At 62.3% G+C, this 446,809-nt stretch carries 437 protein-coding genes, 7 tRNA genes and 9 pseudogenes (2 of these 453 running past the window's edge); 253 read left to right on the top strand and 200 right to left on the bottom strand.

Annotation, left to right across the window (positions count from 1 at the left end; all coding sequences use genetic code 11):
- Positions 1 to 1,487, top strand: the 3' portion of a protein-coding gene (gene ilvD / locus ACR9ZN_RS11620) for a dihydroxy-acid dehydratase (protein ID WP_481272291.1). The gene continues 355 nt to the left of window position 1, outside the view; the window shows 1,487 of its 1,842 coding nt (coding positions 356-1,842); its start codon lies off the left edge, out of view; the stop codon is at positions 1,485 to 1,487.
- 242 nt (positions 1,488 to 1,729) lie between these two features.
- On the opposite strand, the gene ACR9ZN_RS11615 is transcribed toward ilvD, so the two are convergent.
- Together ACR9ZN_RS11615 and ACR9ZN_RS11610 are read right to left on the bottom strand one after the other, a co-directional pair.
- Positions 1,730 to 2,212 (bottom strand): N-acetyltransferase family protein, encoded by a 483-nt coding sequence (locus ACR9ZN_RS11615; RefSeq protein WP_481272290.1) that lies wholly within the window; start codon positions 2,210 to 2,212, stop codon positions 1,730 to 1,732.
- Positions 2,213 to 2,288: 76 nt separating this feature from the next.
- Positions 2,289 to 2,948 carry an alpha/beta hydrolase gene (locus ACR9ZN_RS11610; RefSeq protein WP_149255056.1) on the bottom strand — a complete coding sequence of 220 codons (660 nt, stop codon included), beginning with the start codon at positions 2,946 to 2,948 and terminating at the stop codon, positions 2,289 to 2,291.
- A 350-nt stretch (positions 2,949 to 3,298) separates the two neighbouring features.
- On the opposite strand from ACR9ZN_RS11610, the gene ACR9ZN_RS11605 reads away from it, so the two are divergent.
- The 10 genes and pseudogenes from ACR9ZN_RS11605 to ACR9ZN_RS11560 all read left to right on the top strand — a co-directional run bounded on the left by ACR9ZN_RS11605 (position 3,299) and on the right by ACR9ZN_RS11560 (position 11,584).
- Positions 3,299 to 4,474: a cysteine desulfurase family protein gene (locus ACR9ZN_RS11605; protein ID WP_481272289.1), complete on the top strand. Its 1,176-nt coding sequence runs from the start codon at positions 3,299 to 3,301 to the stop codon at positions 4,472 to 4,474.
- Between the two features lie 54 nt (positions 4,475 to 4,528).
- Positions 4,529 to 6,002 (top strand): annotated as a pseudogene (gene sufB, locus ACR9ZN_RS11600) (Fe-S cluster assembly protein SufB).
- A 54-nt stretch (positions 6,003 to 6,056) separates the two neighbouring features.
- The gene (gene sufC / locus ACR9ZN_RS11595; RefSeq protein ID WP_454814082.1) at positions 6,057 to 6,803 is read left to right on the top strand and encodes a Fe-S cluster assembly ATPase SufC; all 747 of its coding nucleotides are present in this window, start codon (positions 6,057 to 6,059) and stop codon (positions 6,801 to 6,803) included.
- 2 nt (positions 6,804 to 6,805) lie between these two features.
- Entirely contained in the window at positions 6,806 to 8,128 is a 1,323-nt protein-coding gene (sufD, locus tag ACR9ZN_RS11590; RefSeq protein WP_481272288.1) for a Fe-S cluster assembly protein SufD, read from the top strand.
- 116 nt (positions 8,129 to 8,244) lie between these two features.
- Complete coding sequence (locus tag ACR9ZN_RS11585; protein ID WP_454814080.1) at positions 8,245 to 9,489, top strand: cysteine desulfurase; 1,245 nt, start codon at positions 8,245 to 8,247, stop codon at positions 9,487 to 9,489.
- A gap of 11 nt (positions 9,490 to 9,500) precedes the next feature.
- The gene (locus tag ACR9ZN_RS11580) at positions 9,501 to 9,884 is read left to right on the top strand and encodes an SUF system Fe-S cluster assembly protein (protein WP_434956608.1); all 384 of its coding nucleotides are present in this window, start codon (positions 9,501 to 9,503) and stop codon (positions 9,882 to 9,884) included.
- Positions 9,885 to 9,995: 111 nt separating this feature from the next.
- Positions 9,996 to 10,373, top strand: a complete 378-nt coding sequence (locus ACR9ZN_RS11575) for a HesB/IscA family protein (RefSeq protein WP_481274348.1) — start codon at positions 9,996 to 9,998, stop codon at positions 10,371 to 10,373.
- Between the two features lie 12 nt (positions 10,374 to 10,385).
- On the top strand, positions 10,386 to 10,751 hold the full coding sequence (locus tag ACR9ZN_RS11570; RefSeq protein WP_434956607.1) for a TfoX/Sxy family protein: 366 nt from the start codon (positions 10,386 to 10,388) through the stop codon (positions 10,749 to 10,751).
- A 33-nt stretch (positions 10,752 to 10,784) separates the two neighbouring features.
- On the top strand, positions 10,785 to 11,054 hold the full coding sequence (locus tag ACR9ZN_RS11565; RefSeq protein ID WP_434956606.1) for a DUF1467 family protein: 270 nt from the start codon (positions 10,785 to 10,787) through the stop codon (positions 11,052 to 11,054).
- Positions 11,054 to 11,584, top strand: coding sequence for a DsbA family protein (locus ACR9ZN_RS11560; protein WP_481272287.1), 531 nt, complete (start codon positions 11,054 to 11,056; stop codon positions 11,582 to 11,584). The genes ACR9ZN_RS11565 and ACR9ZN_RS11560 overlap by 1 nt, the downstream gene beginning before the upstream one ends.
- Before the next feature lie 26 nt (positions 11,585 to 11,610).
- On the opposite strand, the gene ACR9ZN_RS11555 is transcribed toward ACR9ZN_RS11560, so the two are convergent.
- A complete protein-coding gene (locus ACR9ZN_RS11555; protein ID WP_481272286.1) occupies positions 11,611 to 12,621 on the bottom strand; it encodes a zinc-dependent alcohol dehydrogenase family protein in 1,011 nt (336 codons plus the stop codon).
- Positions 12,622 to 12,714: 93 nt separating this feature from the next.
- Between ACR9ZN_RS11555 and ACR9ZN_RS11550 the strand changes: the two genes are divergently transcribed.
- Entirely contained in the window at positions 12,715 to 13,581 is an 867-nt protein-coding gene (locus ACR9ZN_RS11550) for a LysR family transcriptional regulator (protein WP_481272285.1), read from the top strand.
- Between the two features lie 16 nt (positions 13,582 to 13,597).
- On the opposite strand, the gene ACR9ZN_RS11545 is transcribed toward ACR9ZN_RS11550, so the two are convergent.
- The gene (locus ACR9ZN_RS11545) at positions 13,598 to 13,888 is read right to left on the bottom strand and encodes a DUF2842 domain-containing protein (RefSeq protein ID WP_481272284.1); all 291 of its coding nucleotides are present in this window, start codon (positions 13,886 to 13,888) and stop codon (positions 13,598 to 13,600) included.
- A 311-nt stretch (positions 13,889 to 14,199) separates the two neighbouring features.
- Here ACR9ZN_RS11545 and ACR9ZN_RS11540 point away from each other — a divergent pair, with 311 nt between their 5' ends.
- On the top strand, positions 14,200 to 15,291 hold the full coding sequence (locus tag ACR9ZN_RS11540; protein ID WP_481272283.1) for a COX15/CtaA family protein: 1,092 nt from the start codon (positions 14,200 to 14,202) through the stop codon (positions 15,289 to 15,291).
- Here ACR9ZN_RS11540 and ACR9ZN_RS11535 read toward each other — a convergent pair.
- From ACR9ZN_RS11535 to ACR9ZN_RS11515, 5 genes are all read right to left on the bottom strand, one after another.
- The gene (locus ACR9ZN_RS11535) at positions 15,270 to 16,556 is read right to left on the bottom strand and encodes an O-acetylhomoserine aminocarboxypropyltransferase (protein WP_481274347.1); all 1,287 of its coding nucleotides are present in this window, start codon (positions 16,554 to 16,556) and stop codon (positions 15,270 to 15,272) included. The two genes, ACR9ZN_RS11540 and ACR9ZN_RS11535, sit on opposite strands and share 22 nt — an antisense overlap.
- 155 nt (positions 16,557 to 16,711) lie before the next feature.
- A complete protein-coding gene (locus tag ACR9ZN_RS11530; RefSeq protein WP_481272282.1) occupies positions 16,712 to 17,233 on the bottom strand; it encodes a CoA-binding protein in 522 nt (173 codons plus the stop codon).
- Between the two features lie 30 nt (positions 17,234 to 17,263).
- Complete coding sequence (locus ACR9ZN_RS11525; RefSeq protein WP_481272281.1) at positions 17,264 to 17,866, bottom strand: hypothetical protein; 603 nt, start codon at positions 17,864 to 17,866, stop codon at positions 17,264 to 17,266.
- 5 nt (positions 17,867 to 17,871) lie between these two features.
- Positions 17,872 to 18,651 (bottom strand): NAD kinase, encoded by a 780-nt coding sequence (locus ACR9ZN_RS11520; RefSeq protein WP_481272280.1) that lies wholly within the window; start codon positions 18,649 to 18,651, stop codon positions 17,872 to 17,874.
- A 252-nt stretch (positions 18,652 to 18,903) separates the two neighbouring features.
- The gene (locus ACR9ZN_RS11515; protein WP_481272279.1) at positions 18,904 to 21,612 is read right to left on the bottom strand and encodes an Rne/Rng family ribonuclease; all 2,709 of its coding nucleotides are present in this window, start codon (positions 21,610 to 21,612) and stop codon (positions 18,904 to 18,906) included.
- 818 nt (positions 21,613 to 22,430) lie between these two features.
- Here ACR9ZN_RS11515 and ACR9ZN_RS11510 point away from each other — a divergent pair.
- The 4 genes from ACR9ZN_RS11510 to ACR9ZN_RS11495 all read left to right on the top strand — a co-directional run bounded on the left by ACR9ZN_RS11510 (position 22,431) and on the right by ACR9ZN_RS11495 (position 28,581).
- A complete protein-coding gene (locus ACR9ZN_RS11510) occupies positions 22,431 to 23,741 on the top strand; it encodes an N-acetylmuramoyl-L-alanine amidase (RefSeq protein ID WP_454814073.1) in 1,311 nt (436 codons plus the stop codon).
- A gap of 258 nt (positions 23,742 to 23,999) precedes the next feature.
- Positions 24,000 to 26,414 carry a penicillin-binding protein 1A gene (locus ACR9ZN_RS11505; protein WP_434956595.1) on the top strand — a complete coding sequence of 805 codons (2,415 nt, stop codon included), beginning with the start codon at positions 24,000 to 24,002 and terminating at the stop codon, positions 26,412 to 26,414.
- 196 nt (positions 26,415 to 26,610) lie between these two features.
- Positions 26,611 to 27,742 (top strand): peptide chain release factor 2 gene (gene prfB / locus ACR9ZN_RS11500; protein ID WP_441771835.1). Its coding sequence is split into 2 segments (ribosomal slippage): positions 26,611 to 26,679 and positions 26,681 to 27,742, totalling 1,131 coding nucleotides; the frame shifts between segments, so codons are not numbered across the junction.
- Positions 27,743 to 27,795: 53 nt separating this feature from the next.
- Complete coding sequence (locus ACR9ZN_RS11495; RefSeq protein WP_481272278.1) at positions 27,796 to 28,581, top strand: inositol monophosphatase family protein; 786 nt, start codon at positions 27,796 to 27,798, stop codon at positions 28,579 to 28,581.
- Between the two features lie 42 nt (positions 28,582 to 28,623).
- On the opposite strand, the pseudogene ACR9ZN_RS11490 reads toward ACR9ZN_RS11495, so the two are convergent.
- Both ACR9ZN_RS11490 and ACR9ZN_RS11485 read right to left on the bottom strand, forming a co-directional pair.
- A pseudogene (locus tag ACR9ZN_RS11490) lies at positions 28,624 to 30,284 on the bottom strand (L-lactate permease).
- A 139-nt stretch (positions 30,285 to 30,423) separates the two neighbouring features.
- Positions 30,424 to 32,253 (bottom strand): PHA/PHB synthase family protein, encoded by a 1,830-nt coding sequence (locus ACR9ZN_RS11485; RefSeq protein ID WP_434956591.1) that lies wholly within the window; start codon positions 32,251 to 32,253, stop codon positions 30,424 to 30,426.
- Positions 32,254 to 32,417: 164 nt separating this feature from the next.
- On the opposite strand from ACR9ZN_RS11485, the gene ACR9ZN_RS11480 reads away from it, so the two are divergent.
- From ACR9ZN_RS11480 to guaA, 6 genes are all read left to right on the top strand, one after another.
- The gene (locus ACR9ZN_RS11480; RefSeq protein WP_454814070.1) at positions 32,418 to 32,795 is read left to right on the top strand and encodes a hypothetical protein; all 378 of its coding nucleotides are present in this window, start codon (positions 32,418 to 32,420) and stop codon (positions 32,793 to 32,795) included.
- 135 nt (positions 32,796 to 32,930) lie between these two features.
- A complete protein-coding gene (locus tag ACR9ZN_RS11475) occupies positions 32,931 to 34,148 on the top strand; it encodes an LL-diaminopimelate aminotransferase (RefSeq protein WP_454814069.1) in 1,218 nt (405 codons plus the stop codon).
- 227 nt (positions 34,149 to 34,375) lie between these two features.
- A complete protein-coding gene (gene guaB / locus ACR9ZN_RS11470; RefSeq protein ID WP_441771832.1) occupies positions 34,376 to 35,872 on the top strand; it encodes an IMP dehydrogenase in 1,497 nt (498 codons plus the stop codon).
- Positions 35,872 to 36,294, top strand: a complete 423-nt coding sequence (locus ACR9ZN_RS11465) for an MAPEG family protein (RefSeq protein WP_441771831.1) — start codon at positions 35,872 to 35,874, stop codon at positions 36,292 to 36,294. Before guaB ends, ACR9ZN_RS11465 begins: the two co-directional genes overlap by 1 nt.
- A 3-nt stretch (positions 36,295 to 36,297) precedes the next feature.
- On the top strand, positions 36,298 to 37,602 hold the full coding sequence (locus ACR9ZN_RS11460; protein ID WP_481272277.1) for an RsmB/NOP family class I SAM-dependent RNA methyltransferase: 1,305 nt from the start codon (positions 36,298 to 36,300) through the stop codon (positions 37,600 to 37,602).
- A 212-nt stretch (positions 37,603 to 37,814) separates the two neighbouring features.
- Positions 37,815 to 39,365, top strand: coding sequence for a glutamine-hydrolyzing GMP synthase (guaA, locus tag ACR9ZN_RS11455; protein ID WP_454814066.1), 1,551 nt, complete (start codon positions 37,815 to 37,817; stop codon positions 39,363 to 39,365).
- A gap of 120 nt (positions 39,366 to 39,485) precedes the next feature.
- Here the strand turns inward: guaA and ACR9ZN_RS11450 are convergent, their stop codons facing one another.
- Positions 39,486 to 40,385: a LysR family transcriptional regulator gene (locus ACR9ZN_RS11450; protein WP_434956584.1), complete on the bottom strand. Its 900-nt coding sequence runs from the start codon at positions 40,383 to 40,385 to the stop codon at positions 39,486 to 39,488.
- A 136-nt stretch (positions 40,386 to 40,521) separates the two neighbouring features.
- Here ACR9ZN_RS11450 and ACR9ZN_RS11445 point away from each other — a divergent pair, with 136 nt between their 5' ends.
- Together ACR9ZN_RS11445 and ACR9ZN_RS11440 are read left to right on the top strand one after the other, a co-directional pair.
- Complete coding sequence (locus tag ACR9ZN_RS11445; RefSeq protein WP_434956583.1) at positions 40,522 to 40,851, top strand: nuclear transport factor 2 family protein; 330 nt, start codon at positions 40,522 to 40,524, stop codon at positions 40,849 to 40,851.
- Positions 40,852 to 40,889: 38 nt separating this feature from the next.
- Positions 40,890 to 41,666, top strand: coding sequence for an SDR family oxidoreductase (locus ACR9ZN_RS11440; RefSeq protein ID WP_481274346.1), 777 nt, complete (start codon positions 40,890 to 40,892; stop codon positions 41,664 to 41,666).
- Positions 41,667 to 42,658: 992 nt separating this feature from the next.
- Here the strand turns inward: ACR9ZN_RS11440 and ACR9ZN_RS11435 are convergent.
- The gene (locus ACR9ZN_RS11435) at positions 42,659 to 43,306 is read right to left on the bottom strand and encodes a TetR/AcrR family transcriptional regulator (RefSeq protein WP_454814064.1); all 648 of its coding nucleotides are present in this window, start codon (positions 43,304 to 43,306) and stop codon (positions 42,659 to 42,661) included.
- A gap of 277 nt (positions 43,307 to 43,583) precedes the next feature.
- On the opposite strand from ACR9ZN_RS11435, the gene ACR9ZN_RS11430 reads away from it, so the two are divergent.
- The 3 genes and pseudogenes from ACR9ZN_RS11430 to ACR9ZN_RS11420 all read left to right on the top strand — a co-directional run bounded on the left by ACR9ZN_RS11430 (position 43,584) and on the right by ACR9ZN_RS11420 (position 45,464).
- Positions 43,584 to 44,477, top strand: a complete 894-nt coding sequence (locus ACR9ZN_RS11430; protein WP_481272276.1) for an NAD(P)/FAD-dependent oxidoreductase — start codon at positions 43,584 to 43,586, stop codon at positions 44,475 to 44,477.
- Between the two features lie 118 nt (positions 44,478 to 44,595).
- A pseudogene (locus ACR9ZN_RS11425) lies at positions 44,596 to 44,908 on the top strand (antibiotic biosynthesis monooxygenase family protein).
- A gap of 82 nt (positions 44,909 to 44,990) precedes the next feature.
- On the top strand, positions 44,991 to 45,464 hold the full coding sequence (locus ACR9ZN_RS11420; protein WP_481272275.1) for a methyltransferase family protein: 474 nt from the start codon (positions 44,991 to 44,993) through the stop codon (positions 45,462 to 45,464).
- A gap of 439 nt (positions 45,465 to 45,903) precedes the next feature.
- On the opposite strand, the gene ACR9ZN_RS11415 is transcribed toward ACR9ZN_RS11420, so the two are convergent.
- Positions 45,904 to 46,509 (bottom strand): TetR/AcrR family transcriptional regulator, encoded by a 606-nt coding sequence (locus ACR9ZN_RS11415; protein ID WP_481272274.1) that lies wholly within the window; start codon positions 46,507 to 46,509, stop codon positions 45,904 to 45,906.
- Positions 46,510 to 46,593: 84 nt separating this feature from the next.
- Here ACR9ZN_RS11415 and ACR9ZN_RS11410 point away from each other — a divergent pair, with 84 nt between their 5' ends.
- Positions 46,594 to 47,709, top strand: a complete 1,116-nt coding sequence (locus tag ACR9ZN_RS11410) for an efflux RND transporter periplasmic adaptor subunit (protein ID WP_481272273.1) — start codon at positions 46,594 to 46,596, stop codon at positions 47,707 to 47,709.
- A pseudogene (locus ACR9ZN_RS11405) lies at positions 47,706 to 50,817 on the top strand (efflux RND transporter permease subunit). Before ACR9ZN_RS11410 ends, ACR9ZN_RS11405 begins: the two are co-directional and overlap by 4 nt.
- Before the next feature lie 487 nt (positions 50,818 to 51,304).
- On the opposite strand, the pseudogene ACR9ZN_RS11400 reads toward ACR9ZN_RS11405, so the two are convergent.
- Positions 51,305 to 51,397 (bottom strand): annotated as a pseudogene (locus tag ACR9ZN_RS11400) (NADP oxidoreductase coenzyme); the annotation flags it as partial.
- Positions 51,382 to 51,615: pseudogene (locus tag ACR9ZN_RS11395) on the bottom strand (SDR family NAD(P)-dependent oxidoreductase); the annotation flags it as partial. The pseudogenes ACR9ZN_RS11395 and ACR9ZN_RS11400, both read right to left, overlap by 16 nt.
- A gap of 263 nt (positions 51,616 to 51,878) precedes the next feature.
- On the opposite strand from ACR9ZN_RS11395, the gene ACR9ZN_RS11390 reads away from it, so the two are divergent.
- Both ACR9ZN_RS11390 and ACR9ZN_RS11385 read left to right on the top strand, forming a co-directional pair.
- Entirely contained in the window at positions 51,879 to 52,775 is an 897-nt protein-coding gene (locus ACR9ZN_RS11390) for a LysR family transcriptional regulator (protein ID WP_481272272.1), read from the top strand.
- A 139-nt stretch (positions 52,776 to 52,914) separates the two neighbouring features.
- Entirely contained in the window at positions 52,915 to 53,325 is a 411-nt protein-coding gene (locus ACR9ZN_RS11385; RefSeq protein ID WP_481272271.1) for a RidA family protein, read from the top strand.
- A gap of 84 nt (positions 53,326 to 53,409) precedes the next feature.
- Here the strand turns inward: ACR9ZN_RS11385 and ACR9ZN_RS11380 are convergent, their stop codons facing one another.
- Entirely contained in the window at positions 53,410 to 54,291 is an 882-nt protein-coding gene (locus ACR9ZN_RS11380) for an AraC family transcriptional regulator (RefSeq protein ID WP_481274345.1), read from the bottom strand.
- A gap of 219 nt (positions 54,292 to 54,510) precedes the next feature.
- Positions 54,511 to 55,410, bottom strand: coding sequence for an AraC family transcriptional regulator (locus tag ACR9ZN_RS11375; protein WP_481272270.1), 900 nt, complete (start codon positions 55,408 to 55,410; stop codon positions 54,511 to 54,513).
- A 96-nt stretch (positions 55,411 to 55,506) separates the two neighbouring features.
- Here ACR9ZN_RS11375 and ACR9ZN_RS11370 point away from each other — a divergent pair, with 96 nt between their 5' ends.
- From ACR9ZN_RS11370 to ACR9ZN_RS11345, 6 genes are all read left to right on the top strand, one after another.
- Positions 55,507 to 56,256, top strand: coding sequence for an SDR family oxidoreductase (locus ACR9ZN_RS11370; protein ID WP_481272269.1), 750 nt, complete (start codon positions 55,507 to 55,509; stop codon positions 56,254 to 56,256).
- A 183-nt stretch (positions 56,257 to 56,439) separates the two neighbouring features.
- Complete coding sequence (locus ACR9ZN_RS11365) at positions 56,440 to 56,769, top strand: ArsR/SmtB family transcription factor (RefSeq protein ID WP_434956570.1); 330 nt, start codon at positions 56,440 to 56,442, stop codon at positions 56,767 to 56,769.
- Positions 56,766 to 57,233: an SRPBCC family protein gene (locus tag ACR9ZN_RS11360; protein ID WP_434956569.1), complete on the top strand. Its 468-nt coding sequence runs from the start codon at positions 56,766 to 56,768 to the stop codon at positions 57,231 to 57,233. The genes ACR9ZN_RS11365 and ACR9ZN_RS11360 overlap by 4 nt, the downstream gene beginning before the upstream one ends.
- Positions 57,234 to 57,248: 15 nt before the next feature.
- Complete coding sequence (locus ACR9ZN_RS11355; RefSeq protein ID WP_454814054.1) at positions 57,249 to 57,662, top strand: GFA family protein; 414 nt, start codon at positions 57,249 to 57,251, stop codon at positions 57,660 to 57,662.
- A gap of 211 nt (positions 57,663 to 57,873) precedes the next feature.
- Positions 57,874 to 58,410, top strand: coding sequence for a 2'-5' RNA ligase family protein (locus ACR9ZN_RS11350; protein WP_481272268.1), 537 nt, complete (start codon positions 57,874 to 57,876; stop codon positions 58,408 to 58,410).
- Between the two features lie 19 nt (positions 58,411 to 58,429).
- The gene (locus ACR9ZN_RS11345; protein WP_481272267.1) at positions 58,430 to 59,029 is read left to right on the top strand and encodes a YdeI/OmpD-associated family protein; all 600 of its coding nucleotides are present in this window, start codon (positions 58,430 to 58,432) and stop codon (positions 59,027 to 59,029) included.
- A 30-nt stretch (positions 59,030 to 59,059) separates the two neighbouring features.
- Here the strand turns inward: ACR9ZN_RS11345 and ACR9ZN_RS11340 are convergent, their stop codons facing one another.
- The 3 genes from ACR9ZN_RS11340 to ACR9ZN_RS11330 form a co-directional block, all read right to left on the bottom strand.
- The gene (locus tag ACR9ZN_RS11340; protein WP_481272266.1) at positions 59,060 to 59,842 is read right to left on the bottom strand and encodes an APH(3') family aminoglycoside O-phosphotransferase; all 783 of its coding nucleotides are present in this window, start codon (positions 59,840 to 59,842) and stop codon (positions 59,060 to 59,062) included.
- Between the two features lie 97 nt (positions 59,843 to 59,939).
- A complete protein-coding gene (locus ACR9ZN_RS11335; protein WP_454814050.1) occupies positions 59,940 to 61,130 on the bottom strand; it encodes an amidohydrolase family protein in 1,191 nt (396 codons plus the stop codon).
- Positions 61,130 to 62,167 carry a questin oxidase family protein gene (locus tag ACR9ZN_RS11330; protein WP_481272265.1) on the bottom strand — a complete coding sequence of 346 codons (1,038 nt, stop codon included), beginning with the start codon at positions 62,165 to 62,167 and terminating at the stop codon, positions 61,130 to 61,132. Before ACR9ZN_RS11330 ends, ACR9ZN_RS11335 begins: the two co-directional genes overlap by 1 nt.
- A gap of 289 nt (positions 62,168 to 62,456) precedes the next feature.
- Between ACR9ZN_RS11330 and ACR9ZN_RS11325 the strand changes: the two genes are divergently transcribed.
- From ACR9ZN_RS11325 to ACR9ZN_RS11300, 6 genes are all read left to right on the top strand, one after another.
- Positions 62,457 to 63,731, top strand: a complete 1,275-nt coding sequence (locus tag ACR9ZN_RS11325) for an ABC transporter substrate-binding protein (RefSeq protein ID WP_434956562.1) — start codon at positions 62,457 to 62,459, stop codon at positions 63,729 to 63,731.
- Between the two features lie 159 nt (positions 63,732 to 63,890).
- Complete coding sequence (locus ACR9ZN_RS11320) at positions 63,891 to 64,778, top strand: carbohydrate ABC transporter permease (RefSeq protein WP_454816773.1); 888 nt, start codon at positions 63,891 to 63,893, stop codon at positions 64,776 to 64,778.
- Positions 64,771 to 65,595: a carbohydrate ABC transporter permease gene (locus ACR9ZN_RS11315; RefSeq protein ID WP_434956560.1), complete on the top strand. Its 825-nt coding sequence runs from the start codon at positions 64,771 to 64,773 to the stop codon at positions 65,593 to 65,595. The genes ACR9ZN_RS11320 and ACR9ZN_RS11315 overlap by 8 nt, the downstream gene beginning before the upstream one ends.
- Before the next feature lie 14 nt (positions 65,596 to 65,609).
- A complete protein-coding gene (locus ACR9ZN_RS11310) occupies positions 65,610 to 66,779 on the top strand; it encodes an ABC transporter ATP-binding protein (protein ID WP_481272264.1) in 1,170 nt (389 codons plus the stop codon).
- Positions 66,780 to 66,913: 134 nt separating this feature from the next.
- The gene (locus tag ACR9ZN_RS11305; RefSeq protein ID WP_481272263.1) at positions 66,914 to 67,624 is read left to right on the top strand and encodes a riboflavin synthase subunit alpha; all 711 of its coding nucleotides are present in this window, start codon (positions 66,914 to 66,916) and stop codon (positions 67,622 to 67,624) included.
- Between the two features lie 17 nt (positions 67,625 to 67,641).
- Positions 67,642 to 68,118, top strand: coding sequence for a DUF4279 domain-containing protein (locus ACR9ZN_RS11300; RefSeq protein ID WP_481272262.1), 477 nt, complete (start codon positions 67,642 to 67,644; stop codon positions 68,116 to 68,118).
- A gap of 14 nt (positions 68,119 to 68,132) precedes the next feature.
- On the opposite strand, the gene ACR9ZN_RS11295 is transcribed toward ACR9ZN_RS11300, so the two are convergent.
- The 5 genes from ACR9ZN_RS11295 to bioB are packed head-to-tail and all read right to left on the bottom strand — an operon-like array spanning position 68,133 to position 73,274.
- Positions 68,133 to 69,128, bottom strand: a complete 996-nt coding sequence (locus tag ACR9ZN_RS11295; protein WP_481272261.1) for a beta-ketoacyl-ACP synthase III — start codon at positions 69,126 to 69,128, stop codon at positions 68,133 to 68,135.
- Positions 69,125 to 70,402 carry an adenosylmethionine--8-amino-7-oxononanoate transaminase gene (locus tag ACR9ZN_RS11290; RefSeq protein WP_481272260.1) on the bottom strand — a complete coding sequence of 426 codons (1,278 nt, stop codon included), beginning with the start codon at positions 70,400 to 70,402 and terminating at the stop codon, positions 69,125 to 69,127. The genes ACR9ZN_RS11295 and ACR9ZN_RS11290 overlap by 4 nt, the downstream gene beginning before the upstream one ends.
- Positions 70,396 to 71,052 carry a dethiobiotin synthase gene (bioD, locus tag ACR9ZN_RS11285; RefSeq protein WP_454814043.1) on the bottom strand — a complete coding sequence of 219 codons (657 nt, stop codon included), beginning with the start codon at positions 71,050 to 71,052 and terminating at the stop codon, positions 70,396 to 70,398. The genes ACR9ZN_RS11290 and bioD overlap by 7 nt, the downstream gene beginning before the upstream one ends.
- 24 nt (positions 71,053 to 71,076) lie before the next feature.
- A complete protein-coding gene (locus ACR9ZN_RS11280; RefSeq protein ID WP_481274344.1) occupies positions 71,077 to 72,228 on the bottom strand; it encodes an 8-amino-7-oxononanoate synthase in 1,152 nt (383 codons plus the stop codon).
- Positions 72,229 to 72,236: 8 nt separating this feature from the next.
- The gene (gene bioB, locus ACR9ZN_RS11275; protein WP_454814042.1) at positions 72,237 to 73,274 is read right to left on the bottom strand and encodes a biotin synthase BioB; all 1,038 of its coding nucleotides are present in this window, start codon (positions 73,272 to 73,274) and stop codon (positions 72,237 to 72,239) included.
- 183 nt (positions 73,275 to 73,457) lie between these two features.
- Between bioB and ACR9ZN_RS11270 the strand changes: the two genes are divergently transcribed.
- Complete coding sequence (locus ACR9ZN_RS11270) at positions 73,458 to 74,123, top strand: GntR family transcriptional regulator (RefSeq protein WP_454814041.1); 666 nt, start codon at positions 73,458 to 73,460, stop codon at positions 74,121 to 74,123.
- Here ACR9ZN_RS11270 and ACR9ZN_RS11265 read toward each other — a convergent pair.
- From ACR9ZN_RS11265 to ACR9ZN_RS11255, 3 genes and pseudogenes are all read right to left on the bottom strand, one after another.
- Positions 74,112 to 74,492 carry a hypothetical protein gene (locus tag ACR9ZN_RS11265; RefSeq protein WP_481274427.1) on the bottom strand — a complete coding sequence of 127 codons (381 nt, stop codon included), beginning with the start codon at positions 74,490 to 74,492 and terminating at the stop codon, positions 74,112 to 74,114. The two genes, ACR9ZN_RS11270 and ACR9ZN_RS11265, sit on opposite strands and share 12 nt — an antisense overlap.
- A 505-nt stretch (positions 74,493 to 74,997) precedes the next feature.
- Positions 74,998 to 75,159, bottom strand: a pseudogene (locus ACR9ZN_RS11260) (MerR family transcriptional regulator); the annotation flags it as partial.
- 75 nt (positions 75,160 to 75,234) lie between these two features.
- Positions 75,235 to 75,693, bottom strand: a complete 459-nt coding sequence (locus tag ACR9ZN_RS11255; protein ID WP_441771803.1) for a winged helix-turn-helix transcriptional regulator — start codon at positions 75,691 to 75,693, stop codon at positions 75,235 to 75,237.
- A 108-nt stretch (positions 75,694 to 75,801) separates the two neighbouring features.
- Here ACR9ZN_RS11255 and ACR9ZN_RS11250 point away from each other — a divergent pair, with 108 nt between their 5' ends.
- A complete protein-coding gene (locus ACR9ZN_RS11250) occupies positions 75,802 to 77,067 on the top strand; it encodes an MFS transporter (protein WP_481272259.1) in 1,266 nt (421 codons plus the stop codon).
- Between the two features lie 19 nt (positions 77,068 to 77,086).
- Here ACR9ZN_RS11250 and ACR9ZN_RS11245 read toward each other — a convergent pair whose 3' ends face one another.
- Genes ACR9ZN_RS11245 through ACR9ZN_RS11235 form a run of 3 tightly spaced genes read right to left on the bottom strand, consistent with a single transcriptional unit; the run spans position 77,087 to position 78,653 of the window.
- Positions 77,087 to 77,422 carry a tetratricopeptide repeat protein gene (locus ACR9ZN_RS11245; RefSeq protein WP_454814038.1) on the bottom strand — a complete coding sequence of 112 codons (336 nt, stop codon included), beginning with the start codon at positions 77,420 to 77,422 and terminating at the stop codon, positions 77,087 to 77,089.
- Positions 77,401 to 78,003: a flavin reductase family protein gene (locus ACR9ZN_RS11240; protein ID WP_481272258.1), complete on the bottom strand. Its 603-nt coding sequence runs from the start codon at positions 78,001 to 78,003 to the stop codon at positions 77,401 to 77,403. The genes ACR9ZN_RS11245 and ACR9ZN_RS11240 overlap by 22 nt, the downstream gene beginning before the upstream one ends.
- Before the next feature lie 41 nt (positions 78,004 to 78,044).
- On the bottom strand, positions 78,045 to 78,653 hold the full coding sequence (locus ACR9ZN_RS11235; protein ID WP_481272257.1) for a superoxide dismutase: 609 nt from the start codon (positions 78,651 to 78,653) through the stop codon (positions 78,045 to 78,047).
- A gap of 520 nt (positions 78,654 to 79,173) precedes the next feature.
- Here ACR9ZN_RS11235 and ACR9ZN_RS11230 point away from each other — a divergent pair.
- Positions 79,174 to 80,610, top strand: a complete 1,437-nt coding sequence (locus ACR9ZN_RS11230; RefSeq protein ID WP_481272256.1) for an MFS transporter — start codon at positions 79,174 to 79,176, stop codon at positions 80,608 to 80,610.
- A 4-nt stretch (positions 80,611 to 80,614) separates the two neighbouring features.
- On the opposite strand, the gene ACR9ZN_RS11225 is transcribed toward ACR9ZN_RS11230, so the two are convergent.
- A complete protein-coding gene (locus ACR9ZN_RS11225; protein WP_434956544.1) occupies positions 80,615 to 81,163 on the bottom strand; it encodes a TetR/AcrR family transcriptional regulator in 549 nt (182 codons plus the stop codon).
- A 108-nt stretch (positions 81,164 to 81,271) separates the two neighbouring features.
- On the opposite strand from ACR9ZN_RS11225, the gene ACR9ZN_RS11220 reads away from it, so the two are divergent.
- Positions 81,272 to 82,777: an MFS transporter gene (locus ACR9ZN_RS11220; protein ID WP_481272255.1), complete on the top strand. Its 1,506-nt coding sequence runs from the start codon at positions 81,272 to 81,274 to the stop codon at positions 82,775 to 82,777.
- A gap of 20 nt (positions 82,778 to 82,797) precedes the next feature.
- On the opposite strand, the gene cydX is transcribed toward ACR9ZN_RS11220, so the two are convergent.
- The 3 genes from cydX to ACR9ZN_RS11205 are packed head-to-tail and all read right to left on the bottom strand — an operon-like array spanning position 82,798 to position 85,707.
- Entirely contained in the window at positions 82,798 to 82,941 is a 144-nt protein-coding gene (gene cydX, locus ACR9ZN_RS11215) for a cytochrome bd-I oxidase subunit CydX (protein ID WP_434956542.1), read from the bottom strand.
- A 12-nt stretch (positions 82,942 to 82,953) separates the two neighbouring features.
- Entirely contained in the window at positions 82,954 to 84,102 is a 1,149-nt protein-coding gene (gene cydB / locus ACR9ZN_RS11210) for a cytochrome d ubiquinol oxidase subunit II (RefSeq protein WP_454814033.1), read from the bottom strand.
- A gap of 21 nt (positions 84,103 to 84,123) precedes the next feature.
- Positions 84,124 to 85,707: a cytochrome ubiquinol oxidase subunit I gene (locus ACR9ZN_RS11205; RefSeq protein WP_481272254.1), complete on the bottom strand. Its 1,584-nt coding sequence runs from the start codon at positions 85,705 to 85,707 to the stop codon at positions 84,124 to 84,126.
- 266 nt (positions 85,708 to 85,973) lie between these two features.
- Here ACR9ZN_RS11205 and cydD point away from each other — a divergent pair, with 266 nt between their 5' ends.
- Both cydD and cydC read left to right on the top strand, forming a co-directional pair.
- A complete protein-coding gene (gene cydD, locus ACR9ZN_RS11200) occupies positions 85,974 to 87,752 on the top strand; it encodes a thiol reductant ABC exporter subunit CydD (protein WP_481272253.1) in 1,779 nt (592 codons plus the stop codon).
- A complete protein-coding gene (gene cydC, locus ACR9ZN_RS11195) occupies positions 87,749 to 89,419 on the top strand; it encodes a thiol reductant ABC exporter subunit CydC (protein ID WP_481272252.1) in 1,671 nt (556 codons plus the stop codon). Before cydD ends, cydC begins: the two co-directional genes overlap by 4 nt.
- Here cydC and ACR9ZN_RS11190 read toward each other — a convergent pair.
- Positions 89,405 to 90,175: a helix-turn-helix domain-containing protein gene (locus ACR9ZN_RS11190; RefSeq protein WP_434956537.1), complete on the bottom strand. Its 771-nt coding sequence runs from the start codon at positions 90,173 to 90,175 to the stop codon at positions 89,405 to 89,407. The genes cydC and ACR9ZN_RS11190 overlap by 15 nt on opposite strands.
- Before the next feature lie 275 nt (positions 90,176 to 90,450).
- On the opposite strand from ACR9ZN_RS11190, the gene ACR9ZN_RS11185 reads away from it, so the two are divergent.
- Genes ACR9ZN_RS11185 through ACR9ZN_RS11175 form a run of 3 tightly spaced genes read left to right on the top strand, consistent with a single transcriptional unit; the run spans position 90,451 to position 92,900 of the window.
- On the top strand, positions 90,451 to 91,467 hold the full coding sequence (locus ACR9ZN_RS11185) for an alpha/beta fold hydrolase (RefSeq protein WP_481272251.1): 1,017 nt from the start codon (positions 90,451 to 90,453) through the stop codon (positions 91,465 to 91,467).
- A 15-nt stretch (positions 91,468 to 91,482) separates the two neighbouring features.
- Positions 91,483 to 91,998 (top strand): AmiS/UreI family transporter, encoded by a 516-nt coding sequence (locus ACR9ZN_RS11180; protein WP_454814030.1) that lies wholly within the window; start codon positions 91,483 to 91,485, stop codon positions 91,996 to 91,998.
- A 29-nt stretch (positions 91,999 to 92,027) separates the two neighbouring features.
- The gene (locus tag ACR9ZN_RS11175; protein ID WP_434956534.1) at positions 92,028 to 92,900 is read left to right on the top strand and encodes a LysR family transcriptional regulator; all 873 of its coding nucleotides are present in this window, start codon (positions 92,028 to 92,030) and stop codon (positions 92,898 to 92,900) included.
- Between the two features lie 7 nt (positions 92,901 to 92,907).
- Here the strand turns inward: ACR9ZN_RS11175 and ACR9ZN_RS11170 are convergent, their stop codons facing one another.
- Positions 92,908 to 93,696, bottom strand: a complete 789-nt coding sequence (locus ACR9ZN_RS11170) for an IclR family transcriptional regulator (RefSeq protein WP_454814029.1) — start codon at positions 93,694 to 93,696, stop codon at positions 92,908 to 92,910.
- A 283-nt stretch (positions 93,697 to 93,979) separates the two neighbouring features.
- On the opposite strand from ACR9ZN_RS11170, the gene ACR9ZN_RS11165 reads away from it, so the two are divergent.
- From ACR9ZN_RS11165 to ACR9ZN_RS11125, 9 genes are all read left to right on the top strand, one after another.
- Complete coding sequence (locus ACR9ZN_RS11165) at positions 93,980 to 95,050, top strand: substrate-binding domain-containing protein (protein WP_481272250.1); 1,071 nt, start codon at positions 93,980 to 93,982, stop codon at positions 95,048 to 95,050.
- A gap of 30 nt (positions 95,051 to 95,080) precedes the next feature.
- The gene (locus ACR9ZN_RS11160; protein WP_481272249.1) at positions 95,081 to 96,589 is read left to right on the top strand and encodes a sugar ABC transporter ATP-binding protein; all 1,509 of its coding nucleotides are present in this window, start codon (positions 95,081 to 95,083) and stop codon (positions 96,587 to 96,589) included.
- Positions 96,586 to 97,548, top strand: coding sequence for an ABC transporter permease (locus ACR9ZN_RS11155; protein ID WP_481272248.1), 963 nt, complete (start codon positions 96,586 to 96,588; stop codon positions 97,546 to 97,548). The genes ACR9ZN_RS11160 and ACR9ZN_RS11155 overlap by 4 nt, the downstream gene beginning before the upstream one ends.
- Positions 97,545 to 98,498 (top strand): ABC transporter permease, encoded by a 954-nt coding sequence (locus ACR9ZN_RS11150; protein ID WP_481272247.1) that lies wholly within the window; start codon positions 97,545 to 97,547, stop codon positions 98,496 to 98,498. The genes ACR9ZN_RS11155 and ACR9ZN_RS11150 overlap by 4 nt, the downstream gene beginning before the upstream one ends.
- Positions 98,495 to 99,439: an amidohydrolase family protein gene (locus tag ACR9ZN_RS11145; protein ID WP_481272246.1), complete on the top strand. Its 945-nt coding sequence runs from the start codon at positions 98,495 to 98,497 to the stop codon at positions 99,437 to 99,439. The genes ACR9ZN_RS11150 and ACR9ZN_RS11145 overlap by 4 nt, the downstream gene beginning before the upstream one ends.
- A 2-nt stretch (positions 99,440 to 99,441) precedes the next feature.
- The gene (locus tag ACR9ZN_RS11140) at positions 99,442 to 100,746 is read left to right on the top strand and encodes an alanine racemase (RefSeq protein WP_481272245.1); all 1,305 of its coding nucleotides are present in this window, start codon (positions 99,442 to 99,444) and stop codon (positions 100,744 to 100,746) included.
- A gap of 49 nt (positions 100,747 to 100,795) precedes the next feature.
- Positions 100,796 to 101,140: a RidA family protein gene (locus ACR9ZN_RS11135; RefSeq protein ID WP_441771784.1), complete on the top strand. Its 345-nt coding sequence runs from the start codon at positions 100,796 to 100,798 to the stop codon at positions 101,138 to 101,140.
- A gap of 20 nt (positions 101,141 to 101,160) precedes the next feature.
- Entirely contained in the window at positions 101,161 to 102,171 is a 1,011-nt protein-coding gene (locus ACR9ZN_RS11130) for a succinylglutamate desuccinylase/aspartoacylase family protein (RefSeq protein WP_481272244.1), read from the top strand.
- A 295-nt stretch (positions 102,172 to 102,466) separates the two neighbouring features.
- Positions 102,467 to 104,056, top strand: coding sequence for an N-acyl-D-amino-acid deacylase family protein (locus ACR9ZN_RS11125; RefSeq protein ID WP_481272243.1), 1,590 nt, complete (start codon positions 102,467 to 102,469; stop codon positions 104,054 to 104,056).
- A gap of 7 nt (positions 104,057 to 104,063) precedes the next feature.
- Here ACR9ZN_RS11125 and tet read toward each other — a convergent pair whose 3' ends face one another.
- The gene (gene tet / locus ACR9ZN_RS11120; RefSeq protein ID WP_441771781.1) at positions 104,064 to 105,245 is read right to left on the bottom strand and encodes a Tet(A)/Tet(B)/Tet(C) family tetracycline efflux MFS transporter; all 1,182 of its coding nucleotides are present in this window, start codon (positions 105,243 to 105,245) and stop codon (positions 104,064 to 104,066) included.
- Between the two features lie 193 nt (positions 105,246 to 105,438).
- Here tet and tetR point away from each other — a divergent pair, with 193 nt between their 5' ends.
- From tetR to ACR9ZN_RS11105, 3 genes are all read left to right on the top strand, one after another.
- Positions 105,439 to 106,053 (top strand): tetracycline resistance transcriptional repressor TetR, encoded by a 615-nt coding sequence (gene tetR, locus ACR9ZN_RS11115; RefSeq protein ID WP_441771780.1) that lies wholly within the window; start codon positions 105,439 to 105,441, stop codon positions 106,051 to 106,053.
- Positions 106,050 to 106,592 (top strand): helix-turn-helix domain-containing protein, encoded by a 543-nt coding sequence (locus ACR9ZN_RS11110; protein ID WP_441771779.1) that lies wholly within the window; start codon positions 106,050 to 106,052, stop codon positions 106,590 to 106,592. Before tetR ends, ACR9ZN_RS11110 begins: the two co-directional genes overlap by 4 nt.
- A gap of 87 nt (positions 106,593 to 106,679) precedes the next feature.
- Entirely contained in the window at positions 106,680 to 107,666 is a 987-nt protein-coding gene (locus tag ACR9ZN_RS11105; protein WP_481272242.1) for an NAD-dependent epimerase/dehydratase family protein, read from the top strand.
- Positions 107,667 to 107,756: 90 nt separating this feature from the next.
- Here the strand turns inward: ACR9ZN_RS11105 and ACR9ZN_RS11100 are convergent, their stop codons facing one another.
- Both ACR9ZN_RS11100 and ACR9ZN_RS11095 read right to left on the bottom strand, forming a co-directional pair.
- Complete coding sequence (locus ACR9ZN_RS11100) at positions 107,757 to 108,323, bottom strand: alpha/beta hydrolase (protein ID WP_481272241.1); 567 nt, start codon at positions 108,321 to 108,323, stop codon at positions 107,757 to 107,759.
- 133 nt (positions 108,324 to 108,456) lie between these two features.
- On the bottom strand, positions 108,457 to 109,401 hold the full coding sequence (locus ACR9ZN_RS11095) for a ring-cleaving dioxygenase (protein ID WP_481272240.1): 945 nt from the start codon (positions 109,399 to 109,401) through the stop codon (positions 108,457 to 108,459).
- A 122-nt stretch (positions 109,402 to 109,523) separates the two neighbouring features.
- Here ACR9ZN_RS11095 and ACR9ZN_RS11090 point away from each other — a divergent pair, with 122 nt between their 5' ends.
- Positions 109,524 to 110,486 (top strand): LysR family transcriptional regulator, encoded by a 963-nt coding sequence (locus ACR9ZN_RS11090; protein ID WP_481272239.1) that lies wholly within the window; start codon positions 109,524 to 109,526, stop codon positions 110,484 to 110,486.
- A gap of 98 nt (positions 110,487 to 110,584) precedes the next feature.
- Positions 110,585 to 110,782, top strand: a complete 198-nt coding sequence (locus ACR9ZN_RS11085) for a hypothetical protein (RefSeq protein WP_454814015.1) — start codon at positions 110,585 to 110,587, stop codon at positions 110,780 to 110,782.
- A 109-nt stretch (positions 110,783 to 110,891) separates the two neighbouring features.
- Here the strand turns inward: ACR9ZN_RS11085 and ACR9ZN_RS11080 are convergent, their stop codons facing one another.
- Entirely contained in the window at positions 110,892 to 111,659 is a 768-nt protein-coding gene (locus tag ACR9ZN_RS11080; RefSeq protein WP_481272238.1) for an SDR family oxidoreductase, read from the bottom strand.
- Positions 111,660 to 111,959: 300 nt separating this feature from the next.
- On the opposite strand from ACR9ZN_RS11080, the gene ACR9ZN_RS11075 reads away from it, so the two are divergent.
- Complete coding sequence (locus ACR9ZN_RS11075) at positions 111,960 to 112,331, top strand: hypothetical protein (protein WP_454814013.1); 372 nt, start codon at positions 111,960 to 111,962, stop codon at positions 112,329 to 112,331.
- A gap of 224 nt (positions 112,332 to 112,555) precedes the next feature.
- On the opposite strand, the gene ACR9ZN_RS11070 is transcribed toward ACR9ZN_RS11075, so the two are convergent.
- Positions 112,556 to 112,999: a response regulator transcription factor gene (locus tag ACR9ZN_RS11070; protein ID WP_454814012.1), complete on the bottom strand. Its 444-nt coding sequence runs from the start codon at positions 112,997 to 112,999 to the stop codon at positions 112,556 to 112,558.
- Positions 113,000 to 113,138: 139 nt separating this feature from the next.
- Complete coding sequence (locus ACR9ZN_RS11065) at positions 113,139 to 113,423, bottom strand: hypothetical protein (RefSeq protein WP_481272237.1); 285 nt, start codon at positions 113,421 to 113,423, stop codon at positions 113,139 to 113,141.
- Positions 113,424 to 113,618: 195 nt separating this feature from the next.
- Between ACR9ZN_RS11065 and ACR9ZN_RS11060 the strand changes: the two genes are divergently transcribed.
- On the top strand, positions 113,619 to 113,963 hold the full coding sequence (locus ACR9ZN_RS11060; protein ID WP_434956511.1) for a RidA family protein: 345 nt from the start codon (positions 113,619 to 113,621) through the stop codon (positions 113,961 to 113,963).
- A 244-nt stretch (positions 113,964 to 114,207) separates the two neighbouring features.
- Here the strand turns inward: ACR9ZN_RS11060 and ACR9ZN_RS11055 are convergent, their stop codons facing one another.
- Together ACR9ZN_RS11055 and ACR9ZN_RS11050 are read right to left on the bottom strand one after the other, a co-directional pair.
- Positions 114,208 to 114,813, bottom strand: coding sequence for a histidine phosphatase family protein (locus ACR9ZN_RS11055; RefSeq protein WP_481272236.1), 606 nt, complete (start codon positions 114,811 to 114,813; stop codon positions 114,208 to 114,210).
- Between the two features lie 33 nt (positions 114,814 to 114,846).
- Positions 114,847 to 115,152 (bottom strand): hypothetical protein, encoded by a 306-nt coding sequence (locus tag ACR9ZN_RS11050; protein ID WP_481272235.1) that lies wholly within the window; start codon positions 115,150 to 115,152, stop codon positions 114,847 to 114,849.
- 184 nt (positions 115,153 to 115,336) lie between these two features.
- Here ACR9ZN_RS11050 and ACR9ZN_RS11045 point away from each other — a divergent pair, with 184 nt between their 5' ends.
- The gene (locus ACR9ZN_RS11045) at positions 115,337 to 115,966 is read left to right on the top strand and encodes a LysE family translocator (protein WP_434956508.1); all 630 of its coding nucleotides are present in this window, start codon (positions 115,337 to 115,339) and stop codon (positions 115,964 to 115,966) included.
- Between the two features lie 7 nt (positions 115,967 to 115,973).
- Here ACR9ZN_RS11045 and ACR9ZN_RS11040 read toward each other — a convergent pair whose 3' ends face one another.
- The gene (locus tag ACR9ZN_RS11040) at positions 115,974 to 116,399 is read right to left on the bottom strand and encodes a DUF1801 domain-containing protein (RefSeq protein WP_481272234.1); all 426 of its coding nucleotides are present in this window, start codon (positions 116,397 to 116,399) and stop codon (positions 115,974 to 115,976) included.
- 223 nt (positions 116,400 to 116,622) lie between these two features.
- On the opposite strand from ACR9ZN_RS11040, the gene ACR9ZN_RS11035 reads away from it, so the two are divergent.
- Entirely contained in the window at positions 116,623 to 117,600 is a 978-nt protein-coding gene (locus ACR9ZN_RS11035) for a glutathione S-transferase family protein (RefSeq protein ID WP_481272233.1), read from the top strand.
- A gap of 6 nt (positions 117,601 to 117,606) precedes the next feature.
- On the opposite strand, the gene ACR9ZN_RS11030 is transcribed toward ACR9ZN_RS11035, so the two are convergent.
- Complete coding sequence (locus ACR9ZN_RS11030) at positions 117,607 to 118,497, bottom strand: LysR family transcriptional regulator (RefSeq protein WP_481272232.1); 891 nt, start codon at positions 118,495 to 118,497, stop codon at positions 117,607 to 117,609.
- A gap of 295 nt (positions 118,498 to 118,792) precedes the next feature.
- On the opposite strand from ACR9ZN_RS11030, the gene ACR9ZN_RS11025 reads away from it, so the two are divergent.
- Positions 118,793 to 119,224, top strand: coding sequence for a hypothetical protein (locus tag ACR9ZN_RS11025; RefSeq protein ID WP_434956504.1), 432 nt, complete (start codon positions 118,793 to 118,795; stop codon positions 119,222 to 119,224).
- Positions 119,225 to 119,516: 292 nt separating this feature from the next.
- Positions 119,517 to 120,443, top strand: a complete 927-nt coding sequence (locus ACR9ZN_RS11020; protein ID WP_481272231.1) for a DMT family transporter — start codon at positions 119,517 to 119,519, stop codon at positions 120,441 to 120,443.
- Here ACR9ZN_RS11020 and ACR9ZN_RS11015 read toward each other — a convergent pair.
- From ACR9ZN_RS11015 to ACR9ZN_RS11005, 3 genes are all read right to left on the bottom strand, one after another.
- Positions 120,397 to 120,711, bottom strand: coding sequence for a hypothetical protein (locus ACR9ZN_RS11015; protein ID WP_481272230.1), 315 nt, complete (start codon positions 120,709 to 120,711; stop codon positions 120,397 to 120,399). The two genes, ACR9ZN_RS11020 and ACR9ZN_RS11015, sit on opposite strands and share 47 nt — an antisense overlap.
- 118 nt (positions 120,712 to 120,829) lie before the next feature.
- Entirely contained in the window at positions 120,830 to 121,126 is a 297-nt protein-coding gene (locus tag ACR9ZN_RS11010; RefSeq protein ID WP_441771767.1) for a DUF6958 family protein, read from the bottom strand.
- On the bottom strand, positions 121,116 to 121,676 hold the full coding sequence (locus tag ACR9ZN_RS11005; RefSeq protein WP_481272229.1) for a GFA family protein: 561 nt from the start codon (positions 121,674 to 121,676) through the stop codon (positions 121,116 to 121,118). Before ACR9ZN_RS11005 ends, ACR9ZN_RS11010 begins: the two co-directional genes overlap by 11 nt.
- A gap of 105 nt (positions 121,677 to 121,781) precedes the next feature.
- Here ACR9ZN_RS11005 and ACR9ZN_RS11000 point away from each other — a divergent pair, with 105 nt between their 5' ends.
- On the top strand, positions 121,782 to 122,429 hold the full coding sequence (locus tag ACR9ZN_RS11000; protein ID WP_454814001.1) for a TetR/AcrR family transcriptional regulator: 648 nt from the start codon (positions 121,782 to 121,784) through the stop codon (positions 122,427 to 122,429).
- A gap of 57 nt (positions 122,430 to 122,486) precedes the next feature.
- Here ACR9ZN_RS11000 and ACR9ZN_RS10995 read toward each other — a convergent pair whose 3' ends face one another.
- From ACR9ZN_RS10995 to ACR9ZN_RS10980, 4 genes are all read right to left on the bottom strand, one after another.
- Positions 122,487 to 123,203 (bottom strand): class I SAM-dependent methyltransferase, encoded by a 717-nt coding sequence (locus ACR9ZN_RS10995; RefSeq protein WP_481272228.1) that lies wholly within the window; start codon positions 123,201 to 123,203, stop codon positions 122,487 to 122,489.
- 111 nt (positions 123,204 to 123,314) lie between these two features.
- Complete coding sequence (locus ACR9ZN_RS10990) at positions 123,315 to 124,106, bottom strand: dienelactone hydrolase family protein (protein ID WP_481272227.1); 792 nt, start codon at positions 124,104 to 124,106, stop codon at positions 123,315 to 123,317.
- Positions 124,107 to 124,171: 65 nt separating this feature from the next.
- The gene (locus ACR9ZN_RS10985; protein ID WP_481272226.1) at positions 124,172 to 125,083 is read right to left on the bottom strand and encodes an agmatinase; all 912 of its coding nucleotides are present in this window, start codon (positions 125,081 to 125,083) and stop codon (positions 124,172 to 124,174) included.
- 25 nt (positions 125,084 to 125,108) lie between these two features.
- Positions 125,109 to 125,588 (bottom strand): Lrp/AsnC family transcriptional regulator, encoded by a 480-nt coding sequence (locus ACR9ZN_RS10980; protein WP_434959641.1) that lies wholly within the window; start codon positions 125,586 to 125,588, stop codon positions 125,109 to 125,111.
- A 64-nt stretch (positions 125,589 to 125,652) separates the two neighbouring features.
- Between ACR9ZN_RS10980 and ehuR the strand changes: the two genes are divergently transcribed.
- The 11 genes from ehuR to ACR9ZN_RS10925 all read left to right on the top strand — a co-directional run bounded on the left by ehuR (position 125,653) and on the right by ACR9ZN_RS10925 (position 137,630).
- The gene (ehuR, locus tag ACR9ZN_RS10975) at positions 125,653 to 127,113 is read left to right on the top strand and encodes a MocR-like ectoine utilization transcription factor EhuR (RefSeq protein WP_481272225.1); all 1,461 of its coding nucleotides are present in this window, start codon (positions 125,653 to 125,655) and stop codon (positions 127,111 to 127,113) included.
- Between the two features lie 86 nt (positions 127,114 to 127,199).
- On the top strand, positions 127,200 to 128,180 hold the full coding sequence (gene eutB, locus ACR9ZN_RS10970; RefSeq protein WP_481272224.1) for a hydroxyectoine utilization dehydratase EutB: 981 nt from the start codon (positions 127,200 to 127,202) through the stop codon (positions 128,178 to 128,180).
- Positions 128,177 to 129,169 (top strand): ectoine utilization protein EutC, encoded by a 993-nt coding sequence (gene eutC, locus ACR9ZN_RS10965; protein WP_481272223.1) that lies wholly within the window; start codon positions 128,177 to 128,179, stop codon positions 129,167 to 129,169. Before eutB ends, eutC begins: the two co-directional genes overlap by 4 nt.
- Positions 129,170 to 129,176: 7 nt before the next feature.
- Positions 129,177 to 130,355, top strand: a complete 1,179-nt coding sequence (doeA, locus tag ACR9ZN_RS10960) for an ectoine hydrolase DoeA (RefSeq protein ID WP_481274343.1) — start codon at positions 129,177 to 129,179, stop codon at positions 130,353 to 130,355.
- The gene (doeB, locus tag ACR9ZN_RS10955) at positions 130,352 to 131,368 is read left to right on the top strand and encodes a N(2)-acetyl-L-2,4-diaminobutanoate deacetylase DoeB (protein WP_454813994.1); all 1,017 of its coding nucleotides are present in this window, start codon (positions 130,352 to 130,354) and stop codon (positions 131,366 to 131,368) included. The genes doeA and doeB overlap by 4 nt, the downstream gene beginning before the upstream one ends.
- A 65-nt stretch (positions 131,369 to 131,433) precedes the next feature.
- Positions 131,434 to 132,285, top strand: coding sequence for an ectoine/hydroxyectoine ABC transporter substrate-binding protein EhuB (gene ehuB / locus ACR9ZN_RS10950; RefSeq protein WP_481274342.1), 852 nt, complete (start codon positions 131,434 to 131,436; stop codon positions 132,283 to 132,285).
- 183 nt (positions 132,286 to 132,468) lie between these two features.
- The gene (gene ehuC / locus ACR9ZN_RS10945) at positions 132,469 to 133,134 is read left to right on the top strand and encodes an ectoine/hydroxyectoine ABC transporter permease subunit EhuC (RefSeq protein ID WP_434956492.1); all 666 of its coding nucleotides are present in this window, start codon (positions 132,469 to 132,471) and stop codon (positions 133,132 to 133,134) included.
- Positions 133,131 to 133,823 (top strand): ectoine/hydroxyectoine ABC transporter permease subunit EhuD, encoded by a 693-nt coding sequence (ehuD, locus tag ACR9ZN_RS10940; RefSeq protein ID WP_481272222.1) that lies wholly within the window; start codon positions 133,131 to 133,133, stop codon positions 133,821 to 133,823. Before ehuC ends, ehuD begins: the two co-directional genes overlap by 4 nt.
- Positions 133,820 to 134,596 carry an ectoine/hydroxyectoine ABC transporter ATP-binding protein EhuA gene (ehuA, locus tag ACR9ZN_RS10935; protein WP_434956491.1) on the top strand — a complete coding sequence of 259 codons (777 nt, stop codon included), beginning with the start codon at positions 133,820 to 133,822 and terminating at the stop codon, positions 134,594 to 134,596. Before ehuD ends, ehuA begins: the two co-directional genes overlap by 4 nt.
- 127 nt (positions 134,597 to 134,723) lie before the next feature.
- Positions 134,724 to 136,214, top strand: a complete 1,491-nt coding sequence (locus tag ACR9ZN_RS10930) for an NAD-dependent succinate-semialdehyde dehydrogenase (protein WP_481272221.1) — start codon at positions 134,724 to 134,726, stop codon at positions 136,212 to 136,214.
- A 30-nt stretch (positions 136,215 to 136,244) separates the two neighbouring features.
- A complete protein-coding gene (locus ACR9ZN_RS10925) occupies positions 136,245 to 137,630 on the top strand; it encodes an aminotransferase (RefSeq protein ID WP_481272220.1) in 1,386 nt (461 codons plus the stop codon).
- A 137-nt stretch (positions 137,631 to 137,767) separates the two neighbouring features.
- Here the strand turns inward: ACR9ZN_RS10925 and ACR9ZN_RS10920 are convergent, their stop codons facing one another.
- The 3 genes from ACR9ZN_RS10920 to pdxR form a co-directional block, all read right to left on the bottom strand.
- Positions 137,768 to 138,856, bottom strand: a complete 1,089-nt coding sequence (locus ACR9ZN_RS10920; protein ID WP_454813990.1) for a PLP-dependent cysteine synthase family protein — start codon at positions 138,854 to 138,856, stop codon at positions 137,768 to 137,770.
- A gap of 102 nt (positions 138,857 to 138,958) precedes the next feature.
- Positions 138,959 to 139,687, bottom strand: coding sequence for a class I SAM-dependent methyltransferase (locus ACR9ZN_RS10915; RefSeq protein ID WP_481272219.1), 729 nt, complete (start codon positions 139,685 to 139,687; stop codon positions 138,959 to 138,961).
- Between the two features lie 78 nt (positions 139,688 to 139,765).
- Positions 139,766 to 141,226 carry a MocR-like pyridoxine biosynthesis transcription factor PdxR gene (gene pdxR, locus ACR9ZN_RS10910; protein ID WP_481272218.1) on the bottom strand — a complete coding sequence of 487 codons (1,461 nt, stop codon included), beginning with the start codon at positions 141,224 to 141,226 and terminating at the stop codon, positions 139,766 to 139,768.
- Positions 141,227 to 141,325: 99 nt separating this feature from the next.
- Here pdxR and ACR9ZN_RS10905 point away from each other — a divergent pair, with 99 nt between their 5' ends.
- The 3 genes from ACR9ZN_RS10905 (at position 141,326) to ACR9ZN_RS10895 (ending at position 143,308) form a co-directional block, all read left to right on the top strand.
- On the top strand, positions 141,326 to 141,958 hold the full coding sequence (locus tag ACR9ZN_RS10905) for an FMN-binding negative transcriptional regulator (protein ID WP_481272217.1): 633 nt from the start codon (positions 141,326 to 141,328) through the stop codon (positions 141,956 to 141,958).
- 35 nt (positions 141,959 to 141,993) lie between these two features.
- On the top strand, positions 141,994 to 142,839 hold the full coding sequence (locus ACR9ZN_RS10900) for a YggS family pyridoxal phosphate-dependent enzyme (protein WP_481272216.1): 846 nt from the start codon (positions 141,994 to 141,996) through the stop codon (positions 142,837 to 142,839).
- A gap of 145 nt (positions 142,840 to 142,984) precedes the next feature.
- On the top strand, positions 142,985 to 143,308 hold the full coding sequence (locus tag ACR9ZN_RS10895; protein ID WP_481272215.1) for a hypothetical protein: 324 nt from the start codon (positions 142,985 to 142,987) through the stop codon (positions 143,306 to 143,308).
- A 209-nt stretch (positions 143,309 to 143,517) separates the two neighbouring features.
- On the opposite strand, the gene ACR9ZN_RS10890 is transcribed toward ACR9ZN_RS10895, so the two are convergent.
- The 3 genes from ACR9ZN_RS10890 to ACR9ZN_RS10880 form a co-directional block, all read right to left on the bottom strand.
- Positions 143,518 to 143,718: a hypothetical protein gene (locus ACR9ZN_RS10890; protein ID WP_481272214.1), complete on the bottom strand. Its 201-nt coding sequence runs from the start codon at positions 143,716 to 143,718 to the stop codon at positions 143,518 to 143,520.
- 677 nt (positions 143,719 to 144,395) lie between these two features.
- Positions 144,396 to 144,692, bottom strand: coding sequence for an immunity 53 family protein (locus tag ACR9ZN_RS10885; protein ID WP_481272213.1), 297 nt, complete (start codon positions 144,690 to 144,692; stop codon positions 144,396 to 144,398).
- Positions 144,693 to 144,865: 173 nt separating this feature from the next.
- A complete protein-coding gene (locus ACR9ZN_RS10880; RefSeq protein ID WP_434956480.1) occupies positions 144,866 to 145,705 on the bottom strand; it encodes an oxidoreductase in 840 nt (279 codons plus the stop codon).
- Positions 145,706 to 145,877: 172 nt separating this feature from the next.
- Here ACR9ZN_RS10880 and ACR9ZN_RS10875 point away from each other — a divergent pair, with 172 nt between their 5' ends.
- The 4 genes from ACR9ZN_RS10875 to ACR9ZN_RS10860 all read left to right on the top strand — a co-directional run bounded on the left by ACR9ZN_RS10875 (position 145,878) and on the right by ACR9ZN_RS10860 (position 148,989).
- Complete coding sequence (locus ACR9ZN_RS10875) at positions 145,878 to 146,501, top strand: TetR/AcrR family transcriptional regulator (RefSeq protein WP_481272212.1); 624 nt, start codon at positions 145,878 to 145,880, stop codon at positions 146,499 to 146,501.
- A gap of 72 nt (positions 146,502 to 146,573) precedes the next feature.
- Positions 146,574 to 147,161 carry a TetR/AcrR family transcriptional regulator gene (locus tag ACR9ZN_RS10870; RefSeq protein ID WP_481272211.1) on the top strand — a complete coding sequence of 196 codons (588 nt, stop codon included), beginning with the start codon at positions 146,574 to 146,576 and terminating at the stop codon, positions 147,159 to 147,161.
- A gap of 101 nt (positions 147,162 to 147,262) precedes the next feature.
- Complete coding sequence (locus ACR9ZN_RS10865) at positions 147,263 to 147,760, top strand: hypothetical protein (RefSeq protein WP_434956477.1); 498 nt, start codon at positions 147,263 to 147,265, stop codon at positions 147,758 to 147,760.
- A 788-nt stretch (positions 147,761 to 148,548) separates the two neighbouring features.
- Positions 148,549 to 148,989: a lipid-binding SYLF domain-containing protein gene (locus ACR9ZN_RS10860; RefSeq protein ID WP_434956476.1), complete on the top strand. Its 441-nt coding sequence runs from the start codon at positions 148,549 to 148,551 to the stop codon at positions 148,987 to 148,989.
- A gap of 66 nt (positions 148,990 to 149,055) precedes the next feature.
- Here ACR9ZN_RS10860 and ACR9ZN_RS10855 read toward each other — a convergent pair.
- Positions 149,056 to 149,145 (bottom strand) — tRNA-Ser (locus tag ACR9ZN_RS10855).
- Positions 149,146 to 149,249: 104 nt separating this feature from the next.
- Positions 149,250 to 149,543 (bottom strand): PqqD family protein, encoded by a 294-nt coding sequence (locus ACR9ZN_RS10850; RefSeq protein WP_481272210.1) that lies wholly within the window; start codon positions 149,541 to 149,543, stop codon positions 149,250 to 149,252.
- A gap of 194 nt (positions 149,544 to 149,737) precedes the next feature.
- Here ACR9ZN_RS10850 and ACR9ZN_RS10845 point away from each other — a divergent pair, with 194 nt between their 5' ends.
- The 7 genes from ACR9ZN_RS10845 (at position 149,738) to ACR9ZN_RS10815 (ending at position 156,616) form a co-directional block, all read left to right on the top strand.
- Entirely contained in the window at positions 149,738 to 150,829 is a 1,092-nt protein-coding gene (locus ACR9ZN_RS10845) for a sugar ABC transporter substrate-binding protein (protein WP_454813980.1), read from the top strand.
- Positions 150,830 to 150,952: 123 nt separating this feature from the next.
- The gene (locus ACR9ZN_RS10840; RefSeq protein WP_481272209.1) at positions 150,953 to 151,912 is read left to right on the top strand and encodes an ABC transporter permease; all 960 of its coding nucleotides are present in this window, start codon (positions 150,953 to 150,955) and stop codon (positions 151,910 to 151,912) included.
- Between the two features lie 11 nt (positions 151,913 to 151,923).
- On the top strand, positions 151,924 to 153,426 hold the full coding sequence (locus ACR9ZN_RS10835) for a sugar ABC transporter ATP-binding protein (protein WP_481272208.1): 1,503 nt from the start codon (positions 151,924 to 151,926) through the stop codon (positions 153,424 to 153,426).
- A gap of 3 nt (positions 153,427 to 153,429) precedes the next feature.
- Positions 153,430 to 154,374 (top strand): ABC transporter permease, encoded by a 945-nt coding sequence (locus ACR9ZN_RS10830; RefSeq protein WP_481272207.1) that lies wholly within the window; start codon positions 153,430 to 153,432, stop codon positions 154,372 to 154,374.
- A gap of 22 nt (positions 154,375 to 154,396) precedes the next feature.
- The gene (locus ACR9ZN_RS10825) at positions 154,397 to 155,158 is read left to right on the top strand and encodes an SDR family NAD(P)-dependent oxidoreductase (protein ID WP_434956470.1); all 762 of its coding nucleotides are present in this window, start codon (positions 154,397 to 154,399) and stop codon (positions 155,156 to 155,158) included.
- Positions 155,159 to 155,396: 238 nt separating this feature from the next.
- Positions 155,397 to 156,137, top strand: coding sequence for an ROK family transcriptional regulator (locus ACR9ZN_RS10820; protein WP_481272206.1), 741 nt, complete (start codon positions 155,397 to 155,399; stop codon positions 156,135 to 156,137).
- The gene (locus ACR9ZN_RS10815; protein ID WP_481274341.1) at positions 156,086 to 156,616 is read left to right on the top strand and encodes an ROK family protein; all 531 of its coding nucleotides are present in this window, start codon (positions 156,086 to 156,088) and stop codon (positions 156,614 to 156,616) included. The genes ACR9ZN_RS10820 and ACR9ZN_RS10815 overlap by 52 nt, the downstream gene beginning before the upstream one ends.
- Before the next feature lie 25 nt (positions 156,617 to 156,641).
- On the opposite strand, the gene ACR9ZN_RS10810 is transcribed toward ACR9ZN_RS10815, so the two are convergent.
- On the bottom strand, positions 156,642 to 159,179 hold the full coding sequence (locus tag ACR9ZN_RS10810) for an aminotransferase class I/II-fold pyridoxal phosphate-dependent enzyme (protein ID WP_481272205.1): 2,538 nt from the start codon (positions 159,177 to 159,179) through the stop codon (positions 156,642 to 156,644).
- A gap of 107 nt (positions 159,180 to 159,286) precedes the next feature.
- Positions 159,287 to 159,442, bottom strand: a complete 156-nt coding sequence (locus ACR9ZN_RS10805; RefSeq protein WP_481272204.1) for a hypothetical protein — start codon at positions 159,440 to 159,442, stop codon at positions 159,287 to 159,289.
- A 386-nt stretch (positions 159,443 to 159,828) separates the two neighbouring features.
- On the opposite strand from ACR9ZN_RS10805, the gene ACR9ZN_RS10800 reads away from it, so the two are divergent.
- Together ACR9ZN_RS10800 and ACR9ZN_RS10795 are read left to right on the top strand one after the other, a co-directional pair.
- Entirely contained in the window at positions 159,829 to 160,635 is an 807-nt protein-coding gene (locus ACR9ZN_RS10800; protein WP_481272203.1) for a class I SAM-dependent methyltransferase, read from the top strand.
- Between the two features lie 112 nt (positions 160,636 to 160,747).
- A complete protein-coding gene (locus tag ACR9ZN_RS10795) occupies positions 160,748 to 161,398 on the top strand; it encodes a haloacid dehalogenase type II (protein ID WP_481272202.1) in 651 nt (216 codons plus the stop codon).
- Here the strand turns inward: ACR9ZN_RS10795 and ACR9ZN_RS10790 are convergent.
- The 4 genes from ACR9ZN_RS10790 to ACR9ZN_RS10775 are packed head-to-tail and all read right to left on the bottom strand — an operon-like array spanning position 161,395 to position 170,512.
- Positions 161,395 to 164,502, bottom strand: coding sequence for an efflux RND transporter permease subunit (locus ACR9ZN_RS10790; RefSeq protein WP_481272201.1), 3,108 nt, complete (start codon positions 164,500 to 164,502; stop codon positions 161,395 to 161,397). The genes ACR9ZN_RS10795 and ACR9ZN_RS10790 overlap by 4 nt on opposite strands.
- The gene (locus ACR9ZN_RS10785) at positions 164,499 to 167,687 is read right to left on the bottom strand and encodes an efflux RND transporter permease subunit (protein ID WP_441771741.1); all 3,189 of its coding nucleotides are present in this window, start codon (positions 167,685 to 167,687) and stop codon (positions 164,499 to 164,501) included. Before ACR9ZN_RS10785 ends, ACR9ZN_RS10790 begins: the two co-directional genes overlap by 4 nt.
- Positions 167,684 to 169,066, bottom strand: a complete 1,383-nt coding sequence (locus ACR9ZN_RS10780; RefSeq protein WP_481272200.1) for an efflux RND transporter periplasmic adaptor subunit — start codon at positions 169,064 to 169,066, stop codon at positions 167,684 to 167,686. Before ACR9ZN_RS10780 ends, ACR9ZN_RS10785 begins: the two co-directional genes overlap by 4 nt.
- A 60-nt stretch (positions 169,067 to 169,126) precedes the next feature.
- The gene (locus tag ACR9ZN_RS10775; RefSeq protein ID WP_481272199.1) at positions 169,127 to 170,512 is read right to left on the bottom strand and encodes an efflux transporter outer membrane subunit; all 1,386 of its coding nucleotides are present in this window, start codon (positions 170,510 to 170,512) and stop codon (positions 169,127 to 169,129) included.
- A gap of 796 nt (positions 170,513 to 171,308) precedes the next feature.
- Here ACR9ZN_RS10775 and ACR9ZN_RS10770 point away from each other — a divergent pair.
- Positions 171,309 to 172,460, top strand: a complete 1,152-nt coding sequence (locus tag ACR9ZN_RS10770) for a septal ring lytic transglycosylase RlpA family protein (protein WP_481272198.1) — start codon at positions 171,309 to 171,311, stop codon at positions 172,458 to 172,460.
- A gap of 104 nt (positions 172,461 to 172,564) precedes the next feature.
- On the opposite strand, the gene sseA is transcribed toward ACR9ZN_RS10770, so the two are convergent.
- The 5 genes from sseA to gnd all read right to left on the bottom strand — a co-directional run bounded on the left by sseA (position 172,565) and on the right by gnd (position 178,222).
- Positions 172,565 to 173,410, bottom strand: coding sequence for a 3-mercaptopyruvate sulfurtransferase (sseA, locus tag ACR9ZN_RS10765; protein WP_481272197.1), 846 nt, complete (start codon positions 173,408 to 173,410; stop codon positions 172,565 to 172,567).
- 9 nt (positions 173,411 to 173,419) lie between these two features.
- The gene (locus ACR9ZN_RS10760) at positions 173,420 to 174,556 is read right to left on the bottom strand and encodes a tetratricopeptide repeat protein (RefSeq protein WP_481272196.1); all 1,137 of its coding nucleotides are present in this window, start codon (positions 174,554 to 174,556) and stop codon (positions 173,420 to 173,422) included.
- 427 nt (positions 174,557 to 174,983) lie between these two features.
- The gene (pgl, locus tag ACR9ZN_RS10755) at positions 174,984 to 175,709 is read right to left on the bottom strand and encodes a 6-phosphogluconolactonase (protein ID WP_454813966.1); all 726 of its coding nucleotides are present in this window, start codon (positions 175,707 to 175,709) and stop codon (positions 174,984 to 174,986) included.
- Positions 175,706 to 177,226, bottom strand: coding sequence for a glucose-6-phosphate dehydrogenase (gene zwf / locus ACR9ZN_RS10750; protein WP_454813965.1), 1,521 nt, complete (start codon positions 177,224 to 177,226; stop codon positions 175,706 to 175,708). The genes pgl and zwf overlap by 4 nt, the downstream gene beginning before the upstream one ends.
- Before the next feature lie 3 nt (positions 177,227 to 177,229).
- Positions 177,230 to 178,222, bottom strand: coding sequence for a phosphogluconate dehydrogenase (NAD(+)-dependent, decarboxylating) (gene gnd, locus ACR9ZN_RS10745; RefSeq protein WP_434956456.1), 993 nt, complete (start codon positions 178,220 to 178,222; stop codon positions 177,230 to 177,232).
- A 213-nt stretch (positions 178,223 to 178,435) separates the two neighbouring features.
- Between gnd and ACR9ZN_RS10740 the strand changes: the two genes are divergently transcribed.
- The 3 genes from ACR9ZN_RS10740 to ACR9ZN_RS10730 all read left to right on the top strand — a co-directional run bounded on the left by ACR9ZN_RS10740 (position 178,436) and on the right by ACR9ZN_RS10730 (position 179,930).
- Positions 178,436 to 178,511: transfer RNA gene (locus ACR9ZN_RS10740), tRNA-Lys, on the top strand.
- A gap of 280 nt (positions 178,512 to 178,791) precedes the next feature.
- Entirely contained in the window at positions 178,792 to 179,637 is an 846-nt protein-coding gene (locus tag ACR9ZN_RS10735) for a protein-L-isoaspartate O-methyltransferase family protein (RefSeq protein WP_481272195.1), read from the top strand.
- Positions 179,638 to 179,726: 89 nt separating this feature from the next.
- On the top strand, positions 179,727 to 179,930 hold the full coding sequence (locus tag ACR9ZN_RS10730) for a heavy-metal-associated domain-containing protein (RefSeq protein WP_481272194.1): 204 nt from the start codon (positions 179,727 to 179,729) through the stop codon (positions 179,928 to 179,930).
- Between the two features lie 96 nt (positions 179,931 to 180,026).
- Here the strand turns inward: ACR9ZN_RS10730 and ACR9ZN_RS10725 are convergent, their stop codons facing one another.
- From ACR9ZN_RS10725 to mntR, 3 genes are all read right to left on the bottom strand, one after another.
- Positions 180,027 to 182,885, bottom strand: coding sequence for a phosphoenolpyruvate carboxylase (locus ACR9ZN_RS10725; RefSeq protein WP_481272193.1), 2,859 nt, complete (start codon positions 182,883 to 182,885; stop codon positions 180,027 to 180,029).
- A 161-nt stretch (positions 182,886 to 183,046) separates the two neighbouring features.
- Positions 183,047 to 183,823 (bottom strand): hydroxypyruvate isomerase, encoded by a 777-nt coding sequence (gene hyi / locus ACR9ZN_RS10720; protein ID WP_454813961.1) that lies wholly within the window; start codon positions 183,821 to 183,823, stop codon positions 183,047 to 183,049.
- 4 nt (positions 183,824 to 183,827) lie between these two features.
- Complete coding sequence (gene mntR, locus ACR9ZN_RS10715; RefSeq protein ID WP_434956450.1) at positions 183,828 to 184,283, bottom strand: manganese-binding transcriptional regulator MntR; 456 nt, start codon at positions 184,281 to 184,283, stop codon at positions 183,828 to 183,830.
- A gap of 225 nt (positions 184,284 to 184,508) precedes the next feature.
- On the opposite strand from mntR, the gene ACR9ZN_RS10710 reads away from it, so the two are divergent.
- Positions 184,509 to 185,873: an Nramp family divalent metal transporter gene (locus ACR9ZN_RS10710; protein WP_481272192.1), complete on the top strand. Its 1,365-nt coding sequence runs from the start codon at positions 184,509 to 184,511 to the stop codon at positions 185,871 to 185,873.
- 122 nt (positions 185,874 to 185,995) lie between these two features.
- Here the strand turns inward: ACR9ZN_RS10710 and ACR9ZN_RS10705 are convergent, their stop codons facing one another.
- Positions 185,996 to 187,423, bottom strand: a complete 1,428-nt coding sequence (locus ACR9ZN_RS10705; RefSeq protein WP_481272191.1) for a hypothetical protein — start codon at positions 187,421 to 187,423, stop codon at positions 185,996 to 185,998.
- 587 nt (positions 187,424 to 188,010) lie between these two features.
- On the opposite strand from ACR9ZN_RS10705, the gene panB reads away from it, so the two are divergent.
- Positions 188,011 to 188,832: a 3-methyl-2-oxobutanoate hydroxymethyltransferase gene (gene panB / locus ACR9ZN_RS10700; protein ID WP_454813959.1), complete on the top strand. Its 822-nt coding sequence runs from the start codon at positions 188,011 to 188,013 to the stop codon at positions 188,830 to 188,832.
- Between the two features lie 55 nt (positions 188,833 to 188,887).
- On the opposite strand, the gene ACR9ZN_RS10695 is transcribed toward panB, so the two are convergent.
- Positions 188,888 to 190,366 (bottom strand): AMP nucleosidase, encoded by a 1,479-nt coding sequence (locus ACR9ZN_RS10695; protein WP_434956446.1) that lies wholly within the window; start codon positions 190,364 to 190,366, stop codon positions 188,888 to 188,890.
- A 179-nt stretch (positions 190,367 to 190,545) separates the two neighbouring features.
- On the opposite strand from ACR9ZN_RS10695, the gene ACR9ZN_RS10690 reads away from it, so the two are divergent.
- The 3 genes from ACR9ZN_RS10690 to der all read left to right on the top strand — a co-directional run bounded on the left by ACR9ZN_RS10690 (position 190,546) and on the right by der (position 193,770).
- Positions 190,546 to 191,421, top strand: a complete 876-nt coding sequence (locus ACR9ZN_RS10690) for a DUF2167 domain-containing protein (protein ID WP_481272190.1) — start codon at positions 190,546 to 190,548, stop codon at positions 191,419 to 191,421.
- A 280-nt stretch (positions 191,422 to 191,701) separates the two neighbouring features.
- On the top strand, positions 191,702 to 192,361 hold the full coding sequence (locus tag ACR9ZN_RS10685; protein WP_454813957.1) for a tetratricopeptide repeat protein: 660 nt from the start codon (positions 191,702 to 191,704) through the stop codon (positions 192,359 to 192,361).
- Between the two features lie 2 nt (positions 192,362 to 192,363).
- The gene (gene der / locus ACR9ZN_RS10680) at positions 192,364 to 193,770 is read left to right on the top strand and encodes a ribosome biogenesis GTPase Der (protein WP_481272189.1); all 1,407 of its coding nucleotides are present in this window, start codon (positions 192,364 to 192,366) and stop codon (positions 193,768 to 193,770) included.
- A 10-nt stretch (positions 193,771 to 193,780) separates the two neighbouring features.
- On the opposite strand, the gene ACR9ZN_RS10675 is transcribed toward der, so the two are convergent.
- The 6 genes from ACR9ZN_RS10675 to radA form a co-directional block, all read right to left on the bottom strand.
- Positions 193,781 to 194,416, bottom strand: a complete 636-nt coding sequence (locus tag ACR9ZN_RS10675) for a macro domain-containing protein (protein ID WP_481272188.1) — start codon at positions 194,414 to 194,416, stop codon at positions 193,781 to 193,783.
- Between the two features lie 173 nt (positions 194,417 to 194,589).
- Positions 194,590 to 195,330: an SDR family NAD(P)-dependent oxidoreductase gene (locus ACR9ZN_RS10670; RefSeq protein WP_454813955.1), complete on the bottom strand. Its 741-nt coding sequence runs from the start codon at positions 195,328 to 195,330 to the stop codon at positions 194,590 to 194,592.
- Positions 195,331 to 195,490: 160 nt separating this feature from the next.
- On the bottom strand, positions 195,491 to 196,963 hold the full coding sequence (purF, locus tag ACR9ZN_RS10665; RefSeq protein WP_434956440.1) for an amidophosphoribosyltransferase: 1,473 nt from the start codon (positions 196,961 to 196,963) through the stop codon (positions 195,491 to 195,493).
- Positions 196,964 to 196,977: 14 nt separating this feature from the next.
- The gene (locus tag ACR9ZN_RS10660) at positions 196,978 to 197,148 is read right to left on the bottom strand and encodes a hypothetical protein (RefSeq protein WP_441771725.1); all 171 of its coding nucleotides are present in this window, start codon (positions 197,146 to 197,148) and stop codon (positions 196,978 to 196,980) included.
- Between the two features lie 83 nt (positions 197,149 to 197,231).
- Entirely contained in the window at positions 197,232 to 197,870 is a 639-nt protein-coding gene (locus ACR9ZN_RS10655) for a CvpA family protein (protein WP_481272187.1), read from the bottom strand.
- A 240-nt stretch (positions 197,871 to 198,110) separates the two neighbouring features.
- Positions 198,111 to 199,514 carry a DNA repair protein RadA gene (radA, locus tag ACR9ZN_RS10650; protein WP_481272186.1) on the bottom strand — a complete coding sequence of 468 codons (1,404 nt, stop codon included), beginning with the start codon at positions 199,512 to 199,514 and terminating at the stop codon, positions 198,111 to 198,113.
- Positions 199,515 to 199,720: 206 nt separating this feature from the next.
- Here radA and ACR9ZN_RS10645 point away from each other — a divergent pair, with 206 nt between their 5' ends.
- Positions 199,721 to 200,035, top strand: coding sequence for a polyhydroxyalkanoic acid system family protein (locus ACR9ZN_RS10645; protein ID WP_481272185.1), 315 nt, complete (start codon positions 199,721 to 199,723; stop codon positions 200,033 to 200,035).
- 16 nt (positions 200,036 to 200,051) lie between these two features.
- On the opposite strand, the gene ACR9ZN_RS10640 is transcribed toward ACR9ZN_RS10645, so the two are convergent.
- The 9 genes and pseudogenes from ACR9ZN_RS10640 to ACR9ZN_RS10600 all read right to left on the bottom strand — a co-directional run bounded on the left by ACR9ZN_RS10640 (position 200,052) and on the right by ACR9ZN_RS10600 (position 207,349).
- Complete coding sequence (locus ACR9ZN_RS10640; RefSeq protein ID WP_441771722.1) at positions 200,052 to 200,438, bottom strand: VOC family protein; 387 nt, start codon at positions 200,436 to 200,438, stop codon at positions 200,052 to 200,054.
- A gap of 54 nt (positions 200,439 to 200,492) precedes the next feature.
- Positions 200,493 to 201,599, bottom strand: a complete 1,107-nt coding sequence (alr, locus tag ACR9ZN_RS10635) for an alanine racemase (RefSeq protein ID WP_481272184.1) — start codon at positions 201,597 to 201,599, stop codon at positions 200,493 to 200,495.
- 192 nt (positions 201,600 to 201,791) lie between these two features.
- The gene (locus tag ACR9ZN_RS10630; RefSeq protein ID WP_441771721.1) at positions 201,792 to 203,297 is read right to left on the bottom strand and encodes a replicative DNA helicase; all 1,506 of its coding nucleotides are present in this window, start codon (positions 203,295 to 203,297) and stop codon (positions 201,792 to 201,794) included.
- A gap of 231 nt (positions 203,298 to 203,528) precedes the next feature.
- Positions 203,529 to 204,023: pseudogene (gene rplI, locus ACR9ZN_RS10625) on the bottom strand (50S ribosomal protein L9); the annotation flags it as partial.
- 19 nt (positions 204,024 to 204,042) lie between these two features.
- Positions 204,043 to 205,047 carry a DUF2232 domain-containing protein gene (locus ACR9ZN_RS10620; protein WP_454813949.1) on the bottom strand — a complete coding sequence of 335 codons (1,005 nt, stop codon included), beginning with the start codon at positions 205,045 to 205,047 and terminating at the stop codon, positions 204,043 to 204,045.
- 221 nt (positions 205,048 to 205,268) lie between these two features.
- On the bottom strand, positions 205,269 to 205,508 hold the full coding sequence (gene rpsR / locus ACR9ZN_RS10615; protein ID WP_434956431.1) for a 30S ribosomal protein S18: 240 nt from the start codon (positions 205,506 to 205,508) through the stop codon (positions 205,269 to 205,271).
- Between the two features lie 2 nt (positions 205,509 to 205,510).
- On the bottom strand, positions 205,511 to 205,975 hold the full coding sequence (rpsF, locus tag ACR9ZN_RS10610; protein WP_434956430.1) for a 30S ribosomal protein S6: 465 nt from the start codon (positions 205,973 to 205,975) through the stop codon (positions 205,511 to 205,513).
- A 226-nt stretch (positions 205,976 to 206,201) separates the two neighbouring features.
- On the bottom strand, positions 206,202 to 206,348 hold the full coding sequence (locus ACR9ZN_RS10605) for a hypothetical protein (protein WP_454813948.1): 147 nt from the start codon (positions 206,346 to 206,348) through the stop codon (positions 206,202 to 206,204).
- Between the two features lie 26 nt (positions 206,349 to 206,374).
- A complete protein-coding gene (locus ACR9ZN_RS10600) occupies positions 206,375 to 207,349 on the bottom strand; it encodes a TerC/Alx family metal homeostasis membrane protein (protein ID WP_481272183.1) in 975 nt (324 codons plus the stop codon).
- 231 nt (positions 207,350 to 207,580) lie between these two features.
- On the opposite strand from ACR9ZN_RS10600, the gene ACR9ZN_RS10595 reads away from it, so the two are divergent.
- The 4 genes from ACR9ZN_RS10595 (at position 207,581) to gyrA (ending at position 213,448) form a co-directional block, all read left to right on the top strand.
- On the top strand, positions 207,581 to 208,351 hold the full coding sequence (locus tag ACR9ZN_RS10595; RefSeq protein WP_434956427.1) for a CDP-alcohol phosphatidyltransferase family protein: 771 nt from the start codon (positions 207,581 to 207,583) through the stop codon (positions 208,349 to 208,351).
- Positions 208,352 to 208,508: 157 nt separating this feature from the next.
- Positions 208,509 to 209,483: a quinone oxidoreductase family protein gene (locus ACR9ZN_RS10590; protein WP_454813946.1), complete on the top strand. Its 975-nt coding sequence runs from the start codon at positions 208,509 to 208,511 to the stop codon at positions 209,481 to 209,483.
- Between the two features lie 139 nt (positions 209,484 to 209,622).
- Complete coding sequence (locus ACR9ZN_RS10585; protein WP_454813945.1) at positions 209,623 to 210,345, top strand: class I SAM-dependent methyltransferase; 723 nt, start codon at positions 209,623 to 209,625, stop codon at positions 210,343 to 210,345.
- A gap of 445 nt (positions 210,346 to 210,790) precedes the next feature.
- On the top strand, positions 210,791 to 213,448 hold the full coding sequence (gene gyrA / locus ACR9ZN_RS10580; protein ID WP_454816761.1) for a DNA gyrase subunit A: 2,658 nt from the start codon (positions 210,791 to 210,793) through the stop codon (positions 213,446 to 213,448).
- 143 nt (positions 213,449 to 213,591) lie between these two features.
- Here gyrA and ACR9ZN_RS10575 read toward each other — a convergent pair whose 3' ends face one another.
- Complete coding sequence (locus ACR9ZN_RS10575; protein WP_454813944.1) at positions 213,592 to 213,873, bottom strand: hypothetical protein; 282 nt, start codon at positions 213,871 to 213,873, stop codon at positions 213,592 to 213,594.
- A 573-nt stretch (positions 213,874 to 214,446) separates the two neighbouring features.
- Here ACR9ZN_RS10575 and coaD point away from each other — a divergent pair.
- The 11 genes from coaD (at position 214,447) to ACR9ZN_RS10520 (ending at position 224,873) form a co-directional block, all read left to right on the top strand.
- On the top strand, positions 214,447 to 214,965 hold the full coding sequence (gene coaD / locus ACR9ZN_RS10570; RefSeq protein ID WP_454813943.1) for a pantetheine-phosphate adenylyltransferase: 519 nt from the start codon (positions 214,447 to 214,449) through the stop codon (positions 214,963 to 214,965).
- 52 nt (positions 214,966 to 215,017) lie between these two features.
- Positions 215,018 to 215,560 carry a peptidylprolyl isomerase gene (locus tag ACR9ZN_RS10565; RefSeq protein WP_454813942.1) on the top strand — a complete coding sequence of 181 codons (543 nt, stop codon included), beginning with the start codon at positions 215,018 to 215,020 and terminating at the stop codon, positions 215,558 to 215,560.
- 96 nt (positions 215,561 to 215,656) lie between these two features.
- Complete coding sequence (locus tag ACR9ZN_RS10560) at positions 215,657 to 216,127, top strand: peptidylprolyl isomerase (protein WP_434956421.1); 471 nt, start codon at positions 215,657 to 215,659, stop codon at positions 216,125 to 216,127.
- A 140-nt stretch (positions 216,128 to 216,267) separates the two neighbouring features.
- Positions 216,268 to 217,326, top strand: coding sequence for a tRNA preQ1(34) S-adenosylmethionine ribosyltransferase-isomerase QueA (gene queA / locus ACR9ZN_RS10555; RefSeq protein ID WP_454813941.1), 1,059 nt, complete (start codon positions 216,268 to 216,270; stop codon positions 217,324 to 217,326).
- A complete protein-coding gene (gene tgt / locus ACR9ZN_RS10550) occupies positions 217,320 to 218,474 on the top strand; it encodes a tRNA guanosine(34) transglycosylase Tgt (protein ID WP_441771714.1) in 1,155 nt (384 codons plus the stop codon). Before queA ends, tgt begins: the two co-directional genes overlap by 7 nt.
- Positions 218,475 to 218,654: 180 nt before the next feature.
- Complete coding sequence (locus tag ACR9ZN_RS10545; protein WP_434956418.1) at positions 218,655 to 218,930, top strand: metal/formaldehyde-sensitive transcriptional repressor; 276 nt, start codon at positions 218,655 to 218,657, stop codon at positions 218,928 to 218,930.
- A complete protein-coding gene (dmeF, locus tag ACR9ZN_RS10540; protein ID WP_481272182.1) occupies positions 218,927 to 220,174 on the top strand; it encodes a CDF family Co(II)/Ni(II) efflux transporter DmeF in 1,248 nt (415 codons plus the stop codon). Before ACR9ZN_RS10545 ends, dmeF begins: the two co-directional genes overlap by 4 nt.
- Positions 220,175 to 220,300: 126 nt before the next feature.
- Positions 220,301 to 221,242, top strand: coding sequence for a protein-methionine-sulfoxide reductase catalytic subunit MsrP (gene msrP / locus ACR9ZN_RS10535; RefSeq protein ID WP_454813939.1), 942 nt, complete (start codon positions 220,301 to 220,303; stop codon positions 221,240 to 221,242).
- Entirely contained in the window at positions 221,242 to 221,871 is a 630-nt protein-coding gene (gene msrQ / locus ACR9ZN_RS10530; protein WP_481272181.1) for a protein-methionine-sulfoxide reductase heme-binding subunit MsrQ, read from the top strand. Before msrP ends, msrQ begins: the two co-directional genes overlap by 1 nt.
- A 342-nt stretch (positions 221,872 to 222,213) precedes the next feature.
- On the top strand, positions 222,214 to 224,007 hold the full coding sequence (locus ACR9ZN_RS10525; protein WP_481272180.1) for an ABC transporter ATP-binding protein: 1,794 nt from the start codon (positions 222,214 to 222,216) through the stop codon (positions 224,005 to 224,007).
- Between the two features lie 104 nt (positions 224,008 to 224,111).
- Positions 224,112 to 224,873 (top strand): hypothetical protein, encoded by a 762-nt coding sequence (locus tag ACR9ZN_RS10520; RefSeq protein WP_481272179.1) that lies wholly within the window; start codon positions 224,112 to 224,114, stop codon positions 224,871 to 224,873.
- 52 nt (positions 224,874 to 224,925) lie between these two features.
- Here ACR9ZN_RS10520 and ACR9ZN_RS10515 read toward each other — a convergent pair whose 3' ends face one another.
- Together ACR9ZN_RS10515 and ACR9ZN_RS10510 are read right to left on the bottom strand one after the other, a co-directional pair.
- Entirely contained in the window at positions 224,926 to 225,639 is a 714-nt protein-coding gene (locus ACR9ZN_RS10515; protein WP_481272178.1) for an alanyl-tRNA editing protein, read from the bottom strand.
- Between the two features lie 8 nt (positions 225,640 to 225,647).
- A complete protein-coding gene (locus tag ACR9ZN_RS10510; RefSeq protein WP_454813934.1) occupies positions 225,648 to 226,679 on the bottom strand; it encodes a cysteine synthase A in 1,032 nt (343 codons plus the stop codon).
- 177 nt (positions 226,680 to 226,856) lie between these two features.
- On the opposite strand from ACR9ZN_RS10510, the gene ybaK reads away from it, so the two are divergent.
- Positions 226,857 to 227,333, top strand: a complete 477-nt coding sequence (gene ybaK / locus ACR9ZN_RS10505; RefSeq protein ID WP_434956410.1) for a Cys-tRNA(Pro) deacylase — start codon at positions 226,857 to 226,859, stop codon at positions 227,331 to 227,333.
- Between the two features lie 497 nt (positions 227,334 to 227,830).
- Here ybaK and ACR9ZN_RS10500 read toward each other — a convergent pair.
- Positions 227,831 to 227,906 (bottom strand) — tRNA-Asn (locus tag ACR9ZN_RS10500).
- Between the two features lie 157 nt (positions 227,907 to 228,063).
- Between ACR9ZN_RS10500 and ACR9ZN_RS10495 the strand changes: the two genes are divergently transcribed.
- Positions 228,064 to 228,333 (top strand): hypothetical protein, encoded by a 270-nt coding sequence (locus ACR9ZN_RS10495; RefSeq protein ID WP_434956409.1) that lies wholly within the window; start codon positions 228,064 to 228,066, stop codon positions 228,331 to 228,333.
- Positions 228,334 to 228,345: 12 nt separating this feature from the next.
- On the opposite strand, the gene ACR9ZN_RS10490 is transcribed toward ACR9ZN_RS10495, so the two are convergent.
- Complete coding sequence (locus ACR9ZN_RS10490; RefSeq protein WP_454813932.1) at positions 228,346 to 228,747, bottom strand: hypothetical protein; 402 nt, start codon at positions 228,745 to 228,747, stop codon at positions 228,346 to 228,348.
- 317 nt (positions 228,748 to 229,064) lie between these two features.
- Here ACR9ZN_RS10490 and ACR9ZN_RS10485 point away from each other — a divergent pair, with 317 nt between their 5' ends.
- Both ACR9ZN_RS10485 and ACR9ZN_RS10480 read left to right on the top strand, forming a co-directional pair.
- Positions 229,065 to 229,322, top strand: a complete 258-nt coding sequence (locus tag ACR9ZN_RS10485; RefSeq protein WP_434956407.1) for a hypothetical protein — start codon at positions 229,065 to 229,067, stop codon at positions 229,320 to 229,322.
- Positions 229,323 to 229,690: 368 nt separating this feature from the next.
- A complete protein-coding gene (locus ACR9ZN_RS10480) occupies positions 229,691 to 230,026 on the top strand; it encodes a hypothetical protein (RefSeq protein ID WP_441771707.1) in 336 nt (111 codons plus the stop codon).
- A 279-nt stretch (positions 230,027 to 230,305) separates the two neighbouring features.
- Here ACR9ZN_RS10480 and ACR9ZN_RS10475 read toward each other — a convergent pair whose 3' ends face one another.
- Both ACR9ZN_RS10475 and ACR9ZN_RS10470 read right to left on the bottom strand, forming a co-directional pair.
- Positions 230,306 to 230,455, bottom strand: a complete 150-nt coding sequence (locus ACR9ZN_RS10475; protein ID WP_454813931.1) for a type II toxin-antitoxin system HicB family antitoxin — start codon at positions 230,453 to 230,455, stop codon at positions 230,306 to 230,308.
- A 586-nt stretch (positions 230,456 to 231,041) separates the two neighbouring features.
- A tRNA-Cys gene (locus ACR9ZN_RS10470) sits at positions 231,042 to 231,115 on the bottom strand.
- Positions 231,116 to 231,330: 215 nt separating this feature from the next.
- On the opposite strand from ACR9ZN_RS10470, the gene ACR9ZN_RS10465 reads away from it, so the two are divergent.
- The 5 genes from ACR9ZN_RS10465 (at position 231,331) to ACR9ZN_RS10445 (ending at position 236,952) form a co-directional block, all read left to right on the top strand.
- Entirely contained in the window at positions 231,331 to 231,987 is a 657-nt protein-coding gene (locus ACR9ZN_RS10465; protein WP_454813930.1) for a protein-L-isoaspartate O-methyltransferase family protein, read from the top strand.
- A gap of 252 nt (positions 231,988 to 232,239) precedes the next feature.
- Complete coding sequence (locus tag ACR9ZN_RS10460; protein WP_434956404.1) at positions 232,240 to 233,553, top strand: TolC family outer membrane protein; 1,314 nt, start codon at positions 232,240 to 232,242, stop codon at positions 233,551 to 233,553.
- A 130-nt stretch (positions 233,554 to 233,683) separates the two neighbouring features.
- Positions 233,684 to 234,118 carry a PopZ family protein gene (locus tag ACR9ZN_RS10455; RefSeq protein WP_454813928.1) on the top strand — a complete coding sequence of 145 codons (435 nt, stop codon included), beginning with the start codon at positions 233,684 to 233,686 and terminating at the stop codon, positions 234,116 to 234,118.
- A gap of 117 nt (positions 234,119 to 234,235) precedes the next feature.
- Positions 234,236 to 236,062: a glutamine--fructose-6-phosphate transaminase (isomerizing) gene (gene glmS / locus ACR9ZN_RS10450; RefSeq protein WP_481272177.1), complete on the top strand. Its 1,827-nt coding sequence runs from the start codon at positions 234,236 to 234,238 to the stop codon at positions 236,060 to 236,062.
- Between the two features lie 185 nt (positions 236,063 to 236,247).
- Entirely contained in the window at positions 236,248 to 236,952 is a 705-nt protein-coding gene (locus ACR9ZN_RS10445; protein WP_434956401.1) for a DUF502 domain-containing protein, read from the top strand.
- A 34-nt stretch (positions 236,953 to 236,986) separates the two neighbouring features.
- On the opposite strand, the gene ACR9ZN_RS10440 is transcribed toward ACR9ZN_RS10445, so the two are convergent.
- From ACR9ZN_RS10440 to ACR9ZN_RS10430, 3 genes are all read right to left on the bottom strand, one after another.
- Positions 236,987 to 238,582 (bottom strand): class I SAM-dependent methyltransferase, encoded by a 1,596-nt coding sequence (locus ACR9ZN_RS10440; protein ID WP_481272176.1) that lies wholly within the window; start codon positions 238,580 to 238,582, stop codon positions 236,987 to 236,989.
- Between the two features lie 62 nt (positions 238,583 to 238,644).
- Positions 238,645 to 240,741 (bottom strand): ATP-dependent DNA helicase RecG, encoded by a 2,097-nt coding sequence (gene recG, locus ACR9ZN_RS10435; RefSeq protein ID WP_481272175.1) that lies wholly within the window; start codon positions 240,739 to 240,741, stop codon positions 238,645 to 238,647.
- Between the two features lie 171 nt (positions 240,742 to 240,912).
- Positions 240,913 to 241,266, bottom strand: coding sequence for a DUF488 domain-containing protein (locus ACR9ZN_RS10430; protein ID WP_481272174.1), 354 nt, complete (start codon positions 241,264 to 241,266; stop codon positions 240,913 to 240,915).
- A gap of 123 nt (positions 241,267 to 241,389) precedes the next feature.
- On the opposite strand from ACR9ZN_RS10430, the gene ACR9ZN_RS10425 reads away from it, so the two are divergent.
- Genes ACR9ZN_RS10425 through ACR9ZN_RS10415 form a run of 3 tightly spaced genes read left to right on the top strand, consistent with a single transcriptional unit; the run spans position 241,390 to position 246,287 of the window.
- Positions 241,390 to 241,686 (top strand): FAD assembly factor SdhE, encoded by a 297-nt coding sequence (locus ACR9ZN_RS10425; RefSeq protein WP_434956397.1) that lies wholly within the window; start codon positions 241,390 to 241,392, stop codon positions 241,684 to 241,686.
- The gene (gene mfd, locus ACR9ZN_RS10420) at positions 241,683 to 245,207 is read left to right on the top strand and encodes a transcription-repair coupling factor (RefSeq protein ID WP_481272173.1); all 3,525 of its coding nucleotides are present in this window, start codon (positions 241,683 to 241,685) and stop codon (positions 245,205 to 245,207) included. The genes ACR9ZN_RS10425 and mfd overlap by 4 nt, the downstream gene beginning before the upstream one ends.
- Positions 245,208 to 245,219: 12 nt before the next feature.
- On the top strand, positions 245,220 to 246,287 hold the full coding sequence (locus ACR9ZN_RS10415; RefSeq protein ID WP_434956395.1) for a D-TA family PLP-dependent enzyme: 1,068 nt from the start codon (positions 245,220 to 245,222) through the stop codon (positions 246,285 to 246,287).
- A gap of 198 nt (positions 246,288 to 246,485) precedes the next feature.
- Here the strand turns inward: ACR9ZN_RS10415 and ACR9ZN_RS10410 are convergent, their stop codons facing one another.
- Positions 246,486 to 247,871, bottom strand: a complete 1,386-nt coding sequence (locus tag ACR9ZN_RS10410; RefSeq protein ID WP_434956394.1) for an AMP-binding protein — start codon at positions 247,869 to 247,871, stop codon at positions 246,486 to 246,488.
- A gap of 216 nt (positions 247,872 to 248,087) precedes the next feature.
- Here ACR9ZN_RS10410 and ACR9ZN_RS10405 point away from each other — a divergent pair, with 216 nt between their 5' ends.
- From ACR9ZN_RS10405 to ACR9ZN_RS10395, 3 genes are all read left to right on the top strand, one after another.
- Positions 248,088 to 249,479 carry an AmpG family muropeptide MFS transporter gene (locus tag ACR9ZN_RS10405; protein ID WP_481272172.1) on the top strand — a complete coding sequence of 464 codons (1,392 nt, stop codon included), beginning with the start codon at positions 248,088 to 248,090 and terminating at the stop codon, positions 249,477 to 249,479.
- A 321-nt stretch (positions 249,480 to 249,800) separates the two neighbouring features.
- A complete protein-coding gene (locus ACR9ZN_RS10400) occupies positions 249,801 to 250,541 on the top strand; it encodes an invasion associated locus B family protein (protein ID WP_434956392.1) in 741 nt (246 codons plus the stop codon).
- 128 nt (positions 250,542 to 250,669) lie between these two features.
- The gene (locus tag ACR9ZN_RS10395; protein WP_434956391.1) at positions 250,670 to 251,344 is read left to right on the top strand and encodes an invasion associated locus B family protein; all 675 of its coding nucleotides are present in this window, start codon (positions 250,670 to 250,672) and stop codon (positions 251,342 to 251,344) included.
- 103 nt (positions 251,345 to 251,447) lie between these two features.
- Here ACR9ZN_RS10395 and hspQ read toward each other — a convergent pair whose 3' ends face one another.
- The 3 genes from hspQ to ACR9ZN_RS10380 form a co-directional block, all read right to left on the bottom strand.
- Positions 251,448 to 251,780, bottom strand: coding sequence for a heat shock protein HspQ (gene hspQ, locus ACR9ZN_RS10390; protein WP_434956390.1), 333 nt, complete (start codon positions 251,778 to 251,780; stop codon positions 251,448 to 251,450).
- Between the two features lie 185 nt (positions 251,781 to 251,965).
- Positions 251,966 to 252,865, bottom strand: coding sequence for a lysophospholipid acyltransferase family protein (locus tag ACR9ZN_RS10385; protein WP_441772982.1), 900 nt, complete (start codon positions 252,863 to 252,865; stop codon positions 251,966 to 251,968).
- Between the two features lie 66 nt (positions 252,866 to 252,931).
- Positions 252,932 to 254,125 (bottom strand): UbiH/UbiF family hydroxylase, encoded by a 1,194-nt coding sequence (locus tag ACR9ZN_RS10380; protein ID WP_481272171.1) that lies wholly within the window; start codon positions 254,123 to 254,125, stop codon positions 252,932 to 252,934.
- Between the two features lie 122 nt (positions 254,126 to 254,247).
- On the opposite strand from ACR9ZN_RS10380, the gene ACR9ZN_RS10375 reads away from it, so the two are divergent.
- The 7 genes from ACR9ZN_RS10375 to ACR9ZN_RS10345 all read left to right on the top strand — a co-directional run bounded on the left by ACR9ZN_RS10375 (position 254,248) and on the right by ACR9ZN_RS10345 (position 262,487).
- On the top strand, positions 254,248 to 255,414 hold the full coding sequence (locus ACR9ZN_RS10375; RefSeq protein WP_481272170.1) for a D-alanyl-D-alanine carboxypeptidase family protein: 1,167 nt from the start codon (positions 254,248 to 254,250) through the stop codon (positions 255,412 to 255,414).
- Positions 255,411 to 256,058 (top strand): dTMP kinase, encoded by a 648-nt coding sequence (gene tmk, locus ACR9ZN_RS10370; RefSeq protein WP_454813917.1) that lies wholly within the window; start codon positions 255,411 to 255,413, stop codon positions 256,056 to 256,058. Before ACR9ZN_RS10375 ends, tmk begins: the two co-directional genes overlap by 4 nt.
- Complete coding sequence (locus ACR9ZN_RS10365) at positions 256,055 to 257,095, top strand: DNA polymerase III subunit delta' (RefSeq protein WP_481272169.1); 1,041 nt, start codon at positions 256,055 to 256,057, stop codon at positions 257,093 to 257,095. The genes tmk and ACR9ZN_RS10365 overlap by 4 nt, the downstream gene beginning before the upstream one ends.
- A 308-nt stretch (positions 257,096 to 257,403) precedes the next feature.
- Entirely contained in the window at positions 257,404 to 258,969 is a 1,566-nt protein-coding gene (gene metG, locus ACR9ZN_RS10360) for a methionine--tRNA ligase (protein ID WP_441772986.1), read from the top strand.
- 16 nt (positions 258,970 to 258,985) lie between these two features.
- Positions 258,986 to 259,786 (top strand): TatD family hydrolase, encoded by an 801-nt coding sequence (locus ACR9ZN_RS10355; protein ID WP_441772987.1) that lies wholly within the window; start codon positions 258,986 to 258,988, stop codon positions 259,784 to 259,786.
- Between the two features lie 5 nt (positions 259,787 to 259,791).
- Positions 259,792 to 260,613 (top strand): MBL fold metallo-hydrolase, encoded by an 822-nt coding sequence (locus ACR9ZN_RS10350; protein WP_481272168.1) that lies wholly within the window; start codon positions 259,792 to 259,794, stop codon positions 260,611 to 260,613.
- Positions 260,614 to 260,834: 221 nt separating this feature from the next.
- A complete protein-coding gene (locus ACR9ZN_RS10345) occupies positions 260,835 to 262,487 on the top strand; it encodes a Na/Pi cotransporter family protein (protein ID WP_434956381.1) in 1,653 nt (550 codons plus the stop codon).
- Between the two features lie 66 nt (positions 262,488 to 262,553).
- Here the strand turns inward: ACR9ZN_RS10345 and ACR9ZN_RS10340 are convergent, their stop codons facing one another.
- Complete coding sequence (locus tag ACR9ZN_RS10340; protein WP_481272167.1) at positions 262,554 to 263,795, bottom strand: allantoate amidohydrolase; 1,242 nt, start codon at positions 263,793 to 263,795, stop codon at positions 262,554 to 262,556.
- Positions 263,792 to 265,000: a diaminopropionate ammonia-lyase gene (locus ACR9ZN_RS10335; protein ID WP_481272166.1), complete on the bottom strand. Its 1,209-nt coding sequence runs from the start codon at positions 264,998 to 265,000 to the stop codon at positions 263,792 to 263,794. The genes ACR9ZN_RS10340 and ACR9ZN_RS10335 overlap by 4 nt, the downstream gene beginning before the upstream one ends.
- Positions 265,001 to 265,099: 99 nt before the next feature.
- Between ACR9ZN_RS10335 and ACR9ZN_RS10330 the strand changes: the two genes are divergently transcribed.
- From ACR9ZN_RS10330 to ACR9ZN_RS10320, 3 genes are all read left to right on the top strand, one after another.
- Entirely contained in the window at positions 265,100 to 265,612 is a 513-nt protein-coding gene (locus tag ACR9ZN_RS10330) for an Lrp/AsnC family transcriptional regulator (RefSeq protein WP_454813910.1), read from the top strand.
- 242 nt (positions 265,613 to 265,854) lie between these two features.
- On the top strand, positions 265,855 to 266,577 hold the full coding sequence (locus ACR9ZN_RS10325) for a tellurite resistance TerB family protein (RefSeq protein WP_481272165.1): 723 nt from the start codon (positions 265,855 to 265,857) through the stop codon (positions 266,575 to 266,577).
- 414 nt (positions 266,578 to 266,991) lie between these two features.
- Positions 266,992 to 268,395, top strand: a complete 1,404-nt coding sequence (locus tag ACR9ZN_RS10320) for a S41 family peptidase (protein ID WP_481272164.1) — start codon at positions 266,992 to 266,994, stop codon at positions 268,393 to 268,395.
- A 46-nt stretch (positions 268,396 to 268,441) separates the two neighbouring features.
- Here the strand turns inward: ACR9ZN_RS10320 and ACR9ZN_RS10315 are convergent, their stop codons facing one another.
- Positions 268,442 to 269,131, bottom strand: coding sequence for a cysteine hydrolase family protein (locus tag ACR9ZN_RS10315; protein ID WP_481272163.1), 690 nt, complete (start codon positions 269,129 to 269,131; stop codon positions 268,442 to 268,444).
- A 129-nt stretch (positions 269,132 to 269,260) separates the two neighbouring features.
- Here ACR9ZN_RS10315 and ACR9ZN_RS10310 point away from each other — a divergent pair, with 129 nt between their 5' ends.
- The 11 genes from ACR9ZN_RS10310 to lysM all read left to right on the top strand — a co-directional run bounded on the left by ACR9ZN_RS10310 (position 269,261) and on the right by lysM (position 279,109).
- The gene (locus ACR9ZN_RS10310; RefSeq protein ID WP_481272162.1) at positions 269,261 to 270,127 is read left to right on the top strand and encodes a MurR/RpiR family transcriptional regulator; all 867 of its coding nucleotides are present in this window, start codon (positions 269,261 to 269,263) and stop codon (positions 270,125 to 270,127) included.
- A gap of 113 nt (positions 270,128 to 270,240) precedes the next feature.
- Positions 270,241 to 271,560, top strand: coding sequence for a type I glutamate--ammonia ligase (locus tag ACR9ZN_RS10305; protein WP_481272161.1), 1,320 nt, complete (start codon positions 270,241 to 270,243; stop codon positions 271,558 to 271,560).
- Positions 271,560 to 272,369 carry an N-formylglutamate amidohydrolase gene (locus ACR9ZN_RS10300; protein ID WP_481272159.1) on the top strand — a complete coding sequence of 270 codons (810 nt, stop codon included), beginning with the start codon at positions 271,560 to 271,562 and terminating at the stop codon, positions 272,367 to 272,369. Before ACR9ZN_RS10305 ends, ACR9ZN_RS10300 begins: the two co-directional genes overlap by 1 nt.
- Complete coding sequence (locus tag ACR9ZN_RS10295) at positions 272,366 to 272,992, top strand: cysteine hydrolase family protein (RefSeq protein WP_454813905.1); 627 nt, start codon at positions 272,366 to 272,368, stop codon at positions 272,990 to 272,992. Before ACR9ZN_RS10300 ends, ACR9ZN_RS10295 begins: the two co-directional genes overlap by 4 nt.
- Positions 272,985 to 273,761: an ABC transporter ATP-binding protein gene (locus ACR9ZN_RS10290; protein WP_481272158.1), complete on the top strand. Its 777-nt coding sequence runs from the start codon at positions 272,985 to 272,987 to the stop codon at positions 273,759 to 273,761. The genes ACR9ZN_RS10295 and ACR9ZN_RS10290 overlap by 8 nt, the downstream gene beginning before the upstream one ends.
- Positions 273,754 to 274,491, top strand: a complete 738-nt coding sequence (locus ACR9ZN_RS10285) for an ABC transporter ATP-binding protein (RefSeq protein ID WP_454813903.1) — start codon at positions 273,754 to 273,756, stop codon at positions 274,489 to 274,491. The genes ACR9ZN_RS10290 and ACR9ZN_RS10285 overlap by 8 nt, the downstream gene beginning before the upstream one ends.
- On the top strand, positions 274,488 to 275,390 hold the full coding sequence (locus ACR9ZN_RS10280) for a branched-chain amino acid ABC transporter permease (protein WP_454813902.1): 903 nt from the start codon (positions 274,488 to 274,490) through the stop codon (positions 275,388 to 275,390). Before ACR9ZN_RS10285 ends, ACR9ZN_RS10280 begins: the two co-directional genes overlap by 4 nt.
- Positions 275,387 to 276,427 (top strand): branched-chain amino acid ABC transporter permease, encoded by a 1,041-nt coding sequence (locus tag ACR9ZN_RS10275; RefSeq protein WP_454813901.1) that lies wholly within the window; start codon positions 275,387 to 275,389, stop codon positions 276,425 to 276,427. Before ACR9ZN_RS10280 ends, ACR9ZN_RS10275 begins: the two co-directional genes overlap by 4 nt.
- 4 nt (positions 276,428 to 276,431) lie before the next feature.
- Positions 276,432 to 277,610, top strand: coding sequence for an ABC transporter substrate-binding protein (locus tag ACR9ZN_RS10270; protein WP_434956366.1), 1,179 nt, complete (start codon positions 276,432 to 276,434; stop codon positions 277,608 to 277,610).
- A gap of 1 nt (position 277,611) precedes the next feature.
- Positions 277,612 to 278,361, top strand: coding sequence for a cyclase family protein (locus tag ACR9ZN_RS10265; protein WP_481272157.1), 750 nt, complete (start codon positions 277,612 to 277,614; stop codon positions 278,359 to 278,361).
- Between the two features lie 274 nt (positions 278,362 to 278,635).
- The gene (lysM, locus tag ACR9ZN_RS10260; RefSeq protein ID WP_441773002.1) at positions 278,636 to 279,109 is read left to right on the top strand and encodes a peptidoglycan-binding protein LysM; all 474 of its coding nucleotides are present in this window, start codon (positions 278,636 to 278,638) and stop codon (positions 279,107 to 279,109) included.
- A 98-nt stretch (positions 279,110 to 279,207) separates the two neighbouring features.
- Here lysM and ACR9ZN_RS10255 read toward each other — a convergent pair whose 3' ends face one another.
- The 5 genes from ACR9ZN_RS10255 to ACR9ZN_RS10235 all read right to left on the bottom strand — a co-directional run bounded on the left by ACR9ZN_RS10255 (position 279,208) and on the right by ACR9ZN_RS10235 (position 284,027).
- Positions 279,208 to 280,026 (bottom strand): carbohydrate ABC transporter permease, encoded by an 819-nt coding sequence (locus ACR9ZN_RS10255; protein WP_454813899.1) that lies wholly within the window; start codon positions 280,024 to 280,026, stop codon positions 279,208 to 279,210.
- A 54-nt stretch (positions 280,027 to 280,080) separates the two neighbouring features.
- The gene (locus ACR9ZN_RS10250; RefSeq protein WP_454816759.1) at positions 280,081 to 280,977 is read right to left on the bottom strand and encodes a carbohydrate ABC transporter permease; all 897 of its coding nucleotides are present in this window, start codon (positions 280,975 to 280,977) and stop codon (positions 280,081 to 280,083) included.
- Between the two features lie 35 nt (positions 280,978 to 281,012).
- Positions 281,013 to 282,347, bottom strand: coding sequence for an ABC transporter substrate-binding protein (locus tag ACR9ZN_RS10245; protein WP_481272155.1), 1,335 nt, complete (start codon positions 282,345 to 282,347; stop codon positions 281,013 to 281,015).
- A 56-nt stretch (positions 282,348 to 282,403) separates the two neighbouring features.
- On the bottom strand, positions 282,404 to 283,063 hold the full coding sequence (locus tag ACR9ZN_RS10240; RefSeq protein ID WP_481272154.1) for a GntR family transcriptional regulator: 660 nt from the start codon (positions 283,061 to 283,063) through the stop codon (positions 282,404 to 282,406).
- Between the two features lie 76 nt (positions 283,064 to 283,139).
- Positions 283,140 to 284,027 (bottom strand): dihydrodipicolinate synthase family protein, encoded by an 888-nt coding sequence (locus tag ACR9ZN_RS10235; protein ID WP_481272153.1) that lies wholly within the window; start codon positions 284,025 to 284,027, stop codon positions 283,140 to 283,142.
- Between the two features lie 208 nt (positions 284,028 to 284,235).
- Here ACR9ZN_RS10235 and ACR9ZN_RS10230 point away from each other — a divergent pair, with 208 nt between their 5' ends.
- Positions 284,236 to 284,727 (top strand): MEKHLA domain-containing protein, encoded by a 492-nt coding sequence (locus tag ACR9ZN_RS10230; RefSeq protein ID WP_434959635.1) that lies wholly within the window; start codon positions 284,236 to 284,238, stop codon positions 284,725 to 284,727.
- Between the two features lie 4 nt (positions 284,728 to 284,731).
- Here ACR9ZN_RS10230 and ACR9ZN_RS10225 read toward each other — a convergent pair whose 3' ends face one another.
- Together ACR9ZN_RS10225 and ACR9ZN_RS10220 are read right to left on the bottom strand one after the other, a co-directional pair.
- Positions 284,732 to 285,211 carry a DUF2938 domain-containing protein gene (locus ACR9ZN_RS10225; protein WP_434956358.1) on the bottom strand — a complete coding sequence of 160 codons (480 nt, stop codon included), beginning with the start codon at positions 285,209 to 285,211 and terminating at the stop codon, positions 284,732 to 284,734.
- A gap of 65 nt (positions 285,212 to 285,276) precedes the next feature.
- Positions 285,277 to 285,807, bottom strand: coding sequence for a regulatory protein RecX (locus ACR9ZN_RS10220; RefSeq protein ID WP_454813895.1), 531 nt, complete (start codon positions 285,805 to 285,807; stop codon positions 285,277 to 285,279).
- 133 nt (positions 285,808 to 285,940) lie between these two features.
- Here ACR9ZN_RS10220 and ACR9ZN_RS10215 point away from each other — a divergent pair, with 133 nt between their 5' ends.
- Positions 285,941 to 286,597 (top strand): HAD family hydrolase, encoded by a 657-nt coding sequence (locus ACR9ZN_RS10215; protein ID WP_434956356.1) that lies wholly within the window; start codon positions 285,941 to 285,943, stop codon positions 286,595 to 286,597.
- Between the two features lie 84 nt (positions 286,598 to 286,681).
- Here the strand turns inward: ACR9ZN_RS10215 and arfB are convergent, their stop codons facing one another.
- On the bottom strand, positions 286,682 to 287,125 hold the full coding sequence (gene arfB / locus ACR9ZN_RS10210) for an alternative ribosome rescue aminoacyl-tRNA hydrolase ArfB (RefSeq protein WP_454813894.1): 444 nt from the start codon (positions 287,123 to 287,125) through the stop codon (positions 286,682 to 286,684).
- Between the two features lie 126 nt (positions 287,126 to 287,251).
- Between arfB and uvrA the strand changes: the two genes are divergently transcribed.
- Both uvrA and ACR9ZN_RS10200 read left to right on the top strand, forming a co-directional pair.
- Positions 287,252 to 290,176, top strand: coding sequence for an excinuclease ABC subunit UvrA (gene uvrA, locus ACR9ZN_RS10205; protein WP_434956354.1), 2,925 nt, complete (start codon positions 287,252 to 287,254; stop codon positions 290,174 to 290,176).
- Positions 290,177 to 290,395: 219 nt separating this feature from the next.
- A complete protein-coding gene (locus ACR9ZN_RS10200) occupies positions 290,396 to 291,196 on the top strand; it encodes an extracellular solute-binding protein (RefSeq protein WP_434956353.1) in 801 nt (266 codons plus the stop codon).
- An 18-nt stretch (positions 291,197 to 291,214) separates the two neighbouring features.
- On the opposite strand, the gene ACR9ZN_RS10195 is transcribed toward ACR9ZN_RS10200, so the two are convergent.
- Positions 291,215 to 292,204: a hypothetical protein gene (locus tag ACR9ZN_RS10195; RefSeq protein WP_454813892.1), complete on the bottom strand. Its 990-nt coding sequence runs from the start codon at positions 292,202 to 292,204 to the stop codon at positions 291,215 to 291,217.
- Positions 292,205 to 292,850: 646 nt separating this feature from the next.
- Here ACR9ZN_RS10195 and ACR9ZN_RS10190 point away from each other — a divergent pair.
- From ACR9ZN_RS10190 to ACR9ZN_RS10180, 3 genes are all read left to right on the top strand, one after another.
- A complete protein-coding gene (locus ACR9ZN_RS10190) occupies positions 292,851 to 293,006 on the top strand; it encodes a YjiS-like domain-containing protein (RefSeq protein WP_434956351.1) in 156 nt (51 codons plus the stop codon).
- A 371-nt stretch (positions 293,007 to 293,377) separates the two neighbouring features.
- A complete protein-coding gene (gene trmFO, locus ACR9ZN_RS10185) occupies positions 293,378 to 294,790 on the top strand; it encodes a methylenetetrahydrofolate--tRNA-(uracil(54)-C(5))-methyltransferase (FADH(2)-oxidizing) TrmFO (protein WP_481272152.1) in 1,413 nt (470 codons plus the stop codon).
- A 199-nt stretch (positions 294,791 to 294,989) separates the two neighbouring features.
- Positions 294,990 to 295,457, top strand: a complete 468-nt coding sequence (locus tag ACR9ZN_RS10180) for a tetratricopeptide repeat protein (RefSeq protein ID WP_481272151.1) — start codon at positions 294,990 to 294,992, stop codon at positions 295,455 to 295,457.
- A gap of 127 nt (positions 295,458 to 295,584) precedes the next feature.
- Here the strand turns inward: ACR9ZN_RS10180 and ACR9ZN_RS10175 are convergent.
- The 5 genes and pseudogenes from ACR9ZN_RS10175 to yajC all read right to left on the bottom strand — a co-directional run bounded on the left by ACR9ZN_RS10175 (position 295,585) and on the right by yajC (position 299,914).
- Positions 295,585 to 296,423: pseudogene (locus tag ACR9ZN_RS10175) on the bottom strand (phytoene/squalene synthase family protein).
- A gap of 58 nt (positions 296,424 to 296,481) precedes the next feature.
- Positions 296,482 to 296,862, bottom strand: a complete 381-nt coding sequence (locus tag ACR9ZN_RS10170; protein WP_481272150.1) for an Mth938-like domain-containing protein — start codon at positions 296,860 to 296,862, stop codon at positions 296,482 to 296,484.
- 6 nt (positions 296,863 to 296,868) lie between these two features.
- Complete coding sequence (secF, locus tag ACR9ZN_RS10165) at positions 296,869 to 297,810, bottom strand: protein translocase subunit SecF (RefSeq protein WP_434956346.1); 942 nt, start codon at positions 297,808 to 297,810, stop codon at positions 296,869 to 296,871.
- A 21-nt stretch (positions 297,811 to 297,831) separates the two neighbouring features.
- Positions 297,832 to 299,430: a protein translocase subunit SecD gene (gene secD / locus ACR9ZN_RS10160; protein WP_434956345.1), complete on the bottom strand. Its 1,599-nt coding sequence runs from the start codon at positions 299,428 to 299,430 to the stop codon at positions 297,832 to 297,834.
- 133 nt (positions 299,431 to 299,563) lie between these two features.
- A complete protein-coding gene (yajC, locus tag ACR9ZN_RS10155) occupies positions 299,564 to 299,914 on the bottom strand; it encodes a preprotein translocase subunit YajC (RefSeq protein ID WP_149250899.1) in 351 nt (116 codons plus the stop codon).
- 384 nt (positions 299,915 to 300,298) lie between these two features.
- Between yajC and ACR9ZN_RS10150 the strand changes: the two genes are divergently transcribed.
- Positions 300,299 to 301,165 carry an ATP-binding protein gene (locus ACR9ZN_RS10150; protein WP_434956343.1) on the top strand — a complete coding sequence of 289 codons (867 nt, stop codon included), beginning with the start codon at positions 300,299 to 300,301 and terminating at the stop codon, positions 301,163 to 301,165.
- A gap of 93 nt (positions 301,166 to 301,258) precedes the next feature.
- Here ACR9ZN_RS10150 and ACR9ZN_RS10145 read toward each other — a convergent pair whose 3' ends face one another.
- The 14 genes from ACR9ZN_RS10145 to ACR9ZN_RS10080 all read right to left on the bottom strand — a co-directional run bounded on the left by ACR9ZN_RS10145 (position 301,259) and on the right by ACR9ZN_RS10080 (position 316,643).
- Positions 301,259 to 303,052: a peptidoglycan DD-metalloendopeptidase family protein gene (locus ACR9ZN_RS10145; protein ID WP_481272148.1), complete on the bottom strand. Its 1,794-nt coding sequence runs from the start codon at positions 303,050 to 303,052 to the stop codon at positions 301,259 to 301,261.
- Positions 303,053 to 303,369: 317 nt separating this feature from the next.
- The gene (locus ACR9ZN_RS10140; RefSeq protein ID WP_454813887.1) at positions 303,370 to 304,590 is read right to left on the bottom strand and encodes a cytochrome P450; all 1,221 of its coding nucleotides are present in this window, start codon (positions 304,588 to 304,590) and stop codon (positions 303,370 to 303,372) included.
- Between the two features lie 292 nt (positions 304,591 to 304,882).
- Entirely contained in the window at positions 304,883 to 305,569 is a 687-nt protein-coding gene (locus ACR9ZN_RS10135) for a protein-L-isoaspartate(D-aspartate) O-methyltransferase (RefSeq protein WP_434956340.1), read from the bottom strand.
- Positions 305,566 to 306,348: a 5'/3'-nucleotidase SurE gene (gene surE, locus ACR9ZN_RS10130; protein ID WP_441773014.1), complete on the bottom strand. Its 783-nt coding sequence runs from the start codon at positions 306,346 to 306,348 to the stop codon at positions 305,566 to 305,568. Before surE ends, ACR9ZN_RS10135 begins: the two co-directional genes overlap by 4 nt.
- Before the next feature lie 248 nt (positions 306,349 to 306,596).
- Positions 306,597 to 307,880: a serine--tRNA ligase gene (serS, locus tag ACR9ZN_RS10125; protein ID WP_481272147.1), complete on the bottom strand. Its 1,284-nt coding sequence runs from the start codon at positions 307,878 to 307,880 to the stop codon at positions 306,597 to 306,599.
- A 38-nt stretch (positions 307,881 to 307,918) separates the two neighbouring features.
- On the bottom strand, positions 307,919 to 308,701 hold the full coding sequence (gene tatC / locus ACR9ZN_RS10120) for a twin-arginine translocase subunit TatC (RefSeq protein ID WP_434956337.1): 783 nt from the start codon (positions 308,699 to 308,701) through the stop codon (positions 307,919 to 307,921).
- 1 nt (position 308,702) lies between these two features.
- On the bottom strand, positions 308,703 to 309,149 hold the full coding sequence (tatB, locus tag ACR9ZN_RS10115) for a Sec-independent protein translocase protein TatB (protein WP_434956336.1): 447 nt from the start codon (positions 309,147 to 309,149) through the stop codon (positions 308,703 to 308,705).
- 100 nt (positions 309,150 to 309,249) lie between these two features.
- Positions 309,250 to 309,480, bottom strand: coding sequence for a twin-arginine translocase TatA/TatE family subunit (locus tag ACR9ZN_RS10110; RefSeq protein WP_434956335.1), 231 nt, complete (start codon positions 309,478 to 309,480; stop codon positions 309,250 to 309,252).
- A gap of 123 nt (positions 309,481 to 309,603) precedes the next feature.
- Positions 309,604 to 310,236 (bottom strand): SMC-Scp complex subunit ScpB, encoded by a 633-nt coding sequence (gene scpB / locus ACR9ZN_RS10105; protein ID WP_441773167.1) that lies wholly within the window; start codon positions 310,234 to 310,236, stop codon positions 309,604 to 309,606.
- Between the two features lie 233 nt (positions 310,237 to 310,469).
- Entirely contained in the window at positions 310,470 to 311,267 is a 798-nt protein-coding gene (locus ACR9ZN_RS10100) for a segregation and condensation protein A (RefSeq protein WP_441773016.1), read from the bottom strand.
- Positions 311,268 to 312,290, bottom strand: coding sequence for a beta-N-acetylhexosaminidase (gene nagZ, locus ACR9ZN_RS10095; RefSeq protein WP_481272146.1), 1,023 nt, complete (start codon positions 312,288 to 312,290; stop codon positions 311,268 to 311,270).
- A 243-nt stretch (positions 312,291 to 312,533) separates the two neighbouring features.
- Positions 312,534 to 314,222, bottom strand: a complete 1,689-nt coding sequence (locus tag ACR9ZN_RS10090) for an SPOR domain-containing protein (protein ID WP_481272145.1) — start codon at positions 314,220 to 314,222, stop codon at positions 312,534 to 312,536.
- A 65-nt stretch (positions 314,223 to 314,287) separates the two neighbouring features.
- Positions 314,288 to 315,415 (bottom strand): DALR anticodon-binding domain-containing protein, encoded by a 1,128-nt coding sequence (locus tag ACR9ZN_RS10085; RefSeq protein WP_481272144.1) that lies wholly within the window; start codon positions 315,413 to 315,415, stop codon positions 314,288 to 314,290.
- 7 nt (positions 315,416 to 315,422) lie between these two features.
- Positions 315,423 to 316,643: a deoxyguanosinetriphosphate triphosphohydrolase gene (locus ACR9ZN_RS10080; RefSeq protein ID WP_481272143.1), complete on the bottom strand. Its 1,221-nt coding sequence runs from the start codon at positions 316,641 to 316,643 to the stop codon at positions 315,423 to 315,425.
- A 661-nt stretch (positions 316,644 to 317,304) separates the two neighbouring features.
- Here ACR9ZN_RS10080 and erpA point away from each other — a divergent pair.
- Positions 317,305 to 317,634 (top strand): iron-sulfur cluster insertion protein ErpA, encoded by a 330-nt coding sequence (gene erpA, locus ACR9ZN_RS10075; protein WP_481272142.1) that lies wholly within the window; start codon positions 317,305 to 317,307, stop codon positions 317,632 to 317,634.
- A 4-nt stretch (positions 317,635 to 317,638) separates the two neighbouring features.
- A complete protein-coding gene (xth, locus tag ACR9ZN_RS10070) occupies positions 317,639 to 318,421 on the top strand; it encodes an exodeoxyribonuclease III (protein ID WP_481274340.1) in 783 nt (260 codons plus the stop codon).
- A 38-nt stretch (positions 318,422 to 318,459) separates the two neighbouring features.
- Here the strand turns inward: xth and ACR9ZN_RS10065 are convergent, their stop codons facing one another.
- Complete coding sequence (locus tag ACR9ZN_RS10065; protein ID WP_481272141.1) at positions 318,460 to 319,203, bottom strand: FecR family protein; 744 nt, start codon at positions 319,201 to 319,203, stop codon at positions 318,460 to 318,462.
- 270 nt (positions 319,204 to 319,473) lie between these two features.
- On the opposite strand from ACR9ZN_RS10065, the gene ACR9ZN_RS10060 reads away from it, so the two are divergent.
- Positions 319,474 to 321,651, top strand: coding sequence for a CHASE2 domain-containing protein (locus ACR9ZN_RS10060; RefSeq protein WP_481272140.1), 2,178 nt, complete (start codon positions 319,474 to 319,476; stop codon positions 321,649 to 321,651).
- 171 nt (positions 321,652 to 321,822) lie between these two features.
- Here the strand turns inward: ACR9ZN_RS10060 and ACR9ZN_RS10055 are convergent, their stop codons facing one another.
- Positions 321,823 to 322,722 (bottom strand): tetratricopeptide repeat protein, encoded by a 900-nt coding sequence (locus ACR9ZN_RS10055; RefSeq protein WP_481272138.1) that lies wholly within the window; start codon positions 322,720 to 322,722, stop codon positions 321,823 to 321,825.
- Positions 322,723 to 323,093: 371 nt separating this feature from the next.
- Entirely contained in the window at positions 323,094 to 324,614 is a 1,521-nt protein-coding gene (betC, locus tag ACR9ZN_RS10050; protein WP_454813875.1) for a choline-sulfatase, read from the bottom strand.
- Positions 324,615 to 324,761: 147 nt separating this feature from the next.
- Here betC and ACR9ZN_RS10045 point away from each other — a divergent pair, with 147 nt between their 5' ends.
- A complete protein-coding gene (locus ACR9ZN_RS10045) occupies positions 324,762 to 325,469 on the top strand; it encodes an HAD family hydrolase (RefSeq protein WP_454813874.1) in 708 nt (235 codons plus the stop codon).
- 143 nt (positions 325,470 to 325,612) lie between these two features.
- On the opposite strand, the gene ACR9ZN_RS10040 is transcribed toward ACR9ZN_RS10045, so the two are convergent.
- From ACR9ZN_RS10040 to ACR9ZN_RS10030, 3 genes are all read right to left on the bottom strand, one after another.
- Positions 325,613 to 326,224: a dihydrofolate reductase family protein gene (locus tag ACR9ZN_RS10040; RefSeq protein WP_481272137.1), complete on the bottom strand. Its 612-nt coding sequence runs from the start codon at positions 326,222 to 326,224 to the stop codon at positions 325,613 to 325,615.
- Positions 326,225 to 326,300: 76 nt separating this feature from the next.
- The gene (ggt, locus tag ACR9ZN_RS10035; protein WP_481272136.1) at positions 326,301 to 327,887 is read right to left on the bottom strand and encodes a gamma-glutamyltransferase; all 1,587 of its coding nucleotides are present in this window, start codon (positions 327,885 to 327,887) and stop codon (positions 326,301 to 326,303) included.
- Positions 327,884 to 328,627 carry a FadR/GntR family transcriptional regulator gene (locus tag ACR9ZN_RS10030; protein ID WP_454813871.1) on the bottom strand — a complete coding sequence of 248 codons (744 nt, stop codon included), beginning with the start codon at positions 328,625 to 328,627 and terminating at the stop codon, positions 327,884 to 327,886. The genes ggt and ACR9ZN_RS10030 overlap by 4 nt, the downstream gene beginning before the upstream one ends.
- A gap of 164 nt (positions 328,628 to 328,791) precedes the next feature.
- On the opposite strand from ACR9ZN_RS10030, the gene ACR9ZN_RS10025 reads away from it, so the two are divergent.
- From ACR9ZN_RS10025 to ACR9ZN_RS10015, 3 genes are read left to right on the top strand one after another with little or no spacing between them, the layout of a single operon-like run.
- Entirely contained in the window at positions 328,792 to 329,628 is an 837-nt protein-coding gene (locus tag ACR9ZN_RS10025) for an ABC transporter substrate-binding protein (protein ID WP_454813870.1), read from the top strand.
- A gap of 9 nt (positions 329,629 to 329,637) precedes the next feature.
- Complete coding sequence (locus ACR9ZN_RS10020; protein WP_454813869.1) at positions 329,638 to 330,405, top strand: amino acid ABC transporter permease; 768 nt, start codon at positions 329,638 to 329,640, stop codon at positions 330,403 to 330,405.
- Positions 330,402 to 331,199, top strand: a complete 798-nt coding sequence (locus ACR9ZN_RS10015) for an amino acid ABC transporter ATP-binding protein (protein ID WP_481272135.1) — start codon at positions 330,402 to 330,404, stop codon at positions 331,197 to 331,199. Before ACR9ZN_RS10020 ends, ACR9ZN_RS10015 begins: the two co-directional genes overlap by 4 nt.
- A gap of 61 nt (positions 331,200 to 331,260) precedes the next feature.
- Here ACR9ZN_RS10015 and ACR9ZN_RS10010 read toward each other — a convergent pair whose 3' ends face one another.
- Positions 331,261 to 334,032, bottom strand: coding sequence for a valine--tRNA ligase (locus ACR9ZN_RS10010; protein ID WP_481272134.1), 2,772 nt, complete (start codon positions 334,030 to 334,032; stop codon positions 331,261 to 331,263).
- Positions 334,033 to 334,547: 515 nt separating this feature from the next.
- Between ACR9ZN_RS10010 and ACR9ZN_RS10005 the strand changes: the two genes are divergently transcribed.
- Complete coding sequence (locus ACR9ZN_RS10005) at positions 334,548 to 336,077, top strand: OpgD/OpgG family glucan biosynthesis protein (protein WP_434956316.1); 1,530 nt, start codon at positions 334,548 to 334,550, stop codon at positions 336,075 to 336,077.
- Positions 336,053 to 338,254 carry a glucans biosynthesis glucosyltransferase MdoH gene (gene mdoH, locus ACR9ZN_RS10000; RefSeq protein WP_434956315.1) on the top strand — a complete coding sequence of 734 codons (2,202 nt, stop codon included), beginning with the start codon at positions 336,053 to 336,055 and terminating at the stop codon, positions 338,252 to 338,254. Before ACR9ZN_RS10005 ends, mdoH begins: the two co-directional genes overlap by 25 nt.
- 198 nt (positions 338,255 to 338,452) lie before the next feature.
- Here mdoH and ACR9ZN_RS09995 read toward each other — a convergent pair whose 3' ends face one another.
- The 4 genes from ACR9ZN_RS09995 to ACR9ZN_RS09980 form a co-directional block, all read right to left on the bottom strand.
- Complete coding sequence (locus tag ACR9ZN_RS09995) at positions 338,453 to 340,258, bottom strand: B12-binding domain-containing radical SAM protein (RefSeq protein ID WP_481272133.1); 1,806 nt, start codon at positions 340,256 to 340,258, stop codon at positions 338,453 to 338,455.
- 564 nt (positions 340,259 to 340,822) lie between these two features.
- Positions 340,823 to 342,193 carry a nitrogen assimilation response regulator NtrX gene (ntrX, locus tag ACR9ZN_RS09990; protein WP_434956313.1) on the bottom strand — a complete coding sequence of 457 codons (1,371 nt, stop codon included), beginning with the start codon at positions 342,191 to 342,193 and terminating at the stop codon, positions 340,823 to 340,825.
- Between the two features lie 269 nt (positions 342,194 to 342,462).
- On the bottom strand, positions 342,463 to 344,787 hold the full coding sequence (locus ACR9ZN_RS09985; protein ID WP_454813865.1) for a sensor histidine kinase NtrY-like: 2,325 nt from the start codon (positions 344,785 to 344,787) through the stop codon (positions 342,463 to 342,465).
- Between the two features lie 129 nt (positions 344,788 to 344,916).
- Positions 344,917 to 345,978, bottom strand: coding sequence for a DUF2252 family protein (locus ACR9ZN_RS09980; RefSeq protein WP_434956311.1), 1,062 nt, complete (start codon positions 345,976 to 345,978; stop codon positions 344,917 to 344,919).
- 156 nt (positions 345,979 to 346,134) lie between these two features.
- Here ACR9ZN_RS09980 and ACR9ZN_RS09975 point away from each other — a divergent pair, with 156 nt between their 5' ends.
- Positions 346,135 to 347,847 (top strand): phospholipase D-like domain-containing protein, encoded by a 1,713-nt coding sequence (locus ACR9ZN_RS09975; RefSeq protein WP_481272132.1) that lies wholly within the window; start codon positions 346,135 to 346,137, stop codon positions 347,845 to 347,847.
- Positions 347,848 to 347,863: 16 nt separating this feature from the next.
- Here the strand turns inward: ACR9ZN_RS09975 and ntrC are convergent, their stop codons facing one another.
- Genes ntrC through dusB form a run of 3 tightly spaced genes read right to left on the bottom strand, consistent with a single transcriptional unit; the run spans position 347,864 to position 351,452 of the window.
- Complete coding sequence (gene ntrC / locus ACR9ZN_RS09970; RefSeq protein ID WP_441773036.1) at positions 347,864 to 349,303, bottom strand: nitrogen regulation protein NR(I); 1,440 nt, start codon at positions 349,301 to 349,303, stop codon at positions 347,864 to 347,866.
- Between the two features lie 11 nt (positions 349,304 to 349,314).
- Positions 349,315 to 350,415: a two-component system sensor histidine kinase NtrB gene (locus tag ACR9ZN_RS09965; protein WP_434956308.1), complete on the bottom strand. Its 1,101-nt coding sequence runs from the start codon at positions 350,413 to 350,415 to the stop codon at positions 349,315 to 349,317.
- On the bottom strand, positions 350,412 to 351,452 hold the full coding sequence (dusB, locus tag ACR9ZN_RS09960; RefSeq protein WP_481272131.1) for a tRNA dihydrouridine synthase DusB: 1,041 nt from the start codon (positions 351,450 to 351,452) through the stop codon (positions 350,412 to 350,414). Before dusB ends, ACR9ZN_RS09965 begins: the two co-directional genes overlap by 4 nt.
- 278 nt (positions 351,453 to 351,730) lie before the next feature.
- Here dusB and ACR9ZN_RS09955 point away from each other — a divergent pair, with 278 nt between their 5' ends.
- Together ACR9ZN_RS09955 and ACR9ZN_RS09950 are read left to right on the top strand one after the other, a co-directional pair.
- Positions 351,731 to 352,057, top strand: a complete 327-nt coding sequence (locus tag ACR9ZN_RS09955) for a DUF2147 domain-containing protein (protein ID WP_481272130.1) — start codon at positions 351,731 to 351,733, stop codon at positions 352,055 to 352,057.
- A gap of 91 nt (positions 352,058 to 352,148) precedes the next feature.
- Positions 352,149 to 353,177, top strand: coding sequence for a cupin domain-containing protein (locus ACR9ZN_RS09950; RefSeq protein ID WP_481272129.1), 1,029 nt, complete (start codon positions 352,149 to 352,151; stop codon positions 353,175 to 353,177).
- Positions 353,178 to 353,251: 74 nt separating this feature from the next.
- On the opposite strand, the gene gatB is transcribed toward ACR9ZN_RS09950, so the two are convergent.
- The 4 genes from gatB to gatC form a co-directional block, all read right to left on the bottom strand.
- Entirely contained in the window at positions 353,252 to 354,718 is a 1,467-nt protein-coding gene (gatB, locus tag ACR9ZN_RS09945; protein ID WP_481272128.1) for an Asp-tRNA(Asn)/Glu-tRNA(Gln) amidotransferase subunit GatB, read from the bottom strand.
- Positions 354,719 to 354,766: 48 nt separating this feature from the next.
- On the bottom strand, positions 354,767 to 355,093 hold the full coding sequence (locus ACR9ZN_RS09940) for a chorismate mutase (protein ID WP_441773038.1): 327 nt from the start codon (positions 355,091 to 355,093) through the stop codon (positions 354,767 to 354,769).
- Positions 355,094 to 355,095: 2 nt separating this feature from the next.
- Entirely contained in the window at positions 355,096 to 356,634 is a 1,539-nt protein-coding gene (locus ACR9ZN_RS09935) for an amidase (RefSeq protein WP_454813857.1), read from the bottom strand.
- 88 nt (positions 356,635 to 356,722) lie between these two features.
- Entirely contained in the window at positions 356,723 to 357,010 is a 288-nt protein-coding gene (gatC, locus tag ACR9ZN_RS09930) for an Asp-tRNA(Asn)/Glu-tRNA(Gln) amidotransferase subunit GatC (RefSeq protein WP_149250944.1), read from the bottom strand.
- 194 nt (positions 357,011 to 357,204) lie between these two features.
- Between gatC and ACR9ZN_RS09925 the strand changes: the two genes are divergently transcribed.
- Both ACR9ZN_RS09925 and ACR9ZN_RS09920 read left to right on the top strand, forming a co-directional pair.
- Entirely contained in the window at positions 357,205 to 358,917 is a 1,713-nt protein-coding gene (locus tag ACR9ZN_RS09925) for a caspase family protein (protein ID WP_481272127.1), read from the top strand.
- 54 nt (positions 358,918 to 358,971) lie between these two features.
- The gene (locus ACR9ZN_RS09920; RefSeq protein WP_454813855.1) at positions 358,972 to 359,967 is read left to right on the top strand and encodes a tetratricopeptide repeat protein; all 996 of its coding nucleotides are present in this window, start codon (positions 358,972 to 358,974) and stop codon (positions 359,965 to 359,967) included.
- A 76-nt stretch (positions 359,968 to 360,043) separates the two neighbouring features.
- Here ACR9ZN_RS09920 and ACR9ZN_RS09915 read toward each other — a convergent pair whose 3' ends face one another.
- The gene (locus tag ACR9ZN_RS09915) at positions 360,044 to 360,745 is read right to left on the bottom strand and encodes a metal-dependent hydrolase (RefSeq protein ID WP_481272126.1); all 702 of its coding nucleotides are present in this window, start codon (positions 360,743 to 360,745) and stop codon (positions 360,044 to 360,046) included.
- Between the two features lie 189 nt (positions 360,746 to 360,934).
- Between ACR9ZN_RS09915 and ruvX the strand changes: the two genes are divergently transcribed.
- A complete protein-coding gene (gene ruvX / locus ACR9ZN_RS09910; protein WP_434959632.1) occupies positions 360,935 to 361,354 on the top strand; it encodes a Holliday junction resolvase RuvX in 420 nt (139 codons plus the stop codon).
- Between the two features lie 112 nt (positions 361,355 to 361,466).
- Here ruvX and ACR9ZN_RS09905 read toward each other — a convergent pair whose 3' ends face one another.
- The 3 genes from ACR9ZN_RS09905 to ACR9ZN_RS09895 all read right to left on the bottom strand — a co-directional run bounded on the left by ACR9ZN_RS09905 (position 361,467) and on the right by ACR9ZN_RS09895 (position 365,546).
- A complete protein-coding gene (locus ACR9ZN_RS09905) occupies positions 361,467 to 362,444 on the bottom strand; it encodes an Ldh family oxidoreductase (RefSeq protein WP_481272125.1) in 978 nt (325 codons plus the stop codon).
- Between the two features lie 118 nt (positions 362,445 to 362,562).
- Complete coding sequence (gene tcuC / locus ACR9ZN_RS09900) at positions 362,563 to 363,858, bottom strand: tricarballylate/proton symporter TcuC (protein ID WP_481272124.1); 1,296 nt, start codon at positions 363,856 to 363,858, stop codon at positions 362,563 to 362,565.
- 158 nt (positions 363,859 to 364,016) lie between these two features.
- Entirely contained in the window at positions 364,017 to 365,546 is a 1,530-nt protein-coding gene (locus ACR9ZN_RS09895) for an ABC-F family ATP-binding cassette domain-containing protein (RefSeq protein ID WP_481272123.1), read from the bottom strand.
- A 414-nt stretch (positions 365,547 to 365,960) separates the two neighbouring features.
- Between ACR9ZN_RS09895 and ACR9ZN_RS09890 the strand changes: the two genes are divergently transcribed.
- Positions 365,961 to 366,908 carry an aspartate carbamoyltransferase catalytic subunit gene (locus ACR9ZN_RS09890; protein WP_434956295.1) on the top strand — a complete coding sequence of 316 codons (948 nt, stop codon included), beginning with the start codon at positions 365,961 to 365,963 and terminating at the stop codon, positions 366,906 to 366,908.
- Positions 366,909 to 366,921: 13 nt separating this feature from the next.
- Entirely contained in the window at positions 366,922 to 368,235 is a 1,314-nt protein-coding gene (locus ACR9ZN_RS09885) for a dihydroorotase (RefSeq protein WP_454813851.1), read from the top strand.
- 122 nt (positions 368,236 to 368,357) lie between these two features.
- Here the strand turns inward: ACR9ZN_RS09885 and ACR9ZN_RS09880 are convergent, their stop codons facing one another.
- Positions 368,358 to 368,795, bottom strand: a complete 438-nt coding sequence (locus tag ACR9ZN_RS09880; protein WP_481272122.1) for a hypothetical protein — start codon at positions 368,793 to 368,795, stop codon at positions 368,358 to 368,360.
- 253 nt (positions 368,796 to 369,048) lie between these two features.
- Here ACR9ZN_RS09880 and plsY point away from each other — a divergent pair, with 253 nt between their 5' ends.
- The 4 genes from plsY (at position 369,049) to ACR9ZN_RS09860 (ending at position 374,664) form a co-directional block, all read left to right on the top strand.
- Positions 369,049 to 369,654: a glycerol-3-phosphate 1-O-acyltransferase PlsY gene (plsY, locus tag ACR9ZN_RS09875; protein WP_454813849.1), complete on the top strand. Its 606-nt coding sequence runs from the start codon at positions 369,049 to 369,051 to the stop codon at positions 369,652 to 369,654.
- Positions 369,651 to 370,808, top strand: a complete 1,158-nt coding sequence (dprA, locus tag ACR9ZN_RS09870; protein ID WP_481272121.1) for a DNA-processing protein DprA — start codon at positions 369,651 to 369,653, stop codon at positions 370,806 to 370,808. The genes plsY and dprA overlap by 4 nt, the downstream gene beginning before the upstream one ends.
- Positions 370,809 to 371,117: 309 nt before the next feature.
- The gene (gene topA / locus ACR9ZN_RS09865) at positions 371,118 to 373,805 is read left to right on the top strand and encodes a type I DNA topoisomerase (protein WP_481272120.1); all 2,688 of its coding nucleotides are present in this window, start codon (positions 371,118 to 371,120) and stop codon (positions 373,803 to 373,805) included.
- 100 nt (positions 373,806 to 373,905) lie between these two features.
- Complete coding sequence (locus ACR9ZN_RS09860; RefSeq protein ID WP_454813846.1) at positions 373,906 to 374,664, top strand: DUF2259 domain-containing protein; 759 nt, start codon at positions 373,906 to 373,908, stop codon at positions 374,662 to 374,664.
- Between the two features lie 12 nt (positions 374,665 to 374,676).
- Here ACR9ZN_RS09860 and ACR9ZN_RS09855 read toward each other — a convergent pair whose 3' ends face one another.
- Both ACR9ZN_RS09855 and ACR9ZN_RS09850 read right to left on the bottom strand, forming a co-directional pair.
- Entirely contained in the window at positions 374,677 to 375,081 is a 405-nt protein-coding gene (locus tag ACR9ZN_RS09855) for a thiol-disulfide oxidoreductase DCC family protein (protein ID WP_441773050.1), read from the bottom strand.
- Positions 375,071 to 375,925, bottom strand: a complete 855-nt coding sequence (locus tag ACR9ZN_RS09850) for a 5'-nucleotidase, lipoprotein e(P4) family (RefSeq protein WP_454813845.1) — start codon at positions 375,923 to 375,925, stop codon at positions 375,071 to 375,073. Before ACR9ZN_RS09850 ends, ACR9ZN_RS09855 begins: the two co-directional genes overlap by 11 nt.
- A 519-nt stretch (positions 375,926 to 376,444) precedes the next feature.
- On the opposite strand from ACR9ZN_RS09850, the gene rnr reads away from it, so the two are divergent.
- The 5 genes from rnr to ACR9ZN_RS09825 all read left to right on the top strand — a co-directional run bounded on the left by rnr (position 376,445) and on the right by ACR9ZN_RS09825 (position 380,911).
- Positions 376,445 to 378,748, top strand: coding sequence for a ribonuclease R (gene rnr, locus ACR9ZN_RS09845; RefSeq protein WP_481272119.1), 2,304 nt, complete (start codon positions 376,445 to 376,447; stop codon positions 378,746 to 378,748).
- Entirely contained in the window at positions 378,745 to 379,170 is a 426-nt protein-coding gene (locus ACR9ZN_RS09840; RefSeq protein ID WP_434956285.1) for a DUF983 domain-containing protein, read from the top strand. The genes rnr and ACR9ZN_RS09840 overlap by 4 nt, the downstream gene beginning before the upstream one ends.
- 4 nt (positions 379,171 to 379,174) lie before the next feature.
- On the top strand, positions 379,175 to 379,888 hold the full coding sequence (locus tag ACR9ZN_RS09835; protein WP_454813842.1) for an NUDIX hydrolase: 714 nt from the start codon (positions 379,175 to 379,177) through the stop codon (positions 379,886 to 379,888).
- A 171-nt stretch (positions 379,889 to 380,059) separates the two neighbouring features.
- Positions 380,060 to 380,227, top strand: a complete 168-nt coding sequence (gene rpmG, locus ACR9ZN_RS09830; protein ID WP_068297055.1) for a 50S ribosomal protein L33 — start codon at positions 380,060 to 380,062, stop codon at positions 380,225 to 380,227.
- 75 nt (positions 380,228 to 380,302) lie between these two features.
- Positions 380,303 to 380,911, top strand: coding sequence for an MFS transporter (locus ACR9ZN_RS09825; protein ID WP_481272118.1), 609 nt, complete (start codon positions 380,303 to 380,305; stop codon positions 380,909 to 380,911).
- Positions 380,912 to 380,949: 38 nt separating this feature from the next.
- On the opposite strand, the gene rpe is transcribed toward ACR9ZN_RS09825, so the two are convergent.
- The 8 genes from rpe to ACR9ZN_RS09785 all read right to left on the bottom strand — a co-directional run bounded on the left by rpe (position 380,950) and on the right by ACR9ZN_RS09785 (position 389,914).
- Complete coding sequence (gene rpe, locus ACR9ZN_RS09820; RefSeq protein WP_454813840.1) at positions 380,950 to 381,633, bottom strand: ribulose-phosphate 3-epimerase; 684 nt, start codon at positions 381,631 to 381,633, stop codon at positions 380,950 to 380,952.
- A gap of 29 nt (positions 381,634 to 381,662) precedes the next feature.
- Positions 381,663 to 382,607: a CbbX protein gene (gene cbbX, locus ACR9ZN_RS09815; protein ID WP_454813839.1), complete on the bottom strand. Its 945-nt coding sequence runs from the start codon at positions 382,605 to 382,607 to the stop codon at positions 381,663 to 381,665.
- A gap of 207 nt (positions 382,608 to 382,814) precedes the next feature.
- Complete coding sequence (locus ACR9ZN_RS09810; RefSeq protein WP_434956280.1) at positions 382,815 to 383,234, bottom strand: ribulose bisphosphate carboxylase small subunit; 420 nt, start codon at positions 383,232 to 383,234, stop codon at positions 382,815 to 382,817.
- Between the two features lie 13 nt (positions 383,235 to 383,247).
- Complete coding sequence (locus ACR9ZN_RS09805) at positions 383,248 to 384,708, bottom strand: form I ribulose bisphosphate carboxylase large subunit (RefSeq protein WP_454813838.1); 1,461 nt, start codon at positions 384,706 to 384,708, stop codon at positions 383,248 to 383,250.
- A 29-nt stretch (positions 384,709 to 384,737) separates the two neighbouring features.
- Positions 384,738 to 385,820, bottom strand: coding sequence for a class II fructose-bisphosphate aldolase (gene fba / locus ACR9ZN_RS09800; RefSeq protein ID WP_481272117.1), 1,083 nt, complete (start codon positions 385,818 to 385,820; stop codon positions 384,738 to 384,740).
- A gap of 35 nt (positions 385,821 to 385,855) precedes the next feature.
- Positions 385,856 to 387,889, bottom strand: a complete 2,034-nt coding sequence (tkt, locus tag ACR9ZN_RS09795) for a transketolase (RefSeq protein WP_481272116.1) — start codon at positions 387,887 to 387,889, stop codon at positions 385,856 to 385,858.
- Between the two features lie 74 nt (positions 387,890 to 387,963).
- Positions 387,964 to 388,839: a phosphoribulokinase gene (locus ACR9ZN_RS09790; RefSeq protein WP_434956276.1), complete on the bottom strand. Its 876-nt coding sequence runs from the start codon at positions 388,837 to 388,839 to the stop codon at positions 387,964 to 387,966.
- Positions 388,840 to 388,852: 13 nt separating this feature from the next.
- On the bottom strand, positions 388,853 to 389,914 hold the full coding sequence (locus ACR9ZN_RS09785) for a class 1 fructose-bisphosphatase (protein ID WP_481272115.1): 1,062 nt from the start codon (positions 389,912 to 389,914) through the stop codon (positions 388,853 to 388,855).
- A gap of 126 nt (positions 389,915 to 390,040) precedes the next feature.
- Between ACR9ZN_RS09785 and ACR9ZN_RS09780 the strand changes: the two genes are divergently transcribed.
- Positions 390,041 to 390,976, top strand: a complete 936-nt coding sequence (locus ACR9ZN_RS09780) for a LysR substrate-binding domain-containing protein (RefSeq protein ID WP_481272114.1) — start codon at positions 390,041 to 390,043, stop codon at positions 390,974 to 390,976.
- A gap of 316 nt (positions 390,977 to 391,292) precedes the next feature.
- Here the strand turns inward: ACR9ZN_RS09780 and ACR9ZN_RS09775 are convergent, their stop codons facing one another.
- Entirely contained in the window at positions 391,293 to 391,661 is a 369-nt protein-coding gene (locus tag ACR9ZN_RS09775; RefSeq protein WP_434956273.1) for a response regulator, read from the bottom strand.
- A 219-nt stretch (positions 391,662 to 391,880) separates the two neighbouring features.
- Here ACR9ZN_RS09775 and ACR9ZN_RS09770 point away from each other — a divergent pair, with 219 nt between their 5' ends.
- Complete coding sequence (locus ACR9ZN_RS09770; RefSeq protein ID WP_434956272.1) at positions 391,881 to 392,174, top strand: DUF3572 family protein; 294 nt, start codon at positions 391,881 to 391,883, stop codon at positions 392,172 to 392,174.
- Entirely contained in the window at positions 392,174 to 393,442 is a 1,269-nt protein-coding gene (locus ACR9ZN_RS09765) for a DNA polymerase IV (protein WP_481272113.1), read from the top strand. Before ACR9ZN_RS09770 ends, ACR9ZN_RS09765 begins: the two co-directional genes overlap by 1 nt.
- A 188-nt stretch (positions 393,443 to 393,630) precedes the next feature.
- On the opposite strand, the gene ACR9ZN_RS09760 is transcribed toward ACR9ZN_RS09765, so the two are convergent.
- The 7 genes from ACR9ZN_RS09760 to ACR9ZN_RS09730 form a co-directional block, all read right to left on the bottom strand.
- Positions 393,631 to 395,331, bottom strand: a complete 1,701-nt coding sequence (locus ACR9ZN_RS09760) for an ArnT family glycosyltransferase (protein ID WP_481272112.1) — start codon at positions 395,329 to 395,331, stop codon at positions 393,631 to 393,633.
- A gap of 77 nt (positions 395,332 to 395,408) precedes the next feature.
- Positions 395,409 to 395,485: transfer RNA gene (locus ACR9ZN_RS09755), tRNA-Arg, on the bottom strand.
- 147 nt (positions 395,486 to 395,632) lie between these two features.
- Complete coding sequence (locus tag ACR9ZN_RS09750; protein WP_434956269.1) at positions 395,633 to 395,938, bottom strand: ETC complex I subunit; 306 nt, start codon at positions 395,936 to 395,938, stop codon at positions 395,633 to 395,635.
- A 33-nt stretch (positions 395,939 to 395,971) separates the two neighbouring features.
- Positions 395,972 to 396,048 (bottom strand) — tRNA-Pro (locus ACR9ZN_RS09745).
- A gap of 96 nt (positions 396,049 to 396,144) precedes the next feature.
- Positions 396,145 to 396,564, bottom strand: a complete 420-nt coding sequence (locus ACR9ZN_RS09740; protein ID WP_481272111.1) for a DUF192 domain-containing protein — start codon at positions 396,562 to 396,564, stop codon at positions 396,145 to 396,147.
- A 59-nt stretch (positions 396,565 to 396,623) separates the two neighbouring features.
- Entirely contained in the window at positions 396,624 to 397,214 is a 591-nt protein-coding gene (locus tag ACR9ZN_RS09735) for a cold-shock protein (RefSeq protein WP_441773061.1), read from the bottom strand.
- Between the two features lie 171 nt (positions 397,215 to 397,385).
- Positions 397,386 to 398,162 carry an SIR2 family NAD-dependent protein deacylase gene (locus tag ACR9ZN_RS09730; RefSeq protein WP_434956266.1) on the bottom strand — a complete coding sequence of 259 codons (777 nt, stop codon included), beginning with the start codon at positions 398,160 to 398,162 and terminating at the stop codon, positions 397,386 to 397,388.
- A gap of 34 nt (positions 398,163 to 398,196) precedes the next feature.
- Between ACR9ZN_RS09730 and ACR9ZN_RS09725 the strand changes: the two genes are divergently transcribed.
- Positions 398,197 to 398,637, top strand: coding sequence for a VOC family protein (locus ACR9ZN_RS09725; protein ID WP_434956265.1), 441 nt, complete (start codon positions 398,197 to 398,199; stop codon positions 398,635 to 398,637).
- Positions 398,638 to 398,753: 116 nt separating this feature from the next.
- A tRNA-Glu gene (locus tag ACR9ZN_RS09720) sits at positions 398,754 to 398,828 on the top strand.
- Positions 398,829 to 398,898: 70 nt separating this feature from the next.
- Here ACR9ZN_RS09720 and ACR9ZN_RS09715 read toward each other — a convergent pair.
- Positions 398,899 to 399,738 carry a tyrosine-type recombinase/integrase gene (locus ACR9ZN_RS09715; protein WP_481272110.1) on the bottom strand — a complete coding sequence of 280 codons (840 nt, stop codon included), beginning with the start codon at positions 399,736 to 399,738 and terminating at the stop codon, positions 398,899 to 398,901.
- Here ACR9ZN_RS09715 and ACR9ZN_RS09710 point away from each other — a divergent pair.
- On the top strand, positions 399,737 to 399,994 hold the full coding sequence (locus ACR9ZN_RS09710; protein ID WP_481272109.1) for a hypothetical protein: 258 nt from the start codon (positions 399,737 to 399,739) through the stop codon (positions 399,992 to 399,994). The two genes, ACR9ZN_RS09715 and ACR9ZN_RS09710, sit on opposite strands and share 2 nt — an antisense overlap.
- A gap of 25 nt (positions 399,995 to 400,019) precedes the next feature.
- Here ACR9ZN_RS09710 and ACR9ZN_RS09705 read toward each other — a convergent pair whose 3' ends face one another.
- Positions 400,020 to 400,310: a helix-turn-helix transcriptional regulator gene (locus tag ACR9ZN_RS09705; RefSeq protein ID WP_481272108.1), complete on the bottom strand. Its 291-nt coding sequence runs from the start codon at positions 400,308 to 400,310 to the stop codon at positions 400,020 to 400,022.
- On the bottom strand, positions 400,307 to 401,014 hold the full coding sequence (locus tag ACR9ZN_RS09700; protein ID WP_481272107.1) for a hypothetical protein: 708 nt from the start codon (positions 401,012 to 401,014) through the stop codon (positions 400,307 to 400,309). The genes ACR9ZN_RS09705 and ACR9ZN_RS09700 overlap by 4 nt, the downstream gene beginning before the upstream one ends.
- Between ACR9ZN_RS09700 and ACR9ZN_RS09695 the strand changes: the two genes are divergently transcribed.
- On the top strand, positions 401,013 to 401,288 hold the full coding sequence (locus ACR9ZN_RS09695) for a DUF1488 family protein (protein WP_481272106.1): 276 nt from the start codon (positions 401,013 to 401,015) through the stop codon (positions 401,286 to 401,288). The two genes, ACR9ZN_RS09700 and ACR9ZN_RS09695, sit on opposite strands and share 2 nt — an antisense overlap.
- 286 nt (positions 401,289 to 401,574) lie before the next feature.
- On the opposite strand, the gene ACR9ZN_RS09690 is transcribed toward ACR9ZN_RS09695, so the two are convergent.
- Positions 401,575 to 402,777, bottom strand: a complete 1,203-nt coding sequence (locus ACR9ZN_RS09690; protein ID WP_481272105.1) for a DNA-methyltransferase — start codon at positions 402,775 to 402,777, stop codon at positions 401,575 to 401,577.
- A gap of 59 nt (positions 402,778 to 402,836) precedes the next feature.
- Between ACR9ZN_RS09690 and ACR9ZN_RS09685 the strand changes: the two genes are divergently transcribed.
- The 4 genes from ACR9ZN_RS09685 (at position 402,837) to ACR9ZN_RS09670 (ending at position 404,054) form a co-directional block, all read left to right on the top strand.
- Positions 402,837 to 403,088: a DUF982 domain-containing protein gene (locus ACR9ZN_RS09685; protein ID WP_481272104.1), complete on the top strand. Its 252-nt coding sequence runs from the start codon at positions 402,837 to 402,839 to the stop codon at positions 403,086 to 403,088.
- A gap of 63 nt (positions 403,089 to 403,151) precedes the next feature.
- Entirely contained in the window at positions 403,152 to 403,397 is a 246-nt protein-coding gene (locus ACR9ZN_RS09680; protein WP_481272103.1) for a DUF982 domain-containing protein, read from the top strand.
- Between the two features lie 11 nt (positions 403,398 to 403,408).
- Positions 403,409 to 403,612: a hypothetical protein gene (locus tag ACR9ZN_RS09675; protein ID WP_481272102.1), complete on the top strand. Its 204-nt coding sequence runs from the start codon at positions 403,409 to 403,411 to the stop codon at positions 403,610 to 403,612.
- 211 nt (positions 403,613 to 403,823) lie between these two features.
- Entirely contained in the window at positions 403,824 to 404,054 is a 231-nt protein-coding gene (locus tag ACR9ZN_RS09670; RefSeq protein WP_481272101.1) for a DUF982 domain-containing protein, read from the top strand.
- A 2-nt stretch (positions 404,055 to 404,056) separates the two neighbouring features.
- On the opposite strand, the gene ACR9ZN_RS09665 is transcribed toward ACR9ZN_RS09670, so the two are convergent.
- Complete coding sequence (locus ACR9ZN_RS09665; RefSeq protein WP_481272100.1) at positions 404,057 to 404,578, bottom strand: zinc-finger-containing protein; 522 nt, start codon at positions 404,576 to 404,578, stop codon at positions 404,057 to 404,059.
- Positions 404,575 to 405,546: a phage Gp37/Gp68 family protein gene (locus tag ACR9ZN_RS09660; RefSeq protein WP_481272099.1), complete on the bottom strand. Its 972-nt coding sequence runs from the start codon at positions 405,544 to 405,546 to the stop codon at positions 404,575 to 404,577. Before ACR9ZN_RS09660 ends, ACR9ZN_RS09665 begins: the two co-directional genes overlap by 4 nt.
- A gap of 49 nt (positions 405,547 to 405,595) precedes the next feature.
- Between ACR9ZN_RS09660 and ACR9ZN_RS09655 the strand changes: the two genes are divergently transcribed.
- Positions 405,596 to 405,901, top strand: a complete 306-nt coding sequence (locus ACR9ZN_RS09655) for a DUF1488 family protein (protein WP_481272098.1) — start codon at positions 405,596 to 405,598, stop codon at positions 405,899 to 405,901.
- A 5-nt stretch (positions 405,902 to 405,906) separates the two neighbouring features.
- Here the strand turns inward: ACR9ZN_RS09655 and ACR9ZN_RS09650 are convergent, their stop codons facing one another.
- From ACR9ZN_RS09650 to ACR9ZN_RS09610, 9 genes are read right to left on the bottom strand one after another with little or no spacing between them, the layout of a single operon-like run.
- Positions 405,907 to 407,115 (bottom strand): hypothetical protein, encoded by a 1,209-nt coding sequence (locus ACR9ZN_RS09650; RefSeq protein WP_481272097.1) that lies wholly within the window; start codon positions 407,113 to 407,115, stop codon positions 405,907 to 405,909.
- Positions 407,116 to 407,156: 41 nt separating this feature from the next.
- Positions 407,157 to 408,077, bottom strand: coding sequence for a YqaJ viral recombinase family protein (locus tag ACR9ZN_RS09645; protein ID WP_481272096.1), 921 nt, complete (start codon positions 408,075 to 408,077; stop codon positions 407,157 to 407,159).
- An 11-nt stretch (positions 408,078 to 408,088) separates the two neighbouring features.
- Positions 408,089 to 409,330 carry a hypothetical protein gene (locus ACR9ZN_RS09640; RefSeq protein WP_481272095.1) on the bottom strand — a complete coding sequence of 414 codons (1,242 nt, stop codon included), beginning with the start codon at positions 409,328 to 409,330 and terminating at the stop codon, positions 408,089 to 408,091.
- Positions 409,327 to 409,533: a hypothetical protein gene (locus ACR9ZN_RS09635; protein ID WP_481272094.1), complete on the bottom strand. Its 207-nt coding sequence runs from the start codon at positions 409,531 to 409,533 to the stop codon at positions 409,327 to 409,329. Before ACR9ZN_RS09635 ends, ACR9ZN_RS09640 begins: the two co-directional genes overlap by 4 nt.
- Positions 409,520 to 409,804, bottom strand: a complete 285-nt coding sequence (locus ACR9ZN_RS09630; RefSeq protein WP_481272093.1) for a hypothetical protein — start codon at positions 409,802 to 409,804, stop codon at positions 409,520 to 409,522. Before ACR9ZN_RS09630 ends, ACR9ZN_RS09635 begins: the two co-directional genes overlap by 14 nt.
- On the bottom strand, positions 409,801 to 410,151 hold the full coding sequence (locus ACR9ZN_RS09625) for a hypothetical protein (protein ID WP_481272092.1): 351 nt from the start codon (positions 410,149 to 410,151) through the stop codon (positions 409,801 to 409,803). Before ACR9ZN_RS09625 ends, ACR9ZN_RS09630 begins: the two co-directional genes overlap by 4 nt.
- Positions 410,152 to 410,156: 5 nt before the next feature.
- Positions 410,157 to 410,798, bottom strand: coding sequence for a hypothetical protein (locus ACR9ZN_RS09620; protein WP_481272091.1), 642 nt, complete (start codon positions 410,796 to 410,798; stop codon positions 410,157 to 410,159).
- Complete coding sequence (locus tag ACR9ZN_RS09615) at positions 410,795 to 411,043, bottom strand: hypothetical protein (protein WP_481272090.1); 249 nt, start codon at positions 411,041 to 411,043, stop codon at positions 410,795 to 410,797. Before ACR9ZN_RS09615 ends, ACR9ZN_RS09620 begins: the two co-directional genes overlap by 4 nt.
- On the bottom strand, positions 411,043 to 411,408 hold the full coding sequence (locus ACR9ZN_RS09610) for a hypothetical protein (protein ID WP_481272089.1): 366 nt from the start codon (positions 411,406 to 411,408) through the stop codon (positions 411,043 to 411,045). The genes ACR9ZN_RS09615 and ACR9ZN_RS09610 overlap by 1 nt, the downstream gene beginning before the upstream one ends.
- A 195-nt stretch (positions 411,409 to 411,603) precedes the next feature.
- Here ACR9ZN_RS09610 and ACR9ZN_RS09605 point away from each other — a divergent pair, with 195 nt between their 5' ends.
- Both ACR9ZN_RS09605 and ACR9ZN_RS09600 read left to right on the top strand, forming a co-directional pair.
- Positions 411,604 to 411,828, top strand: a complete 225-nt coding sequence (locus ACR9ZN_RS09605; protein ID WP_481272088.1) for a hypothetical protein — start codon at positions 411,604 to 411,606, stop codon at positions 411,826 to 411,828.
- Positions 411,828 to 412,196 carry a hypothetical protein gene (locus ACR9ZN_RS09600; protein WP_481272087.1) on the top strand — a complete coding sequence of 123 codons (369 nt, stop codon included), beginning with the start codon at positions 411,828 to 411,830 and terminating at the stop codon, positions 412,194 to 412,196. Before ACR9ZN_RS09605 ends, ACR9ZN_RS09600 begins: the two co-directional genes overlap by 1 nt.
- Here ACR9ZN_RS09600 and ACR9ZN_RS09595 read toward each other — a convergent pair.
- Positions 412,186 to 412,920 carry a S24 family peptidase gene (locus ACR9ZN_RS09595; protein ID WP_481272086.1) on the bottom strand — a complete coding sequence of 245 codons (735 nt, stop codon included), beginning with the start codon at positions 412,918 to 412,920 and terminating at the stop codon, positions 412,186 to 412,188. The two genes, ACR9ZN_RS09600 and ACR9ZN_RS09595, sit on opposite strands and share 11 nt — an antisense overlap.
- Positions 412,921 to 413,014: 94 nt before the next feature.
- Here ACR9ZN_RS09595 and ACR9ZN_RS09590 point away from each other — a divergent pair, with 94 nt between their 5' ends.
- From ACR9ZN_RS09590 to ACR9ZN_RS09515, 16 genes are all read left to right on the top strand, one after another.
- Positions 413,015 to 413,296, top strand: a complete 282-nt coding sequence (locus ACR9ZN_RS09590; RefSeq protein WP_481272085.1) for a hypothetical protein — start codon at positions 413,015 to 413,017, stop codon at positions 413,294 to 413,296.
- A gap of 94 nt (positions 413,297 to 413,390) precedes the next feature.
- Entirely contained in the window at positions 413,391 to 413,546 is a 156-nt protein-coding gene (locus ACR9ZN_RS09585) for a hypothetical protein (protein WP_481272084.1), read from the top strand.
- Positions 413,547 to 413,841: 295 nt separating this feature from the next.
- Positions 413,842 to 414,111 carry a hypothetical protein gene (locus ACR9ZN_RS09580; RefSeq protein ID WP_481272083.1) on the top strand — a complete coding sequence of 90 codons (270 nt, stop codon included), beginning with the start codon at positions 413,842 to 413,844 and terminating at the stop codon, positions 414,109 to 414,111.
- On the top strand, positions 414,108 to 414,275 hold the full coding sequence (locus ACR9ZN_RS09575) for a hypothetical protein (RefSeq protein WP_434956239.1): 168 nt from the start codon (positions 414,108 to 414,110) through the stop codon (positions 414,273 to 414,275). Before ACR9ZN_RS09580 ends, ACR9ZN_RS09575 begins: the two co-directional genes overlap by 4 nt.
- A gap of 9 nt (positions 414,276 to 414,284) precedes the next feature.
- On the top strand, positions 414,285 to 414,830 hold the full coding sequence (locus ACR9ZN_RS09570; RefSeq protein WP_481272082.1) for a hypothetical protein: 546 nt from the start codon (positions 414,285 to 414,287) through the stop codon (positions 414,828 to 414,830).
- An 8-nt stretch (positions 414,831 to 414,838) separates the two neighbouring features.
- Positions 414,839 to 415,384 (top strand): hypothetical protein, encoded by a 546-nt coding sequence (locus ACR9ZN_RS09565; RefSeq protein WP_481272081.1) that lies wholly within the window; start codon positions 414,839 to 414,841, stop codon positions 415,382 to 415,384.
- Positions 415,381 to 415,539 (top strand): hypothetical protein, encoded by a 159-nt coding sequence (locus ACR9ZN_RS09560; protein WP_481272080.1) that lies wholly within the window; start codon positions 415,381 to 415,383, stop codon positions 415,537 to 415,539. The genes ACR9ZN_RS09565 and ACR9ZN_RS09560 overlap by 4 nt, the downstream gene beginning before the upstream one ends.
- Positions 415,539 to 416,108: a GcrA family cell cycle regulator gene (locus tag ACR9ZN_RS09555; protein ID WP_481272079.1), complete on the top strand. Its 570-nt coding sequence runs from the start codon at positions 415,539 to 415,541 to the stop codon at positions 416,106 to 416,108. Before ACR9ZN_RS09560 ends, ACR9ZN_RS09555 begins: the two co-directional genes overlap by 1 nt.
- Positions 416,105 to 416,368, top strand: a complete 264-nt coding sequence (locus ACR9ZN_RS09550) for a hypothetical protein (protein WP_481272078.1) — start codon at positions 416,105 to 416,107, stop codon at positions 416,366 to 416,368. Before ACR9ZN_RS09555 ends, ACR9ZN_RS09550 begins: the two co-directional genes overlap by 4 nt.
- On the top strand, positions 416,365 to 416,952 hold the full coding sequence (locus ACR9ZN_RS09545) for an MT-A70 family methyltransferase (RefSeq protein WP_481272077.1): 588 nt from the start codon (positions 416,365 to 416,367) through the stop codon (positions 416,950 to 416,952). The genes ACR9ZN_RS09550 and ACR9ZN_RS09545 overlap by 4 nt, the downstream gene beginning before the upstream one ends.
- Positions 416,949 to 417,161 (top strand): hypothetical protein, encoded by a 213-nt coding sequence (locus tag ACR9ZN_RS09540; RefSeq protein WP_481272076.1) that lies wholly within the window; start codon positions 416,949 to 416,951, stop codon positions 417,159 to 417,161. The genes ACR9ZN_RS09545 and ACR9ZN_RS09540 overlap by 4 nt, the downstream gene beginning before the upstream one ends.
- Complete coding sequence (locus ACR9ZN_RS09535) at positions 417,158 to 418,570, top strand: replicative DNA helicase (protein WP_481272075.1); 1,413 nt, start codon at positions 417,158 to 417,160, stop codon at positions 418,568 to 418,570. The genes ACR9ZN_RS09540 and ACR9ZN_RS09535 overlap by 4 nt, the downstream gene beginning before the upstream one ends.
- 2 nt (positions 418,571 to 418,572) lie before the next feature.
- Entirely contained in the window at positions 418,573 to 419,535 is a 963-nt protein-coding gene (locus ACR9ZN_RS09530) for a YdaU family protein (protein WP_481272074.1), read from the top strand.
- Complete coding sequence (locus ACR9ZN_RS09525; RefSeq protein ID WP_481272073.1) at positions 419,532 to 419,750, top strand: hypothetical protein; 219 nt, start codon at positions 419,532 to 419,534, stop codon at positions 419,748 to 419,750. Before ACR9ZN_RS09530 ends, ACR9ZN_RS09525 begins: the two co-directional genes overlap by 4 nt.
- 9 nt (positions 419,751 to 419,759) lie before the next feature.
- Entirely contained in the window at positions 419,760 to 420,167 is a 408-nt protein-coding gene (locus ACR9ZN_RS09520; RefSeq protein ID WP_481272072.1) for a sigma factor-like helix-turn-helix DNA-binding protein, read from the top strand.
- A 363-nt stretch (positions 420,168 to 420,530) separates the two neighbouring features.
- Positions 420,531 to 421,295 carry a hypothetical protein gene (locus tag ACR9ZN_RS09515; protein ID WP_481272071.1) on the top strand — a complete coding sequence of 255 codons (765 nt, stop codon included), beginning with the start codon at positions 420,531 to 420,533 and terminating at the stop codon, positions 421,293 to 421,295.
- A gap of 21 nt (positions 421,296 to 421,316) precedes the next feature.
- Here ACR9ZN_RS09515 and ACR9ZN_RS09510 read toward each other — a convergent pair whose 3' ends face one another.
- Positions 421,317 to 421,541 carry a hypothetical protein gene (locus tag ACR9ZN_RS09510; RefSeq protein WP_481272070.1) on the bottom strand — a complete coding sequence of 75 codons (225 nt, stop codon included), beginning with the start codon at positions 421,539 to 421,541 and terminating at the stop codon, positions 421,317 to 421,319.
- Positions 421,542 to 421,583: 42 nt separating this feature from the next.
- Here ACR9ZN_RS09510 and ACR9ZN_RS09505 point away from each other — a divergent pair, with 42 nt between their 5' ends.
- The 3 genes from ACR9ZN_RS09505 to ACR9ZN_RS09495 all read left to right on the top strand — a co-directional run bounded on the left by ACR9ZN_RS09505 (position 421,584) and on the right by ACR9ZN_RS09495 (position 423,977).
- Complete coding sequence (locus ACR9ZN_RS09505) at positions 421,584 to 422,282, top strand: hypothetical protein (RefSeq protein ID WP_481272069.1); 699 nt, start codon at positions 421,584 to 421,586, stop codon at positions 422,280 to 422,282.
- A 203-nt stretch (positions 422,283 to 422,485) separates the two neighbouring features.
- Entirely contained in the window at positions 422,486 to 423,295 is an 810-nt protein-coding gene (locus ACR9ZN_RS09500; protein WP_481274339.1) for a DNA-processing protein DprA, read from the top strand.
- Complete coding sequence (locus ACR9ZN_RS09495; protein WP_481272068.1) at positions 423,288 to 423,977, top strand: hypothetical protein; 690 nt, start codon at positions 423,288 to 423,290, stop codon at positions 423,975 to 423,977. Before ACR9ZN_RS09500 ends, ACR9ZN_RS09495 begins: the two co-directional genes overlap by 8 nt.
- 107 nt (positions 423,978 to 424,084) lie before the next feature.
- Here the strand turns inward: ACR9ZN_RS09495 and ACR9ZN_RS09490 are convergent, their stop codons facing one another.
- Together ACR9ZN_RS09490 and ACR9ZN_RS09485 are read right to left on the bottom strand one after the other, a co-directional pair.
- Complete coding sequence (locus tag ACR9ZN_RS09490; RefSeq protein WP_481272067.1) at positions 424,085 to 424,576, bottom strand: DUF6882 domain-containing protein; 492 nt, start codon at positions 424,574 to 424,576, stop codon at positions 424,085 to 424,087.
- 247 nt (positions 424,577 to 424,823) lie between these two features.
- Positions 424,824 to 425,039 (bottom strand): helix-turn-helix domain-containing protein, encoded by a 216-nt coding sequence (locus ACR9ZN_RS09485; RefSeq protein ID WP_481272066.1) that lies wholly within the window; start codon positions 425,037 to 425,039, stop codon positions 424,824 to 424,826.
- A gap of 737 nt (positions 425,040 to 425,776) precedes the next feature.
- Here ACR9ZN_RS09485 and ACR9ZN_RS09480 point away from each other — a divergent pair.
- From ACR9ZN_RS09480 to ACR9ZN_RS09460, 5 genes are all read left to right on the top strand, one after another.
- Positions 425,777 to 425,968 (top strand): hypothetical protein, encoded by a 192-nt coding sequence (locus tag ACR9ZN_RS09480; RefSeq protein ID WP_481272065.1) that lies wholly within the window; start codon positions 425,777 to 425,779, stop codon positions 425,966 to 425,968.
- 4 nt (positions 425,969 to 425,972) lie between these two features.
- Positions 425,973 to 426,371: a hypothetical protein gene (locus ACR9ZN_RS09475; protein ID WP_481272064.1), complete on the top strand. Its 399-nt coding sequence runs from the start codon at positions 425,973 to 425,975 to the stop codon at positions 426,369 to 426,371.
- Complete coding sequence (locus ACR9ZN_RS09470) at positions 426,319 to 427,752, top strand: PBSX family phage terminase large subunit (RefSeq protein ID WP_481272063.1); 1,434 nt, start codon at positions 426,319 to 426,321, stop codon at positions 427,750 to 427,752. The genes ACR9ZN_RS09475 and ACR9ZN_RS09470 overlap by 53 nt, the downstream gene beginning before the upstream one ends.
- 129 nt (positions 427,753 to 427,881) lie before the next feature.
- Complete coding sequence (locus tag ACR9ZN_RS09465) at positions 427,882 to 429,369, top strand: DUF1073 domain-containing protein (RefSeq protein WP_481272062.1); 1,488 nt, start codon at positions 427,882 to 427,884, stop codon at positions 429,367 to 429,369.
- A 126-nt stretch (positions 429,370 to 429,495) separates the two neighbouring features.
- A complete protein-coding gene (locus ACR9ZN_RS09460) occupies positions 429,496 to 430,323 on the top strand; it encodes a phage head morphogenesis protein (RefSeq protein WP_481272061.1) in 828 nt (275 codons plus the stop codon).
- Positions 430,324 to 430,422: 99 nt separating this feature from the next.
- Here the strand turns inward: ACR9ZN_RS09460 and ACR9ZN_RS09455 are convergent, their stop codons facing one another.
- The gene (locus tag ACR9ZN_RS09455; protein ID WP_481272060.1) at positions 430,423 to 431,439 is read right to left on the bottom strand and encodes an IS110 family RNA-guided transposase; all 1,017 of its coding nucleotides are present in this window, start codon (positions 431,437 to 431,439) and stop codon (positions 430,423 to 430,425) included.
- A 62-nt stretch (positions 431,440 to 431,501) separates the two neighbouring features.
- Here ACR9ZN_RS09455 and ACR9ZN_RS09450 point away from each other — a divergent pair, with 62 nt between their 5' ends.
- The 19 genes from ACR9ZN_RS09450 to ACR9ZN_RS09360 form a co-directional block, all read left to right on the top strand.
- The gene (locus ACR9ZN_RS09450) at positions 431,502 to 432,872 is read left to right on the top strand and encodes a DUF2213 domain-containing protein (RefSeq protein WP_481272059.1); all 1,371 of its coding nucleotides are present in this window, start codon (positions 431,502 to 431,504) and stop codon (positions 432,870 to 432,872) included.
- Positions 432,873 to 432,884: 12 nt separating this feature from the next.
- The gene (locus ACR9ZN_RS09445) at positions 432,885 to 433,376 is read left to right on the top strand and encodes a structural cement protein Gp24 (RefSeq protein ID WP_454813776.1); all 492 of its coding nucleotides are present in this window, start codon (positions 432,885 to 432,887) and stop codon (positions 433,374 to 433,376) included.
- Between the two features lie 20 nt (positions 433,377 to 433,396).
- Positions 433,397 to 434,440 carry a hypothetical protein gene (locus ACR9ZN_RS09440; RefSeq protein WP_481272058.1) on the top strand — a complete coding sequence of 348 codons (1,044 nt, stop codon included), beginning with the start codon at positions 433,397 to 433,399 and terminating at the stop codon, positions 434,438 to 434,440.
- A 10-nt stretch (positions 434,441 to 434,450) separates the two neighbouring features.
- Positions 434,451 to 434,870, top strand: coding sequence for a hypothetical protein (locus ACR9ZN_RS09435; RefSeq protein ID WP_481272057.1), 420 nt, complete (start codon positions 434,451 to 434,453; stop codon positions 434,868 to 434,870).
- 15 nt (positions 434,871 to 434,885) lie between these two features.
- Positions 434,886 to 435,305 (top strand): DUF4054 domain-containing protein, encoded by a 420-nt coding sequence (locus ACR9ZN_RS09430; RefSeq protein WP_481272056.1) that lies wholly within the window; start codon positions 434,886 to 434,888, stop codon positions 435,303 to 435,305.
- Positions 435,306 to 435,321: 16 nt separating this feature from the next.
- Positions 435,322 to 435,708 (top strand): hypothetical protein, encoded by a 387-nt coding sequence (locus ACR9ZN_RS09425; protein ID WP_481272055.1) that lies wholly within the window; start codon positions 435,322 to 435,324, stop codon positions 435,706 to 435,708.
- On the top strand, positions 435,708 to 436,154 hold the full coding sequence (locus ACR9ZN_RS09420; protein WP_481272054.1) for a hypothetical protein: 447 nt from the start codon (positions 435,708 to 435,710) through the stop codon (positions 436,152 to 436,154). The genes ACR9ZN_RS09425 and ACR9ZN_RS09420 overlap by 1 nt, the downstream gene beginning before the upstream one ends.
- Entirely contained in the window at positions 436,151 to 436,537 is a 387-nt protein-coding gene (locus ACR9ZN_RS09415; protein ID WP_481272053.1) for a hypothetical protein, read from the top strand. The genes ACR9ZN_RS09420 and ACR9ZN_RS09415 overlap by 4 nt, the downstream gene beginning before the upstream one ends.
- A gap of 3 nt (positions 436,538 to 436,540) precedes the next feature.
- Positions 436,541 to 437,266: a phage neck terminator protein gene (locus tag ACR9ZN_RS09410; protein ID WP_481272052.1), complete on the top strand. Its 726-nt coding sequence runs from the start codon at positions 436,541 to 436,543 to the stop codon at positions 437,264 to 437,266.
- A gap of 52 nt (positions 437,267 to 437,318) precedes the next feature.
- A complete protein-coding gene (locus tag ACR9ZN_RS09405; RefSeq protein ID WP_481272051.1) occupies positions 437,319 to 439,265 on the top strand; it encodes a DUF3383 family protein in 1,947 nt (648 codons plus the stop codon).
- 30 nt (positions 439,266 to 439,295) lie between these two features.
- On the top strand, positions 439,296 to 439,727 hold the full coding sequence (locus ACR9ZN_RS09400) for a phage tail fiber protein (protein WP_434956196.1): 432 nt from the start codon (positions 439,296 to 439,298) through the stop codon (positions 439,725 to 439,727).
- 13 nt (positions 439,728 to 439,740) lie between these two features.
- Positions 439,741 to 440,256, top strand: coding sequence for a hypothetical protein (locus tag ACR9ZN_RS09395; RefSeq protein ID WP_481272050.1), 516 nt, complete (start codon positions 439,741 to 439,743; stop codon positions 440,254 to 440,256).
- Between the two features lie 128 nt (positions 440,257 to 440,384).
- Positions 440,385 to 442,538: a hypothetical protein gene (locus ACR9ZN_RS09390; RefSeq protein WP_481272049.1), complete on the top strand. Its 2,154-nt coding sequence runs from the start codon at positions 440,385 to 440,387 to the stop codon at positions 442,536 to 442,538.
- A gap of 50 nt (positions 442,539 to 442,588) precedes the next feature.
- Positions 442,589 to 443,203, top strand: a complete 615-nt coding sequence (locus ACR9ZN_RS09385; protein ID WP_481272048.1) for a phage baseplate protein — start codon at positions 442,589 to 442,591, stop codon at positions 443,201 to 443,203.
- Between the two features lie 7 nt (positions 443,204 to 443,210).
- Positions 443,211 to 443,516 (top strand): phage baseplate plug family protein, encoded by a 306-nt coding sequence (locus ACR9ZN_RS09380; RefSeq protein ID WP_434956192.1) that lies wholly within the window; start codon positions 443,211 to 443,213, stop codon positions 443,514 to 443,516.
- Positions 443,517 to 443,891: 375 nt separating this feature from the next.
- On the top strand, positions 443,892 to 444,764 hold the full coding sequence (locus tag ACR9ZN_RS09375) for a baseplate hub protein (RefSeq protein WP_481272047.1): 873 nt from the start codon (positions 443,892 to 443,894) through the stop codon (positions 444,762 to 444,764).
- Complete coding sequence (locus ACR9ZN_RS09370) at positions 444,761 to 445,432, top strand: Gp138 family membrane-puncturing spike protein (RefSeq protein ID WP_481272046.1); 672 nt, start codon at positions 444,761 to 444,763, stop codon at positions 445,430 to 445,432. The genes ACR9ZN_RS09375 and ACR9ZN_RS09370 overlap by 4 nt, the downstream gene beginning before the upstream one ends.
- A 20-nt stretch (positions 445,433 to 445,452) precedes the next feature.
- Positions 445,453 to 445,794 (top strand): contractile injection system sheath initiator, encoded by a 342-nt coding sequence (locus ACR9ZN_RS09365; protein WP_454813759.1) that lies wholly within the window; start codon positions 445,453 to 445,455, stop codon positions 445,792 to 445,794.
- Between the two features lie 4 nt (positions 445,795 to 445,798).
- Positions 445,799 to 446,809: the 5' portion of a baseplate J/gp47 family protein gene (locus ACR9ZN_RS09360; RefSeq protein WP_481272045.1), read on the top strand. 231 nt of this gene lie beyond the right edge of the window; only the first 1,011 of its 1,242 coding nucleotides appear in the window; the start codon lies at positions 445,799 to 445,801; its stop codon lies beyond the right edge, outside the window.

Genomic DNA, 446,809 nt, shown 5'->3' with positions numbered 1-446,809 from the left:
TCTCCAATTGCGACAAGATCACGCCCGGCATGCTGATGGCCTCGCTGCGCCTCAACATTCCCACGGTCTTCGTGTCGGGCGGCCCGATGGAAGCCGGCAAGGTCGTCCTGGGCGGCAAGACCAAGGCGCTCGATCTCGTCGACGCCATGGTCGCTGCGGCCGACGACAAGGTCTCCGACGAGGATGTGAAGGCAATCGAGCGCTCGGCCTGCCCGACCTGCGGCTCCTGCTCGGGCATGTTCACCGCCAATTCGATGAACTGTCTCACCGAAGCCCTTGGCCTGTCGCTGCCCGGCAACGGCTCGACCCTGGCCACCCATGCCGACCGCAAACGTCTCTTCGTCGAGGCAGGCCATCTCATTGTCGATCTCGCGCGTCGCTACTATGAGCAGAACGACGAAAGCGTGCTGCCGCGCCAGGTCGCCAGTTTCGGCGCTTTCGAGAATGCCATGACGCTCGATATAGCCATGGGTGGCTCGACCAACACGGTGCTGCATATTCTGGCTGCCGCCCATGAAGGCGAGATTGCCTTCACCATGGACGATATCGACCGGCTGTCGCGCCATGTGCCGGTGCTCTGCAAGGTCGCCCCGGCCGTCAGCCACGTTCATATGGAGGACGTTCACCGTGCCGGCGGTATCATGGGCATTCTCGGCGAGCTCGACCGCGCCGGCCTGATCAACCGCGACCTACCGACCGTGCATTCGGCCAGCCTGGCGGAAGCCTTGGACCGTTGGGACGTCGTGCGCACCAAGAGCGAGAGCGTGCGCGAGTTCTTCAAGGCCGCGCCGGGCGGCGTGCCGACCCAGGTCGCCTTCAGTCAGGACCGGCGCTGGGACGATGTCGATCTTGACCGCGAGAAGGGCGTGATCCGCTCGGCCGAGCATGCCTATTCCAAGGATGGCGGCCTGGCCGTGCTGAAGGGCAATCTCGCTCTCGACGGCTGCATCGTGAAGACCGCCGGCGTCGACGAATCCATCCTGAAATTCGCCGGGCCGGCCGTGGTGTTCGAAAGCCAGGACGCGGCGGTCGACGGCATCCTCAACGGCAAGGTCAAGGCCGGCGATGTCGTCGTCATCCGTTATGAGGGGCCGCGCGGCGGCCCGGGCATGCAGGAAATGCTGTATCCGACCAGCTATCTGAAGTCGAAGGGCCTGGGCAAGGCCTGCGCCCTGATCACCGATGGGCGCTTCTCGGGCGGCACCTCGGGCCTGTCGATCGGGCATGCCTCTCCGGAAGCGGAAGAGGGCGGCACTATCGGCCTCGTCGAGCCGGGCGATCGCATCGAGATCGACATTCCCAACCGCACCATCGTGCTGGCCGTGCCGGATGACGAGCTCGATCGTCGGCGCGCCACCAAGGGAGCCGCGCCCTGGCGTCCGGCCGCACCGCGCAAGCGCAAGGTCACCACGGCGCTGCGCGCCTACGCCGCCATGGCCACCAGCGCCGCCAAGGGCGCTGTCAGGCAGGTGCCCGATTTCGATTGACGCCGGTCTGCTGGTCTTAGAGCCTGACTGAAAATTCACAACGAGACCGAGAAGAACTCCACCTTTGTCATACCCGGGCTTGTCCCGGGTATCCAGACACCGCATCTTATCGAGATTGATGGCCCCTGGATCACCGGGACAAGCCCGGGTATGACAAAAGTTGAGGTTCCCGCGACTCGTCGGTCCAACTCTTATGACCGGCATATTCTGGGAATCGCAGGCATCTCAAGAAGAGGCTGTTGTCAGCCCTGTTTCGCCAGCGCTTCCAGCGCTTCGCCGGTCAACCGGCAGCCGATCCATTCCTTGCGCAGCACGGCGCCCTGTCTTTCATAAAAGCCGATGGCAGGCTCGTTCCAGTCGAGCACGGACCATTCGAGGCGGCCTAACTCCTCGCTGACGCAACGCTTGGCGAGATGGCCGAGCAGGGCCTGGCCAATGCCGTGGCCGCGATAGGCATCACGGACGAACAAATCTTCGAGATAGATGCCGTGGCGGCCGAGGAAGGTCGAGTAACTGTAGAACCACAGGGCGAAGCCGGCCGTCTCGCCCTGCCATTCCGCGATCTCGCAGAAGACGCGTGGATTGGTGGCGAATAGACTGGCCTGGATGTCGGCTTTGGTGGCGATCGCCTCGTGTTCGAGCTTCTCATAGAGCGCCAAGCCGCGGATCAGATCCAACACTGTTGCGGTATCGGCCGGTTCGGCGCGGCGGATGATCAGGGACATTGTCGTGCTCCAACAAAAAAGCCCGCCATGGAAGGCGGGCTGGCTGTGTTGCCTGGAACCAAGATTTCGACGCGGATCAGGCCGCGTCGATGTCGTTCAGCCCGAGGCGCTTGTCGAGATAGGACGAGCAGGAAGCGATCAACTCGTCCGTCTTGTTGTCGAAGAAGTGATTGGCGCCGGCAATGACCGATTGTTCGATGACGATGCCCTTCTGCGTCTTCAGCTTGGAGACCAGTGTCTCGACATCCTTGAGCGGCGCGACGCGATCGGCGTCGCCATGGACGATCAGACCGGAGGACGGGCAGGGGGCGAGAAAGGAGAAGTCGAAGCGGTTGGCCGGTGGTGCCACCGAGATGAAGCCCTCGATCTCCGGGCGGCGCATCAGGAGCTGCATGCCGATCCAGGCGCCGAAGGAGACGCCGGCGATCCAGCAGGATTTGGCTTCCGGCGTCACCGCCTGGACCCAGTCGAGGGCGGAAGCTGCATCGGAGAGTTCGCCCGCGCCATGATCGAAGGAGCCCTGGCTACGGCCGACGCCGCGGAAGTTGAAGCGCAAGGCCGAAAAGCCCCGCTGCACGAAGGCGTAGAACAGATCGTAGACGATCTTGTTGTTCATCGTCCCGCCGAACTGCGGATGCGGATGCAGGACGATCGCAATGGGGGCTCCGCGTTGCTTGGACGGCTGGAAGCGGCCTTCGATGCGGCCTGCCGGGCCGGTGAACGTAACTTCGGGCATATATTGAGTTGCCTTTTTCGTGTGCCAGAGCAGAATTTGGTTGATCGGAACGGCTTCCGGCCAATCAAATTCTGCTAGAACTTTCAAACCCTGCTCGGGACCCGCGCTCCGGCTCCGATGACTGGCCTTGACGGCTGAGGTCGGCAGGAGTAGAACTTTAGAATAATTCTAATGACTTAGAATAATTCTAAAGTAGCTCATCGCTGCTACGCGATGCGCTCCGATCCATGCGCCGATAAGGACGCATTGCACCCAGCCCGCGTTCGGGTAGCGCTTCTTAACACGAAGAGCAGGGCGTTTTGCAAGCTTTTCCGCATTGGTGGAGCGGTAGAACAACGGATTTTTGGGGTTTGACCAGGTCGCGCACCTATCTGGACCACAATGCAACCACGCCGTTGCGGCAGGAGGCTCGCGCCGCCTTGCTGTCGGCGCTGGAGCTTTGCGGTGCGCCGTCTTCCGTTCACGCGGATGGCCGTGCGGCGCGCAAGCTGGTCGAGTCGGCCCGGCATGAGGTTGCCGATCTCATCGGTGCCTTGGCCAAGAACGTGGTTTTTTGCGCCTCCGCCACCGAAGCCAACAATCTGGCCCTCAATCTCGACTGGCAGCGGCCCGGTCAGCCCTCTCTTCGGCGCATGGCTGTGTCCAGCGTGGAGCATGCCAGCGTGGCCAATGGCGCCCATCCGCAGAATGCCGATATCGCCTTGTTGCCAGTGGATGGGAAGGGGTTGCTCGACCTCGAGGCCCTCGATGCCCTGTTGAACGAATGGCGCGCGAGGGGAGAGACGGGTCTTGTTTCGGTGATGCTGGCCAACAATGAAACCGGTGTGGTGCAGCCGGTGGATGAGATCGCAGCGCGCGTTCACGCGGCCGGCAGCCTGTTTCATTGCGACGCTGCGCAGGCAGCGGGGAAGATACCGTGTCTGATCAATGAGATTGGAGCCGACCTTCTAACGATTTCGAGCCACAAGCTCGGCGGGCCGCTCGGTGCTGGCGCTCTGGTTTTGGGTAGCGATGGCCTGCATCAGCCTAACCCCCTTATCCGTGGCGGTGGCCAGGAAAAGGGGCTGCGGGCCGGCACCGAGAACGTGCCGGCGCTGGCCGGTTTCGGCGCGGCGGCACGTGCCGCCGCACGGGATCTTGTGGCCTATGCCGAGAGAAGCCTTGCTCTGCGCTCGATGCTGGAGACGGCGTTGCGCGAAGCGTCGCCGGACGTGGTCGTGTTTGGCGAGGGAGTACCGCGCCTGCCCAACACGCTCAATGTGGCCGAGCCGGGGATGGCGGCGGAAACGACATTGATCGCATTGGATCTTGAGGGTATTTCCGTCTCCTCGGGATCTGCCTGTTCATCGGGCAAGGTGAAGGTCAGCCATGTGCTGACCGCGATGGGCGTGGCGCCGGCGCTGGCCGGTTGCGCCTTGCGCGTGTCGCTGGGACGGGAAACCACAGTCCAAGAGATCGAGTTTTTCATCGCGGCCTGGAAAAGGCTGCGCAAGAACTTACATGACAGAAAGCATCGGGCCGCATAAAGCCCTGTTCGATCTGTAAAATTTGCCGCTTTCGGGCGGCACCAGGAGACCAACATGCCTGCAGTCCAGGAAACCGTCGAACAGGTCCGGGCGATCGACGTCGACCAGTATAAATATGGCTTCGTCACGGACATCGAGATGGAGCTTGCACCCAAGGGCCTGTCCGAAGAGATCGTGCGCTACATCTCGGCCAAGAAGGGCGAGCCGGATTGGATGACCGAATGGCGTCTCGACGCCTACAGGCGCTGGATCACCATGCAGGAGCCGACCTGGGCGCGCGTGGAATATCCGCAGATCGATTTCCAGGATCTCTATTATTACGCAGCACCCAAGAAGAACGCCGCGCTGACTTCGCTCGACGAAATCGATCCGGCCATTCTCAAGACCTATGAGAAGCTCGGCATTCCCCTGCGCGAAGTCGAGATCCTCGAGGGCGTGGCGCCGGCCAACCGCATCGCCGTCGACGCGGTATTCGACTCGGTTTCCGTCGTCACCACCTTCAAGGACGAATTGAAGAAGGCCGGCGTGATCTTCTGCTCGATCTCCGAGGCGCTGCGTGAGCATCCGGATCTGGTGAGGAAGTATCTCGGTACCGTGGTGCCGACCACCGACAATTTCTACGCGACGCTCAACTCGGCCGTGTTCTCGGACGGTTCCTTCGTCTATGTGCCGCCGGGCGTGCGCTGTCCGATGGAACTGTCGACCTATTTCCGTATCAACGAGGAAAAGACCGGCCAGTTCGAGCGCACCCTGATCATTGCCGACAAGGGCGCCTATGTTTCCTATCTCGAAGGCTGCACGGCGCCTCGTCGCGACGAGAACCAGCTCCATGCCGCCGTGGTCGAACTGATCGCGCTCGATGACGCCGAGATCAAATATTCCACGGTGCAGAACTGGTATCCGGGCGACTCCGAGGGCAAAGGCGGCATCTACAATTTCGTTACCAAGCGTGGCGATTGCCGCGGCGCGCGCTCGAAGATCTCGTGGACTCAGGTCGAGACCGGTTCGGCCATCACCTGGAAATATCCGTCCTGCATCCTGCGCGGCGAAGGCTCCCAGGGCGAGTTCTACTCGATCGCAGTATCGAATGGCCGCCAGCAGGTCGACAGCGGCACCAAGATGATTCATCTGGGCAAGAACACCAAGAGCCGGATCATCTCCAAGGGCATTTCGGCCGGCCACTCCAACAACACCTATCGCGGCCTGGTCTCGGCCCATCGCAAGGCAACCGGCGCCCGCAACTTCACCAATTGCGACTCGCTGCTGATCGGCGAGCACTGCGGGGCGCATACCGTGCCCTATATCGAGTTCGAAGAACTCGACGGCGGTGTTCGAGCATGAGGCCACCACCTCGAAGATCTCGGACGACCAGCTGTTCTACTGCCTCCAGCGCGGCCTGTCGGCCGAAGAGGCGACGGCGCTGATCGTCAACGGCTTCGTCAAGGACGTGCTGCAGCATCTGCCGATGGAATTCGCGGTCGAAGCGCAGAAGCTCATCTCCATCAGCCTCGAAGGCAGCGTCGGCTGATCCGGCGCTCCAGTCTTTTCACGCTCCGGCGTTACTATTTCTAGGAACTTTACGATGCTCGAAATCAAGAACCTCCATGCCGAAATCGACGGCAAGCCGATCATCCAGGGCCTGAGCCTCAAGGTGGCAGACGGCGAAGTCGCGGCCATCATGGGTCCGAACGGCTCAGGCAAGTCGACGCTGTCCTATATCCTGGCCGGCAAGGAGGATTACGAGGTAACCGCGGGTGAGATTCTGCTCGACGGCGAGAACATTCTCGAGATTCCGGTCGAGGAGCGCGCGGCTCGCGGCGTCTTCCTGGCCTTTCAGTATCCGCTCGAAATTCCCGGCGTCGCCACCATGACCTTCCTGAAGGCGGCCTTGAACGCTCAGCGTAAGGCGCGCGGCGAAGCCGAGCTCACCACGCCCGACTTCATCAAACGGGTGAACAGCGCTGCCGATGAGCTTAAGATTGCAAAGGAAATGCTGCGTCGTGCCTTCAATGTCGGCTTCTCCGGCGGTGAGAAGAAGCGCATGGAGATCCTGCAGATGGCATTGCTGCAGCCCAGCCTTGCCGTGCTCGACGAGACCGATTCCGGCCTGGACATCGACGCGCTGCGCATCGTGGCCGATGGTGTGAACGCGCTGCGTTCGCCCAAGCGTTCCTTCATCGTGATCACCCATTATCAGCGCCTGCTCAACCACATCGTTCCCGACAGCGTGCATGTCCTCTCCAAGGGCCGCATCGTGAAGTCCGGCGGCAAGGAACTGGCGCTCGAACTCGAAGCCAACGGCTATCGCGACTACGAGGAAGCTGCGTAACCATGGCCAATATCGTTGCTGTGAAGACTTCGGCCGAAACGGCGCTGGACGAAGCGTTCAGCGGCCTGCGCGCGGCGCTACCTGGCGCCGGCGCCGTGCGCGGCCTGCGCGAAGGGGCGATTGCCCGCTTTCGCGAAAGCGGCCTGCCGCACCGCCGGGTCGAGGAATGGAAATATACCGACCTGCGCACCCTGATGCGCGACGCGAACCCTGTCGCGACCAGTCCGCAAGGAACGCCCAATGCGGGCGGCAAGGCCGATGATTTCCTCGCCGGGCTCGATCACATTCGCCTGGTTGTGGTGGATGGTGCCTTTTCACCGGCGCTGTCGAACATTGCGGCGCTGCCGGCCGGACTGAGAGTGACTTCTCTGGCCGAGGCACTGGCCTCGACGGACGAGAAACTCGTCGCCGATCTCAGTGCCGGCGCGCCCAATAACGCCGTGCTCGACCTCAACACCGCCTTCATGAGCGACGGCGTGGTGGTCAGCGTCGAAGCGGGTATCGAGATCGGCTTGCCCGTTGCGATCGAAACCCGTCACACCGGAACGGTGCCGCAGGCGACCTTCACCCGTTCCCTCGTGGCTCTGGGAGCCGGCGCCAGGCTGACGCTGATCGACAGCTACGAGGGGCCCGAGGGCGTCGCCCATCAGACCAATGCCGCCCTCGCCGTGAAGTTGGGCGATGGCGCGCAGTTGCAACGCATCAGCTTCCAGGTGCAAAGCCTTGAAGCACAGCATATTTCCACGGTTCTAGCCTCTCTTGGCAAGGAAGCCCTGCTGCAGAGCTTTGCGCTGGAGGCGGGGGCTGCCGTGGCGCGCAACCAGCTCTTCGTCACTTATGAAGGCGATGACGCCAAGATCTTGCTGTCGGGCGCCACGCTGCTGGCCGGCAACCGCCATGCCGACACCACTTTGGTGGTGGATCATACAGCGCTGGGTGGCGAGAGCCGCGAACTCTTCCACGCCGTGATCGATGATGAGGCTCGCTCGGTGTTCCAGGGCAAGATCGTGGTCCGCCCCGGTGCACAGAAGACCGACGGGCGCATGATGAGCCGCTCGCTGCTGCTGTCGGAAACGGCCGAGGCCGATGCCAAGCCGGAACTCGAGATCTTCGCCGACGACGTCGTATGCGCCCACGGCGCGACCTGCGGCGCCCTCGACGAGGATCTACTGTTCTACTGCAAGGCCCGTGGCATCCCGCAGAAGGAGGCCGAGGCCATCCTGGTGCAGGCTTTCGTCGGCGAGGCCATCGAGACAGTGGAGAACGAGGAACTGCGCGAGCGGCTCAACGCCCTCACGCTGGCCTGGCTCGACAAGCGGGTCTGAGGGAGTGGCGGCCTCTGGCCGCCATCCCAGAATTGCGATTGATGGGGTTGGTGGTCCCGCCATCTCGGCATGCCGAATTGGCTTGAGACCGCCACTCCGAGCGAAGGAATGGGAATGTGAACAAGCCCGTCGCCGCACTTCCTTATGACCTGACCAAGGTCCGCGCCGACTTTCCGGCCCTGTCCCTGCAGGTCCACGGCAAGCCGCTGGTCTATCTCGACAATGGTGCCTCCGCGCAGAAGCCTCAGGCGGTGCTCGATCGTATGATGCATGCTTACACGCATGAATATGCGAATGTTCACAGAGGTTTGCACTATCTTGCGAATGCGGCGACCGAGGCGTACGAGGCCGGTCGTGAGAGCGTACGCAAGTTCCTCAACGCTCCTTCGATCGAGCAGATCATCTTCTCGCGCTCGGCAACGGAATCGCTCAACCTCGTAGCCGCCTCCATGGGGCGCCTGCTCGAGATCGGTGAGGGCGACGAGATCGTGCTTTCCATCATGGAGCACCATTCCAACATCGTGCCGTGGCACTTCCATCGCGAGCGCGCCGGCGCCGTATTGAAATGGGCGCCGATCCGGGACGACGGTTCCTTCGATCTGGAAGCCTTTGAAAAGCTGCTGGGTCCGCGCACCAAGATGGTGGCTGTAACCCATATGTCGAACGTGCTCGGCACTGTGACGCCACTTAAGGAAATCGTCGCGCTGGCCCATGCCCGCGGCATTCCGGTGCTGGCCGATGGCAGCCAGGGCGCCGTGCATCTCGATGTCGACGTTCAGGATCTCGGCGTCGATTTCTACGCTTTTACCGGCCACAAGGTCTATGGGCCCACCGGTATCGGCGTGCTCTACGGCAAGAAGGAATGGCTGGAGAAGATGCCCCCCTTCAATGGTGGCGGCGAGATGATCGGCGAGGTGACGGAGGACCGCATCACCTATGCCACGCCGCCGCACCGTTTCGAGGCCGGCACGCCGCCGATCGTGCAGGCGATCGGCCTGGGCGCGGCGCTGGACTACATGATGGCCCTCGGCCGTGATAACATCCGGGCTCACGAGGAGAAGCTCCAGCATTATGCTCAGGAGCGTCTTTCCAAGCTCAATTCGATCCGGATCTTCGGTGAAGCGCCGGGCAAGGGCGCTATCGTGTCCTTCGAATTGAAGAATGCCCACGCGCATGACGTTGCGACCGTGCTGGATCGCTATGGTATTGCTGTGCGCGCGGGAACACATTGCGCTCAGCCGCTTTTGGCGCGATATGGCGTAACCTCGACCTGTCGCGCATCCTTCGGGCTTTACAATACGCTCGACGAGGTAGATGCACTGGTCGAGGCGCTGATCAAGGCGCAGAGCTTTTTTGCATGACGGAGGCAGTGATGGCCGACGGAAATCTGGCCGAGACGCGGCCCAATGAACCGGCGGTCGCAGGGGCGACCGCCTTGCCGCCGGAAGAGATCGATCGGTTGACCGATGCGATCGTGGCGGCGCTCAAGACCGTTTACGATCCGGAAATCCCGGCCGATATCTATGAACTTGGCCTGATCTACCGCGTCGAGATTGCCGATGACCGCAAGGTGAGCATCGACATGACGCTGACCGCGCCTGGCTGTCCGGTCGCGGGCGAAATGCCCGGCTGGGTGGAGAATGCCGTGGCGAGCGTGCCGGGGGTCGCCGAGGTCCAGGTGAAGATGGTGTTCGATCCGCCGTGGGATCAGTCACGCATGTCCGATGAAGCGCGGGTTGCGCTGGATATGTGGTGACGGATCCAGTTCCGTCCCTCTCGCATTTGCGCTGAGTCGCGCTTATATTCATGCGGTAACCCGAGCGCCGGGCCTTGAACCCGGTGTTGTTGGAGTGTTCCAGTGAGCAAGATCCGTCCCAAGTTCAAGGTCGTTTCGCTGACAGATGCGGCGGCCGAGAAGATCAAGGCCATCATGGCAAATGCCGAGCAGGCCTATGAGGGCGTGCGCGTCGGTGTCAAGAATGGTGGTTGCGCCGGCATGTCCTACACGATGGAATATGCTGAAGCTGTCAATCCGCTCGACGAAGTGGTCGAGGACAAGGGCGTCAAGGTTCTGATCGATCCCAAGGCAGTGCTGTTCCTGCTTGGCACCGAGATGGACTACAAGACGGATAAGCTCGCGGCGCAGTTCGTGTTCAATAATCCCAACCAGACCTCGGCCTGTGGCTGCGGCGAGTCGGTGGCGATCACACCGGCCGCGAACGGCGCCCTCGTAGCGACGAATTGAGGCTTTTGCCGGATGGATCACGAGCATCTGCGCGATCTTTTCGCCGGCATGCCGCGTCTGTCCATCCGCCGCCTGTTCGGCGGGATCGGCCTTTATTCCGATGGTATGGTCTTCGCCCTTGGCGGAGCTGACCAGATCTGGATCAAGGCGGATGCGCAGACGCAGCCTCTGTTCGAGGAAGCAGGCTCCCGCCCGTTTCGCTATCAAGGCAAGAACCGGACGGTGCAATTGCCCTATTGGAGCCTGCCTGATAACGCGCTCGACGATCCGGACGAGGCCCTGAAATGGGCTCGTCTGGGTTTGGCTGCGTCCTTGCGCGCGCCAAGACAGGCGTCTAAAGCAAAGCGTTCCAGGAAGAGCCCGCCGCAGCCATTGTGAGCGTGCTCGCCTTGTCGATATTGGATCATTGCCATGTCCATCGTGCTCTCGATCGCCCTTTTCTTCGTCATCTGGTGGATGACCCTGTTCGCGGTGCTGCCGCTTGGCGTGAAGAGCCAGGTCGAGGGCGGGGAGGTGGTGCCGGGCACCGAAGCCGGGGCGCCTCAAAAGCCGATGCTGTTGATGAAGGCGGGAATCACGACGGCCATCGCCGTCACGATTTTCACCTGCGTCTATCTCATCGTGTCCAAGCACTGGATGCCGCACCAGATCTTCGACGTCGTGCCGGATCTCAAGCAGTAATGGCCGTACTCTCGCGCGATATCAGTGCAGACGACCATGTGAAGGGGCTGGCCGACGCGCCGGTCACCCTGGTCGAGTATGGCGATTTCGAATGCCCCTATTGCGGGGAGACCGTGGGTGTCATCGACGGGGTCCAACGCCTGATGGGTGAACGGCTTCGCTATGTCTTCCGGCATTTTCCACTGATCGAACCGCATCCCCATGCCCTGCACGCTGCCGGGCTTGCCGAGGCCGCGAGCGAAATTGGCCGGTTCTGGGAAGCCCACCGCATTCTCTATGACAATCAGCACGCGCTGGACGATCGCGCCCTGCGCAATTACGGTCGCAGGCTCGGTCTCGGCACGGACACCGTCGAGGCTGCCCTGGCTGGTCACTATGCGGGCAGGATCGAACTCGATTTCCAGAGCGGCATCGCCAGCGGCGTGAATGCCACGCCCACTTTGTTCATCAACGGCGTTCGCCACGATGGTCGCCGCGACCTCAGGGGCCTGCATGCGGCCTTGCTGGCCGCGGCGGAGCAGCGGGGCTGAGATCATTGCGGGCTGCGGCCGTTGCCTCAATGCCGAAGCACGATCTTGCCGAAATGCGATCCTTCTTCGAGATGATGCAAGGCTTGGGCGATGTCGGTCCAGGGATAGCAGCGATCGATCACCGGTCGGAGCTTGCTAGTGTGGATTGCCCAATTCATGGCCTCGAAGGAGGCACGTGAACCGACCGGAATGCCCCGAACCGTCACCTGGCGCCAGAAGATATCGAGTGGATTGATCGCCCCCTCGGTGCCACCGAGATAGCCGATCACGCTGATCTGGCCGCCTCGACGCACCGCCTTCAGCGACTGGGCAAAGCTTTCGGGGCCGCCGACTTCCAGGATATGGTCGACACCGCGCCCGCCCGTTAGTTCGAGCACGGCCTCGCCCCAGTGCAGATGCTTCCTGTAGTTCACCCCGGCCGTCGCCCCCAGCGCCTTGGCGCGCTCGATCTTCTCGTCGCTGCTGGACGTGACGATCACGCGGGCGCCGGCATTGACGGCAAATTGCAGGGCGAAGATCGAAACCCCACCAGTGCCGAGCACGAGAATGGTGTCCCCGGCTTTGAGGTGTCCCACCGTGACCAGGGCGTGCCATGCCGTTACACCGGCGCAGGGCAGGGTGGCTGCTTCGAGGTCGGTGAGGTCGGCGGGGGCGGGCACGACAGCCTGTTCATCGAGAGCCGCGTATTCCGCCAACAGCCCGTCGAGCGGACCACCGCGCTGATAGCTCGGTTCCGCCATGTCGAAGCTGCCGCCGACCCACCGCTGCCAGAAGGTGCTGCAGACCCGGTCGCCGACCGCCACGCGGGTGACGTCCTCGCCGATCGCGACGACTTCGCCGACCCCGTCGGAGATCGGGATGAGCGGAAGCGGAAAACGCGTATGGTAGCTGCCTCGGACGATTTCGAGATCGCGGTAGTTCAGCGCGGTTGCACGGACTCGGACCACGACTTCCTGGCGCCGCGGTGCCGGTATCGGTCTGTCGACTAGGCGCAGATTGCCGATGCCCGGCTCGCCGTCGACGATGATTGCCTTCATTGGGTCTCCTTGCCTCACTCTGCTTGGCAAGGATGCGCATGCGGCGCATAATATTCAAATTCATAATAGTAAAAATTAATATGCAGGAAATGTATGATGCTGAGCGAGATGCGTACCTTCGTCCTGTTCGCCGAGGAAGGCTCGATCCAGCGGGTGGCTGAACGCCTGCCCCTGACCCAGCCGGCGGTCACTCGCCAGATCCAGCGGCTCGAACAGATCCTCGGCTTCGAATTGCTCGATCGCCGCCTGAAACCGCCCACTTTGGCACCCCTGGGTGTCGAGGCACTGGCGCGGTGTCGGAAAGTCCTGGCTGCCTATGACGAGTTGACCCGGATGGCAAGGCGGCGTGAGCCGGAGGGCGTGCTGCGACTCGGCATTGCGCACGGCATCGCCAGTGGAGCCCTGGCGCCGATCATTCACGATCTGCGGTTAAGGTTTCCGGGCGTGATGCTGCGCTTGACCACCGGGTGGAGCCAGCCTTTGACCGAGCAGTTTGCGCGCGGCACTCTCGACGCCGCCGTATTGCTTTCGGCCGAGATAGTCGCCGAGCGCCTGACCATTCTCGGAAAAGAGCATCTAGCAATCATCACCGCCAGCGCCGATGCTGCCGGGAAGGGCGGCGTTTCGATAGACGAGGCTGGCTGGATTCTCAGTCCCGAACCATGCGATGCCCGCAAACGCCTGGCTTTCGAAATGGCTCGGCGGGGGCGGGCGCTGCAGGTGGTTGCGGAAGTCCAGGATTCCAGCCTGCAACTGGCCCTGGTGCGAGAGGGGCTCGGCCTCAGCCTGTTGCCGCGCCGGATCCTGGAACGGACCGCCAATGCGGGCATTGCCGTGCCGGAAGAGACAGGCGATTTCAACTTGGTTCTCGATGTGCAGATGCAGCGTTCACCGCATCTTCGCCTGCTGGATCCGGTCGTCGATATCTTTGCGCAGGCCGTCAGTGCCCAATTGCGGTGACGCGAGAGTGCTGCTCCTACCCCTTGGGCTTGCCCCTGGGCTTTTCCATCCACTTGATGATGAGCATGGCCGGGAAGACCCAGGCAAGGCCCAGAATGGCGTAGAGGATGGGCTGCAGCCAGGCTGGCGCGTCGGTGATACGACCTTCCGCCAGCGCCATGGCGAGGAGGGCGTAGACCACCACCAGGACCAGCATCGCCAATGAACCGACCAGTTTGCGCAGGGACGGAGGCTTGTAGTCCTGGGCCATGATCTCGAACTCCGTGGTCGGCGTCTCTTCGCCAGCTGGAACGGCGTAAGCCGACATGCCGTCGGAGTGCGACGCGAGCGCGCGTTGCCCCTGGCCGGCGATTTCTATATCTGTGCACCCTAGAGCAAAGCGCGTTCGTGACCGAACGCTTGTTTGCCCTAACTCTTTGTTTCGACGCGTCTTTGCGATTCTAGGTGATTTCCTATAATCACAAAACGCTTTAGAGCAAAGTGCGTTTAATTGTGAACGCTTATTTGCTCCAACTCTCTGTTTCCGAGCCAATCCGCTGGATTGACTCGTGCGTTATTGCCCGTCCTGGCGGTCCCGTCAGATCGCAAAACGCTGTCAGCCGGTCGATCAGGAAAGGCATGCGCGTGGCCGCCATCGCAGACAATCCCGCCATCATTGGCATGAGCCGCGGCCATCTCGCCGCTGTCCGAGCCTGGCTCGTCATCGTGGCCGTGTTGGTGATTGCGATGGTGGTGGTCGGCGGCGCCACACGCCTGACCGAATCCGGGCTTTCGATCACCGAATGGCAGCCGATCAAGGGAACGATTCCACCGCTGTCGGACGGCGAATGGGCAGCCGAATTCGAAAAATACAAACAGATCCCGCAATATGTGAAGCTGAACCTCGGTATGTCGCTGGAGGAATTCAAGTTCATTTATTGGTGGGAATGGAGCCACCGCCTGCTCGGGCGCCTGATCGGCATCGTCTTTGCCGTGCCGTTCCTGATCTTCTGGCTGCGTGGCTGGCTGACGCCAAGACTCACCGTGAAGCTGGTCGGCTTGCTGGCGCTCGGGGGCAGCCAGGGCTTGCTGGGTTGGTGGATGGTGAAGTCGGGCCTGGCCGACCGTACCGAGGTCTCGGAATACCGCCTGGCGATGCATCTCAGCCTGGCCTGTCTCATTCTCACAGCCATCGTCTGGGTTGCATCCTCGCTCAGGAATGAACGAAACAGCGGGGCCATTCCGGGTGCGGCGAAGGCGATTGCCTATCTGTTGGTGCCGCTCATCCTGGTGCAGATCTTCATGGGCGGGCTGGTAGCTGGTTTGCGGGCAGGGCTTACCTACAACACCTGGCCGCTGATGGACGGCTATTTCATCCCGGCCCTGAACAATCTTTACATCATGGCGCCGACCTGGGTGAACCATTTCGAGAATTCACTGACCGTGCAGTTCCAGCACCGCATGGTGGCCTATCTTATCGTGGCGCTGGCCCTGCTGCAGGCCTGGCTGGCGGTTCGAGGAGGCAACGGCCCGGCGCGGAGCCGGGCCCTGCTGGTGGCGGCCGCGGCGCTTGGCCAGGCCGCCATCGGTATCGTCACGCTTGTGCTGGTCGTGCCGCTATGGGCAGGCATCCTGCACCAGCTTGGCGGTGTCCTCCTCCTGACCGCTGCGACGGTGCACGCGCAGCGGCTGGTCGCAGGATCTGCTGCTCAGTTTCCCGCGAGGGCCTGATCGAGGTCGGCGATGATGTCCTTGACATCCTCGATGCCCACGGAGATGCGCACCACGTCCGGACCGGCGCCCGCTACTTTCTTCTGCTCATCGGACAATTGCCGGTGGGTGGTGGAAGCCGGATGAATGATCAGCGAGCGCGTGTCGCCGACATTGGCGAGATGCGAGAACAGCTTGACGTTCGACACCAGCTGGATGCCGGCGTCATTGCCACCCTTCAGTCCGAAGGTGAACACGGCCCCGGCGCCCTTGGGGCAGTATTTGCGGGCTAGGGCGTTGTAGCGGTCGCTGTCGAGGCCGGGATAGGACACCCAGGCCACGCTTGGATGCTCGGCAAGATAGTGTGCCACCGCCAGGGCGTTGTCCGAGTGCTTTTGCATGCGCAGCGGCAGCGTCTCGATACCCGTCAGGATCAGGAAGGCGTTGAAGGGCGACAGCGCCGGGCCGAGATCGCGCAGGCCAAGCACGCGCGTGGCGATGGCAAAGGCGAAATTGCCGAAGGTCTCGCCGATGACGATGCCGTTATATTCGGGGCGCGGCGCCGACAGGAACGGGTAGCGGCCGGAAGCCAGCCAATCGAACTTGCCGCCGTCGACGATGACGCCACCGATCGAATTGCCGTGTCCACCCAGGAATTTGGTGGCCGAATGCACCACGATGTCGGCGCCGAAGTCGATCGGACGGGTGAGATAGGGCGAGGCGAGCGTGTTGTCGACGATCAGGGGGACGCCGGCCTTCTTGGCAATGGCCGCGATCGCGGCGATATCGGTGATGATGCCCCCAGGATTGGCGATGGATTCGATGAAGATCGCTTTGGTCTTGGGCGTCACCGCGGTGGCGAAGCTGGAGGGATCGTTGGCATCGGCCCAGCGCACGTTCCAATCGAACGAGCGGAAGGAATGGTTGAACTGGTTGATCGAGCCGCCATAGAGCTTGTTGGAGGCGATGAACTCGTCGCCCGGCTGCAGCAAGGTGTGGAATACCAGCATCTGGGCGGCGTGCCCGGAGGCGACCGCGAGGGCGGCAGTGCCGCCTTCCAGCGCGGCGACGCGCTCTTCCAGCACGGCATTCGTGGGATTGGTGATACGCGAATAGATGTTGCCGAAGGCCTGCAACCCAAAGAGCGAGGCAGCATGGTCGACATCGTCGAAGACGAAGGATGTCGTCTGATAGATCGGGGTGGCGCGGGCGCCGGTGGTCGGATCGGGCTGTGCGCCCGCGTGCACCGCAAGCGTTGAAAACCCTGGTTGTTGCTCAGCCGACATCATGATCCTCCTTGGATGTTCTTGCAGGATATTTGGCCGCAATGACACGGCGTTGGTGAATTGGTGTCATTGCGAGCGCAGCGAAGCAATCCAGTTTTTGCAGGAGGGCTCCGGATTGCTTCGCTGTGCTCGCAATGACAGGCAGTATCAACAGCCTACCGGCGCAGGCCGAGGCGCTGGAAGCCACGCGGATCGCGGGTGGCGCGTTTGGAGGAAATCGCTCCGGAATTGACACCGGCCCAGCCGATCTCGCCGGAAAGCCGGCCATATTCGATCTTGGGGCAGCGGTTCATCACCACCTCGATGCCGGCGGCTTCGGCTTTCGCGGCTGCGGCATCATTGCGCACGGTCAGTTGCATCCAGATCACCTTGGGCAGGACAGGCAGAGCGAGAACTTCGTCGACGACCGCACCGGCTGCCTCGGAATTGCGGAAGATGTCGACCATGTCCACGGGACCGGGCAGGGTCGACAGGCTGGCGTAAACCGGCAGGTCCAGGATGGTCTTGCCAGCGAGGCCCGGGTTGATCGGGAACATCTGATAGCCGCGCAGCTTGAGATATTTCAGCACGAAATAGCTCGGCCTGACCTCATTGGCCGAGGCGCCGACCATGGCGATGCTGTGAACCTTGCGCAGGATGTCGCCGATATAATCGTCAGAATAGCTGTCGTGGTTCATTTACAAATCCGCAGGTCGTCGACCGCACAATCAATTGGCTTCGGCTATCGGTTTGAGTTTGTCGAGGAAGGGTTTCACCACTTCGGCATTGCCGGGAAGCGGCGTCAAGGCTTGCAGCGAAGCAAATTGCTCGTCGAGTTGCTGCAACGCTTCCCTCTTCTTTTCGGGGGTGAGGCTCTGATCCGCCTCGATCTCGGCCCTGGCCTTGGCCTTGTCGGCTTCGGGATCGTTCGGGGCGTTGTCGGCCGTGCCGTTGTTGTCGGGGACGTCGGCCTGATAGGCGAGCATCACCGAATTGGTAACGACATCGAGCGTGTCGAGATCCTTGAATTCATATTTGGCCAAGATGGCGTCGATGCGCGTCTTGGCTTCGGCGATATCCTGGAACGCGGGCAGGGAAGCGACCGGATCATCGCCGGGCGTGTCGGAACGGTCGCCATACTTCTTGGCAAGATCGGCAGCAAGGACCGTCAATTCACCACGGGCTGCGATGAATTTCTCCACCATCGACGGGGTCAGCCTGATTTGATCGTCACTCGCACCCGCAGAGCCGGCCAGGAAACACGCCGATAGAGCAAGGCCGGCAGCGAGACATAAACGATGGGCAAATTGCCTGACGGGAGAGGCGTGCATGGTGGCTACCAATCGAATTGTTCGCGCAAAATGCGTTCGTCGAGTGAGTGCCCGGGATCGTGCAGCATGATGAGGTCTTGCGACAAATCCATGGCTATCTCGACGCGCTGCACGTCCTTGACCTCGACATTGTCGCCGACCGCATTGACGGGCCGCTTGCCTGCCTCCAGAACGTCGATGGTGACGCGGGCGCGCTGCGGCAGGATGGCTCCACGCCAACGGCGGGGGCGGAAGGCCGAGATCGGGGTGAGCGCCAGCAAGGGCGCCTCCAGCGGCAGGATCGGGCCGTTGGCCGACAGGTTATAGGCGGTCGACCCGGCCGGAGTCGCCAAGATCAGGCCATCGCAGATCAGGCTTTCCAGCCGCACATGTTCATCGATCGAGATTTTGAGCTTGGCGGCCTGGAAGCGCGCACGCAGCAACGAAACCTCGTTGATGGCATAGGATTTCGACTTCTGGCCGTGCGTGTCGACCGCGCACATGGCGAGCGGATGCACCACGCTGCGCCGGGCCTTGGCCAAGCGGTCATGCAGATCGTTCTCGCGGAACTCGTTCATCAGGAAGCCGACAGAACCGCGATTCATGCCGTAGATGGGAAGTTTGCGCCCCATCAATTTGTGCAGCGTCTGCAGCATGAGGCCGTCGCCGCCGAGAGCGACGACAACCTCGGCCTCCTCGATCGGAACGTCGCCATAGCGAGCGGTGAGCGATTTGAGCGCCTTGCGTGCCGACGTTGTCGCGGTGGCTACGAAGGCAATCTTCTCGAAATGATGTTTGCTGGTCACGAATGAAATCGCATTGGGAATGTTCGCTGGACCAGGGGACAGACGCGCGCCCGGATCCGATGAGTGAGGCAGGCGACGTAAGCCCGGCACCAGCCTATCGCGAAAGAATGCCGGCTGCCAATGCTCAAAGCGTTTGACGATCTGGCGGAAACACTGGGTGAGGAAAGAATGACCTGCGGTTGATAGGCCCGGCATAAGAAAACGCCGCACTGAAGATCAGTGCGGCGCCTCCAAAGATCCTGGGGGATCATGTCATTTCTTCGACCACCATCCGGCCTTCTTCGGCTTGGCCGGGTCGACGGCGTCGACATAGACATAGGCCGAAGGGTTGGACACCACGACTTCACGCACGGCGGTGGCCACGACCTCTTCCGGTGCCGGCTCGGGGATGGGCTCGACGACAACGGGAGCCGGCGCCGGAGCCTTTTCGGCCTGGACGGGTGCGGCTTCCTGAGCGGGGGCCGGTGCCGGTTCACTGTCTGCTTCGGTCTTGATCGCCACCTGCTTGCGACCCCGGCGCTTGGGCTTCGGCTTTTCCTCGGCAACCGCCTCTGGCATGACTTCGGCGACGGCAGGGGCCTCGACGGCTTCCGCTGCCACGGCCTCGACGACTGCGGGGGGCGCTGCTGCGGGTGCCTCGGCTTCGGCAACAGCCGCCGTTTCGGCTTGGGCAACAGTCGCCGTTTCGGCCTCGGCCTCGCGACGGCCGCCGCGCCGTCCACGGCGCCTGCGCTTGCCGGCTTCGGCTCCGTCATCCTCGCTCGGCGCCACAGCTTCGGCCGCGGGCGGCGGCGTCACATCAGCCGCGACAGGGGGCTCGGCGACGACTGGCTCACCGGCAGACACGGTTTCCTCGCCCTCGTCTTCACCGTCGTTGTCATTCTCACCGGCCGCGGCGTTCTGCGCATCCGCCTCGGCGCCGACACCATTGCCCCGACGCCGACGCCGACGGCGACGCTTGCGGTTGCGGTTGCCTTCCCCGGATTCGGCTTCGCCATCCGCGACTTGCTGGCGCGGCTTGCGGCCACCCTCGGCTTCCTTTTCCTTCTCGTCTTCCTCCTCGGCCTCGCTTTCGACCTCGGCAATTTCCTCGGCCGGCGGGAAGGAGTCGACCTGAACCGTGGTCGCGACGGGACGCACTTCCAGCGGCGTCGCGATATCGCCGCGCTCGATCAGGTAGTTCTGGCTGCCCACGATGGTTTCATCGGCACTGACGGTGATCAAAACGCCGAACCGGGCTTCCAGCGCGTAGAGATGGCCGCGCTTGTGGTTGAGCACATAGAGTGCGGTGGCCGTCCGGGTGCGCAGCACCAGATTATGCGTGGCGCTCTTGAGAAGCTGGTCCTCGAGCGCGCGCAGGATATGCAGCGCCACCGAGGTGACCGAGCGGACATGGCCGCTGCCGCCGCAATGGGCGCACACTTCGGTGGAGGATTCCAGCACGCCGGTGCGGATGCGCTGGCGCGACATCTCCATCAGGCCAAAATGAGAGATGCGACCGACCTGGATACGCGCCCGGTCATTCTTCAGGCAATCCTTGAGCTTGCGCTCGACGGCCCGGTTGTTGCGGCTCTCGTCCATGTCGATGAAGTCGATGACGATCAGGCCGGCAAGGTCGCGCAGGCGCAGCTGCCGGGAGATTTCCTCGGACGCTTCCAGATTGGTCTTGAGGGCGGTGTCCTCGATATTGTGTTCGCGCGTGGCGCGGCCCGAGTTGACGTCGATCGAAACCAGCGCCTCGGTCTGGTTGATGACGATATAGCCGCCCGATTTCAGGTTGACCGAAGGCGAGAACATCGCATCGAGCTGGGCTTCCACCCCAAAGCGCTGGAACAGCGGCGCCGCCTCGCGATAGGCCTGGACGTTCTTGGCATGGCTCGGCATGAGCATGCGCATGAAGTCCTTGGCCTCGCGATAGCCATCGTCGCCGGCAACGATCACCTCGTCGATGTCCTTGTTGTAGAGGTCGCGGATCGAGCGCTTGATCAGCGAACCCTCCTCATAGACCAGAGTTGGGGCAGCCGACTTCAGGGTGAGGTCGCGGACATTCTCCCACAGGCGCAGCAGATATTCGAAGTCGCGCTTGATCTCGACCTTGGTGCGCGAGGCGCCGGCTGTGCGCAGGATCACGCCCATGCCATCTGGCACGTCGAGCTCACCGGCCACGGCCTTGAGGCGCTTGCGGTCGACGGCATTGGTGATCTTGCGGGAAATGCCGCCGCCACGGGCGGTATTGGGCATCAGCACCGAGTACCGGCCCGCCAGCGACAGATAGGTGGTCAGCGCCGCACCCTTGTTGCCACGCTCTTCCTTGACCACCTGGACCAGCAGCACCTGACGGCGCTTGATCACTTCCTGAATCTTGTACTGCTTGCGGGTGCGCACCACGCGCTCGGGGATATCGTCGGCGACATCGCCCCCGCCGAGCGCCTCGACATGCTCCTCGTCGCTGCCGGAACCGACCTCGACGATGCCGCCTGAGCCGCCTTCCTCGTCGGAGGTTTCGGCTTCGGGCGCAGGCGTGGAAACGGTAGCATCCGCGTCGGTGGCTTCGGCCGCCTCGGCGCGCTGCGGGCCGCGGTTGCGACCACGACGACGATCACGTCCGCCGCGCCGGCCGCCTTCGCCGCCACCGCCGTTGCCGTTTTCGTCCTCGTCATCCTCGTCCCGATGCGAGCGCTGCTCCTCGGCCAGGAGCGCGAGACGGTCGGCGACCGGAATCTGGTAGTAATCGGGATGGATTTCCGAGAAGGCCAGGAAGCCATGGCGGTTGCCGCCATATTCCACGAAGGCCGCCTGAAGGGACGGTTCGACGCGGGTGACCTTGGCGAGATAGATATTGCCGCGCAGTTGCTTGCGATTGGCTGCTTCGAAGTCAAACTCCTCGACGCGATTGCCGCGGACCACCACGACCCGGGTTTCCTCCGGGTGGGCGGCGTCGATCAACATTTTGTTGGCCATTATTATTTTCTCTCTGGCAAGCGCGGCCGGGATCATGCACGGGGCTGCAGGCGACGAACGCCGATACAGCCCTGCCAAGGCGGCAGGCGCTTGCTCTGTTGGCTGGGACAAGGCTCGATGAGGGGCGAATGGTATGTCCCGAAAGCGAAAGCGGCAGTGTTCGTGCAATCCGCTCGGGGAGTGCACGCTGCTTCACTTCACGACGTCCGGGGGATGCTATTGTTTGCATCGCTCCATCACCGGGTTCGGGTCGCGGGACGAATCCCGCGACGGCGCTCTCGGTCGATGGGCGGGACAGGATATCCGACCGGCGCTCGCGCCGATCCGGATCGCTAGGCGATCCGCACGCCACCCGTGATTCTCCTTATCCTCTAAGGACACATCAGTAGCCGAATAATCTCGGCTTGGCCGGCACCGCATACGATCGTCACGCTTTCACGGCGCAACCGGTCTGCAGGGACCATTCTGATGCTCGAATTCGGCATGGTCGGAGAACCATTCGAGAGCAGAATTGTTTTATCGAGTTATTGTTCGATTTGGCAAGGATTTCCGTTGGCTGTTGCAAGAAGGACACGGACAATGTGGGGGCTGCGTTAACGTTGGGGATACCCTTTGGCGCCAGCATCATTGTTTCGCCACTTCCAAGCGGATAGTGGCGGGGCTGAATTCCGTGTGGGATTCCGCCTTGCAGCGACAGGGGGCGTGACCGAGTGTCCTGCGTGGCTTTTCGATCTGCCAGGCCTGCCTGTGCGGCAGGCCTGTTCGACGCAATTTGCAATTTGGAGATGATGGGCGGAATGAGGCTCGCCGCGATAGGCATGCTCGTCTTGTTGGGGGTGGGGCAGGTCCAGGGGGCTCGCGCCGCCCAGGGCCCCGTTGCCCCTCCGGCTACGGCCGAGCCGGCAGCGACGCAGCCACCCGCCGCCCAAGCACCTGCAGCTCCCACGCCGTCCGCCCTGACGGCCAGCGACGCACGGCTGGCTGGCGACGACAGGCGCACGCGTCTGATCGTCGATCTTCACGGTCCCGTGAGCGGACTGAATTTTCGCGTCTTCGTGCTGCCCGATCCCTATCGCGTGGTGGTCGATCTGCCGCAGATCGAGTTCGGCATGCCTCCTGAGACAGGCAAGCACGGACGCGGCGTGGTCAGCGCCTATCGGTTCGGTCTGATCGCGCCCGGAAAGTCGCGTATCGTTCTGGATCTGACCGGGCCGGCGGCGGTGGACAAGTCCTTCCTCCTCGATGCACTGGACGATCAACCCGCCAGGCTGGTCATCGATCTGGTCAAGACGGAGCGGGCTGCCTTCCTGCGCACGGCGGCGAGCCAGAAGAGCTCGGATATGAGTGTGCACCCGCAAACGCCGCAACCCTCGCCCCCTTTGCTGCCGGAAAACCAGCCGGGCCTGCCCGTAGTCGTGGTCGATCCCGGTCATGGCGGCATCGACATGGGGGCGACATCCAAATCGGGTGAGCAGGAAAAGACCATCGTGCTCGAATTTGCCAGGAGGCTCGCCGACAAGATCAACGGTTCCGGCCGTTATCGCGCGGTCCTGACCCGAGACAGCGACACTTTCATCACACTCGCCGGCCGCGTTCAGTTCGCCCGGGCCAACCGGGCATCGCTATTCATTTCCGTGCATGCCGATACCTTGCACGACCCCTTCGGTGTCAGGGGCGCGACGATCTACACTCTCTCGGACCGGGCATCCGACGCCGAATCGGCGCGCTATGCCGAGCAGGAGAACAAGGCCGACGCGATCGCGGGCGTTGACCTGGCATCGGAGCCTGGCGATGTGGCCGATATTCTGATCGATCTCACGCGGCGCGAGACCAAGTCCTTCTCCAACGGATTTGCCAAGGTCCTCATCGATCAGTTTCAGGCGGCCGCCACGCTCAACAAGAATCCGCACCGCTCGGCTGGCTTCAAGGTGCTGACTGCGCCCGACATCCCCTCGGTGCTGTTGGAACTGGGCTATTTATCGAGCCGGGACGACGTGAAACTGCTGACATCGGATGACTGGCGCAACCGCGCCGCCGATGCCGTGGTGACGGCGATCGACGGCTTTTTCCAGCAGCGTCGCGCCAACCAGCCCGCGGCATCGAGCGGCTCCGCGCCCGCGACGCCTTGAAGCGTTTTGCGATCTGCTTGGCAGCGTTGAAAAGGCCTTCCTATAGGGCCCGTGCACAGGCATGTTGCCGGAGAGCCGCAGTTTCTCCACAAAAGCCCTGCAAAAGCATGCAGGTGCGGACGCCGCCCTTGGGTTCGGCTGGCCCGGCATGTTAGACGTCAGTGGAATGTGCCGGGGCTGCCGGTGTGAAAACGAACGGCTTCGGCCCAAACCCGGCAATGGCAGGGCAGGGAAGATAGTGCCGATGAAAGCGTTGTGATGAGACTTTTCGTTCGGTTCCTTGGATTTTTGTTCACAACGGCATCGATGTTGTTCCTTGTCGGAGGATCGTTCGTGGCCCTCTATGTCTGGGCCAACACACGCGACCTGCCCGATACTGCAGCGCTCAAGGATTACGAACCGCCGGTGATGACCCGCGTGCATGCGGGTGATGGTGCGCTCCTGGCCGAATATGCGCGCCAGCGCCGCCTTTATCTGCCGATCGAAGTGATGCCGCCGCTCCTGACCCACGCCTTCATGTCGGCGGAGGACAATGATTTCTACAATCATGTCGGCATCGATCCCAAGGGCGTGCTGCGCGCGATGATCGCGAACGTCACGCATAAGGGCCGCCGCCAGCAGGGTGCATCCACCATCACGCAACAGGTTGCCAAGAATTTCTTCCTCGCACCCGACCAGAACATCGTGCGCAAGATCAAGGAAGCCATCCTGGCCCTGCGGATGGAGCAGACCTATTCGAAGGACAAGATCCTCGAGCTTTATTTGAACGAAATCTACCTGGGCATGGGCAATTACGGCGTGGCCGCCGCCGCCCTCAATTATTTCGGCAAATCCGTCGACGAACTCGGCATCGCCCAGGTCGCCTATCTCGCCGCTCTTCCGAAGGGGCCGAACAACTACAATCCGATCCGCAACCACGATGCGGCCGTCGGTCGACGCAATTGGGTGATCGACCAGATGGTTTCCAATGGCTACATCTCCAAGGAAGAGGGACGCAAGGCCCAGGCCGAGCCTCTTGCGGTGACGCCGCGTTCCTTCGAAGGCGCCCAGAGCTACGCGGCCAATTATTTCACCGAGGAGGTCCGGCGCGAAATCGCCGAGCGCTATGGTGAGGACAAGCTCTATGAAGGCGGCTTGTCCGTGCGCACTACGCTCGATCCGAAGCTCCAGCGCCTGGCTCGTGATGCCATGGTGGCGGGGCTGGTGCGCTTCGACGAGCGTGGCGGCTTCCGCGGCCCGGTCAAGAATGTCGACCTCGGCGAGGATTGGGGCGTGACGCTGGGGGCAGAGAAGCGTCTGAGCGATATCAAGCCCTGGCAACTCGCCATCGTTCTGGATGCCGGCGACAACTCGGCCCGTATCGGCCTGCAGCCGCCTCTGGACCGGTTCGGCTCGATTTCCGCCGACCGACCGACCGGCTCGATCAATTTGGACGGCGTGAAGTGGGCACGTCAGCGCGGCCGGGCCGCCAACAAGGTGAGCCAGGTCCTGAAGGTGGGCGACATCGTCTATGTCGAACCCAAGACCGATGGCACCTATCGCTTGCGGCAGATCCCGGAAATCTCCGGCGCCATGGTGGTAATGGACCCCTATACCGGCCGCGTGCTCGCGATGGTCGGCGGCTTCTCCTTCGATCAGAGCGAGTTCAATCGCGCCACCCAGGCGCAGCGCCAGCCCGGTTCTTCATTCAAGCCCTTCGTCTATGCCACCGCCATCGACAATGGCTATACGCCGGCCTCGGTGGTCATGGACGCGCCGATCGAGATCAACCAGGGCAATGGCGAGACCTGGCGCCCGTCCAATTACAGCAACAGGTTCTACGGCCCCCAGACGCTGCGCTTCGGCATCGAATATTCGCGAAACGTCATGACGGTGCGCCTCGCCCAGGACGTGGGCATGCCGCTGATCGCGGAATATGCGCGCCGCTTTGGCGTCTATGACGATCTTCCGCCTTACCTGTCTGGCGCGCTTGGGGCTGGCAACACCACGGTGATGCGCATGGTCGCCGGCTATGGCATGCTCGAAAATGGCGGGCGCCTGATCAAGCCGACCCTGATCGACCGCATCCAGGACCGCTGGGGCAAGACCATCTACAGGCATGACGAGCGCATCTGCCAGGGCTGCAATGCCGATGCCTGGAGCAACCAGGACGAACCGCATCTGCTCGATCCGCGCGAACAGGTGCTCGATCCGATGACGGCCTATCAGGTCACTTCCATGCTGGAAGGCGTTATTCAGCACGGCACGGCCCAGTCACTGCGTTCGCTCAATCGCCCGATCGCCGGCAAGACTGGCACCACCAACGATGAGAAGGATGCCTGGTTCATGGGCTATTCGCCCGATCTGGTCTGCGGTCTTTATGTCGGCTACGACACACCGCGCCATATCGGCAATGGTGTCACCGGCGGCAGTCTCTCCGGGCCGATCTTCGGCTCCTTCATGAAGGCCGCCCTGGCGGACAAGGCGCCGGTGCCCTTCCGCGTGCCGCCCGGCATCAAGCTGATCCGCATCGACCGCAAGACCGGCATGCGCTCCGATGGCGGCGGTGCCATTCTGGAAGCCTTCAAACCCGGCACGGCGCCGCCCGACAACTACACCGTCATCGGCTCCGGCGGTGGCTCGGAGGGCGGTGGTGGCGGGCCCGTCTCGATGGGGACGGGCGATCTCTACTGATTGTCCTTTCCCTCACCCGGTAGCTTGCCTATATGAAGCCCGACTAGAGCGTTTTTGCGATTTGACGGAATCATCTAAAATCACAAAGACGCTCCAGCCAATCCGTTGGATTGGCTTGGAAACAAAGAATTAGAGCAAATAAGCGTTCACACTTGAACGCGCTTTACTCTAGCAATCCCGAACGAGCGATTCATTCATGCGCGCTGAAATCCTGTCCTTGGCGGACGAAATCAAGCAGTCTGCTGGACTGCTGAGGAGGCATCTTTGACTGGGATACCTCCTACGCCCGCCTGCAAGAACTGAACCACCTCTCCGAACAGCCTGACTTCTGGAACGACGCCGAGAAGGCGCAGAAGCTGATGCGTGAGCGCACCGATCTCGATGATCGGCTGTCTGCTCTCGTGCGCATCGAGAAGGATCTGGATGAGACGCTCGAGCTCGCCGAGCTTGGCGAGGCCGATGGCGACGAGTCGATCGTCGACGAGGCGGAGAGCGCCCTGACCGCGCTCAAGAAAGAGGTCGTCGAACGCCAGTTCGAGGCTTTGTTCTCCGGTGAAGCCGACAACAACGATACCTATATCGAAATCAACTCCGGAGCCGGCGGCACCGAGAGCCAGGACTGGGCCAATATGCTCCTGCGCATGTATACGCGCTGGGGCGAGCGGCACCGCTTCAAGGTCGAGTTGATGGACTTCACGGACGGGGAAACCGCCGGTATCAAATCGGCCACCATCCTGGTGAAGGGCACCAAGGCTTATGGCTGGGCCAAGGTGGAGTCGGGCGTGCATCGCCTCGTGCGCATTTCACCCTATGATTCCAACGCACGCCGGCACACATCTTTCGCCAGCGTCTGGGTCTATCCGGTGATCGACGACTCGATCAACATCGAGATCAACGAGTCCGATTGCCGCATCGATACCTATCGCGCCTCCGGCGCCGGTGGTCAGCACGTCAACCGAACGGATTCGGCTGTACGCATCACCCACAATCCCTCGGGCATCGTGGTGGCCTGCCAGCAGGATCGTTCGCAGCACAAGAACCGTGCGACGGCCTGGGCTATGCTGAAGGCGCGCCTCTACGAGGCGGAGCTCAAGAAGCGCGAGGAAGCGGCAATGGCGACCCATGCCGGCAAGACCGACATCGGCTGGGGCCACCAGATCCGTTCCTATGTCCTGCAGCCCTATCAGATGGTGAAGGACACCCGCACGGGCTACACCTCGGGTACGCCCGGCGACGTGCTGGACGGCGACCTCGACGATTTCATGAAGTCCGCCCTGGCCCAGCGCGTCTATGGCGGCGGGCCCGACGCGGTCGAAGACATCGACTAGTGAGAAGCCGGAGCTGCGCTCCGGCTTTTTCTTTTGAATAGAGCACGTTAGAGATGAATTCCGATCCGATCTATCAGCGCTACTCCTTTGCCCACGGCCTGATCAAGGAGGCCGGTGCCCTGGCGCTCGGCTATTTCAACGAGCTAGGCAGCCTGACGGTGAAGAGCAAGGGATTGCAGGACGTGGTCAGCGAGGCCGACCTGCAGACCGAGCTGCTGATCAAGAAGCGTATCGCCGAATCCTATCCGGACGATGGCTTCTTCGGCGAGGAAACCGGGCCGAGCGGCATTGGGGACAGGCGCGGCATCTGGGTCGTCGATCCTATCGACGGCACCCAGCCTTTCCTGAGCGGCCTGTCTTCCTGGTGCGTGTCGATCGCATTCGTCTATGATGGCGCATTGCAGTTCGGGCTCGTCTACGCGCCCAAGGACGATGAACTGTTCGCCGGCGGGCTGATCGCGCCGGCCACGCTCAATGGCCGGCCGATCGCTCCTCACAAGGGTAGTGCTCTCAGCGAAGGCGTGGTCAGCGTCGGCTACAACAACCGCATCAAGCCGAGCGAAGTTCTGGCCGTGCTGGCGCGGCTGCTCGAAGCGGGCGGCATGTATCAGCGCAACGGTTCGGGCGCGCTGTGCCTGTGTTATGTCGCCTGCGGCCGCCTGCTCGGCTATGTCGAAGCCCACATCAACTCCTGGGATTGCCTCGGCGCCATCGCCATCATCCGCGCCGGCGGCGGTCAGACCAACGATTTCCTTGCCGGTGACGGCCTGGTGCAGGGCAACGCCATCATCGCGGGAGGGCCGGCGATCTATCCGGCGCTCGTGGAAGTGCTCGGCTGAAGCGAGATTCAGGCCGGCTGTCATCCCGGCCTGGGGAATATGTCATCCCAGCACCATGGCGGTGAAGGGATAGACATAGGCTTGCAGGGTCACGAACAGGCCGACGAGGCAGGCCAGAATGATCGAGTGCAGGAAGACGTAGCGCAGGATCGTGCCTTCATGCCCATACCAATTGGTCGCGGTGGAGGCCACGACGATCGATTGTGCATCGATCATCTTGCCCATCACGCCGCCGGAGGAATTGGCGGCTGCCATCAGCACCGGTGACAGGCCCAATTGCTGCGAGGTGATCTTCTGCAGGTTGCCGAACAGCACGTTGGAGGAGGTGTCCGAGCCGGTCAGTGCGACACCGAGCCAGCCGAGCAACGTTTCAAAGAAGGGATAAAACACGCCCGTCGCCGCAAAGGCGAGACCAAGGGTGGCGTCGACGCCGGACAGGCGTGTCAGCGTGCCGATCGCGAGCATGGCCGAGATAGTGATCAGCGAGATCGCGCACACCTTGATGGTGCGGCCATATTCGACGATGAGCTTGGCGGGCGAAAAACCCATCAGCAGGCCGGACACGAGGGCTGCCAGGAGCATGCCCGTGCCTGTGAAGGACAGATAGGTGAAGGAGAAGATCGCGCTTTCCGGCGTGGGTTTGGGGACGACGGGCGCCACCCTGCTGATCTGATTGTGAAGGTCCGGCACCTGGTAGTTCCAGGAGAAGATGGCGTTGGCCCAGGTCTTGAAGGCCCCGGTGCCCCAGATCAGCATGAAGATGCAAACCAGGATCCAGGGAAGCAGGGCACCCCAGAGCTGCTTCTGGGTCAAGGCGGCGCGATCGGCCTCCGTGCGAGGCCTTGCCAGATCTGCCGAGGGGTCGTTGCTGCGCAGGGCCGGCGAGAGCCAGAGCTCTTTCGGCTGCCAGACCTTGAGGAAGAGGATCAGGCAGCCCATCGAAATCAGCGAGGCGCCGATGTCGACGATCCAGGGATTGATGTAGTTGGAAATCAGGAATTGCGGCACGGCGAAAGAGATGCCGGTGACCAGGATCGCCGGCCATACGCCGATCATGCCGCGCCACCCGGCGAAGGCCCCGATGACCCAGAAGGGCACGATCAGGGAGAACAGGGGCAATTGCCGGCCGACCATGGCGCCCAGCACGTAGGGATCGAGCCCGGTGACCGACGCCAGTCCCTGGATCGGCGTGCCCAAGGCGCCGTAGGCGACCGGTGCGGTGTTGGCGATCAATGACAGGCCGGAAGCCGCCAGAGGCGAGAAGCCGAGGCCGATCAGGATCGCGCCGGTGATGGCAACGGGCGTGCCGAAGCCGGATGCCCCTTCGAAAAAGGCACCGAAGGAGAAGGCGATCAGCAGCAATTGCAGGCGTCGGTCTTCGGTGACACCACCGATGGCCCGCTGCAGCAGTTCGAACCGGCCACTTTCGACGGTGATGCGGTAGAGGTAGATCACGTTGAGAACGATCCACCCGATCGGGAAGAACCCGGTGACGACGCCGAGCAGGGAGGCACGGATCGACAGGCCCGCGGGCATGGTAAAGATGAAGACCGTGATGAGATTTGCGGCGATGAGGGCGACCACCGCCGCGATATGGGCTTTGACCTTGCCGCTGGCGATCAGAACTAGCAAGGTTACCGCAGGGATGGCGGCCGCAATGGTGGAACTTCGTTGCCGAGGGGGTTGTAAGTCTGATTCCACATGTCAGGGCTTCCCGATTACGACTTGTATCGTTGGGGTATGCCATGTGGAACGTCGGACGATTTGACCGTAAAATCAAGACAGGTATCCAGATGCGGCCCTGCTACATGCGCGGGGCCGCATGATCCGTCTCGGTTCGCCTTAAGACTTCACACGCACATAGCTGCCGGGGGCATCGCCGAGTGGCTTGCGACGTCCGCCAGGCTTGCGCTTATCGGCGGGGACTTCCTCAGGCGCCTGCTTCTTCAGCCAGGTCAGCCAGTCCGGCCACCAGGAGCCGGGGTGTTCGGTGGCTCCCTCCAGCCAGTCCTCATAGCTGCCCGTGGTGGGGCCGCCCAGCCAGTATTGGTACTTCTTGCGGGCCGGCGGGTTCACCACGCCGGCGATGTGGCCAGAGCCGGACAGGACATAGCGCACCGGCCCGCCAAAGGCCTGCGCGCCGATGAACACGGAATTGGGCGGGGCGATGTGGTCTTCGCGCGTGGCCAGTTCGTAGATCGGGATCTTGACCTTCTTGAGGTCGAGGGTCTCGTCACCCACCGTCATGCGCCCGCGCGTGAGGTTGTTCTCCAGATAGCAATTGCGCAGATAGAAGGAGTGGTTCTTTTCGGGCATGCGGGTGGCATCCGCATTCCAGTAGAGCAGGTCGAACGGGGTAGGTTGCTTGCCGCGCATGTAATTGTTGACGAGATAGGGCCAGATCAATTCCTGGCTGCGCAGCATGTTGAAAGCGGCCGCCATCTTGGAACCGGGAAAATAGCCGTGCTCGGCCATGGTTTTCTCGATCCATTGGATATGGTCCTCATCGGCGAAGACCTTGAGATCTCCAGCCTTGTCAAAATCGACCTGCGTAGCGAACAAGGTGGCGGATGCGATGCGTGTGTCGCCCTTGGCGGCCAGCCAGGCCAGCGTCACCGACAGCAAGGTGCCGCCGACACAGTAGCCGATGGCGGAAACTTCCTTCTCACCGGTGATCTTGCCGATTTCGTCGAGGGCGGTGACCGGACCTTCCTTCATATATTCGAGGAAGCCCTTGTTGCGCTGCTTTTCGTCCGGGTTCACCCAGGAGATCACGAAGACGGTCAGGCCCTGGTCGACGCACCATTTGATGAAGCTCTTTTCGGGCGTCAGGTCGAGGACGTAGAATTTGTTGATCCAGGGCGGACAGATCAGGATGGGTCGCTTCAACACGTCGGCCGTGGTCGGCGTATATTGCAGCAACTCCATGGTGGCATTGCGGAACACCACCTTGCCCGGTGTGGTGGCGAGATTGACGCCCACCTCGAATTTCGAGGTGTCGGATTGACGGATCTTCAGCTCGCCCTCGCCGGCGTCGATATCCTCCTTCAACATCTCCAGGCCGCGCACCAGGTTTTCGCCGTTCTCGGCCAGCGTGTCGCGGATGAGCGCAGGATTGGTGGCGATGAAATTGCTCGGCGAGATCGCGGCCGAGACCTGCCGGACATAGAAATCGGCCTTGTGGCGCATGCGAGGCTCGAGCCCGTCGGCCTCGTGCACCAATTTTTCCGCCCAGCGGCTGGTGATCAGATAGGCCTGCTTGAGCAGGTCGAAATATTGGTTCTGGCTCCATTCGGGATCGCGAAAGCGTGCATCCTTCGGGTCAGGCTCCGCCACAGGCTTGGCTTCCTCGCCGGCCATGCGCTGCAACGAGGAGGTCCAGAGGGACATGAAGCCGCTGGCGAGGCTGGTCTGGGCCTGCATCGCGCGCTGCGGATCGGACAGCCAATATTGGGCGAGATGGCCGATGGAATTGACGGCGTCGGTGACTTCCTCGGTGATGTCGCTCTTGACCCTGCCATCCTCCCGCGGGCGCAGATAGGCCGCCAGAGCCTTGCCGCCTTCTTCCACGGCTCGGCCCATATTGCGGGCGAGCACCTCGATATCGACCGGTCCGAAAGCTGCCACGGTTTCGGCTGAGGGGGGCGGATTGGCGGTTTTGTCGTTCTTCATCGCGTCCCTTCTTGGCTTCTCACGGCCCTTCATTAGAACATGTTTTTCCTTCCTGTGAATGCTTCTTCGCATGGCTTTGTGAACCATGACGTTGATTTCATCGATTTTCCCTGTTTGCCGATCGGCCGGCGCTCTATAAGAGGGGGAGAAATTGCGAGAACGTCATGCGGATCCATTCCTTCCTCGTCGTCGCCGTCTTGGCCGGCATAGGGCTTGCAAGCTGTGCCGGAGGCTCTGGCCAGACCAGCAAGCGCTTCGGGCTGACCTCGGGTCCGTTGCCGACGCCCCAGCCTTTCGTCACTCAGTCCCGCGTGAGCCAACCCAACGCCTATCCTAGGATCGGCGCGCTGCCGCCGCCCCGCGGCGACCAGATCCTGTCCATGAGCGAGCGCAAGGCACTGGAAGCCAGCCTGCTGGCGACACCGGGGCGGCAGCCCAGTCCTGAGGAACTCAAGGCGCGTTCACAGGCCAACCGCAAGGTAGCCTCAAAGCGTATTCCCCCGTCGCAGCGCAAGCATGTCGGCTTCTTCCCACCGCAATGATCGATATCGCGCTGCCGTAGATCGATTTTCACGATTGGCGCAGATTTTTGGCATTTCTTTTGCCATCATTCGTCGAAATGATTTAGAGGTTCGCTCCCCGTAACCCTGAATGCGCCGTCGCGCGAAAGCACCGTCATGTCCGACTTTTACTCAACCCGCCGTTTGCCGCCCTATGTCTTCGAGCAGGTCAACCGGGTAAAGGCGGCAGCACGCGGGCAGGGGGCAGATATCATCGACCTGGGCATGGGCAACCCCGATCTGCCCACGCCGAAATTCATCACTGACAAGCTGATCGAAACGGCCCAGAAGCCGCGCACCAATCGCTATTCGGCCTCCAAGGGCATTCCGGGCCTGCGCAAGGCCCAGGCCAATTACTATGCCCGCCGCTTCGGCGTGAAGCTCAATCCCGATACCCAGGTCGTCGCCACGCTGGGGTCCAAGGAAGGCTTCGCCAATATGGCGACCGCTATCACCGCACCCGGCGACGTGGTGCTGTGCCCCAATCCGTCCTACCCGATCCACGCTTTCGGCTTCCTGATGGCGGGCGGCGTCATCCGCTCGGTTCCGGCTGAGCCGAACGAGGATTTCTTTCGCTCGGCCGAGCGGGCGGTGAAGCACTCGATTCCCAAGCCGATCGCGGTGATCGTCTCCTATCCCGCCAATCCCACGGCCTGCGTCGCCAGCCTCGATTTCTATCGGGACCTGATCGCCTTCGCCAAGACGCATGAATTGTTCGTGCTCTCGGATCTTGCCTATTCGGAAATCTATTTCGGCTCGGAGCCGACACCCTCCGTGCTGCAGATCCCGGGCGCGATCGATGTCGCGGTCGAATTCACCACCCTGTCCAAGACCTTCTCGATGGCGGGATGGCGCATGGGCTTTGCAGTCGGCAATGAGCGGCTCTGCGCCGCGCTCGCCCGCGTGAAATCCTATCTCGACTACGGCGCCTATACGCCGATCCAGGTCGCGGCGGCCGCGGCGCTGAACGGTCCGGAAGATTGCATTGCCGAGATGCGCGAGACCTATCGCAAGCGTCGCGATGCCCTGGTCGAAAGCTTCGCCCGCGCCGGCTGGGAAGTGCCGATCCCGCCGGCTTCGATGTTCGCCTGGGCGCCGATCCCGCCCAAGTTCAAGGAGCTGGGCTCGGTCGAGTTCTCCAAGCTCCTGATCGAGAAGGCGTCCGTTGCGGTCGCGCCCGGTATCGGCTTCGGCGAGCATGGCGACGATTTCGTGCGCATCGCCTTCGTGGAGAACGAGCAGCGCATCCGCCAGGCGGCGCGCAATATCCGTAAGTTCATGGATGGCGCCGACCAGACCCTGCACAATGTGCTGCCTCTGACGAAATCAGCGTGATGCGGTGTGCCGGTCCTGCTCCACCTCGAGGGAGCTGAGAGGACCGGCACACCGAAATTTCCTCTCACGACGAAAAATGCATGGCTGACAGGCAGTAAAAAGACGGCTGCCCGTCTTTCCCTTGTCGATTTCAAATGGTAAACGATCGCGCCAACCCAGCTCCGGCGGCACGAATTCCTGCCCCCCGAAGCCGGATCGATTCTGCTTTTCCTGATTGAGAGTTGGCAATGACACGCATCGTTGATTCATCGCTTTTTCCTGAAGCGCTTACCTTTGACGACGTGCTGCTGACACCCGGACATTCCGAAGTGTTGCCGGCTCAGGCCGACATCCGTTCGCGCGTCACCCGTTCCATCTCGGTCAATCTGCCGTTGCTGGCTTCGGCCATGGACACGGTAACCGAGGCCAACATGGCGATCGCCATGGCGCAGAATGGCGGCATCGGCGTGATCCACCGCAACCTTACCCCCGAAGAGCAGGCCGAGCAGGTCCGCCAGGTCAAGCGTTTCGAGAGCGGCATGGTGGTGAACCCGATCACTATCCCGCCGGAAGCAACGCTGGCCGATGCGCTGGCCCTGATGAAGCGCCATCGCATCTCCGGCATCCCGATTGTCACCGGCGCAGCGCCGGGCGTACCCGGCATCCTGGTCGGTATCCTCACCAATCGGGACGTGCGTTTTGCCGACAAGCTCGACCAGCCCGTGGCCGAACTGATGACCAAGGAACGCCTGATCACGGTGAAGACCGGCGTGGAGCAGGAAGAGGCCAAGCGCCTGCTGCATCAGTTCCGCATCGAGAAACTGGTGGTGGTCGACGAGGATTATCGCTGCGTCGGCCTGATGACCGTCAAGGACATCGAGAAGGCGACGCTGCATCCCAATGCCTGCAAGGACGGTGAGGGGCGCCTGCGCGTCGCGGCGGCTTCCACTGTCGGCGATGGCGGCCATGCCCGCTCCGAAATGCTGATCGATGCCGGCGTCGACATGATCGTGGTCGATACCGCCCATGGCCATTCGCAGAAGGTGCTCGACGCGGTCGCGCGCATCAAGCGCCAGTCCAATTCGGTGCAGGTGGTTGCCGGTAATGTCGCCACCGGCGAGGCGACCCGCGCCCTGATCGGTGCGGGTGCCGATTCCATCAAGGTGGGCATCGGTCCCGGCTCGATCTGCACCACCCGCATCGTGGCGGGCGTCGGCGTGCCGCAGCTCACCGCCATCATCGACTCGGCCAATGCGGCGCGCGAGCATGACGTACCGGTGATCGCCGACGGCGGCATCAAGACCTCCGGCGATTTCGCCAAGGCGATCGCGGCCGGCGCTTCGGTCGCCATGGTCGGCTCGATGCTGGCCGGTACCGACGAGACGCCCGGCGAGGTCTATCTCTATCAGGGCCGCTCCTACAAATCCTATCGCGGCATGGGCTCGATCGGCGCCATGTCCGCCGGCTCGGCAGACCGCTATTTCCAGGCCGACATCAAGGATTCGATGAAGCTGGTGCCGGAAGGAATCGAAGGCCAGGTTGCTTACAAGGGTCCGGTCTCAGCCGTGCTGCACCAGCTCGCCGGGGGCTTGCGCGCCTCGATGGGGTATGTCGGCGCCGAGACGATCGCCGATTTCCAGGAGCGCGCGCGCTTCGTACGCATCTCGAATGCCGGCCTGCGCGAGAGCCATGTGCATGACGTGACCATCACCCGCGAGAGCCCGAACTATCCCGGCCGCAACTGATGTCGATTGCAGCCGTTCTCACGCCCGTCTTCCTGCAGGTCCTGCTGACGTTCGCATTGTTGTTTCGCCTCGGCATGGTGCGGGCTGCGGCCTTGCGTCAAGGAGGTATCGACCTTGATGATGTGCGGCTCAACGGGCGCGCTTGGCCCAAGCTGCCACTGCAGGTGAGCAGCAGCTTCGACAATCAGTTCCAGATCCCGGTATTGTTCTATGCGATCACCGCCCTGGAATTGATCACGCATGCCACGGATATCTTCTTCGTCGTGCTCGCCTGGATCTTCGTGGTTTCGCGCTATGTGCATGCAGGCATTCACATCACGTCCAATCGCGTAAAGTTTCGTTTCCGGGCTTATTCCGTCGGTGTGGCGGCGCTGATCATTGCCTGGTTGCTTTTTGCCTTCAAAGTTTACACAGGCGCCTGATCGATGATCCCTGCTGCCCGCATTTCCGCCGCCTTCGAAATTCTCGCCGATATCGAGGCCCGCCGCCGTCCTGCTGCCGATGTGCTCAAGGACTGGGGGCTCTCGCATCGCTTCGCCGGCTCCGGCGACCGTGCCGCGCTGGCGGGGCTGGTCTATGACACCTTGCGCCGCCGCGCCTCGGCGCGCTGGCTGATGGACAACGAGACACCACGCGCCTCGCTGATCGGCATGCTGGTCTTGCAGCGCGGAGAGACGATCGAAACGCTCGACGCGCTGTTCACCGGCGAACGCTTCGCGCCCGAACCGCTGACGGATGACGAGCGCAAGGCGCTGGCCGGACGCAAGTTGGCCGATGCCGAGCCGGACATCCAGGCCGACGTGCCGCGCTGGCTCTGGCCTTCCTTCGAGGCGGCTTTCGGGGAGGATGCGATCGCGGAGGGGCGGGCCCTGGCCGAACGCGCGCCGGTGGATCTGCGCGTCAACACGCTGAAGACTTCGCGGGACAAGCTGCTCGCCGAACTGGAGCCTCTTGGCGCCAGCGCCACGCCGCTATCACGCTGGGGCGTGCGCGTGCCGCTCGGCGCCGACGGCCGCAGCCCGGCTGTCCAGGCCGAGGAGAGCTTCCAGAAGGGCTGGTTCGAGATCCAGGACGAGGGCTCGCAATTGGCCGGCCTCGTCGCGGCGGCGAAACCCGGCGAGCAGGTGCTCGACCTGTGTGCCGGCGGCGGCGGCAAGACGCTGGAATTCGCGGCCGCGATGGAGAACAAGGGCCAGGTCTTCGCCACCGACAGCGACAAGCGCCGCCTGGCGCCGATACATGACCGGCTCGCCAGGGCGGGTGTGCGCAACGTTCAGGTCCGCACGCCAAGAGGACGTGTATCTGGTGGCGCCTTGGCGATCGACGATCTCGACGGCCGCATGGATCTGGTGCTGGTGGACGCACCCTGCTCGGGAAGCGGCACCTGGCGCCGCAGCCCCGACACCAAATGGCGCATGCGCCCCTCCAGCCTGGCCGATCGCCAGAAAGACCAGGCCGCCGTGCTCAGGGCCGGTGCCCGCGCGGTGAAGCCGGGCGGGCGGCTGGTCTTCGTCACCTGCTCCGTGCTGCCCGAAGAGAACGATGCCTCGGTGAAGGCCTTCCTGGCCGACCATGCCGATTTCACCGCTGCCTCCTTGCCGGAACTGGCCAAGGGCGCGGGGCTCTCGGCTTTCGCGCGTTTCAGCTCGTCGGGCGGCACCGGCTTGCAGCTTTCGCCCCATCGTTCCGGCACGGATGGTTTTTTTATCGCCCTGCTGCACAGGAAGTAGATGGTGTGCCGGTCTTCAGACCGGCATGGAACTGCGGTGCTTGCCTGAGTTATATTGCCGGTCTGAAGACCGGCACACCAATTCACGCTCATCGCCGCGAATTGGCGCCAGCGCAAGATCTTATGCAAAATCTTGCTGAATACTATGCGACGTTGCAAGATTTTGGCCTTCCTTCGGTTGCATCAAAAACCTAGGTCGACTACCTCCCTGCCATGACACACAACGCCATCCTCATCATCGATTTCGGTTCGCAAGTCACCCAGCTGATCGCACGCCGCGTGCGCGAAGTCGGTGTCTATTGCGAGATCCATCCCTTCCAGAGCGCCGCCGAGGCTTTCGAGAAGCTGAAGCCGAAGGGCGTGATCTTTTCCGGCGGCCCGGCCTCGGTAACGACGGCGGGCAGCCCCCGCGCACCGCAGGCTGTGTTCGACGCCGGCGTGCCGATCCTGGCGATCTGCTATGGCCAGCAGACTTTGGCAACCCAACTCGGGGGCAAGGTCGAGGGTGGGCACGCCGCCGAGTTCGGCCGCGCCGATGTCGAGATCCTCGAGGCGAGCCCACTGTTCGAAGGCTTCTGGGAGCCGGGCAAGCGCTATCCGGTGTGGATGAGCCATGGCGACCGGGTTACCCAGTTGCCCGCCGGTTTCAGGGTGGTCGGCACCTCCGAGAACGCCCCCTTCGCCATCGCGGTGAACGAGGAGCGGCGCTACTACACCACCATGTTCCATCCCGAAGTGGTGCATACGCCCGATGGCGGCAATCTTCTGAAGAACTTCGTGCAGAAGATCGTCGGTATCGAATCGGATTGGACCATGGCGGCCTATCGGGCCGAGATGATCGAGAAGATCCGCAAGCAGGTCGGCAAGGGCAGAGTGCTCTGCGGCCTGTCGGGTGGGGTCGATTCCTCCGTTGCGGCTGTGCTTATCCATGAGGCGATCGGTGACCAGCTTACCTGCGTCTTCGTCGACCACGGCCTGCTGCGGGCCGGGGAAGCCGATCAGGTCGTCGGCCTCTTCCGCGAGCACTACAACATCCCCCTGGTGCATGTGGACGCGTCCGAGCGCTTCCTCGGCGAGCTTGCCGGCGTCACCGATCCGGAAGTGAAGCGCAAGACCATCGGCCGTCTCTTCATCGAGGTCTTCGAGGAGGAGGCGCGCAAGATCGGTGGCGCCGAATTCCTGGCCCAGGGCACGCTCTATCCCGATGTGATCGAGAGCGTCTCCTTCTCCGGCGGCCCCTCGGTGACGATCAAGTCGCACCACAATGTCGGCGGCCTGCCCGAGCGCATGAACATGAAGCTGGTGGAGCCGCTGCGCGAACTCTTCAAGGACGAGGTGAGGGCGCTCGGCCGTGAACTCGGCCTCACGGAAGCCTTCGTCGCCCGCCATCCCTTCCCGGGCCCGGGCCTGGCCATCCGCATCCCCGGCGAAATTACGCGGGAAAAGCTCGACACGCTGCGTGCGGCCGATGCCATCTATCTCGACGAGATCCGCAAGGCCGGCCTCTACGATAAGATCTGGCAGGCCTTCGCCGTGCTGCTGCCGGTGCGCACCGTGGGCGTGATGGGCGACGGGCGCACCTATGACAGCGTCTGCGGCCTGCGCGCCGTGACCTCGGTCGACGGCATGACCGCCGATTTCTTCCCCTTCGACATGAACTTCCTCGGCCGGGCCGCGACCCGCATCATCAACGAGGTGAAGGGTATCAACCGGGTGGTCTATGACGTGACGAGCAAGCCGCCCGGCACGATCGAGTGGGAGTGAGGGGTAGTAGAAACGGCGGTGTTCGGCGGTAAACGGCGGTTTCGAAATCGCTCTGCTGCTGATAGAAGGCGAAAGAAAACAGGCGATCCGGACAGTCGCCCTGGGGCATGGTTCCATTCGCTATCCTTGATTGGCGACTTCGCGAGCAAGGTCAATGAACGCTCTGAACGCTGCCGAGGGATTGCGTCGACTTGGGTAGTATAGGCACAGTGGCGCAAGTGGTGGCGTCCAATCTTCCAGGACGCGGACAAGACGCCCCCTCGCAACGTCGTCGCGAACGTCCGATTCCATGAAGAAGCCAATGCCGAAATCTTCCAACACGGCAATCCGCGAAAGGCTCGCCTCATCGAGCGTAATCGGGCCGTGAACGTCCATCAAGACCGGTTGCCCATCTTTCTCGAAGTGCCACCTGTAAAGCGCCCCATTGGGTAGCCGGACGCGGATACAGGAATGAGCAGCGAGGTCGGGAGGAACATCCGGTCTCCCTTTGTTCTGGAAGTAAGCAGGCGAGGCGACCACCGCATAGCGACGGGGAGGTCCCAGCGGGATTGCGATCATGTCACTGGGAACGAGATCCGCGTTCCGGATGCCGATGTCGAAGCCATCGGCGACGATATCGACAAGTCTGCCCTCCGTGACGAGATCGATATGCACCTCAGGATAGCGGCGAAGGAACTGCAGAAGCAGCGGCGACAGGATTTCGCGCGCGGCGGTTGCGTAGGCATTTATCCGCAGCGTTCCCGATGGCGTCTCCTGCTGTGATCGCGCACCTTCAATTGCGTCGTGCAGGTCTTTTAGCGCAGGACCGATCTTATCGACGAAGTTACGCCCGGCATCGGTAAGGGAGACGCTTCGCGTCGTTCGGTTGAACAAGCGGACCCCTAGCTGGCGTTCCAGCTTGCCAATGGCGTTGCTGAGCGCAGTCGTCGACATGTCAAGATCCAGCGCCGCCGCCCGGAACGAACCCCGGCGAGCAATGACGAGAACGGAATCGAACTGGATCAAACTACGTCCGGCCATTGTCCTGCTTTTCGCAACGTCGCATCACACTTTATCCTGATTATCAACGCCAACGTCCATCTCTAAATTGGCGTCAGGGTCGAGCGCAGATTGCTAACGACCCGCCACCCGACCAAACTCACGACGGAGAAGAACAATGGCTGTCGAACTCCCCAAAACAATTGCCGAATATTTTGCCGCGGACCGAGCACAAGCCGCAGGAGCTCTCTTGCAATGCTTCACCGAAAATGCGGTGGTCCGAGACGAGGGGAATACCTATGCCGGTCGCGGTGCGATCCGGCAGTGGAAGGCAGGTGCTTCCCAAAAATACACGTACATCGTCGAACCTTTCTCGATTGGGCGCGAAGGCGATCGGACGGTCGTTACGGCCCATCTCGTCGGCGATTTCCCCGGCAGCCCGGTCGACCTGCGCTACTTCTTCGTTCTGGAGGGCGAAAAGATCGCGGCGTTGGAGATTGTGCCGTGAGCGCAGATGCCCAGAGCCCGAGGAAGGACACGAGCGGCATCCCGTTTCTTACCTTGAAGGGGAAACGGGCGTTGATCACGTCCGGCACGCGCGGTGCCGGTGCGGCGACAGTCGCGCTCTTTCGTGAACTCAGTGCTCAGGTGCTGACGACGGCACGCACCCAGCCCGCGGACTTGCCTGACTCGCTATTCGTCGCTGCCGATCTGACCAGCGCCGATGGCTGCGCCGCATTGGCTGCCGCCGTACGGGAGCGAATGGGAGGCTTGGACATCATCGTCCATATGTTGGGCGGCTCTTCTGCTCCCAGCGGTGGTTTCGAGGCTTTGACCGATGAGATTTGGCGCAAGGAACTTGATCTCAATCTCATGCCGGCGGTTCGCCTGGATCGCGAATTCGTTCCAGACATGGTGTCGCGCAACACCGGCGTCGTCATCCACGTGACATCCATCCAACGTGAACTGCCTCTGCCGGAAGCAACGACGGCATACGCGGCGGCAAAGGCGGCTCTGTCGACTTACAGCAAGAGCCTTTCAAAGCAGGTATCCCCCTACGGCGTCCGCGTCGTTCGGGTGTCTCCCGGCTGGATCGAAACCGAGGCATCCATTCAGTTGGCGACGCGGCTGGCCGCGGACCATGGCGGGGACGTCGAGCAAGGCAAGAAGATGATCATGGAATCGCTCGGCGGGATACCGATAGGTCGGCCCTCGAAACCCGAGGAAGTCGCAAGCCTGATCGCTTTCCTGGCGTCCGATCGTGCAGGCACCATCACTGGGACCGAATATGTAATCGACGGCGGAACCGTGCCGACAGTTTGAAAACCCAATTAGCGGCCTAGACAAGACCGTCTTACGCAGGCGCGGATCGGCGCTTGTCGCGATTAGCAGGGGTACATTCTTGGTGGGCAGATAGGTAAGTGGTCTAGATTATCACGCATTTCAGATGCGCGATAATCCGACGGTATTTTCAGGACGAGCGATGTGCTCACGGTATTTGCCGGCGTGATTTTTGTTAGCAAAAGTGCAGTTCTGAAGGTATTTCTGAAGCACAGTTTGTGGGGCTAGTAGACATCCTAAGAATTGCCAAACTGCGACCAACGGGACGAGTTATAGCGATTGATCTCGAAACGCCGACTTCAAGGAAGGTTGCAAAATCGTCAATGAAATCAATAGCTCGAAATTTTGACGGCACACGCAACGGCATCCCAAAACACGAAAAATACTTTGACCAAGGAAATCAACTATTTATGATAGGTGGCCCTGGCGTAGAATTTCGCAGAAGATGTAATGATTTGCGGGCAGGGTAGACTGATAGCGCGGGGCACATCATCAATGGAATTGACAAACCAATCAAGTCATTGAAATCGTTAAATTTATCGGAGCGCCTAGCACGGCTCGCAGCTTGTAGCAGATCACGCTGACGGTACTTTCCTGCGCGTCAATGCTTTGAAATATATAAGGAAAATTGCCCGGAGCATGACATTTCCGCGCTGACGGCACTTTAGTTGTCGACATTCATAGTTCAGCTTTGGCTGCAATACCGATCGATGTTCCGGACCCGATCGCATGTCGTCGGATGGCACCATCGCATCACCTACCAAATGTTGTCCCGCCTGCTGCCGGATCTGTGATGGAGAGAAGCGTCGACCGCATCCAGGCGGGAGCTTGGACCGGTAGATGCGAGCGTCTTTTTATCGTTGGGAGAAAGATGAGGTGCTGCGATCTGTGCAAGCTCGGCAGCGCGCGCCGGCCCAGCATGACGAAGCGCATGGACGACGCTCCCGGGCAAGCTGCCCGGAGCAATCAAATGCTTATCCTCCCGCGTGGTCGTTGCCACCGTGCGCGGCGATGAACATGGCGACGGCGGACCGGCAATAGGATTCGATTTCGTTGTCGTCCTCTGCTCTCGCCTGATCGAAGCGTGCGATAATCAAGAGATCGGATCCTTTGATAAGCGCGGCAAACAAGCGGGCGGATCGGAGAGGATCGGGCACGTTCAGAACCGCCTTCGCGTGCAACTGACGCAACAGGGCCTCGATTTGGGCGATGACATAGGCGGGGCCGGCTTCGTAATGGAGCTTGCTTAACGACTTTTGCTGCGTCTTGTCGGCCATAATCATGGCTTCGACACTGCGGACGTCCGGGCTCAACAGCGTGCGAAGCAGGGATGTTCCCACTGCCATGAGCTGATCTTCGGCCGAACCGTCGACGCCCTCAATAAGGGCCTGTGGTGCAAACTGATGGCAGTGGGCCGCGATGGCCGCGCTGAACAGCGCCTCCTTGTTCTCGAAGTGCCGATAGATGCTGAGCTTGGATATCCTCGCTCGCTGGGCGACCTTGTCCAATGTCGTCGCTTGAAAACCCAATTCCACAAAGAGTTCGCTCGCGGCGTCGACTATCGTTTGGCCAAGCGCCTCGTTGGCGGGCCGGCCGCGCCGGCCCTGGCTGTTTTCGGTCACAACAATTCCAGTCCTTGACAGTATCCTAATTCATGATTTATGATACCATATAGTATCTAAAAGGTGCAAGCGAATGCATAGGTGTCCTCCAAATCAAGTTTCCCCGGGCCGCCCGGCGATATCGAATGCGGAATCGTCCGGCCGGTCAACACAGTGATGGGCGGCTTTCTCGTCGCTGTCGAAGCTCTCGCTGCCCGTCTCGAGCGCGTATCGCTGGACGCTATTTCGCGCCAGGCCCAGCCCAACTCCCTCCATCCACAACACGGAGCCCATCACCATGGATGACGTCATCATCATCGGCGGCAGCTTTGCCGGTCTCGCCGGCGCCCTGCAGCTCGGCCGTGCCCGCCGCAAGGTCACCGTTCTCGATACCGGCCTGCCGCGCAACCGCTTCGCTGGCCACTCGCATGGCCTGCTCGGCCACGATCACAAGCCACCGCTGGACATCCTGGCCGAGGCGCGGCAGCAGCTGGCGCGTTATCCCACGGTCAGGCTGGTCAATGCCCGGGCCGACAGCGTCTCCGGCGCCATCGACGACTTCTCCGTCCTCACTGGCGGTGGCGAAAGCCTGGGGGGGCGCCGCCTGATCCTGAGCTATGGCGTTGCCGATCAGATGCCTGATGTTCCGGGCTTTGCCGAAAGCTGGGGCACATCCATCGTGCCCTGCCCCTATTGCGATGGCTTTGAAGTCGCCGACCAGCATTGGGGCCTCGTCTGGTCCGGCCCGCCGTCGCACAATTATGTCAGGCTGTACCACGATTGGACCGACACGTTGACGGTCTTCGCCGATGGTCACGACATTGCACCCGATATCCGGGCCGATCTGGCGCGCCGCAACATACCTGTCGTTGATGGCCGGATCACCGAAATCGCCCGTCACGGGGGCCATAATGCCACCGTCAAGGTCGATACCGCTCCCGATGTCGCAGTCGATATCTTGTTCGCGCATCCGCGCAACAAGCCGTCCGCAAGCCTGCATGAATCACTGGGACTCGCCACGGTCAATACGCCCCTCGGCATCGCCCTCAAGGTCGACGAGCGCCGCGAAACCAGCACGCCCGGCATCTACGCCGCCGGCGATCTTGCAAACCCGGCCATGGCGTCGGTCACCACGGCAATATCGCAGGGCGCGACGGCCGGTATCTCTGCCCAGCAGTCGATGCTCGCTTGAGTGCAAGCAGCTTCGATCACCCCAGTTTCAATTTCACAATGGACAGGAGCGCCACCAGGGCCGCCATAAAACATTCAAACCTCTAGACGAGAAGTTTCCGTTTGAGCGCCAACTCGGTATCGCGGCCGCGCCTGTCGCTCATCAGCCTCTTCACGGTCGATCCCGCCGACGAAGCGGGCTTCCTGGACGCTTTCAAGGCGGCTGCCGAGATCATAACGAAGCAACCGGGCTTCATTTCCATGCAACTGCATCGAGCGATCGGCGATAGCCCGACTTACCTGAACTATGTGGTGTGGGAATCCACCAAGACGGTCCACGCCGCCTTCACCCATCCCGAATTCGTCGCGAAACTTCCAACATATCCGTCATCCGTTGTAGCGAGCCCGCACCTGTTCCAGAAGGTCGCCGTCCCCGGCTTTTGCACGGCTTGACTCCGGAAATATGGCAAGGCGCGATGGCGGGTATCTTCGCCAGCAGTCGATGCTGGTTTGAGAGCACTGATTGGAGATGAGCATGGCCGTCGAAGCGGACAGCGCTGGTGGGCGCTTCCCTCCGCCTTTCGTCTATCTGGGAGCGCTGTTGTTGGGGCTGGCGGCGGAGCGGTTCGTCGCCATCCGCTCTTTCGGTATCGACTGGCAGTTGCTGGTCGCGACGGGCGCGCTGCTGTTCGTTGCCGGCGCGGCGATGATGCTTGCGGCGGCGGGGCTGTTTCGGCGGCTGGGCACCAACGTTCCGCCGTCGCAGCCAACGACCCTCATCGCAACGACCGGTCCTTATCGGTGGACCCGCAATCCCATGTATCTCGGCATGGCGCTTAACTATGCCGGCCTTGCAATCGGCTTCGACGGGCCGATCGCCTTCGCCTTGCTCCCGTTGGTGCTTATCGGGATCCAGACGCAGGTTATTGCCCGCGAGGAGCGCTATCTCGAAGCGAAGTTCGGCGACGACTACCGCCGCTACAAGGCCGAGGTTCGCCGATGGCTCTGACTATTCCGCCGCTGCCGACTGCGGGACCGCGAAACCAGCATACCCGGCATAGCCGCGGGCCACCCTGAAGGTTGCGGGCCTGTATCACGACCAACCGCCTGGCTGACTGACCTCTCAGTACACCCCGCGCGGGAGGAGGCGCACATGTCCAAGACCAGAAACACCGAAGCCCGCATCAGCAATTCTCGTCCGACCATTCTTGGAAAAGGCTGACACACATGGAGTTCGAACACGTCACCTTTCACGCTTTGCAGGGTGGTGATCCCGATGGCCAACCGACGATCGTCTTGCACGGCTTCCCGGACCAGCCCGCCCGACCGCGAAGCCCTTCCTTGCCGACCTCGGAGCCCTTCGACTTCGCAGCTGGAAAACAGGAACGGTCAGAGGCAACGCTTCAATGTTGTGCCTGCAGCGCTCGCGCGGGTTGGAGAACCCATCGTCATTGGCGCGGTCCTTGCTGGGCATCGCCTGCAGACGACCCCGTAAGAATGTTCTCGGCGGCTGCTTGCAGGAAACGCTTCGACAGTTCCTCGTCGTTGACGGCCCGCGAGAGGACCATCGCCCCGACCATGGTCGAGAGAATTGCCATGGCCTTGTCGCTGGCTTCCTTGCCGTGAGCCTCGCCAACCCATGGGCCGAGCATTTTAAGGTAATCCTCGATGCCGGCTTCGAACGATGCCTTCACCTCCGTGCCCTGCCTGGCGGCATCCGAGCCGAGCGCAACGACCGGGCAGCCCTCCATCTTTTCCCCGCGATGGTCCATGCTGAGATAGAACGCGATCACCGCAGCAAGCGGGTCTTGCGGATCGGCGGCGGCCGCGGCTGACCATCGGAGAAAGGCACTCTCCAATGCCCGCCTGGACGCTTGGGCAGCCAGGTCGTCCTTCGACGCGAACTGCTTGTAAAACGCGCCCTGTGTCAGCCCGGCGCTCTCCATCAGATCCTTGAGGCCGATGCCGTCAAAGCCGCGTTCTCGAAAGAGGCGGCTGGCAACATCGATCACAGTCTGCCGGTTTTTCTCAGCCTGAGCGCGACTCACACGCATTGCTCATCTCCAAAATTAGATTGCGTTTAACATCTATATTCAATATAGAGTGTGAATGCAATCTAATTTGGCGAGACGACGGGCATGAAAAAGAGACCCGCAATTGTGTTGGCCGGCGCCCTGATCGCAGGGCTGGGGGTGGTGGCATTCGTCACGCATTCACTTCTCGCACAGGAGGCTGCCGTCGGGGGCGACCCGAGACAGGAGGCTCCGATCGTCAGACTGGTGACGGCCACGCGGGTGACTGCTTTTGAACGCGGCTTCACGGGCATCGTCGGGGCCAGGGTGCAGAGCAATCTTGGTTTTCGAGTTCCCGGCAAGATCGTGGAACGGCTGGTGAATGTCGGTCAACGGGTCGAGGCCGGTCGGCCATTGATGCGCATCGACGAAACGGACCTGCGCCTTGCGCTGACGGCGAAGCTCAATGCTGTGGCGGCAGCACGCGCTGTCCTGGCTCAGGCGAGCGCGGACGAGAGGCGCTATGCTGTTCTGGTTAAGGACGGATTGGCGGCAACACCGCAGCGTTATGAGCAGGCGAAGGCGGCGTTCGATACCGCGACGGCACAGCTTGCTGCCGCTGAAGCCGATGCGAGGGGCGCGGAAAATGAGGCGACCTATTCGGTCCTGGCTGCGGACACAGACGGCACCGTGGTCGACACGCTCGGCGAGCCGGGCCAAGTGGTTTCTGCCGGCCAGACCGTGGTTCGGCTTGCCCAACTGGGCCCACGCGAAGCGGTGGTTGCGCTTCCTGAAACGATCCGACCGGCGATCGGCTCGGCCGCCGAGGCCAGCGTGTATGGGAGCGATGAACGTCGCTACATGGCACATCTCCGGCAGCTATCGGATTCCGCCGACGCCCAGACCCGCACTTATGAAGCCCGCTATGTGCTCGACGGCGAGGCCGCGGCAGCACCGCTGGGAGCAACTGTAACCATTCGACTGGTCAATCAGGCGAGCCAGCCTGAGGTGGAGGTGCCACTCGGTGCTGTGCTGGATAATGGTCAGAGCACTGGCGTCTGGGTTCTGAATGGCGCCACCTCGACGGTAGAATTTCAGCCCGTCAAGCTAGTGCGCGTGACCAGCGAAACCGCGGTGATTTCAGGACTGAGGTCAGGGGCACCGGTTGTTTCGCTCGGAGCTCATCTTCTGCAGGAGGGCGCTCGCGTCCGGACTGCTTCTGGAAGCGGGAGCAACCGATGAGCCTCAATCTGTCCGCGCTTGCGGTTCGCGAACGCGCCGTCACCCTATTCTTCATCGTGCTTCTAGCTGCCGCCGGCGTCTATGCTTTCGTCAAGTTGGGGCGGGCGGAGGATCCATCCTTTACTATCAAGACACTGACGGTCACGACCGCATGGCCGGGCGCGACCGCGCGTGAGATGCAGGATCTCGTCGCCGAGCCGCTCGAAAAGCGTATCCAGGAGCTGACGTATTACGACCGGGTCGAGACGACGACACGGCCAGGCTATGCCTTTCTGACGGTCACGCTGAAGGACAGCACGCCACCCTCCGCGGTTGAGGAAGAGTTCTACCAGGCCCGCAAGAAGCTCGGAGACGAAGCGCGGAATCTGCCGCCTGGAGTTCCTCGGCCCATTCGTCAACGATGAATATTCCGATGTGAGCTTCGGCCTCTACGCGCTAAAGGCCAAGGGCATGCCGATGCGCGAGCTTGTGCGGCAGGCCGAGGTGATCCGACAGGATCTTCTGCATGTGCCCGGCGTCAAGAAGATCAATATCCTCGGCGAGCGCCCCGAACAGATCTTCGTCGAGTTCTCCTACGCCAAGCTCGCCACCCTTGGCGTATCGGCGCAGGACATCGCCTCTGCCTTGCAGCGGCAGAACACTGTCACGCCGGCGGGCTCGATCGATACACGTGGCCCGCAGGTCTTCATCCGGTTCGATGGCGCCTATGACAGCGTCCAGGCGATCGCCGATACCCCGATCGTCGCTGGCGGACGCACGTTGAAGCTCTCCGACATCGCAGATGTGCGGCGCGGTTATGAAGATCCTGCGACTTACATCATCCGCCATGAGGGTGAGCCCACCGTCATGCTCGGGGCGGTGATGCAGCAGGGGTGGAACGGCTTGGAGCTCGGCAAAGCCCTGGATGAGAGATCGGCGGCCATCGCACAGACACTGCCTCTCGGAATGACGCTCGCCAAGGTCAGCGACCAGGCGGTGAACATCGAAGAAGCGGTTGGCGAGTTTATGCTGAAATTCGTGATGGCGCTCGGCGTCGTGCTGTTCGTCAGTCTGGTCGCACTCGGCTGGCGGGTCGGTATCGTCGTGGCCCTGGCCGTCCCGCTGACGCTTGCCGTCGTGTTCCTCATTATGCTGGAAACAGGCCGGTTCTTCGACCGCATCACGCTCGGTGCGCTCATTCTGGCGCTCGGCCTTCTCGTCGACGACGCTATTATCGCCATTGAGGTGATGGTGGTGAAGATGGAAGAGGGCATGGACCGCATCAAGGCGGCCGCCTATGCCTGGAGCCATACGGCAGCACCGATGCTCTCGGGCACGCTCGTGACAATCATCGGGCTGATGCCGGTTGGCTTTGCCAGTTCGAGCGCCGGCGAGTACGCGGGTAACATCTTCTGGGTCGTCGGTTTCGCGCTGATCGTTTCCTGGATCGTGGCGGTGATCTTCACCCCTTACCTCGGCGTCAAGTTGCTACCTGTGATCAAGCCAGTCGAGGGTGGCCATCACGCCATCTACGACACGCCGAATTACCGGCGCCTACGCGGCGTGATCAAATTCACCGTGCGCCACAAGTTCGTAACCTGCGCCGTCGTTGGCGTCGCCATGGTTCTCTCTGTCGTTGGAATGGGAGCGGTGAAACAGCAGTTCTTCCCGACGTCGGATCGTCCCGAGGTGCTGGTGGAAGTGCGCATGCCGGAAGGCACGAGTATCGAGGCAACGACGGCCGCGGTCGAAAAGCTCGAAGGCTGGCTGAAGGACGAGCCCGAGGCGAAGATCGTCACGAGCTACATCGGGCAGGGTGCTCCGCGCTTCTTCTTTGCCATGGCGCCGGAATTGCCGGACCCCGCCTTCGCCAAGATCGTTGTTCTAACCCCCGATGCGGCGGCGCGTGAGACGTTGAAGCAGCGCCTCCGCGTTGCGGTTGCACAAGGGCTGGCGCCCGAAGCCTTTGTTCGCGTCACACAGCTCGTATTCGGTCCCTACACGGCATTTCCCGTCGAATTCCGCATTACGGGACCGGATCCTGCACACTTATATCAGATTTCCGAGAAAGCCCTCAACATCATGCGGGGCGTCGCGGACGTGCGGCAGGCAAACCGCGACTGGGGCAATCGTACGCCTGTGCTTCGCTTTATCCCTGACCAGGATCGGCTTAACCTGATTGGCCTTTCGCCGGCCGAGGCAGCCCAGCAGATGCAGTTGCTTCTGACGGGTATTCCGGTCACGCAGGTTCGAGAGGACATTCGCAACGTGCCGGTGGTGGCGCGCAGCGCCGGCGAAAATCGCCTTGATCCGGCACGGCTGGCTGATTTTTCGCTGATGAGCCGGGATGGCCGACAGGTTCCGCTCGATCAGATTGGCCATTCCGAAATCCGGTTTGAGGAACCGATCCTGAAACGCCGCGATCGAACACCGGTCATCACGATCCGGTCCGACATCAACGAGGCGACGCAGCCCCCGGAGGTCTCACAACAGGTCATGAAGGCACTTCAGCCTCTGATCGCTTCGCTTCCGGTGGGTTATCGCATCGAGATGGGCGGAAATATCGAGGAGTCGCTCAAAGCCAATGTCGCGCTTGTCAAGATATTCCCAGCTATGATCGCTGCCATGTTGATCGTGATTATCTTGCAGGTTCGCAGCCTCTCGACGATGACCATGGTCATGTTGACGGCACCACTCGGTCTTGCTGGCGTGGTTCCGACGTTGCTTATGTTCAATCAGCCCTTCGGGTTCAATGCTATCCTCGGACTGATAGGACTGGCCGGAATCCTGATGCGTAACACCTTGATCCTGACTGAGCAGATCAAGGAGAATCAAGCGGCCGGGCTTGACGATTATCATGCCGTCATCGAGGCGACGGTCCAGCGGACGCGCCCCGTGATTCTGACCGCACTGGCTGCTGTTCTTGCGTTCATTCCACTTACACACTCAGTGTTCTGGGGATCAATGGCCTATACGCTGATCGGCGGCACGGCGGCCGGCACCGTGTTAATCCTGCTGTTCCTTCCAGCGCTCTATGCCGCGTGGTTCCGGATCAGGCCGCCTGCGGATGAAGTCCATGAGGGTTCGAAGGAGGAACCGGAACGGCAAGCATCAATGGCCGCCGAGTAGGCTCTGTCGTCGGAGGAGACGGGTCGCAGATGAAGAGGTTGAGGGCGGTGCCACCTTTGTCGCGAAACACTCTTCCGTCACGATGGAAGTTTGCGTGCGGATCAGGAGTATGACCTCGCTTCCGTCGGCGTCTGCGAACGCTATCAGCGCGCTCCCGTAATATGAATCCTACCTGCTGCGGGTAGAGAATGATCGCCGCATTGAGCTTGACTACTGGCAGCCTCTCTGGCGGATCGCCAGCATATTACTCAGGTGAACTTTTCGATCGTGTCCCTTAGAGCAATAGGTCGACGGATCAAGATTGCTGGGCGATCAAACAATCGAGTGGGAATGATGGGGCGTACTGCGGAGTAGTATCGGATAGCAGAGGACGTCAGGCCCACTCCGATCTTGGCGACTTTGTGGCCTTCAAATATCCGGTCGCGCGCTGCTCGAAGAAGTTTGCGCGCGACCGGTTCTCGGCACCGATCACACGGTCATAGATCGATTACCGCTCCGTCTTGAACAAACCCTGGAATATGAGCTGGCCCCAACTGCGGCCGCGTGCGTGCACCAGCGCGCCACCCGCTCGGCCTTCACCGCCGCGTAGAACCGGTCGAGATCGGCCAGATCGGAGACCGAGCCCTTCACAGCTCGAGCATTGGACCCGAGGTCGGCCACGGCGGCGTCGAGCGCTTCCTGCCGGCGGCCGAAGATGAAGACGAAGGCGCCCTCTTCGATGAAGCGTTTCGCTGCGGCGCTGCCGATGCCGGTGGCGCCACCGGTGATCACGGCGGTCTTTCCATTCAATCTGTTCATGTGATGCACCCTTTGGTCGTTCGGGGACGCCCCCGAGAACCGCAGCATGGGTCCGTCGCAGTCAGGCGTTGAGTGCGGAAGCGTGCACATCGGTGGTGCAAAAACGATCCGGTTGGACGGCTGACGCCAGCCGCGACGATCGGTGTCGCCCGTTCAGAATTTGGCTGCGCTCGTCGACATAAGCTATGATGACCGCCCGTACTGCTGTATGGCGCATGAGATACGGGCTTTGGAAGGCGCACCGCCCGGTGCCGGATTGCACCATGATCGACTGGGATGACATTCGCTACTTTCTTGCCGTGGCGCGCGGAGGCTCGGTGCGCGCTGCCGCCGAGAGCACCGGGGTGTATCACTCGACCGTGCTGCGACGCATCGCACAGCTCGAGGAACGCCTCGGGGCACAGATGTTTGAAAAGTTGCCTTCGGGCTACCGCCTGACGGCTGCGGGCGAGGAGGTCCTCGAGCTCGCGAATCAGATGGAAGCGTCGTCGCACCAGCTGGAGACGCGCGTCTTCGGTCGCGACCAGAGCGTGCGCGGCCTTCTGCGGGTGACACTGGCACCGACCCTCGCGACACACCTGCTCATGCCGGACTTCGCCGAGTTCGCGCGTCTGCATCCGGACATCGAGATGGATATCTTGTCGTCCGGCGAGCTGGCAAATCTGGCCAACCGAGAGGCCGACGTGGCGATCCGCGTCGTCTACGACCGTAAAACCCTGCCGCTCAATCTTCACGGCCTGAAGGGACCGGAGCTATTCGGCGCCGTCTACATGTCCCGGGATCGACTAACCGCGTGGCGTGCGGGTGCGGCTGATCCCATCCGGTGGATCGTCATAAGCAGTCATGGCATTCCGGATTGGGCCGGCGAGGGTGAGGTTCGTACCACAGGTGTTCCATTCAGGACCACGGACGGCGAGGCGCAGATCGTTGCTGTACGGCAAGGGCTCGGGATCACGACACTGCCGTGCTTCGTCGGAGATGCCGACTCCTTGCTGGTGAGGGTGCCGGGTTCCGACCTGCACATGTACGGAACGCTCTGGCTTCTCACACAGGGCGAGACACGCAAGACGAAGCGCGTGCGGCTCTTCACCGAGTTCGTATCCCGCAGGCTCGCCTCGTACGCGCCGCTTCTCGCGGGGCTGTCCCTATCGCGCGACTGACGCCCACTCGCCAGAGGCATATCGATGTAAAATGCTCGATATCCGACGGGAGTTCGCCGACGCGTTACCATCGGCCCATGCGCCAGCACGCGGTGATCTCCAATGTCGATTTCAGTCGAACGAAGCAGGAGATTATTGAATGGCACTCGAACTCATCAACCCGGATGATCTGCCAGTTCCAGAAATGTACACGCAGGTTGTCATCGCGACGGGATCCAGGCTAGTATTCATCTCAGGTCAGCAGCCCGAAGACATACACGGCAAGCTCGTTGGTCATGGCGATTTCGCGGCGCAGGCGCGCCTGGCATTCGGCAATCTCGGCCGAGCGCTCACGGCAGCGGGTGCTCGGCCCGAGCACGTCTGCAAGATCACAATCTACATTGTCGATTATAACCGCGATGAACACGTTCCGATCATCGAAGAAGTTCAGATTTCGTTGTTTGGAGATCACAATCCAGCGAATGTGGTGGTCGGGGTAGCGATAATGTCTCCAGGTTACCTCATAGAGGTTGACGCGATCGCGGTCATTGACGAGGTCGTTAGAAACTAGGCGCCGCGGAAAATCTTCGCTGCTCATTGGACAACGACCTATCGACCTCCAGCCATTGGAATGGACAGGCCGCCGTCAGAGAGCCTATTTCAGCGGCAGAAAAAGTTCCGCCACCACCTCATGCTCCGGTACCTCCGGGAAGAAGTTCAAGCGCTGGCAATAGATCGGAAAGTCGCGTGCTTCCTCGCCGCTGGCCGGAAGCCAGTCGCGATAGAGGTAGAATGCGGCGGGCTCCAGATTGTCGGTGTTGCCGACCACGCGCAACACCGCGCAGCGCCCGCCGGGGATCTCGCCTGCCTTGATTGCCTCGCCATGCGCCGCGATCGGTTGGCCGGTCCCGGCGCATAGGTCCACGCTGTAATCGGCAGGCGAGGCGGGACGCCGCTCGGAACGCCAGACAGTGAAGGTCGGACTTGTCTTAGGATGCAGGCCGGTGGCCTTTCGCCACGTGATGAAGCGCTGGATGGTGGCGCCGAGCGTCGCCGGGTCACCCCGATGCTCCATGATTGCCACCGGGGTCGGTGGCACATCGCGGATCGTCACGTCGTCGTGGCTAAAGGTCTTCTGCATGAACTTGCTCCTGGCATTGTCGAAAGGCCCGAAGGCCGCAAGCCACGGCTCCCAGTCGGGAGACTTCCTGAACGAGGAAGGCGATTGCCCGAACCGTTGCCGAAAGGCGCGGGCGAAAGCCTCCGGTGCATCGTATCCGGCATCCATCGCGATCTCCGTGACGCGTTCGTCGTCTCTGTAGGCCAGCCGGTATGAGGCGCGCTTCATGCGGGCAAGCTGAACATAGCGATGCACGGATAACCCGAAGGTCGCCGTAAACTGCCGGTGGAAATGAAACTTCGAGAAGGCTGCGGCACCGCTCAGAACGTCAAGATCGAGATCGTCACCGAGGTGCTGGTCGATATAGTCCAACACTCGCTGCATCCGCCCTTGATAGTTCCGAAGCGTTGCGGTCATTTCGTCCTGGTCTCCGTGGCAGCCCAAACTAGATCCCCCAGGCAACCCAGCGCTCGACCGATCTTGCGGTTTGGGGGATCCGCCGAAAACTTCCAACGACCGCTTGCCGGCGGACTGATTCAGGAATGAATGGGCGTAATGACTGCACCCCGCGCCTTGGCGCATCGCCGCGTGCTTTTATCCGTCCCGTCTCATCGGGCATTAGCGGATGTGGTTCTGTTAGGCCATGTCGCGCGCGAACTTGCCTGGAGGGCAACCGAGGCGTTTGCGAAAAGCGGTGCTGAAGGCGCTGGCTGATTCATAGCCAATTTCATCGGCGATCCGATCCAGGGACTTCGCCCCATGCGTGAGAGCGTCTTTCGCGATCGCCATGCGCCAACGCGCCAGATATTCGATTGGCCCACATCCCAAGACCTCCCCGAACCGTGCCGCGAAACCTGACCGCGACATGCCGGCCGTCCTGGCAAGATCGGCAACCGTCCAGTTCGCGCGAACATCGGCATGCATCGCTTGCAGCGCCCGGGCGAGTGCCGGGTCCTGCATGCCGCCGAGAAGACCCGCAGGCATCGCCCGGTTGCCGATGCTACGCCAGCGAAGGGCTTCGACCAGCAGTGCCTCGAGCATACGATGGACAATCAGTTCCTTGCCCGGATAGTCGGTAGCGCATTCTTCAGCGAGCAGATCGATCAGGCGCCCGAAGCGTGTCGCTCGTCCCTCGGAAGCCGGGATGTGGATGAGGCCGGGCAACAGAGCCAGCAGGAGCGGTGCATTCACCCGAGCGAATGCGAAGCTGCCGCCGAGGGCGATCAGGTCCGGAGTGCCTTCCCGTTCGCCATGCCGGACCGCTTCGTTTCGCGGTTCCACCGGGACGCATTCGAGACCCGGCTCGCTGGACAAGGAGAATGCGGGCGTCGTCGGAAGGAGCACGAAATCGCCCTGTGCAAGCCGGAGCGGCTTTTCGCCGTCGAGGCTCAGCCAGGCTTGCCCCTCCAAGATGATCGTGAACCCGGGCGCGTCATGCGCTCGATAGCGTACGCCCCAGCGTCCGCGCGCCGTGATCGGCTTCGCGACTGCGGCAGTCGGCCGGAGCAAACCGATGATATCGCTGAGAGGATCCATTCTGGACGATTCATAATATATACTGGGTTATGAATTATATATCGTCCAATCGTGCCTGTCTATCTTGGGAACATCAAGCTCAAGGAGACAGACAATATGGGCAAGACGATCCTCATCACCGGCACGTCCTCGGGTTACGGCAAGGCGACCGCCGAGTATTTCCTTCAGAATGGCTGGCATGTCGTCGCCGCGATGCGACGCCCCGACCCGAATGTGCTTGGCGGCGTAGCCGGCCGGCTGCGAGTGCTGCCGCTGGACGTCACGAACGAAGAGAGCATAGCTGCACTGATCGACGCTGCGGGCCCGATCGATGCGCTTGTGAACAATGCAGGCGTGGGCGGTGTGGGCGCCTTCGAAGCCATGCCGATGTCGTTGATCCGTCAGCTCGTCGAGACCAATACGATCGGCGTCATGGCCATGTGCCGCGCGATAATCCCACAAATGCGGACACGTCGTGCCGGCACGATCGTCAACGTGACGTCGAGCGTAACGCTTGGGGAGTTCCCACTCGCTGCCGCCTACACCGCATCCAAGCAGGCGGTCGAGGGGTTCTCCGGCTCGCTCGCTCATGAGCTTGGTTACTTCGGAGTGCAGGTGAAGCTCGTCGAGCCGGGTTATGCGCCAACCACCCGGTTCGGCGCCAATGCCATCGTGCCGGTCGAGGAGCTGCTCCCGGGAGACTATGCCGAGTTTGCGCGGCCGATTCTTGACGCCTTCGTGAGGCCGGCAATGACCACGCGAGAAAGCGATGTCGCCCAGGCTGTGTGGGCTGCCGTCCATGACGCTTCCGGCCAGCTCCGCTTCCCCGCGGGGCCCGATGCCGTAGCTCTGGCACAAGCACGCTGACATGGCTCCGTCCCGGGCTCACCGGCCGGGACGGGCAATCGCCTTCCTCGTCGATATCACCTGCTCCGACGCGTTGAGCCCTTAAGGAGGCCAGCCCGCTTTCCGCGACGCTCGCATGTTGGTTTCTCAGACATCTAAAACATTAGTATTGACTAATTAATTAGTAGTTGCTAATTGATTCTCATGACTGAGACAGTTGCCATCGATGCCGTCATGCGCGCCCTTGCAGACCCCACCAGGCGGGCCGTGTTCGAGCGCATCGCCGGATCCGGCGAGATCACGGTAGCCGAGCTGACGCAGGGCAGCGGCGTGACCCAGGGTGCGATTTCCCAGCACCTCAAGGCGCTGAAACTGGCCGGCCTCGTCGCCGAACGGCCGGAAGGGCGCAAAGTCTACTATCGCGCGGAACCCGGCGGCCTCGAACCGCTGGCTGATTGGATGAGCCATTACAGCCTGTTCTGGCGCCAGCGCTTCGCCAATCTCAGAACTCTCTTGAAGGAGATCGATCCATGAATGATCTGGCCTTGAAGCCGCACACGCAGGAGATCGTCGTCGACGAGGTCTTCCCGCATGCACCCGAAACCATCTGGAAAGCGTTGACCTCGGGCGATCTGATCGCGCGCTGGATGATGGCGCCGGCCGATTTCGCAGCGATTGAAGGGCAGCGTTTCACCTTCACCACCGCGCCGGCCGGCGAATGGGACGGCGTCATCCACTGTCAGGTGCTCGACGTGCAACCGAATGAGCGGCTCGCCTATGCCTGGAGGGGCGGGCATGACAGCAATCCCGGCTATGGCTCCCGCCTCGACACGGTGGTGACCTGGACGCTGAGCGAGGCAGAAGGCGGTACGCGGGTGCGCCTCGTCCATGCCGGCTTCGTCACGCCGAAAAACGATACGGCCTACAAGAATATGAGCGATGGCTGGAAGAAGGTGCTGCGCAATCTCGGCACCGTCGTGGCCGGCAGCAAGGATTGAGGCGAGGAGGACGAGATGAGCAAGGCCTATACCGGCGGATGCGCCTGCGGGGCTGTCCGCTACGAGATCACGGCCGAACCGGTGTTCAGCAATGATTGCCAGTGCCGCGACTGCCAGCGCGAGAGCGGCACGGGCCATCAGTCCCACCTGACCTTCCCGCGGGAAGGCGTGACGCTTACCGGGGCGGGGCGGCCCTGGGACATGGTGGCCGACAGCGGCGACAGGAAGACCCGCTATTTCTGCCCTATCTGCGGATCGCCGGTCTATCTGACCTTCTCGGCCATGCCGCAATTTTTCGCGGTGCGTGCCGCGAGCCTCGATGAACCGAGCCGATACAAACCGCAGGTGGTGACCTATACCGGCGTCGGTTATGCGTGGGACTATCTCGATCCGGCTCTGCCGAAATTTGAGGGGATGCCGCCCAGGTGAGGAAGCTGGTCGATCGCTGCGCTGCGGTGATCGGCCACTATCCCGACGACGAGAACAATACCGAGTGAACGGGACGTCATTGACTGATGTTCTCTTTTTGTTCTAGGCTTGCGGTACCAAGTGAGAACGCGAGGTCACCATGCAATTGGCGTTCGACTTCTATGGCCAACTCCCCCGCGGGCCGGAACGTGGCGAGAGAATATTCTTTGCCGTGTTTCCCGATGCGGAAGATGCCGGTGCGATCGAACGATTCAGGCGCAGCTTTCTCGAAGCGACCCCTGTTCGCGGTAACATGTTGCGGACGGACCGTTTCCATGTCTCGCTTCACCATGTCGGCGACTTCAAGCGCCTGAGATCACCACGTATCTATGCAGCGGAACTGGCGGGCGATCTCGTCGGTCTACCTGCCTTCGATATCACGCTTTATGCAATCAAGAGTTTTGGTGCGATCCCGAAGCCGGGCAGGGCAATCCGTTATCCGCTCGTCCTGCTTGGCAGGGGGGCGGGACTATCGAAACTCCATGAAACACTGGGCGCGGCCATGACGAAGTTTGGCATGCGCGCCTTTCCCGATTTTACGCCTCATCTCACCCTGTCCTATGGTGAACGACCAATCGTGGAGCAACAGATCGAGCCGATCCATCTTCGGATCACGAGTTTTTGCCTGATCCACAGCAGGTTGTCGAAGACGGAATATCGGATCATCAAGCGCTGGCCCCTGATCGAATCCAGGCCGCTCCTGCATTGATTCATCTCGAGGAACCCTGATGCCGCCCGTCACCGTCGATCCCGCCAAGGTCCGTGAATTCGTCGATGACGCGAGCTTCTATGCCTGGCTCCGCGACCACCACGACAGCCAAAGCGAAGTTTGGATCAAGATCCACAAGGTGGGCTCGGGTCTCGCCTCGATCACCCCCAAGCAGGCGATCGACGTCGTGCTCTGCTGGGGTTGGATCGACGCGGTGCGCAAGGGGCTCGATGAGCGCAGCTTCCTGCAGCGCTACACGCCGCGCGGGCGCAAGAGCATCTGGAGCCGGATCAATGTCGACAATGTCGCCCGGCTGATCGCCGAAGGTCGCATGACCGTACACGGGCTGAAACAGGTCGAGGCCGCCAAGGCGGATGGCCGCTGGGACCGGGCCTATAAGAGCGGCAAGGATCTCAAAATTCCCCAGGATCTCCAGGCTGCGATCGAGGCCGAGCCGGAAGCGCTGAAGATGCTGGGTGCGCTCAGCGCACAAAACCGTTTCGCACTGGCCTTTCGCATGCACAATGTGAAGACCGAGGCAGGGCGGAGGAAGAAGATCGAGGCCTTCGTCGCCATGCTCAAGCGCGGCGAGACGATCTATCCGCAATCGAGGAAATGAGGCAGCAGCCTCCTCGTACACTGCGCCGGCTCAGAAGAACTCGTCGAGCAGCAGATAGAAGGCCATGCGGTCCGGATCCGGCGTGATGCCGTAGCGGGCGAAGAAGCGCTCGACCAGAACCTCGCCAAAATGATCGCGAATGCTGCGCGTCGCCAGCGCCAGGTCCTGGTGGCGGTCGGCAAGGCCGGCCCGGGCGCAGTCGATGAAACCGGAGAAGGCGCCACGGTACGCCAGCAGGTTTTCCAACGTCGCGTCACCATGCGTGACGACGAGGTCTTCCTGAAGCGGCCGCAGGGGCGGCAGTTCGGCGAAGACATCGGCCGCAGTCTGGCCCGCACGCTCGTCGTCGAAGTCCTCCTCGTCAACGAGGCCAGCCTTGACCCGCGCTTCGGCGAGGGCGATGCGGCTGTTGGCGCAGTGGTCGAACGGACAATCGGCAATATCGAGGGCGTGCAGGTGCCGCAGGGCATCGGCGGCGATATCGACCGCCTGCTCTGGGGTGAGATCGGTTCGAGATGACAGGACGGCGCCGGGAATGGCGCTCATCAGCAGCCAGTGCCGCCCACCATGCCGGGCCTCCGCCAGGGGCTTTGGGCAGAGTATGCCGCGTGCGCTCAGCCATTCCAGGCGCGGCCCCTCATCCGGCAATTCGCCGAGGGATGAGGGCTCCTCGGTCTTGACGAACAGATCCGGCTTGCCCGGCGCTTCGAGGCGAAAGACGCTGGCGTCGGAGGCTCCCGCCGACTGGGTCTTCCAGCCATAGCCCTTGAGATCGCCGCGCCAGTCGGCGGGTATATCCAATGCCGGTTTCATCGGCGCGATCGTCCTGTTCCCATGCGATGGCCGTCTGGCCGACTCTCGTCACTCTGGCCCGATTCCCTGGACGGAAAGATGGCGACTGGATGAGTGCTCAGGCGGGCAGAACCTCGGAAACGATGCCGTTTTCGGCAACGACCACGCCACCCCGCAGCACCAGCTTGCGGCGTGGGCGATTGATCACGGCTTCCTCTACGCTCGGCGTGTCGATGACGACGAGATCGGCCGGTGCGCCCGGTGCCAGGCCATAGCCCGCAATGCCGAGCGCCCTGGCCGGTTCTATGGTGGCGAGGTCGAGGGCCAGGCGCAAATCGTCATTGGCATAGAATTCCTGCCTGGCAGCGACGATGGCGGCACGATCGAGCATGTCGCCATTGCCGAAGGGGGACCAGCAGTCACGAATATTGTCGGAAGCGGCGAAAAGGGTGACGCCGTGGCTGCGCAGTGCTTTCACCGGCGGCACCGGCACGGCGGCCGGGCTCGAGGTCATGATCGCCACGCCGGCGCGCGCCAGGGCGTCTGCCGTTCTGACGAAGCTCTCGGGAGACTGATCGCCAAGGGAAAAGGCATGGCTCACCACCACGCGCCCCTGCAGGCCGAGAGCTTCGGTACGCCTGGCGATGTCGCGCAGCTCGGCGCCGCCGGTTTCGCCACCGTCATGCAGGTGGATGTCGACAGCCTTGCCATGCTTTTCAGCGAGAGCGAAGACGATGTCGAGCTGGCCCGGGACGTCATGGTCGAAACCCTCGGGATCGAGCCCACCGATCAGGTCCGCACCGGCGGCGAGGGCAGCATCGAGCAGGTCGGGGGCGCCGGGCTCGCTCACGACGCCGCTCTGGGGAAAGGCGACGATCTCGATGTCGACCCAAGGTCTCCAGCGTTCCCGAACGGCGAGTAACGCCTCCAGATTGGCGAGCTTCACGTCATTGTCGATGTCGACATGGCTGCGCACCCTTGTGGTGCCGTTGGCGACGAGGCGGCGCAGGAGATTGGTGGCGCGGGCTTCGACGGGCAGAGGCACGGCATGACGGGCGACACGCTCGGCGGCGATGCGCTCACGCACGCTTTCCCCCGGCACATGGGGGACTAACGGCGCCCCCATATGGGTTTTGTCGAGATGGATATGGCCGTCGATGAAGGCCGGAAGCAGCAAGGCACCGGCGAGATCGCGCCGATCCGGGTCGGCAGCCGGGAGGCCAGGCGCGGCGATCGAGGCAATCAGGCCGTCGGCGATATGAACATCTGCCCGGCGTCCGTCGGGCAGTGTGGCATTGGCAAGCAGCATCAGATGAGTCCGAGACGTTTGGCGGCAACGTAGTTGTAGAGCGGATCGCGATAAAGCTTGAACTCCTCGGAGGCCGAGAAGCTGAGGCTGAGATCGTGCTCGTCGTCATGCTTGACGGCCTCGGCGAAGATCTCCGGCCAGTCCGGCACCTTCTGCCGACGCCATTCTTCCACTTGTTCGGCAGCCGGAATGTCGGGAAAGCCGATCTTGGGAATAAGCGAGGCGATGGCCTGCCAGAAGCGGCGCATCGGCACGGCCGGATCGGGCGAGCGGGGCGCCATCATGCGCAACCAATGGGTGCCGGTTAGGGCGTGCAGGAGAGAAAAGTCGCCGGTCGCAGCGAAGAGCGCGAGCGACAGGCGGGCGAAGCGGTCCATGGTGTCGGGACCGATGGCCAGCATGTCGTGTACTTGGGCGAATTCGGGCTTGGCGGCGACCGCTCGCATAGTGTGCCAGAGCAGGTCGCATTCGGTGACGATATGGCGGAAGGAGGCAGGCCCATACATATAGGCCAGCACGTCGAGCGGATCGCCGGTTGTACCGGCTTCGCCCCGGCCTGTGCCGAGGTCGAGATAGGTAGCTGCCCAGTAGGCCAGCGCGATGGCGGTCTCCTCGTCATTGTCTGTCCAGGTCGCATAGGCCATGCGCATGAAGGCATGCATGGCACTGGCGGCAAAGCCGTCGAACAGGAGCGGCAGATAGAGCCGGGCCGCCGGCGTAGCGCCGAGCCGCCTGACTTCCACCTGGAAGAAGGTGCGATAATCGCCCTCCCTTTCGCGATCGCCGAGAGCGTCTCGCCAGTTTTCCCGGGTGATCGTCTCCTTGGCAACGGGCACCGGCACGAGGCCGTTCTGCACGCGATAGATCTCGCAGAACTCTTCCAGCCGCCGGTCATTGGCGCCCATCCGCTGCATCGCCACCAGGATCATAGGCAGGTGGTTGGCGAGCATATACGGAAACTCGGCGCTCCATTGCTGCGACCAGCCGATGCAGCGCATGAGCGTATCGCTTGTCCCGGCTGCTTGTGGTTCCGACATCGAATCCTCCCCAATCCGAACATGCTTGCTTTGCCGACGAGGCCGGCTGTCCGTTCCCTGATGCTTGCGGGGGAATCTACCTTGTCCTTGCCGACCAGAAAAGCACCATGCGCAACAAACCAAACAAAATTATGAAAGATTTTGTCCGAAGTTGCGAGAAGTGGTGATTGTCCTTTTGCTAGGTTGTAAAAAAATGTTTGAGTGTGGTCGAATTTCTCACATTCTGATTGCGCGCAGAAAATGCAATGATAGCCTCCCGGTTGCGAGGGTGTAACGGAGGGGACCCACGATGAACATGACGGCAAAATGCCGCTCTCTTTTGCTGGCGGGATTTCTAGTGTTTGCGGGCGCGGCGCAGGCCCAGGAGCGCTTCGACGGCGTCACGCTCAGCCTGGCATCGCAGAACGACCAGTTTGCGGTGATACTGGCTGCAATGGCGCCGGATTTCGAGAAGGCGACCGGCGCCAAGGTCAATGTCGAGATCCTGAGCTATCCAGAACTCTTGACCAAGATCACGGCCGATTACGTTGGCCACACCAAGGGCTACGACATCGCCACCACCGACATCGTCTGGTCGGGGCAGTTCGCAGAAGCCGGCTACACCGTCGACCTGACCGAATGGATCAAGCGCGATGCCGCCGAGATCAAGGTCGACGACATCTATCCCAGCCTGATGAAGGGGCTCGGCGGCTACAAGGGCAAGCAGGTTGCCTTTCCTTTCGCCGGCTATGCCAATGTGCTGGCCTATCGCAAAGACCTCTACGAGGCTGCCGGCCTGAAGCCGCCGGCGACGATGGAAGACTACATCGCCGACGCGATCAAACTGACCGATCCGGCCAAGAAGACCTTCGGTTTCGTGGCCAATGGCCAGAAAGGACCGGCGGTGGCGCAGGACTGGATGCAGTACAACTTCCAGCTCGGCGGTTCGATCCTTGGCCCCGACGGCAAGCCGGCGCTCAATTCGGCGGCGAATATCCAGAGCGTCGTCGACTACAAGAAGCTGTTCGACAAGGCGGCTCCTCCCGGCGCGGCCGACTATGACTGGGGAGCGCGCGAGGAGAGCTTCCGCCAGGGCATGGCCGCCAATATGCAGACATGGTCGATCGGCGCCGCCGGCTATGACAACCCGGAAATCTCCAAGGTTGTCGGCAAGGTCGGCATCATGCTGACGCCGGCCCGCGCAGGCAAGGAGCCGGAATACGGCATCGGAGGCTGGGGGCTCGGCATCAATGCCGATATCGACAAGCGCAAGCAGGAGGCGGCCTGGGCCTTCATCAAGTGGATCACCAGTCCGGCGGTGCACAAGGAGTTCAATCTGCGCGGTGCCGGCAGCTATCTGCGCAAGAGCGAGATGACGGACAAGGACCTTCTGGCGAAGTTCCCGTTCCTGCCCGTATTGGCTACCTCCTTCGAGCATGGCAATGTCGATTTCCGGCCGCGTATTCCGCAGTATCCGGAATTGCAGGATCTGATCGGCTCCGCCGTCAATGGCGTGCTGGTCGGCAATGCCGATCCCAAGGCGGCCTTGGACGATGCCCAGGCCCAGGCTGAAAAGCTGTTCTGAGCCTGCAGGTCGCCAAAGCAAGGTTGCGCTGTCCCCCATGGCTGCGCGACCATGCCGGCGCCTGTCTTCTCGCCGACGATTCCGGAGAGCTTGAACTTGGAAAGTCCCTCATCGAGCCTCGCCGGAAGCACTCGCTCGGCTAAAGCGGGGCCTCGCCGCCTGTCCTATGCGCGCAAACGCCAGCTTTTCCTGATCCTGCTGGCGGCTCCCGCCATATTTTATGTTCTAGCCATTGCGGTCTGGCCGATGGCGCAGGGAATTCTGTACTCCTTCGAGGAATATAGCCTGGTCCGCCCGGCGGGCCGCCATTTCGTCGGCTTGGATAATTACGTCGCCCTATGGAGCGACAAGACCGCACGCCAGGCGCTGATCAACACCTTCATCTTCACCATTGGCGCTGTCACCCTCGAGTTTGTCTTCGGCCTCGGCATCGCCTTGCTGCTCTGGCGCGACGATCTGTTCAATCGGATCGCGCTTGGCCTGCTGCTGATCCCGGCAACTGTCACGCCACTGGTCGTTGGCCTTATCTTCAAGGCCATGCTCAACGCCGACTATGGCGTGCTCGGCTATTTCCTGGCCGAGGCCGGTATTTCGGGCCCACGGGGCCTGCTTGCCGATCCGACTTTTGCTTTGCCGACCCTGATCGCCGTCGACGTCTGGGAATGGACGCCGCTGATGGCGCTGATCCTGCTGGCGGGGCTCAAATCCCTGCCGACGGATATCCTTGAGGCGGCGCGGGTCGACGGCGCCACCAGCGCGCAGCGTTTCATCCTGATCATCCTGCCGCTCCTGCTGCCGGCAGCCTTCCTGGCGCTCGTCCTCAGGATGATGGATGCCTTCCGTGTCTTCGACATCATCTATGTCAGCACCAGCGGCGGGCCGGGCGATGCCACCACCACGCTGATGATCCACGGCGTCAAGCAGGGGCTGGAATTCTTCAATATCGGCAGGGCTTCGGCCGTGAGCAATCTGATCACCGTGTGTATCGGTGTGATGGCGGCCCTGTTCATCTTCGTGGTCAGGCCGGCGAGGAACCGCAATGCTTAGGACCGCCGCCGACAGGGGATTGTGGGCACGGCGCGCTGCCCTGATCGTCATCCTCGCCATCGCGCTCTTTCCGATCCTGTGGCTGTTCTCCACGGCCTACAAGCCTGCGAGGGACATCTTCACCACGCCGCCGCAGCTCTTCTTTGAACCGACCTTCGCGAATTTCGAGAATGTATTCCGGCTTTTCGACCTGTGGTCCCTGGTGAAATCGAGCCTGATTATCTCGATCGGCTCGACCTTGTTATCGCTGCTGCTCGGCGTTCCCGCCGGCTACGCCCTGGCCCGCTCCAAGAATCCGAAGGCCGTGTGGCTCGCCTATTTCTTCCTGGCCATCCGCACCGTGCCGCCGGTGGCAACCTTGATCCCCTTCTATCTGATGATGCGCGACATCGGCCTGCTCGGCACCTGGTGGGCGGTGATCCTGCTCAACACGGCCCTGAACAGCGCCTTCGTGGTGTGGATGATGTTCTCCTATTTCCGCGCCTCACCAGTGTCGATCGAGGAGGCCGCCCTGACCGACGGCAGCAATGACTGGAACACCTTCCTGTTCACGGCCCTGCCGTCCGTGGTGCCCGGCATCATCGCCAGCGCCATCTTCTGCATCATGTTCTCCTGGAACGACTTTCTCTATTCGATGTTCCTGACGCGGGCCGACAGCAAGCCCATCTCGGTGGCGCTGCTCTCGGCCTATGGCACCAAGGACATTTCCTGGGGCACGCTCGGCGCACTGGCCCATTTTTCCACCCTTCCCATCGTCTTGATGATGATCCTGCTCAATCGCTATTTCGTGCAGGGCCTGACCAAGTCGGCCCATTAGTCGAAGGTTCCGCTATGGCCGCAATCAGCTTTTCCCAGGTCAGCAAGGCCTATGCCGATGGGCAACTGGCTGTGAACAAACTGGATCTCGACATCGCGGATGGCGAGTTCCTGGTGCTGGTCGGCCCGTCGGGCTGCGGCAAGTCCACGGCCCTGCGCATGATCGCGGGGTTGGAGACCATCACCGGCGGCACGCTCTCGATCGGCGCGGAGGTGGCCAACGACCTGTCGCCGCGCGAGCGCAATGTGGCGATGATCTTCCAGAGCTACGCGCTTTACCCGCATCTTTCCGTCGCCGACAATGTCGGCTTCGCCCTCAAGGTGCGCGGCGAAAAACGCGAGGCGATCGAGGAGAAGGTGAAGGCCGCCGCCGCGATGCTAGAGTTGGACAAGCTGCTTACCCGTCGTCCCGGGCAGTTGTCGGGCGGCCAGCGCCAGCGCGTCGCCATGGGACGGGCGATCGTGCGCGAGCCGGCCGCCTTCCTGATGGACGAACCGCTGTCCAATCTCGATGCCCGCCTGCGCGGTCAGATGCGCGCCGAGATCGCCCGCCTGCAGCGGGCGAGCGGGGTGACCACGGTCTATGTGACGCATGACCAGGTCGAGGCGATGACGATGGGTGACCGGGTAGCCGTGATGAATGGCGGCGTGCTGCAGCAATTGGCGCCGCCCCGCGAGCTCTACGACCGGCCGGTCAATCTGTTCGTCGCGACCTTCATCGGGGCGCCGCCGATCAATCTGCTGCCCGGCCGCCTGCGCCGGAGCGGGCAGGGGCTGGAAGTCGTCTTGCCAGGCCTCGTCCTGCCCTTGCCGGCCGCTTTCGTGCAGGACAGGCCCGGGCTTGCCGCTGCAGGCGATTGCGAGATGGTGGTCGGCATCCGGCCCGAGAACCTGTTCCTGGCCGATGGCGATGCCGAGGCACTTCCCGCCCGTATCGCCTTTCAGGAGGATCTGGGCGCGAGCCTGCTTCTCCATGTCGACCTTGTCGACCCCGCGACGAAGGCCGAACAGAAACGGGCTGGGCTGGACGAATTGGACGAAAGCGCGCCGGCTGCAGTCTCCACCCGCATGCGCATCAGCGCCCCTGTCAGCGCGAGGCGGAAGGCCGGCGACACTGTCAAGGTGGGGCTGCAGGCCGACAGCCTGCATTTCTTCGATCCGGCAAGCCAGCTGGCGATACGCTGAAGGCATCTGAAGCCATCTTCGCAAGGTGCTCGCGCTTGGCGGCTTTCCCAACCATGCCTATTTATGATTAAAGGCACCATCGCGAGGCGCCGGTGCATTACTAGGCCTTTGGCTTCATTGACAGGACTTCTCCTTTGTTCACAGGCATCATTCAGGGCGTCGCCGATATCGACGCCGTCAAGGACCATGACGGCTTGCGCACCTTCACGCTGCGCTTTCCCGAAGGATTCAGCGAAGATCTCGCCATCGGCGCCAGCGTCTCGGTGGACGGCGTCTGCCTGACGGTGACCGAACTCGTCTCGGCGCGGACGGCGACCTTCGACGTCATGCTGCAGAGCCTGAAGATCACCACTTTGGCCGACTATGTCGCCGGCGATCGCGTGAATGTCGAGCGGGCCGCCAAGGATGGCGCCGAAATCGGCGGCCATCCGATTTCGGGCCATGTCGATTTCTCCACCGCGATCGATTCCGTCGGGACCTCGGAAGGCAACAAGGTCATCCGCATTGCCATCCCGCCGGATTTCGCGCGCTACGTCTTCGCCAAGGGCTATATCGCCATCAACGGCGCCAGCCTGACGGTGTCGGAGGTCGACAAGAAGGAGGGCTGGTTCGAGGTCTGGCTCATCCCCGAAACCCGCCGCATGACTGTGTTCGAGGATAAGCGCGCCGGCGATCGGCTCAATATCGAGATCGAGCGCGATACCCAGGTGGTTGTCGATACCGTGCGCGATGCGGTCCAGGAAAGCCTTGGGCGGCTGCAGCCCGTGCTGGAAGCCCTGCTGGCGGAAAAAGGACTCAATCTCGAGGATTTCGTGCAGGTTCCGCGCCGGATCGGCAAGAACTGACGCTGAGGGGATGTGCCATGTCGAACGTCGTTCCGTTCGGTCGGAAAGAACAGGACGGCGGGGATTCCGAGGCAAGCTCACATAGGCGGTTCGAGGTCCAACTCTTCATCAAACATCCAAGCATCGATCCAGCTGAAATCACGACTGCGGTCGGACTTGAGCCAAAAAATCAGCATCGGGGCGGAGATGCTCGCAGGACTTCGAAAGGTACGCCTCTGCCGGGCGTCTACCCGGATACGAGCTGGCGCTATTGCGAGCGACATCATGTCGAAAAGCACTGGTTCGCCAGTCGTATCGATAAACTTGTGGATCGCCTCCTGCCACACAAAGATTTTCTGCTTGGCCTCAGGAAAAGTGGCGGCAAGACTTGGATCATCGTTGAATTTCTTGGCGATGGCTACTTCGGTGACGAAATTCCGCTTCGGACGTTGGCGAAATTGGTCGAGCTTGGGTTGGATTTTGGAATCGAAGTCTTTGATGTTCCGCAAAACTGAAGTTCTCGGAAGCGCTATCCCCCAATCCCAATCACCACGGCGCCCCCGGTCATGCCGGCACCGGCCGCGGCAAGCAGCAGTTTCTCACCCGACCTGAACGGTTGGACCTGGTTGGCGAGCGACAGCGACAGCGCAATCGTGGCCGCCGAGGAATTGCCGTAGTCCTCGATGCTGCGTACGGTCTTGGCTGTGTCCAGCCCGAGTTCGGCCGAGACCGCATCGAAGATCCGCGCATTGGCCTGATGGGGCACAAAGCGATCGATGTCCACCGCCGTCATCTCTGCCCGAGCCATGGCCTTTTCGGCGCAATGGCTCATCATGCGCACGGCCTGCGAGAACACCGCCTTGCCGTCGCGCATGGTCATCAGGAAGTCCTGGGCGGCGATCTCGGGGGCGAAGGGGCGATTGCTGCCGCCGGCCGGAATGGAAATCAGGTCGTATTGGCTACCGTCCGAGGCAAGGTCGACGCCGATGAGGCCGGTCTCCTCGTCGGGCGAGGGGCCGAGCAGGAGGGCGCCGGCGGCGTCTGCGAACACTACGGCACTGGCACGCTCCTGAGGGTTGATGCGGCGGCTCAGGATATTGGCGGCAACCACCAGCACGGCCTTCTCCTGGGTGCGTACGAAGCCATCGGCAAGCGTGAGGGCATAGAGGAAGCCCGAACAGGCGCCGGCAAGATCGACGGCCCCGGCTTTGGCCAGTCCGAGGCGATGTGCCAGCAAAGGTGCCGAGGGCGGCAGCAAATGGTCGGGGGTCGAGGTCGCCAGCAGGACCAACCCCACTTCGTTGGCCGTAATACAGGCATCGGCCAGGGCTGCGGCGCCGGCCTCGGCAGCAAGTCCGCTCAGCGTGTCCGCGGGGCCCGCCCAATGGCGATGGTGGATGCCGGTCCGCCGCTCGATCCAGCCCGCCTCGAGCCCGAGCTTTGCCTCAATCTCGGCATTGCCGACCCGGCGTTCCGGCACACAATGGCCGAAGCCGAGTACGCGGCTCGAACGGCAACGGGTCACGAACTGAGGCCGGCGACCAGGTCCACCGCCTCGTCTATGGCCGCATAGGCACGGTCGAGATCATCCGGCGTGACGCAATAGGGCGTCATCAGATAGATCACATTGCCGAGTGGACGGATAAGCAGGCAGCGGGCCTTGAAGAAGGCGCGCAGCCGTGGCCCCGCATCGGAAAGATAGCCGCCCGAAGGCACGGCGATCTCCATGACCGCGATGGTACCGCATTGCCGGATATCGGAGAAACGCGGATCGCGCCGGAAATGGTCGAGGCGACGGCTGTGTTCGGCGGCCAGGCTTGCGATGCGCTCCGTGACCGGTTCGGCGCGCCAGATGTCGAGATTGGCGCAGGCCGCCGCGCAGGCGATGGGATTGGCGGTATAGGAACTGGAATGAAAGAAGGTGCGGCTGCGGTCATCAGACAGATGCGCCTCGAAGATCTCCGCCGTGCACAAGGTTGCTGCGAGCGGCACGGCACCGCCGGTGAGCCCCTTGGACAGGCACATTATGTCGGGCGTGATGTCGGCTTGCTGGCAGGCGAAGAGGGAGCCGGTGCGCCCCCAGCCGGTCATCACCTCGTCGGCGATCAAGAGGACGCCATGGGTTTCGGCGATCCGCTTCAGTTCGCTGAGAACCCAGGGGGCATAGATGCGCATGCCGCCGGCACCCAGCACCAGGGGCTCGATCAGCAAGGCGGCAATATCGCCGTGCCGACAGAGACGTTCGAACGCATCGAGCGTGTGCTGTTCCTGCTCGGCGGCGGGAAAGGGCAGGCTGTCGACCGAGAACAGCAGGGGGCCATAGGCCGCGTTGAAGACGCCGCGTTCCCCGGCCGACATCGTGCCGATGGTGTCGCCATGATAGCTGTGCTCCATCACCACGATGCGTGAGCGCGGCGTGCCGCGATTATGGAAGAAGCCGAGCGCCATCTTCAGGGCGACTTCGACCGCGGTCGAGCCGCTGTCGGAGTAGAAGACATGGGCGAGACCTGATGGCGCGAGCTCGATAAGTCCCCTGGCGAGCGTCTCGGCTGGTTCATGCGTGTAGTCGGCGAAGATGATCTGGTCGAAGCGTTCGCTGGCGTCCCGGATTGCCTGCATGATGGCGGGATGCCGGTGGCCGTGGGTGATCACCCACCAGGAGGAGATCGCATCGAGCACGGCCTGTCCGTCCTCCTCATAGAGGAAGGCGCCTTCGGTGCGGGCGATCCGGCGGGTCACCGGGTCCAACTGATGTTGTGTGAAGGGATGCCAGACCGGCGAGAGCAGGGATTTCAGCATGAGGCAAGCCTCTTCTTGATAATGGACAGGTCGATCCAGTTTCGGAAGCCAGTGTGTAAGTTATCGGCGGTCAGCGGATCGAATTTCGGCAGCCGGCCGAGGTCGTTGATATCGCCGATTTCGGTAATGATGGATCGGGTGTCCGCCTGCTCGTCGCCGATGAAGACGATGCCGACGATGGGAATGGCCCGCCGGCGCATGGCTTCGAGCGACAGCAGCGTGTGATTGATGGTGCCCAATCCGGTACGCGCACAGAGGATGGTCGGATAGCGCCAGCGGGCAAACACATCGGCGAACAGGGTCCGGCGTGTCAGCGGGACCAGGAGTCCGCCGGCACCCTCGATGACGAGAGGCCCGGAGACCAGTGGGGGATCGAGTGTATCAGGATCGAGTTCCGCCCCGTCGATGGCTGCAGAAAGATGCGGCGAGGCCGGCGTGGTGAGGCGGTAGGCCTCGGGCAGGATGCGGTCCGAGGGAAGGCCGCCCAGCCGCTCCACAGTCTGGCTGTCGGTCTCTTCGTCCAGGCCCGATTGCACCGGCTTCCAATAGCTGGCCTCGAGGGCATATGCGAGGGCGGCCGAGAACACCGTTTTGCCGATGCCGGTATCCGTGCCGGTGACGACGACGCGTGGATGAGCTTCATCGATCATGGCACGGCCCCCGGAACCTTCGTTTCATCGATCGTCCTCCGCCATCACCACGGCGAGCCGTTCGACCATTTGCATGATGGCCTCCTCGTCGACATTGGGCGTGATGGAAATGCGTAGGCGCGCTGTGCCGGCCGGAACCGTCGGGGGGCGGATGGCGCGGACATCGAAGCCGGCAGCCTGCACCCGCTCGGCGATGGCAAGGCAGCGCTCATTGTCGCCGATGACCACAGGCAGGATCTGCGAGCTGCTGGTCTCGATGCCGAGCCGTTCCGCCACAAGCCTGTTGGCGAAATCGATCAGCGACAATTCCCGGCTGCGCCGCTCCGGTTCGTCGGCCAGCGCGCGGAGTGCCTCGCGCACCAGCGCGGCCTGGAGCGGGGAAGGCGCGGTGGCATAGATGAAGGGGGCGGCATGGTTGACCAGGACGTCGCAGAGCACGGCACTGGCACCGACGAGCGCACCCGAGGAGCCGAGCGCCTTGCCGCAGGTATGCAGCACCACGACATTGTCCCGGCCTTCCAGAGCGGCGGCGAAACCGCGCCCGCCTGGCCCATGCACCCCGGTGGCATGGGCCTCGTCGACATAGAGGAAGCCGTCATGCGTATCGGCCAGTGCCATCAGTTCCGCCAGAGGGGCGGCGTCGCCATCCATGGAATAGAGGCTCTCGACTACGATCCAGGGATGGCCGCTGCCGCCAGCCGCCCGCCAGGCGCGGATGGCCTGCTCGAAGGCAGCAACGTCGTTATGCGGCACGGCGACAGCCGATGCGCGGCCGGCCGCGATGCCGGCATGGGCACTGGCATGAATGAGGGCATCGTGGACGATGAGGTCGTTGCGGTGGGGCAAAGTGGAGAGCGCCGCGAGATTGGCGATGTAGCCGCCATTGAAATAGAGCATGCGCTCAGAGCCGAAAAAATCGGCGGCTTCGATCTCCAGGGCCTCATGCTCGGGATGATTGCCGCGCAGGAGGCGCGAGCCGCCGGCACCGGCGGGCACACCACGATCGACGGCGGAGATGAGCGCCTCGCGCAAACGCGATGACGACGCCAGCCCCAGATAGTCATTGGAGGTGAAATCGATGCCGCTCTGGGGCGCCAGGACCCGGCGGCGCCCCTTGCGTTCGAACTGGCCGAGCCTCGCCGTATAGCGCGCCAGCCGGGGCCGTTCGCCCGGCAATGCAACGCTCACGGGGCGTCCTCCATGCGCGCGGCCGTGAGGCCAAGGCGGCGCATCAGGCCGGTGTCCTTGTCGTCGCCCGGATTGGCGGCGGTGAGCAGCGTGTCGCCGACGAAGATGGAATTGGCGCCTGCGAAAAAACACAGCGCCTGCATCTCGTCGCTCATCGCAGTGCGTCCCGCGGTGAGGCGTACATGAGAGGTCGGCATCAGGATGCGGGCGAGCGCGATGATGCGAATGAACTCGATGGAATCGACCGGCGGGGTATCCACCAGCCGGGTGCCGGGCACGGGGATGAGCATGTTGATCGGCACGCTTTCCGGCGCCTCGGGCAGGTTGGCGAGCGTCACCAGCATGTCGATGCGGTCATCCACCGCCTCGCCGAGGCCGAGAATACCGCCGGAGCAGACCTTGATGCCGGCCTCGCGCACATTGGCGAGTGTATCCAGCCGCTCGGAAAAGCTGCGGGTGGTGATCACCTCGGGGTAGAAGCGCTCGGAGGTATCGATATTGTGGTTGTAATAATCGAGCCCGGCCTCGGCGAGCGTTCCGGCCTGCTGGGGCGACAGCATGCCGAGCGTCATGCAGGTCTCCATGCCGAGCGACTTCACGCCTTCGACCATAGCGACGAGCATGGCCATGTCGCGCTGCTTGGGACTGCGCCAGGCCGCGCCCATGCAATAGCGCGTGGCGCCGCCCGCCTTGGCCTGGCGCGCCTCCTCGATCACCCGCTGCACCTCAAGGAGTTTGGAGGCCTTCAGGCCACTGTCGTGATGGGCAGACTGGCTGCAATAGCCGCAATCTTCAGGGCAGCCCCCCGTCTTGATGCTGAGCAGCTTGCTGAGCTGAATGCGATTGGGATCGAAAAACCGGCGATGAACGGTCTGGGCGCGAAACAGCAGGTCGTTGAACGGCAGGTCATAGATCGCACGGGCGTCGGCGTGGCTCCAGGGCAAGGGGGTAGCACTGTCAGCGCCATCAGCGCCCAAATCAACGATACCGGCTGTGGTTTCATGGCTCTGAACTGTCGATACCTGATCGTGCATGTCGTCTCCTCGCATGACCACTCGCGGATCCCATGGGAAGTCACGAGCTTGGGAAGGAGAGGCAGCCAAACATCGGCGCCTCAAAATTATAGATAAAATTCTCAATCTATCTATCTGGAATCATCATAAAGTTGCGAGGAGAGGATGCATCTGATTTTATCATAGATAATCTATGGAGCTGCCATGGCCGAAACCGTTGCCGAGCGCATAGCGCGCACCCTGGCCGAGCGCATCGTGCGCGGGGAACTGGCGCCGGGAATACCGCTCAGGCAGGACAAGATCGCGGCGGAGTTCGAAGCGAGCCATGTACCCGCCCGCGAGGCCTTCCAGCTGCTGCGCGCCCAGGGTCTGGCGGTCAACGAGCCGCGGCGCGGTATGCGGGTGGCGCCGCTCGATCGCAAGGCGGCGCAGGAAGTCGTCGAGATTCGGGCGAGTCTCGAGGTCCTGGCACTCAGCCATGCCATTCCCTGGCTGAATGCGACGAGTTTCGAACGGATGGAGCAGGCCCTTCAGGCCGGCGACCGGGCTGAGACCATTGAGGAATGGGAACTCGCCAACCGGGCCTTTCACCGCGAGATCGTGGCACCCTGCCGCATGCCCCGGCTGCTTGCCATGCTGGATGGGTTGCAACTCGCCAATTCTCGCATCATCTTCGCCGCGACGCGGACGGCGGGATGGCGCCCCGGTACGAGCCATGCCCATCGGCAGATTCTCGATGCCCTGATGCAGCGGGATGCCAACCGCGCGGCGACCTTGCTGCGGTCACATATCCACGGGCTCGAGCAGGGAAAGAGCGGCGACTTTCCGTCATCGCCGCCTTCCGCTTCCTGGATCGGTTCAGGCCGGTGAAGGACCGCTCGCACCGGGCCTCCAGGCGATAACGCCCTCCGTACGCGCCCGCACCATCGGCGAAGCGAGGCATGTCGCAACCGCTTCGTAACCGGGAAAACCTGGAACGGGAACGACCAGCGAGGGAGGGCTGTGATTGGCGGGACACAGGATGATGGCCTCCTCCTCGCCGGCCGTTGCCAGGTCCAGAATGGCATGTGACCGGGTCAGCACGAAGAGCGGGCGGGTGCCAGGAGGGCGCGCTCGCAGATAGGCGCTTACCGCGCGCTGTGTCGGCTCGTCCAATCCCTGCTCGATCATGTCGATGACAAGAAAGGCGGAGCCTTCTTCTGCCAGGCCGATGACCAGTGCCGTGAGGGCATCGGACATCCCGGCGCCATGGTGAGCGAGGTGCGCGAGGATCGGCTCGAACTCGATCGCGAAGAGCCCGATCGGTTGCCAAACCTTCCCGCAATGGAGCCGTGTCGGATACGCGCTCCAGGCCGAGAAAGGCGGCATTCGGCAGGGTTTCGGCCAAGCGCAGTGCCAGTCGGGTCTTGCCGCTGCCGAGCGGGCCGATGATGTAGGTCAGCGACCTGACGTCCTGCATCTCGAAGCGTTCGCCGCCCCAGGGCCAGGGCAGGTCGAAGGCAATGGCCGGAGCTCGGGTAGGGGAAGAGCGCCGCATGAGATCCCCGACCTCCAGCGCAGGAGTATGGGCGAGGTCGCTTTGGAGGGCTTCAAGTGTCGTGGCCGTTGCGGCAAGCCCTTTGAGTCGATCCTGCACGGCCCCTCGACGCGCCGAGAGCGCTGCTATCCGCTCGCGGCTATCGCCCTTCAGGATCCGCGCGATCTCGGCAAGCGTGAAGCCGAGCCTGCGCAACGCGGCAATCTCCCCCGCCTTGTCGATCTCCTCGGGCCCGTAGACACGCCAGCCCGCTGCGGTGCGCGGCGGGGCAAGCAAGCCCTTGTCCTCATAGAGCCGCAGGGCCTTGGTCGAGACGCCCAGCCGCCTGGCGGCCTCGGACGGATTGAGGAAACGGACTGATGCCGGCATGAATCACCCCTCGGTGGCTGACCATCCTCTTATCGAGGCGGCCCCAGGGGCAAGGTCAAGCGCGCTGGTTGCTCATCACGCCGTGTCGTCCTCCTGAACCTTGAGGATGACGGCATCCTTGGCGTCGACGGCACGCCCGTCGCTGGTGCGGATCTCGAGCTGGATAGTTTGTCCGGTCTTGCGCTCTACCAGCCGTGAATGTGGCTCACCGGGCGCGAACAGATGGGCCTCGCCAAATTTGCGCAAGGCCACCATCACCGGGAAGAGATCCCGCCCCATCTCGGTGAGGTGATATTCCTGATGCGCGCCGCCATCCGCTGCCGGCGCGGATTTGAGAATGCCCCGGGCGATCAGGGTCTTCAGGCGCTCGGACAGGATGTTCTTGGCGATGCCGAGGCTCTTTTGAAACTCGCCGAAGCGCGTGAGCCCGTCGAAGGCGTCACGCACGATCAGCAGCGACCACCAGTCACCGATCACGTCGAGCGATCGTGCGCTTGGACAATAATCCTCGGTAAGGCTCTTGCGCTTGACCATCGCTTCACCCGTGTCCGGGCGCCTCTGCAATTTCGGTTGCATTATAAAACCCTATCGCCTATGAGGCAAATGGTTTCATTATTAAACCTATTTCAGATGGAGTTTGCCATGCCTTCGGACGTGGAATTGGGTCCCTCCGGCACTGCGACACTGGATGCCGGGGCGAGGCAGCCCTCAGTGCTGCTATCCCGCTCGCTCATTCTGCTTTTTGCCGTGGCAAGCGGCCTTGCGGTCGCCAATGCCTATTTCGCCCACCCCTTGCTCGACGTCATGGCCGACGATCTCGGCCTGTCGCGGGCCACCGCGGGCCTGATCGTCGGCGCGACCCAGCTCGGTTACGGCATCGGCCTCATCCTGCTCGTGCCGATCGGGGATCTGGTCGATCGACGCAAGCTGGTCATCGCCCAGTCGCTGCTTTCCGTCCTTGCTCTCGTCTCGATCGCCTTTGCCTCCAGCGGCGCCATGCTGCTCGTCTCGATGGCCGCGATGGGCCTGCTGGCCGTGGTCACCCAGGCCTTCGTCGCCTATGCCGCCAGTCTGGCGCGGCCATCGGCACGGGGGGAGGTGGTCGGCATCGTCACCAGCGGCATCGTGCTCGGCATCCTGCTCGCCCGCGCCATTGCCGGCTTACTCACCGATCTCTCCGGCTGGCGTACGGTCTATGTCGTCTCGGCCGTGACGACGCTCGTCATCGTCCTGGCCTTGTGGAAGATGCTGCCCCCGCAGCCGCGTCCGGCGCAGCGCCTGACCTATCTTCGGCTCATCGTCTCTCTCTTCACCTTGTTCCTGCAGGAGCCGGTGCTGCGGATCCGTGCCATCATCGCCATGCTGATCTTTGCCGATATCACCACGCTGCTGGCGCCACTGGTGATGCCGTTGAGCGCACCGCCCTTTTCCATGTCGCACAGTGTGATCGGCCTGTTCGGCCTGGCGGGCGCGGCCGGAGCCCTGGGAGCTTCCAGAGCAGGACGCTGGACCGACAAGGGTTTCGGGCAGCGCGTGACCGGTATCGCGCTCGGCCTGATGCTGCTGTCCTGGTTGCCGATCGGGCTGCTGCCTCACTCGATCCTGTGGCTGGTTCTCGGCGTTCTCGTCATCGATTTCGGCCTCCAGGCCGTGCATGTCACTAATCAGGGCATGATCTACCGCGTCCGGCCGGAGGCACAGAGCCGGCTGACCGCGGCCTACATGGTGTTCTATTCGATCGGCAGCGCCATCGGATCGTCATCCTCGACCCTGGTCTATGCCTATGCCGGCTGGACCGGCGTCAGCCTGCTCGGCGCCACCATCGCGGCGATCGCCCTGGTCTTCTGGGCAGCCACCTTGCGGGCCACGCCCAAGGAGGCGACGCAGGCGATCGCCGCCACCAAGTAGCGATGAGATATGGAAAGGTTCAGGCCGACTGGCGTCTCATCAACTTGCCGAGCAGGGACGTCATTTCCCGCAAGGCCTGCAGCTCGCCGCTTTCCTGGGCAACGGCGCAGCCTCTGCTCCAGACGGCGATGGCGGCCGACGCGTTGCCGGTCTTGGCATGGGCGGCGCCAAGCTGCTTGTAGGCGGCGGCATAGTCTGGTTTCAGGGCAATGGCTTGTGTGAGGTGCAGGATGGCCCCGGCCGGATCGCCCTGTTCCAACCGGGTGCGCCCGAGCGTGAAGCGTGCGAGGGCACTATCGCGCCCGGAGGCGATCTGCTGCTCCAGGCGTGCAATCAATCCGCCGGCGTCGGCCATGGCTGGGGCTCCTCGACGAAGAGGGACGGTATCTCTGAAAGCAGAGCCGGCCGATGATATTGCCGCCGGTGCCAAAGCAGCGGGGCCGACGTCTTCACCAGCCGTGTTCCGACGATCGCGCCGGCAAGGACGAGATGGGTGGGGATCGACATGCTGCCGATCAGTTCGCAGTCGATGGAGGCGGCCGCGGCCGACAGACGCGGGGTGCCGGACGGCCAGCTCTGCCACTCGCCGACACTGAAGCGGTCGATGCCACCAAGCTTGCCGGCGAAGGCATCTGCAATATTCTCCTGGTCGCTCGCCAGCATCGTCACGGAAAAACGCCCCGAGGCAAGGATAAGCTCGGCCAGACGGCATGTCCGGTCGATCGAAACCAGAAGGGAAGGCGGTTCGGCCGAAAGGGAGAGCACGGCCGTTGCCGTGCGCCCCTGGCGTTCGCCCTGGCAATGACCGGCGACGATGCACACCGTCGCCGCCAGGCTCGACATAGCCTCGGCGAACTCCGATCGTTCGACGGGAGGTCGGCTGGGCGGTGTCAATGGCATGGGGATAACGGTGGCAGAGCGGTCGATCTCATGCATGGCACTTTCTCCCGGTCCGCCTGACCTACCGCGGCCTGCCGTCAAAGTGCGGCCAAATTGGCTTCCGCGAACTCGTAATTGGCCAGCTTGTCGAGGAAATTCGCGACATAATCCGGCCGGCGGTTACGAAAATCGACATAATAGCTGTGCTCCCAGACGTCGAGGCCGAGCAGGGGAGTGCCTTCGCCGGTGGCCAGCGGATTGGAGCCGTTCGGCGTCTTCGTCACCTTCAGCTTGCCGTCCTTGCCCACGACCAACCAGGCCCAGCCCGAGCCGAACTGCGTGGTCGCTGCCGTCTTGAAGGCTTCCTTGAAGGCATCGGTGCCGCCGAGATCGGCATCGATCTTGGCCTGCAGTTTGCCGGGGATGCCGCCGCCATTCGGGCTGAGCGCCTGCCAGAAGTGGATGTGGTTCCAGTGCTGCCCGGCATTGTTGAATACCGGTGCCACCTCGGGCCGGTCCTTTACCAGGGCGATGATCTCTTCGAGCGTCTTGCCCGCCAGCGCGGCGTCCTTTTCCACGAAGCCGTTGAGGGCGGTGACATAGGCCTGGTGGTGCTTGCCGTGATGGAGCTCGAGCGTTTCCTGGCTCATGCCGCGTGCGGCGAGGGCGTTGATGTCATAGGGCAGGGTTGGAAGCGTGAAGGCCATGATGTTTCTCCGGGATCGGAGGACCACGCTCGCCATAGCCGGCGGCGCAATCCGTTTTCAAAGTCCTGTCTTTGAAAAACGAATTGCACCATATGTCAAATCATAAGTTGGAAAATCGACGCTCTTCGCTCACCGCATAAAGACCGTGGCGAGGTATTCGGCTTACCATCTTATCTGGTCCCGGCGATGCCTGTGACGGTGTTGCTGTCGCCGGCACCGGGAAGAGAAGGCCAAGCCTTGCAGCCGCTCGATATGGCAAGTGCAGCGCTTGAGCCAGATCGATTCGGAGTCTTGCCATTGCGCGTGACAGTGGTGATCTTCGCATCGTCGCGCACAATCGGGATGCCGGCGATAACGACGGCCGAGAGGCAAGGTTCTGTTTTCCAAGGCCGGCCTTGACATATCGTTGAGGTGTCAATAATCAAAGTTATTGCTTGTTTTATTGCGAAGCCCAACGCGCCTAGGCCAAAGGAGCTGCTTGCCCGTCCGTCCCCGGCGTTGCGTAGGAAGGAGTTTTTCAATGTCGGATCAGGAAGGTGGGTGGGGAGCGTTGTTCTCCGGCCGCAACGCTATACGGTCGGCAGCACTGGCCGGCGGTGTCGGGCTGCATGCCATCAATGTCTATGTCGCCACCACTATCCTGCCTTCGGTGGTCTCCGATATTGGCGGGCTGGACTACTATGCCTGGAACACCACCTTGTTCGTGGTCGCCTCCATCATCGGCTCGGCACTGTCGCCTGGATTGCTGCGGAGCCGTGGTCCACGGGGTGCCTATGGCTGGGCCGCTCTGCTGTTCGCCTTCGGAACGCTCGGCTGCGCCCTGGCGCCCAGCATGCCGGTGATGCTGATCGGCCGATCGATCCAGGGCCTCGGCGGCGGTTTCCTGTTCGCATTGTCCTACGGCATGATCCGCATCGTCTTTCCAGAAACCTTATGGCCTCGGGCCATGGGGTTGATTTCGGGCATGTGGGGGGTCGCCACGCTGGTCGGCCCGGCCATCGGCGGCATCTTCGCAGAGATCGGCGCCTGGCGTGCCGCCTTCTGGTCGATGATCCTGGTGGTAGGCCTGTTCGGCGGCCTCGCCGTGGCTGTCCTGCCGTCGCGATCGGGAGAAGAGAGCAAAGGCTCCCGCACGCCCCTGGCTCAGCTGGTTCTGCTGAGCCTTTCGGTGCTTGCCGTTTCCGCCGGCAGCGTGCGGGCCGATCTGTCCTGGAATCTTGGCGGCATCGTCATTGCCCTGGTCGGGCTTGCCGCCTTGGTTGCCGTGGAAACGCGGGCAGGGCAGCGGCTGCTGCCCCGCGGATCCTTCCGCCTGTCGGCACCACTGGCGCTGACCTTCGCGACCATGTCGCTGCTCACCATTGCGGTAACGACAGGCGAGATGTTCATCCCGCTCTTCCTCCAGGTGCTGCACGGCCAGTCTCCCCTGATTGCCGGCTATCTTGCCGCCGTGATGGCAGCCGGCTGGACCGTGGGCTCGATCGGCAGTTCCGGGCAGCGGGGGCGCAACGCTGCACGCACCATCATGGCCTCGCCCCTGGTGGCGTTCGCCGGCATGCTCGCCCTGGTTTGGCTGATCCCAACCGCCAGCGGCGGGGAGGGGCCGACGATCGCCCTGTTGTGCCTGGCTCTCGCCGTCGTCGGCATCGGCGTCGGCCTTGGCTGGCCGCATATGCTGACACGGGTGCTGCAATTGGCGCCGGAAGAAGATCGCGACATCGCCTCGGCCGCCATCACCACCACTCAGCTTTTCGCGACGGCCATCGGTGCGGCCCTGGCGGGCATGGTGGCCAATCTGGCCGGTCTCTCTGACCCCGGCGGCATCGCCGGCACCTCGAGCGCGGCGTTCTGGCTGCTTGCCGTCTTCTCCGCTGCGCCGGCCCTCGCCTTGGTTACAGCAGGGCGAAGCGTGCGCGGCGCGGCCGACAAAGCGCGGCTTGCCGTGCCGTCGCCCTGAGGAATCATTCGGGTTTGTCCGGCAGCAGGCGCAGTATGTCTTCGAAAATCTCCTGCCATTCGGCTTCGGTCATCTGCACGAATTGAAAGCTGTGCAGGAAGAAGATGCCTTCGGAGGCGAGAAAGGCCAGGCGAGCCTTGCGCCCCTCGGGTGAAGAGGGGTCGATCGCCGTCAGATAGCGGCGGTACCAGGCGCGGGTATCAGCCAGTTGATCCGGGCTCTGGATCAGGGTTGCCAGCATGGCGGCCGAACGGGAGGCATCCTTGTCGTCGACATGGCGATTGGCCTCGACATAGGCCCGTACCAAGGCATGAGGGCCTGGCTGTTTCGCCGCGATCCTGGCCACCTCGGCGTCGAAACTCTCGGCCCAGCGCTCGAGCATGGCCTTCAGCAGGCCATCCTTGGTGCCGAAGCAATATTGCACCCCACCTTTGGTGATTCCGGCCTCCTTGGCGACGGCGTCGATGCTCAACCCTGCAGGTCCGATGCGTGCCACCACGGCCTCTGCCGCATCAAGAACCAGATTGCGATCAATGCTACGGGGGCGGCCCAAACCACTTCTCTCTTTTGTTTCAATACGAATGTATTTATATTCGGCGAGTGCGGTGGGCAAGCTGTCCGCTTTGCGCGGAAGATTCCCTTCAACACTGACACTTGACCAATGGCATATCACAATCGCTGGCTGGTTCTCGCAATCGTTTCGAGTGCCTTGTTCCTCATCGTCGTCGACCTGACCGTGCTTTACACGGCGCTGCCACGCCTGACCCATGATCTGGCCGCAACGGCCTCTGAAAAGCTCTGGATCCTCAATGCCTATCCTCTCGTCGTCGCCGGCTTGCTGCCGGGCTGCGGCACGCTGGGCGATCGCATCGGCTCCAAGCGGATGTTCATGGCGGGCCTGCTCGGCTTCGGAGCGGCATCTCTGCTGGCGGCCTTCGCGCCGAGCTCGGTCATATTGATCGTTGCCCGCGCTTTGCTAGCCGTCGGTGCTGCCATGATGATGCCCGCGACCCTCGCCATCATCCGTGTCACCTTCGCCGACGAGAAGGAGAGGGCCTTCGCTATCGGCGTCTGGGCGGCAGTGGCTTCGAGCGGCGCGGCTTTCGGCCCGGTGCTCGGCGGTCTGCTGCTCGAATTCTTCTGGTGGGGATCTGTCTTCCTGATCAACGTTCCGGTGGTGATCCTCGCCTGGGTGGCGGCCGGAATGGTGCTGGAAAATCGGCCGGGCCGGGCTACCCATCCGTGGGACTTCGTCGGTTCGCTCCAGATCATGGTCGGGCTGATTGCCACGGCCTATGCCATCAAGGAATTGGGCAAGCGTTCGCCGAGTTGGGAGGCCGCCCTTGCCGCTGGGCTCATTGGCGCCCTGGCATTCCTCATGTTCAGGCGGCGCCAGCGCCAGAGCGAGACGCCGCTGATCGATTTCGGCTTGTTCCGTAACCCCGAATTCGCCGCGGGCGTCATCGTGGCCGCGGTCTCCTCGGCAGCCCTGATCGGCGTGGAACTGGTGTTCAGCCAGCATCTGCAATTGGTGCGGAACTTGTCCCCCTTGCAGGCTGGCCTGCTTTTATTGCCCATCCCTCTGGCCTCTATCGTGGCCGGGCCACTTGCCGGGCTTGCCTTGCCGCGGCTCGGCGCCCGTCACGTGCTTTGGATGTCGCTTGCGGTTGCCGGTACAGGTCTTGCCTTCTTCCTGCTGACGCATGACCGAACGGCGGCTCTCTGGTTGACGGCCCTCAGCGCCATGGGGTTCGGCGTGGGAGCGTCGATGTCGGCTGCTTCCAGTGCGATCATGGTCAATGCGCCGGAGGAGCGGGCCGGCATGGCCGCCTCGATCGAGGAGGTTTCCTACGAGCTCGGTGGGGCGCTCGGCGTGGCTGTGATGGGCACCATCATGTCGGCGATCTACACGGCGATGCTGGTGCTGCCGCCCGACCTGCCGGTAGCCGGCACGGTGCGCGACAGCCTGGACGAGGCCCTGCTCGCGGCTGAAGGGTTGCCCTCGTCCTCGGCCGACATGCTGGTTCGGTTGGCGCGCTCGGCTTTCGAGCAGGCCTTTCTCGGTGTGATCGCCGTCTGCTCGCTGCTCTTCTTGCTGACGGCGCTTGTCGTCGGCCTGATGGGGCGCCGCCAGGACCGCCTGAGTGATCGTCAACCGATCGGTTGACGATCACGGGAGAGCTGTCGTCAGTTGCCGGCCGTCGCCCGATCCGGCTTGTTCGCCACCTTCGCGGCAGGCACTTTCTGCTCGCGCAGTTCGAACCACATCGCGTTGAGGATGGCGAAGGAGCAGGCGAGGCCAAGGCCGAGGATCCAGGAAAAATACCACATGGTCGGGCTCCTTCAGTAGGCGTTGGGGTTGCGGCCGATCGAGTCGGCGGTGACGGGGCCACGCATCACGCGGAAGACCCAGGTGGTGTAGGCCAGGATCAACGGCAGGAAGAAAGCCGTCACCAGCAGCATGACGAAGAGCGTCATGTGGCTGGAGGAAGCGTCCCATACAGTCAGGCTGACCTTGGGGTCGAGTGAACTCGGCAGCAGGAAGGGAAACAGCGCCAGGCCTGCGGTGGCGATGATGCCGATGATGGCGAGGCTGCTGCCAGCAATCGCAAGCTTGCCCGAACGGGCCGAGAGACCAGCAAAGGCCACCAGTGGCCCGAGCAGGCCAAGGGTCGGCGCCGTCCACATCCAGCCATGGGTATGGAAATTGGCGAGCCAGCGGCCGACTTCGAGAGCGACGGTCTTGCCGAGCGGATTGGAAGGCCCGAGCGGATCCTGCGGGCTGGTGACGACATAGCCATCGATGCCATAGGCGATCCACACGCCGCCAAGGGCGAACAACACCAGGGTTGCCAGAGCGGCAAGTCGGCCATAGACACGCGCGCGCTCCGTCATCGGCCCCTGGGTGCGGGCCGAAATCACCGCTGCGCCATGGGTTACCAGCATGGCAAGGCTGACCAGGCCGGCGAGCAGCGGGAAGGGGCGCAGCAGGCCGAAGAAGTTGCCGGCATAGGAAGGCCGCAAGGTGGCATCCAGGCCGAACGGTACGCCCAGCAGCACGTTGCCGACGGCGACGCCGAAGATCAGGGCGGGCACGAAGCCTCCGAGGAAAAGCGCCCCGTCCCACAGATTGCGCCAGCGTTGATCCTGGAGCTTGCCGCGGAACTTGAAGCCGACGGGACGCAGGATCAAAGCGAGCAGGATGGCGATCATCGCCAGGTAGAATCCCGAGAAGGATGTCGCATAGAGGGCTGGCCAGGCCGCGAAGATCGCGCCGCCGCCCAGGATCAGCCAGACTTGGTTGCCTTCCCAGGTCGGCCCCATCAGGTTGATGAGGATACGGCGTTCCTCATCGGTACGCGCGGCAAAGGGCAGCAGCGCGCCGATGCCGAGATCGTAGCCATCCATGATGGCAAAGCCGATCAGGAGTACGCCGAGCAGGGCCCACCAGATCAGGCGCAAGGTTTCATAGTCGAGGGGTATCGTGTTCATGAGTGCATATCCAGATCTGGCTCAGCGCGGCGCGCGCGCAAGGGCGGGCTCGGGCAGGGGGCCTGCGCCAGCCGGTGCTTCATCGAGCACGCTGTGCTCGGATGGTCCCTTCCGGATGGTTTTCACCATCAGGAAGATCATGACGATGAGCAGGCTGGTATAGAGCGCCAGGAAGAAGCCCAGGCTGATGACGAGATCGGTAAGGGTGAGGCCGGAAGCGGCATAGAAGGTCGGCAGCACGCCCTCGATCGCCCAGGGCTGGCGGCCATATTCGGCGACCAGCCAGCCGGCCTCGATCGCCACCCACGGCAGTGGCAGGCTCCACAGGGCCACGCGCAGGAAAGCGCGGTTCTCGCCAAGACGGTGGCGGCAACTCATCAGGAAGGCGAGGCCGAAGAAGGCGATGAAGTAGAAGCCCAGGGCCACCATGACGCGGAAGCTCCAGAACAGCGGCGCCACGCCGGGTACCGTATCCTGGGCGGCACGCTGGATCTCCTCCTGCGTGGCATTCTGAATGTCGGGGCGATAGCGCTTGAGCAGCAGCGCATAGCCAAGATCCGGCCATTGCCTGGCGAAAGCCTCGCGAGCGGCCTTGTCGTTCGGGTCCTTGCGGATGGCGTCGAGACTGGCCGAGGCCTGGATGCCGTTACGGATACGGACTTCCGCATGCTCGACAAGCGGCCGGATGCCTGGCAATTCCTTGTTCAGGCTGCGGGTTGTGATCAGGCCCAAGACCCAGGGAACCTTGACTTCGAAGCGATTGCCGTCCTTGCCCGGAAGGGCGAAGACCGTGAGGCCGGCCGGCGCTGGCTCGGTCTCCCACATGGCCTCGATGGCGGCGATCTTCATCTTCTGGTGTTCGGTGGCGACATAGCCGCTCTCGTCCCCCAGCACGACGACGGATAGCGCCGAGGCAAGGCCGAAGCTCGCAGCCACCACCATGGAGCGCCGCGCAAGATCGCGATGGCGTCCGCGCAACAGGAAAAAGGCGCTGATCGCCATCACGAACATCGAACCGGCGACATAGCCGGCGCTGACCGTGTGCACGAACTTGGCTTGGGCGACCGGATTGAAGATGACCGCGATGAAATCGGTGATCTCCATGCGCATCGTGTCGGGATTGAAGGCCGAGCCGACCGGGTTCTGCATCCAGCCATTGGCGATCAGGATCCACAGGGCAGAGAAATTCGCGCCCAGTGCCACCAGCCAGGTCACGGCCAGATGCGCCACCTTCGACAAGCGGTCCCAGCCGAAGAAGAACAGGCCGATGAAGGTGGCCTCCATGAAGAAGGCCATCAATCCTTCAATCGCGAGGGGGGCCCCGAAGACATCGCCGACATAGTGGCTGTAATAGCTCCAGTTCATGCCGAACTGGAATTCCATCACGATGCCGGTGGCGACACCCATGGCGAAGTTGATGCCGAACAGCGTACCCCAGAATAGCGTCATGCGACGCCAGACCGGGTTGCCGCTCATCACATAGACGCTTTCCATGATGGCGATCAGGACGGAAAGACCAAGCGTCAAGGGCACGAAGATGAAGTGATACATGGCTGTCGCCGCAAATTGCAGCCGCGACAGGTCAACGATGGTGAAATCGATCATAGACGCCCAACCTGCTCCAATACTGGCATTGCACCAGTCTCAAGTTTCCCTAAACGGGCAACCCGTGGCGGGCATTGATCGAAATCAATGCCCCAGCAGCCCGCGGCGGCTAAAGATGCGGGGATTGTGCTTCGGTTGGTTTTGCTTTTGCAAGACAAATTCTAAATTAGGCAACACTTTGCTTTGCAAGAAGAGCGGTGGATATACTGGCGCCATTGGTGAACTATCTGGGCTTGTGTTGCGTAGAAACTGCAGATGAGGTCGATGTGGAGCAAGCAAGCGAGAAGGTCGGCGTCCAGATCGCAGGAAGGCCAAACGGGCGAGACGGCGCCGCTCTCGTCGCTCTCGCCCGCAATGCCCGACAGGGGCTGGCGATCGCAACGATCCTGCCGCTCGTCTCGGGGGGGCTCCTCGTCGTCCAGGCCTATCTGCTGGCTTCGGTGCTGCATCGGGCCGTGGTGGGAGGAGAAAGCGTCGCCACCCTGGGCAGCCTGATCGTCTGGATCGCTGTCCTGATCGCCTCGAGGCTCGTACTGGCAGCGCTGGGCGAGCAGGCGGGTATTGCCGCAGCCGAGCGCATCAAGTTCGAGTTGCGCGGGCGCCTGGCCTCGCGCCTGGCCGCCAGTTCGCTCGAATGGTCGGCCTCACGCTCCTCCGGTGCATTGAGTGCGGCGGTGGTGGACCAGGTCGAAGCACTCGACGGCTTCTTTGCCCGCTTCCTGCCGGCGAGCATACAGGCGGCCGTGCTCCCGCTGGCTTTTGCCGCGGCGGTGCTGCCGGTCGACTGGGTGGTCGGTCTGCTCTTCCTGCTGACGGCGCCACTCATCCCGCTGTTCATGGCGCTGGTGGGCTGGGGGGCGGAGGCGGCGACCAAGGCCCAGGCCAATGCGCTTGTGCGGCTGGCCGGGCATTTCGCCGATCGCCTGCGCGGCATGACCACACTGAAACTCTTCGGTCATGCCGAGTTCGAGACCCGCGATGTCGAACGAGCGAGCGAGGATCTGCGCCGCAGGACCTTGCGCGTGCTGCGCATCGCCTTCCTGTCCTCCGCCGTGCTGGAATTCTTCGCCGCCCTCGGCGTTGCTGGCGTGGCGCTCTATGTGGGCCTGACCTATCTCGGGCTCGTGGACCTGCGCGGCTCCGCCCTCACATTGCAGGCAGGCCTGTTCTGCCTGCTGATGGCTCCGGAAGTCTATCAGCCCTTGCGCCTGCTTGCTGCCCACTATCACGACAGGGCTTCCGCCAAGGCAGCGATTGCCGAGATCGAGGCACGCTTCGCCGGACTGCCGGAGGCCGGCACCGCTTCGGAGCGCGCAGCGCGTCTTCCGGCTTCGTCCGGCGGATTGCCGCTCCGTATCGAGCACCTGACCATCCGGGTACCCGACAGCGATCGCGTCCTGCTCGACGACATCTCGCTGGAGATCGCAGCGGGCCGGCACCTCGCACTTTTCGGTGAAAGCGGGATCGGCAAGTCGAGTCTTTTGGAAACGATAGCCCGCTTGAGACCGGGCGACGGCATCCATGTCGCGGGGCTTGAGCTTGCTGCGATCGACGAAACCAGCCTGCGGGCGGGCGTCGCCTTCATCAGCCAGCGCGCGCGCCTGTTTCATGGCTCGATCGCCGAGAATATCAGGCTGGGCAAGCCTTCCGCCTCGGCGGAGGAGATCGCGCGCGCGGCAGAACGGGCATGTGTCCTGGATTTTGCCTCGAAGCTGCCCGATGGGCTCGATACCCTGATCGGAGAAGGCGGCGTCGGCCTGTCGGGCGGTGAGGGGCATCGGGTCGCCCTGGCGCGCCTGTTCTTGCGAGAACCCGGCCTGATTCTCCTGGATGAGCCGACGGCACATCTGGATGCCGCCACGCAGGCCCGTGTACTCGATGCCTTGGTCGATTTTGCCGCCGGTCGAACCATGATCGTCGCGACCCATTCGCTCGCCGTAGCCGCCCGGCTGGATGAGGCCTGGCGGCTGGCCGGCGGCAAGCTGCTGCCGATGCCGCATTTTCCCGCCGGCAAGGCACACAAACAGCCGAGGTGGACCGCATGATCGCCCTGTTGTCCTTCTGGCCGCTGTTCCGCCAGCACATCGGCCGCATGGGGCTGGCGCTGATGTTGGCCGTGCTGACCTTGGCCGCCGGTGTCGCACTGCTCTGGATCTCGGGCTGGTTCCTGACGGCGGCGGCTCTCACCACGGCGGCGGCGAGCTTCAACCTGTTCGGTCCGTCCTCGCTGATCCGGGGCCTGTCCTTGGTGCGGATCCTCTCGCGCTATGGCGAAAAACTGGTCGGACACGACGCCACCTTGCGCCTCCTCTCGGCTCTCAGAGGCTGGTTGTTCGCGCGCCTGTTTCCGCGCGTTCCCTTGCCGTCACGCGATCTCAGGCATGGTGACCTCGTCAGCCGGCTCACGGCCGACGTCGATACGCTCGACACCGTCTTCCTCACGGCGTTCGGCCCCTTCCTGACGGCCTTGTTGATCGGGACCGGCATGACGGCCGGGCTGTTCTTTCTGCTGCCGGCCTCCGCTCCGATCTATGCTGCGGTCCTGATCCTCGCGCTTGTCGGCGTTCCGGCCGTGCTGACCCTATTCTCGCGCCGGCTGGGTGCGGAACTGGTGGAGGCCTCCGCCGCCTTGCGCATCGCCATGCTGGATCGCATCGATGGCCACGCCGATCTGGTTGCCTTCGGCGCGGTCGCTGCGGCAGGTCAGGAATTCGACCAGGCAGCAAAGCGGCTCGCGCAGGCCCGCAGACGCTCAGCACGCGCCGGCCTGCTGGCCGGGGCGGCTGTACAGGCGCTGGCGGGACTCGCCCTCATCGGCGTGCTCTGGTGCGGCGTCCAGGCTTTGCGGCAGGACGAGATCGGCGGCCCTCTGCTCGTCGGCCTGCTGCTCGCGGTACTCGCGAGCTTCGAAGCAACGGCCGTGCTGGTGCGCAGTGTCGCCAAATTCGGTGCTGCCCTGACGGCCGCCCAGAGGGTGCGTGCGATTGCGCAGATGGCTCCCGCAATCGGCGATCCCCAACGCCCCGTGGCGCTGCCGGATGGCGACCTTGCCGTGAACCAGGTGACTTTCGGCTTCGACCCGGCGCGTCCGGTGCTGCGCAACCTCAGCCTTGCGATTTCGGCAGGCGAGCGCGTGGCAATCATCGGCGAGAGCGGCAGTGGCAAGTCGACCTTGCTTGCCCTGCTGCTCAGGCTGCACGATCCCCAGGCCGGCTCGATTGCAGTGGGCGGCACCGATATCCGCACCGTGCGCCAGGCCGATCTCCATGCACGGGTCGCCCTATTGGGCCAGAATGCGCCTGTCTTTCTCGGCTCGGTGCGCGACAATCTGTTGATCGGCCGAGCCGAGGCGAGCGATGCCGAACTCTGGTCTGCGCTCGACGCGGCACGGATCGCGAATTTCGTGCGGAGCCTCCCCGAGGGGCTCGATGCCTTTGTCGGAGAAGCGGGACGCACTTTGTCCGTCGGGCAGGTGCGGCGGCTCTGTCTTGCCCGCGTCCTGCTGTCACCAGCCGAAATTCTGGTTTTCGATGAACCGACCATTGGCCTCGATCGAGCCATGGAGGTGGATTTCCTGGCCGATCTCGCAGCCGCTACCAAGGGGCGCAGCGTCATCCTCGCAACCCACGCCGACATCCCGGCGGGAGCAGTCGACAAGATGCTTGCCCTCGTCGACGGTCGCCTGATACCGGCAGAGCTAACAGGCGGCTGAACGCCGATGTTCGGGCGGAATGCTGATGCCGGCGATGTCGGTGAGCCGGTCCTCGCGCAGTATCTCCACCAGATGGGCTTCGGGCAGGCGGATCAGTCCCTGCGTCTTCAGCCGGGTGAAACAGCGACTGACGGTCTCGATGGTCAGGCCAAGATAATCGGCGATATCGGTCCGCGACATCATCAGCTGCAACACATGTCGATGATGGGGCTGGCCATTGGCCCGGGCATCGAGCGTGAGCAGGAAGCTTGCCAGCTTTTCGAGCGGCGCCAACCGGCCGAGCATGAGCTGATTGTCTTGGGCCTGGCGCAAGGCCGCTCTGGTCATGCGATGCAGCCTGTCCCTGAGGCTCGGAAACTCGCTCATCAGCAACTCCATCTCGCGGATGGGGAAGGCGCACAGATTGGAAGCGATGACGGCTTCGGCCGATTGGGAATGGACGTCGTCGTCGACCAGGCCGAGATAGTCGCCCGGCAACAGAAACCCGGCGATTTGCCGCCGGCCATCGGGCAGATCGGTGAAGAGCCTGAGCATGCCGGATGTCAGGCTGTAGACCTTGCGGCGGGGATCGCCCTGGCGCAGCAGCGTCTGGTTGGGCTGGAGCGCCATCGGGCTGACAATGCTTTCGAGACGATGAAGATCCTCATCGGCCATGGCCGCGCAAAGAGCCTGGTGCCGAACGTCACAGTCGCTGCAGGCTCCGCAAGCCTTGCGGACTAGCGTGAGAGGAGAGCGGAATCCGGCTGCTGCGCCCATGATGAGAACCAATCGCGTTGCGACGAAGTCTATGGGGTAGCAGGTGGGGGCAGAGCCCGCGACTGGACATTTCGTCCAGTCGGACCGTCTGGCGAGGCGAGGTGGGCAGCAAACTGCGACCAAAGGGCGAGCAGCTTCGCGTGTGGGTTGAGAATGCAATTCTAATACAGGAGATAAGTACTTCTAATTTGCCAACATAGATGATGAAGCCCTTAATTAGTTCTATCCGAAATCGATGAATTTTGTTCTCGGAAAGAGAAAATTCGGGAGGGGATATGGCAGATTACAGCATTTTTGATCTTGGTGACGTCGTATTGCAGTCTGGATCTACGTTGCGCGCGACGAAGTTGGCCTACAAAACCTATGAAAATCTCAATGCCAAGCGGGACAATGCCATCGTCTACCCGACCTGGTATTCCGGCCAACACTATGAAAACGAGTGGCTGATTGGGGAGGGCATGGCCCTCGACCCCAACCGCTACTTCATCATCGTGCCCAACATGCTCGGCAACGGCCTGTCGAGTTCACCGAGTAACACGCCCGAACCGTGGAACAAGGCGCGCTTTCCCAAGGTGACGCCCTATGACAACGTGCGCCTGCAGCACAGGCTCGTGACGGAGAAGTTCGGCATCGAAACGCTCCCATTGGTGACGGGCTGGTCCATGGGCGCGGGGCAGACCTATCACTGGGCGGCTCTCTATCCGGATATGGTGCAGCGCATTCTGCCCTTCCAGGGCGCGGCACGCTGCTCGCGGCATAATTTCGTCTTCCTTGAAGGCGTGAAGGCAGCGCTCACCGCCGACGCAGCCTTCAAGGAAGGTTGGTACGACACATCCCCCACGCGGGGACTGCGAGCCATGGCCCGGGTCTATGCCGGTTGGGGCTTCAGCCAGGCCTTTTATCGGGAAAAGCTCGACCTCGAAGTCATGGGCTATGCCAGTCTGGAGGATTTCCTTGTCGGCTTCTGGGAAGGCATCTTCCTGCCCCGCGATGCCAATAACCTTCTGACCATGCTGTGGTGCTGGCAGCATGGCGATATCAGCAAGAACGAGCTTTTCCACGGCGATTTCGAAAAGGCACTGGGCGCCATCAAAGCCAAGGCCTTCGTCGTGCCTGCGTCAACGGATCTCTATTTCCCGCCGGAAGACAATATCCATGAGGTCAAGCACATGCCCAACGCCGAATTGCGTCAGATCGACAGCATCTGGGGCCACTTTGCCGGGGGGCCGGGCACCAGTCCCGCCGATGTGAAGACGCTCGACAATCTGCTCAAAGAACTGCTGGCCAGTTGAGCGCGGGAGGCTTTCATGCTGGTCGGCTTGGTTCTGCTCTATGTCGGCATGGTGCTGTTCCAGAATGGTCTATGGCTGCTCGGCCGGATCGGGGACAGGGAAGTCGCCTTGCCGAACTTCTTTTCAGGGGCCGTGCTGGCCCTCGTCAGCCTCGACCTGGTGATGGGAGGTACGCTCACACTCGGGGCGGTCAAATCGGCCGCGCTGATTCTCCTGTTCGGCATCACCTTCCTCTGGGTCGGCTTCAACCAACTCAACGGGAATGACGGACGCGGACTGGGCTGGTATTGCCTTTCCGTGGTCGCCATTCTCCTGCCGATCACCATCGAGAGCTTCCGGGCGGCGGCCACTATCTGGGACCATTGGTTTGCGCTGTGCTGGCTACTTTGGGCCATCCTCTATGCGATGTTCTTCCTTTTGCTGGTAAAGGGCATGCGGATTGGCCGCCCGACAGGCTGGATGGCTTTGTTCAACAGTGTGGTCACCGGCCTTCTCCCCGGCTATCTCTTGCTCGGAGGTCATCTGGCATAGTCATCTTGCCTGGCCGGGCAGAGGAAGCCATGTCGTCGACCTATCTCGATATTCGCTCGTTGCGCGCCTTCGTCCTGACGGTCGAGACGGGAAGCCTTACCGAGGCTTCCCGTCGGATGGGACGTACGCAGTCGGCCGTGACCCAGCAGATCCAAAAATTGGAACAGATCATCGGACGCCCCCTGTTCGATGACACCAGGCGGGCGCTGGAACTGAGCGAGACCGGCACGGTGTTCCTGTCCCATGCCCGTCAGATTCTGAGCAGCCACGATGAGTGCCTGGCGCGCTTTACTCCGAAGACAGCCGAAGAGAAGGTGGTTTTCGGTGTGCCCGATCTCTACGCCACTTTCCTCTTGCCGCCGATCCTCAGCGCCTTTCGTCGGGACTATCCGCATATTCGCATCGAACTGCGCTGCGCCCTGTCGAGACCGCTGGTAGCGCGAGTGCGCGAGGGCAGCGTCGACATCGCCCTGGTGACACGGATGGACGGCTTCACCGGCGGCCAGGTGGTCGGGCGCGAGCAACTGGTCTGGCTGACGGGAGCAACCTCATCGGCCCATCTGGAAGATCCCGTGCCGATGGCTCTGCTGCCACCCGGCAATATCTATCGCGACTACGCCATCGAGGCGCTCGACAGGGCCGGGCGGAGCTGGCGCATCGCCTGCGTCAGTGACAGCATCAGCGGGCTGCAGACGGCCGTGCTGTCGGGTATCGCCGTTACTGTGCTGATCGAGAGCGCCCTGGTGCCGGGGCTGCGCCAGCCGCCCATGCAGGCGGGCTTTCCAGCCTTGCCGAGCGTCGACTTGCTGCTTTACCGCTCGGCCACTGAGCAGAGTTCGCCGGCTGTGGAAACGCTTCATCGCTATCTGCTCAACCATCTCAGCCTGACGGGCGGCAAATAGGAAGAGGCTATGCCGCCTCGCGCGGACCGACGGCCTTGCCATGAAGCGAAAGCGCCGCCGTCTTCAGGCAGCCGAGATAATGCTGGCGGTTGCGGATGCCGTCCTCGCGTGGCGTCACCAGGCAGAGCGTGGCGGTGCAGCGATCCTGGCCGTCGAAGACCGGCACGGCGAAACAGTGGGTGAAGCTGTCGACGATGCTGTTGAAGGTGAACTCGCCCGCTGCGGCAGCCTGGCGGACTTCGGCGATGAAGTGGCCGGGATCCAGCATATTGCCATTGGGCAGGCGGAAATCACCGGCGGGAATGAAAGCCAGGATCTCCTCGTCGCTCAGATGCGAGAGCAGGAGGCGCCCCGAGGCGGTCCAGGGGATTGGCACCGCACGCCCGACATCCGAGGAAATCCGAAACGGCCTCACACCCTCCTTCATGCGCACGACAGTATATTTGTTGTCGTCCAGCATGCAGAATTGGGCGGTCTCGCGCGTCTCCGCGGCAATCTGGGCAAGGACCTTGTCGCATTCGCGCATGAAGTCGAAATGGTCCTCATAAGCCGCGCCGAGGAAATAGAGCTTGCGGCCGAGATAGACTCGCCCCTCGCCATCGGCATATTCGAGAATGCCATTGCGCAGCAGGAGATTGACCAGTTCATAGACGGATGAGCGCGGAGCCCCGATACGAGAGGCGATCTCGTTTGGTTTGGTCGGCTCGCGCTTCATGCGCAGGAAATCGAGGATCTCGAAGGCACGGTCGAGGCCACGCGTGCGCCTGGCAATACCTTCGTCGCTGATTGAATCCATTCCTGTCCTACCTGACCCGCTCGAGCGGGGTGCCCCCCTGCTGTTGTTTCACTGATGAACGTTACGGCACGCATCAACGCAAGCCGCAAACCGATCCTTTCCGCAATGATATTTCGACTTGGGCGGGTGATGCCTTCAAAAATTTCGCCGCCCGCTTGTCAGCCCCGAAAAACCGCCTATAGTTCGAGATGTCCGATATTGTGACCATATGTACAGTATATTGTACATCACGCAAGAGCCAAGGCTGCAAACAAGGCCCGCTGGCTCACAAGAGGGGAACGACATGATCAAGACTTCATTGCTGAGGAAGCTCACCGATCGGCGCGCCTTGATGGCGGGTGTCGGTCTCGCCGTGTTCGCCTTCGCGACCACGGCAGGCGCGGCTCAGGCCGCTTCGAACTGCGTGAAGGGCGACCGCAAGGCGCCTTATCGTATCGGCTGGGCCAACATCTATTCCGTGCCGACCTGGATGAAGCAGACGGAGGGCACCATCGTCAGCGAAGTCGACGGCCTCAAGAAGGAAGGGCTTGTCAAGGACCTGATGATCACCGACGCGCAGGGCAACGCGCAGACCCAGATCCAGCAGATCCAGTCGATGATCGACGCCAATCTCGATGCCATCATCGTCGAGGCCGGCTCGTCCACGGCGCTCGACCGCGTCATCTCCGACGCCTGCGCCAAAGGCATCGCCGTGATGAATTTCGACAGCCTGGTCGACACCAACAATCTCACGGCCAAGATCAACACGGATTCGCTCGAATGGGGCAAGCAGGCCGCCGAGTGGATGGTCAAGCAGCTTGGTGGCAAGGGCAAGATCATCATCATGAACGGCCCGGCCGGCGTCTCGGTCAGCGATGATCGCCGCAAGGGTGCCCAGCCGGTGCTCGACGCCAATAAGGGCCTGGAGATCATCACCGAGACCAACACCGAATACAATGTCGCTCCCGCCCAGGAAGCGATGACCAGTCTGCTTTTCGCCAATCCCCAGATCGACGGCGTGCTGTCGCTCGGCGGCGCCCTGTCGGCCGGTTCGGTGCTGGCCTTCGACCGGCAGGGACGCGACCAGGTGCCGACCACGGGTGAGAACGCCCGTCAATTCCTGGAGCTGTGGAAGGAGAAGAAGCTGAAGGGCTGGGGTACCATGCAGCCCAATTGGCTCGGTGCCTTCTCCGTCTATGCGGCGGTCCAGGCATTACAGGGCAAGACCATCCCGACTAAGGTCAAGGTGCCGCTGCCGGTGATCGACGACAGCAATATCGACTCCTATCTGGCCCGTGCCGACAAGTTCCCGGCGGATGGCTACATCTACTCTGACTATGACAAGGCGCTCTTCGACAAGCTGCTGGCGCAGTAAGCGTCAGGGTTTGCATAGAGAGTTTGTCTCATGACCGATCGTCCACCCTTGCTGGAAGCCCGTCAGATCCTGAAGGGCTTTTTCGGCAACCCGGTGCTGAAGGGCGTCAGCATCGCGCTGCGTCCGGGCCGGGTGCATGCCTTGCTGGGCGAGAACGGGGCCGGCAAGTCGACGCTGATCAACCTGCTGTCCGGCGCCTTGGCGCCGGATGGTGGGGAGATCGTGCTCGACGGCAAGCCTGTCACGCGTTTCAACCCGGATCTTGCACGCAAGGCCGGCATCGCCGTGGTCCAGCAGGAGCTCAGCCTCACGCCCGAGCTTTCCATCGCCGAGAATATCGGCCTGGGTGCCTATCCCCGCCGTTTCGGTCTGGTGGATTATCGCGAACTCCAGCGCCGCGTCGAGGAGGTCTGCGCCCTTGTCGGCCTGACGGAAGCGCCTGACGCGCTGGTCGGCGACCTCGCCCTCGGTCGCCGCCAGATGGTGGAGATCGCCAAGGCGCTCTTTCGCCGTCCTCGCGTATTGATCTTGGACGAGCCGACCTCCTCGCTGTCGGGCCATGAGGCCGGTGTCCTGGCGGGGTTGATCGGCAGGCTGTGCGATGAGGGGCTGGCGCTTCTCTATATCTCGCATCGCCTCAACGAGGTGCGGGCGCTGTGCTCGCATGTCACGGTGCTGAAGGACGGCGTGGTGACGGCCGACCAGCCGCTCGCCGGCGTCGACGCCGAGGGGCTGGTACGCCTGATGGTGGGGCGCGATGCCGGCGACTTGTTTCCGGCCTGGACGCCGCGGACCATCGGCGAGGAACGCATCCATCTCCAGGGCTTTTCTGCCGGCATGGTGCGCGACGTCGACTTCATCGCCCGCTCCGGCGAGATCGTCGGCATCGGCGGCCTGGTGGGGCAGGGGCAGGAGGATTTCCTGCTCGGGCTCTACGGCGCCATTCCCGCCTCGGCGCAGAGCGCCAGGCTATGCGGCAAGTCAGGCCTGTTCTCCACGGTGGGCGCCGCCAATGCGGCTGGCCTCGCCTATGTGCCGGCTGACCGCAAGAAGGAGGGGCTGATCCTGCCCCATTCCATCGCTTCCAACCTGTTGCTGCCTTCCCTCGATCTCCAGGCGCGGCACGGGCTGCGGGATAGCGGCCGCGAACGCTCGATGGTCGCCGAGCTTGCCCGGCGCCTCACCATCAAGGGCGATACGACACGGCCGGTGCAGGCTTTGTCCGGGGGCAATCAGCAGAAGGTGGCGCTGGCCAAGTGGCTGCCGCTTGATCCCTCAGTCCTGCTGCTCAACGACCCGACGCGCGGCGTCGACATCGAAACCAAGAGAGAGATCTATCTGATGCTCCAGGGCTTTGCCGCCGATGGCAAGCTGGTGATCCTGCTGAGCTCGGATACGCCCGAACTCGTGCATCTGTGCGACAGGGTCGTGGTGTTCAGCGAGGGCCGGGCCGTGTCCACGCTCGAACGGGACTCCATTTCCGAGGAAGCCATCGTCGGCTCCGCCATGGGTATCTCCAGCCGGGAGGTAGCAGCATGAGCGGCACTATCTCCTCGGCCAGCCTCTATCTGGCGGTACAGCGCCGTCGCAATCGCGGCCTCGGCGGCCTCTATCTCGTCGTCGCCGGCTTCCTGCTGCTCTATGCCTGGCTCTTTCCCGGCATTCTGAGCCTCGGCGGCTTTTCGAAATTCACCCAGAACTGGTTTCCACTCGCTCTGGTCACCATGGCGCAGGCCCTGCTGATGCTGAATGGCGGCATCACCTTGGCGGTGGGGCCGATGGTGAGCCTGGGCGCCGTCATCGCCGCAACGACGATGGGCGGCCCGGCCGGCTCGATCGGCGGCATCCTGCTGGTAGCCCTGGCCGGACTGGCGATCGGCAGCCTGATCGGCGTGATCGTCGCCTATCTGCGCCTGCCGGCCATCATCGTCACGCTGGCCGGTTCCTTCATCATCACAGGCGTCGCCTTGCTGATCCTGCCACGGCCGGGCGGCTTCGTGCCGCCCTGGTTCTCCGAGTTCCTGGCGGGTGACGGGCCGACGGCCTTCATCCTGCTGCTGACCGTGCTGGTTGCCTGGAAACTGTTCCTGGCCACGCCGACCGGACTCGGCATCTATGCGGCCGGCGACAATCCGGTCGGTGCCTACCGCTCGGGCGTGCCGGTGGAAAAAGTGAAGGTGATCGCCTTTGCCATCTCCGGCCTGCTCGCCGTCCTCGCCGGCCTCTTCGTGGCGGCGCAGACCGGATCGGGCGATCCCGTCATTGGCAACCCCTTCACGCTGAACTCGATCGCCGGGGCAGTATTGGGCGGCGTTGGCTTCCTGGGCGGCAAGGGCACCATGCGCGGCGCGATCTGCGGCAGCCTGCTGCTCTCGGTGATGATCAATGTGATGTTCTTCCTCGGTTTCCCGCCGGTCGCTCAATATGTCGCCCAGGGCCTGATCATCGTCGGGGCCGTGGCCATTCCCGAACTCTCCGCGCGCTGGAGGAAGAAATGAGCAGCCTGTCCACGGCCGTCAGGGGGCTCTTCAAGAGCCCGGCGCTGCTCACTCTGATCCTGGTGGCGCTGGTCTGGCTTGTCGCCAGCCTCAGCCTCCGTGGCTTCGGCGCCTATGGTCATCTGCGCTACCTCCTGGAATTGGCCGCCGTGATCGGCATCGTGGCAGCGGGGCAGACGCTGGTGATCATTATGGGCGGTATCGATCTTTCGGTCGGAGCCGTAATCACCGTCACCGCGATCATGATTCCGCTGATTTCGCCGGGCTGGGACGCCTCGGGGCTGGTCGGCATCGTCGGGGCCCTGGCGATCGCCACCTCGATCGGCTTGCTGAACGGCGCCGGCGCCGCCTTCCTGCGCGTACCACCCATCATCATGACCCTGGCGATGGCGACCTTCCTGCAGGGCCTGCTGGTGATCGTCGCCGGCGGCAGCGCTGTGTCCGTGACCAACAAGGCCGTGATCTGGCTGGGTTCGGCGCGGCCGCTCGGCGTTCCCGCCGGCATCATCCTGTGGGCCGTTGTCTCCCTTGCGGTACTTGTCCTGCTGCATCGCATGCCGATGGGCGTGCGCTTCCTGGCACTGGGCGCCAACCCAGTGGCGGCACGGCTGTCGGGCGTGAGCGTCACCCGCAATACGCTGCTGCTCTACGCCCTGTCCGGCTTCTTTGCGGGCCTTGCCGGCACGCTCATCCTCGGCATGAACCGCCAGGGCTATGTCGGCATCGGCGATCCCTATCTCCTGATGTCGATCGCTGCGGTGGTGCTCGGCGGCACCTCCATTCTCGGCGGCAAGGGCAGCTATGCCGGCACTATTCCGGGGGCCATTTTGCTGGTGACCACCACGGCCCTGATCACGGTGGTCAACGCCTCGCCGGGCTGGCGCTCGATCATGTTCGGCTCGCTCATCCTGGCCCTGCTGCTGATCTCGGGGCGTGAGGCGCGCCGATGACCGCTGTCTATGGCGGGCCGATCATCGACCCGCATCATCATCTCTGGGACCTTTCGCTGGGACGCCACCCCTGGCTGCGCCCGCCCGAGGGCGAGGAGAGGGAAATGGTGTTCGGCAGCCTGGCGCCGATCCGGCGCAATTATGGTGTCGCCGACTATCTTGCTGATGCCGTTGGCCAGAATATCGTCGCCACCGTGCATGTCGAAGCGGGCTGGTCTTCCGAACATCCTTTGGAGGAAAGCCGCTGGCTCGAAAGCCTCGACAGAACGTCGGGCGTGGCGCGGCGCATCGTCGCCCGCGTGCCGCTCGACCGTCCCGATGCCGCGGCGCTGATCGAGGCGGAAGCGGCAAACCGTCTCGTCGTCGGCATCCGGGATATCGTCAGCTGGCACCCGGAGCCAGCCAAGAGCTTCGCGCACTCGAGGGACCTGATGGGCGATCCGCAATGGCGCAATGGCTTGCGGGCGGCGACACGGCTCGGCTTCGTCTTCGACCTCATGCTGTTCCCCTGGCAGATGGCGGAAGCCCTCCGCCTCGTCGCGGATTTCCCGGACACGCTGTTCGTGCTCAACCATTGCGGCAGCCCGGCCGACCGAAGTCCGGAGGGCATGGCGCTGTGGCGGCAGGGCCTAGAGGCGCTGGGGCGGGCCGACAACCTCCTCATCAAGATCTCCGACCTCGTCGCCTATGACAATCACTGGAGCCTCGACAGCCTGAGGCCAGTGATCGAGCATTGCATCGCCTGTTTCGGGCCGCGGCGCGCGATGTTCGCCAGCGATTTTCCGGTTGCCGCGCTGCATGCGCGCTTCGCAGAGGTCTATGACGCCTTCCGCATCGTGGCCGCCGAACTCAGCGCGAGCGAGCAGCGGGATCTCTTCTTTGCCACCGCCAACCGGGCCTATCGGCTCGGTCTCGACAACGCCGCCACCAGCGGAACCTGATCATGTCCGACCTTCATCTTTCCCTCGATGCCATTGATGACCGCATGCGCGGTTTTCCCCCAGGCCACACCGCCCTGCCGCTTGCCGACATCGGCAGGCAGGGCTGGAAACCCTATGACGGCATCATGTCGCTCCCGTTGATGTCGCTCGACCGGCCGGCCTTCGACGGCAATGTCGCGTTGATGATGCGCTATGTCCGCGAGCATGGCGTGGCCATCGCGCCGCATGCCAAGACGCCGATGTCGACGGCTCTCGCCAGGGAACTGGTCGAGGGCGGCGCCTGGGGCACGACGGTCGCCGATATCCGCCAGGCCTCCGTCCTGCTCAAGGCCGGGTTCGATCGGCTGATCCTGGCCAATGAGATCGGTGGCGCCGCCGCCGCCAGAAGGCTTGCTGCCTTGCTCGCCGGGCATCCGGAAGCGGAGGTGTATGTTTTCGTCGACTCGTCGGACCTTGCGGCCTTCCTGTTGGAAACCTGGCGCTCGCGAGACGACTTGCCGCCCCTAGGCCTGTTGCTGGAGGTCGGAGCCGGGCGGGCCGGAGCCCGGACAATCGAGGATGCACGGGCCATTCTCGACACAATCCTCGCCGGTGAGAGTGCCGGGATCAGCCTGAGCGGCATTGGCGCCTATGAGGGCGCCGCCGCCACCGCGGATCCGGAGGAAAGCATCCGCCGCATCGACGAATTGATGGCCCTGACGGTCGAGACGCACCGCCTTGTCCGGGACCGTATCGGAACAGAACGGCCGCTGATCCTGACGGCTGGCGGTTCGGTGTTCTTCGACCGGGTCATCGCAGGCCTTGGATCGATCAGCAAAGGGGATGCCGCCACGACCCTGGTCCTGCGCAGTGGCGCGATCTTCTTTCACGACCATGGCGTCTATGAGCGCGGTCTCGCGGTTCTGGATGCCCGTTCCGGTTTCGAGCTCTCGGGCGAAACTGTCAGCGCTTCCAGAGGCTTCAAGCCGGTTCTTCGTATCTGGACCGAGGTTCTGTCACGCCCCGAACCCGATCTGGCGATCTGCGGCATGGGCTTGCGCGATGTCGCGATCGATCAGGGGCTGCCGCGCCCGCTCGCTCTCTATCGCGAGGGACGTCGCATCGGCGAACTCGATGCTTCGGTCTCGATTGCCCGGCTCAACGACCAGCACGCCTTCCTGGCTACCGGAGGTCTCGACCTTCGGATCGGCGATGTCGTCGAATTCGGCCTGTCGCACCCCTGCACCTGCCTTGACCGGCATGCCCTGGTCTATGGGCTCGATGGCGACAACACGGTGATCGACGCTTTCGCCACCTCCTTCGGATGAAGCTTCTTAAGTTTCAAATTTTCAATATTTTACAATGGAGTATTAGACAATGATAATGCGTTACCAGAAGAGTTCGCGTATGAGCCAGGCAGTCAGTTATGGCGGGCTGATCCATGTCGCCGGCCAGGTCGCCGATGATCGCAAGGCCGGTATCGAGGCCCAGACTCTGGACGTGCTTTCCAAGATCGATGCGCTGCTCAAGGAAGCCGGCACGGACCGCTCGCGCCTTCTCGCCGTCAATGTCTTCCTGCCTGCCATCGTCGATTTCGACGCCATGAACGGCGTCTATGATGCCTGGATCGACCCGGCCAATCCGCCGGCGCGCGCCTGCGTCGAGGCCCGGCTCGCCGATCCGGATCTGCGCGTCGAGATGACGGCCATCGCGGCCTTGTAGAAACACGAAAGCAGCCTGCCATGCATAGCGGCCTCGTCCATACCCTCGATTTCGACGCCGATGGCCGCCAGAGCGGCTATCTGAGCATTCCCTATTCCGTCGATCGCTCGCCCTATTACCAGATCAGGATACCGATCCTGCGGGTGCGGAACGGGCCGGGGCCGAGCCTCATGCTGATGGCCGGCAATCATGGCGACGAATATGAGGGCGAATTGCAGCTGGCGCGCCTGATGCGCCGCCTCGATCCGGCGGCGCTCCGCGGCAGCGTCACCGTCCTGCCGGCGGCCAATCTTCCGGCCGTGATGGCGGCCAGGCGCTGCTCGCCCTTCGACGGCGGCAATCTCAACCGTGCGTTTCCCGGCGATCCTGTGGGAACGCCGACCGCCCGATTGGCGCATTTCCTCGAACACGAACTGTTCCCCCGACACGAGGTGTTGCTCGACATTCATTCCGGCGGCACTTCCATGGCGCATCTTCATTGTGCCCTGATCGAGCGCCAGCCGGACGAGGAACGCTCCACCCGCGCCAAGGCCCTGCTCAGGGCGATGGCGCCCAGCCATGCCTTCATCGCCGACAATGGCTCGCGCTCGCCGACATCTATGGGTGCCGCCATGCGGGCGGGTATCATCGGCCTCAGCGGCGAATTCGGCGGCGGGGGAGCGGTGACGCCGGCCAGCATGGCCTTTACGGCACGGTCGATCGACAATCTGATGCTGGCGCTCGGCATCGTCGACCGCCCCTTGCTGGGCGGCGATGTCACGGCGAAGCCTGCTCTGCAACTGCTCTCGCTCGCGCGCCACAGCCAGGGCATCTATGCCACGCGCCGGGGCTGGTTCGAACCGGCCGTCGAACTCGGGGCCCGGGTTGCGGCCGGCGACCTTGCCGGCTGGTATCATGATCTTGAACGTCTGGAGCAGCCCGAGGAAGCCCTGCGCTTCGCCGAGGGCGGTATCGTGATCTCGCATCGGCTGCATTGCGACAGCCAGGCCGGGGACTGTCTCATCCAGGTAGCCGAGCCGATCGAGGATTGAGCTATTTTTGCGATTTGGCGGAATCGCCAAGAGGCGTAAAGACACGTCGAGGCAATGGGTCGAAGCAAGGAGCAATGCCGTTCAACTGAGCTTTATTCGAGCTGCAACAACCTTTGTCATTGCCGGGCTCGACCCGGCAATCCAGCTCCTTTGCCCGGTTCGCACGTGGCTTCTGGATAGCCGGGTCAAGCCCGGCTATGACAAATCCAATTGTTTTCCTCTCATGTGAATTTCATTGCGGAGCAGAGACGCGTTTCCTTGGAAAGCGACTTTGCGCCAGAAAGGATCAGGCGTCATGGCCGATACACTCATCCGGGGCGCGCGCATCATCGACGGCACGGGAGCACCCTGGTATCGGGGGGACGTGCTGGTTTCGGGCGGCACCATCGCCCGCATCGGCCAGGACCTCAAGGCGGACAAGGATGCCACCGTCGTCGATGCCGCGGAACGCTATCTCGCACCGGGCTTCATCGACGCCCATTGCCATGACGATCTCATCTTCCTGCGGGAACGGAACCGACCGGAGAAGGCATTGCAGGGCGTCACCAGCATCGTGGTCGGCAATTGTTCCTTCTCGCTCTATCCGGCCGTGCCGGCTTCGCGCGAGAATCTGCGGCTGCATTTCTCCGGCCTGCTCGGCGAGACCCTGGACAGCGAGATCTTTGCCGATCTCGACGCCTATCGTCAGGCGCTGACCGGGGAGGGCATCGCGCTCAATCTGGTGTCGCTCGTCGGCCACGCGGCGCTGCGTCTCGCCGTGATGGGACATGACCGTCGCCCGGCCAATGGGGCCGAGATCGAGGCCATGTGTGCGCTGCTCGCCACCCAGCTCGACCAGGGAGCTGCGGGCCTTTCGCTCGGTCTCGTCTATCCGCCGAGCGCTTTTGCCGAAGAGGACGAACTCTTCGCGCTGGGGAACACCGTGCGCAGCCGCGGCAAGGTGCTGGCGGCCCATGTTCGCTCCTACGAAGCCGGCCTGATGGATGCCATCCAGGAATTCGGCGGCATTCTCAGGCATTCCGGTTCGGCGGGCCTGCTCTCGCATCTGCAATCGGCCGGGCGGCCGAACTGGGGCCAGATCCCGGCGGCGATCGAATTGCTCGAAGGCATGCGCTGCGAAGGCATCGACATCAGCTTCGACATGTATCCCTATCCGGCCGGCAGCACCTGGCTGCTGCAATTGCTGCCACCCGCCGCCATGGATGGCGGGCTCGACGGCCTCAAGGCCCGTCTGCGCGATCCCGAAATGCTTGCGACCTTGCGAGACTGGGTCGAACATGGCGGCCCGGCCTTCCATGGCCAGAGCAAGGTGTCACTGATCGGCTGGGGCAATGTCCGCCTGTCGGCCGTCGGCAGCGCCGAGCTCAAGCATCTGGAAGGTCTCGACATGGAGAAGGCGGCCGCCCAGCTCGGCGTCCAGCCTTTCGACCTGATGTTGCGCTTCATCGAGGAGGATGACGGCCAGACCGGCATCATCCTGTTCCAGCTCGACGAAGACGATCTGCACGCGGCCTGCTGCAACCGGCTTTACATGGCGGGCTCCGACGGCCTGCCGCGGCCGGGGTCCAAGCCGCATCCGCGTGCCTTCGGCACCTTCCCGCGCATTGCCGGGCCGCTCAGGCGCGAGAAGAACTGGTTCAGCCTGGAAGATGCCGTGCGCCGCATGACCTCGGTGGCCGCGCAGCGCTTCCAGCTCTCGGATCGCGGGCTGGTCCGCCCCGGGCTTACCGCCGACCTCGTGCTGTTCGAGGACGCCATCACCGATCGGGCGACCTTCGAGAACTCGACCCAATTGCCGACCGGCATCTCCCATGTCTGGGTGAATGGCGGAACTGTGGTGGCCGATGGGCGCCAGACCGGCGAACGGCCGGGCAGGGTGCTCTAATCCGGGATCAAGCGTTGTTCTGAACGGATCGTTTCAGGAATGGCGGACACAAGAGATAGAGCAGGGCGCCCGCCAGCCAGACCCAGCCATTCCAACCGGTCAGGGAAGCGGTGTAGATCGCGGTAAAGAACAGCGGGCCGATGATGGAAGTCAGGCTGGTGAGGGCGGAAAGCGATCCCTGCAACTGGCCTTGCTGGCCTTCGCCGACCTCTCGCGATAACATCGCCTGCAGGGCGGGAGCTCCGATGCCTCCCGCCGCCAGCGGGACCATGATGGCGAAAGCCATCCAGCTTTGCGAGGCGAAGGCCAACAGCACATAACCGAGTGCGTCGGCGGACATGCCGAGGATGACGGCCCGGTCTTCCCCGAGCCGCAGCGTCAAGGGACCGGTCACAACACCCTGGGCGATGGCGTGGAGGATGCCGAAGGCGGCGAGGGAAAGCCCGACGGTGCCGGTATCCCAATGAAAACGGTTTTCGCCGAACAGGACCCAAATCGACCCAGGCACCTGGCCGACCAGTTGCATGACGAAGAACACCGCCATCAGTGCCATCACCGCCGGCAGGCCGCGAACCCAGTGGAAGGAGGCGATGGGATTGAAAGCGGTGCGTGAGAGCGGCCGGCGCTCGCCCCGATGGGTTTCCGGCAGGAGCAAGACGGCGAGCAGGCCATTCAGGCCATTCAGGACGGCAGCCATCAGAAAAGGGGCGTGCGGAGAAAGGCCCCCCAGCAAGCCGCCAAGAGCGGGGCCGCCGACCAGGCCGAGGCCGAAGAATGCACTCATCAGACCGAAACGCCGCGCACGCTGTTCTTCCGGTGTGATGTCGGCAATTGCCGCACCGGCCACAGCCGCCGTCGCGCCGGTGATGCCGGCAATGGCGCGCCCGACATAGAGCACCCACAGGACCGGCGCCGTCGCCATGATGGCATAGTCGATGGTTGCGCCCGCCAGCGAAGCGAGCAGCACGGGACGACGGCCAAAACGGTCCGACAGGGCGCCGAGGGCCGGCGCGCACAGGAACTGCATCAGCGCATAGATCGCCAGCAGCACGCCATAATGCCCGGCCACCGCATCGGTGTGAACGAGATTGCGCAAGAGTTCCGGCAAGACAGGCATGACCAGTCCGATGCCGATGGCATCGAGGGCTACGACACCCAGTATGAGTGGGAGAGCAAATTTGGTTGTCATCGACGCACACGGTCCGCTTGATCGATAATTTATCATTGATAAGTGATGCCATAAAACTTATCATCGATAAATAGTCAAGCTTGATCCTGATAGACGCGGCTTACTGAATCGGGACCGATGGGGTAATTCTTCACGGCTGCATCGCCGTGCCGAGAGCCGACGCCTCCTGGAGGCGATGCGTGGGAAGGGTGTCATGGCGAAACTGCAGCGCGAGAAGGTCATCCGGGCTGGCCTTGATCTCTTGAACGAGGTCGGTGTCGACGGCCTGACCACCCGCAAGCTGGCCGACCATCTCGGCGTGCAGCAGCCGGCGCTCTATTGGCATTTCAAGAACAAGCGGGCTCTGCTCGATGCCCTGGCCCATGCCATGCTTGCCGAACGGCATACGCATGCGGTGCCGAAGCCCGGTGAAGATTGGTGTTCTTTCATCACCGGTAATGCCCGCAGTTTCAGGAGAGCCCTGCTTTCCTACCGTGACGGTGCGCGCATCCATGCCGGGACCAGGCCCAACGGTGCGGAGACCGCGAATGCCGAGGCGCAATTGCGTTGCATGACCGAGGCCGGGTTCACCACGGCCGACACCACCTACGCACTGATGACCATCAGCTATTTCGTGGTCGGCTCGGTCATGGAGCAGCAATCGGCGCAAGCGGACAAGGCCGAGCGCGGTGACATACCTCATCCCGCCCCGACATCACCCTTGCTGGCCGAGGCCATGGAGACTTTCGACCGGGATGGCCCCGACGTGGCGTTCGAGCAGGGGCTGGGCTTCATCATTGCCGGTCTGAGGGAGAGATTGCAGCGATGAATGTGATCGAGCAGGGCCGCGCCTTGCGCCGGCTGCGGATGCTCAAGGGCATCAAGCAAAGTCATCTTGGTGAATTGCTCGGCGTGGACCAGGCCAGCATTTCCCGCTGGGAAAGAGGAACCGTGCCACTCGGGGAGGAACGCTGGCGGGCCGTCCTGGATCTTCTTGCCGCATCACCGCTACCTGCCGAGGATGCCGCATTGAAGCGTCTGGTGACGTCTTCGAACGCCAAGGTTCATCTCATTTGCGACCATAGCCATCGTCTGCTGGCGGCTTCCCTGCCACGGCAGGCCGAGTGGCACGCCGATCTGCCCGAACTGCTCGGCAGCTCGCTGCTTCCCTACGCCACGGATGAAATCCTGGCGGCGGAGGAGAGGCTCGCTGCCCACGGTTGGCACGAAGGTTTTCTGGTCTCGCTGACGCTGGAGACGGGCACCAATTACGATCCCGTCTTGCCGATCGCGCCGAGCCGGGCGCTGTGGGAGCGCGTGACGCTGGCCGACGGCAGCGCCGGGCGGCTGGTCACCACCGTCGGCTGATCATACTCATGCATATTTTATGCGTCGCCGGCACCGCCTGCGATCGCTAATCGTCGGTGCCGGATTGCGAATGACGGATTGGTCACCATGACGATTTTGGTAACGGGCAGTGCCGGACATCTGGGCGAGGCGCTGATGCGCACCTTGCGGGCAGAGGGGCGGCCTGCCATCGGGCTCGACATCAAGGCCTCGCCCTTCACCGATTCCATAGGATCGATCGGCGATCGCGATTTCGTCCAACGTCATCTGCCGGGCGTGCGCACGATTCTACACGCAGCCACGCTGCACAAGCCGCATGTGGCCACCCATGGCTATCGGGATTTTCTCGACGTGAACATCCAGGGGACTCTCGTGCTCCTCGAGGCGGCCTTAACCTCTGGCGTGGAATCCTTCGTCTTCACCAGCACGACCAGCACCTTCGGCTCAGCCTTGACGCCGGCAGCGGGCGAACCGGCGGCCTGGATCACCGAGGACGTGGTCCCGATCCCGAAGAACATCTATGGCGCGAGCAAGATCGCGGCGGAGACCCTGTGCGAACTCTTTGCCCGTCGCCACCGCCTGCCCGTCATCGTGCTGCGCACCGCGCGCTTCTTCCCGGAAGCCGATGATGATGCGCAGATGAGGCAACGCTACAGCGCCGACAACGCCCAGGCCAACGAGTTGCTCAACCGCCGCTGCGACATCGAGGATGTGGTCGGTGCCCATCTGGCGGCGGCGGACAGGGCGCCGGCGCTGGGTTTCGGCCGCTATATCATCTCCGCAACCACGCCGTTCGGCCCGGACGACGGCGCGGCACTGCGGGCCGACGCGCCGGCGCTCGTACACCGGCTGTTTCCCGATTGCGCCGAGCTTTATACCGCCAGGGGATGGAGCCTGTTTCCGCAGGTGGATCGCATCTATGTCAATGCGCGGGCACGGACCGAACTCGGCTGGCGTCCACGCTACGATTTCCGGCACATGCTCGACTGCCTGCGCGAGGGACAGAATTTCCGCAGCCCACTCACAGGCGAAGTCGGCAGCAAGGGCTATCACGACAGGGTCTTCTCGGAAGGCCCCTATCCGGTTCACGATTGAGAGGCAGGCAGGATCTCCCGGAAGCACGGATGATCGCGCTTCCGAGAGATGGCTCCTTGTCCGAGAGATGGCGCCTTGCTTGCCAAGGATCTACAAGCCGGCAAACCAAGCCTTGGTCTGCGCGACATCGGCCTGCGTCAGGCCATGGCCGGTCGGGAGCGTCTCGTGGCGCACGGCGGCGCCGCGTTCCTTCAGGAGATCGGCCAGCCTGCCGGCATTCGCTGCCGGCACGATCGGATCGGCGGCCCCGGAAAGCATCAGCACCGGCTTGCCGCCCAACTCCGCCGAAGGCGCCGTTCGCAAGGGCGTCATCGGTCGGAGCAGTGCGGCGCCGGCAAGCGCCTGCGGATGCAGCAGCAAGAGCGCGGCGGCGATATTGGCGCCGTTGGAAAAGCCTAAGGCGATGGGAGCATCGAGGCCGTACGCCTCGCGCGCCTGCGCAATGAAGCCTGCCAATTCGACGGCCCGCCGGCGCAGATCTTCTTCATCGAACACGCCTTCGCTCAGGCGTCGGAAAAAGCGGGGCATGCCGTGCTCCAGCACGTTGCCGCGCGGGGAGAGCAGGGCACTGCCGGGCCCAACCAGCTCGCCCAGGCCGATGAGATCGTTTTCGTCACCACCCGTCCCGTGCAGGAGCAGGAGAGGGGGCCTCTTCATATCCCGTCCGGGAACGAAGCGGTGGGTATACGATAATTGCGATGTCGTGGTCATGACTATTGCCTCTTCGGTTCGGGGGGATGGGGACGTTTGGCCGGCCATGCCGGACGGGCAGCTAGAACAAGGAGCGCTTCTAGGACGCGCTTTGCTCCAGGCGAGGCAGGGCGGCTTCCAGACCCGAACGGCGGGCTTCCAGGAACGCCGGCAGTTTCAGGGTTTCGCCGAGCGTCGACGCCGGCTCGTCCACGGCAAAGCCAGGAATATCGGTCGCGATCTCGAACAGGACATGTCCGGGTTCCCGGAAATAGACGGAACGGAAATAATTGCGGTCCTTCTGCTCCGTGGTGCGGATGCCATGGTTCTCGGCGAGCCTGCGCACCATCGCGGCCTCCTCGGCATCATCGGCGGCACGAAAGGCGATGTGATGCACCGAGCCACCGCCGAGACGGGCCGGCAGGGGGCCGCTCGCCTCGTGGATGTCGACGATGCTGCCTGCCCCGCCGTCAGCCACCCGATAGCGCACCAGGCTGCCTTCACGCCCGACCTCGCCGAAGCCGAAAACATCGGTGAGGATGGCACCAGTCGGCGCCGCTTCCGCGAGCAGGAGATTGACGCTGTGGAAACCGCGGATGGCAGCATCGGCGGGGATGCCGGCGCCGGTCCAACCAGGTTCGTTCCCAATGCCGGGTACGGCAACGAGGGCGAGGCGCATGCCGTCCGGGTCCTGGAAGGACAGCAGGGGCTCGCCAAAACGCTTGGTCAGCGGTTGATGGACGACGCCATTCTCGACGAGGCGATGCGTCCAATAGCCAAGTGAGCTTTCCGGCACCCGCAGCACGGTTTCCTGCGTTTCACCAAGGCCGACACGACCCGACGCAACATGCTCCCAGGGAAAGAAGGTCAGGATCGTGCCGGGATGGCCGGCCTCGTCACCGTAATAGAGGTGATAGGTGCCGGGATCGTCGAAATTCACGGTCTTCTTGACCAGTCGCAGGCCAAGTATGCGGGTGTAAAAATCGAGATTGCGCTGGGCGGGACCTGCGATAGCCGTGACGTGATGGATGCCTTTGCCGCTCATTGCGAAATTCCTTTCGGTCGGGATTCCTGTCCCTCGATGAGTGAGATAGGCCCGATATGCCAGGAATTTCCATTGCGTTGGTGCAATGAGTTGGTTGAAACTGGAGATATTGAATTGTCGATATGAAATACCCTATAGGTATGGGATGCGCTGACGGTGCCGAGGGGGACTTTGCCTTGGGGGACGGTTTTCCGAATTTGGCCTGGGACGACCTGCGTCTGGTAAAGGCCGTCGCCGATGCCAGGAATCTGCCCGCGGCGGCCGCACGCATCGGCATCGATCACTCGACCGCGTTCCGGCGGCTGCGCCTGATCGAACAGGCGCTCGGCGTCACTCTGTTCGAAAAGCATCGCACAGGCTACACGCTGACATCGGCCGGCGAGGAAGTGGCCGGACTGGCGAGCCGTGTCGACGAGGATATCGTCTCGGTTCTGCGCAGGCTTGCCGGTGGCGAACTCGACCTTGCCGGTGAACTGCGCATAACCACCAACGATACATTGCTGGTCGAACTGCTGACGCCGTTGCTCGCCCGGTTCGGCGAGGCCTATCCGGGCATGCGGCTCGACGTGATCCTGTCGAATGCGGCGCTGAACCTGTCCAAGCGGGATGCCGATATCGCCATCCGTGCTTCCGATACCCCGCCAGACACGCTAGTGGGTCGACGCGTCGCCCGCATCGGCTGGGCACTTTATGGCAGGGCAGACGATTTCTCCGATCCCGACCTGCCGGATCTTGAAGCGCTGCATGGGCGGCGCTGGGTGGCGCTCGGCGACAATCTCGCCGCGCTCAAGGCCGTGCGCTACGTCAAGACGCACGTCGCGCCGGAACGCATCGTCTATCGCGTCAACTCGGTGCTCGGCCTCGCCGAAGCCGTCGAGGCCGGCATCGGCATCGGTCATCTGCCCTGTTTCATCGCCGGAACCAGGCCGAGCTTGCGCCGTATTGGACCGGTCAATCCGGATTTCGGGGCCGATCTCTGGCTGCTCACCCATCCCGATCTGCGCGACGCTCCGCGCATACGGGCTTTTCTCGATTTCCTCGCCGCCGAGATCGTGCGGCGGCGGGCCTTCATCGAAGGCGCCTAGCTCCGCCGAAACATCGAATGACGACCACGACATCGGATGAAGACAGAGACGGTAGATCTTCCCGGAAGACCCAATTGCGGCCCGAAGAAATCACCGCAGTGCTTAGGGCAGAATTCGGCAAATCGATCGATCTGCATCCTTTGTCGGGAGGATTGGAGTCGCAGGCCAGATTTTTCGAAACCACCCAGCTCTGGCGCCTGCGGGAGGGGCGCCTGCTTGCAGGCTACCAGTTGCGCATCGGGCTGGAGAATGTCTACCAGGCTGCCCTGGCCCAGGGCGCAGCCGATCTCGCCTGAGCCCTGGCCCGCTGCCAAAGTATCGCGAGAGAGGCTGGCCTGGTTACCCGAGGTTGATTGCGTGTGACCGACGATCTCGCCCCAGGGACTGTTTTTGATCGGAAGTGCTTCAGGTTTTCGTGATCGAGACACCGCCATCCGCCAGGTGGGCCGTTCCGGTCACGAAGCTCGACAGGTCCGAAACGAGATAGAGAGCGGAACGGGCGATCTCCTCGGGCGAGGCCAAGCGCTTGAGGGCATGCAGCCCCTCCACGAAGGCGCGTGCCTCCGGCGTGTTGGAAACGCTTCGTCCCATCGGTGTATCGGTGCCGCCCGGCAGCAGGGCATTGGCCCGGATACCCCTGGGGCTGTATTCGGTGGCGATCACCTGGGTGAGGCCGATCAGGCCAGCCTTGCTGGCGGCATAGGCGGCCATGCCGGGAAAACCGACGGTATAACCGACGAAGGTCGAGGTGAACACCAGGGCGCCGCCGCCACGCGCCAGCATGGCGGGGATCTGGTGCCGGGCCGCGAGGAAGGCACTGGTCAGATTGACGTCGAGCGTATCGCGCCAGCTTTCCAGAGAGAGCTCGGTCAGCGGCGCCATCTCTCCGGTGGTGCCCGCATTGTTGAAGGCGACGTCGAGCCCGCCGAAATGCTGCTGGGCGACCTCGACCAGGGCGATCTGGTGATCCTCGTCCTGGATGTTGCCGACCACCGAGACGGCCTTTCCGCCGGCATTCGCAATTTCGGCGGCGACCCTTTCGAGAGCATCTCGACGCCGACCTGACAGGACGACTGCGGCGCCTTCGGCGGCAAACAAACGGGCCGAGGCTTCGCCGATGCCGGAGCTGGCGCCGGTGACGATCGCGACCTTGTTTTCGAGCGTAGACTTCATATCCTGAACCTCCAATTCGATTGGGAGGTCCTTGTTCCCCAGGCGTGACCAAGTCGCGACCCGTTTCCTATGATCTTGCCGAGCACGGCACTCTCTGTTTCCTGGGAAATCGCCAAGCGGGAGATCTCGCGCCAAGAGTGCTTCCATCTGTCCATCCATCGTCATAACCGCCGTGATCTGATCAAACACGAGAATGAACCCATGGCCTCACCTCCCTCCTGTCGCAGACGGATCGCGGCTACCCTGCTTGCGGGTCTTGCAAGCGGATTTCCCGCCATATCGGTGCTCGCGAGCGGACGCTTGCCGCCGCTTCCAGTTCCAGCCCAGCACTTCGCCAATTTCGAGGCCTGTCTCGAACATCTGAAGGCGGTGCAGCGCACCCATATGGCCGGCGTGGCCGAAGGAGCCGTTGCCGATGGCGAAAACCGCACACGCCAGAAACTGGTCGACGGCGAGGGCATCATGCGCGTCAGTTCGCAGGCCGCTCGCTACCAGGCCCGCGTCGGTAATCAGTTCCGCGTCACCGATCGCCAGAAGGGCGTGATCATTACGACCTTCAGCTATGAAGAAACCGCCCTCGAATGCCAGGGTGGCGAGCTGACGGGAAGCGTGACCTCGGGCTACATGCTGCCAGGCGTGGAACAACTGCCCGATGCGGCCAAGACGCAGTGATTCTCATCCAAGCAATGAGGTAGCTTGGCCCCATTCAAGTAATACCAAGCTGCGGGAATATCGAGGCTGCGACGGCGGCTGTTGGTGTGCCGGTCTTCGGACCGGCAGTTCTACCCCGACAGATGCCGGTCCGAAGACCGGCACACCAACAGCCGCAGGCATCGAGAGCCAATCATTTCAACGCTCGGTAGGAACTGCGCCTCGGCCAAAGCGAGGTTTGCCACTCACTGGCGCAAGATGGCGCCTTCGGCTGCCTTGCTCGCGGCTTCCTCTCTCGATGCGACACTGAGAACGCGTAGCAGCAGCGAGACGTGGTTGCGCACCGTGAAGGGAGAGATGGCCAGAGCCCTGGCGATCTCCTTGTTCGACTTGCCCTGAACGATCAGATCCAGAATATCCTGCTGGCGAGGGGTGAGTATCGGCATCAGATACGGGGCCTGGTCCGGGCCGGCCCAGGTTTCGAGCGCCGAGACGACTTGTTCGGCCGAAACCAGCTTGCCGTCGGAATCACCTGGCTGAGCCGTCAGCAAGAAAACCGTGGCATTGGGAAAGTGCCGGCGCACTTGCGCCAGCGTGTCCTCGCCATCCATTTCAATGATCGCCATCACGGCGCGGCGGCTTTCGATGGGAGGGGCGGAGGAGGAAGACGTCAAAGCAATCTGTCTCAATCGAAATGTCCTAGCCATCGCAGTGCGGTGATTTCCTGGCGGCTGCCGGACCTGCAACCTTGCTTGCTCTCCTTCTTTCATGCCTGCCTTTGACTGTCTGTTCCGCGCGTGACTCCGGAACAGGCGGTCAACCAATGGCTCAATCGTCGTTTTCGGCGGTGAGTTCTTCCGGCCGAAGGCCGGATTGGCGCGCCCCGCGACGCAGGCGCAGGCCCGGGCCGTTGCCATCGTCCTCGAGGAACTGGATGCCGGCTTCCTCGAAGGCGAGGCGCATGGCCGCCAGATCCTGTCTCTGCGGTACCCGGTCGCCCTTTTCGAACTCGGCGATGATAACTTTCGGCACGCCAGACCGCTTCACCAGATCGGCAATTTCGAAATCCAGGAGGGCGCGGGCGGCGCGGCTGAGGGAAGGGGTGAGGGACATTGTAAACGCCTCATACGGATGAACAGGCCTATATTTGGCAACAACCGGCCTTAACACCAGATGTAGGAATCTGTGAGACGTTCGGCCAGTTCATCCCCCAACATCGCAGGAAAGAGTTTCCGTGCCTGATGTGATTTCTGAATCGGATTCGATGCTGTAGAGGAGGGCCCTGACTTTTCAAGGAAGGACACTCCCATGGTCAAGCGTCTTCATCCCGGCCCGCGTTTCTGCAAGGCGGTCGTCGCCAATGGCGTCGTCACCACGGCCGGCATCACCGCGGCCGATACCAGCGGCGACACCTCGGCGCAGACCGCCGACATCCTGGCGCAGATCGATGCCCTGCTGGCCGAAGCCGGCAGCTCCAAGGCGAACCTGCTCACGGCCAGCATCTGGCTGCGCGACATCGCTCATTTCGGCCAGATGAACGCGGTCTGGGACAAGTGGGTCGACATGAACAACCTGCCTGTCCGCGCGACCGTGGAAGCGCGCCTGGCCCTGCCGGAACTGCTGGTCGAAATCCAGGTTACCGCGACGGCCTGATCGTCCTGGTCAAGGCGTACCGTGCAGGAAAGACCGCGCCTTTGCGGTTCCAGGCAAGTCCGTCAATAAAGGAACGAACTGGCTCGACCTTTGTCATTGCCGGGCTTCAACCGGCAATCCAGCTCCCTTCCAGGCATCGAAGGCGGGGCCGCTGGATGCCCGGGACAAGCCCCGGCATGACAAAGGCGGCGTTCCAGCCACTTCCGGACAACGCACTAGCGAAAGCTGCTCCGACTTTTCGGCCCTAGCTCCGTGCCACCCTGGCATAGGCATTCGCGGACATCCATTCGCCATTCTCGATCGGGCGGCCAAGGAAGGCGCTGAAATAGCGTTTCATGTCTACCCTGTCGCTCGCCTCGGGATGTTCGGCCAGCATGCGCCAAGCCTGCATGACGTGGCCATGTGTGAAAATGGCGATGCGTTCGAGGCCGAGCGCTTCGATGCGGCGGGCGGTGGTTCGTACGCGCTCCAGCATCTGGGCAAAGGATTCGGCGCCCGGACCGTCAACCCGTTTGGGATCGGCAAGATGCCAATAGGCGTCCACCAGCGGGCGCCGCTGCTCCATCGTGGTGTTCGCGCAGCGAACGGGCGACAGATAGGTGAATTCCTGCACCGGCCAGGTTTCGATCGGCACCGCCGCAAAACGCTCGGCCGTCAGCGCCGCCGTTTGACGCGCTCGCAGATAGGGTGACACGACAATCAGTTCCGGGGCTCGTTCGAATTTGGCCGCTACCACGCGCGCCTGTTGCCAGCCGGTTTCGGTAAGCGGCGCCGAAGAGGCGTCCTTGCTGGCAGCCCCGGCATTGGCGGTGCTTTCGCCGTGGCGGATCAGCCAGAGTTCACGCGCCATGCCGCCTCCAGGCAACCCGCAACGGAACGGATCTCACTCGAACACCTCAAATGGACGTCGAAGCCGATCTTCCCGGTTGACCTGGCGGGTGTTGAGCTTGAGTTCACAGCCACCGCAAATGTCCGGGCGAGCCGTGAAAGCCTTGGACGCCTTGTCTTCCGCATCCGGTGTCCATTGCGAGGCGGAATTGCCCAACGCAGGAGCCTTGCCGGCCATGGCGGCCGGCTTCTTATGTTTGGGCTGCTCCACCGTCAGATCCGGCGGCGCGAATTCCTCTGCCAGGACGGAGGTGCCCAGCAGTGGCAGGAGGAGGAGGGCGGTACAGGCGGATAGCTTCATGAGGAGCCCCAACGTCAGGCATTGCCGACACGACAAGGTCGGACGAGTCGATGGCAATATTTTAGCATAGCATGCCCTCGACAAGGGGGGAGAGGCTCTCGCCAAGGGGCCCCTGTGACGAGGTTCTTGCCTTGTCCCCGGCCTTGTGGCTTGCTCCGCCGCAGGAAATGACAAGGAGCGACCTATGCCTGATCCGACACTCTGGGGACTTTTCGTTCTCGCTTCGATCACGCTGCTGCTGACCCCGGGACCGGCTGTGCTCTTCATCGTGGCGCGTTCGGTCGAACGAGGCAAGGTGGCGGGCCTGGTCTCGGTCCTCGGCATCCATCTCGGCACCATCGTCCATATCGTCGCTGCCGCGGTCGGGCTGTCTGCCCTGATCGTTTCCTCGACCCTAGCCTTTTCCGTGGTCAAGTATCTGGGCGCGGCCTATCTGATCTGGATCGGCATCCGTACGCTGATGGCGCCGGATCTGCCTCTGGAGATCTCTGCCAAGTCGACCAAGCCGCTGCATCGGCTGTTTCAGGAAGGCTTCATCGTCAATCTGTTCAATCCGAAGACGGCGATCTTCTTCCTGGCCTTCCTGCCGCAGTTCGTCGACCCGGCGCGCGGCGGCTTGCATTGGCAGGTCCTCGTGCTCGGCTTCACCTTCATGGGGCTTGGCATGCTGAGCGATGCCATGTTCGCCCTGGCAGCCGGCGCGGCCGGGGATTTCCTGCGCCGCAGCCGCCGCTTCCTGCGGTTCCAGCGCTGGTTTGCCGGCCTGTCCTTCATCGGCCTGGGCGTGACGGCGGCGCTCGTTTCACGCAAGTAGGAATGCCCTAGCGGGCGCCATGGCCCCGGAGATGGCAGGTCAGCGCCATGGCGATACAGTGCCGGAGGGGCGCATCGGGCGGCGGCGTCGCGGGATCGAACAGCAACGCACGCCGGCCTTCATAGGTGAATATATCGGGGTAATGCGAGCGGTAGAGCTCGACGAGCCGGGTCTGGCAGGGCACGTAGAGCGCATAGCAATTTTCCGATCGCCGGTGGGCGTTGATCCGAATGGTGGTGCCGACCCGTTTGCGTACGGGATGGTAGGCGGGCTCACCCCATTTCAAGGTTTCCACCATGCCGCCGAGCTCGGGCAAGCTGGAACCGACCTGGAGGATCATCTCGCGCAGCCCGAGCACGGGCTGGCAAAGGCGCTGCGGCAGGGCCGCGAAGGCCGACGATATGGCGGCATCGGCGAAAGGCAGCATGGGCAAGGTCGTCTCCGCTCAGAGACCGGCATGGTAGGATATCGGCCTTGATCCGGCTTGCCAAAACAGGGCCGTCGCGCGCATCGAAGCGGCCTCTTATCGATTTCGTCGATGGATAGGTTCTAGAGATGGCGACTATTCGTGCGCGTCATCCCATGACAGCATTCCCGCCTTCGGCACGTTGTCTGCCGTGGCGTCAAGACGGATTGAGTGAGCGCGAGGCTGCATCATGGGCGAGTTGATCGACGGGCAATGGCATCGCACTGCCCCGGCCAAGCTGATGGCCGACGGCAGGTTGAAGCGGCCGCCCTCGGTGTATCGGAACTGGATTTCGTCCCAGGCGGACGCGGCCTTCAAGGCCGAGGCTGGGCGCTATCATCTCTATGTCTCACTGGCCTGCCCCTGGGCCCATCGCACCCTGATCATGCGCAGCCTCAAGGGGCTGGAGAGGTTGATCGGCATCTCCGTGGTCAACTGGTTGATGGGAGAGGACGGTTGGAGCTTCGATCCCGGGCCCGGCGTCGTGGCGGATAATGTGAACGCTGTCACCAAGCTTCACGAGCTCTATACGCTGGGGGATCCCGGCGCCACCACGCGCGTCACCGTCCCCGTGCTTTGGGACAAGGCAAGCCGGCGCATCGTCTCCAACGAATCGGCCGAGATCATCCGCATGTTCAATTCGACTTTCGATGGCATTGATGCCAGCCCCGGCGACTACTATCCGGCCGAGCTGCGCGCGGAGATCGATGCCGTCAACGAACGCGTCTATGAAAGCCTCAACAATGGTGTCTACAAGGCGGGCTTCGCCACCACGCAGGCCGCCTATGAGGAGGCGGCGACAGCCGTCTTCGAAACCTTGGACTGGCTGGAGCACCGGCTCGAACGCCAGGCATTCCTGCTGGGCGAACGCATCACCGAGGCCGACATCCGCCTGTTTACGACATTGCTGCGCTTCGATCCGGTCTATCATGGCCACTTCAAATGCAACCGGCGCATGATCACCGACTACCCTGCACTTTGGGACTATACGCGGGCGTTTCATCAGCATCCGCTTATCCGGCCGACCATCGCCATGGATCACATCAAGGGGCACTATTATGCCAGCCACCCCTGGATCAATCCGGGCCGTATCGTGCCTCTCGGCCCCGATCTCGACTATGATGCCCCCATCTCCGGTTTGCGCGCCTCGGCGGCCCGGGCCGCGTAATGTCCCTCAACGGGCTCGATTGCTCTTTACCGCCGGTTCATCCGGCATCCTGGCAAAGGCTTCGCGCAAATGATCGGCGAGCAGCCCCGCCGCCCGCGTCAGGCCGGGGCCGGCATGGAGCCTGATCTCGGCGCCGGGCAGGGCGGGTAGGCCTTCTTCCGGCGACAGGCTTTGCAAGCTGCGCGGCAGGAAGCTCGATTTCACCACCGTGACCGCCAGTCCCTGGGCCGCAATCGCTTCCACTGTCGCCAGATTATGGGACACGAAGGCCAGCCGCCACGGCCGCTGCGCGGCATCAAGGGCCTCGATTGCCCATTTACGGAAGAGACAGCCCATCGGATAGAGTGCCACCGGGAGAGGATCGATGAGCCAGGCCCGGTGCGCCGTGCTGGCTGCCCAGACCGGCTGCTCCAGCCGCAGCAATTCGCCGTCCTCATGCCCCCGGGCATGCATGGCGATGACGAGATCATAGCTTTCGCCGAGGCGGCCGAGCATGGTGCTGGTCAGGCCGGTTTCCATCTCGACATGAATACGCGGATAGAGGGTGAGGAAGCGCGCCAGCAAGGCGGGCAGAACGTGGCTTCCGTAATCATCCATTACACCCAGCCGCACGCGGCCCTCGAGCCGATGTTCGCGAAGCCTGCCGACCGCCTCCTCGTTCAGGGCGAGGATGCGCCGCGCATAGGTGAGTAGGCTTTCACCGGCCTGGGTCAACTCGACCGTGGTGGTGTTGCGACGGAACAACTCCGCGGCGACCCGCACTTCGAGACGCCGAATCTGCATGCTCACGGCTGATTGCGTGCGATTGAGCCGCGCGGCCGCCCGCGTGAAGGAGCTATGGTCGGCCACGGCCAGAAAGGCTCTCAAGAGATCAGGATCGAGCAACGGCAATGTCATCACACATCATGATGATGCCTATGCGAGAAATGCAATTTCCTTGTGAGTACCCTCCCGGCACTCCGAGCAGCATTGTGCTTCGTGATGGTGGCGCCTGGAAGGTTGCCTGTCAGAGACCCGTTCCTTCGGGCCTATGCACAAGGCACGATGGCAGCGACCAGGCAGGGCATCCTGCGTGCTCTAGACAGCTCTGCTCTTCCCGCTCGCTTTCCATAGGTGGGGAAGGCTCCTTGATAATTCGTTCGGAACCCGGGATAAACTCGTCGAGACAGGTGAACTTCCGGAAAGGGAAGCCATGGACGGAGCATATTTATCGGCTTTGGCGGCCCTTGCCGGATCGAGTATCGGCGCATTCGCATCCTTTGCAACGACGTGGCTCAATCAGAGTTATCAGCAAAGAGTTCAGCGTCTTTCCAACGAAATGTCACGGCGAGAAAGAATATTTGGAGAATTTATTGACGAGGCATCGAAAGTATACGGCGATGCTATGGAGAATAATTTAACCGACTCGGGGAAATTGGTTAAACTTTACTCCATTAAAAATAGAATGAAGTTATTTTCGGGAGACGAGGTGATCGCCAGGGCCGATGAAGTTCTGGAAACCATCGTCAACAGATATTCTTCAGAGAAGGTCGATTTTTCTCATCTGGACGCCAAGAAGCTCCCGGAATACGACCTTTTGTATGGTTTTACAGAAGCGTGCCGGAAGGAAATCGTTCGCTATTAATCGGAGAATAGCGGACAGGAATGGCCTCCGTCAGCTCGTGGCTTCTTGGCCCAGAGTTGAGCAGGTCGATTTGCGAGCTCCGCCGAACCGCCAGGCGTCGAAAGCCCATGAGACAACCGCAAGGATGGTGCGGGAATCTGATTCGCAGTGCCACGGATGCGGAAGGCAACTCAACATACCGCAATCGAGTGGTCATCACATTCCGTGATGATATTCATCAGACAAATGCAATTCTCTCGAACGGTGTGCCTGCGCTATCCATGCTCGTGACCACGCAGCGGGAGCAGGGGTAATGTGGGGTGTTCTGGCGGCCATCCTGTCGAGCGGCATCGGGGGTACCGCTGTGGTCGCCACGCGGTCGCTCTCGAAGACGATCGACCCGATCACGCTTGGCGCACTGCGTTTCGGCCTCGGCTTCCTCTTTCTCCTGCCCGTTGCATGCCTGCGCCGCGAAGCCTGGCCGCCGCGTCGCGACTGGCCGGGCGTGGTCGGGCTGGGCCTCTTGTTCTTTGGACTGTTCCCGATCCTGTTCAATGCGGCGCTCTATTTCACCACGGCAGCGCGCGGCGCCATTGCCTTGTCGGCGTTACCGGTCTTGACCATGCTGGCGGCCTCGGCTCTGCGCGCCGAGACCATGAATGCCCGCAAGGTCCTGGGGGTCCTGGTTACCATGTCCGGGGTGACGCTCGCGCTGCTCTCGGGCCTCTCCACAGCACCGCCGGGGGCCTGGCGGGGCGACCTCCTGATGCTCGGGGCGGCGCTTGTCATGGCTCTTTATACGATCTGGTCCCGGTCTTTCATCGCTCGTTCGGGACCCGTTCGTTTCACGTTGACAGCGATGGGTATCGGCGCGCTCTGCCTCGTCTCGGTCGCGGCAATCGGCGGAGGATTGACCAATCTTCGCTGGCTCCCGTCGGAAGCCTGGCTTGCCGCCGGCTATCTCGGCATTGTCGGCAGCGCGCTGGTCTTCTTCCTATGGTCTTTCGCAGTCACCCATACGACGCCGACGCTGGTGGCGATCGCGGTGGCGGTCAATCCGATCACCGCCAGTCTGGCGGGAGACCTATTCCTCGGAGAAAGGCTTGGCTGGAACTTCGCAACGGGTCTTGGCCTGGTCTGCCTCGGCATCGTCATCGCCGCGACCAAGTCCGGCTTGCGGCCGGAACGGCCATTCAGCGAGAAACGTCGGTCTCGCCTCCGAACACGACCCCGCGATTGAACTGGTAATTATAACCCGCATGAGCCCCGAAACTGGAACCGAGGTCCGAGGAGGATCGGCTGTTGCCATCCGTGCTCAATTTCGACCTGCCCTGGGACAGGCCGGCATGACCGCCGGCATAAAACCCCGTCCAATCATAGGGGCCCGACGCCTTCTTGGAATCCAAGGGCGGCGGAGCGAATTTGTTCTCCTTGAGAGCAAATCCATCGGCGAAGGCAGAACCGGCAAACAGCAGCAGGGCGCCAGTAGCGATGGCAAAGGTCTTCATGGTCGTCTCCGGCAATTCGGCTGGTTGGTCGCAGAATCTACAGAAGAATGCGACCGAATGAAGATCACACTCGCATGAGAGGCCCCGAGGAGACTGCCAACATGCCCTCCCAATATCCTCAGACTTTGCGATGGAGACGCAGAGGCTTGGTTGCTTCGCGCACCACGGTGCCCTTCGCCTCGAGATCGAGTTGAACGGCTTTCAGCCACCAGCCGGCCTTCGCGCCGCCCGGAAAGAGAGCCTGCGACAGCAAGGGCAACAAATGCTGCTTGGCTTCGGCTACCGTCAGGCCAGGCGAGGTTTCGGGCAAGACGGCAAGGAGCGCCGTTTTCATCGCCTCATACTTGGCCTTGTCGACACGAACGACATGCCCGGGTGACACCACGTTCTGGATCGCAATCTTCTCAACCGGCATAGTGACCAACCCCGCCTTTCACATAATCGATCTTCGGCGCCCGAAAACCCATGGCGATCCAGGCCGAAAGCAGCTTCCACATGAAACGTCCCGAATGCGAGGCGTAGCTGGGCATGTCGTCTTTGCGTTCGAAGCCGGCTCTCCGATCCCCGGTCATCACCCGCATTTCCAGGGCGGGTCGATCGCTGGCGGCAAAGCGCTGCCTGTAGAGGCTCAGCCAGTGCCCTTTTTCGAATTCGAGAAACATGGGAGCGTTGCAACAATGCGCCAGGACACGCCGGGTCTTGGCGGTAGGCGTCAGCCGGTATTCACGCAGCAACTCGGCTCCCGCGATGCAACGAACTCTGTCCTTTCGGTAGAGCACGAAGGCTGTGCCACCGTCGTCCTCCGCCATCCCAGGCGCCCCTGGCAGGGCCTCAATGCGTTCCCTGGCGGTACGGCAACTCGTGCAATGGCAGACAGCGGTGACGATGGGAGCGTCGGCCGCTTCGAGCACGACCTGTCCGCACAGACAGGTGAGAGGGAGAGCCCTTCCATGCAGATGCGCCATAACCTTGTCCCCCCGGGTCGCTTATTAACTAGACTGTACCGTCCAGTTTGATTTGTCAATCCGGATGGTCTATTCGCGAACCGGTGCTATCCAGGGACAGGGGGCATGGCGACCATGAGCAACGGCGCAAGAATTCGGGTCGAGCGTACACGCAAAAGCATCGTTGCAGCGGCAACCGACCTCTTCCTCAAGCACGGCTTCCTGGCCACCAACATGGATGAGATCGCGGCGACGGCCGATGTGTCGAAGCAGACCGTCTATGCCCATTTCCAGAGCAAGGAGACGCTGTTCCTCGAAATAGCGAGCGGCATGACGGGGCAGGCCGGCGACGAGTTGCAGGAACAGGTCGCCGATCCGCCCGACGATCTCCCGATCGAGAAATTCCTGCTCGAATTCGCTGAATTTCAGCTCGCATTGGTGATGACACCACGCCTGCTGCAATTGCGGCGCCTGGCGATCGCCGAGGCCGAGCGTTTTCCCGACCTCGGCAAGGTGCTTTACGAGCGCGGCCCGATGCGCTCGATCAACCGGCTGGCGACGATATTCGCACGCTATGTCGAAAGGGGCCTCATCCGTACATCGGACGTTCGAGCCGCCGCCGCCTTCTTCAACTGGCTGGTGATGGGGGGACCGGTCAACGATGTCATGCTCCTGGGCAATGGAGCTATACCGAAGCCGAACGTGCTGCGAGCCCATGCCGGGGAGGCGGTTCGCATCTTCCTGGCTGCCTATCAGGTCGACGCCAAGGGGTGAGCCCGGGGCGCCGCCCCGGTTATGCCGCGAAGCTCGACCGACAGCCCTAGTCGTGCCTCAACCGCGCCGATGCGTGATCCAGCCGCCCCAGAACAGGCTCGAGAAGAACAAGGTCGGCTCCTCGAAGCCGGCCTGCGTCAACATCTCAGCCACATCCTGGTCGGAAGCAGGCGGATCGGCCCCTTGCCGGATCTTGCCCAGCTTTGCCTCGATCTCGTCGGCCGATGCTCCATGCATACGCCAGCGCTCGCCCCAGGCCGCCAGGAACAGCGGCCTGCTCGCATAGGCATGCCGGTTGCCGGCCAGGATGAGAGGTGCCCCAGGCTTGAGACGGGCCGCCAACGCCTTGAGGATGTCTTGCTTGGCGGAAAGGCCGGGCAAGTGGTGCAGAACGCCGATCAAGCTCGCGGCGTCATAGACAGCCTCCGCGGGCAAGGCACCGACCTCGCCCAGCACGGGAGTCGTTCGCGCCGTGAGGCCGGCCTCGCCGACAGCGGCCATCGCGAGTTCGAGCATGGGAGCGGAAGGATCCACGGCGGTAAAGTGCCAGAGGGGCTCGAGGCGAGCCGCCGAGATGATTTCCTGGGCGGTGCCGCCGGCTCCAGCCACCAGAACCCGTGCGGCGCGGCCAGGGCCCAGATCGGCGGCGAGCAGGCAGGCGCCGAGTTCGTGGCACGCATCGTAGCCCGCAAGGGCGATACGGCTTTGGACCGCATATTCGGCGGCCCGGCCGCTATCGAATTTTGCGGCTGCCGTGTTTCCGGTTTCAGTCATGATCTTCTCCCTGAACATCGCTCCTTTGCTTGGGAGAAGCGATGCCGGGAAGGCCGCTTCTTATGCTGGTATAAAAGCTGACAGCGGCCGGCCCGCGTCAGTCGATTGCCTTCAATTCTTAGCAAAGCTCTCGGCCAGCCAGGACCGCATCATCACATAGGATCTCGCCGCGGCCTTGGCGTCGTAGCGGCAATTGCCGGTCTTGCCGGTTGCCTCGGTTTCCGTGAAGCAATGCACGGCATGGCCGATCTCGACAAATTGCCAGTCGGCCGGGCTGCCCCGCATCTCTTCGGTGAATTTGGGCACGTCCGGAATGGTGGCGGTATCGTCGGCCCCGTTGATGGCGAGCACGCGTGCCTTGATGGTCTTGGCCAGGGCCGGGTCGTCGGTGCCGAGGCCGCCATGGAAGGAGATCACCGCCTTCGCGTCGGCGCCACTGCGCGCCAAGTCGAGCACGGCACTGCCGCCGAAGCAAAAGCCGATCGCCGCCAACCGGGACTGGTCGATCGGTGCATTGGTGGTGTTGACCTTCAACTGCTCGAAAGCCTTGTCGATGCGTTTGCGCATCAAGGCGCGGTCGCCATAGAGCGGGGCGATGGCAGCCTTCGCTTCCGTGTCATTCTTGGGGCGGACGCCCTCGCCATACATGTCGGTGAGCAGGATGACATAGTCCTTGCCCGCAATCTTCTTGGCCTTCTCGATGGCGGTGTCACCCACGCCATACCAGTTGGGCACCATGACCAGGCCGGGGCGCTTGGCCTTGGGGGCATCGTCATAGATCAGCAGGCTCTTGAAGGTCGTGCCATCCAAGGTCCAGTCGACCGGCTTGACCACCATCTTGGCGAAGGCGGGCGTAACAATAAAAAGCGCAAGCAAGGGCAGAACGAGACGGGTAAAGCGCATGGGATGTCCTCTCGACGGCGGATGAAACCTTGTCGGGCCATCATGCTATCAGAGCACGCCGGCTTTCAAACCTGCCGGGCGATGGTCCCGATCACATTGACGAGAAGCCGTGCCGCCGTGAGCGCCGACAGGCCGCTTTCATCGGCGGGCGGATAGAGCTCGACGAGATCGAAGCCAGCGATCCGGGCCCACCGGCCGAGGCCGGCGATCAGGTCGATCACCTGGGTATAGCTGAGACCGCCCGGCGTGCGGGCCGCCACTCCCGGCATGATGCCGGGATCGAGGCCATCGCAATCGAGGGTGACGACGACCTGCGCTCCAGCAGGAATGTGCCGAAGCGCAGCCTCGATGCCCCGGGCGTGGATCTCGCGAGCAGTCACCAGATGGCTGCCATAGCTTCGGGCCGCCTCGATTTCCGCCAGGCGGGCACTGCCGACGCCGCGCATGCCCACCTGCACGATGCCGGCGACGTGCCCCATCTCGCTCGCGCGGCGCATCGGGCTGGAATAGCCATGGCGTTCGCCGTGCAATTCGTCGCGCCAGTCGATATGCGCATCGATCTGCAGGATCCAGATCGGGTCGTGGTCGGCAAAACCGGCAAGGAAGGGAATGGGGATGGAATCATCGCCGCCGAGCAGGAGGGGGATGGCGCCTGCCGCAAGGATCTCGCGCGTCTTCGCCTCGATCCGGTCCCGGTTCGCGGCATTGTCGCGCATGACGGTCTCGATATTGCCGACATCGACGCATGAAGCGGGTTTGCCATCGAAGAGCGGCCCGCCGAGGTCGAAATCCCAATGCTCGACCAGACCGGCATCCTCCTGACTGGCGGCGCGGATGGCGTCCGGCGCCAGGGCATAGGGAGCACTGTCCTTGACGGGATAGGTGCTGCCATGGCCGGCCCCGAAGATCACCATTCGGGGCTTGCGGTCGCCGGCAAGGCGGGTGGGAAAATCCAGGAAGGTGGGCATGGCGGTCATTGGGGTCCAATCCTGCGACTGCAGTTCAAGAGATGGTGCCCTCGATGATCTCGAGCGGGAATCCCGTCTGCTTGATGGTTTTGGTGACGATATAGGTGAAATAGCGGTCGATACCGATCTCAGCCTCGAGCAAACCGTCGATCAGGCGCTGGTAAGAATCGATATCGGTGGTCACCACGCGCAGGAGATAGTCGATGCCGCCGCCCACGGCGTCGCAAGCGACTATGGCCGGCTCACGCATGACGGTGGCTTCGAATCGCTGGAAATCCGCCTGGCGATGGCTCTTGAGCGTGATCTCGACCAGCACGGTGGCAAAGCGCCCCAACCGCGCGGCGTCGATGACAGCGCCGTAGCGGGCGATCGCACCGGCTTTTTCCAGACGGCGCAGCCGCTCCCAGCACGCGGCGGCCGACAGACCGGCCTCGGTGGCGAGGTTCAACTTGGTGATGCGGCCATCGCGCTGCAGGGCCGCGAGGATCTTCAGATCGATCTTGTCGAGTTTCAACATGGCGCCGGCGAATGGATTGGTATAATACGGATAGGCTTGGGTATTGTATCAGGACAATTTCATGTCACTCTCCAATTCTGACCGGTTCGGACGATTTGTCGAATCGCGCGCGCCTCTTGCGGCGGCGGCAGAATGGCGACCAGTCCTACCGCGCCGCAAGGGCGTGACCAAGCACAAGCTGCTGACCGACCTGATCATCGCGGATGTCGAGGCCGAGATCCTCAAGCCGGGAACGCGCATGCCGACCCATCGCGATCTTGCTCACGCCCTCAAGGTCTCGGTGCAGACGGTCAGCATCAGCTACAAGGAAGCGGAAAGGCGCGGGGTTCTGCGGGGCGAAGTCGGGCGGGGCACCTTCGTGCGGGACCGGGTGACCGAGCGCGCCGAGCGCTTCATGCTCGACCGCTCCCCCGGCCAGACAGCCGACCTCTCCATCATCCGCGCCGTCTACACCGAAGCGCATGAGCGCGCCTCGCGGCAGGTGATGGCGCGCCTGAGCGACGGAGACAACAGTGCCTTCATGCGCACCTGCCGCCCAATTGCCGGGCTCGACCGTCACCGGGGCGCGGCGAGGATCTGGCTGCGCGGGCTCGGCGTGGAGGCGGAAGCCGATCGCATCCTGATCACCAATGGCGCGGCCCACGGCCTCTTCCTGGCCGTGGCGTCGGTGGTCCATCCCGGTGACCTCGTGCTCACCGAAAACCTGACGGATCACGGCATCATTGGCTTGGCCACGTTGCTGGGCTTCACCCTGCGTGGGTTGCCAACGGACGCCGAAGGCATACTGCCCGAGGCCCTTGAGGCCGCCTGCGCATCCGGGGGGGTCAAGGCGATGGTCCTCATTCCCTCGCTGGGAAACCCGACCAGTCACGTGGCCGGCGCCGGACGCCGGCGGGAGATTGCCGACATCGCTGCCCGCTATGGCATCTTCGTGATCGAGGACGAGGTCTACAAACCCCTGCTCGATGAGCCCTTGCCCTCGATCGCCCAGATGCTGCCGGAACTCGGCTTCTTCGCGACGTCGATGACCAAGTCCGTGATGACCGGACTGCGCGTCGGCTATCTCGTGGTGCCGCCGGCCTATTCGATCCGTGTCGGCAGCATCATGCGGGTGACGAGCTGGAGCGCCACCAACCTGCCGGCCGAAATAGCCTCGCTCTGGATCGAGGACGGCACCGCCCAGGCCCTTGTCGGCTTGCAGCGCCAGGAAGCACGTGCGCGCCAGGCCATCGTGAGCCAGGTGCTCGGAGACATCGTCGCTTCCAGTCACCCACTCTCGCTTTGCGCCTGGCTGAAGGTGCCGCCCCGTTGGACGGAGGAAGGGTTGGTGCGCGCTCTTGCCCAGCGCGCCATCGCGGTCACGCCTTCCGACCCCTTCGTTGCCGGCGAGCTTGGCGCCGGCGGCATCCGCGTCTGCCTCGGCGGACGGCTGTCGCATGCCGCGCTGGCGGAGACGCTCGCCTCGGTGCGGGCCACTTTCGAACAGCTGCCGCCCGTGTTCGACGCACGGTTGATCGGCTGAGGCAGATCTGTATCATTACAATATAACAATTGACATGATTTTTGTATCGTAACACCATCCCGTTCAAGCCAGGAGGGGTGGGTTCGATGCCAGTCGCGGTTACCATCGACGAGATCAAGGCCGCCCGTGCGAGGATCGCCGGGCATGTGGTCCGCACGCCGCTGCTTCATGCCCCCTCCCTGTCGCAAGACAGTTCGCCGGTTCATCTCAAACTGGAGACGCGCCAGACCACCGGTTCCTTCAAGCTGCGCGGCGCGACCAATGCCGTCCTCTCCCTCGACGCGTTTGCCCCAAAGGGTGCCGCGGGGATCGTCACCGCCTCGACCGGAAATCATGGCCGCGCGGTCGCCCACGCTGCCAAGGTGCAGGGCATCCGGGCCGTGGTGTGCATGTCGCAACTGGTGCCGGCAAACAAGGTCGAGGCCGTCCGCTCGCTCGGCGCTGAGGTGCGTATCGTCGGCCATTCCCAGGATGACGCGCAGGAAGAGGTCAACCGGCTGGTGGCCGAGGAAGGCCTTGCTGAAATCCCGCCCTTCGACCACGCGGCCGTGATCGCCGGGCAGGGAACGATCGGGCTCGAAATCATCGTGGATCTACCAGAGGTCGAACTGGTGCTGGTGCCGCTGTCGGGCGGCGGGCTGGCGGGCGGGATCGCCGCAGCTGTGAAGACGCTCCGGTCTCGGGCCAAGGTCATCGGCATTTCGATGGAACGGGGCGCCGCCATGCATGCCAGCCTGCTGGCGGGCAAGCCAGTTGAGGTCGAGGAATTGCCGACACTGGCGGATTCCCTCGGTGGGGGCATCGGGCTCGCCAATCGCTACAGCTTCGGCCTATGCCGCGATTTCCTCGATGAAGTCATCCTGCTGAGCGAAGAGGAAGTGGCGGCTGGGATCCGGCATGCCTTCGCCGCCGAGGGCGAAATCGTCGAAGGAGCCGCGGGCGTCGGTATCGCCGCTTTGCTGGCCGACAAGGTCAGGCCGTCGGGACCGACGGCGATCGTGGTGTCCGGCCGCAATATCGACCCGGGCCTTCACCGTCGCATCGTCGAACAGGGAGTGGCGGCATGATCGTGCTGACCGAAGCCGAATTGCGCCGCTGCGTGGCGCTGGATGCGGATGCCGTCGATTGCGTCGAGCGGGCCTTCCTGGCCCTCGCGACTGAAGTGGTGGCGATGCCGCCGATCCTACGGCTCGACATCCCAGAGCACCGCGGCGAAGTGGACGTCAAGACGGCCTATATTCCCGGTGTCGAGGGTTTTGCCATCAAGATCAGCCCGGGCTTCTTCGACAATCCCCAACTCGGCCTTCCCAGCCTCAACGGCCTGATGGTGCTGCTGAGCAGCCGGACCGGCCTGGTCGAAGCCCTATTGCTCGACAATGGCTATCTGACACAGATCCGCACCGCTGCGGCAGGCGCCGTTGCCGCCCGCCACCTTGCGCGGGCCGATGCCCGTATAGCCGCCATCATCGGTGCAGGCGAACAGGCCCGGCTGCAGCTCGAAGCGCTCCGCTTGGTGCGTCCGATCAGCGAGGCCCGGCTCTGGGCTCGCAACGCCGCCAAGGCCGCGACTGCCGCCCAAGACCTGTCGCAGCGCCTCGGTATCCCGGTCGTGCCTGCCAGCAGCGTCGAGGGTGCCTGCGCCGGGGCTGATGTCATCATCACCACCACACCGGCCGAAACCCCGGTCCTCAAGGCCGAATGGCTCTCGCCCGGGCAGCATGTCACGGCGATGGGCTCGGATTCCGAGCACAAGAACGAGGTGGATCCAGCCGTCTTCCGCAAGGCTTTTTATGTCGCCGACAGTCTCGCGCAGACAAGGCGGCTTGGCGAACTCGCCCATGCCATCAAGGCGGGAACCGTCGGAGCCGATGCGGTGTTTGCCGAACTGGGACAGGTGATCGCCGGCACGGCCAAGGGGCGTCGGAGCGATGCCGACATCACGCTTTGCGACCTGACCGGCACCGGCGTGCAGGATACCGCCATCGCCACGCTCGCTTTTCAGCGGGCCGCCGCCGCCGGAGCCGGCCAGACTTTCGAGACAATCAAGGGAAAATGACGGAATGATTGTGCCCACGCTCAATTTCAGCCGCGAGGAATATGCGGAGCGCCTGGCCAAGACGCGAGCGGCCATGGCCAAGGCGGATATCGATCTGCTTGTTGTCACCGACCCTTCGAACATGCACTGGCTTACCGGCTATGATGGCTGGTCCTTCTATGTCCATCAATGTGTTCTCGTCGCCGGCGAGGGAGAGCCCGTCTGGTTCGGCCGGGGACAGGACGCCAACGGCGCCAAGCGCACGGCCTGGCTCTTCCACGACAATATCGTCGGCTATCCCGATCACTATGTGCAGTCCACCGAACGCCATCCGATGGATTACCTCTCGGGCATCATCGAGCAGCGCGGCTGGGCCAAGGGTACGATCGGCGTCGAAATGGACAATTACTGGTTCAGCGCCGCCGCTTATGCCTCGCTGGTCCGGCACTTGCCCAATGCCCGCTTCAAGGACTGCCTGTCGCTGGTCAATTGGCAGCGGGCGATCAAGAGCCAAACCGAAATCGACTATATGCGCAAGGCGGGCCGCATCGTCGAAGCGATGCATCAGCGCATCCTCGACAAGGTCGAGCCCGGCATGCGCAAGAGCGATCTCGTCGCCGAGATCTATGATGCCGCCATTCGGGGCGTCGACGGTTTCGGCGGCGACTATGCCGCCATCGTGCCCCTGTTGCCGTCGGGCGAGGAAGCCTCCGCGCCGCACCTGACCTGGAACGACCTGCCGATGAAAAGCGGGGAGGGAACGTTCTTCGAGATCGCCGGCTGCTACAGGCGCTATCATTGTCCGCTATCGCGCACCGTCTTCCTCGGCAAGCCGACCCAGGCCTTCGTCGAGGCCGAGAAGGCGACCGTGGAGGGAATGGAGGCCGGCCTTGCGGCAGCCAAGCCTGGCAATACCTGCGAGGACATCGCCAACGCCTTCTTCGCGGTGCTGAAGAAGTACGGCATCGTCAAGGACAACCGCACCGGCTATCCGATCGGGCTGAGTTATCCGCCGGACTGGGGCGAGCGCACCATGAGCCTGCGGCCGGGCGATCGCACCGAGCTGCGGCCCGGCATGACCTTCCATTTCATGACCGGAATCTGGCTCGAGACCATGGGCCTGGAGATTACCGAGAGCATCCTGATCACCGAAAACGGCGTGGAATGCCTCGCCAATGTGCCGCGCCAACTCTTCGTGAAAGCATGAACGCCGATCCGATCCTGCGCCCGTCACCGATCAGCGCCAGCGTCGATTTCGACGCTGACGGCATGCAGCATGGCCATCTGCGCCTGCCCTGGAGCCGGGACGATTCTGCCTGGGGATCGGTGATGATCCCGGTCACCGTGGTGAAGCGTGGCGAGGGGCCGACGGCCCTTTTGACGGGCGCCAATCATGGCGACGAATATGAGGGGCCGATCGCCTTGTTCGACCTCGCCCGCACGCTTACGGCGGAGGCAGTGAACGGGCGCGTCATCATCGTGCCTGCCCTGAACTACCCGGCCTTTCGGGCTGCCAGGCGCACCTCGCCGATCGACAAGGGCAATCTCAATCGTAGCTTTCCCGGACGCCCGAACGGCAGCGTCACCGAGAAGATCGCCGATTATGTCACGCGCTGCCTGCTGCCTCTGGCCGACATCGTGCTCGATTTCCATTCCGGCGGGCGGACTCTCGATTTCCTTCCCTACGCCGCGGCGCACGAATTGCCTGACAAGGCGCAGCAAGATCGCTGCTTTGCCGCCGTGGCGGCTTTCTCCGCTCCCTGGTCGATGCGCATGATCGAGATCGATGCCGTCGGCATGTTCGACACCATTGCCGAGACAGCGGGCAAGGTCTTCGTCACCACCGAGCTCGGCGGCGGCGGCACCGCCACGGCGCGCTCGGCGGGCATCGCCAAGCGCGGAGTCGCCAATTTCCTCAGGCATGCCGGCATCCTGGCCGGGCAGCCTGTTGTCGGCGAGACGCGCTGGCTCGACATGCCTTCGTCTGACTGTTTCGGCTTCAGCCCGGAAGAGGGACTGGTCGAGTTCCTCAAGGATCTTGGCGAACCCGTCGTCAAGGGGGAAGTCTTCGCCCGTATATATCCGCTCGGCCATACCGGCCGCGCCCCCCATGAGCATCGGGCAGCGCTGGATGGCCTGCTGGCGGCCCGCCATTTCCCCGGCCTCGTCAAGGCCGGCGACTGCCTCTCGGTCATCGCAACGACCGAGGAACATGCCTGACAACCGACAATCGACCTGCCGGAACCAACCGGGTAGGCACCTTCACCAGACAGGAGAATGAGATGATGAAACTGCCCCGACTTGCCGGCCTCGCCGGATTGGCTCTCGCCATGAGCGTGGCCAGTGCCCAGGCCACGACGCTCGAAGAGGTCAAGAGCAACGGCTTCGTCCGCGCCGTCACGGCCAACGAAGTACCCTATGGTTTCACCAAGGAAGACGGCACGGCCGCCGGCATCGGTCCGGAAGTGGCTATCGCCGTCCTCAAGAAGATGGGTGTCAGCGAGATTGCCTGGACGGTCGCACCCTTCGGTACCTTGATCCCCGGCCTCAAGGCGAGGCGCTATGATTTCGTCGCGGCCGAGCAGAATATCTCGCCCGACCGCTGCAAACAGGTTTCCTTCACCGAACCCAATTCCAGCTATGGCGAAGGCCTGCTGGTCAAGGCCGGCAATCCCAAGAAACTGACGACCTATGCCGATATCGCCAAGGACCCCACGCTCAAGGTCGCGGTGGTGTCGGGCGCCAACAATATCGACTTCCTGCGCGCTGTCGGCGTCAAGGATAGCCAGGTCGTCTTCATCCAGGCCAATGCCGATGCCATCGCCACGGTGAAGAGCCGGGCCGATGCCTATGCGGCCACCGAGCTCACGGTTGCTAGCCTCGCCAAGGGGCAGACGGAGGTCGAACAGGTCAAGCCTTTCACCGATCCGGTCGTCAACGGCAAGCCGGTGCGCAACTATGGCGGCTTTGCCTTCCGCCCGGAAGACAAGGACCTGCGCGAGGCCTACAACGCTGCGCTCGTGGAGTTCCGCAAGAGCGATGAATACAAGGCGATCCTCACCAATTACGGGCTGAGCGAGGTCAGCATCAAGGCCGCTGCCGAAAAGAAGGTCGCCGATCTTTGCGCAGGCAAGTAAGGCGCATTTAACCCTCCCCTGAAGGGGGAGGGTCGACACCTCGTGTCGGGGTGGGGTGCCTCTTCGCAAAACTAGCGATCACCATTGTCATGATGGCGCCTCCACCCCACCCCGACCTTTCAGGCCGCCCCTCCAGGGGACGGTAAAGCACGCCAATCCTCGAGCAATAGACGAGGGAGCCTCATGCACTGGATCTCCTATCTGCCCGCCCTTGGCAGGGGCGCGCTGATTACCGCCGAGATTACCCTGGCCTCGCTGGCCATTGGCGCTTTCCTGGCCTTTCTGGCTGGGATCGTCAGGGTCGAGGGGGGCCGCATCCTATCCCTCATCGCACTTTGCTATACCGAGATCTTCCGCGGCACCTCGCTCCTGGTGCAGCTGTTCTGGTTCTATTATGCCCTGCCTCTCGTCGGTTTTTCCTTCTCGCCGGTGTCGACGGGCATTCTCGTGCTCTCGATGCATGTCGGTGCCTATGGTTCGGAGATCGTGCGGGCCGGCCTCAAAGCCGTGCCGCAACAGCAGCATGAGGCGGCGCGGGCCCTGAATTTCGGCCCGGTACACAAATTGCTGCACATCACGCTGCCCCAAGCCATCGTCGAGATGATGCCGGCCTTCGGCAACCTCGCCATCGAGACCTTGAAGCTCTCCTCGCTGGTGTCCTTCATCTCGATCGCGGACATGACCTTCCGCGCGCAGACCCTGCGCAACCTTACACAGGACAGCACGACGATCTACACCCTCACTCTCGTCGGCTACTTCCTGATGTCGCTGGTGATCATGCTGGCCATGCGCTTCCTGGAACGCCTGGCGCGACGCGGCGGCGCCTTTCCGAAGGCGGTGCAATCATGATGTACGGTTTCGAATGGGATCCCTCGACGCCGTTGACCTATGCGCAGTCGATCCTGCCGATCTTGCTCATCGGCCTCACCGTGACGCTGCAGGCCGCCGCCGCGGGGTTCGTCATCGCCCTGGTCCTGGGCCTCGTCTTCGCCTTGATGCGGCGCAGCCGCTTTGCCGTGGTGAGCTGGGGGACCGCCTTCGTCGTCGAGTTCCTACGCGACACGCCACTCCTGGTGCAGCTCTTCTTCCTCTATTATGTTCTGCCCGATTACGGCATTGCCTTGCCGGCCTTCCTAACGGGTGCCATCGCACTCGGCCTGCAATATTCGGCCTACACGTCGGAGGTCTATCGCGGCGGCATCGAAGCGGTGCCGCGCGGCCAGTGGGAGGCCGCCACTGCCCTCAACATGTCGCGCTGGCAACTCTACCGAAACGTCATCATTCCCCAGATGGTGCCGCGCATCCTCCCCACCATGGGCAATTACCTGATCGCCATGCTGAAGGAAACGCCGGTGCTCTCGGTGGTGACCGTGCTGGAAATGCTCGGCCTCGCCAACATGATCGGCGAGAACACCTTCGAATATCTGGTGCCGCTGAGCATGGTCGGCGTCCTCTTCCTCATCCTTACCCTGGTCTGTTCCGCCGGCGTCCATCGGCTGGAAAGGGCCTTGCCGAAAGCAGGGATACCGATGCGATGACCGCAAACGCCCAATCCGACATCATCCGCTTTTCCAATGTAAGCAAGCGCTTCGGCACGCTGACGGTCCTGCAGGATTTCGACTTCACCGTCGCGCCGGGGGAGAAGGTTTCGCTGATCGGTCCTTCGGGATCAGGCAAGACCACGGTGCTGCGTATCCTGATGACGCTCGAACCCTTTCAGGACGGCACGCTGGAACTTGGCGGCATCGGCTATCACGAACCCGGTGGCCACGGCCCTTTCAAGGCGAGCGAGCGGCATCTGCGCCAGATCCGCACACAGGTCGGCATGGTGTTCCAGAGCTTCAACCTGTTTCCGCACATGACCGTGTTGCGCAATGTGGTGGAGGCGCCCATCGCCGTTCTCGGCCTGAAGCGAGAGGAAGCGGAATGCCGGGCCCTCGATTTGCTCGGCATGGTCGGCATGGTCGACAAGAAGGATCACTTCCCAAGCCAGCTTTCCGGTGGCCAGCAGCAGCGTGTGGCCATTGCCCGCGCCCTCGCCATGCGGCCGCGCGTGCTGCTGTTCGACGAACCGACATCGGCCCTCGATCCCCAGCTCGTCGGCGAGGTTCTCGGCGTGATCCGCTCCCTGGCCAGCGAGCATGATCTCACCATGCTGCTGGTCACCCATGAAATGCGGTTTGCCCGCGAGGTTTCCGATCGCGTCTGCTTCTTCGATAAGGGCAGGATCGTCGAGCAGGGCGAGCCCGATCGCATCTTCTCCAATCCCGAACAGGCGCGGACGCGCGAATTCCTGCAGTCGGTGTTGTGAGGCCGATAATCTGTCGGCGCCGCCCGGCAAATACCGAGGCTTTGACGGTGAGGGAGGGGGCGAAGCGAGACATTCTCACGGCGGCTCGGGCTAGCCTTGTAGACATGACGCCACCGGAGTTTCTTCGATGATCGCCACAGCTCTGAAACAAATCGGCCATCCCGCACTCGGCCGGCTGAACGACCGACGACTGTTCAGGGAACTCGCCTATATCGACGGCCGCTGGGTCCAGGGACGGCAAGCCGCGAGCTTCGAACTGCGAGATCCTGGGTCTGGCGCCATTCTTGCCCATATCGCCAGCCTGGGCGCCGACGAGGCGGGCAGGGCGGTCGATGCCGCGGCGAGAGCCTTTCCAGCCTGGAAGGCATTGCCACCTCAGGAGCGGGCCGCCCGCCTGCGTGCCTGGCATCAGCTCATCCTTGCCGCGCGCGAGGATCTTGCCTTGCTGATGACGTTGGAGCAGGGCAAGCCTCTGGCCGAAAGCCGCGGCGAGATCGACTATGGCGCTTCCTTCGTCGAATGGTACGCCGAGGAAGCCAAGCGCGTGAACGCCGAGAGCGTGACCAGCCACCTTCCCGGGGCGCATATGCAGGTTTCTCGCGAGCCGCTCGGCGTGGCCGCCCTGCTGACGCCCTGGAATTTCCCTTCGGCCATGGTAACCCGCAAGGCGGCCGCCGCACTCGCGGCCGGCTGCACGGTCGTGCTTCATCCGTCGTCCTATACGCCGCTCTCTGCCCTTGCCCTGGCTGAGCTGGCGGAACGCGCCGGCTTGCCCGCAGGCGTCTTCAACGTCGTCACCGGCGAGGCTGCTCCGATCGCCAGGCGCCTGTGCGAGGATACCCGCGTGCGGGTGGTCAGCTTCACCGGTTCAACCGAGATCGGGCGCCTGATCGCCGCCCAATGCGCACCCAGCGTCAAGCGCCTCGTGATGGAACTCGGCGGCAATGCACCGCTCATCGTCTTCGGTGACGCGAATCTGGATCGGGCGATCAAGATCGCGCTCGATGCGAAATTCGCGACCTCGGGGCAGGATTGCCTGGCGGCCAATCGCATCTTCGTCCAGCGCTCGCTCTACCCAGCCTTCTGTGAGGAATTCAGCCGGCGCGTCGCCGGGCTCAAGCTCGGGCATGGCCTGGAAGAAGAAACCGACATCGGTCCGCTCATGCATGAACGGGCCGTCGCCCGCACCAAAGAGCGCATCGCCGATGCCTTGCAGCGAGGCGCCCGCAAGTTGACGGGTGGCGACATTGAATCCGGATCGCTCTTCGTGCCACCGACCGTCCTCGCCGACGTCCCCGATGACGCCCTGATCATGCGGGAGGAGGTGTTTGCGCCGGTTGCCAGCATCACGCCCTTCGACGACGAGCAGGAAGTGGTGGCGCGCGCCAATGCCACGGAGTACGGCCTTGTCGCCTATGTCGTCACCGAGAACACCGGCCGGGCGCTGCGCGTGAGCCGCGCACTGGAATACGGGATGGTGGCCGTCAATCGCGTGAAGCTGACCGGCGCGCCCATCCCCTTCGGCGGTGTCAAGCAATCCGGCATGGGGCGCGAAGGCTCGCGCCACGGCCTCGAAGCCTTCACCGATCTCAAATATACCTGTCTCGACCTCGCTTGACTGTTTCGACCTCGCCTGAAAGGAGCCGACATGCTCGACCGCGCCGTTTCCGACAATGAACTCACCGCCTGGGATCGCGATCACTTCTTCCATCCCTCGACCCATATGGCCCAGCATGCCCGCGGCGAGACGCCCAACCGCATCATCACCGGCGCGGAGGGGGTCTACATCACCGATCGCAATGGCAAGAGCAGTCTCGACGCCTTCGCCGGGCTTTACTGCGTCAATGTCGGCTATGGCCGCACCAAGATCGCCGAGGCGATCGCCGAGCAGGCAGCGCAGTTGCCCTATTACCATGCCTATGTCGGCCATGGCTCCCAGCCCTCGATCACCCTGGCCAAGATGATCATCGACCGGGCGCCGGAAGGGATGAGCCGCGTCTTCTTCGGCCTGTCGGGTTCGGACGCCAACGAGACCAACATCAAGCTGGTCTGGTACATCAACAATGTGCTTGGCCGCCCCGAGAAGAAGAAGATCATCTCGCGCTGGCGCGGCTACCATGGTTCGGGGCTGATGTCGGGCAGCCTCACCGGCCTTGCCGCCTTCCACAATCTGTTCGACCTGCCCAAGCTGCCTGTCCTGCACACCGAGGCCCCGTATTATTTCCGCCGGGAAGATCGTTCGCAGACCGAGGAGCAATTCGCCGATCATTGCGCCGCCAAGCTCGAGGAACTCATCCAGGCCGAGGGGCCTGATACGATTGCCGCCTTCATCGGTGAACCCGTGCTCGGCACGGGGGGCATCGTGCCGCCGCCCCGGACCTATTGGGAGAAGATCCAGGCCGTTCTCACCAAATACGACATCCTGCTGATCGCCGACGAGGTCATCACCGGATTCGGCCGGCTCGGCTCGATGTTCGGCTCGGACCATTACGGCATCAAGCCGGACCTGATCACCATTGCCAAGGGCCTGACCTCGGCCTATGCGCCGCTCTCCGGCGTGATCGTGTCGGAAAAGGTCTGGCGAATCCTCGAAAAGGGCTCGGACGAGTTCGGCGCCATCGGGCATGGCTGGACCTATTCTTCCCATCCGCTCTGCGCGGCTGCGGGCGTGGCCAATCTCGAACTCGTCGACGAACTCGACCTGGTCGCCAATGCCGGCAGCGTCGGCGCCTATTTCAAGCAGGCGCTGACGGATGCGCTCGGCGCGCACGTCCATGTCGGCGAAGTGCGCGGCGAGGGATTGATGGCAGCCGTCGAACTCGTCCGGGATCGCGACGACCGCGCCTTCTTCGACGCCTCCGAAAAGGTCGGGCCCCGCGTGGTTGCCGCCATGCTGGAGAATGGCGTGATCGGCCGGGCCATGCCGCAGGGCGATATCATGGGCTTTGCTCCCCCACTTTGCCTCACCCGCGAGGAAGCTGACATCGTGGTGTCGGCAGCGGCCAAGGCGGTGAAATCGGTGCTCGGCGCGTAGTCGGGTAGCAGACTGTACGACAGGGAGCGTTTCCTGGGATCGCAGGCTTCCAGCCTGTTCTTGGAAACGCTCCACTTGTAGGAGAGGAGGATGCAGGCTGGAAGCCTGCGATCCCAGGAGCAGCTCTGCACTCGAGCTTATTCGGCCGGAAACTGGTAGCCCGGCGTCGACTTCGACAGCGCGATCTCCTCGGCGTTCATCTCCGCCTCGATGCCATCGAACAAAGGCGTGGTCATATAGCGCTCACCCGTATCCGGCAGCATGCATAGGATGACGGAGCCGGCAGGCGCCGTCTCGGCGATCTGACGGGCAACCGCGAAGGTGGCGCCAGCCGAAATACCGACAAAGATGCCTTCCTTCTGGGCCAAAGCCTTGGCCCATTTCACACCCTCGGCACCGGCTATGGGAACGAGTTCGTCGTAGAGATTATTGTCGATCGCTTCCTGCAGCACCTTGGGAATGAAGTCCGGCGTCCAGCCCTGGATCGGATGCGGTTCGAAGGCCGAATGGCCGACAGCCGGCGAGCCATCCGCCGTCCGCTCCTGTTTCTGGCCACTGCCGACCAATTGGGCATTGGCGGGTTCGCACAGCACGATACGGGTGTCGGGGCGTTCGCGGCGCAGGACCCGTCCAACACCAACCGCCGTGCCGCCCGTTCCGTAGCCGGTGACGAAGACGTCGAGCCGCTTGCCGGCGAAATCGTTGATGATTTCGCGCGCGGTGGTCGCCTCGTGAATGGCGGCATTGGCCTCGGTTTCGAACTGATGGGCCAGGAACCAGCCATTCGCCTCGGCCAGTTCTACCGCCTTCCGATACATGCCGAACCCCTTCTGGGCGCGCGGCGTCAGCACCACCTTGGCGCCGAGCATGCGCATGAGCTTGCGGCGCTCGATCGAGAAACTGTCCGCCATGGTGACGACCAGCGGATAGCCTTTCTGCGCACACACCATGGCAAGGCCTATGCCGGTATTGCCGCTGGTCGCCTCGACCACGGTCATGCCCGGCTTGAGCGCGCCGGTGCGTTCGCCATGCTCGATGATGCTGAGCGCCAGCCTGTCCTTCACCGAGGCGGCCGGGTTGAAGAACTCCGCCTTGACGTAGATCGTGGCATTGGCAGGAGCGAGGTTGTTGATCTTGATGACGGGTGTATCGCCCACCGTCTCCAGGATGCTCTCGAAAAGGCGGCCGCGGCCGGATGTCGTTCTGGATTCGGGCTGTTGTGTCATCTCACCTGCTCCTTGGCTTTCGGTTCGTCGTTTTTTGCAACCGCGTGATAGCATCGAGGCGTGAGCCGCTCGTGAAGAGGTCGAGCAAGGTTTGGAACCTGCTCAGCGCCAGGCGGATATGATCACCATCATCGGCCGATCCCGCTCTTCCGCAAGCGCGGAGTGCTGCGTCAGTTGTTCTTCGGTCGGGCTCCATTCCACCACGCGCCTGATTACGAAGCCGACATCGATCAAGCTGTTCAGGGTCGTACCCAGGGTCCGATGGTATTTGACGACGCCCTTGGCCAGCCAGTCGGTGGTGCGCTCGCCCTCCACGGAATAGCGATCGACAGGCCAAATCCTCCGCCCCTCCTTGTCGTTCTGCCAACCCGGATTGCTCGGAGCCATATAGATCGGGTGCTCAATGGAGAAGACGAAGCCGGAGCCCGGCCGCAAGCTGTCATGAACAACCCTGGCCAGGCGCTCGAAATCAGCGACATAGTGGAAAGCGAGCGAGCTATAGGCAAAATCGAAACCGGCCGTCGGCAGTTCGAGCGTTTCGAGATCGGCAATCCGATAGTCCGCCTTGGAACTCGTCGTCATGTCCCGGGCCCGTGCGAGCATTTTCTCGGACAGGTCGAAGCCAAGCGTGCTTGCTGCCCCATGTTCCACAGCCCATCGGCTGAACCAGCCAAAACCGCAGCCGAGATCGAGCACGCGCTTGCCGCCGAGATCGGGAATCAAGGCCCGAATGTCCGGCCATTCCGGGGCTCCTTCCAGACCGTGGACCGAGCGAGGCAATTGGCTGTAGCCGTCGAAAAACGCCGGGTGGTCGTAAATATTCTGCGCCATCGAAATCTCTTCCTTCAATATTCCAATGAGATGCCGCTGCTCCATTCCGATTGGGAAAGGGGCGGAGGCGGGGCAGATTCAACCGCCACTCTCGACCTCGGCCACGCAATCGGCCAGCAACTCGACGCCCCGCTTGATCTGGCGCATATCCAGGCTGCCATAGCCCATCACCAGGCCGGCCCGATCCGGTTTCGTCGAGCTGCCCGCGGCATAGAGCGGCGACAGAGGATGGAGACCTAGCCCGGCCTGGGTGGCTTTCCGGATCAGTTCCGTCTCCAGCGCCGCCGGAATATGACGGAACCATGCGATGATGTGAAGGCCCGCCTTTGCTCCCTCGACGGCGAGCCTGTCGCCGAAACGATATCGCAGTCCCTCGAGCAGGGTATTGCGGCGCTCGGCCATGCGCCGGCGAATGCGGCGGATATGACGTTCATAGGCGCCGTTTTCCAGGAGAGTGGCGAGAGCCTCCTGCTCCAAGGCCGGGCTGTGCCTGTCCATGATCTGCTTGGCGCGCGTGAAAATGGCGGCCAGATTGGAAGGGACCACCAGATAGCCGATCCGCAAGGTGGGCGACAGGGTCTTCGAAACCGTGCCGAGATAGAGAACGTTCTGGCCATTGCCCAGGCCGTACAGCGGCGGCACCGGATTGATATCATAGCGATATTCGCTGTCGTAATCGTCCTCGATCAGATAGGCCTCGCGCGTCCCGGCCCATGCGAGCAGGCGGTGACGCCTTGCGATCGACAGTACGCTGCCGAGAGGAAATTGATGGGAAGGCGTGACATAGGCGAGCCGCGCCTCGACGTGGGCAAGCCGCGACGTGTCCAGCCCATCCTGATCGGCCGCAACCGGTGTGACCTTGCCGCCGGCCGCGGCAAAAATATCCCTCGCCATCGGATAGCAAGGGTTCTCGACGACCACGCCTTGACCGGGGTCGAGCAGCAGGCGGGCACAAAGATCCAATCCCTGCTGGGATCCGTTGACGATGATGATTTGCTCGGCTTCGCAGCGCAACGTGCGTGCCCGCCAGAGATAACCCTGGAGGGCACGCCGAAGCCGATGAGAACCAGCCGGGTGGCCATAGGAAAGGCGATCCTGCCTCTGCGCCAGCGCGCCCAGAATGGCGCGCCGCCAGATCGGCGTGGGAAAGTCCGACGCAGCAAGATCGCCATAACGAAAATCGATGCCCGGCCTTACCGCGGGCGCGAGGGAGACCGGCTGAAGGGCGAGGCGCTCGCCATAGCACGAAAGGGGCAGGGGAGCCGGACCCGTCAGCAGGGGCGACGCCGGCGGCGTGCGGTCGAGAACCGCGGCCACCTTCGGCCTGGCGCCCTGCCGGCTGTGGATGAAACCTTCCGCCGACAACTGCTCATAGGCCGAGGTGACGGTCGCTCGCGCCACACCGAGTTCGGATGCCAGGGCGCGCGAGGAGGGCAAGGCGCCATCATCCCCATAAGCCCCTGCCAGGATCTGGGCCCGAAGCACCTCATAGATCTGCCTGGCCCCGGGACCTTGCGTCCGCCCGTTCCGCGTCATCATAACTGGCCTAGCTAAAATTATCTAAACTGGACGTTCTTGTTAAGCCAGTTTGGCCCTATCCTGACAGGAAACCAAGTCGAGTTTTCACGAGCCCTCACAATGTATGTTCCGCCCGCCTTCCGCGAAGACGATCCTGCCATCCTCCATCGCCTGATGCGGGATACGCGCCTGAGTACCCTGGTGACCGCAACGGCAGCCGGCCCGATCGGCACGCCCTTGCCTCTGTTCTTCGACCCCGTCGAGGGAGAGCATGGCACCCTCTATGGCCATCTAGCTCGGGCCAATCCGCACTGGCAGGCCGAGCCGATCGGCGACGCCCTGGCTATCTTCATGGGCGCGGACGCCTATGTCTCGCCCAACTGGTATGCCGCCAAGCAGGAGCACCACAAGGTCGTACCGACCTGGAATTACGAAGCGATCCATGCCTATGGGCCGGTCGAGTTCTTCGATGATCCCCGGCGCCTGCTCGAGGCCGTCACCCGCATCACCAACCTGCATGAGGGGACGATGTCCAAGCCCTGGCAGGTCAGCGATGCGCCACCGGCATTCGTGGAAGCGCAGTTGCGTGGCATCGTCGGCGTGCGCCTGACGGTCCGGCGCCTGGAAGGCAAGCGCAAGCTGAGCCAGAACCGGCCGGCTGCCGATCGCGCCGGTGTCGCGCGCGCACTCGCCGACAGCCCCAATCCCGCTGATCGCCGGATCGCCTCGCTCATTCCCCTCGATCCCACCTGAACGGTGGCTCGATATGAGACTGGGCGCTCCTATGCATGAACGGCACCGCTATGAATGAACAATATCTGGAAACTGCCGCCGATCGCGAGCGGGTTGTCGACACCGCCGAGACGGCCGGCCTCGACGAAAAGGACATCGCCCGCTTCGGGCCCGATCCAAAGGCGAGCTTTGCCGCCAATCTCGCCGACGTAGAACGCAGGATCGCAGCGGCCAGCCTGCGCGCCGGCCGGGAACCGGCCGCGGTGCGGCTTCTTCCCATCACCAAGACCGTGCCTGCTCCGGTTCTACGGCTCGCCTTCGCAGCAGGAATCCACGACTTCGGCGAGAACAAGATCCAGGAGGCACAGAGCAAGCGCGACGCCCTCGCCGACTTGCCGATCGCCTGGAGCATCGTGGGGCATCTGCAGACCAACAAGGTGAAATATCTCGCCCGCTTCGCCCGGGAGTTTCACGCTCTGGACAGCCTGAGGGTCGCCGAGATGCTGGACAGGCGCCTGACCATCGAGGATCGCTTCCTCGACGTCTACGTCCAGGTCAACACGTCGGGAGAGGACAGCAAGTTCGGCCTGCATCCCGACGCCCTGCTCGATTTCGTCGATCGGCTCGGCGACTTTCCGCGCTTGCGCCCCCGTGGGCTGATGACGTTGGCTCTTTTCAGCGACGACATGGCGCGCGTGCGCCCCTGTTTTCGTCTGCTGCGTACCCTGCGCGATCGGGCAGTGAAGCGCAATGCGGCCTTGACCGAACTCTCGATGGGCATGTCGGGGGATTTTGAAGCTGCGATCGAGGAGGGGGCAGACGTGGTTCGCGTCGGTCAGGCCATCTTCGGCAAGCGCCCTACATCGGATGGGCATTATTGGCCCGGCTTTGCCCCGGGTTAGAGACGGGTCTGAAGCCAAAACGGCATGACCGGGAGGCGCCGGTCCACGTGGACTCCTGAGGATTTGCGCGGCCAATGGCAAGGGAAGCAACCGAATTTACACTGTTTGGGCCGTGAATCCGTCTACCTCAAGACGGAGTTCGAACATGCCTGCAGCGCTCGCCATTGCCCAAACCTATTCGGGGCCCTTTGCTGAAGAATTGGCCAGGCTCCAGAAAACCAACCCGGTTGCCGACCCCAAACGCTGGGAACAGGCCAAGCATGATGCGATGGAATTCCTGACCGATTGGGGCGACCAGGTGGCCGAACTCGGCTGGAGCGCCAGCGATCTGTTCGGCCTGCATCCGACCGCGCCGCTTGCGCGTTATGACGCGATGGGGCTGATCTGGTTGCTGCAGGGGCAGGCCGTGGGCGAAATCACCGAGCAAAGTGCCCGCGTCGGTGAGACGACTTTCTACAGGGCGGTATGATAGAACCAAATTCGCGGATATGCCGTAGAGGCATCTAGGAATCACGCTGAAGTCACAGGCGGTCGACACACTCGCGCCAGTCAACGGCCACTACCGTAGGAGAGGTCGGCTGACGATAGTACCCCAATAGAACTCGCCCGGCGCATGGAGCGTCGGGCTTTTTTTGTGTCAGGAAGCTTAGCGGGTGTGCGTGATGCATCCCGGATCATTCATGCGCCGGATCGGTTCAACCCACATAGCGGCGCCGAGGGCGGACTATCACCAGCGATGATGCCGGCCACCATGCCTGCGCCATCCGTCATGCCCGCGCCTTCCGCCATGTCGGCGCCAGCCTTCATGACGACCACGACCCCAGCCGCGATGCAGGCCATTGTCGTGGTGCCGGCGCCAGCCATGCTTGCCCCAGCCATGCCAGCCGATCTGGTCGACTTGTGTTGCGGCGGGAGTACCCAAATGAATCGGAGCAAGGGCTGACGACGGAGCAACGCTGGCAGACAGCGCGCCGACGGCAATGAGAGTCGCGAGAAGAATTTTTTTCATGCAAAATCTCCAGTCGGATTTGACAGGTCTTATATTCCGTTACGTCATATGAATGAATGCTGAATGGTTTCATTATTCGAAACAGATCCTCTCGGATCGTCGGACGGGCGAGGGGGAGGATAGACCCGAAGATGTCTGTAGATTTCCCCACAGGAGGCACGTTACGCCCGAACCAGGTGGCGTTTCCATCAGGCCGGATCAACCCCGCGCTTACGGATCCAATCCGCAAGTGCGAGAGCCTTCAACATGCTGATTCACGCGCCGTTTTCACCCGCCATGTGCAATGCCCCTGCTTTGCGGCATCGGATGAAGCGGTTGTTGCAGGCGGTTCGGGGGCTGTATCGATCCGGCAAGTCACACCATGCCGCACCGGACCCAATGCCCAAAAGAAACCGCTCAGCACACGCCTGCCGTCAACGCGCGGCCCCCTTAGCGGCCCTTGGTCAACAGCAACTCGATCAAGCGCCATTCAAAGTCGGCAAGGTCATGTCCGCTCATCCTGAGTGTGAATCAGAATTTGCTGCAACATGGAGGGGCCTGTCCGCAGCTAATTGATGTTCGTTGCCCAGTCTCGGAATGTCTCAAGGAGCGACCGAAGGTGGAGGGGGCCGCCAGTGCCGTGAAACACGTTGCCCTCCGTCCAGCACGTCCACCAATCGGTTTCATGCTCATAGTTGTGCGCGATCCGATCAAGCGTCCGGCCGTCGCAGTCCGTGCCTGCAAGGTTGATCTCCAGCGACCAGCCCGGATTATCAAGGGTGCTGATCGAGGGGCCGAACCCGTGCTCCCAATCTCCGTCACACTGGGCTTCATACCAGCGGGCAAACCAATCCAGAACGTCCATCCGGCTACACTATCCGAAATCCGAATCGTACCGGAGTAGAAAGAACGGACCGCTCTCACAAACTCGCCGTCCCCAAATTTATGGGTTCACGGCCTGGTATCTGGCAGGAAAGCAGGCTGGCGCCGAGCGGGGTGAAACTCCCCGCCGGCCCAACAACAGAATCTCCAGTCAACTTACTGGGCGAAATCCGTCGAGCGGGAGACCTCCTCCCAGACAGCCATCTCCGTCTTCATCGTTTCGATCTTGTCCTGGACGAGCTTGAGTGCGTCGCCCCCGAGATAGAGCCGCACCGGCGGATTCTTGGCCGAGACCAGCTTGAGGAGTGCCTGCGCCGCCTTGGCGGGATCACCGGGCTGGTTGCCGTTTTTTGCCTGCCGGGCGGCACGGATCGGATCCATGACCGCATCGTAGTCGGCCAGACTGCGCTCGGCACGCACCATCGAACGTCCGGCCCAGTCGGTCCGGAACTGCCCCGGTGCCAACGCCGTCACATGGATGCCAAGCGGCTTCACTTCCTTGCCGAGAGCTTCTGAAATGCCTTCGAGAGCAAACTTGCTGCCGCAGTAATAGGTGATGCCCGGCATGGTGATGAAACCGCCCATGGAGGTGACGTTGACGATGTGGCCGGAGCGCCGCGCGCGCATGCCCGGCAGCACCGCCTTGATCATCGCGACTGCACCGAACACGTTGGCATCGAACTGGCGGCGCATGTCGTCCAGAGACGATTCCTCCAGGATGCCCTCGTGGCCGTAGCCGGCGTTGTTGACGAGAACATCGATAGGGCCGACCTCGCTCTCCGCCTGGGCGATAGCGTTCGGAACGGCCTCAAAATTCGTCACATCGAGAAGCACGGCATGCGAGCGGCCAGGTGCGAGTGCCTCGAACGCGCCTGCCGCGTCCGCATTGCGAACCGTGCCGATCACACGGTGTCCCGCCGAGAGCGCGCCTTCGGCAAAGGCCTTGCCCAGTCCCGAACTGACGCCGGTAATCATGAAGGTCTTGATGATGCTCATGCCAACTCCTTTCGTGGCGCGCCGTTTGGCTCGCCTTCTTATATCGTGACATTAATTATATATCATGATATAAATTTTCAAGAGACTTGGAAAGCAAGGAACTGAATCGACCATGGCGGAAACAAAGCGGCAGCCTCTAAGGGAAAGAAACCGGCAGCTTGCCCGCGAGGTCGTGCTCGACGCGGCCGAGCGCCTGCTCGAGAGAGGAGAGACAGCGGATTTTTCGATGCGGGCTCTGGCGGAGGAGGCTGGCGTCGGTTTCGCCACGCCGTTCAATCACTTCGGCAGCAAGAATTCGATCATGCAAGCGCTTTCGGCTCGCCTGATCCAGCGGATGGCGGCGCAGTTTCGTGATGAAGCACCCGGCGGCGATGCGATCGACCATGTGTTGGCGATGGGACGGATCAGCGTCGCGCTCTTGCTGGAAAAGCCGGATGTCCACAAGGCGGTGGTGGGATCACTTGGCATCGCCAATTCCGAGCCCGGTCCGGTCCGGCAAAACTCGCGGGAGCTCTGGTCGTTGGCATTGGGGGACTTCGCCGGCGTGGCAGTTGAGCTGAAGGGGATCGCCCAGGCGATGCTCGCGGACCAGCTTGCCTTCAGCTTCCGGGGCTGCGTCTCGTTCTGGATCGCGGGAGAACTTCAAGACGAGGAACTCGATGCCGCTTTCCGGACAGGTGCCTCCACGCTCCTTCTCGGCTTTGCCGACCCGGCGCGCCGCATCGACCTGATCGAGCAGATCAAACGTCTCCAGCGCCCCATGGAAGCGGGCATTTCTTCCTCGGCCGCCCACTGAATTCGGAACGGCCTCATCGTGGCCCGGTCTGCGGGACTTGACGACCATCCTACCAGAAGGTAGATAGGTCTCATGAGCAATTTGTCGACCACCTCTGACGAGATCCTGGCATGCGCACGGTCACTGATCGTCGCTGGTGGCTACAACGGTTTCAGCTATGCCGATATCGCGGCCGTGGTCGGGATTCGCAAGGCAAGCATCCACCACCATTTCCCAAGCAAGGTCGATTTGGTCCGAACGCTGGTTGCTCGCTATCGGCAAGAAGCCGACACGGGGATGGCAAATCTCGAAACTCACGCATCCGATCCGCTCGAACAGCTTCGCTTCTACACCGGCTATTGGGAAGCCTGCATCGCGGACGCCAGCGCTCCGTTCTGTGTCTGTGCGCTGCTGGCAAGCCAACTCCCGGTCCTGCCCGAGGAAGTTGGCCTGGAGGTCCGGGCGCATTTCCGTTCCCTCTCCAATTGGCTGGAATCCGTGCTGGAGCGCGGCGCGCGGCAGGGCCAACTGCGGCTGACGAGTACCCCTCGTGCCGAGGCCGAAATATTCATGGCAACGGTTCACGGCGCGATGCTCTCGGCGCGGGCCTATGGAGATCCGAAGATATTCGGTGTTGTGACAAGCCCGCTCATCGAGCGTCTCGCCTCGCGGGCGGGCTGAGCGCCCTCCCGCAATCTGGATCAGATCCTTGAGCCTGTAGAGTTTGTTTTTGAAACTACCTACTAGTTGGAAGTTTTCATCTGAACGCAAAGGAGACTGAAATGTTTGGAATCTCTCCCATTGGCTGGGTCCATACGCTCGGCAGCTTGCCCGCCATTCCACTGGCCCTGTACATGTTCGTTCGCTACGGACGAATCGTGCCCAGGTCGACAGCCGGCATCGTTTATTTCGTCTCGATGCTGATCGGCGCGGCAACGGCATTCCTCGTCGCACATCAGCCGGTGAGCTACATCATCGGTGCGACAACCATCATATTGCTGGTCGCGGGTTATGGCGTTGGGCGACTTCAATGGTTGGGACGTGCCGGGAGATTGATCGAGACGGTCTGCCTGAGCCTGACCGTATTCCTGTTGATGGTGCCAACCGTTACCGAGACCCTGCGTCGCGTTCCAGACGGCCATCCTTTCGTCACCGACTTGAAGTCACCACTCCTCCTTGGGGCCCAGGCCAGCCTTCTCGTCATTCTCGTCATCGGCCTGACAGCCCAGATCATCTATCTCAGCAGGCAGGGGAAGATTGCGGCGGGGCAGCATTATTGACCTAGCTGATATCGCAGAGGTGCATCCCAGCAGAAGGCTGTGGCGACCCTATCGTCAAATCAACGGGTGGGCGGGCAAGATAGAGGCGGGGCGTTTCATCTGTGCGCTCATTAACCATCATTCCACAGCGTCCATCATACCGCGATTGGCAATATCATTTTTCAGACACCGTTCATTTTTGTCTCGCTAATTATGCCCGCATAGCTGGGGGCGGCTTTTCCAGGAGACCATTATGAAGAAGCTTATTTGCGCCGTCGTCCTTTCCATTGCGGCACTTGGCGGGACAACTCTTGCCGCTTCGGCTGCCCCTCGGCATGATTGGCGGCATCCGGGTTTTGATCGCCACCATCATCGTCCCGTCTGCAAGGTCGTGAAGACGAAGACTTTCAAGCATGGCCGGCCGGTATGGGCGACGCGGCGCGTCTGTCGATAGGGACACCTGCGAACGCCTCAGACGCAAAAACCCCTCCGGTCTGCAGGCCAGAGGGGTAAACGCACCACCGCAACTCTAGGTCGAATGGGAAAACAGGAGGCCCGGCTTAGGGCTGGGGGGCTGTCTGATTAAAGACCCGGGCCTCCAAGCTTCCATTTCCAAAGAAGCATCCTGATCGTACGGACCCGCTCGCCTCCCAACAATCCATACCTTGGTATGGCGCCGGCCCGTTCATAGCCGGGACGAGGTCGCATGCCTGGAACTAACGACGGGCCAGAGTGTTTAGCTGTAGCTTTGACGCGACGCTAACATGCCCTTCTGGCCGGGCAACCGGCGATCTTGAGAGACTTGCATCATGAATATTTCGTCCAGATTTCGTACGATCGTGGCAGCGGCTGTGGCAACGGCAGGAGTTGGCCTCGCCGGCTCCGCCCATGCCGACAGCGGTACGATCCGCTTTTACGTCTACAAGGCTGCCTTCTTCGTGGGTGGCTCTGGAGGCGAGGGTACGTTGACCTTCCATGGTCGGCGCTATCCCATCTCCGTCGGCGGCATCTCGGGCGGCCTCGCTTTCGGAGCTTCCAAGACCTATTTCCAAGGCAGAGTGCGCAATATTCAGCGCGTCCGAGACGCGACGGGGGTCTACGGCGCGGCAGGCGGCGGCGGTGCGATCGGCAAAGGTGCCCAGGTGATCGTCATGACCAACGGCAAGGGCGCTCGGCTTGAACTGTCGGGGAGACAGGTGGGCCTCCAGGTCAACGCCGATATCACCGGTCTCGCCATCACGGTGAAGTAAGAGCCGTTGTGTCGGCGGTCGGCCACGGCCGCCGGCACTGGAATATCAAACCATAGACAAGAGAACTGGCGGAAGGGGTGGGATTCGAACCCACGGTAGACTTGCGCCTACGACGGTTTTCAAGACCGTTGCCTTAAACCACTCGGCCACCCTTCCGCATATTCGCGCCGCTGCAATGAGGTCGCGTGCGAATATGCGCGGTCTAGCAGAGTAGGGGGCTTCGTCAAGGTCTTCCGCGCCGAGAAAGCCGCTTTGATCACTCAGGTCGCTGGTGATCGATGTGCGACCGGCGTGATCAGCCCCTGCGCCGCCAGGGCTTGCAGACAGCCATCGACATCGTCGCCAGGGGCGTGTTCCAAGCCGAAAACGACCTGCAGTGATTGCGCGATCGAGGCGCTCGTGGCTTCGCCGTCGCACAGTTCGAACACCGCCGCGGCGGTCAGATTGAGATAGTGCACTTCCTCGCGTCGGGGATCGTAGACGACATAGCCGTCGGGCACCTCGTTGCAGGCCATGTCCGAAGCGCGGCGATAGGTCGTGACGGCTGTATTCATGGCAAGTCCCGGCGGTTGTTCGGCGGTACCCTATCCCAATTCCAGCGAAATCCGATAGACGGACCTTTGCATCGTCCAGGGAAGAAACACGCTTGACTCACTTAAATTCATCAATTTAATTAAAGTATGGCGGGATGAACCATAAGCATGAAAAGCCGCCTCTCGAACAACGAGATCCGAGGAGGAATTGTCCGATGGCTTCTGGCCATGATTTCATTGAGGCGGCCTTGATCGAACGCCGCCGCTTCCTGATCGGTTCTGCCCTTGCGGCCGGATCGCTGTTGCTGCCTGCCGGGGCGAGGCGCGCCTTCGCGGCGTCCGACCTTCAGTTCGCCAGCTCGATCCGTTCGCTGTCGAATGCCTTTCATGTCGCCTGGGACAAGGGGTCGAAAGCCTACGCGGATACGGTGAGTGCGCCCTATGCGGCCCTGGTGACGGAAGGCAACAGCGAAAAGGGAATAGCCGACATCAAGGCCATGCTGGCTAAGGTCGGCAACAAGCTGGTGCTTGGTGTCGATCCCAACGATGTTCCCGATGCCAGGCCGATCGTGGAGGCCGTCGCCAAGGCTGGAGGCCATGTCGTAACGGTTTGGAATAAGCCGGACGACCTTCACCCCTGGGATTTCGGTGATAACTATGTCGCACACATGTCGTTCAATGGCGTGCCGGCTGGTGAGCAGACAGCCAAGGCCCTGTTCGACAGTTTCGGCGGCGAGGGCGGCATCGTCGCTCTTGGCGGCATTGCCTCCAACGCGCCGGCCATTCAGCGCAAGCAGGGCCTGATGAATGCCATCAAGGCCAACGGCAAGGTGGAATTGCTCGATTTCCAGGATGCCGACTGGGACTCCACCAAGGCCAACAATGTGGTGGCCGCCTGGATCACGCGCTTTGGCGACAGGATCAAAGGCATATGGGCCGCCAATGACGGCATGGCGGTCGGCGCCCTCGAGGCGCTGCGTGCCGAAGGCCTTGCCGGCAAGGTTCTCGTCACCGGCATCGACGGCACCAAGGATGCGGTCACGGCAATCCGCAACAAGGAGATGGCCGCCACCGTCGACTGGAACCCCTATTGGATCGGCGGCATAGCTCTTTCCCTCGGCTATCATGCCGCCACCGGTGCGTTCTCTCCCTCCAAGGAGCCCAAGGACCATCGCGAATTCTACGGCACCGGCGTCCTGATCACGCAGGCCGATGTCGAGGCCTATTGGAAGACCAATATCGACGAAACACCCAAGGTCGACTGGAACGACCTGTGGGGCAAGGTTACGGGCCAGATCACTTATTGAGATCTCGCCCGTCGGCGATGCGCGACAGGCAAGGCAAAGTCCCTCCCAACTTTTCCTCGCTAGTGTTCGCGCATCGCCCCTCTTGCAGGGGCAGAGCGGAACTCTCGAACAAAGACAGTCGAAATGGCGATTTCCAGACAATCCCTTGCGCGTGCCGCGCCTGTCCTCGTCCTGCTCGGCCTATGCCTTGGCATCTCGCTGCTGGATGCGCAGTTTCTCACGCTCGGCAATCTCATTCGGGTGACCGCATCGGCGGCAGCGCCCCTGACGCTCGCCCTGGGTGTGACCTTCATCATCCTGATGGGATCGATTGACCTGTCCATCGAGGGATCGATGGCCGTGACGGCCGCGGCCCTTTGCGCCTTCGTGGCCAATTCCACCGGCACCGGTTTCAATCTCGGCCTGTTGGCACTGCCCATGGCGCTCGCGACAGCGGCGGCCTTCGGCTGCATCCTCGGGGTCATCCATGTGGTGATGAAGGTGCCGTCCTTCATGGTCAGCCTCGGCATGGGCTTCGTCGGCACGGGCCTGGCCACGGTCCTGCTCGGCGGCGAGAGGGTGCAGATCCTCGACCCATCGATCCGCGCCTTGGCGCTCTTCCGTCTGGGTGGTATTCCCCTGGCCGTCTATATCGCCGCCGTCATGCTGCTCATCGCCTGGTATGTGCAGGATCATACGCGTCTTGGCCGCCATATCATGGCTTTGGGAGGTGGCGAGGACCTTGCCAGAGCTTCCGGCGTCAATGCGGGACGGGTTCGCATCCTGGCCTTCACCTTGGCCGGCGTCTTCTTCGGTGTCGGGGCCGTCCTGGCCTGCGCGCGGCTCGGGGCCGGCAGCGCCGTGATCGGCAGCGGCCAACTTTTCACGGCGGTCAGTGCAGTCGTGGTGGGCGGAACCGCGCTGACCGGCGGCAAGGGTGGGGTATTCAATACGCTTGTCGGCGTCTTGATCGTGATGGTGCTCAACAATGGCATGATCATCGTCGGCCTGCCGACCTTCGTGCAGCAGGGTGTGCTCGGCGTGGTGATCATCGGGGCAGTCCTCTTGAATACGCCCCTGCGCGCGCTCTCCGTGGTGAAGTGAGGGCCGAAGCCATGCTCGAACTTATCGGCATCACCAAGCGCTTCGGCAAGGTCGAGGCCCTCAAGAATGTCTCGATCACCGTGAAGGCCGGCGAGGTCGTCGGCCTGGTCGGCGAGAACGGGGCCGGTAAATCGACGCTGATGAAGGTGCTCAACGGCATCAACCAACCCGATGCGGGCGAGATCCGCATTCACGACAAGGTGACGGCGATCGCCGGCCCGAAGGACGCTGCTGCCCGGGGCATCGGCATGGTGTTCCAGGAGCAGTCCCTGATCACCAATTTATCGGTGGCGGAGAACATCTTCCTGGGCAACGAAACCCCGTTCGTCCGTTTCGGCCGCATCGACTGGCGACGCATGGCCGCAGCCGCCACACGCCAACTCGCCAAGGTCGGCCTGGACGTCGATCCCCTGACCGTCACCTCGGAACTCAGCTTCGTGCAGCGCCAGATGGTTGAGCTCGCCAAGGTGCTGACCCTGGAGGAGGCGGTTGAGGGAAGCCTGTGCATCCTGCTCGACGAGCCGACTTCCGTGCTGGAACAGGCGGAGATCGACATCCTTTTCAATGTCATCCGCAAGTTGAAGCAGCGGGCCGGCATCATCTTCGTCTCGCATCGGCTCGACGAGGTCATCGACATTTCCGACCGGATCTATGTTCTCAAGGACGGCGTCACCGTCAGCCAGATGACCAAGGACGAGGCGAGCCCGGAACGCATCCACCACCTCATGGTCGGGCGCGCTGCCACGGGCTCCTACTACAAGGAGGACGGGCGGGCGCCGTTCCAGACGGAAATAGCCCTGCGGGCCAGGGGGCTGGCACGTGCGCGGGCCTATGCCGACATTGATCTCGACCTTCATGTCGGGGAGGTCCTCGCTCTGGTCGGCACCGAGGGGGCCGGCAGCGAGGCCCTGATCCGCAGCCTGTTCGGACTGGAGAAGATTCATCTCGGCAGTGCCCATTATCGCGGACGCAATCTGCGTTTCGTCTCCCCCAGCCAGGCGGTGTCCCTGGGGCTCGGCTATGTCCCGCGCGAGCGCAAGTTCGAGGGCATCGTCGAGGAAATGTCGGTCGAGGAGAACATCAGCCTCGCTCATCTCAGGGGCATGAGCCGCTTCGGTATCTTGAAATTCGGCGAGATCGGCCGCGCAACGCGCAGCCTCATCGACCGCATGCGGATCAAGACGCCGAGCGGCGATACGCTTTGCGCCAATTTGTCGGGAGGCAATCAGCAGAAGGTCGTGCTGGCGAAATGGTACAATGCCGGTGCTCGCATCTTCCTGCTAGACCATCCCACACGCGGCCTCGATGTGGGCGCCAAGGAGGATGTCTACGGCCTGATCCGGGAGCTTTGCGCCAATGGCTGTTCGGTCATCCTGATCGGCGACACCCTGGAGGAGGCGCTTGGGCTCGCTCACACCATCATCGTGATGAAGGACGGGCGCCGGACGGCACACTTCGACACGATGGCGGTTCCGCCGCCTGAACCGCTCGACCTCATCCGGCACATGGTGTGAAGCATGATACGCCTGCGTTTCCTCGCGCCCTATCTGCCCTGGATCGCCCTGATCCTCGCCATCCTCGTCGTGGGTGCGTTCGACGCACGCTTTCTCGATCCCATGACGCTGATCGGCCTGATGGCGGACAATGCCACCCTGTTCGTGATGGCTCTCGGCATGACCTTCGTGATCTATGTCGGATCGGTCGATCTGTCGATGCAATCGGTGGCCGCCATCGCCTCCATCGTGCTCGCTCTGTTACTGCCGGGACACGGCCTGATCGCCATTCCGGCCGCCATCCTCATCGGGAGTGTGTTCGGCCTGCTCTCGGGGTTCGTGCATGGCAAGTTGCGCATTCCCAGCTTCGTCGCCACCCTCGCCACAGGAGGTATAGCGGCGACAACGGCTCTTTGGATTTCGGGCCAGCGGGCGATCGGCATCCCCGGCGAAATCCGCGGCGACGCCCTGAGCTGGATCATTGGCTTCACGCTCGGCCTGCCCAACGAAATCTGGGTCAGTCTCGTTATCTTTGTCCTGGCCTTTGTGCTGGAGCAGGCAACGCCCTTCGGAAAGAGGATGAAGGCCGTCGGCTGCAGCGAACCCGCCGCAACCGTCTCCGGCATCCGTGTCGTCAGGATCAAATTGGCCGTCTTTGCCCTGGCTGGCGCCTTTGCCGCCATGTCCGGCGTCATGCTCGCGGCTCGTCTGTCAAGCGGAACACCCACCATCGCCAACGAATTCCTGCTCCCCGCCATTGCCGCGGTCGTGCTGGGCGGCACCTCGCTGACCGGCGGCAATGGCGGGGTTCTGCGAACGCTGGCGGGAACCATGCTGATCGCCGTGTTTCGCACGGGCATGACCTTCGTCGGGGTCAATGCTCTCGCGCAACAGATCGTCTTCGGCACGATCCTCATCCTGGCCGTCTGCCTCAACAGCGGCCATGCGCCCAAGGGCGTGATGAAATAGCCACCACTACATAGGAAAAACGATGCTCGAGAAATTTCGTCTGGACGGCAAGACCGCACTTATCACCGGGGGCAATCGCGGCATTGGGCTCGCCATCGCACACGCCTTGGGTGAGGCCGGAGCAAAGCTCCTGATTTCAGGGCGAAGCAAGGTCGAGGAGGCCGAGCAGGGTCTGGCCGATGCCGGCTATGATGTTGCCTTTGTCCAGGCCGACATTCGCGACCCGGCCGCGCCGCAGCGCCTCGTCGATGCGGCTCTCACACGCTGGGGCCAGCTCGACATTCTCGTCAACAATGCCGGCGTTGCCAGCCATGGCGATACCCCCGATTTCGACGAGGAGCGCTGGCGCCAGGTGATGGACACCAATGTCGATGCCGTCTTTCGCGGCTGCCGCGCGGCTCTCGTACCGATGCGCAAGCAAGGCAGCGGCGCGATCGTGAATGTAGGCTCGATTTCCGGGTTCATTTCCAATGTGCCGCAGAACCAGGTTGCCTATAACGCCTCCAAGGCTGCGGTTCACATGATGACGAAGAGCCTGGCCAGCGAGTTCGCCGCCGAGAACATCCGCATCAACGCGGTTGCGCCCGGCTATATCGATACCAACATGTCACGCGGCGGCATCGAAAACCCCGACTGGTTCCCGATCTGGCGCGATATGACCCCGATGGCCAGGGTTGGGACGCCCGACGAAGTTGCCGCTTGCGTGCTGTTCCTGTGCGCGCCGGCCTCGAGCTATGTCACCGGTGAGGTTCTGGTCGTGGACGGCGGCTATCTGACCCGCTGACCCCGCTCGTCTTCTCGGGCATGGAAAGGACTGGACCATCGAGGCGACATCCAGAGCAAAGCGCGCTTGAACGCAAACGCCTCTTTGCTCTAGTTCATTGTTTCCAAGCCAATCCAATGGATTGGCATGTGCGTCTTTGCGATTCTGGGCGATTCCGCCGAGTTGCAAAGCGCTTTAGGGTCTAAACAAGGCATGTCTCGTTGGGCAGGGCTGAAGTCCTGTCGGCATTGGTCGCGTCATGAATGAGTCCAACCGGGAAAGACCGGTCCCATCGTCCGCCGGGCGACGCAGGCCGCGAGGCTACAATGCCTCGCGGGTCGGCGACCTCAATCGGGGCCTGGTCATTGAGGGCATTCGGCAGTCGCCCGGGATCGGGCGCACGCATCTTGCCACTGAGACGGGCCTGACGCCTTCGGCCATCACCCAGATCGTCGCTGCGTTGATGGAAGAGGGGCTGGTGGCGGAGGTTGCAGCCACACCGGCGGCGGATCGTGCCGGGCGTCCACGCCTGGGTCAGCCTATCCGTGGATTGCGCCTCATCTCAGGTTACGCCGCCACGATCGGCCTGCACTTCGATCACGAGTTTGCCCGGGCCGTGCTCGTCGATGTTGCCGGCAACATCATCGCGCATGAGAAAGAGCAGTTGCGCATCGAGGAACCCGAACCGTCCACGCATCTGCTCGCTACGCTGTTCTCCCGCCTCGATGCCCATCCGATGCGCCCCAAAAAGCTGCTTGGCGTCGGCGTCTCGGTCATGGGGCCGGTCGATCACGACAGGGGGGCAGTCGGGCAATCGAGCCAATACCCCGCCTGGCGCAACTATCCCTTCGAAAAGGCATTGTCTGACCTGATCGGACACGATGTCTTCATCGCGATCAACGGGGCGGCGGCCGGCCTGGGGAATATTGGTTCGGCGGCGGCCATCATCTGCCCAGCTATATCTATGCCTTTGTCGGCTATGGCCTGGGCGGCGCCCTGATCTTCAACCGGCGGGCCGTACGCGGCTCCTACGGCAATGCCGGCGAGATCGGCCACATCCATACCTATCCGAACGGCGAGATCTGCTATTGCGGTGCCCGCGGTTGCCTGGAAACCGTGGTGTCGTTGCGCGGGCTGGCGCGTTTCCTGGGCAAGCCCAATGTCGAGTCCCTGGATTTTTCCGCACCGGGCTTTTGCGACGATCCCGATCTCAGCCGCTGGGTCGAGCAGGCGGGTACCGATCTCGGCCGCGCCTTGACCAGCGTGTCCAACATCGTCGACATCTCAAACGTCCTGATGAGCGGGCTGCTGCCCGAATCCGTGCTGGGACGCCTCGTCGAGCGCACGCGCCGCACAGTCGCCGCCTATCAGATGAATGCGCGGCCCAAACCCATCGTGTTGGAGCGGGCGCAGGCACCGAGCGACCTTGTCGCTGCCCTCGGTGCTGCTGCCATGCCACTTTACGGCAATCTGTTCTGACGCTTCCGGCGCCAGGCTCACCATTCTAGTTCTGCATGGCCTCCTGCTGGGCCTGGATCACGGTGGTCTTGGCCAGCGCCCGCTCCTGGGTGCGGGCCAGGGCCTCTTCGCTGAAGATGCGGAAGCCGAGATCCGGGCGGTAGCCATGGATCTCGTGCACGTCGAGGGCTGACATGAACTGGAGGATCTCCATGCTGATGACCTGGCCGGGCACCAGGATTGGGAAACCGGGCGGGTAGGGGATCACGAACAAAGCCGAGACGAGTTCGCGTCCCGCCTGGATCGCCCGGGAGGCCTCCATCATGTTCACATACTCGCAATTGCTGTCGTCATAGGACAGGAAGAAGGCGCTGCGGATGTCGCCATTGCGGGTCTGCGTGTTGCTGGCGAGATTGTCGCCGCGGAAAGCCCGGTGGAAGCTGGAGAAATCCGGCAAGGGCGGATGTTCGAGCGTCAAGGATCGCACCTTCTTGGCGTGGATGCGCCGCTCGATACTGCTCATGTCCGCGGCGCTGCGGTCGAGATCGCGCGCGATCTTGACCAGTACCTCGATCAGATAGGCCACCGCCGAGCGCGTCGAGCCGATATTGGTCATGAACAGGACCGTGTTGCGCGAGGTCTTGTTGATCTGGATGCCGTATTTGTCCATCAACTCCTTGTTCTTGAAGGTGTCGCCGTCGAGGCCGGTGGCGCCGATCGCCAGTGTCGCCCGGGTCGGATCGAGCGCGAACTCGTCGGTGCGCCAGGCCAGCTCGAAATTGTTCCAGCCCGTCTCCTCGTTGAAATAGCTCTCGACGCCGGATTCCCGGTGCTGCAGCGGCACGAGGTCGCCGACCGCCAGGAAGCGAAAATAGCGTTTGAGCAGGGGATGCGCCTGCACCTGGTCGCGCAGGTTCATCGCCAGTTCGAGCTGGCGCTGCACCAGTTCATAGCCCTCGAGCTCCACCTGCCGCCGGCCGACATCGAGCGAGGCGAGGATCTGGTAGTTCGGCGAAGTCGAGGTATGGGTCATATAGGCTTCGTGGAAGGCCTCCTCCGCCTTGTCCCGGAAATCCTGGTCCCAGACATGGATCATCGAGCCCTGGCGCAAGGCCGTCAGGGTCTTGTGGGTCGAGTGGGTGGCGTAGGTACGTATGCGCACCTTGTCGGGATCGGGGATCAGCTGCCGTTCGAGCAACGCCTCCTCGTCATCCCAATTGACGCTGGCGGCGAACTCCTCGTAGCGCTTGGCATAGGCCTGACCCTTGAACATCTCGGTAAGGCGCGCCGCCGTGGCCATGGCGGTGCGCGGGCGATAGACCGGATGGCAGCGCGCGAAGGCAAACCAGGCCTCGTCCCACAAGAAGACCAGATCCGGCTTGATCGCCAGGCATTCCAGCATCACGCGTTCGACATCGTAGACGATGCCGTCGAAGGTGCAGTTGGTCAAAAGCACCATGCGCACCCGGTCCAGCGTACCGGCGCGCTTGAAGCTCAGCAGCGTTTCCTTGATGTGGCGGATCGGCACGGCGCCATACATCGAATATTGGTCGAGCGGGTAGGAGTCGAGATAGGCGACCTGTGCCCCCGCCAGCACCAGGCCGTAATGGTGCGATTTGTGGCAGTTGCGATCGACCAGAACGATATCGTCGGGCCGCACCAGGGCTTGCACCACGATCTTGTTGCAAGTCGAGGTGCCGTTGGTGGCGAAATAGGTACGGCGGGCGCCGAAGGCCCGCGCGGCATGTTCCTGGGCAATCTTGAGGGGACCGACCGGATCGAGCAGGGAATCGAGGCCACCCGAGGTCGCCGACGTCTCGGCCATGAACAGGTTCATGCCGTAGAATTGCAAGAGGTCCCCGATCCAGCTCGAATTGAGGATCGCCTTGCCACGGGCAAGGGGCAAGGCGTGGAACACGCCGGTCGGCTGCTTGGCATAATCCCGCAGCGCGTCAAAGAAGGGGGTGTGGTAGCGCTCTCCGACTCCCTGCATGATGGCGCCATAGAGTTCGACATGGTCCTCTTCGCCGAAGAAGATGCGCTTGAACACTTCGCCGGCGGTCGCCGCGATATCCTCCACCTTCATGTCCGTGACCAGATAGAGGTCGAGCTCCGGACGCAATCGAGCGATCTGGCGGCCAAGCAAGGGGCCCCGCTCGAATTCGGGTATGGTTTCGATGCCGTCCTGAACACCGTCGAGGAAGCGGCGCAGCATATCGTCGCTGTAGATCGAACGGAAAGGAAAGCCGTGGCGGATCACCACCGCCTGCAGGTTGAAGTTCACCAGCGTGGCGATCAGGGCGTCTTCGAAACTGGGCACGATGACGATGTCGAAGATGAACTCATCCTCGGCATGGCGCTTGCGCTGAACGCGCCGGCGTAGCGCCGCCTCTTCGCTGGCCGACATTTCGTCGACGATAAGCACTTCGAAATAGGGGCGCGACAACTGTGCCTGACGTTCGCTTTCGGTCTCGATCTGCGAGGGCAGTTCGCCATCACCTTCGAGCGAGCTTGCCTCATGCCGATAGGTCCGGGCTACCAGCACGCGATGGATGCGGCGTGCCGTTTGATGCGCACGCGCCAACTCGCCCCGTTCAATCCAGTTGCACAGATCGGCGAAGACCCGGCCCCCCGGAAAGGCCCAATAGCTTTCGATCGGGGAGAGGGCGGCAATCAGCTCGCTGATATGGGTCAGGCGGGACTGGCGTTCGGGATGGTCGGGGGGAGGGCTACCAGTCGGCTCAAATCGTCGACGAGGCCGATCCAGCTTTCAGAGCGCATTTCCCAGACGCTGCGATGACGGCTTAGCGCGTTCTTGCTTTTGTCGAACGAGGCCCCGGCATTCATATGTTCCTCCAACGCATTATCGTTATACTTTGTGATTTCTTCCGCGAGAGGTGGTAGCGGACATCGTAGGTTGGTTTTTGAGAGATATGCTTTGGACTTCGCCCAAGCACATCCCTTCATCAACCGCCGCGCCCGTCACGCATCGTCGAAGATACTGATCGGCTCAATTTCGATTCTGACGGCCAATCCTCCCCGGATCTCTTGATACTGGCAGGTAGCTTACAGTCACCGGGATGTCGCACAAGCGGATTTCAGTGCGGAGCCGAGCTATTTCGCCAGAGATGATGGGTTATTCATTCATCTTCCGCACAGGCAGGTACCATAGGACGGCGGGATAAAGGCCGGCACCCGACCATGCGGTAAAAGGAAGGAAAACGGGTATCTCCATGCCAGCGACGATTGCCCGAACTGCCGGCAGAACTCTCTTCGGAGAGAATGCGCGCGCCTATGCTGCGTTCAGGCCTAACTATCCCGATCGCATCTTTGAGATCCTCGAGACCCGTTGCAGGGTGGGTGAGGGCAAGACCGTGTTCGAGATTGGGCCAGGAACCGGTCTGGCGACCGTTCCATTGCTCGCCATGGGCTGCCGAGTGACGGCTGTCGAGCCGGATGCGAGGCTGGCAGCGTTTCTCGTCGATAGCCAGAACGCGCATGCAGACAGGCTGAACGTGCAGACTGTTACGTTCGAAGAGGCTATTATGCCGGCCGCCTCCTTCGATCTTGGCATTGCCGCAACCTCCCTCCACTGGATCGAGCCCGGCCAGGCCCTGGCTAAAGCATTCCACCTTCTGCGTCCCGGCGGGCATTGGGCGATGTGGTGGAACATCTTCGGAGACCCGGATGAAGCCGACGCGTTCCATCAATGCACGCACGCGCTGTTCGAGCGATTGCAGAAAAGTCCCTCGCATGGCGACGGGCCGAAAGGGCATTTCGGCCTCGACAGGAAGCACCGTATTGCCGAGCTCGAACAAGCGGGTTTTGAGTCCATCATTGCCGAGGAGGTGCGCTGGCGGCCTGTTTTGAACAAGCAGCAAATCCTTGGGCTGACAGCCACGTTTTCTCCCGTCGCCCGACTGCCGAAAATTGAACGCCAGGCGTTCCTCGACCGCATCGGAGCCATTGTCGACGAGGAGTTCGGGGGCAGGGTTATGCGGCATTTCATGACGGCCATCTACACCGCGAGGCGACCTTGAAAGGCGCTTCACCTGTTGCCGTATGATCGTTGCGGCGGGCCGCCTATCCGGAGTCTTGACAGATTGCTGCAGGAGTTCCTCGATGAATATACTCGTTCCTTTTTCAGCCGTATTGTTCGATGCTTACGGCACATTGCTCGACCTTGGCTTCATCACAAGGAAGGCAGAACAGGCCTTTCCTGGCCGCGGCGCCGAGCTCTCCGCGCTCTGGCGGGACAAGCAACTCAACTACACATGGCTGCGCACGATCAGCGGAAACTATGCGGATTTCGCGACGGTGACGGCTGATGCATTGGACTATTCCATCGAGCGGCTTGGCCTGACCGCGCCCCGGCAAAAGCGGGACGACCTGCTGGCCGCCTACTGGTCCTTGCCGAGCTTTCCGGAAGTACCTGCCGCGCTGCTGGATCTTCGGAACAAAGGGGTGCGGCTCGGCATCCTCTCGAACGGCACGCCAGCCATGCTGGAGGCTGCATTGCAATCATCTGGGCTCGCCGGCCTCTTCGACGATGTCCTCAGTGTCGACGCCGCCGGCTGCTACAAGACCGCAAGGGCGGCCTATCAGCTGGGGCCGGACCGGCTCGGCATGCCGCCCGGGCGCATTCTGTTCGTCTCGTCGAATAGCTGGGATATCAGCGGCGCAACCTGGTTCGGCTATCACACCTACTGGGTGAACCGCGGCAAGCATCCTCCTGAAAGGTTGGGCACTTCTCCTCACGCCAGCGGTGAGACCCTGAAGGATCTCGCCACCCTGTTCGCCTAACCGGAGCTTGGCGCCTGCACGGTCGCTTGCCCCGGCCGCTGCGGCTTGACACTCCAGCGGCGGTGAAGGCGCGACAGCATGAGATAGATCACCGGCGTGGTGTAGAGCGTGAGGATCTGGCTCACAATCAAGCCTCCCACGATGGTGACGCCGAGCGGGCGCCGCAATTCCGTGCCGGGGCCGGTCGCCAGGATCAGGGGCAGCGCTCCCAAGATAGCGGCGAGCGTGGTCATCAGGATCGGCCGGAACCGCACCAGGCATGCCTCGAAGATGGCCTCACTGGAGCTCAGATTGCGCTCACGCTCGGCTTCCAAGGCGAAATCCACCAGCATGATGCCATTCTTCTTGACGATACCGATCAGCAGGATGATGCCGATGAAGGCGACGATCGTCAGTTCCATATTGGCGAAATGGAGGGCGAGCAGGCCGCCCAGTCCCGCCGAAGGCAGGGTCGAGAGAATCGTGAGCGGGTGCGCCAGGCTTTCATAGAGAACACCGAGCACGATGTAGACGGCCAGCAAGGCCGCCAGGATCAGCAGAGGCTGGCTAGAACCGGATTGAGCCGCCTGCTTGGCGTCGCCGGCAAATTCCCCCCTGATATCGGCGGGAAGGTGCATGCCGGCTACCGCGGCCTCGATGGCATCCGAGGCGTCCTGGATCTTGGTGCCCGGCGCGAGATTGTAGGAGAGGGTAATGGCGGGATATTGCCCCTGATGATTGACCTGCTGTGGCGCGAGCCCTCGTTCCACATAAGCAACCGCCGAGAGCGGCACCAGGCCCGACCTGCCGGGCACGTAGAGGCCTGTCATGTCGCTGGGATCGCGGCTCTGCTCAGGGGATGCGGCGAGCACCACGCGATATTGATTGCGCTGGGTGTAGATCGTGGAGATCTGCCGTTGCGAAAAAGCATTGTTGAGGGCGCTATCGATCGACGTAATGGCCACCCCGAGACGCGCGGCCGCCTCGCGATCGATGACAAGTTTGGCCTGCAAGCCGTTGCGCTGCCTGTCAGAATTGACATCGGTCAATCCCGGCACGGTCTTCAGCCTCTCCATCACCTTCGGCGCCCATTCGACCAGGAGGTCGGAGTCGCCAGACCATAGCGTATACTGGTATTGCGACTGGGACTGGCGCCCGCCCGCGGAAACGTCCTGCGGCGAGAACATGAACACGTTGAGCCCGGCAACCGTACGCACGCTCTTGCGCAATTGCGCGATGACATCCTCGGTGGGAGGACGCTGGTCCGGGGGAAGCAAGGAAATGCTGAGCTGACCGGAATTGGTGCCGCCGAAAGGGCTTGAGCCGATGGAGGAACCGACCCCGGTGACATAGGGGTTGCGTTGAATGATCGCCGCGACCTGACGTTGCCAGACCACCACGGCGTCGTAGGATGCATCCGAAGAAGCTTGAGAAAAACCTTGAATGAAGCCGCCATCATCCTGAGGCACCAGCGATTTCGGCAAGGCATAGTAGAGCCAGCCGGTGCCGAAAACCGTGGCGAAGATAACCAGCAGCGTCAGGAAGCCGTGATTGAGCACGCCGCGCAGGCTGGCACCATAGAGGCTCACGACCCGCCGCAGAGTTCCCTCGACCAGGCGATCGAATAGCCTTTGTCGCATACCAACACTCTCATGGCCACGATGGGCCAGGATCATCGGTGTCAGGGTGAGGGAGATCACGGTCGAGGCGATCACCGCAAAAGCCAGCGTCATCGCGAATTCGAACAGGAACTTGCCGGTAATCCCTCCAGCAAAGAGCAAGGGGATGAAGACGGCCAGGAGCGACAGGCTGATCGACACCACGGTGAAGCCGATCTGCCGGGCGCCTTCAATCGCGGCCTGCAGGGGCGGCAGGCCGGCCTCACGCTTGGCATGCACGTTTTCGACCATGACGATGGCGTCGTCGACGACGAAACCGACCGAGACGACCAGCGCCATCAGGGAGAGATTGTCGATGGAAAAATCGGCGAGCCACATCGCCCCGAAGGTGGCGGCCAGCGAAAGCGGCACGGTGACACCGGCCGCCAGGACCGGCGTCGAGCGGCGAAGAAATACGAAGACGACCAGCACGACCAGGATGACGGACGCCATCAACGTCCATTGCATGTCGTCGACGCTGGCGCGGATCGTGGTGGTGCGGTCGGTAAGGATGTCGATGTCGATTCCGGCCGGAATGCGCGCCTTCAGAACTGGCAATAATGCCTTGATGGCATTGACGGTTTCGATGACGTTGCCATTGGCTTCCTTGGTGATGTTGAGAAGGATGGCCGGCTTGCCGTTATAGCTCGCGCTGGAATTGAGGTTGCGAACGCCGCGCTCCACGGTGGCGATATCGCCCAGGCGTACCGCGGTGCCATTGCCCGAACGGATGATGATGGATGCATAATCCTCCGGCGCCGACATCTGGCCGCCGGTGTCGAGCGCCATGACGATGTCGGGGCCGTCCAGGGAGCCGAGCGGACTGATGGCGTTGGCCGCCACGATCGCCTGGCGCACCGCTTCCATCGACAGGCCCATGGCCGCAATGCGATCGGGATTGAGCGTGACCCGGATGGCCGGCTGATCCGCGCCGCTGACGGCGACTTCGCCGACACCCTCGACCTGCGAAATACGCTGCACGATCACGCTGTCGGCGGCATCGAACATGTCGCTGGCGCCAACCGTATCGGAGGTCATCGCCAGGATCAGGATCGGACGGGCATTCGGGTTGAACTTGCGGAAGGAGGGCGCGGTGGACAGATCCGACGGCAGGTCGGATGCCGCGGCATTGATGGCGGCCTGCACGTCCTGTGCCGCGCTGTCGACGTCGCGGGCGATGTCGAACTGGATGATGATGAGGGTCGAGCCCAGGGACGAGCGCGACGTGATCTCGGTCACGCCGGCAATCGACCCGAGCTTGCGTTCAAGCGGCGCCGCGACGCTGGCAGCCATGGTCGACGGATCGGCGCCGGGACGGCTGGCTGTTACCACGATGGTCGGCAGATCGATGGCGGGCAGGCTAGAGACCGGCAATTGCCGATAGGCGGCGAGCCCCACCAGCAACAGCCCCATCGCCAGGAGGATGGTGCCGATCGGCCTGCGGATGAAGGGCTCCGAGATGTTCATGCCTGCGGTATCGCCTGCGGCTTGCGGGCAAAGCGCTCGCGCAGCCGCTCGAAGCCGAGATAGATCACGGGGGTGGTGTAGAGCGTCAGCAACTGGCTCAGCAGCAGGCCGCCGATGATGGTGATGCCGAGCGGTATCCGCAGTTCCGATCCCATGCCGTGGCCGAGCGCCAGCGGCAGGGCGCCGAACAGTGCCGCCAGCGTGGTCATCATGATAGGCCGGAAGCGCAGGGCCGAAGCGGTGACGATGGCTTCATGCGGATCCATGCCTCGTTCGCGCTGCGCCTCGATGGCAAAGTCGATCATCATGATGGCGTTCTTCTTGACGATACCCATCAAGAGCACGATGCCGATCAGCGCGATGAGGGACAGTTCATGGCCGGTATATTCGAGCGCAAGCAAGGCGCCGACGCCAGCCGATGGCAAGGTCGAGAGGATCGTCACCGGATGGATGGCGCTCTCATAGAGCACGCCCAGCACGATATAGATGGTGATCACGGCCGCCAGGATCAGCCAGGGCTGGTTGGCGAGGGAGGAAGAAAACTCCGCCGCATCGCCGGTGAAACGGGTGGAGATCGACGCCGGCATGCCGATCGCGGCCTGCGCCTGGCGGATCGCGGCAACGGCATCGCTGAGCGAGGCTCCGTGGGCGACATCGAAACTGATGGTTGCCGAGGGGAATTGATCGTCGTGCTCGACCACCAGCGGCGCCGTCTCGTGACGGATGCTGGTGAAGGCGCTCAGGGGCACCTGATTGTCGGCGGCGCCCGATGCGGTCGGTATGTTGGTCGCCGTACCGCTGGCGCCGACTGTCCCCGCCGTGGGATTGGTGGTGGTGGCAAGCCCGGAGGTGCTGGCTGAGCTGGGAACATAGATCCGGCTGAGCACGCTCGGTCCCACCTGATCGTCGAGCGCCGCCTCCAGGATGACGCGATATTGGTTGGCCTGGGCATAGATGGTAGCGACCTGGCGTTGGCCGAAAGCATTGTTCAGGGCGTTGGAGATGTCCTGCATGGACACACCGAGGCGGGATGCGGTGTCGCGGTCGACATCCACGAAGAGCCTGGCACCGCCATTCTGCACTTCCGAGGTGACGTCGCGCATCACGCCGGAGCGTTCGAGTTCGGCGGCCAACTGGTCGGCCCAGCGGTCGACGTCGTTCGCATCGGTGCCGGTCAGCGTATATTGGTAGGGCGCGCGGCCGGCTCGCGCGGTGATGCGGATGTCCTGCACGCTCTGATAGGTCACGCGCAGGCCCGGCAGCCGGTTGGTCTCGGCCTGCAGGCGCTGAATGATATCGGTGGCGCCTGCCTTGCGCTCGTTGCGCGGCTTGAGCACCAGAGAGAGCGAGCCGGTATTGGAGGTGAGATTGCTCCCCGAGACGCCGATGCTGGCCACGGCGGAGAGGATATCGGGGTCCTTGCGGGCAATGTCGGCAATGGTGGCCTGCGCCTTCTTCATGGCATCGAAGGAGGCCGTCGGCTCGGCCTGGATCACTGCCGTGATCAGCCCGGTATCCTGCTGGGGCAGGAAGCCCTTGGGCATGGCGATGTAAAGCCAGACCGTGGTCGCCAGCGTGCCAAGCGTGAGGAGCAACATCAAAAAGCCGTGGCGCAAGGTCCATACCAGGCTGGCCCGATAACCGCGGATGACGGCATCGAAGCCGCGATCGACCCAGTCCAGCAGCCCTTTGCGCTCACTATGGCCTGATTTGAGCAGGCGCGCGCACATCATTGGCGTCAGTGTCAGCGAGATCACGGCCGAAACGACCACGGCGATGGTCAGGGTCAGGGCGAATTCGCGGAACATGCGTCCGACGATGCCGGTCATGAACAGGAGCGGAATGAACACCGCGATCAGCGATACCGTCAGCGAAATGATGGTGAAGCCGATTTCCTTGGCACCCTTGAGCGCGGCATCGAACGGATTCTCGCCATCCTCGATATGGCGCACGATGTTCTCGATCATCACGATGGCGTCGTCGACCACGAAGCCGGCGCCGATGGTGAGTGCCATCAGCGAGAGATTGTCGAGGCTGAAGCCGCAGAACCACATGACGCCAAAAGCCGCGATCAACGAGAGCGGCAGGGCGACGCCTGCGATGATGGTCGCGCGCAAGGTTCTGAGGAAGACGAAGACGACGAGAATCACCAGGCCGACGCTGAGAGCCAGGGTCATCTCCACTTCGTCGATCGAGGCCTTGATGGTTTGCGTGCGATCGTTGACGACTTCGAGCGAGATGTCGGCCGGCAGGCTGCGGCGGAGCTCCGGCAATGCCGCCAGCACGCTGTTGACCGTGGCGATCACATTGGCGCCCGGCTGGCGCATGATGTCGATCACCACGGCCGGCTGGCCGTTGTAATAGGCACCCACCCGTGCGTTTTCCAGGCCCTCGACCACATCGGCGATGTCCTTGAGTCGCACGGGAGCGCTGTTGCGGTAGGCGATCACCACGTCGGCGAAAGCATCGGCCGCGCTGATCTGGTCATTGGCCGCGATCGTGTAGGACTGGGCCGCGCCGTTGAGGGAGCCCTTGGCGCCGGCAACCGTGGAGGTGGTGATGGCGAGCCTTATATCCTCCAGGCCCAGACCATAAGCCGCGGCCCGGGCAAGATTGACCTGCACCCTTAGGGCCGGGCGCACGCCACCTTGCACGTCGACATGGCCGACGCCGCTGACCTCGGCGAAGCGCTGAGCCAGCAGGGTATCGGCCATGTCGGACAGGTTTCGGATGGTCTGCGTCTTCGAACGCAGCGCCAGGGTCAGGATCGGCGTGTCGGCCGGGTTCACCTTGGCATAGCTCGGCGGGTAGGGCAGGCCTGAGGGCAAGGTGGAAGCTGAGGCGTTGATGGCCGCCTGCACGTCCTGAGCGGCACCGTCGATGTCGCGATCCAGATTGAACTGCAGCGTGATCTGGCTGATGCCGAAAGCCGACGACGAAACCATGGTCGCAATCGACGGGATCTGGCCGAGATTGCGCTCCAGGGGGGCCGTCACCAGTTTCGCCATGGTTTCCGGTTCGGCCCCCGGCAACTGGGTGGTGATCTGGATGGTCGGGAAATCGACCTGGGGCAGGGGGGCGATCGGCAAGGCAAAATAGCCGAGCAGACCGCCCAGCAGCACGGCGATGCCGAGCAGTGAGGTGGCGATCGGCCGGAGAATGAAGGGGGCGGAGACCCCGTTCATGGCGCTGGTGCTGGCGCAGGCGTAGCGCCGCCACCCTGTTGGCGACGATGCCCTTTGCGTTGAGGCTGGCCGTCTCCTCCCTCCGCCTTGCCGCCGCTCTCGGGCTGCGCGGCGGGCGCCGGCGCCTCCAGGCCCTCCTCGTCGTCTTCGGCCGGAACGGCCCCCGACTTGGAAACCTCGACCTTGGCACCGTCGCTCAGCCTTGCAAAGCCAGTGGTGATGATCTTCTCGCCGTTTTTCAGGCCACTATCGACGACAACCTGCTCATCGCCTTGCTGGCTGACGGTGACCGGGCGCATCTTGGCGGTACCGTCATCACCAAGCACATAGACGAAAGTGCCGTTGGGCCCGCGCTGGATCGCCGCAGTGGGCGCAACGACGACACCTGCCAGTGTCCTCACCTTGAGCTTGGCATTCACGAAGGCCCCGGGCCACAGACCCAGCGAGGCGTTGGGAAAGATCGCCTTGAGCTGAATCGTGCCGGTGCTGGCATCCACCTCGTTGTTGATGACTTCGAGCTTGCCGGTATCGATCACGATTTTGTTGTCGCCGCGAACGGCCTCGACCTGCAACGGTTCCTTGCCACCGGCCGGCGCGATCTCGGCCAAGGCCTGTTGCGGCACCGAGAACAGGACCGCGATGGGCTTGATCTGCGTCAGCGTGACGAGGCCCGTGCTGCTGGAAGCCTGGACGACATTGCCCACATCCACGTTGCGGATGCCGGCGCGTCCGTCGATCGGCGCCGTAATGATGGTGTAGGCCAGGGTCGCCTGTGCGCTGGCGATGGCCGCATCGTCCGATTTGAGTTGGGCCTCGTATTGCGCCACGGTGGAGCGCTGCGTATCGGCCGTCTGCCGGGTTACTGAATTGCTGGCGACCAGGCCCATATAGCGCTGAAGGTCGCGCTTGGCATTGTCGAGCAGGGCCTGATCCTGGGCTTTCTTGGCAATGGCCTGGTCCAGCGTGGCCTTGTAGGTCGAATCGTCGATACGGGCGATCACGTCGCCCTTCTTGACGTCCTGGCCCTCCCGAAACGGCATTTCGACGATCTGCCCGCCCACCTGCGGGGTGATCGTCACGGTATTGTACGCCTTCACGGTACCGACACCGTAGAGATAAACAGGCACGTCGGCTGTCTTGGCTTCAGCGATCAGCACGGGCAGGGGGCCGCTATCGAAACTGCCGCGGCGGCCGCGCCGGCCGCCGCCCGCCCTTGCTGGCGCGGGCTTGCTCTGGTCGGCTGTCTCGGCCGGCGGCAGATAGGCCTGCAACCATGGCGGAGCTGAGGCGCGCCAGCGATCACGCGTCAGATAGGCCGCCCCGGCTCCTGCAGCCAGCAGAACGGCCAATGTCACGAGGCTGCGCGAAAGTCTGGGCATTTCAACTCACTCGAATCGGGAACGGGCGCGAGTCGGGTTTCGCATCGCCCATAACAGTTTCTAGTTTTGCGGCGTTTGCGCGGCGGACGTCGTCCAGCCGCCGCCCAACGCCTGATGCAGGCTGATCAACGCCTGCAGACGCAGCAGCTTGACCTGTATCAGCGTGTCCTGGGCGTTGAAGAGAGTTTGCTCAGTTTGCAGCACGGTCACCAGATCGACGGTGCCCTCGCGCAATTGCTGCTCCGAGATGGTGTAGGCCTTGCGCGAACTCACCACCACGGCCTGCTGCAACACCTCCTGGCGGGCATATTGGCGCACGGCCGCCAAGGCGTTCTCGACGTCGACGAAGGCCTGCACCACGGTCTTGCGATAGGCAGCCACTTGGGCGCTCTGCACGCCATTGGCCCGCTCGACATTGCCGCGCAAGGTACCGCCATCGAAGATCGGCTGCGTCAGGCCCGCAGCGATCGAATAGAAACCCGCTGCGGGATCGAACAGGCTCTTGAGTGCGGCGCTCTGCACGCCGCCTTGCCCGGTCAGGGAGATCGAGGGGAATTGGGCAGCCCTCGCAGACAGCGCATCCTGGTGGGAAGCAATCAGAGTGGCTTCGGCGGCGGCGATGTCGGGCCGGCGAGTCAACAATTGCGAGGGGAGCCCTGCCGCGACGGTCGGTACGCGCAAACGTCCCAGCCCGCCGCCCTTGATACTCACCAGGGCAGGGGGACTGCCGACCAGCAGGGCAACAGCGGCCTTGTTTTGCGCGACCGACAGTTCCAGCGGCGGGATGCTGGCGCGTTGCTGGTCGAGCAGGCTCTGCTGCTGGGCGACCTGAAGAGATGTCGCCGTCCCGGCCTTGAGCTGATTGTTGATCAGCGTCATGATTCGTGTGGCACTGGCGACGTTATCGCGCGCAATGCGCAGCCTGTCCTGGGCGCCGAGGATGGCGAAATAGGCATCCGCCACATTGGCGATCGCCGTCAGTTCGACCGTGTCGCGATCGAAGCGGCTTGCAGCCTCGCTGGACCTGGCACTCGCCAGCGCCTGGCTGTTCTTGCCCCAGAAATCGATCTCGTAGCTGGCGCTCGCCGACAGGCCATAGGTGGCCCGCCCACGCCCGACCCGTCCCGTCGACGAGGCGGCGCGGGCGCGCTGGGCCGAGATGTCGCCATCGATCTGCGGAAACAGCGGGGCCCTGGCAATGGTGATGCCCGCCTGTGCCTGCTCGATATTGGCAATCGCGGTCGCGATATCGAGATTGCCCCTCTGCGCCTGCTGGACCAGCGCCGTCAGTTCGGGGGATCCGAAGCTACGCCACCAATCCGTGCGCACCGGCTCTGCCGGCTTCGCCTTCGAGGCCTGGTCGTAAGCGCTCGGCACCGCAATCGCGAGATTGAGCGGGCGAACATCGGCGCAACCGGCCAGGATCGTCGCAAACGCGGTCAACATACCGACTGCCGTTGCTGAAGTACGCATCTGACGAAGAGAAAGCTTCACGATGGGGCCTTCAAAAAAGGGCATTCCAGCGAACCTAAGCAGTTCCTTGCGATCGAGCCATGGGCACGGTCACAAGGAAATTGCAAGATATCAGGCATTTGCAGGTTCTCTCGTCCAAGCCTATTCGCCGGCTTGGACGAGAGAACCTGCCTGAGGCAGGAATCGCCAACATGCCAAGCACATAGCCAAGTTAACGGCATTGTGCGAGCGGTCCGGAAGCACTTGTCTGCTGGTGAGCGTCATTCCTCGATTCCTTTCCCCGATCCTGCCCGCCCCAAACTGGCCCGGCGACTATGGCAGGACCGTGTTTGCGGGGGTCGTTCTGCTCTGTAAAGTTGTGTGAAGTGAACTTTTTTGCCGGCAATCGAACAACGCTCGGCTGCACTGGTTAATCTCCCTTTTCTTACTGATTTTGCTCAGGAAATATTAACCCTTCCGCAGCCGGCGCGACCAGTGGGCGGGTGTCCTGGTGCCGCAGGAGCCTGTTGCGGGGCTTTCAATTTGTCGGATCTTGCGCTATCGGCTGTTTACGGTTTGGAAACCTTGCCGCAATTCAGGCGCAATGTCAGGGCGTCTTTATGGCGGAAATCCAGGGAAATCCACCACCGGACACGAAGTGCAGAACGGCTTCGTGCTTCGAAATGAAACAGCAGGATGCGCTCGTACTGCGCCCCGCCATGTCGTGTTGGACACGCCATGGCCGCACGCAGACCACGACGCCTCTTCGCTCCATAAGAAGGATTCTGAGATGGCGGAAAACCTCTCGACTGTTCCAAATCGCGTCGAGTTGCGTATTTCCGACACTTCATCTCCTTCCCGGGTATCGGGAGCCGTCGTCAAGGCGGCCGTCGCTCTCGCTGGCTGTGCCGCTTTGGCGAGTTGCGCCGCACCCAATCAAGCCTATGCTCCCAAACCCGCAACCACCCAGGTTGCGGCCGCCACCAGCACGACAGTCGTGCCGCCAGCAGGTACGCGTGTGGTCACCCCGCCTGTCCGCAGCAAGAACGGCACTGAAAAGCCCTATGCGATCGGCGGCAAGCGCTATGTGCCCGCGGGCCATGATTCCAAATACACCGCCGTCGGCCTGGCATCCTGGTACGGGCCGGGCTTCAATGGCCGCAAGACGGCTGTGGGCGAGCGTTTCGACATGACGGGTCTTTCGGCCGCGCACAAGACCATGCCGCTGCCGAGCTATGCGCGCGTCACCAATCTGAGCAACGGCACCTCGATCGTCGTTCGCGTGAACGATCGCGGCCCCTATGTGCATGGCCGCCTGATCGACCTGTCGAGCCGTGCCGCCGACCTGCTGCAATTCAAGGGCGCCGGTGTCGGGCGGGTGAAGGTCGAATATGTCGGCCGCGCTCCAGAATCCGGCTCTGACAACAAGATGCTGATGGCGACCTTGCGGACCGATGGCACACCGGCGCCGCTGCCGACTGGCGTTTCGAACACCATGGTTGCCGACGCGGCGCCGCCGACGCGTCCGACCACGACACCGATCTTGCCCGTCGCAGCCGTGACGCAGGTCGCTTCGGCGACCGAAGTCAAGCCTTCCAGGCTCGCGGCCCCCGAGATCAAGCCGGTAGTGGTGCCGCCGATGATCGCCCAGGCCGAGCCGATGGATCCGCCCGTCGCCACGACAGAGGTGGCTGGCCTCAGCAATATGGCGTTCACGCCGTTGCCGCCTTCCCGTCCGCGCAGCTCGGATGGTGTTCTGGGCAAGGTGCCGACCGGTTCGATCGGACAGGTCAATCTGGCGAAGGCCAAGGCTCCCGACGCATCGGTGGAGCCGGCCATGGCCGTACAACCGACGGCACAAGCCTTTGCCGCGACACCGGCCCACGCACCTGCGGTTCTGGTGCCGACCTCGCCGGTCACGGCTTCGATGGCGGGCCAATAGATCGGATTGCCAATCAGCCAGAAAATCAAAAAGCTCGCACATCTCTTTGTGCGAGCTTTATTTTTGTGCAGGTGAGGCGATTTCCGCCAACGTAGAGCGAGGCGTTAATCGCCCGTTGCCAAAGGCAGATCCGGCCGGGCGCCCCATTCGGCCCAGGATCCGTCATAGATACCCTCGACCGGCTTGCCGACCGTATCGAAGGCCAGAGCCAGAATGGCAGCCGATACGCCCGAACCACAACTCGTCACCACCGATTTTTGGGTATCGATGCCGGCAGCGTTCATCGCGGCCCTGATCGTCTCCGGCGAGGCCAGGCGGCCGTTCTCGACAATGGCTGCATAGGGCAGATTACGGGCGCCCGGCATATGTCCCGGGCGCACGCCCGGCCGAGGCTCCGGCGCCTCGCCGCGGAAGCGCTCAGCCGGCCGGGCATCGATGATTTCTGCACTGCCATCCATCAGGGCGGCCTGGACCTGGCCGACGCTCTTCACCTGGTCACCGTCGAAACGCGCCGTGAAGCGAGCCGGCACTGGGTGCGGTGCCCCGCCCTCGACAGGGCGGTTCTCGGCCTGCCAAAGCGGGAAGCCGCCGTCGAGGATGGAAACTTTGGCCGCTCCGAAGATCCGGAAGGTCCACCAGACGCGCGGGGCCGAGAACAAGCCGGCACCGTCATAGACGACGATATGCTTGTTCTCGGTGAGGCCGAGCGCACCGACAGCCTCTGAGAAAACTTCGGGGCTCGGCAGCATATGAGGCAACCCGCTGCTGGCATCGACGATCTTGTCGATGTCGAAAAAGACAGCGCCAGGAATATGGGCAGCCAGATATTCGGCGTGACCGTCGCGATTGACCGCCGGCAGATGCCACGACCCATCGACGACAGCCAGATTCTCGTCGCCAAGGTGAGCGGCCAGCCAGGCGGTGGAAACCAGATGAGGAGAAGAGGTCATGATGTGTTCCTATGCCTTCTTGCGGGTTTTCTTGCCGGTAAGCCGGTCGAGAGCCGCCTTGGCATTCTCATGCCCCTGGGCGGCAGCCTTGCGATACCAGGCAATGGCGTCCTTCTTGCTGGCGCGGGTGCCACGCCCGTGCTCATAGAAAATGCCGAGATTGAACTGGGCAACCGGTTCGTCCTGCTCGGCAGCCAGCCGGAACCATTTCAAGGCTTCAGCCTCGTCCTTGGGCACGCCAATGCCACCTGCAAGTTGCACGGCAAGATTGGTCTGCGAGGGGATATAACCATCCTCGGCCGCCTGTCGATACAGCGAAACCGCCTTGACAGGATCCTTGGGCACACCTTTGCCCTCGGCATAGAATAAAGCCAAATTGTGCCGAGCCGCGTCGTAGCCCTGGTCCGCGGCTTTGGCGTACCAATTGGCCGCCTCGGCTGGCTCGGGGGACAGGCCCAACCCCTCGTCATAGGCATAGCCGAGATCCATCTGCGCTGAGCCCAGACCTTGTTCTGCAGCCTTGCTGTACCAGGCCACGGCAAGGCTTGCGTTCTTCTCGACCCCGTCACCCTTGGCGTAGCGTTGGGCGAGTTCGTATTGCGCATTGGCGCTGCCGGCGGCAGCAGCCTTGCGATAATAGTCGAGGGCAGCGGCGAGATCGACTTCGACGCCATTGCCCTGTTCGTACAGGACTCCCAAATTATAGGCGGCCTCTCCATCGCCATGCTCGAACGCCTTGCGATAGAGGGCCAGAGCCTGCTCAATGCTCTGTTCGACGCCATTCCCTCTCAGATAGAGGCCGGCGAGATTGTTCTCGCAGCCGCTCTCGCCAGCATCGGCACCTTTCCTGTACCAGGTAACTGCCGCTGCGGAATCAGGCTCCACGCCCCGACCATCCGCGTAGAGGCCGGCCAAATTGAGGAAAGCCCGCTTCTCGCCGAGATCGACGGCCCTGAGATAGGATTGGCGCGCCTTGTCATATTGCTCCGCTCCCTCCTGCGCCCGGCCGAGCATATAGGCAAAGCGCCCTTCCTTGGGGTGTTCGGCCAGGGCTTGCTCACAAGCCGGGATTGCCTTGGCGTGGTCGATGTCCGCCATGCTGAGACCGGGAGCGAGGGAAAGCGGGTCGCCCCCGCGCGAAGCCATGCGGTCACAATCGGTCGCCGGCACGCCGGTACTGGGGCGAGACCTATCGGCGATCTTACGCTGGGTGCAAGCCAGGTGCCTGGCATAGGAGCCAGCTCCCGTTTCGACCCTGGTTCGGCCCTCCGAATAGCAGGCGCTCTGAATATCCCCCGGAACCGTGACCCAGATGTCGTTCAATTCGACATAGGCCGTCGAACTCCCGGTTGAAACAGGAGACCATTTCGGGGCTATCTAGCATCACCTTCGGCGGCCGGCCGATCGTATCTAGACAATAGTCGTCAAACCGATAGATTGGAAACATCTCCGCCGAGGCCTGCCCGGCGCGCCCCGTCACCAGCATGGCCACCAGCGCGGCCACGCCCATTCTTCCCGCCATCATTCCCCCAAAAAACAAGCCGTCAGTCCCGCAAACGAAATAGCTGGCCGATCATGCCGGTGCGGCCGCTTCGTCGAGGAACCAATGGATCGGGCCCGAAGCCTCGACATGGGCCGATGGCAGATCGGCGCCGGCGAAGATCTTGGCGAGCGTCTCGCGCTTGTCCGCCCCGGCGGCAAGGAAGGCAACGACCCGGCTCGAGGCGATGGCCGGGAAGGTCAGGGTTACCCGCGGCACGAAGGGATCCAAACCCGGATCTGAATGAACAGCCCAGCGATCCCTTACAGCCAGGGCTGGCTTGCCCGGAAAGAGGGAGGCCGTATGTCCGTCGGACCCAACGCCGAGCAGCATGATGTCGAACAGCGGCCGATCCGGATCAAGCACGTCCGCGCCGTAATAAGCCTTGAGCGCCTGCTCATAAGCCTGCGCTGCGGCCTCGGGCGAGACCGGCGTTGCGGCGATCTCATGAATGTTCTGCTGAGGCGCCGGGACATGGTCGAGCAAAGCTCCCTTTGCCATCAGCGTGTTGCGCCTGGCATCGTCGGCGGCAACGATACGTTCATCCCCCCAGAACCAATGAATGCGCTCGAAGGGCAGGGCGGAACGCCAGGGATCCCGCGCCAGACGCTCGTAAAGGCGCTTGGGCGTGGAGCCGCCGGACAGGGCCACCGCGATCGGCCCCGGCCGCCCCACCAATTCGGCGACGAACCAGTCGGCTGCACGGTCGGCCAAGGCGTCGGCATCGGCCGAGATATCGATGATGCGCTCGCTGCTCATGCGATAGGCCGCCAGCCGCGCCCGTCACGGGCAAGCATGACCTCGGCGGCAGCCGGGCCTTCGGAACCGGCGGCATAGTTGGCAAGCCCCCGATCGCCGGCATTGGCCCAGGCATCGAGGAAGGGCTGCACCGCGGCCCAGCCTGCCTCGACCCCGTCGGCGCGCTGGAACAGCATGGCATCACCGATCATGCAGTCATAGATCAGCGTTTCGTAGCCGGTGCTCGCAGCCGCCTCGAAATAGTCCTTGTATTTGAAGTCCATGCCGACACCCGCAAGGTCGATCTTGGGTCCCGGCACCTTGGCGTTGAAATGCAACGTGATGCCTTCTTCCGGCTGGATATCGAGCACCAGAGTGTTCGGCCCCATGCCGGACAGCGCCGTATCGCGAAACATGGCGATCGGCGCGTCCTTGAAGCGGATCGCCACTTCCGTCTTGCGCTTGGCGAGGGCCTTGCCGGTGCGCAGATAGAAGGGCACGCCGGCCCAGCGCCAATTGTCGATGGCGAACTTGATGGCGGTGTAAGTCGGCGTGACGCTCTTGGGATTGACGTCCTGCGAGGCGCGGTACGCGGTGATCGGCGTGTCCTTGATGATGCCGGGACCATATTGGGCCCGCACCGAGTTCAAGATCGCCTGTTCGGGCGTGTATTGCGTGATGGCCGCCAGGGCCTCGGCCTTCTCCGAACGCACGGAATTGGCCGAATAGCGGGCAGGGGGTTCCATGGCAATCAGTGACAGCAACTGGCACAGATGGTTGGGCACCATGTCGCGCAAGGCGCCTGTCGCGTCGTAGAAGGCGCCACGGCGCTCGACCGTGACGGTTTCCGCCACGCTGATCTGGACATGGTCGATATGGTCGCGGTTCCAGATCGGCTCGAACAGGCCGTTGGCAAAGCGCAGGATCATGATGTTCTGGACCGTCTCCTTGCCCAGATAATGATCCATCCGGTAGATCTGGTCCTCGCTCAGCACGCTCAGGAGCTGGCGGTTGAGGGCCTGGGCCGAGGCAAGATCGGTGCCGAAAGGCTTTTCGACGATGACGCGCCGCCAGGGACCGCCTTCCACTTCCTGGCTGAGGCCGACCTCCTGGAGGAGCCGGGTGATCGGGGCAAAGCCCGACGGCGGCGTCGCCAGATAGAACAGGCGATTGCCGCCGGTGTTGCGTCCGCTCTCGACCTTCTCCAGGTGCCGGGCCAGATCCCGGAAACTGTCGGGATTTTCGACCTGGGCGACCACGCTGGAAACGCAGGCAAACAATCTGTCGGAGACCGCCTGATCGACGGGCCGCGTGGCGAACTGCTTGAGCCCGTCAATCAGGGTCTGGCGGAAGGCATCATCCTCCATCGGACGGCGCACCACGCCGACGATGGCGAAATTCTCCGGCAGCAGGCCGGTGGCCGCAAGATTATAGAGGGCAGGGACGAGCAGGCGCTTGGTCAGGTCGCCATTGGCACCGAAGACGACGAAGCAGCAAGGGCCGGCAGCGCCGCCCTTGTTGATGTGGTGGGCATTCATAACTCAAGCCTTGGACGCGGGATTCTTCGGCTCGACGTGACCGCCGAACCCCTTACGCATGGCGGAGAGGATCTTCTCCGCATAGGTGTGCTCCTGACGGGAGCGGAAACGGGTGTAGAGAGCAGCGGTGAGCACTTCGGCGGGCACCGCCTGGTCGATGGCGGCCTCGATCGTCCAGCGTCCTTCGCCCGAATCCTCCACGAAGCCGGAATATTCACTCAACTCCTCGTCGGCAGCGAGGGCGGTTGCCGTCAGGTCCAGCAGCCAGGAGGTGACGACGCTGCCGCGGCGCCAGACTTCGGCGATATCGGCCATGTTGAAGTCGAACGTCTCGCCCTCTGCCCGGCCTTCATTGGCAGCCGAACGCAGGATGTCGAAACCTTCCGCATAAGCCTGCATCAGGCCATATTCGATGCCGTTGTGGATCATCTTGACGAAATGCCCGGCGCCGCAGGGGCCGGCATGGATATAGCCTTGCTCCGCCCGCGGATCGTGCTTGTCGCGGCCGGGCGTACGGGGAACATTGCCGATGCCAGGCGCCAGCGTGGCAAAGATCGGATCAAGACGCGTGATCGTTTCGGTCTTGCCGCCGATCATCATGCAGTAGCCGCGCTCCAGTCCCCAGACGCCGCCGGAGGTGCCGACATCGACGTAATCGAGCCCCTTGGCCGCCAGTTCCTTGCCGCGACGGACGTCGTCCTTCCAATTGGTGTTGCCGCCGTCGATGATCACATCACCGGGAGACAGCAGGCGCGAGAGCTGGTCGATGGTGCCCTGGGTGATGGCACCCGCCGGCAGCATTACCCAGACGGCGCGTGGCGTCGTCAGCTTCGAAACGAGGTCGGCAAGGTCGGTGGCGGCGACCGAGCCATCGGCCACCAAAGCCTGAACCGCCGGCGGAGCGCGATCATAGACGACGGTGGTGTGGCCGTTCTTCATCAGACGGCGGGCGATGTTGCCGCCCATGCGGCCCAGGCCGATGATTCCCAATTGCATTGGCTGATCTCCTTTTGCCGCCCCCGGCAGCTTATCGTCCGTTACGTGCTTAGCACCGTTTTCAGCTCTCGCAAGCGCATGTATTCATCACTTCATGAGCATGACGAGGGGATGACGCGCCATTTTTGCATGGCACGCGACAATGGCAGCTTGACCCATCCGCTCATGACGCTTAGAGACACCGCAATTGCGGGACAATGTCCCGCTTGGTGAGAGCTCGTAGCTCAGTCGGTAGAGCACGTGACTTTTAATCATGGGGTCGTGGGTTCGAATCCCACCGAGCTCACCATTTCAATTCCCTGAAAATCCTGTCGGCGGCCTGCTTCGCTGAGAGCCTGTGTCAACGGTAGGCATTGTTGCTCATGTATCACGTGGTCAGGCGTGGCCGTAGCCAGTCCTGTTGCGCCTGCAAGTGCGGCTCTTTTGCACTGCCGATGAGTAACACACCGACACTTTCCTGTGTTTAGGCGCGTTTCGCCGGATCTTCAGCATGCGTGCGCCCTGGGCCGAGCCGGCCTGTTCAAAGAATGCTAGATTCGCCGGCAGGCAATGGTGCAGGCGGACAGAGCATGACCGATGAGAAGGCGGCGCTAGGACAGGCACGCCGCGATTTTGCCAGATCGATGCTGAAGGAGAGCGGATCGGGTGACCCGCGCATCGAGAGGGCTTTCGAACTCGTGCCACGCGAAGCCTTCCTGCCGCCCGGCCCCTGGCTGGTAGCCAGCCATGGAAACTATGTCGAAACGCCGAGTGCCGATCCGATCCACCTATACCAGAATCGACTGATTGCTCTGAAGGCGGACAAACAGATCAACACGGGCGAACCGGCTTTGCATGCGGCATGGCTAGGGGCGGTGGCGCCCAAAGCAGGGGATAAGGTCAGCCATATCGGGGCGGGTCTGGGATATTATACGGCCATGCTGTCGGTGCTGACCTTGCCCAATGGCCGCGTGACAGCCTTCGAGATCGAGGAAGATCTCGCCGAACAGGCAAGGCGCAACCTCAGGCCGTTCGATGGCGTCAGCGTCGTTCGAGCCGATGCCACACGTGTTGCCGTGCCTCCCTCGGACCTGATCTATGTCAACGCAGGCGTGGTCGCACCGCCGCTTGCCTGGCTTGCCGCGTTGCAGCCCGAGGGACGCTTGATCTTCCCCTGGCGTCCGCACGAGGAAATCGGCCTTGCTCTGAGGGTGGATGCGGAAGCCGCCGGCTTTGCCGTCAAGGCGCTGATGCCGTCCTGGTTCATTCCCTGCGTCGGCGCATCGCGCGAGATCCACACGATTCGTGCGCCGAGGTCTACTCGTGAGGCCTTGGCCGTGCGCTCGCTTTGGCCGATCTCGGTCAAGGCGCCGGATGAGAGCGCAATCGCCATTTATCCCGATCTTTGGTTCTCGTCGGCCGCTCTCGACGCCTGATCGCCCGAGGCGAATGTCAGCTCCAAAAAGGTGCTTGACCTTACAATGATGGGAAGCCCTACAAGGTCTTCATCGATTGGAGACCTCGCATGATCACATTGAAAGTACCGGAAATGAGCTGCGGCCACTGCGCCAAGACGATCACGGGCGCGCTGAAGGCCGTCGACCCCGGCGCAGCCGTCGAAATCGACATCGGTTCGCAGACCGTCAAGGTGGCGAGTGCCGCCGACGAAGGAAGATTGCGCGCAGCGATCGTCGAAGCCGGGTACGAGAACGAGAAGTTGCCAGCCTGATTGCCAGGGGCAGAGAAGGGGCCGGCCAGGAATGGCCGGCCCCTTTATCCATACGCTAGAAAATGCGATCCAACTGAATCGTATTTGTTCCGCAATTTAACCGTGAGCCCCGAACTCAAGGGCAATGGCGGCGCCGATGGCAAGAATCGTCCGATAGGTTCTGTCGATCGGATCGATGAGATTGCGCGTCAGCGCCGCATAGTTCGAGGGTGAATCGCCGGGATAGGTAAAGGGCTCGGCGAGGCTATACCCCTCCATGGTCAGCCCATTCACCGGATAGGCGTCGCGCAGCAGCGTCACCGCCTCGGGAATGCGCAGGCTGAAGATCAACTCCATGATGTCTTCACGCGAGACATCGTTGCGCGTGGAGAATTTCGGCACCCGGGCCGCCATCAGCAGGATATGCTGGAGCAGGGCCAGCCGCACCGCCTGCAGCATGTCGAGCCTCTCCCGGTTTTCGGAGATCGACTTGCCCAGATCCTGTCCCGCGAGGTCGAGCAGGCGATGAAGCGAGATGGCATCGAGCCGCAGCTTCACCGCCAACTCATTGAGCGAAGCGGCCCGATCATCCTCTTCCAGCAATTGGGTAATGAACAGGCAGGGCTCGGCCAGATGCGGTTCGGCGCCGGCATAGGGACGCGTCGACCAGAAGGAGCGGTCGAACAAGGTCGAGAATGCCGCGAGCGCCTTGATGCTGGAGCGCCGCTTCATATGCACCACGTGCGAGGTCAAACGGCGCAGCCGGTCCGATTTGGCGAAGGTGTCGATGAAGCGATCCTCGTCACCTCGCAACGCCGTACCGAACCCCGCGATCACCGTGGCAGGATGGCCGAGTTGCTGCAGGATGGCATTGTGGGGAATGGCGCGGATGCGGCGGACCTGATGCACCTCGCCGCCTGACACGTCGAACTGGCGCCGTGACTTGCGCGAGCCGGTATCGTTCAGCAGGCCCTGGGCAAAGGAGCCCAGCGCCCGGTGATATGCATGATCATCGAGCAACTTGCTATGAAAAGAGGCAAGCCGGCGGAAGAAATCGAAGGAGAAGGTCGTGTTTGAATAGAAGGGATCGTCGCTGGCCGGCTGCTCCCGCCAAGCCACTTCCGCCTCCAGCATGCGAGTCAGCGAGGCAAGGGCAAGTTCGGGTGTTTCGAAATAGATGAAGCCGTCGCCGCCCTGGAAGCTGACCTCGTGCTTGAGGGCAATGCCCCGGCTCTCGAATTCGCGGCGCGCCCAAGGACTCAGCACGTAGAAGGCGCGGTCCTCGAAATTGCCCTGATGGGCGCCACGCCCTGCCGACTCGCCGTGGGTGTCGAAGATCAGAACCTCGACATCCGTCAGCCGATGGCGTTCGCAGGCCCTGGCCAATTGCCCATGCAAGCGCTCGATCGCGAGGGCCGCGGTGATCTGGCCCATGAAGCGGCCCGAATCCGAAAAGCCGGTCTGGATCGCAAGCCGGCCGCGTTGGCGCACAGCCTGTCGATATTCCTCGATGCCGAACAGCACATCGAAGAAGCGCGACGCGCCTTCCAGCGCCGTCGGGGTCTCGAACAAGGGCGAAACATCGAGCTTGTCCTCGACGCCGAACAGGCGGGCGAAATAGACTGCGGCCATCACCGTCGCCGGTGCTTCGCATTCGGCGATAAGCAGGCGGATAGTCGAATCCCGGTCGACATGCTTGAGGATCTGCGCCGCCAGCACGAATTGGCGCAGGGCGGTCTTCTGCTCGATATCGAGCGAACCGAAATTGACGGAGACCGGCTGGGCCTCGCGAATGAATGTAGCCAGGCGTTCCAGCATCGAACGGGAGGTGATGTTCTCCTCCGAATCGATGTCGAGATGCTGGCGCATCGCATTGTGCAATTGCGTGGCATTGATGCGCATATGTACTTCGCCGACGCCGAAGCCGAGGGTCAGCATTTCGCTGCGCAGAGCGACGAGGTCGAGCGCGATCTCGGGCGGTGAGTCGGCGATCGCGATGTCGATCAACGCGATATAGGGGCGCACGCTCGTGGCCGCATCCGGATGGCGCGCGGTGAGGAGATCGGCCGCATGCCTGAGTGCGGGACGATCGAGCGGCGTCTGGTTGAAAGCTGCCAGAATGCCAGCGTTCCAGGCACGCGTTCGCTCGATCCGCGCAGTCAGCTCTTCGAGACGCTGCGCGGTCTGCGAATCCGGACTAACCTGGGCGGCAATGCGAAGGACCTCGCTGAGATAACGATCGATCTGGTGCTGCTTTTCGGCGAGGCGGAAACGGAAGGAATCAATCCACTGGATATCGGTACGGCCATCGAGATCGTAGCCGATCCACGTGCCGAGGCCGGCATAGCCCACCGTAACCGAACGCCATTCGGGCGAACGCCGCTCACGCAGGACCTCGGCGGCGATGCGGGCAAACGTGCCAATCGCCGTCTTGGCGGCATCCAGGGCGACCATCGCGGCACCATGCTCGACCTGCAAGGTGATCGGGTTGTCCGGCGCCATCAGTATATCCGGCAGCGCCGCCTCGCCATCGCATGCCATTCGCGCCAGGCGTGCCCGATTGGCACTGGAAAGCAGGAACGTCGGATGCCCGGTGAAGACAATACCAAGCTGGGTGCGTGCCAGCGGGGAGGCGCTCGAAACACCGCGGCGGCCGTTTGCGAGCAAATGTTCGGTAACGCGCCGTAGGCTCTCGCGGTTGCCTGCCATGTCGAGCGGGCCGACATAATCCCGCAAGGTTTGCGCGCGCGCAGCGAAGGTCTCCTGGCTCAGCCGCAAGGCGAGGGCCTCGAAATCCTCCCGCGTCAGCCGCCCGGCTTCGAGCTCGCGAGACAACTCGAAGGCCAGTTGGGCCACCGGATTGTAACGAGGCTCGTCAACCAGTTTGGCGCGGGCGCTATCGAGCTTGTCGCGGCAGAAACGTTCGAGCTCGACGATACGGTCGTCAGGTCCAGGCTCCGGCAAAGGTGCATCCATCTGGGTTCTCGGTCGACAGGTTTTCAGGCGGTCCCATAAACCACCCGTGCGTTCGAAACGAGCAAAAATCGTGCCGACAGCACAGCAAAAATGAAAGAAACGATCAACGGCAGTGGCGAGCCCATGCCGATTGCGTCGCGATTGCCCGGGTAAGACGACATTCAGGCGTGCGTCGGCAGCCAGCTCAATCCCTCGACCGTCCCGTGCAGCGGCCGGTATTCGGCACCGATCCATCCCCGATAGCCGATCCGGTCGATATGTTCGAACAGGAAGGGATAATTGATCTCGCCTGTTCCCGGCTCGTGCCGCCCGGGATTGTCGGCCAGTTGCATATGGGCAATGCGAGGAAGCTGGCTTTCGATAGTGCGGGCCAGATCCCCCTCCATCACCTGCATATGATAGATATCATATTGGAAATAGAGGTTGTCCGAACCGACCTCCTCGATGATGGCCAGGGCCTGGCGTGACCGGTTGAGATAGAAGCCCGGCATATCGATCGTGTTGATCGCCTCGATCAACAGGCGGACGCCCGCATGCCTGGCCTCGTCGGCGGCGAAGCGCAGACTGTCCAGCAACGTTTCATGGATGAGTTCCGGATCGGCTCCCTTTGGCGGGATGCCCGACAGGCAGTTCACTTGGGCACAGCCAAGCATCGTGGCGTGATCCAGAGCGAGGGCAACGCTCTCGCGAAACTCCGCCTTGCGGTCCGGCAGGCAGGCTAGCCCTCGTTCGCCGTCTTCCCAGCGTCCAGGCGGCAGATTGTGCAGCACCAGCGCGAGGCCGCTATCGTCAAGCCTCCGACGCAACTCATGCCTATCGAAATCATAGGGAAACGGGAACTCCACGCCGGTAAAACCTGCCCGTGCAGCCGCTTCGAAGCGATCATAGAAATCGAGTTCGCTGAACAGCATCGAGATATTGGCGGCAAAACGCGGCATTTGTTCAGCTCTTGGCTTTGACGAAACGCGAAAAGGCGTCGAGCGTAGCCTTGCTGACGTGGTGCTCGATCCCCTCGGCATCGCGCCGGGCGGTATCGGCATCGATACCCAGGGCCAGCAGGAAAGCCTCGACGATATGATGGCGCTCGCGGCTGGCCTCGGCCAGCGCCTGGCCAGCCTCGGTGAGGAAGACGCCGCGATAGGGGCGCTGAGCCACGAAACCTTCGTCCGCCAACCGTTTCAGCATTTTGGCGACGGTCGGCTGGGCCACGCCCAGGCGAGCGGCGATATCAACCTGTCTTGCTTCGCCGCCATCGCTGATCAGGTCGGCGATCAGCTCGACATAGTCCTCGATCAGTTCGAGGCGGCGTGCCTCGCGTGCCTGCCTAAAACTCTCGACATGCACGACGGCGTCGACCAGGCCCGGCTCGGGGGGTGAAAGCGCAGCGGAACGTTTCATGCCGGCTCTCCTAAGCTGATTCCTCTATGCATCCCAGAGCATCGAACAATCGGCGCGGACCGGGTTTGCGGCATTGCAAATGCGGGTATGCCCGATCCGCGTGGCCTTATCAATGCCGGCGATGAAATACAGCCTTGGCGTTTATCTATTGACCGATCTTCAGAGTATAGCATATGCTATATTCATGGAAGCGATGCAGAATGGAATTTCGTGGTGGAGAAGGGCATGAGTGCGGATGCTACGGGAACGGCCCCGGCCGACAACGGCGCGTGGCGCGTGGTTCCCGGGGAAGAAAGGCGGCCGAGTCTTGGTGCGATGAACGCCAGCGTTCCCGTGCCGAAGACGGGTTTGTGGTTTCGTCGCTTTCTGGCCTTTCTCGGCCCGGGTTACATGGTGTCCGTCGGCTACATGGACCCAGGCAATTGGGCGACCGACATCGCCGGTGGTTCGAAATTCGGCTACACGCTCCTGAGCGTGATCCTGCTGTCGAATCTGATGGCCATCGTGCTGCAGGCCCTGGCGGCGCGACTCGGCATCGTCACCGGGCGCGACCTCGCCCAGGCCTGCCGCGATCACTATTCCCGGCCGGTGAATCTCATGCTCTGGCTCGCCTGCGAGCTGGCGATCATCGCCTGCGATCTGGCTGAGGTCATCGGCACGGCCATCGCTCTCAACCTGCTGTTCGGCATTCCCCTGGTTTACGGCGCCATCATCACGGCCGTCGACGTGTTCCTGGTGCTCATGCTGATGCAGCGCGGCTTCCGGACGTTGGAAGCCTTCGTGATCGCGCTGCTGGTCGTGATCTTCGGCTGTTTCGTCATCCAGATCATCCTCGCGGCCCCGGCGATCCACGATATCCTCGGCGGGTTCCTGCCGCAGGCCAAGGTCGTCACCAATCCCGAAGCTCTCTACATCGCCATCGGCATTATCGGTGCCACGGTGATGCCGCATAATCTCTATCTGCATTCCTCGATCGTGCAGACCCGCGCCTATGAGCGCACGGAGGAGGGCAAGCGCTCAGCCATTCGCTGGGCAGTGACCGACAGCACAATTGCCCTGATGCTGGCCCTGTTCGTGAATGCGGCCATCCTGATCACGGCTGCAACCGTGTTCCATCAGAACGGTAGGACGGATGTCGAGGAGATCGAGCAGGCCTATCAATTGCTGTCGCCGATGCTCGGCGTCGGCATCGCCTCTACGCTGTTGGCCGTCGCCTTGCTGGCATCCGGTGTCAATTCGACGGTAACCGCGACGCTCGCCGGCCAGATCGTGATGGAGGGCTTTCTCCACCTGCGCATTCCCGATTGGGCGCGCCGGCTGATCACGCGCGGCATCGCCATTGTACCGGTGGTTGCCGTCACCGCTCTCTACGGCAATCAGGGCACCAACAAGCTGCTGGTGCTCAGCCAGGTTGTCTTGTCGATGCAATTGCCCTTCGCGATCATCCCGCTGGTTCGCTTCGTCTCGGACAAGCGCAAGATGGGCGTCTTCGTCACACCGGTCTGGCTGACGACCTTGTCGTGGGTGATCGCCGGCGTGATCCTGGTGCTGGACATCAAGCTGCTGGTCGACACCTTCACGGGCACTTGAGCTCGGCGCACGGCACTAGGATTGGTACAGTTGCATCCACAGCGTTGGACCCGATATCGAAATCGGGCTCGGCGCTGTAATTGTTTGCGCCGACACGTGCCAGGCTTTTTTGGAGCAGCAGATCAATTCGCATGAACCAGGGCGAGGCGAGCGAGGCGCTCGGCCGAGTCCTGGGAGCCAGCTTTCGCTGCAGCCTCGTAAAAAGCTTTCGCCTGGGCCGCATTCGCCTGCGAGGGATCCTTGACGATCGCGGGGTCATACGTCTCGGCCAAGGCGAACAATGCCCGCGGATCGGTACCGCTTCGATAGGACTCAAGAGCTTCCCTGGCACCAACCACGTCGCCGCTGGCCAGCAATTCACGCGCCGACTGCACGGCCTGGTCGACCTCATCCACGGTAATGGCGATGGTACTGACGCTGCGCGTCGCGCCGGGCAATGCGGGAGCGGGCACCGAAGCCGGCGAGGGGGCGCTCGGTGCCGGCGTCGAAGCCGGGGCTGGCGCCGCGGCAACTTTCGTCTCCGACGGAGCCGAGGCCGGCGGCGCGACCAGATTGCCCAGGGACTGCAGCTTGTCCGGATTGGCCCAGAAGTAAGCACCGACTGCGGCGATACCCGCGGCCAGCAGCACAGAAGCTATCAGGGCGGGTGGAACCTTGATCTTTGGCCAACTCAGTCGAGAAAGGCGAGTCTCATTGGCATTGGCCGCCGGATTGACACCAAAGCGCGTGGTTTTCCGCGCCGGTGAGGGCGCCACCAGGTTTTCTTCCTTGACCGCAGGCGCAAGAGAGGCTGGGGCGGCGGCATGTACCGCGGATGCGCCACCCATGTTCCGCTGGTCCAGATCCTGAGGCGGGCCGGCCGTGACGCTCACCGTCGACATGCGCGGCCTTTCGCGCGAAGGCGGACCACGGAACTCGAAGGCCTCGTCGGTCTCGGGATTCGGCCGCTCGGGAGGAGGCGTGTCCAGGGACGCCGCGCGCGGCATCTTCGGCGCTTCGGCCTGCTCCTTCTTCTCCGCTTCGGGCGCAATTTCGATGAAAAGCGCTTCGCCGAAATCGAATCCGTTATCGTCTGTGCTTTCGTCCATTACCGGCGCGGGAGCCGCTGGCGGGACAGCAGGAGAAGGAGAAGGCTCGGGCGCCGGTGCAGGTTTTGCTTCGGCTTCGGGAAGAGGCACCTCGGCAAGGCGCGGCACAGGCTCCTTCGGCGGTGACGCCAGCGCCACCAGGCGATCGAGGGAAGGGGAAGCCAATTTTACTTCAGCCGGCCTGACTTCCGTCTGCCTAGCCTCGGTCTTCCTGGCTTCGGTCTGTCTGGCTTCGGTCGGCTCGGCAACTATGCTTGCCTCGGCCGCGCCCGCCTCATTGGCCGGCGTTGGCACGGTCAGCCGTGGATCGCGGCCAGGTATCGGGGCAGCACGCTGCGCCGTGGCCGCGGCCTGCTTTTCTTTCAAAGCATCGGCAGCCAAGCGCGCATTTTCCATATGGCGCTGAAATGCTTCGCGCACAGCGGCCGCGAGAGCCTCGTCTTTCTTCAGGGGTTCAGCCATATCGTTCCCACCCAAACGCTACACGGGCACCCACTGTGAAGTGAAAAAAGGCCATCCAGCCGCGAGAGCGGCAAGGATAGCTTCCGGGAGAGTGCCTGCGCAAACAAATTCTTTAACCATTTGTTAACGAAGATGCAGCCCGAGGCGATGGAGTGCCCTGAAAAGTTCACGAATATGGTTAAGACGCCGCAATGCGGTACCAGCCGATACGCCCGGGGTTGCTGAAAGATACCGCCATGCTGCGCTGCGACAACAGGGCACGGACAGGCGTTGGAATATTTTTCTCCGCCGCTTTACGCGCGGGCGCTTTTGGACAATTGCTATGTCGCCCTTTGGCTAAAGCGTTTTGCAATTTGGTGAAATCGCCAGGAATTGCAAAGACGCATTGAACCAAAGAGTTGGAGCAAACAGGCGTTTGCGTCTAAACGCGCTTTACTCCAGGCGATGCTGCATCTGCGTAGTTTCAGACAATCGCTTTTGTTTTGTGCGCTTGTTTTGTCAGGGAGTCGACGCGGTCTTCCAACCTGCGAGTTACACAAGCCGGCGAGCCGCAGCATCGTCCCCTCAGACACCCAGGAGGAATATTCGTGTCCGTTCAAAATCAGTCACAACGCGTCACCGCTCCACAGATTCGCCTGCGGAAGGGAGGAGAGCCGATCGTCATGCTGACCTCCTACCATACGCACACGACACGGATCATCGATCCTTATGTCGACTGCATCCTGGTCGGCGACAGTTTGGGCATGGTGATGCATGGCATGGAAACCACGCTGCCGGTGACGCTGGAGATGATGATCCTTCAGGGCAGGGCGGTGATGCGCGGCTCCTCGCATGCGCTGGTGGTGGTCGATATGCCCTTCGGCTCCTATGAGGAAACACCGGAACAGGCCTTTCGCAGTGCCGTGCGCATCATCAAGGAAACCGGGTGCGGCGCCGTCAAGCTCGAAGGTGGCGAACGCATGGCCGAGACCATCCGCTTCCTGACCGGGCGGGGCGTACCGGTGATGGCGCATGTCGGACTGACCCCGCAATCGATCATGGCCCTCGGCTCCTTCAAGACGCAGGGCCGCGAAGAGGCGGACTGGGCCCCGATCGAGCGGGATGCCCAACTGGTCGCCGACGCGGGCGCCTTTGCGGTGGTGCTCGAAGCGATCGCCGAGCCGCTCGCCGCCAAGATCTCCGCCAGTATCCCGATCCCGACCATCGGCATCGGGGCTTCCCCGACCTGCGATGGACAGGTACTGGTGCTCGAGGACATGCTGGGGCTATCGGACCGCGTTCCGAAATTCGTCAAGCGCTTCGGCTCGCTGGGCGATCAGATCCGCGAAGCCGTGCAGGGCTATGCTGATGCCGTGCGCGACCGCAGCTTCCCGGCGGCCGAGCATACCTATGGCATGAAGAAGAAATAGCGCATGACGGCCCCGTCTGCGCCCTCCTCGTCGGAAGAGCGCGCAGACGAAGCGATCATTGGAACGCGACCTCGTTGAAGCTGCGCAGCTTGCGGGAATGCAATTGACGCTTATCCGTCTCACGCAGCAGCGCCATGGTCTCCAGGCCGACGGCCAGGTGCTGGGAGACCCGCTCGCGGTAGAAGGAATCCGCCATGCCAGGCAATTTCAGCTGGCCGTGCAGCGGCTTGTCGGAAACACATAGAAGCGTGCCGTAAGGCACGCGAAACCGGAAGCCATTGGCCGCGATGGTGCTCGATTCCATGTCGAGAGCGATGGCCCGGCTCTGGATGAAGGGCAGATTCTGCACTGTCGAGGGACGCAGCTCCCAGTTGCGGTCGTCGACTGTGGCAACCGTTCCCGTCCGCATGACCCGCTTGAGGTCATAACCGGTCAAACCCGTGACCCTTCCGACAGCGCGCTCGATCGCGATCTGGATCTCGGCGAGAGCAGGCACGGGCACTTCGCGTGGCAAATCCGCGTCCAGCACCTGATCCTGGCGCAGATAGGCATGGGCGAGCACATAATCGCCCAGCATCTGTGAATTGCGCAGGCCCGCGCAATGGCCAAGCATCAGCCAGGCATGCGGCCTGAGCACCGCGACATGGTCGGAGATGTTCTTGGCGTTGGACGGCCCAACCCCGATATTGATCATGGTGATGCCGGAATCGTCGGCGCGCTTGAGATGATAGGCCGGCATTTGCGGCAGTCGTGGCGGATGGTGGCCCGTGACGTCGAGTTGCTGGTTTTCTTCCCCGAGTTCGGTGACGACATTGCCCGGTTCGACGAAGGCGGTGTAGCCCGAACCGAGCGAACCGCCTTCGCCTTTGGCCAGAATGGCCTGGGCCAACCGCACGAACTCATCGATGTAGAATTGGTAATTGGTGAAGATCACGAAATTCTGGAAATGTCGGGCCGAGGTGCCCGTATAGTGCTTCAGGCGCATCAGTGAGAGATCGATGCGCGGCGCCGTGAATAGTGCCAGCGGCTTGGCACCGTCTGGCGAGCGTACGTCGATGCCGTTGGCGATCCGATCGTCCATGATGGTGAGATCGGGCACATCGAATATCTGCGGCAGCAGGGCAAGGCGCCCATAGTCGAGGCCGCTTTCGGCGTGAAAGTCCTCGCCCAGCGCAAAATGGATCGGGATGGGCGTGGAACTCTCGCCGACCTCGACATCGACACCGGTATTGCGCAGCAGGAGCGCGATCTGCTCCTCCAGATAGCGGCTGAAGATGTCCGGTCGCGTCAGCGTCGTCGCATAGGCGCCGGTATCGGCCACGAATCCGAACGGCGTGCGTGCATCGAGTGTGGGAAGGCTCTGGGTATCGACGCTGACATAGGGGTAAAAGGCGCGAATGCGGTGATCAAAATCCTTGCCTCGGGTAAAAGCCGTGAAGGCTTCCCGCAGGCGTGTGGTGTTCGCGTCATAAAGCTGCGTGATCGCCGCTACGGCCGCTCTCGCATTGTCGAAGCGGCGGGGCTTAGTGGTCATTCCAATTTCGAAGCCGCAATGCGGCTCTCCCTTTTCAATCTTCTAATTCAGCCCAAGTGACATCGCAACGACATCGCAAGGCATCGCCGATGAAATTTCCGGCCGTGACATGGATCGTAAAGGCATGGACTGCAAAGAATTTGGCGCTATAGGGCGTCATCGTCGAACGGAGACTGCCCATGTTTGCCAGATATCTGCTCGCTATCGCCGCTCTGGCCTTCCTGCTGCCCGGCTACGGCGTGGCGCAGGAGGCTGAAGGGCTTCGCAAGGCACAGGTCTTGCAGCAGGCGGTCGAGGCGATGCAGAAAGTGCTGCTGTCAGGCCCTTCCGTGGCAAATCTGGATAACCGGGCGACGCTGAAGCTCCCGCAAGGCACCGGTTTCGTGCGCCAGCCCGAGGCAGGTGCCTGGGCCTCCGCTTCGGGCTATCCCGTCGATCCCAAACTTCTTGGCATGCTGGTGCCGACCAGCGAACAGAATTGGGTCGTCTTCATCGATTATCGCTCCGGTGCGCGCTTCGACGATGCCGACGCCCGTGGCTGGAACGCCGACGATCTGCTGGCGAGCCTCAAGACAGCCACGGAAGAAGGCAATGCAGCCCGCCAGAAACGCGGTGAGCCTCAGATCGAGGTCCGGGATTGGCTGGTCAAGCCGCGATATGACGAGATGCAGCATACGCTGATCTGGGGTGCGATCAGCCCGGAAAAAGGCGGCGAAGCGGATGAAGGCACGGCTAATATTCATGGTTACGTGCTCGGCAATGAAGGTTATTTCGAGCTGACGCTGGTTTCGCCGGCCGCCGAGGTGCCCTCTTATGTGCCGATCGCACAGTCGATCCTCGCCAGTGTGCAGTTTTCCGCTGGCAATCGTTACCAGGACCCGGTTAAGGGGCAGGTTGAAACGCGACCGCTCGCGAACCTGATAACCGCTGTTTCTCCCGACCTCTGGGCCAAGGTTCTTGCCTATCTCAAGGCGAACTGGCTGTGGCTCCTGGCGGCGCTCCTGGTACTGACCATTCTCGCCGGCAGCGGGCTGAGAGCGCTGCGGCGACAATAGCCACCGGGGCCGGTCATGCGCGATGATTAGGATCATTGAGCTTGATAGGCCCCGGAATACCGAGATTTAATCTCGGTTTGGTCGGCTAAGAGCGCTGTTTGCTTGACGGCAGGGGGTTGCTCCTCTACGCCGAAATCACATCTCGCGCCAGCGCGAACCACAGCGTTTTGCGATTTGATGGAATCTCCTCGAATCGCAAAGACGCATCCAACCAAAGAGTTCAGGGCAAAAGGCGTTTTTGCCACGACGCGCTTTGCTCTAGAGGATACGAGCCGGGTCTATGACCGATATTTTCCAGGAAGTCAGCGAGGACATGCGCCGCGAAAAGGCGCAGAAGCTCTGGTCGAAATATGGCAACTACGTGCTCGGCGCCGCTCTTGCCGTGGTCGTGGGCGTATCGGGTTACGTCGCCTACCAGCATTACCAAAAGCAGCAGGCGGAAGCGACCGGAGCCCGTTTCCAGCAGGCGATCTCCCTGGCCCAGAGCGGCAAGACCAAGGAAGCCGCAGCCGCCCTCAGCACCCTGGTGAAGGACGGAAGCGCCGGCTATCAGACCCTTGCTCGTTTCCGTCTGGCGGCGGAGACCGCCAGCGACAAGGTCGAGGATGGCATCAAGGCCTATGACGCGCTGGCTGCCGACTCTTCGCTCGGCCCGGTGCTGCAGAGCCTTGCCAAGGTGCGCGGCGGCTATCTCCTGGTCGATACCGCCTCCTATGCGGATCTCGCCGGCAAGATCGAGCCGCTGACTGCTGCAAACGAGCCCTGGCGGCATTCGGCGCGTGAAGTGCTCGGCCTTGCGGCCTGGAAGGCCAAGGATCTCGCCAATGCCTCCAAATGGTATCAGGCCGTGATCACCGACAAGGATGTGCCGCAGGCGCTGCGTCAGCGAGCCGAACTGATGTTGCAGCTCATCGCCTCCGACCAGCCTGCCAAGGCCTGACCATGGCCGTTTCAATCGCCATCGTCGGCAGGCCCAATGTCGGCAAGTCGACATTGTTCAACCGTCTGGTCGGCCGCAAGCTCGCCATCGTCGACGATCGCCCGGGCGTGACGCGCGACCGGCGCGAGGGTGACGCCAGGCTCGGCAACCTCACTTTCAAAGTGATCGATACCGCCGGCCTCGAGGTCGCCGACAACGCTTCGCTTGCCGGGCGCATGCGTGCGCAGACGGAAGCGGCAATCGCCGAGTGTGACCTGATCCTCTTCATGTTCGACGCCCGCATCGGTGTCACCCCCGCCGACGAACATTTCGCCGAAGTGGCGCGGCGCTCGGGCAAGCCTGTGATTCCGGTCGCCAACAAGACCGAGAGCCGCACCGGATTCCAGGGCGCCTATGAAGCCTATTCCCTCGGGCTTGGCGATCCCGTGCCGATCTCGGCCGAGCATGGCGAGGGCATGGCGGATCTTGCCGAAGCGATCGTCGCGATCGCGCCGGCCACCGGCTATGAACCCGAGGAAGATGTCGCCGAAACCGACGCCGTCGTCAGCGGCGAGGAAGGCGAGGAGGAGGCAATCGATCTCGGCGCGGGCGTGATCCGTCCGCTGCGCGTGGCCATCATCGGCCGGCCGAATGCCGGCAAGTCGACGCTGGTCAACGCCCTGATCGGCCAGGATCGCATGCTTACCGGCCCCGAGGCCGGCATCACTCGCGACACCATCTCGGTGGACTGGACCTGGCGCGACAAGCGCATCAAGCTGTTCGACACTGCCGGCATGCGCAAGAAAGCCCGAATCGAGGATAAGCTCGAAAAGCTTTCCGTTTCGGATGGCCTGCGCGCCGTGCGTTTCGCCGAGGTGGTGGTGCTGCTGCTCGACAGCGCTACGCCTTTCGAAAAGCAGGATCTGCAGATTGCCGATCTCGTGGAACGCGAGGGCAGGGCTATAGTCATCGGTCTCAACAAGTGGGACCTGGTCGAGGATCGTCACAAGGCGCTGGCCAGTGCCCGTGAAATGTTCGAGCGCCTGCTGCCTCAGCTGCGTGGCGCGCCGGTGGTGACCTTGTCCAGCCTGTCGGAACAAGGCCTGGACCGCCTGATGGATGCCGCTTTCCGGGCCTTCGCCACCTGGAACCGTCGCGTACCGACGGCGCGCCTGAATCGTTGGCTCGGAGGCGTACTTGAACATCATCCGCCGCCGGCCGTGTCGGGGCGTCGCATCAAGATCCGTTATATGACGCAGGTGAAGACGCGCCCGCCGCACTTCGCTCTCTTCGGCAACCAGCTCGACGCTCTGCCGGACAGCTTCAAGCGTTATCTGGTCAATGGCCTGCGCGAGACCTTCGACATGCCCGGCGTGCCGATCCGGCTCAGCCTGCGTTCACCGAAGAACCCGTTCGACCGGAAGAAATAGGCCGGGCAATTTATTGGAGGCGAACGAGCTGGTCGGTATAGAGTAGCTGATGTCTTTCGCTCGCCTCCGCCCAGCTTCCGGGCATCGAACGTTTCTCGCTCATGACCTCATCATAGGCCACTCGCATCTGTCGAGCGCAGATCTCAACTGGAACTCGACCAACGCCTGTTCCCATCCCAGGAAAGGCAATTGTTTTCAAATGTGTCGACAATGGAGCTCCTGCGAGCGGCCCCATTGGAAAATGGCCATGCTGAGCCAGCAGAAGAACAGCGCGGGTCGCTAAGTAGGGATTGATGGAATCTTTGCCGAGGACCATGGGTACTCGCATGGTTGGTGCTGCGATCAGGAAAGCAGGGGCCGGAGCGCTGGTCTCAACGATCTCCGCTTGCCCAACGAGTAATTCGCCATGATGCCGTTGGAAAATCGCTCGTCGTAGCTGGTCCTGAACCTGCCAGCCGAAATGGCGGGAGTACATCAGGTCGATACCGCCATCCATGAAGCCGAAGCTGTTTGCGGGGCTGACAATGGCGACGCACTCGACGTCAAAGATCGATCCCTGATGGACCTCCACGGCATCCACATCTTCGAATGCAGCAGCCCAAGCCTTGGCGAGTGAATCTTCCCTGGCTACCAAGGTAATGCGCATGAATTCACCCTAGCACTACAGTAGCGTTTTTTAGACAAAGGAGATTTGGGGTATCAGCCTACTGGCTGACATCTTGAAAACGAAGCATTTGCCAGCAAGCAGAATGTCAGCCAAGAGGCTGAAACGCTACCTAGATCGCACCTTTTTATACAAACGCAACTATAGCGCCAGAATTATTCTGGCGCCCTGAAGCTCAGGAATCGTCCTTCCCGCACCTCGTAGACCTTGCCGGTTTCCGTCAGGTCGGGGCTCGCGAGTTTCAGGATGGACGGCGCTATGCTGGATGGGTGGGGCAGGGTATCGGCATCCTCGCCGGGCATGGCCGCCGCACGCATATGGGTGCGGACGGGACCGGGAGAGAACAGGTTGGCCCGGATCGGCGAATTTACCGTTTCGGCCGCGTAAGTCGCCACCATGGAGTTGAGCGCCGCCTTCGTGGCAGCATAAAGCCCCCAATAGGCGGTCGACTTCCAGGCAGCCCCCGAGGTGATGAAGACGGCTCGGCCGGCATCGGATTTGCGTAACAAGGGGTCGAAGGATCGGATCAGGCGCCAATTGGCGGTGACGTTCACCGCAAAAACACTGTCCCAGTCCTTGGGCTCGAGATGGCCGAGGGGGGAGATCGCGCCGAGCGCGCCGGCATTGCCGATCAGGATGTCGAGCTTGCCATAACGCTCGAACAGCGTGTAGCCGAGCCGGTCGATGCCGTCGCCATCCTTGATGTCGAGAGGAACAAGGGTCGCCGCTCCACCCTTCTCGCGGATTTCGTCGTCTAGATCCTCAAGCGCGCCAACGGTACGGGCCACGGCGATGACATGGGCACCCGCCTCGGCCAGCGCCAGGGCGGTGGCACGGCCGATGCCGCGCGATGCGCCGGTGACGAGCGCCAGGCGGCCTTTGAGAAGATCAGACATCGGAAAACTCACGAAATAAGGCGTCTTGCGATCAGACGGAATCACCAGGACCCGCAAAGACGTGTCAAAACAAGCCGGAGCCGGAGTGCGCTTTCGCCAAAACGCGCTCGACACCGGGGCCAGCGGAAAGCTCGTCCACCCCTGCCGGGGTGGAGACAGATCAGCTTGCTTCCGCGAGCAATGCGAATTGCTGCTTGGCTCCTTCGCCAACCACATCGGTCAGGAAGGTGGGATAGTCGCCGGTGAAGCAGTGATCGGTAAATTGCGGACGGACTGGGTCGCGCTGGTCGTAGCCGCACGCCTTGTAGACACCATTAACCGACAGGAAGGCCAGCGAGTCGGCGCCCATATAGGCGCGCATCGCTTCCAGATCCATCCGCGCCGCCAGCAGGTTCTCCTTGTCGGGCGTATCGATGCCGTAATAGTCGGGATGGGTGATCGGCGGACTGGAGATGCGGAAATGCACCTCCTTGGCACCGGCATCGCGCATCATGCGCACGATCTTCACCGAAGTGGTGCCGCGCACGATGGAATCGTCGATCAGCACGACACGCTTGCCTTCGATCACCGAACGGTTGGCACTGTGCTTCATGCGCACGCCCATTTCGCGGATGGCCTGGGTCGGCTGAATGAAGGTGCGTCCGACATAGTGATTGCGGATGATGCCGAGCTCATAAGGCAGACCGGCGGCCTGGGCATAGCCGATCGCCGCTGGTACGCCGGAATCCGGCACCGGCACCACCACATCGGCCTCAACGCCGGCTTCGGCCGCCAGTTGGGCACCGAAGCTCTTGCGCACGGCATAGACGCTGCGACCGTGAACGATGGAGTCCGGTCGGGCGAAATAGATATATTCGAAGATGCAGGGGCGGGGCGGCACGCGCGGAAATGGCTTCAGCGACTCCACGCCTTCCTTGGTGATGACGACGACCTCGCCATTCTCGATGTCGCGCACGAAGCGGGCGCCGATGATGTCGAGGGCGCACGTCTCCGAGGCAAGAATGTAGCAGCCATCGAGTTCACCCAGCACCAGGGGGCGAATGCCGAGAGGATCGCGGGCGCCGACCAGCATATGATTGGTCAGGCCGACAAAGGCATAGGCACCCTCGATCTGGAACAGGGCGTCGATGAAGCGATCGATGAACTTTTCCCGCGTCGAGCGCGCGACCAGATGCAGAATCACCTCGCTATCCGACGTGGCCTGGAAGATCGAGCCGCGAGCGATCAATTCGCGCCGCAGCGTCAGCCCGTTGGTGAGATTGCCGTTATGGGCCACGGCGAAGCCGCCGCCCTCAAGTTCGGCGAACAGCGGCTGCACATTGCGCAGGATGGTGCCGCCTGTGGTGGAGTAGCGGGTGTGGCCGATAGCCTGCGAGCCCGGCAGGCGTTCGATCACATCGCGCTTGGAGAAGGTATCTCCGACCAGTCCGAGCCGCCGCTCCGAATTGTAGCGCGCCCCGTCGAAGGTGACGATACCGCAAGCTTCCTGCCCACGATGCTGCAAGGCATGGAGGCCGAGGGTGGTAATGGCCGCGGCCTCGCTGTGTCCGAAGATACCGAACACACCGCATTCCTCACGCAGGCGGTCGGCGTCGAGATCCAGATCGTCGTTTTCACGGGCCATGGCGCTCATTTGGACTTTTCCGCTCACTTGGATTTCTTCTCCAAAAGGGGCTGAGCGGCCCGAAACAAGGCTTCGCCGCTCCGTTCGACATTGAGATAGTACCACCGATCGACTTTTCCAGCATGCCTGCCAAGCAAATTCTTCTTGATCGAGCCATGGGCTCGATCAAGAAGAATTTGCAAGATATCAAACATTTGCAGAGTTTCCCGGCGAGACCCGCCCACGGGCCCCACCGGGAAACTCTGCTTGGGAAGTTTCCTGTGGAAATGCAATTGCATCATTGCGCGGGCGCCGCCGGGGCAGGGGGGGCCGGCTGGGTCTGGGGCGCGGCGGGAGCGCCGGCAGCATCCGGATCGGGCTCTTGCGCATTGGTGTTGGTGTCGGCGCCAGGTCCGATCACTTCATTCGCCCGCAACTGCTTCAGGATCACGTTTTCAGGATCGCTCGGCAGCAAGGTGAGGATCCAGTCGCGCCCGGACACCAGAAGCTGGCGGGATTTGGCATCCTGCACCCAGGCCGGCTCCGACTTCGGCGGCACCAGATAACTGAAGAAGATGAAGGCGACGATGGCAAGCAGGAGGCCACGGGCCGCACCGAACAGGAAGCCAAACGTTCGATCGATCGCCCCGATCCGGCTGTCTAGGATCATGTCGGAGATACGGATCGTGATGAAGGATGCAATCAGGAGAACGAGCAGGAAGATGCCGGCCCCCGTCGTGATACGGGCCAGCGTATCGTTCTTGATGTAGGGCGTAACCAGCGGCAGCACACGCGAGAATAGCAACAAGGTCGCCACGGCGGCGGCGGCCCAGGCCGCGATGGCCAGAACTTCCCGGGTGAAGCCTCGTACCATTGCGAGAAGGGCCGAAATCAGCATGACGCCGATGACGATCAGATCCAGCAGCGTTACGGGCATTGGCGGTCTATCCTGATTTGAACTAGGCGGCACGACAGGCAGCGCCGCGCCTTTCTATAACGACGGTTCGACACGACGTCATCCATTTGCTGCAGCGCAATCGACGGAAATACCCGCTTCATGGCGAAACTTTAGTGGATTTCCGCCTTTGGCTCTCACAAGTCGATTCTCCGAGAGTGGCTTGGTGGGTCACCCTCGGAGAATCGACAATGCTTCAAACGTCCGCAGAACCCTCGCACCTCATCCACGCGTGGATGAGGTGCGAGGGTTCTGCTTGGAAGCGGCAATATCCGCAACAAGTGTCGCAAGTGAGGCAACGCCATTCACCCGCATGCCGCTATCCGAGCCCGACTCGTTCCCCGGTACAGGGCAGACGGCGCGATGGAAACCGAGCTTGGCTGCTTCCTTCAAACGGGGGCCCATGTGAGCCACCGGCCGGACCGATCCAGACAGGGAGACTTCGCCGAAATACACGGCATCCGCGGGCAGGGGAGCACCCGTGAGGGAGGAGATCAAAGCGGCCGCCACGGCAAGATCGGCTGCGGGCTCCTGGATGCGCAAGCCGCCGGCCACATTGAGGTAGACGTCATGCCCGCCCAGCTTGACGCCGCAATGGGCCTCAAGCACGGCAAGCACCATGGACAAGCGGCTGGTATCCCACCCCACCACGGCGCGCCGGGGGGTGCCCAGGCTTGTCGGCGCCACCAGAGCCTGCATCTCGACCAGAAGCGGCCTCGTGCCCTCCATGCCGCCGAACACGGCCGTACCCGGCGACCCGAGATCACGCTCCGACAGAAACAAGGCGGAGGGGTTGGTCACTTCGCGCAAGCCGAGCCCGGTCATCTCGAACACGCCGATCTCATCGGTCGGGCCGAAGCGGTTCTTCACCCCGCGCAGGATGCGGAAATCACGCCCGCCGTCGCCCTCGAACGACAGCACGGCGTCGACCATATGCTCGACGACGCGCGGGCCGGCGATCTGCCCGTCCTTGGTGACATGGCCGACGAGAATGACAGTGGTGCCCGAACGCTTGGCATAACGGATCAGCGCCTGCGCCGAGCCGCGTACCTGCGTGACGGTGCCGGGCGCCGATTCCATCGTATCCGTCCACATGGTCTGGATCGAATCGATCACCGCCAGGCGTGGTGGCGAGCCGTGTTCGAAGGTCGCCAGGATGTCCTCGACCGAAGTCTCGGAGGCCAGTTCCACCGGTGCGCCGGCAAGCCCCAGCCGCTCAGCCCGCAAGCGCACCTGCGCAGCGGCCTCTTCACCTGAAATATAGATGACCCGGGCGTTGCGGTTGGCAAGCGCGGCGCAGGCCTGGATCAGCAGCGTCGATTTGCCGATACCGGGATCACCGCCCAGCAAAAGGACGGAGCCGCGCACGAAGCCTCCGCCGGTCACCCTGTCCAGTTCATCGATCCCCGAGACCATGCGCGGTGCCTCGTCGGTCGATCCCGTCAGGCTTTCGAGCGCAAAAGCCCGTCCCCGTCCTCTGGAACGCTGTGAGGCAGGAACGGCCGCGATGGCGCTGGTCTCCTCGGCGATCGAGTTCCACTCGCCGCAGGCATCACATTTGCCCTGCCAGCGATTATAGGCGGCACCGCAGTTCTGGCAGACATAGGAGGGAGTTCGCTTGGCCATGACGCCCTTCTAGCGGGCGGGTCGAGTCTGATCAAATCCAACGGCCCAGGCTGGTCGCCGTCGTAAGACCCGGGCCATCAAACTCAAGGCAGCAAGGAAAGGTCGGGTTTACGGGTTCAGTCGACGCGCCAGGAACGACCGCCCCTTGCAGGCAAGCCGAACCACAACCTATATCTTCATAAACGCGCCCCATCCTGGAACAGTCCATGTCACGCCCGCTGACCGTCACCATTCCCCACACTCTCGGCCGCGCAGCCGCACGCAAGCGTGTCGAGGATGGTATTGCCCAGTTGCGCGACAGCTATGCCGGGCAATTCACTTCGCTCGAGGAAAACTGGAACGGCGACAGGTTCGATTGTCGCCTGAGTGTGTTCAAGCAGGCCATTTCAGGCAGCGTCGATATTGGCGACGATGCGGTGACGGTGAGCATCCTGCTGCCGATCTTCCTGTCCATGCTCGCAGACAAGGTGACCACGCTGATACAGCAGCGCGGCCAAGGGCTGTTGGAGCACAAGGGGTAAGGCCTAGGGCGTGCCGTCAGTCGGGGAGGTGGCAGACTGCCTCGATATTATGCCCGTCGGGATCGAGCACGAAGGCTGCATAGTAGTTCGGATGGTAATGGGCGCGAATTCCCGGCGCACCGTTTTCGCGCGCCCCGGCTGCCAGCGCGGCGGCATGAAAGGCATCGACGGCCTTCCTGCTTTTCGCGACAAAGGCAATGTGGAAGCTGCCTTCCCTGGCCTGGCCATCGCCGATCCAGAACTGGGGCCGTCCATCCGCGCCATAGCCGCAATGGGCGCTGCCGCCGGTCATTTCCCGGGTGACTTCCTTTTGCACCGAATAGCCGAGCGGCGTGAGAGCCTGGTCGTAGAAGGCACGGGAGCGCTGATAGTCGCGTACCGGAAAGCCGAGATGGTCGATCATTGCAGCTCTTCCCAAGCAAGCCTCTGATGAGTGGCGGCGCAGACACGCTATCGACTAGGTCGCCAGATGGCGATCATAGCGCGTACCGAGGCTGGTGAGTATCTCGTAGCCGATGGTACCTGCGCGGCGAGCCACCTCGTCGACCGGTAGGTGAGGCCCGATCAGTTCGACCCAATCGCCTCGTTTCACCGCCCCTGATGGCAGCTCCGTTACATCGATCGCCGTCATGTCCATCGAGATGCGTCCGGCGATCAGGCAGTATTTGCCGGCGACAGCAGCCACGGCCGTGTCGAAATCGTCGGAGGAGGACCCCGAGCGCAGATAGCCATCGGCATAACCGATTGCCACCATGGCGATGCGGGCGGGCTGCCGGCTCGTCCAGGTTGCGCCATATCCGACATGTTCGCCCGCCAGGACGTCACGAACTTGCAGGACCTGGGCGGAGAGGGTGATCACCGGCCGCATCGGATTGGACTGGCCTGGCTGGGGATTAGAACCATACAGCGCGACGCCCGGGCGCAGCAGATCATAACCGATATCCGCCGGCAGGAATGTGCCGTAGGAGTTGCAGAGCGAGGCGGGTACATCCGGATAAAGCGATTTGACCTCGGCGAAGGCCTCGAACTGCCTGGCATTGAGCGGGTGCTCGGGCGTATCGGCGCAGGCAAGGTGGCTCATCAGCAAGGAGGGCCTGAACAGCTCTCCCTCCGCCACCAGGGCATGGGCCTCGTCCACGCGCAGTCCGAGCCGGGACATGCCCGTATCCACGTGCAGGGCAGCGCCTCCCTGCCAGCCGGTGGCGGAGGCGAATGCGGACCATTCGCGCAATTCCTCGCGCGATCCCAAGGCCGGCCTCAGACCATTCTCGGCGAACCTGTCGCCATGGCCGGGCGCAAGGCCGCTCAGGACATAGATCGTCGCCTCCGGGGCCAGCCTGCGCACACGAATGCCCTCGTCGATCTGGGCCACGAAGAAGGTGCGGCATCCGGCCCGGCTGAACGCCGGCACGACATTGTCGATACCCAGGCCGTAGCCATCGGCTTTCACCACGGCCGCACATTCGGCCTTCGGTCGTTGCTGCCCGCAGCGCCGCCAATTGGCGGCGAGGGCGTCGGTGTCGATGGTCAGGCGGGCATAGACGGGAGGCAGGGAATCGGTCATGCGCGGACCATAAGGCTGACTTGAATTCGGCGGAAGGCCCTGAGCAGCTTCCTCCTGGTCGAGCCACGGGAACGACCAGGAGGAAGCTGCAAGAGACCAAACATTTGCAGAATTTTCTGGCGATGCCCATCGGCGGGCCTCACCAGAAATTCTGCTTGCGGCAAAGATTGCCGCCGACCAAAAGGTTGTGGCCTATTCGCCGGTCTGGATCGGCAGATGATCGGTGCGGGCGAGATTGCCGAAACGCGTGACGTCGGCGTCGAACTGCACCTTGACCGTACCGGTCGGGCCATGACGCTGCTTGCCGATGATCACTTCAGCGACGCCGGCCAGGCTTTCCATCTCCGCCTGCCATTTGAAGAACTCCTCGGTGCCTTCCTTGGGCATCTTGTTCTTCACGTAATATTCCTCACGGAACACGAACATCACCACGTCGGCGTCCTGCTCGATCGAGCCGGATTCACGCAGATCCGAGAGCTGCGGGCGCTTGTCGTCACGCGATTCCACCTGACGCGAGAGCTGAGACAGGCCAATGAGCGGCACATTCAGCTCCTTGGCCAGCGCCTTGAGGCCCGTCGTGATCTCGGTGATTTCCTGCACGCGGTTCTCGCTGCCCTTCTTGCCCGAACCGGTGAGGAGCTGGATGTAGTCGACGATCAGGAGGTCGAGGCCGCGCTGGCGCTTCAAGCGCCGTGCGCGCGCCACGAGTTGGGCGATGGAAATGCCGCCGCTGTCGTCGATATAGAGCGGCGTCGCCTGCATGTCCTGGCTGGCGGTGACCAGGCGGCTGAACTCGTCCTCCGAAAGATCGCCGCGGCGGATCTTGTAGGAAGGCACGTTGGCCTGCTCGGCCACGACACGGGTGGCGAGCTGTTCGGCGGACATTTCCAGCGAGAAGAAGCCGACCGAACCGCCATCGATGGTCTTGCGTGAACCGTCTGGCAGGATCTCGAACTGGTAATTCTTGGCGATGTTGTAGGCGATATTGGTGGCAAGCGAGGTCTTGCCCATGCCGGGACGACCGGCAAGAACGATGAGGTCGGACGGCTGCAGGCCGCCCATCATCCTGTCGAGATCGTCAAGCCCGGAGGCAAGCCCCGACAATTGGCCATCGCGCTGATAGGCGGCGGAGGCCATGTCGATGGCATCCTTCAACGCATCCGAGAAGGTCGAGAACCCGCCTTCGTTGCGCCCGGTCTCGGCCAAGGCGAACAGCCGGCGTTCGGCCTCCTCGATCTGGTCGCCCGGCGTCATGTCCACAGGGGCGTCATAGGCGACGTTGACCAATTCCTCGCCGACCTGGATCAGGGACCGCCGAAGTGCGAGATCATAGATGATCTGGCCATAATCGGCCGCATTGATGACCGTGGTAGCCTCAGTCGCCAATCGGATGAGATATTGCTGGGTGGTGAGCCCGCCAATGTCCTGGTCCGGCCCGAGGAAGGTCTTCAGCGTGATGGGCGTTGCCATCTTGCCGGCACGCACGAGGCTTGAGGCGAGCTCGTAGATCTTGCGATGGAAGGGGTCGAAGAAATGCTCCGGCAGCAGGAAGTCGGAGACCCGGTAGAACGCTTCGTTGTTGACCAGGATCGCGCCCAGCAGGGCCTGTTCGGCCTCGACATTGCTGGGAGCTTGCCGAAAGGTTGCGGCTTGGCCGGTCTCGAGCTTGTGTACGGTGGCTTCGACAGGTGTGGACATCAGGCTCTGCGGATCATGATTCGTCGGGGGCAAGCTTAGCACGCCCACTCGTCCGCTTGGCCTCCGATCGGCAATTCACAATGATTCACAGTCGCACAAAATAAAAGCCGGGCGACGGGCGCCCGGCTCTTGATCGTATCGAGTAACCGAGACTCAGACCTCGGGCTGCTCGCCGGTGCCGGGAACGCCGGGGATCTCGATATCCTCGGGATTCTCGAAGGTCTCCTCGTCGTCCTGCTGGACGAGCACGTCCTCGCCACGAATCTGGCGCTCGGCTTCCTGAGGCGAGCGCGCGATGTTGGTGGTGACGGTGACTTCGACTTCCGGGTGCAGATGGACGAGCACCTTGTGCAGGCCGATGGTCTTGATCGGCGTGTTCAGCACGAACTGCGAACGCTCGACGGTGAAGCCGCCGGCGGTTGAGGCCTCGGCAAGGTCGCGGGCAGTGACCGAACCGTAGAGCTGACCGGTTTCGCCAGCCTGGCGGATCAGGGTGAAGGTCTGGCCATCGAGCTTGGCAGCAACGGCCTCGGCTTCCTTCTTGAGCTCGAGATTGCGGGCTTCGAGCTGCACGCGCTCCTTCTCGAAGCGCTCCTTGTTGGCCTTGGTGGCGCGCAGGGCCTTGTTGTTCGGCAGGAGGAAGTTGCGGGCATAGCCGTCCTTCACCTTGACCGTCTCGCCCATCTGGCCGAGCTTGGAAACGCGCTCCAGCAAAATGACTTCCATGTTTGTCTCCTTTGTTCGTCTATTGAGGGGTACTGGGGGTATTGGAGCGGCCACCAAAGCGACCGCGCAGATTGAAGAAAGTCTCGACGAGGCCGAGCACGATTATCAGCGGCAGCGCAATCCAGGACAGGAATACGCACAGCAGATAGGCCAGGGCCAGGATCAGCGACCGCATGGCGCCGCCGCGGGTAAGGAAATGCACCGCGGCGAAACCCTGGATCAGGAAGGCGCCGAGCAGCGCTGCCAACAGCAACTGCCCGGCAAAGCCGACTGCGCCGGGAAGCAGTGACAGCGCACAGGACACAGCCAGAAGGCCCATCGACCAGATCGGAAGGTGCAATTGCGCGGCGATGTCGGGCCAGGGCCGCGGCAGCCGGCCCGAGATCCGGGCGATGCGGGCCGACAGCCACAGACCGCCGAGATTGGAAACCGTGGTGACCAGGGCCGTGAACGGAAGAAGCACAACGCTGAAGACCCGCAGGAAAGCTTCCGGGTCCATGCCATCCTGTGCGGGGATGGGCTGATCCTTCGCCAGCCCCATCATGATGCGATAGGCCTGCGTGATTTCATTGCGGAGATTGGCGAGCGCCTGTTCGTGGGTGGAGCCCAGCGCGAGCATCGCAAACAACGTGCCCGTCATGCTCAGCACGGCGGCGACAATGGCCAGACTGCCGAGCGAAATATGGCGCCGCTCCGCCGTGGCGTCGCCGAATCCGGCAATAGCGAGATAGGCAAGGCCCCAGGCAGGCAATGCCCGAGAGACGCCAAATTGCAGAGCCAATCGGAAGGGGGAGAATTCAGGTGCATTCGAGGGGAGAGCCGAGGCGGCAATCACCAGCAGCACCATCGCGGAGATGGCCGCAGCAAGGCCGGCGCGAGACCCCCAGCACAACGTGACCAAGGTAATGGGCAGCGCGGCGAATATGGACAGCAAAATGCCGAAGCCCGAGCCGCTCGCGGGTGCCAGCACCAGAATGGCTGCAGCAAGGCCGGCACCTAGGCCTATGAGGATATCGCGTTGCATTGTCGAGCTGTCCCGCTGTCGCGGTTAGAGGCCTTGCGGTGAAGACCCCAGCCATGGCCGGATCATCCGGCTGACTGTCGTTGGAGATAGGCGGCGAGGCACGAGAGAAAGTACAATTTAGATAAATCGCACTTTCTCTGTATCTTTTGACGCATTTTCTTAATCGAAAAGTCCATCAACTTTTCTGGAAAATACTTTAAGAACGCCTCGCCGCAAACGCATCAGCCGATCACGTAGGGCAGCAGGCCCAGGAAGCGGGCGCGCTTGATGGCCTGAGCCAATTCACGCTGCTTCTTGGCCGAAACGGCCGTGATACGGGAAGGGACGATCTTGCCGCGCTCGGAAATGTAGCGCTGCAGGAGCTTGACGTCCTTGTAGTCGATCTTCGGCGCATTCGGGCCCGAGAACGGGCAGGTCTTGCGGCGGCGGAAGAAGGGCCGGCGTCCAGGTGTGGTAGCCATGATCATTCTTCTCCCTGCGGCTGCTCTTCAGAAGCGCCTTCGAAGCGCTCACGGCGCGGAGGGCGATCATTGCCGCCAGAGCGGGGGCCGCCACGGCCGCCGCCGAAGCCGAAGCCACGGTCGTCATCACGACGCTCGTCGCGGTCGGACTTGCGCAGCATGGCCGACTGGCCTTCCTCGAGCTCGTCGACGGAAAGGGTCAGGAAGCGCAGGATGTCTTCGGAGATCGACATCTGACGCTCGACTTCCGCCACGGCCGCATGCGGCGCGGTGATGTTCAGCAGCGTGAAGTGAGCCTTGCGGTTCTTCTTGATGCGATACTGCAGGGACTTGACGCCCCAATATTCGGTCTTGCCTACGGTGCCGCCATGCGCTTCGATCACACCCTTGAACTGGGCGGTCAGCGCTTCGACCTGCTGGGAGGTCACGTCTTGGCGAGCCAGGAAGACATGCTCGTAATTCGGCATGAGATGGCCTGTCTTTTGGTTACAACGCGTCGTGGTTGTCACGTTCGCCTGGCGCGAAGCCCCTCGTGACCCGGCAGGCCGTCGAGGAATGTCTTAAGAGGGCGAAGACACGGGATGCAGGAACCCTGGGGCTCCACTGCGCGAGCGCAGTCATCCGTTCAGCCTCCGGCCGAAGCGAAGCCGGGTGCATACAGAGTTTGCCGCATCAGCGCAAGGAATAAGTTGTCTATACCAGACGCAGGCCGCCGTCGCATTCGATCACAGGGCCAGTGACGTAACCGTTCTCGACCAGGAATTGAACGGCATGGGTATCGGCGATACCGATGCCGGTCTTGCCTGGCTGATTTCCCAATTCGAGCGCCTCTACGGACAAGACGCGGCTCGAACCGCTTGATGCAATCAGGTCCTCTCGGGTTTCAAGATCGAGGCGAGTACGGCGACCGCCAACGTCGCAAAGGTAATCGTCATGGTCAGCACATTGTCGAACTCGCCGACGAGACGTTCGTAGAAAATCACGGCGCCGATAAAAATCAGCAATATCGCCAGGGCGACCTTCAGATAGCGAAACGTGGCGATAAGCGCGTCAATGACGAAGTATAGCGCCCGCAGGCCGAGAATGGCGAAGATGTTGGAAGTGTAGACGATGAAGGGGTCCTGGGTCTGCGACAGGACTGCCGGCACGCTGTCCACGGCGAAGACGATGTCCGCCACATTGACCACCGCAAAGGCCGCGAACAGGGGCGTCGCATGCAGGACGGGCCTTTCGCCGCCAGGCTTCGGCAGACGAACGAAGAAATGCTCGCCGGTGATCTTCGTCGTCATGCGCAGATGACGCATGAACCATGCAATCGCCCGATTCTGGTCGAGATCGACCTGTTCGTCCATGCTACGAAGCATGCGCAGCCCGGTCACGATCAGAAAGAGGCCGAACAGATAGAGCACCCAGGCAAATCGCGCCACGATCGCCGCGCCGAGGCCGACGAAGATGGCCCGCAGGACAATGGCGACGACGATTCCCCAGAAAAGCACCCGATGCTGATATTGGCGAGGCACGCCGAAAAAGGCGAAGATCACCGACATTACGAAGACATTGTCGATCGAAAGTGATTGTTCCAGCGCGTAAGCCGTAAAGAACAGCGAGCCTTTCTCTGGCCCGAAATACAGCCATGCGCCGCAGCCGAACAGGGCGGCAAGGACGGCATAGGCCGTCGTCAAGGCGACCGATTGGCCAAGCGACAGGACCGGAATGCGGCGATTGAGATAACCCAGGTCGAAGATGAGAATGGCGGTAATGGACGATGCGAAGATCGCCCAGAACCACGGCGGCGCTCCCAGCATGTCACCGGACGCCAGAGATAGTGCCGACCATTCCATGGATCGCGCGCTCGTTTTCGACTTCCGGCTCGGCGATGTGGGTGGTTCGAGCAGTGTTGGTGCCCGTGAGGGGACCTGTCAACCGCCAAACGCCCTCATCGGGAGCGTGCGGCATCCAGCGTGCCGGCCTGGAAGTTCTTGTGGGCACCCGAACCGGAGAGAGAAAATATTCTAGCGCCGATGGTATGTGGCGATATGATGACACTCCTTCAGTAGAGAATCCGAGCAGCGTTGGCTTCATCACCTCCTATATCTTCCGGCAATCCGATCACCCCGCAGCAGAAGCGGCTGGCCTTCGGTGTGCACCTGTTTACGGCCAGCGGTGTGCTGTGGGGGTTTCTTGCCCTCATAGCGGCTGTCCAACATGATTGGCGCACGATGTTCGCCTGGCTGGCGCTCGCCTTGTTCGTGGATGGCATCGACGGCACGATTGCCCGCAAGATCAACATCACCGAAGCTTCGCCCCGCTGGTCGGGCGTCGCTCTCGATCTGATCATCGACTATCTTACCTATGTCATCGTCCCGGCCTATGCCCTCTACAGTTCGGGCATGCTCGGCGGTTCGAACAATGTGCTCAACCTCATCGCCATGGCGGTGATTCTTCTCACCAGCGCGATGTATTTCGCCGACAACGAGATGAAGACGGAGGATGCCTGGTTCAAAGGCTTCCCGGCCGTATGGAACCTGATCGTATTCTATTTCTTCCTGCTCAGCCCGGCCCAGCCGACGATCCTGTCCATGACCCTCATCTTCCTGGCGGTGCTGGCGCTCGGTCTGATGACCTTCGCATCCTTCGTGTTCGTGCATCCACTGCGCGTGACCAAGCTTCGTTTGCCCACGCTGGCCTTGCTGGTGGCATGGTCGGTGCTGGCGATTGTGGCGATCTGGGAGAATGTCGACCCGGCACACTGGGTCACCTGGGCGCTTTGCATCATCGGTGTTTATTTCCTGATCCTCGGATATTTCCGCACGGCACCGGTTCATGATCGCAGGGCGGAGTAATGCCCGCAGCAGGGGCGCCCTTGTCAACGCCGACGGCCCTGGACATCATCCCCGACATCGGCAACATCGTCAGGCGTGCTCACACCGGATTACAGTTGCAAGCGCCCGAAAGGCGACCCACCGTTTCATGACTTGATTTCAACGATAGGTATTTGCCATGCCCGCAGCCATTCGCGTTCATCAGACCGGCGGCCCCGAGGTTCTCACCTATGAGGAGATCGCCACACCGCTGCCCGCAGCCGGCGAGGTCCTGATCCGTCAGCATGCCTGCGGCGTGAACTATATCGACACCTATTATCGCTCGGGCCTCTACAAGGCGCCGTCTCTGCCCTTCACTCTCGGCGCAGAGGGCGCCGGAGAGGTGGTCGCGGTCGGCGATGGGGTGACCGAATTCAAGCCTGGCGACCGCGTGGCCTATGCCGGCGCCAATGGCAGCTATGCATCGGAACGCACCTATCCGGCCGATAGGCTCGTCCCGCTGCCAGAGGCGATTTCCTATGAGCAGGCAGCCGGCATGATGCTCAAGGGCATGACAGCGCAATATCTGATCCGGCGTACCTTCAAGGTTGCGACCGGCCAGACCGTGCTGGTGCATGCGGCCGCGGGCGGCGTCGGGCTGATCCTGTGCCAATGGGCCAAGGCGCTAGGCGCCACCGTGATCGGCACCGTTGGCTCGGAAGAAAAGGCCACCCTGGCCCGCGCCAATGGCGCAGACCACACAATTCTCTACCGCGACGAGGATTGGGTGAAGCGTGTCGCCGAAATCACCGATGGCCGCAAATGCGACGTGGTCTACGACGGCGTGGGCAAGGATACCTATCCCGGCTCGCTCGACTGCCTGAAGCCGCTCGGCATGTGGGTTTCATTCGGCAATGCCTCCGGCCCGGTCGAGCCGGTTCCCATGCTGGTCCTGTCCCAGAAGGGCTCGCTCTTCGCCACCCGCCCGACGCTGGGAACTTATGTCGCCGAACGCGCCGATCTTCTGGCCACGGCCCATGACCTGTTCGAGACGGTCGCCTCCGGCAAGGTGAACATCCCGGTCAACCAGCGTTATGCGCTCAAGGATGCCCGCAAGGCGCATGAGGACCTGGAAGGGCGCGGAACAACGGGATCGTCGATCCTGTTGCCCTAGAGCAAAGCACGTTTAAGTGTAACCGCTTGCCTGGGCTAAGTCTTTGTTTCAACGTGTCTTTGCGATTCCCGCTGCTTCCGTCAAATCGCAAGGCGCTCTAGCCGGTAAATTTGTCACGAAACTCCCATAGCGGTAGCGAATGGCCGAGGACATCTACGACCCGCAATTCGTAAAAGGCGTCTTCGATCGCTGTTCCGATAAATATATCGCGTTCAGCACTTGGTGTTCGCTCGGCTTTACCGAACGCTGGCGCCGGCAATGCGTCGAGGCGCTGCCGGCACCGGCGGCATCCGCCGCGACGGGCTACGACCTCATGGCCGGCACTGGAGAGGTCTGGCCCCATCTTCTGAAGCGCCACCCCGCCATCGGCGGCATCGTTGCCGTCGATATTTCCACAGGCATGCACCAGCGCGCCATGACCCGTCTCCATGCGCATCGAGCCCATAAGATCGCCTTCATCGAGGACGACGTCCTCTCCAGCAACTTGCCCGATGGCAGCGCCGATTTCGTGATTTCAACCTTCGGGCTGAAGACGTTCAACCCGGTCCAGCATCGCAAGCTCGCGGCCTTGATCGCCCGCTGTCTCAAGCCGGGAGGCAGTTTCTCGCTGATCGAGGCTTCCGATCCCAAGGGATGGTGGCTACGCCCGCTCTATCGGTTTCATTTGAGAGCGGTGCTGCCCATGATCGAACGCTTCCTTCTGAAAGGGGCTCAGGATTTTGCGATGATCGGAACCTACAGCGCCAATTTCGGAGATGCCTCCGCCTTCGCCCGCATGCTGGAAGCGGAAGGCCTGCAGGTGGAGTATCGGAAATTCTTCTATGGATGCGCGACCGGGGTGTGCGGGCGAAAGCCTACATGAGCGGTGCCTCACGCCTGCCATGTTTTTCGGCTCCACAACATTCGGTAAGAGTCACGAATAACCCTTTGAAAGACAAATCGAAGAATGCTGTTGGCACCCGAAGCGCCAGGGTGGTGCCGGGGGACGGAATGGGCTAAAGCGTTTTGCGATTTAATGGAATCACTGAGAATCGCCGTAGCGTTTTGTGATTTGAATGGATCACTTCAAATCGCAAAGATGCGTTGAAACAAAGAGCTGGAGCGAATTGGCGTTCACGCTTGAACGCACTTTGCTCTAGGACGCGTCGAGAACGAAAAGCGTGAGCAAGGAGCGTATTCCCAATACGCGTCGTGCTCACGAGGACGCCGCAGAATCGGTTTGAGGCCGTGCATTGACTGACGAAAACGACAAGAGGCCGGAAGACGGGGAACCGTCCGACATCCGCTCGACTTCCATCACCGACGAGATGAGGCGCAGCTATCTCGATTACGCCATGAGCGTGATCGTGAGCCGTGCCTTGCCGGACGTACGTGACGGCCTGAAGCCGGTCCATCGGCGCATCGTGCATTCGATGTACGAGAACAACCACACGCCCGATCGCAAATACGTCAAGTCGGCCAATATCGTCGGCGCAGTGATGGGTCAGTACCATCCACATGGCGACCAATCGATCTACGACGCCCTGGTCCGCATGGCCCAGCCCTTCTCGATGCGCCTGATGCTGGTGGACGGGCAGGGCAATTTCGGCTCGGTGGACGGCGATCCGCCGGCGGCCATGCGCTACACCGAGTCGCGTATGTCGAAAGCCGCCGTGGCGATGATCGACGACATCGACAAGGATACGGTCGAATTCCAGGAGAACTATGACGGCACCAGGTCAGAGCCGACGGTCCTGCCGGCGCGCTTTCCCAATCTTCTGGTCAATGGCGCCGGCGGCATCGCCGTCGGCATGGCCACCAACATTCCGCCCCACAATCTCGGCGAGGTGATCGACGGCTGTCTGGCCTATATCGAGAATCCGGCCATCACCATCGACGAATTGATGGAGCTGATCCCGGGGCCGGACTTCCCGACCGCCGCCAACATCGTCGGCCGCTCGGGCATCCGCTCGGCCTACAACACCGGGCGCGGCTCGATCATCATGCGCGCCAGCGCCACGATCGAGGAAATCCGCAAAGATCGCGACGCCATCATCGTCACCGCCATTCCCTATCAGGTGAACAAGGCGACCCTGCAGGAGCGTATCGCTGAACTCGTGCGCGAGAAGCGAATCGAGGGTATCGCCGAGGTGCGCGACGAGTCGGACCGTCAGGGCATGCGCCTGGTGGTCGAGCTCAAGCGCGATGCCGTCGGCGAAGTGGTGTTGAACCAGCTCTATCGCTTCACCTCGCTGCAGACCAGCTTCGGGGCGAATATGGTTGCGCTGAATGGCGGCAGGCCCGAACTGCTCAACCTCAAGGACATGATCTCGGCCTTCGTCGATTTCCGCGAAGTCGTGATCAGCCGCCGCACCAAATATCTGCTGAACAAGGCACGTGACCGCGCCCATATCCTGTGCGGCCTCGCCACCGCCGTCGCCAATATCGACGAGGTCATTCGCATCATCCGTACCAGCCCGGACCCCAACACGGCTCGCGAGGCCCTGATGGGACGCGACTGGCCGACGGGCGACATCGCCCCCTTGATCCTGCTGGTCGACGATCCCAAGCATCCGATGAACGAGGACGGCACCTACCGCCTGTCGGATGCCCAGGCCCGCGCCATCCTGGAACTGCGCCTGGCTCGCTTGACGGCCCTCGGCCGTGACGAGATCGGCGACGAGTTGCAAAAGCTTGCCGACCAGATCCGCGATTATCTCGATATCCTGCGTTCGCGCGAGCGCATCATGACGATCGCGCGAACGGAGCTCGAGGAAATCAGGACGGCCCACGCCACGCCGCGCAGGACAGAGATTCTCGATTCGGATGCCGATTTCGAGGACGAGGACCTGATCCAGCGCGAGGACATGGTGGTGACCGTGTCCCATGCCGGCTATGTCAAGCGCGTGCCGCTCTCCACCTATCGGGCGCAGCATCGCGGCGGCAAGGGCCGCTCCGGCATGCAGACCAAGGAAGAAGATTTCGTCACCTATCTGTTCGTGGCGAACACCCATACGCCGGTGCTGTTCTTCTCCTCCAAAGGTCGCGTCTATAAGGAGAAGGTCTGGCGCCTGCCCCTGGCGGCGCCCCAGGCACGCGGCAAGGCCTTCATCAACCTGCTGCCGATTGAGGCGGACGAGCGCATCACCTCGATCATGCCGCTGCCCGAAGACGAGAACCAGTGGGCGACGCTGCACATCATGTTCGCCACCTCATCCGGCACGGTGCGCCGCAACGACCTTTCGGACTTCGTCCAGGTCAACCGCGCCGGCAAGATCGCGATGAAGCTGGAGGAGGGAGAGCAGATCCGGGACGTCTCGATCTGCACCGAGGCCAACGACGTGCTGCTCACCACCGCACTCGGCCAGTGCATACGCTTCCCCGTGCCTGATGTACGCGTGTTCAAGGGACGTGACTCCATGGGCGTGCGCGGCATCAGGCTGGAGGGCGAGGACACCGTCATCGCCATGGACATCATCGCCCATCGCGAGATTTCCCCCGAAGAACGGTCCGCCTATTTCAAGATGCGACGTGCCGTGGCCGGAGAAACCGAAAACGGCGACAATGGCGTCGAGGATGCGGAGGAAACGGGCGAGGCCTCGGTGGAGATCTCCACCGAGCGTTACGCCCAGCTCTCGGCCGAAGAGCAGTTCATTCTCACCATTTCCGAGAATGGCTATGGCAAGCGCAGCTCATCCTATGAATATCGCATCACCGGCCGCGGCGGCAAAGGTATCGTGGCCATGGCCGTCAACCAGCGCAACGGCAAGCTAGTGTCCTCTTATGCCATCGAACACAGCGACCAGATCATGCTGGTGACCGATGGCGGGCAGCTCATCCGCTGCCCGGTCGAGGGTATCCGCATCGTTGGGCGTGGTTCGCAGGGCGTCATCGTCTTCAATACGGCCGAGGGCGAGAAGGTCGTCTCGGTCGAGCGCGTCAGTGACGAAGGCGGCGACGAGGAAGAGGAAGGCGGCGAGGAATAAGGCCTCATCAAAAAAAGCGGCACCCGTGAGGGTGCCGTTTGTAAGTTCCGATAAGGCCTTGCGATCGGCCGAACCGGCGGTCTTGGAGGAGGGAAGCTGTCGTATCCCACGCCGAAAGCAGGGGCGCGACAGCGAATTCGATATCAGTGGGAGAGCTTGACCTTGACCAGTGTGGTCTGGTTGGCGCCCTCGAAAACCTGGACCAGTGTCACCGGCGGCATTGCCTGCTCGATAGCGGCATTGCCAGCGCAGGCGGCGATCACCGAATTCTTGCCGCAATTGGCGGCGAGAGACGCGACGTTCAATCGGTCACCACGGCTCGCAGCAACCTGCTGAGGCTGAATGCGGGCCACGTCCAGAAGAGAAGCGGCAGCGAGGGCGAAGAGGCTTGCACCGATTGCCAGGGCCGGGCGAAGGGTTGTCATAGCCATGCATCCTATCAGCTCAGGTATATCTCAACCTTGTTTGATCACTTATGACCCATTAACCATGATGCGACCGTGACTCGCCGTGCGCTTTCGCACACGACGTCCTTGCGGCCCCGGCAGTGCAGGGGAGGGTGCGAAGGAAATGACAAAGAGCGAGAGCCATGAGCATCAACCGTTTTTGGGCTAGATTCGCCCGCTAGACTGCAAATTCCGAGGCATTTCGCTTGGCGTGGTTCCTGCCTCAGTTAATGCGTGGCCAGCCGGAAAGTTCCCTGGGCGAACGATCATGGCGATGATTTCCGAAGGTTCCGGCAAACCGGCCTCGCCACCATGATCGACAGCAAGTGTATCAAAATGAAACATTTCGACTGCCTGGATATTCGGCTTAAGCCTTAGGGAGTGTCGTCAGCTATGGTTTGGAGCTAGATGAGGTCAAAAATGGCGAGATGGGAGGAGCGAGCGTTGCCAAGACTTGCGTCTTGGCAAGCGAAGCAACGCTGCGGATGGCCAAAATCGCGCCCGTCTAGCCCGAAACCATAACTGACGACGCGCCCTAACAATGAGAGAGCCATGACCTCAGCCAGCACGACGCCAAGGACCGCCTTCTACGCCGGCTCCTTCGATCCCCTGACCAACGGCCATGTCGACGTCATCCGGCATGCCGCGGCCGTGGCGGATCGGCTGGTGGTCGCCATCGGCGTGCATCCCGGCAAGGCCCCTCTGTTCACGGCGGAGGAGCGCATGGACATGATCCGCGAAGATTGCGGACCCTTGCTCGGCCCTGGCCGTCTGGAAGTCGTCACCTTTGCCGATCTTGCCGTCGATGCGGCCCGCCGCGTGGGAGCGACATTGCTGATCCGTGGCCTGCGTGACGGAACCGATCTCGATTATGAGATGCAGATGGCCGGCATGAACGCCGCCCTGGCGCCGGGCGTGCAGACCATCTTCCTGCCGTCCTCGCCGATCGTACGCCCTATCACCGCCACGCTTGTGCGCCAGATCGCGGCCATGGGCGGCGATGTCTCCGGATTCGTGCCGGCAGGCGTGCTGCGCCGCCTGAAGGTCCGGTTCACCAAGCCGACCACCTGATCCACCTGCGGACAAGACCCGCAATCCATTCCGTCTTCGAGGGAGACAATCCTTGCTTCGTATTCTTTCCGCCCTGGCCGTCGTGATCGGCCTCTTCGCCGTCGCCCCCGCCCAGGCTGCCCAGGCCGATGCCAACACCGTCTATCTCGACACCCAGCATGGCCGCGCCACCATCAAGCTGCGGCCTGACCTCGCGCCCAAGCATGTCGAGCAGATCAAGACGCTGGTGAAGCGCGGCTTCTACAACGGCGTCGTCTTCCATCGCGTGATCGAGGGCTTCATGGCGCAGACCGGCGATCCCACCGGCACCGGCACCGGCGGTTCTGACCTGCCGGACCTCAAGGCCGAGTTCACCAACAAAGCCAAGTTCGTGCGCGGTGTCGTCGGCATGGCCCGCTCCTCCGACCCGAATTCGGCCAATTCTCAGTTCTTCATCATGTATGCGCCACAGGCCAGCCTCGATGGCCAGTACACCATCGTCGGCGAGGTGGTATCGGGCATGGACGCCATCGACAAGATCAAGAAGGGTGATGCCAGCGACAACGGCATGGTCAGCAATCCCGACAAGATCGTCAAGATGCAGATGGCCAAGTAAGGCCGCCATCTATCGCAATCGCCAATTGCAAGACGGGCGGCCAGAGACTATCTAGCCGTCATTCCACTCCGCTTTCCGACAGAAAGGAGCGTGCCGATGGCCGCTGATCCCGAAAACACGATCGTCATGGAAACCACGCAGGGCCGTGTCGTCATCGAATTGCGTCCGGACCTCGCCCCCCAGCACGTCGAGCGCATCAAGCTGCTCGCCCGCGAAAAGTTCTATGACGGCATCGTCTTCCATCGCGTGATCGATGGCTTCATGGCGCAGGCCGGTTGCCCCGATGGCCGTGGCACCGGCGGCTCGAAGCATCCGAACCTCCCGGCCGAATTCAACGACGAGTCGCATGTGCGCGGCATCTGCTCGATGGCCCGCTCCTCGATGCCGAACTCCGCCAATTCGCAGTTCTTCATCGTGTTCGACAACGCCAAGTTCCTCGATCGCCAGTACACGGTCTGGGGCAAGGTCGTCGAGGGCATGGAGAATATCGACAAGATCAAGCGCGGCGAGCCGGTGGTAAACCCCGACAAGATCGTCTCCATGCGCGTTCAGGCCGACGTCGCCTAAATACGCCCTGAGGCAAAAAATCGGGCATCATCGGAGAAATCCGGTGATGCCCTTTGCAATTTAGCGTCCCTGCTCAGCCACGCTGGTAGTGGCGGCCATCACAGATTCGACCGGCGTGCCGGCCGTATGGATCGCTGGACATGCGCGTTTCCGATTTCGACTTTCATCTTCCCGCCGAGAATATCGCGCTTCGCCCCGCCGAGCCCCGCGACCGTGCGCGTTTGCTCGAAGTCGATCCGGCCGGTGCCGCGCTCACCGATCGTATCGTATCCGATCTGCCGGCCATGCTGAGGGCAGGCGACATGCTCGTTTTCAACGACACCAAGGTCATCCCGGCGCGCCTCGACGGCCTGCGTCGTCGCCCGGGTGGGGCAGGGGCCGCGATCGAGGCCATGCTGCACCAGCGCCTCGGCCCGGCGCAATGGAAGGCCTTCGCCCGCCCCGGCAAGCGCCTGGCGGTTGGGGACACCATCGAATTCGGTGAGAATCTGAGTGCGGCAGTCGAAGAAAAGGGCGAGGGCGGGGAGGTTGTTCTGCGCTTTTCGCTGGAGAGTGCGGCGCTGGACGTTGCGATCGCGACGGTCGGCCATATTCCTTTGCCGCCCTATATCGCTTCCAAGCGTGCCGAAGATGCGCGGGACCGCGAGGACTACCAGACTATCTATGCCAAGGCCGATGGTGCGGTCGCCGCTCCCACGGCCGGGCTGCATTTCACGCCCGACCTGTTTGACAGGCTGGATGCGGCTGGAATTGCCCGCCATTTCGTCACGCTGCATGTCGGCGCCGGCACGTTCCTGCCGGTGAAGGGCGAGGATCTATCCGAACACAAGATGCATGCCGAGTTCGGGGTTGTTACCCCTGAGACGGCGCAAGCGCTCAACGCCTGCAAGGCCAGGGGAGGACGTATCGTCGCCGTCGGCACCACTTCGCTGCGCCTGCTCGAAAGCGCGGCTGCGGCAGACGGCACCATCAAGCCTTTCGCCGACGAGACCTCGATCTTCATCACGCCTGGCTATCGCTTCCGCACGGCTGACGCCCTGATGACCAATTTCCACTTGCCGCGCTCGACCCTGATGATGCTGGTCTCGGCCTTCGCCGGCTACGACACCATGAAGGCGGCCTATGCGCATGCGATCGCCGAGGGCTACCGCTTCTATTCCTATGGCGATGCCAGTCTGCTATGGCGGGCGCCATGCTGAATACTTCGACACAGACGACCGCCGGCGAGGTTTCCTTCGCCATTCATGCCACTGAGGGCGCCGCCCGCACCGGCGCCCTGCATCTGGGGCGCGGTAGCGTACGCACGCCGGCCTTCATGCCGGTTGGTACGGCCGGCACGGTCAAGGCCATGTATATAGACCAGGTCAAGGACCTGGGCGCCGACATCATCCTCGGCAATACCTATCACCTCATGCTGCGTCCTGGCGCGGAGAGGGTGGCAGCCCTCGGCGGCCTGCATGACTTCTCGCGCTGGCAGGGCCCGATCCTTACCGATTCCGGCGGTTTCCAGGTGATGTCGCTGGCGGGGCTGCGCAAGCTCGACAAGAACGGCGTCACCTTCAGGAGCCATATCGACGGCTCTCACCATCGCCTCACGCCGGAACGTTCGGTCGAGATCCAGACCCTGCTCGATTCCGACATCATCATGCAGCTCGACGAATGCGTGCGCCTGCCGTCGACCCGCAAGGATATCGAGCGGGCCATGCGGCTGTCACTCGACTGGGCCGAGCGCTCCAAGCGCGCCTTCGGAACCCAGCCCGGCAAGGCGATTTTCGGCATCGTACAGGGCGGCGACATCCCCGATCTGCGTATTGCGTCTGCACAAGCACTGTCGAGCATGGACTTCCCCGGCTACGCCATCGGCGGACTCGCCGTCGGCGAACCGCAAGCCGTGATGCTGAAGATGATCGAGACCGTGGAGCCGCATCTGCCGCATGAAAAACCGCGCTATCTGATGGGCGTCGGCACGCCGGACGACCTGATCGAGAGTGTGTCGCGCGGCATCGACATGTTCGATTGCGTGATGCCGACGCGTGCGGGGCGCCATGGCCTGGCTTATTCGCGCTTCGGCAAGGTCAATCTCAAGAACGCTCGCCACGCCGAGGATCCCCGTCCGCTCGACGAAGCGTCCACCTGTCCGGCCGCCCGCGACTATAGCCGCGCCTATCTGCATCACCTCACCAAGGCCAACGAGATCCTTGGCATGATGCTGCTGACCTGGATCAACCTGGCCTATTATCAGGACCTGATGGCCGGCATGCGTGCCGCCATCGCCGAAGGGCGCTTTGCCGACTTCAAGGCCGAGACCAAGGAAAACTGGGCCCGGGGCGACATCGCCAAACTGTAGGCTCTAGGTGTGCCGGTCCCGCTCCAGCAAGAGATGGAGCGGGACCGGCATGAAACCACCGCGCTTTCCTGAATATTGCCGGTCTGGAGACCGGCACACCGAAATGTCTTCCAGCGCCCCACGTCCTTGCCGTCTAGCTTTACTCCATATAGCTTACCCCCCTATGCTATAGAGGGTATCATGAGCCATACGATCCAGGAAAAGGCCAAGCTTCTGGCGCGGGTTCGCCGCATCAAGGGGCAGGTGGAGGCCATCGAGCGGGCGCTCGAGAGTGAGCTGGGCTGCGATCCCATCATGCACATGCTGGCCGGGGTGAGGGGTTCGATCGCCGGCATGATGGCCGAGGTCATCGAGGACCATGTCCGCGACCACATCATGACGCCCGGCCTCGACGAGGCGGCCCGCAGGGAAGCCGCCGAGCATCTGATCGATGTCGTCAGGAGTTATCTGAAATGACCATGCCGACCGCCAATGCCCCCTTCGAGCACAGCCACGTCTTCCTCGGAGCGGACCACGATTCGAACGAACGCCGGACCTGGGCAGTTATCATCCTCTGCGTGGCGATGATGGGGGTGGAGATCGTGGGCGGCGCCATCTACGGCTCGATCGCGTTGATGGCGGATGGCCTGCACATGTCGACCCATGCCGGCGCCCTGCTGTTGACGGCACTGGCTTATCGTTACGCGCGCCGGCATGCCTTCGATCGGCGCTTCACCTTCGGCACCGGCAAGGTCGGTGACCTGGCCGGCTATACCAGCGCCGTCATCCTGGCGATGATCGCATTGCTGATTGCCTATGAGGCCGTGATGCGCCTGCTGGCTCCGGTTCCGATCGACTATGGTCAGGCGATCGTCATCGCGGTGCTGGGCTTGGCCGTGAATATTGCCAGCGTATGGCTGCTCAACGGGAGCGGTCACCATCATCATCACGCACACGGCCATGAGCACGATCACGGCTCCCATCACCATCACGAGGAAGAGCGTCGATTTTCAACGGCTGCCGGCCCGCTCGAACTCAGCATATTCGAGGACGGCGTTCCGCCGCGTTTCCGCCTGCACCCTCCACATGGCTCCATGCCCGATGCGGGTATGGTCAGCCTGGAGACCAAGCGGGAGGATGGCACCCGACAGCGCTTCACCTTCACGAACCACGGCACCTATCTGGAATCGCGTGAGGAGATCCCGGAACCCCATGCCTTCGGCATCAGGCTCGAATTCGGCGATGAACGTCTGACGACGGCCTTCGCCGAATCTCATTCCCATGGCGGGCATCACGACAACAACATGCGCTCGGCGGTTGCTCATGTCATGGCCGACGCGGCCGTGTCCGTGCTGGTGATCGCTGGCCTCCTGCTTGGTCTCCTGGCCGGCTGGAGCTGGATGGACCCGGTCGCCGGCTTGGTCGGCGCCGCCGTCATCCTCAGTTGGTCCTATACGCTGATCCGCGACACCGGCGGTATCCTGGTCGACATGCTGCCCGACCGTCGACTTGCAGACGCCATGCGCAGGACCATCGAGGAGGAGGGCGACAAGGTCGCCGACCTGCATCTGTGGCGGCTCGGTCCAGGCCATCTCGGGGCCATCTTGTCCATCGCCTCGGCCCATCCCCGCGAGCCCGACTTCTATCGCGGCAAGCTGGCGATGTTTCCTTCGCTGTCGCATGTGACGATCGAGGTTCAGCCCAAGAGGCGGGCGGCTTGAAGTAACGCGCTGATCACGATCGCGCACATCGATTTTACCATTGGCCTTACGTGATCGTGAGAAACATCGGTCCCCGCACGGGCGTATAAGGGGTAGTAAGTTCACGTCCACCGACCAGGGGATATCATGCTGATCCGCCACACCCCCGACCTCACCGAGGCCCATGTCACGCCCCAGCAAGCCTATGTCGACCGGCGACGTTTCCTCGCTGGTATAGGCGCGGCGGCTGGCGCGGCTCTTCTGCCGTTCTCCGCCGAAGCGGCCAAATTGTCGGGCGCCAAGAGCGCCTATTCCACCGACGAGAAGCAGACCAGCCTGGAAGACATCACCAGCTACAACAATTTCTACGAGTTCGGCACCGACAAGTCCGATCCGGCCGCCTATGCCGGCAAGCTTACCACCACGCCCTGGAGCATCAAGGTCGACGGGCTCGTCAACAAGCCGGCGACCTATGCGCTTGAAGACTTCATCAAGCCCTATCGTCTCGAAGAGCGCATCTACCGCCATCGCTGCGTCGAGGCCTGGTCGATGGTCATCCCCTGGCTCGGCTTTGCTCTCGCCGACGTGATCAAGAAGGCCGAGCCGCAGGGAAGCGCCAAATACGTCGCCTTCGAGACGTTGGTTCGCCCCACGGAGATGCCGGGTCAATCGGCCTTCTTTCCGGCTTTGAAATGGCCCTATGTCGAGGGGCTGCGTCTGGACGAAGCGCTCAATCCGCTCACCATCCTCGCTGTAGGCCTCTATGGCGAGACGCTGCCGAACCAGAACGGCGCGCCGCTACGCCTGGTCGTGCCCTGGAAATATGGCTTCAAGGGCATCAAGTCGATCGTGCGCGTCAGCCTGGTCGAGAAGCAGCCGCCCACGTCCTGGAACCTGGAAAATTCGAGCGAGTATGGCTTCTATTCCAACGTCAATCCAGAGGTCGATCATCCGCGCTGGAGCCAGGCGAGCGAGCGGCGCATCGGCGCCGGCCTGCTGGCCGGCCGGCAGCCGACCTTGATGTTCAACGGCTACGGCGAGCAGGTGGCCGCGATGTATTCCGGCATGGATCTGAAAGCTTATTACTGATGCAGCTCACACGCGCCAGCCTGCAACCCGTGCTCAAATGGCTCGTCTATGTCATCGGCATGCTGCCGGCCGTCTGGCTGTTCTATCTTGCCTTCACCGGACGCATCGGTGCAGATCCCATCGCCCAGCTCGAATGGGGGCTGGGCCTGTGGGCTCTGCGTTTCCTGATCGCCTGCCTCTGCATCACGCCGCTACGCCAGCTTCTGCGCATCAATCTCCTGAGCTATCGGCGTGCCCTCGGCCTGGTGGCTTTCTATTATGCGCTGCTGCATCTGAGCGTGTGGCTCTGGCTCGACCGTGGCCTCGATCTCCATGCCGCCATCCAGGACATCCTGCGCCGCCCCTACATTACCATCGGCATGGCCGCCTTTACCCTGCTCGTGCCCCTGGCACTGACGTCGACGAACTGGTCGATCCGCAAGCTCGGCGGGAAGGTCTGGTCGAAATTGCACAAGCTCGTCTACCTTGCCATCGCGCTCGGAGCGCTGCATTTCATCATGATCAAGAAGGTCTGGCTGATCGAACCGCTGATCTATGCTGCGATCGTGCTCGTGCTGCTGGCCTGGCGGCTGTTATGGCCGCTGATCGGCAAGCGTGGCCCCAGCCCACGGCGCGTGGCATCGACATAGCCGGAGCGCCTCGTTTCTTCAAAAAAGAGCTCCCCAGCCTCGGGGAGCGCCAACGGCTGCGGCCTGCTCACTGTTTTTGATGAAAAAAATCGGTTGCCTTGGCGCGAATCTGCACCTAGGTTGCGCTTCCCGGTTCACACTCAGCATGAGGGAGAATTGCATGACCACATTTCTGATTCTCGCTCACGTGTCGAACGCTCGGCCGTATGAGATCTTGACGCGTTAGATCGCGTCTTTTCTCCCGAACACTCTCCGGGTCTTTTTTCCTGAACATATTTTGCGTCGCACGCTTGTGCGCGCCCTACATTTTGGAGACGGCGCGGGGCTGCGCCGGATACCCCGATGACTCTTTCTCGCAAAGAGCTCGGCCGCAACCCGATGGCGGCTGTGCTTGGATTCACATTTGATCACTGGCGCAGCCAGGCCGATCTCGTCGCTTTGATCGTGATAGCCGTCGGCGTGGCGACGGTGGCCGAAGTAGTCGTGCCTATCTACGCCGGCCAGATGGTTGACGCCGTCACTGCCGGCTTGGGCAGAGCAAACCAGGCCTGGTGGGCGCTCGGCGCGATGCTGGTCCTCGGCGCGATCGCCGTCGGGTGCCGGCAGTTGTTCTTCTACTGCATCACCATCCTGACGACACGGATGATGAGCACGGTCGCCCGCGAGGCCTTCGCGCGCGTGCAGCGCTTCTCCACCGATTGGCACGCCAATAATTTCGCGGGCTCGACGGTGCGACGCGTCACCCGCGGCATGTGGGCGCTCGACATGCTCAACGATACGCTGTTGGTGGCCATCCTTCCCTCCATCCTCGTCCTGCTCGGCTCGACGGTGGTTTTGGCGACGGTCTGGCCGACCCTCGGCCTGGTGGTGCTCATCGGCTCCGTCGCCTTTGTGGCGATGACGGTGGTGCTGTCGGTGAACTATGTCGCGCCGGCCGCGCGCCTCGCCAATAGCTGGGATACGCGCGTCGGCGGTGCGCTCGCCGATGCCGTCACCTGCAACGCGGTGGTGAAGGCCTTCGGTGGCGAGACGCGTGAGGATGCCCGCCTGACGGCGGTGCTGGCCAAATGGCGCTCGCGCACCAATCGCACCTGGATGCGCGGCACCAATGCCGGCACGGCGCAGAACCTGTTCCTGCTGGGGCTGAGAGCCACAGTGCTGGGCGTGGTGCTGTGGCTGTGGATGCGCGGGCAGGCCGGTGTCGGCGATGTCGCATTGGTCCTGACCAGCTATGCCGTGGTGCATGGCTATCTCAGGGACATCGGCATGCACATCCACAATCTCCAGCGTTCGGTGAACGACATGGAGGAGTTGGTGGCGTTCTATGACCAGCCGATGGGTGTGAAGGACAGGCATGATGCCATGCCGGTGATGATCACGGACGGACACATCGCGTTCGAGCATGTGACGTTCCACTATGGCGGCCATGCCGATGCTCTCTATCGCGACTTCTCCGTCGAGATCAGGGCGGGCGAGAAGATCGGTCTCGTCGGCCGGTCGGGCTCGGGCAAGACCACCTTCGTCAAGCTGATCCAGCGCCTCTACGACGTGAATGCCGGCCGTATCACCATTGACGGCCAGGATATCGCCGATGTGACGCAGGCCAGCCTGCGCAGCCGGATCGCCATCGTTCAGCAGGAGCCTATCCTGTTCCACCGCTCGCTTGCCGAGAATATCGCCTATGCCCGCCCCGGTGCCAGCATGGCCGAGATCGAGCACGCGGCAAGCCTCGCCAATGCGAGCGCCTTCATCTCGGCGTTGCCCAAGGGCTACGACACGATGGTGGGCGAGCGCGGCGTGAAACTGTCCGGTGGCGAGCGTCAGCGCGTGGCGCTCGCTCGGGCCTTCCTGGCGGATGCGCCGGTGCTGATCCTGGATGAGGCGACCTCCAGCCTCGACTCCGAATCAGAGCATCTGATCCAGGAGGCGATGGAACGGCTGATGGCGGGTCGCACCACCATCGTCATCGCCCATCGGCTCTCGACCGTGCAGGCGATGGACCGCATCCTTGTCTTCGACAAGGGCAAGATCGTCGAGGAGGGGGATCATGCCAGCCTGATCCGTCACTCCGACGGGATCTATCGCGGCCTGTTCGAACGCCAGGCCCTGGAACTCGCCAAGGGCTGGGCGGCATAAGATGGAAATGTAACAACGGATGGGGCGCCACTCGCGCCCCATCCCGACCGCCAATTGCTTGTGAGGCAGTTCGAGCACCGCCTCCGGCAGGGACTCTTCCTCCGATGAACGACACGTTGCGCGCCATCATTGCCGAGGCTTATGCGCTGATTCCGCCACATCGTTTCGGCGCCCGACTGAGCAATGTTTGCACGACCTGTTGCGTGACTGCAGAACAGGAAGCCTTGCTGACCGGCACGCCGCGGCAGCGGATTTCCGCCGAGCTGATGCAGGCCTATTATGGCGCCGCATTCAAGGGTTGCCTCAGCGCAGAAGAGACCGAGCACTTCCTGCCGCACTTGCTTGAGCTCTCGGCAGAGGGACACGAACTTGGCACCGGTGGTTTTGAGTGCAATTTCGATCATCTCGGCACGCGTGGCGCCAATTATCGGCACAATTGGAGCCGAGAAAAGACCACTCTGATCGATCGCTACTTCCAGGCTCTGGCCACGCTATCCCGGCAAGACGGGCTCCCAAATCCGAAATGGCGACACCGAGCAATTGAAGACGTGTTATGCGCCATTGCGCGAGGAAGCGCTCCTCTCGCTCCCATCCTGTCAGCGTGGCAGGCCGACCGATCTCGACAAGCGACCATCCAACTGGCGAACACGATCTCCAATTTGCATTGGTCGAAACGCAAAATCGGCTTCGCCAAACTCGTCAATGCCTTCTGGGGCGATGTTCCGGATCAGGAATACCTCTGTATCGCCTGGCTGTGCAGTCGGGACCACTATATCCGTTTCGATGCGGCTATGAGTCGGGAAGAGGACGACGACGTTTTCGCGCTCCTCTCTCTGGCCAGAGACGTTGTGAGTGCGCCATCATGATCAGGTAGGTCAGGAGGAGGGCCGCATTCGCCGACCGGCTTCGAACGAACCGTCATGCCAGCGCGATCCGCACACGCCGGTTCTGCTTGCCCTTTTTTTCGATCTGCGTCACCGCGATGCGGCCGATCTCGTCGGTGTTGCGGACATGGGTGCCGCCGCAGGGCTGCAGATCAAGGCCCTCGATCTCGACCAGCCTGATCACGCCGGAACCACGCGGGGGCTTGACCGACATCGTCTTCACCAGGCCGGGATTGGCATCGAGTTCCGCATCCGTGATCCAGCGCTCGCTGACCTCTGCACCCTGGCCGATCATCGAATTGACCTTGTGGGCGATTTCGTCCTTGTCGAGACCGGCATCCTGGATGTCGAAATCGAGCCGCCCCTCGCCATCGCCGATGGAACCGCCCGTGACAGGGTAGGGTAGAGCGACCGAAAGCAGATGCAAGGCGGTGTGGACCTTCATGCGGGCGTAGCGCCGGGACCAGTCCAGCGCCAGTTCGACCGTGTCGCCGACTGCCGGCAACAGCCCTTCCGGCGGCACGATATGTGCGATGTCGGTCTTGGTCTCGTCGTTCCACACCGCATTGGTGATGGCGATGGTGCGCCCGTCCGACAGCGTCATGGTGCCGACGTCGCCGGGCTGGCCGCCACCCATGGCATAGAAGACCGTACGATCCAGAATGATGCCATGTTGCGACAGCCCGACCACCGTTGCGCTGGCGCCGGGGGTGTAGGGGTCGTCTCTGAACAGCAGGTCTGTCGCCATGTCGTCACCTATTCCAATGGAGCCTTGATGGTGGAACGCTTTTCCAGCCATTCCGGCACGGGCAGGTTCTTGGAACGCATGAACGCAGGATTGAACAGCTTGGACTGATAGCGTGAGCCGTGGTCGCACAAAATGGTCACGATGGTGTGCCCCGGCCCGAGATCCCGAGCCATGCGTATCGCACCGGCAATGTTGATGCCGGTCGACAATCCCACGCACAGCCCTTCCTCCTGGAGGAGATCATAGACCAACGGCACCGCTTCTTCATCAGGGATCTGATAGGCAAGGTCGACAGGTGCACCCTCGATATTCTTGGTGACGCGGTTCTGGCCGATGCCCTCCGACATCGACGTCCCCGAGAATTTGAGTTCGCCGCTGCTGAACCAGGAATACATGGCCGCTCCCATGGGATCGGCCACGCCGATCTTGATGGCGGGATTGGCCGCCTTCAGGGCGATGCCGACGCCGGCGAGCGTCCCACCCGAACCGATCGAGCAGATGAAACCGTCGAGCTTGCCGTCGGTCTGTTTCAGAATCTCCGGAGCGGTGGTTTCGATATGGGCCTGGCGGTTGGCGACATTGTCGAACTGGTTGGCCCAGACTGCGCCACCCGGCTCGGTCTTCGCCAGTTCCGCCGCGAGCCGGCCCGAGACCTTCACGTAATTGTTCGGGTTGGCGTAGGGTACCGCCGGCACCTCGACCAGTTCGGCCCCCGCCAGGCGCAGCATATCCTTCTTTTCCTGGCTCTGGGTTTCGGGGATCACGATCACCGTGCGAAAGCCCATGGCATCGGCAACCAGGGCAAGGCCGATACCCGTATTGCCGGCCGTGCCCTCGACGATGGTGCCGCCGGGTTTCAACTCGCCGCGCGCCATCGCATCCTTGATGATGAAGAGTGCTGCACGATCCTTTACCGATTGTCCCGGATTCATGAATTCGGCTTTGCCCAGAATGGTGCATCCGGTCAGCTCGGACGCGCGATTGAGGCGAATGAGGGGCGTATTGCCGATGGCATCGACGAGACCGGTACGGAAAGCCATGTGTGATCGTCTGCTGATTGGAGGGGATGCGACCCTAACCCGACTTTTCCGCCCGGGATAGGGGAGAGACATGCCGGGCACGGGTTTTCCAAGCCGCGGTGCCATGATAGCTCTCGCCCTGGTAGGCGGGCTCGTCACCATAGGCCCGCCATCATCGATCCCCCCAAGGAAGCCGTCATGTCGAAGGCGACACGCGCCACCCAGATGCTCGCCAAGGCAGGCGTCGCCTTTTCCGTGCATAGCTACGACTATGATCCCGATGCCGACAGCATAGGCCTGCAGGCCGCCGAGGCCCTCGGCGAACCGCCCAGCCGGGTGCTCAAGACCCTGATGGCTCTGGTCGACGGCAAGCCTGTCTGCGTCGTCGTGCCGTCGGATCACGAGGTCTCCATGAAGAGGCTGGCGGCGGCCTTCAACGGCAAGTCGGCGCAGATGATGAAACCGGCCGATGCCGAACGCAGCACGGGATACAAGATTGGCGGCATCAGCCCCTTCGGTCAGATGCGCAAAGTGAGGACGGCCATCGAGGAAACCGCGCTCGGCGCCGACTATGTCTATGTCAATGGCGGCCAGCGTGGCCTGCAGATCCGCCTCGCTCCGGGCGATGCCAAGACCATTCTCGACGCAACCGCCGCTGCTTTGGTCGCGGCCTGAGGATCACCGTATCGATCGGCAGGGTCGGCAGGCGCTTGTCGTTTTCGCGCGCACTGCGCCAAAGGGCTCCGACCTCGCGTACGATGCAGGCCGCCCGGGCAAGGAGATAGCTGGCCGATACCGGTCATTGTTGTGCACGGGATCCGCTCCGAGCCGGCCGAGAACCGCGGGCGATACGATATAGGAGGCGGCGCTCGCCACTATCAGCCTCTCGGTCAGGCCACCCCGTCGCCGCTCTTCGACGGCATGGACCAATTGCTGCTCCTCGAGCGCGCGCGGAGGTGATAGTTCACCTTCTGGCGCGTCAGCCCGACCTCGTTGGCAAGCGAGGCTGCCGAAGCCGGCGTGACCAGTTCAGCAAGGATCCGCGATTTGACGCCAGGTTTGGACAGAGCGCCAGCGACGGAAAAGACGGGCTGCGAGGCAGGCACAATCGCCAATAGGCACTGCGCCCTGTGATGGCGCAGATAGAGCCAAATTTTAGGTGGTAAGGAGAATGGCTCCGCGAGCAGGACTCGAACCTGCGACCCAGCGATTAACAGTCGCTTGCTCTACCGGCTGAGCTATCGCGGAACAGAGGGTGTCCCCCGGTGGAGCGGGTGTATAGCTCCAAGAACCTCGCTTGCCAAGGCCTATCCTGCCCTCATTGCATCTTCTTTTCGGATTAATATCTATGGGTAAGGGAACGCAACCGGATCAAAGGTGCGCTTTTGACCGTCTGGAGGGCTTTTTGGCACCCAACGAACCGATCAACCGCCCGAAGGTCAAACTCGCCGGGCGACATTTTCATCTCCCGGCCTCGCGAAGCATGCGAGTGATTCTGGGTGCGCTCCTGCTGATCGGCGGTTTTCTCGGGTTCCTGCCGATTCTGGGCTTTTGGATGATTCCGCTCGGCCTGCTGATTCTGTCGATCGATATTGCGCTCGTTCGGCGCCACCGCCGCAAGCTCGCGGTCTGGTGGGGCCGCCGACGCCAGCCGCGCCCGGTGGAGGATCGCTGATCCCGCCACGCGTCAGGCGTTGCCGGCGACCACGCGTGTTTCCTCGACGGCAACCAAGTGATTGACGGCCCGTTGGAGTTCCTTCAGCGCAACCAGCCGATCCCGACGGGGGATCTGCTCAAGGTCGTCATTGCCCTCGACCAAACACGCGCGAGCAAGGAAATCCGCCAGCTTGATCTGGCCAAGGAAGAGTTCGAAGGCGAACACTTCCAAATAGAGCGCGTAGGGCTGATCCGGTGCCGGATGGCAGGGGCAGATCTTGATTTCCAGTGCGCTCGCCTCGAGCAGATCGAGATCGCTTCGTGTCGGCACACCAGACTTGCCGTTGTTGCGCAGCCATTCCCGCTGACGGTCGACTTCGTTGGGGGCACGATCCCGGCCAAGGGGGTAATAGCTGTCGTTGTCGTCCGTCATGCACCGTGTTCCTCAGACTGACCGCACCGGTCGAATCGAATGGCGACTGGCCCTAAGGCCGACGGTCGCAGTCAATGGACCGACTTGCGTTAACAGTCTCTCATTCAACGACATCCGAAACGGCATGACCTCTCCATGATTTCGCAGCCGAGCCAGGAAGACGGTATCATGTTACAAAAAAACTTCAGACGGATTGTCCTGTTGGGGGTAAGGCATGCCGGAGCCGGACACCGTTTCGTATCTCTCGCCTGAAAAGCCCGGCTATCACGCGCCGGTCACGACCTTGGCCCTCTAATGGTGAAAAGGGGAGGTATCCCATGGTGGATGACTTCAGCACGCTGCAACAAAAGGCGCAAACGCTGCAGGTCGAGATCGAGAGCCTGTACGCATTGCTGGGAGCAATGGTCCGCGCACTCGAAGAGGCCGACCAGGATTTCAAGCAGCGTGTGGCCCAATCCGCGGGTGCAGCCATTCGGGCCCAGATGGCCGACGACGACGCGCAGGTGATGCGAAATCACTGCCTGCATTTTATCGCCAGCACGCTGAAAGTGCCCTTGTACTGCGTCATTCGCTGAAAGTTGAAGCCGTCAGACAACGCATCGGCCTCGGCAATATGGCCCGACTGGATTGCCGGCGAGAATCTTTTCGTGACGCGTAGACGCCACGAGAATCACGATATGCTGCGCTGGGAACGACATGCGTCATTGCATGGCGGCCATTTCGTGTGTCCGCGGGCGAAGATGTGCCTTTTCGCAGATGGGGCATCCCGTCAATGTCCGGTGAGGCGGCGATGAAGGGCAGGGCGAGCGACTTGCGAATTTCCTGTCGTTTCACGCGCCCTGAACTGCGGTCTTTCGCAGAGACTTGCCCTCGATCGGCTCGTTCAGGTGGCGTTCACTTCCCCCTCACTACTTTTGCGCGAACAACAGCAAGGAGAAACGCTATGTCCCGATCGGTTCTCATCGGCATCCTGACGGGCGCTGGCATCGCTTTTTCATCGGCCGCCGGCGCTGCGGTATTGATCCCCCTGACGACGCCCGATGCATCGTCGGCCATGCAGGTGCAATACTATCCTCCTTGCCCGCCCGGCTATAAGGTCACCAGCCACGGAGTCTGCAAGCCGAGCCGCTATCTCAGGAGGCATCCCGGCCAAGACGCCTATAGCGAGAGTTATCAGCGCCCGCGTCGCTATTATCGCTATGACGATGATCAGCCGCGCTACGACCGCCGCGACCAGCGTCCCTACTATAATAACGGCGATGATGACGGCGACTATTGATCACCCGAGTGGTGCCGGCCCGACTGTGATCCATTGAACTCGCTTGGGCCGGCGGCCGCTGCTTCGATGGGGAAGGGCGGCTCGATGCCCCTTGTAGCGCCGAATAATGGTCGGCTGAATCGCAGCTCGCATCCGCCAGCTTTTTTTTGCAGAACCTTTCCTTAAGCAAAGCGCTTTCACGATTGAACGCTTTTTGCTCCAGTTCCTTGGCTTCGATGCATCTTTGCGATTGGAGATGACTCAGCCAAATCGCAAAACACTCTCGGCTTCGCACTCCAGCTAGGCCGTCTTGATGGCTGCCCACATCGCTATGTGGTGGCGCGATGGCCGGGGAATGGCGCGGCCAAGACTTTTTGAATTCTCGATCCAGACGTGAATTGCATCCTGCGCCTTAGCGACCGCACCCTCGGGAGTCTCGGCATTGCTCATGCAGCCGGAAGATCGGGGACGATTGCAGCGAAGCCGCCTTCATCCGCGACAGGCCTCGGCTCGACCAGAATCGGATATTCCAGATCGCTCATGTCGCTCCCAACCGCGAGCGCATCTTATCGTCCCTGAGCGTCAAACAGATGTCGGGGAGCGCGCCATCACCGCGCCTCTTCTTCCCATCGCGACAGGTCGCGAATCGACGCGCGTCTTCCGCAAACGCATCCGAGATGGCGCTCCGAACAGGCCGAAAACGCTGCTCGCATGATTGAGAAGTAAGCCCCATAGCCAAATTGCCGGAGGGGTGGTGTCGCCTTAGGCTTCAGGTGCTCTCAGCCGGTGCCCCCGGCTGATCGAGCAGGGAGGCCCGGAAGGCGATCCTGCAAATCCGCCCTTTCGGGTCTCCTGTTTCCCAACAACTCGCAAGCGGCGAGCCCCGTCCAAGTTGAAGCCTGTTGCAGGGCCTCGCTCACAGAAAGCGACCCGCCAGGCGCACCTGTAGTTACGAACGGCTGGAAGGCGAGCCCGAACAAGGCACATCTTTGTCCCCCCTCGAATTTGGGTGGGGTTCTAGGTTGAAAGGGAGGGTTGGAGGCCACGCCCGGAATCGAACCGGGGTGCAAGGATTTGCAGTCCTCTGCGTAACCACTCCGCCACGTGGCCATCCATTGTCGCGCTGAGCAGGACAAAGCGGAGGCAGGCGCTATAACAAGCAAGCTGGATGCGTTCAACCGGTTTTCTCGGCCGAGGCGATATTTCCGTGAATGCCGGGCGCTGGCCGCAAAACCGAAGTCTCCCACTCGGCTGCGAGGCCAGCCTTCTTGCCTTTTGCGAGGCCATGTCGCAAACAACGCAGTGACAAACAGAGATATCGAGCAATGACCGACTTCGTCCAAGCGCGCCGCACCATGGTGGATTGCCAGATTCGCCCCAATGACGTGACCGAGGCGCGCGTCGTGGATGCCTTCCTTGCCGTGCCCCGCGAGACTTTCGTGCCGGCCTCCAAGCAGGCCTTGGCCTATCTCGATGCCGATCTGGCCGTGGGTGGGGAGACGGGCGAGCGCTTTCTCATTCAGCCGATGTATCTGGCCAAGCTCGTTCAGGCCGCTGGCATCAAATCCACCGACACGGTGCTCGATATCGGCACGGCCACTGGCTATTCGGCTGCGGTTCTGGCTGAACTCGCCGGAAAAGTGGTGGCGCTGGAGAGCGACGAGGGGCTTGCGGCCTCGGCAAAGACCGCCTTGGCTTCCTATAGCAACGTGACGGTGGTGAACGGCCCACTCGAGCAAGGCGTGGCCGGTTCCGGCCCCTATGACGTGATCCTGATCGAAGGCGCCATCGAGGAAATTCCTGAGGCTCTGTTCGCCTCTCTCAAGGAGGGCGGCCGCCTCCTCGCCGTGGTCGGTCGCGGCCGGCCCGGGCGTGCTACCATCTTCGTCAAGGTCGGGTCGGACCATACCGGCCGTATCGCCTTCGATGCCTCCGTGCCGGCTCTGGCGGCCTTCATCAAGGCTCCCGCCTTTTCATTCTGACCATCAAAACAGCATGTTAGGAGAAAATTAACCATTAATTAACCAAACCCGGGGTTCACTGTCTCTTTTTTGCTTCAACCTCGGATTTATCGCTGGGCAGCCGAAATCAGTTGTTGGTGAAAGCTGCCTGACAGGCTATTTTTTTAAAAAATATGGCGGTTTGTCCGCCTCTTTTGATTTGGGTCGGGTCGAGTCATGAAAACTGTAAGCGTATTTTCGTTATTGGCTGCAAGTGCTTCGCTTGTTTTCTTCATGGGCGGAGCGCAGGCTCAATCGCTGCAATCGGCCCTTGCGCAAGCCTATTCGGCCAACCCCACCTTGAATGCCCAGCGCGCCGGCACCCGGGCCAATGACGAAACCGTGTCGCAGGCGCTCAGCGGTTACAGGCCCAACATCTCGGCCTCTGCCAGCATCAGCGCCGAACGGGATTTCACCAAGTCGTTGCAGGGGAGTCGGTCCAACGCCACGCGATTTCCGCGCGGCGCCGAGGTCACGGTAACGCAGAATCTGTTCAATGGCTTTCAAACCGCCAATTCGGTGCGCGCTGCCGAGTCGGGCGTGCTCGGCCAGCGCGAGACGCTGCGTGACACCGAGCAAGCGGTGCTCCTTAACGGAGTGACGGCCTATATGAACGTGCTGCGCGACGCGGCACTGCTCAATCTGCAGAAGAACAATGTCGAGGTGCTCGAGGAGCAGCTCAAGCAGACCAAGGACCGCTTCAATGTCGGCGAAGTGACGCGCACTGACGTCGAGCAGGCCAATTCCGGCCTTGCGAATGCTCAGTCCCAGCGGATAGCCGCCGATGCGCAGCTCAAATCGTCGGTCGCCATCTACCGGCAGATCATCGGCTCCCAGCCCAAGAAGTTGCAGCCGGTCAAGGTGCCGCGCCTGCTGCCGAGGAACCAGAACGCCGCGATCCAGGCCGGACTTTCCAACCATCCCGGTATCACGGCCGCGCTTCACGCGGTCGACCAGGCCGCTATGCAGGTGAAGGTCGCCGAGGGCGCGCTCTATCCCACTCTGAATGCCCAGGGTTCGTTCTCGCACAATTACGAACCATCCGGCGCGAAGATGGGCACCTCGGCCTCGATCGGTGCCTTCCTCTCCGTGCCGATCTATTCGGGAGGCGGCGATTATTCCAAGATCCGCCAGGCCAAGGAACTGCTCGGGCAGGCGCGCATCCAGGTTGACGTCAACCGCGAGCTCGTGCGCTCCAACGTCATCCAGGCCTGGGGCTCCCTGGACGGTGCCCGCGGCGAGATCCAGGCCTTCCAGGCAGCCGTCAACGCCCAGGGCGTTGCGCTCGCCGGCGTGCGCGAGGAGGCCAAGGTCGGTCAGCGCACCACCTTCGACGTCTTGCAGCAGCAGCAATTGCTCTTGCAGGCGCGGGCCAGCCTGATCCAGGCCCAGCGCGACCAGATAGTGGCTGCCTATACCGTGCTGTCGACCGTCGGAAAGCTCAACGCCACGGCGCTCGGCCTCAAGGTTGCTCGTTACAACCCCACCACGCATTACGATCAGGTGCGTGACAAGTGGATCGGCACCGATATTCCGGATGGGCGCTAAGTAGCACCTACCCACAGGAAGATGACGGCAACGCCCTCCGCGTCCTTGCGATCGGAGGGCGTTCTTGTTTGAAGTTGAAAGCATGTGCGTCATGGGGGCAGGGCGCGCTTGATGTGGAAGGAGCAGCCCGATGTCGTCACCTACGCGGGCAGATCCGCCTCGTACCCTCAAGGAGCCCTCGATGGACGAGATTCTCAGCTCCATTCGCCGCATCATTTCGGATGATCCGCCGCCGGCAAGGCCGGGACGCCGCGCTCCGTTGGAAGCCTCCACTCAGGAAGAACCGTCGGCCCCTGCCGCCCCGTCCGAAATTTCCTCCGGCCCGATCGCAGCCAATGTCGATCGCGGGCCGGCTCCTTTGCTTTCGGCCATGTCGGAATCGGAGACGGCATCCGCCTTCGCCTCGCTGAACCACACGATATTCTCCAAGAATGCACGCACCATCGAGGACGTGGTGCAGGAAATGCTGAGACCCATGCTGCAGAGCTGGCTCGATGCCCATCTGCCGACCCTTGTCGAACGATTGGTTCGCCAAGAAATCGAGCGCATTTCCGGCCGGCAGTGACAGGCTCTTCAGGGGCTCTGTCACAAACTGTCAGGCATTTTGATTTCTCACTGCATTCACGAAGCCCTAAATCCCTCGCATCTAGAGTTCGTCTCGAATCGATGAAGGGTAAGGCGTATGTGCGGTATTGTCGGTATTCTGGGTAAGGAAGCGGTTGCGCTGCCCCTGGTGGATGCGCTGCGACGCTTGGAATATCGCGGCTACGACTCCGCCGGCATCGCGACGCTGGAGGAGGGAGCCATCACGCGCTGCCGGGCCGAGGGCAAGCTGCGCAATCTGGAAAGCAAGCTCGATCGAAATCCGCTCGCTGGTGTCATCGGCATCGGCCATACGCGGTGGGCGACCCATGGCAGGCCGACTGAAGAGAACGCCCATCCGCATGCCACCGCCCGAGTCGCGGTGGTCCATAACGGCATCATCGAGAACTTTCGCGAGCTGCGCGAAGAACTGAGCGCCGAAGGCGCGCGCTTCCAGAGCGAGACCGATACGGAGGTTATCGCCCATCTCGTCAACCGCGAGCTCGATCGCGGCCTGCCACCGATCGAGGCAGTGCATGCCAGCCTGCGGCGCCTTCGCGGGGCATTCTCACTGGGCTTCCTCTTCGCTGGCCACGACGATCTCATCATCGGTGCGCGGCTGGGGTCGCCGCTGGCGATCGGCTATGGTGAGGGCGAAATGTTCCTCGGCTCGGACGCCATCGCGCTGGCTCCCTTCACCAACACCATCGCCTATCTCGAAGACGGCGACAGCGTCGCCCTGACGCGTGGTTCGGCAACCATCTACGATGCCACCTTCAAGCGCGTGCACCGTCCGATCCAGAAATCGCAAGCGTCTGCCACCGTCGTCGACAAGGGCAATCACCGGCATTTCATGGCCAAGGAGATCCACGAGCAACCGGAAGTCGTATCCCATACGCTGACCTCCTTCATCGACATGGTCGGCGAGACCATCCGGCTGCCCGAAGATCTGCCCTTCGACTGGAAGGACCTCAACCGCATCACCATCTCGGCCTGCGGCACGGCGTCCTTCGCCGGCATGATCGCCAAATATTGGTTCGAACGTTATGCGCGGCTGCCGGTCGAAGTCGATATAGCCTCCGAGTTCCGCTACCGCGAAGCCCCGCTCGACAAGGGAGGTCTTTCGATCTTCGTATCTCAATCGGGTGAGACGGCCGATACGCTCGCGGCGCTGCGCTATTGCAAGGAGCAGGGCCAGCACACGCTCGCCGTCGTCAACGTGCCAACCTCGACCATCGCTCGGGAAGCCTCGGTAATGGTCCGCACCTTGGCGGGTCCGGAGATCGGCGTCGCTTCCACCAAGGCCTTCACCTGCCAGCTCGCTGCCTTGGCGGGCCTTGCCATCGGCGCCGGCAAGGCGCGCGGCGCCCTGTCCGCCGAGGAAGAAAGCGAGCTCGTCCATGCCCTGATCGAGGCGCCGCGCCTGATGGCTGAGGCGCTGCGGCTCGAGCACGAAATCGAGACTTTCTCCAGGGATCTCGCCAAGGCCAAGGACGTACTCTATCTCGGTCGTGGCACCAGCTTCCCTCTTTCCCTTGAAGGCGCATTGAAACTCAAGGAAATCAGCTACATACACGCAGAAGGTTATGCTGCAGGCGAACTGAAGCATGGCCCGATCGCCCTGATCGACGAGACCATGCCCGTGGTGGTGATCGCGCCTTTCGACGCGATCTTCGAAAAGACCGTCTCGAACATGCAGGAGGTTGCCGCACGGGGCGGCCGCATCATCCTGATAACCGATGAAGCTGGGGCAGCGGCGGCTGCCATGGCGACGCTGAAGACGATCATCCTGCCTTCGATGCCGGCGATCGTGACGCCGCTGGTCTATTCCATTCCGATCCAGCTGCTCGCCTATCACACCGCTGTGATCATCGGCACCGACGTCGACCAGCCACGCAATCTGGCCAAGAGCGTTACCGTCGAGTAGGAATGCTCACGGGCACCGCCTGATTGGACCGATTGCACAAATTTGCATCGACAGGCGGTGATGAGGGCGTGCTAGAGCAAAGCGCGTTGAGGCGATGGCGCTCTTTTGCTCCAGCTCTTTGTTCGAACGCGTCTTTGCGATTCTTGGTGATTCCACCAAATCGCAAAACGCTATAGAAGCGTGACATGGTACGAGATACGCCTCCCCACACGGTAATGCCTGCCGGTCCGCCTCAGCGGGCCAGTAGATTTGGCGGCTTGCACAGCTATTTCCTCACCGGCCTGGTGGTCACCGGGCCGGTTGCGATCACGCTCTACCTGATTTGGACCTTCATTCAGTGGGTCGATGGCTGGGTCAAGCCATTCATTCCCGCGCGTTACCTGCCCGAGACCTATCTCCCTTTTCAGATCCCGGGCTTCGGCCTGGTCGTCGCAGTCATCGGCCTCACCCTGATCGGCTTCTTCACCGCTAATCTGGTCGGCCGCACCTTGGTGCGTCTCGGCGAGAAGATCCTCGACCGCACCCCAGTGGTACGCGGCATCTACAAAGCCCTGAAACAGGTATTTTCGACCATCTTTTCCCAATCGGGCACATCCTTCCGAAAGGTCGGACTGGTGGAATTCCCGCAGGGCGCCTGGTCGATCGTCTTCATCTCCTCTGAGCCGAGCCCCGTGGTCGAGGCGAGGCTGCCGGGCGGCAACGACGGAGCCTGGGTTTCCGTCTTCATGCCCTGTGCGCCCAACCCGACGACAGGCTTCTTCTTCCTGCTGCCGAAATCAAAGGTGATCGAATTGCCGATCAGCGTCGAGCAGGCCACCAAGCTGGTGATCTCGGCCGGCCTGATCCAGCCCGAACAATTGCCGGTTCCCGAGGACCTGCGGCCGAACTGAAAAAGGCTCGCCGCTGCTGGCCCCTTCGAGGGGTTTACGGCTCGAGCAATGCGTTGTTCCAAGCTATCCCGAGTGTGGCGGCGAGATGTTCCTGGGCGCAGGCCGCGATGTCGGCTTCGTCGGTGACGCGCTGACCATTGCGTTGGAAGTGCAGGGCATCCTCACCGGCTTTGGCCTTGAGATGAGCGAGCAGTTCGGCACGGGTCCGCGAGCCGTCCATCACGGGCAGGATATGCTGGGCCACCACGCCGAGATCGAAATTCTCATGACGTCGGTTGACGGTGCGCGTGCGGCCGCTGGCAGCATCCTTGCGAGCAAGGACGGTCGCCTTGGGGCGGTCTCCATCCGCGGCGCCGATATCAACCGCCATCGTAGATGCGACCATCAGCCCGGAAAGAACGCCTTGCAGCAAGGCGCCGCGGATCTCATTCCGCTCCTCTTGGGTGAGTTTCTTCTTATCCGAAGTTTCGATCTCCGCGATAAGCTGGTGAAAGTTCGAGGTCGCCGGCTTTCGGGCCGCGACCCGTTCGAAAGCCTTGCGAACCGCCTCGACCCGCGTGCGGATCTGCCGGCCTCCGCGATTCTCGAAGCAATAGGGCATGTCCGCTTCGCTCGAGGGAACTTGCGTAATATCGGCTAGCAGATGCAGATCCTCGATCCGCTGCGGGTCGATATTCCGCTTTGTCGCTGCTGCACGGGCCGGCGGGATCAACAGGGTCTGCCGGAAGGTCCGGCCTGTCACGACGTCGATATAATTCTCGGTCGAGAGCAGGGTGTTGCCACCCAGCATCCGCAGGGCCTTGGCAGCCTCCGGCCCGAAATTCTCGGGCACCATCATGTGCAGGTCGGCCTCGCCGAGATAGGCGAGTTGATGCTGGCCGGCCGCATACATGAAATCATGGAAAGAGCAGGGGGCATTGTCGAGTTCCAGGAACTCATGGGCCAGATAATCGTCCGGCACCTTCTGCAACTGCGCGACGCCTTCCTTGACCGCGGCGCCATAGGGGCCGGGTGGCGCATGCTCCGCCAGGAAGCCCATGAACTCCCGCGCCTTGGCGATGCGTTCACGCAAATTGCTGGCCTGGCCGACATGGGCCATCAAGGCATCGCGCAGGATCTGCTTGGGCCGCCAGCCCGGCAGCACGTTGAAGCTGACATAGGCAATGCCCTGGAATTCGAGATATTTGGAACAGATATCGAGGATCGCATGGCGCACGGGCTCCGGCACCCAGGAATAGACGCCGTGGCAGACGATGAAGTCGAAGCGATGATCGGGGCCTTCGAAGAAGGCTATATCCTGTTGGCGCAGCTCGATATTGGTCAAGCCAAGCGCCTCGATACGCTTGCGGCCATCGGCGATCTGGATGCCGGAAAGGTCTATGCCCAGAAAGCGGCCTTCTGGATGGGCCGCGGCCAGGGGAATGAGATTGCCGCCGCTCGCACAACCGATCTCGAGCACGCGCATTCTGTCGAGGTTCGGCATTTCAAGGCCGAACAGCCGCGCCACAGCCGCAAGTCTTGCCGGATGCGTCTGCGGAAAGGCATTGGAGACATAAGGCAGTTCGTCATAGCTCGCCTGCGTCCTGGCCTGAGCCTCTGCGAAGTTGGACGGGTGAGCACCTGAGGTCATTGCGATATCCCCTGCATGAAGACTGGAACATCCCGGCAGATTACATGCCCGCTTCCCTTACGCTATCCCGAACGTAGCAGACGCACAGCTTCATCGCGTTCGAACAGATAGAGCAGGGTGCGCAGAGCCTCGCCGCGTGGCGAGACGAGCTCGGGATCGCGGGCCAGCACCAGCCTGGCGTCGTCATTGGCGGGGGCGAGCAGATGACGGTGGCTGTCGAGATCGGCGACCCGGAACCCCGGCATGCCGGACTGACGCGTGCCGAGCACGTCGCCTTCGCCACGCAACTTCAGGTCCTCTTCGGCGATGCGGAAACCATCCTCGGTCTCGCGCATGATCTCGAGTCGCTTGCGTGAGACCTCGCCAAGCGGCCCCCTGTAGAGCAGGAGACAGGTCGACTTATCTGAGCCGCGCCCGATACGTCCGCGAAGCTGGTGGAGTTGAGCCAGGCCGAAGCGCTCGGCATGCTCGACCACCATCACCGTGGCCTCCGGCACATTGACGCCGACCTCGATCACAGTGGTCGAAACCAGGACACGCAGATCGCCCGACACGAACCGGGCCATCACCTCGTCCTTGGCCGTGCCTTTCATCTGCCCGTGGAGCAGACCGACCTTGTCGCCGAAGAGGGAGGCAAGATGGGCGAAGCGATCTTCGGCCGCTGCGACATCCAAAGTCTCGGATTCGGCGATCAGAGGACAGACCCAATAGGCCCGCGCGCCGGTCTGCAACAAGCGCCCCAAGCCATCAACCACCTCGTCGAGCCGTTCGAGCGAGATCAGGCGTGTATCCACCGGTTTGCGTCCGGCCGGCTTCTCACGGAGCTGAGAGGAGTCCATGTCACCGAAATAGGTCAGCACCAGGCTGCGTGGGATCGGGGTCGCCGTCATCACCAGCACGTCGACACCAGCATTCTTGCGGCTCAAGGCCAGGCGCTGATGCACGCCGAAGCGATGCTGCTCGTCGACGATGGCAAGGCCGAGATCCCGAAACTCGACGTCCTCCTGGAACAGCGCATGCGTCCCCACCGCGATGTCGATGCTGCCTTCCTTCAACGCAGCCTGCATGCGCGCACGTTCGCGCGCCTTGTCGCGCCCGGTGATCAGGCCAATGCGCAAACCGGCGGCCTCGGCAAGGGGCTGGATGGTGGCCAGGTGCTGGCGAGCGAGGATTTCAGTCGGCGCCATCAAGGCCGCCTGCCGCCCTCCTTCCACCATGGTCGCCATCGCAAGCAGAGCGACCACCGTCTTGCCGGAACCGACATCACCCTGCAGCAGTCGCAGCATGCGGGTCGGGGCCGCCATGTCGGCCCGGATATCGGCCAGCGCCGTAACCTGGCTCGCCGTCAGCTTGAAGGGCAGGGCAGCCTCGATCCGAGCCGCGATCATTCCAGTCCCGGTGACGGCGAGCCCCGGCAATGCCTTGTTGTGCGTACGCACCATGGCGAGTGCGAGTTGCGAGGCCAGGAGCTCATCATAGGCCAGCCTCAATCGGGAAGCGGAATCCGGTGCGACCGCCTGCGGTGTCTCTGGCGAATGCAGAGCGGCCAAGGCCTCGCGAAATCCCGGCCAGCGCTGCGCCTTGAGCCAGGCCGGGTCCTGCCACTCGGCAAGTTCGGCGGTTCGGGCCAGGGCTTCCTGCGTCACCTTCTGGATCTGGCGCGGATAGAGCCCTTCGGTCAGCGGATAAACCGGCTCGACCAGAGGCAGGGATTTGAGTCCTTCCTCATCGACGATCCGATCGGGATGCACCATCTGGCGCATGCCATCGAACAGCTCGATCTTGCCGCTGAGCCAACGCCGCTCGCCAACGGGCAGAGCGTGCTCGATCCAGCTCGTCTGAGCGGCGAAGAAGATGAGCGTGAGATCCCCGGTGTCGTCCTGGACATAAACCCGGTGGGGGCCCTTGCCCCCACTGGGCCGGTGGCGTTCCACCATAATCTCGACCATCACCAATTCGCCGATCGGCGCATCCACCAATTTGGGACGGCGGCGGCGGTCGAGGACGCTGGCCGGCAGGTGCAACAAGGCATCAACCACCCGCGCGCCCACCGGCTCCGCGCCTCCGAGGAGACGGGTGAGCAGCTTCACAAGCTTCGGCCCGACCCCTGGCAGGGATGAGACGGAAGCGAACAAGGGTGTCAGAATCGCCGGACGCATGAAGGCCTCACCGGTTCTTTTGGCCGGATGGAAAGCAGGAGGCAAGCTTCAGCCGTTCGAAAGAGTGGATCTTCTTCGGAGCGCGGACTTCCAGTCCGCTCTTGGAACCGCAGCGTTCGCGGAAGAAGGAAGAGCCGACTGGAAGTCCGCGTTCCAACCTGCGCCTCCCACTCAAAAGGTGATGCACTCCAGGACCCTTTTGGTGACGATCGCATGCGTGTGTTCGACATCCCTGGCCGCGTAGACGAGGGTCGCGACCTTGTCGCCGATCATGCGCCGGAGTGCGATGACGGCCTCACTGTTGTGCGCGAGCTCGCTCTCGTAGAGGGCCTGAAATTCCCGCCATTTCGCCGGATCGTGACCGAACCATTTTCGGAGTGCCGGGCTCGGCGCCACGTCCTTGGCCCAGATGTCGATATGCGCCTCCTGCCTGGATAGGCCGCGCGGCCACAGGCGATCGACCAGGATGCGCAGACCATCCTCAGAAGCGGGCGGATCATAGGCGCGTTTCAATCCGATCGGCATGGTGGCTCCCGGTCACCTTCCATTCCCCCCTCTGGGATTTGACCGCACGGATGATATTTCGATCTTCCATGGTTCCCACAGGCCTTCGGACTCTCTATACAGCGTGCCAACAGGAACTGGAACATGTCCGGAACGATACGTACTTCTGAGGAACTTGACCCGCGTCGGAGACGGATCGTCTACCGGGCCTGGCATCGCGGCTTTCGCGAGATGGACCTCATCATGGGCAGCTTCTGCGATACCATCATCGTCGAGCTGTCCGAGGACGAGGTCGGTGACTTCGAAACGCTCATCGATGCCCCCGATCACGAGCTCTACGCCTGGATCAGGAGCGCTGAGCCCGTGCCGACCGAATTCGATACGCCTGTGTTCCGGCGGTTGCGCGATTACCATTTCACCATGAAACCGATGTTTGCATGAAAGCCGCGGATCAACTCGCTGGGGTTCTGAGCCGCCCCGGCGGCCAACTCGTCTTCTCCAACTGTGCTGATGGGCAGGACGGGCTCGTCCTGGCCGACCTCGCGCGCACACTGGTTGCACAGGCCCGCGAGCGACCGGCCGCCATCCTGCATATCGCACGCGACGGCGGCCGCTCGGCCACTTTGGAAGCGGCCCTTCAGTTCTACGCGCCCGAGATCGACGTCATCAGCTTTCCCGCATGGGACTGCCAACCCTATGACCGGGTCTCTCCCAATGCCGCCGTCATTGCCCGGCGCATGACCGCGCTGTCGCGGTTGGCGACCACACGGGGCGGAGACCGGCCTCGTATCGTGCTCACCACCGTCAATGCCGTGTTGCAGCGCGTGCCGTCCCACGATCTCATCGCCGCCCAATCGCTCTCTGCCGCGCCCGGCAATGCCGTCAATATGGACCGGCTGTCAGCATGGCTTGAGCATAACGGCTATCTGCGTTCCTCCACTGTGCGCGAGACCGGCGAATATGCCGTGCGAGGCGGCATTCTCGACCTCTACCCGCCAGGCTTGGCCATCCCGGTGCGTCTCGACTTCTTCGGCGATACGCTCGAATCCATCCGCAGCTTCGATGTCGAGACGCAACGCTCCCAGACGCAACTGCGCATGCTCGACCTCGTGCCGATGAGCGAAGTCCAGCTTACCACCAAGACGATCAAGCGCTTCCGCCAGGCCTATCTTGCCGAATTTGGTGCCCAGACACGCGGCGATCCACTCTATGAGGCGATCTCCGAAGGCCGGCGCTATGTCGGCCTGGAACACTGGCTGCCGCTGTTTCACGGCAAGCTCGACACGCTTTTCGATTATCTGCCCGAGGTTCCTGTCGCTCTCGATGCCCTGGCCGAGGATGCCGCCGGCGAAAGATTGGCGCAGATCAAGGATTATTACGATGCCCGCCGCGAGGTACTGGGCAAGCCTGGCGAGACCGTGCCCTACAAGCCGCTGCCGCCGGACCGGCTCTACATCGCGCCCGAGGAGTGGCGCCGCCGGCTGCACGAGTTCGTCCCTGGCGCGCATGACGCCATTCTCGTCTCCCCCGCGCCCGGTCGGGAAATCATCGATTGCGGTGGTCGTCAGGGCCATAATTTTGCGGCTGAACGCGCCGCCGAGGACGCCAACGTCTTCGATGCCGTGGTCCGTCACATCCGCACTCTGCAGGCCGCAGGGCAACGGGTGATCGTGGCAGGCTGGACCGACGGCTCGCGCGAGAGGCTCGGTGCCGTCCTCGCCGATCACGGCCTCACCCAGGCCAAGCCCATCCCCAATTTTGCTCGCGCCTTGGCACTGCCAAAAGGCGAGATTGCGCTCGGTGTGCTGCCGCTCGAAACAGGCTTCGAGACAGCCGACTTCGCCATCATCTCGGAACAGGACGTTCTCGGCGACCGACTGGTGCGCCGTGCAGGCAAGCGCAAGCGCGCGCAGAACTTTCTCACCGAGATTGGTACCTTGTCGCCCGGCGATATCGTCGTGCATGTCGAGCACGGCATCGGGCGCTTCGTCGGCCTGCAGGCGGTGACTGCCGCGGGTGCACCGCATGATTGCCTGGAAATCCACTATGCAGGCGGCGACAAGCTGTTCCTGCCAGTGGAGAATCTGGAGCTGCTGTCGCGCTATGGATCGGAAGACGCCGAAGCGCAGCTCGACAAGCTCGGCGGGCGCGGCTGGCAGGAACGCAAGGCGCGCATGAAGAAGCGCATCCGCGAAATGGCGGGTGAGCTGATCAAAATCGCTGCGGCACGCGCTTTGCGCGAGGCGCCCAAGCTGGTGCCGGCCCAGGGCATCTATGACGAATTCGCCGCGCGCTTCCCCTATAGCGAAACCGAGGACCAGCAATTCGCCATCGACTCCGTGCTCGAGGATCTGGCATCCGGCCGCCCGATGGATCGCCTGGTTTGCGGCGACGTCGGCTTCGGCAAGACGGAAGTGGCTCTGCGCGCCGCCTTCGCCTGTGCGATGACGGGCCGGCAAGTCGCCGTCGTGGTCCCCACCACGCTGCTCGCCCGCCAGCATACCAAGACCTTCGCCGACCGCTTCAAGGGGCTACCCGTCAAGGTGGCGCAGCTCTCGCGCTTCGTCCCGGCGGATGAAGCCCGCAAGATCAAGGCGGGCCTGGTCTCGGGCGATGTCGACATCGTGGTCGGCACGCATGCATTGCTGGCCAAGACCATCGCCTTCCGGGATCTCGGCCTGCTGATCATCGATGAGGAGCAGCATTTCGGCGTGGCCCACAAGGAGCGCCTCAAGCAATTGCGCTCCGAGGTGCATGTCCTGACTCTGTCGGCGACGCCGATCCCGCGCACGCTGCAGCTCGCACTGACGGGCGTGCGCGAATTGTCGATCATCGCTACGCCGCCCGTCGATCGCCTGGCCGTGCGTACCTTCGTCACGCCTTTCGATGCCGTGGTGCTGCGCGAAGCGCTGATGCGCGAACGCTATCGCGGCGGCCAGAGCTTCTTCGTCGTGCCTCGCATCGAGGACATTGCCGACGCCAAGGCCTTCCTCGACGAATATGCGCCGGAGGCCAAGGTCGCCATCGGCCACGGCCAGATGGCTGCCGGCCAGCTCGAAGACGTGATGACGGCCTTCTACGAAGGCAAATACGACATCCTGCTCTCGACGACGATCGTTGAATCAGGTCTCGACATTCCCACCGCCAACACGCTGATCGTTTGGCGGGCCGACATGTTCGGCCTGGCCCAGCTCTACCAGCTGCGGGGGCGCGTGGGGCGCTCCAAGACCAGGGCCTATGCCCTGTTCACCCTGCCGGCTAACCGCACCATCACGCCCGGCGCCGAGCGCCGGCTCAAGGTGCTGCAATCGCTGGATACGTTGGGAGCGGGCTTCCAGCTCGCCTCGCATGATCTCGACATTCGTGGAGCCGGCAATCTGCTGGGCGACGAACAGTCCGGCCACATCAAGGAAGTCGGTTACGAGCTTTACCAGCAGATGCTGGAAGAGGCCGTCGCGGCCCTCAAGGACGGTGGCGTCGAGACCGAGGTTGAGGAACAATGGTCACCACAGATTACCATCGGTACGCCGGTGATGATCCCCGAGGATTATGTCCCGGACCTGACATTGCGCCTCAGCCTCTATCGCCGCCTGTCCTCCCTGGATATCGACGCCGAGATCGACGCGTTCGGCGCCGAACTGACCGATCGCTTCGGCGAGCGGCCTGATGAGGTCGACCAACTCCTCAAGCTGATGTCGATCAAGGCCCTGTGCCGGCGCGCCAATGTCGAGAAGGTCGACGCCGGCCCGAAAGGCGTGGTGGTCTCCTTCCGCGACAATGCCTTCGCCAACCCCGACGGGCTGGTGCGCTACATTGCCGAGCAGGGCTCTTTCGCCAAGGTCCGCCCGGACATGCGCGTCGTCTTCCAGCGCGATTTCGACAAGCCCATCGATCGGCTCAAGGGTACGGCCGTCATTCTCAAGAACCTCGCTCGCATCGCCGAGATGAAGAAAGCCGCCTGATCGGATACAATGATGGCAAGTTCCTCCCTCTCTTCCGTCGAAACTCCCTTCGTCCAGATTGATCTCGACATCGCCGAACGCAACATCGTGCGGCTCCAGGCCTATTGCGACGAACACGGCCTCAGGCTGCGGCCGCATATCAAGACGCATAAACTGCCGCGCCTGGCCCGCTTCCAGGTCGAGCAGGGCGCGGTCGGCATTACCTGCCAGAAACTGTCGGAGGCCGATGCGATGACCGACGGCACCGGCCTCGACGATGTGCTGATCACTTATAATCTTGTTGGGGAGGCCAAGCGCGAGCGCCTGCGGGCACTTTCGGAGCGCATCCGTCTCAGCGTCGTGGCTGACAGCGCCGTTGTCGTCGATGAATTGGCGGCAGCCATGAAGGGAACCGGGCGCAAGCTGACCGTGCTGGTCGAGTGCGATACCGGAGCCCGGCGCTGCGGTGTTCCAACGCCGGAAGCGGCTGCGGAACTGGCAAACCGTATCGCGGCGTCATCCGAGCTGCATTTCGGCGGCCTGATGACCTATCCGCCGGTCGGCGGAACAGAGGCCGTACAGGATTTCATGCAAAGAGCGAAATCCTTGATTGAAGCTTTTGGAATTCCAGTCGAAACAATCACAAGCGGCGGATCTCCCGACATGTGGCGGGCGCATGAGGCCTCCATCATCACCGAATACCGGCCGGGGACCTACGTCTATAATGACCGTTCCCTTGTCGCCCGTGGTGTCTGCGGCTTCGATGACTGTGCCCTCAACGTGGTCGCCACAGTGGTGTCGGTGCCCGACCCGCATAGGGCCATTATCGATGCCGGTTCGAAAGTCCTGACCTCCGATCTGCTCGGCTTGACCGGGCATGGTCATGTCCTCGGCCGACCGGACATCGCGATCGACCAGCTCTCGGAAGAGCATGGCCGGTTGATCAGCGAGCAGCCGATCGCCCTTTCAGTGGGCGACCGCGTGCGCATCGTGCCCAATCACGCCTGTGTGGTCGCCAATATGCTGGATTTCGTCGTCCTCTGTCGCGGCGATGCCCTCATCGGTCCCGAGCCCGTCGCCGCGCGCGGCCGCGTCTGGTGAGCGAGGCAGATCGCAACGCGGTTTACTCAAGCACCTTCCGTAGGTTGCACGACCTTTGTCATTGCCGGGCTTAATCCGGCAATTCAGGTTCCCCCTCCGAGACGCCGGATGCCCGGGTCAAACCCAAGCATGACAAAAGTCGGCGTTTCTCCTGTAAGTAAAAGGCATTGGAGCGAAAAGGCTTCATGCCGCCTGAAGTCAAGCGGCTCCCGCGAGAGGGCGGCTGAGCTTTGCCGGGTCGATACTCTGCCCGCGATCGTGGGCCTGAGCCGGTTCGTCCATGCTCATGGGCTTGCCATAGCGTGCACCCGTCACCTCAAGGAGACCAACGCCTCGATCCACGGATCCGGAAGCGGGGTAGGAGGTCGACACCCAACCCTCCGCTCCGAGGGGATAGGAGGCCTCCCGCTCGCTGACGTCGAAACCGACACCCGGCACCTGCTGGCCACGCAAGGCCAGATAACCGCTCTCCTCGACGCTGGCCTCGACGAGCGGCAAGGCAGTATCCTCCTGACCCGCAACCGTTACCGCGAGTCCAAACCCGCCGTCATTCAGCGCGCGCATCGGCACGATGCCGATCTCGCCGAGCACGGCAAAATGGGGAACCGGGCAGGGGGCATCTACTGGCACGATGGCAGTATGCGGCGCCCGCGCGAGGCCGGCAACCTTTTCGAGCTTGCGGCTGTCGAACAAACCGTCGGAGAGGCCCGCACGCAGGACCGCGTCGGGCAACAGAGCATGGGTAACGCCGTGCATCGTCATCTGGACGGCAAAGACCGTCGCGTCGAAAGCTTGGTGCAGAATGAGCTGGCAGCCGGTGCTGAGCCATGTCACCAAGCCACCCGCAAGCCCCGCGAGCCCCGACGGAGCCATCGGACAAAGCAGACGCGAGGTTCGCGACAGACCGAGTTCCGCTACCAGCACCGAAGCGGCCGCATGCCATTCACGATGCGTGCGGGCGACGGCGAAGTCCCCGTCCGCGCCCCGGTCGATCGTCATGATCGCCAGGTTTTCCTCAGGGCGCTCGCGCCGCGACAGGCGGGTGATCACGCCCGTGCGGGGATAGCCGATGCAGTCCTCGAAAGAGACGGTCCCTCCCGGCAAATCCGCCCCGAAAGCCCCGATGAAACGAATATCGGCGATGGATTCGTCGACGAGGTGACGCAGTGGCCGCAAGGATTGGACATCGCCCATGCGCCGCGCCGCGAGGATCGCCTTGGCGTTCAGCCTCTCGGCGACGCCGACGATTTCAGCCGGCGAAAAATCGATCGGAACGATTACCGCCACGAGGCCCGCCCGGATACAGCCGAGCAGTGCGATCAACGTATCCGTCACGTTGAGCCCCTGCACGCAGACCAGCGCCTCGCTGGGCAACCCCATTTCGAAAAAGCGGCCGGCGACCGCGGAGACGGCAGCATCGACCTGGTTCCAGGTCAGTCTGCGCGGTGCGCCATCGGCCCAGAGGGGGCGGTCGGGCGCGTCGATCAGGGCCAGCATATCGCCGGCTCGCTGAGCGCTGAGACGCAGCATCTGGTCGAGGGTAGGGGGGGCGAGGGCAATCCTGGGCGTGATGTCTGACGTCATGGGGCCTCAGGGGGTATTCACAGGGCACGAATCAGATCCAGGTGAGTCTAACCCTGGATGACGGCAAAGCCATAGCCGGTTTGACAGCCCCGGTCGTCCCATCCGCGAGCACCATCCACACTTTGAGCAGATGCCCATTCCGAAAGCCCATGCACTCGGGAACATCCGTCATCAAAGCATTTGGTCTGTCCGGCCCGGCGCTCCATAATCGTGGACATGATTCCCGGTCAAAAACTCCTCACGCTTCTGCGCGACATCGCCGCCGACAAGCGCCTCGCTTTCATGCTGTTGCTCGGCTTCAGCTCGGGCTTGCCCTTCCTGCTGGTGTTCTCGACACAATCGGCCAGGCTGCGTGAGGTCGGGATCACACGTACCGACATTGGCCTGATGTTTTACGCGACGCTGTTCTACAGCATCAAATTCCTCTGGGCTCCCTTGCTGGAGCGGTTCGACCCGCCCGTGCTGGGACGGATGGTCGGCCGGTGGCGCGGCTGGCTGCTGATCACGCAGATGGGCATCATCCTGGGCCTGTTCGGTCTCGCCAGCAGCAATCCGGCAAGCTCGCTGGGAATGACGATATTCTGGACAACCGTCACCGCATTCTTTGCCGCCAGCCAGGACGTGGTGATCGACGGCTGGCGCATCAACGTCATCCCGCGTGACCGCCAGGGCATCATGCTGGCGGTGTCCCAGCTTGGCTATCGCATCGGCATATTGTGCGCGGGAGCCGGCGCCCTTTATTTGGCTGAATATCTCGACTGGCAGGCGGCTTACGCCACGATGGCCGCATTGATGCTCATCGGCATCATGGCTGCCTTGTTTGCGCCCGATCCGCCAGCTGTCGAGAAAGAAACCCTCACGGACAAGCTCATTTCTGTATTCGAGGATGACAAGGCTCCCGGCCCGCAGAGCACATCCAACCGGCCAGATTGGCTGACCGCTTACAAGGAAGCGCTGAGCGACCTCTTCTTACGCCGCGGTTGGATCCTCGTGCCAATCATGTTGCTCATCGCGCTTTATCGCCTGCCGGACTTCCTGGCTGGCGTGATGTCCAACCCGCTCTATATCGATCTTGGCTTCTCCAAAGCCGAAATAGCCAATATTTCGAAGATTTATGGCTTCGCCATCGGCCTGACCGCTCCCTTTGTGGGCGGCTTTTGCATCTGGCGCTTTGGCCTGATGCCCTCGCTGCTTTTTGGAGGCATTGCCGCCGCCACCTCACATTTGAGTATGGCTCTTTTGGCAGCCAAGGGAGCGGATTCGAGCTATCTGGCTTTGGCGGTGAGCGTCGAAAGCTTTGCAGGCGGCTTCGCGGGAACGGCGCTGATGGCCTACATGTCCTCGCTGACGTCGCCCGCCTATGCCGCCAGCCAGTATGCCCTCCTGAGTTCGCTTTACGCCCTGCCAGGCAAGTTGCTGGCAGGCATGTCGGGGAAAATGGTCGATCTGTTCGGCTATTCCGTCTTTTTCTCGGCGACGTCGACGATCGGCTTGCCGGTTGCGATCCTCTGCCTGATCGTCTGGCGCTCGGCGGACAAGGAAGCCCCTGGCCACTCGAAGGAAGAACAGGAACAAGCGTCACTGGCGGGCGAGGGAGGGCGCCGTTGAGGCGCGCTGGCGTACGGCAAGCGAATCGCTGCTCTAGAGTAGGCAAGACGGTTTGCTTCCTGCGATTTTCGCAACTCGAATGCCAGATATAGCGGCGCTGGTCACGTTTTCTTCAATTTGTCATGCACAAGCTGCGACACCGTCGCCATAGGTTGTTTTCGAGGCTGGAAACCAGTGCCCGCTTCGTTTATGGACCTTTCCTGAAATCGTCATCTCGGTGCCTTCGTCGGCGATGAGAGACATTCAGCTTCATTGGTGCGTTGCCGACCCCGCGCTAGCCCAGCGCGTTGCGGCGGCGGACTTAGGACCCAAGGATTTTGCATGATGTCGTTCCGCCTCCTTGCGACTGCAGCTCTTGCGGCGCTCAGCCTCGCGGTGACACCCGCATTGGCACAAGAAACGCCTGCCAAGCCGGCCGCGCCCGCCACGAAGCCGAAGGCACCTGCAGCCAAGCCGGCGCAAAAGCCTGCAGCAGCCGCGCCCGCGGCAGCAGCGGCCGCCGCTGAGCCCGTTCCCGGCCTGGAAGGCGCGACCACTCCCGCCATCTCCAGCTCCCAACCTGACTGGGTGAAGCTGTGCCAGGCCGACCAGGCCAAGAAGGAAATCTGCCTGACCCGTCGTGACCTGCGGTCCGATACGGGGCAGACGATGATGACCGCCATCCTCATGCAGAACGTCACCGACAAGAAGCAACTCCTGCGCCTTGTCCTGCCCGTCGGCGCCCTCATTCAGCCTGGCGTCGGCCTCTATCTCGACAATACCGCTTTCGCCAGCGGCAAATATGCCGTCTGCTCTCCCGAAGGCTGCCTGGTCGAACTGCCCATCGACGAGGCCCAGCTCAAGGCTCTTCGCGGTTCCAAGACCCTGGCGATCGCCTTCAAGACCCCCAACCAAGGCGTGCAACTGCCGCTCGGCACCGAGGGCTTTGCCAAGGCGCTCGACAACAAGCCGCTCGATCCCCAGTCGATCGTCGACGAGCAGAAGAAGCTGCAGCAGCAATTGCAGGATGCCGCCGAGAAGGCGCGCCAGCAGCTCAATGCCAATCCGGCGCCTGCTCAATAAGACCGCCTGGAGCAAAGCGCGTTCATGACTGAACGCTTGTTTGCTCTCACTCTTTGGTTCGACGCGTCTTTGCAATTCTTGGCGCGACCGCCAAATCGCAAAACGCTTTAGGAACAGGAACCCAGATTATGCGAAACTCACTGATCGCTGGCACCGCGGCAGCCTTGATCCTGTCGGCCGGAACCGCGCTGGCCCAGCAACAGCCCCAGCCTGCTGGCCAGCAGCCCGAATTGCCCAAATTCGACCAGCCCGAATGGACCAAGATCTGCGCCAAGACCCCGGACGGCAAGGACACCTGCCAAACCGTGCGCGATCTTCTGGCACCGACTGCAGCCTGGATGATGACCGCGCAGGTCGGCCAGGAGAAGGGCGGCAAGCCCAAGCTCACTGTGATCATTCCGGCGGGCGTTGTCCTTCCGCTGGGTGCCCGCGTCCTCGTCGATGACCAGACCCTCGACACTGCGAAATATCGCATCTGCACGGGACCGAGCTGCATCGCCGATATGCCCCTGAGCGACGCGAATGTCGCCAGCCTCAAGAAGGGCAAGAAACTGAAAGTGCAGGCGATCACCTTCCAGGGCCAGCCTATCGGTATGGATATCGGCCTGGATGGCCTCGGCAAGGCTCTCGATGGCCAGGGCATCGACCAAGCCGGTTATGCTGCCAAGCAGAAAGACTATGGCGAGAAGTTGCAGGCTATATTCCAGCCCCTCATCGATGCCCAGCGCAAGCAGCAGCAACAGCAGGGCGGCGGCGCCGCACCGGCCACACCGCCGGCTCAGCCGGCAGCGCCCGCGCAATAACATGACAAAAGGCCGACCTTCGGGTCGGCCTTTTCATATCGGAAACCGACCGGCTCACCCTAGATTGCGAAGGTCGCCGATGCTCTCCAGGCTGAGGGGCGTATCAGTGGCGCGTACCTGGTTTCAGCCGGTATCCACCCTCATTATCGCGGTCGAATAGCTCATCGATCTGCGTGTTCCGAACCGGACTGCCGCTGTCGTCGATCACCAGATTCTGTTCGGAGACATAGGCGACATATTCCGTCTCCTCATTCTCCGCGAACAGATGATAGAAGGGCTGGTCCTTGGAAGGGCGCACATCTTCCGGAATGGACTGCCACCATTCTTCCGTATTGGAGAATTCCGGATCGACGTCGAAGATGACGCCACGGAACGGATAGATGCGGTGGCGTACCACTTGACCGATAAAGAACTTTGCTTCCCGCGCTTTATTCATACGCTATTCAATCGTCATTTGCGCTCGGCAAACTTGCAATAGTGGTGCCTGCAAGCCGGGCGATACCGAAGCCCGCCACAACCGAACGAGCCTGCTATCCCGTTACCAGAATAGCAGTATTATCGTCAAAGTCGTCGAATATTTCATTAATTTCACACGCGAAACGGCGGACGATGCAGTTGCCGTCATCCCCAGCGTCGGTGTGCCCACATCCATTGTTCGGGATGCTCGCGGATCCACTGCTCGAACAGGACATGAATTCTGCGCGTCGCTTCGGCAATATCGGCATCGCGGTCGGCGGTACGCGGCACATCGATAACCTCAGCCTCGATATAGAAATGCACACCGCCCGTGCGCACGCAACGCGCAGCGATCAGCTCGGCATCGTTGCTGCGCGCCAGCAAGGCGGGGAAGGGCGTAGTGGGGGCAGGGCGGCCGAAGAACGGGATCATGATGCCCCGGCGATCCCGCAGATCCGCCAGCAAGGCGACCGCACCGCCGTCTCGTACGATGCGCATCAATTTACGCGCAACGTCGTTGCCCTTGGGGAACAGACCGCGCGAATAACGATCTCGGCGGGCCAGCATGACATAATCGTCAACCTTGGGGTTCTTCATGCGCTGATAGACGCCCGCTGCCTTGATGCCGCGTACCAGGGTCGGATAGATCACCAGCTCCCAATTGCCGGTATGCAACGAGACGAAGACGCAGCCCCTGCCGGAGGTTTTCAGCGGATCGAGCTGGAGGCCGGCGCGGTCATCGATGCGGCCGGCCCGGACGATGCGTTCGCTGATCAGCGCTTCGGCGAAGGTCCGGCCGAGCTGCATCCACATGGCCCGTGCGATGGCCTCGATCTCTGCCCGCGATTTTTCGGGATAGGCCGCCGCAAGTTGGCGGAGGGCGCGCTCATGACGGCGCAGATGCGGCGCGACGAGGCGCCAGATCGTCCCCATCAACCAGGATCCGAAGTCGATGGGCAATATATGCAACACGCCGGTAAGGCCACGCAATGCACTGTATTCGAAGGCGTATTTGATCCGCCGCATACGGCGTCGCCACCCCTTTTCGTCTGCGCCGCTCGTCACGATGCCTTCCGTCATTCTTACGATTTGTACGTCCCGCCGGCCATTGAAACCAGAAGCGGGAAGAATTCAATGCTCGGCTGCGCGAGCGAGCCCCTGGCGCATCATGACCCGTCTCAAGGGACCGACCCGCTCGAGCGCATAGAGCCCGAGGCCACGCAGGCCCTGCAGGGGGAAATGCCCTGACAGCAGCGAGCGGTTCAACAGATCGACTGCCGAGTGACGGGTCCCGATGTCGAGCCGCCTTGCCCTGGCATAAGCTTCGAGCACGCTGGCTTCGCCGGGATCGCGGGCTCCTTCCAGGGACCGGGTTCCTTCTAAGCACTTGGCCAGGGCCGCGATGTCGCGCAGCGTGAGGTTGAACCCCTGCGCCCCGATCGGGGGAAGCACATGTGCGGCCTCGCCGATGAGGGCGACCCGGTCGGCGGCCTGCGTTACCGCCACCACCGCGCTCATCGGCCAGAAGGATCGCCGGCCGTCTACCTGAACATGGCCAAGCAGTGCATGGCTCTGGATTTCTATGGCTCGGGAAAGGGCGGCATCATCCATCGCCCGTAATTCATCGGCCTTTTCGGGGGAGACCACCCAGACGAGGCTGGCCCGCTGTCCAGGCAGCGGCACAAGGGTGAAGGGACCGGACTCGGTATGGAACTCGGTGGAGATATCGCGATGTGTCCGGCCGATCTTCAGATTGAGGGCCAGCGCGACCTGGGGATAGTCGTGGCTCCGCGTTTCGATCCCGGCAGCCTGCCGCACGAGGGAAGCGCGCCCATCGGCTGCGACAATGAGATCGGCCGCAAGATCAGGCTGCCCGTCGAGTTTGAGAACGAGGCCGTTTGCGCCGGGTGCGGCGCCATGCACCCGCACCGGCAGATGTTCGACACCGGCCTCATGCAGGCGCGCCTGAAGTATCCGGCTCAGAGCGCCATTGGGAATGTTCCAGCCGAAGGCTTCCAATCCGATCTCCTCGGCCTGGAAGGCGATCGGACGGGCACGCAGGAGGCGCTGCGTCGCATCGACGATGGACATCACCCGCAGCGGCGCCGCCTCGGGATGGCCCGCCATCCGAATGCCGGCCTTCGCCAGGGCCTGGATGCTGCCATCGAGCAGAGCCGTGGTGCGGGTATCGCCGGCATTGCCGGGTGGGCCGACCAGGGTGACCTCGAGGCCTTTTGCGGCAAGGACCGCGGCGCAGGCCAAGCCTGCGAGCCCAGCTCCCACGATGACGATCGGACGATGATTTGATTCACGATTGGCTGGCATGATGGCTAACGGAATTAGCGCTCCTTGAAGCGGACGTCACCTGTTTTCCGGATGCCGAATGCCGAGCGCAATTGCACCGGATCGCGCGAATTTGGTAATATCGGGCAGAACGGACATCGGCGATGAAAAGGTTTGTCATCGGGCTATTTCTGGCGGCCGTCGCGCTGGTGCCCTCGCTTCATGCGGAACCGTTCACCACGACCGCCCCCATCGCCCTCGTGATCGAGACCGGTTCGGGCACGGTCCTGCTCGACAAGAACGCCGACAAGCCGGTCGAACCTGCCGCCATGGCCAAGATCATGACCGTTGCCGTCGTCGCCGAGGCTCTGCGCAAGGGCCACGCTTCGCGAGAGACCGAATATCCGATTTCGGAGGACACCTGGCGCAAGGGCGGCGCGCCCTCGGGCAGTGCCACCATGTTCGCTGCGGTGAGGAGCCGGGTGCGGGTCGAAGATCTCTTGCGCGGGGTGATGGTCCAGGCCGCCAATGATGCCTGTCTGGCGTTGTCGCAGGGCCTCACGGGCCAACTCGATGGCCTGGTACCGCGCATGAACACGCTGGCCGCCGAAATCGGATTGCAGCACACGCAGTTTCGCAATGTCACCGGATTTGCCGACCCGGCCCAATTGACCACGGCACGGGATCTGGCCCGGCTGCTCGGCTGGCTCCGCCGAAACGAGCTGGACATCTATGCGATCTATCAGGAACGGGATTTCACCTGGAACAAGATACGGCAGACCAACCGCAATCCCCTGCTCACCCAGGGACTAGGGGTCGATGGGGGCGTTACCGGCGCCTCCGACACCGCAGGCTATGGCGTGGTCGTTTCGGCGCTTCACGGTGATCAGCACTTCATCATGGTACTGCACGGTCTTCAATCCAATGCCGAGCGAGCGAGCGAAGCCAGGCGCGTCCTCGAATGGGCCGAAAATTCATTCCGCCCGCGCCTGGTCTTCTCCAAGGGGGAGATCGTGGGTGAGGCTACCGTCTATGGCGGCACGACCAATGCCGTGCCGGTTGCGGCCGATCGCGACATTTCCATGCTGGTAGACAACGACGGCGCCGAAAAACTCAGCGCCAAATTGCTCTATGACGGGCCGCTCGAGGCACCGGTGCAGAAAAATGCCGCCGTCGGTCGGCTCCAGATTTTGCGCGAGGGACAGATTTCGCTCGAAATTCCCCTGTATGCAATCGCCGATGTACCAGTCGGCAGTCTTCCCCAACGCGCATTCGGTGCTATCTACGAGCTTGGCATCGGATTGATACAGGGTGGGCACGACAAGCGATGAAGGGCCGGTTCATAACGTTCGAAGGCGGCGAAGGGGTGGGCAAATCCACCCAGATCCGCCGGTTGGCGGCATCCTTGAACGCCCTCGGCATCGAAACCCTGCTGACGCGCGAACCCGGGGGCTCCCCTGGTGCCGAGGAATTGCGTGAGGTGCTGCTTTCCGGCGGCGCCAAGCATTTTGGCCCTTTTGCCGAAACCATTTTGTTCTATGCGGCGCGCGACGACCATCTCAACACGACGATCAGGCCCGCCCTTGCCAGGGGATTGTGGGTCCTGTGCGATCGCTTCATGGATTCGACCCGCGCCTATCAGGGCGTGCTCGGCGAGGTCGAGCCGGCCTTGATCCGCTCCATCGAACGCGTGGTCGTCGGCTCCACCGTCCCCGACCTCACGCTCATTCTCGACATGCCGGCCCGTGATGGGCTCGCCAGGGTTCGATCTCGTGGCACGGCTATCGATCGCTTCGAAGGCGAGAGCCTGATTTTCCATGAAAAGCTGCGCGAGGCCTTCCTGGCCATCGCGGAATTCGAGCCCCGCCGCTGCGCCGTCGTCGACGCCTCCGCCTCACAGGACGAGGTCGCCGCGGCGATTCTCGGCGTCGTGAGAAAGAGGCTCGATCTCGATGCCACACGGGTGCTGGCATGAGCGAGCGTTTTGAAAGCGACATGCTGGCTGACAGCCCGCATCCGCGCGAAACCATGCAACTGATCGGCCAGGACAGAGCGGAGCAGGCGCTGCTGACCGCCTATCGCTCGGGCCGCATCCATCATGCCTGGCTTTTGGGCGGGCCGGAAGGCGTCGGCAAGGCGACGCTGGCCTACCGCATGGCCAAATTCGTACTGACCCATCCGGACCCTCATCACCTCGACGGGGCCACGAGCCTCTCGGTCGCCGCCAATGCAGCGCCCGCACGCCAGATCGTGTCGCAATCCCATGTCGATCTTGCGGTGTTGCGCCGTCTTCCCAACGACAAGACCAAGGGCTTCTATTCCAATATTCGCGTCGACGACGTGCGCAACATGGTGCGTTTCCTCGGTTCGACCGCCGGGGCAGGGGGCTGGCGCATCGCCATCATCGATTCTGCCGAGGATCTGGCCAGGGAGGGCGCAAATGCCCTGCTCAAAGTGCTGGAGGAGCCGCCGCCGCGCGTGCTTTTCCTGATGATCTCGCATCAGCCGGCCCGCCTCCTGCCCACCATCCGCTCACGCTGCCGGCTGCTCACGCTCGATCCACTCGGCGAGGCCGATGTGCTCAGAGCCGCTGCGCAGGCGCGCCCGGATCTGTCCGAGGAAACGCTAGCCGCGGGGGCCGCCCTGGCGCAGGGCAGTGTAAGGCGAGCCCTGACCCTGGCAGACGGGGAGGGGGTGTCACTCCACCGTTCCCTCGCGGATCTGTTGGCCAAGCTGCCCCGCATCGATGTGGCTGCCGCCCATGCTCTCGCAGACCGCTGCGCCAACAAGGCCGGCGACGAGAATTTCGCGCTCCTGCTCGATTTCCTCGACGAGTGGCTGCATCAACGCCTGCTGGCAGCCCGCGACGAATCCGTGCCCCGCCTTGCACGCTGGGCACAGGTATGGGAGAAGGCCCGTCACGCTGCGCGTGACGTCGAGGCCTATAATCTCGACCGCAAACCTTTCGTGCTCGCGACCCTCGGCTTGCTCGCCGAAGCCTCCGCGGCCTAAACCAGCCAGAGCTCGGCAATCCGCCGGGAAGTTGGGGTTCCAGGCATTTTTCGCCTGCCAGGGGCCAAAAACGCCCGTAGCTACAATCACCAGAGCAAAGCACGTTGCGACGGAAACGCTGCTTTGCTCTACCTCTTTGGTTAGACGTGTTTTTGCGATTCTCGGCGCTTTCGCCAAATCGCAAAACGCTTTCGGCATTTTCCGGCGAAAAGTCTCCCAACTTTACCCGAAAATGCTCTACATCAGGAATCCCTGATGCGCGGCCTGGCTGGCGGTGTCGCGCATCGTTGTCAGGAAAAGCGTCATCGATGGCCGAGAAAGACACCTATTACATCACCACGGCGATCTCCTATCCCAATGGCAAGCCCCATATCGGACATGCCTATGAGTTGATCGCAACCGATGCCATCGCCCGTTTCAAGCGGCTCGACGGGAACGAGGTGTTCTTCCTGACCGGTACCGACGAGCATGGCCAGAAGATGCTGCAGACAGCAGCCAAGCAAGGCAGCACGGCCCAGGCACTGGCAGACCAGAACTCGGAATATTTCCGCGAGATGGCCAAGACGCTCAATGCGTCGAACGACGATTTCATCCGTACCAGCGAGGAACGCCACTACCGCGCCTGCCAGGAGATCTGGCGCCGGATGGAGGCGGCGGGCGACATCTACCTGTCCAAATATTCGGGCTGGTATTCGGTGCGCGACGAAGCTTTCTTCGACGAGAAGGACCTGGCGCTCAATTCGGACGGCTCCCGCACGGTGATCGAGACCGGCGCCAAGGTGGAATGGGTGGAGGAAGAGAGCTATTTCTTCCGCCTCTCCGCCTATCAGGATCGCCTGCTCAAGCACTATGAGAGCCATCCCGGCTTCATCGGCCCGGAAGAGCGCCGGAACGAGATCATGAGCTTCGTGCGCTCGGGCCTGCGTGACCTTTCCATCAGCCGTACCACCTTCGACTGGGGCGTGCCGGTTCCCGGCAACCCAAAGCATGTCATGTATGTCTGGGTCGATGCCCTCACCAATTACCTAACGGCGACGGGCTTTCCGGACACGGATACCGAACGCTCGAAATTCTGGCCGGCCAGCGTGCACATCATCGGCAAGGATATCGTGCGCTTCCATACGGTGTATTGGCCGGCTTTCCTGATGTCGGCGGGTCTGCCTTTGCCGCATCGCGTCTTCGGCCATGGCTTCCTGTTCAACCGCGGCGAGAAGATGTCGAAATCGGTCGGCAACGTGATCGATCCGTTCACGCTTGCCGAGCATTACGGCGTCGACCAGCTGCGCTACTTCTTCCTGCGCGAAGTTCCCTTCGGCCAGGACGGCAATTATTCGCATGAGGCGATCGTCAACCGCATCAATGCCGACCTCGCCAATGATTTCGGTAATCTGGCCAATCGCTGCCTGAAGATGATCGCGGCCAATTGCGGCGGCAAGGTACCGAGCCCCGGCGATTTCCTGCCCTCCGACGAGCAATTGCTGAAGACAGCGGACAACCTCATCTGGCAGGCGCGCGACTCCATCTTCAATTTCGCCCTGCATTCCATCCTCGCCGATCTGTGGAGCGTGGTGGGCGAAGCGAACCGCTATTTTGCTGCCGAAGAACCGTGGAAGCTGAAGACCAGCAACCCGGCCCGCATGGAAACCGTGCTCTATGTCACCGCCGAGGTGGTTCGCCAGATCGCCATCCTCGCCCAGCCGGTGATCCCGACCGGCGCGGCGCGTATGCTCGACCTCCTGGCCGTGCCTGAAGATGCCCGTGACTTCGATCACCTCGGCGTTGACGGCCGTTTGTCGCCGGATGTTGCCTTGCCAGCGCCCGAAGCTGTCTTCCCCCGCTATGTCGAAGCGACTGACAGCGCGGGCAAGGCGTAAAGTTGTTTGGTAAGCCATGCTGATCGATAGCCATTGCCATCTCGACTTCCCGGACCTGCAGGCCGAGATCGACGACGTCGTTGCGCGTGCCCGCAAGACCGGAGTGGGACGCATGATCACCATCTCCACCCGCATCCGCCAGTTCGAGAGGATCAAGGCGCTGATCGAGACCTACGACGATGTCTTCGGCTCGATCGGCACGCACTGCCTGCATGCCCATGAAGAAGACGATATTCCCCTAGAGACCATCCTGGAACTCGCCGCCCATCCCAAGGTGGTGGCGATCGGCGAGGCCGGGCTGGACTATCACTATGACTATGCGCCGCGCGATGTACAGGCGCGCGGCTTTCGCAAGCATATCGCCGCGGCTCGGCTCACCGGACTGCCGCTCGTGATCCATGCCCGCCAGGCTGACCAGGACATCGGCGACATTCTCGAAGAGGAAATGGGGAAGGGCGCTTTCAGCGCCGTCCTCCATTGCTACTCGTCGGGCCCCGAACTGGCTCGCCGGGGGCTTGGGCTCGGCTTCTACGTTTCCTTCTCCGGCATCCTCACTTTCAAATCGGCCGAGGAGATCCGGGACATCGCCCGCCTCGTCCCCCATGACCGTCTGCTGGTGGAAACGGACGCTCCCTATCTGGCGCCCATGCCGTTCCGCGGCAAACGCAACGAGCCGGCCTATGTAGCCAACACGGCGCGGGTTCTGGCCGATACTATCGGCCTGAGCGAGAGCGAGGTCGCACGGCAGACCAGTGAAAACGCCTTTCGTCTCTTCACCAAAATGCCTCGTCCCGACGGCATCAAGGCGGCAGCCTGACGCCGATGACGTTGATTGCGACATTATTGGGCTGCGGTTCCTCCGGCGGCGTCCCCCGCGTCGGGTTTGGCTGGGGCAGTTGCGATCCCGCCGCCCCCCGAAACCGGCGTCGGCGCTGTGCCTTGCTGCTTGAACAGGACAGGGCAGAGGGCGGCCGCACCACGGTGCTGATCGATACCGGCGCTGACATGCGCCAGCAATTGTTGGATGCCGAGGTCAAGGCGGTCGATGGCGTACTCTACACCCACGACCATGCCGACCATACCCACGGCATCGACGATCTGCGCGTGCTGGCGCTCTACCAGCGCAGCCTCGTCGACGTCTATGCCGACAAGCGCACCGCCGCCTTGCTGCGCAGCCGCTTCGACTATTGCTTCGAGACGCCGCAGGGGTCGTCCTATCCTCCCATCCTGACACTCAACACCATCACGATTGGACAAGCCGTCAGTATCGGCGGCGCCGGAGGCTCAATCACGGCCTTGCCGTTCGAGCAGGATCACGGCGACATCCAATCCCTGGGCTTCAGGATCGGCGATTTCGCTTATTCCAGCGATATCAATGGTCTGCCGAAAGAAAGCGAAGCATTGCTGGAGGGCCTCGACACCTGGATCGTCGATGCTCTTCGTCCTACGCCGCATCCCAGCCATTGGTCGTTGCCGGAAACGCTGGCCTGGATCGAGAAACTGAAACCGCGGCGCGCCATCCTGACCAACATGCATACGGACATGGACTATCAGACCCTGCGGCGCACCCTGCCGGAAGGCGTTGAGCCGGGCTATGACGGCATGCGTATCGAACTGGCGCTGCCGAGAGCAAAACGCGTTTAGACGGAAACATGCTGCTCACGCTCTTTCGTTCCAAGCCAATCCAACGGATTGGCTGAAGCGTCTTTGTGATTCCTGGCGCGACCGCCAAATCTCAAAACGCTCTGGAACAAATTAACCGCACGCGTCGAAATGTGACGTTGATGTTCATGCTATTTCAATTGCTTATGTGATAGATTCGTCCGTCTTGTCACCAAGGGGATTCGTCCTAAGGAATTGTTCGGTTGGCTGGTCAGCACGTTTTTCTCAATCTTCTCGCCGGTATCGCACTTCTGATCTGGTCCACTCGTCTGGTGAAGACAGGCATCATGCGGGCCTTCGGGGAACGATTGCGTGGTGTGATTTCGCGCGCCACCTCCAACCGCTTTTCGGCTTGCCTGGCCGGAGCGGGGGTGGCCGCAGCCCTTCAGAGTTCGACCGGCTCGACTCTTCTGGTGATGTCCTTCGTCGAACGGGGCTTCCTCACGCTCGGCATGGCCCTGGCCGTGCTGCTGGGCAGCAATGTCGGTACCACGCTCGTGGTCCAGGCCCTGTCCTTCGATCTTTCCGCCCTGATGCCGGTTCTGCTGATCGCCGGCGTGGCCGCGTTCATGCTCGGGCGTTCATCCGTCTCGCAGAACGTCGGCCGCGCCATGATCGGCCTGGGCCTGATGATCCTGTCGCTGCATCTGGTCGTCGGGATCGCCGAGCCGATCCGCCAGAGCGAAATCATGACGCTGATCTTCGAACGCCTCAACGGCCAGCCCTGGGCCGCACTGCTGATCGGCGCCGCGCTGGCCTGGCTGGTGCATTCGAGCGTGGCTATCCTGCTTCTGGTGATGTCGCTCACCGGGGCAGGGGTCGTGGGCATTCCGCTCGGCCTTGCCCTGGTGCTGGGTGCCAATATCGGCTCCGGGCTCGCACCGCTGGGCCTGTCCCTGACAGCGCCGATTGAAGTCCGGCGCGCTTTGTTCGGCAATCTCGGTACCCGAGTGGTCGGAGCCGTCGTGCTGCTGCCACTGATCGGCCTCATCCAGCCCTGGCTGGCGCAACTGGAGGCCTCGGGAGCCCGCCAGATCGCCAATTTCCATGTCGGCTTCAATCTGCTGCTCCTGGTCGTCTTCCTTCCCTTCATCGACCAGACCGCCCGCCTGCTCGAAAGACTGGTGAAGGCCCCGGAGGCGCCGATCGGCGAGCGCCCCTCGCCGGTTCTCGACGAGGGAGACTTCGACAGTCCCTCGGTCGCGCTGGTCGCGGCCTCGCGCGAGGTGATCAGGCTGGCTGAGCTCGTTGAAATCATGCTGCGGGAATCGATCATAACCTTCGAGGAGAACGACGATTCCCGGCGCAAGCAGATCAGCCAGCTCGACTATCAGGTCGACCGGCTGCAGGAGAATATCAAGCTTTATCTGACCCGACTGACGCGCACGCCGCTCGACAAGGATATGAGCCGCAAAGCATTCGAACTCATCCTGTTCACCACCAATCTCGAACATGTCGGCGACATTCTCGACAAGACCCTGCTGGAATTGGCGGCCAAGAAGCAGCGGCTCAATTTGAGCTTCTCTAGCGAGGGCTGGGCCGAGATCAAGGCCATGCATCGCGAAGTGGTGGCACAGATGCGGCTCGCCATCACTGTGTTCATGACCCAGGATCCCGTCATGGCTCGCCAATTGGTGGTCGCCAAGGATCATATCCGCAATTTCGAACGCTCGGCGGCAGAGAGCCACCTCAACCGCCTGCGTGCTGGCACGCTAGCCTCGATCGAGACCAGCTCGCTGCATATGGACGTCATCCGCGACCTCAAGCGCATCGTCGCGCATCTGACCGCTGTGGCCTATCCGATCCTCGAGGCGGCGGGCGAGCTTTCGACTTCCCGCCTCAAGGATGCCGGATAAAATCTATTTCTATCCAATACGATAAATCGACTTTCTCATAAAAGAGGTAGGCAGCCTGAGCCGCAATCAGCCTGGTGCGGCCGTGAGATTTCGCACCACGTCGAGGAGCACGGCCGCACCGGCAACCAGATCCGCATCCGGCGTGAACTCCTTGGGATTGTGGCTGATTCCGGCGATGCTGGGCACGAAGATCATGGCTGAAGGTGCTATCCGCGCCATCATCTGCGCGTCGTGCCCGGCACCGGAAGTCATCCGACGGCAGCGCAGGCCATTCCGGCCTGCCGCCTGTTCGATCTGCTCCACCAGCCCATTGTCGAACACCACCGGTTCGAAGCGGGCGAGACGCTCGGCGCAGACCGTGACGCCCTCCGACCGGGCCAGCCCCTCCAGGAACGAGGCGAGGTCACTTTCCGCCTCGCGCAGGCGCGTTTCATCGGGATCGCGCAGGTCCACGGTGAGGATCGCCCGTGCCGGGATGACGTTGATGGCATTCGGCTCGAACTGAAGACTGCCGACGGTCGCCACTGACGGTGTATTGGTGGCAACAGCCTTTTCGCGCAGAAAGGTTATCACGCGTGCGGCGGCATGGCCGGCATCATGGCGCAGGGACATCGGGGTGGTGCCGGCGTGATTGGCGACACCCTCGATGGTGATGCGCTGCCAGGAGATACCCTGAAGCGTCTCGACGGCGCCGATGGCCAGGCCTTCGCGTTCGAGCACCGGACCTTGCTCGATGTGAAGCTCCAGATAGGCATGCGGCTTCAGGAATCCCGGCTCCAATTCGCCCGCATAGCCGATCCGCCGCAACTCGTCGCCAAGCCTGGTCCCATCGGTGCCGATGGAGGCCAGCGCCTCCTCGATCGACAATCCCCCGGCATGGACGAGGGAACCCATCATATCGGGCGCGTAGCGCACGCCCTCCTCATTGGTGAAGGCGGCTACGGCGATCGGCCGACTTGGGCGCCAGCCCGATGATTTCAGCGTCTCGATCACTTCGAGACCCGCCAATACGCCGTAGCAGCCATCATAGATCCCCGCATCGATGACGGTGTCGATGTGGGAGCCGAGCAGAAGCGGTGCCTCGTCCGGCACGCTCTCCGGCCGCCAGATGCCGAAGATATTGCCGATCCTGTCGATCCCAACCTCGAGGCCCGCTTCGTCGAGCCACCCCATCAGGCTGTCGCGTCCCGCCTTGTCGGCATCGGACGCTGCCAATCGGACCAATTGACCGTTTTCGCCCCGGCCGATCGTCCCAAGGCTGCGCAATCGCCCGAGCAGACGCTCGGCTTGGATGGAGTTCTCGCTCATACCCGATACTCCGCGCCTGCCATCTGCACATCCTCCGGCCCGAGGCCGACCAATTCACGGTAACGCGCGGGATCGGTGGCGCCTTCACTGTTGATCACCAGGATGCGAGCATCGCTATCCAGGCCGAGCGTCCGACGCATGGCTTCGTCTCCAGCGGCCTGGAGCAAGCCAGCAAGACCGGCTGCTCCACTCTCGCCGGCGACAATGGCCGGATCGCCCGGCAAAGGCCGCGCCAGGCTGTTCATCGCCGCAATCGCCTCCTCGTCCTCCACCGTCATGAAGGCATCCGCCACGCGGGCCAGAATCCGCCACGCGACCTGGGAGGGTTCGTAGCATTCCAGCATCGCCATCACCGTGGGAGCGCCATGGCTGACCTTTACGGGATGGCCGGCCTTGGCACTGGCGAAGATACAGGCCGAGAGAGTGGGCTCGACCACCACCAGTTTCGGTCTGTGTGCTCCGAGGACGAGTGCGGCATGGCCACCGAGCGCCGCCGCAATGCCGCCGACACCGGCCTGAACGAACAAATGGGTTGGCGGCTCGCGCATCTGTCGCAAGGCCTCGCGCAAGATGGTGGTATAGCCCTGCATCACCAGACCTGGGATACGCTCATAGTCCTCCCAGGAGGTATCCGAGACGACAGTCCAGCCCTTGGTTTCACTGACACGGGCGGCCTCGGTTACGGATTCATCATAGGTGCCGTCCACGCGCATGATTTCCGCCCCGAAAGCGGCGATCGCCGCCACGCGCCCCGGGCTGACGCCGCCATGCACGAAAATCACGGCCTTCGCCCCGACGAAGCGGGCTCCTTGCGCCACGGAGCGGCCATGATTGCCATCGGTCGCGCAGGCGAAGATCATCCCGGCGGCAACCGACCTGACGTCGGCCTGGCCGAGTTCGGAGTAGTCGATCTGCCGCCCCAATTGCAGGCAGGCCCTCTCGATCACCAGCCGCACCACGGCATAAGCTCCGCCAAGAGCCTTGAAACTACAAAGACCTAGACGATGCGCCTCGTCTTTCACAAGGAGTTCGCCGATGCCGAGCCGCGCCGCAAGCGCGGACAAAGAGAGCAGGGGAGTCGGGCGATGATCGGCACGGACGGCCAGGAAACGCTCGACTTCGTCAGCCCCGTCGTCCCCCAATATGGCACTGTCACCGACGAGGAGCGGGGAGCGATGATGAGGACCGGCATTGGCGAGAAACATCGTGGATCTCCAATTTCCAGGCGCAATCCTATTGCGCATCGGGCGATGAATGCGCTCTGATTGAGCGGTATTGACGCAATTTTGTATCGTCAGGTCCGCATGTCGCGCATTTCCGGCTCATCTCTCGAACTCGACGCGTTCGACGTCGCCATCCTGGCGATCCTGCAGCGCGACAACCAGACACCGCAGCGCAGGATTGCCGAGGCCATTCATCTGTCGGCACCGGCCGTGCAACGCCGCATCCACCGCTTGGAAGCGGGCGGCATCATCACCGCCAATGTCGCCTTGCTCGATCCGGCAAAAGTTGGCCAGCACCTGACCATCGTGGTCAATGTCGACCTGGAGCGTGAGCGAAGCGCCTTGATCGACGAGGCCAAGAAGGCATTTCTGGCCGAGAGCGGCGTGCAGCAATGCTATTATGTCGCCGGAGAAACGGATTTCGTGCTGATCCTGAACGTGCCGTCGATGGGCGATTATGAAGCGCTGACACGCCGGCTGTTCTTCGCCAACAGCAACATCAAACGCTTCCGGACTTTCGTGGTAATGGACCGGGTCAAAACCGGCACCGCCTTGTCCCTGGACAAGGTTCCGGGCGTCTCGGCAGCCCAATGAGGTCTCAAGATTGTAGATTTGAATTATCTTATAACATATTGAATTATAACAATAAATATGTAATTATATGACGAATTAGCATTGCCTTCATGACCAAGATTTCATATTGGCGGCCTTGAAGCGGCCGGGTTCTTGGCACCACATCCGGCCGTGCTGATCGATCCGGTCGAATCCCAAGATGGAGACGTCCGAAAGTTCGTGGCGAGCTTGGGCTGGGCGATCGTAGAGGAGCAAGACGAATAATGGATCTGAACAATCTGCTTGGAAAAGTGCTGGGTGCCGGCGGTCAAGTTCTCAACACGCCAGGCAAGAAACTGGCGGCTGGTGGCGCAGCGGCGGGCATCCTGTTTACAGAGACCGGTCGGGACCTGGCTGGCGCGGCTGTCAAATATGGCGGTATTGCCGCTATCGGCGCGCTGGCGCTGCATGCCTGGCAGCGTAGCCAGGCTGGGCAGGCCGGCGCTCCGGCAGCGGCTGACAACGGCACGGCCGCAGCGAACAGCGCGCCCGGCGGCTTCCTGCCACCGCAATTATCGACCCCACAGCCGCTGCCGCCCGTTATCGAGGCGCGTGCAGTGGAGGCACTGCCGGTGGAAACCCCGGCCGCGGCTGAAAGCCATGCCAAGCTCTTGCTGGGGGCCATGATCAACGCGGCCAAGGCCGACGGCAATGTCGATGCCGAGGAGCAGAGCCTGATCCTCGGACATGCCGACAAGCTCAATCTCTCCGACGAGGAGCGCAACTTCCTGTTCCAGGAGTTGAGCAAGCCGTTCGACATGGAACCGATCGTGCGCGGCGCAAGCACGCCGGAACTGGCCGCCGAAGTCTACGCCGTTTCGCGCATCGCTGTCGGCGCAGCATCACCGGCCGAGAATTCCTACCTGCATGTACTGGCCGGCCGCCTGAAGCTGCCACAAGCCGTCACGGGCCAGATCGACAGCGGCCTGGCGGCCGTCGGCCGATAGACGACCGACCGGACACCGGATCGCATCGGTCTTGTACACCGACCGAGACCGGGCTTTTGGAGGAAAGCCCGGTTTATCAAGCGCTTGGCCCGGCCGGAGGCATGGGATTATGTTCCATAATATATCTTATGCGAATTAGAGATGTGGGGTGGCGCCCCACTCCCGAACCAGTTTCGGTCGGCATGTACGGCGACCTTGAGCCAGCGGCACCGCCGGAAATCGCAGCCCGCTGATCAAGGCTCTTCCAGGCTGTCGTACCGCTCATGAGCCACCTAACGGTCATGCCGTCCGGCTAGAACCTCGACAAGGCCGCGGTGAGCCTCGCAACGCATTCATGTTGCCGCCTGGTCGACGGCCGTTCATATGCGTGCCAATTTCAGCCAGTAGGACCGCCGTTTGCTTGGAGGTGGCCTGATGCGCCGCATACTGCTTTTCTGCCTGCTCTTGCTCGCGTCGCCGGCCCAGGCCGCATCGGACTTGACGGATGGCGTATGGCTGACGACTGGTTATGGCCACGCCTATGCGATTGACGGCGAACATTTGCAGCGCTTCGAGATCACGGCGATCAGCTGTCAGAAATCCGCCTCGGCCGAGCGCGTCGCGGCTTCCGGGAACGCCGTGCGGTTTGCCGGTTCCAGTGTCAATAACGACACCGGCGTGACCGATGCCTTCGTTTTCCGGCCAGGACAACAGCCGAACCAGCTCGTACTGAACGTCGACGGTGTCGCCACGCAGACCCAACTCACCCGTATCGACGCGCTGCCTGCGGCCTGCTCGCAAACCTCCTCCATCGATCCCGTCACCAATTTCGACGTTTTCGTTCGGACTTTCGCCGAACATTATCCCTTCTTCACCCAGCACCGCGTGGACTGGGTTGCCATGACAGCCGCGCATCGTGCAACGATCAGCTCTGCCACGGACGAACAAACGCTCTTTGCGCATTTTCGTGAGATGCTGGCGCCGCTCGAGGATGCTCATGTCTGGATCGAGGCACCGGCCCTCCATCTGGAATTCAGCGGCTGGCGTTCTCCCACGGCCAGGAGTGAGGCAATTCACCAGCGGGCGCTGGCCATCGTCGAAAAACGCTTCCTGACGACACCCCTCGCCTGGTACTGCAACCGCCAGCTCGCTTTCGGCATGCTGCCTGACGGTGTTGGCTATTTGCTGATCGTCAGTTTCGAAAACTACGACAAGAATGCCGAAAGCACGGCTCAGACAGCGGCGCTCGATGCGGCGCTGGACGATATTTTCGGCAAGGCACCGGGCTTGCGGGGGCTCATTGTCGACATCCGGCCCAATGGTGGTGGCACCGAAATGCTGGGCCTGGCGATTGCCGCCCGTCTGACCGCCAAGCCCTACCTTGCCTCCAGCAAGATCTTTCGCATAGACCCCAGCGACCCGACGAAATTCAGCAAGCCACAGCCGATCATGGTCATGCCGTCATCGCGGCCCGGCTTTTACGGGCCAATGGCGCTGTTGATGGGCCATGACAGCGTCAGTGCGGCCGAAGCCTTCGCCATGTCTCTTCAGGGACGCACGAACAAACCCGTTTTCATCGGCGAGAACACGCAGGGCGTCTTCTCCGACGTGCTGATCCGCCATTTGCCGAATGGCTGGCGCTTCGGTGTCCCCAATGAGATCTACTTGAATGAAAATGGGCAAGCCTATGATATCACGGGTGTTCCGCCCGACAAGTTGGTCGCTCTGTTCACAGACTCCGATCTCGATGCCGAACGCGACCCAGCCCTTGAAGCCGCGGCACGCGCTATCGCCGAAACGACCCGGCCGGGTCGTACGCCCAACTCCCCTAGAAATTGATGAATCACTTCATCTATCAATATCTAAGTATTGATAGATAATGGATTTATGCAACATTACAACTCGACAAGCGCCTGATTTCGGCGATCATCTCGTCGGTGCTGCGCGTGCGGCAATAATGACCGCCCATGCTGTCGATCGAAGCAAGGTGGTTCTCGGGTGACTCGGCCGCGCAGCAATCCTCGACCTGGGTCACGAGGAAGCCACGGTCGGCGGCGTCCCGTATGGCCGACTCGACGCACTGGTCGGTGACCACCCCATAGATGACCAGAAATTCCACGCCGAGATTGCGCAGCACATAGTCGATATTGGTGGCATTGAAGATGCCGGACGCAGTCTTGGGGATGATGATTTCATCGCCCCTGGGGCCGACAGCCTCGATCACTTGCGCTTCCCAGCAACCCTTCGGGAAATTCAAGCCTGAAATCTTGTGGTCCAGGCTGCGGTCGCGCCCATCCTGGGTCAGGCTTTCAAGCACGGTGAAGATCACTTCGATGCCGGCGGCCCTTGCCGCTTCCTGGAGGCGAGCCTGGTTAGGGATCACCACGCTGTCGATACGCTCGTAAAAGGCCTGCTTTGCCGCTTCCGGCGTATCGGGCATGCGTGCCCGAGCCAGGATCTGCTCGTTGAACTCGCCATTCTGCATGTCGACATTGAGCAGTGCCGTTCGGGCCGGAACGATTTCACGCTCCCGGTAGGCACCGCCCGGCGCGTCAATGGCTGGAAGGCCTGCCATGAAGTCCTCGCGGGAAGGGGTTGTTTCGTTGTAATTCAAATTACGGCTTTGCTGGTAATTGGCCTATCCTGTACCGAGGCATTGTGAAAGACAATGGCCTCCGCATGGACGTCGAGGAGAGGTATCGCCATGGAGCCCCCGAAAGCCGCCCTGCCCCAGACCGGCACGACGCTTGCCGATCGTGTCGCAGCGACCATGCCGTCCCTGAGCGATGCTGAAAAGCGGGCGGCGCGCGCCCTCCTCGCCCGCTATCCCACCACCGGCATGGAGACGGTGGCTCTGTTTGCCGAAAGAGCCAAGGTGAGTTCTCCCACCATTCTGCGCTTCGTGGCCAAGCTCGGATTTCCAGGCTATGCCGACTTCCGGCGCGCGCTGCGCGAGGAAATGGAAGCCCAGGCCGAATTCCCGCTGACGCGTCCGCATGCCGATGGCTCGATATCGGCGCTCATCGAATTCAGCGGCGCCCTGGCCGAGACGGTGCAGGGTTCGATTGCCATGATCAACGAGGCGGAACTGGCACGCCTGGTGGACATTCTCATCGATGAAAGGCGTCAGGTTTTCCTGCTCGGCGGCGATTTCACCGAACCGGCTGCGCGGCATCTCGAATTCCACCTGCGCAAGCTTCGCGGCAAGGTAAGGCTGTTCTCCTCGGCGCTGATGCGACGCGCCGACGAACTTGCCGATCTTCGGCGCAAGGACGTCGTTATCCTGTTCGACATTCGCCGCTATCAGGCCGACACGGTGCGTACGGCGGAGGTGGCCAAGAGCCGTGAAGCCGTGGTCGCCCTCTTCACGGACCAATGGATGTCGGATGCCGCCCAGGTCGCCGACATCGTGCTGAGGGCGCGCGTCGACGTCCCCTCGCCTTGGGACAGCTTGATCGGCGTGATCGCCCTGGTGGAAGCAGTCGCGCTTGCAATCGATTCCCGGCAATGGTCGATTGCCAGGGCTCGCTTCGAAACCATCGAAGGCGTACGGCAGAAGCTGCTCCCGTGACGTTTTCTCATTTTGCTAAAAATTACGGCATCACCGCTATTAACATCATCTTGTAAGAAATAATTCTCGCGTGCTAGCGTTTGTCCCAATAAAAACAGGGGAACGACACGCCAATGGCGACAAGGCCTGAAAGCGTCATCACGGTCTGCTGCAGCGACATTGCCGGTCAGGTCCGAGGCAAAGGATTTCCAGCCACCGATCTGGAGAACCGCCGCCGTTTCGGTGTCGGCTGGACCCCGACCAACATCATGATCAATTGCTTCGGCCGCATCCCCGCCACCCCCTTCGGTGCGGAAGGCGACCTCATGCTGGTGCCACAGCCGGGCGGGGATATCCGCCTGCCCTATGACGACGGTACGCCCACCGAGCACATCATCCTCGGCGACATTCAGACCATGGCGGGCGAACCTTGGGATTGCTGCCTGCGCGGCCTGCTCAAGCGCGCCCTCTCCGCGCTCGAGGCGGAAGCGGGCCTGCGCCTCATCGCCAGCTTCGAGCATGAATTCTGGTACGGCGCCGGTGAAGAGCGTCCGGGCGATTCCTACGCCGCCAGCAGCATCAGGGGCATGGAGGGCTTCATCGGCTCCTTCCTGGCGGCTTTGCGCGCCAACGATATTGCCCCCGATACCTTCCTGCCTGAATACGGCCCACGGCAGTATGAGATCACCATCGACCCGGCAGAAGGCCTGAAGGCGGCCGACCAGGCGGTGAAGCTCCGCGAGATCTGCCGCTCGCTGGCCCGCCGCCACGGCAGCCATGCCAGTTTCTCGCCGGTGGTGACGCCGGGCATCGTCGGCAATGGCGTTCACATCCATTTCAGCCTGACCGATCTTGCCGGCAAGCCGGTCTGCCACGGCACCGGATGCCCGTCCGGATTGAGCGGGATCGCTGCTTCCTTCTGTGCCGGCATCCTCAGGCACGCCCGGGCCCTGTGCGCCATCACCGCGCCCAGCGTGATTTCCTATGAGCGGCTGAAGCCGCATTCCTGGTCGGCCTATTACGCCAATCTCGCCGATCGGGACCGCGAGGCGCTCCTGAGAATCTGCCCCTATCCCGAGATCGAGGGCGTCGACGTCGCCAAGCGCTACAACATCGAATATCGCGGCGCCGATGCCACTGCGAGCCCCTATCTGCAACTGGCTATGCTGGTCTTTGCAGGACTTTCAGGCATACGCGGAGCCCTGCCCGCCCCCTTCATCTCCAGCGGCGATCCCGGGCGCTGGAGTGCCGAGGAGCGTGCTGAGCGCGGCATCGACGACTTGCCACGCAGCCTCGGCGAAGCCCTGGACGCCTTGGAAGCCGACACCGCCGCCGTCGCTTGGCTGGGCCCAGTCCTGACCAAGGCCTATCTCATGCATAAGCGCGGCGAGATCGAAATGGCCGGCGATAGGGGCCTGGAAGAACTCTGCGCCCTTTATGCGAGGGCCTATTGATGACTTCGCCCCAGCGCCCTGCCCCAACAGGCCTGCTCGCCGCCGGCGATCCGCCGCCGGTCGGCTTGCATAATGGTGAGGCATCCTCCCCCTTCTTGATCATTTGCGACCATGCCGGCAATGCAGTTCCCGCCGCGTTGGCTGGGCTGGGTTTGCCGCAATCGGAACTCGAGCGCCATATCGGCATCGACATCGGCATCCTGGGCGTGAGCATAGGCCTGTCCGATCGTCTGCAGGCGCCGCTGATATTCCAGCGCTATTCGCGTCTGGTCGCCGAGTGCAACCGCCGGCTCGGTTCGCCCAGCTTCATCGCGCCTATTTCCGATGGAACGCTGGTGCCGGCCAACCAGGATCCGACGGCCGATGACCGCCGGGCCCGCATCCGCGAGATCGTCGATCCCTATCATGCCGAGATATCCGCCCACATCGACCACAAGTTGGTGGCTGGCCTGCCCCTGATCCTGGTGTCGATGCACAGCTTCACGCACTCGCTCCGGGCCGCTCCCGCACCGCGCCCCTGGCATGTCGGCCTTTGCTATCACGACAACAGGCAATTCTCGGACCTGGTCCTCGCCGAACTGGCCGATCAGAGCGATCTCGTGATCGGGCGCAACCAGCCCTACGGCGTCAACATGGCTGAGGATTATTCCGTGCCTGTTCATGGCGAGGAACGGCAGTTGCCCTATGTCGAATTCGAGATCCGCCAGGACCTCATCGCCGAGGCATCCGGCCAAGCCGCCTGGGCGGAGCGCCTCGCTCCCATTCTGACGGCAGCCTATGCGCGCTTCGGCGTGGAGACCGGCCGATGATCCCCGATCGCAAGGCAGCTCTCGATCCCACCCGCACTGCGATCCTGGTGATCGACACCCAGGATGGCATCTTCAACGCACAAGCGGAGGCGGCACGCCCGCATTTCTATCGCTCGGCCCGCGATGTCGCCATTCCCAACATCGCGCGCCTGCTGGCTGCCGGCCGGGCAGCGGGCGCCGAGATCATCTATACCGTCATCGCCAGCCTGACCGAGGACGGGCGCGACCGCAGCCTCGACTACAAGCAGACCGGCTTTCACTTCCCGCCCAGCAGCGCTGAGACGCGAGTCATCGCCGAACTCGCGCCCGGTCGGGACGAGATGGTGCTGCCGAAAACCTCGTCCAGCCTCTTCAACTCCACCAATTTCGAATATCTCATCCGCAATATCGGGCTCGACACCATCGTGGTAACGGGTTTCCTGACCGATCAATGCATCGACCATACGGTGCGCGACGGCGCCGATCGCGGCTTTCGCATGGTCTGCCCCGTCGACGCCTGCACGACCGACACGCCCGAGCGCCACGAGCGGGCCTTGAGTGCCTTCAAGGGCTATTGCCGGCAAGCCGGTACCAATGAGTTGGTAAAAGAACTGACGAGTCCACGGAGGCGCGGCGATGGCTGAACCATCAGCGCCCCTGCTGCGCACGACCGATCTCACCAAGGCCTTCCGGGGCCTGGTCGCCTTGCGCAATCAGGCCATCAGCGTCCGGGCCGGCGAGATCGTCGGCATCATTGGCCCGAACGGATCGGGCAAGAGCACCTTCTTCAATCTGATAACCGGCTTCTCGCGGCCCAATGCCGGCACGATCGAGTTCCAGGGCCAGTCGATCGCCGGGCTGTCGACCGCTGCCATCGTCGAACGGGGCATCGCCCGCACCTTTCAGGGATCGCGCCTGTTCGGCTCGCTGAGCGTGCGGGACAATGTACTGGCCGCAGCCCAGCTTCGTCACCCCATCGGCCCGTTTGCTGCGATCCTGCGCGGCGCACGCTTTCGGGCTCGCCTCGCCGCCGCCCAACACGCCGCCGATGAATTGCTCGATTTGATGGCGCTCAAGCCGCAGGCGCTGCAGCCGGCGTCCGCCCTGCCCTATGGCGACCAGCGTCGTCTCGAAATCGCCCGCGCTTTGGCGACGCAGCCACGGCTGCTGCTGCTCGATGAGCCCGCCGCCGGCCTCGATTCCAACGAGACCCGGGTGCTGGCCGGGTTGATCCGCACCATCCGGGATCGCTACGGCATCGCGGTCGTGGTCGTCGAGCACGACATGGATCTGATCATGAATCTGTGTGAGCGCATCCAGGTCCTGGCCACCGGCGAGGTCATCTGCACGGGCACGCCGGCGGAAGTGCGCAGCAATAGCAAGGTCCGGGAGGCCTATCTCGGCCATGCCTGACGCCCGCTTCTCCTCCCCTTTGCTCCGGATCGACGGGCTCGAAGTCAATTTTGGCGCGGTACGCGCGCTCAAGGGCGTGTCCCTCGATGTCGGCCAGGGTGAAGTCGTCGCCCTGGTCGGCGCCAACGGCGCCGGCAAGAGCACGACGCTACGCACGGTCTCCGGCCTGAATCGTCCGAGGGCCGGCAGCATCACCTTCGCGGGCCGGGCCATCGCAACACTTCCTCCGGCCGAGATCGTGCGGATCGGCATCTCGCATAGTCCGGAGGGTCGGCGCCTGTTCGGCGGCCTGACGGTGGCCGACAATCTGCGCCTCGGCGCCTGCACGCGACATGATCGCGACGGCATCGTCCGTGACCTGGAACGCATGTTCGCCCTGTTCCCCATTCTCAAGCAGCGCCTGACGCAATTAGCAGGCACGCTTTCGGGCGGCGAGCAGCAGCAGCTTGCCCTCGCTCGCGCCATGATGGCGGCCCCTCGCCTCCTTCTGCTCGACGAACCCTCGCTCGGCGTCGCTCCCCTGCTGGTCCGCCACATCTTCGATGCGCTGGCCGAGCTCAAGCGTCAGGGCATGACCATGCTCCTGGTCGAGCAGAACATCGCCATCGCCCTGGAACTGGCCGACCGGGCCTATGTGCTGCGCACCGGCCGCGTGGTGCTGTCGGGCAGTTCGGCCGAGCTGACGGCCAATGACCGCGTCGCGCAAGCCTATCTGGGGGCGGACGAATGAACGGGTTCGAATATGTCCTCCAGCAGGTCATCAATGCCATCAGCCTCGGCAGCCTCTACGCCCTGGTCGCCGTGGGCCTGTCCATCGTCTTCGGTGTGCTCAAGCTGACCAATTTCGCCCATGGCGACGTGATGATGGTGGGTGCCTTCACCACCGTGATCCTCGGCGCGGCCGGCATGCCTTTCGCCCTCGCCATGCTCTGCGGCATCCTCGCTGCGGCCCTGGCGGGCTTCGTGATCGAGCGCGTCGCCTATCGGCCCATCCGCAACGCACCCGACGTCACCCGGTTGCTGACCAGCCTTGCCGTCACCTACATCCTTGAAAATCTCGGCATCCTGGCTTTCACCTCTTCGCCGCGCAATTTTCCCCTGCCCGATTTGCTCAACGGTTCCTGGCAACTGGCCGATGGTGCCATCACCTTCACCAACATCAACATCCTGACCATCGCCCTCTCCTTCCTGTCGCTGCTGGGGCTGGGGTGGTTCATCACCCGCACCACCGTCGGGCTCGGCATGCGGGCGGCGGCCGAGGACATGTCGGCCGCCCATCTCGTCGGCCTCGACGTCAACCGCGTCATCGTGATCGCCTTCGTGGTGGCCTCCGCCTATGCCGGGCTCGCCGGCGTGCTCTGGGCGGCGCAGGCCGGCGTCGTCCAGCCCCAGATGGGCTTCACGCCCTTGCTGAAGGCCTTCGTCGCGGCGATCATCGGCGGCTTCGGGTCGATCGCCGGCGCCCTCGTCGGCGGCTACATGCTCGGCGCCCTCGAGATCTTCATCGTCGCCTTCCTGCCCGATGCGGTGACACCCTATCGCGACGCCATCGTTTTCAGCCTGCTGATAGCCTTCCTGCTGTTCCGTCCCGGCGGCCTGCTGCAGCCCAATCGCGAGATCAAGCTATGAAAGCAGGCCTGCGCCTTCCGCTCACCGCTGCGATCGGCATCGCTCTCGCCACCGTGGTCGCCATCAGCGCCCCCCTTGTCCTGAGCGACTATTTCACCCGCATACTCATCCTGATCGCACTCAATTCGGTGCTGGTACTCTCGCTCTCGCTCAGCAACGGCTTTACCGGCGTGTTCTCGCTGGGCCATGTCGGCTTCGTCGGCGCGGGGGCCTATGCCTCGGGCATCCTGTCGCTGACGGTGCAGCAAAAGGCTGCCTTGCTGCCGCATTTGCCGGCCCTGCTGTCGGGCTTCAGCCTGCCCTTCCTGCCGGCAACCCTGGCCGCCGGCCTGTTCACGGCCCTGCTCGCGGTGATCGTCGGCTATCCCCTGATGCGCCTGTCGGGCTACTTCGTTTCTGTGGCGACCATGGGCTTTCTCATCATCGTCAATGTTGTCCTGATCAACGCAGCGGACTTCACCCGCGGCTCGCGCACCTTCACCGGCGTGCCGCTGCAGACCAATCTGCCCTGGGTGATGGCCTGGCTGGTGGTGACGCTGCTCTTGCTGGCGCGCCTCGTCTATTCCCCCTTTGGCCGCTCGATGATGGCGGTGCGGGACGACACCATCGCCGCTGGCGCCATCGGCATCGGCGTGCTGCGCACGCGCCTGATCGCCTTCGTGATCGGAGCCTTTTTCGCTGGCGTGGGCGGTTCGCTCTATGCCCATTATCTCGGCTCCTTCTCGCCGATCACCTTCTATTTCGCCATGACGCTGAACCTGATCGCCATGCTCGTCCTGGGCGGCATGGGTTCCCTTTCGGGTGCATTGATCGGCGTTGTCTGCGTCTCCCTTCTTTCGGAAATGCTGCGCTCGGCCGAGCGTGGCTTCAGCCTGCTCGGCATGACGGTGCCGCCTTTGTTCGGGGCGAGCCAGATCGTGCTCGGCATCCTCTTCATCCTGATCATGATCTTCCGGCCGAAGGGGATCATGGGCGACCGCGAATTGACGTTCGGGGCAACCAAAACATCGGCGAACAATCCATCAATTGAGAGGTGACCAGATGTTGACGTTGAGCAGACGCAGAACCCTCGCCCTCGGCCTGTCGGCCGCCGCCATACTGGCGATCCCCGGCCCGGCCCTCGCGGCCGATCCGATCAAGATCGGCTATTCGGCCAATCTCACCGGTGTGCAGGCCTCGCTCGACGGCCCCATGCTGAACGGCGCCAAGCTGGCAGCGCAGGAGATCAACGCCGCCGGCGGCGTGCTGGGGCGGCCGATCGAACTGGTGATCTATGATTCCAAATCCGACGCCACCGTGATCTCCACCGTCGCCAGCCAGATGATCGACAGCGACAAGGTCGTCGGCATCATCGGCTTTGCGGATTCGGATTCGGTGCTGGCCATCGGGCCCCAGGTGCAGAAGGCGGAAATTCCGTTCGTCACCCCCGGCGCCACCTCGCCCAAGCTGCCGGCCCAGCTCGGCAACCAGGTCTTCCTCGCCGCCTTCGGCGACAATGTCCAGGCCGCCGTGGGAGCGGAATTCGCACTCAAGACGCTGAACGCCAAGACCTGCTATCTGCTGACGGATATCGGCACCGAATACACCACCCTGCTCTCCGACTATTTCGTCAAGGCTTACGAGCATGGCGGCGGCAAGATCGTCGGCAAGGACAGCTACAAGATCGGCGACAAGACCTTCACCGCCCAGATCGCCAAGATCAAGGCGCTTTCCGAGAAGCCGGCCTTCATCTATGCGGCCGCCAATGCCGAGGAGATCGGCCTCATCCTCAAGCAGTTACGCCAGGCCGGCATCACCCTGCCGGTGGTCGGCGGCGATGGTTATGACACGCCCTTGCTGCTGCAAGTCGGCGGCGAGGCGGCCAACGATACCTATTTCACCACCCACGCCTTCATCGGCGATGGCGCCAGCGCGAAGGTGAAAGCCTTCATGGATGCATACCAGAAGGCCTACAACACCGTGCCGGAAAATGCCTTCGCCGCACTCGGCTACGATGCGGTGAAACTGATGGCCGATGCCGTCAAGCGAGCCGGCGCGCCCGAACCTGCTAAGATCCGCGATGCGCTTGCGGCCACCTCCGGTCTCGACGGCGTGACGGGTACGATCACCTACCGCCCGAATATCTCGGTGCCGGACAAGTCGGTCTCGGTCATCGGCGTCAAGGGCGGCAAGCTCACGCTCGCTGGCGAAGCCGCGCCATCCTTCGTCGCGGAGCCCTGACATGGCCACGCCCCTTCCCCTCTGGGAGGTCTATCGCGCCGCCTTCGCCGGCGCGATCTTCACCGATCTGAGCCACGCCTTCCACCCTGGGCAGCCACGCTTCTCGGCCTTTCCGGACGAGGAGCGCCAGGTCGTATTCGACTACCCCAAGGGCGATGCCTTCCAGGTGCATCGCTACGCCTTCGTCGGGCAATGGGGCACGCATGTCGATCCGCCCGTGCATTTCATCGAGGGCGGGCGCGCCGTGGACGATCTGCCGGTCTCCGAGATGCTGCTGCCTCTGGTGGTGCTGGATATCCGGCACAGAGTTGCCGCAAGCCCCGACGCGACACCGGAACTGAGCGACATCGCGGCCTGGGAAGAGCGTAACGGGCGTATCCCCGCAGGCTGCTTCGTTGCCCTGCGTACGGGGTGGTCAAGCCGCTGGCCGGACAGCGAACGCTTCTACAACCGCTCGGCAGACGGCGTTTCCCATTGCCCCGGCTGGTCGCGGGCGGTGCTCGAAGAGCTGTTCGAAAGGCGGAAAATCGCCGCCATCGGCCACGAGCAGATCGACACCGATCCCGGCGTGGCGACATCGAAGGGCGATTTCGGCCTCGAACATTATGTGCTGTCACGCGACCGCTGGCAGGTCGAATTGCTCGCCAATCTCAATGATGTGCCGGAGGTCGGCGCCCTGATCATGGCAAGTTGGCCGAAGGCGAAAGGAGGTTCTGGCTTTCCGGCTCGCGCTATCGCCATCCATCGCTGATTTCGGACTGTTTCGGCATCGTACCGGGAATGCCATGATCATCCCGGAACTCGTCGCTCAACTCCTGCCGAACCAGTATTCGCGTGCGAGATCGGCCCGCCCGCTGTCGCTTCACCACGAAGACAGGCGTTTGACGTTGGGCTTGACTGCGCAGGCCATCGCTTCGACAGACGCTGCACTTGCCGAGCCCGTTTGCCTCGAATCTGTGTGACCGCACAACCGTTCCATGCTAGCCTATCTTTAGGTAATTTTGCCTGATACGCCTGGAGTGAACATGGGACTGTTCAATTTCATCAAGGACGCCGGCCATAAGATGTTCGGTTCGAGCAAGGCCGAGGCAGCGCCGGCGGCAGCTCCGACCGATGTTGCCGCGCTGGTGAAAAAGCAGATCGAGGAAGCCGGCCTCAAGGCCGATGGCCTGCAGGTTTCGGTGGACGGAGACAAGGTCGTCCTGGGTGGCGTGGCTCCCTCCCAGGAAGTCGCCGAGAAGATCATTCTCACCGCCGGCAACAACAATGGCGTGGCGCAGGTCGACAGCCAGCTCGGCGTCAACGCCCCCGGAACGCCCTCGACCATGTATACGGTCGTGAAGGGTGACACGCTCTGGGCCATTGCCGAGAAGCACTATGGCAAGGGCAAGGGCAATCTCTACAAGGAGATCGTCAAGGCCAATACTCCGCCGGTCAAGGACCCCGACCACATCCTCCCCGGCTGGGTCCTGCGCATTCCCCCGATCGGGCAGGCCTGAGTCGCCCCGTTCCTGTTACTGAAAAGTCGAACCCGGCGAGCCATCTCGCCGGGTTTTCTTTTCATATCACCGTGCCTGAAGCACTCAATCGAAACCACCTATTTAACCGCCCCGGCCGTTAGGCCCGCGACGATCTGGCGCTGGGCGAACAAAGTCAGCAACAGCACAGGCAGCGTCACCACCAGGGCCGCGGCGGCAAGAGGGCCCCAACTCACCTGCTCGAAGGACAGCATGTTGTAGACGGCGACAGGCAGCGTGCGCGTCTCGCGGCTGGCTAGCACGATACCGAAGACGAAATTATTCCAGGAGAAGATCACGGCCAGGATCAGGGACACCACGATGCCGGGCTTGGCGATCGGGAGTGCCACTTTGTAGAAAATCTGCCAGCGCGAGGCGCCGTCGATCATGGCCGCCTCCTCCAGCTCCAGCGGGGTGGTTTCGAAATAGCCGATCATGATCCAGATCACGATCGGGATCGTCACCACCAGATGGATGATGATCTGAGGCCATAGCGTGCCGAGCAGGCCGAGCGACTGGAACAAGAGAAACATCGGGATCAGGAAGGAAAGGCCCGGCGTCATTCGGGCGATCATGATCACCATAGCCGCCTTGTCGGCCTTGATGCGGGCGATGCCGTAACCCGCCGGCACGCCGACTATCAGCGCCAGCGCCGTAGCCGCACCTGTGACGACTACGCTGTTCCAGAAATAGCGCAGGAAATCGTTGGTGGCGAAGATCTCGGTGTAATTCGACCAGGCGAACTGCTCAGGGATCAGGATCGGCGGATAGGCGCCGTTGTCGATCTCGTATTTCAGCGAGAGCGACAGCATCCAGATGAAAAAGAGCAGCGCCGGCGACACCACGACGAAGCCCAGGAACAGCGTGCCGGCGAGACGCAAGAGACGTCGAAAGGTCATCGTCCGAAACTTCATCATCCAAGCCTTCATCACCCAAGCCTCATCTTCTTGTCCTCAGGTGTTCCATTTCGCGCGCTGGCGCAGATGCAGCAGCACCAGTGACATCACGATGATGATGACGAAGAACACCACGGCGATCGCCGAACCGTAGCCGATGTCGTAATAGGAGAAGGCCACGTTGTAGAGATAGAGGTTGATGGTCTCCGATGCCGTGCCCGGGCCGCCCTGCGTCATCGCATAGATGATGTCGAAGCTCTTGAGCGCGTCGATCGAACGAATGATCACCGCGATCATCATGAAGGGCAGGATCATCGGCAGCGTGATGTAGCGGAACTTCTGCCAGGCATTGGCACCGTCGATCTCGGCGCCCTCGAAGGGCTCGCGCGGCATCGAGGCCAGTCCGCCGAGCACGATGAGCATGATGAGCGGCGTCCACTGCCAGGTTTCCACCAGCACCAGGGAGGGAATTACCGTGCCCTGCTCGAAGATCCAGGCCTGGGGCGGAATGCCCACCAGCGACAGGAGGTAGTTCAGGACGCCGAGCTGGGGATGGAACATCATAGTCCAGACCAGGGCGACCGCGACGGGCGTGGCCATCATCGGCATCACGAAGATGCCGCGCAGCACGCCGCGTAGCGGCATCTTCGAATCGAAGACCAGGGCCGCCAGCGTGCCCAGGATCAGGGGCGCCACCACTGAGAGCACGGTGTAGGTGAGCGTGTGCCACATCGACTCCCAGAACCGCATGTCGCCGGCCAGGCGGATATAGTTCTCGAGCCCGACGAAGCGCGGCGCTGATCCGACCTGCCAGGCATTGGCGCTCATACCGATGGTGAACAGCCAGGGAAAGACGATCACCGCCGATACGAGCACCAGTGCCGGCAGAATAAAGGGCCAGTAGCCCGGCCGCAGGGGGCCGGAACCATTGTCAGCCGCCTGGGCGGGAGCCATCGCCTGAGCAGAAGATCTGGCTGGGCTTTCGACGCTCATTGCGCCTCGCTGCGGGCGAGCACGGGCTTGAAGGCCTCCGTCGCCTTCTTCATCTCCGCCGCCGGATCGCCGCCGCCGAGCAGATTGGTCAGGCCCACGCCGATGATGTCGCGGAACTCGGTCACCGGAATGATCACGGGAAGCCCGAGCTGGCTGATCGGCGCCGACTGCGCGACACAGTCGACCCAGCTTCCGGGCATGGTGACGCCTTCGCGGACCTTGGCGTCGTTCAGGATCGAACTGCGGAACGGCACGCCCGCGCCAGCCTGCAACAAGCGCGCACCCATCTCCTTGGAAATCGCCCACTGGCAATAGAGATAGGCGGCCTCCTTCTTGGCCGAAGCCTCGGTGACGCCGATGCCGTCGCCGAAAGTGGCAGAGGCCTGTGTCACCGGCCCCTTGGGCATCACGCCATAGCCGACCTTGCCGACGACGCGGGACTTCTGCGGATTCTCCAGCGGCGGGGCAAAGCCGACGCCGTCAAGCCACATGCCGACCTTGCCCTGCAGGAAGGCGGACTGGCATTCGGCCCAGTTGAAGCCGGTGACGCCGCGCGGAGCCGACTTGGTCATCAGGCGCTGATAGAGCGCGGCCGCCTCGATGGCTTCGGCGGAATCTGTCTGCAGCGAACCATCCGCGCCCACGGGGTTCTTGCCGTGGCCGAGCAGGAAGCTGGTCCAGACAGGCACATTGGCATTCTTGGCGCCGCGCGCCACGAAGCCGGCAATGTTGTTGCTGGCATCGGTGATGGCTTCTGCCGCCTTGACCATCTCCTCGAAGGTCTTGGGATATTCCAGCCCCTTGGCGGCGAACAGATCCTTGTTCCAATAGACGATCCAGTAATCCACCGAGAAGGGCAGTGCACCGAAGCGGCCATTCTTGTCCTTGGCGAAGGCGAGGCCCGCGGCGGCGAAATCGCTCTCGACCAAAGAAGGATCCGTCAGTTCCGGGTTCTTGAGGAACGGTCCGAGATCGGCCAGCCAACCGGCCTTTTCGAACTGGCGCTTCTGCACGTGGTAGCTGACATGGATGACATCGAAGCTCGGCTTGCCCGAAGTCAGCTCGATGACGGCCTTCTGGCGTTGCTGCTGCTCGGGCGTCTGCTCGGCATTGACCTTGATGCCGGTTAGTTCCTCGAATTCCTTCTGGTATTTCTGCAGCGTATCGCCGCGCGGGCTCTTGATCAGGTTCACTTCGAGCGTGGTGCCGGCATATTTCTTCCAGTCGACAGCCGCGAAGGCCGACCGGATACCCGCCAGACCAGCAGCGCCGAGTGCGGCGGAACCGGCCAGGAATTGCCGGCGCGACGGCTTCAACAAATCAAAACTCATAGGTTCCTCCTCCCAAAGCTTCTTTTGGATCGTCTGTCTTGTGGATCGTCCTGACTCTAAACCTTCAGCGCCAGGGCACGGGCGTTGTTGATGTGTTCGGCGATGGCGTCCACCGCCGTTTGTGGCTCGCGGCTCTCGATGGCAGCGAGAATGGCCAGATGCTCGCGCATCACCGGCACCACCCGGCCATCGATGCGAAAACGCTCCTGGTTGATCAGGCGCATCTTGATCGAATTGACGCGATAGGCCTTGGCGATGATCTCGTTACCGGTTGAGTCGATGATGGTGTCGTGCAGGTTCCAGTCGATCGCCTGCGCCTGCTCCACCATCTCGGGCGCCAAATCTTCCGACAGTCCCCTGGCCAGCATGTCCTCATGTTCATGGCGCAGCTTCGCCAGCAAGCTATCGGAAGCCGAAACGGTGAAGAGCGCGATGGCTTCCTTTTCCAGGAATAGCCGGAACTGAAAGGCATCCTTGATGAGGTTGAGATCGATATGGGCGATCTGGATGCCACGTTGGGGGATGGTGGAGAGCAGGCCCTCCGCCTCCAGGCGCGGCACGAGTTCGCGGATGGCCCCGAGCGGCAGGCCAGTCAGCGCCACCAACTCGCGTTGGGATACGAACTGGCCGGGACGAACATCGCGCGCCAACAAATGGCGGGTGAAACTGGCATAAGCCTTTTCCCGCAATCGCAGCGGTTCGCCGCCCTCCTCCATCCGTCCCTCCCTGGCCCGGAGAAAAATGCGATTTTTCCTATCGCAATTTGCTCCAGCTCCTTGTTTTAGTGCGTCTCTAGGCCGCCTTCGTCTGCTCGATGCGATCGAACAAACCGGCTAGCCTCTTGGCATCCTGTTCCGGCAAGGCCACCAGAGGCGCCCTTGTGGTCGACCATGCCGCATCACCGGTGCGATGGGCAACCAAGGCCTTGACCGCCGGGATGACCGGATAGTGGACGAGTTCGTCGACGAGGGCGATCAGTTCCGCATCGTCCCGTCCTTCGTGAACCATCGGCAGCATGCGCCCGGGACAGATATTCGCCATGCCGGAGATCGCCCCCTGCCCGCCCAAGCGCACGCCGGCCGCCAGGCCTCGCTCGTCGCCGATCAGGATGGCGAGATCGCGATGGGCTTCGAGGAGGGCCTGGGTGAACGGCCAATTGCCCGAGGAATCCTTGACGCCGGCCACAACTACCGGAAACGCCTGCTTCAGTTGCCCAATCAGGGCCACTGAAAGCTCCACGGCGGTGACCGAGGGTATATTGTAGAGATAGACATCCCTTGCCTTCGGCCCGATCGCCGCAAACACAGCTGCGAACCAGGCAAACAGGCCGTCATCCCTCAGCCCCTTGAAATAGGAAGGCGGCGCCAGCAGCACGCCGCGGCAACCGGCATCCAGCGCCTGCCGAGCCTGCGCCGCAGCATCGGCAACGGCATTTGCCATCACGCCAACCGCGATCTGCCGCGCCTCGATGCCATCAGCCAGGAAGGACGACAGCAAGGCTTCACGCTCGGCGGAAGCGATCGACGCCCCCTCCCCGGTCGTGCCGAACAGCGTGACGCTGCCGCAACCATTGGCGAGGCACCAGCGTGCATGCGGGATGGCACGGGCGACGTCGACCTGCCCATCGCCATCGAAGGGTGTTGCCAATGCCACCGAAAGGCCAAAAAATTGGTGCGTCATCCCTGTCATCCATCGAATTTTCAATATGTAATCTTCGATAACAGACTAACATGTCAGTCGCAAGTCGAGTCGGAAGTTTTGTCTGATCAATTTCAACCGTCGGGCTTGACCTGCTGTCATCAGGCAACGAGATTTGTTTCGTGCAACCGGCAGCTCCCGCTTCGATGCGCCCGCTGCGCGGCCTCATCCTCACAACCGCCATACGATCATGACATTAAGCCCTGAGCTCGCCGAGACCTGGCCGGATCTTGCCGGCAATACCGATTTCGCCGCTTTGCTCGATCATAGCCTCCGTCGCCTGACAGGGCGCGGCCTTTTCCCAGCTCCTCCGGCCGACCGGGCAGACGCCGCGTGGCTCTACGCCGAGGCGCCCTTCTGCCTTCTGGCCCACGACACCAGGGCCGATCCTGTTTTTATCTATGGAAACAAGGTCGTACAGGATTGTTTTGAATACAGCTGGGAGGAATTGACGCAGTTGCCCTCCCGCCTGTCGGCGGAGTTTCCGAATCGTGACGAACGCCAGCGCCTGCTCGACACCGTCAAGAAGCAGGGATTCATCGCCGACTATCACGGCGTGCGCATTGCCAAATCCGGCCGACGCTTCTTCATCGAAAATGCCACAGTCTGGGAAGTGATCGACGAAGCGGGCAACCGCCACGGCCAGGCCGCCCTGTTCGCTTCGTGGCGCGACCTGCCCTGACCCATCAGCGGATGATCAGCGCCGTCCCCCACAGGCCAACCGCAAATACCGTGTGCGCGACCAGATTGAGTAGGCGCACCTTGGTGGGATTGGGCGTTTTCGACGCAGCCCAGCCGATGCCAAGCCCGGGCTGCAGCAAGAACCAGCCGGCCCCCACCGTGACGATGCCGAGGATCCAGGCCGGCAGGAATGTCGGGTCGGACAGCCAGGCCGCACCAGCGAAGATCACCAGGATCACGCCGTAGAGAATGCCGACCACGTAATGGCCGATCCAGCCCAGTGCCAATTCATGGGCGTAAGGTGCGGCCTTGCCGATATCGTCATGGAAGACACGGCCCTCTTTCAGATGCCAGAACCAGCGGCCCACAGGCGCCCAGTTGGGCAGGTTCTCACCGAAGAATTTGTGCAGCAGGATCGCCCACAGATCCATGAGGACCGTTGCGCCAACGCCGATCGCAACGCCGCGCCAGAAAAGTTCGAACATGCCGATTCCACCAAGAGGACTGTATTCATCATACAAAACACGCCGCACCCGGCTGATGCAAGATTTCAAACCTCGAGAAGAGCACGGATTTCGTCGGGATCCGCGGTAACGATGCGGCGGGCCAGCCAGACAGCAAAGCCTCCGCGTGCCAATATCGCAATCTCCCGCTCGAGCTCGGCATCGCGGTCGGTCCGCCGCCAGGGGCCAATGCGCCGGCGCTGTGCCAGCCGGGCAGCGGCTCTTTCTTCAGCTGCATCGCGGTCCTCCCCCGCAAGGGCCTGGGCCACCAAGGTGCGATCAACCCCCTTGGCCGCCAGGGCGGCACCGATCCTGCGGGCGGAAAAGCCGCGGCTGCGCCCGGCATGAAGGCGGGCCTCCACGAAACTGGCATCGTCGATGAAACCGAGCTGCCTGCAATAATCGATGGTGCGCTCGATCATTTCAGCGACTTCGATTTCCGGTTCCAATTTGCGACGCGCCCGCCGCAGCAAGACCTGGCGGAGATTGGCGACGCTGGTCGATCGCTGGCCGAGATAATGGAGCGCGGACTTGCGCATCCAGCTTTCTTCGCGGCTCAGGGATGGGATGATGGACATGGTAGCCTCGAATCGTTGGAAAGAACTTGCCGGAACGCATGGCAGCGCGCCATCATCTCCCTGGCTCGGGCTCACCTTGACAAGAATCGCGACACGCCGGCCTCTGCACGTCTTCTCGGATCAGGCGGTTCCCATGCCCTTCTCTCTAGTGATTTTCGATTGCGATGGCGTTCTCGTCGACAGCGAGATCCTGTCGGCGGAAGTCGAAGCCGAGGCCCTGTCGGCCCTCGGCGTAAAAGTCACCCCGCATGACGTGATGCAGCGCTTTCTCGGTCTGACCCAGGAAGCCTTGGAAGAGCGTTTCGAGCAGGATTTCGGGCTCAAGCTGCCACCGGACCATGCCGAGACTACGCGCCGCATGCTTCGGGCCGCCTATGTGGCGCGTCTGGAACCGATTCCGGGCGTGCGCGAAGTGCTCCAAACCCTGCCGATGCCCTTTTGCGTGGCTTCCAACAGCCCGCCGGCCAAGCTCGGTCTCGGCCTCAGCATCACCAACCTGTTCGAGCTCGTCTATCCCAACATCTTCAGCGCAAATCTGGTGGCACAGGGAAAACCGGCCCCGGACCTGTTTTTGCATGCCGCGAGGGCTCTCGGTGTGGATCCCGCCAAGACCGTGGTGGTCGAGGACAGCGTGGTCGGCATCAAGGCAGCCAAGGCCGCCGGCATGACGGTGATCGGCTTTGTCGGCGGACTGCATCATATGCCCCCCAGCGAGGAAACCCTGGTGGCAGCCGGTGCCGACTACATCGCCGAGACGATGGACGAAGTGAAGGCGCGCATCCTGGCCTGATCCCGGCAGTCTGCCCCGAAAAGCAAACGGCGAAATCTCAAAAGCTCCGATTTGCCGGGCCCGGGCTTCGTCCTCGGCCGGACCTCAATCCACGGAGAACTTGCCGCCACGCAGCGATTTCACGTTTGAGCGGCGCGATTTCGATTCCAGCCGCCGCGCCTTGGCGGCCTTGGAGGGCTTCGTCACCTTGCGGGGCGGCGGCGGCGGCGTGGCGGCCTCCCGCAGGAGAGCGACCAACCGCTCGCGCGCGTCCTCGCGATTACGCTCCTGGGTGCGGAAGCGCTGGGCAACAATCACCAGCACGCCCTCCTGCGTCAGCTTCCTGCCCGCCAGCTTCTGGGCACGGATGGCGATGTCGTTCGGGAGCGAGGGCGACCTGCGGATATTGAAGCGCAACTGCACCGCCGTCGACAGCTTGTTGACATTCTGTCCGCCGGGCCCCGAGGAGCGCACGAAGTCCTCATCGATCTCGCGCTCGTCGATGAACAAGGTGGGGTTAATCTCGATCATGGCGCGTGCATAACCCATCGGAACTCGGTGTGCCGCAAAATTTTGCGGATAAGTTCACGAATTGTTCTTGTTTTTTCACCAGCCCTCCTTCAATTTGCGAGCCAAAGCGCCTATCTCTCGACAAAAGCCCACAGGATCGTCCGTATGTCTGGCCGCCCCATCTCCGGCAGCGCTGTTCCGTCGCCTGCCGACCGCCGCTTCATTACCGTGCGCGGCGCGCGCGAGCACAATCTCAAGAATGTCGATCTGGAAATCCCGCGTGACAAGCTCGTGGTGTTCACCGGCCTGTCCGGCTCGGGCAAGTCCTCGCTCGCTTTCGACACCATCTATGCCGAGGGACAGCGCCGCTATGTCGAGAGCCTTTCGGCCTATGCGCGCCAATTCCTCGAAATGATGCAGAAGCCGGACGTCGACCAGATCGACGGCCTGTCGCCCGCGATTTCGATCGAACAGAAGACGACCTCGCGCAATCCCCGCTCGACGGTGGCGACAGTCACCGAGATCTACGACTATATGCGCCTGCTCTGGGCTCGTATCGGCATTCCCTATTCGCCGGCGACTGGGCTGCCGATCGAAAGTCAGACCGTCAGCCAGATGGTCGATCGCGTCATGGCCATGCCAGAGGGCACCAGGCTGTTCCTGCTCGCGCCGGTGGTGCGCGGGCGCAAGGGCGAATATCGCAAGGAACTCGCCGACTTCCTCAAGCGCGGCTTCCAGCGTGTCAAGATCGACGGTACCTTCTACGAGATCGCCGACGCCCCCGCCCTCGACAAGAAGCTCAAGCACGATCTCGACGTGGTGGTGGACCGCATCGTGGTGCGCGCCGATATCGCCAGCCGCCTGGCTGATTCCTTCGAGACGGCCTTGGAGTTGGCCGACGGCATCGCCGTGGTCGAACTGGCCGATCAGAAGGAGGCCGACGGCTCATCCAAGCGCGTGATGTTCAGCCAGAAATTCGCCTGCCCGGTTTCCGGCTTCACCATTCCGGAGATCGAGCCCAGGCTGTTCTCCTTCAACAACCCCTTTGGCGCCTGCCCGTCCTGCGACGGCATCGGCACCGAGATGACGGTCGATCCCGTCCTGGTGGTGCCCGACGAGACCCTGTCGCTGCGCAAGGGCGCGCTGGCGCCTTGGGCGAAATCCACCAGCCCCTATTACAGCCAGACCGTCGACGCCCTCGCCAAGCATTACAAGTTCGGCGTGACCACGCCCTGGAAGGACCTGCCGGAGAAGGTGCAGCAGGTGTTCCTCTATGGCTCGGGCGAGGAGCAAATCGTCTTTTCCTTCGATGACGGCCTACGCTCCTATGAGACACGCAAGGCCTTCGAGGGCGTGGTGACCAATCTGGAGCGGCGCTGGAAGGAAACCGATTCAGAACAGGCCCGCGAGGATATTTCGCGCTTCATGGCCAATACGCCGTGCAAGGCTTGCGCCGGTTTCCGCCTGAAACCCGAATCCTTGGCGGTAAAGGTCACGCACCGCCATATCGGCGAGATCTCGGCAATGTCGGTGCGCCAGGCCCAGCATTGGTTCGAGGCCTTGCCGGCCGAACTCAACGCCAAGCAGACCGAGATCGCCGTCCGCATCCTCAAGGAGATTCGCGAACGCCTGCGCTTCCTCGTCGATGTCGGTCTCGATTATCTGACGCTGGCCCGTAACTCCGGGACCCTGTCGGGTGGCGAGAGCCAGCGTATCCGCTTGGCCTCCCAAATCGGCTCTGGCCTCAGCGGCGTGCTTTATGTGCTGGACGAACCTTCCATCGGCCTGCATCAGCGCGACAATGAACGCCTGCTCGAAACATTGCGGCGCCTGCGCGAACTGGGCAATACGGTGATCGTGGTCGAGCATGACGAGGATGCCATTCTTCAGGCCGACTATGTGGTCGATGTCGGCCCCGGCGCCGGCGTGCATGGCGGACGCGTGGTGGCCCACGGCACGCCTGCCGAGGTGATGGCCAATCCGGCGTCTCTCACCGGCAAATATCTCACCGGAGAACTGGCGGTACCCATGCCGGCCGAACGGCGCCGGCGCCAGAAGGGCAAGGCGCTGAAGCTCACCGGCGCCCGCGGCAACAATCTCAAGGATGTCTCGGTCGAGATTCCGCTCGGCCTGTTCACCTGCGTCACCGGCGTATCGGGCGGCGGCAAGTCGACGCTCCTGATCGACACCATCTACAAGGCGGTCGCCCGCAAGCTGAACGGCGCGCTCGAACATCCCGCTCCCTTCGACAAGCTCGACGGCCTGGAATTGATCGACAAGGTCATCGACATCGACCAGTCGCCGATCGGCCGTACGCCGCGGTCCAACCCGGCCACCTATACCGGTGCCTTCACGCCCATCCGCGAATGGTTCGCCGGCCTGCCGGAGGCGAAGGCGCGCGGCTATCTGCCGGGGCGCTTCTCCTTCAACGTCAAGGGTGGCCGCTGCGAGGCGTGCCAGGGCGACGGCGTCATCAAGATCGAGATGCACTTTCTGCCCGACGTCTATGTCACCTGCGACGTCTGCAAAGGCAAACGCTACGACCGCGAGACACTGGACGTCCGCTTCAAGAATAAGTCCATCGCCGACGTGCTCGACATGACCGTTGACGAGGGAGCCGAATTCTTCAAGGCGGTGCCGACCATCCGCAACACCATGGAAACGCTGGCACGAGTGGGCCTCGGCTATGTCAAGGTGGGCCAGCAGGCGACCACCCTGTCGGGCGGCGAGGCCCAGCGCGTGAAGCTCTCCAAGGAATTGTCGCGCCGCTCGACCGGACGCACACTCTACATCCTCGACGAGCCGACCACGGGCCTGCATTTCCACGATGTCGCCAAGCTACTGGAAGTGCTGCATGAACTGGTCGAGCAGGGCAACACCGTGGTGGTGATCGAACACAACCTCGAAGTCATCAAGACGGCCGACTGGGTCATCGACATGGGTCCCGGAGGGGGCGACGCTGGCGGCGAAGTAGTCGCCGAAGGCACGCCGGAGGCGATCATTCGCGAGCCTCGCTCCCATACCGGGCGCTTCCTGCGGGAAGTCATGGAGCGTCGCCCCCAGCGGCGCCAGGGCGAAGCGGCGGAATAGAAATCCTTGGGACCGTAGGCGTCCCCGCCTGTTCCTGGCAAAGCCGCCCCGGCGACAAGGCAGATGCAGGTGGTCGCCCCGGGTCCCAGACAATGCATCTTGCCGGGCATCCTTGCTTGTCCCCCGGCAAGGCCATTGCCAAATGGAGGCTCTCGCGGCTATCGCTATAGCTATTCATATATAGCGAATCGCCACGCCACTCCGTTTCCAGGAAAAACAATGCTCAGGATCGTGCTCGCCTCTTGCCTGGCCCTTGGAAGCGTCGCGGCCCGGGCAGACGAGGTAGTACTCTACGGCGCAGGAAGCCTGCGCGCCGTGCTGACCGATATCGCCCAGGATTTCAGCAAGAAGAGTGGCATCAAGGTGCGTACCGCCTTCGGCCCCTCAGGGTTGATGCGGGAAAAGATCGAGCAAGGCGACAAGGTCGACATCCTGGCTTCGGCGGACATGGCCAGTCCCCGCCAGTTGCAAAGGGATGGCCGGGCGAGTGCCGTCGTCATGTTCACCCGCAACCGGCTTTGCGCCTTTGCCCTGCCGGAAGCCAGGCTCGCCGTTGTCAACTTTGCCGAACGCCTGCTCGATCCCGCCGTGAAGCTCGGCACGTCCACGCCCAAGGCCGACCCCGGCGGCGACTACACCTGGGCCATGTTCCAGCTGATCGACAAGCGAAATCCGGGTGCTTTCGCCAAGCTCGATGCCAAGGCCCAGAAGATCGTCGGTGGCTCGACCGCCTCCACTCCCGCCGGGCAAGATCCGATTGCCGATGGTTTCAAGAGCGGTCAGATCAATGTGATGATGGGTTATTGCAGTGGCGCGGCACAACGCAAGGCCGTCACGCCGAACCTCGAGGTTATCCAGGTGCCCGAAGCCTATGAGACTGGCCCGGAATATGGCCTGGCTCTGGCACGAACCGACAATGCCGCCGCCGTGGCGCTGATGCTAGCGATCCTCTCCCCGGAAGGTCAGGCCGCCTTCGGCAGATACGGTTTTGCACCGGTCGGCTTGCCGGCTCAGCCCTGAGCGAAACGAGGAATCCGATCACGCCATTGGCATCGACTGCCCTGCACTCTCCCTTGGTTTGCATGATGGAAGAACGCCATAGCCAGGGGATCTATCCGCGTTTCCTGCCGGAAACTCGGTGTGGACATTGCCTGCAGCCCCCAGCCACAGATGACGCCAATGAACCAGAATGGCGCGAAAACGCCCGGCCACGGGCCGGCGTAGCGGCACCGCCGCCAGCAGAACGAGTGCCGATAGCAGCAGGCTCATTCTGCCGTTGATCTCGCGGCCCGACCGGCTGACGGCGGAGATTGGTGTCGCCCGAAGCCAGGGCAAGCGAAACAGCGCAAGAATGGCGTGGATGTCGTCCTCATACAGACGCCCGTCGACGAAGCCATTGGCAACCTTGTTGCCGCCCACGGGTTCGGTATGCCGAACCGGAAATTCATCGATCACGGCAAAATCGCCCGGCCCTTCGGCGACGAGATTGCACCAGACGAGGTCGATGCCGCTTTCGTATCCTAAGGCGTAGAGCGGTGCGATCCGCTCGAGAATGTCATGCCGGAAAACCGGACACATCATCTCCACGAAGTTGAGATACCGCAGGGCATATCGCTTCTGCTGTAGCAGGCAGGCATAGGTGAAATGACTATCCCATGTCAGCGCCGGTTGCGCGATCTTGAGATTATACTGATCACAGCGCGAAAAAATTCCACTTATGGAGGAAGGAGTCGCGCTAATATCATCATCAAAGAAGCAGATGTATTTATATCGGCCAAGAAACTCCGCTTGTTCACGCAAAAGCCCATCGTAGCCGGCGACCTTGCTACCGGATCGATACTCGAAATAGACGCCATCGCCCGCGATAGCGGGCAAGCTGGTATCGTAGCTGCTTAAAAAGACATCGTAATTTCTATCCGCACCCGCAGCCAGCCACTGCGCGTGAAGACTTTTCGGCCCTATCCGAGCAACCAAGAGATATTTACGAGGTCTCTTCTCCAGGCCGTCCTCTGTACCGTTCCTCGTCATTGCTCCAGTCTCCCGCTAAGCTTCCAAGGGTTCGGTGAACTTCGGAACCACGCAAGTTAAAAGGCCAGATTTAATCAATATATCCTTCCATTAAGAGGGATATAGAAGATATAATTGCAATTAATATTGGTTTTATATTTCAACAAAACCCGAAGATCGCATAATTTAATGCCCTCTTCGCTCCGGCCTATGCCTAATTTTCATGCTCCCTATAGCATATCGACACCTTGGGAAGCCAAGCCCAACTTTGGTATATGGCGGTACTACTGATGGCAGCGCGCACTAGGTCTCGGCATGAGCTCCAGGGACCCAGATTAGGCATGCCCCCTGCCATTTGGCCCTGGCCGCGGGTTCAGACGCTCGTGCGAGCATTCGAATGGATACAACCATGCGTTTCCCCGACTGCTCCGTTCTGAAGCCATCACGCCTTGCGGGCGGAGGAGGCATGCACCATATGCATTAAGTGGCCACCTGATAGGTCAATTTTGACGATTTTTTAACAATGGCAACTTTGCGACATGCAAAAATTGCATGCTCGTTGTGCGGCGCAGCATCTACCTCATTCGGCGAAAAGGCTGCATATAGAGAATGTGAACGGCGTTGAGGAATTCGCTTCAACGCAGGTTCGCAGAAGAGGAACCTTATCATGTTGTTCGCAGCTTTGATCGAACGTGTCCGTATCTGGCGCCGTGAGCGCGAGACGCTGGCCGAGCTCAGGCGCTTGAACGTACGCGATTTGGCCGACATCGGTATCAACCCTGCCGACGTTCGCGCTATCGCGCGTCAGGCTGCCCGCGCCTAATCACGCAGGTGATGACCAATGGGCTGTTCAGCTCATTGGTACAGTTTCGACGATCCACCAGCGCGTCGATCTTTTGCAGTGGAAAGTCGTATCGTTTCTGTCGGCTGAAGCGTTTTGCGATTTGGTAGTCCCGCCAAGAATCGCAAGGACGCGTCGAAATGAGTAAGAGCAAACAAGCGTTTCCGTCTAAACACGCTTTGCTCTAGCTATGTCGGCTGGCAATCGGGCAGTGATTTCATCGCGCCTAAACGGGAAGTAGTGGGTGCCCGCCTTGCTGGAGCAGGGCCAAGCGCCACATAGCCGCCCCCTCAGGGCGGCTTTTTGTTATGCTGGTGCTTCAATCATGAGGCCCGATGGTCTAAAAGCCGGGCATGACAATCACCCCCGTTCATATCATCGGCGGCGGCCTCGCCGGTTCCGAAGCCGCATGGCAGATCGCCCAGGCAGGCGTTCCCGTCATCCTGCACGAGATGCGCCCCGTTCAGCCGACCGAGGTCCATAAGACCACGGACTTCGCCGAGCTCGTCTGCTCCAACTCCTTCCGCTCCGACGATGCGCAGACCAATGCCGTCGGCCTGCTTCACGAGGAGATGCGCCGGCTGGATTCCGTGATCATGGCCTGCGCCGACGACCACAAGGTTCCGGCAGGTGGTGCCCTGGCGGTGGACCGAGATGGTTTCTCGGCTGCGGTGACGGAACGCTTGGCATCCCATCCCCTAATCGAGATCCGGCGCGAACATGTCGACGGCCTGCCTCCGGCGGACTGGGACAACGTCATCGTCGCCACCGGTCCCCTCACCTCCAAGCCCCTTGCCGATGCAATCGCAGCCCTGACCGGCGAAACCTCCCTTGCTTTCTTCGATGCGATCGCGCCGATCGTGCATCGCGAATCCATCAACATGGACATCGCCTGGTATCAGTCGCGCTACGACAAGCCGGGTCCGGGCGGCACCGGTGCCGACTATATCAACTGCCCCCTCAGCAAGGAGGAATACGAGGCCTTTCTCGATGCCGTTCTCGCCGGCGATAAGACCGGTTTCAAGGAGTTCGAAGGCACGCCCTATTTCGATGGCTGCCTGCCGATCGAAATCATGGCGGAGCGCGGCCGTGAAACCCTGCGCTTCGGACCACTGAAGCCGGTTGGCCTTACCAACCCGCGCAACCCCAGCGTCAAGCCCCACGCCATCGTGCAACTGCGCCAGGACAATGCGCTCGGCACGCTTTACAACATGGTCGGGTTCCAGACGAAGCTGAAATATGCTGAACAGGTGCAGGTGTTCCGCATGATTCCCGGGCTCGAAAATGCCGAATTCGCTCGCCTCGGCGGGCTGCATCGCAACACCTATCTGAACTCACCCGTGCTGCTGGACGCAACGCTTCGCCTGAAAACGCAGCCACGTCTGCGTTTTGCCGGCCAGATCACCGGATGCGAAGGCTATATCGAGAGCGCGAGTGTCGGCCTGATGACGGGCCGCTTTGCCGCCGCCGAACGCCTGGGTCGACCGGTGGCCACGCCCCCGGCCACCACGGCCCTCGGAGCGCTGCTCAATCACATCACTGGCGGTCACCTCGTCAGCGAGGATGCGGGGCCGCGCTCCTTCCAGCCGATGAATGTCAATTTCGGCCTGTTCCCTCCTCTTGAGGTCTCGCCCAAAGGGGAAGATGGAAAGCGCCTGCGCGGCAGCGAAAAGACTCACGCCAAGAAAAGGGCGATGAGCGCCAGAGCCTTGGAAGCCCTGGAGGGCTGGAAGCGGGCGGTGGCCGGCGAACATCTCTCAGCCTGAGCGTGATCGTATGGTACCCTTGCGACGGGAAGCTCTACCTGGGTGACTTCCGTCCCGGGACATGAGGCAGGATGGGCACGGGCTCCAGAACGATGTAGCTTGCTATCCGTTCCTCCCCGGCCCACGTCGTGGCGAGAACCGAAGATCCGACCGACGACGTTCACCGCCCCGCCTCGTCATTTACAAACAGGATCCTGCCATGCTCCGCCTCCATGGCCTCGCCTCCGCCCTGGCCCTCGTCCTCGTTGCAGGCCCGGTCTGGGCCGCCGACACCTCGTCCGATGCGCCTGCTGCCGCGACCGCGACCGCGACCGACCTCGCGCCCATCCGGGCCCAGATCAAGGCGGAGGACTACAAATCCGCCATCGCAGCCCTCCAGCCTCTGGCGGACCAGGGTTCGAAGGACCCTGACGTCTACAATCTGCTTGGCTTCAGCCTACGCAAAAGCGGCGACCGCAAGACCGCGCAGACCTTCTATGAGAAGGCGCTTGCCATCGATCCCAACCACAGGGGAACCCTGGAATATCAGGGCGAGCTCTTCGTCGAGAACGGCGACATTCCGAAGGCCCAGCAAAATCTCGCGGCGCTGGTCAAGCTCTGCCCCAATGGCTGCGAGGAGCGTGAAGACCTCGAAAAGGCGCTGACACAGGCTGCCAAGCCGAAATAGCTCGCCGCAGCGTTACGACTGTTTTCGACTGGAGAAAGTGCGATTTCTTCGAACCGCACTTTCTCCATGTCTTTGTTCTGACGTATTTTCTTAATCGAAAAGTCCATCAACTTTTCTGGAAAACGCTCTAGCGCAGCCGGCGTGAGAAACGCCACAGATGCCATTGACTGCGCCATTGCGGTAATTCGGCTTCATGGCGGAACCAGTCAAAACCCGGGCGGGTCATCCGCTTGAGCAAGGGCCTGACCAGCGCAAGGCCGATATAGGCGGGTGCCGCCGCACTGGGCACGGCAGGCAGCAATTGCTCCGCTGCGTCCAGATGATGCAGCGCTGCCCCAGCGAGCTCACCGAACATCGCGCGCATCTCGCCGGTGCTGCGTCCATTCAACAGATCTTCGCGAGCTGTGCCGTGCTTGAGGGCAAGATCGGCCGGCACGAAGATCTGCCCCGGGCCGCGTGCCGGGCAGCCTGTTTCATCAGGCAGGCTATGCCATAGGCCACGCCGGCGTGCCCGGCGAGATCGGCACTGCCGGCATCGCCGCCATCGGCAAGAATGAGACTGGCCAGGCGAAATAGACTTGAATAGGTCTCGCCGCAATAGCCTTCCAAATCGGTGATGCTCTGCAGCAGATCGTCATAGAGATCATGCGTGTGGGCGTCGATCAGGGTCACAAGAGCGGAAACCGGCAGGTGGTAGCGATCAATCGCGGCCATCAGTTCGGAGGCAACCGGATGCCCCGATATCTGCCCCCTCGCCTGCCCCTCCAGCAGGTCCCGCCACCATTGCAGGCGGACTTCGCCGGGGAGCGGCTCCGACACCATGTCCCTCACGCGCTCGATCTCGCTGTTGAAGGCATAGAGCGCATTCAGGGCGCGTCGGTGCTCGGCGGGCGCAAACAGGTTGGCGAGCCAGCGATTGCGATCGTGCTCGCGCAGCAGACTCTCGCAATAAGCCTGGTTGCTCATGCTGATATTGGAATTGGCCAGGGAACCGGTTTGGCGAGCGGCGCTCATGACAAGATGCTCATGGCACGGCGATCAGGGCGGCGGCGATGCGCCGGTCCTCGGCCAGCAGAACGTTCCAGGTGAGGATCGCTGCGCCGGTCGGCATGGCGTCGACGACGATCTTGAGATCGCGAAAACGCCAGCGCAGCGCCTCGGGGAAAAAAGCCACATCGGGGCCGGTGCCGACGAGCAGGATCTCGATGGCATCGGCTTCCGCAAAAACCGGCTCGAATGCTTCAGCCGAGAATTGAGCAACACTTGTCACCGACCACGCATGCATGCCCGAGGGCAGGCAAAGAAGCGAACCGCGATGCGACATCTCCGCAAAACGGAACCCGCCGGCGCCATAGGCGTCGATCGGCGCCACGCGTGGCAGGAAGCGCCGTTCGCCTGCGGTCATGGCAGCTTACTCCGGCTTGTTGCCGCCCGCCGTCTCATGGCTGCCCGGACGCAGGCCCAGATAGATCAGGACGGGCGAGGCAATGAAGATCGAGGTGTAAGTGCCGACCAGCACGACGCCGAACAGCATGGTGGCGGTGAAGCTGTGAATGGCGTGCCCCCCGAACAGGAGCAGGGCCAGCAACGCCAGTGCCACGGTGACGTGGGTGATCACCGAGCGCGACAGCGTAGCGTTGATAGACTCGTCCAGCAGTTCATCCATCGGCTTCTTCTTGTACTTGCGCAAGAGCTCGCGGATGCGGTCGTAGATCACCACGGTGTCGTTGAGTGAATAGCCAAGGATGGTCAGCAAGGCGGCGACACTGGTGAGGTCGAAGTCGATCTGCGTCACCGACATGAAGCCGATGGTCAGCACGATGTCGTGCATGTTGGCGATCATGGCGCCGACGGCAAACTGCCAATCGAAGCGGAACCATAGATAGATCAGAATGCCCAGAATGGCGACGAAGATGCCGACGATGCCGACCGTCACCAGTTCCTGCGAAACGCTCGGCCCGATGATCTGTGTCTGATCGTCCTTGCCGGGAACATAGTCGGGCGCCAGCGTCTGCTTGACCTTCTCCGCAACGGCATTCTGTGCCGCGTCGCCGCCCGGCTGCAGGGCGATGCGCATCAGCACCTGTCCCTTGTCGCCGAAACTCTGAATCTGGACCTCACCCAATCCGAGCGGCGCCAGCTTGTCGCGAATGGCCTGCACGTCGGCCTGCCCGGATTGAGCCGTGACGCCGAGGGCGATGCCGCCCTTGAAATCGATACCGTAATTCAGGCCATGGGTGAAGAAGAGCACCAGAGCCAAGATCGACAACACGGCCGAAATCGGAAAGCTGATACGCCGGAACCGAATGAAGCCGAAGCTGGTGTTGTCGGGAACAATGCGAAGATGGCGCACCGCGCTCACTCCATCAATCTATCAAATCGGGATGGAGCGAGGCTTGACCCCGCGATACCACCAGGAAACCAACAGGCGCGTGACCGTGAAGGCGGTGAACACCGTCGTGATGATGCCGATCCCTAGCGTCACCGCGAACCCTTTCACGGCGCCGGTACCGACAAAATACAGCACGGCGGCGGCAATGAAGGTGGTGATGTTGGAATCGAGGATGGTCGCCAGCGCCCGGGCAAAGCCGGCGTCGAGCGACATCAAAACGGTTCGTCCGGCACGCACCTCCTCGCGTATGCGCTCATAGATCAGCACGTTGGAGTCGACTGCGATGCCGACTGTCAGCACGATGCCGGCGATACCCGGCAAGGTCAGCGTCGCCCCGAGCAGGGACAGGATGCCGAAGATCATGCCGACATTGAGCGCCACGGCGATGGACGCGATGATACCGAACAGGCCGTAGCTGGCGATCATGAAGCCGACGACCAGGATTGAGCCGACTAGGGCAGCCATCTCACCGGCGCGAATGGCGGCCTGGCCGAGGCCCGGACCGACCGTCTGCTCCTGAATCACCGTCATGGGTGCGGGCAAGGCACCCGAACGCAGAAGCAGCGCGAGATCCTGGGCCTGCTGCGTGGTGAAATTGCCGGAGATCTGGCCCGAACCACCAGTGATCGGCTCGCGAATGACCGGTGCCGACAAGACCTTGCCGTCGAGCACGATGGCGAAGGGCTTGTTGACATTCTCCGTGGTGACGCGGCCGAACTGGCGCGCGCCATTGGTGTTGAAGCGGAAGGAGACCACCGGCTCGCGCGTGTTCTGGTCGAAGCTTGCTTGGGCGTCGGTCAGTTCGTCGCCGGCGACCATCACCTGGTCTTCGATCAGATAGTTCTGGCCGCCATCCGACGATGGCAGAACCGTGGAACCGACCGGCGGGCGAGAACGCATGGCCTGATCGACCGGCATGCTCAGATCCACTAGGCGAAATTCGAGCTTGGCTGTTTGGCCGAGAAGGTCCTTGAAACGGTCGGGATTCTCCAGGCCGGGCAATTGCACCACGATGCGATCTTCGCCCTGGCGCTGAATGACGGGCTCGACCACGCCGGAGCCGTTGATACGGTTGCCGATAATCTCCACCGCCCGCACCATGATGCGGTTCATGCGGTCACGCAGGCCTTCATCGGTCAGCGTGGCGCCGATCTGGCCTGGGGTGGTCGAGGCAATCGTGGCCGTCCGGTTGCCGGTGCCGAAAAGGTTGCCGTCGGCGGGATTGCCCAGCACTTGCAGGAGTTGCACGGCCTTCTCGGTATCGGCCGGATTGGGCAGCGTCACCACAATGCCGCGCCCCTGCAAAGCAGCCTGGCTACGGATCTTGTTGTCGTTCAGGATCTGGCGCGCCTGCGAACGCAGGCTGGCGACCTGTTCCTTGACCACGGCATTCTTGTCGATCTCGAGCAGGAAGTAGGATCCGCCCTGGAGATCGAGGCCCAGCGTCAGCGTCTTGTGCGGCAGCCAGGACGGCATCGCCTTCACCCAGCTCTCCGGCATCAGATTGGGTACGGCCAGCCACAGGCCGATCAGCAAAGTCAGGAGAACCGAAGCCGTCTTGACGGGAGAAAAATGCAGCATAGCGGAGCGATTCCGAGCCTTGACAGGCTATTCTCAGGACGGTCGGGAGATGTAGATTCGCCCCGACCCTATCCTGAGTCTCTTATCGTGTCTTGTGATCGAGACCAAAGAGGGGCGTTGCCCCGCGTGGACCTCAGGCTGCCTCGGCCTTCTTCACCGGCTCGGTCTTGGAGCGGACGGTGACCACCATCTCGCGGATGACCTTCACGCGAACGCCCTCGGCGATCTCCGCCTCGATCTCGGATTCGCCCTCGACAGCCTTGGTCACCTTGCCGACCATGCCGCCCGACATCACAATGGTATCGCCACGACGGATTGCCTTGAGCAGAGCGGCCTGTTCTTTCGCCTTGCGCTGCTGCGGGCGGATCAGCAGGAAATAGAAGATCACGAACATCGCGATCGGCAACAGCAACGTGCCACCGAGACTGGAGAACAGATCGCCGCCGCCCTGGGCTGCCTGGGCAAAGGCTGGAGTCGTGAACATTGGATCGCCTCTCAAGAGAAGCGGCCGGGACAGCCCAGCCGCGAATTCGCGCGGAATATAGTGAACCAGCCACCGAAAGCAAACAGAACGCCACTTTTGCCCAGCACATGACGAAAAATTCATGCCTTCCGATGTGGGAAACCGCCAATCGGGCCAACATGATGGGCTGTCGGGAGGACTACGGATAGCGACAGGGAATCGCCTGTCTCCTCACAAGTCGGCTCCACGCACGCCTCGGCTTGCCCGTGGCCCCCTTGGGTGACCCACCGGCACTGGGCGCACATGCAAAACGGAAGGCAGGCGCGGCATGCCGCCGCTTTTCAGCGCCTCTCAGGCGCGTTAGAGACGAAGGGCTTACCCACAGGTTCATCTCATCTGGTTGCCATGACTGACTTTTCATCCAGCGAATTGCCGCAATTGCTCGCCCGTATCGCCGACGCCCTGGAGCGGCTGGCTCCACCGGCCGCCATCAAGGCCGACTTCGATGCTGCAGAAGCCTTCATCTGGCAGGCCGGCGAAAAATATCTGCAACCTGTACCGAAGGTGAACAGGGTCGCGATGCCGTTGCTCAAGGGCATCGATCTGGTGCGCGACCTCCTGGTCGACAACACCGAGCGCTTCGCAAACGGGCTGCCCGCCAACAACGCTTTGCTCTGGGGCGCGCGCGGCATGGGCAAGTCGTCGCTGGTGAAGGCCGCGCATGCCGACATCAACGCCAAGATCGGTGGCACCCTGAAGCTGATCGAGATCCACCGCGAGGATATCGATAGTCTGCCCGAGTTGATGAATCTCACCCGCAAGGCCCCCTATCGCTTCATCGTCTTTTGCGACGATCTCTCCTTCGACAGCGACGACACCTCCTACAAATCGCTCAAGGCGGCACTGGAAGGCGGTGTCGAGGGGCGGCCGGACAATCTCATCTTCTATGCGACCTCGAACCGGCGTCATCTGATGCCGCGCGACATGATTGACAATGAGCGCTCCACCGCGATCAATCCAGGCGAGGCGGTGGAGGAAAAGGTGTCGCTCTCCGACCGTTTCGGCCTGTGGCTCGGTTTCCATCGCTGCAGCCAGGACGATTTCCTCGACATGGTCTATGGTTATGCCGATCATTTCGGCCTCGATCACGATCGAGACACCATGCGGGCCGAGGCCCTGGAATGGGCGACGACCCGTGGTGCCCGGTCAGGCCGCACGGCCTGGCAATATGTGCAGGATCTCGCAGGCCGGCTGGGCAAGACGCTGAACTGAGCCAGGTCCGCGTGTTCAATAAAAAGTGGCCCGGACATCGCTGCCGGGCCACTCGAGCTGCTTCGGGGTCTCGCGGAGAAGCAGATTCTGTTATCAGGTGCCGGAAAGATAGCGGGTCGGATCGACCGGCGCGGCACCCTTGCGTACTTCGAACAACACTTGCGGCGAGGTCACGTTGCCGGTCTGACCTGCGGTCGCAATGGTCTGGCCACGCCTGACACTTTCACCCTTCTTGACGTCGAGCTGTTTGGCATGGCCATAAGCGGTGACATAGCCGTTGGCATGGCGGATGAGGATCAGGTTGCCATAGCCTTTCAGCTCACTGCCGGCATAGGCGACCACACCATCCTCGGCAGCCTTCACTTCGGTTCCTTCAGGCACCGAGATGTTGATACCGTCGCTGTTGCGGCCGAAATTCTGGATGATCCGCCCCTTCACCGGCCAGCGGAACTCCGGATTGCCCAGGGTGGCGGCATTGGCATCCTTCGGCAGTTCGGCGGCCGGAGCTGCCGGCTGAGATGCACTCGCGGCAGGCGAGATCGTCCCGGTTGCAACCGGCGCGGGCTGGCTGGCCTCGGCGGGCTTGGCCGGCTTGGCGACAGCCACCTGCGCAGGTTTGTTGGCCAGCGCCTTCTGCTTGGCGGCAGCAAGCTTCTCCGCCTTGAGCTTGTTCGCCTTGCCCGCATCGACCGGCTTGGCCGCCGCCACCTGGGCGGGCTTGGCCTTGACATCGACGGGAGAAACCCTTGCTGTCTGAACGGGTTTGACCGTTACTGGCTTGACGGTCGCGGTCCTGACGGGCTGGGCATGCGGAGCAGCAACCTGCATCGCTTCGGCGGCAATCGACTTCGCCTGGGTCTTGGCCGTCCTCACCGGCGCCGGATTGGCCGCCCGCGCGGCCTGTACCGGCTTGGGAGCCGCCACGGGCCTGGGCTGCACAGCGGCCGCCACCGGCACGTCACGCGGCGGGCGGTTGTCGACCACGGTCTCTGCAGCCGGAGCAGCAGCGTGGGCCGTTCCGCGCACGACCAGCTTCTGGCCGATCTTGACGCTCATCCATTCGTCGATGCCATTCTCCTTGGCCAGACGCGGGCGCGTCGTGCCGTAGGCTTTAGCGATCGACGTCAGCGTCTCGCCCGGCTTGACGACATGGACGCCGGAAGCGGCGGCGGCGGGCACCGGCTTCGGCTTGGCCCCCGCAGCCGGCGTGGTGGCGACCGGCCGGACCTTGACTTCGCCGACGCTGCCCCGAGAAGTTTCGGGCACGTCTCCCGGGTAGGGCTGCTCAGCGGTCGCGGCCACCGTCGTCACCGCGGTGTTGCCGTTCTGAGCCGCGTTGTACACGGGAATGATCACCTGCTGGCCGGGCGTCAGTGAGCGAGAGGTCAGGCCGTTGACCTTCATGATCGCGTCGGAAGGCACACCATAGCGGTTGGAGAGCGTATTGATGGTCTCACCCGCCGCGGCGGTAACCGGCGTGCCGCCCGTGGCAGTCCAGCCACCGGCCTTGAAACCGCCGATCTGCGGAGCGGGCGTCGAGATCGCCCCCGTCACGATGGGCTGCTCGCCACGAGCCAGTCGATATTGCGTCGACGGCGCGCTACGCTGTGCCACGGCGCCGACCGGCGGCAGCGGCTGCGAAGCGACCACGCCCGCCGCCGGCACCGTGTTGACGGCATAGTTGGAATTGCCATAGCGCGGCGCGGCCTTGGTAGGCTGTGCCTGGGCATAGGCCAACTGATTGTCACCCGAGTTGAACGGGTTCGAGAAGGGGTTCTGGGCGAACCTCGAAGTGTCGCTGCAGCTTGCTGCGAGGCCAGCCACCAGGGCGATCACGGCGACGCGCGACAAGTGGCGCGAACGGATCAATTCGATCGGAAAACGCATAGGACGTTCACACCCACGCTTGAGAAGAACACGGGGTAATTAAGCCTCTATTGGGGTAAACAACGCCTTAAGAGCCGGACTCAATTTGGACAAAATCCGGAAACGGCTCCGATGGCAACGGGCTGAGAAACTCAGATCGCCCGCTCCTCATGCCCTTGAGTCCACTGCGTTTTCCAGCCGATCGGCCGGTCTTCCGACCGGCCCCCGACTGGGCGGGGATGATTAAGAGCGGGGATCGCCCCCGCCCCATGCGTTAAAGTCGCGCCACGCCGGCTTTCACAGGGAATCAGCATGGCCGGCGCGACTCGCAAGCAGCCTCAGCGCGTCCATTCCAGGCGCAAATCCTCAGCGCGGCGAATACCGCCATGGCCCTCGACCTTCAGCTTGCCGACGAGCTTGGCCTGCGGAATCCGGTTGACGAGCGCCGCCAGTCCTTCTTCCAGTTCGGCCTTTGCCAGGGCCTCGCCGAGACAACGATGCGCACCGCCGCCGAAAACATAATGCCAGCGCGTGTGATCCGTTCGCCTGATGTCGAATCGATCCGGCTCGCCGAACACCTCCGGATCCCGCAGGGCCGACATGGTGGAAAGCATCAGCAACGATCCCGGTGCCAATTTTTGACCGCCTATCTCGATCTCCTCGAGCACAAGCCGTGGCAGCGATGCGACCGAGGGTTCGAATCGCAGCGCTTCGGAGACCGCACCGGGGATGAGGCTGGGATCGGCGCACACAGACTGCCATTGTTCGGGGTGTTCGAGCAGAAGCGCGGCCTGGATCGCCATCGAGGCCCGCGTTGTATCACTGCCGCCCAGCACCACGATGATGATCTGCATGATCGCCTCGAGCGGCGTCATCTCGGGGTTCTCGTCGATGGCGGTGATATAATCGGAAAGGAAATCGCCGCGAGGGTTCTGACGGCGCTCCGCCACCAGTTCATACATGTAGTCCGTCATCTGACGGCAGGCATCCTCGAGGTCGGGAATGTCCTTTTCCGTCCAGGAGGTACCCAGGCTGCGAGCGATGACATAGATCCACTGCGCGAATTTTGGGATGTCGGCCTCGGGCATCCCCAGAATCGCAGCGACGGTATGGGCGGGAATGATCGCCGAATAATCCTCGAACAGATCCAGCCCGCCAGCCTCGTAATGCTGGTCGATCAGTTTCTCCGCCATGGCCCGTACCTTGGGGCGGACCTCGGCGACCATCTTGAAGGCGAAGGTCCGCGCCATCGGGCCGCGCCGCCTCCTGTGGGCGGCCCCGTTCGAAAGCAGCATGCATTTGTCGTAAAAATCGAATAGTGGGCCCGAGGTGACGCCCCTCAATTGCAGGAGTTCGGTCTCGATCTGCCGGGTGCGCTCATCGGTCGTGAGGCTGACGACATCCTTGGCACGCAGAATGAAGAGCGGCCCATCGTCCCGCTGGATGAAAGGGGTTTCCGGTCGAAACTTTCTGAACAGGGCGTGGGTGTCCTGATCCAGTTCGGCAATAGTGAATATAGGTATATCTGAATTGATTTGTTGTGCTGCTTGTTCGGTCATCTCAAATCCCCCAACCGACGTGCTGCTCTGACTGACCGGCCAGGGGCGATCTTGAAATCAGACCTGAGTTGCCAGTCCAGCGCCGTCGGAAACCGCCGTATACTGCACGGGATGGAGGTATCCCGCCATACCTCTGCGATCTGAATTTGCTGCGATCCACCAGCGCCGGGACTTCGCCGCTGCGACTGCAATCGGGCGATCGTGGCTTGGCCCGGCAAGAAGAACTGGATTGTCTCGCAGCACCTGCGATGAAGCGCCCGAAAACCAAACCCAGCTCAAGTTCAAGGGGGATTCAAAGCCGGTCGGCCACGCCCAAGATGATGGACGCGGCACGGATATCCATCAGCGGTGTATAGTGAAAGCCATCGGCATCGCGCGCGATCATGGTCAATTGCTGCTCTTCGCCGGGCGGGCCGATTGGTGCGATCATCCGACCGCCCAGCGCCAGTTGATCCAGCAAGTCCTCGGGCACCTCGCTCATCGCCGCCGTGGTGACGATACGATCGAAGGGAGCCTGTTGGCGCCAGCCGGAACTGCCATCGGCGACCATCATGGTGACGTTGAGGATGGTAACGGCCCGCAGCCTCTCCTCTGCCTCGGTGACCAGGGTGCGCCAACGATCGAGGGTCAGGACGCGCTTGGCCAGACGGCCGAGCACCGCGGTCAGATAGCCAGAGCCCGTACCGATCTCCAGCACGCGATGCAGCGGCTCGACGTCCAAGCGCTCGGCAATGGTCGCGGCGAGCACCGGCGGCGTGATGGTCTGGCCGCACTGGATGGGAAGGCTGAGATCGCGCCAGGCGTATTCGGCGAATTCAGGCAGCACGAAAACCGGGCGTGGCAGGGTGGAAACGGCATTCAGCACCTTCTGGTCCGTCAACCCGTGGCGGCGCAGGCGCAGGATGAAGGCCATCATCTCCTGGGCATGCTCGTCGTCAGGATTCACAAAAGACTGATAGTCCGTCATATTGTCCGTCATGATGTCGGTCTTGGCACCGTTTCAAAGGTATCCGAAAGGCGTTGCAGAGCAGGCACGTCGGTCAGATTGAGATGAAGGGGCGTCACAGAAATACGCTTGTTGAAGAGAGCGGCAAGATCCGTGCCCTCGAGCCGGGGCGGCGTTTCCCGGCGCGGCGCCAGCCAATAATAGGGGCCGCCACGAAAATCCTCTCGCTCGACCACATCGACCAGGGCGACATCGCGCTGCCCCTGGATGGTGACGGCAACGCCAGCGACCTCCTCGGGCTCGCAATCGGGAAAATTGACGTTGAACAAGGTTCCCTTGGCGAAACCATGGGCCAGCAGTTTGCGGATCACGCCGGGCGCATGCTGCTCGGCGCAATGCCAGCGCATGCCGTCCCTGCCCCCGATGCCATAGGCCTGGCTGAGCGCGATCGACGGAACCCCAAGAACGGTGCCCTCCATCGCCGCCGCCACGGTGCCGGAATAGGTAACGTCTTCGGCGACGTTCTGGCCCCGATTGACGCCGGATAGCACGAGGTCGGGCTGCTGGCCCTTGAGCAGATGCTGCACACCCATCAGCACGCAATCGGTCGGCGTGCCGCTGACGGCATAGCGCTTTTCCTCGATCCGCCGCAGACGCAGCGGCATGCTGAGCGACAGGGAATGGGACACGCCGGACTGATCCGTCTCCGGCGCCACGACGATCACGTCGTCGCTCAGGCTGCGGGCGATCCTTTCGAGGGAAACCAGGCCGGGCGCATGGATGCCGTCATCATTGGTAATCAGAACTCGCATCCACCGTCCGTCCTTGTTTCACTAAATCGACACCAAAGCGTTTTGCGATGAGATGAAATCATCTCGAATCGCAAAGACGCGTCGAAACGCGCTTTGCTTCAGTGTGCCACAGGAAAAGGAGCTCCGGCGAGAGTTTGTCATATGCAATCCCCTGCTGTTGCAGAAATCCCTGCAGAAACAAATGATTACTTCACCCTCCTTGATTCTGGAATCAAGGAGGGTGTGACAAGGTACGGCAAGATCGAGGCTTATTGTCTCTCGATCCGGCGCAGGCCGCCCATATAGGGGACGAGAACCTCCGGAACCGTGATGGAACCGTCCTCGTTCTGATAATTCTCCATCACCGCCACGAGAGCACGGCCGACTGCAACGCCCGAACCGTTCAGCGTATGCACGAAACGCGGGGCGCCTCCAGATTTCGGCCGGGTCCGGGCGTTCATGCGACGCGCCTGGAAATCGCCACAGACCGAGCAGGAGGAGATTTCACGAAACAGCCCCTGCCCCGGTAGCCAGACCTCGATGTCATAGGTCTTCTGCGAGGCAAAACCCATGTCGCCGGTGCACAGCGTCATCACGCGGTAATGCAGGTCCAGGCCCTTCAGCACGGCCTCGGCGCAAGCGAGCATGCGCTCATGCTCGTCCCGGCTCTTTTCAGGAGCCGTGATCGAAACGAGTTCGACCTTCTGGAACTGGTGCTGGCGGATCATGCCACGGGTATCCCGCCCCGCAGCGCCGGCTTCCGCACGGAAGCAGTGGGTTAGCGCAGTATAGCGTAACGGCAACTCCTCCTCGGCGGTGATGGCATCGCGCACGAGATTGGTCAGCGAAACCTCGGCCGTCGGAATCAGCCAGAAATCGCCGGGCTGCACGCGGAACTGATCCTCCGCGAATTTCGGCAGCTGGGCGGTGCCAATCATGGCATCGTCACGCACCAGCAAGGGCGCGGCGACCTCGGTATAGCCGTGCTCGCCGGTGTGCTTGTCGATGAAATACTGACCTAGCGCCCGCTCAAGCCGAGCCAGGCCCTTCTGCAGCACCACGAAGCGGGAGCCGGAGAGCTTGGCGGCGATCTCGAAATCCATCAGGCCGAGAGATTCGCCCAATTCGAAATGCTCTTTAGGGGCAAAAGTATAGGCGCGCGCCACGCCGTGGCGGTGGCGTTCGACATTGCCATGCTCGTCCGCGCCGAAAGGAACCTCGTCGAGCGGCAGATTCGGGATCGAGATGAGCTGGTCGTAGAGAGCCTTGTCGGCGCCGCGCAGCGCCTCCTCGTCAGCCGGCATCGAGGCCTTGAGTGCGTTGACCTCCGCCATCAAGGCCTGTGCCTTGGCTTCGTCCTTGGATTGCTTGGCCGCGCCGATCTCCTTGGAAGCAGCGTTGCGGCGCTCCTGGGAAGCCTGCAGCCGGGCAACGAGCGCCCGGCGGCTCTCGTCGAGCTCGAGTATGGTGGCGGCCAGCGGCTCAAGCCCTCTGCGAACCCGGCCCTGGTCGAAGAGACCCGAATTCTCGCGGATCCACTTCACATCATACATGAGATCAACTCCAGAACGGACGTCAGGACACCGACGGGCTATTCTGAAGTCTGCGTATCGCTTTCCGCGCGCTTCTTCTCAACCCACCGGACCGAATAGATCGAGAGTTCGTAAAGGAGCACGCCCGGCACGGCAAGCGCGATCATGCTCCACGGGTCGGGCGGCGCCAGCACGGCCGAAATCGCAGTGACGATGACGATGGCATAGCGCCGCTTCTCCTTCAGGAAGGTCGAATCCACGATACCGATCCGCCCCAACAGGGTCAGCACCACCGGCAGCTGAAAGACGACGCCGAAGGCAAAAATCAGGTTCATCAACAGGGATAGATACCCCTCCACCGTCGCCAGCAATTCGATCGTGGCGATGCCGCTGCCGCCGAGTTGCTGCATGCCCAGCGCAAAATGCATCACCGCCGGCATTGCGATGAAGTAGACCAGCAACCCGCCCAGGAAGAAGAACAGAGGCGTGGCGATCAGATAGGGCACGAAAATGTTTCGCTCGTGCCGGTAGAGACCGGGGGCGATGAAGCGATAGATCTGGATGGCGAAGAAGGGGAAGCCGATGAAAGCGGCCGTAAAAAAAGCCACCCGGATCTGAGTAAAAAGAAAGTCGAGAGGACCGTTGTAGATCAGCTTGACCGGATTGCCGGCCGCCGCCCACTCGTAGGGCCACAGCAAGAAGAGATAGATCGATTTGGAAACCGCGAAGGCGCCGATGAACAGAACGATGAAGGCAATGCCCGATTTCATCAGGCGCGTGCGCAGTTCGATCAAGTGATCGAGCAGCGGCGCCTTGGAGGCGTCGATTTCGTCTTCGGTCATCTTAGGATTTGAACGCTGCGAGAGGGGCGAAGGCGGAAGGGATTTCGACGCCGACGAGTTTGGAGGCCAAAGGCGAAGAGCTGGGGCCGGCGATGGAAGGCTCGCTCGCTGTGGCATCCAGGACGGGCGCAATCGCAGCCGGGCTGAGAGGCGGCTCCGAATCGAAGACGGAGGACTTCAAGGCATTGCGAGCGAGGCCCGCGGGACTGCCAATGCTACTCAAGGTTGCCGCCGATTGGCGCAGCGTGTCGAATTCCTTTTTGACATCCTCGAGATTGGCTTCCTTGAGGGCTTCGTTGAACTGGCCTTGAAACTCGCCAGCCATCCGTCGCAACTTGTTCACGCCTCGACCGAGGGAGCGCATCGTGCTGGGCAGTTCCTTAGGGCCAATGACCACGACAGCCACCGCGCCCACGATCAGGATATGGCTCCAGCTGATATCAAACATGCAACGCTCGGTCTGGCGAAACGAAACGCTCCGCGCACATACGCGGAGCCTAAAAAGACCCAGTCTTCAGGTCGACCTCACCGGCGCAAACCGCGTCGGCTCAGCCTACCTTGGTCTGCTCAGTCGGATTGACGGTCGTGCCGGCCTGGGTGTCGATCGTCTTCACAGGCTGCTGGGCAGCAGCCGGTTCGTCGTCGGCCATACCCTTCTTGAAGGATTTGATGCCCTTGGCAACGTCACCCATCAAGTCCGAAATCTTGCCACGTCCACCAAACAGGACGAGTACGACGACAGCCAGAATGATCCAGTGCGTAATACCCCATGTACCCATGACACCCTCCAACGCGGCAAAGCCGATCGCAACAACACAACAACGGCGCCGCACGCGACCCGATGATCCCACTGGAATCTAGGCGGGCTTAACGGCAAAAACAAGAACGTTCGCCGTTCTTACTCAACCTTCATGTTCGGGTTCCGGTTCCGGAAATGCGAAAGAGAGGTCGGCAGTCTCCAGAGGCTCCTCGTCCGGCGTCAACGCACTGTCATCGTTGGGCATGGGCACGCTGAAGCCGGGTGGCAGGCGGCCATCGAGCAAGCCCGCCCCCTTGAGCTCATCGAGCCCCGGCAGATCGCCGACGCCATCCAGGCCGAAATGCTCCAGAAATGCGGGCGTGGTGCCATAAGTCACCGGCCGTCCCGGGGCACGCCGGCGCCCGCGCAGGCGCACCCAGCCGGTTTCCAGCAACACGTCAAGGGTGCCCTTGGAGATCGAGACCGAGCGGATATCCTCGATCTCGGCACGGGTTACCGGCTGGTGATAGGCGATGATCGCCAAGGTCTCCATCGCCGCCCGCGACAATTTGCGCGTCTCATAGGCATCACGCGACAGGATCCAGGCGAGGTCGTCGGCGGTGCGGAAAGCCCAACGCCCCCCCAGCCTGACCAGATTGACACCACGCGTGGCATAGTCGGCCTGCAGGGTGCCGATGGCAGCGCCTATATCGGCCCCCTCGGGCAGCCGCGACGCCAGCGTCGCCTCGTCCAATGGTTCCGTCGCCGCAAACAGCAAGGCTTCGATCAAGCGCATATGCTGCTGCAGATCGGTCTGCTCCGTGCCTTCCGGCTGGAACGATGCAATCTCGCCCAAGGTCTAATCCTTCCCTATGCGGGCCGCGCCACGAAATTGAGCGCTTACCTGCATGGCCTGCCAACACCAGTCTGCCCCCGACGGAGTGGCCGTCACCCGCCCTGCCTCCAAGGCCAGAAACTCCGCAAGCGCTTGAAATTCTGCAGATTCCTCCTGATCGAGCCATGGTTCGATCAGGAGGAATCTGCTTGCCCAGCATCACCACGCGAGCGCAGATAGATCGGCGAGAAGGGAGTAGCCTGGCGCAGATCGAGCTTGCCTTCCTTCACGAGTTCGAGGCTTGCAGAGAAGCTAGAGGCCCGAACCGTAGCCCTTGTCGAGGGCTCGGCCAGATAGTCCACCAGAAATTCGTCGAGACTGAGCCAGTCCGCCGCCGGGCCGATCAACGATTCCAGCAATTCGCGTGCTTCGGACAGTGTCCAGACATTGCGCTCGGGCAATTTGACATAGCCGACCATCGCCCGCTGGCGCTGCTGGGCATAGGCGCAGAGCAGATCGTGCAGCGTCGCCTCGAATCGCCCGTGATTGTTGAGCCGGATGCCCTCGGGCATGCCTCGCTTGAACACGTCGCGGCCAAGCACTGCCCGCTCCTGCAACTGGGCGGCGGCATTGCGCATGGCTTCCAGGCGCTGCAGGCGGAAGGCAAGGGCCGCCGCCAATTCCGCTGCTGGAGGCTCCTCGCCCCTCGGCGATTCCGGCAGCAGCAGGCGCGACTTGAGATAGGCCAGCCAGGCCGCCATCACCAGATAGTCGGCCGCCAGTTCGAGGCGGACGCGGCGGGCCTCCTCGACGAAGACGAGATATTGCTCGGCAAGGGCGAGGATGGAAATCCGCGTGAGATCGACCTTCTGGCGACGCGCCAATTCGAGCAGCAGATCGAGCGGTCCTTCGAAGCCATCGACATCCACGACGAGCATGGGATCGCTGACCGCCTTATCCGCCCTCACCTCCTCCTCGAATTCATCGCTCATTCAGACCGTCTCTCCGCCGGCGAGCGCCCCAGCCAGCCGTTCACGCGCCTCACCAATGTCGAGCGGCTCCGGCAAATGCCGGATGCGGGCCAAGGCAGCATCGGCGCGGCGCCGCGCCTTGCCCGCCAGGCTTGGAGCGGCACGCGCCACCCCGATCATTTCATCCATCTTGCCATTGCAATGCAGGCCGAGATCGCAGCCGGCCGAAAAGGCGGCCGCCGCCCGTTGCTCCAATGTTCCTTCGAGAGCCTGCATGGAAAGATCGTCACTCATCAGGAGACCATCATAGCCGATCGCCTTCCTGATCACATTCCGGATCACCTTTCTGGACGTCGTAGCTGGGGATGACGGGTCCAAGGCGTTGTAAACCACATGCGCGGTCATCGCAGCGGGCATGTCGGCGAGCATGCGGAAGGGCAGGAAGTCGAGTGATTCGAGTTCGGCTGTGCTCGCCGTCACGATCGGCAGCGAGAGGTGGCTGTCGACGCCGGCCCGGCCATGCCCCGGCATATGCTTCATGACGGGCAGCACACCGCCAGCGATCATGCCCTCGGCGGCCGCCCGGCCCAGCGTGCCCACCGTAGTAGCGTCGAGGCCATAGGCCCGGTCGCCGATCACGTCATGAGCCCCTGGTACGGGAATATCGAGCACGGGCAGACAGTCGACATTGATGCCGACCGCCAGGAGATCGTGCGCGATCAGCCTCGCCGCCAATCGGGTGATCTCGCGGCGCGTCACCGGATCATTGGTGTGGATTTGGCCATAGCGCCGCGCTGCCGGATATTTGGGCCAATGGGGTGTGGTCAGGCGCTGGACCCGCCCCCCCTCCTGGTCCACCAGGATCGGAGCGTCACGCCCCACTGCGTCGCGCAAGGAAGCCGTTAAGGCCCGCACTTCCTCCGGCGTGCCGACATTGCGCCGGAACAGGATGAAGCCCCACGGATTTGAATCCCGGTAGAAGGCGCGCTCGTCGGACGTGAGCGACAGACCGGAACAACCCAGGATCAGCGCTGATTGGGGCATGGCAGTCTCCTCGTGCAAAGAGCGTTCATGGCTGAACGCTCTTTGCTCTAACTCATTGTTCTGGCGCGTCTTTGCGATTCCAGGTGATTCCGTCAAATCGCAAAACGCCCTGGCTTTCAGAAAAATCTGCGAAGGCCGATCAAGCCAAACTGGATCGGGGCGATCGGAACTCGGCTCCGGTCGCCCCGATCCAGTTTGGCTAGTCGAAAACTCTCAAATCTGCAGTCTCGGAGCGGCCCGCAATCAGTTGCGGGCGATTACGCAGTCACCGCCGGCGGCCTTGAGCTTGCCGCAGAAGGCCGTAGCCTCGGCCGGGGTGGACCAGCCTCCGACACGCACCCGGTAATAGGTGCCGCGGTCAGGCAGATCGACCTTGCGGATCGAAGGCTTCATACCGTTCAGCACGCCTCCGAAGCGGCGCTGCAGCGACTGAAAGGCGTTCTGGGCGTCGGCCGGCGTGCGCTGCGACGAAACCTGGACGACATAGCTGCCATTGGCGACCGGGGCAGCGGTCGGAGCCGACGCCGGGGCAGCCCCAGCGGCTGGCTCGGCCGACGCCACCTGTGCCGGCTTTGGCGCCGGAGGCATATGGCGGGGACGGACCGGCGGCACCGCTGGCGGTGCCGCCTGGGTCTGCGTCGGTTCGACCACCGTGGTGGCGCCGCCATCCTCCTCGCCCGGCAGCGCCTGCGCGGGTGCCTGGTCGTCCGGCAGGGCAGCAGCCGTGCCGGCAGGCACGGTTGCGACCGGGGCAGCCGGTTGACCCGAGCCGCCCTGCACAAGCGGACCGGCATCGGGGGCCGCGGGAGCGGCCGGCGCCGTCTCGGACGACGGCTGGCCGGCCGGAGGCGTCGGCGCCAGGGCCGAGACATCGAGAGAACGGGTCTGTTGGGCAGGCGGCTCGGCATTGGTAATCGGCGCTTCACCGGTCACCACCGAACTATCCGGCATGATCTTGATGGTCTTCACGCGCCGCGGCTCGTCGGGTGCCTGCGCAACCCGGGTTTCCGCAGTGTTGCTGGCCGTCTGGTCGGGCGTCGTAGCCCCCTCGGGATTGGGGAGCACGATGTTGCTGGTGGTCACCGGACGCGTCGCATTGGCGTCTGGCGCCGCCTGAGCCGGCGCTGCCGTCCCTTCCGGACGCGTCGGCACCACCGCAACCGGCTGCTCCTCATGACGCACCAGCCGTTCGTTGGCGACGGAAGCGGTCTGGTTGCTGCGATTGAAGATCTCGTGGGTCGGCTGGCTGGCGGCCGCTGCGTTCTCGGCCGGCTTGATCTTGACCGGATCGGTGCTCGCCTTGATCACCGGCGGCGCGCTGCCGATGCCCGGAATGTCGCTGCCGACGAAGCCGCCCTTCTTCCAGACATAGGCCATACCGCCGCCGATGCTGGCGACAAGAACGAGAGCGGCAAGGCTGACGGCACTGCCGCGTGACTTGCGGCGTGGCACCCGGGCCTCGGCACGCGGCGCCAGATACTCGTCATCGGCGGCCGGAGCATAGCGATCTTCCTCGCCCTCGGGATAGGCCTCGACATAGGGATTGCCGTCGTGGTCGACCCAAACGCCACGCTGTTCGTCATAGACCCATTCCGGCCCTTGCTCCTCGCGTTCATCGTCGAAGACATAGGCCTTCGACGAGCGCGTGGCGACATCTCGGTCGTCGTAATATTCGTCCTGATAGGCTTGCGCCTGCTCTGATTGCGCGTGTTTGGTCACGGTTTCGGGATGGCCGTCGCGAACCTCGTGCCCGTTGCGATCATAGCGATCCGTCATGCCCGCCTCCCGCGAACGCAAAACGCCGGCCGCACCATAGGCCTTTGTGTCGCGCCTTTCAGCATAAACATCGTGATCGGCGCCTGTGGTTGCCAGATCGGCCAGCCATTGATCGCTGTTGCTGGCTTGTGCACGGCGATGTTCGGTTTCAATCATGACTCGTTCCTGACCAGGCTGGTCGACCACCGGGGCGATCTGCGGCCGAAGCGGCCGATCTCGTTTCAGCGCATCTCGTCCGGCGCAGAACTGCCGAGCAAGGCGAGTCCAGACTTAAGAACCGTCTCGACCCCGCGCACCAACGCCAAGCGGGCGCCTGTTAACAATCGATCATCATCCCTAATGAAGCGTAAATGCGGAGCACCAAGGCTGCGATAATATTGCTGGTGCAGCCCGTCGGCGAGGCCACACAGGTGCTGGACCAGCCTGTAGGGCTCGCACTGCCTGACGGCGAGATCGATCTGGCTTGGATATAGGGCGAGCAGGCGTAGAATCAACCGTGCTCCCTCATCCTCGAAAGCGCGGACAACCCAGCGACTGTGGTCGAAATCGACATGCCCCATCCCTTCGTCCCGCTGGCGCAGAGCGCAGCAACGAGCATGGGCATAATGCAGGTGAAAGACGGCATTGGCATGGCTCTGGTCGGCCAAATGGTCGAGATCGAGCACGAGCGGAGCGCCGGCGGGCTGCATCAGCATGCCCAGGCAAGCGGCATCGCGACCGACGACGCCGGCGACCACCGAAAGATCGAGATCGTCTGCAAAGCGGCCCGCCATGGTGGCAGCTTCCCGCCCTTTCACGCCAAGGAATGGTCCGAGCCTGACAACGACATCGGCTTTCTCAGAGCGCGTCCGAAAGCGCCTGTCTGCACGAAAACCGAGATGCTCGATCATGTTGGCCAAGGCGGTGCCGACAGCCTCGCGGCGCGCCGGCGACAAGGGCCTAGTGCTCTGCGGATCCGTGGCGTGAAAGGCGATCGTGGAGAAACCTGCCCCGCCGCGCTCGCTGGCGCCATAGCCGCTACCGGCCTCCAGCACAGCGGCAAGCATCCGTGCCCAGATGGCCGGCGTCAGCGTCAAGTTCAAAAAACCGGGTCCGGCAATGTCGATGGCGCCGACGCCTTCGATGCCATCCAGCGTTTCGGCGAAGAGACCAGCCAGGGTTCGGGATGGCAGTGCCGCCGGCCGGCTCAGTACGAGCGCAGCGTTGCAGGTGAAATCTCCCCGCCCCGACCCGCCTGGCGCTTCGATCTCGATCGAGGCCAGGTCGAGACCAGCCGGCAGACGACCCGCAGCCTGCAACGAGGCGACGGCTCCCTCTACACCGCGCCTGAGCCATTCGATCAGGTCCATGGCGGCGTCAGCGCAGATCCGGCGCCGTTCCGAACAGGCGCCGATGCTCGTTGAGAGCGAAAGTATCGGTCATGCCGGCAATATAGTCGGCGACACGGCGCGCACGTTTGTCCTCCCGAGCGGTTTCCAGCCCTTCGCACCATTCGGCCGGCATCAGGCTGATATCCGCAAACAAGCCATCGAACAGGCGGGTCACCACTTGTGCGGCATGCGAGCGGACGCGCATGACCCGTTCGTGTCGGTACATGTTGGGATAGAGAAAGCCCTTGATACCCTTGTCGGCCTGCGCGACGGACGGCGAAAAGGTGATGAGCATCTTGCCGGCGGCCCGCACGTCCTCGCTCGACCGGTAGAGCCCGGATGTGAAGGCAGCCTTGCCCACGCCGATCACGTCCTCCACCAGCCGCGTGATCACGCGGCGCATCAATTCGTGGGTGGTGCGCCCACGGTCGAGCCCGGGATGTTGCTCGGCAATCTCGGCGAGCAGTTCCCCCGCCAGCGCTACCTGCTGCATGTCCGCAAGTTCGAACAGGCCCGCGCGCAGCCCATCATCGATGTCATGTGCGTTGTAGGCGATGTCGTCGGCGATGGCGGCGGCTTGCGCTTCGGCGCTGGCGAAACTCTCGAGTTCGAGATTCTGCTGAGCCTGATATTCCAAGATGGCGACGGGGATGCCCCTTTCGCGATAGCGGGCGACGGGGCTGCCATCTGCCCACAACAGGGGCCCATTATGCTTCACCAGCCCTTCCAGGGTTTCCCAGGCAAGATTGAGCCCGTCGAACTCGGCATAGCGCCGCTCGAGGCGGGTGACGATGCGCAGAGACTGGGCATTGTGGTCGAAGCCGCCATAGGAACGCATCGCCTCGTCCAGCGCGTCCTCGCCGGTATGGCCGAACGGCGTGTGGCCGAGATCATGAGCCAGTGCCAGTGCCTCGGCGAGATCCTCGTCGAGCGCCAGTGAACGGGCGATCGAACGGGCGATCTGGGCAACCTCGATCGTGTGGGTCAGCCGGGTGCGGTAATGATCGCCCTCATGCGCGACGAAAACCTGGGTCTTGTGCTTGAGGCGGCGGAAGGCGGTGGAGTGGATGATGCGGTCGCGGTCTCGCTGGAAATCGGTCCGCGTCGGTGACTGCGGCTCGGCGAACAGCCGTCCGCGCGATCGAGGCGCCACCGCCCACGGGCCACGAGGGCGGATCACGCAATCGGGTATGTCGAGTTCGGCCATCGCGCCTCACGCCTTGCTTGCGCCTGCATAGAGACTGCCACGGGTCATGGCAAAGCTTCTTTCCGAAGTGGCGGACGTCGCAGCAGCCCACAGGCGTGCCCGGTATCGGCGACCTGCTCTCGATATGCGCGCCATGTCCGAAACGGACGGGGCACCCACACGCCGGGAAGCCGGCCGCCGCCCGGCACTCTCGCTGGTGGAACGCTAGCGCCCAGGGCAGTGACATCCCCGGCTTATCGCTCACCGATACGCAGGCCGGGTCGCCGCATAGCCTTCACTGGCAACGAGGAACGCGGCCTATGGCAGGCGCAAGGCCGCTAGCGCTACAATGTCATCGACAACACTGCGGAGCTTATGCCAATTCTTTTCGAGATCGAAGAGTGTTTGGAATCCGGCGGACAAGCCTTGCCCCTCTGCAGTCCTAGAGCAAGGTGCGTGCACAATTGAACGCCGATTTGCTTTAACTCTTTGTTTCAGCGCGTCTTTGCGATTTTTGGGAATTCCATCTCATCGCAAAACGCATTAGGAAACGTCGTTTTTCTGGATGCTGCCCATCCGTACCCAGTTCGGCTTCGCTCTTCACGCCACACGATCGAGCATTGAACCTTCGGCCCTTCGCACATATTTTCGGAACAGGACGCAAGCAAGTTTGCAGGATGCCATGACCAGCCCCGTTTCCGTAAGCGACCGCGCTGCGCGCCGGATCGCCAAGATCCTTGAGAATGAACCTTCCGGCTCGATGCTGCGCATCAGCGTGGAGGGTGGCGGCTGCTCCGGCTTCCAATACAAATTCGTGTTCGACACCGAACGTCATGACGATGATTTGGCGATCGCCAAGGAAGGCGCCACGGTGCTGATCGACGAGATGTCGCAGCACTATATGGAAGGCGCCGAGCTCGATTATGTCGAGGATCTGATCGGCTCCGCCTTCAAGATCAACAACCCGCAGGCCACTGCTGCTTGCGGCTGCGGCACTAGCTTCTCGGTGTAACATGGTGCGTATTGCCAGTTGGAACGTGAACTCCATCCGCCAAAGGCTTCCCCATCTGCTGGGTTGGTTGAAGGACGCCCAACCGGACGTGGTCTGCCTCCAGGAGATCAAATGCGTCGACGAGGCCTTTCCTGCCGCCGACATCGAGGCGCTGGGCTACAATGTCGCCGTCCACGGCCAGAAGACCTTCAATGGCGTGGCAATTCTCTCCAAACACCCGTTCGACGAGGTGAAAACGCGCCTGCCGGGCGACGAGGGTGATGAACAGGCCCGCTATATCGAGGCCGTAATCTCGACCGCCTCGGGAGCGTTGCGCGTCGCTTCGATCTATCTGCCGAATGGCAATCCGGTCGGCACCGAGAAATACCCTTACAAGCTCGGCTGGATGGAGCGCCTCAGGCTGCACATCGGCGGCCTGCTCGCGCTGGAAGAACCCTTCGTGATGGCGGGCGACTACAACATTATCCCGCAGACCGCCGACGCCAAGAATCCAGCCGAATGGGTGAACGATGCCCTGTTCCTGCTGCAGAGCCGCTCCAAGTTCCGCGAGTTACTGGCCTTGGGCCTGACTGATGCCTTCCGGGCCTGCGAGGATGCGCCAGGGCACTACACCTTCTGGGACTATCAGGCCGGTGGCTGGCAAAAGGACAACGGCATTCGCATCGATCATCTGTTGCTGTCGCCGCAAGCCGCCTCGCGCCTCCAGGGCTGCGCGATCGACAAGGCGATGCGCGGGCAGGAAAAGGCTTCCGACCACGTGCCGATTCGCTGCGATCTGGCCCTCTGACGGTCGAAGAGCTCGTCGTCCAGTCGACGACCGGGGCGTCAGCCTCGCTGCTGCGGCGGGTTGAAAGTGGGGAAGTTGAAGCCTGGCCGCCTCTGGCCACGATTCTTGCCGCCCTCGCCGCCATAGCGTCCGCAGAGCTGAGCTCCGGCGCCGGTCTCGGCACAATGGGGCGAGAACACCACCGGCGGCCCACCCCGGCGCGATCTGCTTCCAGGGAAGATGGTGATGGTATCTCCCCGCCGTTTCAGAAGGGGACAACGCCGCTTGCGCTCTTCGTCGATCGAGAGCCCTTTCTGACGCGGACAGACCTCGATGACACCTTCCCAGATGGTGAATCGCTCATAATTGTCGCTGATTTCAGCGGTGAAATTGGTCCCTCTCACGCCGATGCCGGCGAGCGGCGTCTGGATCCAATAAGCCTTCTTGGCGGAGAGACCGCTGGCAAAGCGAAACACCCCCTTCGACAGACCGATCACCACATCCCTGGCCTGCCCACCCGAATAGACGAAACGATCGAGCTTGGCCGATGACGAGGAGCCCAGCGCCAGACGCGTCTGGTCGAGGAATTTGATTTCAAGCGCACCGGAAGGGCCAGTGCGCACAGTCTCGTCGCGATAGACTGCGATATCGACCCCGAGTTCCCCCGAAACCGTGCCGATGGCGGCGGGGGTGACGCCGACGGTATTGCCCACGGTCTCCGCTGCCGAAGCGGGCATGGCTGCAACCGCGCAGAGGGCGCCTAGTCCCAGGAGACGGAAGGTCAGGAAGCGCGATGAGGGCATGCCGGTAACCCGTTGGAGAGACTGTGTTCGTATCGTTCTTGCCGGGAACCGGCACCCATTCTCCGGCGCCTTTGCCAAGCGAACCGATTTGCAGATGCCGATGCAATCTTCATCATGACGCATTCGCTTCCACGATCAAGAGGCGAGGGTTTTCGAATCTGCAACCGATTGGCCCGGCCGAAAGCATCGAGATCGGGATAAATCACTGGCAGACCGAGCCGAATTACTCCAGTAGTAAGCGTCGGTGCGGAGTGTGAGCGTGACATCGATATGCGGCTGAAGCGCTTCCTGGGATATCCGCTGGTGGTGGCCATTCCCCTGCTGATCTTCAGCCTGCTGACCTTGCTGAGCCCGGCCCCGCTGCCTCGGCTGCAGGACATCGTCTTCGATACCTACCAGCGCTGGCACGCCAAAGGCAGGGACCCCGATTCGCCCGTGCGTGTCGTGGTGATCGATGAGAAGTCTCTTGCCGAGATCGGCCAGTTTCCCTGGCCACGCAACGTGATCGCCGAACTCACGCGCAAGCTCGCCGATGCCGGAGCCGTCGTCATCGCCTATGATATCCTGTTCAGCGAAGCGGATCAGACCTCGCCTGGATTGCTCGTCAAGAAATTGCCGACCAGCGCCGAACGAGAAGCGCTGGAAAAGGCGATGTCGCCGGCCACCGCCTCTTATGACGTCCTGTTCGCCCAGACCATGGAACGCACGCCCGTCGTGCTCGGCGTGCTTGGAACCGATGTGGGCCAGCCCGTCAAAATCAAGAGCGGATACGGGCAAGTGGGGGACGATCCGGTCAACTTCGTTCAAGCTTTCCCCGCTGCCAAGATGCCGATTCCCGTGCTCTACGACGCTGCCAGGGGTGCCGGCACCATCAACTGGCTCCCGGATGGCGACAGCGTCATTCGCAAGGTGCCGACTTTCGTCGCCATCGGCGGCAAGATGGCGCCGTCCCTATCGATGGAAACAATTCGCGTCGCCATCGGGGCCGACACTTTCATGGTGCGCTCGTCCAATGCCAGCGGCGCGCCCGCCTTCGGCGTTCAAAGCGGCATCAATACCGTCAAGATGGATGGCCGCGATGGGACCATCCTCATCGACACCGACAGCAACGGCGAAGTCCGCCTGGTTGCCCGCCGCTCGGAGCCCTCGTCCTGGATCTCGGCGGCTTCCGTGCTGGACGGCACCTTCAATCCTCAGGACGTCAAGGATCACATCATCTTCGTGGGGGCGGTCGCCATCGGCCTGCGCGACCAGAGGACGACCGCTGTCGAACTGGCGCTCCCCGGTGTCGAGGTACACGCCCAGATCGTCGAGCAGATTCTCGCCGGCGCCAGCTTGGTGCGGCCGGATTGGATACGAGGCGTTGAAGCCTTCCTCATCATCGTGCTCGGCGTCCTGCTCGCCTGGATTTTGCGGCGCACCCGCAACATGCCGCTGGTTTCGACCATTGCAGGCCTCTCGATCCCGATCATGATCGCCTGCTGGAGCTGGATTCTCTATGTGCGGCAGGGCGTGCTGTTCGATGCGGTGATGCCGGGCACGGGTATTCTCGTCATTTTTCTCGCCGCCACGGTCTATCACTACCAGGAGGCCGAGCACCGGCGTGCCGAAGTGCGCAGCATGTTCGGCCGCTTCGTGACGCCGGCGGTGGTGGAACGGCTGGTCGAGGCGCCGGATCGCATCGTGCTCGGCGGCGAGATCCGCGAACTCACCATCATGTTTTCCGACGTGCGCAATTTCACCGGCATCGCCGAGACGCAGTCGCCGGAAGGCGTGGTGTCGCTGATCCGGCGCATCCATACGCCGGCGACGGAGGCCGTTCTTCGCCATAGCGGCACTATCGACAAGTTCATCGGCGACGGCATGATGGCGTTCTGGAATGCGCCGCTCGACATGCCGAACCATGCGTCTCTTGCCTGCAAGGCCGCGTTGGATATCGCCATCATGGCGCGCGCTTTCCGTGATCCGCCGATCCAGATGGGCATCGGGTTGCATACGGGCGAAGCCTGCGTCGGCAATCTCGGTTCGGAGCAACGGCTCGAATATTCGGCCCTCGGCGATGCGGTCAACCTCGCCTCGCGCCTGGAAGCCCTCACGAAGCTCTATGGCGTGGAGATTCTCGTCACCGAGGCCACCAGCCGCGCTGCCGCCGACTTGCCTTTCCTGGAACTCGATCGTGCCATGGTGCGTGGCCGCCAGGGCGCCATCGGCCTCTTCGCCCTCCATACCGGCGAGGCGGACACCGCCTTCCTCCGGCTGCAAGGCGCCCAGGCGGAAATCCTGCCGCCCTATCGGGCCGGCGATTTCGTTGAAGCCCTCAGCCTATTGGAGAAGAACGCCTCGACCTATCAGGGAGGGTATCAGCGCCTCTATGACTATTACTCAAACCATTTCAAAAAGTTGATAGAAAATCCGAAACCCAATTGGCAGGGCGTGACCCAGCTTTGATCGCTGCACGTTCAACGCTGCCCGGTTCTATTTAGCCTCAAAAATACTGACATCCTGAGGATAGGGTTGCGATCCGGTGAAGAGTGGATCTCAATGCGGATTGGCATAATCCGCGGCGCCACATGACGCCCGAGGTCGCGTCTCGCGCCTCCCCAATGCCGACACGTCGGATCAGGAATGATCCTTGAGGAACTGCGCCAGATAAGTCAGGCACATCTCGCGCTCGTCCGGCGTAGCCTTGGCGAAGGCATCGTCATACAGATCGATGATCCACTGGTCACGCTCGCCATTAGCACCGTCGCGCGCCAGAGTCAGATACATCAGGCCACGAGCGCCTTGGCGAGGCATGTCGCTTGCCGACAGCAGGAGATGGCCGAGCACGGCTTGGGCCTGGCGATGGCCCTTGTCGGCGGCCAAGCGCAACCAGCGGCCGGCCGTGATGGCATCGCGCTTTTGCACGGTATTGCCGTCGAGATAGATGCGGCCGAGATTATATTGCGCGTCGCTGTCACCAAAATAGGTGGCGGCATATTGGAACAGCTCGGTCGCGTGCCTGGGGTTGGGCTTCACCTCATTGGGGATGCCGGAAACATAATAGGAGCCGAGCGCGACGATCGCGCTGGAGACGAAGCGGGCCTGGGCGGTATCCGGGCTGTCCTCGCCATGGGCATCGACGATCGCCTGGTAATAGTCGAATGCCTTCTTGTCGTCGCGAGGAACGCCATCCCCTTCCGAATACATGCGGGCGAGCTTCCACTGGGCCAAAGCATGGCCCTTGCTGGCGGCGAATTCCAGTGCCTGGGACGCTCCGGCGAGGTCACCGGCCTTATAGGCCTTGGTACCGTTGCGAAAGGCCTGCATTGGAGAAGGATCATCCGCCGGCGTCTTGGTGCCATCGAAAGCCTGTGCCCCCACGCAAGCCAGGGACAGGAAAAGGCCGAGACCACCGGCGCCGAGAAGGCTGCGCAGCCACGTCAAGGATTGGCCATGACGCGCCTGGACCCGGCCTGCGGATCCGCCAGCGTCCTGCCAGTCGGCCAAGATAGAAATCTGGTTCATCGTGAAGGACATAGCCGACACTTCTGCCGATTCTTTGACCGATTCACGGCAGCTCTTATACCAAAGCCGCAAAGTTGATGGCTTTTTCGCGACGGTACCGACCGGCCAGCGGAATCCCCCGGGCACGTGGACACGACCACTGGCAAGTCCGGCGCTGTCCAATGCGTGTTCGCGAAAAGCTCTATCCAAGTTCGACCGCCACTTAAGCAACTCAACTATGTCCAGCACGCTGGAGCTCTGGATGCTCCAAGGTGCGGGCTGAATTCAGCGGTCACTTTGTGGCAGGAACGCGGCCAAGTCGACGAGTGGGAGCCGTCAACGCAAGACTTCGAATCCGTGTTGCTCTATTGCCACACCGGACAGTGAAGCATTAACCATAGCATTTACGGACGCACGCGAGGATAGCGGGCCATCGCTTCCAGATCATCGAGATCTATGGTGTTGCGCATATACTGCCTGGAAGCATCCTTGAAAGGTTGAAAGTCCCAAGAAGTCGCTTTCCCCGAGTTCAAGGCATCATCGACCACACGCCGGCGACGCTGGCTGGCACGCACATCGGCATCAATAGCATCGAGGTTCCAACGCGTTTCTATTTCCTTACGGAATCCCGCGACGATTTCGGCATGCGCCGGCGCCGCTGCGAGATTCGTCAATTCATCAGGGTCGACGGCAAGATCATAAAGCTGATCGGGATCGGCGGGCGAGTGCACGAATTTGAAGCTGCCGCGACGAAGCATCAGCAAGGGCGCGATGGCGCCTTCGGCAAGATATTCGCCACGGACTTCGTCATGCCCGCCTTCTCCGAGGCAATGCGGCACCAGGCTGGCCCCATCGATGCCGCTAAGCCCCGCAGCCGCGCCGGGCTCGGCCATATCCACCAGGGTCGGCAGGATGTCGACCAGCGACACGCTGGCGGCAACCCGGTGCGGCCGATAATGTTGAGGCGCGCTGATGATCAGTGGCACCCGGGCCGAGCCTTCGAACCAGCTCATCTTGTACCAGAGACCACGCTCGCCCAGCATTTCGCCGTGATCGCCGGTAAACAGAATGATCGTTTCCTTGTCGAGGCCCGTTGCTTCCAAGGCCTTGAGCAGCTTGCCGACATTGGCATCGACATAGGAAATCGCGCCGAAATAGGCATGTCGGGCATTGCGGATGTGCTGGTCGGTGATCTCGGCCTTGTCCATGTCGCAGACATGGCGCAGCCGCCGGGAGTGCGGATCGAGCTCTTCGACCGGCACCGCATGGCGAGGCAAGGGAATCTCCTCGTTGCGATAGAGATCCCAATAGTCCTGCGTGATCGCATAGGGATCATGCGGATGGGTGAGCGAGGCCACCATGCAGAAGGGGCGCTTGTCGGGGCTGCGTACGTGCTCATAGAGGGCACGCTCGGCCGCGAACACCACCTCATCGTCGAAATCGAGCTGGTTGGTGCGCACGCAAAGGCCGGCATCGGTAACCGAGGACATGTTGTGATACCAGCTCGGACGCTCCTGCGGATGATCCCAGTCTGGCGTCCAACCATAATCAGCCGGATAGATGTCGGTGGTCAGCCGCTCCTCGAAACCGTGAAGCTGGTCGGGCCCGCAGAAATGCATCTTGCCGGACAGCACCGTGCGGTAGCCCGCACGCCTGAGATAATGCGCCCAGGTCGGGATGTCGGCGCGGAACTCGGCGGCATTGTCATAGACACCCGAGCGTGACGGCAATTGCCCGCTCATGAACACGGCGCGGGAGGGCGAACACAAGGGCGAATTGCAATAGGCGCTGTCGAACACCACGCCGCGCTCGGCCAGCCCCATGATGTTGGGCGCCTTGACGAGATCGAAGCCGTGCACCGGCAGGAAGGCCGGTGCGAGCTGGTCCACCATGATGATGAGAATATTGGGCTTGGACTGGGACATGACGGGCCTGACGCGCTGGGCTGGATTCGCAAAGGGGAATAACAATTGTCGGAATACATCGCGAGAAGACCTTGCTTGCATCCGACACGGGCTGGCCTCGGTGGCGCTTTTGGGCTTATAGGGACGGCCTCACTTCGGAAGACCGTCATGTCCCCTGCCCGCCTCACCACCCTGGCTTTCGATGCCGACGACACGCTCTGGCAGAACGAGCAATATTTCCGGACGGCCGAAGCGGAAGTGATCACCCTCCTGGCCGACTATGCCGACAAGGACACGCTGCTGGCGCATCTTCTGGAAGTCAGCAAGCGCAATGTCGTCAGCCATGGCTTCGGCATGAAGACTTTCACCTTCTCGATGATCGACACCGCCATCGACGTCAGCGGCGGCCGCGTGCCGGCGCCGGTGATCGGGCGAATCCTGGCGCTCGGCAAGGAAATCCTCAACCATCCGGTCGAGCTGTTGCCGGGGGTCGCCGACACGCTGGAAAACCTGGCGGGCACCTACCGGCTGGTCCTCATCACCAAAGGCGATCTGTTCCACCAGGAGAACAAGATCGCGCAATCGGGGCTGAGGGGGTTGTTCGAGGCCGTCGAGATCGTCAGCGAGAAGAGCGCCGACACCTATGCGCAGGCCTTCGCCCGGCATGGCGAAGGCCCCCAGGCCAGCATGATGATCGGCAATTCGCTGAAGTCCGACGTGATTCCAGCGCTTCGGGTCGGGAGTTGGGGCGTCTATGTCCCCCATCCCCTGACCTGGGCCTTCGAACATGCGGAAGCGCCGCTGCACGAGCCGCGTTTTCGCGAGATCGAAACGCTGACGCAGACGATCGACCTGATCCAGGCACTCAAGGATTAGAAGTCGCGCATAATGCCAAGCCTCGAAAATGCTGAGGCATTCTCGGCTTGAACAGCAGATGATTTTCGACACCAAATCAAAGATCTGGCGAAAATCAGAAGGAACCGAGACTCACTGAAAATGCCTTCCGATATGAGACGTAGTCACGCCGGCCGATAGATCTGCACCACCGAGCCCCCCGGAAAGGCTGTCGAGTTGATCGGTTTGAGGCGCCTTGGCGGGACGACGTCGGAAAAGATCGGCAAGCCCTTGCCGAGAACCAGCGGATGCACCACCAGGGAGTATTGATCGACCAAATCCTGGGCGATGAGACTGCGCGCCAAGGCGGCACCGCCATGGGCGATGATCGGCTTGCCGTCGCCGGCCTTCATCCTGGCGATCTCGTCAGCCAGATCGCCGCCGGCCACATAAGCCTCACCCCAACTTTCGGCACCAGGCTGCAGTCGTTCCGAATGAGTGCCGCCTACGTTGGATTGGGTTTCAACCACCTTCAGGATCGCCGGCCCCTGGCCTGAGAAGACGGCCTTGGGAATCTGATTCATCGGCGGTGCGAACACGCTGGTGGACGTCGGCCAATAGGCCGCCATGGTCTGAAAGGTACGGCTGCCCATGATGTGCAGGCTGGCGTTCCTGACATTCTCCAACTTCCAGGCGATGGCCTCCTGATCGCCGTCGAATATCCATTCGAGTTCGCCCTCAGGGCCGCAGACAAAGCCATCGAGCGACATGGTCATCGTCAGGATCAATTCTCTCATCGCGTTCTCCTCGCGCCAATCCGTCCCAAGGACGTGCGAGATCAAGCGGTTCCGACAAGGAGCGCCGATTTGGGGCTCAGTAGCCGATGGCAAGCCCATCCTTTCTCGGATCGGAGCCACCTGTCAGCGTTCCCCTGTCCCAATCGATGAGAACCATCTGCCCGCCACCGAGTGGCTCCTCGGCCGGGCCAACCTTGTGACCGCGCGCCTCCAGCGCGCGGAGCGTGGCTACCGGAACGCCGCGCTCCGCAACGAGCTCGCCCTTCTGGTAGAAAACCCGCGGCAGGTCGATCGCGGCCTGGGGATCCATGCCGTAATCGAGCAGATTGCTTAGCACATGGACATTGCCGAAGGGCTGGTAGTCGCCTCCCATGACACCAAAGGGCGCGATCACACGGCCATTGCGTGTCGCCATGCCGGGCATGATGGTATGGAGGGGGCGCTTGCGCGGCGCGATGCAGTTTGGATGGCTGCGATCGACACGAAATCCCTTGCCGCGGTTCTGTAGGACAATACCCGATTTCGGGCCAACCAGACCGCTGCCGAAGGAGTGATAGGTCGAGTTGATGAAGCTGACCGCATTCCGATCGCGATCCACGACCGAGAGATAGACGGTATCCGACGGTTCCATCACCGCTGCCGGCAGTTCGCGGTTGGCAAGATCCGAATCGATCCTGCGTCTCAAAGCATCGGCATAGGTTGGCGCCAGCAAGGCGTCGACGGGGACGTCAGCATGATCGGGATCGGCGATCAACTCGTCCCGGATCCGGTAGGCGAGGCGCCCGGCTTCGACCTCCAGATGCAGCCGCTCAGCCCCCAGCGGATCGAGCCCGGCCAGATCGAAACCAGACAGCAGGTTGAGCATCACCAGGGCTGTCAGCCCCTGATTGCTCGGCGGCATCTGCCAGATATCGACACCGCGATAGGTGGTTCTGACAGGCTCGACGTAACCGCCCCCGGCGGCCGCGAAGTCGTCGAGCGTGTGCACCCCTCCCTTGCTGCGCAGATGGGCAACCAGATCCTCGGCGAGCTCTCCCTCGTAGAAAACTTCCCGCCCCCCGGTTGCGATGAGGCGGAGGCTCCGGGCAAGCTCGGGTTGGCGATGGACATCGCCGGCCCTTGGGACGAAACCGCCAGGCAGAAAGATGCGGGCCGCCGTAGTATCTTGCGCCAACAGGTCCTTGGCCTCTTGCCAATCGGCCTCGACACGGTCGTGAATCACATAGCCGGCCTCGGCATAGTGGATGGCAGGAGCGAGCACGCGCGCGAGCGGAGTGCGGCCGTGATCGGCCGAAAGACGGCACCAGGCATCGATCGCGCCAGGAATGGTGACGGCATGAGGGCTGTCGGCCGGTATCTCCGTGAAACCTCGGCTCTCGTACCAGTCGATGGTTGCGGCCTCGGGCGCCTGGCCGGCCCCATTATAAGCAAGCACCGGCCCCTCTCCGCCGGGCACGTAGAGGCAGAAACAGTCCCCCCCAATTCCCGTCGACTGCGGCTCCACCACCGCCAGGACGGCAGACGCGCAGATTGCCGCGTCGATGGCATTGCCCCCTTCCTGCAGCAAGGTCAGAGCGGCTGCGCTGGCCAACGGATGGGACGTCGCGACCATTGCGTCCATGGCACGGACGGGTGAGCGGCCCGGAAGCTGAAAATCCCTCATGGTGCTTCTTCCTGAAATGCGTTGCGCACAAGATCGGTCGACAGGTCGTCGCCATCGCCGGCGTCTGCGTCGGCATGTTCCAGCAGCAAGGCATGCTGGACCGAACGCAGATGCCGCCGCATAGCCGCTTCGGCGGCTGGTGGATCATGCCGAGCGATGGCATCGACGATCTGGCGATGATGAAGCGTGAGTTCCTCGAAACGCTCCTCCGTGGTGGGATCGTTGCGCAGGCGTCGCCACGCTCCCTCCTCCCGCACGGCGTTCAGGCTGTCGAACACGGCGAGGGCAAGGGCATTGTGCGTGGCCTCCGCAATGGCCCGATGCAGGCGGACATCCCAGATGTCCCAGGTCGCGGCATCGCGGGCGGCGGCGCTCTTATCGAGGAGATAACGCAGATTGTCGATATCCATGCGGCTCGCCCGCGTGGCAGCAACCCTGGCATAGGTAGGCTCCGTCCACAGGCAGAGATCCATAAGTTCGGCCGGGCTGGTGCTGGCGGTGATCAGCGACATGCCCAGTTCCCGCTCGGGCGGCCGGGTGCCTACGAAGGTGCCCTTGCCGACATGTCGCCACAGGCGTCCCTCGGCCTCCAATTGCTCAAGACCATAGCGGAGCGCCCGGCGGCTCAGGCCGAGCTGATGCATCAGGTCACGCTCTGGCGGCAAGCGGCTTCCAGGAGGATAGACACCCCCGTTCAGCAGGCTGCGGAGGCTCTGGGCGGCTTGTTGTTTGCTATTCATTTTGAAACCAATTCAAATATTGGTTCCATAGCTTAGTATCGATTTTCTCGAAATGTCTATACGATTTTTCTTGCTGGCATGCCAATGTTATGTCCCAATATCGGTATTAATAATAAAATTGGTTCCACATCGGGACCAGGAACAAGTCACCCCGGAGCACCACCATGCGCGCATTCCGTGCCGTACTGCCTCGTCTTCGCCCTGACCTTGCTTTCCTATCGGTTGCCCTCGCGGCGGCGAGCATCGCCACCCCAACCCTGGCGCAGCCCATCGAACCGCCGGCAGCCATCGCCGAAGCCAAGAAGATGGTGATCTGTGCCGATATCGGATCGCCGCCCCTATCCTTCTACAAGGACGACGGGTCGCTGACGGGAGCGGAGATCGAACTCGGCAATGCCATCGCCAAGCAATTGGGCGTCAGCGCTGAATGGAAGCAGGTGCAGTTCGACGGCATCATCCCCGCTTTGATCGCCAAGCAGTGCGACGTGATCATGTCCGAGCTCTATGACAAGCCCAAGCGCCGCGAAGTCGTCGATTTCGTCGACTATCTCGCCTCCAGCCAGTCGCTTGTGGTGCTGAAAGGCAATTCGAGCCATATCACCGGGCTCGCCGATCTCTCCGGCAAGAAAGTTGCGGTCGAGAACGGCACCACGATCCAGTCCCTGGTCGATGAGGAAAACAAGAAGCTCGCCGGCGAAGGCAAGGCACAGGCACAGGTCGTCGTCTTTCCCAAGGATACCGATGCTTTTCAGGCCCTGCGCATCGGCCAGGTCGATGCCTATGGCACCACGATCAAGACGGCCGGCTACTACTTCAAGCAGGCACCCGATCTTTTCGAACTGGGGGGCCAGCCCTTCGCCCAGGCCATCATCGGCGCCGCCTTCAGGAAGGACGACACCGATCTGCAGAAGGCTTTCGCCCTGGGGCTCGAGGCCGTGCGCAAGGACGGCACTTACCTGAAGATCCTGCAAAGCTGGGGTATCGAGCGCGACGCCTTGTGAGGTCCTGCCATGAACTTCAACTGGGCCTTCTTCTTTCACTATCTGCTCGAACCCTCCAGCATCTATCTGCACGGCCTCTGGCTGACGCTCAGCATCAGCATCGTCGCCCAGATCGTCGGCACCACCCTCGGCCTGTTCGTGGCCCTGGGGCGGCTGTCGTCCTGGCGGGTCCTGCAGGCGATCACCTCCTTCTATGTCTGGGTGATGCGCGGCACGCCGCTGCTGGTGCAGATCGTGTTCATCTACACCGCCCTTGCCGCCGCCGGCATACTGCGCTTTCACGACATCGATCTCGGCTTCATGATCCTGCCGGGGAATGTTCAGGCGGGTATCATCGCCCTCAGCCTGAACGAAGCGGCCTATATGGGCGAGATCATTCGCGCTGGCATCACCTCGATCGATCGCGGGCAGACGGAGGCGGCCAAATCGCTCGGCATGACGCCGGCCAAGCTCCTGCGGCGCATCATCCTGCCACAGGCCGCGCGGGTCATCATTCCGCCGCTCGGCAACAATTTCAACGGCATGCTGAAGAGCACGACGCTGCTCAGCGTCATCGGCGTGCCCGAACTGCTGCTGGCAACCCAGATGGTGACGTCGGCAACCTTCCGTGTCTTCGAACTCTATTCGGTGGTCGCGCTCTATTACCTCTCGCTCACCACCCTCTGGGGCCTCCTCCAACGCTATATCGAGGCTCGTTTCAGCACGCCCTTTGCCGAGACGCGCAGCAAGGCGCCGCGCCGACGGCTTCTGACCGGCCTGTTCGGAGCCAACCCATGAGCGATACAGACATCCAATGGACGGTCGAGGCCGAGGGCGTCGAGAAATGGTTCGGCCCGATGCAGGTGCTCAAGGGCGTCTCGCTCGACGTCAGGCGCGGAGAGGTCGTCGTCATCGTCGGCGCCTCCGGGTCGGGCAAGACCACTTTCGTGCGCTGCATCAACCATTTGGAGAAGATCCAGAACGGCCGCATCCGTGTGAACGGCCATCTCATCGGCTACCGCGAAAAGAAAGGACGCCTCGTCGAAGACAGCGAGCGCAACATCGCCCGGCAACGCCGCGACATCGGCATGGTCTTCCAGCGCTTCAACCTGTTCCCGCATCTGAGTGCACTGGGCAACATCATCGAAGCACCGACGCAGGTGCTGGGCATCGACCCGGCGACGGCCCGCCGCGAAGCGGCGGCGCTGCTGGCCCGTGTGGGCCTCAAGGACAAGGCGGATGCCTATCCTGCCCAGCTCTCGGGCGGCCAACAGCAGCGCGTGGCTATCGCACGGGCGCTGGCGATGAAGCCGACATTGATGCTGTTCGACGAACCGACCAGCGCACTCGATCCCGAAATGGTCGGCGAAGTGCTGGAAGTCATGAAGGAGCTCGCCCGCGACGGCATGACCATGATCGTCGTTACCCATGAAATGGGCTTTGCCCGGGAGGTCGCCGACCGCGTGGTGATGATGGATGACGGCCTCGTCGTGGAGGAGGCATCGCCCGAAACCTTCTTCACGGCACCACGATCGGAGCGCTCGAAGGCCTTCCTGGCCCGCGTGTCGGGGGCCGGCGGCCGATCGCTCTGACCGGCCGATAGGCGTAGTGGTGCTACGGCGTGCCGATCCGGAGATCGGCACGCCGTATCGATTACAGGCCGGCCAGAGCGTCCTGCAGCTTGGCGCGGCGGGCCGTGGCTTCCTCGAGCCGCTCGCGATTTTCCTCGATCACCTCTTCCTTGGCCCGGGCGATGAAGTCGGGATTGCCGAGCTTGGCGTTAATCTTGGTGATCTCGCCGTCGATCTTGTCGGTTTCCTTCTTCAGGCGCGCCTTCTCGGCCTCGATGTCGACCACGCCTTCCAGGGCCAGGGCCGCCACGGCGCCGCGGGCGATGATCTGCACCGAGCCCTTCGGAGCCGATGGCGCAAAGCCGATCTCGCTGATCCGGGCCAGGCGCTTGAGCGTCTCGCCATGGGCGGCGACGCGTGCCTCGATGGCCTTGGAGGCGTTCACCATGACCAGGGGCACCTGGGCGCCGCCGGGCACGCCGACCTCGGTACGGATCGAGCGGATCTCGGTAACGAGATCGACCAGCCAGCCGATTTCCTCATCCGCCGCTGCATCGAGCAGGCCGCCAAGGTCAGGCCACGCGGTCAGGGCCGCCATCTGCTCACGCGGAACCGGCCCCGCCGTCACCGACCAGAGCTCCTCGGTCATGAAGGGCATGAAGGGATGCAGCAGGAGCGTGGACTGGTCGAGGATGAAGGCGACCATGGCGCGCGTTTCGGCCCGCGCCACCTCGTCCTCACCCTCGATGATCGGCTTGGCAAGCTCGACATACCAGTCGCACACCACGTTCCAGATGAAGCGATAAACCGCGCTGGCAGCATCGTTGAAACGATAGGCCTCGATGGCACGCTGGATTTCACCGACGGCCTTCTCCGCTTCGCCGGCAATCCAGCGATTGAGGGCGATCTTCGCCGATTTCGGATCGAAGGACGGATCGCGCACGCAGCCCTTCATCTCGGCAAAGCGTGTGGCGTTCCACAGCTTGGTGCCGAAATTGCGATAGCCCTTGACGCGGTCGATCGACAGCTTGATGTCACGGCCGGGTGCTGCCATAGCGGCCAGGAAGAAGCGCAAGGCGTCGGCACCATAGCGCTCGATGCCATTCGGATAGGCCTTGCGGGTCTCCGAAGTAACGTGAGCGACATCGGCCTTGTTGGCGAGCGCCGCAGTACGCTTGGCGATGAGGGCATCGAGTTCGACACCGTCGATGATATCCAGGGGGTCCATGACGTTCCCCTTGGATTTCGACATCTTGGCGCCCTTCTCGTCACGCACGAGGGCGTGGAGATAGACATCCTTGAACGGCACGTCGTTCTGGGTGAACAGGCCCGTCATCATCATGCGGGCAACCCAGAAGAAGATGATGTCGAAGCCGGTCACCACCACGGAAGTCGGGTAATATCTGGCGAGATCCGCCGTCTTGTCCGGCCAACCGAAGGTCGAATAGGGCCACAGCGCCGAGGAAAACCAGGTGTCGAGCACATCCTCGTCGCGGGTGATCGCCGCGCCGGCACCCCATTTGGCATCGGCCTTGACGCGCGCTTCTTTTTCGTCGCGGGCGATGACGTAACCTCCATCAGGCCCGTACCAGGCCGGAATCTGGTGGCCCCACCAGAGCTGGCGCGACACGCACCAGGGCTGGATGTTCTCCAGCCAGTCGAAGAAGGTCTTTTCCCAGTTCTGCGGTACGAAGCGCGTCTGGCCGCGACGCACCGCCGCCAGGGCTTCCTCGGCGAGCGGACGCACGTTCAGATACCACTGGTCGGTAAGCCAGGGCTCGATCGGCACGCCCGAGCGGTCGCCATGCGGCACCTGGTGCTTGTGCTTCTCGATCTCGACCAGGCGGCCGGCCGCTTCCATGTCCGCGACGATGCGCTTGCGCGCCTCGAAACGCTCCAGGCCGCGATAGGCTTCCGGCGCGTTGTCGTTGATATGCGCCTCGGCCGTGAGGATGTTGATCACCTCGAGGTTGTGCCGCCTGCCGACTTCGAAATCGTTGAAGTCGTGCGCGGGCGTGATCTTCACCGCGCCGGTACCCTTCTCGGGATCGGAATATTCGTCTGCGACGATCGGAATCAACCGGCCGACCAGCGGCAGCCGCACCATCTTGCCAACCAGATGAGTGTAGCGTTCATCGGTGGGATGCACCGCCACGGCGGTATCGCCGAGCATGGTTTCGGGGCGGGTGGTGGCGACGGTGATGGTCTCGCCCGTTTCCTGGCCCGCCTCATCCACCACCGGATAGGCGAAGTGCCACAGACTGCCATTCACCTCGATCTGCTCGACTTCGATGTCGGAGATCGCGGTGAGCAGCTTGGGATCCCAGCTGACCAGGCGCTTGTCCTTATAGATCAGACCGGCTTCGTTCATCCGCACGAAGATCTCGATCACCGCCTTGGACAGGCCCTCGTCCATGGTAAAGCGCTCGCGCGACCAGTCGCAGGAAGCGCCCAGGCGCTTGAGCTGCTTGACGATCGTTCCGCCCGATTCTTCCTTCCAGGCCCAGACACGCTCGAGGAATTTCTCGCGCCCGATCTCGCGCCGATGAATCTGGCGCTCCTGGAGCTGGCGTTCGACCACCATCTGGGTGGCGATGCCGGCATGGTCGGTGCCGGGCTGCCAGAGCACGTCCTTGCCGCGCATGCGCTCGAAGCGGCAGAGGATATCCTGCAACGTATTGTTGAGCGCATGGCCCATATGGAGCGAGCCGGTGACGTTCGGCGGCGGAATCACGATCGAATAGGGTGCGGCGCCGGCCCGATCGGGCCGGCCTGCACGGAAAGCCTGTGCCTCTTCCCAGGCCGCGGACACGCGCGGCTCGACGCTGGCGGGGTCAAAGGTGGTCTCGATCATGATCTTCTTTCAAGGCAGGTCAGCTAGCGTGGGCAGCGGGCACAGGCGCCGGCATCTCCGTGATTCGGCCTGCCGGCACGCCGATAAGCAAGCAACCCACGCAATTCACGGCCGGTAGTGGCAGAAACGAACCCTTAAAGTCAACGAAACAAGCGCTTAAGCCACTACGCGCGGGTACATTCCGGCATTTCCCCACGCAATGCGCTCCTCAAGGCCCCCGTCGCCCTCCGCCCTGATACGGGCCCTCATGCCTGGGGTTTGGCCGACTTGTGACAACAAAATGGAAAGCCTCTCCTTCTACATCATGAAGTCGTCACGATTCTTCGGTTGAAGGCCGACGGCTCGGGTGTGGGATGGTCGGGGAACGACGTCGCGAATACACCCGCCAGTTGTTGCCGGCGACCGTATAACCTATGGTGCCCCGATGAAGACTAGACGCTTCCTCCCAAGGGACGTGGTGCCGTTCCTTGCCCAGCCACACCTATTGCGCCTGCCGAAAGCGCGTTAAGAAGACCATGAACAGACGCGACTTCTTGAAATTTGCTTCCATTGCCGCCGGTGTGCTGGCTGCCCCCCAGGGGGCTCGGGCTGCGATCGACGCCCCCGGTCTGAAGGAAGGCGAGGTCTTCTCTCGGGACAAGCTCCTGGACTATGCCCGCAATCTTGCGAAGGCTCCCTATCAGGCGCCGGACGCCACGCTGCCCTCCTCCCTGCAAAATCTGGATTACGAGCAATATGTCTCGATCCGATTCCGGCCTGATCGGGGCATCTGGAGTCAGGATCGCCGCGGCTTCGTGATCGAGCCCCTGCATCGGGGCTTCATCTATGCCGCCCCGGTCGACCTGTTCACCGTCGAGGACGGCCGTGTCCTGATCGTGCCCTATGAGCCGGCGATGTTCGACTTCGGCAAGATCACGCCGCCTCCGCCCGATTCCAAACTCGGCTTTTCGGGCTTTCGGCTGAAGGCGCCGATCGACATGCCCAGTCGGCTCGACGATTTCGCCATCTTCCAGGGCGCCAGCTATTTCCGCGCCATCGCCAAGAACCAGGTCTATGGCGCAGCGGCGCGCGGACTGGCAATCAATACCGGCGAATCCAGCGGCGAGGAGTTTCCCTTCTTTCGGGCTTTCTGGATCGAACGTCCGCCCCAGAACGCAGAGAATCTGGTGGTGCATGCCCTGCTTGATTCGGAAGCGGCAACGGGCGCGTTCCACCTGACGCTTCATCCGGGCGAGATCACCACCATCGATGTCGAGACGACGATTTTCCCGCGCGCCAAGATCGAGCATGTCGGCATCGCGCCGCTGAATTCGATGTTTCTGTTCGGCTCCAACGACCGCAAGGGTGCCGACGACGTGCGCGTTGCCGTCCACGCTTCCTCCGGGCTGCAGATGTTGTCGGGTGGCGGGGAATGGATCTGGCGCCCGCTGCAGAACCCGGAGACGCTGCAGATCTCGGCTTTCGTCGACAAGACCCCTCGTGGCTTCGGCCTGCTGCAGCGGGGTCGCGATCCGGCAGATTACGAAGACAGCCGGCATCATTTCGAAATGCAGCCGAGCGTATGGATCACCCCCAAGGGCGATTGGGGGGAAGGATCGATCCAACTGGTGGAAATCCCGACCGACCAGGAAATCCACGACAACATCATCACCTATTGGCGGCCGAAGGATGCCCTCGAGGCGGGCAAGGACTATTCCTTCGCTTATCGCACCAATTGGTGCCAGATTCCGCCCGATCGGCCGCCGATGACCCTGGTACGCGCGACGCGGATAGGAGCCCTGGGTTCCAAGCGGCGTCTGTTCGTGATCGACTTCCAGGGTGATCTGTTCGCCAATGCCGACAACCTCAACGGCGTCACGCCCGAGGTCACCGTCAATCCCGGTAAGCTGAGCGATGTCAGTTTGACTCTGGAAACGGAGCGGCGCATCGGTCGCCTGAGTTTCGGCCTCGACCCGAGCAGCGAAACCTATTCGGAAATGCGTGCCGTGCTGGTTAAGGACGGCAAGCCTGTAAGTGAGACATGGCTGTATCGATGGACACCGTAGAGGAACACACCGGCGGCACCCACCCGACCTCGTCGCAGGAGTGGGTTTTTCAGCGCTCCGCCATGCCGGACGAGAATCGGCTGGAGATGCCGGTGCAGTCGCTGACCAAGTGGTCGCGCTCGGAACGCCGCTCCTGGATCCATCCGGCCCTGCATCACGGCTCCTGGCTCATCCGCCTGTTCGTCTTCGGCGGCATGTTGGCGCTCACCGCTTTCGGCGCCTTCGAAATGTACAAGGTCGTCGAAGTCGGCGGGGTCACCTTCCTCGAATGGGCCTTGGTCTGCCTGTTCGTGCTCAACTTCTCCTGGATCGCCCTCGCCTTCACCGCGGGCGTTGCGGGCTTCGTCTATCTGCTCTTCCACCGGCGCACCACCCAGCCCCTGCCCCAGCAGTTGAGCACGCGCACCGCCGTGCTGATGCCGATCTACAACGAGGCGCCGAGCCGCGTTTTCGGCGCGATGCAGGCCATCATCGAATCGGTGGAACAGACCGGCCTCGGCCGCGCCTTCGACTATTTCTTCGTCTCCGACACCACCGATCCGAATGTGTGGATCGCCGAGGAGCGTGCCTTCCTGGCGATGCGCAAGCGGCTGGGGCCCGATATCCAGCTCTGGTACCACCATCGCCAGCGCAACACGAACCGCAAGGCGGGCAATATCGCCAATTGGGTCACGCGCTGGGGCGGCTCCTATGAGCATATGCTGGTGCTCGACGCCGACAGCCTGATGACGGGTTCCTCCGTCGTGCAACTGGCGGCTGCCATGGAGCGTGACCCGGATGCCGGTATCATCCAGACGCTGCCGCTGATCATCAACCGCAACACCCTGTTCGCGCGCATCCAGCAGTTTGCCGCCCGTACCTATGGCCCGGTGATCGCCGAAGGCCTGTCGCTCTGGATGGGGCATGACGGCAATTATTGGGGCCACAATGCCATCATCCGCACCAAGGCCTTCGCGGCGCATTGCGGGATGCCGGATCTGTCTGGCCGTCCGCCCTTCGGCGGCCATATCCTCAGCCATGATTTCGTCGAAGCGGCGCTGATCCGCCGGGCCGGCTATGCCGTCTACATGCTCAACGACATCACGGGATCCTACGAAGAAAGCCCACCCTCGCTGATCGACCTGTCGGCGCGCGACCGCCGCTGGTGCCAGGGCAACCTGCAGCATGCACGTGTGATCGGCTCCAAGGGTTTCCACCCCTGTACGCGCCAGCACTTCGCCAATGGCATCTTCTCCTATCTGGCAAGCCCGCTTTGGCTGCTCCAGCTGCTGGTCGGCCTGACCATCGCACTGCAGGCCCATTTCATCCGGCGCGAATATTTCACCGACGAGTTCTCGCTCTTCCCGACCTGGCCGGTGTTCAACGCCGAACTCGCTCTGGCGCTGTTCGGCGGCACCATGGGCATCCTGCTCGCGCCAAAGATCTTCGGCCTGATCATCATGCTGCTCGACGGCCCCAACCGCCGGGCGAGCGGGGGCGGCATCAGGCTGACCCTCTCGGTGCTGCTTGAGATCATTCTTTCCGCCTTGCTCGCCCCGGTCATGATGCTGATCCAGTCGGGTGCCGTATTCGAAATCCTGGTCGGGCGCGATTCGGGCTGGAAGCCGCAGCGCCGCGACGACGGCTCGATCCCCTTCCGCGACATCGTCAAGCGCCACCGCTCGCATACGGTTCTGGGTGCCTTTGCCGGTGTTGCTGCTTATGTGATCTCGCCCTATCTGTTCACCTGGATGTCGCCGACCATCATCGGTCTGCTGCTCGCCATCCCGCTTTCGTGGGCCTCGGGCCAACTCGCACTCGGCCTGTGGCTGCGTCGCCACGGCTTCCTGGCGACGCCGGAGGAGACGCATCCGCCGGAGGTGGCGACCCGGGCCAACGAGCTGAGCACCGAACTTGCCGCCGTCGGCGAGGACGACAGCGATGCCATCGAGGTCGTCTATCGGGATGCGGGTTTCCGGGCGCTGCACGAGACCATGTTGCCGACGATGGGCTCCCGCGAGCGCGGGCGCTTCGAGCAGGATCGCGTTATGGCGCAGGCCAAGATCGCCGAGGCCGCCTCGATCGAGGAAGCGGCCAAATGGCTGAATTCGAAGGAACGCTTCGTGGCACTGCATGACCGCAGCCTGATCGCCAACCTGTCCCGCCTGCACGAGCCGGCCAGGGTCGAACCAGCCTAAGGATCGTGCCGTTCGCTTAAGGTTCGTCGCCGGAGTTTGCCTGACCTTTGTCATTGCCGGGCCTGCTCGGCAATCCGGCTCCGCCGGCGGGAGCTACTTCTGGGATAGCCGCATCAAGGCCGGCTACGACAAATTGGCGCGTTTCCCGCTCGGGTGAGCGACATCGGGCTTAAGGCTCGCGCCACAAAAGAGGCAACGCTAAGGACCGACGGCTTCGCCACTTAAGCCGGGTTCAGGCTGCAGGTCCTCCTGGAGACGCGATTTCAGTCGGTTCTCCTGGCGCTTCTTCGCATAGGGCGTGCTGCGGTCCGCCGTTCCCTGCACCAGCGGGTCGTTGCGCTCATCGATGACGGCGATGGCATCATCGGTATAGGGAAACAGATCCTGGCGTCCCCAGGCCCGCCAGGCCTTGGCCACGCTCAGACGCAGCCGGCCATAGGTATAGGCATAAGCTGCCATCGTGCGCGCAAAGCGCCAGGCATAGCGGGCATAGAAGCGCAGCGGGTTTTCGAGCGGCAGCCCATGACGCCGCTCGTGGCGGTCGATGATGCGCCCGAGGCCGAACTCGGCGAAGGCAACACCTTCCCGCCGCGGGCCTTCGCGATAGGCGATCAAATTATAGAGCGTGGTCAGCCGCATGCCGTTCTTGAGCTGCACCCTGCGCTTGAACACCCGCTCCATGTGCTCGAAATCATAATAGCGCCGGCTGGCTTCGTGGAAGACGGCATCGAGTTCGGCGTCGCTCATCTTGGGATGATGGGTGACGCGATGGTTCAGGTCGTATTTGTTGAAGTCCGGATCCATCCATATCCCGGCGTCCTTCATGCGCTTGTGATCCTCGCTGCCGGGCAGAGGCGTCAGGATGTTGAAGTAGAGCACGTCGATGGCCAATTCCCGCTTGATCAGATCGACGTCACGCAGGATCGATTCCCGGGTATCGGCGGGAAAGCCGATGATGTAGCCGCAACTGATCACCACGGGATGGCGCTTCCACGCCAGCACCATCTCGCGATATTCCTCGATGCGGTTCTGGCGTTTCTTGGCCGCTTCGAGATTGTCCGGGTTGATGTTTTCGAGCCCGATGAAGATCAGCCGAACGCCGGCCCGCACCACCTTGTCGATGAAACCGGGAATGCGATGGGCCATGGTGTCGACCTGGATCAACAGCCGAGCTTCCACCCCCTCGCGCTCGCGCAATTCGATCAGCCGGTCGCAATAGGCCTCCCAATTGCGGTTGCGGGCAAAATTGTCGTCGGTCACGAAAAACTTGCTGACACCCTCCCTGGCATTCAGCCGGATGATGGCCTCCAGCTCGTCCGCCGTACGGAAACGGCTCTTGCGCCCCTGGACGTTGATGATGGTGCAGAAGGAGCATTCGAACGGGCAGCCTCGGCCAAGATCGAAGCTCGACCAATGGGTGAAGGAACGCCGTACGATCGGCCCGGGCAACAGCGGCACCGGCACGTTTTGCAGGCCAGGTTGGTCCTTCAGATGATTGTAGAGCGGCTTCAGTGTGCCGGCCAAGGCATCGCGCAGAACGGCGTCGAGGCGATCGGGCTCGGCCTCTCCCGCGAACTGGCTGACGCCGAGCTCCCGCGCCAGGGTCAGTTCCTCGGCATCCTCGCCGAGCATGGCGATGCAACCCGACACATGAAAGCCACCAAGGCAGACCGGTACGCCGGCGGCTCGCAACGGCCGGGCAATATCCATCGCCCGCGGATATTGGTTGGTCTGCACGCCAACCAGCATGACGATGGCCTGCGCTCCGTCAGTCTGATGGCTTCTCAGAATGGCTGGAATGTCGACACGCGTGTTGGTCTCGTCAATGGCGTGGACCCGGGTCACGACATCAGGGCCTAAGACCTGCCGGGATATCGCATCTTCCACCAGGGCCCAGACACAGGCGAGAGAATTGGATGGAATGGCCGAGCGTATCCAGCGAATGGGATAGCCGTCATCGTCATATCGCGTGGCCTTGATCAGCCAGATATCGACATGACGCACCCGGTCCCCCGGCCGGACGCCTAGTCTACCCGCCCCTGCAAATGCCTGCCCCCGCATGCCATATGCCTCAAGGTATATTATTACTTTTTTGTAGAGATTTCTATTCCCAGAGCAAGATGATTTTTGCGTAGTGCCGCGCTAGGCACTGCGTTGTGGCAGCGTTTTACATGAATGCGGGTTCGCAGGATCGTAAGAACCGGCCCGCGGACACCGATCAACAAATAGTAAGACGTCGAACCTCTGCATACCTGCGATATTGGAGTACCTCCAAAGACTGGCGGGCAGGCACCCCCTCCTCGCCACGATGTCTTGGCAGGCCGGAACCAATTGACACGATGGCCCGGCGAAGCCGCACAGCCGTGTCGTGCCGGCCAGAACCATGATCGCAGGAGGTTGCTGACATTGCGGAGAAACAGCCGCGCCGCCTCAGCCTCCCCGGGCATGCGCCCACACGGGAAACGGACCGTGCCCTGGCCGGCTTTTCTGGCCGTACTGCCCCGCAAAGCCGGCCGCGTTGCCTTGCGCCGGCCCTGCTCCGTCGTTTCCTCACGGGCTGCTGCCCGCCTACGCCCCGACACCGAGCGATTTCAGCTTGCGATGCAGGGCGGAACGCTCCATGCCGACGAACTCGGCCGTGCGGGAGATGTTGCCGCCGAAACGATTGATCTGCGCGATCAGATATTCGCGCTCGAACAATTCGCGCGCATCGCGCAATTGCAAGCCCATCAACTGCTCGCCCCCCTGCCCGTTCGGGCGGGTTGGCATCAGTGCCCCGATTTCCGGCGGTAGCATTTCGGCGGAGATGATGGCATCGGGATCGCCGCCCACCAGGATCATCAGCCGCTCGATATTGTTGCGAAGCTGGCGAACATTGCCAGGCCATTCATGCGACTGCAGCACCGCCATGGCGTCGGGGCCGACCACGCGCCGTGGCAGGCCGGTCGCCTGGGCGATCTGTCCCTGGAAATAATCCACGAGTTCCGGAATGTCCTCGCGGCGTTCCGACAGGCCGGGGACACGGATCGGCACCACGGAAAGACGATGCAGCAGATCCTCGCGGAAGCGTCCATCGGCCACTTCCTCGGTGAGGTCGCGCGAGGTCGAGGTGATGATGCGCACGTCGACATGCACCTTGGTCGCCCCGCCGACGCGGGAAAAATTCTGATCGATCAGCACCCGCAGGATCTTTCCCTGCGTTTCGCGGGGCAGATCGGCCACCTCGTCGAAGAACAGTGTGCCGCCATGGGCCTCCTCGAAGGCACCGACCTTGCGGGTACGGCCCTCACCACCTTCCACGCCGAACAACTCGGTTTCCATGGTCTCGGGCAGGATCGAGGCCGAATTGAGCACCACGAAAGGCCCCTCGGCCCGCTGCGAGGCCTGATGGATGGTGCGGGCGGCCAATTCCTTGCCCGATCCGGGCGGGCCGGCAATCAGGATGCGGCTATTGGTCGGCGCGGTCTTCTCGATCACCTGCCGGAGCTGGTTCATGGCCGAGGAGCGCCCCATCATCTTGGAAGCGCTGCCCGAGATCTGGCGTAGCTGGTTGACCTCGCGGCGCAGGCGCGACGTTTCCAGGGCGCGCTCGGCGACTAGCACCAGCCTGTCCGCCTTGAACGGCTTTTCGATGAAATCATAGGCACCGATCTTGATCGCCGCGACGGCGGTCTCGATATTGCCGTGTCCAGAGATCATCACCACCGGAACTTCGGGGTGTTCGGCCTTCAGCACTTCCAGAAGCTGGAGCCCATCGAGACGCGATCCCTGCATCCAGATATCCAGGAAGATGAGATGCGGCCGGCGCTGGGCGACCGTGGCCAGGGCATCGTCGGCGTCCTTTGCGGTTCGGGTACCATGGCCTTCATCCTCGAGGATGCCGGCAACGAGCTCTCGGATATCGGCCTCATCGTCAACGATCAGAATGTCGGTCGCCATCGTCTAGTTCCTGCTTGCATGAGGTGAATCCAGCGCGCCCGCCTCGCATGAGGCCGGGCACGTCGCCCGCAAACGCTTTGCAAGCGCGTATCGGATCAAGGTGTCCCATCCAATGCCAAGCCTCGAAGATCCTGACGCATTCTCGGCTTGAACACCCGCCAATTTGCGAAACCAAATCAAAGACTTGGCGAAAATTGTCAGACGGAACCAAGATCCATCGATAATGTCTCTTGGTATTACATCTTGGCGCGGAAGGTAGGGTAGAACCATCATTGTGCGGCCTCGTTGCTGGCCGCATCGGACTTGCCCGTTGCTTCCACCGGGAACCACAGACGCATCATGGCGCCGTGGCCGCCATCAGCCACCGCCGGGGCGTCGAGCAGCTCGATGCCGCCGCCATGCTCCTCCATGATCTTGCCGACGATGGCGAGGCCGAGGCCCGTGCCTTTCTCGCGCGTGGTGACATAGGGCTCCAGCAGCTTCTGGCGGTTTTCCTTGGGCAGACCGATGCCATTGTCGATCACCTCCACGGCGATATCCGCTCCTCTGCGCACCACACGCACGTCGACGGTCCCCGTGCCCTCGCGATCGTCAGGCCGGCCCGCGATGGCCTCCGTGGCATTTTTCACGATGTTGGTGACGGCCTGCGAGAGCAGGCGGCGGTCGAACCGGGCGATGATGGGCTCGGGCGGTGGCTGGTAGTTGAAGCTGATGTCGGGATAGCCGATCCGCATCATGAACACGACCTGCTTCACCATCTCGCCGAAATCCTCGCTCTCGATCGAGGGCTTGGGCATACGGGCGAAGGAGGAAAATTCGTCGACCATGCGCTTGATGTCGTCGACCTGGCGCACGATGGTGTCGGTGCACTGGTCGAAGACCTCGCGGTCCTCCACGATGACCTTGCCGTATTTTCGCCGGATGCGTTCGGCCGAAAGCTGGATCGGCGTCAGCGGATTCTTGATCTCATGGGCAATGCGGCGGGCCACGTCGGCCCAGGCGGAGCTGCGCTGCGCCAGCACGAGTTCGGTAATGTCGTCCAGCGTCACCACATAGCCATGCTCGCGCATGGTCGACTGCTCGGACGTGACGCGCACGGTGACGTTGCGCTCACGTCCGTCGCGATTGATGGTGATCTGGCCCTGCACCAGCCGCGACCTGGTGCCGAGCGCGTCGGCGAGATAGGTCGACAACTCAGGCATCACCTCGGCCAGGGGACGCCCGACGGGGGACTGGCGCGATTTGATCCAGGTGCTGGCGAGCGGATTGACCACGGTGATCTTGCCCTCGTCGTCGATGCCGATCACGCCGGTCGAAACGCCCGACAGCACCGCCTCGATGAAGCGCCGGCGGCTGTCGAGCAGATCATTGGCGCCGAGCAGGTCGTTGCGCTGGGTGCGCAGCGTGTCCGTCATGTTGTTGAAGGTGTCGCCAAGCTTGCCGAGATCGCCGGAACGCGGCTCCACCGGCACATGCACATTGAGATTGCCGCTGCCGACCTGGTCCGCCGCGCTGATCAGGCGGCGGATCGGATCCACCAGGCGATTGGCAAAGGAAAGGCCGATCCAGATCGCCGCCAACAGCATGTTGAGGGCGATGATGGCGTAGAGCAGCGCGAAATTGACCTGGGTCGGGAAGCGGGACGCCTTCAGATTCTCGAAGCGAGCCGAGTCCTCGCCGGTCTGCCGGATATATTCTGCGATCTTGGGGTCGAAGGGCCGGACAATGAAGAGATAGCGATCGGTGTAGGCAGCCAGCTTGATGATCTGGCCGGTGACGTTCTGCGTTCCAGGATCGATGCGAACGGCCGGTTGCTGGTCGGCGGCGGCAAGGGCCGGAAACAGTTTGGCCGGCAGGAAGAACGGCAAGCTGCCGGGCACATAGGACTGGTCGGTTACCGTCCCCTCTCGGGTCAGGATCATGGCGCTCGACAGGCCGTAATTCACGGCGAGCATGTCGAACAGGCGTTGAAACTGCGACCGGTCCGCCGCGTAGAGCGGCGAATATTTGTTGAGGTCGGCCGCCATCGACAGGCCGGCGAACCGCAATTGCTGAGCCTGCTCGTCCTGATAGGAATTGGCGACCGCGACCGAGGTGTTGACGATGTTGCTGACGCGTGTCGAGAACAGATTGTCGAGGCCGCGGTCGAGCGAGATGATCGCCACCGTCGCCAACAGCAGGACCGGCACGGCGGAGACGATGGAGAACAGCCCGATCACCCGCATATGCAGCGCGGCACCGGCTTGCCCGCGACGCCTTGCGACGATCAGATTACCTGCCTCGACCGCAAGCAGCACCAGCAAAGCCACAATGAAGGAGGCATTGACGATGAACAGCGCATCGATGGCATTGCTATAGGCGGCATCGGTATTCGGCGCCTGGACGGCGGCGTCGATGCCCAACTGGAAGCGCAGACGGGCGACCGTGCTCTTGAGCAGCACCGAGATCGGCTCGACGTCGACCAACACGAAGAATGTTCCGATCGCCGAAGCGACCGAAAGAATGACCAGGCCGAATCCGAGCAGGCCGAGGCGCCGCGCCGGCATGCTGGCAGCGTCTGCCCCCGTTTGCTGCGCGTTGTCTGCAACTGCCATTCGAACGCCGTCCCCGCCCCTGTTGTCGACCGATCTGCCTGGGCAATTCCAGGCTGAGTGATTCCTGCAACAGTGTTGCCGAATTGTAACAGAATCAAGGCGAAACTAACGGGGCAGAATAATCAGGGTTCAAGCGAACTCTTCTTGTTCGCCGATCACCGCCTCGGCCGCCGCCTCGGCGGCATTGCAGAGCCAGTCCTTCCCGCGCTTGCGCAAATCCTTCTGCAGCACAGGCAATCTATGCGGGTCATCGGCATGGCAATTGGCGATTTCCTGCCCCATCAATGTGAGCATGCGAGGCGACAGGAACTCGTCGACAGAGGTTTTCACTTCCAGCTTGCGGCTGTTGGGCGACAAGCGCCGCACCAAAATGGCATCCTTCACGCCATAATACGGGTCGGGTGCGCGGCAGCGGCCGGTTGCAATCTTCTCGACCAGGATCGCCTTGGCCCGAGGATCGAAGCGATAAGACCAGGCCGAGATGGTCAACCTCTTGGCCTCCCGCAGCACCGGTCCGCCCCGCCACTCGCCGCAGGCGACGAAACGTGCCCGGCCAAGACTGCCGGTTCCCGCCTGCCGGGGCGCGAAACGATATTTACCCTGCGGATCGGGCATCGAGGCTCGCAGCCTCTCCTCGTAATCGAGCTTGATAGGCTTTCGCGTCTTGATGTCGAACTTGCTCCAGAATGCCTTGCGTGCGGCTTCCGGCAGCAGCACCGCCTTGCGCAACCATTTATAGTCACGTTCGAGCACCACGGGCGACGGGTTGGCGAGCCCCGCGCCATAGCCGGTTGCGATCGCCCGGCAAATCTCCTCCGCCGGCAGCCCCCTGCTACCTCGGGCCAGCAGCGCGCTGGTGGCAAGCCGCACGAGATCGAGCACATAAGGCATGACGGCGGCATCGTCGAAATCATTGGCGCCCCAGATCAGCCGTCCCTCGTCATCGCGCCAGGTGCCGAAATTCTCCAGATGGGTGTCGCCGATCGCCAGAACCTCTGGCGCATTCGCAAGCTCCGGGCAGATCTCCAGGATCGTCTCGGCCCAACGCCAATAGGTCGCGCGCAGAAAGGCGAAGGCACCGCTGCGCATCTTGCGGTGCTTTTCCTCCAGGTCTGCCTCGACGAAATCGGTCCCGATCTCTCCTCTCAGCCAGTCCTCATAGGCGTGTACCGACGCCCTGATTGCGTTCATGCCTGCTTCCCACATCCGGGTGAACCGAGTTTAGGGCCTGCCCAAGGCGAACGGTAGCGAATTTGCCACCCTCTCCTGTCACGCAATGGTCGAGCTCCTGTGCTCTAGTTTACCAGTACTTTCCAGCGATCGACGCACAATGCGGGGGAACCGGGCATGCGGGCGGAAGCAACGAACGGTGATTTTGCGCTTCGCGCCATCGCCGGCAGCAATGTGGTGCTCCTGGCGATCGATGCCACCGCCGAGGCCCGCCGGGGCTTGCTCGGCTTTGCCATCAAACGCAGTGACGTCACCGAGGACCAGTCCTATTGGCTGAGCGGCACCAAGCTCTTTCGCGACGTGGTTCCCGAACCGCGTCCGGGGCAGAAATACTCCACGCTCGAACAGCCGATTCAGAGCTTCTTGTGGAGCGACTACACCGCCAAGCCCGGCCGTCCCTATGGCTTCCTGATCCGTCCCGTTTACGGTACGCCGAAGAACCTGCGCCATGGCAAGGATCTTGAAATCGAGGTCACGACCGAGAGTGAGGATGGCGGCAAGCACGCCGTCTATTTCAATCGCGGCGCCATAGCGAGCCAGGCCTTCGCCGAGAAATTCGGCAATCGGGGACCGACCGATCCCAATGACAGCCATGACCGCATCACCCAATGGCTTTCGCGCGGCCTGCTCGAGGCCGCTCTCGGCTTCATTGACGACACTCGCCCGGGGGAAAGCCTGCGTGTCGCCGCCTATGAATTCAGCTATCCGCCAATCCTGAAAGCCCTGGCCGCCGCTCACGAGCGCAAGGTCGATGTCGCCGTCGTCTATGAGGCTGGCCAGGAAACCGTGAAAGGCGAGCGCAAGGATACCGAGGCCACCAAGGCCAATGCCGCAGCCATCAAGGCATCCGGCCTGCCGAAGGCGATCCTGCTGCCGCGCATCCACCGCAACGACATTCCCCACAACAAGTTCATCCTGCGCCTGTCAGACGATCCGGCGCGCGTGGCCGTGTGGACCGGTTCGACCAATTTCACGGCGTCCGGCTTTCTCGGGCAGAGCAATGTGGGCCATCTCGTGCGGGATGCAGCGCTCGCCGCCCACTATCTCGCTTACTGGGAAAAGCTTGCGGCGGACACCGAATGGAAGCCCCTGCGTCAATGGGTGGGGAGCGAGAATGCCGCGCCCCGAGACGAGGTTGCGCCAGGCACGATCACCCCGCTGTTCAGTCCACGCCCCGATGACAGCCTGCTCGCCTGGTATGCCGATCGCATCCATACGGCCCGGCAAACCGTGATGTTCACGGCGGCCTTCGGCGTGAACGCCACCCTGGCCAAGGTCTTTGCCGAGGACGTCGATTTCCTGCGCTACATCCTGCTCGAAAAGCCGCTCGACACCAAGGCGGAGAAGGCGCTGGCCGGCGATCCCGACCTGCAGATCGCCAATGGCGCCGCTCTCGGCAAGATGACGCTGCGGGCCAAGGTTCCCGGCTGGAAGCTCGACAGATGGTTCCTGGAGGAAGGCCATTACCGCTATGAAGGGAATGTCTTCTACATTCACACCAAGATCCTTTTGATCGATCCGCTGTCGGACGATCCTCTGGTCATCAGCGGCTCGGCGAATTTTTCAAAGAACTCCCTCGTCAACAATGACGAGAACATGCTCCTCATCCGCGGCGATACGCGCGTCGCCGACATCTACATGACGGAGTTCGACCGCATCTTCCGCCATTTCTATTTCCGCAATGTCGCCAACCAGCTCGCGCTCAAAGGAAGCGAGGGAACGCAGGCGATCTTCCTCGACCCGACCGACGCATGGGTTGCCGAGAACTTCCATCCCGATCGGATGAAATCAAAACGGCGCAAGCTCTTCTTCCCGCAATCGCCGAATTGAAATCCTGCTCCGCGCCTCATCGGATGGCGCGGATGACCTGGATATCGAGATCGCGGATCTTCTTGCGCAGCGTGTTGCGGTTGACGCCGAGGAGCTCGGCCGCCTTGATCTGGTTTCCGCGTGTCGCTGCTAGCGCCGCGCCGATCAACGGCTCCTCGATATCGCGCAGCACCCGGTGATAGAGGCCGGGCGGCGGCAGATCGTCGCCGAACTTGCTGAAATAGCGCGTCATGTGGCGTTCGACCGAGGCCGACAGGGTTTCATCGGCCGAGCTCTCCGCCTCCAGCGGCATGGTTTCGGAGGTCGCCAGTTCCTGCTCGATGATCGCAGCAGTCAACGTTTCCTGCGGATAGAGCGCGCTGAGCCGGCGCACCAAATTTTCGAGTTCGCGCACATTGCCGGGCCAGCGATGGCGCTTGAGACGCTCGACGGCCGAAACGTCCAGGTGCTTGGGCGGCAGGCCCTCGCGCTCCACCAGCTTGAAGAAATGGCGGGCAAGGTCCGGCACGTCCTCAGCCCGCTCGCGCAGGGGCGGCAGGCGCAGCGGCACGACATTGAGGCGGAAGAACAGATCCTCGCGGAACAGGCCCTGCTGGATCAGGATGCGAAGATCCTTGTTGGTGGCGGCGACGATGCGCACATCGGTCTTGATCGGGGTCCGCCCGCCCACGGTGGTATATTCGCCCTGCTGCAGGACGCGCAGCAGGCGCGTTTGTGCCTCCATCGGCATGTCGCCGATTTCATCGAGGAACAGCGTGCCTCCCTCGGCCTGCTCGAACCGCCCCACGGAACGGGCATTGGCGCCGGTGAAGGCTCCCTTCTCATGGCCGAACAGCTCGGATTCGATCAGATCGCGCGGGATCGCCGCCATGTTGATGGCAACGAAGGCGCCGCTGCGCCGCTTGCCATAATCGTGCAAAGCGCGGGCCACCAACTCCTTGCCGGTGCCTGATTCACCCGAGATCATCACGGTCAGGTCGGTCTGCATCAGGCGGGCAAGGACACGATAGATCTCCTGCATTGCCGCCGAACGGCCGACCAGCGGCATGCTCTCGGCTTCCTCGCCCGAGCGCGGCGCCGGCTTGCCGCGAGGCTCGCTCAGGGCGCGGCCGACGATGGCGATCAGCTCCTTCAGGTCGAAGGGTTTGGGCAGATAGTCATAGGCACCCTTCTCGGAGGCTCGGATCGCCGTCATCAGGGTGTTCTGGGCTGACATCACCACGACGGGCAGTTCCGGCCGCACCTTCTTGATGCGCGGCAGCATGTCGAAGGCATTCTCGTCCGGCATCACCACATCGGTGATGACCAGATCCCCCTCGCCCTGGCTGACCCATCGCCACAACGTGGTGGCGTTCCCGGTCGAGCGTACCTCATAACCGGCGCGCGAAAGGGCCTGGTTGAGCACGGTCCGGATGGCGGCGTCGTCATCGGCGACGAGAATACTGCCTGCCTGCATACTCGGTTTTCCTATGCGCTACGGTCGGAACGATACATGGGGAGAAGGATGCGAAAGACCGTACGCTTGTTCTGGCTCTCGCATTCGACGATGCCGCCGTGATCACCGACGATCTTGGCGACCAGGGCCAGCCCCAGCCCGGTGCCACTGGTCTTGGTGGTGACGAAGGGATCGAACAGGTAGGGCAGAAGATCAGGCGCCACCCCCGGGCCGCTATCCTTGATGCAGACCTCGATGGGCAGACTGACCCGTGAGGACGATCCCGGCACCGACAGGCGCACGCCTGGCTTGAAGCCGGTGGTCATGGTGATCTCGCCATCCGTGTCGCCGTCGATCGCCTCGGCGGCATTCTTGACCAGGTTGAGGACGACCTGAACGAGCTGGTCCTTGTTGGCATGCACCGGCGGCAGCGAGGGATCATAATCCTCGATGAACTTGATCTTGCGGGCAAAGCCGGACTGGGCCAGCTTCTTCACATGCTCCAGCACGACGTGGATGTTGACCGGGCTGCGCGCCACCGGGCGCTCGTCCGAAAACACCTCCATGCGGTCGACCAGCTTGACGATACGGTCGGCCTCCTCGCAGATCAGCTGCGTCAACTCGCGGTCGGCATCCTCGACCGACTGCTCCAGGAGCTGGGCGGCGCCACGGATGCCGGAAAGCGGATTCTTGATCTCGTGGGCCAGCATGGCCGCCAGTGCCGTCACCGAACGGGCTGCACCGCGGTGGGTGAGCTGGCGATCCATCTTGTCGGCGATGGTGCGTTCCTGCAGCATGATCACCACGCCGCCGGACTGGTCCTGCATCGGCGCGACCTGGATGTCGACATGCCGCTCTACCCCGATCCGCGGCGAGCCGAGATCGACGCGATATTCGTTCACGGGCGCATTGCGCTCGCGGACCTGGTCGATCAGGGCCAGCAGGGGCGAGCCGAAAGGCAGCAGATCCTTGATCAGGTTGCGCCGCATCATCGGCGCACTGACGTCGAAGAAAGCCTCGGCGGCCATATTGGCATCGAGCACCCTGCCCTGCCCATCCACCGAGAGAATGGCGTGAGGCAAGGCATTCAGGACGGCCTCGTGATTGGGCATGTGGCGTGGCAGTGCTGTCATGCCGCCACCCGATCGAGACTGGCAAAAAAGGCGTTGAAGGCGGCCGCCACATCACTCGATTTGTCACCCGTCAGCACCGACTGGCGAAGTTCGGCATTGCCGCCGCCGAAATAGCCCTGGGCAGCCTCCATCGCCGAGGCCAGATGCTTGCGGGCGTGGCGGATGCCGTGCGCAGGTCCGTAAAGATCCAGCAGGCCGTGATAATGCTCGAGGGTGAGATCACGCTGCACCGCCGCATCGGGCACCGGCAGCACCTCGCCGGCTGCGAGCTCGCGGGCTATGTGTCCAGGCAGCCAGGCTCGTCCCTGGGCGGCCCGGCCGACCATGACGGCATCGCAACCCGATTGCTGCAGCATGGCCAGCGCATCACTGAGGCTGCGACAATCACCATTGGCGACCACGGGGATGCCGACCGCCTGCTTGACGGCCCGAATGGCCTGCCAATCGGCGGTGCCCTTGTAGAACTGCATGCGCGTACGCCCATGCACGGTGATCATGGCGGCGCCTGCCCGCTCGGCGCGGCGGGCAAGCTCCGGGGCGTTTAGGCTGGCATGGTCCCAGCCCAGGCGCATCTTCACCGTCACCGGAACCTTCACGGCCGATACCGTCGCCTCGATCAGGGTAAGCGCGTGATCGAGGTCGCGCATCAAGGCCGAGCCGGACCAGCCGCCAGTGACGCGCTTGGCCGGGCAGCCCATATTGATGTCGATGACATCCGCGCCGGCGTCGACGGCCACCCGGGCCGCCTCGCCCATCCAGCGCGCTTCGCAACCGGCGAGTTGCACGACATGCGGCCCGCCGCCGGGGGCTTCGGCCCGCAAGCGCGCCTCTTCGTCGCCCGTGGCGAGACGATCGCTCGCTACCATCTCGGAAATCACCAGACCTGCGCCCTGGCGTTGCGCAATGCCACGCAGCACGGCATCGGTCACGCCGGACATCGGCGCCAGGACTACCGGATTTGCCAACTCGACAGCCCCGATCCGCAGCCGCTCCGGCGGCGCGGACTGGACCTCAGCCGCAGTTTCCTTGCCTACCATGAATGCAGGGCTCCTTTATGCTCACAATCTAGCCAGTCGCAGGGATGGCAGCAAGCGGAATTCGCCTCCTAAACAAGCATGCCTGCAAAACGGGCAGCGCAGGGCGAATTCATCTCGCCCACAACCTCCATCGCTGCGATTTGCACATTGCCTGAGTTTGGCAAATGATGCCGTTGCGCAGGGGCACCTCATGCTGCCTCTTACAGCCACGCCCTGGAGTGAAATCGATGAAGATCAAGCTATCACAAGTTGTTATAGCCGCTGTCTCAAGTACTTTGTTGGCAGGCGCCGCCCACGCCGGCGATGCCTCCGGGACCTGGCTGAGGGAGAACGGCGAATCGAAGGTGAAGATCGCTCCCTGCGGCGAAGCTCTGTGCGGCTCCGTCACCTGGGTCAAGGATCCCAAGCATCAAGACAATGTCGGCAAGCGCGTTTTCTACGACATGGCGCCGTCGGGAGACGATAAATGGAAAGGCAAGGCCTTCAATCCTGAGGACGGCAAAACCTATACCGGCACCATGACCCTTTCGGGCAACCGCCTCACCACAGCCGGCTGCGTGCTCGGCGGACTGATTTGTCGGTCCGTCACCTGGAACCGCCAGTAAAGATGGCAGGCGCGCCGTCCCCGATGCCGGTGCGCCTTTTCACCTCGCCGGGAAGTCTTGCTCGGCCGGAAGCACGAAAGGGTATCGAGCGATGACGGCAGACAACGAGCCTGCGGTACGCCCGATTTCGTCGCATGACGTGGCTTGGACGGAATGGTCCGACGTGCCTCGTTTCGGCGTACGCTATCGTCATCTCACCTTGGCTGCCATGGGTGAGCCCTATCGTGTCGGCGTCGCCATCGAGGAGCTCGAGCCCGGCAGGCAGAGTTCGCCCGCACATTTTCATATTTTCGAGGAAGAGCACGTCTTCGTCCTCGACGGAGAACTCACCGCGCGGGTCGGCGTCGAGACGCATGTGATGAAGGCGGGCGACTATATCTGCTTTCCCGCCGGACAAAGGGCCGGGCATTGCCTCCTCAACACCGGCACCGCAACGGCCCGCTACGTCATCATCGGCGAGCGCAACCCCAATGAAGTCGTCGTCTACACCGACTCGAACAAGGTGTTGGTACGAGCCCTGGGACCGGATGCCATCTTCGACCTCGCGGCGGCCCGCAGCTACTGGGATGGCGAAGTTACCGGCCTCGACAATCCTGCTTTTCCCAGGCCCGACGTCATCGCCACGCTGTCTCAGCCGGCCAAGCCTCTCCTCCCCATCTCGGCGGACGACATCCCCTGGAACGGCGATGGCGCCGGCCCACAATTTGGCGGTTCTTCCAAGCATTTGACCCACGCGGTGGCCGGCAGCGCCTATCGCGTCGGCGTGCTGATCGAGTTCCCGGCTCCGGGCATGCGGCTCTGCCCGACCCATTACCACATGCTGGAAGAAGAGCATGCGCTGGTCCTCGAAGGAGAGCTGACGCTCATCCTCGGCGAGGAGCGCCTCCCCATGAAACCCGGCGACTATGTCTGTTTTCCCGCCGGGCGGAAGATCGGCCATTCCTTCGTCAATAGCGGCACGGGTCCCTGTCGCTATCTGATGATCGGCGAGCGCAATCCGAACGAGGTCTGCGTCTATCCCGACTCGAACAAGATGGCCGTCGACGCCCTCCGCGTGGAGCCAGGGGTTTTCGACATGTCGGCGACCAGGAACTATTGGGATGGCGAGAAGACCGCCTGAGCTGGTCCCGCCACGATATGCCGATCGCGCTCCCTCGTTCGACGGAACGCGATCGGCACATCGCCACCTCGCCCTCATAGGCCGAGCTTGGCCTTCAGGATATCGTTCACGGCCTGCGGATTGGCTTTGCCGCCGCTCTGCTTCATCACCTGGCCGACGAACCAGCCTAGCATGGTCGGCTTGGCCTTGACCTGCTCGACCTTGTCGGGATTGGCTGCGATCACCGCATCGATGGCGGCCTCGATGGCCCCGGTATCGGTAACCTGCTTCATGCCGCGAGCCTCGACGACGGCGCGCGGGTCGCCACCCTCGGTCCAGACGATCTCGAACAGATCCTTGGCAATCTTGCCCGAGATGACGTTCTCGCCGATAAGATCGACGATACCGCCGAGCTGCTGGGCCGAGACGGGCGAAGAGGTGATGTCGAGCCCTTCCTTGTTGAGGCGCCCGAACAATTCGTTGATCACCCAGTTTGCCGCGATCTTGCCGTCGCGCCCGGTGGCAACCGCCTCGAAGAAGTCCGCGGATTCGCGCTCGGCCGTCAGCACGCCGGCATCATAAGCCGACAGGCCGTATTGGCTGATGAAGCGGGCCTTCTTGGGATCGGGGAGTTCCGGCAGACGGCCGGCGAGATCGTCGACATAGGCCTGATCGAATTCGAGCGGCAGCAGGTCCGGATCAGGGAAGTAGCGATAATCGTGTGCTTCTTCCTTCGAACGCATGGACCGCGTCTCGCCCTTGTTCGGATCATAGAGACGCGTCTCCTGGTCGATGGAGCCACCATCCTCCAGGATACCGATCTGGCGACGGGCTTCGATCTCGACGGCCTGGCCGATGAAGCGGATCGAGTTGACGTTCTTGATCTCGCAGCGCGTGCCAAGGGGATCGCCGGGCTTGCGCACGGAGACGTTCACGTCGGCACGCAGATTGCCCTTGTCCATGTCGCCGTCGCAGGTGCCGAGATAACGCAGGATCGTACGCAGCTTGGTGACATAGGCGCGCGCCTCGTCGGCCGAACGCAGATCCGGCCTGGAGACGATCTCCATCAAGGCCACACCCGACCGGTTGAGATCGACCAGCGAGACATCGCCCACATGCATGGACTTGCCGGCATCCTGCTCCAGATGCAGGCGCTCAATGCCCACGCTCAGCGTCTCGCCGGTCTCCGGCACCTCGACGATGACGGTGCCCTCGCCGATGATCGGCTGCTTGTACTGCGAGATCTGGTAGCCCTGCGGCAGGTCCGGATAGAAATAATTCTTGCGGTCGAACACCGACTTCAGGTTGACCTGCGCCTTGAGGCCGAGCCCCGTGCGGATGGCCTGGCGCACGCATTCCTCGTTGATCACCGGCAGCATGCCGGGCATGGCGGCGTCAACGAGCGAGACGTGGCTGTTGGGCTCGCCACCAAACTTGGTGGAAGCGCCCGAAAAGAGCTTGGCCTCGGAAGTGACCTGGGCATGGATTTCCATGCCGACAACCACTTCCCAGTCGCCCGTGGCGCCCTTGATCAGCTTCTTGGGGTCAACCGTGGCGTTCATGTCTAGGCTCCGGTTCAAAGAACGGTTCGATAGTGTCGCAGGCTGGATTCAGCCTGGTTTGTCGGCGGCGAGGTGGCGGTTCTCGTAATCGATGATCCAGGCCACCATGTCGCGCCAGATGAGTTCGGCAAGCTCGGGCGGCAATCCTTCGGCTTGCGCCCGCTTGCAGGCCGATGCCACCACTTCCTCGACGCGTTCGGGGATGTTGGCGGGCAGGCCGTCGCGGTTCTTCACCTTGACCACCCGCTGCACGACCTTGAGGCGGTTGGCCAGGAGATGCACCAGCTTTTCATCGATGGCATCGATCTCCCGGCGCAGGTCCGCCAATGTCTCGGTCGTGCCCAATGTTTCGCGGGTGTCCTCGGCGCCGCTCATGCTCAGGCCCACCAGCGCTCGGGGCGGCCGAGCGAGCCGGCCGCCTGTTCGACGGCATGGCCCAGGGTGAACAGCGTCTCCTCGTCGAAGGGGCGCCCGATGAGCTGCAGGCCGAGCGGCAGACCGCCCGAGGACAGCCCAGCCGGAACGGACAGGCCCGGCAGGCCGGCCAGGTTCACCGTGACCGTGAAGACGTCGTAGAGATACATCTCCACCGGATCGGTACCGCCCTTTTCACCGATGCCGAAGGCGGGCGACGGGGTGGCCGGGGTGAGGATGGCATCGACACCGCTGGCATAGGCCTGTTCGAAATCGCGCTTGATCAGCGTGCGGATCTTTTGAGCCCGGACGTAATAGGCGTCGTAATAGCCGGCCGAGAGCACGTAGGTGCCGATCAGGATACGACGCTTCACCTCGGCGCCGAAACCGGCGGCGCGGCTATTCTCGTAGAGCTCGGTGATCTCGCGGCCGGCAACCCGCTCGCCATAGCGCACGCCGTCATAGCGGGCGAGATTGGAAGAGCACTCGGCCGGGGCCACGATATAATAGGCCGGCAGCGCATATTTGGTGTGCGGCAGGCTGATCTCGCGAATCTCGGCGCCGGCATCGCGCAGCCAGTCGATGCCCTTCTGCCAGAGCCCATCGATCTCGGCCGACAGACCCTCGACCCGATATTCCTTGGGAATGCCGATGACCTTGCCCTTGACGCTGCCGCCGATCGCCGCCTCGTAATCGGGCACGGCGATATCCATGGAAGTGGTGTCCTTGGGATCGTGGCCGGCCATCGAGTTGAGCATGATGGCGCAATCGCGAACGGTATGGCCGAAGGCACCAGCCTGATCGAGCGAGGAGGCATAGGCAATGATTCCCCAGCGCGAGCAACGGCCATAGGTCGGCTTGATGCCGGTGATGCCGGTGATGGCAGCAGGCTGGCGGATGGACCCGCCGGTGTCGGTACCGGCCGCACCGGGGCACAGACGCGCGGCCACGGCGGCGGCGGAGCCGCCGGAGGAGCCGCCGGGAACCAGGAAGCCGTTCGGCGTCTTGCCGGCAGCGCGGGCTTCTTCGAGCTTGCGCTTGCCTTCCTCGGCGCTCCAGGTCGGCGGCAGCCAGGGCGAGACAGCCGCCCCGAAGGCTGAGGTCTCGTTCGACGAACCCATGGCGAATTCATCATTATTGGTCTTGCCGAGCATCACGGCGCCATCGCGCCAGAGCTGGCTCGTCACCGTCGACTCATAGGGCGGTACGAAATTGTCGAGGATGCGCGAGCAGGCGGTGGTGCGCACGCCCTCGGTGGCGAACAAATCCTTGACGCCGAGCGGCACGCCCTCAAGCGCACCGCCTTCGCCCCGGGCGAGCCTGTCGTCGGCTCGGGCGGCCATGGCGAGGGCCTGCTCCGGTGTTTCCAGCACATAGGCATTGAGGCCACGTGCCTTCTCCATCGCGTCGAGATAGGCCTTGGCCGCCTCGGTCGCGGTGAAGGCCTTGGCCTTAAGGCCATCGCGGATTTCTGCAAGGGTGAGATCGGTGATATGGCTCACGGAAAGATGTCCTGAACGGATATGGCCAGGGCTCGAAGCGGCGGGGAATGCAGCGGCTCGGGCACGCCTGGCCTGGAAACGGCGTAACTCAGTCGACGACCTTGGGAACGAGGAAGTAGTTGTCCTCGGAGGCCGGCGCATTCGCGACGATCTTTTCGGCGATATTGCCGTCCGTCACCACGTCCTGGCGCTTCTTCATCACCATCGGTGTCACAGACGTCATCGGCTCGACACCGTCGACATCGACTTCATCGAGTTGGGCCACGAAATCGAGGATGGCATTCAGCTCGCCCTGCAAATGCGGAACGTCTTCTTCGGTGACGGCAATGCGCGCAAGACGCGCGATACGCTTCACCGTGGCGGCATCGACAGACATGAAACCCTCGATTGTGCGCAAAATCACGGAACGGCGCGGTCTATCACGCGTAGCTTTGCAGGCGCAACCGATCTTGTCCTCCATGATGCCGCAAGTCAGGGGAACGAGTCACGCTTGTTCGACGCCGCCTGCGCGATGGCTCTCGCAAGAGGCCGTTGGGTAAGCTATCCTGCCTCTGCGATTGGGGAATCTCCATGAGAGCGCGCTTCGTCCTGCTCCTACTCGCCCTCCTGGCCTTCGGGAACGGCGTGGCGCCGGCCTCCGCCAAGCTGCTTGCCCTCATCGTCGGCAACAATACCTATCAGGAAGTGCCACCACTGCAGACGGCCGTGAACGACGCCCAGGCGATGCGTGAGGCGTTGCAGCGGGCGGGCTTTACGGTCACGCTGGTCGAGAACGGTACCAAGCGCCAGATCAGCCGGGCCATGGCGACGGTGGAGGGCGCGATCAGTCCTGGCGACACCGTGCTGTTCCATTATTCCGGCCATGGCGTCGAGATCGACGGGCAGAACTGGCTGCTTCCGGTCGACATTCCCGCCGCGACCGAGGGAGAAGCCGGCCTCATCAAGGACGAATCCTTCAACGCCGCCGACATCATCGAGCGCTTCCGCTCCAAGGGCGCCCGGCAGGTGGTGGCAATTCTCGATGCCTGTCGCAACAATCCCTTCGCGCAGAGCGGCACGCGTGCCCTGCCCGCGACCCGGGGCCTTGCCCGCATGGAGGCGGATGGCGGCGTCTTCATCATGTTTTCGGCCGGCAGCAAGCAGGAGGCGCTGGACCGCCTTTCGTCGGGCGACCCCGAAAAAACTTCCGTCTTCGTGCGCTCCTTCCTGCCGTTGCTGGGGCGCCAGGACTTGACGCTGATCGACATGGCCAAGGAAACACAGGAGAAGGTGCGTGCCCTTGCCCGCAGCGCCGGCCGTGAACAGGTGCCAGCCTATTATGACGGTATCGTAGGCCGGGTGACGCTGACGGGTGACTTGGCTGCGGCTCGCCCCGCGGTCCAGGCGTTGCCCGCCGCACCGACAGCCTCCCTATCCGGCGACAGCCAGTCTGAAAATCTGTTCTGGCAGTCGATCCAGGCCAGTTCCGATCCCGCCATGTTCCACGCCTATCTCGAACAAGTCCAGAGCGGGACTTTCACGGGTACCTACAGGGCACTGGCACAGATCAAGCTTGCCGCTCTGCAGCCCAAATCCGAGCCGCAAACCGCGCCCAAGCCCGCCTCCCCGCCGCCATCCAGCCAGCAGGCCGCCCTGCCGGCTCCAGCCGCTCCAAAAACCGAAGCGCGGAACGACGACGTCAAGGCCTGCGATCAAGCCGCCGCCGATCCGCGCGACCCCGACAGGCCGAAGGACGTAGGGGGTGTGAATGTGACCCTTGCGGGGGCGGACGCCGCCGTCGCGGCCTGCAGCAAGGCCACTGCTTCGCCGGGCGCGCCGCGCCGCCTCTATTACCAGCTCGCCCGCGCCTATGGTCAGAGCAGCCAGGATGCCCTGGCTTTGGTGCAGTTGCAGAAAGCCGCGGCTCTCGGCCACGGCATTGCGCTGTATGAGCTGGCCGGGCGCCATCTGGCCGGGCGGGGTGTTCCCAAGGATGCCGTCAAGGCCCTCAGCCTCTACTACAAGGCCACCGATGGCAATTACGCCCCGGCCATCAGCCGCATCGCCTGGATGTATGCCAATGGCCTCGGTGCCAGCCGCGACTATCGCAAGGCCGCAGCGATCTATGAACTCGGGGTCCAGTCCAAGGAGCCGACGGCCTTTTCGGGCCTTGGCCTGCTCTATCTCAAAGGCCAGGGCGTGCCCAAGGATGCCGGCAAGGCCTGCGACCTCTTCAGGCAGGGCGCGGCCGCCGGGGATGCCGACGCAGCCGGCAATCTCAATGCCAAATGCCCGCCGGGCTGAGCGATAGGCGCAGGCAGGTTCAGTCAGACGGTTGGAAATGAGCGGAGAGTGCAGATGTCGATGAAATTGCTGGCAGGGTCGCTGATCGCCACGGCGCTGGCGCTGTCGTGGAGCACGCCGGGACTGGCCGATCCCGCCCGTCCCCTGCTGCTTGCCCAGGCAAGCCAGTCGGCCGAGGACATCTTCTGGCAATCGGTGCAAAACAGCACCGATCCTGCCATGTTCCAGGCCTATCTCGACCAGGTTGCCAGTGGTACCTTCAAGGGCGTCTACAAGCCCCTGGCCGAGATCAAGTTACGAGCACTGGGCAAGGCTGCCGCACCGGCCACGCCAGCCCCGGAGACGACCACCCAGGACCGAGGCACACCAGCGCCGGCGGCGGAACCGGCACCTTCATCTCCACCCGCCCAGACTGCGCAGGATGCCGCATCATCGCCTGATATCGAGGCCTGCGATCGTGCGGCCGCCCACGCTATGGACGAACAGAAGCCGGCAAATCTGCCCGGCGTCACCTTCGACAAGCTCGACACCTCGGCAGCAATCACCGCCTGTCTGAAGGCGACGAAGCTCGCCGATGCGCCATCGCGGGAGTTCTTCCAGCTTGGCCGCAGCTATGACAAGGCAGAGAATTTCAAAGAAGCCATGGTGGCCTACAAGGCGGCAATGGAAAAGGGACACAAACGGGCGATCTACAACGTGGCAACCGGCCTGATGAAGACCCGGCGCGGCGTCAAGAAGGACCCCGCCGCGGCATTGGTGCTGATGGAGAGGGCCGTGGATGAGAAAGTGATGTTCGCTCTCTCCGGGCTGGGCGACTATTACCGCCTGGGCGTCGGTGGTCGCCGTAATTACCCGAAAGCGATCGACTACTACAACCAGGCCATCGCAGCCGGTGATTCACAAGGCTATGTCGGCCTCGCCATCATGACCTATGATGGCACTGGCGTGCCGAGAAACCGCAACAAGGCCTGCGATCTCTGGCAGAAGAGCTCCAGCCTCGGAGATATCAACGCCGCCGACTACAGCAAACGGTACTGCCGGTATCGCTGAGGCGGCGACACAAATACCTGCCACGTCAGGCGGGAGGTCGCAGGCAAGTTGCCTGTGACCTTTCGTATATGCGTCCTTATACCAGCTCCACGCTTTCGCCGGGTTTGGGGGCAAGAACCCTCGTCTTGCTGCCGGCGATGCCCGTGGTGAAGGCGTCGGCATTGCTCACCAGGCCTGGGAAGGTCGCGTAATGGCAGGGAATTGCGACCTCCAAATTGAGATAGCGCTTCACGGCGAGCGCCGCAGTCTGCGGGCCCATGGTGTAGCGGTCCCCGATCGGCACAAGGCCGATCTTGGGCTGATGCAGTTCGGCGATCAGCGCCATGTCGGAGAAGATGTCGGTATCGCCCAGGTGATAGAGTGTCGGCTGTCCCGGCGCCTTGAGGATGAGGCCGTTCGAATTGCCCACGGCGACGCTGACGCCATTGTCGATCAGACTGGCCGAATGATCCGCCCTCACCATCGTCGCGGTGAAACCGCCAAGGTCGACGGTACCGCCCGTGTTCATCGGCTCGACCTTCTCTACGCCCTTGCCCGCCAGAAAGGTCACCAGATCAGCATTGGAGACCACCGTCGCTCCGGTTTCCCGCGCCAGTTCGATGGTATCGCCGACATGATCGGCATGGCCATGGGTGAGCAAGATGTGGCTGATGCCGGCGCTGACGGCCGCGCGGTCCCCCTTGAAGGAGGGGTTCCCGCTCAAAAAGGGGTCGAACAGCACGGCCTTGCCGTCGAATTCGACACGAAAGGCGGCATGGCCGAGCCAGGTAATACGCATTTGGATAATCCCTTGAACAATGAGGTTGGTGTTAGCGACAGAAAACCATAACGCCCCACCCCCGTGAAATGCTATCGGCTTTCCAACCAGACGCCAATCCTGGGACCGCGGACGTCTCAGCGACATGCTCCCAGGGATATTTCCTTGATCGTTGATCTCTTCGACCTCGCCGAAAACCTGCCTGCCGAAATGCGCCTGTTTGGCCTTGATCTCGGCACCAAGACGATCGGGCTGGCGCTTTCCGACGTGATGCTGACCATCGCCTCGCCGCTGGAGACGATCCGGCGCACCAAGTTCACCGCCGATGCCGAACAGTTGCTCGCCCTCGCCGCCCGGCACGATGTCGGCGGCCTGGTACTCGGGTACCCCCTCAACATGGATGGCAGCAAGGGCCCGCGCGCCCAGGCCTCCGAAAGCTTTGCCCGCAATCTGCAACGCCTGAGCGACTTGCCGGTCGCTCTTTGGGACGAGCGCCTGTCCACGGTCGCGGTGACGAGAACTTTGCTCGAAGCCGATGCCTCGCGGCGCAGGCGCGCGGAGGTCGTCGACAAAATGGCCGCATCCTTCATCCTGCAAGGCGCACTGGATCGCCTGGGCTACGGGCGATAACCGCATCGAAGCCTTATTGGACTGCAAAGTCGCTAAGCTGCTGACGCTCGCCGCCATGCGCAATTTGACGTGCTCTGCGTCGTTGTTGGACAGAACCGGGACGACGAAACGCTCAGCGCCCGTGCCGTTCCAACGCCTCTATCACCGCCTTGGGAACCTCGATGGTTTCGCCAGCGCGCTTGCGGCCGGGAATATGCACTCCCTTGCCGGACAGCCTGTTCAACTGCTCCTTCAGGCGATCGGCAAAGCCCGGTTCCAGGAGATCGGGCTTCAGGGCGAGCACGAACAGGCCCGCTCCCGGGCTCTTCTCACCCGTCATGAAACGCGGGGCATCAAGCGACCAGTTCGCTCCGCTGATGCCGGCGGCCAGCACCTCCACCATCAGGGCGATATTGCCGCCGCGGGCGCCACCGAAGGCCAGGAGCGCTCCCTTGACTGCCTCGCGCGCGTCGGTCGTCGGGCGTCCCTGCGCATCGATCGCCCAGCCCTCTGGTATGGTCTCGCCCTTCTCGGCGGCCCGCCGGACATTCACGAAGGCGGTGGCGCTGGAAGCCTGGTCGATCAACAAGGGCAGTTCACCGGCGACGGGAGCCGCGAATGCCAGAGGATTGGTGCAATAGACTGCCTCGCTGCCCAATGCGGCCGCCATCAGGGCCGGCCCGTTGGAAGCGGCAATGGCGACCAGTCCGTTTTCGGCCAGGCGGCGCACATAGTAACCCAGCTCGCCGGTGGTATAGCTGTTGTGCTGGACGAAGACCGCCAGCCCGTAGAGACCGGCCCTGCTACACAACGCGTCGAACGCCCTGTCGAAACCGAGCTGGGCGATACCGCCCTTCGCATCGGAGCGGATAATAGCCAAGGCCGGATCGTCGAGTTCCGGCTCTGCCCCTGTGGCGATCCGCCCCGAGGTAAAACCGACCAGATAATCACGCAGATGGGCAAGCCCCACCGAGGAGCGCCCAACCCATTCGGCGGAAACGATGGCATCGGCAAGCGACCGCGCAATCGCCTCATCGGCGCCCGCCCCCCGGCAAGCACCATAGGCGAGAGTCCAGGTCGCCTCCCGCCCCAATCTTACGACATCCGACATCTGCGACAACCAACTCCCAAAGTGCCTTGCGATCTGCCGAAATCGACAGGAATCGCAACGACGTATTCAAACAAGGACCAAACACGAACGAGCGCTCGGCCATGAGCGTTCGTTTGTCCTAGAATGCCGATGCCGGATCCGGTCGGCTGCTCGCCAGTTTCGTGCGGTAGATGAGCAGGGCTGCGATCAATCCGCAAGCCGCCGCCGCCGACAGCCACAGCCCCGGTGCCGCCTTGTTCTGCAACAGGGAAATCAGCCAGGTGGAGACCGCCAGTGAAAAGCCGCCGAGCGCGGTGGCGAGGCTATAGGCCAGGGAGAATCCAGTGGTACGGACGTGGGCCGGCACGATCTCGGTCAGGGCAACCACCATGGCACCGTTATAGCTGCCATAGAGGAAGGAAAACCACAGCTCGACCTCCAGCATGTGTGCAAAGCTGGGGGCGCTGACCAACCAGGACAGGGCGGGATAGGCGGTCACCAGCATCAGGAAGGAGAAGATCGCAAGGATGGGGAAGCGTCCGATGCGGTCCGACAACGCCCCCATCACCGGCAGCCAGATGAAATTGGAAATGCCGACGCACAAAGTGACCACCAGGGCATCGGACTCCGACAGTTTGAGTACGCTCTTGCCGAAGGTCGGCGTGTAGACGGTGATCAGATAGAAGGAGACGGTGGTCATCAACACCAGCATCACGCCGAGCAACACGACCTGCCAGTTTTGCAGCAGCGAAGACACCGCCTGCTGCAGGGTCGGTCGGACATGACGCGCTTCGAATTCGGCCGTCTCCTCCAGGCTCCGGCGCAGGAAGAACAGCAGCGGCACGATCATGCAGCCGATGAAGAAAGGAATGCGCCAGGCCCAATCGGTGATGGCCTCAGGCATCAGGAGGTGATTGAGCGCGTAGCCGATCAAGGCCGATACCACGATGGCGACCTGCTGGCTGGCCGACTGCCAGGAGACATAAAAGCCCTTGTTGCCCGGGGTCGCCATCTCGGCGAGATAGACGGAGACGCCGCCCAGTTCCACGCCGGCCGAAAAGCCCTGCAGCAAGCGCCCGATCAGTACCAGGATCGGCGCCAGCAAGCCTATGGTGGCATAGCCCGGCACGAAAGCGATCAGCACGGTGCCCATCGCCATGATGCCGAGCGTGACGATCAGTCCCCGCCGGCGGCCGATGCGATCGATGTAGGAGCCAAGAAACAAGGCACCGAGCGGCCGCATCAGGAAGCCGGCTCCGAAAGTCATGAAGGCCTGCAGAAGAGACGTCGTTTCATTCTGTGAGGGAAAGAAGGCCTGGGAAATCTGGGTGGCATAGAACCCGAACAGAAAGAAATCGAACATTTCGAGGAAATTGCCGCTGGTGACCCTGAGTACGGTCCCCGCTTTCGACTGACCTGTCGCCGCGCCTGCCATGAGCGTTCTTCCTGTCTGTTCTTGTTTGTTCGTTCGCCCCCCAGCACGACCATTAAGAGCCAGCCCACGCGCCCCGACAAGGGAAATATTCGGCCAGCCAACGGAGGGCTCGGCCCTTCCGAAACCATCCGGAAGGGCCGCGGCCGGGAGAGGAACAATCAGTTCTCCGTCCCGCTCACGGCGGCGAAGAACGCCTCTGGTCCGTCCGCCTCGATCAGCTTCCTGCCTTCGATCACCCAGAAGCGATTGCCAACTGCACGTACGAAGCTCCTGTCATGCGAGACCAGCAGGCAGCTGACATTGGGGCGCAGCAACTCCGTCTCCAAGGCTTCCTGCCCGTCAATGTCGAGATGGTTGGTCGGCTCGTCGAGGAGATAGAAGTTCGGTTCGGCCAGCCTCAGCATCAGCAGACCCAGACGTGCCTTCTGGCCCCCGGAGAGCTGGCCGATCGGACGGGTCTGCTTCTCGATCGCCACACCGACCCCGGCCAGTAACGAGCGCGCCCGCTGGTCGCCGACTTCGAAGCGGTGGATCAGGGCATGGTGCGGCGTCTCGGCGTCGTCGAGGTCAGCCAGAGCCTGGTCGCCATAGCCGAGGACCAGCGCGGGGGTGGCCTTGACGCCTTCCGCATCGGTCTGCGGCTGCTCGATCGCACGGCGCAGCAAGCTGACGAGCCGCGTCTTGCCCGCGCCATTGGCGCCGAGCAGAACGATGCGGTCGCCCTGGCAGATGAAGCGCTTGCCAGTCCGAAACAGCAGCGTGCCGTCGGGCGTGGTCACGGCGGCGTCATCGAAGCTGACCAGTACCTTGGCATGCGTGCCCTGGCTGGCAAGCCGGACGGCGCCGGCGGAACGCTCTTGATGGGCGGGCTTTGCCGCGCCCTCCAGGCGCTCCGCGCGCTCCTTCAATTGCTTGGTCTTGACGACCAGGAGATCGCTGCCGGAATTGATGCCGATATTGTTCAGCTTCGCCGCTTGCTTGCGCAGTTGCTGGGCTGTCTTGATATCTCGCTGATAGCGTCGTTCGTCCGCGGCGTCGGCCTCATCGAGTGCGATCCGGGCCCGCGAATAGGCCAAGGGGAACAATTGCGAATGCTCCGGCCGCAGGAACAGGGTGCGATTGGTGGTGGCGTCGAGGAAGGCCCGGTCATGGCTTGCCACCACCACGGGCACGTCGCGCGGCAAAGCGTTGAGCCAATCTTCCAGCAGGGCAATCTTGGCGAGGTCGAGGTGATTGGTCGGCTCGTCGAGCAGCAGGAGATCGGGCTCCCTGACCCAGACCCGCGCAAGCATGGCCAGCCTGAGCCAACCGCCGCTCAACTGCCCGAGTGACCTCTGCCGCAAGATTTCAGGTACCTGCAGCGAATCGAGGGTGACGTCTACGCGCCAGCCCTCGCTTACCTGCGCCTCCGCCGCCAGGGCCGAGAGGACAGCCTCGTAAAAGGGCATGTCGAGCAAGGCGGTCGGCACATGCTGCTCGACGTGGCCGATCGTCAGCCCGCGCGACTTGACGATACCCCCCTCACCCGGATCCATCGTGCCGGCGATGCAGCGCAGGAGGGTGGATTTGCCACGGCCATTGGCCGCCACCAGGCCGATACGATCGCCGGCATTGATGGTGAGGTTGAGTTGCGAGAAAAGCGGTGTGCTCAGCGTCACGCCGAGGTTGCGCAGGGTAATCAGGCTCATGGGAATTCTCTGGTCCGGACCGGCGATCGCGGCATCCCGGGCACGCAGCCATCAAGGAATGCAGGCGAAGGAACGGCGTTTGACGATGCGCAATCGCGAGCATGTTCTCGTTCTGCGCGGGCCACGAAGGGCAGACCAGCAAGGGGGAGATACGACCTCTGGTCAGCCCTGCAAACGCGTTTGCAGGGCCTGAACTGGGCCACGCTGGCGATGATGATCGCAACGAATAATCACGCGCAGCCCTCCTTTCCCGGTTCGAGTATCACCTCGCCGATAGCATTGGTCCGAGGGATAGGCAAGTCATGTCCGCACTCTCCCTGGAAGCCCTCACCCAAAAGTCTCAGGTGGAAAAACACGCAAGGCCTATCTCCGGCCTTGCTGCCGTCACTAGTGCGGCCTATGAAGTCGGCTTTGATGACAAAGCCAGCTCAAGCGACTTATCCGCACCGCCACCTCCTCGGCATAGAAGGCCTGACGGAGAGCGATATCCTCAGCCTACTCGACGAAGCCGACGAGCACATCGCCTTCAACAGGCAGGTCGAGAAGAAATCGTCCGCCCTGCGCGGGCGCACCCAGATCAATCTGTTCTTCGAGCCCTCGACTCGCACCCAGTCCTCCTTCGAGTTGGCGGGCAAGCGGCTCGGCGCCGATGTGATGAACATGTCGGTCGGCTCGTCCTCGGTGAAGAAGGGCGAGACGCTGATCGATACCGCCATCACCCTCAACGCCATGCGGCCAGACGTGATCGTGGTCAGGCACAACCAGGCCGGCGCCGTGCATCTCCTGGCCCGCAAGGTCGATTGCGCCGTGGTAAATGCCGGCGACGGCGCCCACGAGCACCCGACCCAGGCTTTGCTGGATGCCCTCACCATCCGCCGCAACAAGGGGCGCATCGCCGGGCTGACGGTGGCCATCTGCGGCGACATCCTGCATTCACGCGTTGCCCGCTCCAATATCCTGCTGCTGGGCACGCTGGGGGCCCGCGTCCGCCTGATCGCGCCCACCACCCTGCTCCCCGCCGGCATCGATCGCTTCGGTGTCGAGATCTTCAAGGACATTCGGGAAGGTCTCCGCGACGCCGACATCGTGATGATGCTGCGCCTCCAGCGCGAGCGCATGGCAGGCGCTTTCATCCCCTCGACCAAGGAATATTTCCGCTATTTCGGCCTGGACGAGGAAAAGCTCGGCTTTGCCAAGCCGGATGCCCTGGTGATGCATCCCGGCCCGATGAATCGCGGGGTGGAGATCGATACCGCCGTCGCCGACGGCGCCCAGTCGCTCATCCGCGAGCAAGTCGAGGCGGGCGTCGCCGTCCGCATGGCCGTGCTCGAGGCTCTTGCCCGCAACCTGCCGAATGTCTGAGGGGAACTGGAAGTTGGATAACGCTCGCCCTCTGGCCCCGGCCAATGCCCTTCTGGTCAATGCACTGCTGACCGATCCCGCCGCCGGATCGCAGCAGCGTGGCGGCCTACTGATTCGCGACGGCGTCATCGCCGATATCGGGAGCCATCTCACCTCCGGCGCCGTGGGCTCGGACACCGCCATCATCGATTGCGATGGCCAGGTCGTCGCTCCCGGCCTGGTCGACATGCGGGCCGTGACGGGCGAGCCGGGCGCCGAGCACCGCGAGACCCTCGCCACCGCCTCCCAGGCGGCGGCTGCCGGTGGCGTCACCACCATCGTCTGCACGCCGGAAACCCATCCGCCGATCGACGATCCCGCCGTGGTCGATTTCGTACTGCGCCGCGCCCGCGATACCGCCATCGTGCATGTCCATGCCATGGCGGCGCTGACCAAGGGCCTTGCCGGCCAGGAGATGACCGAGATCGGCCTGCTCGGCGAAGCGGGTGCCGTCGCCTTCACCGATGGCGCCCACAGCGTGATGAATGCCCGGGTGATGCGTCGGACGCTGACCTATGCGCGCGATTTCGACGCTCTCATTATCCATCATACCCAGGATAGCGATCTGGCCGGTGACGGCGTGATGAACGAGGGCGAATTTGCCAGCCGGCTCGGCCTGCCAGGCATTCCCGCCGAAGCGGAAGCCATCCTGCTGGAACGGGACATGCGCCTGGTCGCCCTGACCGGTGGGCGTTATCACGCCGCAACCGTCACCTGCCGCGCCTCGATCGAGGTGCTGCGCCGGGCCAGGCAGGACGGGCTCGACGTCACCGCCTCCACCTCGATCAACCACGTCACCCTCAACGAGAACGACATCGACGGTTTCCGTACCTTCTGCAAGGTATCGCCGCCGCTGCGCCATGAGGACGACCGCATGGCCCTGGTGCAGGCGGTCAAGGATGGGCTGGTCGATGCGATCGTCTCCGATCACAATCCCCAGGACGTCGAGACCAAGCGCCAGCCTTTCGCCGAGGCCGCCGACGGCGCCATCGGCCTGGAAACCATGCTCTCGGCCGGCCTGCGACTGGTGCATGACGGCTCGCTGGACCTGATCGGCCTCTTGCGGGCTCTTTCGACGCGACCGGCGCAGATTCTGCGCCTGCCTGGCGGCACGCTGGCCAAGGGTGCAAGCGCGGACGTCATCGTCTTCGATCCTGACGTGCCCTTTGTGCTCGACGCCGCCAAGCTACGGTCTCGCTGCAAGAACTCGCCCTTTGACGGCGCGCGCCTCAGCGGCCTGGTTTCCCGCACCTTCGTTGCCGGCCGCCAGGTGTTCGAGCGGGGCTGAAGGCCTGCCTCAAGAAAGCGGGGCTGAAGGCCTGCCTCAAGAATATGGAGTCCTGGGAGCGCGGACGTCCCCGTCCGCTCTCTCCCATCGTCAAAGCATTCCATTTCCAGGAACGGATCGTTCTATTCGTCGAATGCCTTGTCCAGGGCCTGTTTCTGTCCCGCGCTGGGGCCACCCAGATAGACCGGCTTGTCGCCGTCGCGGATCTCGGCCCAGGCCTGACGGCCATCGGCCGTGAACAGGAAGACGCTGCCATATTCGGCACAGGTCACGTTGGTCGGGCAGACCATGGCGACGCGGTAGGGCGAACCGTCGATGCTCACCTGCTTGGAGCCGAAAGTCATATAGTCGCCCTTGCGCCTGAGCACGTCGGACAAATAGTCGGGAACAGGCGACATTTCCTTCAACAGGGCACCGTAGGCTCCCTTGTAGGGCTGCGCCTTCACCAGCCGGTCCAGGGCAGGAAACTCCTTTTCGACCTGCTCGTTATAGGTCGGCTGCTGCGCAAGGGCCGCGCCGACCAGACCAAGAAACAAAGCCGAAGCCACGATGACACGCATCCAAATCTCCTTCAGTCGGCCGGCTCCCACAAATGCGGTGCGCCCATGCGTCCTACAGCATTGAACCAGCTCGGCACATCGGGAAAGCCTTAGCGCGCTCCCGGGTCATCGCAACCGGTCGACCCAACAAAGGCTGAGGAAAACTCCTGCGTCGATGCCCCGCCCCGTCTCAAAGCAAAGATTTTCGTGGCCGGCCCTCGGCGAGTGACGATAGTGTGCGGCACGCACTTTTTCTTCCTAAAGCGAGCTGCCGATGTTTGCCGACCTGACCCTGATGACGACGCTGGCGGCGCTGCTGCTCGGCTACCTGCTCGGGTCGATTCCTTTCGGCCTGGTTCTCACTCGCCTGGCCGGACTGGGGGATATCCGCGCCATCGGCTCTGGCAATATCGGCACCACGAATGTCCTGCGCACCGGCCGCAAGGATCTGGCGGCTGCCACCCTGATCCTCGACGCCCTCAAGGGCACGGCCGCCGTGCTGCTCGCGCGCCACTTCTGGGGAGATGGGGCCGCAGTCTTCGCCGGACTCGCCGCTTTTGTCGGTCACCTCTTCCCGATCTGGCTGAAATTCAAGGGCGGCAAGGGCGTCGCCACCTATCTCGGCCTGCTGGCCGCCTTCGCCTGGCCTATCGCCATCTTTTTCGCGCTGGTCTGGGTCTCGGTTGCCTTCATTACCCGCTATTCGTCGGCCTCGGCCCTGACGGCCAGCCTGCTGAGCCCGATCGGGCTCCTGCTCATGGGCTATCAGCGTGAAGCGCTGCTCTTTGCCATCCTCACCGTGGTCCTGTGGGTGATGCATCGCACCAATATCGGCCGTCTCCTCAATGGTACGGAGAGCCGCATTGGAAAGAAGGCGTGACGTCGCCAGGCTCTGCCCTCTCGAATGAAGAAAAGCTGGATTGGCTGCGCCTGATCCGCTGCGACGGCATTGGCCCCATCAGCTTCAAGGGCTTGCTGGAAAGCCACGGTTCCGCCAGAGCCGTGATCGAGGCCCTGCCCGAGATCGCCAGGCGCAGCGGCCGTGCCCTCAAGCTGCCCTCCGAGGCCGGCCTTCGGCGAGAATTGCAGGCCATGGCCGCTCTTAGTGCCCGCTTCGTGGCCGTGGGCGAAGCCGACTACCCCCTCTCTCTGGCCGCGATCGAATCGGCCCCGCCTCTCCTCGCCGTCTGGGGATCTCTCGCTCCCTTGTCCCGGCCGATGGTCGCCATCGTGGGTGCCCGCAATGCCTCTGCGCTTGGGCGTCGATTCGCGACTGTCATGGCGAGCGAACTCGCCAATGCCGGTTTCACCGTGGTCTCCGGCCTGGCGCGGGGTATCGATGAAGCCGCGCATAGCGCCACCGTGAGCAACGGCACCGTCGCCGTGGTCGGGGGTGGTCTCGGCCATATCTACCCGTCACAGCACGAACAACTCGCAAAGGATATCACTGCCACAGGCTGCGTCATTTCCGAGATGCCGTTCGAGTGGGTGGCAACGGCACGCGATTTTCCCAAACGCAACCGCATCGTGTCGGGCCTCTCGCTCGGTGTGGTCATCATCGAAGCCGCTGCACGCTCCGGCTCCCTCATCACGGCCCGCCTTGCTTTGGAGCAAGGCCGCGAACTGATGGCCGCACCCGGGTCGCCGCTCGATCCGCGCAATGACGGCAGCAACAAATTGCTGCGCGAGGGAGCTATCCTGGTCCGGCATGCCGGCGACGTGCTGGAAGCTCTGACGCCGTTGGTCGAGCGCCCCGCACCGCCGCCACGGCCCGTCCAGCCCCGCTTCGAATTCGAGACCAGGGAGCCGGAAACCGCCCCCGCCCCTCCTTCCGCGTCGACGGGTGATCCCGACCAGGACCGCCTGATCGCCGTGCTCGGGCCTTCGCCCGTGGCGATGGACGAGTTGGTGCGCGCCTCCGGCCTTGATGCCCGGCGCGTACAGCTCGCCTTGCTCGAACTCGATCTCTCCGGGCGAATCGAGCGGCATGGCAACGGCATGGTCTCGCTGTTGTACGCCGGTCGGCCGAATTGACTTAAGGCTACCTTTTGCCCATCTTGCCGCCGCATTCGGCCCTATCGTAGGACCCGATTGCAACTCATGTCCTACGATAGGGCCTGGGGTCACGACATCGCCCGATCCGACAAATGCGCCAGTTTGCAATTTTCGGATTTGCCCTTATTTGGCAGCTAGTCGACTGCTCCGAGGCACAGGTTTGCGAGATGCAGACCTGGGCTCGGGAGGCAGGTGGCAAGCTTGTTTTCATGCCCTACCCGGCCGATCTTCAATGAGTCGCGGCCATGGTGGGGACATTTCGTTTTCCGCGTATTGAACGGCCCGCCCATGCCTGTCGTCATCGTTGAGTCGCCTGCCAAAGCACAGACGATCAACAAGTATCTCGGTTCCAACTACCAGGTGATCGCCTCCTATGGTCACGTGCGCGACCTGCCGGCCAAGGACGGTTCGGTGGAGCCCGACGCCGATTTCGCCATGGTGTGGGAGAACGACGCCAAGGCCAGCAAGCGCCTGTCGGATATCGCCAAGGCGGTGAAGGAGAGCGACAAGCTCATTCTTGCAACCGACCCTGATCGCGAGGGCGAGGCGATCTCCTGGCATGTCCTGGAGATCCTGCGCCAGAAGCGTGCCATCAAGGATATTCCGGTCGAACGCGTGACCTTCAACGCCATCACCAAGGACGCAGTCCTGAAGGCGATGAAGGCGCCGCGCGAAATCGACGAGGGCCTGGTCGACGCCTATCTGGCACGACGAGCGCTCGACTATCTCGTCGGCTTCCGCCTGTCGCCGGTACTTTGGCGCAAGCTGCCGGGCGCCCGCTCCGCCGGTCGTGTTCAATCGGTCGCCTTGCGTCTGGTCTGCGACCGGGAACTCGAGATCGAGCGCTTTGTCGCCCGCGAATATTGGTCTTTGATCGCGACCCTCGCCACACCACGCGGCGATCTGTTCGAAGCACGCCTCGTCGGCGCCGACGGCCAGAAGATCCAGCGCCTTGATGTCGGCACCGAAAAGGAGGCTCTCGCCTTCCGCGCGGCTCTCGACCAGGGCCGCTATGTCGTAGCCAGTGTCGAGGCCAAGCCTGCCCGGCGCAATCCCTTTCCGCCCTTCACCACCTCGACGCTGCAGCAGGAGGCCAGCCGCAAACTCGGCCTGTCGCCCAATCGCACCATGCAGATCGCCCAACGCCTCTATGAGGGCGTCAACCTCAATGGCGAGCAGGTCGGCCTGATCACCTATATGCGTACCGACGGCGTCGATATGGCGCCGGAGGCCATCACCGCCGTGCGCAGCATGATCGGCAAGAGCTATGCGCCCGGCTACCTGCCGGAGACGCCGCGCCGTTATGTCACCAAGGCGAAGAACGCTCAGGAAGCCCATGAGGCGATCCGGCCGGCCGATCCCTTCCGCACGCCCAAGGACGTCACCCGCTTCCTGGATAACGAACAGGCCCGGCTCTACGAACTGATCTGGAAGCGCACGGTTGCCAGCCAGATGGCTTCGGCGGAGCTCGAGCGCACCACGGTCGACATCCTGGTCGAGGCGGGCGGGCGCAAGCTCGACCTGCGAGCGACCGGCCAGGTCGTGAAGTTCGACGGCTTCCTGACGCTCTACAATGAAGACCGGGACGATGATGGGGACGACGAGGACGGCAAGCGCCTTCCCACCATGTCGGCCGGCGAAGCGCTCGACAAGAAATCGATCGCCGCTACCCAGCATTTCACCGAACCGCCGCCGCGCTACAGCGAGGCCACGCTGATCAAGCGCATGGAGGAGCTCGGCATCGGCCGTCCTTCCACCTATGCGGCCACGCTCGCCACCCTGCGCGACCGCGAATATGTCTCGATCGACAAGAAGCGCCTGAAGGCCGAGGACAAGGGTCGTCTCGTTACCGCCTTCCTCGAGAGCTTCTTTGCCCGTTATGTCGAATATGACTTCACCGCGGCCCTGGAGGAGAAGCTCGACCGCATCTCCAACCACGAGCTCGACTGGAAGGAAGTCCTGCGCGATTTCTGGCGCGATTTCTCCGCCGCCATCGACGGCACCAAGGAATTGCGGACCACCCAGGTTCTCGACGCACTCAACGACCTGCTCGGGCCGCATATCTTCCCCGACCGGGGCGATGGCTCCAGTCCGCGCCAGTGCACGGTGTGCGGCACCGGCACGCTCTCACTCAAGCTCGGCAAATACGGATCGTTCATCGGCTGCTCCAACTATCCCGAATGCCGCTATACGCGCCAGTTATCGGCTGGCGCCGACCAGAATGGCGAGGCCGAGGGCGGTGGCGAAGCCGGCACCAGGAAGCTCGGCGCCGATCCCGAGAGCGGTCTCGACGTCACCCTTCGCGATGGGCGTTTCGGCCCCTATGTCCAGCTCGGCGAAGGCGACAAGCCCAAGCGCTCGAGCCTGCCTCGCGGCATGAGCGCAGCCAATGTCGACCTCGAACGAGCACTGGCATTGCTCTCTTTGCCAAAAGAGGTCGCAGTCCATCCCGAGAGCGGCAAACCGATCCTGGTGGGCATCGGCCGCTATGGTCCCTATGTCCAGCACGAGAAGACCTACGCCAATCTCGACAAGGATGATGACGTATTGGCAATCGGCGCCAACCGGGCCATTGCTCTGATCCTCACCAAGGAAAGCGGAGGTTCTGGCCGCCGTTTCGGCGCCGGTGCGCCGGCAGGCCGTCCCCTCGGCGACTATCCCGGCGGCGGCAGCGTCGAGGTCAAGCCGGGACGCTATGGCGCCTATGTCACCAATGGCAAGGTCAACGCCACCCTGCCCAAGGGCATGGAAGCGGATGCGGTGACGCTCGAACAGGCCATCGAACTCATTGCCGCCAAAGCCGGCAAGGCCCCGACGACCGGCAAAGCTCCGGCTGCCAAAAAGACACCGGCGAAGAAGGCTGCGGCCGCCAAGACGACGGCCGCCAAGACGACGGCTGCGAAGAAGCCGGCTGCCAAGAAGAAGGCAACCAAGGCGATCGTCGATTCCGACGAGGTTCCCTTCGACACCGATTGATAATTGGACTTCCGGCCGGAGCCTCTGTTCCCGCCGGGACTTCCTTGTGATCATGAAGGCCTCTAGCCTGCCCCTTGCGTGCAGGCTGGAGGTGGGTGTCATGATTCGTCGCGTTGCGGGACTGGTCGGCGGCGCTCTTCTCAACGCCCTCGCGCTCGCATCCGCCTTCGCCGGCGATGCCGCCGTGCCCGATATCATCGGCTTTTCCAAGGATGGACGTTATTTCGCCTTCGAGGAATATGGCACGCTCGATGCCTCCATCCATCCCTACAGCACCATCCACATCATCGATCTCGATACCGGCAAAGCTGTCGCAGGCTCGCCTCTTGCAGTGAGCCATGACAAGGAGGGGCCCGAAGAGGCCCCCCGCACCGAGGCGCGCAAAAAGGCCCAACCGCTGTTGGCCAAGCTCGGCATCGGCGAGAAGCCGACCAGGCAGGTCGTGCACGAGCGCGCACGGCTTTTCGATGCACCGACACCCGATCAGGCCTATGCCACCATGGCCGCCGAAGTGACGAATCTCAGCATCGAGGATGCGGTTCCCGGCGGGGACGTCACGGTCGATGTCCTGCCCCGTACGATCACGGATACGACTTGCGCGACGCAGGGGCGCGAAGAGCTCAAAAGCTTTTCACTGGTGCGCACTCTGCCCGAAAACAATAGGGACAACGAAATCGTCTATATCGACGAAGCGTCCGGCTACGAGCGCGGTTGCTCGCAATCCAACGGCCTGAATGCGCTCTTTGTCTTCAAGCCGGCCGACGCCAAGCCGAGACTGGTGGCGCTGGTGAGCTATTGGCCTCGCAGTTGGGAAGAGCCCGACCGGCGCTATCTCGCCATCCCCGTCCCTCTGCCGTGACGCAGCGAGCCGTTACCATCGCCCTCTTCGCTTGTTCCAAGCGAACAACAGGTCGGCGAAGCGATCATAGGCGAAGCGCGTCAGTACGATGACGCCGGGCGCTCCGAGCAATTTGGCGATCCAGGCTTGCCCCGGCGTACGCCGCCAGATTTCAAGGACGACATCGGCTCCCACCAGCAGGCGGCCGTCCTCGTTGGTTGCATGCAGGCGGCGCCTAATGTCGTCAAGGCCCGCCCCGAAATGCGCCAGGGCATCAGGCTCCAGATTGATGTCCAGAAACTCGATACGGCCAGCCTTGACCGCTTCCAGGAGACGGCTGCGCTGATGGCGGATGCCGGCATCGCAGACCGGACATCTGGTATTGTACCAGACCGTCAGGGGACGAGCGCCGCCGGCTTTTGCAATCTCACTGACCATCCCAACTCTTCAGCGCCTCGATCTTGAGCTTGCGTTGCTCGTCGGCGGAAAGCTCGTAATTGCTCTTGTAGGGGGCAGATTCGAAAGAGCCATAGGTCGGGTTGGCAATGACGATCCAATCGTGCCCCCAACGGGCGGCACTGTCTGCGAAAACCTTCTCGCGCTCCTCCGGCGTTCCCTTGTAGGCATCGGTAAAATCCCCGAGATTGTCGCCGACCAGCAGCACGATGCGATAATCCTTAGCGATCACCGCCCGTCTGGTGCCCTTGGCCGACTTCCAGTCCGGCTGTTCCTTGGCACTGAGGAAGGTGTCGACATTGCCGCCATTCGGAAAGCCGAGCTTTGTCATCAACTGCACCGTCGGCTCTTCCTCCTCCTTGGTTCGGTTGGTGACATAGAAGACCTTCACGCCTTTCGAGGCGGCATACTGGGTGAATTCAACCGCCCCGGGAATGGGGGTATCAACCTGCGCCTTGACATATTTTGTCCAGGTCTCCGGCGTGAAGCTCGTTCCCGCCTTGACGTTCCAGGCCTGATAATTGGAGGTGTTTAGCAGCGTGTCGTCGACATCGAGGACGATCGCCGGCGGAAAACTCTTGAAGTCTCCGGTCTGCTCGGCGGGCGCCGCCGTCCAGGAGGTATCGGCCAAGGCCTGATCGAGCCTGATTCTGGCCAGTGCGAACGCCGCCATCGCATTGGCCTTGGCTTCGACGGCGGTCTGGTCCCAGAGCACGGCGTTGAGATTGTCATCAGGCTTGGCACCCTCGGCGAAGGCCGGTGAAACTGGGGCTGAAACCGCAACAAGCGTCGATGAGAGGCAAAGTCCGATCAATGCACCACGCATGCCATACTCCCAGTTGGACCGACGATAAAACAGAAACGATATCATCGGACCTCGACGGGTCAACGCGGCATATTCCCCGCGACCTTAGAGAGAATGCTGCAGTGCAGCATTTTTATTGACAAGCCAGGCATGTGGCCCTATATGTGCAGTGTCCGGTTCAATCGAATCGTTCCATCTATCCGTTCGTGCCAGCGGATCTTTTAGGAATTTTGGACAGTCTGTCCCGGCACTCGATGTTCCTTGCCGCCTTGCGTATTGCCTCACATGGCTCTGCCGCGCTGTGGGATCCTCTCCGGATCGCCGCGCAGATCGCATCGGCAGCTTCTCTTCGACAGACAAACCGCCGATCGGGCAGGACACCGACGAAATACGTCGTGTCCACGATTGGCTTCGACAAATACTATGTGCGTTGGTCTATGATGACGCCGGATCCACTGCCCGCTTCCTTTGGGCATATCGGGCCGCCAACGCCAATTCGGAATAATTTCTGTGGTTCGTAAAAACAAACAGGCAGAGGCATTGGAACCCACCCTGCCCAGCCGCGAAGACATTCTCGCTTTCATCGCCCGTTCGCATGGCAGGGCCGGCAAACGCGAGATCGCCCGCGAATTCGGCTTGGGCGGCGCCGACAAGATCGCCCTCAAACATCTGCTCAACGAATTTGCCGATGGCGGCGTCGTGCAGCGCAACCGCAAGGGCTTCAATGCCCCCGGCGCCCTGCCCTCCTCCCTCGTTGCCGACATTACCGGCCGTGATCGTGACGGCGAGCTCGTCGCCACCCCTGCGGACTGGAACGAGGATAATGGCAAGCCGCCGCGCATCGTGGTGACCATTCCCAAGCGCTTCGGCGGAGCCGCGCCAGGCGTGGGTTCGCGGGTGTTGCTGCGCATGGCCGATGGTAGCTCGGAGCACCAGCCGACCGGACGGGTGATCAAGGTGCTGGAGCGCTTGCGCCAACGCATTCTCGGCGTCTTCCGTCGCCTTCCCAACGGCGACGGCCAGATCGTACCGATCGAAAAACGCAATGCCGGACGCGAGATGATCGTTCGCCCGGACGATGCGGTGAAGGCCGAAGACGGCGATCTCGTCGCCATCGAGCCCCTGCGCAGCGCCCGCCATGGCCCGCCCGTGGCACGCATCGTCGAGCGGGTCGGCAAGGTCGGCAGCGAGAAGGCGATCAGCCTGATCGCCATCCATGCCCATGACATTCCCTATGTCTTCCGCAAAGACACGCTGGAAGAGGCCGAGGCCGCCAAGCCGGCGACCAAATCTGGTGGCAAGGATTGGTCCAGCCGTGAGGACTGGCGGCGCCTGCCGCTGATCACCATCGATCCGGCCGATGCCAAGGATCACGACGACGCGGTTCATGCCGAGCCCGATCCCGATCCAGCCAATCCGGGCGGCCATATCCTCACCGTGGCAATCGCCGACGTCGCCGCCTATGTGAAGCCGGATTCGCCCCTCGACCGCGAGGCCCTGATCCGCGGCAATTCGGTGTATTTTCCCGACCGTGTCGTTCCGATGCTGCCGGAGCGCATCTCCAACGATTTGTGCTCCCTGCGCGCCAACGAAAACAGGCCGGCGCTGGCCGTGCGCATGATCATCGCGGCGGACGGACGCAAGCTTCGCCACAGCTTCCATCGCGTGATGATGCGCTCGGCCGCCAAGCTCTCCTACCAGCAGGCCCAGCGCGCCATCAACGGTGATACCGACGAGGTAACCGGCCCACTGCTGGCGTCCGTCCTCCAGCCTCTGTGGGCTGCCTATGCCTGCCTGAAGACGGAGCGCGGCGATCGCGGGCCGCTCGACCTCGATCTGCCTGAACGGAAGATCCTGCTGAAACCCAACGGCATGGTCGACCGAGTCGTCGTTCCCGAACGCCTCGACGCCCACCGTCTGATCGAGGAATTCATGATCCTCGCCAATGTCGCGGCAGCCGAGACGCTGGAAGCCAAGAAGACGCCATTGGTCTATCGCGTGCATGACGAGCCCTCGATGGAGAAGATCATCGCGCTGCGCGAATTCCTCCACACGCTCGACATTCCGCTCTCCAAGCAGGGGGCGCTCCGGCCGAGCCAGTTCAACACCATCCTTGCGAGGGTCGCCGGCACCGACAATGCCCATCTCGTCAACGACGTGGTGCTGCGCTCGCAGAGCCAGGCCGAATATTCGGCCGACAATATCGGACATTTCGGTCTCAATCTGCGCCGCTACGCGCATTTCACCTCGCCCATCCGCCGCTATTCGGACCTGATCGTGCATCGCGCTTTGATCCGCGCCCTGCATCTGGGCGATGACGGCCTGCCGGCGGAGATGACGCCCGCAATGCTCAACGAGATCGCCGGCCGGATCTCGGCCTGCGAGCGGCGTGCCATGACGGCAGAACGCGAGACGATCGACCGCCTGATCGCACATTTTCTCGCGGACCATGTCGGCGAGATCTTCCAGGGCCGTGTGTCCGGGGTGATCAAATCAGGCCTGTTCGTCAAACTCCTCGATACCGGCGCCGACGGCTTCGTGCCCGCCGCGACGATCGGTCACGACTATTACCGCTTCGAGGAGAGCGCCCATCAGCTTATCGGTGCAGCAACAGGTGAATCCTTCCAGCTCGGCGATACGGTGTCGGTGAAGCTGGTGGAGGCGGCGCCGTTCGCCGGTGCGCTGCGCTTCGAAATCGTCTCGGACGGTCAACGGCGCAGAACCCCGGGTCGCAAGCTCGGCGTGGTCAAGCGACCGCGTATCACCGATCGCAAGGGCAATGCGGCCAAGCGCAAGGCGAAGGCGCAGAAAGGCAAGCACGCCGGGAAGGGAAGTCGGCGATGAACGAATATCGGCCCGAGCAACGCGACCGACCTGAGCAGCGCGACGTGGCGCTCGCCATGCGCCGAGGCGCCTTCGGGCGCTGCCCCAATTGCGGCAAAGGCAAGATCTTCACCTCCTATCTCAAGGTCGCACCGCGCTGCAGTGCCTGCGGCGAGGATCTGTCGCATCACCGCGCCGATGATGCGCCACCCTATTTCACCATGATGATCGTCGGGCATGTCGTGGTCGCCGGCATCCTCGCCTGCGTGATCGAGACGGAGATGCCGCTCTGGTTGCTGGGCGTGATCTTCGGCACGCTCACCATCGTGCTGTCGCTGGTCCTGCTTCCGATGATCAAGGGCGCCATCATCGGGCTGCAATGGGCCAACCGCATGCATGGCTTCTCCGGCAAAGCCGACCCCGACACGCTTTCCCCTTACTGAGTCCATGACAGATATCCCCTCCTCGCCATCGAAGCCCCGTCCCATCAGGCCCCGCGATGCCGCTTCGCTAATCCTGCTCGACCGCACCGGCAACACGCCCCGCATCCTGATGGGAAGGCGGCATTCGGGCCATGCCTTCATGCCCAGCGTGATGGTGTTTCCCGGCGGCCGCGTCGAGCCTGCCGATCGCAGCATGAGTGCCTATGGCACGCTGTCGGTCCACGCCGAACGGGGGCTGCTCACGCGCGTTGTCAGGCCCTCGCCGGCCAAGGCCAGGGCACTGGCCCTATGCGCGATCCGGGAGACCTTCGAGGAAACCGGCATCCTGCTCGGCGAAACAGGGCTCGGCACCCCGCCCGTCAGCAGCGAACACTGGCGGGCCTTCGCCGACCACGAAGTGTTCCCCTCGCCCGAAAGCCTGCATTTCGTCGCCCGTGCCATCACGCCACCTGCCATGAAGCGCAGATTCGACACGCGCTTCTTCGTGGCCGACGCGCGTTCCATCGCGCACCAGACCGACGGTGTCGTCGGTCCCGACTCGGAGTTGGTCGAAACGAAATGGCTCACCTTCGACGAGGCCCGGTCAGAAGATCTGGTCTGGATCACCCGCACGATCCTCGATGAGGTGGCCAGGAGGCTCGAAATCGGCTTGGAGAAGGACGTTCCCGTGCCTTTCTATCGCGAGCAGCGTGGCGTACGGAGCCGGGAAGAGATCTAGATCAGCCGCGGATGGCCCGCATGGCCGCACAATTCCAAGCAGCATGCGCTTCTTTTGGTTGACTTCAGCGCTTCCATGAGTAGTGTGCGCCAAGATTCAAAAGGGCCGCGCCATTGCGCGGCTTTGCTGCCTTAGCCGATACGGTCCGGTAGCAATATTCGGAGCATCACCATGGCCAAGGCTGCAACCATCAAGATCAAGCTGCTTTCGACGGCAGACACGGGCTACTTCTATGTCACCAAGAAGAACACCCGCACCAAGACCGAAAAGCTCGCAATGAAGAAGTACGATCCCGTCGCGCGCAAGCACGTCGAGTTCAAGGAAACCAAGATCAAGTAAGATCGGTTTCCGGATCGGAATCAAGGGCGCCTTCGGGGCGCCCTTTGTTTTGGTGATGCCCGCAGGAGGCTATCGGTGTCGACCCCCAATGAGACACGCAATACCTCGCGCGGTTTGGAGTTCTTCATTCTCGCCTGCACCCTTCTGGTCATCGGCTTCGGTTCGGGAGCCGCCTCGATCAGCCTCTCGACCATTTTTCAAGAGTTCGCGCTGTCCTACGCGATCATAGGCGCCGTCACTTCCGGGGTTTTCCTTTTCCTCATCCTATTCCTCGCACTAGGCGGACGGCTGCGTGCGCTGGTCGGCGACAAGCCCCTGCTGCTGGCCTCGACGTCCACATTCGTCGTCGGCGAAGCTCTGGCGGGACTTGCCCCCGATTTTTCCGTCTGGGCAATCGCGCGCCTGCTCCAGGGATCAGCAACCGGTTGCCTCCTTTCCGTCAGCCTTGCTTTCGTGGCCGACAGTGCGCGTCGCCAGTGGCGAGGCGACGTCATAAGCGTGCTGCTTGCCCTTTATTTCCTCGGCACGGCATTCGGCCCCGGCGTAGCAGGCTACATCACCGCGTTTTATAGCTGGCGCGACATCGCCTACGTCTCGGCGGCGCTCGGCGTGATCGTGCTCATCCTACAGGCCGCATTCGTCACGGCACCCAGGAGACCGGACATCGAGACCATTTTCGACTGAGCAGGCAGTCCGGGACGACCATCACGGTGGCCTTGCCTCTATGCCACCTTCCGAACGTGGTCCTCTGCTGCCTCGCGGATAGCGGCTATGTTGCGGGCATAATTCGCCGCCCCGCCCTGAAACACGGCCGATCCCGCTACGATCGTGTCTGCCCCGGCCGCGGCCACCAGCGCTGCCGTCTCGCTGTTGATGCCGCCATCGACCTCGAGGCGGATCGGCCTTGTCCCGATCATTGCCCGGATGCGCCGAATCTTGTCGAGCTGCGAGGTGATGAAGGCCTGCCCCCCGAATCCTGGATTGACTGTCATCACCAGGATGAGATCGAGGCGATCGAGCACATAATCCAACACGCTTTCCGGCGTACCCGGACAGATCGTCGCCCCGGCCTTGCAGCCGAGAGCGCGGATCGCCTGCAGCGAGCGATCGAGATGCGGACCGGATTCGGCATGCACGGTGATGATGTCGGCACCGGCTTTGGCAAAAGCCTCCAGATAGGGATCGGCCGGCGTGATCATCAGATGCACGTCGAAGGGCTTTTTTGTGTAGGATCTAACAGCTTTGATGACATCGGGTCCGAAGGTGATGTTGGGCACGAAATGCCCATCCATCACGTCGCAATGGATCCAGTCCGCCCCGCTCTCGTCGATAGCTCTGATTTCCTCGCCCAGCCGCGCGAAATCAGCCGACAGGATGGATGGCGCGATCACGATCGGTTCAGCCATGATAGTCTTCCTCTCATCTCCGGTATTCGTCAGGCATCGTCGCCATCGGGTTTCGCGTCCCTGGCGAAAACGCGACTCGCCAGAACATCCCCCGCCTCGATAGTCATGATGTCGTCTGACGTCAGCCGGCGGTCGAGGTCGTCGACGAGCCGGCTCGCCTGGCGCAGGCGGATGCGGTCGAGCGCATTGCGGATGGAACGGGCATTGGAGAACAAGGGCTGCGTCTTGCGCAGCTCGATATAGCGGATGAAGGCAGCCCGTGCCTCGGCATCGAAGCGATAATTGCGTTCCTGCAGCATCAGCTCGGCAATGGACAGCAGTTCAGGCTCTTCATAATCAGGAAAATCGATGTGGTGGGCGACCCGCGAGCGGAAGCCGGGATTGCTGGCGAAGAACTTCTGCATGCGATCCTCGTAGCCGGCGAGTATCACGACGAGATCGTCGCGCTGCGTCTCCATCACCTGCAGCAGGATCTCGATGGATTCCTGGCCATAATCGCGCTCGTTCTCGGGGCGGTAGAGATAATAGGCCTCGTCGATGAACAGCACGCCGCCCATCGCCTTCTTGAGGATCTCCTTGGTCTTCGGCGCGGTGTGGCCGATATACTGGCCGACGAGATCGTCCCGGGTCACCGACACCAGATGTCCGCGCCTGACGAAGCCGAGGCGATGCAGGATGTCGGCCATGCGCAAGGCCACCGTGGTCTTGCCGGTACCGGGATTGCCGGTGAAGGACATGTGCAGGGTCGGCGGATCGTTGGCCAGGCCGATTCTTTGCCGGATGCGCTCGATCAGCAGCAGCGAGGCGATTTCACGGATGCGCGTCTTCACCGGCTTGAGGCCGACCAGGTCGCGGTCGAGCTGGGCGAAGACGTCGGCAATGCCGACCGCCTCGAATTCCTGCCTGAGGTCGATGGTCTCGGCTGCAGTCGTGCCGGCCTCCCCGGGCTCTTTCACGGTGTTTGCATCGAGCATGGTGATCCTCGCGAAAGGCTCCGCCGCCCTATAGGCGACGGAGCAAGTTGTCCGGCGGGTCGCCAGAGACGGGAGGCACTGCCGTCACCAGCCGGACCAAAGCGTGTTGCGATTGGGCGAAATCACGCAGAATCGCAAAGACGCGTCGAAACCAGAAGCTTGAGCAAACAAGCGTTCAGTCACGAACGCGTTTTGCTCAAGGACACATCAACCGTAGCGCTGGCCTTCCGGCCGGTCGGCGGCGTAGCTTTTGGTGGTGTAGCGGATATTGCGGCCGACGCTTTCCTGCCGGTCGAGGCGGAAGCCGGGCTCCTCCGTCGGCCGATTGACGATGAAGGAGATGCGCACCGACTCCCAGCCATGGCTGGAGTCAAAGCCGCAGATGCGGATATAGCGGTCGCCATAGACGCGCCGGCATTCGGCGAGTTCCATCATCACGCCTGCCGCATCCCGCAGGTCGAACATCGGCAAACCCCACATCTCCCAATAGGTGTTGCGGGGGTGAGGATCGTCGGTGAACTCGATGTTCACCGCCCAGCCCTGTTCCAGGCAATACTGCACCTGCCGGCCGATCTGCTCGTCGGTGAGATCGGGCAGGAAGGAAAAACACCCTTGTGTGATACGCATCGTCTTTCTCCTTTCAGGCGGTGACGGCGACGGTGGGCACGAAATCCGGCGTGTCGGTGGATTCGTAGTTGAAGGTCACGTCCTTCCACACTTCGAGCGCCTGCTTGAGCGGCGTACAGCTATTGGCCGCCTTGGCCAGGATTTCCGGCCCTTCATGCAGGTAGTCGCGTCCCTCGTTGCGGGCGAGGATCATCGCTTCCAGAGCCACGCGGTTGGCGGTGGCGCCGGCCTGGATGCCCTGCGGATGGCCGATGGTGCCGCCGCCGAACTGCAGCACCACATCCTCACCGAGAAGATGCAGAAGCTGGTGCATCTGGCCGGCATGGATGCCGCCGGAGGCCACCGGCATCAGCTTGTTGAGGCTGGCCCAGTGCTGGTCGAAGAAGACGCCGTGTTCGAGGTTGGCCGGATTGAAGTCCTCACGGCAGATGTCGTAATAACCGCGCGTGGTGTTGGGATCGCCCTCCAGCTTGCCGACCACGGTACCGGCATGGATATGGTCGACACCGGCCAGCCGCATCCATTTGGCGATGACGCGGAACGACACGCCATGGCTCTTCTGGCGCGTATAGGTGCTGTGGCCGGCCCGGTGCAGATGCAGGATCATGTCGTTGCGACGGGCCCAGGCCGCCATCGACTGGATCGCGGTATAGCCGATCACCAGATCGATCATCACGATGTTGGAGCCGATCTCCCGGGCAAAATCGGCGCGCTCATACATCTGCTCCATCGTACCGGCAGTAACGTTGAGGTAGGTTCCCTTGATCTCGCCCGACGTCGCCTGCGCCTTGTTCACCGCCTCCATGCAATAGAGGAAGCGCTCCCGCCAATGCATGAAAGGCTGCGAGTTGATGTTCTCGTCATCCTTGGTGAAGTCGAGCCCGCCCTTCAATGCCTCGTAGACCACGCGTCCGTAGTTGCGGCCCGACAGGCCGAGCTTGGGCTTGACGGTGGCTCCCAGCAGAGGTCGGCCGAACTTGTCGAGCCGCTCGCGCTCGACCACGATGCCGGTCGCCGGCCCCTGGAAGGTCTTCACATAGGCCACGGGAAAGCGCATGTCCTCCAGGCGCAGCGCCTTCAAGGGCTTGAAGCCGAAGACATTGCCGATGATCGAGGCCGAGAGGTTGGCGATCGAGCCGGGCTCGAACAAATCGAGATCATAGGCGATATAGGCAAAGTACTGGCCGGGTGCGTTGGGCACCGGATCGACCCGGTAGCATTTGGCCCGGTATTTTTCCGCCGCTGTCAGCCTGTCCGTCCACACCACCGTCCAGGTCGCGGTGGAAGATTCGCCGGCCACGGCCGCCGACGCCTCGATCGGATCAACGCCCTCCTGCGGCGTCACCCGGAACAGCGCGATGACATCGGTGTCCTTGGGTTCATAGTCGGGCTCCCAATAGCCCATCTTCTTGTATTCCATCACGCCGGACCGGTAGCGATCCTTGCCGCGAACGGTTTGTGTATTCACGTTCATCTCGTCCTCCTTGGTTCGAGGGAATTGGGTTACGCCGCTGTCGCCAGGCCCGAGACTTTTGGTTCCAGGGCGCCAGCGCGGTAGCGCCGCGCCATTTCGGGCAACGGTACGACCCTGATCCGCGAGGCTTGTCCTGCAGTGCCGAATGCCTCGAAGCGCGCGCGGCAAAGGGTTTTCAGTCCTTCCATGGCGGGCTTCAGGAATTTGCGCGGATCGAACTCGCTGCGGTTCTCGCTGGCGACCTTGCGGAAGGCGGCGGTCATCGCGAGCCGACAGTCGGTGTCGATATTGACCTTGCGCACGCCATGCTGGATGCCCCGGACGATCTCGTCCACCGGCACGCCCCAGGTCTGCGGCATCTGCCCACCGAAGGCGTTGAACATGTCCTGCAGTTCCTGCGGCACCGAGGAGGAGCCGTGCATGACCAGATGCACGCCGGGCATGCGTCGATGGATCTCCTCGATCACATGCATGGCCAGGATGTCGCCATCGGGCTTGCGGCTGAACTTGTAGGCGCCGTGCGACGTGCCCATGGCGATGGCGAGGGCATCGACCCTGGTGGCGCGCACGAAATCCACGGCCTGGGCGGGATCGGTGAGCAACTGGTCATGGCCGATCTCGCCGACGACGCCGTGACCGTCTTCCTGCTCGCCGCCGCTATGTTCGAGCGAACCGAGCACGCCGAGCTCCCCCTCGACGGAAGCGCCGACCCAATGGGCAAAATCGACGACGCGGCGAGTGATCGCGACATTGTAGTCGTAGCTCGCAGGCGTCTTGCCGTCGGCCTCGAGCGACCCATCCATCATCACCGAGGTGAAGCCGTAGCGTAGGGCCGTAGCGCAGGTCGCTCCCTCATTGCCGTGGTCGAGATGCAGGCAGAGCGGGATCTGCGGATACATCTCCTCCAGAGCCTCGACCATCTTCGCCAGCATGATGTCGTTGGCATAGGCCCGCGCCCCGCGCGAGGCTTGCAAGATGACGGGAGCATCGACATCTGCGGCAGCCTCCATGATACCGAGTGCCTGCTCCATATTGTTGATGTTGAAGGCCGGTACGCCGTAGCCGTGCTCGGCAGCGTCATCCAGCAATTGCCTGAGGGTGATACGGGCCATGACAGTCTCCGTTGCGCCTTTTGAAATTTACAGACTTACAGGCCTTGTCCCCGCTTCTCCGACGCGAGCTGGCGGGCAGCCTCAGCGATGGTGGCGGCCGTGATGCCGAACTCCCGGTAGAGATCGCCCGCCGGTGCCGAGGCGCCGAAGCCGCCCATGCCGATGAAGACGCCGTCTTCGCCGAGCAGGCGGGACCAGTCGGCCTCGATGGCCGCCTCGATGCCGATGCGTGGCGCCGTCCCCAGCACGGCGCGGCGATAGACCGGTCCCTGCCTCCGGAAGAGTTCGAAGCAGGGCGCCGAAACCACCGCGGCTCGAATGCCTTCCTTCGCCAGGAGTTCAGCGGCCTCGACGGCGATCGAAACCTCCGAACCTGTGGCGATCAGCGTGACGTCTCGCTCCGCCGGCGGCTCGAACAGCACATAGGCACCGAGCGCGACCCCATTCACGCCACAGTCGGAACGCAGCGTCGGCAGCGCCTGGCGCGACAGGCAGATAATGGAAGGCTGCTTTTCGGCCGCGAGAGCACATTCCCACGCCTCCGCGGTCTCGACGGCATCCGCCGGCCGGAACACCAGGAGATTGGGAATGGCCCGGAGCGCGGCCAGATGCTCCACCGGCTGATGGGTCGGGCCATCCTCGCCCAGACCGATGGAATCATGCGTCATCACATGGATCACGCGCAGTCCCATTAGCGCCGCCAGCCGGATCGCCGGCCGCGAATAATCGGCAAAGGCCAAAAAGGTGCCCCCGAAGGGAATGTAGCCGCCATGCAAGGCGATGCCGTTCATCGCCGCAGCCATGCCATGCTCGCGCACGCCGTAATGGATATACCCACCGGAAAAATCCTCGGCTTGGACCGGCTGCAAGCCCTTCGCCTGCGTGAGATTGGAATGGGTGAGATCGGCCGAACCGCCCAGAAGATTGGGCTGGGCAGAAACGATCGCGTTGATGACCTGCTGGGACGCCTGACGCGTGGCGATTTGCGGACAATCGCTGGCAAAACGCTGGCGAATATCGGCAAGCGCACGCTTGAGCCCGTCGCTCAATCTGCCCCCTACCGCATCCTCGAACTGCCGCCTCTCCGCCTCGCCGACCTGACGCAGCCTCTTCTGCCAGGCCTTGTGCTCGGCCTTTCCACGGGCTCCGACAGCCAACCATGCCTCGCGGATTTCGGGTGGAATCTCGAAGGGCTCGTGCGGCCAGGCCAGGGCCTCTCGCGCAGCCAGGCTCTCTTCGGCACCGAGCGGAGCGCCGTGCACCTTCTCGGTGCCTTGTCGGTTTGGCGCGCCGAAGCCGATGATGGTCCGGCAAGCAATGAGCGAGGGCCTGTCGGTTGCCCGTTCCTCCGCAATCGCCGTCGCCACGGCCTCGCGGTCATGCCCGTCGACCCGGCGCGTCGACCAGCCGGACGCCGCGAAGCGGGCGAGCTGGTCGTCCGAGCAGGAAAGCGAAGTCGAGCCATCGATCGAGATCTCGTTGTCATCGAACAGCACGATAAGCCTGCTGAGCTTGAGATGGCCGGCCAGCGAAATCGCCTCATGGCTGATACCCTCCATCAGGCAGCCATCGCCGGCGATGACATAGGTATGGTGGTCGACGAGCTCCTCCCCGAAGCGGGCATGGGCAAGGCGCTCCGCCAGGGCCATGCCGACAGCCGTCGCCAGCCCCTGCCCGAGCGGCCCCGTTGTCGTCTCCACGCCTGGCGTGTGACCATATTCGGGATGCCCCGGTGTCTTGGAGCCCCATTGCCGGAAGGATTTCACCTCCTCCAGCGTAAGTTCGGGATAGCCGGTGAGATGCAGCAGGCCGTAGAGCAGCATCGAGCCGTGCCCAGCCGAGAGCACGAAGCGGTCCCGATCTGGCCAGGTCGGGTCAGACGGATCGAATTTCAGGAAGCGCGAGAACAGCACGGTGGCGACGTCGGCCATGCCCATGGGCATGCCGGGGTGTCCGGACCTGGCCCTCTCCACGGCATCGACAGCCAGGAAGCGCAAGGCATTGGCCATGTCGCGATGCGGCACCGAGGTCTCGAAAATGGCTGATGGCGTCGGGATATTCACGGGCATGTCCTCCCATTCCGCTGCCCGGGGCAGACGGTGGATTGGTTCACGGAAAGGCTCTGTGTCCTGCGGGCGCGCCTCTAGGCGGCTCGCTTCTTGCGTTCGACCAGTTGCAGGATCAGCGGCGTCAGGATGAGCTGCATGGCGAGATCCAGCTTCGAGCCATGGATGACGATGGAGTTGGCTCGCGACATGAAGCTGTTGGGGATCATCGACAGCAGATAGGGAAAATCGATCCCTCGCGGTGTCTGAAAGCGGATCACCACCATCGATTCATCCGGCGTCGGGATCCAGCGCGCGATGAAGGGATTGGACGTATCCACGGTCGGCACGCGCTGGAAATTGATGTCGGTGTGGGTAAATTGCGGGCAGATATAGTTCACATAGTCGGGCATGCGCCGCAGGATGGTGTCGGTCACAGCCTCGGTCGAATAGCCCCGCGTGCTGCGGTCGCGATGCAGCTTCTGGATCCATTCGAGATTGATCACCGGCACCACGCCGATCTTGAGATCGGCATATCTGGCGACGTCGACCTCGTCGGTCACCACCGCTCCATGCAGCCCTTCGTAGAAGAGCAGATCGGTGCCGGATGGCAGTGGCTTCCAAGGCGTGAAGGTGCCGGGCAGGGCCCCATAAAGAATCTCCTCCTCATCATCATGGACATAGTGCCGCGTGGTGCCGGTTCCGTGGTTGCCATAGTCGCGAAACAGCGCCTCCAACTCGGCGAACAGATTGGTTTCCGGGCTGAAATGACTGAAATGCTTGTTACCCCTGGCCGCCTCCTCGGCCATGTGGGCGCGCATCTCGGTCCTGTCGTAGCGATGAAAGGAATCGCCCTCTACGTAGGCCGCTTCGATGTTCTCGCGGCGAAAGATCTGCTCGAAGGTCCGCTTGACCGAAGTCGTTCCGGCGCCGGACGAGCCCGTGATGGAAATGATCGGATGCTTGATCGACATGGTATTTCCCAGCTCAGACGCGGAACAGGCCGCGATTGGCGAACAAAGGCGCCGAGGTCGGCGGCCACAAGCCCGGTCGGTTATGCAGCGTTTCCAAATGGGCGACCTTGGTCCTAGCCCCAAGGATCAACGGTACGCGCTGATGCAGCGAGGTTGCGCGGATATCGAGAATGCGGATCCGACCATTGGACGCCGCCCCGCCTGCCCTCTCCATCAGGAAGGCCATGGGATAGGCTTCATAGATCAGCCGCAGCCGGCCCTGCCCGTAGCCGGCCCTGGCGTCTGCCGGATAGAGATAGATGCCGCCACGGGTAAGAGCCCGGAAGGTGTCGGCCACCAACGCTCCGTGCCAGCGCATGTTGTGATCGCGCCCTGAGGGACCGTCGGCGCCCGCCTGGCACTCGTCGATGAAGGCCCGCACCGGCTCTTCCCAATGCCGATAGTTGGAGGCGTTGATCGAATATTCCGGCTGGTCCCCTTCCGGCAGACGGACATTGGCCTGGGTCAACAGGAACTGGCGGTTGCGGCGGTCGAGGGTGAAAACATCGACTCCCTCCCCGAGCGACAGCACCAAAGTCGTCTGCGGACCATAGATGACGAAGCCTGCAGCAAGCTGGCTGGTGCCGGCCGGCCATACCAGGGTACGATCGACCGCCGAGGCCAGCACGAATTCGTCTGGCGTCGGCACGATGGAAAAGATCGTGCCGGCCGGCATGTTGAGGTCGAGATTGCCGGATCCGTCGACCGGGTCGATGGCGACGCATAGAGGCTGGCTCGCATCCCAGATTTCCAACTCGTCGGCTTCCTCCGACGCGAAGGCGGCGATCGGGCAAGTTCGCAGGGCCTCCCGGAACTGGCGGTTGGCCCAGACATCCATGTCCTTCTGTTCGTCTCCCCCGGCATTGTGGCCACGGGTCTCCTCGGCGATCTCGGCGAGCGTGCCGAGCGAGACGGTTTCCGAGACTCGGATGGCGGCCGCAGCGAGACTGGCGACGACTTCGACAACCGCGGGCCTGAGCATGTCGGCACCGGCATGGCGAGCAAGATAGCTGTCCAGAGTCGGTTTGTCGGTCATCGGCATTCTCCCCCGGATGATGCCCCGTCCGGGGCACCGTCATTTCGTGATCTTTCGAGGAGCTTGACCGAAAATAGAAAATAATCGAAATTTTGTTTTCTTCGCCTTTGCGAAAGTTTTTCTTATATGGCCGTACGCCTACGAGACATCACCCGTCGGCAGCTTCGTGCCCTCGCCGCCATCGCATCGAGCGGCTCGGTGACGTCGGCCGCCAAGAATCTGCACCTAACCCAACCGGCGGTGACATTGCAGCTGCGCAACCTGCAGGATCTGGCTGACCTGCCCTTGCTGCAACGGACGGGCGATGGGATGATCCTCACCGATGCCGGCATCGAGATGCTGCAATTGCATAGCCGCATCGAGGCAGCCATTGCCGATTGCGAAGCCACGCTGAGCATCATCTCCGGAAGAACCGCCGGGCGTGTCTCGATCGGGGCGGTCAGCACGGCCAAATATTTCGTACCATTCATCATCGCAGCCTTCTCACGCGTGCATCCACGGATCGAAGTGACATTGTCGATCGGCAATCGTGCCGAAATCATGCAGGCACTGCGCGACTACAAGCTCGACGTCGCCATCACAGGCCGCCCTCCTCCCGACATCGAGGTCGAGACGCACCTGATCGGCCAGAACCCACATGTCATCATCGCGTCGCGCAATCACTGGCTGGCGAAGGAGAGAGGCCTTGCCGCGGTCGATTTGTCGCATGAGACTTTCCTCACACGAGAGCCGGGTTCAGGCACCCGCATGCTGATGGAGCGCCTGTTCGAGCAGACCGAACTTGCCCCTCATATCGGCATGGAATTCGACTCAAACGAGACGATCAAGCAAAGTGTGATCGCCGATCTCGGCATCGCCTTCCTCTCGGCCCATACGGTGGCGACCGAGCTGGAGGATGGCCGCCTCGTGATATTGGACGTGGCGGGCCTGCCTGTAACCCGGCAGTGGTTCGTGGTACGCCGGGTCGACAAGGTGTTGTTGCCTCCGGCCCAGGAAGCCTTGGATTTCATCGCAAGGGAGGCGTCTCAATATCTGCCGCGCCCGCTCCTCAGCCACGATTGACCTCAAAAAGGGGAATTTGTGGGATCGCAGGGATCTCAGCCCATAGGCGCTAACTTTGCGGAATTCGGTGCTTATCTGGTGTGTCGATCTCCAGATCGACCATCTTGGAAGCGCCTTGCTTGCTGGCGGGAAGATGCCGATCTGAAGATCGGCACACCTCGTTTCAGGCGCCTCCACTCGCAAAATCAGCACCTATGGGCATCCCTGCCCGCTCTCGGAAACACTGCGCTTGCAGGAAGAGCAGGCTGTCGTGAAATGCTCGTGCGTCGCTGAGATGAATGCGATCCCCAGAAATGCCTTGGCGACTCTCGAGGCCCTATTCTCCCAGGAAGCCGCGCACCGTTTCCAGGAACTTCGCCACCGAGATCGGCTTCGATAGATAGGCTTCGCACCCGCCCTGGCGGATGCGTTCCTCGTCGCCCTTCATGGCGAAGGCCGTGATGGCCACCACCGGGATCGTCTTTAGCTCGTCATCGTCCTTGAGCCAGCGCGTCACTTCGAGGCCAGAAACCTCAGGCAGCTGGATATCCATCAAAATCAAATCGGGACGATGCTCGCGGGCCAGGCTCATCACATTGATGCCGCTACGCGTTTCCACGATGTCATAGCCGTTGGCTTCCAACAGATCATGGAAGAGCTTCATGTTGAGCTCGTTATCTTCCACGATCAGGACTTTCTTGGCCATGGAGCCCCTCGTCTACGCCAAAGCATCCTGCGATGTGGCACAATAGCCAAGAATCACAAAGACGCGCCAAAAACAAAGAGTTAGAGCAAGGAAGCGTTTTCAGCAAAACGTGCTTTGCTCTAGAATGCGCTGCGGATATCGCGGCTGCGAATCTGTTTTCAACCACGCCCGCTTACTGGCACGTTGTTAGCAGTCAGTCCTTACCAAACGGGAAATCGAATGTTCAGGCAAACCGCCGGGCAGGCAGCCCAAAAACAACGCGCCGAAGAAGTAGCGACGGCCGCTCTCGGCTTCATTGCAGCGGACGAGGATCGCCTCAACGGTTTCTTCATGGCGACCGGCCTGTCACCCGACGAGATTCGCAGTGCCGCCGCCAAGCCCGGCTTTCTCGCGTCGGTTCTGCAGCACGTCCTCTCGGATGAGGCGAGTGCCGCCAGCTTTGCAGCGGAGAATGGCCTGTCTCCGGAAGATCTGCAACGAACGGCTTTCCAGCTCGGCATTCGTTGGGACTGATGGGCGCTCTCTGCCGCGACTGCCTTGGCGAAGCGGGCGAGGCAGATCGCTGCCCTACCTGCCGTTCGCCGCGCATTGTCCGGCATGCTGAACTCGAGCGGCTCGCCATCGCCCATGTCGACTGTGACGCCTTCTACGCCACCATCGAGAAGCGCGACGATCCTTCCCTCACCGATAAGCCAGTGATCGTCGGCGGCGCCAAGCGCGGTGTGGTCTCCACCGCCTGCTACATCGCCCGCACCTATGGCGTGCGTTCGGCCATGCCGATGTTCCAGGCGCTTAAGCTGTGCCCGGATGCGGTGGTCGTCAGGCCCAACATGGAAAAATATATCCAGGTCGGCCGCCAGGTCCGCGACATGATGCTGGCACTGACGCCGCTGGTCGAACCGCTTTCGATCGACGAGGCCTTTCTCGACCTCACAGGCACCGACCGCCTGCATCACGCCAGTCCGGCCCGTACACTGCTGCGTTTTGCCAACCAGGTCGAAAAGGAACTGAAAATCACCGTGTCCATCGGGCTCTCGGCCAACAAGTTCCTCGCCAAGACCGCCTCCGATCTCGAAAAGCCCCGCGGTTTTACCGTGCTTTCGCCGGAAGAAGCGCCCGAGTTTCTGGCTCCGCGCCCAATCTCCTTCATCTGGGGCGTCGGCAAGGCTGGAGCCGCCCGCTACGAGCGGGACGGATTGCGCACCATCGCCGACCTGCAGCGTGCCGGGGAGATTCCACTGATCCGGCGCTACGGCGTCGAGGGGCAGCGCCTCGCCCGCCTCGCCTTTGGCCGCGACGCCCGCAAGGTCGATCCAGAAGGCGATCGCAAATCGGTTTCGGCCGAGACCACCTTCGAGCACGACCTTGCCAGTGGCGAGAGCCTGTTGCCGATCCTCTGGCAATTGTCGGAAAAGGTTTCGGCCCGGCTTAAAAAATCCGCCATTGCCGGTTCCACCGTGACGCTGAAGCTGAAATCGGCCGATTTCCGCATTCGCACCCGCGCCCAGAGCCTGCACGAGCCGACACGCCTGGCGACACGCATCTTCGAGACCGGCAAAAAACTGCTCTCGAAGGAAACCGATGGCACGCAATATCGCCTAATCGGCATCGGGATCACCGGCCTCACCGACATGGCCGACGCCGATCATGGCGATCTCGCCGACCCCAACGCCAAACGCCTTGTCGCGGCCGAGAATGCCATCGACGCCGTCCGGGCGAAGTTCGGCAAGACCGCCATGCAAAAGGGCATCGCCTTCAAACCCGGCAAGGGCGAGACCTAAGGATTCATGCGTCGACAAACGAATCGAGCTGGCTCGACCTTTGTCATTGCCGGGCTTGACCCGGCAATCCAGTTCCTCCCTCCAGACGTCAAAGACGGGCTTCCTGGATGCCCGGGTCAAGCCCGGGCATAACAAAGGTGGCGCTTCAATTATGTCCGGACAATGCCTAACCAAGGCCGCAAGACGCGTTACGGGCTGCGATAAACGCCGATATCCAGCTTCTTGCCGCCGTTGATGTTGATTCCCGCAACCCTGGAAACCAGGTCGACCTTGGTCCCGTTCGCGGTGAGACGGGCCAGAAAGGCAGGCTCGAAGCGCTTGTCGACAAAGGCGGCCCGGCAGATCCCCTGCCCGATGAAGTCAGCCGCGCCTTCGGGGCTGGGCATATCGAGATCGGTACCGGCCAGGAAGACCAGGCTGGGCTCACGAAAGCCAACGCTCGCTGCTGCGACATGCGGGCATTGCGCGGCCTGGGCCGCCGCAGCCAAGCGCGGGCTGATGGCCATAGCCTGCAATTTGGGAATGGCGCCCGCATAGATGCCCCAATAAAGCAGCAGGCCGGTGGCGAGACATGCCAGGACGGCCTCCACGCCCCTTCCCTCACCCAGCCGTCGCCAGGCCAGCCATGCCGCCGCTACGGCCCCGATGGCGAAAGGCAGCGTCAGCCAGGCGATCTCGCTCTGATAGAACCACACCGCTCCGACCCCGACCACCGCCAGCACCAAGGCTAGCAAGGGGATCAGGCCGGCGACGATGCGCGCCCAGAGGCTTCGCGACAGCCCGTCATCGAAGACCGCCATGGCGATCAGAATCGCAATCGCCGGATAGACCGGCAGGACGTAATGCGGCAGCTTGGTTGGGAAGAATTCGAAGACGAGCCAGAATGGCACCAGCCAGGCGAGCAGGAAGATCACGGCCGGCCGACGCCGCTGATGCCAGACCCAGGGCGCGGCGAGTGCCGCCAGCGGTGCGAATGGCCAGAACGTGCCCCAGAACACGGCAAGATAGGTTCCCGGCCAGCCACCATGCGATTCCTGGGCGCCTGCCACCTTGTTCAGCATGTCCTTGCCGACCGATTCCTGCAGGAAGGCGCCCTTGGTCTCGATCATGATGCCGATGAACCAGGGGGATACCAGGACGAGCGTGACCAGGATGCCCCAAAGCCAGCGCAACTGCCCGAGCCAGCGCCAGTCACGCGTGGCAGCCACGGTTCCGGCAATGGTAAGGCCGACCAGAAGGGCGCCTATGGGCCCCTTGATCAGGATCGACACCGCCATGCCGAGCCAGAAAACGGCTGGAAGCGCGAGGCCCGCGGGCGCCGGATCGCCCCGGCGAGAAGCCGTGAAGAACCGGGCGAGCACGCCCACCATCGCCATGACCGTCAGCAATTGCGTCGCATCCGTCTTCGCCAGGCGCGCCTCGACACCGAGCAGCAGGCAGCCGGCTATGATCAGGCCCGCGAGCAAAGCCGAACGTCGTCCCGCCAGTGGGATTGCCGTCCACCAGGTCAGGAGCACCGCTCCAATCGCAGCGATCAGCGAGGGAATGCGATAGAGCCAGATCGTGGTGCGTGCCTCGGGAACCCCGAGGCTGGCGCCGAGGCTGACCGCTGCCGTCTGCAGCCAGTAGATACCGACCGGCTTCTTCAGCCTTGCCTCGTCCTGGAAGCGGATGGAGACGAAATCGCCGCTCTCCAGCATCTGCTTGGACGCCTGGGCAAAGCGCGGCTCGTCACGATCCATCGGCGGCAGACCGGTGAAGCCGGGCGCGAATGCGAGCAGCGCAGCCACCAGCAAAGCAGCGATCGCCAGCAGATTCGAGCCCGCTATGCGGTCGAGCAATCGTCCAGGGGTGCTGGCAGCTGCCGGTGATTCGGATAAAGCTGCCATGCAAACCTCCGCCGATGTGCGGGTTATGTCGGAAAACCGAAGTCCGGCTCGAGCCGATGGAGAAGACCGGCCTGGGATGGCGACCCCAGCAGGGCTCGAACCTGCGACCTAGCGCTTAGAAGGCGCTCGCTCTATCCAGCTGAGCTATGGGGCCAATCCCGACGCCGAGCGCTAAAGCGTTTTGCGATTTGACGCAATCACCAAGAAGCGCAAAGACACTTTAGCCAATCCATTGGATCGGCTGGAAACAAGGAGCAAGAGCAAACAAGCGTTCAGTGAGGAACGCGCTTTGCTCTCAAACTCAATGGGTCCACTGACCCACGCGCGAAACCTTGAAGTTGTCCGAATAGGACACGATCTTCGTCGTCGCTTCCTGCGGCTCGAAGAGTTGATAGGCGATGCCGTTGCGAGTGGCGTAGGCGATGGCCTCTTCCTTGGTCGCGAAACGCAGCTTGACCTGCTGCTTCATGTCACCCGAGGAAGTCCAGCCCATGAGCGGCTCGACCGAGCGCGGCTCTTCCGGCTCGAACTCCAGGAGCCAGTCCTTCGTCTTCGCGGAACCGGACTGCATCGCCGTACGTGCCGGCTTAAAGATTCTGGCTGTCATCGTTCGCCGTCCGCCTTTCGTCTCATCCATCCTTGGTCGGGGCAGCAGGATTCGAACCTGCGACCTATAGTACCCAAAACTATCGCGCTACCAGGCTGCGCCATACCCCGTTAAGGACGAATGATGAGCTTACTAAGGGGCTGCGCCGAGAACCGCAAGGGCCTGAACGGCCCGATTTCAAAAAGTTGTATGACCGGGGTACGCGGTCAAGGCTTGAAGATCGGGTAGCTTACCTTGTCGCCGGGCTTGATGCCCAGCTTGTCCGCCGTCCCCGCCACCACCTCCAAGACGGCGAGCACCGGCGCCCCGGACATGATGGTGCGCGTCGACAAGGGTTCGGCACGCTTCTCGATACGCTGGATCGTGCCATCGCCACGGATGAAGATCATGTCGAGCGACACATAGGTGTTTTCCATCCAGAACGAGGCGATACGTTCGGCCGGGAAGGGAAACAGCATGCCCTTGTCCGGATCGAGGCTGCGTCGGAACATCATGCCGCGCCTCTGTTCGTCCTCGGTGCGCATGACCTCGACCTGGAAGTCGCGCTCGCCGCCAGCTGTGGCGATCGACAAAGGCTCGAACACGCCATCCTCGGCACGCAGAGCCGAAAGACTAGCAATGCTCACAAACAAAGCGAGGATAGCGGCGTAAGCTATTGAAAGCGAAAAACTCTTGCGCATTTTCGTCAATGCGACTGCGGTCCAGTCGGTCCATCCGCAAGCTTGAGCTCGGCGGCCATCAATCCCTTGGGTCCGGTGCCGAAGCGCACCATCAGGATCTGACCTGGCTTCAGGTCCATGATGCCGAACCGCCGCAAGGTCTCCATATGGACGAAAATATCCGGTGTGCCATCGCCCCGCGAGACGAAGCCGAAACCGCGCAGGCGATTGAACCATTTCACCGTGGTTGGCTCGAAACCACCCGTCGGCGTCACCTGCACATGGGTGCGGGCCGGCGGCAGCTGAGCGGGATGCACGGCGGTGGATTCATCCATCGACAGGATACGAAAAACTTGCAGGCCCTTGGCACGCTGTGTGGCCTCGACCACCACGCGCGCGCCCTCGAAGGCCGCCTGGAAGCCATCCCGGCGCAAGACGCTGACATGAAGCAGAATATCCTGACCGCCATTGTCCGGAACGATAAAGCCGTAGCCCTTCGCAATGTCGAACCATTTGATGGTGCCGGCGACCTCCAGCAGGCCCGCCGGCCTCTCGTCCGGATGTCCCCCGGAGTCGTGAACTGGCTCGAACCTCGCTTCAAAATCGTTCGTACCCATCTACGCCATCCAACACATTGCCCACGGACTGGGCCGCCGCACGATTCTTGAGGCTGCTACGATAACACCCCCTGGCTCAACGGAAAGCCCGAATTAACATTTTTGTGCCTCATCTTCGTACAATCGCAAAACGTCCCTAAAATCGACGAACTCTCGAAAATCCAGCTGCATTTACAGAACGAATTCCTCCAGCAGATCGCCGATCTCTCCCCGCAGCAACAGATCTGCATAGCGATCGCCCGGTGTCTCCTCGCGATTGACGATCACCACCCGCGCGCCCTGGCGATGGGCAAGTCGCGGCAGGTCCGCGGCCGGATAGACGACCAGGGACGAGCCGACCACCACGAAAAGATCGCAGGTCCTGGCGAGTTCGGTGGCGCGCCGCATCGCCGTCTCCGGCATGGGCTGCCCAAAGGATATCGTCGCCGTCTTGATAAAGCCGCCGCAATCGTCGCAGCGCGGCGCTTGTCCGTTTGCCAGGAACGGGGCGCGCAAGGCCTCGATTTCATAGCGCCTGGCGCAGTCGAGGCACGTCGCATACGTCGTGTTGCCATGCACTTCCACGACGGCATCGGCCGGAATGCCCGAATCCTGGTGCAGATTGTCGATGTTCTGCGTGATCACCGCCGGACATTTGCCGGCCTGCACCCAAGAGGCGATCGCCATATGGCCGCGCGTGGGCCGGGCCGAGCGGATCTCGTCGTCCATGTCGAAGCGCCGGCGCCAACTTTCGCGCCGGGCCTCCTCGTCGGCCAGGAACGCCTCGAAGGCAATCGGTTTCATCCGGCTCCAGCGGCCGCCCGGCGAGCGAAAGTCGGGAATGCCGGCCTCTGTCGACAGGCCAGCACCGGTGAAGGCGGCGACACGATCGGCCCGCGCCAGCATTGCGGCGAAGCGGGCGCGTTTTTCGGCAAGCACGGCATCCTTGTCGGCGGCGGCAATCGGCATTAGGCCTTACCTCTCCACATGCAATGAGGGTCCGATGAAATATCTCCACACCATGGTCCGCGTCCGCGACCTCGATGCCTCGCTCAAATTCTATGTCGACATCTTCGGCCTGGTCGAGGGTCGGCGCTATGAAAACGAGAAGGGCCGTTTCACGCTGGTCTTCCTGGTTGCCCCGGAGGATCTCGAAGCCTTCCGGGCCGGCAAGGCCCCTGCCCTCGAACTGACCTACAACTGGGATCCGGAAGATTACGGCAGCGCCCGCAATTTTGGCCATCTCGCCTATGAGGTCGACGACATCTATGCCTTCTGCGCCCAGTTGCAGCAGGCCGGCATCACCATCAACCGCCCGCCCCGCGACGGCCACATGGCCTTCGTGCGCTCGCCGGATCTGATCTCCATCGAGATCCTGCAAAAGGGCGATTCTCTGCCGCCAGCCGAGCCCTGGGCCTCGATGGCGAACACCGGCGTGTGGTGAAACGGGGCATTTCACCCGCAAAACCAGCACCAAAACTGCCCGGCACAACAAATTTCACAAAGGCGGCATATTCCTCTTGCCGCCTGCGATTCACCCCTCTATATGTCCGCCCCGCCGCGCCCTTCGTCTATCGGTCAGGACGCCACCCTTTCACGGTGGAGAGAGGGGTTCGATTCCCCTAGGGCGCGCCACACCGCTAAGTCAGTACTTACTTATCAATGGCTTACTGACCGAAATTGTCGCACCTCCTGTAACCGCCTCTCAAGGTGCGACACGGCTGTGCCGTCTCCGTTCCCCCGGATCCGTCAAAATCTTTTCAACAACCAGGGTTTGCGCGATCCGCTCAAAACCCTTCGTCGCCAGAATCAGAGCCCTCGCCCTCTTGGTGTAGACGCCGGACTGGCGGTTATTCGCCCATCCATACATGGCTTCGAGCTCGACCTCTGAGCCGCCGTTCTCCGAGCAAATCGTTGCGCCGCCCTTGCGAAGACCGTGCGGTGAGCAATCCGGCAAGCCAGCCTCACGGCATCGGTCTTTGAACCAATTCCCAAACGCCGCGCCCGAGGCGAACGGTTTGCCATAAGCCGTGAGCAAGTACGGGAGTTGATCAGTGTCGGGCATTGCCTCGATCGCATCGACGAGCGGCCAAGGCATTTCAGTGATCAGGTCGGCACCGGTCTTGCTGGTCTTGAAGTTCACCTTGCCCGAGCGAGCGTGTTGCCGGCCGAACTTCACCGCATCGGAGCGACGGAGCCCGGTGAACAGAAGCTGCATGCAGGCCAGATACGGCATTGTGCCGATCGGATGCCTCTTCACGTAGGTTCGAATGTCGTCGACCGTCCAGGTGTAGAAGCCCTCGGATTCGGTCTTGATCTTTCCAAGGCCCGCAGCCGGGCTCACCTCTATGATCTTGATGCTGACGGCCCAGGTGTAGAGCGCCTTCAGGGATTTCAGCCACTCGTTGGCATTGCCGGGAACAGCAGACCGCTTGGCGACGCCTTTGGCGATGTTCTCGCCTGGGATCACCATCGGTTTGTGGCCGTGTTCCTTCTTCACGTCCTCCAGGATCTTCCGGCGACGCTTTCGGCCGAGCGGATCCATGGTGAGATATTTCGTCGAACTCGGTGAAATATCGCTCGATCAACCAGCCCAGCGTCTTCGGGGCGAACGGCACTCGTACATCTTGTTTGCCGGCCTTCGCGGCATTCTCTTCAACGCCTGCGAAGAGCGCTTTCACTGCTGCTCGATACTCGTCGAGGAATTCGGGCGACGAAACCGGGTGCTTGAGACGGATCCGTTTTCCCTTCAGGCGCGCATAGACGACGCGCCGGCCGTGACGCGTCTTTTCCTCGCTTAGATACCGAAGATCGATCTCCATCCCATCAGGGTGCTTCATCGCCCCAACCGTCGTCAACGTCGCCACCTGGGGATTGCGGGGACTGTTCGTCTCTGAGCTGATCAAACGCCGAATCGAGCGCCCGCATATCCCAGATCACCCGACGGTCGATTCGGATCGGCTTCGGCATTTTGCCGGCACCAACGAGCTCGAGGAACTTCGTCTGGCTCAGGCCAATGTAGGCAGCGGCTTCCTCGCAAGACAGGCCGCGCCGCGGTGCCGGCGACAGTGGCAGCACGATGGTGGTTGCGGCGTCGATCGCGCGGGCGTGCTTCATGCCGCCTCCTTCATCGCGTCGATGTTCTGGTGATGCACGGTGAAGGTCAGCGCGACCATCCAGGGGTTCTCAAACCATAGGTCGCCACTGTGCAGATTGTTGATGAGGTCGCGATAGACCAGGCGGGGCGACGGATGATTGCCGATCATAAGCCGGCCCTTTGAGGCATTCACGCCGCACAACATCGAAGCCCCTGGCAGATAGAAGATGCCGGGCGCGTCGCCGTCGTCTTCGACGATCCCCTCGGCAATCGCATCCTCCTCGCTGATGTCCTGCAACCGCTCTACCTTCACGCCGGTCACTATCAGCGTGAGGCGCGATGCCCAGCGAGGCATGAACATGCTGGAGCGGAGACGGCCAATCTTGGCTATGGCTGGGTACCCCCAAGTTTGGTGGGCGCCATCCGCTTGGTATTGGATCGGCTCTTCACCGCCCATCGCAGACGGCGCCAAATCGTCATAGGCAGCAGCGCTGCGCCACGCCTCGCGCACCCACAGACGATCACCGTCGCGCCAGGGATAAGCGTCATCTCGCCACTTTTGGTTACTGGGATCGAGAACATAGTTGTCCGACCAGGTGCCGTCGAAAAGGCTCGGCCTATTCGGGTTGTGCCGTGGCTTGATGACGCGCCGCGTCTGCGTCTTGGTTCCGGCCAAAAGGGCGCGTATCATCGCCGGAGAGAAAAGAATAGGGCGATCAACCATGCCGCTCACTCCCTCCGATCGAGAGCCTTTGGACTCGTTCAATCCTCAGGGCGTCAAATTCTTCATGATGGATGGCGAGCGCGAGGTTCCGTGTTTGGTTTCTCGCGCTTATCTCGACGACATCGGGCCAGGGCTGACAAACAATGAGGCGGAACGCATTGCCCGGTTCGTGGACAATCGAGCTTTCATCGAGCAGATAGCCAGCCGAAAGTACGATGCCCGCATGCTCGACGATGGCTACGTGATCGTCACGAATGGGGACTTTCGCAGGTAGAGCCATCAAATCCCCCCTGCCGCTTCGATGACGGCGGCTTTGCAACGGTCCCAAAGTCGATCAATGAGGATGGCGAGGCGGCGACAGTCACGGCGCGGTGCACTGCCGGACGGGTAGCTCCAGTAGCTCCGATCGCCGTGTTGTTTCCGGTAACGGCGGAGGAGCTTGGTATGTCGATTCCGCCAGACCTTCGGTGCCAAACGCCAGTGCTTGCCACATATGACCTCGGAGGATCCGTCATCGGCGAAGGTGCGGCGGCAGAATGGGATGCAGCAGTGGAGACGGGTCATTCTGCGGCTCCTTCGAACAGAGGAGCGCTACCCTTTGGTTGTCGCCGCCTAGCTCGGCTCTCCATTGCCGTGACAGGGCCGCTGCGAGCTTCCAACAGCCGAGCCCGGGCCATTTCGGCAGTGACCGGATTAATCTCGATCAGCACCGCATCACGGCCAAGGCTATCGGCGACCAGTCCCGTTGTGCCAGGACCGCCGAATGGATCGAGCACAACATCACCAGGCTTGCTACCGGCCAGGACGCAAAGTTCAGCCAGCGCCGGTGGCATCATAGCGTGGTGCTGCTCTCCACTGGGTTGTGTCGCTATAGTCCAGACATTCCGGCGATTGCGCTGACCACCACGCCCGACCGCGTCGAGACTAGATTGGTCGCTGCTCTCATATTGGGCATGGCGGGGTGGCAAGCCACGCTTTCGAGGCGGAAAGCCTCCAGACTTGCCACGATCATTACCGCGTGCTGCGGCCGCACCCTGGTTGCCGCGACCAGTGATGGTCGCACGCTCCTCGTAACGCTCCTTTGGATCCGTGCGAAAGTCTTCGGCGATCGCGGCGGCGTCATAGAAATAACGCTCCGATTTGGCCATGAGAAACACGTGTTCATAGGAGCTCGTCGGCCGATCCTTGACACTCTCTGGCATCGGGTTCGGCTTTGCCCAAATGATGGCGCTGCGCAGATACCAGCCGTCGGCCTGCAAAGCGAATGCGACGCGCCAGGGAATTCCGATCAAGTCCTTCTGCTTCAATCCGGCGGGCGGCGGAACCCATGCCCGCCCGATGGCGCCCGCAGTTCGTGCCTTCTCATGGAAACCTGCCGGCAAGATGCTCCCGCGTTGGGTTCCCGCCGCGCCGATCTCGCCCTTCCTATTTCGGCGGATCATGGAAGCCTCCTGCGAGGCCATTCCGCCCTGCAGCGTTGACGACTCCCGCGTTGGATTCCCGCCGCGCCCGCTGCCGGCATAACTGTCGCCGAGATTGAGCCACAGTGTGCCTTCGTCACGAAGGACGCGGCGCACCTTGGCGAAAACGTCGACCAGTTCGGCGACGAAGGCGTCCGGTGTTTGTTCGAGACCGATCTGGTCCACAGCATCGTAGTCCCGCAGGCCGAAGTATGGTGGTGAGGAGACACAGCATTGCACGCTTCCGCCCGGCAACATGTCGAGCATTGTGCGGCAGTCTCCGGTGATGACCTGTACCGTCATGCCACCACCCTCCCCGGAACCTCAATGCCGGAGGCCAGTTGTAGGGCCGAGGTACATTCATGCACATCCATCTCTGGGCACGGCCGGTCGACCTGCAAACCTATATCGGCGATTACCGTAGGATCGCCTCGACCGAAGAAGCAGTAGGTTTCCTGGTCAAAAACTGGCCAATAGACTCCCGCGGGCAGCCGGTACGCGGGCGCCAGAAATTCATCGTTGAAATCAGAAACGCCACGTCGATCGAGGATGCCCGAGCCACCTTTGTTGAGGCATGCATGCATCTTGGGGTGGAGGTAATTGAAGGTTCTTAGTGCAGGGGTTTTCTGCCGTGGAACTAGATCACGCCGCCGACGTTGGATGGGCGGAGGTGCGCCATGGACGTCAAAATCTGGAGCATGCCGGTGCGGTTCGAAACCGGCATCGGCAACTACCGCATCATCACCAGCACCGAAGAGGCTTCCCGCTTCCTGCTGAACCAATGGCCGATGGAAAACGGTGTTGCCTACGATGCCGCCCGCAAAGCCTGCTTGGATGCTATGGAAGGTGAGGTTCCGCCCGACCAGGCGCGCCAGGCGTTCATCGAGGCCTGCGACGAGGCGGGCATGTACGTGATGCAGTGAAGGAGCTCGAAATGCCCGATCGAACGCGCCAGAAGCCGCCCGACGAGCCCCGGAAGAAGGGTCCTTCTCCCGAAGCTCCGCACAAGGACGAGAAGCCATTCCTTCCGCTTGAGGTCGACTATCCCGGACAGGCGGACGACAAACCGGTGCTCGAGCCCAGCCCGCAGCCGCGCAAGCGACAGTATGGTGGAACCAGCCGGCAGCATGAACGTTAACAGCCCAGTACACTGTTGATGGAGAGTGGGATGCCTGGACCCACCGATCCGACACCTGAAGTTCGGCCCAAGCCTCAGAATTCGCCACCAACGTGGCCGCCGGAGATATAGGCTGGAGATCGCCGCGCGAAGGGATTCGAGCCTGGACTGCCAGCTGCGCCCGACGGGGAACAATCGCCTCGCGCCTATGTTGAGCTTGAGGAGATACCTCATGGACAACATATTGTTTTCCCGACCTCTTGAGATCGGTAGCCTCACGATCGCCGACGCTGATCAGGCGAGTAGCTATCTGCTCGACTACTGGCCGGTTGATCATGGCGAGCACTATGAGAGCGCCAGATTTGCCTGTCTTGAAGCGGTCGCGGGGCGGTGCCATCCAGATGACGCGAGGGCCGCCTTCCTTCGTGCGGCAGAGCATGCCGGAGTTTTTGTCTTGAGCTGAGGTCATGCAGCGGCCCTCCGATAGGGCGCGCAGATCTCGACGACCCGCTGACAGGTCGCGACGTCGAACATGCCGATGTGGCAATCAGGTGCGGGCATGCCGAGTTCGGCCGCAAGCCACTGATAGGCGCGATTCCTCGATTCCTTTTGCTTGATCCCTTCCCGCTCCATCTTCGCTCGCCAGAGCGGGTCAAAGGCAGCATGGGCGCGCTGTTTGGCGGCTCGTAGCTCGGCATTGGCGAGACGGCCGAGCGGGTTCAGCGTTCCAGGATGGCAGCCGACCCAGGCACCGCAGGGTTCGCACCGATAGATCTGCTTGTCCTTGAGGTCAGGGCGGTGAGGATAGATGTCGGCGCCGGTCACCAACTCCGACATGGTCTGGCAGTAGTCGCAGACAGGAGCCACCGCGCGCCGGGGCTGTTCCGGGCCGACGTTGTGCTTGAAGCGGAGATGATCGGACAGGCCCTGCTGGTTTCCGAATGCCCGGCCGCATTGGGTGCAACCGAATGGCTTTTTCTTCGTCATGCTGGCACCTCGGGGAAACCATTGTGCTCGACGCCATCGAGGAGGCGGCCGGCGCGCTTCTTGCCGAGGCGAACCATGTAATTGTCCGCGTCACCCCAGCCCGAAGGATCGTCGGTCCAGCACGAGCCGGTCCATCCACGAACTTCGAGAGAGACTGGATGGTGTTCATACCATTCGCCGCCCGGCGCCCACTCTCCCCATTGTTTGCCGAGGTATGCGACACCAGAGGCCGCGCATTGCCGGCGGATCGATCGCTCCCATTCGGGGTGCATCGGCCGGGCATGCGGGCCGCTTTCACCGCCGCCGATCCACCACGCAATCGCTGGTAATTTCGGAACTCCGTCGCGATCAAGCTTGAAGCCCCGCTCAAATCGTTCGCCTTCTGCCAAATGTTGGGGGAAAGGATAGCCGGTCATCCAAGGTGAGAGGTCACCAAGATCCCCAAGAAGAGGCTCGCAGGAGGTGAAGAGGAAGCGAGGCCGCAATCCGGCGGCGACCATCATGTGTGGCAGGCGCTGCTCAACTGCCTTTCGATCCTCGACGGTTGTGCCGAAAGCAATATTCGGTGGCATAAAGCCGATCGCCTTCACCATCTTGACGATGTTCTGAGGCCGTTTCGTCAGAAGCAGCCATTCGAGGTTCGGTGTGTCACGGATGAGCGCCCAGAGGTCGGCGCGCCACTCGCCCGGCACCTGGTTGTCGAATACATCGGCCAGAGACGAGCAGAAGACGCGCGGCCGGTGCTGCCAGCGGCTCACGTCCGTCGGTGCCTCGCGGTTCCATTTTATGGGCTGCTTCCAGTTGGCGACCGATGTCCGCCGCCTGTCACCCTGCCAAAGAGCCGCGCCACCGGTGCGCTTCGCCCAGGACTCGGCATAGCAATTGTCGCATGCCGCGCTGATCTTTGTGCATCCAAGCCAGGCGTTGAACGTATGGGTGGCCCATTCGATCTTGGTGTTCTCACCCATGGACAGTTCCCTTTGCATTAGTACTGTCGAGAGCTGAAGGAGAGCCGTCATGCCGCTGCACGATTTTGTCGGAGAGCCGTTCATTCGCCTCCATGGGGTGGGCTTCCGGATGCAGGGCGACGCCGAAATCGTGCATTGCTTCGTGACGGCTGAAGCACTCGAAGACTTTCTTGGACGAACGGAAGTGGAGGCCGCTTACGCGACGGTCTTTGAGCAACTTCGCGGAAGAATTGCATCCCTGGCGAGCGCCCTTTTTGATAAAGGCGAGCTTGAAGATGATGTTGTCGTCGTGAACAGCTGGGACCTTAACCCCCAGCTCTTTCCCAACCTCCATTTGCGGGATGGAGGCCGCTAACGCGCTCATGCCGCTCCCCCATCCGCCTGCTTGGCAGCAAGGTCGAGCGCCTTGAGGTGAGCCTCGAGCTCGGCCATCTCGGCCTCGGTCAGCTTGCCCTTCCAGAACCGGAACGGCTTGCTGCCCTCCATGGCCTTCGCGCGGGCCTTGCCGAGTAGGCTGTCGTCGTCCGTCAGGTCGTCGTCGTTGTGCTCGGTTGTCGATTCCGCGCTATCGGTTGCCACCGAGGCCTTTTCGGTTGCCGGATCGCTCGATTTGGTTGCCGAGCCAGCATCAGCCTTCGCCTCATCCGTGATCTCGCCAGTCTCCGGATCGTGCGGCGGATCCTTCTTCTCAGCCTTCTCGGCCTTCGGTTTGGCGGCGGGCTGCTTCGGGTCACCACCCTCGCCCAGCTTGTCCAGCGCGGCGGACAGGCCCTTTGCGCCGCCAGCCTGGGGCGCCGCATCCTTGGCGAACATCTCCTCGACAGTGGACTCACCACTCTTGAGCGCGGAGTGCATACCCATGAGGGTGCCCATGTGCTCCAGGGTGATATCCTCAATGCCGGTGAGGCCGAGAGATGCAAACACCTGCTCCGGCTTGACGCCAAATGCAGCAAAGGCCTTCATCGCCTTCTCGCGACGGACCGAAAGGGTGGCGATATCACCCGCGATGACCTTCTCGACGGCATCGTAGGCTTTACGCCAGACCGCCTTGGGCACGCCGGCCAGGATGGCATTCCGGCGCGCAATCGACGAACCAGCATTGCCGGTGACAATGATCATGTCCTCGGTCAGAACTTTATTGCTCTTGTCCGAAATCCGGCGGCGCACCCGTGCCGTCGTCGCTGCATTGGTCTCCAAATCGTGGAAGACTCCTTCTGCCTCGACGAACTTCTCGAAGCGATCGACATGAGCGACGCGAGCCCCGACCCGGCAGTTTCCCCACTGGGAGAAGATGATTTCAGCCAGGCGGATGCTGGGCCCCTTTACGGGTTTGCCGCCTCTCGGAAGAGCATAAATGCACTCGGCTGCGGTTTCTTCATCCAGCGTCGCTAGGGTGAGGATGTTCGACATGGCGCGCGAGATATTGCGAGGCAACGCGCGGGCCGTTGCAATCTGCTGGTCGACCTCGGCGCGGGCGAGGCTAACGGCAAGGCTAGTGTTTTCCTTGTAGCCGGTCGGCAACTCCAGTTCGCTACCGGTGACCTGCTTGGTGGTGACGATCTCGTTCACTGCTGAAATCCTTGAGGTGTGGGACTGGTGGAAAGCGTCGATCAGGCAACTTTGAGGACGCGGAACTCGGTCGGCTTGACCGAGTAGCCGGCGCGTTTCTGGAGCTTCCAGGTCACGGTCCTGGGGCCGCAGATCGCGATTGCGGAATTGCCGAGCTTGAATTTGATTTCGGCCTCAACCTCTTCGAGCTTGTCCTTGGCTGCCTTCTCGGCTTCCTTGAGATCCGAGCGCTGGTCGACGAGCTCGGCGAAGCGGTTGTCTCCGGAGAGATCGATGGGGGGCTCGTTACCCTGGTCGAAGACGCGAGCGATGTTGGCGCCGTCCCGGGCATAGTCCGGCGGCATCGGCTGGCCGGAATCGGTAAGCTCCCAGAACGCCTTGATCGCTTCGTGGACCCTCACCAGCACACGCTTGTGAATCGGGATTTCGATCATGTGGAGCTTCAGCCCCATGCCCATGACCAGGAGCGCCACATAGGCGGCATCGCACTCGGCGAGCTCGGCTTCGAGGAGGCTCTGGACCGCTATCCAGAGCGGCACGACGATTTCCTTCGTGCTCGGATCCTGCCATTTCTGCTTGAAGATCAGATCGGCCGTCGTCTTGATCTGGACATTGATCTTGCGGCCTTCCTGGTCATAGGCGAACAGGTCGGGGGTACAGCCAGTGCGGGTCTCCGGATCGCGAAGATAGATGCCGGGCGATTCCAAGCGCCATTCAGGATGCCGGCGCGCGATCCGTTTGACCGCGACGGGTTCCAGATCCTGGCCGCGAAGCAATGGATCGTCTTCGTCGAGCTCGGCATCGCTATCGGGTTTAATCCGGCCGGTCTTCTGCCCCCACAGCTCAAAGGCGGTGGTATAGTCGTGGATACCAAGCAGACACCCCGCCACGCTGGCAGTGACGTCTTTCTGGCGAAGTGCAAGCCACTGTTCACGGCTGGTGATTTCGATGGTCTCGATCATCGGTGCTGACCTCAGAACATGATGGTGGTGTGGGGGATGGAACCGGAGACGAGCGCCATGACGATCTGCTTCGCGGAGGCCTCGTCGATTTCGCCGGCCTCCATCAAGCCTTCCTTGACGGCGCGCATGATCTCGGCGCGGTGGGTTCTGTCGGCCGCACGCTTGTCGGCCTCGGCCTTCACGCGCCGGTCTGCAGTCTCCTTCGCGGCATGCTCCTGAGCGATCCGATCCGCTTCTGCCTTGCGGTCACGCTCGATCCTGTCGAGCTCGGCTTGGTGCTTGCGGCGCTCTTCAGTGAGCGCTTGCTCGGCTTCCCGCGTGACCTTTTCCGCGGCTTCGCGAGCTGCGTTCGTGGCGGCCTCCTGCTCGCGACGTTCCTGTTCGGCCTTGGCCTCAGCTTCGCGCTTGCGCTGCCCTTCCTCATGGATCGCCTTGACGAAATCCAGGGCCTCGATGCGGGCAGTCTCGACGCGCTCTTGGTATTCGGGAGCAACCTCGTTGGCCCGAACCTTCTCCTCCAATTCGCGCAAGATGATCCCGTAGGGATATGGCTGGCCGCCGATGAAGCCCATGCGGGCCTGCCGGATATGCTCCAGGATGCTATCGGCAAAGTCGCGCTTGCCCTGCTCTTCTCGGAGGCGTTCCAGTTCGGACGCATCGGCCTCGGCCTTCTCTGCCCGGGTGCGAGCATCGAGCAGATCGGAGATCACCAGGGTGCGCAGATCGAGGATTTCAGCCGCGGCGTCGCGTAAGACGTCATCGCCCGGCAGTTCTTTCTGCGTGACCTCGCTCATGCGTCCGGCGATCTGGGCGGCCGTGGTGCCGACCTGCAGGATCCGGGCGCTCTGGAAGTATGACCGGAGCTCGGCGATGTCGTTCTCGCGCTTCTCCTCGGCCGCTTCCCAGTCATCGAGCGGCTTCCGGACCTGGTCGCGCATTCCGTCGAGCGTGTCCCGGATCTCGCGCCGCTTGGCGTCGACGACGTTGATCTCCTTGCGGAGGTCCTCGTTGAGTTTCTTGCCGGCATCGTCGATCGCGGTCTTGGTGCGAACGATCTTGTACGCCAGCGAGCCGATTGCCTTCCTGCCCTTCTCCGTCGAGAGATCGGGAACATGAGCGGCGATGTCGGCCTTCATCTTCTCGTAGAGCGCCGCGAGCTTGGCCGGCTCCTTAAGCACGATGCCGGGGTTCTCCTCGATGAGGAGTGCGATTGGGGTTTCAGGCGCCTCGGCGCGCAAAGCGGTGACGCTCACAGCGACATCTCCAGTTTGAGTTGACGAATTTTTAGGGAGCGGATGCGGGCATCGAGGGTGCGCACTGAACGGTGCTGGCGAGCGGCCAGGGCGCGCTCTTCCGCAATCCGTGAGATCTCGTCGACGATCGGTCCAACGAGCCTCTTCCAGCGCCAGGCGCGCCAAGCGGCGATGACCGAGCAGATCTGGTCAAACGGAGGCATGACGAGCCTCCGCGCGTTGCTGGCGCCGAACGTTCCTGGCAAACTCCAGGGCGTGCTCGAAGCAGGTGTCGACTTCCGCCCGGCTGTAGGGCAGCAGCGGGACCATTCCCTTCTGGACGGTCAGGAGCTCCAAGCACTTCGGCTCGTCGCTCAGGCTCACTTGAGCAGCGGCAAGGAAATATCCGATCTCGCGGACAACGGTGGCGTGCTCAATGACCGGGCGAACCGCTTCGCCAATGGTCTTGATGCCTGGGGGCAAGGGTCCGGTCATTCGCCCCTCCCCGCAAGCCCGCAGTAGCCGACCGGTTCAGCATCGGGTTTCAACCGATGGAGAAGGTCGAACGTCGCGCCGTTATCATTGTCGGTGTGTGAGTACTGCCAGCCGTCGGGATAGCGCCGGATGTATCCGGGCAGCGGAAAGACCTCGGGATTGATGTGAAAGTTTCGAAGGGTCTCTCGTAACGGCGCACCCTGCCGCCAGGCCATGCAGCCTGAACCGACACACGTCTCCCAACCGCGCGCCGAACGATTGTGCGGCAGCATCTCAATATCGCCCTGGTGGATTTGTCGCGCGTGCGGGCACCACTTCGCCTTGGCTTCGGTTTCAGTGACCAGCATCGCCGTCACTCCGCCACTTTGGCGAGCGCATGGGCGAGACGCTGCTTTTCGGCTGCAAGGACAGCCTTGTGCCGAGCTTCGACCGCTAGGCGGACTTCAGCGATGGCCGAGTTGGTTGCCTTCTCGATGTCCTTCGAGAACTTGGCGTCCATGAACTTCTCCACGAAGACCTGGGCCCGGCTCCGCGTATTGTTCCAGCCACTCGGCTGCGTCGGCTTGCCGGCGTTATCGACATGTTGGTCGAGATATTCGCGAGGATAGAGGCCGATGAACTCGCGCATCGTGACCGGCTTCTTGTCGCCGAAGGCGGGCGTTATCGGTTGGTCAATGATGGCGTCTGTCACCTTGGCGAGATGCGCATCGATTTTCTGTGTCACCAGAGCCATGCAACGCTCTTCGATCATCTTCGCGAGCTTGCTATCCGCAACTCGTCCAATGATCTGACGGGCAGCCGCCTCGACGATCAGGTCTTCAATGTCGCTCTGCGTCCAGCTCCTCATCTGGACATGGAACTCAATCTTGGCTTTAGGGTCCGGCTCTACCGTGGCCGTCATGGCTTCGCGCGGCTGGTTCGGCTCGCCGTGCTCATCGAGATTATTGGGCAGCATGCTGGTGTCGGTGATTTCTTGGATCGACATCCCCGTCACTCCGCCGCGATCTTGTGAGCGGCCTCGATTTCGATCTCGTCGGCGAGCTGCTCGGCCAGCTTCTTCGCGGCCTTGCTCGCGTTGGACAGGTCGAGGTCGAAGTGATTGCCGTCCTCAAGGCGGACAAGCATTTCGCCGGCGGAGCGATCGAACAGCTTGTCGAGCATCTTTTCGAGGTCCCTCGCCGCTTTAGCGATGACCTGCAGTTCGTCGACGGTTTCAACCTTGCTCAAGATGTGGCGCATCAGGCAGCACTCCTTGCTTGATCGCGCTCGCCACGAATGGCGGCGACGATCGGATCGATGATTGCGATTGCGGAGAGAATTGAAGGCAGGTCGGCGCTGCTGATCGCGCCAAAGCTGGTCTGGACTGGGCCTGCCTTTACGAAGTCGGCCCAGAGTTCCAGCCGCTGATGGAGGCCGAGAAGCTTGTCAGCCATGTAGCGAACCAGCAGGCCGTCGGTATTGTCGAGACGATCTTGCAGAATGCGCCGAACGACGACGCTCTGAAGGTTAGACACCGCGCACCAGATTTCGGGCGTCCAGGCGAAGAAGGCTGCCGGGCCTCCGCCAAATCGGTCTTCGGTGATGATGAAATTGGCGGGTGCCATCTGGGCTCTCCATCCGGTAGCGACCGGGTATGGAGAGATAATTGCGATAATCGCAATCTTTCGTCAACTGCTAAATTTGCGACAATCGCAAGTTTCTTGCGCCAATAAATTTCTGTCCGCCGAATCACACACCGCTGGACTCGGCAATAATTTTCAGGAATCAATGTGAACAATTAGAGAACAAAGGAGCCCAGCATGCGTGACGGCGGAGCCAGATTTGCAATCCACCTGATGTGCACCAATTGCCTGCGTCGGAAGATTCAGACGCTCGATGTGCCTGTTGCTGATGACGCCCCGACCTGCGTCGATGAGCTTGTCGAAAGCCAGACGCTCGCCCAGATGCGGTTTGCTTGCCACGGCTGCGAAAGCGTTATCGGCGAAGTCATCGCAATCAAGCAGATCGACTTGGAGTCCGCTTGATGACGGTGCCCCCTGACAGGCTCGTTGGCACGATCAGTCGCCCGCCTGGTATGGCGGAGAATGGCGTCGGCACCGTCGTCAAGGGCCATACGATGGGCGCCCTGACGCACAATTCTGTTATTTTCTACAATGACAACAGGAGCTTGCCTTCCTTGGATCTGTTGGGCGAGCTCGTAATTGCTATGACCTCGGACGGACGGCGCCTAGTGCGCTTCCTCGATGCCGGGTCAACTGATGATCGGTACAATCTGCGATCGGTAACAGGCCCCATTATCGAAAACGCAGAGCTGGCATGGATCGAGCGCGTTCTGTGGATACGGCCGCCGATCTTCGGGGACCCGCTTCTGAAGCACACAACTACCGGATAATGATGTCGTTGATCACGCGGCGCACCAAGGCGATAATCTCTACCTCTGTCCCGCCGTCGGCGAAGGCATCGCGCTCCACCACAATCGGCTTATGTGTTTTGTTATTAGAACGAGGGCTGAATTCGATCCGGTCATCATGGAATTCGACTTGTTTGATCGACCACTCGCGCAAATGGCCGCCATCTCTGACCCTCTCCACGACGACCACCATGCCGTCTCTGATCGGGTACCGGTGCGCAATGTCTTCGTAGGCCAGGCCAACCACCTGCGCACCAGGCAAGATAGGTAGCGGCGCCAGCGCGTTCATTGAATCGCCCGCCACCTCGAATATCAGCACCCGTGCATTGGGGAACTCGACGTCTTCCGGGACCATCACCCGCTCGGTCTCGCTCTGATCGTAATCCTCGACGAGCCTAAAACTTCCCGCCTCGACGCGCCCAGCAACCAGACCCAAGGTATAACCTCGAGCGCTTGGAGCGACATGATCCGTCGGGACCGGCATTTCATAGCCCGGAGGCGCCTCGCCAAAAAAAGCGACGATTGCCGGTAATTCATTCACGTTGATGTCGCGTGTCTCCTTGCCGGGATCCGTTCGGGACATCCTGGTGATTTGCGCCTGGTTCAAGCCAAGGTGATGGGCCAACTTCGTTTTGGCGCCGTGCCCGGCTTTCCCTAGCATGCTCGCGAGCCACGCCCGGAGCTGATCCTGCTTCAATGCATTCATGTCGCCATTTTCGCAAATATGGCAACAATATCTATTGCGATTATCGCAATCATGGGCTTGACGTAATCTTGCGATTGTCGCAAATATTGGCGGCATGAAGAAACATCAGCTCAATCCCGCCTTCGCGGTCATCAAGAAAATCGGTGGCGTTGAGATGGTCAGCACCATCACCGGCCGCAGCTCAGCGCGCGTCTATCGATGGACTTACCCTAAGAGCCATGGGGGTACTGGTGGCTTCATCCCTCATGAAGAGGCGCTGAAGCTTCTCGATCATGCCAAGGCACACGGGCTGTCCCTGACCGCGTCAGATTTCTTCGACGTTTCCCCGGCCGTTCCGCAGATCGCGCCGGCGAGCCAGGAAAGGCCAGCAGCATGATCATCGCCAAGATCGCCGCGGCCTTCATTCTCTACTTCCCAGTTGCCCTCCTGATGGCAATCGCCATTGGCCGCTCGTTGAAGGAGCGGGCCTGATGCGACAGCCCGATGATCCCGGCTTTGACCGCTTCGACTTCGAACTCGACGACATGACGCCAGATCAGGCGCGCGTGGTCGTCTTCGTTCTCTGCGCTCTATCCGGCGCCGCAATCGCCGGCCTCATCGGCTTCGCCACCTGGTGGTTTTCATGATTTCTCCTGTCGCAAATTCTCCCCTCTGCGACGGCTTAAGCCGGGTCTCCATTGGAGCCCGGCCTTTTCCTTTCGCTCTCGCGTCCTCCGCCAAGATGTCGCTTGAGCACCTTTCCTGCCGTGAGTTCTGACCATGCAAGGTGTCACTGTTCTCCCTGATGGCCGTTCCCCGATGCAATCAGCATCGTTGGATAGGCCTGGAATGTCCCACCTCCAAAATTCCTCTCACGGCAATATCAATTCCTTGTTTGGCATTTGTTCTGGTCCCGAGCTCAGGGACAGGGTCACCGCGCATTTGCGGAAGATCTATCCGAACAAGCCTTCCGAGCACGTCGCTGCGGCCACCGACCTTCCCGTCGACACCGTCCGCAAGTGGTTCGCTCGCCAGAACACGCCGAACGGTCCCGCGATCGTCCGTCTCGTTTTCGTCTACGGCATCGACTTCCTCTGCTCGATTATGGACGAGCCGCCGCGCTGGCTCGATCGCGCCGCCCAGGCTGAAGAGAAGGCCGCAATTGACGCCGACCTCGAGGCCCTCCTGAAACGCCGGGAGGCGCTGCGTTGAACCTGGTCCGCGCCGTCTACTTCCGGGTTGGAATTGCCTTCGCGCTGCGCCGCTATCGGCGCGCCGTTCGGCTGTCCGGTCACTACACCGATGACGCCCTGCACTGGCGAAGCGTCGCCGAAGCCCTGATCGCCAAGTCCAAATCCCCAACCGCAAACCGATAGGAGAGCCCCATGGCCCGCGGCAGGAAGAAGAAAGAGAAAGTCGAACGCGTCATCAAGATCAAGCCGTCGGAGTTCCGTGCAGCGATCAATGAGGCCTCTCGGCTGAAGGAGCAATCCGCGAGCTATAGCGGTTTCCACGGCCGCCACGTCAAGACGTTCGTCGAGCGTACCGGCTTCAGCCGCCACGCCTTCGCCGTCATCTCGAAGATGGAAAAACTCGGCGACGACCTGAAGCGCCAATCCCTGATGGACGAGATCATCATGGGCTTTGACCTCATGGGCTGGAACGACCAGGGCACCCTCTTCGATCGCGTGACCGCCAAGCTCGAAAATGATGTCGAGAAGGAGGAAGGCGACAGCGAAGAAGATGATGCCGATCTCCGTCCGTCCTTCATGCAGAACGCGATGCCGCTAGAGGAGGCGAAGGAGAAATTCGACGCCGCGCATGAGGTCTCCGAAGCCAAAAAGGCCGTTGCAGCCAAGGCTGCCGCGAAGCCCAAGCCGGCTGATGCTCTCTCCGCCCTCGCCGGCGAAGAACCCGCCACGGCGCATTGAGGTCAGACATGGCGGCGCCCTCCATTCTTTCGATCGATTTCAGCAAATCGCGAACTGGGATCTGCTTCGGCAGGCCCGGCGAGCGCCCGACGTTGTCTTCGAAGTCCTTCGCGAAATGGGAGGGCGCCACTCTCGATGAAGCTGCGGCAGCTGTCATCCAGTGGCTGCCGGAAGTCCTGTCCGTCTATAAACCCGATCTGATTGCCCTTGAGGCAGCCCTGCCCCCGATCGCGAGCCGGGATCAGACGTCAGCGCGCCTCGCTCTGGGCGCCGACTTCGTGATCAAGGGGGCTGCCAAGCTCAGGGCGATCCGCTGCTACGAGATCCATGGCGGCACATGGAAGTCGGCGATCCTCGGTTCCGGCAACCTGCCGTCGAAGCAGGCCAAGGCGAAGTCCCTGCAGTTGGCACGCGGCATGGGCCTGGAGCCCAAGGACGACAACGAGGCCGATGCCTACTGCATCTGGCTCTACAGCGTACTGCACCTCGCAAAATTCAACGACACCGACGCCTTGGCCCAGATCGCCAAGCTGCAATGGAAGCTCGTCGCATGAACATCGAACAAATCAGCGAGGCCGCCATGCTGTGGCTGACAGGCAAGAACACCGCCGAGATAGCCGTCGCCCTCTTTGTCTTCGAAAGCGACGTCGAGCGGCACATCAAGCGGATCAAGGCCGAAGCCCACCTGATCGCTGCGAGGGCAGCCTGATGGCCGTCGCATGGACTGAAGAAAAAATCGCCGTTCTGAAGCGGATGTGGGCGGAGAGCGCCTCCGGTGAAAAGATCGGTACGGCCCTTGGCATCTCCCGCAACGCGGTGTTGTCCAAGGTGCGCCGCCTTGATTTGCCGATACGAGCACCAGGCCGCAGTCATCCAGGTATCAGAAGCAAGATGCCAGGGAGCAAAGGCGGCACTCCTCAGGCCGCCCGTGCTGCCGCAGTGGCCGCTTCTGCATTGAGCCGGAAGCCGGTGATCACCCTGGCGTCAGGTATCACTGGCTCCCTGAAGCTCGACAGGGCCCCGATTGACAAAATCGCTATCTGGTTCGGCGCCCCGGCGACTACCCCAGAGGCCTCGGCGTTCGGTCCTCGCACAATCCTGGATCTTGGACGCAGGCATTGCCGGTATCCGCTGTTCAGTGGCCAGGAACCGATCGACCAGAAATTCTACTGCGGCCAGCCGAAGTTCGACGGCTCTTATTGCATGCATCACGCCCCCCTGTGCGCAGGGATTGGCATGCCTGCTGAGCGCCTTGCCCATCTGGAGGCGGCGGAATGAAAGAGCCGGCTCAAGTCCTCGCCGAAATGGAGACAGCGGGAAAGGTTGTCCTCGTCGATCCGGATTCTCCATACCCGGCGGAGATTGGCTTCGTTCGATCTTGTTTCGATTATCAGCGCCTCGCTGGCGCTCTGATCTACGAGCTCAAGCGAGTCGCCGCGTCCGGGATGATCTCGCGTGAAGCGCTGATTTTGGTCAACCGGCTGCAGCAACGCACACCGGAAGGATGCCTCGCTCCTTTGGATGGAGGCGGCGCGTGACAGCACCGTGGCCCTTCGGCGACCTGATCCCCCATCACTACCGTGTGGCGGTCTTCGATTTTCCATGGCGTTTTTCCGCCGGGACGAAGAGCCGGCCGCAGCACTATCGCCGAATGACCTTTGCTGAGATCCGCGCGCTACCGGTACCAGACCTTCTCCATCCCGAAGGCGCCAGGGCCTTTGTCTGGATTACCGCCCCTTTGATGAACCTAGCCGCCGAGCTCCAGAAGGCGTGGGGGCTGCGCTATTGCTCAATGCTGCCTTGGGTCAAGCTCTGGCCATCCGAGACCGGCATGTTCGTCTACAAGAACAGCGTCGCCCGCGGCACCGGCTACGAGGTCCAGGGTAACGCCGAGTATGTCCTGATCTTCAAGAAGGGCCGGCCGCAATCGATCAAGGGCAACCCCTTCCCTGGCGTCCTGATCAGCGAACGTCGCGAGCATAGTCGGAAACCGGACGATTTCATGCACGAGGTCGAGCGTCGGCTCCAGGGGCCGCGCGCCGATGTCTTCTCGAGGGTCACGCGGCCCGGCTGGGACGGCATGGGCGACGAACTGGGCAAATTCGATGGGGTCGCGGCATGACCGATCGGATCCCGCTGCATCAGCAGATCGCATATCTCTCGATCGCCCTCAGCGCGTCGCCCGAAGGTCTGCGACGGAGCAGCCGCAAGAGCGAGGCCGACCAGATCATGTCTGGCGCTCGTCAGGCCCTGGAAACGCTGAGAGAGATCCAGCTCGACGAGCACGCCCATCGGGCAATCATCGTTGCCAGGAAGCGGGGTGCGGCATGAACGCAATGGCCCCACTCTCACCCCGCCCGATCGCCTCAATCGAAGCCGAACAGGCAATGCTCGGCGCGATTATGCTGAACAACGAGGCCTATGGCGCAGTTGCCGACGTCGTTAAACCCGACGACTTCTATGAGCCCCTGCATCGCACGATCTTCGACCTCATCGGCCGGCAGATCCGCGACGGGATCAAGGTCGACGCGCTCACTCTTCGCAAGTCGCTACCGGATGTCGAGATCGCGCCTGGCGTCCATATCCAGCAATATCTGATCCGTCTCGCCGCTGAGGCCACAACAGTAATCGGCGCGCGCGATTATGGCCGCTTGATCCGCGAAGCCTACGTCGCCCGCCAGATCGCCGCTGTCGGCGAAGATCTCCGCGCTGCGCCCGACAACGCCAAGACAACTGGCGAGGCCCTGGACGAGGCCTGGAAGCGGCTCGACAAGCTTCGCGAGGATTCCCAGGAGAGCGAGGATAAATCCTCTACCGTCGGCGAGGCCGCCCAGAAGGTCGCCCAGCGCATTACCGAGATCAGGGCCGGAAAATCCGAGTCCGTCGTCAGTACCGGGCTCGCCGAATACGACAAGGCGATCGGCGGCGGGTTCCGCGCTGGCCGCCTCTATGTCCAGGCCGGCCGCCCCGGGCAAGGCAAGACCGTTCTGGCCCTCGCGCAAGCGCGACGCATCGCGCGCGCCGGTCACGGCGTCATGTTCTTTAGCTTAGAGATCGACGACGAGGAGACCGCGGCCCGCGTCATTGCTGCTGAGCTGGCCCGATCCTCGAGCCCGCTGACCTATCGCGACATCCTCACTGGACAGGTCGACGATTATAACCACGAACGCGTCTCGGAGGCCGCGCTGCGCATGCAGGAATGGCCGCTCCGCTTCGATTGCACCGGTGGCCTCTCCATGGCTCAGATCGCGGCCCGGGCCCGGATCCAGAAGGAACGGCTCGCGAAACAGGGCAAGGAGCTCCGCGTCGTCTTCATCGATTATCTCGGCCTTCTCAAGGTCGCCGATCGCTACAAGGGCAACGCCACAATCGAGCAAGGCGAGCTCGCACTCGCCGGCAAGAACCTCTCCAAGGAACTTGGCGTCGCCATAGTGATGCTGGCCCAGCTCAACCGCGGCGTCGAAGGGCGCGAGGACAAGCGGCCGACAATGGCTGACCTCCGCCAATCCGGGAACATCGAGGAGCACGCCGACAGCGTCGGGCTGCTCTACCGGCCGGCCTACTACCTGGAGAAGACGGCCAAATACAAAGCCGACGATCCGGACGCGCTCGACGAGATGCTCCGCATCAAGAACGACTTCGAACTCATCATCGACAAGAACCGCCTCGGCCCGACCGGGACCCGCCATTTCTGGTGCGACGTCTCGTTGAATTCGGTCGAGGACAAGACGAGGTACTGAGTATGAGCCGTCCCTGGATGCCGCTCTACGTCGCCGACTATCTGGCCGACACCATGCATCTCAGCACGATCGAGCACGGCGCCTACATGCTCTTGATCATGCATTACTGGCAGAACGGCAGCCTTCCGGCCGAGCCGGTGAAGCTGGCCCGCATCGCCAGAATGACTGCGAAGGAATGGGCAGAGATCAGCGAAACGATCGCCGAGCTATTCCAGGATGGCTGGACCCATAAGCGGATCGACGCCGAACTTGCCGAGGCTCATGCCAAATACGAGCGCCGCGCCGAGGCCGGAAGGAAGGGCGGGCAGGCGAAGCTGAGCTTAACCAATGCGCAAGCAAACGGAAAGCGCGGCTTAAGCAATGCTTCAAGCCCGGCTCAAGCAATGCTTCCTGAAATCGGGAGCAATGCTCAAGCATACGCGGGGGCGGCGCGCGGGAACTCACAACCACAACCACAACCAGATAAGAAAGATAGTTCTGCTCAGCAGCAGCCTGTTGGCCGCGCGTCGCAAGCTGCGCTGCTTGAAGATCTTGAAATCAAGTGCCGGGAAGCAGCTGGGATTGAAAACGATCCCTCCCCTGGATTGCTGGTCATCGGGCCCATAGCCGACCTGATCGAAGCCGGATGGTCTCTGGATCGCCACGTCCTGCCGGCGCTGCGCTCCGCGAAGGCCGGGGGCCGCAAGGGCAAGACCTGGACCTACTACGCCAAGATCATCACCGACGGCGCCGCTGAGCCACCCAGGGCGGTCGCACCGCCTGCCGAGCAGCCGAAGCCGGAACTGACCGAACGCCACCTCGTCCAGCAAGCCCGACAGTACATCGAGCGCGGCGACGACTGGCCGTTCAACTCGCCGCCGCCAGGTGCGCCCGGAACCAAGATCACTCCCGAAATCCTCGAAAGAGCCCGCGCCGAAGTCAGCGCGGAACGTCAACGCCGAGCTCGCAGTGGAGAAGCAGCATGACCGCCGATGCCGATGAATTTTACCTCGTCTGGAACCCCAACGGCCACAACCCGCAGCATCGCCACACGAGCTACGAGTTGGCGGCAGCAGAGGCCAAGCGCCTGGCTGAGATGAACCGTGGACAGAGCTTCTTCGTCCTCGCCGCCCTCGCCTTCGCCAAGGTCCGAGATCCAGTCGAATTCACCACGATCAACCGCGATCTCATCCCGTTCTGAGGTGCCACGATGACCACCGCCAAGCCGAATGAAATTTCAAAGCAAACGCTTGATAAAAAAACTCCAAGCGATCTGTCGCCACGTGATCGGCGCGTTTTGATCGCTCACCTGGCCGCCGAGGGCCAGACTCTCAGGGAAATCGGGCGACGTTTGGGGATCTCTGCCCAGCGTGTCAGCCGCATCGCCAGAGGAGCCGGAATACCGCTCGGGCGTCAGGGTGGCACCGGCCTGGTCAGCACGCATGTGCCGTTCCGGCTGAAATCGGCGCTCAGGCAGCAGGCCGATGCCGCAGGGGTCAGTGTGAGCGCCTATGTCGCCAGGGTGCTCAAGGCCGTGTGTGAGGATGCGATGGTGGCGAAGCGGACGCTTGGGCGTGATGCGATGCCGGTGCGGGCGTATCGGAAGGGGGTGGTGTGATGGTCCCCAAAACGAACAGCTGTCGTCACGCCGTCTTCTTGCCCGCTAGACTCAAATGTCATGCCCGCGAAAAAGTTGCTTGGTAAGGCTGCGCTGCCGACCCGCGGGTACGAGAGGCAGGGCTGATATCTATGGCCGCTGCGATCAAACTCCCCGAGGGTCCGCTGAGACTCAAAGTCCAGACCCCCGTACCTCTCCCAAAGTCAGATTCACGTCAAAAGAGGATCAGAATGCCCCGTCGAGAAACGCCTTGGATATCTCTTCGTGAGGGTTTGGAGCGACATGTTTGCGCCGTGTTGGCGTGCGCTGACCCCTGGCAACCGTATCTCGTCATCGTGCTTTCGAACGGGCAGGAAATCGAGATTGATCTCGACTTCCGCCTCGACGAATGGTCAAACGGCGCGAGTGCTCCCCATGATTGACGATAGAAAATCAATTCTTCCGTCAGTCGACGAAAAGAAAGAGATGCGCCGCATTAGGAAGAAAGAGTGCAACAAGCGCTATCGAGAAGCTAATCCCGAAAAGATTAAGCAATCAAGAGCGCAATGGCGATCGAAAAATAAAGATAAAATTTCCGAATATCGACTGAAAAACCAGGATAAAATTTCCGCATATTTTCGTAATTACTACAAAATTAATCGAGAAATATTATTATATAACAAAGCCAAATGGATGAAAGAAAATATTGATGAACTACTCGTCAAATGGAGGGCGTATCATCACGCAAATCGAGAATTAATCTTAGAAAAAAAGAAGAAATACGAACAAGAGCACCGCATAGAAATTCAACGGAAAGACAAAATTCGTTACGATCTGCAAAAAAGTCCGAACCGAGAAAAGCACGGCAAGGATCTGCTCACCACCATCATGGCGGCCATGCCGAAGGGCCTGCCGGCGCATATCCGCGACGATGTGATCGGCACCGTTGCCCTGCTGGTTATCGACCAGAAAGCCGACCCGCGGAAAATCAATGCCCTGGTGAAGGCGGCTCTAACGGCAACGTGGGGGCAATCCGACTGGTTCAAGCATGTCTCGATCGATGCATCCATAGCGGAGGATTTCACGCTCCTCGACACCCTCGCCAGCGACGGCCCCACGCCCGAAGAAGCCATGATGCGACGCCGATGACCCCGAACGGTCCTCTCGCGCTCATGGCGAAGTCTCAATGCAGCAAACTCTCCCTGATGTCCGCCAGTAAAGCCAGGGCCATCGGCGACAGGTATCGACGTTGAGCTCCATGTGGTCACGCAACGCGTCTGGATACTGCCCGCGCCCCAGCAAGTCGTTCCGCTCCAGGCACAACACCATCAGCTCGATCGCGGCGGCGTTGGCCTCGATCATCGATTTCATCACGTCACAGTGGTCGTCCGGCATGGCGGCCTCCTCCTCCACATCTAGCATGGATTCTCAGCCCTGATGCGCCTCGCCGAAGACTACGCCCCGCTCGATATCGACCTCGCTTCCCCTGCCCCGGCGTGGAAGCCAAAAGCCGTGATGACCTGCATGGTCGACGCCTTCGAGACACTGCGCCGAATCCCCGGCGCCGTCGGTCCGAAGCAGCCCGGCAGAGGGTGGCCGGCGATAGTGCGGGAAATGGGCGAGGAATATTCCTTCCGCTCCGACGGCCGCGAATTCCAGCGCGCCCTCACGAAGGCCCAGATCAGCCGCATGGAAGAGGTGCTGGCCTGGCCGGCGCAGTTCCTCGCCGACGAACCCCTGGCGGCCGACGCGCTCAATCTCTGGGCGATGTGCAAGGCCTGGGGGCGCTCCATTGATGGGGTGTTGCAGGGGCGTGCGAAGGAAGCCGCTGAGATCGCCCGTGTCGTCGAGCGCGAGATCAATCAGCGGCGTGGCGTCGAGCGCCAACAGACCGCCGGTGAGGTTGCAGCCTGGGCGAACATGAAGCTCGCAGCGGCCGACGGCGAACGTGTCGAGCGCATCCGAGCGAACGCGGTCATCCGCCTCGAGCGCGAGCTGGCGAAGAAGGGCCTGGTGCACGCCGTCGTGATCGTGAAGCCGGCGGAGTGCTCGCTCGACAAGGTGATCAGCCGGACGAGCCTGGATCGGTGGCGGTTTGCGGGCGCGAGGGTGATTGCGGAGAAACTCGGCACCTGATAGCGCAAGGTTTCAACAGTTGGTGAGCGTCAGTGAACGTGGGTGAGCATAATGGCATTGCTAGTTGGAATTTTTCCGACACAATCCCCAGGTATTTAGCTGATGATTGGATGGATTCGGTGAACCTGGTAGTGGCGGCTGAAGGATTTAAATCGGCTTTCTCGTCGATTTCTCCGCGTCGCGAGATGGGCGCATATGAAGCCATGTGGTTGGATCCCAAGGCTTCATTCAAGACGATTGCAGATCGATTCGAGACTGACCCAACAGCTTTACCCTCCGACTTCGTGGGGCGACAGCAGGCTGAAGACTGCGCTTCGGAGGTCATGAAGCGGCTAAAGGCCGCCGGCGTGCATCAGTTTGGTGTCCGTATTCACCATGCCGGTGACTACCCCCAAAGGCTCCGAGACGCAGCTCATCCCGTCGAGCTCTTGTATTACCAAGGTGCATGGGAGCTAACCGAAACTCGCAGTGTAGCAATCGTCGGCAGCAGAAAAGCCACCCACGAGGGTCTTTCCCGGACGACAAAGCTTGTCAGAGAGTTCGTTAAGCGAGACTTCACCATTGCGTCTGGTCTCGCGGCCGGTATCGATGCGTGCGCTCATACTGTCGCCATTGAAGAAAAAGGCCGGACTATTGCAGTCATCGGCACGCCGTTGGGGCAATTTTACCCTCGCGAGAATGCGGAGCTGCAACGGCAAATAGCCCGCGATTACCTCCTCATTTCGCAAGTGCCAGTCCTCCGTTACAGCCAGCAGCCGCCGTCTATAAATAGGTTCTTCTTTCCTGAGCGTAACGCCACGATGAGCGCTCTCACCGAAGCCACAGTCATCGTGGAAGCTAGCGATACCTCGGGCACGCTCACCCAAGCCCGAGCAGCGCTTCATCAGGGACGAAAGCTCTTCATTCTGGACTCTTGTTTCCAAAGAACCGACCTCACTTGGCCGGCACGCTTTGAAAAGAAGGGGGCAATTAGAGTGCGCGACTTTGGCGATATCTGGAGTGCACTTGCCTGAATATCGCTTTCGAGAGATTGATGACTCGAATAGGAGCGACCATTTCCACCTTCGCTCTACGGACCAGTGCGTATTTTTGTTCGAACGCACTTCTGGCAAGCGGTACGACTATAGCGATGCCAATCAACTCATTGCGAACTTAAAGAAAAAGCCAAGCAAATCTGCACAGGCCGGCTATCATTACAAAGCCCGAGCAATCGAGAAGTGTGCGACATATCTACGCGATGCCTTTGTTCTGGACGAGGTGAGAAAATGGACGCTGGTTCCAGTTCCATGCTCTAAGGCAGCTGGCGACCCAGACTACGACGACCGCATCCTCAAGATATGTCAAAAAATAAGCCCGGCGCCTAATCTAGACATAAGAGAGTTCGTTATTAACACTCAATCTCACGTAGCCTCTCATGAATCCGGAGAGGGGCAACGGAAAACTATTGATCAACTCTGCGCCATCTATCGAATTGATGAACATTACGCTGAGCCACCTCCGACGAGCATACTGATTATCGACGATGTCCTAACAGCGGGCGTACACTATCGCGCGATGCATTCAATCTTATCGAACCGTTTCCCACATGCAGACATCGCTGGAGTCTTCATTGCGAGGCGCGTTTTCTCTCCAGAACAAATCGAGGAACAGCGTCGCCTGAACGACCCCTCGCAATGGTTCGATCCAATCGAATAGCCGGACGGCATTCAGGTCAACGCCTCCTTCTTCGGCCGCCCCGTCTTCCTCGGCCTGTAGTGCGCCTGCATGATCAGCGGAACACTCGCTGTGCCCCACGCCTCGGATTACCCTCCGCTCTGCTTGGGACCATCTACCCAGCGTATGTCCTTGTAGAGCAGGTAAATGGCTCCCTTTTCGTCAGACGGACGATATGCGCCTTGGGCGTCGGCGAGCCGAGCCGCCACAGCAGTGAGCTCCCAGCCCAACGCACCGAAGTCGTCATCGTTGACGTTGCTATGGGTCAGATCCTCGATCCCATGCTCTTCGCCAAAGGCTTGAGCCTGTCGTGCATCCGCGGTCATCGCCTCAGGGATGCTGCTATTGCCCCATGACCACAGCCAGTTCTTCGCTCTGTTGCTCGTGGAGCCAATAACCTGGATCTGCGCGATGATCTTTGGCTCGTCCCCCTGAGAAAAGACGATGGTTCCTTGCTCAAGGTCGTAAAACCAGCGCTCCCAATGTCCGATGTCGAACTCGGCTTCCAGGCGGTCATTCTTGGCTTGAAGTTCATGAACCGCTTCATGGAGCCAATCGGGATACCAGTCGGGTTGTGCCATAGCGCCTCAGAGCCAGAACAAGTAGGAACAAAGCAAAACTAGATGAAGGAGATTTCCCCGCAATATCACCCTCCCATGGGGAGTTGATACACTGCTTCCAGCTCGTTTTTGGGGTGGTGACAATCGCCGCGAATACGGGCATCAAATCGTCACTGTCGCACGAGTTGCGGTTAACGCACTCCCCTGAGCCGCAAGGCTCCCAGAGAGCCGAGAGGCTTTCAGCGACAGCCTTTATTACGGCAGGCGATCACATCGACGGTCCGACATACTCGGTGATGCCGAGCGCTATTGCTGCACAGGCAAGCGCCACGGTCTTTGGGATCTCGACGGGACGCCCATCATCGCGGCGCTTGCCGGCCTCATAGAGTTCGACAGAGCCCTTCGAGATCCCGAGCGCCCGGGCCGCTTCGATCTGGCTGAAGCCCATGTGCCTTCGCCAAGCCTTGAACTGTTCCGGGTCCATGGTAATATCCTCGCTGAAAGTGAGGTGAGACGTGAAACCTTGCCTTCGGTGGGAGCCGGGCTTTCGCCCGACCCCCGGTGAGTTACTTGAAGATCAGGATGAGGCGGGCAATCCACACTCTGATTTCAAATTTCACATACCGAAGTCTCAGCTTCAAACGTCTCACCTCCTTTCGGGTTGCCGGCGGCTAGTGCCCCGCCGGTGAATTCTTTTTAGCGCACTCAGTACGCTAGATCAAGCGCTTAATTCGCACTCAGTACGAATTTTTTGAGCCTGCCCGGCTTTGTCGCGGCGGGTTTTCGTTTCAAGCAGGCAGACGGACGAGGCTTTGGTCCGTATGTCCGCGCCAGGGCGTGGGAGCAAGGGGCCGACCTGGGCTCTTCGGCGGCAAACCACCAAAGGCGCGGGCGAACCGGGGTAGGTAGCGCGCGGTCTAGCCTGCTTGATGGGGCGTTAAATATCGAGCGAGGCCGGAACAAACGACAGTGACGAAGTTAAAGGCCATATCCACCGCGATTACGGTCAACACCATTGATCCGAAAAACGCGAAGGGATGTTCGTAAGACGGGGCCCTCCAAACCAAGAACACCAGGATTCCGACCCACAAGGCAGCGGTCCCGGTAGTCTTCAAAGCTCGCAGCAGAGTGCTCATCTCAACCGCCTTAGTTAATCACGACTTCCTATCACATTATCGCCCCGCCGGGTCAGCCGCGCGGGGCTTCTTTTTGGAGATGGCCATGCCGACCGAGCAGGAAAAGCGTCAGGTCGTCGCGAACTGGCTGATAAAAGAGGAAATCGCGGATCCCGCTCTCGCCAACCTCCTTGCGCCGGCGGTGACCGAGCTGTTTTGCCCCGAGCCCAAGCGCATCAGCATCGAGCACTGGCGGCTGATCACCGAGAAGGCCAGCGCGCCCGACAAACCCGAGTGAATCCATGACCGACGAAGCGCCGAAGAAAAACAAGGGCGGAGGTCGTCAACCTGGCGCCGGCCGGCCGAAAGGGCGCCGGAACACCTTCACCGAGGCAGAGAAGAAAAAGGCCCTCGCCCGTGGTCTGTCGCCGCTCGAGGTGATGACCGAGCTGATGAACCACAGCTACCGGCGCTGGAAAGCCGAGAGCAGCCAGAAGCAGCCGGACGAGGAAGCCCTGATGGCGAAGCATAAGGCCACGCTGGAAGCGGCTGAGAAGCTAGCCCCGTATCTGCATCCGAAGCTGGCGGCGATTCAACACACCGGGAAGGACGGTGGCGCGATAGAGGTTATCACTCTTGCAGACTTCTATGGCCAGCTTGCAGCAACGTCAGCGCCCAACGCTGAACCCGGCTCTACGTGAGTTTTGGCTAACACCAGCGCGTAACCGCGTTCTCTACGGCGGCCGATCCAGCTCAAAATCCTGGGATGCAGCTGGGTTTGCGGTCTACCTCGCAACTCAATGTCGGATACGTGTCCTTTGCGCCCGTCAATTCCAGAACAAGATCGCGGAGTCGGTCTATACGCTCCTGAAGATCCAGATCGCGCGATTTGGCCTCATGGGGCAGTTCGTGATTACCGAGAATTCTATCCGGCACAAAAAGACCGGCTCGGAATTCATGTTCTATGGCCTCTGGCGCCATATCGACGAGATCAAGTCTCTTGAAAGCATCGATATCTGCTGGGTCGAAGAGGCGCACAACCTCACGGAAGAACAGTGGCGGATTCTGGAGCCAACCCTTCGCGGCGAGGGCTCGCAGTTCTGGATCATCTTCAACCCACGATCGATCTCGGACTTTGTATATAAGCGCTTCATAACCCGCACCCCGCCGAACACGATTAAGCGAAAGATCAACTACGACGAAAACCCTTTCCTCTCTGAAACGATCCTCAAGGTCATTGCGGCCAAAAAGGACGAGGACGACGAGGAATATCGGCACATCTATCTGGGCGAGCCGATCCAGGATGACGACGCCGCTATCATCAAGCGATCCTGGGTTATGGCGGCGATCGATGCCGACAAGAAGCTCGGGATTAAGTCCTCCGGGGCCAAACGCATCGGGTTCGACGTTGCCGATTCCGGCGAGGACAAATGTGCATCCGTTCTTGCCCATGGCTTTGTCGCCAAGGAATGCGACGAGTGGAAGGCTGCCGAAGATGAGCTACTGAAGTCGGCCGGCCGGGTTCATGCCCTCGCCCGCCGTGAAGGCGCATCGATCGACTATGACAGCATCGGGATAGGTGCCTTCGCCGGCGCCCACTTCCAGGCGCTCAACGCACAATACGGAGAGAGCATCGCTTACCAGAAATTTAATGCAGGCGATGCAGTCATCCAGCCCGACCGGCGTATCGACCCGAAGGATCCACGATCGCCGACCAACAAGGATTTCTACGCCAATCTAAAGGCCCAGGCGTGGTGGAGCGTTGCCAAGCGGTTCCGGAACACCTTCAATGCCATCACGAAGGGCGAGAGCTTTGAGGAAGACGAGATTATCTCGATCGACAGCGATTGCGACAATCTGGACGGATTGATCGACGAGCTTTGCACGCCGCGCAAGGACTACGACAACGCCGGCAAGTCGAAGGTGGAAAGCAAGAAAGACCTTGCGAAATCCAGCCGCCCAGGTGGCTCAGTACCGTCCCCCAACAAGGCCGACGCCTTCATCATGGCATTTGCACCGAGGCCGCACGGCATTCTGAATATCAGCGACGAGGCATTGGTGCAGACCGCCATGCCCACCTAGTGGAAACTGGAAGTTACAATGGCGAAGTCTCGGCGCAAGAAAAAGGCCACCGATGCTCGGCCGGCTGCGCCGGAATCCCTATCGCCGGTCGCAACTAAGCCACTCAAGATCTCGGAAGCTGCGGTAGCGGTGTCTCGTGCCACAGAGCCCAAGGTCGAGCCATTCAAGGCCGCCCTCCATCCGCCGATCGGCAAAGCCCCCAAAGGCGGCACTGAGATCGCCATGGACAATGCCATGCTGGCGATCACCGGCTGGGCATCGAGCGTCTTTGCGGCCGCTGGCTACCAGGGCTCAGCCTTCATGGGCTATCCGGTCCTGGCCGAGCTGGCGCAGCGCCCCGAATATCGCATGATGTCGGAAACGATCGCCTCCGAAATGACGAGGCGCTGGATCCGTTTCACCGCGAAGGACGGTGACGACAAGGCAGAGCGGATTGCCGAACTCGAGGCGGAGTTCAAGCGGCTCAACGTCCGGGCCAAGTTCCAGAAGGTTGCCGAGCACGACGGCTATTTCGGCCGTGCCCACCTCTATGTCGACCTCGGCAGTGGCACAAATCCGGACGAGCAGCAGAAGGGGATCGGCACCGGCTGGGACGACACCAGCAAGGCGAAGATCGTAAAAGGCAAGATCAAGGCCCTCAAGGTCATCGAACCGGTTTGGGTATATCCGACGGGCTATAATGCCTCGGATCCGCTGGAGGACGGCTGGTACGACCCGCAGTCCTGGAATGTGATGGGCAAGTCGCTCCACAAGAGTCGGCTGATCACCTTCGTCGGCCGGGAGGTCTCTGATCTATTGAAACCGGCGTACAGCTTCGGCGGCGTCTCGCTGACGCAGCTCGCCTATCCCTATGTCGAGAACTGGCTGAAAACGCGCCAGGGCGTCAACGACATCATCACTTCCTTCACACAGTTCGTGCTGAAGACACAGATGGATGCGGTGTTGAGCGGCGGCGCGGCCGACAACATGATCAAGCGGGCTCAGCTCTTCAACAACACCCGCTCCAATCGCAGCCTTCTCATGATCGACAAGACGGCGGAGGAGTTCGAAGCCGTCTCAGCCCCGCTCGGCGGTCTCGAAGGTCTCCAGGCCCAGGCTCAGGAGCATATGGCATCCGTCAGCCATATCCCGGTGGTGAAGCTGTTCGGCATCCAGCCGGCAGGCCTCAACGCCGATTCCGACGGGATCATGCGCGCCTTCTACGACTGGGTTCTTTCGTTCCAGGAGAAGTTCTATCGCGAGAACCTCCATGCCGTCATGGGCATGATCATGCTCAACATCTGGGGCGAGACCGACGACGGGATCGACTTCGAGTTTGAGCCGCTTTGGTCGCTCGACGAGAAGGCCCAGGCCGAGGTCGAGAAGACGAAGGCTGAGACCGATCAGACGCTTGTCGACATCGGCGCGTTGTCACCACAAGAGGTTCGCGAGCGCGTTGCCCGGGATCCGCAGTCGGATTATTCGTCGATCGACGTCGAAGACATGCCGAACCTTGAGGAAGAAGAGGAATCCGGCTTGATGCCGAAGGGCGGTCACCCGATTGAAGGGCTTGGCGAAGAAGACGGAAGCGGCGATAAAGATCTCGACGCTCTGTTCGACAAGGCCAAGGCTGCTTGATCACCATCAACCTGCTCGAAATGCTCGCTGCGGCGGACCCCGCTCTTGAGGACGATGCCGAGCGCATCGCCTTCAACGACATCCCGGGGCCGCCCATACCAGGCCTGAAACCTTCGGAGACCGACCTTGCCTCAGAGCAATCGACGTCGCCGGACGCCGCAGGAGCGCGCCGAAAAGGTCCTGAGGCCGGTTCACCCAAACGCGGGGATTGAGGCCGAGTATCAGCGCCGGCTCAATCGCCTGATTGGCGAGATGCATCGCAGCGTCTTGTATTGGCTCTCGTCGGCTTATCGGGCCAACCAGCCCAGGATCGCCGCCGACGAGACACCAGCCGTTGCTCTGCGGCGCGCGATGCGAGAGATGGCGTCGCGCTGGCTCAAACGCTTCGACGAGGCCTCTGCCAAGCTCGCTGAATGGTTCGGCCAATCCGTGCAGAACCGATCGAGCGCCGCCCTGAAGAAGATCTTGAAGGACGGCGGGATCTCGGTTGAGTTCAAGATGACCCCGGCCATGCGGGACGTTCTGGACGCAACGGTCAATCAGAATGTCTCGCTGATCAGGTCGATCCCCCAGCAGTATCTCGGCCAGGTCGAAGGCGCCGTTATGCGCTCGGTCCAGACCGGGCGCGATCTCGCCACGCTATCAAAGGAGCTGGAGGCCCGGTTCGGCGTCACGAAACGTCGGGCGGCCTTCATCGCCCGGGATCAGAACAACAAGGCCACCGCAGCGCTGTCCCGGGCCCGTCAGCTCGAGCTTGGGCTCGACGAGGCGGTCTGGGTTCATAGCGGCGGCGGCAAGCATCCCCGGAAGAGCCACCAGAAGGCCGGTCGGGATAAGACCAGGTTCCCGATTGCAGAAGGATGGTTCGATCCGGAGGTTGGCAGGAAGATCATTCCCGGCGAGTTGATCAATTGCCGGTGCGTGAGCAAGGCGGTCATCAGAGGGTTTTCGTGAAGGGAGTGGCGGATCGCTGTTTTTTAACGAAGTTGCACGAAGCACTTCATCCCCGCCACAGATCTCACCACTCCCTTGTCCCTTGCGGGACCTCCGAAACTACGCCTCCCAACGATAGGGGGTGCCATCAAGCCATATTCGATGAAGGATGACGGCTAGACGACGGGACACGGCAGTGCGGGCAATTTTCGCGCCGCGGCGCTCTGCAACTCGCGTCCCCCAGACTTTCAGGGGAGAAGCCTTTGCATTTGGTCGAAGGAGAATCGTAGCAGCTGCTCTCAATATGTGCCGCAAGTAGGTATCGCCGAAATGGGAAATTCTCCCCCGCCGATCGACCCCTCCAGATTGGTATGTTCGCGGTGTCATCCCAAAATGCGCGCCCATTGATCGTGAGCGTTTGAAACGCGTGGGGTCGTCGACCGTCGACCGGTAAACCAATGCCACGAGCGGTCCCACCCCAGGCACGGTCATCAGAAGGTGGCAAATCTCGTCCGAATGGGCTGCGGCAAGCACCTGTTTATGCAGAGCCGTGAACTGCTCCTCCAGGGTTTGTCTGGCATGCAACAGAGGTTGGATGATCTCGCTCAGCGCTGGTTGTTTTACGAGAAGTTTTTGGACGCGCTCCTGATAGCCTTTGCGTGTGACGTGGCCGAGTTTGACACCAAAAGCGTGAAGTGTTCCCCTAATGCACTGTTCAGTTGCGATCAATTTTTGCTGGAGAAACCGGCGGTTGTTCAAGAGCGACTTGATTACCTGACGATCGAGCGATTTGACATGTACTGCCTTAAAGAACCCAAAGCGCATTATTTCAGCGATGCCGCGGGCATCATTGCGATCGGTTTTATTGAGACGGGCTTTGAGCACTGAATGGGCGTGTCGTGTTTCAATGCAGGTCACTGGAAACTTACGCTGCCGCAGCTCGCGATACAGCCATTGCGAAATTGGACCCGCTTCCAGTCCCACTGCCGCGCATCGACGTTTTTCTTTGGCAAGGAACTTCGCAATAGGCTTGGGAGAACTCTCTACGATCCCTTCCCGAACAAAATTGCCGGCGTCGTCGACTACGCAGACACTTGTCGTTTCAATCGAAATATCCAGCCCCACGTAGAACTTCATCGCTCTGGCCCTGATTGACGTAGAGCGACCGAACTACCTCATCAGTACCCCCGGAAAATGACATGCTGACCTCATCGAGCGACGAGATTGCGCTCGATCGCGCATCCGTGCGTTCGATCGATGCCGACGGCCACCTCCATGTCGAGCGGACGCCGATCAGCAAGGCCGTGGTGAACCACTACTATGGACGCGAGATCCCTGATTTCGAACGCCTCGGCCTCGATCCGGAACGGATCTATCGGCTCTATCGGCATCCCGACGAATTGGCGCGCGCCGCCGGCACCTTCGAGGGCAAGCCCCTCCTGATCCAGCACAAGCCCGTCAATGCCGATGAGCACCCGAAGGAACTCACTGTCGGTTCCATCGGCTCGCCGGTCAATTTCGATCCGCCTTACCTGACTGCTCCGCTGACGATCTGGGAAGGCGAAGCGATCGACCTGGTGCAGTCCAAGAAGCAGCGCGAGTTGTCGTGCGGCTATCGCTATCGCCCGGACATGACGCCTGGAACGACGCCTGAGGGGGAACCCTTTGACGGCGTGATGAGAGACATCGGGGGCAACCATCTCGCCCTCGTTGAGCAGGGTCGCGCTGGCCCGGACGTGCTCGTGCACGACAGCGCACTCGAACCATCCCCTGAACCCAAGGAAACTAAACAGATGCCTCAGGCTACTGTGCTGACGCGCAAAGGGGCCGTGGCCCAGAGCGCGCTCATGGTCTACCTGCGCCCGAAACTGGCGCAGGATGCCAAGATCGATCTGAAGCCGATCCTCGCCGGCCTCACGTCGAAGAACTTCGCCGACAAGCGCGGCACCATCATCGAGGGCGTCAAGAAGGCCACCGCCGGCAAGCTCGCCGCCGACGCCCAGCTCGACGACATCGGTATCCCTCTCGACATCGCCCAGGACGACATGGATCCGCGCGGCGAGGATGAGGATCCCGACGAGGACAAGGACAAGAAGGGCAAAGCCGAGGACGAGTCCGAGGAGGACGACGACAAGGCCAAGAAACCGGCCAAGGACAAGGGCGCCAAGGACAAGGAAGCCTGCGACGAGGACGACGGTGCCGAGGACGAAGATGACGACGACAAGGAGGAGAAGGTCAGCAAGTCCGCCATGGACGCTGCAATCCGCTCCGCCACCACCGATGCCGTCGAACGCGTCCGGCAACAGGCTCGCGATCTCAGGACCGCTGAGCAGGAGGTTCGTCCCTATGTCGGCGAGATCGCCGTGGCCTGCGACAGCGCCGAGGACGTCTATCGTCATGCCCTGAAGGCGATGAAGGTCGACATCGCCGGTGTGCCGGCCGTCGCCCTTCGCCCGCTGCTCAAGGCCGTCCCCGTGCCGAAGACCAGCGCTCCCTCCCTCCCCGCAATGGATGCCGCTGCCGAGGACGCTTACTCCAAGCGCTTCCCGAACGCCGGCCGCCTGAAATAAGGATCCTCGCTGATGTCTTTCCAGAAGCAGGTCTATATGACCCAGGCGCCTGCCGTTGCTGGCCAGCTCGCCTCTGTCAATCCGCGCCATTCGGCGCTCACCGTGGAAGGCGGCTTCGTCGCCGGCCCCAGCGGTGTCACCGTCGGTCTCTTCGTCTGGGCCGACGCTACCGGGCGCATCCTGTCGAACACCGGCACCGGACTGCCGACAGGCGTTGTTGCTCGCACCGAGCAGGCGCTCATCACCACGTACCTCACGGAATTCGGCAACACCATTCCGGCCGGCTTCGCGGTGGGCGACGTATTCAGCGGCGTTGACATCTGGGTCACCAATGCTGGGGCCGGCGCCGTCACTGTCGGCCAGAAGGGCTTTGCCAAGCTCGCCGACGGCACGATCTCGTTCGCCGCCGCGGGTGCTACCGTCGCCGGCAGCATCGAGACCAAGTTCTATGCGGCTACCGCTGGTGCCGCAGGTGAACTGGTCAAGATGACCGACACCATCTAACCTCACGGGGCAAATCGAACATGCGCAACACTGAATTTGCCCGCCTGGAGCGGGATTGGGGCATCGTCCTCATGGCTCAGGACTGGATGCCTGACGCCTTCAAACGGAACTTCCAGGTCGCTCTCGATGCCCAGCCGACGCTGGCCGTCGGCCCCGGCTCAAGCGGCGTTCCAGCCATCTACACAACCTTCATCGATCCGGAGGTCATCCGGGTGCTGCAGGCGCCGAATGAAGGCGCCAACATCCTCGGCGAGCGCAAGGAAGGCGACTGGACGACCCAAACTGCCATGTTCACGGTCGTCGAGAACACCGGCGAGGTCTCCAGCTACGGCGACCAGAACAACAACGGCCAGTCCGACGCCAACGCGACCTTCCCGCAGAGGCAGTCCTATCTCTACCAAACGCATATCGAATATGGCGAACTGGAAGAGGCCAGGATGGCCAACGCCAAGCTGAACTGGGTCTCCGAGAAGCAGATGTCGGCTGCTGCGACCTTGTCCAAGTTCCAGGACTACACCTATCACAATGGTGTTTCTGGCTTGCAGAACTACGGCCTTCTGAATGACCCGGCGCTTTCGGCCGCGCTCACCCCCGCCACCAAGGCGGCCGGTGGCGTCACCTGGATCACGCTCGGCGGCGTCATCAACGCCACCGCAAACGAGGTCTATGCCGATGTCCAGGCTATCTTCAACAAGCTGGTGGCGCAGACGCAAGGCCGTGTGAAGCGCAGCGATGCCCTCACCTTGGCGATGTCGCCCGGGGCGGATGTCGCGATGACCGCGACCAATAGCTTCGGCATCACGGTCGGTGACATGCTGGCGAAGAGCTTCCCCAATCTCAAGGTGAAGACCTCGCCGCGTTACTCGACCGGTGCCGGCAATGTCGTTCAGCTCATTGCCGAAAAGTTCGACGGCCATGACACCGGCTTCTGCGCGTTCAATGAGAAGTCGCGCGATCACGCAATAGTCCAAACCGGATCGGCGTGGAGGCAGAAGAAGACCGCCGGAACGTGGGGGGCGATCATTCGCTACCCGGTCGCAATCGCGCAGATGTTGGGGGTCTGACATGGACGAAATGGTTATCGTCGGTTGCCGACTCCCGCATGGTCTGGTGCTCCAGCTTCAGGAGAAGTCCTTCAATCAGGAGCCCGTCATGGGTGGCGGCTCCAGGAAGGTCGAGGTCTGGAACAAGGTTGGCCCTGCTGTCACGCTCAAGGGGTGGGCAACCCCCATTGACCGAGCTCCTACGACCCTGATCGTGAATGGCTTCGCCGTCACCAGGGTCAATGCTGAGTTCATGAAGGAATGGATGAAGCAGAACGCGCTGCATCCCGCCGTGACCTCTGACAACATCATCGTTATGGCGTCGACCGACGAGATCAAGGCCGAAACCGAAGGACGCAAAAAGGAAATCGTCGGCTTCGAGCCGCACGATCCCAAGAATGTAATCCCGGAGTTCAAGCGTCAGAACGTCGAGTTGGCCGCCGCGGCCTGATCCTTCGAGGCAAACATGAGCGACCCAGTCCCTTTCGTTTATCAGGACTGGGCCGCTGCCTATCCTGAGTTTTCCAATGTCACCGCATCACAGATCACAGCGCGCATCCTGCCCCTCGCACGGCAGGTCATCGCCGGTTTCATTGGCTGCGTCAGCGATCCTCAGGAACAGATCAATTTCCTCTGGCTGATGGTCGCCCACCTCAGCCAGCTGAATTTCGGTACCGCCGCAAGCCCGGCGACAGGGCTTGTCGGCCGCATCGCCAGCGCAACCGAGGGCAGCGTTTCGGTTCAACTCGACTTCCAGTCGACGCAGGCCCAGGCCTGGTATGTGCAGACCACCTACGGCGCGCTGTTCTGGCAGCTCGCTCGTCCCTATTGGCTCGGCGGTTTCAGCTTTCCAGCACCAGCACCGACGCCCTTCCCCTATCGATGACAGAGGAGCCCAGTCGATGGACATCGACGCAATGGGATATAAAATTCGCGATCTCCTGATCGCCAATCAACAGCTGACCGCCCAAGTCGCGGAGCTGCAGGCTTTCAGAGACCGTTTCTCGCCTATGCTCGAGGAGGCCGAGGCGCACTACTTGGCATCTCGGTCGCGGGCCACGGATCAGCCCCAGAACAGCGAGCAGCAGCAGGGCCAAGCCAAAGGACAGAAGTCCGACAGCGGCGAGCAGCAGGATGCCGGCGAGCAGTCCAATTCCGGTGCGGACAAAACCGAGCCCAACCCGGCTGGCGAGGCCCAGGACGGCCAGGAGGGAACTTCCGCGCCCGCGGCAGCGGACGATACCGCCGAGGCCAATCCTGGCGTGCCGCAGGCCAACGAGCAACCCTGATGGTCAAGATCAAGGGCGGCGATAAGCTCGAAGCTGCCCTTGCCAAGATCGCCAAGAACGTCACCAAAGCAGCGGCGGTTGATGTCGGGTTCCTTGAGAACGCGACCTATCCTGACGGAACATCGGTCGCGATGGTGGCGGCTATCCAGGAGTTTGGCGCGCCGAACGCAGGCATCCCTCCTCGCCCGTTCTTCCGCGGTATGATCAAGAAGAAGAGCCCGCAATGGCCGCAAGCGATTGCTACGCAGCTCAAGGAAACCGACTACGACGCCGAGAAGGCCTTGGGTCGCATGGGGGAAGGCATCAAAGGCCAGCTCCAGGATGCAATTGTCGATTTCAACTCAGTGCCTCTGTCGCCCGTAACGGTCGCGAAGAAGGGCAACGACAAGCAGCTCGTCGAGACCGGCCACATGTTGCGAAGCGCTGATTATCGGGTGAAGACATGAACCTCCACGGCATCGTCGCACCGGCAATTGGGATCGTGAACCCGTTCGTTTCGGCGACCGTCAGGCGCTCGGCCGGCTACACCACGCAACCAGATGGAAATCGCGTCCCTGCCTATACTGAATTCCCAGCGCGCGTGCAGGTCCAGGCGCTGACTTATACCGACATCACCAGGCTCGATTCCCAGAACATCCAGGGCGTCCGGCGCGCGATATATCTCAACGGTGCCGTGATGGGCATCGTTCGTGTCGACGAGCGCGGAGGCGACCTCATCGTCTTCCCGGCCGGCACGCTCCCTGAGGGCGATATCTGGCTTGCCGCTCATGTGCTCGAGGCGTGGCCGGACTGGTGCAAGGTTGCCATCACTCTTCAGAATGGAAGTTGATCCGTGTCCCTGGTTGCCGCGCCGACGCAGTCCAACATCTTCGTTGCGCTGCGCTCGTTCCTGATCGACATCCTTCCGCCTGGCGTCGAGGTTGTGCAAGGCCAGGACAACAGGGTGCCGGAGCCGCAGGGCGAAGATTACGTCCTGATGGTGCCCATTCTTCGGAGCCGCCTCTCGACGAACATCCACACCCCCGATGACGTCAGCTTCGTCGGCTCGATCGCGGGCACGGTGCTTACCGTCACGGAAATGACCTTGGGCTCGATCGAGGTCGGCCAGACCCTATTCGGTACCGGCATCGTTCCTGGCACCAAGATCGCCGCCCTCGGCACTGGAACCGGCGGCATCGGCACCTATACGGTCTCCCAGGCCCAGACCGTCGCCGCCGGCGTGTTGGCAAGCGGATCTGAAGAGATCATGCAGCCCACCGAGGTCACGATCCAACTCGACGTCCACGGCCCGAACAGTGGCGACAACGCGCAGACGATTTCGACCCTGATGCGGGATCCTGTCGGTGTCGACTTGTTCGCAGCCATAGGTTTCGACATCGCTCCACTTCACGCCGACGACCCGAAGCAAATGCCGTTCGTCAATGGCGAGCAGCAATGGGAATGGCGCTGGATCGTTGATGCCGTCCTGCAGGTCAATGCATCGCTGACCGTCCCGCGCGAGTTCGCCGAGAGCGTCAGCGTCAGCACCCACAACGTCCAGGCCGATTTCCCGGTCTGAGCGGCTTAGGCCTTCACTCCAAAAACAGTCGTTCAACCCCGAGGATCACACCTTGACCACGATCCCTGCCTCTCAACTCGTCCGCGTCATCCCGAATGTGCTCAGCGCGGGTGGTGCGGCCCTCGTCATGAATGGGCTGCAGCTCACCCAGAGCACGCGCGTTCCGATCGACGAGGTCCTGTCGTTCCCGAACGATGGTGTCTCCGTCGCCAACTATTTCGGCCTCTCCTCGCAGGAAGCGGCGCTGGCAACGACCTACTTCAGCGGCTTCAACGGTTCAACGAAGAAGCCAGCATCGATCCTGTTCGCCCAGTATAACTCGTCGGCCGTCCCGGCTCTGCTCCGCGGCGGCCCGGCGAACAAGCTGACGCTGGCCCAGTTGCAGGGTATCAGCGGCTCGCTTCAGGTGATCGTCGACGGCTATCCCCGCTCGGCCGCGATCGTGGATCTCGCCACCGCTACCAGCTTCAGCGCTGCAGCCGCCTTGATCGAGCAGGACCTCAACGCCAACCTGTCGAACGTCGCATCGGTCACTGGGGCAATCGCTCCTGCTACGGCCGCCTTCAACGGCTCGATCGCCGGCAATGTCCTCACCGTTACTGCCGTCACGTCTGGCACCCTCGTCCCTGGCGCCGTTATCGCCGGTACTGGCGTCATCAACGGCACCCAGATCACCTCGCAGATCAATGGCACGCCAGGGGGCATCGGCGACTATGCCGTTACAGCATCCCAGGCCGTGAACAACGTCGCGTTCACGGCGACCTATGGCGTCCTAACGGTCACTGCTGTTGCTTCGGGTACCCTGTCCGTCGGGCAGGTGCTGTCCGGCACCGGCGTGACTGCCGGAACCTTGATCACCGGCCTCGGTACCGGCGAAGGCCTTCTCGGCACCTATTACGTCCAGAAGACCCAGACGGTTGCCAGCGGCACGATCACCGCGGCGCCGTCACCTGTCGACGTCAGCTTTGACTCCGTCGGAGGCGGCTTCGTCATCGCATCGGGCATCACGGGAGCGGCATCCTCGATCGCCTTCGCCACCGGCACGGCTGCAGCCCCTCTCTATCTGACGCAGGCGACTGGCGCCAACCCGTCGCAGGGTGCTGCCGCGGCGGAGCCCGGCCCCTTCATGACGAAGCTAACGCAGGTCACTCAGAACTGGGCGACCTTCATGACGACGTTCGATCCTGATGGGGGCAACGGCAACGCTCAGAAGCTCAAGTTCTCGACCTGGGCCAATGGCCAGGACGAGCGCTGGGCTTATGTTGCCTGGGATACCGACATCACCCCGACCGAAAGCGCCAATGCTGCGAGTTCGCTCGGCGCTCTGGTGTTCGGTGCGAAGATGGACGGCACCTGCCTGGTCTGGAGCCCGACCGACGGGCCGAACAAGGCCGCCTTCGTCTGCGGTGCCGCCGCCTCAATCGACTTCGAAGCGACCAATGGCCGGATCACCTTCGCCTTCCGAGGCCAGGACGGACTTGTTGCCGATGTCACGGATGCAACGGTCGCCAACAACCTGATCGCAAACGGCTACAACTTCTATGGAGCCTATGCGACGGCGAACCAGCAGTTCCTGATGCTCCAGCCCGGGCAGATATCGGGCCGGTTCGAATGGCTGGACAGCTACGTCGACCAGATCTGGTTGAACAATGCTCTCCAGCTGGCCTTGATGGAGCTCCTCGTGAACGTCAATTCGGTGCCCTACAACGTCCAGGGCTACGAGCTGATCAAGGTCGCCTGCCTGGATCCAGTCGATGCGGGTCTGAACTTCGGCGCGATCCGCGCCGGCGTCACGCTCTCCAAGGCCCAGGCCGCGGAGATCAACAACACCGTCGGCCAGAGGGTCGACGAGTTGCTCTCGACCCAGGGTTGGTATCTGCAGGTCAAGGACGCCGCCCCTCAGACCCGACAGGCTCGCCAAACGCCGCCCTGCAACTTCTTCTACATGGACGGCCAGTCCGTGCAGCAGATCGTGCTGAACAGCGTCCTCGTCCAGTAAGCCCCAACCTGAAAATTCGGAGACCTTTCAATGGCTACGCTTACTGGCGCCAGCTGCATCATCACGATTGCGATTCCGGGGCTGTTCAACAGCCCCGTCACGCTCCAAGGCTTCGCCGCCGATGACGTTTTCGACGCCGATACCCAAGAGATCGCGGAAACGACCATGGGCGTCGACGGCATCCTGTCCGGCGGCTTTGTCCATGTCCCGGTTAAGCAAACGATCGCTCTGCAGGCGGACTCGGCATCTAACCTGATCTTCGAGACCTGGGCGGCGCAGCAGAAGGCCGCCCTGGACACCTATACCGCCAACGGGACATCGAACATCGTGTCGACCGGCCGGTCCTACGTCATGAATAAGGGGTTCTTGACCTCGTTCCCCTCCATTCCTGCAGTGAAGAAGCTGCTCCAGCCCAGGCGCTACACCATCACATGGCAGGGCATCCGGGCGGTCCCGAACTAAGCGGAGATGAGCTTTGCGCAAGACGAGTGATGTGACCATCACGGAAGACGGCCGTGATCAGGGCAAGACCTTCCAGATCCGCGAGATGTCGGCGCTCAAGGCGGAGCGCTGGGCGATGCGAGCATTGATCGCTGTCGGAAAGTCCGGGGTTGATCTGCCAGAGGGCTTTGCGTCCGGCGGCATGCGATCCCTGGCAATCGTCGGAGTCCAGGCTATCATGCGTATGGACTTCGCGGATGCCGAGCCTTTGCTTGACGAGATGCTCGATTGTATTGCCGTCAAGCCGGACCCGAAACGGCCGGAAGTCGTCCGCCCTCTCATGGTCGACGAGGATATCGAGGAAGTCTCGACGCTGCTGCGGCTGCGCCAGGAGGTCTTGGAGCTGCACACCAGTTTTTTCTCGAAAGGGAGGACCTCGGAACCGACTTCTCCGGCGCCCTCGAAGGACCCGAGCTCCTCGAATACCCAAACCTTCCCGCGTCCATCGGTGGACTTCTCTCGCACTCCGCAAACAAGACGGCCGCGCTGATCGATCTCCAGGAGCGCCTGTCGGTTGAGGACGTCTACGACCTCCTCGAGGTGTTGAGCGTGGACGCTCACAACCGCCTTGCCATCGCCAGGTACCAGGAAAAGCAAAGGGAATGACCCGTGCCCACCTTGATCGATAGCCTCGTCGTCGAACTCGGACTCGATCCGAGCGAGTTCACGAAGGGCCAGAAAAAGGCAGCGGAATCGTTCCTGAAGACCAAGGATGAGGCCGTCCGGTCGTCCAAGGCGATTGAGGAATCGGGTCGCAAGGCCGCCGACGGCATCAAGAAGATCGCTGTCGAAGCCCTGGCACTGTTCGCGATCTTCACCGGCACCAAGAGCATCACGAAATTCGTTTCGGATCTCATGAGCGCCGATGCCGCGCTGGGTCGCTTCAGCCGCACAGTCGGCATGGCCCCTCAGTATGTCGGCGCGATCGGCAAAGTCGTCGGTGAAGTCGGTGGAACGGCTGAGGCGACCGCCGGCACGATCGATGGCCTATCGAATTCGCTGACCCGCTTCCGGACCGCCAACGGCGATCTGCCGCAAGAGTTCTGGCAGCTCCGGGCCATGGTTGGTGGCAAGATCGATCCGCGCGGCTCCATGGTCGATTTCCTCGATCAGCTCGCCGCGGCTCTGCAGAAGGTGGAGCGGACCGATCCCCAGAAAGCGGCGATGTATGCCAAGGCCATCGGGATCGATCCTGGCACCTATCAGCTCATGCTGAAATACGGCCAGGAGCTGTCGAAGGTCATCGGCCTCCGCAAGGACCTGGCGCCGTCGAACCAGGACATCGAGAACGCCCAGAAGTTTCAGGAAGCCTGGAACAACATCTTCAACGCCGTCCAGAACCTGATCGAGAAAGGGATCCGAGCAATCGAGCCGGCACTGACGCCGATCGTGAAGCGCATGCAGGAATGGGTCGATGCGAACAAGGCCCTGATCGGTGACAGGATCGTCGAATACGCCAATTCGATCGCCTCTGCCTTCAAGTCGGCGGCCGACAACATCAGCGCGGTAGTTTCCGTTCTCAAGACGCTCGAAGACTTCAACGAGCGTTCCAAGAAGTGGGAAATCACCAAGATCCTGAACGGCTCAGCGTTCAACAGAAACACTCCGGAGAACAGCACGACATACGGCGATCCCAACGGCGCGTTGTCTGCCTCGGTTCGCAAGGGGAGTATTGCTGAGAGCATCATCAACTTCTTCGGTGGCGGATCCTCAGGAAAGGTCGACGGTGCGAGAGCGGCAGGCGGTCCAGTATCCGCGGGCCGGCGCTATCTCGTCGGTGAGCGCGGCCCTGAAATCCTCGACGCCGGCTCCAACGGCACGATCATTCCGAATGATCGTCTCGGCGGAAACCTCTCTGTCGACGGCCGGCCGATCAACCGCGGCAACCCGATGCCGGTTACCTTGGCAAACAACCAAGGTGGCGGCGAAAATTGGCTTCAGACCCTGGGCAAATGGCTCGGGTTTGGTGGCAATAGCGGGTCGTCGGGCGGCAGCGGAGCAACCAGTGGCGGCGGAGGCTTCTTCGGCGCAGTCGGCAAGGCTGTGAAGGGTGTGCTCGGCGGCAGTGGTAGTGATGCCGGCTATAGCCCAGCACCTGGAAAACCGGGGCAATATCGCCCGGTCTATAAGCTCGGCGATGCAGATCTCAGCGACGATGTGGTCAATGTCGTCAACGGCGAGGCCACCTCGTCGAAACTGAGCACGGATGCCGTCATCAACAACATGTTCAATCGCCTCGGCACTCGGGCCTATGGCCCCAGCGGAAACCTGAGGCAAGTCGCTCGAGCTCCCGGCCAATATGCTGGATACCGAAAGGCAACAGCCGAGCGGGCAGCCTTCATCAGAGATCGCATTCGTGCAATCGCCTCTGGAGAAGTGCCGGACGTGACGACTGGGGCCAACGAGTATCGTGCCAGCTGGTACAATGGGCCTTGGGGTCGGAAACATGCCAGTTCGCCGGTGATCGGGGGCAATCGGTTCGCCTACAATCCTAAGGTGGCACCCGGGCCCTATGCTCCGTATGCCCGCCCCAACCTGGGACTCGCTGGTGGGGATGGTGTTCTGTCGGGGGCCAAGGGCGCAGCTATCGCCGGAGGCAGCACGACGAACGACAACCGCAAGACGTCGACCTCGTCGAGTAGCTCTAGCACCACAATCGGGAAGATCGAGATCCATACTCAGGCCAAGGATGCCAACGGCATCGCCGCCAGCCTGCATGACTCGATCCGGCGCAACGCAACGGCCTCAGCCGCCAACAATGGACCGAACTGAAGATGGCATTCCCGGTAAATGTTCCAAACGCGCCGGGAGTGCCCTCTGTCGTGTTCGCCGGTACGGCCGGCGCCCCGCTCAACGTGATCACCAGTGACATCGCCTCGATCTTTGGCGGCCTGCTGGGGTTCTCGCAATGGGGGATCTATTTCTTCGGCTTTCCGCTGGTCCTAGCCGACAATGTCGTTGCATTTGAATTCCGCAACGAGTGGACGATCGGAGATTACCCAGTCGAGCGCGGAAGTTTCGAAAGCTACGACAAGGTTGCCAGCCCATTGCTGGCAAGGGTGAGGTTTTCGGCTGGCGGCTCCGAAGGTGACAGGGCCGCTTTTCTCGCCTCGATCGAGGCTATCGCCGGCGACCTCAATCTCTACGACGTCGTGACACCGGAGAAGGTCTACACCAGTTGCAACATCAATCACTACGATTATCGCCGAAGTGCGGATTCGGGCGCCGGCCTGCTAACCGTTGATGTCTGGCTGACCGAAATCAGGCAGACCGCCACGATGAGCGCGCAAAACGCCCAGGATCCTGGTGCCTCTTCACAAGTGAACGGCGGTGGGGTCCAGCCGTCTACGCCGACACCGGCACAGGCTGCGACAACCCCAAGCTTTGTGAACTATTCGCCCACCGCGGCAGGTCAAACGCCGCGCGGAGATAATTGAGGCGCCGATGCAGATCGTCCCATTGCAGTCGGTGCCGAACCAGGCGATCTCCATCCTGCTTGGTGGCCAGAACTGCCAAATCAATGTCTATACCAAGGCCGGCGGCCTCTACCTCGATCTCTATGTCGATAACGTCCTGATCGTTGGTGGTGTCGCCTGCCAGAACCTGAACAGGATCGTGCGATCGACTTATCTCGGCTTTGTCGGAGATCTTGGCTTCATCGACAATCAGGGGACTTCTGATCCGAGATATGACGGTCTCGGTGCCCGATACAGCTTAGCGTATCTGGAAGCGACCGATCTTGCCGTGTGACCGCTGCCGCTATCGCTCGTTGGTACGGCCGCACCCGTCCTTGTCGCAAACATAGTTCCCGGTGCCGGTCTTCATCAGACATGGCTGCTTCGGTTGCGGCATCGGCCCTTGCTGGGCTGTATCGTCCCATCGCCATTTTTTCCAAGCAGCAACGAAATCGGCCGAGCATTTCGGGTGGGCGGCCGACGCTGCCAGGGTCGACCCAAGCAATAGCGCCAGTACCAACGAGCCTATCTTAAGCATCTTCATCCTCAAATATCGCTCCGACCTGCCCAACGACTAACCGAAGCGTGCAGCATCCTCTCACGCACCTGTTGGAAGTCAACTGCCATCCCCACCGGTCTGGGTGGAGCATTTTCCTTTCGAGGCCTTCGAATGACCTTCAGCCAGAAGCTGATCAACGTCCAGTTTCAGCTGGCGTCGGGGTCGTTTGGCAAGAATGGCGACAACACCGCAACGATCACCGGGCATCGCGTCTCCTTCACCTGCGAATACCAGGGCGGCTTTAGCCAGAGCCAGGCCGCGATATCGATCTGGGGACTTCCCCTCAGCGTGATGAACCAGCTCTCGACAGTGGGAAAGAACTTCTCCCAGCGGCTCAACAACAAGATCGCAGTGTTCGCCGGCGAAAGCCAGGATGCGATGTCCGTCGTTTTCGAGGGTCAGATCATCACCGCCTTCGTTGACGCCGAAGGTATGCCCGACGTCGCGTTTCGGGTCCTGGCCCAGCCGGGAGGCTATAACGCGGTCAAGCCAGCCAAGCCGATCAGCGTCAAGGGCTCGGCGAATGCCGCTGACCTGGTGAAACAGATCGCCGGCCAGCTCGGCCTTGGCTTCGAGAACACCGGCGTCGATGCCAAGCTGTCGAACCCGTATTTCGCAGGATCGCCGTGGACACAGCTGCAACAACTGGCGCGGCACGGCGGGTTCTTCTGGACGGTCGAGTGCGGAAAGCTCGCGATCGTGAAACCGGGACAGTCCAGAAAGAACAGTGAGGTCCTGATCTCGCCGCAAACCGGAATGGTCGGCTATCCGGCTTTCTCGCAACAGGCCGTTATCACGAAGGCCCTCTTTAACCCCGCCGTGAAGCACTATTCGAAGGTCAAGATCCAGAGCGATCTCACCTCGGCATGCGGCGAATGGCAGGTCAGGAAATATGTCCTTGAGCTCGAATCCATGATCCCGCAGGGGCGCTGGTTCATGACCCTTGAATGTCTGCCTGGAGATGCACCTGCAGGTGTCGCATGAGTGGAAAGCCAGAAGGTTTCTTCGGCCAGCAGGGCGCTGCGGCGGACACATCCGACGTAAACGCCGCCGAATTCCAGATCCAACAGGCTCTGTTGAAGGTCCGGACAACGGTTCCCGTCAAGATCATTGCTGTCCACGGTGGCGGTACCGGTGGCGCGCCGGCAACCGTCGATGTCCAGCCATTGATCAACCAGATCGATGGCCAGGGCAACAAGACCGATCACGGCATAATCTATGGCATTCCTACCACGCGAAGCCAGAGCGGAAGCGCTGGCATCGTCATGGATCCGTCGGTGGGGGATGTCGGGGTCATGTCGATCTCCGATCGCGATATCTCCTCGCTGAAGTCGAACAAAGGTAGCCAGTCGAACCCCGGCTCCTTCCGGACTCATGACCTCTCCGACGGGATCTACACCCATACGATCCTCAGTGCCCAAGCCCTGACGAAGTTCATCCATCTCAGCGGCGACGGGATCTCGATGCAGGACGAGCACGGCAACAAGGTTTCCTCGAGCGGCGGCGGATGGAACTTCAACGGCGTCGTGATCGACAGTTCCGGCAACATCTCAACCCCGGGGGGCATCACGGCCGGCGCCGGAGGCGGTGATAGCGTCACCCTGCAGCAGCATCGTCACGCCGGCAGCCCGCCGCCAGATCCAGGAACCTGAGGGAGGCAATCATTCGTACCTTGCTTCTCGATACCGAGGCCTGGGATCTCGCGGTCGATACAGCCGGCAACATCGCCGTAGCTAGCGAGCCCTATTCCCTCGCCCAAGATGCCGCCAGCGCAATCCGCCTATTCCTCAACGAGCTCTATTACGACACCTCACAGGGTATTCCCTACTTCGAGCAAGTTCTCGGTAGGCGGCCGCCGATCTCGCTGATGAAGGCCCATTTCAATCGCCAAGCCATGTCTGTCCCCGGCGTGGTCAAGGCACAAAGCTTCATCACCGACTGGACCGACCGCAAGGTCAGCGGACAGGTCCAGGTCTGGGATGCGAACGGCAACGCCTCCGCCGCAGGATTCTGAACCCATGACAGTGCAGACCAATGTGCCGGTCCCGCAATGGACCGACAAAGGGTTCATCGTGCCCGCGACCGCCGATATCCTTGCCGGCGTCCAGGCCGACATCAATGCCGCGTTTGGTGGGAACCTCAACTTCACTACCAATGATGGTTCCACGACGAACCCGACGCCGCAGGGGCAGCTTGCCGCCTCAGAAACCGCGGTCATCGACAACGCCAATGCGCTGTTTCTTCGGACGACGCAGCAGGTCGATCCGGCCTTTGCTGAAGGGCGCATGCAGGATGCTATCGCTCGGATCTACTTCATTGAGCGAAACCCGGCGCAGCCAACCGTCGTACAGGCGCTCTGCACGGGCCTTCCTGGCGTTGTCATTCCACCCGGCGCACTCGCTCTTGCCGCTGACGGAAACCGCTATATTTGCTCCGCTGGAGGTACAATCGCGCTCTCCGGGAACGTCACTCTGCAGTTCGAATGCTTGGCGGTTGGGCCGATCCCGTGCTCCGCCGGTTCTCTGAACCAGATCTACCAGGCCATTCCCGGTTGGGACTCGATCTCCAATCCGGCAGATGGCGTGCTGGGAAACGATGTCGAGAGCCGCTCAGCATTCGAAGCCCGGCGCGCGCAATCCGTCGCCCTGAACTCCCTCGGCAGCCTGCCATCGGTTCTTGGCGCGGTCCTGAACGTGCCAAATGTCATCGACGCCTATGTGACCGAGAATGTATCGAACTCGATGCAGACGATCGGTGGTGTCTCGCTCTATCCGAATTCGCTCTACGTTGCGGTGGTCGGCGGCGACTCCAATGCTATCGCCAAAGCCATTTGGTCGAAGAAGGCTCCGGGCTGCGCCTACAATGGCAACACGACGGTGCAGGTGCAGGATATCAGTGCGGGATACGTTCCGCCCTATCCGACCTATCCGGTGTCGTTTCAGATCCCCGCACCGCTGCCAATCTACTTCGCCGTCAAACTTAGCAGTGGCCCACAGGTCCCTGCGGATGCAGCAACTCAGGTCCAGAAT

The sequence above is a fragment of the Labrys sp. HAY1-8F genome (genome assembly GCF_056754975.1).
This window is presented reverse-complemented; position numbering and strand designations above follow the sequence as displayed.

Bases quoted from the DNA above. Each gene is read 5' to 3' on its own strand.
- ACR9ZN_RS10600 (WP_481272183.1), bottom strand. From the start codon at position 207,349: ATGGAATGGTCGGCACTATCTCTGGCGTCCGGTGACATGCTGGGAGCG.
- ACR9ZN_RS11525 (WP_481272281.1), bottom strand. From the start codon at position 17,866: ATGCACGCCTCTCCCGTCAGGCAATTTGCCCATCGTTTATGTCTCGCT.
- ACR9ZN_RS09375 (WP_481272047.1), top strand. From the start codon at position 443,892: ATGACCTTCAGCCAGAAGCTGATCAACGTCCAGTTTCAGCTGGCGTCG.
- lysM (WP_441773002.1), top strand. From the start codon at position 278,636: ATGGGACTGTTCAATTTCATCAAGGACGCCGGCCATAAGATGTTCGGT.
- ACR9ZN_RS10375 (WP_481272170.1), top strand. From the start codon at position 254,248: ATGAAAAGGTTTGTCATCGGGCTATTTCTGGCGGCCGTCGCGCTGGTG.
- ACR9ZN_RS11480 (WP_454814070.1), top strand. From the start codon at position 32,418: ATGCGGATCCATTCCTTCCTCGTCGTCGCCGTCTTGGCCGGCATAGGG.
- ACR9ZN_RS10430 (WP_481272174.1), bottom strand. From the start codon at position 241,266: ATGCCGATCGGATTGAAACGCGCCTATGATCCGCCCGCTTCTGAGGAT.
- ACR9ZN_RS11530 (WP_481272282.1), bottom strand. From the start codon at position 17,233: ATGAACCACGACAGCTATTCTGACGATTATATCGGCGACATCCTGCGC.
- ehuC (WP_434956492.1), top strand. From the start codon at position 132,469: ATGCACTGGATCTCCTATCTGCCCGCCCTTGGCAGGGGCGCGCTGATT.
- ACR9ZN_RS09570 (WP_481272082.1), top strand. From the start codon at position 414,285: ATGGCCCGCGGCAGGAAGAAGAAAGAGAAAGTCGAACGCGTCATCAAG.
- ACR9ZN_RS09430 (WP_481272056.1), top strand. From the start codon at position 434,886: ATGAGCGACCCAGTCCCTTTCGTTTATCAGGACTGGGCCGCTGCCTAT.
- ACR9ZN_RS11560 (WP_481272287.1), top strand. From the start codon at position 11,054: ATGGCCGTACTCTCGCGCGATATCAGTGCAGACGACCATGTGAAGGGG.
- ACR9ZN_RS09925 (WP_481272127.1), top strand. From the start codon at position 357,205: ATGAGAGCGCGCTTCGTCCTGCTCCTACTCGCCCTCCTGGCCTTCGGG.
- ACR9ZN_RS11080 (WP_481272238.1), bottom strand. From the start codon at position 111,659: ATGAAGTCTACGCTCGAAAACAAGGTCGCGATCGTCACCGGCGCCAGC.
- ACR9ZN_RS11185 (WP_481272251.1), top strand. From the start codon at position 90,451: ATGGCAGATTACAGCATTTTTGATCTTGGTGACGTCGTATTGCAGTCT.
- ACR9ZN_RS09690 (WP_481272105.1), bottom strand. From the start codon at position 402,777: ATGACGGTACAGGTCATCACCGGAGACTGCCGCACAATGCTCGACATG.
- ACR9ZN_RS10865 (WP_434956477.1), top strand. From the start codon at position 147,263: ATGTTTGGAATCTCTCCCATTGGCTGGGTCCATACGCTCGGCAGCTTG.
- ACR9ZN_RS11355 (WP_454814054.1), top strand. From the start codon at position 57,249: ATGAGCAAGGCCTATACCGGCGGATGCGCCTGCGGGGCTGTCCGCTAC.
- ACR9ZN_RS11250 (WP_481272259.1), top strand. From the start codon at position 75,802: ATGCCTTCGGACGTGGAATTGGGTCCCTCCGGCACTGCGACACTGGAT.
- ACR9ZN_RS10325 (WP_481272165.1), top strand. From the start codon at position 265,855: ATGGATCTGAACAATCTGCTTGGAAAAGTGCTGGGTGCCGGCGGTCAA.
- ACR9ZN_RS11565 (WP_434956606.1), top strand. From the start codon at position 10,785: ATGTCCATCGTGCTCTCGATCGCCCTTTTCTTCGTCATCTGGTGGATG.
- ACR9ZN_RS11150 (WP_481272247.1), top strand. From the start codon at position 97,545: ATGAGCAGCCTGTCCACGGCCGTCAGGGGGCTCTTCAAGAGCCCGGCG.
- ACR9ZN_RS10660 (WP_441771725.1), bottom strand. From the start codon at position 197,148: ATGTTTGATATCTTGCAAATTCTTCTTGATCGAGCCCATGGCTCGATC.
- tatB (WP_434956336.1), bottom strand. From the start codon at position 309,149: ATGTTTGATATCAGCTGGAGCCATATCCTGATCGTGGGCGCGGTGGCT.
- ACR9ZN_RS10460 (WP_434956404.1), top strand. From the start codon at position 232,240: ATGGGCGGAGCGCAGGCTCAATCGCTGCAATCGGCCCTTGCGCAAGCC.
- ACR9ZN_RS10400 (WP_434956392.1), top strand. From the start codon at position 249,801: ATGATGTCGTTCCGCCTCCTTGCGACTGCAGCTCTTGCGGCGCTCAGC.
- ACR9ZN_RS11360 (WP_434956569.1), top strand. From the start codon at position 56,766: ATGAATGATCTGGCCTTGAAGCCGCACACGCAGGAGATCGTCGTCGAC.
- ACR9ZN_RS09835 (WP_454813842.1), top strand. From the start codon at position 379,175: ATGACAGATATCCCCTCCTCGCCATCGAAGCCCCGTCCCATCAGGCCC.
- ACR9ZN_RS11540 (WP_481272283.1), top strand. From the start codon at position 14,200: ATGCGCGTGGCCGCCATCGCAGACAATCCCGCCATCATTGGCATGAGC.
- ACR9ZN_RS10805 (WP_481272204.1), bottom strand. From the start codon at position 159,442: ATGAATGCCGGGGCCTCGTTCGACAAAAGCAAGAACGCGCTAAGCCGT.
- ACR9ZN_RS10235 (WP_481272153.1), bottom strand. From the start codon at position 284,027: ATGACGCACCAATTTTTTGGCCTTTCGGTGGCATTGGCAACACCCTTC.
- ACR9ZN_RS10640 (WP_441771722.1), bottom strand. From the start codon at position 200,438: ATGATCGACCATCTCGGCTTTCCGGTACGCGACTATCAGCGCTCCCGT.
- ACR9ZN_RS10730 (WP_481272194.1), top strand. From the start codon at position 179,727: ATGATCACATTGAAAGTACCGGAAATGAGCTGCGGCCACTGCGCCAAG.
- purF (WP_434956440.1), bottom strand. From the start codon at position 196,963: ATGAGCGCCATGGCCCGTGAAAACGACGATCTGGATCTCGACGCCGAC.
- ACR9ZN_RS11615 (WP_481272290.1), bottom strand. From the start codon at position 2,212: ATGTCCCTGATCATCCGCCGCGCCGAACCGGCCGATACCGCAACAGTG.
- ACR9ZN_RS11065 (WP_481272237.1), bottom strand. From the start codon at position 113,423: ATGTCCCTCACCCCTTCCCTCAGCCGCGCCGCCCGCGCCCTCCTGGAT.
- ACR9ZN_RS10010 (WP_481272134.1), bottom strand. From the start codon at position 334,032: ATGATCGAGACCACCTTTGACCCCGCCAGCGTCGAGCCGCGCGTGTCC.
- ACR9ZN_RS11190 (WP_434956537.1), bottom strand. From the start codon at position 90,175: ATGGGCGCAGCAGCCGGATTCCGCTCTCCTCTCACGCTAGTCCGCAAG.
- ACR9ZN_RS11460 (WP_481272277.1), top strand. From the start codon at position 36,298: ATGATCCCTGCTGCCCGCATTTCCGCCGCCTTCGAAATTCTCGCCGAT.
- ACR9ZN_RS11025 (WP_434956504.1), top strand. From the start codon at position 118,793: ATGGACGGAGCATATTTATCGGCTTTGGCGGCCCTTGCCGGATCGAGT.
- ACR9ZN_RS10250 (WP_454816759.1), bottom strand. From the start codon at position 280,977: ATGGCTCCCGCCCAGGCGGCTGACAATGGTTCCGGCCCCCTGCGGCCG.
- ACR9ZN_RS10710 (WP_481272192.1), top strand. From the start codon at position 184,509: ATGAGTGCGGATGCTACGGGAACGGCCCCGGCCGACAACGGCGCGTGG.
- sufC (WP_454814082.1), top strand. From the start codon at position 6,057: ATGCTCGAAATCAAGAACCTCCATGCCGAAATCGACGGCAAGCCGATC.
- ACR9ZN_RS11555 (WP_481272286.1), bottom strand. From the start codon at position 12,621: ATGAAGGCAATCATCGTCGACGGCGAGCCGGGCATCGGCAATCTGCGC.
- ACR9ZN_RS09730 (WP_434956266.1), bottom strand. From the start codon at position 398,162: ATGCCGATTGCCGCCGCCGACAAGGATGCCGTGCTTGCCGAAAAACGC.
- ACR9ZN_RS10180 (WP_481272151.1), top strand. From the start codon at position 294,990: ATGCTCCGCCTCCATGGCCTCGCCTCCGCCCTGGCCCTCGTCCTCGTT.
- ACR9ZN_RS09415 (WP_481272053.1), top strand. From the start codon at position 436,151: ATGAACCTCCACGGCATCGTCGCACCGGCAATTGGGATCGTGAACCCG.
- ACR9ZN_RS11415 (WP_481272274.1), bottom strand. From the start codon at position 46,509: ATGCGTGTGAGTCGCGCTCAGGCTGAGAAAAACCGGCAGACTGTGATC.
- ACR9ZN_RS10705 (WP_481272191.1), bottom strand. From the start codon at position 187,423: ATGGCTGAACCCCTGAAGAAAGACGAGGCTCTCGCGGCCGCTGTGCGC.
- ACR9ZN_RS11380 (WP_481274345.1), bottom strand. From the start codon at position 54,291: ATGACCGCAACGCTTCGGAACTATCAAGGGCGGATGCAGCGAGTGTTG.
- ACR9ZN_RS10275 (WP_454813901.1), top strand. From the start codon at position 275,387: ATGAAAGCAGGCCTGCGCCTTCCGCTCACCGCTGCGATCGGCATCGCT.
- ACR9ZN_RS10465 (WP_454813930.1), top strand. From the start codon at position 231,331: ATGACCGACTTCGTCCAAGCGCGCCGCACCATGGTGGATTGCCAGATT.
- ACR9ZN_RS09605 (WP_481272088.1), top strand. From the start codon at position 411,604: ATGCGTGACGGCGGAGCCAGATTTGCAATCCACCTGATGTGCACCAAT.
- ACR9ZN_RS10310 (WP_481272162.1), top strand. From the start codon at position 269,261: ATGGAGCCCCCGAAAGCCGCCCTGCCCCAGACCGGCACGACGCTTGCC.
- ACR9ZN_RS09645 (WP_481272096.1), bottom strand. From the start codon at position 408,077: ATGATCGAGACCATCGAAATCACCAGCCGTGAACAGTGGCTTGCACTT.
- ACR9ZN_RS10300 (WP_481272159.1), top strand. From the start codon at position 271,560: ATGACTTCGCCCCAGCGCCCTGCCCCAACAGGCCTGCTCGCCGCCGGC.
- mdoH (WP_434956315.1), top strand. From the start codon at position 336,053: ATGGCTGTATCGATGGACACCGTAGAGGAACACACCGGCGGCACCCAC.
- cydX (WP_434956542.1), bottom strand. From the start codon at position 82,941: ATGTGGTATTTTTCCTGGATCCTCGGCCTTGGCCTCGCCTGCTCCTTC.
- betC (WP_454813875.1), bottom strand. From the start codon at position 324,614: ATGTCCCAGTCCAAGCCCAATATTCTCATCATCATGGTGGACCAGCTC.
- ACR9ZN_RS11580 (WP_434956608.1), top strand. From the start codon at position 9,501: ATGGCCGACGGAAATCTGGCCGAGACGCGGCCCAATGAACCGGCGGTC.
- ACR9ZN_RS11205 (WP_481272254.1), bottom strand. From the start codon at position 85,707: ATGATCGATTTCACCATCGTTGACCTGTCGCGGCTGCAATTTGCGGCG.
- ACR9ZN_RS11335 (WP_454814050.1), bottom strand. From the start codon at position 61,130: ATGCTGCTTGCCAATGCCACACTGCCCGACGGACGCCGGGCAGATGTT.
- ACR9ZN_RS09790 (WP_434956276.1), bottom strand. From the start codon at position 388,839: ATGTCGATCAAGCATCCGATCATTTCCATCACGGGCTCGTCCGGCGCC.
- ACR9ZN_RS11005 (WP_481272229.1), bottom strand. From the start codon at position 121,676: ATGGCGCATCTGCATGGAAGGGCTCTCCCTCTCACCTGTCTGTGCGGA.
- eutB (WP_481272224.1), top strand. From the start codon at position 127,200: ATGCCAGTCGCGGTTACCATCGACGAGATCAAGGCCGCCCGTGCGAGG.
- ACR9ZN_RS10335 (WP_481272166.1), bottom strand. From the start codon at position 265,000: ATGTTTCTCGCCAATGCCGGTCCTCATCATCGCTCCCCGCTCCTCGTC.
- ACR9ZN_RS09625 (WP_481272092.1), bottom strand. From the start codon at position 410,151: ATGCTGGTCACTGAAACCGAAGCCAAGGCGAAGTGGTGCCCGCACGCG.
- ACR9ZN_RS09975 (WP_481272132.1), top strand. From the start codon at position 346,135: ATGCGGGCGGAAGCAACGAACGGTGATTTTGCGCTTCGCGCCATCGCC.
- ACR9ZN_RS10090 (WP_481272145.1), bottom strand. From the start codon at position 314,222: ATGATTGAAACCGAACATCGCCGTGCACAAGCCAGCAACAGCGATCAA.
- ACR9ZN_RS11045 (WP_434956508.1), top strand. From the start codon at position 115,337: ATGCCTGATCCGACACTCTGGGGACTTTTCGTTCTCGCTTCGATCACG.
- ACR9ZN_RS09520 (WP_481272072.1), top strand. From the start codon at position 419,760: ATGACCACCGCCAAGCCGAATGAAATTTCAAAGCAAACGCTTGATAAA.
- ACR9ZN_RS10510 (WP_454813934.1), bottom strand. From the start codon at position 226,679: ATGGCTTTCCGTACCGGTCTCGTCGATGCCATCGGCAATACGCCCCTC.
- ACR9ZN_RS09765 (WP_481272113.1), top strand. From the start codon at position 392,174: ATGGGCGCTCTCTGCCGCGACTGCCTTGGCGAAGCGGGCGAGGCAGAT.
- mfd (WP_481272173.1), top strand. From the start codon at position 241,683: ATGAAAGCCGCGGATCAACTCGCTGGGGTTCTGAGCCGCCCCGGCGGC.
- ACR9ZN_RS09615 (WP_481272090.1), bottom strand. From the start codon at position 411,043: ATGCGCCACATCTTGAGCAAGGTTGAAACCGTCGACGAACTGCAGGTC.
- ACR9ZN_RS10585 (WP_454813945.1), top strand. From the start codon at position 209,623: ATGGCCGAGGACATCTACGACCCGCAATTCGTAAAAGGCGTCTTCGAT.
- ACR9ZN_RS10515 (WP_481272178.1), bottom strand. From the start codon at position 225,639: ATGGCGACAGACCTGCTGTTCAGAGACGACCCCTACACCCCCGGCGCC.
- ACR9ZN_RS09855 (WP_441773050.1), bottom strand. From the start codon at position 375,081: ATGGTCAGTGAGATTGCAAAAGCCGGCGGCGCTCGTCCCCTGACGGTC.
- ACR9ZN_RS10020 (WP_454813869.1), top strand. From the start codon at position 329,638: ATGAACTTCAACTGGGCCTTCTTCTTTCACTATCTGCTCGAACCCTCC.
- ACR9ZN_RS09860 (WP_454813846.1), top strand. From the start codon at position 373,906: ATGATTCGTCGCGTTGCGGGACTGGTCGGCGGCGCTCTTCTCAACGCC.
- ACR9ZN_RS09665 (WP_481272100.1), bottom strand. From the start codon at position 404,578: ATGACGAAGAAAAAGCCATTCGGTTGCACCCAATGCGGCCGGGCATTC.
- ACR9ZN_RS09685 (WP_481272104.1), top strand. From the start codon at position 402,837: ATGCACATCCATCTCTGGGCACGGCCGGTCGACCTGCAAACCTATATC.
- ACR9ZN_RS10895 (WP_481272215.1), top strand. From the start codon at position 142,985: ATGCCTGCAGCGCTCGCCATTGCCCAAACCTATTCGGGGCCCTTTGCT.
- ACR9ZN_RS10065 (WP_481272141.1), bottom strand. From the start codon at position 319,203: ATGCCCTCATCGCGCTTCCTGACCTTCCGTCTCCTGGGACTAGGCGCC.
- ACR9ZN_RS09590 (WP_481272085.1), top strand. From the start codon at position 413,015: ATGAAGAAACATCAGCTCAATCCCGCCTTCGCGGTCATCAAGAAAATC.
- ACR9ZN_RS10365 (WP_481272169.1), top strand. From the start codon at position 256,055: ATGAGCGAGCGTTTTGAAAGCGACATGCTGGCTGACAGCCCGCATCCG.
- tgt (WP_441771714.1), top strand. From the start codon at position 217,320: ATGCTGAATACTTCGACACAGACGACCGCCGGCGAGGTTTCCTTCGCC.
- ACR9ZN_RS09915 (WP_481272126.1), bottom strand. From the start codon at position 360,745: ATGCGTATTACCTGGCTCGGCCATGCCGCCTTTCGTGTCGAATTCGAC.
- ACR9ZN_RS09565 (WP_481272081.1), top strand. From the start codon at position 414,839: ATGGCGGCGCCCTCCATTCTTTCGATCGATTTCAGCAAATCGCGAACT.
- ACR9ZN_RS10145 (WP_481272148.1), bottom strand. From the start codon at position 303,052: ATGCGTTTTCCGATCGAATTGATCCGTTCGCGCCACTTGTCGCGCGTC.
- rpmG (WP_068297055.1), top strand. From the start codon at position 380,060: ATGGCCAAGGCTGCAACCATCAAGATCAAGCTGCTTTCGACGGCAGAC.
- ACR9ZN_RS10455 (WP_454813928.1), top strand. From the start codon at position 233,684: ATGTCGTCACCTACGCGGGCAGATCCGCCTCGTACCCTCAAGGAGCCC.
- ACR9ZN_RS11240 (WP_481272258.1), bottom strand. From the start codon at position 78,003: ATGCATGAGATCGACCGCTCTGCCACCGTTATCCCCATGCCATTGACA.
- ACR9ZN_RS10290 (WP_481272158.1), top strand. From the start codon at position 272,985: ATGGCTGAACCATCAGCGCCCCTGCTGCGCACGACCGATCTCACCAAG.
- ACR9ZN_RS09480 (WP_481272065.1), top strand. From the start codon at position 425,777: ATGCCGACCGAGCAGGAAAAGCGTCAGGTCGTCGCGAACTGGCTGATA.
- ACR9ZN_RS09500 (WP_481274339.1), top strand. From the start codon at position 422,486: ATGTGGTTGGATCCCAAGGCTTCATTCAAGACGATTGCAGATCGATTC.
- ACR9ZN_RS11370 (WP_481272269.1), top strand. From the start codon at position 55,507: ATGGGCAAGACGATCCTCATCACCGGCACGTCCTCGGGTTACGGCAAG.
- tmk (WP_454813917.1), top strand. From the start codon at position 255,411: ATGAAGGGCCGGTTCATAACGTTCGAAGGCGGCGAAGGGGTGGGCAAA.
- ACR9ZN_RS09770 (WP_434956272.1), top strand. From the start codon at position 391,881: ATGTTCAGGCAAACCGCCGGGCAGGCAGCCCAAAAACAACGCGCCGAA.
- doeB (WP_454813994.1), top strand. From the start codon at position 130,352: ATGAACGCCGATCCGATCCTGCGCCCGTCACCGATCAGCGCCAGCGTC.
- dmeF (WP_481272182.1), top strand. From the start codon at position 218,927: ATGACCATGCCGACCGCCAATGCCCCCTTCGAGCACAGCCACGTCTTC.
- ACR9ZN_RS10405 (WP_481272172.1), top strand. From the start codon at position 248,088: ATGATTCCCGGTCAAAAACTCCTCACGCTTCTGCGCGACATCGCCGCC.
- ACR9ZN_RS10630 (WP_441771721.1), bottom strand. From the start codon at position 203,297: ATGTCCACACCTGTCGAAGCCACCGTACACAAGCTCGAGACCGGCCAA.
- ACR9ZN_RS11510 (WP_454814073.1), top strand. From the start codon at position 22,431: ATGCTCGTCTTGTTGGGGGTGGGGCAGGTCCAGGGGGCTCGCGCCGCC.
- ACR9ZN_RS11175 (WP_434956534.1), top strand. From the start codon at position 92,028: ATGTCGTCGACCTATCTCGATATTCGCTCGTTGCGCGCCTTCGTCCTG.
- ybaK (WP_434956410.1), top strand. From the start codon at position 226,857: ATGTCGAAGGCGACACGCGCCACCCAGATGCTCGCCAAGGCAGGCGTC.
- ACR9ZN_RS11450 (WP_434956584.1), bottom strand. From the start codon at position 40,385: ATGGCCGGACGTAGTTTGATCCAGTTCGATTCCGTTCTCGTCATTGCT.
- ACR9ZN_RS09985 (WP_454813865.1), bottom strand. From the start codon at position 344,787: ATGGCAGTTGCAGACAACGCGCAGCAAACGGGGGCAGACGCTGCCAGC.
- ACR9ZN_RS11140 (WP_481272245.1), top strand. From the start codon at position 99,442: ATGTCCGACCTTCATCTTTCCCTCGATGCCATTGATGACCGCATGCGC.
- ACR9ZN_RS10675 (WP_481272188.1), bottom strand. From the start codon at position 194,416: ATGCGCATTACCTTGGTAGCCAGGGAAGATTCACTCGCCAAGGCTTGG.
- tkt (WP_481272116.1), bottom strand. From the start codon at position 387,889: ATGCCCGTGAATATCCCGACGCCATCAGCCATTTTCGAGACCTCGGTG.
- ACR9ZN_RS10395 (WP_434956391.1), top strand. From the start codon at position 250,670: ATGCGAAACTCACTGATCGCTGGCACCGCGGCAGCCTTGATCCTGTCG.
- ACR9ZN_RS10850 (WP_481272210.1), bottom strand. From the start codon at position 149,543: ATGAATACAGCCGTCACGACCTATCGCCGCGCTTCGGACATGGCCTGC.
- ggt (WP_481272136.1), bottom strand. From the start codon at position 327,887: ATGAGGGATTTTCAGCTTCCGGGCCGCTCACCCGTCCGTGCCATGGAC.
- ACR9ZN_RS10305 (WP_481272161.1), top strand. From the start codon at position 270,241: ATGGCGACAAGGCCTGAAAGCGTCATCACGGTCTGCTGCAGCGACATT.
- ACR9ZN_RS09595 (WP_481272086.1), bottom strand. From the start codon at position 412,920: ATGAATGCATTGAAGCAGGATCAGCTCCGGGCGTGGCTCGCGAGCATG.
- ACR9ZN_RS09505 (WP_481272069.1), top strand. From the start codon at position 421,584: ATGCGCCTCGCCGAAGACTACGCCCCGCTCGATATCGACCTCGCTTCC.
- ACR9ZN_RS10330 (WP_454813910.1), top strand. From the start codon at position 265,100: ATGTCGCGCATTTCCGGCTCATCTCTCGAACTCGACGCGTTCGACGTC.
- ACR9ZN_RS10645 (WP_481272185.1), top strand. From the start codon at position 199,721: ATGTCACGCCCGCTGACCGTCACCATTCCCCACACTCTCGGCCGCGCA.
- ACR9ZN_RS10890 (WP_481272214.1), bottom strand. From the start codon at position 143,718: ATGGCTGGGGCAAGCATGGCTGGCGCCGGCACCACGACAATGGCCTGC.
- ACR9ZN_RS09840 (WP_434956285.1), top strand. From the start codon at position 378,745: ATGAACGAATATCGGCCCGAGCAACGCGACCGACCTGAGCAGCGCGAC.
- ACR9ZN_RS10490 (WP_454813932.1), bottom strand. From the start codon at position 228,747: ATGACGGACGACAACGACAGCTATTACCCCCTTGGCCGGGATCGTGCC.
- ACR9ZN_RS10320 (WP_481272164.1), top strand. From the start codon at position 266,992: ATGCGCCGCATACTGCTTTTCTGCCTGCTCTTGCTCGCGTCGCCGGCC.
- ACR9ZN_RS10140 (WP_454813887.1), bottom strand. From the start codon at position 304,590: ATGACCGAACAAGCAGCACAACAAATCAATTCAGATATACCTATATTC.
- ACR9ZN_RS09455 (WP_481272060.1), bottom strand. From the start codon at position 431,439: ATGAAGTTCTACGTGGGGCTGGATATTTCGATTGAAACGACAAGTGTC.
- ACR9ZN_RS10725 (WP_481272193.1), bottom strand. From the start codon at position 182,885: ATGGATGCACCTTTGCCGGAGCCTGGACCTGACGACCGTATCGTCGAG.
- ACR9ZN_RS09805 (WP_454813838.1), bottom strand. From the start codon at position 384,708: ATGAACGTGAATACACAAACCGTTCGCGGCAAGGATCGCTACCGGTCC.
- ACR9ZN_RS09630 (WP_481272093.1), bottom strand. From the start codon at position 409,804: ATGACCGGACCCTTGCCCCCAGGCATCAAGACCATTGGCGAAGCGGTT.
- ACR9ZN_RS11310 (WP_481272264.1), top strand. From the start codon at position 65,610: ATGGCCGCAATCAGCTTTTCCCAGGTCAGCAAGGCCTATGCCGATGGG.
- ACR9ZN_RS11465 (WP_441771831.1), top strand. From the start codon at position 35,872: ATGTCGATTGCAGCCGTTCTCACGCCCGTCTTCCTGCAGGTCCTGCTG.
- ACR9ZN_RS10240 (WP_481272154.1), bottom strand. From the start codon at position 283,063: ATGGAGGAGGGCGGCGAACCGCTGCGATTGCGGGAAAAGGCTTATGCC.
- ACR9ZN_RS10480 (WP_441771707.1), top strand. From the start codon at position 229,691: ATGTCCCGATCGGTTCTCATCGGCATCCTGACGGGCGCTGGCATCGCT.
- ACR9ZN_RS09680 (WP_481272103.1), top strand. From the start codon at position 403,152: ATGGACGTCAAAATCTGGAGCATGCCGGTGCGGTTCGAAACCGGCATC.
- ACR9ZN_RS09850 (WP_454813845.1), bottom strand. From the start codon at position 375,925: ATGCGTGGTGCATTGATCGGACTTTGCCTCTCATCGACGCTTGTTGCG.
- ACR9ZN_RS09705 (WP_481272108.1), bottom strand. From the start codon at position 400,310: ATGAAGCACGCCCGCGCGATCGACGCCGCAACCACCATCGTGCTGCCA.
- ACR9ZN_RS09585 (WP_481272084.1), top strand. From the start codon at position 413,391: ATGCGACAGCCCGATGATCCCGGCTTTGACCGCTTCGACTTCGAACTC.
- ACR9ZN_RS10690 (WP_481272190.1), top strand. From the start codon at position 190,546: ATGTTTGCCAGATATCTGCTCGCTATCGCCGCTCTGGCCTTCCTGCTG.
- ACR9ZN_RS11160 (WP_481272249.1), top strand. From the start codon at position 95,081: ATGACCGATCGTCCACCCTTGCTGGAAGCCCGTCAGATCCTGAAGGGC.
- ACR9ZN_RS09675 (WP_481272102.1), top strand. From the start codon at position 403,409: ATGCCCGATCGAACGCGCCAGAAGCCGCCCGACGAGCCCCGGAAGAAG.
- ACR9ZN_RS09420 (WP_481272054.1), top strand. From the start codon at position 435,708: ATGGTCAAGATCAAGGGCGGCGATAAGCTCGAAGCTGCCCTTGCCAAG.
- ACR9ZN_RS10060 (WP_481272140.1), top strand. From the start codon at position 319,474: ATGCGGCTGAAGCGCTTCCTGGGATATCCGCTGGTGGTGGCCATTCCC.
- ACR9ZN_RS10440 (WP_481272176.1), bottom strand. From the start codon at position 238,582: ATGACCTCAGGTGCTCACCCGTCCAACTTCGCAGAGGCTCAGGCCAGG.
- ACR9ZN_RS10225 (WP_434956358.1), bottom strand. From the start codon at position 285,211: ATGTTCGAACTTTTCTGGCGCGGCGTTGCGATCGGCGTTGGCGCAACG.
- ACR9ZN_RS10560 (WP_434956421.1), top strand. From the start codon at position 215,657: ATGGCCGCTGATCCCGAAAACACGATCGTCATGGAAACCACGCAGGGC.
- queA (WP_454813941.1), top strand. From the start codon at position 216,268: ATGCGCGTTTCCGATTTCGACTTTCATCTTCCCGCCGAGAATATCGCG.
- ACR9ZN_RS10410 (WP_434956394.1), bottom strand. From the start codon at position 247,871: ATGACGTCAGACATCACGCCCAGGATTGCCCTCGCCCCCCCTACCCTC.
- msrQ (WP_481272181.1), top strand. From the start codon at position 221,242: ATGCAGCTCACACGCGCCAGCCTGCAACCCGTGCTCAAATGGCTCGTC.
- hspQ (WP_434956390.1), bottom strand. From the start codon at position 251,780: ATGAATAAAGCGCGGGAAGCAAAGTTCTTTATCGGTCAAGTGGTACGC.
- glmS (WP_481272177.1), top strand. From the start codon at position 234,236: ATGTGCGGTATTGTCGGTATTCTGGGTAAGGAAGCGGTTGCGCTGCCC.
- ACR9ZN_RS10780 (WP_481272200.1), bottom strand. From the start codon at position 169,066: ATGCCCAGACTTTCGCGCAGCCTCGTGACATTGGCCGTTCTGCTGGCT.
- ACR9ZN_RS11035 (WP_481272233.1), top strand. From the start codon at position 116,623: ATGGGCGAGTTGATCGACGGGCAATGGCATCGCACTGCCCCGGCCAAG.
- ACR9ZN_RS09530 (WP_481272074.1), top strand. From the start codon at position 418,573: ATGAGCCGTCCCTGGATGCCGCTCTACGTCGCCGACTATCTGGCCGAC.
- cydC (WP_481272252.1), top strand. From the start codon at position 87,749: ATGATCGCCCTGTTGTCCTTCTGGCCGCTGTTCCGCCAGCACATCGGC.
- dusB (WP_481272131.1), bottom strand. From the start codon at position 351,452: ATGGTAGGCAAGGAAACTGCGGCTGAGGTCCAGTCCGCGCCGCCGGAG.
- ACR9ZN_RS10350 (WP_481272168.1), top strand. From the start codon at position 259,792: ATGACGTTGATTGCGACATTATTGGGCTGCGGTTCCTCCGGCGGCGTC.
- plsY (WP_454813849.1), top strand. From the start codon at position 369,049: ATGTTTGCCGACCTGACCCTGATGACGACGCTGGCGGCGCTGCTGCTC.
- pdxR (WP_481272218.1), bottom strand. From the start codon at position 141,226: ATGATGACGCGGAACGGGCGGACGCAAGGTCCCGGGGCCAGGCAGATC.
- ACR9ZN_RS09965 (WP_434956308.1), bottom strand. From the start codon at position 350,415: ATGACAGCACTGCCACGCCACATGCCCAATCACGAGGCCGTCCTGAAT.
- ruvX (WP_434959632.1), top strand. From the start codon at position 360,935: ATGCGCCTGTTTGGCCTTGATCTCGGCACCAAGACGATCGGGCTGGCG.
- ACR9ZN_RS10265 (WP_481272157.1), top strand. From the start codon at position 277,612: ATGGCCACGCCCCTTCCCCTCTGGGAGGTCTATCGCGCCGCCTTCGCC.
- ACR9ZN_RS09940 (WP_441773038.1), bottom strand. From the start codon at position 355,093: ATGAGCGGCGCCGAGGACACCCGCGAAACATTGGGCACGACCGAGACA.
- ACR9ZN_RS11345 (WP_481272267.1), top strand. From the start codon at position 58,430: ATGCCGCCCGTCACCGTCGATCCCGCCAAGGTCCGTGAATTCGTCGAT.
- ACR9ZN_RS09655 (WP_481272098.1), top strand. From the start codon at position 405,596: ATGCCGCTGCACGATTTTGTCGGAGAGCCGTTCATTCGCCTCCATGGG.
- ACR9ZN_RS09550 (WP_481272078.1), top strand. From the start codon at position 416,105: ATGAAAGAGCCGGCTCAAGTCCTCGCCGAAATGGAGACAGCGGGAAAG.
- ACR9ZN_RS11570 (WP_434956607.1), top strand. From the start codon at position 10,386: ATGGATCACGAGCATCTGCGCGATCTTTTCGCCGGCATGCCGCGTCTG.
- serS (WP_481272147.1), bottom strand. From the start codon at position 307,880: ATGTATGATGTGAAGTGGATCCGCGAGAATTCGGGTCTCTTCGACCAG.
- ACR9ZN_RS10760 (WP_481272196.1), bottom strand. From the start codon at position 174,556: ATGGCTTCGCGCGGGGGCGACCCGCTTTCCCTCGCTCCCGGTCTCAGC.
- ACR9ZN_RS10230 (WP_434959635.1), top strand. From the start codon at position 284,236: ATGACATTAAGCCCTGAGCTCGCCGAGACCTGGCCGGATCTTGCCGGC.
- gnd (WP_434956456.1), bottom strand. From the start codon at position 178,222: ATGCAATTGGGAATCATCGGCCTGGGCCGCATGGGCGGCAACATCGCC.
- ACR9ZN_RS10905 (WP_481272217.1), top strand. From the start codon at position 141,326: ATGTATGTTCCGCCCGCCTTCCGCGAAGACGATCCTGCCATCCTCCAT.
- nagZ (WP_481272146.1), bottom strand. From the start codon at position 312,290: ATGCCCCAATCAGCGCTGATCCTGGGTTGTTCCGGTCTGTCGCTCACG.
- ACR9ZN_RS09670 (WP_481272101.1), top strand. From the start codon at position 403,824: ATGGACAACATATTGTTTTCCCGACCTCTTGAGATCGGTAGCCTCACG.
- ACR9ZN_RS10380 (WP_481272171.1), bottom strand. From the start codon at position 254,125: ATGCCAGCCAATCGTGAATCAAATCATCGTCCGATCGTCATCGTGGGA.
- ACR9ZN_RS10695 (WP_434956446.1), bottom strand. From the start codon at position 190,366: ATGACCACTAAGCCCCGCCGCTTCGACAATGCGAGAGCGGCCGTAGCG.
- ACR9ZN_RS10835 (WP_481272208.1), top strand. From the start codon at position 151,924: ATGCTCGAACTTATCGGCATCACCAAGCGCTTCGGCAAGGTCGAGGCC.
- ACR9ZN_RS11165 (WP_481272250.1), top strand. From the start codon at position 93,980: ATGATCAAGACTTCATTGCTGAGGAAGCTCACCGATCGGCGCGCCTTG.
- ACR9ZN_RS11300 (WP_481272262.1), top strand. From the start codon at position 67,642: ATGTCGAACGTCGTTCCGTTCGGTCGGAAAGAACAGGACGGCGGGGAT.
- alr (WP_481272184.1), bottom strand. From the start codon at position 201,599: ATGACCGATTCCCTGCCTCCCGTCTATGCCCGCCTGACCATCGACACC.
- ACR9ZN_RS11055 (WP_481272236.1), bottom strand. From the start codon at position 114,813: ATGGCGCGTGAACTCTGGCTGATCCGCCACGGCGAAAGCACCGCCAAT.
- ACR9ZN_RS11535 (WP_481274347.1), bottom strand. From the start codon at position 16,556: ATGTCGGCTGAGCAACAACCAGGGTTTTCAACGCTTGCGGTGCACGCG.
- ACR9ZN_RS09600 (WP_481272087.1), top strand. From the start codon at position 411,828: ATGACGGTGCCCCCTGACAGGCTCGTTGGCACGATCAGTCGCCCGCCT.
- ACR9ZN_RS09490 (WP_481272067.1), bottom strand. From the start codon at position 424,576: ATGGCACAACCCGACTGGTATCCCGATTGGCTCCATGAAGCGGTTCAT.
- ACR9ZN_RS09440 (WP_481272058.1), top strand. From the start codon at position 433,397: ATGCGCAACACTGAATTTGCCCGCCTGGAGCGGGATTGGGGCATCGTC.
- ACR9ZN_RS10200 (WP_434956353.1), top strand. From the start codon at position 290,396: ATGCTCAGGATCGTGCTCGCCTCTTGCCTGGCCCTTGGAAGCGTCGCG.
- tcuC (WP_481272124.1), bottom strand. From the start codon at position 363,858: ATGGCAGGCGCGGCGACAGGTCAGTCGAAAGCGGGGACCGTACTCAGG.
- ACR9ZN_RS10770 (WP_481272198.1), top strand. From the start codon at position 171,309: ATGGCGGAAAACCTCTCGACTGTTCCAAATCGCGTCGAGTTGCGTATT.
- ACR9ZN_RS10195 (WP_454813892.1), bottom strand. From the start codon at position 292,204: ATGACGAGGAACGGTACAGAGGACGGCCTGGAGAAGAGACCTCGTAAA.
- bioD (WP_454814043.1), bottom strand. From the start codon at position 71,052: ATGATCGATGAAGCTCATCCACGCGTCGTCGTCACCGGCACGGATACC.
- gatC (WP_149250944.1), bottom strand. From the start codon at position 357,010: ATGTCTGTCGATGCCGCCACGGTGAAGCGTATCGCGCGTCTTGCGCGC.
- gatB (WP_481272128.1), bottom strand. From the start codon at position 354,718: ATGAACGCCACGGTTGACCCCAAGAAGCTGATCAAGGGCGCCACGGGC.
- ACR9ZN_RS10080 (WP_481272143.1), bottom strand. From the start codon at position 316,643: ATGGCCGAACTCGACATACCCGATTGCGTGATCCGCCCTCGTGGCCCG.
- ACR9ZN_RS10170 (WP_481272150.1), bottom strand. From the start codon at position 296,862: ATGACCGCAGGCGAACGGCGCTTCCTGCCACGCGTGGCGCCGATCGAC.
- ACR9ZN_RS10215 (WP_434956356.1), top strand. From the start codon at position 285,941: ATGCCCTTCTCTCTAGTGATTTTCGATTGCGATGGCGTTCTCGTCGAC.
- ACR9ZN_RS10915 (WP_481272219.1), bottom strand. From the start codon at position 139,687: ATGGCGCAGAATATTTACGACCACCCGGCGTTTTTCGACGGCTACAGC.
- ACR9ZN_RS11235 (WP_481272257.1), bottom strand. From the start codon at position 78,653: ATGGCCTTCACGCTTCCAACCCTGCCCTATGACATCAACGCCCTCGCC.
- ntrC (WP_441773036.1), bottom strand. From the start codon at position 349,303: ATGCAGGCAGGCAGTATTCTCGTCGCCGATGACGACGCCGCCATCCGG.
- ACR9ZN_RS10485 (WP_434956407.1), top strand. From the start codon at position 229,065: ATGGTGGATGACTTCAGCACGCTGCAACAAAAGGCGCAAACGCTGCAG.
- ACR9ZN_RS09950 (WP_481272129.1), top strand. From the start codon at position 352,149: ATGACGGCAGACAACGAGCCTGCGGTACGCCCGATTTCGTCGCATGAC.
- yajC (WP_149250899.1), bottom strand. From the start codon at position 299,914: ATGTTCACGACTCCAGCCTTTGCCCAGGCAGCCCAGGGCGGCGGCGAT.
- ACR9ZN_RS11255 (WP_441771803.1), bottom strand. From the start codon at position 75,693: ATGGTCAAGCGCAAGAGCCTTACCGAGGATTATTGTCCAAGCGCACGA.
- ACR9ZN_RS11125 (WP_481272243.1), top strand. From the start codon at position 102,467: ATGGCCGATACACTCATCCGGGGCGCGCGCATCATCGACGGCACGGGA.
- ACR9ZN_RS09980 (WP_434956311.1), bottom strand. From the start codon at position 345,978: ATGAACGCAATCAGGGCGTCGGTACACGCCTATGAGGACTGGCTGAGA.
- ACR9ZN_RS10415 (WP_434956395.1), top strand. From the start codon at position 245,220: ATGGCAAGTTCCTCCCTCTCTTCCGTCGAAACTCCCTTCGTCCAGATT.
- ACR9ZN_RS10445 (WP_434956401.1), top strand. From the start codon at position 236,248: ATGGTACGAGATACGCCTCCCCACACGGTAATGCCTGCCGGTCCGCCT.
- ACR9ZN_RS10030 (WP_454813871.1), bottom strand. From the start codon at position 328,627: ATGAATAGCAAACAACAAGCCGCCCAGAGCCTCCGCAGCCTGCTGAAC.
- ACR9ZN_RS10525 (WP_481272180.1), top strand. From the start codon at position 222,214: ATGACTCTTTCTCGCAAAGAGCTCGGCCGCAACCCGATGGCGGCTGTG.
- ACR9ZN_RS11270 (WP_454814041.1), top strand. From the start codon at position 73,458: ATGGCCGAAACCGTTGCCGAGCGCATAGCGCGCACCCTGGCCGAGCGC.
- rpe (WP_454813840.1), bottom strand. From the start codon at position 381,633: ATGGCTGAACCGATCGTGATCGCGCCATCCATCCTGTCGGCTGATTTC.
- ACR9ZN_RS10620 (WP_454813949.1), bottom strand. From the start codon at position 205,047: ATGCAACGCGATATCCTCATAGGCCTAGGTGCCGGCCTTGCTGCAGCC.
- ACR9ZN_RS11410 (WP_481272273.1), top strand. From the start codon at position 46,594: ATGAAAAAGAGACCCGCAATTGTGTTGGCCGGCGCCCTGATCGCAGGG.
- ACR9ZN_RS11105 (WP_481272242.1), top strand. From the start codon at position 106,680: ATGACGATTTTGGTAACGGGCAGTGCCGGACATCTGGGCGAGGCGCTG.
- topA (WP_481272120.1), top strand. From the start codon at position 371,118: ATGCCTGTCGTCATCGTTGAGTCGCCTGCCAAAGCACAGACGATCAAC.
- ACR9ZN_RS11095 (WP_481272240.1), bottom strand. From the start codon at position 109,401: ATGAGCGGCAAAGGCATCCATCACGTCACGGCTATCGCAGGTCCCGCC.
- ACR9ZN_RS10590 (WP_454813946.1), top strand. From the start codon at position 208,509: ATGCCCGCAGCCATTCGCGTTCATCAGACCGGCGGCCCCGAGGTTCTC.
- metG (WP_441772986.1), top strand. From the start codon at position 257,404: ATGGCCGAGAAAGACACCTATTACATCACCACGGCGATCTCCTATCCC.
- ACR9ZN_RS09540 (WP_481272076.1), top strand. From the start codon at position 416,949: ATGACCGATCGGATCCCGCTGCATCAGCAGATCGCATATCTCTCGATC.
- secD (WP_434956345.1), bottom strand. From the start codon at position 299,430: ATGCTGCATTTTTCTCCCGTCAAGACGGCTTCGGTTCTCCTGACTTTG.
- ACR9ZN_RS11420 (WP_481272275.1), top strand. From the start codon at position 44,991: ATGGCCGTCGAAGCGGACAGCGCTGGTGGGCGCTTCCCTCCGCCTTTC.
- ACR9ZN_RS10255 (WP_454813899.1), bottom strand. From the start codon at position 280,026: ATGACCTTTCGACGTCTCTTGCGTCTCGCCGGCACGCTGTTCCTGGGC.
- ACR9ZN_RS11090 (WP_481272239.1), top strand. From the start codon at position 109,524: ATGAAATACCCTATAGGTATGGGATGCGCTGACGGTGCCGAGGGGGAC.
- ACR9ZN_RS10860 (WP_434956476.1), top strand. From the start codon at position 148,549: ATGAATATTTCGTCCAGATTTCGTACGATCGTGGCAGCGGCTGTGGCA.
- ACR9ZN_RS10785 (WP_441771741.1), bottom strand. From the start codon at position 167,687: ATGAACGGGGTCTCCGCCCCCTTCATTCTCCGGCCGATCGCCACCTCA.
- ACR9ZN_RS10340 (WP_481272167.1), bottom strand. From the start codon at position 263,795: ATGAGCGAGAACTCCATCCAAGCCGAGCGTCTGCTCGGGCGATTGCGC.
- ACR9ZN_RS10990 (WP_481272227.1), bottom strand. From the start codon at position 124,106: ATGCGCTTTACCCGTCTCGTTCTGCCCTTGCTTGCGCTTTTTATTGTT.
- ACR9ZN_RS09400 (WP_434956196.1), top strand. From the start codon at position 439,296: ATGGCTACGCTTACTGGCGCCAGCTGCATCATCACGATTGCGATTCCG.
- ACR9ZN_RS10790 (WP_481272201.1), bottom strand. From the start codon at position 164,502: ATGAACATCTCGGAGCCCTTCATCCGCAGGCCGATCGGCACCATCCTC.
- ACR9ZN_RS10100 (WP_441773016.1), bottom strand. From the start codon at position 311,267: ATGAGCGATGAATTCGAGGAGGAGGTGAGGGCGGATAAGGCGGTCAGC.
- ACR9ZN_RS11495 (WP_481272278.1), top strand. From the start codon at position 27,796: ATGAATTCCGATCCGATCTATCAGCGCTACTCCTTTGCCCACGGCCTG.
- ACR9ZN_RS09760 (WP_481272112.1), bottom strand. From the start codon at position 395,331: ATGGCAGCTTTATCCGAATCACCGGCAGCTGCCAGCACCCCTGGACGA.
- ACR9ZN_RS11610 (WP_149255056.1), bottom strand. From the start codon at position 2,948: ATGCCCGAAGTTACGTTCACCGGCCCGGCAGGCCGCATCGAAGGCCGC.
- ACR9ZN_RS10900 (WP_481272216.1), top strand. From the start codon at position 141,994: ATGAACGGCACCGCTATGAATGAACAATATCTGGAAACTGCCGCCGAT.
- der (WP_481272189.1), top strand. From the start codon at position 192,364: ATGGCCGTTTCAATCGCCATCGTCGGCAGGCCCAATGTCGGCAAGTCG.
- ACR9ZN_RS10840 (WP_481272209.1), top strand. From the start codon at position 150,953: ATGGCGATTTCCAGACAATCCCTTGCGCGTGCCGCGCCTGTCCTCGTC.
- ACR9ZN_RS11015 (WP_481272230.1), bottom strand. From the start codon at position 120,711: ATGAAGACCTTTGCCATCGCTACTGGCGCCCTGCTGCTGTTTGCCGGT.
- ACR9ZN_RS10820 (WP_481272206.1), top strand. From the start codon at position 155,397: ATGAATGAGTCCAACCGGGAAAGACCGGTCCCATCGTCCGCCGGGCGA.
- ACR9ZN_RS10295 (WP_454813905.1), top strand. From the start codon at position 272,366: ATGATCCCCGATCGCAAGGCAGCTCTCGATCCCACCCGCACTGCGATC.
- ACR9ZN_RS11505 (WP_434956595.1), top strand. From the start codon at position 24,000: ATGAGACTTTTCGTTCGGTTCCTTGGATTTTTGTTCACAACGGCATCG.
- ACR9ZN_RS09425 (WP_481272055.1), top strand. From the start codon at position 435,322: ATGGACATCGACGCAATGGGATATAAAATTCGCGATCTCCTGATCGCC.
- ACR9ZN_RS10025 (WP_454813870.1), top strand. From the start codon at position 328,792: ATGCGCGCATTCCGTGCCGTACTGCCTCGTCTTCGCCCTGACCTTGCT.
- ACR9ZN_RS10475 (WP_454813931.1), bottom strand. From the start codon at position 230,455: ATGAGCAATGCCGAGACTCCCGAGGGTGCGGTCGCTAAGGCGCAGGAT.
- ACR9ZN_RS10285 (WP_454813903.1), top strand. From the start codon at position 273,754: ATGCCTGACGCCCGCTTCTCCTCCCCTTTGCTCCGGATCGACGGGCTC.
- gyrA (WP_454816761.1), top strand. From the start codon at position 210,791: ATGAGGCGCAGCTATCTCGATTACGCCATGAGCGTGATCGTGAGCCGT.
- ACR9ZN_RS11060 (WP_434956511.1), top strand. From the start codon at position 113,619: ATGGTCAAGCGTCTTCATCCCGGCCCGCGTTTCTGCAAGGCGGTCGTC.
- ACR9ZN_RS09525 (WP_481272073.1), top strand. From the start codon at position 419,532: ATGACCGCCGATGCCGATGAATTTTACCTCGTCTGGAACCCCAACGGC.
- ACR9ZN_RS10005 (WP_434956316.1), top strand. From the start codon at position 334,548: ATGAACAGACGCGACTTCTTGAAATTTGCTTCCATTGCCGCCGGTGTG.
- ACR9ZN_RS10995 (WP_481272228.1), bottom strand. From the start codon at position 123,203: ATGACTGAAACCGGAAACACGGCAGCCGCAAAATTCGATAGCGGCCGG.
- ACR9ZN_RS10870 (WP_481272211.1), top strand. From the start codon at position 146,574: ATGAGCAATTTGTCGACCACCTCTGACGAGATCCTGGCATGCGCACGG.
- ACR9ZN_RS11365 (WP_434956570.1), top strand. From the start codon at position 56,440: ATGACTGAGACAGTTGCCATCGATGCCGTCATGCGCGCCCTTGCAGAC.
- ACR9ZN_RS10220 (WP_454813895.1), bottom strand. From the start codon at position 285,807: ATGTCCATCATCCCATCCCTGAGCCGCGAAGAAAGCTGGATGCGCAAG.
- ACR9ZN_RS10270 (WP_434956366.1), top strand. From the start codon at position 276,432: ATGTTGACGTTGAGCAGACGCAGAACCCTCGCCCTCGGCCTGTCGGCC.
- ACR9ZN_RS10925 (WP_481272220.1), top strand. From the start codon at position 136,245: ATGCTCGACCGCGCCGTTTCCGACAATGAACTCACCGCCTGGGATCGC.
- cbbX (WP_454813839.1), bottom strand. From the start codon at position 382,607: ATGCTCGATGCAAACACCGTGAAAGAGCCCGGGGAGGCCGGCACGACT.
- ACR9ZN_RS09510 (WP_481272070.1), bottom strand. From the start codon at position 421,541: ATGCCGGACGACCACTGTGACGTGATGAAATCGATGATCGAGGCCAAC.
- ACR9ZN_RS09715 (WP_481272110.1), bottom strand. From the start codon at position 399,738: ATGGATCCGCTCGGCCGAAAGCGTCGCCGGAAGATCCTGGAGGACGTG.
- ACR9ZN_RS09785 (WP_481272115.1), bottom strand. From the start codon at position 389,914: ATGACCGACAAACCGACTCTGGACAGCTATCTTGCTCGCCATGCCGGT.
- sseA (WP_481272197.1), bottom strand. From the start codon at position 173,410: ATGACCTCTTCTCCTCATCTGGTTTCCACCGCCTGGCTGGCCGCTCAC.
- ACR9ZN_RS11155 (WP_481272248.1), top strand. From the start codon at position 96,586: ATGAGCGGCACTATCTCCTCGGCCAGCCTCTATCTGGCGGTACAGCGC.
- ACR9ZN_RS11230 (WP_481272256.1), top strand. From the start codon at position 79,174: ATGTCGGATCAGGAAGGTGGGTGGGGAGCGTTGTTCTCCGGCCGCAAC.
- ACR9ZN_RS10425 (WP_434956397.1), top strand. From the start codon at position 241,390: ATGTCCGGAACGATACGTACTTCTGAGGAACTTGACCCGCGTCGGAGA.
- ACR9ZN_RS09380 (WP_434956192.1), top strand. From the start codon at position 443,211: ATGCAGATCGTCCCATTGCAGTCGGTGCCGAACCAGGCGATCTCCATC.
- ACR9ZN_RS09780 (WP_481272114.1), top strand. From the start codon at position 390,041: ATGGCCGTACGCCTACGAGACATCACCCGTCGGCAGCTTCGTGCCCTC.
- ACR9ZN_RS10085 (WP_481272144.1), bottom strand. From the start codon at position 315,415: ATGGACCTGATCGAATGGCTCAGGCGCGGTGTAGAGGGAGCCGTCGCC.
- ACR9ZN_RS10150 (WP_434956343.1), top strand. From the start codon at position 300,299: ATGACTGACTTTTCATCCAGCGAATTGCCGCAATTGCTCGCCCGTATC.
- ACR9ZN_RS10045 (WP_454813874.1), top strand. From the start codon at position 324,762: ATGTCCCCTGCCCGCCTCACCACCCTGGCTTTCGATGCCGACGACACG.
- ACR9ZN_RS11170 (WP_454814029.1), bottom strand. From the start codon at position 93,696: ATGGATTCAATCAGCGACGAAGGTATTGCCAGGCGCACGCGTGGCCTC.
- surE (WP_441773014.1), bottom strand. From the start codon at position 306,348: ATGCGAGTTCTGATTACCAATGATGACGGCATCCATGCGCCCGGCCTG.
- ACR9ZN_RS11180 (WP_454814030.1), top strand. From the start codon at position 91,483: ATGCTGGTCGGCTTGGTTCTGCTCTATGTCGGCATGGTGCTGTTCCAG.
- ACR9ZN_RS10825 (WP_434956470.1), top strand. From the start codon at position 154,397: ATGCTCGAGAAATTTCGTCTGGACGGCAAGACCGCACTTATCACCGGG.
- ACR9ZN_RS10845 (WP_454813980.1), top strand. From the start codon at position 149,738: ATGGCTTCTGGCCATGATTTCATTGAGGCGGCCTTGATCGAACGCCGC.
- ACR9ZN_RS11330 (WP_481272265.1), bottom strand. From the start codon at position 62,167: ATGTCGGAACCACAAGCAGCCGGGACAAGCGATACGCTCATGCGCTGC.
- tet (WP_441771781.1), bottom strand. From the start codon at position 105,245: ATGACAACCAAATTTGCTCTCCCACTCATACTGGGTGTCGTAGCCCTC.
- ehuR (WP_481272225.1), top strand. From the start codon at position 125,653: ATGTCACTCTCCAATTCTGACCGGTTCGGACGATTTGTCGAATCGCGC.
- ACR9ZN_RS09700 (WP_481272107.1), bottom strand. From the start codon at position 401,014: ATGGTTGATCGCCCTATTCTTTTCTCTCCGGCGATGATACGCGCCCTT.
- ACR9ZN_RS10520 (WP_481272179.1), top strand. From the start codon at position 224,112: ATGAACGACACGTTGCGCGCCATCATTGCCGAGGCTTATGCGCTGATT.
- ACR9ZN_RS09560 (WP_481272080.1), top strand. From the start codon at position 415,381: ATGAACATCGAACAAATCAGCGAGGCCGCCATGCTGTGGCTGACAGGC.
- ACR9ZN_RS09695 (WP_481272106.1), top strand. From the start codon at position 401,013: ATGCCGCTCACTCCCTCCGATCGAGAGCCTTTGGACTCGTTCAATCCT.
- ACR9ZN_RS10355 (WP_441772987.1), top strand. From the start codon at position 258,986: ATGCTGATCGATAGCCATTGCCATCTCGACTTCCCGGACCTGCAGGCC.
- zwf (WP_454813965.1), bottom strand. From the start codon at position 177,226: ATGAATGCCCACCACATCAACAAGGGCGGCGCTGCCGGCCCTTGCTGC.
- ehuA (WP_434956491.1), top strand. From the start codon at position 133,820: ATGACCGCAAACGCCCAATCCGACATCATCCGCTTTTCCAATGTAAGC.
- ACR9ZN_RS10685 (WP_454813957.1), top strand. From the start codon at position 191,702: ATGACCGATATTTTCCAGGAAGTCAGCGAGGACATGCGCCGCGAAAAG.
- ACR9ZN_RS09535 (WP_481272075.1), top strand. From the start codon at position 417,158: ATGAACGCAATGGCCCCACTCTCACCCCGCCCGATCGCCTCAATCGAA.
- tetR (WP_441771780.1), top strand. From the start codon at position 105,439: ATGGCGAAACTGCAGCGCGAGAAGGTCATCCGGGCTGGCCTTGATCTC.
- eutC (WP_481272223.1), top strand. From the start codon at position 128,177: ATGATCGTGCTGACCGAAGCCGAATTGCGCCGCTGCGTGGCGCTGGAT.
- ACR9ZN_RS11290 (WP_481272260.1), bottom strand. From the start codon at position 70,402: ATGCTGAAATCCCTGCTCTCGCCGGTCTGGCATCCCTTCACACAACAT.
- ACR9ZN_RS11100 (WP_481272241.1), bottom strand. From the start codon at position 108,323: ATGAAGAGGCCCCCTCTCCTGCTCCTGCACGGGACGGGTGGTGACGAA.
- ACR9ZN_RS10190 (WP_434956351.1), top strand. From the start codon at position 292,851: ATGTTGTTCGCAGCTTTGATCGAACGTGTCCGTATCTGGCGCCGTGAG.
- ACR9ZN_RS10920 (WP_454813990.1), bottom strand. From the start codon at position 138,856: ATGACACAACAGCCCGAATCCAGAACGACATCCGGCCGCGGCCGCCTT.
- ACR9ZN_RS11000 (WP_454814001.1), top strand. From the start codon at position 121,782: ATGGCGACCATGAGCAACGGCGCAAGAATTCGGGTCGAGCGTACACGC.
- ACR9ZN_RS10735 (WP_481272195.1), top strand. From the start codon at position 178,792: ATGACCGATGAGAAGGCGGCGCTAGGACAGGCACGCCGCGATTTTGCC.
- ACR9ZN_RS09895 (WP_481272123.1), bottom strand. From the start codon at position 365,546: ATGAGCCTGATTACCCTGCGCAACCTCGGCGTGACGCTGAGCACACCG.
- ACR9ZN_RS11550 (WP_481272285.1), top strand. From the start codon at position 12,715: ATGATGCTGAGCGAGATGCGTACCTTCGTCCTGTTCGCCGAGGAAGGC.
- ntrX (WP_434956313.1), bottom strand. From the start codon at position 342,193: ATGGCGACCGACATTCTGATCGTTGACGATGAGGCCGATATCCGAGAG.
- ACR9ZN_RS11445 (WP_434956583.1), top strand. From the start codon at position 40,522: ATGGCTGTCGAACTCCCCAAAACAATTGCCGAATATTTTGCCGCGGAC.
- scpB (WP_441773167.1), bottom strand. From the start codon at position 310,236: ATGCGCTTGATCGAAGCCTTGCTGTTTGCGGCGACGGAACCATTGGAC.
- ACR9ZN_RS11010 (WP_441771767.1), bottom strand. From the start codon at position 121,126: ATGCCGGTTGAGAAGATTGCGATCCAGAACGTGGTGTCACCCGGGCAT.
- ACR9ZN_RS09610 (WP_481272089.1), bottom strand. From the start codon at position 411,408: ATGGCACCCGCCAATTTCATCATCACCGAAGACCGATTTGGCGGAGGC.
- fba (WP_481272117.1), bottom strand. From the start codon at position 385,820: ATGGCCCGTATCACCCTCAGGCAATTGCTGGATGACGCTGCCGAGCAC.
- ACR9ZN_RS11130 (WP_481272244.1), top strand. From the start codon at position 101,161: ATGCATAGCGGCCTCGTCCATACCCTCGATTTCGACGCCGATGGCCGC.
- ACR9ZN_RS09905 (WP_481272125.1), bottom strand. From the start codon at position 362,444: ATGTCGGATGTCGTAAGATTGGGGCGGGAGGCGACCTGGACTCTCGCC.
- trmFO (WP_481272152.1), top strand. From the start codon at position 293,378: ATGACAATCACCCCCGTTCATATCATCGGCGGCGGCCTCGCCGGTTCC.
- ACR9ZN_RS11220 (WP_481272255.1), top strand. From the start codon at position 81,272: ATGGCATATCACAATCGCTGGCTGGTTCTCGCAATCGTTTCGAGTGCC.
- ACR9ZN_RS09485 (WP_481272066.1), bottom strand. From the start codon at position 425,039: ATGGACCCGGAACAGTTCAAGGCTTGGCGAAGGCACATGGGCTTCAGC.
- ACR9ZN_RS10930 (WP_481272221.1), top strand. From the start codon at position 134,724: ATGATCGCCACAGCTCTGAAACAAATCGGCCATCCCGCACTCGGCCGG.
- ACR9ZN_RS09435 (WP_481272057.1), top strand. From the start codon at position 434,451: ATGGTTATCGTCGGTTGCCGACTCCCGCATGGTCTGGTGCTCCAGCTT.
- ACR9ZN_RS11515 (WP_481272279.1), bottom strand. From the start codon at position 21,612: ATGGCCAACAAAATGTTGATCGACGCCGCCCACCCGGAGGAAACCCGG.
- ACR9ZN_RS10830 (WP_481272207.1), top strand. From the start codon at position 153,430: ATGATACGCCTGCGTTTCCTCGCGCCCTATCTGCCCTGGATCGCCCTG.
- ACR9ZN_RS11430 (WP_481272276.1), top strand. From the start codon at position 43,584: ATGGATGACGTCATCATCATCGGCGGCAGCTTTGCCGGTCTCGCCGGC.
- ACR9ZN_RS11020 (WP_481272231.1), top strand. From the start codon at position 119,517: ATGTGGGGTGTTCTGGCGGCCATCCTGTCGAGCGGCATCGGGGGTACC.
- ACR9ZN_RS11030 (WP_481272232.1), bottom strand. From the start codon at position 118,497: ATGACATTGCCGTTGCTCGATCCTGATCTCTTGAGAGCCTTTCTGGCC.
- ACR9ZN_RS09750 (WP_434956269.1), bottom strand. From the start codon at position 395,938: ATGACAGCCAGAATCTTTAAGCCGGCACGTACGGCGATGCAGTCCGGT.
- ACR9ZN_RS10015 (WP_481272135.1), top strand. From the start codon at position 330,402: ATGAGCGATACAGACATCCAATGGACGGTCGAGGCCGAGGGCGTCGAG.
- ACR9ZN_RS10245 (WP_481272155.1), bottom strand. From the start codon at position 282,347: ATGAGTTTTGATTTGTTGAAGCCGTCGCGCCGGCAATTCCTGGCCGGT.
- ACR9ZN_RS09735 (WP_441773061.1), bottom strand. From the start codon at position 397,214: ATGGGTACGAACGATTTTGAAGCGAGGTTCGAGCCAGTTCACGACTCC.
- rpsF (WP_434956430.1), bottom strand. From the start codon at position 205,975: ATGCCGAATTACGAGCATGTCTTCCTGGCTCGCCAAGACGTGACCTCC.
- ACR9ZN_RS10775 (WP_481272199.1), bottom strand. From the start codon at position 170,512: ATGTTGACCGCGTTTGCGACGATCCTGGCCGGTTGCGCCGATGTTCGC.
- ACR9ZN_RS11110 (WP_441771779.1), top strand. From the start codon at position 106,050: ATGAATGTGATCGAGCAGGGCCGCGCCTTGCGCCGGCTGCGGATGCTC.
- sufD (WP_481272288.1), top strand. From the start codon at position 6,806: ATGGCCAATATCGTTGCTGTGAAGACTTCGGCCGAAACGGCGCTGGAC.
- ACR9ZN_RS11135 (WP_441771784.1), top strand. From the start codon at position 100,796: ATGATAATGCGTTACCAGAAGAGTTCGCGTATGAGCCAGGCAGTCAGT.
- ACR9ZN_RS11475 (WP_454814069.1), top strand. From the start codon at position 32,931: ATGTCCGACTTTTACTCAACCCGCCGTTTGCCGCCCTATGTCTTCGAG.
- ACR9ZN_RS09475 (WP_481272064.1), top strand. From the start codon at position 425,973: ATGACCGACGAAGCGCCGAAGAAAAACAAGGGCGGAGGTCGTCAACCT.
- ACR9ZN_RS09470 (WP_481272063.1), top strand. From the start codon at position 426,319: ATGGCCAGCTTGCAGCAACGTCAGCGCCCAACGCTGAACCCGGCTCTA.
- ACR9ZN_RS11315 (WP_434956560.1), top strand. From the start codon at position 64,771: ATGCTTAGGACCGCCGCCGACAGGGGATTGTGGGCACGGCGCGCTGCC.
- ACR9ZN_RS10670 (WP_454813955.1), bottom strand. From the start codon at position 195,330: ATGTCTGATCTTCTCAAAGGCCGCCTGGCGCTCGTCACCGGCGCATCG.
- ACR9ZN_RS10040 (WP_481272137.1), bottom strand. From the start codon at position 326,224: ATGAGAGAATTGATCCTGACGATGACCATGTCGCTCGATGGCTTTGTC.
- recG (WP_481272175.1), bottom strand. From the start codon at position 240,741: ATGCGTCCGGCGATTCTGACACCCTTGTTCGCTTCCGTCTCATCCCTG.
- ACR9ZN_RS10135 (WP_434956340.1), bottom strand. From the start codon at position 305,569: ATGACGGACAATATGACGGACTATCAGTCTTTTGTGAATCCTGACGAC.
- ACR9ZN_RS11545 (WP_481272284.1), bottom strand. From the start codon at position 13,888: ATGTCGGCTTACGCCGTTCCAGCTGGCGAAGAGACGCCGACCACGGAG.
- ACR9ZN_RS09775 (WP_434956273.1), bottom strand. From the start codon at position 391,661: ATGGCCAAGAAAGTCCTGATCGTGGAAGATAACGAGCTCAACATGAAG.
- ACR9ZN_RS11375 (WP_481272270.1), bottom strand. From the start codon at position 55,410: ATGGATCCTCTCAGCGATATCATCGGTTTGCTCCGGCCGACTGCCGCA.
- ACR9ZN_RS11145 (WP_481272246.1), top strand. From the start codon at position 98,495: ATGACCGCTGTCTATGGCGGGCCGATCATCGACCCGCATCATCATCTC.
- ACR9ZN_RS09450 (WP_481272059.1), top strand. From the start codon at position 431,502: ATGCTGACCTCATCGAGCGACGAGATTGCGCTCGATCGCGCATCCGTG.
- uvrA (WP_434956354.1), top strand. From the start codon at position 287,252: ATGTCTGGCCGCCCCATCTCCGGCAGCGCTGTTCCGTCGCCTGCCGAC.
- erpA (WP_481272142.1), top strand. From the start codon at position 317,305: ATGACCAGCCCCGTTTCCGTAAGCGACCGCGCTGCGCGCCGGATCGCC.
- ACR9ZN_RS09445 (WP_454813776.1), top strand. From the start codon at position 432,885: ATGTCTTTCCAGAAGCAGGTCTATATGACCCAGGCGCCTGCCGTTGCT.
- ACR9ZN_RS09725 (WP_434956265.1), top strand. From the start codon at position 398,197: ATGAAATATCTCCACACCATGGTCCGCGTCCGCGACCTCGATGCCTCG.
- ehuB (WP_481274342.1), top strand. From the start codon at position 131,434: ATGAAACTGCCCCGACTTGCCGGCCTCGCCGGATTGGCTCTCGCCATG.
- ACR9ZN_RS09880 (WP_481272122.1), bottom strand. From the start codon at position 368,795: ATGCGTGTCATCGTGGCTTCGGCTTTGTTTCTTGGTCTGGTCGGCGCG.
- ACR9ZN_RS11325 (WP_434956562.1), top strand. From the start codon at position 62,457: ATGAACATGACGGCAAAATGCCGCTCTCTTTTGCTGGCGGGATTTCTA.
- ACR9ZN_RS11385 (WP_481272271.1), top strand. From the start codon at position 52,915: ATGGCACTCGAACTCATCAACCCGGATGATCTGCCAGTTCCAGAAATG.
- ACR9ZN_RS09710 (WP_481272109.1), top strand. From the start codon at position 399,737: ATGGTGAGATATTTCGTCGAACTCGGTGAAATATCGCTCGATCAACCA.
- arfB (WP_454813894.1), bottom strand. From the start codon at position 287,125: ATGGGTTATGCACGCGCCATGATCGAGATTAACCCCACCTTGTTCATC.
- ACR9ZN_RS10545 (WP_434956418.1), top strand. From the start codon at position 218,655: ATGAGCCATACGATCCAGGAAAAGGCCAAGCTTCTGGCGCGGGTTCGC.
- cydB (WP_454814033.1), bottom strand. From the start codon at position 84,102: ATGAACACGATACCCCTCGACTATGAAACCTTGCGCCTGATCTGGTGG.
- msrP (WP_454813939.1), top strand. From the start codon at position 220,301: ATGCTGATCCGCCACACCCCCGACCTCACCGAGGCCCATGTCACGCCC.
- ACR9ZN_RS09635 (WP_481272094.1), bottom strand. From the start codon at position 409,533: ATGCCTCCGTTTGACCAGATCTGCTCGGTCATCGCCGCTTGGCGCGCC.
- ACR9ZN_RS11485 (WP_434956591.1), bottom strand. From the start codon at position 32,253: ATGAAGAACGACAAAACCGCCAATCCGCCCCCCTCAGCCGAAACCGTG.
- ACR9ZN_RS11340 (WP_481272266.1), bottom strand. From the start codon at position 59,842: ATGAAACCGGCATTGGATATACCCGCCGACTGGCGCGGCGATCTCAAG.
- guaB (WP_441771832.1), top strand. From the start codon at position 34,376: ATGACACGCATCGTTGATTCATCGCTTTTTCCTGAAGCGCTTACCTTT.
- ACR9ZN_RS10110 (WP_434956335.1), bottom strand. From the start codon at position 309,480: ATGGGTACATGGGGTATTACGCACTGGATCATTCTGGCTGTCGTCGTA.
- ACR9ZN_RS09370 (WP_481272046.1), top strand. From the start codon at position 444,761: ATGAGTGGAAAGCCAGAAGGTTTCTTCGGCCAGCAGGGCGCTGCGGCG.
- ACR9ZN_RS09890 (WP_434956295.1), top strand. From the start codon at position 365,961: ATGACAAAGCCAGCTCAAGCGACTTATCCGCACCGCCACCTCCTCGGC.
- ACR9ZN_RS10880 (WP_434956480.1), bottom strand. From the start codon at position 145,705: ATGAGCATCATCAAGACCTTCATGATTACCGGCGTCAGTTCGGGACTG.
- ACR9ZN_RS09920 (WP_454813855.1), top strand. From the start codon at position 358,972: ATGTCGATGAAATTGCTGGCAGGGTCGCTGATCGCCACGGCGCTGGCG.
- ACR9ZN_RS10315 (WP_481272163.1), bottom strand. From the start codon at position 269,131: ATGGCAGGCCTTCCAGCCATTGACGCGCCGGGCGGTGCCTACCGGGAG.
- coaD (WP_454813943.1), top strand. From the start codon at position 214,447: ATGACCTCAGCCAGCACGACGCCAAGGACCGCCTTCTACGCCGGCTCC.
- ACR9ZN_RS10575 (WP_454813944.1), bottom strand. From the start codon at position 213,873: ATGACAACCCTTCGCCCGGCCCTGGCAATCGGTGCAAGCCTCTTCGCC.
- pgl (WP_454813966.1), bottom strand. From the start codon at position 175,709: ATGAGCAGCGAGCGCATCATCGATATCTCGGCCGATGCCGACGCCTTG.
- ACR9ZN_RS11265 (WP_481274427.1), bottom strand. From the start codon at position 74,492: ATGTCCGATGCCCTCACGGCACTGGTCATCGGCCTGGCAGAAGAAGGC.
- ACR9ZN_RS09810 (WP_434956280.1), bottom strand. From the start codon at position 383,234: ATGCGTATCACACAAGGGTGTTTTTCCTTCCTGCCCGATCTCACCGAC.
- ACR9ZN_RS10985 (WP_481272226.1), bottom strand. From the start codon at position 125,083: ATGACCGCCATGCCCACCTTCCTGGATTTTCCCACCCGCCTTGCCGGC.
- ACR9ZN_RS11390 (WP_481272272.1), top strand. From the start codon at position 51,879: ATGATCGACTGGGATGACATTCGCTACTTTCTTGCCGTGGCGCGCGGA.
- hyi (WP_454813961.1), bottom strand. From the start codon at position 183,823: ATGCCGCGTTTTGCCGCCAATATCTCGATGCTGTTCAGCGAACTCGAT.
- ACR9ZN_RS09555 (WP_481272079.1), top strand. From the start codon at position 415,539: ATGGCCGTCGCATGGACTGAAGAAAAAATCGCCGTTCTGAAGCGGATG.
- guaA (WP_454814066.1), top strand. From the start codon at position 37,815: ATGACACACAACGCCATCCTCATCATCGATTTCGGTTCGCAAGTCACC.
- ehuD (WP_481272222.1), top strand. From the start codon at position 133,131: ATGATGTACGGTTTCGAATGGGATCCCTCGACGCCGTTGACCTATGCG.
- ACR9ZN_RS09660 (WP_481272099.1), bottom strand. From the start codon at position 405,546: ATGGGTGAGAACACCAAGATCGAATGGGCCACCCATACGTTCAACGCC.
- ACR9ZN_RS10055 (WP_481272138.1), bottom strand. From the start codon at position 322,722: ATGTCCTTCACGATGAACCAGATTTCTATCTTGGCCGACTGGCAGGAC.
- radA (WP_481272186.1), bottom strand. From the start codon at position 199,514: ATGGCCAAGCGAACTCCCTCCTATGTCTGCCAGAACTGCGGTGCCGCC.
- ACR9ZN_RS10800 (WP_481272203.1), top strand. From the start codon at position 159,829: ATGCCAGCGACGATTGCCCGAACTGCCGGCAGAACTCTCTTCGGAGAG.
- ACR9ZN_RS10885 (WP_481272213.1), bottom strand. From the start codon at position 144,692: ATGGACGTTCTGGATTGGTTTGCCCGCTGGTATGAAGCCCAGTGTGAC.
- rpsR (WP_434956431.1), bottom strand. From the start codon at position 205,508: ATGGCTACCACACCTGGACGCCGGCCCTTCTTCCGCCGCCGCAAGACC.
- mntR (WP_434956450.1), bottom strand. From the start codon at position 184,283: ATGAAACGTTCCGCTGCGCTTTCACCCCCCGAGCCGGGCCTGGTCGAC.
- ACR9ZN_RS11245 (WP_454814038.1), bottom strand. From the start codon at position 77,422: ATGGCCGACGCCGGCGGATTGATTGCACGCCTGGAGCAGCAGATCGCC.
- ACR9ZN_RS10280 (WP_454813902.1), top strand. From the start codon at position 274,488: ATGAACGGGTTCGAATATGTCCTCCAGCAGGTCATCAATGCCATCAGC.
- ACR9ZN_RS10655 (WP_481272187.1), bottom strand. From the start codon at position 197,870: ATGCCCGTAACGCTGCTGGATCTGATCGTCATCGGCGTCATGCTGATT.
- ACR9ZN_RS11050 (WP_481272235.1), bottom strand. From the start codon at position 115,152: ATGAAGCTATCCGCCTGTACCGCCCTCCTCCTCCTGCCACTGCTGGGC.
- bioB (WP_454814042.1), bottom strand. From the start codon at position 73,274: ATGCACGATCAGGTATCGACAGTTCAGAGCCATGAAACCACAGCCGGT.
- tatC (WP_434956337.1), bottom strand. From the start codon at position 308,701: ATGACCGAAGACGAAATCGACGCCTCCAAGGCGCCGCTGCTCGATCAC.